This window comes from Arthrobacter sp. 147(2020), assembly GCF_013116715.1.
In the GTDB taxonomy this organism is placed as follows: domain Bacteria; phylum Actinomycetota; class Actinomycetes; order Actinomycetales; family Micrococcaceae; genus Arthrobacter_D.
Map to the genome: position 1 here is coordinate 114,608 of NZ_JABFOM010000001.1, position 343,107 is coordinate 457,714.

Genomic DNA, 343,107 nt, shown 5'->3' on the forward strand with positions numbered 1-343,107 from the left:
TTGCCGCCGGTCCAGACGACCAGGCCGTACCGCACGAGTTCGGCGTGGAGATCGGCAACCTCCTGCCGGATCCGGCTGATGGTTTCTTCCTCGCGGGCTGTGAAGGTGCTCATGCGCTGACCGCTGCTTTCGAATAGGCCTCACGGCGGATGTCCTTTAGCCGCTTCATGACCTGGTTCTCTCCCCGGCCGAAGTAGTCGTGGAGCAATTCATACTCGGCGTACAACCGGTCGTACGCGGCGGCGCGTTCCGGGTCGGGAAGGTAGGCGTCCCGGTTGACCTGGCCCATCGCCGCGGCTGCGGCGCGGACGTCCGGGTAGGCGCCGGCGGCGACCGCCGCGTGGATGGCCGACCCGAGGGCCGGGCCCTGGTCGCTGCCGATGGTGGAGATGGGCATCCTGAGGACGTCGCTGTAGAGCTGCATCAGGAACCGGTTCTTCAGGAGTCCGCCGGCAGCGATGAACTCGGTGACGGGGACGCCCGCGGTGTTGAAGGTTTCGACGATTTTCCGGGTTCCGAAGGCTGTCGCTTCGAGCAGTGCCCGGTACACTTCGTGGGCTTTCGTGGAGAGGGTCATCCCCACCACGGTCCCTGAGAGCTGGTGGTCGACGAGGACAGACCGGTTGCCCGAGTGCCAGTCCAGTGCGACCAGTCCGTGCCCGCCCACTGGTTCGTCCTGCGCCTGTTCGGTGAGGTACTGGTGGACGGAGAGGCCGGCGTCGTCGGCCTTCCGCTTGTCAGCGGCGGGCACCTGGTTGTCCACGTACCAGCCGAAGATGTCGCCTACGCCAGACTGTCCGGCCTCGTAGCCGTACAGTCCGTCGACAATCCCGCCGTCCACGACGCCGCACATGCCGGGGACTTCCCTGAGCACGTCGGAGTTCATCACATGGCAGGTGGAGGTGCCCATGATTGCTACCATCTGGCCGGGATCCGTTGCCTGCGCTGCGGGGGCCGCGACGTGGGCGTCGACGTTGCCCACCGCGACGGCGATGCCAGCGGGGAGTCCGGTCCAGCCGGCTGCCTCTTCGGTCAGCGTGCCGGCCTGTGAGCCGAGCGCCCCGATCGGGTGCTTCACCTTGTCCTCGGCGAAGGAAGCGAAATCCGGGTTGAGGGCTGCGAGGAAAGCCTCGCTGGGGTATTCACCGTCCTGGAGGATGCCCTTGTACCCGGCGGTGCAGGCGTTGCGGACGTACTCGCCGGAGAGCTGCCAGACAATCCAGTCGGCCGCTTCGACCCAGCGCTCCATCTGGTTGTACAGCTCGGGGTCTTCCTCCAGCAGTTGCAGGCCCTTGGCGAATTCCCATTCGCTGGAGATGAGACCGCCGTAGCGCGGCAGCCAGCTTTCGCCCCGCTCTTCGGCGATACGGTTGATGCGGTTCGCCTGCTCCTGGGCCGCGTGGTGCTTCCAGAGTTTTACGTAGGCGTGCGGCCGAGTCTCAAGACCGGGGAGTTCGTTGAGCGGGGTGCCGTCCGCCGTCGTCGGCACCATGGTGCAGGCGGTGAAGTCGGTGGCGATGCCGATGACGTCCCGCGGGTCGACTCCTGCGTTCCGCACGGCCTCGGGAACTGCGGTGCGGAGCACATCCACGTAGTCGGAAGGGACCTGGAGCGCCCATTCCGGTGGCAGCTTCTCACCGGTGGCGGCGAGCACCCGATCCATGACCGCGTGAGGGTACTCGAGGACGGCTGAACCCAGCTCTTCACCGTCGGAAACGCGGACGACGACGGCCCGCCCGGACAGTGTGCCAAAGTCAACTCCGACAACATAGGCTGTCGCGTGCTCAGGGCGGGGCTGTGGTCCCAAAGGTTGACCTCTTTGTCTGTTTCGAACGGATAGCTACCCCAATGTGACCGGTCACATATGGTGCATTCAGTAAGTGAAACAGAGCCGATGAGAAGGTGTCAACGAATAAATAATCTCAATTGGGTAACGCAGCAGGCGACTCGTTAGCCCTCAGGGGGTGCGGCGGCGGAGTTGCGGACCACCAGTTCGGGGACCACATGACGGTGGTGAGTCTCCGGTTCGCCGCGAAGATCCGCCAGCAACAGCGCAATGCAGCGCCGCCCCAACTCGGCGAAGTCCTGCCGGACGGTGGTCAACGGCGGCAGGAAGTGGGCCGCCTCCGGAATGTCATCGAACCCCACCACGCTGATGTCCCGAGGCACGTCCAGGCCACCCTCCCGGAAGGCGTGAATGAGCCCCAGCGCCATCTGGTCATTGGAAGAAAAGACAGCCGTGAAATTGCCGTCCCGGAGCAGTTCCTTCCCAATCCGGTACCCGGATTCGGCGGTCCAATCGCCGACCAGAGGTTCAGCCGCCTCGGCGCCCCAGACTGACATTTCCACCCGGAAGCCGCGGATCCGTTCCCCGGTCTCCACCCAGCCCTTGGGGCCGGTGACGTGGACAATCCGGCGGTGACCCAGTTCCAGCAGGTGACGGGTAGCCAGCCGTGCGCCAGCGACCTGGTCCACGGACAGCCGATGGTCCTCCAGCCGTGCCGTCGAGTGAACCGTCACGAAGGGGATGTCGATGGAAAGGTGCTCGATTGCCTCAAGGGTCTTGAACTGCGGCGCCTGAATGATCAGGCCCTCCGCCGCGTGGCCTACCAGCCGGTCCAGTGCCTTGGTGATCGAGTCGTCGTCGGTGACGTTGGCAATGTCCACCAGATAGCCGGCGTCGCGGGCGGCCGACTCGATCGCTGCGAGCGACGATGAGGGGCCGTAGTACGCACCATGGGAAACCAGCACACCAATGATCCCAGACCTGCTGGTGACCAGCATACGGGCTGCCCGGCTGGGCCGGAACTGCAGCTCCTCCATGGCGGCGAGCACCTTCAACCGGGTGGACTCCCGGACGCTCGCGTGACCGTTGATGACCCGGGAAACCGTCTGGTGAGAGATCCCTGCCGCCCTCGCGACGTCGCGAATGTTCGCGGCCCGTGGGGCCGCGCGTTTCTCCTCACCGGGGCGGGACACATTCACACCATGAAGGTTATCCCACGGCTGCTGTCCTGGCGGGGCCGACCGGGATCAACCTCAGTGGGACTCGACGATCTCCTCGTTGCGGGCGAACCGGCGGTTCTTGAGGACCGGTAGGAACTCCCTGACGTCGGCGATCCGCCGCCGGGATACGTCAGTGGTTACCACTGACTCGTCCTCGTCGGTCAGGAAAACCTGCGGGATGCCCATCGGATCAATGATGGCCGAGTGACCGATCGTGTGTCCGCTGGAGGTGCCAGCCGCGGCAATCCAGACCGTATTCTCAATGGCACGGGCCTTCAGTAGGGTTTCCCAGTGGTCCACCTTGTGGTCGCCCTTGAACCAGGCCGCTGGCACCAGGATCAGGTCGGCGCCACGGTCCGCGAGCGCGCGCGCCTGTTCGGGGAACCGGATGTCGTAGCAGGTCATGAGTCCAACGGAGAGGTCGCCGATGGTGACCACCTTGATGCCGCCGTCGCCCGGTTTGATCCGGGTGGACTCCTGGTAGCTGAACGCGTCGTAAAGGTGCAGTTTGCGGTACGTGTCGACGATCCGGCCGGTGGCATCGACCAGGACCAGGGTGTTGTAGGGGCGGTCCTCGCCGCTGGCTTCGTACCCGCCAGCAACCACCGCGATGCCCAGTTCCACGGCCATGAAGGACAGTTGCTGCACGAACTTGGACCAGTTCTCGTCAACCGCGGCAACGAGCGAGCCCTCCACCTTCCCGATGGAGAACATGGATTCCTCGGGAAAGACGATCAGCTCCGAGGAGTCCGAGCGCGCCTGCTCGGCAAGCCTGCGCATGGTCGCCAGGTTCTCCGAAACGTCCCCGCTTGGGCGGAACTGCCCAACACTGATCTTCATCGTTGCCGCTTTCAGTTAAGAAACAGGTGCCCTCACAGCGTACCGAATGCTGCCAGGTCCTATCGTTGGGTTATGAGACTGCAACGTATCGCCCCTGGCCCCGGCCAGGAATCCGTCTGGGACTACCCGCGACCGCCACGGTTGGAGGCCAGCAGCGAGCGGGTGGTGATCGAGTTCGGTGGGGTGGTCATCGCCGACACCACCAACGCGGTACGGGTCCTGGAGACCAGCCACCCGCCGGTGTACTACGTGCCGATCGCCGACTTCGAGGCTGGTGCGCTGGTCCAGGCGGAGGGATCCTCCCTGTGCGAGTACAAGGGGATGGCTGCCTATTACGACGTCGTCGGTCGGCGGCACCGGGCGCCGAGGGCCGGGTGGACCTACCCCGACTCGACACCCGGGTTCGAACCTCTGCGCACCCGGGTGGCCATCTACCCGGGTGCCATGGACAAATGCCTGATCGACGGCGAGGTGGTCCAGGCCCAGGAAGGTGACTTCTATGGCGGCTGGATCACCAAGCGCATCGTCGGGCCATTCAAAGGAGCCCCCGGCACCTGGGGGTGGTGAACCGCTTGCGCAGCTCTGGCGGGTGACCTCCCCCCTTGGTGCAGTTGTGGCGGGTTGCAGGTCGATTGACCCGCCACACCTGCACACATCCCCGGGATACTGAGCTGCCCAGCGGCCGTAACCCACCACAGCTGCACACCGGGTTGTTGTGGGGCGCACACGCGACGCCCAGCTAACACCCATTGAAGCCTGATAGCTTCGCAGGTTGGTTAACTAACTGGCAGGAGATCGTTGTGCGGAAGAAGTTGTTACTGAGTATTGCTTTGGCTGGGATTGTCTCGGTGGTGTCGGCATGTGGCACCGCTGATGACGGCAGTGAGTCGGGATCCGAGACGTCGCAGGCACCCGCCAATGAGAGCGCGGCCCCCGAGGCAGCACCCGAGGTCGCCGACCCTGATCTTGAGGGCGTCCCCGACGTCGTGGCAGTGGTTAACGGCACCGAGATTCCGAAGACCGACTTCGAGGCCGTCTACACCGCGCAGTATGAGACGGCAGCAGCTCAGTCCCAGATGTCGGGCGAACCCGTTGATCAGGACGCGCTGAAAAGCCAGACGATCGAGGGCATGATCGGCACCGAGCTGCTGATCCAGGAAGCAGCCGAACGGGGCATCGAGGCAACGGACGAAGCGATCACCGCTGCATTGGACGAGCTGGTCGCGACCTACCAGCTCAGTTCAGCCGACGAGTTCTACTCCACCCTGGCTGAACAGGGCACCGACGAGGAGACCGTCAATGAGCAGCTGGCCACGCAGGTTCAGGTGGAGCAGCTGATCGAGGAAGAGGCCGGCGACACCGCGCCCACCGAGGAGGAGCTGACCGCCGCGTACGACGAGGCTGTGGCACAGCAGGAGGAGCAGAACGCCGCGAGCGAAACGGAAACCGAGATTCCCCCGTTCGAAGAGGTGCGCACCGCTCTTGAGGAGCAGCTCCAGACACAGAAGCAGTCGGCTGCCGCCGAGTCACTGGTTTCCAGCCTTCGCGAGGCTGCCGAGGTGACGGTCAACCTGTAACCCAGGGACCGTTGGGCGGCGCCGGGTGTTCAGCCAGCGGCGCCGCCTATAGTGTGAACCATTTCGGTCGGCTCCATCGCGAACCAGGAGGCCAGTTCCGCCGCCGGTAGCGGCTTGGCGTAGTGATACCCCTGCGCGAGGTCGCAGTTGAGGTCGATCAGGGCCTCCCGTTGCCCCTCGGTTTCAACGCCCTCCGCGACCGCCTTGATCCCGACGGCGTGGGCCAACTGCACGCAGCTGGCCACAATGGCCGAGTCGCCGCTGTTGACGCCCAGCCCCGAAACGAAGGACCGGTCGATTTTCAGTTCGTCGATGGGGAACTGCCTGAGATAGGTGAGGCTTGAGTAGCCGGTCCCGAAGTCATCGACGGCCAGCCCGACGCCGAGTGCCTTCAGCGCGCTGAGTGCCCGGAGAGCCGCCTCCGGTCCCACCATGAGTGAGGTTTCGGTCAGTTCGAGGGTAAGCAGCGACGGGTCGAAGCCGTGGCGTCCCAGCACCGAGGCGACCCGTCGTGGCAGCTCCGGATCGGCCAGCTGCCGGGTGGAGAGATTCACCGCCATTTCCACCGGTCCCCGCGCGGGATCCTCGTCGGCCCAACGCATCGCCTGGGCCACTGCCTCGTTGAGCACCCACGCTCCGAGTTCGCGGATCAGCCCCGATTCCTCGGCCAGACCGATGAAGTCCGACGGCGGCAGCAGTCCCCGGCTCGGGTGCTCCCAGCGGACGAGGGCTTCCACACCGGTCAGCCGTCCGTCCCGCAGGTTCACCCGTGGTTGGTAGTACACGCGCAGTTCGCCGTCGCTGATGGCGTGGCGCAGCTCCCCAAGGAGCTGCAACCTGTCAACGGCGGGATCCGACTGCGAGGGATCGTGCAGTTCCCAGGTGTTCCGCCCACTGGCCTTCGCCTGGTACATCGCGATGTCGGCCCGGCGCAGCAGGCGTTCCGGGGTGTCACCGTCCTCGCAGACCGCCGCGCCAATACTGGCGCTCACCACCACTTCCAGGCCCTCGATCATCAGTGGCTCCTGGAGGGCACTGAGCAACCGTCCTGCCATTTCGCTCACCTCGTCGACCCCGGTCGCACCGTTGACGGTCTCGACGATGACGAACTCGTCGCCCGAGAGCCGGGAGACGCGCAGCGGATCACGGGCGGCATCCTGGAGCCGTCGCGCCACCGAACTGAGCAGTTCGTCGCCCGCGGCGTGACCAAGGCTGTCATTGACAGCCTTGAAGTGGTCCAGGTCAACGAAGAACACGACGGCGCGCCGTCCGGGCGCGGCGCCGGCGAGTGCGGCCTCCAGCGTGGTGATCAACGCGGTCCGGTTCAGCAGTCCGGTCAGGGCGTCGTGCGAGGCGAGGTGCTGCAGTCCCGCCTCGGCCGCAGCTCGCCGCGCCTCCGACTCTTCAGCTTGTCGCCTCGCTTGGAGAAGGTGTTGTTCGTAACGGCGCCGCTGATGCGCCCCAAAGATCCCGACCCGCACCATGGCGGGAGCGCCCTCGGATTCGGGCACCCGGGTCGCGGACAGCAGGGCGGCACGCCGCACCCCGTGCCTATCGATCACCTCAAGCGTCTGTTCCTCGACCAAACCGATCAGGTGCAGTTGGGGAATGCAGTGCATGGTGTACAGAAACTGGTCGCTGGCGGGCAGTAATTGGTGCAGCGGCGTAGCGAGCAGATCTGCCCGGGTGAAACCCGACCAGGAGAGGAAAGTGTCGTTGACGGCGGTGATGGTGCCGTCGTCGTCGGTCAGCAGGTAGCCGCAGGGCGCCTGCTGAAACAATGCCTCGTAGTCCAGCCCGTCGTCGCTCACGGCGAGGCCCGGGGCGCGGGGTGTGCCCGCTCGTGAAACGCCATTGCTGCCACCTCGGAAAGTGTGTGCGACGGCCGGTCTGTGGGCCGTCGGCTCCTCACTGAACTGTCGGCGGGCGCAGCCGAAATGTAAGGGGCCTAGGGACGCCTGCGTCGGATCCGGATCGGGCCTTTGATCGTTGCCGGGTCGATGACCGTCCCACCCTGGGTAATCTCCACCTCACCGGCGGCGACGAGTCGCCGGGCGGCGTCACGGGAGGCTTCCATCAGGTCCCGCCAGTGCTCGTCGGACACGGCACGGGCCGCCTCGGACGGGCAGATCGTCGACTCCGGCGACCGTTCATCGAGCAGCCGCCGGATGGCTTCCTCAAGCAGGTGTCCGGTGTCGTCGCTGGCGGGACCCACTGGTGTCCTAGCCGATCAGGTCGTTGATGACGATGGTCTGGTCGCGGTCCGGTCCCACGCCGATGGCCGAGAACCGGGTACCCGACATCTTCTCCAGCGCCCTCACGTACACCTGAGCGTTATCCGGCAGGTCGTCGATGGTGCGGGCCGTGGTGATGTCCTCGGTCCAGCCGTCGAAGTATTCGAAGATGGGCTTCGCGTGGTGGAAGTCGGTCTGGGTCATCGGCATTTCGTCGTGCCGGACGCCGTCGACGTCGTACGCCACGCACACCGGGATCCGTTCAATTCCCGTGAGCACATCAAGCTTGGTGACGAAGTAGTCGGTGAAACCGTTGACGCGGGCAGCGTGGCGGGCCAGGACGGCGTCGTACCAGCCGCAGCGCCGGGGACGGCCGGTGTTGACCCCGAACTCGCCGCCCTTCGTCTGCAGGTACATGCCCATGTCGTCGAACAGTTCGGTGGGGAACGGCCCAGCGCCCACCCGCGTGGTGTAGGCCTTGATGATGCCCACGGCGCGGCTGATCCGGGTGGGGCCGATGCCCGAACCGACCGACGCGCCACCGGCGGTGGGGTTCGACGACGTCACGAACGGGTAGGTGCCATGGTCCACGTCGAGGAACGTGGCCTGACCGCCCTCCATCAGGACCACCTTGCCGGCGTCGAGCGCTTCGTTGAGCACATAGGTGGAGTCGATGACCAGTGGACGGAGACGGTCGGCGAAGCCGAGGAAGTATTCAACCACTTCCTCCACCTCCACATCGCGGCGGTTGTACACCTTGACTAGGAGTTCGTTCTTCTGGGCGAGGGAGCCTTCGACCTTCTGCCGCAGGATCGACTCGTCGAAGACGTCCTGCACCCGGATACCGAGCCGGGCAACCTTGTCCATGTAGGCGGGGCCGATGCCACGCCCGGTGGTGCCGATGGCCCGCTTGCCGAGGAACCGTTCGGTGACCTTGTCCAGTACCTGGTGGTACGGCGCCACCAGGTGGGCGTTCGCCGAGATGCGCAGCTTCGAGGTGTCGGCACCGCGGGCTTCAAGCCCCTCGATCTCCTCGAACAGGGCCTCGAGGTTGATGACGCACCCGTTCCCGATGATAGGGATTGCGTTGGGGCTCAGGATGCCCGCGGGCAGCAGTTTCAGCTCGTACTTTTCACCGCCGACGACGACGGTGTGTCCCGCGTTGTTTCCGCCGTTTGGCTTGACGACGTAGTCAACCCTTCCGCCGAGCAGGTCGGTTGCTTTGCCTTTACCTTCGTCGCCCCACTGGGCTCCGACAATAACGATCGCTGGCATGGGATCCTCCCCCATCGTTGCGACAGCATCCGCACAACACGCGATGCCGCCAGAAGTGCATGAGAATGCCCCAAGACCTGCGAGTGCATGAGCGCAAGAGATCTGGGGCTCTTACCACCCAAGTTTAGCAACACGAGCGATGCCAAACTTCGCTGCGAGGGAAAAGGTGGGTTATCTACGCTCCCAGGCCCCTGGGATCGCCAACATTTCCCGCACTGAACTGGGGAGTTCTTTCCTAACAATGTCCTGAATACTGGTGTTCTCCAGTACCAGGCGCAGGCTTACGCGAACGGCGATCCATACTTGACGGAGCGTCTCGCTGGACTCGGGGTAGATGACGTCCTCGGGGCTCTCCCCTCGAACCCCTGCCAGCGGGCCATCTACGGCCCGAAGGACATCAGCCACTGAGATCTCCTCCGCCGAGCGTGCCAACAGGTATCCACCCCCCGCCCCCCTCTTGGACAGCAGCAAACCCGAACGACTTAGTTCACCCAATATTGCTTCGAGGAACTTCGCTGGGATGCCTTGTCCGGAAGCGAGATTGTCACGGGTAGTTACCGCGCCCTCACCGCGGGCAATCTCGACGACGGCACGCAAAGCGTAGTCGGCCCGAGATGTGACCTGCATTCGTGGACCTTCCCTTTGAGCAGTTATCTCCTTCAGAATACCTTCGTTCAGAGCTCCGCCCCCCGGGCAATCAGGACCGTTGGCCATCTCCCCGAAATCTCTTCTCCTAATCTGTCAGCGCCAGTCCCCTCTTCCTGCGGACCCGCCTTGCAATACTGTTGAACCCGCCATCGACGAGCATGCCCAGCGCCAGAATGATGATCATAATTGCCATCAAGCCTGTCGTATCAGCGAACTCGCGGTAAAACTGCAGTTCCACCCCCAATGATGGTCTGGAAGCGATGATCACCAACAATTCGCCTGCCATCAGAGACCGCCAGGCGAATGCCCAGCCCTGCTTTAGCCCGGATATGTAGGCGGGAAGCGCTGCGGGCACCACGATGTAGCGATACATCACGAAACCGCGGGCTCCAAGTGCCGTCGCGGTCCTCAGAAGTGCAGTGGGCACATCGTCGATTCCGGAAATTATCCCGTTCGCGATCGATGGAGCGGCACCAAGAATGACCACAAAGAGTATTGCTTGCTCTGAAAGACCAAATATGAGGATGGCGAACGGAAACCATGCGATAGACGGCATCGTTTGCAGCCCGGTTATTAGCGAGCCAATTGCTGCCCGAAGAATTCGGGAGCGCGACACAAGCAGGCCGATCACCGTACCAACCGTCACCGCAATGGCGAATCCGGTCGCAGCCCTCAAAAGAGTAGTGCCCAAAGCAGTCCAAAATTTGGCCGTGGTGAGCAACTCGCCTACACGATATAGGACGACGGCGGGATCTGGGAGGACGTAGGACGGCCGCCAGCCCGTCAGGTAAATAACCTGCCACAGTGCGAGAACAATAATGATGGCCAGAATGGGCGGCCAACTCTTCTGAACCACACCTTGCCCAAAGATGCGCCGATTCGCCCGACGCGTTGGTTCTGCTGTCCCGTTCTGCGGCGCATGTGGCTCTGTTCGACTCATGACGGGATTCCATCGTGCAGTCGCCGATGAAGTTCAGCTGCCCGGACCGAGACATCAGGATGATCCATAACCCGAGGCCGGGGTAGGTCGATGGGAAGCTCCGAAGCAATGCGCCCTGGATTCGGGGCCATAACGATCACTCGATCTCCAAGACGCGCAGATTCTCGCACGTTGTGGGTCACGAAAATCACTGTCAGACCTCGTTCGGACCAGATTCTCTCCGTCTCATCATGCATGGCATCCCGGGTAATGGCGTCGAGCGCGCCGAACGGTTCATCCATCAGCAGTATGCTGCAATCCTGCGCAAGCGTTCGTGCCAGAGCCACTCGTTGCCGCATCCCGCCGGACAGTTCATGCGGGCGCATCAGGGCTGCGCCCGCTAATCGAACCGTTGACAGCAATTCGTCCACTCGGTCCCGAAATTCAGATTTCGGCACGCCTGATAGACGCAAAGCCAATTCGATATTGCCCTGGACGGTCAACCATGGGAAGAGATTGGCGTCCTGAAACATCATGCCGATCCGACGACCACCCACGTCGATGGTCCCACGGGTGGCACCATCCAATCCGGCGATGAGATTCAACAGGGTCGATTTTCCGCACCCGGATTGTCCAAGCAGGCATAAGAACTCTCCCTGTTTGATGTCTAGGTCCACGCTGTCAAGGGCGACCTGGTGCCTCCCTCTTCCGGTGAAGTCCTTGCCAACCCCGCGAACCCTCACCGCCACCCCTGTCCCCGTCTCCTGCAGCACCTCGTTCATGGCGCAGCAACCGGTTCCAGTTCACGGCGCTCCAGCACCCGGTTCAGCGGTCCTAAATCATAAAGACCGTCGAGGTCGACCTCATTCAGGAGACCTACTGATACAGCATGTTCGGCTCCGGTAATTAAGGTGCTCGGGAGCGGGTCGTAGAGAAAATCGACGTTCCGCCACGCCTCTTCAAGGTACGCCTCGTTGATACTTTGCCCAGTGATGGAATCCATCTTCGAGTTAAAGGCATCCATTGCCTCCTCTGGAGACTCCTCCATAAAGGCGAGGGCATCAAGCTGCCCCTCGATCATCGCTTCCACCGTATCCGGATGCTGACGCAGGAATTCGGCACGAACTACGACATTCGCCACGATGAAGGCCCCCTCCGGCCAGAGAGCCTGCTCGTCCACCAGTACCTGCCCGCCTCCCTCCTCGACAAGTCGGGTCAACCAAGGTTCTGGCACCCACGCCCCGTCAATTTGCCCACTATTGAAGGCCTGGAGGGCTGATGCGTTGTCCTGTGGCATGATGCTTACATCACCGCCTCCTTCCGTGTCAGCCCGAAATCCTTGTGCAGCCAGCCACGTTCTCAGTGCGACATCTTGCGTGTTCCCGAGTTGAGGGGTTGCTAGGGTGGCTCCACTTAGATCCGCGGCACTCTTGATACCGGGCCGCACAACCAGCGCCGCCCCACCGGATGCGACTCCCGCGACCACCCGAAGCGCCTCCCCGCCGCTCTGGGCAAAGCCATTTATTGTCGGATTAGGTCCAATAACCGCCATGTCAATAGCCCCGGAAAAGAGCGCTTCGATCGCTGAGGGACCCGCGTTGAAGGTTGATACTTCCAGATTCGTTGCAGCCAGGTGTTCGGCATAGAGTCCCTCCGCATCCGCTATCAACGCGGGTGCATGAGTGAGATTCGGGAAGTAGCCTAGTCGAACGCTGTCCGGTGCTGTACCGGCCACATTAGAGACAGACGACAACCCACCACAGCCAGAGAGCATCACAACAAGCGGTATTGCAACTGCCGTGCGCGCCCACGCAACTTTTCGTGCCATTGATTTCCCCTTAGCCCTCGACAATCCATAAACCCTAGTAATCCGGTAGGTTATACCTGAATAAAGAAGATGGCTATAGGTTAGGAAACCCATTTGAAGTCAGCGCACGACACTGCAATTGTTGGGCGCGAAACCGGGCGACGCCGGCGAGGGAGAATTTAGTCCAGGTTGGCGCGCTATGTGCTTTTACGGTCCGGGAGGTGTCTCCGACCCTGCCAGGCCAGCAGCAGTGATCCAGCGCCCAACAACACGTTGGTCCACACGTACTGGGGGTCGCCGTTGGCGATGTTGGTCACCGCAGCACCGAACATGACCAGTACCAGGACCAGTGCTCCCAGGGTGCGCAGCCGGGGAACGAAGAGAGCGGCGCTGCCCAGGAATTCACCTGCGGCCGTCAGGTACACCGTCCACTCGGGCAGTCCCGACTTTTGGAAGGGAAGCAGCGCCGCAGGTTCGCCGATCACCTTTTCGATCCCGGCCCGCACGAAAAAGAACGCCAGGATCGCTGCCAACCCCAGCCATACCAGTTCACTCCTGCTCTTCTGCATACCGCCATGATGCCACCCGGGAGAGCTGCGGAGGAGAGAATGTCCTCATGGATCGTTTCGTGGGCAACATTGCAGGGCTCGGCACGGGGTCGGGGACACGGCTGGTGATCGGCAGGTGGGCCGAGTCGCCGTTGGGGGCGTTCACCGACGTCATGATGGAGGATGCCAGTGGTGAGCGGACCCTGATCGCCCCGTCGCAGGCGGTGGCCGACTACGTCAGCGCGACCTACAGCTTCGATGTGGTCCGGGTGGTTGATGTGGTTTCGACCCTCGACGACCGCCGGCTGACCGTGACCGCGGGTTCGCTGGCGGTTACCGCGCAGCTCGGCGCGGTGACGGTGCTGGGGCGGATGCTGCGCCTCGTTCCGGCGCGGCTTGCGACGTCGCCGGCCTGGCTGAGCCTCATCAACCCGGTGGCAGGCCTGGTCATGCCCGGGGTCAGGACAGCGGGATCGGCCGGCAACGGCCGCACTGAATACTATGGCGTCACGATGGCGCGGAAGGTGGTTTCCGCGACAGCCAGCCTGGATGGCCGGGATTTGGGCAACCTAGCACCGCTGACACCGCCGGTGCGGTTCGGGTTCAGCTCCGCCCCCGCCGCTCCGATGCTGGTCACCGTAGTGACCAGCATCAGGCGACCGTGAGCTAGCTGCCCACTAGGCCTAGCTGCCCAGTTGCTTGCTGGCTTCCGGGTCGGATTCGCCAAGGAACTTCGCGATCCGCTCGGCCTCGTCGATCTCGCCGATCGATGCCGCCGCCCGGCCCAGGGCGTAGAGCGAGCGGAGGAAACCGCGGTTGGGTTCGTGCGAGTAGGGCACGGGCCCGGTCCCACGCCAGCCGTTACGGCGCAGCGCGTCAAGACCGCGGTGGTAGCCGGTCCTGGCGTACGCGTAGGACTCGATGGTGCGGCCGTCGGCGTAGGCTTCGTCGGCCAGGATGGCCCACACCAGGGACGACGTCGGGTACGCGGCGGCAAGGTCTACCGCTTCGTCACCGGCGTCGATCCGGGCGCTGAGGTCCGTCTCCTCGGGAAGGAGGGTCGGCTCGGGGCCGAGGAGGTTGCGGCGGAACTCGTCGGACATACTAGAGCTTCTTTCCGGCGGAGCCCAAGGAGGCTGCAGCTTCCACGACGCGGGCGGCCAAGCCGGCTTCGGCGGCTGCACCCCAGACGCGGGGGTCGTACACCTTCTTGTTGCCCACCTCGTTGTCGACCTTGAGCACGCCGTCGTAGTTCTTCAGCATGTGGTCAACCACCGGGCGGGTGAACGCGTACTGCGTATCCGTGTCGATGTTCATCTTGATGACTCCGTAGGAGACGGCGTCGGAGATTTCCTGGTCCGAGGAGCCGGATCCGCCGTGGAACACCAGGTCGAAGGGCTTGTCCTTGCCCAGTTTGGAGCCGATCTGGTGTTGGATGTCCTTGAGGATCTCGGGGCGGAGCTTGACGCCGCCGGGCTTGTACACGCCGTGCACGTTCCCGAAGGTCAGGGCGGTCAGGTAGCGCCCGTGCTCGCCGGAGCCCAACGCCTCGACCGTGGCCAGGGCGTCTTCGACGGTGGTGTACAGCTTGTCGTTGATGGCGTTCTCGACGCCGTCCTCCTCGCCACCGACGGTGCCGATCTCAACCTCAAGGATGATCTTCGCTGCTGCTGCGCGGGGCAGGATCTCCTTGGCGATGCGCAGGTTTTCCTCGAGGGTTTCAGCTGAGCCGTCCCACATGTGTGACTGGAAGATCGGGTTGTTGCCGCGCTTGACTGCCTCTTCCGACGCCGCGAGCAGGGGCAGGACAAACTCGTCCAGTTTGTCCTTGGGGCAGTGGTCGGTGTGCAGCGCAATGTTCACGTCATACTTCTTGGCTACTTCGTGGGCGAAGGCGGCGAAGCCGAGGGATCCGACCACCATGTCCTTCACCGACGCACCGGACCAGTAGGCGGCGCCGCCGGTGGATACCTGCACGATGCCGTCGGAACCGGCCTCGGCGAACCCGCGCATCGCCGCGTTGAGAGTCTGGGAGGAGGTCACGTTCACGGCCGGATACGCGAAGCCCCCAGCCTTGGCACGGTCGATCATTTCTGAATAGATCTCAGGTGTTGCGATAGGCATAAGGACTCCTTCGTGGAATGCGTGCGTAAACAGGCGGGATGGAAACTGACCGCTTAAGCCATCCTATTCGACTGCCCGATCAGCAGAAACGGCCCCCGGGGGTCAGGTTTGCCGGTTGCGCGCGACCGTTCAGACCGTCCGGGCCGTTTCTGGCCCCAACGGGTGCGCTAATGGTCAGGCTCCCTGCCCGAAGACGTGCCGGCGGACCCACCCGTGCATGGCGATCGCTGCAGCGGCCGAGGCGTTGATGGACCGGGTAGACCCGAACTGGGCGATGGAGAGGGTGGCATCGGCAGCGGCGTGCACCTCGGGTGTCAGGCCCGGTCCCTCTTGGCCGAAGACCAGCACGCAGTTTTCCGGCAGGTCGTAGGTTTCCAGGGGCACGGAATCCGGGAAGTTGTCGATCCCGATGATCCGCAGGCCCTCCCCTTCCGCCCACGTGACGAACTCCTCGACCGTGGGGTGGTGCCGGACGTGCTGATAGCGGTCGGTCACCATCGCGCCCCGTCGGTTCCACCGCCGTCGTCCGATGATGTGGACTTCCTTGGCCATGAAGGCGTTGGCTGTGCGCACCACCGACCCGATGTTCAGGTCGTGCTGCCAGTTCTCAATGGCGACGTGAAAGTTGTGGCGGCGGGAGTCGAGGTCTGCGACGATCGCCTCGTGGGTCCAGTACCGGTACCGGTCGACGACGTTGCGGGTGTCACCCGCGGCGAGGAGTACGGCATCCCAGTGCTCTCCCTCTGGCAGTTGCCCCTCCCAGGGGCCGACGCCGACCGGGACCAGCGGGAATTCGGGATTTTCTTTCACGCTCCCAGCCTAAGGTGAAAGACTGAGGTCCTAGAGCACCGCCGGACGGCAGGGAGAGATCACATGCGTGAGAACGAACATATTGAGTGCTGGCTGACGGACATGGACGGTGTCCTGGTGCACGAGAACCAGGCGATCCCGGGCGCTGCGGAGCTGATCGACCGCTGGGTGGCCACGTCCAAGCGCTTCCTGGTGCTGACCAACAACTCCATCTACACTCCGCGGGACCTCGCGGCCAGGCTCAAGGCCTCCGGTCTGGAAATTCCGGAGGAGAACCTATGGACCTCGGCTCTGGCCACGGCGCAGTTCCTCAAGGAACAGTTGCCGGGCGGCCGGGCGTACGTGATTGGGGAAGCCGGCCTGACAACGGCACTGCATGAGGCCGGTTTCGTGCTCACGGACCAGGCCCCCGACTATGTGGTGCTCGGGGAAACACGCACCTACTCGTTTGAGGCGATCACCAAGGCCATCCGGCTGGTCGAGGGCGGCGCACGGTTCATCGCAACGAACCCTGATGTCACGGGGCCGTCGAAGGAGGGGCCGCTGCCCGCAACGGGGGCGGTCGCCGCCCTGATCACCGCTGCCACCAGCCGTGTTCCCTACATTGTGGGCAAACCCAATCCCATGATGTTCCGCTCGGCCATGAACCAGATCGATGCCCACTCCGAAACCACAGCGATGATCGGCGACCGGATGGACACCGACATCATTGCGGGGATGGAGGCGGGGTTGCACACGGTGCTGGTGCTCAGCGGTATCACCCAGCGCGCCGACATCGACGCGTACCCTTTCCGGCCCGCCCAGATCATGGAGTCAGTGGCGGACCTGATCGAACAGGTCTAGTCCGGTGCCCGGGGTGCTCAATCTGCGGGACATCGCCGAGCTCACCGCCGCCGATCCACGGGCACCGGTGCCGGGCAGGGTGTTCCGCTCCAGCCAACCGTTCGACTGGGACCGGGCGGCGACCATGGATTTCCTGACGGCTCAGGGGATCCAGTCGATCGTTGATCTGCGCAGCCACCGTGAGGCGGGGATGGCACCCTGGCAGGTAGCCGCCGACGCGGGGATCGATCTCGTTGCCGCCCCGTTGGACCCATCCGACGCCAACCCGGCGTCGACCATGGGGTTGCTGACCGCTGAGGACCTGGGCAACTACTACGTGGGGTGGCTGCACAGCCGGCCCACGGTGGTGGTCGATGCGCTGGAGCCGATCGTGGCGGGCCGGACCACCCTGGTGCATTGCGCCGCAGGCAAGGACCGCACCGGAGTGATCACCGCGGTGATTCTCCTCGTGGCCGGAGTCGCCGACGAGCTGATCATCAAGGACTACGCCCACACGACTGGCGCCCTGCCGGAGATTCTGCCAGCACTGGCGAAGCTATGGATGGGGGACGCGCCCGCCGGGGCTGGCCGCCTGTCGATGGAGAACCCGCCGGTGATCCTGACCTCGCCGGAGGGTGCCATGGCCACGTTCATCAAGGGGCTGCGCCGCGAGTTCGGAACCGTCGACGCGTTCCTGGAGGGTGCCGGAATGGACCGCCGCGACCTGGGCCGGCTCCGGAGAACGCTCAGCGGTCAGTAGGCGCTTCGCAGGGAACCGCCCTGTGGCAGGGGCAGGAACTCGTCCTGCAGCGCGACGACGATGCTTTGATAGATCAGTGGGTTCCACTGCGGGCTGGCGTGCGCGGGCAGGGCACCCTCGGTGACGTAGTCGGCCGACACCAGGTTGTCCGGGAAGGCTTCCGCCCAACCCGGCCTGGCCCGGGCGTAGTTGACCGTGCCGTCGTTGGGGTTGCCGATGAAGGCAATCTGCGTATCACCCAGCGTCTCCTGGAAACGGGTGACGTTGTAGTGGTAGATGTACGAGGACTGCGACTGGATCAGGACGCTCGACGGTGCGAGCGGGGAGAGTTGCTCAAGGGTCTGGTTCAGGATCTGCCGCCAGGTGCGCTCGTTCTTGTTGACGATCCGCTCGCCCAGCTCGTAGCTGCCGCGCAGCACGGTGGGGACCCGGTAGCCGGCGTCATACAGGAACACTACGCCTTCGAACACAGCCTGATCCAGTACGTCATCCCGGGAGTGGGGACTCGAATCGAGGATGATCAGTTCCACAGCGATTCCCAGCCCGCGCAGCTGCGATGCCACCTCGATCGCCACCATCCCGCCGAAGCTGTGGCCATAGAAGTAGAGCGTTTCCACCTGGAAAATCCTCACGTACCGGTTCAGTGCGGCGACGATGTTGGCGACGTTCAGCCCGCGGTTCGAATATCCCATCACCGCGATCTGCCCGCGCTGGCTGAGGGCGGGCTGGAGGGAGTTGGCAATCCAGCCACCCTCTTCCCACCCGGTCTTGTAGCCGGGGAAGATGATCCACCGTGTCCGGGGGAACCGGCGTGCGGCTTCCGCGTCCTCGACCGGGAGGATCTGCAACTCCTCGCGTTCCTCCTGGATCTGACGGGTCAGGAACAGGTCGGCGGCCAGGGTGAGCCCAAACGCGGAGCCAGCGATGAAGGACCGGCGGGACATGCCTTTGATCCCGTGCGCATAGCGAAGCAGCCGTTCGGCGTCCTCAGTCATCGGTCTGCCCAGGTGCTAGCTCAAGCCGAGCTCATCTTTACCGAATGCGTAGAGGTAGGGCACCCCGGCTTCCGACTCGATGCGTTCCTTGGACCCGGTGTCCCGGTCGACGATGACCGCCACCGCCTGCACCTTGCCGCCCGCCCGCCGGACTCCTTCGACGGCGGTCAGTGCCGACCCGCCGGTGGTCGAGGTGTCCTCGAGAACGACGACGGTCCGGCCGGCGACGTCGGGGCCCTCCACCTGACGGGCCATGCCGTGGGTCTTCTGGGTCTTGCGCACCACGAACGCGTCAATGCCTCGGTTGTCGCGGGCGGCAGCGTGCATGACGGCGGTTCCCACCGGGTCGGCACCCATGGTCAGTCCGCCAGCGCTCTCGAAGGCGATGCCGGCGTCGTCGAGCATTTGCAGCATCACCTGACCCACCAGCTGCGACGCCTCGTGGTGAAGAGTAATGCGGCGCAGGTCGATGTAGTAGTCGGCTTCCTTACCGCTGGACAGGGTCACTTTCTCGTGAACGATGGCCAATTCCTGGATGAGTTCACGCAGGCGGTCGCGGGCGGCGGTATCGACGGTCATGGTTGCAATCCTAATGTCTCTTCCGGTGGCGACATGCGGGATCCGGTTCGGTAGGCTCTGTGACACCTTGACCCTCCCCCGAGAGGAACCCGCTATGGTGCAACGCGACGACGACGCTACTGCATGGCCCCGCCTCCGTGTCGACGATTGGTCTGACACGCGGGACACCCTGCATATGTGGACGCAGATCGTCGGCAAGATTCGGCTCGCCCACGCCCCCCTTCTCAACCACTGGTGGCAGGTCACGTTGTATGTCAGTGCCCGCGGATTGACGACGTCGGCCATCCCCTACCGGGACACCGTTTTCGACATCGAGTTCGACTTCTGCGACCACCGGCTCAGGGTCCGCAGCGGGGACGGGCAGACCCGGGAGCTGGCCCTGGCACCCATGCCGGTCAGGGATTTTCATTCCTGGATCATGGGGGCGCTTGCCGAGCTGGGCATTGAAACGGTCATCCAGGCGCGGCCCAACGAGGTGGATCCGGCGATCCCGTTCGCTGAAGACACCGTGCACGCCTCCTACGACCCGGTGGCCGCCCACCTCTTTTGGCGTCAGCTTGTGCAGGCGGACCGGGTGATGAATCAGTTTCGGGCGCACTTCATCGGCAAGGTCAGCCCGGTCCACTTCTTCTGGGGCGCCATGGACCTGGCGTGCACCCGCTTCTCTGGCCGGGACGCTCCAGTGCACCCCGGCGGTGCCCCTAACTGCGGTGACTGGGTGATGGAGGAAGGCTATTCCAAGGAGCTCAGCAGCTGCGGATTCTGGCCCGGCGGCGGGGAGGAGGGTGCGTTCTACTCCTACGCCTATCCGGAGCCGTCCGGGTTTGCCGACCAGCCAGCCGGACCGCCGGGCGCTTTCTATTCGGTCGAGAATGGGCAGTTCCTCCTGCCCTACGAGGTGGTGCGATCCGCGCCGAACCCCGACCTGGTGCTCTTCGAATTCCTGCAGGCCACCTATGCCGCGGCAGCAACGACCGGCCAGTGGGACAGAACCCGGCTGGAGACGGACCCGACCCGGTGGGACTGACCCAGCCGGGATGAACCGGTTCCGGCCTGGCTGAGCCACGGCTTGGATCAGGGTGCGATCAGGCTTGCGGTCTCGATCGACTCCGGGGACAGGACGTGGGAGATGGCCATCACCGAGGCGCCCCTGACGCCGGCACTCTGCCCCGCGACCGACGGGACAATCCGGAGGTGTTCAGTGGCCAGCGGCAGCGAGCGGCGGTAGACCACTTCGCGGATCCCCGCCAACAGGTGTTCACCGGCCTGGGCCAGACTGCCACCAATCACCACCACCGAGGGGTTGATCAGGTTTACGCAGGTCGCCAGCACGTCGCCGATGTCGCGGCCTGCCTGACGGATCACCTGGATGGCGTTCCCGTCACCCGAGCGCACCAGATCGATCACGCCCTGGCTGTTCGTGAGGGTTCCGCCGGTCAGTTCGTTCAGGGCGGCGGCGAGCGCCGGTCCACCGGCCATTGCCTCGAGACACCCGGTGTTCCCGCACCGGCACGGAATGTCCCCACCACGCGGAACACGCACGTGGCCAAGGTCCCCCGCGGTACCCTGGGCGCCGCGCTGCAGCATTGATCCGGAGATGATTCCGGCGCCGATGCCGGTGGCTACCTTGATGAACATCAAGTCGGTGGTGTTCGGCCAGTTACTGCTCAACTCACCCAGGGCCATGATGTTCACATCGTTGTCCACGAGCACCGGAACGGCGAAACTGCGCTGCACCAGACCCGGCACGTCGAAGCGGTCCCAGCCCGGCATAATCGGCGGGTTGATCGGGCGTCCGGTCTCGTGCTCCACCGGACCGGGTAGCCCGATGCCGATGGCGGCCAGTTCGGAACTGCTCCGGCGTGACTGAACCAACAGGTCACCGATCGTCGCAACCAACCAGCCCAGTACTGCGTCCGGCCCGTCGGAGATGTTCAGTGTCTGCCGGGCGCTCGCCAGTTCCGCGCCGGAGAGGTCGGTCAGGATCACCAGCGCGTGGGTGGCGCCGATGTCGGCACCGATCACCACCCGGGCTCCGGGGTTCAGCGCGAACAACGACGGCGGCCGCCCACCCGTGGAGACGGCCCCGCCATAGGGGGCCACCAGTCCAAGAGTCATGAGGGTCTCGACCCGCGAGGCGACTGTGGAACGTGCGAGCCCCGTAAGTTGCGCCAGCTCCGCGCGCGTCCGCGGTTGTCCGTCCCGCAGGAGCTGGAAAACCTCGCTGGCGCCGGGGGCTGGCAACGCGGAGGTGCGACCCTGCTTCTCGGACTCGATCTTCAACACGGTTTTAGTAAACCACGCAGAACTTATAGCTGTCTCGCAAACTACTAACTGATGACCAACACAATACTTTTGCTTGATGCTCGACAAAAGTATGAGTTCTATGTCACAGTGAGCGAGTGGATAAAGAAGTCTTCCCTCTGGAGTCTCGGGTCAACGCACCGGTGGTGCTCAGTGTCTCCGGGTTGTCGAAGAGTTTCTTCGGCATTGAGGTGCTGAAGGACGTCTCCCTTGAGTTGCGCTCGGGTGAAGTCCACGGCCTGGTCGGCGAGAATGGTGCCGGCAAGTCGACCCTGATGAAACTGCTGGCCGGGGTCCACCACCGGGATTCGGGAACCATCGAATTGTCTGGTGCCCCAGTTGATTTCTCCCACCCCACCCAGGCGCACGAGGCCGGGCTCTCGACCGTTTTCCAGGAGTTCAACCTGCTTCCCGACCGGACGGTCGCCGAGAACATCTACCTGGGCAGGGAACCCCGCAGCGGGATCCTGGTGAACCGGAAGGCAATGCTGGAGCGGACCAGGGAGCTGCTGGACCAGCTGGGAATCACCAGCATCCAGCCGTCCACGCCGGTAAGCAACCTCTCGGTCGCCCAGCAGCAGATCGTGGAGATAGCCAAGGCGGTCAGCTACGACGCGCGGATCATCTCCATGGACGAACCCACCGCGGCGCTCGCTGGCCCCGAGGTGGAACTGCTCTACAGCATCATCGGGCGCCTGAAGGAGCGCGGAGTGGCAATCCTCTATGTCTCACACCGGCTCAAGGAAATCTTCGACCTCTGCGACACGATCACCGTCCTGAAGGACGGCGAAGTAGTCGGCTCCCAACCGGCGTCGTCAATGGACGACGCCTCACTGGTGCGCCTGATGGTGGGCCGTCCCATCTCCGCCTACTTCCCGGAGGTAACACCGGGCACCATCATCGGTGAACCGCTGCTCGAAGTGGCCGACGCCGGCAACGAACAGCTCGACTCGATCAACCTCGCCCTCCGCACCGGCGAAATCGTCGGCATCGCCGGGCTTCAGGGCTCAGGACGCACCGAGCTGGTCGAAGCGATCTTCGGTGCAGCCCCCTTCACCCGCGGAAGCATGCGTCTCGCCGGCGAAGCCTACACGGCCCGGAGCACCCGTACCGCCATCCAACACCGGGTCGCCCTCATCACCGAAGACCGCAAATCGCAGGGCCTCAGCCTGAACCAGTCGATTCTGGACAACGCGCTCAGCGTGATCCGCTCGGTCTTTCCCGGCCGCACCAACCAGGCGCGCCAGGACGCACCGGGCGTGTTCTCCTCCCTGGAGGTGATTGCCCGTGACCTGGACCAGGAGGTCCAGTACCTGTCCGGGGGAAACCAGCAGAAAGTGGTCCTGGCCAAGTGGCTGGCCATCAGCCCTCGGCTGGTGCTGCTCGACGAGCCGACCCGCGGCATTGATGTGGGAGCCAAGGTGGCCGTGTACAACCTGATGCGGGCGCTCGCTGCCGAAGGGAAAGCCATCCTGATGGTCTCCAGCGAGTTGCCGGAGGTGCTGGGCATGTCTGACCGGGTGCTGGTGATGCGGGACGGGCTTATCGCCGGTGAACTGTCGCCGACGTCCACCGAGGAAGAAGTCCTGCAGCTAGCCACCGGCGCGCGGACCGAGGAGACCCCATCATGAACCGACTCTCACGGCTGACCTCGACGCACATCGTGTACCTGGTGGTGCTGCTGACCGTCATCGTCGGCACCATCCTGGTCGGCTCGGTGGGTCGGAGCTTCTTCAGCACCGGCAACATCTCCGACATCCTCACCGGAACCAGCGTCCTCGGGTTCATTGCCATCGGGCAGACCCTGGTGATCCTGGTCGGCAGCCTCGACCTGTCAGTGCCGTACGTGATCAGCCTCTCCAGCCTCATTGCCGCTGGCATCATGGCCAACCAGGGCGCTAACGTGCTCCCCGGAGTGCTCGCCGCCCTCGCCATCTCGGCACTCATCGGGCTGGCCAACGGTCTTGTGGTCTCCGGCCTGAAGGTGCACGGCTTCATCGCCACCCTCGGGATGGGGCTGATCATCAGCGGCTACCTTGCCACCAACTACCAGGGCAGCTCTGGCCAGGCGCCACTGTCCTTCCGGCTGATCGGGGCCACCGGACTGGGACCCGTCCCGATTTCCACCCTGATCATGCTCGCCACCGCGGGTCTGGTCCTGCTGATGCTGAACCGCACCCGGGTGGGCCACCATATCTACGCGGTCGGCGGGGACCTCGGCGTCGCCAGGATGTCAGGGATCCGCACCCGCACCCCGATCATCACCGCACACGTCCTGTGCTCGGTCATGGCCGGTCTGGCGGGCCTGCTACTGGCCGCACGGCTCGGCGTAGGGAGCCCCACCATCGGCTCCCAGGGCGGGTATGACCTGCTCTCCATCGCCGCTGTCGTCCTCGGCGGCACGCTCCTTGCCGGGGGCAAAGGGTCCCTGGTAGGGACCCTGGGCGGCGTGCTGATCTTCGCCATGCTGGACAACATCATGAGCGTCATGCAGATCAACCCCTTCCTGAAAGATGTGGTCCGCGGGCTGGTGATCGTGATCGCCGTCGCGGTTTACGCCCGCCGCACGGTCATCACCCGGCCACCGCGTTTCGAGAAATCCTCCACCATCCCAGCACGCGAGGTGTCGGCATGAGCGTGAGCGAGAACGCCCAGGGAACGCGGAACGAGATTCTCGCCCGGAACCGGTCGTCGGCCGGTGACCGTCTACTGCGGGCCCTGCGAACCCCCAGCGGCGGTGTCTTCATCCTCCTGATCGCGTTGCTGATCGCGGTGATCGCGGCAAACCCGTCGTTCGGTGAACCCGGTTCCCTGATCCGATTCATCGGCCGGACCGCGCCGATCGCGATTGCAGCCATCGGACAGTACTTCGTCATCGTCTCGGGTGAGTTCGACCTGTCGATGGGATCGGTGGTCACCGCTCAGGTTTTCATCGCTGGCAACCTGATCGGCGACGACGACGCCCGGGTCCTCCCGGTGCTGGGGCTGATGTTCGTGTTCGGCGCCTTCATTGGCCTCATCAACGGGCTGGTGACGACCCTGCTGAAGGTTCCGAGCTTCATCGTCACGCTCGGCATGATGCTCGCGTTGCTCGGGATGGTGCTGTACTCGACCGGCGGCGCTGCAACCGGCAACCCGGCGGACAGCTTCCGGCAGATCGGGCGGGGCGGGATCCGCGACGTCCCGGTGCTGGAGATCATCCCCTACCCGGTCATCATTTTCGTTGTCACCGCCGCGGCAGCGCTGTGGCTGATGCGCCGTCCGTATGGCCGCACCCTGATCGCCGTGGGCGACAACTCCCGGGCTGCAGCGCTGACCGGCGCCCGCGTCTGGTGGGTCAAGACCCGAGCGTTCATGCTGTCCTCGCTGTCAGCGACGGTCGCCGGCATCATCCTGGTGGGCTACGCCGGGGTTCACCCTTCCGTGGGCCGCGGCTACGAATTCACCGCAATCACCGCCGTCGTCCTCGGTGGGGTGGTGCTCGGTGGAGGGCGCGGCTGGGTGCTATCCGCCGCAGCCGGCGCCTTCGCACTTGAAACCCTCTTCACCCTGCTGAACTTCCTCGGCGTCGAATCCACCTGGCGGGACTCCGTGCAGGGCATCATCATCATCGTCGCGGTCGCCGCGGCAGCCCAGACCTGGCAGCGCAAACGCCGTGGAGCCAGCTCCCGCACCCACGAACCAACACACCCCATCGCTCCACCGCCCACCGTGGGCACCAATGAGAGAGGAATATGATGCGACGAAGCATCCTGACAAAGGTCACGGTGGTGGCAGCAACCTCGCTGCTCGCCCTGACCGCGTGCACTACCGATTCATCCATTGAGGACCCGCCTACGGAAGACACCACGGCATCCGCCGCGGAGACCGAACCCGCTGCCGAGGAGACCAGCAGCGACGAATGGTTTGTCCAGGAGGTGTACGACGACCAGTACGAGCAGCGTTCCGCCACCTTCGAAGGTGACCCGGAGCAGCCATGGTTGCAGTACATCGACGGGGAGATGACCGACACCGCCGAGTACGCAGCGGACGGCGCCCAGAAGGCGTGCTTCGCCAACGCCTCGATCTCCAACCCGTGGCGGCAGACCGGCTGGATCACCATGAACGAGCAGTTGAAGGCTCTGCAGGATTCGGGGGTCATCTCCGAGATGGAGACCCGGGACGCGCAGGACGACGACAACACCCAGATCGCCGACATCGACTACTTCATCGCTGAAGGCAACTGCGACGCGTTCATCATCTCCCCCAACTCGACGGCAGCCATGACCCCAGCGGTCGAGAGGGCCTGTGAGACCGGGAAGCCAGTGGTGGTGTTCGACCGCGGCGTTGAAACCGACTGCGCAGTCACGTTCATCCACCCCATCGGCGGCTTCGCCTGGGGCATCGACACCGCCGAGTTCCTAAGCGAACAGCTTGAGGAAGGCGACAAGGTGGTTGCCCTGCGCATCCTCCCCGGTGTCGACGTCCTGGAACAGCGCTGGGCGGCCGCCGAGCGGATCTTCGAGGAGAACGGCATCGAGGCAGTTGACTACTTCACCGGCGCTGACCCCACCGAGATCAAGGACATCCTGGCCGACGAACTGGCCACCGGCGACGTCCAGGGCATCTGGATGGACGCGGGCGACGGCGCGGTTGCAGCGATCGAAGCCTTCGAGGACGCCGGAGCTGACCTCCCCGTCATGACCGGTGAGGACGAGATGAGCTTCCTGCGTAAGTGGGAGGAAACAGGAATCACAGCCCTTGCCCCGGTCTACTCCAACTTCCAGTGGCGCACCCCGCTGCTGGCGCTGGAGAAGATCTTCGCTGGCGAGGAAATCCCTGCCGAATGGATCCTCCCGCAGGAGCCGATCACCGAGGATGAACGCGGTGACTTCCTGGCCGCCAATGAGGGTATGCCTGATGGTCACTACGCCAAGTTCGGCGGCGAGGACATGGAGGGCTACCCCGAGGTCTGGCAGGAACGCCAGATTCCATAACCCGGCCGCACCCGCGGCACCCGTCAACCCCAATACAGCGAGAGGAGGCAGGGCCTTGGAGAGCTCATTCCAGCGACCCATCGGTGTCAACACCTGGGTGTGGGTTTCCCCCCTCACCGACGCCACCCTGCCTCCCCTGCTGGGGTCCATTGCCGACATGGGGTTCGACGCCGTTGAGCTCCCGCTGGAGAACATCGGCGACTTCACAGCAGAGGTGGTCACCAATTCCCTGCACGGGATGCACCCCTATTTAGTGGGTGCAATGGCGCCGGGCCGTGACCTCATCCTCGCCGACGACTCCGTCATCCTGCAGACTCAGCGGTACCTCAGCGCCTGCATCCAGCTGGCGCACGACATCGGCGCCCCGTCTGTCTGTGGACCGTTCTATTCCTCCACCGGCCGGGTGTGGCGGATGGACGACGACGAACGAACTGCCGCATACCGGCAGTTACGCCGCAACCTTGCCCCCCTCGTGGACGAGGCTGCCGGCGCCGGCGTCATCCTCGGAGTCGAACCCCTGAACCGGTACGAGACGCCGCTCATCAACACCGTCGCCCAGGGACTTGACGCGCTGGGCCCGCTCCTTGGCCCGCACCTCGGTCTGGCCCTGGACACCTACCATCTGAACATTGAGGAGCGTTCCTCAGCGGACGCCATCCGGGCTGCGGGAGAGCACCTGGTGCACCTACAGGTCTGTGGCAATGACCGCGGCGCACCGGGCGGCGACCAGACTGACTGGACAGCCATCCTGGACGCCCTCGACACCACCGGGTACGAAGGCCCCCTGAACATTGAGAGCTTCACGGCGCACAACGCCAGCATTGCCACCGCCGCCTCCATCTGGCGGCCCCTCGCCGAGTCCCAGGACCGGCTCGCCCAAGACGGCCTCGCGTTCCTGCGCTCGATCACCCCGCCCAGGACCGGCACGCCCCTGTTTCAAGGAGACCACCTATGACCACCCCCGCCCCGGCAGCCGCTGCCGAGCCCGGCACGCTGGGGGTGGCCGTGCTCGGCTACTCCTTCATGGGGAAGGCTCATTCCAACGCCTGGCGCAACGTGAACGCGTTCTACCCGACGCCCCGGGTGGCACAGCAGCTCCTGGTGGGCCGCGACGCCGGGAAGGTGGCTGAGGCGGCAACCCAGTACGGTTGGGCCGAAAGCTCAACCGACTGGCGTGGGGTGCTGGAACGTGACGACATCCACATCGTGGACATCTGCACCCCGGGGCATCTGCACGCCGAGCTCGCGATCGCGGCCCTGCAGGCCGGCAAACACGTCCTGGTGGAAAAGCCGCTGGCCAATTCGGTGGCCGAGGCCGAGCAGATGGTCGCGGCCGCCGTCGCCGCGCGCGCCCAGGGCGTCCACTCGATGGTCGGGTTCAACTACCGCCGTCTCCCCGCGCTGTCTTTGGCGCGGTCCCTGATTTCTGGCGGGCGAGTGGGGGACGTCCGCCAGATTCGCGTGAGCTATCTGCAGGACTGGCTGGCCGACGAGCGCGCCGCGATGAGCTGGCGGCTGCGCAAGGCGTCGGCTGGCTCGGGCGCCCTCGGCGATCTCGCCTCCCACGCCGTCGACCAGGTGGGGTACCTGCTCGGTGACCCGGTGGTCACCGTGTCCGGGACGGTCAACACCTTCGTCACTGAGCGCCCCGGCCCGGACGGCCCGGAACCGGTGACCGTCGACGACGCCGCCTGGGCCACCCTGCGCCTCGCCTCCGGCGCCGTCGCGAGCCTTGAAGTCTCGCGCTTCGCCACCGGGCGCAAGAACTCGCTGCAGATCGAGGTGTACGGTTCCCGTGGTGGCCTGCGGTTCGACCTTGAACACCTCAACGAGCTGCAGTACTTCGACAGCAGTGTGCCCACCGAGCTGCAGGGTTACAGCAAAATACTGGTCACCGAACCGTCCCACCCGTACCTTGGAGCTTGGTGGCCTGCTGGGCACACCCTCGGCTGGGATCACACGTTCACCAGCCAGGCGGCCGATTTCCTCGCCGCGATCGACTCGGGGACACCGCCGTCGCCGTCGTTCGAGGAGGGGCTGGCCACCCAGCGGGTGCTGGCCGCGCTGGAGGAAAGTGCCGCCCAGGCCGGTACCGCCGTCACGCCCGTTTGAACTGATCTACAGCACGCAGGAGATCCATGGAACTGTCAGTCCAGCTGTACACGGTCCGCGACGCTCTCGTCGCCGATCTCGACCGCACCATCGACCGGATCGCTGCGATGGGTTTCACCAGCGTGGAACCGTACAATTTTGCGGCCGACCACGACCGGTTGGCCGCGGCGCTGCGCCGCAACGGGCTGGCAGCCCCGTCCGGCCACGCACCCCTGCTCTCCGCGAACCAGGAAGACATCTGCTCGGCCGCCCAGTCGCTCGGGATGCGCACCGTGATCGACCCGTTCGTGGATCCGGCACGCTGGGCGTCGGTCGAGGACATCGCGGCCACCGCCGCTCAGCTCAACGATGCTGCCGCGGTGGCGGCCAGGTACGGCCTCCAGGTGGGATACCACAACCACTGGTTCGAGGTGGAGACGGATTTCGAGGGCCGCACCGGCCTTGAGGTGCTGGCTGACCATCTGGACCCGGCCGTGGTCCTGGAAGTGGATACCTACTGGGTGGCGGTCGGCGGGCAGGATCCTGCTGCCCTGCTGGGGCGTCTGGGTGAGCGGGTCCGGCTGATCCACCTCAAGGACGGCGCCATCGACAGGGACCCCACATCGCAGGTGGCTGTCGGCGCGGGACTGATGAACATCGAAGGCGTCCTCCAGGCGTCTTCGGCGGTCGAGACGGTCGTTGTCGAACTCGACGACAGCGCCGGGGACCTCTTCGCAGCGATCGAGGAAAGCCGGCGGTTTCTGCTCGCCCGGGCTGGCGCGTGAGGGGGCCGGTCGGCGTCGCGGTGATCGGCGCCGGAGTGATCAGCAAGGAGTACCTGACCAACCTGACCGCCTTCCCTGATCTCACCGTGCACGTGGTCGCTGACCTTTTCGAGGATGCCGCCCGCGCCCGGGCAACAGAGTTCGGAGTCGACCTGTCAGGAGGGGTGGAGGTTGCGCTGGCCCACTCCGACGTGGAGATCGTGATTAACCTGACCACCCCCGCAGCGCATGTGCCGGTGGCCCTCGCCGCTGTCGCCGCCGGGAAGCACGTCTGGTCCGAGAAGCCGTTCTCCCTCGACCGGAGTTCAGGCACAGGGTTGCTGGCCGCGGCGGAGGCGGCCGGAGTCCGCCTGGGGTGTGCACCCGACACGTTCCTCGGGGCGGGCCTGCAGACCGGCCTGCGCTGCATCCAGCGCGGAGACATTGGGACGCCGCTCACAGCGCTAACCCTCATGCAGTCCCCCGGCCCGGAATCCTGGCACCCCAACCCGGCCTTCCTGTTCCAGGACGGCGCAGGACCGCTGTTCGATATTGGACCGTACTACCTCACCACCCTGGTCCAGGCGTTCGGCTCCATCCGGCGGGTGGCCGCCGCCGGCTCCCGGGCCCGCGACACCCGGGTGATCGGTTCGGGGCCGCTTGCCGGTGAGGAGTTTCGGGTGTCCGTTCCCACCCACGTCAGCGCCCTCACCCAGTTCGACGGCGGCCAGTCGTCGCAGAGCATCTTCAGCTTCGATTCGCCCCTGCCCCGCACCGGTTTCGTGGAGATCACCGGCACCGAGGCGACCATCGCGTTTCCCGACCCGAACGAGTTCCACGGCGACGTCAGGATCTACCGGCACGGCGCGGCGGACTGGGAGACTATCCCCGCCGTCGGGTCGGTGTTCAGCCGGGGCTCCGGTGTCCTCGAGATGGCACGCGCCATCCGGGCGGACCGACCCCACCGCGCGCAGGGGGCGACTGCGTTCCACATCCTTGATGCCATGGTGGCGACCGCCGAGTCCATCGACACCGGCGAGTTTGTCCCTGTGACCAGTTCCGCCGCGGCACTCGATCCCCTTCCCGAAGACTGGGATCCAGCCCAGCCCACCCTCATCTAGGAGTACCCCATGCCACACAACTACACCCTGTTCACCGGCCAGTGGGCCGACCTTCCCTTCGAGGAGGTGGCGCGCCTTGCTGGCGAGTGGGGCTACGACGGCCTCGAGATCGCGGTCTCCGGCGACCACCTGGATGCCTGGCGCTGGGACGACGACGAGTACATCGCCGGGCGGCTCGACATTCTTGAGCGCAACGGGTTGAAGGTGTGGGCCATCTCCAACCATCTCAAGGGCCAGGCCGTCTGCGATGACCCGATCGACTTCAGGCATCAGGCCATCGTGGGACCGCGGGTCTGGGGCGATGGGGATCCCGTCGGAGTGCGGGCCCGCGCCGCCGAGGAGATGAAGTTGACCGCGCGGCTGGCCCAAAAACTCGGCGTGCGGACGGTCGTGGGATTCACCGGGTCCTCGATCTGGCAGTACGTGGCCATGTTCCCTCCGGTGTCCCAGGACGTTGTCGACGCCGGCTACCAGGACTTCGCTGACCGCTGGAACCCCATCCTCGACGTGTTCGATGAGTGCGGCGTCCGGTTCGCGCACGAGGTGCACCCGTCAGAGATTGCCTACGACTACTGGTCCACCCAGCGCACCCTTGAGGCCATCGGCCACCGCCCCGCGTTCGGCCTCAACTGGGATCCGAGCCATTTCATGTGGCAACAGATCGACCCGGTGGCGTTCATCTCCGACTTCGCCGACCGGATCTACCACGTCGACTGCAAGGACACGAAGATGCGGATGGGTGGCGGGCGGAACGGCATCCTCTCCTCCCACCTGCCCTGGGGTGATCCCCGCCGCGGCTGGGACTTCGTGTCCACTGGCCGCGGTGATGTGCCCTGGGAGGACAGTTTCAGGGCACTCACCAGCATCGGTTACGACGGTCCCATCTCGGTGGAATGGGAGGATGCCGGGATGGACCGGTTGGAGGGTGCCCCGGAGGCGTTGGCCTTCCTGAAGAGGTTCAACTTTGCCCCGTCCGGGACCTCTTTCGACGCGGCCTTCAAGCAGTAGTCAGCGGTTCCCTCCTGCACTCCGGGGCGGGGCCGGCCGGAAGGGCGGCGCCGGTGTGTGATTTGCCGTAACGTGCCCGTTACGCCCCCGTAGTAGCCTGTCTCCATGCGCAAAAACCAAGCCAGCATCATTGAGGAAATGGGTGTGCAGCCCACCATTGATCCCGCCGCGGAGATCCGGGCCAGGGTCACCTTCCTGAAGGATTACCTCCGGGCCACCGGCACGAACGGGTTTGTTCTGGGAATCAGCGGCGGAGTCGATTCCTCCCTCTCCGGCCGGCTGGCCCAGCTGGCCGTGACCGAGCTGGCCGAGGAGGGTGTCGACGCCGATTTCATCGCGGTCCGGCTTCCCTACCGCGAGCAGCACGACGAAGAGGATGCGCAGGCCGCCCTCGAGTTCATCCAGCCGAAGAGCCAACGCACCTTCAACGTCGCCGCTGCCGTCGACGGTTTCGAGGCGGAGTACGCCGCCGCGACCGGCGAGGACATCTCCGACTTCACCAAGGGGAACATCAAGGCCAGGGCACGGATGGTCTCCCAGTACGCCCTCGCCGGGCAGCATAACCTGCTGGTCATCGGCACTGACCACGGCGCCGAATCGGTTACCGGGTTCTTCACCAAGTACGGCGACGGCGGCGCGGACATCCTCCCCCTGTTCGGCCTGAACAAGCGCCAGAACCGGGCGCTCCTGAAGGAGCTCGGCGCACCCGAGCAGATCTACGCGAAGGTGCCCACGGCTGACCTGCTCGACCTCCAGCCCGGCCGCACCGACGAGCACGAACTCGGGATCACCTACGACCAGATCGACGACTACCTGGAGGGCCGGGAGATCGATGAGGCAGCCGCACTGGCCATCGAACGCCGTCACGCCATCACCCGGCACAAGCGCACCGTCCCGGTCACCATCCTCGACACCTGGTGGCGGGACTGACGCAACAGGACCTTGGTAACGTGTTCCCTGTGAAGATAGCCACCTGGAACGTCAATTCCCTCCGAGCCCGCGCCGACCGCGTCGAGGCCTGGCTCGCCCGCTCCGACGTCGATGTGCTGGCGATTCAGGAAACCAAGTGCAAGGACGAGAACTTCCCCTGGGAGCTCTTCGAAGCCAACGGCTACGAAGTGGCGCACTTCGGCCTGAGCCAGTGGAACGGTGTAGCCATCGCGTCACGGGTGGGGCTCGCGGACGTCGAACGCACCTTTGAGGGTCAACCGACCTTCGGGAAGGACGTGGAACCGGTCCAGGAGGCCCGTGCGATCGGCGCCACCTGCGGCGGCGTCCGGGTGTGGAGCCTGTATGTGCCCAACGGCCGGTCCCTCGACGACCCGCACATGCAGTACAAGATCGACTGGCTGGACACTTTGCGGGCCAAGGCGCTCGGCTGGGTCGAGGCTGACCCGTCGGCGCAGATCGCGCTCACCGGTGACTGGAACATCGCCCCGCGGGATGAGGATGTCTGGGACATTGACCTGTTCCAGCGGGAGGGCTACACCCATGTCAGCCCGCAGGAGCGTGCGGCGTTCCACGCTTTCGAAAGTTCGGGCTTCACCGACGTCGCCCGGCCCCACACGCCCGGCCCCGGCGTGTACACGTACTGGGACTACAAACAGCTGAGCTTTCCCAAGAAGATGGGCATGCGAATCGACTTTGTGCTGGCCTCTCCTGCGCTGGCGGAACGCGTGACCGGCGCATCGATTGACCGCGAGGAACGTAAGGGCAAGGGCGCGTCCGACCATGCCCCGGTCATTGTGGAGCTCGGGTAGCTGATGGCGGCCATCGGCCCAGCCGCCACGGGCCACACCTTCCCCTATGTGTCCTACCTCAGGGTCTACGAGCCGCTCGAGGCGTTCAGCGATGCCCAGCAGCTGGTCATCCTCGAACAGCGGTCACGTGACCGCTTGGTCACTGAGGGGATCGAGCGGACCAATTCGCTGCACCGGATCCTCCGGCAGGTGTCCGACCCCTTCCCCCATCACGGAGCGGACCTGGTCCGGGTGCTGCACTTCCCCGGCAGCAACGGCACCACCACCCGGTACTACTGCCCCAACCAGCTGGCCGTGCGCACCTCCCTGGCCGCCGAATCCCTGGGCCAGACCATCCGCGGCCCGCTGGTGGACGTGCTCCTCCCCGAAGCCGCCACGGACGCCCACCAGGCGCGGCTTGACCCCGAGACGGTCGCTGAGACCACCGCCAAGTTGTACACCCGCTCGGCCACCTGGGGGATCCCGTTTTCGTGGTTCGTCCTGATCCACGAGGACGACCTCACCGAGGTGATCGAGGAGGGCGGAAAGGTGCGCACTGTCCGTGTCGCGACGGCGGTGCACGAGTGCATCGAGCGGGCCAAGCACGCGATGGCTTCGCTGGCTATTGCCGCGCCGGAGCTCGACCTGATTGATGACCTGACCGACATCATTGGGTGGTTGCAACTCTTCCGCCTGGACGCCGTGGTGGAACTGGACTACGGCCCGGTCGCTGACCTGGTGTTCCCGGACGAGTCACCCATGGATGTCCGCCTCGGCATCGAGTGCCTCTCCGAGGGGGACATGACCGGGGCCGCCGCGTCCTACCGGCGGCTGGCGTCCCGCTGGATCCCGATCCGGCAGCTGGCGCGGGCCAACTAGCCGGCCCAGCCCTAGTTGATGCCTTCCACCGCGTAGGAGACCTTGGTGAGGCCCTTCTTCGAACGGATCTTCGTGATGGTCAGGGTGCCAATATCCGAGACGTCCTTCACATGCGTGCCACCACACGGGACACCGAAGTCTGGGGTGTAAAGGACGATCCGTGCGGGTTTGTTGGTCGGAATGTTGTCCGGAACGTTCCGGCAGTACTCGCCCATCTGGGACACCGGCATGAACCGGATCTCGTTGGTGCTGCCCGCGTCGATCACGCTCCGGGCGGCCTCCTGGACCTGCGCGACGACGGCGTCGACATCAGCTGGCGCGAGGGTGGCGTTGTATTCCACGAACGACATGTGCGGGTAGTGGGCACCCTTGCCGGGAACCCACGGTAACCCCAGGCGTTCCACCGCCAGGTCCACCACATGCCCGGCCGAGTGTAGCCGGGTGTTGGCAGTCCGCCGGGCGGCATCGACTTCAAGGGATACCTCGCCGCCTTCAGTGATAGGGCCGGCACCGAGGTGGTGTACCACTCCCTCTGGATCCAGCCGAACCTCCTCGACGACGAACGCGGTGTCCCCGGTGGAGGACAGGATCCGTCCCATGTCCCAGTCCTGGCCTCCACCGCGGGGGTAGAAACAGGTGCGGTCCAGCACCACGTCGGTGCGGCCGTCGTCGTCGGCGCTGACCGAGAGAACGCGGGCGGTGCCCGTGAGCACGTCGAAGTCGTTGAGGTACATCAGTTCGGTAGCCATCTGCCGAGTCTAGCGACCTCTGGCATGCCCCCGGGGCGGCGCCGTGGAGTTCCGGATGATCAGTTCGTGCGGTCGGGGCGTCGGCACCGCCAACGGTGGCGCACCCTCCAGTTCTGCGAGGAGAAGGTCGGTCGCATAGGCGCCCTGCTCCTCGGGGCGCTGGCGAATGGTGGTCAGGTTCATCGGCTCCGCGAACTCATGGTCGTCAATACCCACCACCGAGAGTTGATCCGGGATGCTGATGCCCAGCTCGGCCGCCGCAGTGATGACTCCAAACGCCATTTCATCTGACGAGCAGAAGACGGCCGTCGGACGGTCGGCGGGATCCTGCAGGAGCGCAAGCGCCGCCTCCTTGCCCTGTTTGAAGCGGAAATCACCGAACAGTGACCATTCAGGGCGCACCACGAGACCGTGGGCTGCCATGGCGCCCAGATACGCCTCCTCACGGATGCGCGGCACCTCGAACTCGATACCGTAGGACCCACCGCCCCGCAGGTGGGCGATGTCCGTGTGCCCCAGCGAGATGAGGTGTTCGACGGCGTCGCGGGCTGCCGCGTCGTCGTCGATCCCCACGTGCCGGACGCCCCTGACCGACCCGCCGACCACGATGGTTGGCGACTCCAGTGCGTGCAGTGACTGGAGCTCATCATCGGTAAGTTCCATGCACATCACCAGGAGCGCGTCGATCCGCTTGCGGAGGATTGACCGGTGGAACACCCGCTCACGGTTCACTCCGGTCCCGCCGAGGCTGAACACCACCAGGTCGTACCCGGCGGCGCGCAACTGGCGGTCCACTCCCTCCAGCACGGCAGAGAAGTACCAGCGTTCAATCAGCGGCAGCAGCACCCCCATCGCCATGGTCCTGCCGGACGCGAGCCCCGAGGCCGACGACGACGGGACATACCCGAGCGCCTCCGCCGCAGCCAGGACCTTCATCCTGGTGTCGGCCGAAACCCCCGGCAGCCCGCGGAGTGCGCGGGAGACGGTGGCAGTCGAGACCCCGATTGACCTGGCAACGTGGTCAATGCCGGTCATGGCTGATCACCCCTTCAGACCACCCGCCAGCAGCCCGCGGACGAAGTACCGCTGCAGCCCGAAGAACACCAGCAACGGCACGATCATCGAGACGAAGGCGCCGGCCGTCAGCCGGTGCCATTCACTGCCACGGGTTCCGGTGAGCTCGGCCAGCCGTTGGGTGATGGGGGCGACGTCGGGCGTGCCACCAGAGAAGACCAGGGCGACCAACAGATCATTCCAGACCCACAGGAACTGGAAGATGGCGTAGGACGCCAGCGCCGGTACCGACAACGGGATGATGATGCGCCAGAAAATGGTTGAGTGCCCGGCGCCGTCCACCTTCGCCGCCTCGATCACCTCACCCGGAATCTCGGCGATGAAGTTGTGGAGCAGGAAGATGGCCAATGGCAGGGCGAAGATAGTGTGGGCTATCCACAGCTGGGCGTAGGACCCCGACGGAAGGAGTTGCACATCACCGATCTGCAGGTTGACGAACAGTCGCAGCAGCGGGATCAGCGCCATCTGCAACGGGATGATCTGCAGGGCGAAGATGAACACAAACATGGTGTCCTTGCCCCTGAACTTGCCCCAGGCGAACATGTAGGCGGCCATGGCCGCGATCACCAGTGGAATCAGGGTGGCGGGAATGACAATTGCCAGGGAGTTCACAAAATAGTCGCCCAGGTTCGGCGATTGGCTTCCGCCCGGGACCAACACATCTGAGTAATTGTCGAGGGTGACTTCGAAATCGGTGAAAACATTCCACCAGCCGTTGCGCTGGATGTTGTCCTCAGGCCGGAACGAGGAGATCAGCAGGCCGGCCGTGGGAATGGTCCACACCGTGGCGATGATGATCGCGGCGATGGTTGCGCCGCGTGAGGTGAGACGCTGCTTCACCCGGCGGGTGATGGGCGGTTCCACCGCCGACGGCTCGTCGGTTGGATGAGGAGTAGCGGGCACTGGCGGCATAGTCGGTGTCGAACTCATCGGATCTGCCTTTGCTGCTTGAGGACGCGGGCGTTGTAGATGACCACCGGCAGGACCATCAGGAACAGGACAAGTGCCAGGGCCGCACCGCGGCCCGGCTCACCGGCCCGGAACGCCTGGGTATACATCTCGTTGGCGATCACCGACGTGTCATAGTTTCCGGCGGTCATGGTGCGCACAATGTCGAAGACCTTCAACGTGATGATGGTGATGGTGGTGATCACCACCACCAGCGCCCCGCGGATGGACGGAATGGTGATGTCCTTGAATTGCTGCCACGCCGAGGCCCCGTCCAGCCGGGACGCCTCGACGATTTCCGCGGGGATACCCTTGATGGCTGCGGACAGGATCACCATGGCGAAGCCCACCTGGATCCAGATCATCACGGCGATCAGGAAGAAGGTGTTGCCGGGTGCGTCGAGCAGGAACTGCTGGGGTTCACCGCCGAACGAGACGAGAATCTGGTTCAGGAGGCCGATCTGTTCCTGCTCCGGACCCCTGTACGCGTATATGAACCGCCAGATGACACCGGCACCGACCATTGAGATGGCCATCGGCATGAAGACCAGCGCCTTGAGGGTCCGCTCCCCCCGGGCTTTGTCGATGATCACCGCGTACACCAGCCCGACGCCGGTCGCGAGGATGGGAACGAGGACCATCCACAGCACCGTATTGCGCAGGGTGATGAGCGCCGTGGGTTCGGTGAACATCCAGATGAAGTTCTGGATGCCGTTGAGGTTCCCCTCGCGGTCGGTGAACGCCAGGAAGGTGGTCTGTACAGCGGGCCAGATCATGCCGACGATGAGGAGGATCGCCGCCGGTGCCAGGAAACCTGCAATCGTCACCCGGTCGCGGATTGATTTGGGCGCCCGATCAACAATGAGCATGATTATTCCGATAATGGCGGCGAATATGGCCAGCGCCACCACTACCTGCAGGAACTTATTGCCAAGATCCTCCATTACGCAGCCTCCTTGGTGCGATAAAGGTTGGGCACAATGTGTGCGCGCTGCATCGAGCGCTAGGTGGGGACTGTCAAGCCGAACCCGGCGTTCCCCCTGGTCGGGGGAACGCCGGGTTGGTCACTTATGGTTACTGCGGCCAGGAGCTTTCGATGGTGTCGAGAACCTCGGCGGTCTCCGACCCGTTGATCCACTCGACGATCCCGCTCCAGAAGGAGTTGGAACCGACTGCGCCCGGCATCAGGTCAGATGCGTCGAAGCGGAAGACCGTTTCCTCACTCTGCAGCAGTTCGATGGACTGGCGGTCCAGGTCGGAGGTGGCCACTGCTGGGTCAAGCTGCAGGTTCGCGCTGATTGCCCCACCCTGTTCCACCCGTGCGTTCGCGAACTCACCGGAGGCCATGTAGGTCTGAAGTGCAACAACCTCTGGACGGTCGGCGTAGGCCGCGACGAACTCGCCGCCGCCGGTCACGGCGTTGGCGCCGGCCTCGACACCCGGGGTGATGAAGGCCCACACGTCGCCGTCTTCAGCGACAGAGGTTCCCTCCGGCCAGTTGGACGCCTGGAATGATGCCTGGTGATGCATGGCGCAGGCGCCGTCGAGGACCGGCTGCCCGGCATCGGGGAATGGAGTCGACAGGATAGACCGGGAGTCCCCAAACCCCCCATTGACATAGTCGTCGTTCTTGAGAATGTCGCCCACCGCGTCAAACGCCTCGGCGATCTGCGGGTCGTTGAACGGGATGTCGTGGGCAATCCACTGGTCGTAGACCTCCGGTCCTGACTGCCGCAGCACATAGTCCTCCACCCAGTCAGTGCCCGGCCAGCCGGTCGCCTCACCGGATTCGAAGCCGGCACACCAGGGCTTCATGGTTCCTTCGGCTGCGATTTCCTCGGTCAGGGTCATCATCTCGTCGAGTGTTTCAGGAATTTCCCAGCCCTTCTCCTCGAAGGTTGCCGGGTCGTACCAGACGTAGCCCTTGATGCTGGCGAGCATCGGTGCGGCGTAGAAGACATCGTCAATGGTGCCGTACCCCTTCCAGTCTTCCGACCAGTTTTCATCCACCAGCGCTTCCACCTCGGCCGGTGCTGGCAGGACGTTCCCGCCGGCAACCTCAGCTGCGAGGAGTCCGGGCTGTGGGAAGATCGCAATGTCTGGTGGGGTGCCACCCTGGGACCGCACACCGATCTGGGTCTCAAACTCCCGCGATCCTTCGTAGACCACCTCGATCCCCGTGCACTCGGAGAAGTCTGCCCAAGCGCCTTCCAGCCGCTCGGCCTCAACGTCGACGATGGTTGAGTAGGCGCTCACCTCGGCGTCTTCAAAGGTGCCGTAGGTTTCGTAAGCGGCACAGTCAGCAGCCGGCTCGTTGCCGCCGCCGCCGTCGTCGTCCGTAGACCCGCCGCCACAGGCAGAGAGGGCCAGTGTCAGTACGCTCAGTGCCGCAAGTGGCAGCAGCGTTTTCTTGGTGCGAATTGTCGCCATGAATAGACTCCTTTGTCTGGCGGCGGCACCTCACAAAACGCGCCCCGCCTCAGCGTTTGGTAAAATGAATGTAAGCGCTTACGTACTTTGCGACAATACATGTGCCAAAAGTCACACCGTTTTGATACCAAATCGTGACTCGCGCCCTGCCCCCACAATTCTCCTAGGAGAGTAAATGACTGCCTCGGCACCCGCTGTCAGCCACTCGACCGACGCCCCCGCTACCCAGAGCCCGTGGTGGGCGGACGCGGTGATTTATCAGATCTACCCCCGGTCCTTCGCCGACGGTAACGCCGACGGCATGGGCGACCTGCCCGGCGTCAGGAGCCGGCTCCCCTACCTCCGTAACCTGGGGGTGGATGCCATCTGGCTGTCCCCGTTCTACGTCTCCCCGCAGGCGGACGCAGGCTACGACGTCGCCGACTACCGCGACGTGGATCCCCTGTTCGGCACACTCGCCGATTTCGATTCGATGCTCGCCGAGGCCCACGACTCAGGCATGAAGGTGATCGTGGACCTGGTCCCGAACCACACCTCGGACGAGCACGACTGGTTCAAGGCCGCCAAGGCCTCCCCGATCGGCTCACCCGAACGCGACAGGTACATTCTCCGTGACGGCAAGGGCCCGGCAGGCGAGCTGCCACCTAACAACTGGCAGTCGATCTTCGGTGGCAACGCGTGGACACGGCTCGACGACGGCCAGTGGTACCTGCACCTCTTCGACACCAAGCAGCCGGACCTGAACTGGGACAACCCCGAAGTACGGGCCGAGATGGTCTCGGTGCTGCGGTTCTGGCTTGACCGCGGTGTGGACGGCTTCCGAATCGACGTCGCACACGGCATGGTCAAAGCCGAGGGCCTGCCTGACTGGGCCGAGCAGGCCCGCATGATCGACGGCGGACATGCGGACCAGGCTGCCGACTCTGACAGTGCCAGCACCGAGACGACCCCGCCGTACTTTGATCAGCCGGGCGTGCACGATATCTACCGCGAGTGGAACAAGGTCCTCGCCCAGTACGACGGCGACCGCATGCTGGTCGCCGAAGCCTGGGTTGAACCAGCCGAACGCCTCTTCCGGTATGTCCGCCACGATGAAATGCAGCAGGCGTTCAACTTTGACTTTCTGCTGGCTGGCTGGGACGCCGCCCAGCTGACCAGCAGCATCACCGAGTCGCTGGCTGAAGCTGGGAAGGTAGGCGCCCCGAGCACCTGGGTGATGTCCAACCATGACACCGTCCGGCACACCAGCCGGTTTGGACTCGAGGATCCGACCCAGTTCCCGAAGGGTCTGGGCTCACAGCACGAACAGCCGGATGAGTCCCTGGGCCTGGCGCGAGGCCGGGCCGCGGCCCTGGTGATGCTGGGGCTTCCGGGTTCCGCGTACCTCTACCAGGGGGACGAGCTGGGCCTGCCGGAGCACACCACGCTTCCCGACGGCGTCCGCGAGGACCCCACTTACGCCCGCACCAGCGGGAGCGAGATCGGTCGGGACGGGTGCCGCGTGCCCCTGCCCTGGGTGGCCGAGGCTCCGGGCTTTGGCTTCGGCGTGTACGACGCCGTCAGCGCACCGGGAGCAGCCCCCTGGCTGCCGCAGCCGACCAGTTTTGCCGGCTACGCCGCCGACCAGCAGGTGGGTGTGGACGGCTCCACATTCGAGCTGTACCGCAGCGCCCTCGGCCTGCGCCGCAGTCACGGGCTGGGAACCGGCCGCCTGGAATGGACCCCCCTGAACAGCCCCCAGGAGGGGGTGCTTTCCTACCGCAACGGCGAGGTCCTGGTCTTCGCCAACATGGGCGCCGAGACGATTGACCTTCCGAATGACCACCGGGTGATCCTGGCCAGCGGCGAGGCGTCGGTCGACGGCGGTCGGCTCACTGCCAATGCTTCGGTGTGGCTGGTGGCCGCGGAGTCCGCCAGTTAGCGAACCCGTTCCACCCGGGTGAAACGGGCCCGGGCGCCGGCGCTGATACTGATCAGCACCGGCGTCTGCCGTCCCACCATCAGGTCCAGGGCTTCGACCAGCTCCGTGACCTCGGTTGCCACCTCGTGCGGGGAGACGCCAGGTCGGGGGAACACCTTCACCTTCAGCGCCGGTTCCCCGCCGAACTCGAAGGTGGTGACGGTGGCGTTCACCAGGTCGCTGCGCTCCAGCAGGGCTGACTTCAGCGCCTGCTCTGCCACGGAGCCGTTGATGATGATCCGCCCGGCGGCTTCCTCGCCGTCCTCACCGTCGGTGTAATCCTGTGCCAGGGTTCCCGAGCGGCCGCGGCCCTGCGCCGCAATCCAGACCGCCATCAGAATGACTATCAGCAGCATCAGCAGCGCCACCACAATCCAGAGCCAGCTGTCCTGCTGACCGCTGAGGGTGGTTCGTTCGAGAAGGCCGTCGATTGACCGGCCCAGGTCCGCTGCCACCGCGTGCCACCACCGCGCTGCGGCGGGGACCACCTGAAGTGCGGCCAGCCCGCCAACCGCCATGAGCAGGACGCCGAGCAAACCCAGCATCACCCGGTTCAGCATCCGTGGTGTCTGGTTCACTGCCCGATCACCCCCGACAGCGCAACTGCCACCCGGACGGCTGGCAGCGGTTCGACCGAGGTCTTCCGCAATTCGTCCTCGACGACACTGCGGACCCCCTCGACGTCGACCGGCACGCCGGACGTAGGGCGCACCTGCACCTCAACGGCGCGGCGCCCTACCGTCACCATCACCTGGTCACCCGTCACCCCGGCGGCCACCCGCGCGCGGCGCGCCAGGGCCGATGCGAGCACTTCGGCGTCCACCACGATGGCGGTGCGCGGGTTGGGAATGGTGTGGCGTGCCCGGCGTCCCGGGAGCACCGCGTTGAGGAAGAACAGTAGTCCAATAATGAACACCAGCAGTCCGGCACCGACCAGCGGTGCCGCCGCGACGTTGTCGGAGAGGCTGCCCACCCAGCCGGCTGCCTGATCAGGGCCGACCAGCCACGGGTCCTGCCCGGTCGCCTTTAGCGCGGCCTCGAACATTACGTAGAGGCAGAAGGCGGAAATGAGGACCGCCGCAGCAATGGAGGGCGCGGCGCGCGATGAGTGCAGTTCTCGGCGCACCACCCGCTGGGTCAGCTGCGTTATCCGTTCGCTCACCTGGTGCGTCCCCCTTCAATCAGCCTGATACCGGTGATGCGGATGTCGACCCTGCTGAGCCGTGAACCACTCAAGTGCGCAACCCGTTGGAGGATCAGCGCCTTCGCGGCGTGCGTGCGGTCCCAGATCGACCCGCCGATACCACCGATCAGGGATGGTTCGCGGGCCGCACGGGTCAGTGAGGGCACGCCGATCGGAAGCGACAGGCGGAGCGCCAGAAGACCCCGGTCGTCAGACCAGCTTGCCTTGATTTGTTGCGCCGGTATGCCAAAGACGTCGGCGGCAACGGCTTGGGCAGTACTGGTCAGGGCCTGGGTACTGATCCGGTTGTGCCCCGCAAATCCCGAGGGTGCGCCGTTCACGAGGACGAGCGGCGGCCCGTGAGCGCGTCACGGACGCTGCCCAGATCCAGCTTGCCTTCAGCGACCCGGCCGAGCAGGGCGCCGACGGCCAGGAACAGGGTCATCAGGAGGAAGCCCCAGAACCCGAAGATCAGGGCGGTGAAGGCGAGGATGGCGCCGATCGCTATGCCAACTACTGTGGGAGTCATGATGTGGCCTAACCTGCTGTGCGGGATTTGTCAGGGCTTTTGGGATCATTCAATCCGGGAACGTGAACATCGGTGATCTCGACGTTGACCTCGATCACCTGCAGCCCCACCAGTTCCTGCACCCCGTGATAGACGGCGGCACGCACCTGGTCGGCGACGCCGGTGAGGGGGTGGCCGTATTCGGCCACCAGGACGATGTCCACGGCAACCTGGGTTTCGCCCACCTCGACCTGGACCCCCTGGCTGAGATCACTGCCGCCGACGGCGTCACGGATGGCACCCAGCGCCCTGCCCGTCCCGGTGCCGAGGCTGTAGACGCCCGGGACCTTGCGTGCGGCGATGGCTGCGACCTTCGCCACGGCGGGGTCGGCGATGGTGGTTCGACCGCCGGTTGCGACCTCCTGGCCATTCGCCAGGGTCACCTCACCCGAGGGTGAGTCATGCGGGAACTCGGGCAGTTCGTCCATCGGCCGTCGCTGCGGCGGTGGTGTCCGTTTCTCATCCATCTGCTGTACTCGCCTTTCGTTGTGCTCAGCCTAACGGTTACCCCGCCACGAAGGCACGGCCACGGGTCGGCGAGTGAAAACGGACTATTGGAGTGGATCGCTGCAGTGCTGGTGCAGCCACTCCTCGATGGGCGCGACGGCGGCCCGGTACGCAGCTTCGTCGAAGGTCCCACCGTCCTGGGTGCTGGCGGGAACCACGTCCTGCAGCCGGTCAAAGTCATCGGCAAGTTCTGGTGGAACCATTGACCGCAGGTCATCAATCTGCTCGTGCAACCGGTCGACGTTGTCGCTGTCGGTGCCACCCAGAAGGCTGAGGGGGGCGAGCAGGATCGAGGACACGCCTGCCGCCACGATGACGCAGTCCTTGAGGGACGTCTGCGGGTCTGTGGTTTCCGGCTGCGACGAGTCCGGCTGTGCGGTTGCCGTGGCGCCGGGTGCCGGGGACGCCGTGGCGTCCGCGGGACCCGACTCTGTGGTCACGGCATCGCCGTCGGTTTCAGGTCCGTTGCCCCGGTCCGTCGTGTCGCCGGTTGCCTCCGGAGCGGGCGCCTCGGTAGTGGGCGTCTCGGTGACGATGTCTGGAAGCTCGATCGCGGTGCCAGCGGTGTCGGGCGTTGAGCCGACACACCCGGTGAGGGAACATGCCAGCGCCAGCATGGAGGCGACAGCGAAACGCGGTCTCAACACCCAAGCAACTCCTGATCTGGCCGGCTACGAACTGAACATGTCAATGGTACTTAACGCACGAGCGCCCCGGTCTTCTCCTTGACCGGGGCGCTTTCTGGGCGGCTGTCTAGCTGGCGCCCGCTGTTGCGGCTTTTTTCTTCAGCGAGAAGCGCCCGGTGTCGGGCAGCGCGAGCTTGAAGACCTTGGCCCAGGTGGACGCAACCTGCTTGGGCAGGGGGCCGGTGGTGTAGGGCAGGCCGTAGCGGTTACAGATTTCCTTGACCTTCACGGCGACCTCGGCGTAGCGGTTGGACGGCAGGTCGGGGAAGCAGTGGTGCTCCACCTGGTGCGACAGGTTCCCGGTCATCAGGTGCATGAATTTGGACCCGGAGATGTTGGCTGACCCAATCATCTGGCGGACGTACCAGTCCCCCCGGGTCTCGCCCTCGACCATTTCCTCGGTGAACGTGTCAGTACCTTCGGGGAAGTGCCCACAGAAAATCACCGCGTGCGCCCAGACGTTGCGGATAGCATTGGCGGCCAGCGTGCCGTACAGCGCCTGCTTGCCGGAGCCGGTCAGCATGGCGACTGCTGGGGTGGCCGCGTAATCCTTGGTGAACTGCTTGACAGCCTTCACGCCCACGGCCTTGAGGTCGCGGTTCATGTCCTCCTTGGACTTCAGCCCCTCCTTGTACTCGGGGATCTCCAGGTCGTACAGGGCAATCCCCCATTCGAAGACGGGCGCCAGGATGGCGTTGTACAGCGGGTTCCCCAGGTTGAAGGGGGTCCACGGCTGGTCAGCATCCATGCGCAGCAGGTTGTATCCGACGTCGCGGTCCTTGCCGACCACGTTGGTCCAGCGGTGGTGGAGGTCGTTGTGAGTGTGCTGCCAAGACCGGGCCGGGGTGACGAAGTCCCATTCCCAGGTGGTGGAGTGAATGTCGGGATCCCGCATCCAGTCCCACTGGCCGTGAAGCACGTTGTGCCCGATCTCCATGTTCTCGAGGATCTTGGCGACGCTCAGCATGGCGGTGCCAGCCACCCAGGCCGCCTTGTTGCGTCCCACCAGCAGAGCGGCGCGGCCGCCGATCTCCAGCCCGCGCTGCACCTTGATGACCCGGCGAATGTACGCGGCGTCGGTGGCTCCGCGCTTCGCGAGCACCTCGTCACGAACCGCATCCAGCTCACGGCCCAGCTCAGCGACCTGCTCATCAGACAGATGCGCTGCGGCCGGCGGCCGAACCAGGGGATGCCCAGTTGCGGCGAGCGCCCCGGGCCGGGTAACTGCAGGCTTGGTTTCGGTGCGTTCAGTCAGTGTGGTCATGCGGTGGTGCTCCTTAAAGGTCCAGATTGACGGGTCCGGCAGCTGCCGAGACACACGTCTGAATTAATTGGCCGGGTTCCCCGTGGACTTCCCCAGTGCGCAGATCACGAACCTGTCCGGCACGCAAGGGGGTGAGACAACTGTGGCAAATGCCCATGCGGCATCCGCTGGGCATGAGGACTCCGGCGTCTTCGCCGACGTCGAGAAGTGGGGTGTCGCCGTCGGCCTCGACTTCGCGGTCGGAGGCCTCGAACTGCACCAGCCCGCCGTCGTGCCCGTCGCCGCCCGCCAGGTTCGTGCTGAACCGCTCGATCGTGAGCGTGCTCCGTTCCGTGGCTGCGTGTTCCGCGGGCAATTCGGGCTGGGCAGCCCAGAGCGCCTCGGCGTCGTCCAGGAACCCTTCAGGACCACAGGCGTAGGCTGCCCGCTCGCGCCAGTCGGGGCAGAGCAACTCAAGATCGGCGTCGGACTGGAAGTCAAGCCTGCCCCGCTCGGCGGTAAACAGGTGGGTCACGCGCAGGTTGGAAAACTGGTCGGCCAGCTCGTTCAGTTCCTCGAGGAACAGGCTGTCCGCGGGCGTGCGGGCCGAGTGGATGAGGACGACGTCGGCATCCGGGCGGCGTGGCACGAGGGTGCGCACCATTGACATGACCGGGGTGATACCGCTGCCAGCGGTGAGCATCAGGAGTGGCCGGGGATGATCGGGAAGGACAAACTCACCTTGGGGGGGTGCGAGGAAGAGAACGTCACCGGGCTTGGTATTTCGCACCAGGACGCCAGATACCGCACCGGCGTCGGTCACCGTGATTGCGGGATCTTCTCCAGCCGCGGCACTGAGCGAATACGAGCGCCAGTGGCGAACGCCGTCGAGCTCAACGCCGATGCGTGCCCACTGGCCAGCCTGATGGGCCTTCCATCCCCACCCGGGGTGGAAGTGGATGGTGACCGAATCAGGGGTTTCGGACACCACTTTAGTGACCACACCGCGCAGCTGACGGCTCGAATACACCGGGTTGAAGAGAGCAAGAATGTCTTCAGCGGCGAGAGGAGTAGTCAGGACGGATGCGGCGCGTGCCAATCGACGGAGCCGGATCATGCTTCAAGTCTAGGATAAGCACCGCAACAGTTCTCCTAGCAGGGCATACGATTGACCTCTCGAAACTATCCCGTCGAAACAGTTCCTGAGGCACTTATGAGCTCCATGCCCCTAGATGACCCGGCCAACATCGCCCTGGATCCGCCCTGGCTGGCCCTGCCGGCGGAGATCAGCGGGCTGCTCCGGCCGATGATGCCGGGCGTCGTCGAAGCGATTATCGAGGCGGTGCCTCAGCTGGTTCCCACCTATGCGCGGCCCATCGAGGGTCGGTTCGGGCGGGGGCTACGCCGAGGAGTCGCCGTCGCACTGGAACGCTTCCTTCAACTTCCCGGCACCCGCCTGCCCGCCCTGTCGGAGGAGAGCAGGCAGCTGGTGGCTGGGCTGGGCAGTGGAGAATTTCGTCAGGGGCGAAGCATGGACGCGCTGCTCAGCGCCTACCGGATGGGTGCCCGGGTCACCTTCCGGGAGATGTCGAGGATCTCCATGAAGCAGGACCTCGGTCTCGATGTGGTGGTGAACCTGGGCGAGTCAATCCTTGCCTATATTGACGAGCTATCGGCGGTCAGCGCCGAGGCGTACGCATTCGAACAGTCCGAGCGTGCCGGTGCCGTTGACCGGCGGCGCACCGAACTCCTGGAACTGCTCCTCTCGGGCCAGGCGGATGAGGCGGCACTGCGGCAGGCGGCGTCGATTGCCGACTGGGCCCTTCCGACACAGTTGACGGTGGTCACCCTTCCCCTGGACCGTGCGGCGGGCTTACGGCGACAGCTGGACCCCGGGTCCCTCCTGGTCGAACGCGAAACGGATGCGGTGGTGCTGATCCCTACCCGGGACACCCCTTCAACGCGTAGGGCCCTCTCGAAGGCCCTGCAGGGACGATCTGCGGCTGTTGGACCCGCCGGGGGCTGGGAACGGGTGCCTGATTCTCTGCGGCTTGCGGTCTTGGCGGCAACGGTGTTCCCCCCGCGGGAAGGGCCAGCGGATCCGCCGGTCTGGGCTGATGAGCACCTCGCTCAGGTAATTCTTGGCGCGGAGCCCACCGCAATCACCGAACTTGCCCAGCGCCGCCTGGCCCCGTTGGACGGGTTCCGGCCGGCGCAGCGGGAGCGGCTGGTGCAGACACTCCTGTCCTGGTTGAAGCACTGGGGTCAGCGGGCTCCGATTGCTGCCGAACTGCAGATCCACCCCCAGACGGTGGGCTACAGGCTGACACAGCTACGGGAAGCGTTCGGCGAGGACCTGGAGAATCCCCAGGTCCGGTTCGAACTGCAGCTGGCCTTGAACGCGGGACGTCGCTGAGGTCAGAGGCAGGCCGTCGGCGGAGAACTGTCAGGAACGTCGGAAATAAACTAAGGTTACTTATGAGCTTGGTGGGTATCCGGCACCAAAACGGATCAATCAGCCTTCCACGACCCCTTGGACAATCAGACAGGAGCACCATTTTGAAGAACAAACTTGTATTCGCAGCAGGCATGGCCGCAGGCTATGTGCTCGGCTCGCGTGCCGGCAGGGAAAGCTATGAGCAGCTGAAGACCAAAGCAGACGAGCTGTGGAACAACCCGAAGGTACAGGAGACTGTCGCAGACACAACCTCGACCCTGAAGAACAAGATGCCCGAGGTGCAGGAGCAGGCCGGCGACGCCGTCAAGAAGGCCAAAGAGACTGTTACGGGCGCACTGCACCGCGGCGACAAGGCGGACGACGCCAAATCGTCATCGTCCACCGGTTCCGCGACGACGGGCCCCAGTGGCGGCAACCCAGCCAAGGTCGAGGAAACGCCGTTCCAGAACCAGGATGACGACACCCGCCCTGACACGGTCTAGGTAGACGCCATCTGAGCCGATTTACCGAATGCCCCGCGTCCCGCACTTCAGGGCCGCGGGGCATTTGTGTCTCTGCGCCCACAGGGCCTCCAGTGGCCTGATCCGGGCGGCCTCACCAACGAATGGTTAAAAAGAAAAAACCCCCGGCTGACCGGGGGTTTTAGCTGGTGGCTCCGACCGGCGTCGATCCGGTGACCTTTCGATTTTCAGTCGAACGCTCTACCAACTGAGCTACAGAGCCGTGCAACTATCCTACGACAGTCACCGCGGTCGACCAGTCGAAACTGGCAACCTGAGCGACCCTGACGGGACTTGAACCCGCGACCTCCGCCGTGACAGGGCGGCGCGCTAACCAACTGCGCTACAGGGCCTTGCATTTTTTACAAGAGCTTCAGCCTACCAGCATCTCAGCCGCTTCCTGACCGCCCTAGTGTTACCTAGAAACGAATTGCTCCTGCGTACCCCCAACGGGATTCGAACCCGTGCCGCCGCCGTGAAAGGGCGGTGTCCTAGGCCGCTAGACGATGGGGGCCTGGACCACACGAGGCAAGAAATTCTCCCCTGCTGTGGACCTATAAAACTATAGGGCCTGCGCGACGATTCCACAAAACGGCGGCCGCTACGGCCCGCGGCAGTCTGCTCATCACGGCGGTACAGTCGTGAGTGTGCCGATAGAGATGACCCTTGAAGACTTCGAGTCCGCCGTGGATGACGCGATCGACCAGATTCCCGAGGATCTGATGCGCACCATGAACAACGTCGCCATCTTTGTTCGGGAGGAGTACGAGCCCGGCCCCGGCGAAGACCCTGACACTGAGCTCCTGGGACTCTACGAGGGCACCCCCCTGACCGAACGCGACTCCTGGTGGGAGGCGGGCTCCCTGCCGGACAGCATCAGCATCTTCCGGCAGCCGCTGATGCGCCATTGTGAGACCCGCGAGGAACTCATCGAGGAGATCCTCATTACGGTCATTCACGAGGTGGCCCATCACTTCGGAATCGACGACGACAGGTTGCACGAACTGGGCTGGGGGTAGGGCCGGCTGCCGCGACTCGCCTGGCGGGTCTGCTCGGCGGATACTTGGGTACATGAACGCGCACGATCATGGGTTGCCGCAGGGCACCGCAACCAACAAGCATCGCCGGAAGTTGATACTTGTCGTGGCCATCACCTTGACGATCGTGGTCGTCCAGGTGCTGGGCGCGGTTCTTTCGGGTTCGCTGGCGCTGCTGGCCGATGCGGGTCACATGCTCTCGGACGCGGCGGGCGTCTCGATCGCCCTCTTCGCCGCCTGGATCGCCACGCGCCCCGCCACCCGGCGAAGCACCTATGGGTACCAACGGGCTGAGGTGCTCGCCGCGCTTGCAAACGCGATCATCCTGGTGGTGATCGCCGTTGTCATCCTGATCGAGGCGTTGCGGCGAATCTCCACCACTCCCGACATTCGTACCGACGTAATGATTGTGACAGCAGTGATCGGCGCGGCAGCCAACCTGGCCTGTCTCCTGATCCTGCGTGACGGACAGGCCGAAAGCCTGAACCTGCGGGGGGCCTACCTGGAGGTACTGGGTGACCTCCTGGGCTCGGTGGCGGTAATCGTGGCGGCAATAGTCATCGCAACTACCGGTTTTCTCCAGGCTGATGCCCTGGCCTCGATAGCCATAGCGCTGATGATCCTCCCCCGTGCGTGGAGCCTCCTCCGGGAAGTCATCAACGTACTGCTTGAAGCGGCACCCAAGGGTGTCGACTCTGAGATGATCCGCAGCCACATTCTGGGCGTCGATGGGGTGGTGGGGGTTCACGATATCCATGCCTGGACCATCACCTCGGGGGTCCCGGTCTTTTCAGCCCACGTGGTGGTTGATGGCGAAACCCTCAATGCAGAGGGAGTGGACCAGGTTCTCGACCGGCTGACCCACTGTCTTCGTAACCATTTCGATACCCGCCACTGCACCTTCCAGATCGAACCAGCCGAGCACGCAGTCCATGAAACCCGCCAACACGCCTGACAGGACGGGGATGCGCGCCACGCCGCGCCGATAAGGCGGGAAATGACACGAATGTCGTTTATGGTACTGGTGTGACCAATGTTGCTTAAGTGACATACGCCGCCCTATTCTCGTGACTGTTGTGTAACATGCCGCGCGAGGATACGAGGAATAGTGCAGTCATCTGGAAAGCGGCGTGTGCGCTCCCTGCAGGCGACTGGCGTCCTCGCGGCGACCGTCCTGCTGAGCAGTGTGTGCCTCGCCCCCGCCGTTGCCGCGCCCGCTGGGGATATCCCTTCCGCCGCGGAGGTAGCTGCCGCCCTGGCGAGCACAGCGGCGACCACCGCCCTGGTAACAGAGATCGAGGACACCCTCGCTGCAGCTACGGCTGATCTGCAGGATGCCCAGACCACGGCCATGGAATCTCAGGGCGCGTACGTCGACGCCCTCGCGGTCCTGGAGGAGCGTCGCGCCACAGCCGTTGCCACTACCGCACTTGCTGAAGAGGCGGCCGCCGGTCATGAGGCCGCGACAGCCGAGGTCGGCCAGCTGGCTGGCGACCTGTACCGGTCCGGGGGTGTTACCCCTGGCATGACAATGCTGCTGAGCAGCGACGACCCTGATGAGCTGATGTACCGGGCCTCCACCATGTACGGCCTGTCAGCCAATCGGGCCACCACGTTCACCAACGCACGGACGGCCGCGAACATCTGGGATGCCCTCCGCACTGGCGCTTCTGCTGCACGTGAGGCAGCAGCAGACGCCGCAGACGCGGCACGCTCTGCGGGAGTTGCAAACCAGCGCGCCACCGCGGCCGCGGAACGGTTGGTAGCCGAGCGGGAATCCGAACGGGCCATCCTGGTTCAGCAGCTTGCATCACTGCGCGACACCACAGCCGCCCTGGAGGAGCGCCGGATCTCCGGTCTCGAGGCCCAACAGCGCGAGCGCGACCTGGCCCGGATTATCGCCGAATCTGAGCGCGCTGCGGCGGCTGAGCTGGCCGCGGAGGAGTCAATTGAGGCCCAGCCGGCGGCACCCGCGGCAATCGTGCCCCCCACACCTGCCGCGGAAGAGCCAGCGCCGAGCACTCCCGCCCCCAACCGCCGGCCAGTGCCCACGCCTCCGGTCCAGGCCCCGGAGCCCACACCCGAGCCTTCGCACACTCCCGTGCCACGGCCGCCGGCACCCGCCCCGTCACCTCCTGCGCCAGAACCCACCCCGGCGCCAGCGCCGCCAGCACCAGCGCCGCCGGCACCCGCACCACCGCCTTCCGACGGTGTCGCTGTCTCAGCAGCCATCAGCTATGCCATGTCCAAGACTGGGTCTCCGCACTCTTACCAATGGGGTGGAACCGGGCCGCTCGGCTTCGACTGCTCTGGCCTGGTACAGCAAGCCTTCGCGTCCGGCGGCATCTCACTCCCACGGGTGGCAACCGCCCAGTACGCAGCCACCTCCAACCACGTCCCGCTGGCCCAGGCACAGCCAGGGGACCTGGTGTTCTGGGGGACACCGGGAAACTTCTATCACGTGGGTATCTACGTGGGGAACAACCGCGTGGTCAACGCCCTTAACGAGTCCCAGGGCATCCTGGTGACCGATCTGGCCCATATGGGCGGAATGCCGAACCTCTACCCACTGGTGGCCAGGTTCTAAAGCACCAGCTACCGATTGATCAGCTGGTAGGTACAACCATCGGTCCGAACTTTTCGCGGTCCTGGAGCCGGGGGTCATCACTGTCGGGGACAACCAGCACCGGTCCCTTGGCATGATGCAGTACTCCCTGACTAGTGGAGCCGAGCAGCATTCCCGCAAAGCCTCCGCGCCCTCGTGTGCCGACCACCAGCAACTCAGACGTCCGGGAGGATTCGATGAGCACCTCCACCGGCGGTCCATCGAGGAGGTCAACTGTGATCTCCAGGCCCGGGAAGTGGCTCTGGAGCCACTTCTTCCCGGCGTTCAGTTGAACCCGGATGTCAGCGTGCAGCGCCTCCCGGTCCAGAGGCGCCGGCACCCACGCCAGTGACCCGGTAAACGGCGGAAGTGAGCAGACCACCCGCAGCGGCATCCCCCGTGAGACCGCCTGTTCGGCTGCGGCCAGGGAGGCCATACGAGCCTGTTCCGAACCGTCAACGCCCACCACAACCACCTTCTCCACCTCGTCCGCGGTGGGGCCCGGCTCACCCTTCATCCGGGGCGGTTCCACGCCTGCCTCATGGAGGCGGCGGGCAGCGCACAGCGGAATCACTACAGTGGGGCACTTGGCATGTCCGGGGACCGCGCTGCTCACCGATCCCAGCAGCCGTCCGACAAAGCCGCCACGTCCCCGGGAGCCCACCACAATCAGCTCGGCTTCCTCGGAGAGCTCCAACAGCACCCCGGCGGCGTCGCCAGCTTCCACCCGGGGAACAACGTCGATGGGGTGCCCTTTGATGCGCTCGACGGCCTGGTAGACCACTGCTTCGGCACCCTCGCGGATGACGGCGTCATCGATGGTGGCGTATCCGGCATCCATGCTGGAGGCCGCGAACACCGGAACCGTGTAGGCCGTCACAACGCTCAGGCGGGTGCCCCTGCGCTCGGCCTCGTGGGCCGCCCAGACCAGTGCACACTGGCTCTGGTCGGACCCGTCCACGCCGACGACGATCCCGCTGCCGTAGCGACTGTTCACACCATTCTCAGACTGTGCCTTTTCCATGGCCACGCCTCCCTACGGTCACAAACTCCGGCGTCCAGTCGACAATCGCGAACCGCCGCCAAACTATTTCAAAGCCTACTCTCCCGCATAGGACTATTCACCGTGCCCAAAGTTATGTACGCTTCGAGAAATCGTTACTGGAATGAGCCACTTGTGGGTCGTCTGTAACGAAGTGCGCTTGGTTGACCCGTTCGCAGCCAAGTGTCCGCACGGCCCGGAAGAGGCGCCGGGCCGTGCGGAATTACACCATCCCCCGGAGGTCTACCTGTGAGTTCGCCGATGCCCGGAACCGTGGTCACACGCTCAGCCGTGCATGGCGGTGCGGAACTCACCACCACTGTGGTGATCGGCTCGGGACTTCCCGGTTTGGCGGTGGCCAGCGAGTTGAGCCGACGGGGCATCCACTCCATCGTGGTGGAGTGCCTGGACCCGGTGGACACCGGGCAGCTGTCCCGGACCGCGCTCACTGATTCGGTGTCCCTGTCGGAACGAACCGAGCTGCTTCGATTGCTGCGCGGGTATGCCAGCAGTCATTCATTGGATATCCGTCATAGCACCCTCGCCGAGAATCTATGCGTAGTGGGCCATTCGAAGCTATTGCCCGCCCCAATCCTGGGAGCCAAGAAGTGGGCAGTTCAAACCGACTGCGGCGTGCTGCTAGCCGACCATGTGGTCCTGACGAAGTACCCCCAAAACCAGCTCCGCCGGTTTCTGCTCTCCCTCGGACTCGCAGTTGGCCATGACCTGAAGTCGGCCACCCAGGCGATCGGCCTGCATCTGGTGGGTGTTGGCGAATTGCTGAGCCCCACCACCCGGGAAATTGTGCGGCAGGCGAAACTGGTCAGCAGTGCGATTGTTCAGCATCCACCGCTGTTCGTCCCTACCCGGGCCATCAGCGTCTAGTCAACGTCCCGACGTTGCCGGTAACACCGGGCCAAAGAAGGGTGGCGTTTTTCGAAGCGGATCGGCATACCGATCCCGATGAAAGTGCTAGGAATCAGATCCTTGCCGCAACCGCTTCCGTGCTGAGACTGCCAGGAAGACAGCAAGTCCGATCAGAACCACCACCATCACCACAATGCTCCACGGGAAATCGCCCTGCGCCGTCTGCTCGGCTTCCTCGATTTCGATGGGCCCCTGGGTGCCTACTGCGGCCGACGGGGATTGGGCTGTACCCGCAGCAGCAGCGGTGAAGGTGAAGGTGAAGGTGCCTTCAATGGGGTGCGAATCCGAGGAAACCACTCGCCAGTTCACCGTGTACTCTCCGGCCGGCGCTCCCGCGCGGAGCGGTTGGCTTGCCACCCGATCGACGATGGCGACGTCTCCGTCGGCCCAGTTGCCGCCTGTCTGGTCAAGGACTTCAACTTCCGAGCCGATCCCTGACGGTACGTTGGAAAAGGTCAGCTCAATCGCCTCGGGGAGCTGCTCAACGCTTGCTCCGTCCTCGGGGTTGCTGCCGACCAGCTCGTCGTGGGCGTTGGCAGTGGACGCGGAACCCAATGCTGTCATCAAGACCACCAGCAACATCGCGGCTAACAGGGCGGGCACCCTGACGAAGACATTGCTGGCTGCGGCCCGTGCAGAACGGGAGTTGGTGCTACTCATACGGCAACTCTACGTGCCGGTCCTGTCAGCTCGCTGGGAAGAAGCGGAAGACCGGCGAGCAGCAGATAGAATCAACCGGCAGACCTCCCCACTTCGTTCAAGGAATGACCATGCTCAAAAAGGGTTCCGTACTGGACCGCTATTTCGAAGTCTCCCAGCGAGGCAGCACCTACGCGCGGGAGATCCGCGGTGGGGTGGCCACTTTCTTCGCCATGAGCTACATCGTGGTCCTCAACCCGCTCATTCTGGCGGGAGCAGACTCCTCCGGTGCTGAACTGGGTTTCGAACGGGTTGCGGCAGTGACAGCGCTCGTAGCCGGAATCCTGACGATTGTGATGGGTGCATGGGCTAAGTATCCTTTCGCACTGGCTACCGGACTCGGTGTGAACGCCTTCGTCGCGATCACCGTGGCCACCAACCCTGAACTGACGTGGCCACAGGTTATGGGCCTGGTGATGCTTGCTGGGCTGACCATGTTGATTCTGGTCCTCACCGGCTTCCGGACCGCCGTTTTCAACGCCGTCCCCGAAAGCCTCAAGACCGCGATCGTGGTCGGCATCGGTTTGTTTATTGCCTTGATCGGCCTGGTCAATGCAGGGTTTGTCAGGAGGGTCCCCGACGACGCACAAACCACCGTCCCGGTGGGCCTGGGCTTCGAGGGAGCACTGCTCGGCTGGCCCACGCTCGTCTTCGTGTTCGGTCTGATCCTCACCATCGCCCTGGTGGTCCGGAAGGTCCGCGGCGGGATCCTGATTGGTGTGATTGCCTCCACCATCCTCGCCGTCATCATTGAAGCAGTCGCCAACGTGGGCCCAAGCGTCGGCCCCGACGGTGCTAACGCGCAGGGCTGGTCCCTGGTGGTACCCGAGATTCCGGCCGGATCGTGGGTGGGAGTTCCGGACCTGTCCCTGATCGGCAACGTGAGCCTGTTCGGCGCATTCGGCACGATCGGGGCTACCGCAGCACTGCTCCTGACCTTCACCATCCTGTTGAGCATCTTCTTCGACGCGATGGGCACCATGGTGGGGCTGGCCAACGAGGCGAAGCTGGTGGACAAGAAGGGGAACATCCCGGGCGTCAACAGGGTCCTCGTGGTCGACGCTCTTGGCGCCGTCGCCGGTGGCGCCGGGTCCGTGTCCTCCAACCAGATCTACGTCGAATCCGGCGCCGGGATCGGCGAGGGTGCGCGCACCGGCATTGCCAACATTGTCACGGGTATCCTGTTCCTGCTGGCGATGTTCTTTACCCCGCTGATCTCCCTGGTGCCGTTCGAGGCGGTGGCGCCCGCCCTCGTCGTGGTCGGGTTCATGATGGTGGCGCAGGTCGGCCGGATCGACTGGCAGGACTGGGGCGTCGCCATCCCGGCGTTCCTGACCTTCATCCTGATGCCGTTCACCTACTCGATCGCCAACGGACTGGGGGCCGGGTTCATCGCCTATGTCCTGGTACGCACCTTCCAGGGCCGGGCACGGGAGATCCACCCCCTGATGTGGGCTGTCGCTGGCGCGTTCGTCGTGTTCTTCGGGATTGGGCCGATTGAACTGGCGCTGGGCCTGCGCTAGCGCCAGTTCAATCGGTCAGCGGGCCGACCAGCCACCGTCCATCACATAGGACGAACCGGTCACCATGCCTGCCAGGTCGGAAGCCAGCCAGCACACGAGGCCTGCCACTTCCTCCGGCTCGACCATCCGTTTGATCGCGCTCTCCGTCAGCATGATGGTCGCGAGCACGTCCTCCTCGGAAATCCCATGCAGTCGCGCCTGGTCACTGATCTGATTCTCGACCAGCGGTGTGCGCACGTACCCGGGGTTCACACAGTTGCTCGTCACACCGTGCTCCCCGCCCTCGAGAGCTGTCACCTTGGACAGCCCCTCGAGGCCGTGCTTCGCGGAGACATACGCCGCCTTGAACGGTGAGGCCCGGAGCCCGTGGATGGAAGACACATTGATGATCCGTCCGAATCCCCTCTCGTACATCCCCGGCAGTGCCGCGCGGATCAGCAGGAAGGGTGCCTCCAGCATCAGGGTGTGAATGCGCCGGAAATCGGCTGGGTCAAACTTGTGGATCGGCTGTACGGACTGGATCCCCGCGTTGTTGACCAGGATGTCCACATCGAGGGAGAGGTCCTCCAGTTCCCGGGTGTGCAGCAGGTCCACCGTCCAGGCGTCACCGTCAACCTCACTCGCCAGGGTGGCCGCGCCATCGCCATCCCGGTCGGCCACCGTCACGAACGCACCCTGCGCGGCGAGGGCGCGCACTGTCGCAGCGCCGATACCGCTGGCACCGCCGGTCACCAGCGCCCGGCGCCCGGCAAGTGGCTGCCCGCTGGCGCTCCCCGATGCCCCCAGTTGCTGCGGGCGTGAGGCGACCATCAGCTGGCGCCCTGGGGTGCCGAGAGGCCATGCCGGTGCGCGTCTTCGGCGTCGACGTCGCGCAGGGAGATACCCCTGGTTTCGCGCAGGGTCACGACGGCGATTCCGGTGACCACGCAGGCGCCGAGGACGTACAGGGCAACCCCCACCCAGGAGCCGGTCTCCTGCAGGATGGCGGTCGCGATGATGGGCGCCATCGATCCGGCGATGATCGACGTCACCTGGTAACCCAGGGAGACGCCCGAGTACCGCATCCGGGTGGGGAACATTTCCGCCATGATCGCTGGTTGGCCCGCGTACATCAGGGCGTGGAAGCACAGACCGATGGTGACGGCCAGGATGATGATCACGGGGTTCTGGGTGTCGAACATCGGGAAGGCGAAGAACGCCCACGTCGCCCCAAGGATTGCTCCCGCCAGGTAGACAGGTTTCCGGCCGAACCGGTCGGACAACCGGCCCACCTGCGGGATCACCAGGAAGTGAACCACGTGGGCGATCAGAAGCGCGAGGAGGAGTTGGCTGGTGTCGTACTCGTGGACGGTCTTGAGGTAGACAATCGAGAAGCTGACGATGATGTAGTACAGGATGTTCTCGGCGAACCGCAGGCCCATGGCTCCGAGGATTCCTTTGGGGTATTTCTTCACTACCTCAAGGACCCCGTAGTTGATCGACTTCTCCCGCTCCACCTGCTCGCGGGCCTCAAGGAAGATCGGGGCTTCGCTGACGTGGGTCCGGATGTAGTAGCCAATCACCACGATGACTGCCGAGAGCCAGAACGCCACGCGCCAGCCCCAGGCGAGGAATTCGTCCTCCGGCAGAATGAAGGACATGGTCAGGAGCACTACCGTGGCGAGCAGGTTTCCCACCGGCACGGCCGCCTGTGGCCAGCTGGCCCAGAAGCCGCGGGACTTGTTGGGGCTGTGCTCGGCAACCAGCAGGACAGCTCCGCCCCACTCACCGCCGACCGCGAATCCCTGGATGAAGCGCAGGACCACCAGCAGGGCGGGCGCCCAGTAGCCGATGGTGTTGAAGCCCGGCAGGCAGCCCATCAGAAAGGTGGCGACACCCACCAGGATTATCGTCACCTGCAGGGTGTGTTTGCGGCCGAGCTTGTCCCCGATCTGGCCGAAGAAGATCCCGCCGAGCGGGCGGGCGATGAAGCCGACGGCGTAGGTCAGGAACGCGGCGATGATGCCGTCCAGCGGGGTGGCAGCGTTGGGGAAGAAGACGACGGCGAATACCAGGGTCGCTGCCGTGGCGTAGAGAAAGAATTCGTACCACTCGACAACGGTTCCCACCATTGAGGCGGCGACAACCTTCTTCAGGCCCGATTCGTCGGTTCGGTCGTGGCCGGTGGACCCTTGAGGCCCGGGCTGGGCGGAGCGTTGATTGACGCTCATGGCGTTCTCCTTCTGTGTCGACGGTGACACGATGCATACTGCGTGATGTTGTGACTGACGTCACCCCACGGACAACCTCATTGAGTATTGCTGCAGATTTGATGCAGATCAATGACCAAGATCGCACCAGAGAGGTGCAAAAATGCAGATATGACCCCGCTGAACCCTGACGACCTGCTGATCCTGCTCACCGTTTCGCACAGTGGTCGTTTCACTACCGCCGCCGACGCCCTCGGGGTGAACCATACGACCGTCTCCCGTCGGATCGCGGCCCTGGAGAAGAGCCTCGGCGGCCATGTGCTTGTCCGGGCCAGCGGAGGGTGGGAACTCACGGAGTTGGGGCACCGGGCGGTCGCTGCTGCGGAACGGGTGGCCTCGGCGGTGTCGATACTCACCAACGGGGACGACGACGGGGCCGCCGTTGCCGGCGTCGTCCGCATGAGCGCCACCGACGGGTTCAGCGCCTACATTGCCGCGCCAGCCTTTGCCCGGTTGCGGCGGCTGCACCCGCGACTGTCGATCGAGATCGTTGCAGCAACCCGCCGCGCATCGCAGACCCGCAGCGGGCTCGACCTAGAGGTGGTGGTCGGTGAGCCGCAGGTGCATCGAGCGGAAGCCATCCGCCTGGGTGAATACATGCTGGGACTCTATGCATCGCGCGACTACCTGGCCGACTGGGGGACGCCACAGACCGTGGCTGAAGCCACCGAGCACCAGTTGGTCTACTTCATCGATTCAATGCTGCAGGTCGACAGCCTCGACACTCCGCGCCGCCTGCTCCCGGCCATGAGGGATTCGCTCAGTTCAACTAACGTCTTTGTCCACGTGGAGGCAACCCGTTCCGGCGCGGGAATCGGTCTGCTGCCGTGCTTCATGGCCGACCGCCACCTCGATCTTGTCCGCCTGCTCCCCGACCAGATTGCCGAGCGGCTCGCGTACTGGCTGGTGGCGAGGCCTGATTCGCTCCGGCAGCCAGCGGTCGCCGCCGTGGTTGCGTCATTGCGGGAGGCCACTACCGCCTACGAAGACCGTCTATTGGGCAGACACACGACGCACTGAGGACCCCTGAGCGTCCGATCGGGCTACTGGTCGCGGATCACCCGGGCTCCGTTGCTGAACTTCCGCACCCGCGTGTCATCCCAGACGTGGGCAGGCACACCACCGCCCAGCAGCACCCGTGCCAGACCCGGGTCCTGGTCCAGCGGGCTGTCGCTACCCGCGATGATCACGTTCCCGTAGCGCCGGCCTTTGAGCATCGCCGGGTCGGCGATGATCGCTGTGTGTTTGAAGACCTCGCCGATCGTGGCCGCCTCCCGGCGTGCCCCGGCAAGGGCTGGCGAGTCACCGCAGTTCACCAGGTAAAGGCCGCCCTCGCTCAGGACCCGGCTGGCATGCTGGGTGAACTCGAGGGTGGTCAGGGGGCGCGGGGTGGTGCTGCCGGCAAAGACGTCACGGATGATCAGGTCCCGGCTACCAGCGGTAAGGGACTCGGTCACTTCCCTCGCCTCCCCCACTCTGATGCGCACCAGGGGGGCCCGCGGCAGATCGAACCAGTCACGCACCAGCCCGGCGAGCTTTCCGTCGAGCTCCACCACCACCTGACGCGCTTCGGGAAATGCCGCTGCCAGATAGCGTGCCAGCGAGCACGCGCCGCCGCCAAGGTGCAGTGCGCGCAGCGGAGCACCCTCACCCCGAAGGGGGTCCCGCTGGCGGGATTCGACGAGTGCCGCAATCCACCGCATGTACTCAAAGTCGAGCCGCAGCGGGTCGCTCAGATCGATGTGGGAACTCGGCACCCCGTTGACCTTGAGGATCCAACCGTTGGGATTGAACGGATCGGGTTCCAGCTCGCACGTGCCGGTGTCCGTCTCATAGATTCCGGCGACCGGTCCCGTGTCATTCTCAGCCGCCGCTCTCGAGGCGCCCGGGCGGGGCGCACGTTGCCTGCCCATTAGTGACGCACCATCCTGATCTCCTGAAGGTCGGATCCCTCGGTCCTGACCTTCCGTCGGGCACCGTCGGCGACGAACCGGTTCCTCACGTAGAAGGCGGTAGCCCGGTGGTTCACTTCCAGCACCCAGAGGCTTGCCGCCTGCTCACCGAGCGTTTCGGCAAGCAGCGCCGGGCCCACTCCACGGCCGTAGAAGCGCTGGAGCGCGTAGAGGAAGTACAACTCAGTTCCGTCCCGGTCCGTGTCCCGGCTGGGGCCCGCGAGCGCCAACCCGACGAGCGTGTCATCCTCGTCGACCGCCACCATCCACGGAATGCCGTCCTCGAGCTCCCGGCGACGATCTGCGGCGTCGGCGGCGGCGCGGGCTTCCCGTGCGTCGAAGAATTCGGGCGGGCCCAGGTGGCCGTAGGCCTCACGCCACGTCCGGTTATGCAGCTCCACCAGGGCGCCGGCGTCGTCGGGGGTCGCCCGGCGGACAGTCACGGTCACGGCGTCATTGCCCGGACCATGCGCAGCTCGCGCTGGTGATTCCACTGGTCTGACAGGGGTTCAGCGGTTCCATCTGGGGTGAAGCCGAGCTTCCGGTAAAACGCAATCGCCCGGGCGTTGCTCTCCAAAACCCAGACGAAGGCCGGGGCTGCGCCGATAGCACCGCTTACCAACTGCTGGCCTAGCCCGGTGCCGTGCGCCTCCGCCAGCACATAGACCATATACAACTCGACCTCTGCCGGGGGGTTGTCGCCGCGCGCAGGCCCACCAGCGGCGACCCCGACGATGTCGCCGCGGGCATCGGTCGCTACCAGCGGAGGCTTGGCGCCCTGCCTGATACTGTCCTGCCAGTGGGCCGCCTGTGCGGGCAGTTCCGCGTCGAGCCGGTCAAACGCAGCGTCGCTCAGCTGGCCGGTATAGGTTTGCCGCCACGCGAGGTTCTTCATGCGGAGCATGGCCTCCACCTCGTTGGAGGCGCTTGGCCGGATCGTGAACGGGGACATGGTTGTCATGCTAGCCGCACCGGAGCCGGAACCACCTGTGCATCAGTCACTGCCGTGAATCTACCACCGCTGTCCGTTCGTGGCCGCCGGTTACCTGTTGCTGCCGGTGCATCCTGAACATGGGGCGGTGGTGCCAGGTGGGCCCGCACAGGGTAGACGTGCCATCGGGTTCAAACCCATTGCGGAGGTAGAAGCGCTCAGCCCGGGGGTTGCCGTTCAATATCCACAGGTACGCTGCCTGGTCCTCGATCGCTGCGTCCAGCAGTTGCTGGCCCAGGCCGGTGCCGTGGGTCGAGGCGAGGGTGTAGATGTGGTGCAACTCAAAGTCGGGGCGGTCGTCGTCGCGGCCGGGCCCCGAGGTCGCGATGCCCACCGCTGCCCCCGCCTCGTCGAATGCCAGCCAACTCGCCGCGCCGGCCTCAAGAGCTTCACGTCGCTTGGCAATCAGGACCGGAAGTTCGGCGTCGTAATGGCGATGGAATGCCGGTGGCATGATCTGGGCGTAGGTCTCGTGCAGGCCCTGAAGGTGCGTGCGCGAGTACGCTTCGGCGTCATCGGGTGACGCCCGGCGGATGGAAAATTTCACCAGTCCAGTTTAGGGCGCGGCAGCTACCACCACGGCCAACGCCAACCCGTCCCAGTCCTTGGAACCCACGGTCTGCAGCGCCGTCGCCTCCAGCTGGGGGTGCAAGCCCAGCAGTTCGAGCGCACCACGGGTGCCCTGCACCGCCTCATCCCCGTGGGCCTCCAGGACCGATCCCCCGCGCACCACGTTGTCGAGCACAATGACACTGCCGGGCCGGGAGAGCCGGATGGCCCAGTCGAGATACCGCGGGTTGTTGACCTTGTCGGCGTCGATGAAGAACAGGTCGTAGGGCCCGGCCAGGGTGGGCAGCGTGTCGAGCGCCGCACCCACGTGGATGGTGACCTTCTTACCCACTCCCGCCAGGTCAAGGTTTCTGCGGGCGACGTCGGCGTGGGCCTGCTCGTACTCGCAGGTGTCGACAGTGCCGTCGTCGGGAATCCCCCGGGCCAGCCAGATGGTGCTGAACCCGCCGAGGGTACCGATCTCGAGGACCCGGCGGGCACCGGCGATCTTCGCCAACAGCATCAGGAACTTCCCCTGGGTGGGGGTCACTTCGATGGCTGGCATCCCCGCGTGGGCTGTCGCCTCAACGGCGTTGACCAATGCGCCGTCCGGGTGGACCACTGTGTCCACCAGGTAGCGCTCGACGTCGGCCCATCCGGTCATAGGTCAGCCCTTCCAGTCATGAATGGCCCTGGTACTCATCCATCTCGTCAATTGCCTGCTCAAGGCGTTCCACCTTACCGGTGAGCTCACCCGAATAGCCGGGCCGGATGTCGGCTTTCAGGACCAGTGAGACACGGCTGCCGTACTTGCCGACAGCCTCGGTGGCCCGTTTGATCACCTCCATCACCTCATCCCAGTCGCCCTCGATGGTGGTGAACATCGAGTCGGTCTGGTTCGGCAGGCCCGAGTCGCGGACAATCTTCACGGCTTCGGCCACCGCATCGTGGACCGAACCGTCAGCGTTTTCGCCTGTGGTGGTGCCGTGTCCGGCCGGGGCAACTGAGAAGGCTACAAGCATGGTCCAAGTCTGGCATAGTGACGCCCGAGCGGAAGGGGTTGCTGAAGAATTTGTGCAGCCCTGGCGGGTTGGGGTGGACGGGCCGCCGTCGTCTGGGGATCCCGGGTACAGATGTGGCGGGGTGAGCGCTTCTCAACCCGCCACAACTGCACGAATCGTCGGCCAGCTCCCGGGATCACCCGTCACAGGTGCGCGGGGGATCCCGGGAACACTCCATCCGCAGACAAAACCCGCTGATGTGCCCGCCGTCATGGCTACAGCCGCCGTGGTTTGGGAGGATGAGTCAATGACTCGTGGAATATACGTCAGCGCCATGACCGAAGGCTCAGGAAAGTCACTAATCTCACTGGGGTTGGCGGACATGCTGCACCGGCACTCCGACCGGGTGGGATTCTTCCGACCCATCGTCGAGGGGGATGACGTGGCGGCGGACCCGATGGTCAACCTGATGCAGCGCACCTTCGACCTGCCCGCATCCCGTGCGCGCGGCGGCCTCACGCGCGCCGAGGCGCGGGCGCTGCTGGTCAAGGGGCAGCGCGAAGAAATCGATACCCGCTGCGTTGCCATCTACAGCGAGATCGCCCGTGACTGCGACGTCATCATCGTCGAGGGCACCGATCTCAGCGGGCACGACGCCGCCCTTGAGTTCGATCTCAACGCCCGGTTGGCGAACAACCTGGGTGCCATGGTGCTGGCGGTGGTGAACGCGAAGGAAATGTCGGTCCCCGAGGCGGCCGACGCCGTCGACGTCGCCCGCAGGGAACTGGACGCCGCGCAGGTCTCGCTGCTGGCGATGATGGTGAACCGGGCCGCCGACGACGCCGTCGCCGAGATCAGTGCACAGGTCCGGCCGGGGCGTTCCGGGCGTCCCGTCTACGTGATTCCCGAACTTGCCGAGATTTCCCGGCCCACTGTCGGCGAGGTGGCGCGGGCGCTCGGTGCCCGTCAGATTGCCGGCAGCCCGACCCTTGAACGGGATGTCGCGTCGATCAAGGTCGCCGCGATGAACGTGGGGAATTTCCTGCACAAGCTCACCGACGGCGCCCTGGTGATTGTGCCCGGCGACCGTGCCGACGTCATGGTGGCAACCCTGGCGTCCTCCTTCTCGGCCGAGTTTCCGGTCCCATCCGGGATGATCCTCACCGGAGGCCTCGCCCCGGACTCCACGATCCTTTCCCTGCTCGCCCAGGCACCGTTCCCCGTGTTCGCTGTCGACGACGACACGTACACGGCCGCGCGTCGGGTCAGCGAGGTGCGCGGCGAGATCGCCACCGGGCTGCGGCGCAAGGCGGCCGCTGCCCTGGGCGCCTGGGCGCGGCAGGTCGATGAGCCAGAACTCCTTGAACGGCTGGAGTTGCCCCGGGCACTGACGATGACCCCGCTGCGATTCCTCCACGACCTGATCGAACGGGCACGGTCCCAGCGTCGACACATTGTCCTGCCCGAGGGGCAGGACCCGAGGATCCTCCGGGCCGCCGAAATCCTGCACCGGCGGGACGTCTGCGACCTCACCATCCTGGGGCCGGAGGCGAAGGTCAGGGAACTCGCGGCCGGGCAGGGTATCGACCTGACCGGGCTGACCCTGATTGACCCGGCCACCTCGGAGCTCCGGGAGGAATTTGCCGCCGAGTACACGCGGCTTCGCTCCCACAAGGGCGTTTCCATCGAAAGCGCCCGCGAGCGCATGCTGGAAGGCGCCTACTTCGGGACCATGATGGTCCAGCTCGGGAAAGTGGACGGCATGGTGTCCGGCGCAGCCCACACCACCGCCAACACCATTCGCCCAGCGCTCGAGTTCGTGAAGACCAAGGAGGGAGTGAAAATTGTCTCCTCGGTCTTCCTGATGCTGCTGCGCGACCGAGTCCTGGTCTACGGCGACTGCGCGGTCAACCCCGACCCCAATGACGAGCAGCTCGCCGATATCGCTATCGCATCGGCCGAGACCGCCCAGCAGTTCGGCGTGAACCCCCGGGTGGCGATGCTCTCCTACTCGACCGGTGAATCAGGCTCCGGGGGTGCAGTGGACGAGGTGCGCCGTGCCACCGAACTGGTGCGCGAACGCCGGCCCGACCTTCCGGTGGAGGGACCCATTCAGTATGACGCCGCCGTCGACGCGACGGTCGCCGAGTCCAAGTTGCCGGGTTCCTCAGTGGCCGGCCAGGCCACCGTCTTCATTTTCCCCGACCTCAACACGGGCAACAACACCTATAAGGCGGTCCAGCAGTCGGCCGGCGCGGTTGCGGTGGGACCGGTCCTGCAGGGGCTCCGGAAGCCGGTCAATGACCTCTCCCGTGGCTGCACCGTCGAAGACATCGTCAATACCGTCGCAATCACAGCGGTCCAGGCACAAGATACCGACCAGGAGAACTGAGACCGCCTAGGTGCACTAAAACGACCAGCATCCGGGCCACGTCCGCGTCAAGGTTTCACCCACTGCGGGTGAGCAGCCGGCCACATCCCTTATGGGACCGTGAACCGTGAGCAGGATCAGGCGACGTTCGGCAGTAGTACTGGGAATTGGACTCTGTGTGGCCCTCGGCGGGTGCGCGTCCTCGTCGCCTGTGGATGATGACAGCCCACCACCGGAACCCCTGCAGCCAGGCAGCCTCGTCGGCACCTGGACCGTTGAGGAAACCTTCGACACCCTGGAGCAGCCCTATGTTGCGTTCGTGCAGGACAACTCGTGGAGCGCGTCCGACGGGTGCAACCGGGTACAGGGAACCTGGGACCTCGGCCAGGACAATGACCTGGTCACCACCATGGGACCGCAGACCCTTATGGGGTGCGATGGTGCTGCCCTTCCGTCTGCGGTCTCGCTGGCGTCCACCGTCGCCGTCGACGGGGATACGCTGACGTTGTATGACTTCGACGGATCGGTGAGCACCGAACTGGTCCGCTCCACCGATTCCAGCGTGGGTCCGCAGGGCCTGCCGATCGGGTACTGGACCGAGGAGAGGACACCGACGTCGCCGTTCCTATCCATCCAGGTGGACAGGTCGTACTCCGGCAGTGACGACTGTGGAGAGGTAGCCGGGACCTGGGAGCCCGGAGAGGAGTCCGACTCGGTGACCCTGACTCCCGACCCCGCCGCAACCGCCACCTGCGATGATGCCGAGGGGTGGCTGGGCCAGGCCACGCTCGGACGGGTCCGCGCAGGCGTGATGACCCTTCAGGCGGAAGACGGCACGGTGCTCGGCGAACTGTCGGCCATGTGAGCGTACGCCAGCGGTGGAGGAGAGCAGTCTCCGGGAGAATTGCCGGCCTGAGGCTTAACGGAAGCGCATCTCAGGAGGGAAGGTCGCCAACTGTGCTGTATTTGCGCCGCCAGTCGCGGCCTTCCTCCCCACCGTAGAGGGTCCAGTATTCGCGGCCGGAAGTAATAACGCCCTCGGCGACGGTCCAAATCGAGACAACACGGAAGATGCCAACGTCCTCTTGAGGCACCTGCACCTCGGACACCACGACGCCGCCGGCGTCGTAAACGTTCAGCACGTCAATGCTCCACCCGTTTGGATGCTCTGAGTTCACCGCGACAAGGTTGTCCCTGCCACGGATGATTTCGCGTGTAACGGGCCAGAAGACCTCCACGTCGTCGGCAAGTGTTCGTCCAACAGCGTTCCAGTCACGGCTCCACACCGCAGACCAGTACCGCCGCACCACCTCGGTAGCTTCCATACGCCGATGCTACTCGACTTGCCTCCAGCTACATCGAAAATGGGTGCTTACAGGTGCCCGGTCGCCTGCTGTCAGCCGCCGGACCACGTCAGCAGCCTCCAGTAGAGTTTCTGGCAGGAGGCATCATGATCATTCTTGTCATCAATTCGGGCTCATCATCATTGAAATACCAAGTGCGCGACACCGAGACCGGTGAACGGCTGGCCGACGGCACCGTGGAACGGATCGGTGATTCCACCCACGGGGGGCCCGCCGACCACCAGGAGGCGCTCGACCGGGTGACCGACGACGTCGAGCAGGCGTTGCAGGGCCAAGCCATTGACGCTGTGGGGCACCGGGTGGTCCACGGCGGTGAACGGTTCAGCGAGCCGGTCCTGGTGGACAACGAGATCACCAGGGCGATCGAACGCCTGAGCCCCCTTGCACCCCTGCACAACCCGGCGAATGTCCAGGGCATCAGGGCCATCACCGCCAAATGGCCCACCATGCCCCAGGTTGCGGTGTTCGATACGGCGTTCCACCGCACCATCCCCGAGCAGGCTTGGCGCTACGCCGTCCCCGACGAGCTCTACACCCGGTTCGGGATCCGCCGGTATGGGTTCCACGGCACGTCAATCGGGTACGTCACCGACCATGCCGCCGCCCTACTGGGAGTCGCCCCCTCCACGTTCACCGGGATCATCGCCCACCTCGGGAACGGCGCCTCAATCACTGCGGTGCAGGCCGGGGCCAGCATCGACACGTCGATGGGGTTCACCCCGCTTGAGGGCCTGGTGATGGGCACCCGCTCCGGCGACATCGATCCGTCGATCCTGCTGTTCCTCAGCCGCGAGGGCTACTCGGCCGAGGACCTGGATCAACTCCTGAACCGTGAAGCGGGGCTCAAGGGTCTGACCGGGCAGAACGACATGCGTTCAGTGGTCGAGTCGGCAGCCAGCGGGGACACCCGGGCCGAGTTGGCCCTGGACCTCGCCTCCTACCGGCTGGCCAAGTACATCGGCGGCTACCACGTGGCAGTCGGCGGCGCCCAGGCGCTGGTATTCACTGCGGGAATTGGCGAGAACTCCTGGCAGTTCCGGGAGCGTGTTGTGGGACGGCTGGGCGCACTGAACCTGCATCTGGACGACGCCGAGAACCGGAAGAAGTCCAGGGCACCCCGCCAGATCAGCACCGAGGAGTCGGCGTTCCCTGTGCTGGTGATTCCGACCGACGAGGAAGCGGCAATCGCCGAAGCGACCGCCGCCGTCGTCGCGCTCTGACACCGGCTACTTCCCGCACCCGCCAAGCCACGGCCAGCCGGGGGCTTAGGGCATCCCCGCCAGCCGGGCCAGTGCGGCACCCACCGCTCCCGCAAGCACCACCACCAGGAACGGTGCCCTCAGGAGCAGCGCCACCGCCGCGGCTGCTAAGGCGACGATCCGCGCGTCGAGAGCCAGTTCCTGGCCAGAGGCGAACGTGTTCACGGCTGTCAGCGACGCGAGGAGTCCAATAGTCAGCGTTCCTGCGACCCGGTTCATCCGGGGGTTGTCCATCCACCGCGCCGGAACCAGGTAGCCGGCGAGCTTGGTGAGGAAGGCGACGACGCAGGCAAGCAGGATCCAGAGCCACAGGTTCATCGGTGATCGCCTCCATCAGCGTAGGGGTCAATGTCGGGTTCAAGGCCCTCGGTGGGCCGGCCGTGACCGAACCAGCCGATGGCTCCGGCAACCGCGGCCGCAATCAGGATGGGCAGCCCGGGTGCCACCAGGGGGACCGCGACGATCGTGACCAGGGCACAGACCACAGCGATCGCCGCCGGCTCGCGACCCTTGAGCCGCGGCCAGAGCAGACCCAAGAACGCCGCAACCGCTGCCCCGTCAAGGCCCCACTGTGCGGGGTCACCGAGCGCGCCACCCACCAGGGCCCCGACCATCGTGAACACGTTCCACAGGATGAAGACGCCGATCCCCGCGCTCCAGAACCCCAGGCGACGCTCGACGGGGTCGGTCTGGCCGCTCGCGGTGGCAGCGGATTCATCAATGGTGACGTGGGCGGCCACGAACCGCCGCCAGCCGACAGGCCGCACCAGCGCATTCATCTGCATCCCGTAAACCGCGTTACGGATGCCCAGCAGGGACGCAGCGGTCATCGCCGCCGCTCCCGTTCCGCCGCCCCCGATGACCCCGATGAAGGCGAACTGGGAGCCGCCGCTGAAGAGCAGCAGACTGAGCGCCATGGTTTGCCAGAGATCGAATCCGGAAGTCACTGACAGTGCTCCGAAAGATACGCCGTAGAGACCGGTGGCGACGGCGATCGAAAGGCCAACCCGGACCGCGGGCGACTGCAGGTATTTCACCAAATCAGCGTAGGGCGCGGCCTGGGGATTCACCTACTCGGCTTTCAATCCTGACGAAACAAGGCAATACTGGTGGTAGTCAGCGTACTTACTATTCAAAATTGGAGCGTGAATCATGAAGGCAGTGACATGGCAGGGCCGTAGCACCGTCAGCGTAGAACAGGTCCCGGATCCCGTGATCCAGGAGCCCACCGACGCTATCGTTCGCATCACCTCCTCGGCAATCTGCGGGTCCGACCTGCACCTGTACGAGGTGCTCACCCCCTACATGAACAAGAATGACGTTCTGGGACACGAACCGATGGGTATCGTGCAGGAGGTCGGCAGTGCCGTCACAAATCTCAAGCCGGGCGACCGGGTGGTTATCCCCTTCAACATCTCCTGTGGTCACTGCTGGATGTGCGTCCGCGGGCTCCAGTCACAGTGCGAGACCACCCAGGTCCGGTCGCAGGGATCCGGCGCCAGCCTCCTTGGCTTCTCGGAGCTCTACGGCTCGGTGCCGGGTGGCCAGGCTGAGTTCCTGCGTGTCCCCCACGCCGACTACGGACCAGTCAAGGTAGGCCACGAGCTCCCCGATGAGCGGTACCTCTACCTCTCCGACATCCTGCCTACTGCCTGGCAGGGCGTGAAGTACGCGGACGTTCCCGACGGCGGCACGCTCGCCGTCTTCGGTCTGGGCCCGGTGGGGCAGTTCGCCGCACGGATCGGCCGGCACTTCGGCCAGCGGGTCATCGCTGTTGAGCCCGTTCCCGAGCGCCGCGCCATGGCCGAACGCCACGGCATTGAGACGCTCGATTTCACCAAGGACATTGGCGACGAGCTGCGGGAAATGACTGACGGCCGCGGGCCAGACGCAGTCGTCGACGCCGTCGGCATGGAGTCCCACGACTCCCCGCTGGGCGCCTTCGCCCAGAACGCCGTCAACCTGCTGCCTGATGCGCTCGCGAAGAAGGCAATGGAGACCGCTGGAGTGGACCGCCTCACGGTGTTGCATGCGGCGATCGATTCGGTCCGACGCGGAGGAACCATCTCCCTCAGCGGCGTCTACGGCGGAACTGCCAGCCCGATGCCCCTGCTGAACATGTTCGACAAGCAGATCCAGACCCGCATGGGCCAGTGCAACGTCCGCAACTGGACCGATGAGCTGCTGCCGATCGTCGAGGACCCCTCGGATCCGTTGGGCGTCATGGACCTGATGACCCACACGATCGGCATCGACGAGGCGCCCGCCGCCTACGAGAAGTTCCAGAAGAAGCAGGATGGCTGCATCAAGGTGATCATCCAGCCATAACCACCCCGCCAGCCAGGGTGCACAACAGTGCCGGGCCCGCAGATCAGCTGTTTCGCGACAGCAGGTCTGCGGGCCCGGCACTTTTTTGGTTCGAGCGTGACCCGGGAAGGCTAGAGGGAGCCGCTGTTCACGCCGTGGATAGCATCTGCGGCGCGCACCAGCGCCAGGTGCGAGAACGCCTGCGGGTAGTTGCCCGCCATCCGTGAGCTACCCGTATCGTATTCCTCGGCGAGCAGCCCCAGGCTGTTCGCGTACCCCACGAGCTGGTCCATCAGCTTCTTGGCGTCCGCGATCCTGCCGGACCGGGCGTACTGTTCAACAAGCCAGAAGGAACAGGCCAGGAAGGGGTGCTCCCCCGGTTCCAGCCCGTCCATGCCGGCCTCGGTGCGGTATCTGAGGAGAAGCCCGTGTTCGTTGGCGAGGTCCTTCTCCAGCCGGGCCACGGTCCCCAGCATCCGGGGGTCGTCGTAGTCGAGGAACCCCACCTGCGGGAGCTGCAGCAGTGACGCGTCAACCTCCGGGCTGCCGTACGTCTGGGTGAACGAATTGATGCTCGGGTCGAACCCCTTCTCCAGGATGTTTTCGCGCAACCGGTCGCGGAGTTCGGCCCAGCGCTCGGCATGGCCCTCCAGCCCGTGCTCACGAACCGCACGGACGCCACGGTCGAACGCCGCCCACATCATTACCCGGGAATGGGTGAAGTACTTCAGGTCCCCACGCATCTCCCAGATGCCGTGATCGGGGTCGTCGAAGTGGTTCTCGGCGAAGCCCAGCAGCGCGCGCTGCAGCGGCCAGGAGAAGCTGTCCTCCTCCACCCCTCGGTTGCGGAGCTTCTCCAGTACCACCATCACCTCGCCGACGACGTCGGCCTGGTACTGGTCAACGGCACCGTTGCCCACCCGCACCGGTGTGGACGATTCGTACCCGGGCAGGTGGTCAAGGGTCTTTTCGGGCAGGTCCCGCTCGCCGCCCACGCCGTACATGATCTGCAGGTCTTCGGGGTCCCCGGCGACCGCGCGGAGGAGCCAGTTGCGCCATTCCAGCGCCTCCTCCTGATACCCGTGGGTCATCATCGCCTCGAGGGTCAGTGCGGCGTCACGGAGCCAGCAGAACCGATAGTCCCAGTTGCGTGCACCACCGAAGTGCTCGGGCAGTGATGTGGTGGGGGCCGCGACAATACCGCCGGTGTCTTCGTGCGTCAGGGCGCGAAGCACCAGTAGGGAGCGCTTCACGATCGGGTCATACTGGCCCTGCTGCTCGAAGCTCGCTGCCCACCCGGACCAGTAATCGATCGTTTCCCGCAGTGCGGTATCAACGGCCAGCGGCTTGGGCATCAACCGGTAGGAGGGGTACCAGACGAGTTCGAGATCAACGGTTTCACCGGCGGCGACGACGAATTCCCCTTCGTGCCGGCGGTGGGAGGCGTGGGGAAGCTGTTCACCGCGAAGTGCCAGGGCGTCGGGACCGGCGATCGCGGAGATGGCCTGGCCGCCGTCGTCGGTGTGCCGCCTGACCCACGGGAGGATCGTGCCGTAGCCGAACCGCACTACCAGCTCCTGGCGCATCGGCACATTGCCGCTCAGTCCCTTGACCCGCCGCACCAGGGACGCCCGGCGGTCGCCGATCGGCATGAAGTCGGTTACCTCCACCTCTCCTGCATCGGTATGCCAGCGGGTAACCAGCACGAAGGTCGAGTCGACGTAGTGCCACTGAACCACCTCGGCTGTGCCGGCCCCCGGCGCCGGGGCGAGAAGCCAGCGGCCGTGATCCTCCTCGCCCAACAGGGCGGCGAACACCGAATCGGAATCAAACCGGGGAAAGCACAACCAGTCGACGCTCCCGGACTTCGAGATCAGCGCACCGGTGTGCATGTCGGATACGAGTGCGTAGTCTTCAATCGGCGAGTGCATGCTTCAACTCAATCACACTCCCCCGCGGTGGCGCAGACCTAACTGCCTGGCGTGGATCGGGTCAGCTGCGCCCGGACAAAGGCGGGCCGGTTGGTGGTGATCTCGTGCACTCCGAGGCTTCGCATCAGCTCGACGTCGTCGGGCTCGTCCACCGTCCACACGCGGAGGCGGATTCCCTCGGCAATCCAGCGGGCAACCCGCGCCGGATGCGCCACCACGTAGTCGAGGCCAGGTCCGGCCATGCCTGCCGCATGGGAGTCGATGTTCTGCTCGCCGTCGTTGAGTGCCCGGCGCAGCAGACCGATCACCGCAGCAGCTGTCAGCACCCCCAAGTGCAGCTCGGCCCGCAGTTCTGCCGGGCGCACGTCGGAGACCAACTGGCAGACCGTGTGGGCCGGAACCTTTTCGAGCAGGTGTTTGACCGAGTCCGGGTTGAAGCTCATGAAGCTGATCGACACGTTCGCGAGGGTGGAGCTCTCCGGGTCCCAGCCCTGCTGCATGAGGAAAGTGACCAGCTTTTCCTCAAGTTTCAGCCCGTAGGGGCTGGGGTGTTTGAGCTCAATGGCCAGCAGCACTTCCCGCCCGGCAGATAACAGCAGGCGCAACAGGTCGCCGAGTGAGAGAAACTGATCGGCCACACCGCCAAACTCAACGGGTATCCCGGCGCCCTTCCAGGACGAGAAATCGAGGTCCCTGAGTTCGCGGAGGGTGTGATCGGCGACGTCGCCGGTGCCATTCGATGTTCGGTCAAGGGTCGAGTCGTGGATGCACACCAGTTCCTCATCGCGCGTCATATGAACGTCGCATTCAACGCCATCGGCACCCTCCGCGAGCGCCTGCAGATAGGCCGCCCGGGTGTGCTCGGCGAACTGATGGCTGGCCCCGCGGTGAGCGAATATTGTCTGTTGCATGTCCCCTCCCGTCAGCAACCAGCAGCTACTTACACGCTACGCGAAATCGGTCCGTCCGGCGTGACTTACGCCATCAAACGCTGCTTTACTGACTCAGACGGATGCACAGCTGGTGCGCCGCGACCTCCGGAGGATCCTTGAGCTCTCACCTAGCCGGCACTGACGCAGAACGGGCGGCCGGACTCCGGCGCATGAAAGTGGTGGCCACCGGGCTGCTTGGTGCCATGGCGGTGATCTTTGTTGTCGCGTTCGCCCTGCCGGACGAGTACCCCTGGCTGCAGTACGTCCGGGCCGCCGCGGAGGGCGGGATGGTGGGAGCCCTGGCCGACTGGTTTGCGGTGACCGCGCTGTTCAAGCATCCGATGGGCATCAAGATCCCCCACACAGCGATCATTCCCCGAAAAAAGGACCAGATCGGGGCCTCTCTGGGCCAGTTCGTCGAGGAGAACTTCCTCTCCGAAGCGGTGGTGCAGCAGAAGCTCGCCTCAGTAGGTGTCGCGCAAAAGGCGGGCGCCTGGCTGGCCACCCCCGAAGGCGCTGAACGGGTGGCGGTGGAGGGCGCCGCGGCCATCCGTGCGGTGTTTACGGTTCTCGACGACGACGCCGTCCAATCGGTCATCGAGTCCATGGTGCGCAAGCACCTGCTGACACCGCCGTGGGGACCGCCGGCAGGGAAGATTGCCGAGCGGATCTTCAACGACGGCCATCACCACCAGCTCGTGGATCTGCTGGTGGACCGCGCTGCCGAGTGGGTGGACAGCAACTACGACCTGGTCTCAGGACTGGTCTCCCAGCGCTCACCCACCTGGGTGCCCCAGTTCGTCGATGGGCTGGTGGGCGACAAGGTCTACGTCGAGATCACCAAGTTCATGCGGGCTGTCCAGACCAACCCCCACCACGACGTGCGGCTCGCCCTCGACAAGTACCTCAAGGATCTGGCGCAAGATCTCCAGCACGATCCGGTGGTCATCGCCAAGGCCGAGGGCATCAAGGCCCAGGTACTGGGGGACCCACAGGTGCGTGACCTGGCGGCGAGCACCTGGGCGACCATCAAGAAGGCACTGCTGGAAGCGGTGGATGATCCGGACAGTGAGCTAACCCGGAACTTCAAGGCGGCGGTCAGGGACTTCGGGCACCGGATGGCCACCGACGAGGAACTCGCAGGGAAGATCAACCGGTGGATTGCCGACGCGGCGGGCTATCTGGTGCGCACCTACCGCAGCGACATCGCGGCGATCATCACTGAGACGGTTGGCCGGTGGGATGCGGTGGAAACGTCAAGGAAGATCGAACTGCAGATCGGAAAGGACCTGCAGTTCATCAGGATCAACGGCACCGTGGTCGGCTCCCTGGCCGGGTTGCTGATCTTCTCTGTTGCCCACGCAGTCTTCGGCTGATCCTTAGTTCCCATAACGGTAGTAGCGAACCGACCCCGGCTGTACACTCAGTCAATCAATTCGCTACAAGGAATATGGGGACCATGAAAGCTTTATTCGATTTTTCCTTCAACAGTTTTATCGCACCCAGCATCGCAAAGATCGTGTACCTGCTGGTCATGGTCATCATCGCGATCACCTACCTGCTGTTCGTCGTGGTCAGCTTCCAGCAAAGCGCGCTGTTCGGACTGCTCGTGATGCTGGTCCTCGGACCGCTCTTCGGGCTTCTCTACCTGGTGCTGGCGCGGGTGGGCCTCGAATCCTTGATCGCATCGATCCGGACCGCCGAGAACACCGGCGAACTTGTCCGCCGCGCGGGCAACGCGGGCCCGGGCAATGCCGGGCCGGGCACTATGAACATGCCGAGCTACCCGCCGACCAACCCTGACTCCTCACTGTAGGAACGTCCCGCGGTCAGCCGCACCCGATTCCGGCGGTCGCGCCCGATCAGCGAGCGCGTCCACCGGAACGACGGGCGACAAGAGGTCAGCGATCGAGGTCCTTGACCAGCTGACCCGGCGCCACGCTCGGCGCCGGACCGAAAGCCTGGGCAGTGGCGGCAACGACGGCGCGGCCCATCATGTGGTTTCCGGCACCCCCGACCACAGCGCCCACTCCGAAGGGGAGCGCTCGACCCAAAAGGGCGCCGCCCTGCTTGGCCAGCATCTTCCGGACAAACCGCTTCCTGATGCTGTTCCCAATGGTTCGCACGATCGGCGATGACACCGAGCTCCCCACCACGGTGCCCCAATGCTCGGTAGCGCCACCTCCCGAACCGCGCAGCACTGACTGGATCAGGGCATTGCCCTCCTCGCCCATCAGAACGGCCATCACGAGGGTCCGCGCCCGCTCCGGATCATCGGTCTGCACTCCGTGGAGCTCCGCGATGGATTGCGCATACAGAGCAGTGGCTTCGAGGAATCCAACGGTGGCTGCTGCCGATAGACCCAGCGACGCAATAGTGCCGATGGCAGGCACGACGGCCGTCGCACCCACCCCCGCTCCGGTGACAGTAATCACCGCGAGGTAGCTGCGCTCCAGGGCGGAGCTGATCTCCTCGGCGGTGGCATCCGGGTTCTTGGCGTACATGCGGCGAAGATTCGCCAGGACCAGCGGACGCTGCACCTCGATGGCCCGTTCAATGGTCCGCTGGATACCCGGCTTGGGCTTTCCCTGCTTGTCGTAGAGGGCATCGTTGGCCAGCTTCGACGCAGGATTAAGGTTGGGCAGTTTCATTTACTGGATCCTTCAGTTGCGCGCAGTCGATGCGCCGTACGGAAAACTGCACAAAAAACGCCGCCGGGTTGCCCCGACGGCGTTTGTTGCACGTCTGAAATTAGGCGCGTGACTTGTTGTTGCGGCCGGTGATGGCACCGTAGACAACGAGCACGATCAGCGAGCCGCCGATAGCGAGCAGCCATGATGAGAGCGAGAAGAACTCGTCAACATCAGCATTGAACAGCAGCTGGCCGATCCAGCCACCGAGGATGGCGCCGATTACACCCAGGATGAGGGTGATGATCCAGCCACCGGCCTGCTTTCCGGGAAGGATGAGCTTGGCGATTGCGCCAGCGATGAGGCCTAGAAGAAGGAATGCGAAGAAACCCATGGAGTACTCCTTATAATTGAGTCTTGTCTACGAGTGATACGTATAACAAAAGTGCTGTAATGCAGGATGTCCCCACACAAGCTTTCAACCATCCTACTTCATCAGCTTACTTAGCTTTCAATTAAAGCGATGCTGAGTTCATTAAACCCCCGTCGTTGGGTTTTTCAATAGGCCACGCCGGTATTGATTTGATAACACTTAGCCATTTTGGTAGCCGCGGCGCGCCCCCCCAAAACTTCCCAGTTAACGGCCATAAACCGGAAGCGCAGTAAGCTGTCGACTACGTCACACTGATCTACCGGGTGGATCACCGGATACGCCCGCTGGCCATTTTCGGCCGCCGTCCGCGTTATATCGAAGGAGTAGTAGACAAAATGAGAATCGGTTCTTCAATCGTCCTTATTGCACTGGGTGCAATTCTCGCTTTCGCTGTCGCGGATGGCGTTGACTTCGTCGACCTCGCCCTGGTGGGCTACATCCTGATGGGCGTAGGAGTGCTCGGCCTGATCATTTCACTGGTCATGAACGCGCCGCGCAGCCAGCGGCGGGTCTCCGAGTCCCGATCCGTTCAGGACCCACACACTGGCGAGACCGTCACCCGCAACGAGACACGAGACGGCGGCATCTAGCCCCCACGCCACACCTACTCCGCGCCACCTCCCACCAGTTGGGGGGTGGCGCTTTTTGTTTTACTGCAAACCGTTGACAACCAAACATAAACACAGATATAGTCACTAAATCAGACATTTACTGTGATGGTAGTCACCACCGCAAGGAGGCCGCAGTGTTCGCCGAAGAACGCCACAGCAGGATCGCCACCCTCGTGGTCGACGAGGGACGGGTCAGTGTCACCGAACTCTCGGAACGCTTCAATATCACCAAGGAAACTGTCAGACGGGACCTCGCCCTCCTTGAGGATGCGGGAGTACTGCGCCGCGTCCACGGCGGGGCGGTGAGCGGTGGGAACAACAGCACCAGCGAGCTGAGCCTGAACAGCCGGGAAAGCCAGCACCAACCAGAAAAAGCGAGGATCGCCAAGGCCGCCCTCGCGATGATCCCGGACGCCGGGTCAATCGTGCTCGACGCCGGCACCACCACCGGGCACCTCGCCGAGCTGCTGGCCCACGAGACCCGTGATGACCTGGTGGTCATCACGCACGCCGTACCCATCGCGTACGCGATCGCAGCCTCGTCCCTGCACCTGGAACTCGTCGGTGGACGCGTCCGCGGACTGACCAGCGCCGCCGTCGGAAGCCACACGATCGACCGGTTCAACGGTTACCGCCCCGACATCGCCTTCATCGGAGCCAACGGTGTTCACTCCACCTTCGGGCTCAGCACACCAGACCCGGATGAGGCGTCAGTCAAGACGGCGATCGTCCGGTCCGCCCGCCGCGTCATTGCCGTAGTGGATGCGTCGAAGCTGGAACAGGAAACGCTGGTCGGCTTCGCGTCGCTGACCGACATTGACACGCTGGTCACCGACCAGGAGCCGCCGCCCGCCTTAGCTGCAGCACTGGCCGACTCCGACGTTGAGGTGGTGGTCGCATGATCATCACCCTGACGGTCAATCCAAGCCTCGACCGGACAGTCGAGCTGTCCCAGATCCTCACCCGCGGCGAGGTGCAGCGCGCTACCGCTGCCCACCAGGAATCCGGAGGGAAGGGCGTCAATGTGTGCCGCGCCTTGACGGTCTCCGGCGTAGCCTCGACCGCAGTGCTTCCGGGCGACCCCGATGACCCGGTGCTCGCCGGACTCCGGACGGCGGGTGTGCCCTTCCGCAGCCTTCCGATCGGAACCCCCCTGCGCAGCAACATCACCCTGACCGAGCCCGACGGAACCACAACAAAGGTCAACGAACCCGGGCCGCACCTCACGCCCACCCAGCTCGACGACCTTCTGGAAATGGTGGTGACCGAGAGTGCGGGGGCCTCCTGGCTAGTGCTTGCCGGGTCCCTCCCACCAGGGGTTCCGAGTACTTTCTACGCCACAGTGATCGACACCGTGCGCACCCGTTACGGCGACCGCTCCCCGCTGATCGCCGTCGACTCCTCAGGTGCACCGCTCACCGATAGCCTGGCCACCGGGATCACCCCGGATCTGCTGAAACCCAACGCCGAGGAGCTCGCCGAGCTGAGCGGCGTTGCCGACGGCGAAGCGCTTGAGGCAGATCCCGCCCTGGCAGCTGCCGCTGCCACAGCGCTGGTCGGTACCGGCGTCGGCGCTGTCCTCGCCACCCTCGGAGCCCGAGGAGCACTCCTGGTCACCGGCACTGAATCGTGGCAGGCGGCGCACCCGCCGGTCGCCGCCCGGTCCACCGTTGGCGCCGGCGATTCAGCCCTCGCCGGGTACCTGCTGGCGCACACCGCCGGCCAGTCCCCCGAGGACTGTCTGAAACAGGCGGTCGCCCACGGATCCGCGGCTGCCGCGCTGCCCGGCTCGACGGTTCCAGCACTGCACCAGACCACACCGGGTGCCGTCGTTACCCAACGCCTTCCACACACCACCACTTCTACCCACACCCCGCTCGATGCACCACTTCCAAAGGAGGAAGATCAATGGCACAGCTGATTACAACCGAGCTCGTCACACTGGATCAGGACCTGGGCTCTGACCGTTCGCAGGTGATCCGCCGGCTCGCCGACCAGGTTGCCGCCACTGGCCGGGCGACCGGCGCGGACGGCCTCTACGCGGACGCCCTTGCCCGGGAGGAGAAGACCGCCACCGGCATTCCGGGCGGCATCGCCATCCCGCACTGCCGGTCCACCTCGGTCACCGAGCCAACGCTCGCGATGGCCCGGTTGAACCCCGCAGTGGATTTCGGAGCCAAGGACGGTCCCGCGGACCTGATCTTCTTCATTGCGGCACCGGACGGCGCGGACCAGGAGCACCTGAAGCTGCTCTCGAAACTGGCCCGCTCCCTCATCAAGAAGGACTTCACAGCAGCGCTGCGTTCGGCGGCCACTGAACAGGACGTAGTGGACCTCGTCCAGGGAGCTTTGGACGCCGGTCCACGGCAAAGCAGCCAGGCGGCTCCTACCCCGTCCGGTGCGGGTGAACCCGCCGCCGCGGGAAACGGGCACACTGCCCCGAAGCCCCGCCGGATCGTCGCTGTCACCGCTTGCCCCACCGGCATCGCGCACACCTACATGGCAGCCGATTCCCTGGTTGCCGCTGCCAAGGAACGCGGGGTGGACCTCCAGGTCGAAACCCAGGGCTCCTCGGGCGCTACTCCCCTACCGGCAGACGTGATCGCCGCGGCCGACGCCGTGATTTTCGCCGTCGACGTCGACGTCCGTGACCGGCACCGTTTCGCCGGGAAGCCCGTCATCACGTCCCCCGTCAAACGGGGCATCGACGAGCCAGGCATGATGGTCGACGAGGCACTGGCTGCCGCGGACAACCCGAACGCACGGCGCGTCCAGGGGACCACCGACTCGCAGTCGCAGCAGACCGACGAGGGCGGCGAAGGCATCGGACGCCAGCTCAAGCGCGCACTGCTCACCGGTGTCAGCTACATGATTCCGTTTGTTGCGGGCGGCGGTCTCCTGATCGCCCTGGGCTTCCTGCTCGCCGGCTACGAAATCGCCCTGTCGAACGCCGACGGCGTCGGCAACGCCGATGCAATGCTGACCCAGTACACACTGCTCAATCTGCCGCCGGAGGGCCTCCTCGTCTTCCTCGGTGCGGTCTTCTTCAAAATCGGAGGCCTGTCGATGGGCTTCCTCATACCCGCACTCGCCGGTTACATCGCGTACGCGCTGGCTGACCGGCCGGGCATCGCCCCGGGCTTCGTCGCCGGTGCCGTTGCAGGGTTCATGGGAGCCGGGTTCCTCGGCGGTATCGTCGGCGGCCTGCTGGCAGGTTACTTCGCCATGATGATCGGCCGGATCAACGTGCCACGCTGGCTCCGCAGCCTGATGCCCGTCGTCATCATCCCCCTGCTGGCGTCCATTGCAGCCTCAGGTCTGATGATCCTCGTCCTCGGCGGGCCAATCGCCTCCCTGACCACCGCCCTAAATGACTGGCTCTCAGGCATGACCGGCGCGGCCGCAGTCCTCTTGGGAGCGATCCTCGGCCTGATGATGGCCATCGACCTCGGTGGACCGATCAACAAGGTCGCCTACTCCTTCGCCGTCGCCGGACTGGGCGCCGGGGCTGTGGCCAACCAGGCACCGTGGCAGATCATGGCGGCTGTCATGGCCGCAGGAATGGTCCCACCGCTCGCCATGGCACTGGCCACCGTGCTGGACCGCCGTCGCTTCTCGGTGGCCGAGCGGGAGAATGGGAAGGCTGCCTGGCTACTGGGTGCAGCGTTCATTTCCGAAGGCGCGATTCCCTTTGCAGCGGCAGACCCACTCCGCGTGATCCCCGCCAGCATGCTCGGGTCGGCGGTCACCGGAGCAATCGTGATGGGTACAGGAGTCACCTCACAGGCACCCCACGGCGGTATCTTCGTCTTCTTTGCCATCGGGAATGTCGCTATGTTTGTGGTGGCAATCATTGTGGGCATGATCATCTCGGCGCTCACGGTGGTAGCTCTGAAACGCTTCGCCACGCGGAAGACCGAAGACACTACTGTCGCCGAGACGGTCGCCGCCTAACCGAACCCGGGAGGGTCTTTCAATGACGAAACTTACCGGAGTCGGGGTTAGCCCCGGCCGCGTGATCGGGCCTGTCCTGCAGATGCCGGGCAGTGCCCGGGAGCCGCTGCAGGGCGAAACCTGGGGGTCGGACACCACTGCCGAAGCCGAGACGGTTCGTCTGAAGGCTGCGTCCAAAGCGGTTCAGGCCGAGTTGAAGCGCCGCGCCGACGCCGCATCGAAAGACGCAAGCGCTGTGCTCGAGGCAACCGCCATGATGGCGGCTGACCCCATGTTGCTGAAGTCGGCCACCAAGCTCATCATCGCGGGCACCACAGCGGAGCGGGCAGTCTGGGAGGCCGGTTCGGCCGTCGCCGAAATGCTGCTCAGTCTCGGCGGGTATATGGCTGAACGCACCCAGGACGTCCACGACGTCCGGGCCCGGCTGGTGGCCGAGCTCCGTGGCCTTCCGGCCCCCGGCATCCCCACGTCAGACGTTCCGTTCATTCTCGCCGCAGAGGATCTCGCCCCGGCAGATACCGCAACGCTCGACGCGACGAAGGTGCTGGGGCTGATCACCAGCAGTGGTGGCCCGCAGTCGCACACGGCCATCCTCGCCCGTGCGCTGGGGCTGCCGGCGGTTGTCGCTGCCCCGGGTGTTGAGGCCATCGAGGCCGGGACCGAGGTTTATGTGGACGGCGCGGCGGGCAGCATCATCACCGGGCCCGGCGACGAGGAGCGTGCCCTCGCAGCCAAATGGGTGGAGCAGTCGGCTGCCCTGGGTACGTTCAACGGCACCGGTGCGACAGCAGATGGGCACCTTGTGCCGCTGCTGGCGAACGTGGGTTCCGGCAAGGATGCCCGTGCGGCGGCCGCGGCCGGCGCCGAAGGTGTCGGCCTGCTTCGTACCGAGTTCTGCTTCCTGGACCGGGAGACCGAACCTGGTCCCGATGAGCAGGCAGCAGCCTACCGCGAGGTTTTCGACGCGTTTCCCGGCAGCAAGGTGGTGGTCAGGACGCTTGACGCCGGCGCTGACAAGCCGCTGCCCTTCCTCACCGACGCAACGGAACCCAATCCCGCGCTCGGCGTCCGGGGCTACCGGACCGGATCGGTCAGCCCCGGTGTGCTCACACGCCAACTGAAAGCGATCGCCCGGGCAGCTGCCGAGTCAGAGGCCGAAGTGTGGGTGATGGCACCGATGATCTCGACGGCGGCCGAGGCCCAGGCGTTCGGGGAGATGTGCCTCGCTGAAGGGTTGAACCGCCCCGGGGTCATGGTCGAGGTGCCGTCAGCCGCGCTGACCAGTGAAGCCATCCTGCAACACGTCGGGTTTGCCTCGCTGGGAACCAATGACCTCACCCAGTACACCATGGCGGCCGACCGCCAGCTGGGTCAGCTCGCCGTGCTGAACGATTCCTGGCAGCCGGCCGTCCTGCAGCTGGTTAAACACACAGTTGCGGGCGCCGAGGCGGCCGCCGCCAGTACCACCACCGAGAAACCGGTGGGCGTGTGCGGTGAGGCGGCAGCGGATCCGGCCCTCGCCGTCGTCCTGGTCGGATTGGGGGTTCAGACCCTCTCCATGTCAGCGAGGGCACTGCCCACCGTCGCAGCGGTGCTGGCCTCCGTGACCCGCCATGAAGCCCAGGAGCTTGCTGCCCTGGCCCTCGCCGCCACCACCGCCGAACAGGGACGCAGTATGGTCCGTGAACGGCTCCCAATTCTGGAAACCCTGGGCCAGTAAGTGCCCCAACCAAGGAGGAACTCTATGTCAGAACGCAAAGCCACAGTCGCAAGCCGGGTGGGCCTGCATGCTCGCCCCGCAGCCATCTTCGCCGAGGCGGCAGGTGAATTCCCCCTGGAGGTCACCATTTCCCTGGACGGCGAACCGGCCGAGGACGCGATGGATGCATCGAGCATCCTGTCCCTGATGGGCCTCGGGGCCTCCCACGGCGACGTCGTCGTGCTTCGTGCCGACGGCGACGGCGCCGAGGAGGCCCTCGAATCCCTGGCAAAGATCCTGGAAACCGACCACGACGCCTAGGCGCGGGTCTGGTCTCCCCCGCCGGCACTCATTGACGTGCTGTCGAGGGAGGCCTCCATTGCCTTCTGACGCTTCTTCATCCAGAACGAGAGTACGAAGATCAACGCAAGGGTTGCGTAGATCACCGCGGCGATCGGTGACGTGATCAGTGCCGTGGGGTCTCCCTGCGAGATGGCCATGGACCGGCGGAGCTGATCCTCGAAGATGGGACCGAGGATCAGCCCCACCACCATTGGTGCAATCGGATACCCATACCGGCGCATGAAGAACCCGAGAAGACCGATGATCAGCAGTATCCACACATCCACCGGTGTGAAGTTGATCGAGAACGCGCCGAGGGCTGCGAAGACCAGGATGCCCGCATACAGGTAGGGGCGCGGGATCTGAAGGATCTTCACCCACAATCCCACCAGCGGCAGGTTCAGGACCAACAACATCAGGTTGCCGACGTACAGGCTGGCAATCAGCGCCCAGACCAGGGCCCCTTCCACCTCGAACAGCAGCGGACCGGGCTGGATCTGGTACCGCTGGAAGGCGACCAGCATGATCGCCGCCGTCGCGGTGGTGGGGATACCCAGTGTCAGCAAGGGCACCAGCACGCCTGCAGCGGCGGCGTTGTTGGCCGATTCCGGACCTGCAACACCCTCGATGGCTCCCTTGCCAAACTGCGCCTTGTTCTCACCTTTGGCGAGCTTGCGTTCAGTCGCGTAGGAGACGAAGGTGGCAACGTCAGCACCGCCAGCTGGAATGGTGCCGATCGGGAATCCGATAAACGTGCCGCGCAGCCAAGGCTTCCAGGACCGGCGCCAGTCTTCGCGCTTCATCCACTTGCGCCAGTTGCCGCTCACCGGGATGACCGCCACTGATCCGTGACGCATCCGCGACGCGATGTACAGCGCCTCGCCCATTGCAAACAGGGCCACAGCCACCAGCACGACGTCGATGCCGTCCGCGAGGAACGGGCTTCCGAACGTGTAGCGCTGCTGCGCTGTCAGTGCATCAACACCCACGAACGCGAGAAACAGCCCGATGCAGAGGGACGCCAGTCCCCGCAGCACGGACGCGCCCAGAAGCGCCCCGACGGTGAGGAAGGCGACAACCATCAGCGCCACATACTCGACCGGGCCGATCTGCACGGCGAATTCGGCGAGCATCGGGGCGAGGAAGGTCAGCAGGACCGTGGCGATGGTGCCAGCGACGAACGAACCGAGAGCCGCCGTGGCCAGAGCCGCCGCTCCGCGGCCCGCCTTGGCCATCTTGTTACCCTCGAGGGCCGTGACCACCGACGCCGATTCACCGGGTGTGTTCAGCAGGATGGACGTGGTAGAACCGCCGTACATGCCGCCGTAATAGATGCCGGCGAACACAATGATCGCCGCCGTCGGGTCGAGGCTGTAGGTGATGGGCATCAGCAGCGCGATGGCCATGGCCGGGCCGATGCCCGGCAGCACACCTACGGCTGTTCCGACCAGCACTCCGCCCAGTGCGAACAAGAGGTACATCGGCTGCATGGCAACCGAGAAACCCTCCATGAGGGCCATGAAGTTATCCATTGAAGATCTCAACCCCTTCCAGGAGGAATCCGGCGGGGAGGGAAACGCCCAACAGGCCGGCAAACACAAACTGCAGCACCAGGGCCATCACGATGGCGATGACCGCGTTCTTCCACCAGGACAGGGCGCCGAGCGTCCAGCTGGCACCGAAAAAGAGCACGGCGGCAGCAACGGGCCAGCCCGCGGGGACGATGAGCAGGATGTGCAGCGCCACGAACCCGACCAGTTTGGCGACGGTCAGCCAGTCGGTCTTCACGTTGAGGTCAACATCCTCGCCCTCTTCGGGAGCGCCGCGGTGGCCCCGCAGCAACTGGACGATGATCGCGGCCCCGAGGACCACGAGCAGACCGGACACAATGAACGGGAACTCCCGCGGGCCAATCCCAGTTGCTGACGGCGGCGTCCGGATATCGGCGCCGGCCACGAAACCGAGAATGCCGAGACTCAGGATCCCCGCGGCGAAGATAATTTCTCCGATGGGCCGGCCAGCGGCGGTCCGTGCGCCGCTGGCCTGTGCCTCTGGTGGGTGGGTACTCATGGCTGCTACAGCAGACCGATGTCTGTCAGGGTCGTCTTGACCGTTGCGATGTCCTCGTCGAGGAAGGTGGCGAAATCCTCGCCGGTGAGGAAGGCATCCGCCCAGTTGTTCTCGGTGAGGGTTTCCTGCCACGATTCCGTCTCGTGCAGTTCAGTGATCAGTTCGGTCAGGGCTGCAGCCTGCTCCTCGTCGATGGAGCCCGGGGCGACGACGCCGCGCCAGTTGGTCAGGACCACATCGATGCCCTGGTCGGTCAGGGTTTCCACCTCAGGCACCTGGCCTGCTGGTTCCTCGCCGGATACTGCGAGGGCACGCACCGTGCCTGCCTTGACCTGCTCGGCGTACTCGCCGACACCGGAGATGCCCGCCGATACCTGGTTACCCAGGAGGGCAGCCAGCGATTCGCCGCCGCCAGAGTACGGGATGTAGTTCAGCTTGTCGGGAGCTACGCCTTCGGCCTCAAGGATCATGCCTGCAAGAATGTGGTCGGCGCCGCCGGCGGAGCCGCCGGTGATTGAGACTGCCTGGCCGTTCTCTTCGATGTCGGTGACGAGGTCCTCGATGGTCTGGTACGGCGAGTCGGCGGGTACGACCACGATCAGTGGCTCGTCGGTGAGCCGCGCGATCGGCGTGGTGTCCTCGATCCGGGTTTCGGCAGCGTTGGTCTCCACCGCACCGACCATCACATAGCCCATCACCATCAGCGTGTTGGGGTCCTGCTCGGTCGCCAGACGGGTCAGGCCATTAGTGCCGCCAGCGCCGCCAACGTTTTCCACTGAAGCGCTGCCAACGAGCTCGTTCTCTTCCAGGTCGTTCTGGATGGCGCGGCCGGTCTGGTCCCAACCGCCGCCCGGGTCTGCCGGTACAACGATGTTCAGGCGGTCGATCCCGCCCTCTGCGGTCTCCGAGCCACTGTCGCCGCAGGCGGAGAGGGCCAGCGCCGAGACTGCTGCGACAGCCACCAAAGCTGAATGGCGCTTCATTGGGCGATTAAGCTTCATGATGAGATTTCCTTTCTTTGGCGTGATGCAGATCACCATGCCGTCCGGTTCATCGTAGGGACCATCCACTGGGCGGGGAAGAATACGGACATAACGCACGTATTGGTCATTACGGTCACGGCAAGAACAGGGTCAGGGAACCCCTTACATGCCAAGATAGGTTCATGATCAGGTCAATGTCGCTTAGGTCACAGCTCTTTCTTTTGCAGCTGTCCATCGTGCTGATCATTGTCCTGATTGCCGGGTCCGTCGCGATCCGGATGCAGGAGCAGCAGATTCGCGACGCCTACGAGACGAGAATGGTGGGGGTCGCCCAGTCGGTGGCCCAGCTGCCCACCATTGTGGAGGCGTTCGACGACGCCCGTCCCAGTGACACCATCCAACCGATCGCCGATCTCATTGCCCAGTCGACCAATGTCACCTATGTGGTGGTGACCGACGACGCGGGAATCCGCTATTCCCATCCGAACCCGGAGATGATCGGCTCAATGGTTTCCACCGATCCGTCGGTGCCACTGTCGGGGGACACCTTTGTGGGAACCCAGACCGGCACGCTTGGGGAATCCTGGCGGGTCAAGGTCCCCATTTTCGACGACGACGGTTCGGTGATCGGTACCGCATCAGTGGGGATCCTCGAATCCCGGCTCAGCCAGGATCTCCAGGAAGACCTCCCGCAGCTCCTGGTGTGGCTGATTGCCGCCGCCCTCCTGGGATCTGCAGGGGCTATCTACGTATCCAGACTGGTGTGGCGCCGCATCTACAAGCTGGAGCCGGAGGAAATCGCCACCCTGCTGGAGACCAGGGACGCCATGCTGCACGGAATCGGTGAGGGTGTGGTGGCCGTCGACGAGCGCGGGAACGTGGCGCTGCTCAACGACGAAGCCCGCCGTCTCCTTGGACTGGACGACGCAGCGGTCGGACGTCCCGTCGACGACGTCCTCGAACCCGCCCTCGCGGGAATGCTCGACTCCGACGGGGCAATGGAAACGACAGTGCTGGTGGGCGAGCGGGTGCTGCTCGCGCAGGCGAACCGGGCTGTGGTGGACGGGCGACGGGTAGGTAGCGTGCTTATCCTCCGCGACCGCACCGAACTCCACCAGTTGTTGCAGGATCTGGACGGGGCGCGCGATGTCACCCAGGCGCTGCGCGTGCAGGCCCACGAATTCTCCAACAAGATGCACGTCATTTCCGGCCTGCTCGAGCTTGGTCGGACCGAGCAGGCGGTCGACTTCATCACCCGTTCCGGTCACGGCGGTTCGGTGGTTTCGGGTGATCTCTGCCCGGGAATCACCGACCCCGATGCCGCCAGCCTCCTGATGGCGAAGAGTACGATCGGTGAGGAAAAGAACATTCAGGTGATCATTGACGGCAGTTCGACGCTCCACCCGGACGGAACCACCGACCAGGTGACCATCCTGGGGAACCTGATCGATAACGCGATGGAGGCGGTCGGCTCGAATGGGACCATCCACATCTCCACCACCTCTGACGACTCGGGGTGCGTGATTACAGTGTCCGACGACGGCCCCGGCGTGCCCGACGGGGTGCGGGACAGCATCTTCGAAAGCGGTGTCACGACCAAGGCAGATGGCCCCTCTGCCGCGCGCGGGTTCGGGCTGTCCCTCCTCCAGCGGGTGGCACAACGCCGCAATGGTGAGATTGGGGTGGGCACGTCCCCTCTCGGCGGCGCTCAATTCCGGGTCAGGCTCGCACCTGTACCCACGTCCGTTGCGGTAGGCGGTGTGGAACAGCAGTGACGCAATTGATCCGCACGGCCGTCATCGACGACGACCGCGAAGTCGCAGGAGTGCACACCGGATTCCTGATGGCACACGGAGGCTTCGAAGTGGTGGGAGTCGCCTACACCGGTGCCGACGGACTTGAGCTCATCTCCAGCCGCCGGCCAGAACTGGTGCTGCTCGACATTCATCTGCCTGATCTGTCGGGAATCGAGGTCCTTCGTGCTGCCCGCAACCTGACGGGCGAGCCGGTGGACATCATCGCCATCACTGCGGCCCGTGAACTGGAAACAGTCCGCGCAGCGATGGCCGGCGGGGTGTTGCATTACCTGGTCAAACCGTTCAATTCCAGGGTCCTCCTTGAGCGCCTTGATCAGTACGTCGCCCATCGTCGGAGCATTCTTGAGCACAGCGCCGGAAACTCGCCGGCACTGGATCAGGCGGTGATTGACCGACTCCTGGGACCGGCGCGGGAACAGCGCTCCAACGCGGGGACGAAGGTCCAGGCCGCCCTGCCAAAGGGCTTATCAGTGCCTACCCTGGAGGCAGTGATCGGAGACCTTCGCGCTAACCCGGAGGGATCCTCCGCGTCGGAGGTGGCGCTACGGCTCGGCTTGGCAAGGGTCAGTGCCCGGCGGTATCTGGAGTATCTGGTGACCAGGGAGCAGGCCAAGATCACGCCCAAGTATGGTGCAGCTGGCCGGCCGGAGAAGCGCTACGCCTGGACCGGCTGAGAAACAAGAACGGGTAGGTGCGTCCACCCGTTCTAATGGACGCCCCACCCCGCACTGTAGCTCCGCTGTCCCCCATGGCAAGCAGAGTTACGCATTCATTATTTTGGCACACGATGATGAAAGTGTGAATAGGTTTGACGCCACCAATCACAAAAACGTCACATTTCACGCAAGTCTATTGCCCGGTGGTGTCAGCTCGGTTCGCCGCCGGGAGGCCCAGATGACTGTCAGGCCGCTCACTACCAGCAGTATTGACCCAAAGGGGAGGACTATCTCCCAGATTCCGAGGTGTGCTCCCGCCAGCAAGCGGGTCACCGCAAATACCACCACGGCCCCGAAGCCCACGGCAAGCAGGGCCGAGGCGCTTCGGTACGCCAACCGACCGGCCGGATCCATCAGGCCCTTCACCGCGGGCAAGACCAGGCATGCCGCAACGTACCCCGGATAGAGCCGCCCCGCTTCCGCGTAGAGGCGGACGGTGTCCTGGTCCCGGAATGCTTGCAGCCCAGTCGAGCTTTCTGGAAGATCGCTGAGCACAAAGAGCACCACGGTGACCGCCACCACCACGCCCAGTACCGTCAGACCCAGTGGGCCGACGATCAGCCAACGGGTCCTGGGCGACCTGAAGGCCCCAGCAATCCTGATTCCGAGCAGGACAAAGATCGCGAAGAGGGAGAGCCGGATGATGAGGTTCGCGAGGTTCATCCCGCCCAGAAGTCCGTCGACGGGAAGGTAGATCTGGGGCAGACTGAGCCCCACCGCAACCACCAGGAGCACCATTGCCGCGAAAACCGACCGTCCGCGCCCCCGGATCGCATCGGGAAGACGTAGCAGGGCAAAGATGATGCATGACGCCAGCACGATCCACTGGATTAGGTGCTCAGTCATCCGAGGTTCTCCCAAAGGTCCTGGTCCCGGCTATGTGCTAGCTCGAGCTTCTTTAATGCCTTGCCCAGCCCGTCCAGCCTGTCCCTGGCCAACAGCACAAGGTCGGCATCCGACTTCCTACCCAACGCCCGGTGTCTGCCCTCCGCCGGCCAGCCACCTTCCGACGGGGTGATCAGATTTGTGACCACGAGGCCACTGGCGAGGGACACTCCCGCCAACCGCGCCGCCTCCAACGCGAGTTCGGGGGTGAGGCGGCCAGCGGTGAGCTGGGCGGAGAGGTTTTGGGGTGCTATGCCGGTCTTCCCCGCCAGCGCCTGCCGTAGGTCCCCCGTGTCGATTGCGTCGATCCAGCCCCGCACCGACGTCTGGTGCGGGAACGACGCCAGATCCAGCTGAACGGGGTGCCCCGCGGCCTCCTCGTCCCTGCTGCGGGCTACGACCAGCCGAAGAATGTCGATGTGCGACACCTGGCTGATCAGCTCGGCATCAGTTGGTTCCCGCATCCCGCCGGGGAGGTCACGGTATCCTTCAAAATTGCCGAGGGCCTCCACGGGGTGCAGTCCGTAGGCGCGGGCGATGCTCACAATTGTGGCGACCGCAACCTTTCCCCGCACCAGCTGCTGGCCCAGGGTGGAGCGTTTGATTCCGGCTTTCCGGCACAGATCGGAGACTGTGTCATTGGGTGCGATCTGGGAGCGCCACAGCTGAAACGACTTGGCTGTGACGGCCATTACCACCCCTTAACTGGACTTATAACGTTCGGTTTGAAGTATACTTAAATCGCTGGCTCCCCATTCTGCGATTCCCCCATACGCAGAACGCGGAGCCAGTTTCAATTTAAGTCTCCAGAAGGTCAGCTGTTACCAGCGGGCCTTCTTTTCGGTCTTGCCCTGCTTGCCGCTGCGGTGCACGGGCTGGTGGTTGGGGCCGGTGCTGCGGGCTCCGTCAAGTTTCCCGAAGTCGGGGTTTTTCTTGGCGAGGGCGAGCTTCGCCCTCGGATCGTCCTGGAGCTTCTTGGCGGCGGAGTCGGATAGGTGCGCCGAAATCTGTTCCTTGGACTGCGGGTTGCCCTGGGTGTTGTCCTGTTTCTTGGCTGGTTCGGTCATGATGATCCTTAAATTCGGTTGCCGAACGTGAGCTCGGCAAGCAATGGGTGAATAAGAAGCTCCGCTCGGAGGCATGCCTCAACGAGCGATGTTTTCGATAGGAAGGGTGGTCCTGACGGACTACTCGAAAATTATTGTTCTCATGCGACTAAACGTACACGACACCCCGTGGGTCGGCCAGAGCCCGGCGCCCGGAGGTTCTAGTCCAGCATCCTGGCACCGTGGGCCGACCGGGTGGGACCGACACCGTCCCGGCTCACGCCGGCGGAGACTTCCGCAGCGGCTAACGCATCCTCCAGTCCGGTCAAGGCAGTCGAGTATTCAGCCGATCCGGCGTCCCCAGCATCGAAACGTTCGCGAAGCAGCGCTGCTGTGCGCATCGAGCGGATCAGCCGGGAAGTGTCTGTGCGTGAGAGGTCGGTCATGGCGGGGAAGTCGATCGCTGCGGCCGGGTCGAGCTCGTAGCTCACCCATTGCTGGAGAACCCGTTCGTGCCTACCCTTGAGCGTCTCCCGCTCGCGGCGAAGCGCCTCGCCGGCAAGCTTGATCTTGCGTTCGTGCTCCCCGCGCCAGAGCCATCCCGCTGCCACGCCGACGCAGACGAGGGCTCCAGCGGTAACCAGACCCCCGCTGCCCGGGATGGTGGCGGCTGCCCCAATAATGGCAAAGATAACGGCTGACAATCCGGAAAATCCGTACCAGAACAGGGAGTCGACGTCGTTGTCCCGTTTCAGGCAGGCGGCGAGCGCCAGGGCGGTCAGAATCGTCAGAATTCCCACCACAGCAACAGCTATCGACGCTTGAAGCACGAAACTGGCAGGATCCATGAGTCTTCCTCTCGGCGGGGCCAACAGGTAAGCGGACCGGGTGGGCCGTGAACGTTGAGCCCTGGTGGAGTTGCCTACGTCTATTGCAGACGGTTCTACGGCCGGAGTCAATCCCCTGCCCTTCATTGGCGGGCAGATCCCGTTAACGAACCAAAGTCCCCGCCGATCCAGAGAACGGCGGGGACTTTGGTTCGGGTATCCCACAAATGTGGGCCCTGAGGGGCTCGAACCCTCGACCCACGGATTAAAAGTCCGATGCTCTACCATCTGAGCTAAAGGCCCGCATCACCACCGGCCACCGAAGTGGTCGAAATGACCTGCCTACATTATCGCATCCTGCGCCGGAGTGCAGAACGGGGCGCGTAGCCCCGACCTCAGCCGACTGCCGGCTCGACAATCCTCAACGCCTCGACCAGCCGCCGGTAGAGGTCGTCACTGGCCAGCAGTTCGCTGTGGGTGCCGCTTGCTCTGATCTTGCCGTCCTCCATCACCAGGATCGTGTCGGCGTCGATCACCGTGGAGAGCCGGTGAGCGATGGTCAGGACTGCCCCCTTGCTGGCGCGGTCGCGGATGCAGTCGTGAATGGCCGCCTCAGTGAGACCATCCACCTGGGCGGTCGCTTCGTCAAGCATGAGGACCGCAGGGGTCCGCAGGATAGCCCTCGCGAGCGGGATCCGTTGCCGCTGCCCACCTGAGACAGCGGTGCTGGACAGTTCAGTGTCCAGTCCACCCGCCAGCGAAACTACTTTTTCATCCAGCTTCACAGCCCGGAGGGCATCCCAAACCTCCTGGTCGGTGGCGTCCGGGTGGGTGAACAGCAGGTTATCCCGGATGGTGCCGGGAACGATTGGTGTCTCCTGCTCAACGTATGCCAACCGCGAGCGGATCTCGGAGTGCGTGTAGCTCGAATACGGCCTCCCATCAAGGAGAATCTCTCCGTCGTGCGGTTCGATGAATCGCAACAGCAGGGAGAACAGGGTGGTTTTGCCCGCACCCGATGGTCCGACGACGGCGGTGTGGCCAACCCGCGGGATACTGACGGTGACGCCATCAACCGCCGGTTCGGCGTCGGGACCGTAAGCCGCCCGCACGTCGCGGAATTCGAGGACCGCGTCAGTCCCGCGGTCGCCGACCGGGTCCTGGGCGGCGTCGGTCAGATCCTTCTCGACCTCCATCTGCTGCACCTGGGAGATCCGGGACGCGGCGGCGATTCCCGACTGCACCGCGGTGATGTTCTGCGTGAGCTCGGTAATCGGGCCCATGATTCCGAACGCGTAGAGCAAGAACGCAATGAGACTGGATACCTCAAGCACCCCTTGGTCCACCCGCCAGGCGCCCACCCCCAGGATCACGATGATCGCCAGCTGGATCCCACCCCCAGCGATGGTCCAGGCGACAGCCTGCGTGCGGACGGCGCGGACGCTGTGCCGCGCTGACTCCCTGGCCTGGACGACGATGCGTTCGCTCTGCCTGTCTTCGGCACGGCTCGCTTTGACAGTGCGAACTGCCCGGAGCGCACCCTCCAGCACGCCGCCCAGGTTTCCCACTGACTCCTGGGCCTGCTCCTCGGCCTTGGCGATGCGGGGCATCAACATTGCGAAGAGCACCCCGACAATGACGATCGCGGTCAGGGTGGTCGTCAGCAAAACCAGGTCCAGCACACCCATCAGGATCAGGGTTCCGAAGAGCGCAACAGTTCCGTTGACCAGGCTGACCGCGCTGGAAGAGGCGGCCTCCCGGAGCAGCACCGTGTCCGAGGTGACCCTGGTGACCAGTTCCCCCGTCGGACGCCCGGTCAGTTCTGCAACCTTGGCCTGGAAGAACCGGCGCACCATCGATTCGCGCGCGTCCAGCACAACCCGTTCGGCGAGGGTCCCCAGCAGGATCCACTGCCATAGTCCGACCACCGAGCCAACCACCAGGAGCGCCAGCAAGACCCCGATCGGCTCGGCCAGCGACGTAGACGTACCCACCGAGTCCAGGACCCATTTGGTCACCATCGGAGTGGCCAGGGCGGTCGCGGTGGTCACCAGCCCCAGGATCAGGCCGAGCGCCAGCACGCGTCGATGTGGACGGATGAAAGACCACAGAATCCTGAGCCGTGGATACCGACCGGGTGTGGCAGGAGTACTCATACCCTCATTGTCCTCGACCCTGCAGCCTTCCGATACAGCCCGACGAGATCACCGCGTCGACAATCTGACGTACCCGGACTGGAGGGCGGTTGGACCGAAAGAGGCCCTCCGGTGGGGATGCTGGCATGGAGGGAAATGGCAGGAGTATCCTCAGTTCATGAGCGGTAACTACAGGAACCAGAGTCCGAGGCACCACAAGCCCAAGCCGTTCGCGCCGCTGGACTTCGAGGTTTTTGCTGGCGGTGCCGACCCCTCACGGGTGTCGGAAGCCGCCCACCTCTCGGCGCACGCCCTTGTCCACCACGGGAGGCTTTCCGAGGACCCCGAGGTGACCCAACGGCTGGTTGAACTCGCTGACCAGCAGGGGCTTGAAGCTATCGCCGAGATGTGGGCCGAAAGCCCAGCACGATCCCTTCCCGGCGCCCTGTGGAGGCTCTACGCGTTGCGCGCCGCTACCCAGCAGAATCCCGAACGCATCGCCTCCTACTTCAAATCGGGCAAGGACGTGGCCCAGGTTTCCAAAGTGATAGCTGGCGTGGCCGAGCCACCCGGCGCTGAGGAAGTCCAGTCGATGGCCGACACGATTCTCTCCGGCGCGTTTGAAGGGGAGTTCGACGTTGCACTGGAACGCTTCGCCGCCTTCTGCCGGGTCATCGCGCTCGGCCAGACCCATCACGCCGACGACGCCGAACCTACCAACGGGGTCCACGCCGCAAAGTTGACCCGCAACTCCCAACAGCTGATCAAGACGGCTGAGGATCTTGAGCACGCCGCCGCTTCCTGGCGGCGAGGCGAGCTGGACTAGGTCAGCTCCCGGAGCGTCAATGTTGACATGTGCGCCCCGGAGGAGAAAACTGAAAGTGGTGTCGGACCGTGGAACCCCCGGGCTTCAACATTTAGCCGCTTCGAGCGGCCTTCCGCCGAGAGGCGCTCCCGGTTCGGCACCATTTTTGCGCCCTGCGGGGCGCCACCGCCCCGCCTGATCGGCACTGTTGGCCGAGAGTGCTGGCAAAAATGAGCGGTGGCTGGCCTGTCGGTTATTCTTAGGCAGCAACCCATCGTCCTTGGGCAGCAAACCGACAGTCATGATGCCCCGCTAGGTTAGGTAGCCCACGTGAAGCTTCGCCTCTTTCCGCAGGAGGACGCCGGACTGGTGCTGCTCTCCGACATGGCGCAGCAGCTCGTGCTGGGCGTTCGCACCATGTCGGGGATTCTGGGGGCGGCGACGCGGGACTACGATCTGCTGGCCGAGGAACTGCACCAGCATGAAGCCAACTCGACCGACCTGCACTTCGCACTTCTCACCTCCATGCGCAGCAGCTTCGTCAACCCGCTCCCACGGGAGGACCTGTACGCGCTGTCGCGGCTGTTGAACGAGGCAATCGAGAAACTCGATGGTGCCGCGGAGCTCATCGCGCTGTACCAGCTGAGCAAGCTGAGCCGCCGAGCCACAGAGCAGCTTGAGGTCATTACCCGTCAGGCGGAACTGACCGCGGCGGCGATGAAGCGCCTCAACTCCATGGACGATCTCGAGGAGTACTGGATCGAGATTCTCCGGCTCGCAAAGCGCGCCGAACGTACCCACCGGATCTGGTGCTCCGAACTCCTTAACGACCACAAACCCCTGGTTTACGCCCGCCACCGCGACGTCGCCAACCAGTTGGTCGACGTCACCAAGGACATCCGCAAGGTGGCAACACACGTGGGCAGTATCCTCGTCAAGGAATCGTAGGTGGAGCTGTTCCTCCTGGGCATCGTGGTGGTGCTGGCCGGTGGCTTCGCATTTCTCAACGGGTTCCACGACGTTTCCAACTCGGTGGCGACCGCCGTGCGCACCCGCGCCCTCACACCCAGCGTCGCGGTACTACTGGTGGCGCTGTTCAACCTGATCGGCGCTCTGCTCGGCACCGGCGTTGCCCTGCTCTTCACCGGTGACGCCATCCGGTTACCCCCTGGCAGGGTTGGCCTCGGAATCCTGATCGCCGCCCTGATCGCAGCACTCAGTTGGGGTCTTTTCACCTGGTATCGGGGCAAGCCGTCGTCGTCCACCCACGCCCTGATTGGCGGACTGATCGGCTCCGGCGGAGCGTCAGCCCTCATGGGCGGGGAATCGATTGCCGATTCCGAACGGGTGTTCCTGCTGCAGATCGCGCTCCCGCTGCTCCTCTCCCCGCTGGTGGCATACCTGCTGGCCTATCTAGCGGTGTTCCCTGCCATCTGGCTCCTGCGGTACAGCCCGCCGCGGAAGGTGAACTCGGGTAGCCGGATGGCACAGTCAGTCCTGGCCGGCGTGTTTGCCCTGGGTCACGGGCTCCAGGACGGGCAGCGCACCATGGCGGTAGTTGTCCTGGCCCTGGTGGGCAGCGGCGTCGCAACCAGCTCGGACATTCCCCTGTGGGTGCAAATCTTCGCCGCGGTGCTGCTTGCCACCGGGTCCCTGTTCGGGGGGTGGAGGATCACCCACACCCTGTCGCACCGGCTGGTCCGGGTCGACCCGCTGCGAGGCATGACGGCGCAGGGAGTTTCCTCAGCAATGCTTTTTGTTGGGTCCATCTCCCTGTCGATGCCCCTCTCGAGCACCCACACCATGACCTCGGCCATTCTCGGGGCCGGCGCCAACCAGCGATTCCCGACAGTTCGCGGCCGTGAAGTGGTCAAAGTGCTGCTCGTCTGGTTCTCGACGGCGGCCGTGACCGCCTTGATCGGCGGAATCCTCTTCCTGGCGATGAGCCCGCTGCTCTAGCCGCTCTCCACCCGGTTCGCTGGCCCGTGGGACAAGGAAACGGCCCCGAGGTCCAGACCCGCCGATTGCAACCGGCGAGCCTTGCCCCCAGGGCCGCTTCTGTGACGATCAGGCCGGCACGTCGGACGGGTCAGCCAAACCGGCCCGAGACGTAATCCTCGGTGGACTTTTCCTTGGGCATGTTGAAGATGTCAGCCGTGTTGCCGTACTCGATCAGCTTCCCCGGCTTGCCCGTCGCTGCAATGTTGAAGAAGGCCGTCTTGTCGGAAACCCGGGCCGCCTGCTGCATGTTGTGGGTGACGATCGCCACCGTGTAGTCATTCTTCAGCTCGTTGATCAGATCCTCGATAGCGAGGGTCGAGATCGGGTCGAGGGCCGAGCACGGCTCATCCATCAGGATCACCTCAGGCGACACCGCAATGGCGCGGGCAATGCACAGGCGCTGCTGCTGGCCGCCGGAGAGACCGGAACCCGGACGTGCGAGGCGGTCCTTGACCTCGTTCCACAGGTTGGCTCCACGAAGCGACTTCTCCACCAGAGCGTCCGCGTCCGACTTGGTGATGCGCTTGCTGTTGAGTTTCACGCCGGCCAGCACGTTGTCCCGGATCGACATGGTGGGAAACGGGTTGGGCCGCTGGAAGACCATGCCGATCTGGCTGCGCACGTGCACGGGATCGACGGCGTCGTCGTACAGATCGTCACCGTCGAGCAACACTTCTCCCTCGACCCGGGCACCCGGAATCACCTCGTGCATCCGGTTCAGGGTGCGCAGGAAGGTCGACTTGCCGCAGCCGGACGGGCCGATGAACGCTGTGACTGAACGGGCTTCAATGGTGAGGTTCACATCCTCCACGGCTAGGAATTTGCCGTAGTAGACGTTCAAGTCCTTGACGTCGATTCGCTTAGACATCTAAATCCTTCGGGTTGTACAGCGCCGGTCAGCGGCTGGTTTTAGGGGCGAACATCCGAGCGATCAGGCGGGCTGCCAGGTTCAGCATCATCACCAGGATGATCAGAACCAGGGCTGCAGCCCACGCCCGCTGGATGCTGGGGTCGGTGCTGGTCGGCGAGGTGGGGGTAATGATCTGGTAGTAAATGTACGTGGGCAGGGTGCTCATCCAGCCACCGAACACATCAAGGTTGATCCCGCGGGCGAAACCGGCGGTCACCAGGATGGGGGCCGTTTCGCCGATGACCCGGGCGATCGCCAGGGTGACTCCCGATGCAATACCGGAAATGGCGGTGGGGATGACCACCTTGGTGATGGTCCGCCATTTCCTTACCCCGAGCGCGAAAGACGCCTCCCGGAGCTCGTTGGGGACGATCTTCAGCATCTCCTCAGTGGAACGCACCACCACCGGGATCATCAACACGGACAGTGCGGCTGCCGCCACGAAGCCGGTCCGGGTACCCGGGCCGAAGATCAGCCCGAATAGCGCTGCGGCGAATAGTCCCGCCACGATGGAGGGGATGCCGGTCATCACGTCGACGAAGAAGGTGATCGCGCGACTGAGCGGACCGCCGGTGGAGTACTCGACCAGGTAGATGGCGGCCAGCAGGCCCACGGGGACCGAGATGATGGTGGCCCAGAGGGTAATCTGCAGGGTCCCGAGGATTGCGTGATAGGCGCCGCCGAGTACCGGGGTGCCCTCGGCCACCGTCTGGTTGTCGATGGCACCGGTGAGGCCGTTCATCGAACGGAACAGGAAGTCGCTGGTCATCCCGGGCAGGCCACGTTCCAGGACGGTCCAGATGACCGACAACAGTGGCAGCACGGCGACGATGAACGCACCGTAGATGAGGTAGGTGGCCAGCCGGTCCTTGGCCTTGCGACTACCCTCTACCGCGCCGGAAGCGGCCGTCCCACCGACGACGAAGAAGATCGCGGCGAAGAGGCTCATGGTGACCAGGCTGAAGCCGAGGAGGGCCGAGAAAGCCGCGCCGAGGATCAGTGCGCCGGCGAGGACAGCCCAGATTGCCCACCGGGGAAGCTTGTTCTTGGTGAACTGGGACGGACGCCGGGTCATGGTTGCATTACTCATTAGTTGGCACCTGAGAATTCCTTGTGGCGGCTGATGATCCACCGGGCGATCACGTTGACCGCGAGGGTGATAACGAAGAGCACCAGGCCTGCGGCGATGAGTTCACTGAGCCGAAGCCCGAATGCTTCGGGGAAGTTGAGCGCGATCTCGGCTGCGATGGTCTGGTTGCCGGTCTGGATGAGGCTGGCATTCAGAGCGCCGCCAGAGAGGACCAGCGCCACTGCCATGGTCTCACCGAGCGCCCGCCCCAGCCCGAGCATTGCGGCACTGATGATGCCCGGCCGTGCGAAGGGCAACACCGACATCTTGATCATTTCCCACCGGGTGGCGCCGAGCGCCAGTGACGCTTCCTCGTGGAGTTTGGGGGTCTGGAGGAAAATCTCGCGGCTGAGCGAGGTGATGATCGGCAGGACCATGACCGCGAGGACTATCCCGGCGGTGAGGATGGTCCGGCCGGTGTTGCTGGCAGGTCCCTCGAAGATGGGGATCCAGCCCAGGTTATTGGCCAGCCAGTCATAGGTGATTGCCAGCTGGGGGGCGAGGACCGCGTAACCCCACGCGCCATACACCACCGATGGGATGGCTGCGAGAAGGTCGATCAGGTAGCCAAAGCCCTGCGCTAGCCTGCGGGGTGCGTAGTGCGAGATGAACAGCGCGACGCCGATGCCGATCGGCGTCGCAAGAATCAGTGCGATGGTCGCGGCGATTACCGTACCGATGACGATCGGCCAAATGTAGGAGAAGAACCCGTTGCCTCCGGAGATCTCACTCGGGTCGGCGGCGAACGTGGGCAGGGCCTGTCCGAGCAGGAAGATTGCCACACTGAACAGCACGGCGAGGATCAGGCAGCCAGCCAGGAGGCTGGCTGTGGAAAATATCTTGTCCCCTGATTGACCGCTGTCGCCATCTCTGCGCAACGTGTTGGGAGACACCGTCTTCGTGGACACTAATGAACCCTTCGGTGCTGGTACTGGGTTGTTCCTGCTTCGGTTGCCAAGAGTGGGCGTCGTCAGCGGTGGGTGAGGTAACTGCCTACCAGCCTAATGGCTGGGCGCAAAGGACAACCCCGCCCGGTCGATGAGGACCGGGCGGGGCAACCGGAGCGTGCTAGGAGGCAACAGCGATCGAGTCGATGGCGGCCTGCGCCTGTTCGCGCAGTCCCTCGGAGATCGGTGCGTTTCCGGCCGAGTCGGCCGAATCGCCCTGCCCATCCTCGCTGATGACGTAGGAACCGAAGGCCTTGACCAGGTCGACCGTCTCCTGATCAGCGTAGGTGGTGCAGTAGACGTGGTAGGAGATCAGCACGATTGGGTAGGCACCCGACTCGGTGGTGTCCCGGTCGAGGTTGTAGGACATATCTACCTCGGGGGCGCCTTCAACCTCTGCGGGCTCGGCAACCTCTACCGCCAGTGAGGCTGCTTCGGAAGTCAGCGCGACGTACTCCTCCCCAACTTCCACCAGCACCTGGCCGAGGTCGCCGACAGCTGAGGCGTCCGTATAAGTGATTGCGCCTTCGGTGCTGGTGGTGGTGGAAACCACTCCGTTGGTGCCCTGGGCGTTCTCTGCGACGATCTCGGCTGGCCAGTCGCCTGAGACCTCGTCGGTCCACACGTCTGGGGCTGCGGCGGCGAGGTAATCAACGAAGTTCTCGGTGGTGCCCGACTCGTCACTGCGGTGAACAACTGTGATCGCCTGGTCGGGGAGCTCCACGCCTTCATTCTGGGAGGCGATCGCCTCATCGTTCCAGTTGGCAATGTCACCGCGGAAGACCGAGGCGATGGTCTCGGCGTCCATGTTCAACTCGTCGATGCCCGGCAGGTTGAAGGCCACAGCGATCGGAGCAATATAGGCCGGAATGTTGAATGCGCCGTCGGGACCGCACACCTCGACTGCTGCCGCATGCTCTTCTTCGTCCAGGTACGCATCGGAACCGGCGAACTGGGTTCCACCGGCGAGGAAGGCTTCCCGACCGGCGCCCGATCCGTCCGGGGCGTACTGAACTGTGGCGTCGGGGTTGGCTTCCTGGAAGCCGTTCTGCCAGGCGGTCATCGCCGCGCCCTGAGAGGAAGCGCCAGACCCGGTCAACGTGCCGGTGACCGTGCTCTCTGCCGAGCCGTTGTCCCCGGTGGCCTCTGCCGGCGTGTCGGTTGCACTGTCGGTGCCGCAGGCGGTCAATGCGAGCGCGGCGACGGAGATTACTGCCGCTGCGCGGCCAAAGCGAAGAACCTTCACTTGATGTTGCCCCTTCCAGGGAGTCGAAAAACCGGTGCTCCTGAGCACCTTTGAAGCCGGAGCTTTCTAACAGTCCGGTTTGCGTACCTACTCAAGCTAGGGGCGTCAGGTAAAGAGACTGACTGACGAAGGTGAACGGAATATGAACGAAAAACGTACATTTCTGATCTGGCTGCTCTGCCGTATTGCCATAACGCCTTCGGTGGTGTTCGGATCGAGGACGACCGGTTGACGTAACGCATTCGGGAACGGGGCTAGGCTGGGTTCCATGCCGCGGCCCCCACTCACCTCGCGCGCCCGCTCCTTTCTTCGCAACCGGACACGGGTAGGTTTCCGGCGCAGCGCCAACTCGGTGATCCCCGCCATCCAGATGACGGTCTGCGCGGTCGGCGCGTACGTGTTCGCCGAACGGGTGCTGGGGCACAGCGGCCCGCTGTTCGCTGCAACCTCGTCGATGATCGCCCTCGGCTTCACCCGCGATCCCCGGCTTCGCCGGGTGCTCGAAGTGGGGCTGGGCTGCACCCTCGGCATCGCCCTGGGTGATGTGCTGCTGGCGCTGTTCGGCACTGGGATCTGGCAGGCCGCCGTCGTGCTCTTCGTTTCGATCCTGCTGGCCCGGTTCCTGGACAGCGGCACCATCTTCACCACACAGCTGGGCCTGCAGTCGCTGCTGGTGGTGTTGCTGCCCGCGCCGGACGGCGGTCCGTTCACGCGCAGCGTTGACGCGATCGTCGGGGGCCTCTTCGCCCTGGTGATAGTGGTGCTGGCGCCGAAGGATCCGCGGAAAGAGCCCAAGACCAATGTGCGGGAGCTGCTCGGCGAACTCTCGGACGTGCTGAGGGAATCGGCGACAGCGCTGACCCGCAGCGACCCGACACTCGCCTGGCACGCCCTGATCAAGGCACGGAACTGCCAGCCCCTGATGGAAGGGCTGTCCGGGACCATGGGAGCGGCCCAGGAGGTGGCGCGGCTCTCCCCCGCCTACCGCCGGCACCGCCTTGAACTGGGCGAACTCAGGGGGTCGATCGAGTCGATCGACCTCGCCGTCCGGAACAGTCGCGTGTTCACCCGGCGGCTGACCTCGGTCATCAATCATGCGGCGCTTACCGACGAGGCAGTGCAGGAGCTCTCACAGGTCATCGAGGACACCGCCGACGCCGTTGACGTGCTGGGGCGTGCCCTCTCCGCGTCCGGTGCGCAGGAACGCGATCTGTCCCTCCGCCAGGCGAGGGAAGACCTTGCAGCCGTTGCCACCATGCTGCACCCGAAGCTGCTGGGCATCCAGCGGCTCGAAGGCGAAGGGCTGGTCCTGCTGTTCCGCCCGCTGATCGTCGATCTGCTGGAAGCGACCGGTCTGCCCCACGACGAGGCCGCCGGGTACCTGCCCCGACTGTGAGCCTGGTCAAAGCCGGCCGGACCGTGGTGTTTGTGCCGGTGACTGTCACCGGCCGCCGGTACGTTAGAGACCATGGCAACAAAGACAGCACGTCCGGCACGCACCTCTGCCCCCGCCTACCGCTGCGGCGAATGCGGGTGGACCACCGCCAAGTGGGTTGGCCGGTGCGGGGAATGCCAGGCCTGGGGGACAGTCGAGGAAACCGGCCAGGTGGTGGCACGGACGACGGCAGCAGTCACTGTCGCTTCCCCCGCCCTGAGGATCTCGGAGATCGATGCCAGTGCTGCCTCCTACCAGCCCACTCAGATCGGCGAATTGGACCGGGTGCTCGGTGGCGGGCTGGTGCCCGGGGCGGTGATCCTGCTCGCCGGGGAACCCGGGGTGGGCAAGTCCACCCTGGTGCTCGACGTTGCGGCACGGGTTGCCCGGCTTGGCAAGGATGTCCTCTACATCACCGGTGAAGAGTCCTCAGCCCAGGTGAAGCTGCGGGCTGAGCGGATCGGGGCACTCGCCGAAACCCTCTACCTCACAGCGGAGTCAGATCTGGGCCAGGCTCTCGGTCAGGTGGAGCGGTTGTCACCGTCCCTGCTGATCGTCGACTCCGTGCAGACCCTGAGCAGTTCAGCGGTGGACGGCACGGCGGGTGGCGTGACCCAGGTCCGGGAGGTGGCGGCGTCGCTGATTGCCGCAGCGAAGACCCGCGGCATGACCACCATCCTGGTGGGTCATGTCACCAAGGACGGCTCGATCGCCGGCCCCCGCCTGCTGGAGCATCTGGTGGATGTGGTGTGCCAGTTCGAGGGTGACCGGCACTCGCGGCTCCGGCTGATGCGGGCCATCAAGAACCGCTACGGGCCCACCGACGAGGTGGGGTGTTTCGACCTCACCGAGACCGGCGTCGAAGGTCTCGCCGACCCGAGCGGACTTTTTGTCTCACGCACCAAGGACCCGGTGTCCGGCACCTGCATCACTGTGACCCTTGAGGGACGCCGGCCGCTGCTTGCCGAGGTGCAGGCCCTGCTTGCCGAGTCCTCGAACTCCCAGCCCCGACGCGCCACCAGCGGGCTCGACAGTTCACGGGTGGCAATGCTGCTGGCGGTATTACAGCAACGCGCGTCGTTGAGCCTGCACAAGGATGACAGCTATGTGGCGACGGTCGGCGGGGTCAAGCTCAGCGAGCCGGCCACCGACCTCGCGGTTGCGTTGGCGATCGCTTCGGCGAAGACGAACCAGCCGCTTGCCGCGCGGCTGATCGCATTCGGCGAGGTGGGGCTTGCCGGTGAGGTCCGGCCGGTGCCGGGGATCGCCCAGCGCGTCCAGGAGGCGGAGCGGCTCGGATTCACTCACGCGGTGGTGCCAGCCTCCCCCAACGGGCCCGGCAAGGTCCCCGCAGGTTTTACGGTCCATGAGGTCTCAACCCTCACCCAGGCCCTTGAGTTGCTGTTCTAGGAAAGGCCATGACCAACCGTTACAAATTTGCGCAGTCAGCCGGTATCCGGGTTTAGGCGGCGTTCCCACTAGGATTGGAACGGCTGCGCTGGTGCCTGCGCGGCAGGGCCTTGCACATCCGGATTCCGGCTGGCAAAGCCGGTAGCCGGAAGGAAGTGGCAATGGTTCGCAGCCCAGAGGACGCGTTGAAGGCCACCCTGGCGCGCGTTGCGCCCGGCACCGCACTGCGGGATGGACTGGAGCGCATCCTTCGTGGACGCACCGGGGCACTGATTGTGCTCGGTTTTGACCGCACGGTGGACTCGATCTGTTCCGGCGGGTTCGACATTGGGATCACCTTCTCTCCCACCAGGCTGCGGGAGCTCGCGAAGATGGACGGTGCGATCGTTTGCGACAAGGATGCGAGCAATATCCTGCGGGCCGCCGTGCAGCTGGTCCCGGATCACACCATCGACACCCAGGAGTCGGGGACACGGCACCGGACCGCTGAGCGGGTGGCGATCCAGACCGGACTCCCGGTGATCTCCGTCAGCCAGTCAATGCAGATCATCGCCCTGTACATCAACGGCCTCCGGCACGTGCTGGAAGGCTCCGAGCCGGTCCTGGCACGAGCCAACCAAGCCCTCGCCACACTCGAGCGTTACCGTGCCCGTCTGGACCAGGTCACCGGGTCCCTATCGGCGCTGGAGATCGAGGCAATGGTCACGGTGCGCGATGTGGCTGTGACACTGCAGCGTCAGGAAATGGTCAGGCGGATTTCAGAAGAAATCTCGCAGTATGTGCTGGAGCTCGGGGTCGACGGCCGGTTGCTGACCCTGCAGGTTGAAGAGCTGACCACCGGGTTGGGTCCGGGCAGTGAACTGGTGCTGAGGGACTACCTGGACCTGGAGGTGCCGACCCTCGTCGTGGAGGAGCAGCTCGCCAAGCTGCAGGCGTTCAGCTCCACAGAATTGATCGATCTGGGCACCATCGCGAGCGTTGTCGGATTCAACCCGTCGATCGACTCACTCGACGCGGTAGTCCAGCCCAAGGGTTTCCGTCTGGTCTCAGGCATCAAGGCGGTTCCGCCCGCCGTCGCCAACCGGCTGGTTGACCATTTCGGGGGCCTGCAGAACCTGATGGCCGCGAACATTGATGACCTGATGGCAGTGGACGGTATCGGCGAGCAGCGGGCACGCACTGTCCGCGAGGGGCTATCGCGGATCGCCGAGACGAGCCTGCTCGACCGCTTTATGTAGTTGGCCGGTCCGTCAACGCCGCCGATTCTCGTGAAGGCGACGCGCGGACGCTACTGCAGTTCGAATGTTGAAACCTCGCTGGTCCGGCCCCCCAGGGACACCGTCAGGTCATAGGAACCCGGGGCCGGTGTCGCTTCGACCGTCTCGCAGCCCGGTACGCTGCGGATCCGTTCCCAAGTGAAGTTCGCTTCCTCCGAACCGCCCGCCGGGATCTCGCGGATGAGATCCTCTGCTCCCTGCTGGCAATCCACTGAGGAGAAGATCCTGTCGTCTCCGCTGGTGATCAGGAACTCCATCTGTGAAGTGCCCACATTGACCGGGCAGGCCTCGTCCCCAGTGTTGGAAACCGTCAGCGTAAGCACGGGGTTCTGCTCCGGCTCGTAAGCCTGGGCATCGGTGGAGGCAGCGACCTCCACTTCGGCGTCCGCGCAGGCGCTCTCGGTCGGGGAGGGCGAAGCCGATGGCTCTTCGGTTGGCCCCGCAGTCTCGGCGGGCTCGGTCGGCTCGGTCACCTCAGAAGTAGGGCTCGCGGGTGCAGAGGACGGCGCGACTGTGGGGGCGGATGACGCGTCGTCGTTCTGGGCGCCGCCGATCAGTCCGGCAATCACGATTCCGGCCCAGACCAGGGCCCCCACCACGAGGAGGGCGAGGATCAGCACGGCAACTCTTCGCCGACGATAGACCCGGCGGCTGACCCGCGGCGTGCCGGAGGGCCGGGGTGCGCCGTCCTGCGGCCCGCCCCGCGAAGTACCCCCCTGCGAATCCATGCCTTAAGGCTAGGGACCCGGGCACCGGATACCTGTCACACCACGCCGGTCAGTACAGTATTGATGGTCAACTATCAGGAGGGTCAATGGATCCGGTGTCACCTGCGCGGCTGCATCAGCGCATCATCGAGTGGTTCGATGCCGAGGCCCGGGACCTACCGTGGCGCGGGCCCACCCGCACCCCGTGGGCAGTGATGGTCAGTGAATTCATGCTGCAGCAAACCCCGGTGGTACGGGTGCTGCCGGTGTTCACCGCGTGGATGTCCCTGTGGCCCACCCCTGCTGACCTGTCGGTTGCAGGCCCAGGGGAGGCAGTACGGAACTGGGGCAGGCTGGGATATCCACGCCGCGCCCTGCGGCTGCATGGAGCCGCCCACGCGATCGTTGAGCACCATCGCGGGGAAGTTCCCGACACCTATGGCGAGCTGCTCAAGCTACCCGGGGTTGGCACCTACACCGCTGCGGCGATCGCGGCATTCGCCTTCGGGAAGCGGGAGACAGTGGTGGACACCAACATCCGCAGGGTCCACGCCCGCCTGGTCGGCGGCGATGCGTTACCCGCGCCAGCCCTCACAGCCGCCGAGATGCGGCGTGCCGCGGGGCTGATGCCCGACGACGACGCCCGTTCCGTGCGCTGGAACGCTGCGGTGATGGAGCTTGGTGCGCTGGTGTGCACCGCTCGGTCCCCGAAATGCGGGCAGTGCCCAGTGCTTGAGAGCTGCGCGTGGGTCGCAGCCGGCCGCCCGGAACCGCTGTATGTGCCCAAGGGCCAGGCGTGGGCGGGGACCGACCGCCAGGTGAGGGGGGCGATGATGGGCGTGCTCCGGGACGCGACCGGCCCGGTGGTCCGGGAGCTGCTCGTCGCTGAGCCAGTGGACCTGACCCCCGATGGCGGGAACGGCCCCGCTGTATCGTCGCTGATGAAGCTGCACCGGCTTAACGCGCCCACGGACCAGCTTGAACGGTCACTTACCGGTCTGGTGAAGGACGGCCTGGCGCGTGAAACTCCTGAGGGGATTGCACTCCCCCGCTGACGTCTGTGCTTACCCGGCAGCCAACTCCCCGAATCCGCTGGTAACTTCACTGCCAATCTGGTCGATCGCTTTCTGGGCATCCGGACCGGCGGCAGACGCCGTGAGGACCTTGCCCTGACCCAGCCCCAGGCTCATCAGGAGCATCACCGACTTTGCGTCGACGCCGTTCACACTTACCTCGGCATCCAGTTCGCTCATCATTCGGGCGAGGGTGGCAGCGGGCCGTGCGTGCAGCCCCATCGGATTCGGCAGTTCCCACGACCCTTCAACCGGTTCGCCGCCGGGTGCGGGGCCCTCCTGCACCTCTCCAGGAGCAGCGGCGGCGTGGCTGACGAAAGGTTCAAGGGCAACCGGATCCAGGGCCACGACTGCTGCCTCGGCGGCTCGGACCACCTGGTCGGCATCGGCACCGGTCTGCGCTTCGACGGCCGCGGCGACCGCCCCCTCGACCAGGGCGGCGCGGGCCAACCGCACCCTGCCCCGTTGGTCACTGTCCAGAAACTCCAGGGCCATCTCAGCGGTCATCACGGCTGAGCCCAGGTCAGTCAGCACCACCACCCCTGCGCCGCTGTCCGCGGCTGAAATCGCTGTCAGTACCTTCTCGAAACTGGTGCCGATCCGCGGCGCCCCTCCCGCGTCCTCGACCCCGCCGGCGGGCACCAGTTCGACGTCGGCCGCCATCTGCCGGGAAAGGTCACAGACCCCCTCGGCGATCTTCGAGCTGTGGGAGACGATGACCAGGCCCACGTTCACGGCTGACCTCCGGCAGCATCGACTGCTGCCTGCAGGATCAGCCCGGTGGAGACGGCGCCGGGATCGAGGTGCCCGGCACTGCGTTCGGCGAGGTAGCTCGCCCGTCCTTTCCGGGCAATCAGTGGCTCGGTGGCGGTCGCCCCGGCGTTGGCGGCGTTCGCTGCGGCCGCAAGCACCTCAACCACTGACGCTCCCGCCATTGCCGCCGTGCCCGCCGCCTCTGCGGCAGGAGTCCACGCATCAACCATCGTCTTGTCACCCGGCTCAGCCTTCCCTCGGGCTACCACCCCGTCCCGGGCTGCGGTCAACAACCCGACAACATCGTCGGGGCCAATCCGCTCGGTATCTCCCAGCGAGGTGGCGGCCCGCAGGAACGCCGTCCCGTACAGCGGGCCGGCGGCTCCTCCGACCGAGGACATCAGGGTCATCGCGGCGAGTTTCAGCAGCGCGGCCGGGGTGCCTGAATCAGCCCCGTCCAGCTTCGCCAGGACAGCCGAAAAACCACGGTCCAGGTTTTCCCCGTGATCGGCGTCGCCGATCGCACGGTCCAGGTCGATGAGTTCCTGGCGGTGTTCGCCGATCACCCGCGCACTTTCCCGCAGCCAATCCGCCACCCATGCCGACGTGAGGGTGTCAGCAGATTCTTCGGCCACCCCTAAACCCCCCAGCGGAGTGCGGCGGTCCGGACCGGGGAGTCCCATAGTTGGACCATCTCGTCGTCCAGGCGCAGCACGCTGATCGAGGCGCCCTGCATTTCCAGCGCCGTGATGTAGTTGCCCACCAGTGAGCGTTCGACGACGATCCCGCGTTCCTCCAGCAACTGGCGGGCCCGGCGGTAGACGATGTACAGCTCGCTGGCCGGAGTGCCGCCCATCCCGTTGACGAACAACAGGACGCGCTCACCGCTGCCCACCCCGAGGTCTGAAAGAATCGGCTCCATCAGCCGATCAGTGATCCCGTCGGCAGGCTCCATCGCGATCCGGTGCCGGCCCGGTTCCCCGTGGATGCCAATACCGATCTCAATCTCCTTGTCGGTGAGCTCGAAGCTTGGCCGGCCGGCATGCGGGACGGTGCAGGCCGCCAGCGCGACGCCCATTGACCTGACATTGTCGATGACCCGCTGGGCTACCTCGGCCACGACGTCAAGGGTGTCGCCTCGCTCCGCTGCGCCACCGGCGATTCGCTCGACCAGGACCGTCCCCCCAACACCACGACGGCCCGCGGTGTACAGCGAATCCTCGACGGCGACGTCGTCGTTCACCAGGACCGACCGGACAGTGATTCCCTCTGCCTCGGCCAGCTCCGCTGCCGTCTCGAAATTGAGGACATCCCCGGTGTAGTTCTTGACGATATGCAGCACACCCGCGCCACCATCGACTGCAGTGGTGGCGGGGAGGATCTGGTCGGGTGTCGGGGAGGTGAACATGGCGCCCGGCACTGCGGCGTCGAGCATTCCCATCCCTACGTACCCGGCGTGCAGGGGTTCATGACCACTGCCGCCGCCCGAGACCAGCCCCACCTTCCCTTGGCGGGGCGCGTCACGACGCGTGATGAACAGGGGATCCGAGTGAATACTCACCAAGTCTGCGTGCGCAGCCCCGAATCCTTCCACTGACTCGGTGACCACCTGTTTAGGGTCGTTGATTAGCTTTTTCATGACGGCTCCTCAGTGAACGGACATGCAATTCTCTTGGGTGGACGGGCCCGCCGGACCTGCTGGGCTTGACTGAACCCTACCCTCAGCCCAACTACTTGCCTATAGGGGTAACTACTGGTTTAGCTCCGGCGCAGGTACTGGTTTATGGGGGCCTCTACCCGGCCGTTTAACTGACTGTGGGAGGGGCCCCGGGCTGAAACAGCCCGGCCCCTCCCACAGCGAGAATCCTCGATTTGGCTTCCGCTGACTATCGACAGTCTTGCGGATACCGGCGCGGACCAGAACTAGCGGTTGTCACCCTTGAAAGCGTCCTTGATGTTCTCGCCAGCGTTCTTGATGTCGCCCGAGGCCTGGTCCTTGTGACCGTCGGCTTCCATCTTTTCGTTGCCGGTGAGCTTGCCAACACCTTCTTTGATCTTGCCGCCCAGCTTCTCGCCGGTGTTTGCTGCCTTGTCGTCTGCACCCATAGTGTGACCTACTTTCGCTCGGTTGGAACCCGGTTTCGGGACCCGCTTTTCGCATCGTCATAGATGCCAAGCTCCCTTAGCTTATCTATCCCCCGGCCGGGATGCCACCTTTACCGCCAGCTGATCCCCCGAGCTGACGGATCATCCGGGTATTGCCAAGTGTGTTTGGTTTGACTCTGGCCAGGTCGAGGAACTCCGCCACGCCTTCGTCGTGGGAGCGGAGGAGCTCCGAATAGACTGCCGGGTCCACAGCTGATTGATCCGCCATCACCTGGAATCCCCGGCGTTGGAAAAACTTCACCTCGAACGTCAGGCAGAAGACACGTTCGACGCCGAGGTCGCGGGCGTCGTCGAGCAGCCGCTCCACCAACGCGGTGCCAATGCCGCGGCCCTGCGCGGCACGCGACGTGGCGAGGGTGCGGATCTCCGCCAGGTCCTCCCACATCACGTGCAGGGCGCCGCAGCCGAGGACGCCGTCGTCGTCCTCGGCAATGCGGAACTCCTGCAGACCCTCGTAGTAGGCGACCGTCTCCTTGGCCATCAGTACCCGGTTGTCGGCCAACGGTGCCACCAGCGCCTTGATTGCAGGGACGTCGGCGGTACGGGCGGGCCGGATCCTGAAGGAAGAATTCACTAGGGAAGTCTAGCGGCGCTGGCGCCGCTACAGGCCGAGCTCGCGCGGAAGCTGCAAATCCCTGCCCAGCAGGTGGTGCGCCAGGAAGTGCTCAACAACCCCGTACCAGACCTTCGCGTGCTGCGGTTTGAGGATCCAGTGGTTCTCGTCGGGGAAGTACAGGAACCGGTGCTCGGTCCTGCCTTCCTCGTCGACCGCCAACTGGGATCTGGACAGCAGTTCGTACCAGAGCCGCAGGCCCTCCCCGATGGGAACCCGGTAGTCCTTGTCGCCGTGAATCACGAGCATCGGGGTGGCGATGCGGTCGACGTGGTGGTGGGGTGAGTTCTCCGACGCCATCTTCGGCGTCATTTCCTTTTCCCAGTAGTACGACGCGTCAGTGGTCGGCCCGAACTGGTCAAGGGCCCACAGGCTGGCGTGCGTGACGATCGCGGTGAACCTGTCGGTGTGCCCGGCGATCCAGTTGGCCATGTAGCCGCCGAAGGATCCACCCATCGCCGCGGTGCGTGTCTCGTCGATGTCGGGGCGGGAGACGACGTCGTCGGTGGCGGTCATCAGGTCGGTGTAGGGCGCCTTGCCCCACTGACCCCAGCCCCGGTCGATCATGTGCTGCCCGTACCCGGTCGACAGGGCGGGGTCAGGGAGGAGCACGGCGTAGCCTTGGGCTGCGAGCAGCCAGGGGGACCAGCGCCAGGTCCAGGCGTTCCAGGAACCGAGCGGGCCGCCGTGGATCCAGAGCAGCAGCGGTGCCGGCTTGGATGCACTGGCGTCGGTCGGGAGGACCAGCCAGGATCCGATCCTCTGGCCGTCCTCGGCAGTGGTCTCCACCCGTTCCAACCGCCCCGGGAGTGCTGGCCGCCCCACTGGTCCGGTCAGTGCCACTACCGTCGAGTCGGACAGGTCAATCCTGACGACCTCGGCGGGGAACTCGTAGGAGCTGCGCAGCGCATAGGCTGTACCCCCATCGGGCGATAGGACCACGTTGGTGTAGGAAGCACTGTCCTGGGTCACCCGGGTCACCTCCCCGGAAGAGACAGCGATCCTGAACACGGGTGACGCGCCCTCCTCGTCCGCGGTGGCGAGCAACGCGCTGCCGTCCGGCAGCCAGGCCGCAGGAGATGGCCAGCGGTCCCAGTCGGTGGCGAGTTCGGTGAGCTCGCCGCCCGCAACGGGAAGCAGGCCGAGAGTCTGCTGCGCGGACACGCTGGCAGTGGTCCGCCGGGCGCGGTGAACCACCAGGGTGGTCCCGTCCGGGCTGACCGGCCCAGGAGAAAAGTCATAGCCTGGGTCGTCGAGAATGATGGTTCGTTCGCCCGTCTGGACCTCGATGCGCGCCAGGACGCTGCGGAGGCCACCGAGTCCCGTCGGGACGCCCAGGGAGGTTATCACCACCGACCCGTCAGGGCTGATCACCTGCTGGCCGTTGCGGAGCGCCTGGCCCGCCCCGGTCGTGAGATCACGAAGCTGGGCCTGCGTGCCCGCCTCGACGGTTGAGGGAAGGACCGCATCCGAACCGTCACTTTCGAGCGCGAAATAGCGGGGCTCGGCTGGTCCCAGGTCGGCGTCCCAGTAGCGGACCGGGTAGCCGGAGTGCAGGATTGCTGCCACCGACGCGTCCTTGCGAACGGTCCGCCGTTCGCCGTCGTCGGCCTCGTCGGTCGAACCGGCGAGAACATCGGCGATGACGACTGCATTCTCGGCGTTCTGGGGGGTCAGAATGCCGCTGACCCCTCCGGGGCGGGAGAGCACCACCCGCGCCTCGCCACCGGCCGCGGGGAGCCGCCACAGCGAGTTGGAGGGATCCTTGCCCGCGTCCGGGCCATTGCTGTCCGGGTCGGGCCGCGTGGAGGTGAACAGGAGGTCCCCGCCGGCAAGGAATGCTGCCCCCGATTCGCCTTTGCTGCTGCGGGTCAGGCGCGTGGCAGGCTTTTCACCCGTCGGGTCGAGCTCCCACAGTGCCGTCTTGTATTCGGTCGCCTTCTGGTTCAGTGTCGCCACGGTCGTGACCAGGCGGGAGCCGTCGGGTGAGAGCACCAACCCTCCCAGCCGGGGAACCGCGATGAAGTGATCCAGGTCGTGGAAGGGGGTCTCGGGCAAAGCGGGGGTGTTCGGAGCCGATTCGGAAGTCATGACCTATCTGTATCACCCCATGTGGCGTGGTTCACAGGAACTTCTCTGAGAGAGTAATCGGTTGCTTCAGGCCACAAGCCTGTCTAACCAGTGGCGGTCCCACAAACGAAAAGGCCCCTGGCCGGCACTTTCGTGCCGGCCAGGGGCCTACAACGTGTCCCAAGGGACTGACTGAACCTACTCGGGGACTGTGGCCTCAATCGCTGCCGGAGCGTCCTCAAGCTCCTTCGGAGCCCCGTGGCCGATGAAGGTGAAGCGTGCTTCGTCTCCCTCGCCCTCAACATCAACCGAAACCAGTTCGCCGGACTTGAGTTCTCCAAAGAGAATCTTCTCGGAAAGCTGGTCCTCGATCTCGCGCTGGATGGTGCGGCGCAGCGGCCGGGCACCCATCGATGGGTCGTACCCACGGGTAGCCAGCAGAACCTTCGCCGCGGGTGTCAGCTCGATGCTCATACCCTTGTCCGCCATCCGCTTGCCCAACCGCTCCAGGAACAGGTCGACGATCTCGACGATCTCGTCCTGCGTGAGCTGTGGGAACACCACCGTGTCGTCAACACGGTTGAGGAACTCGGGGCGGAAGTGCTGCTTGAGCTCCTCGGTCACCTTCGCCTTCATCCGGTTGTAGGTGGTGGTGGTGTCGGTGCCGGACTGGAAACCGGTCATGACGCCCTTGGAAATGTCCCGGGTACCCAGGTTGGTGGTCATGATGATGACTGTGTTCTTGAAGTCCACCACCCGCCCCTGGCTATCGGTCAACCGGCCATCTTCCAGAATCTGGAGCAGCGAGTTGAACAGATCGGCGTGGGCCTTTTCGACCTCGTCGAAGAGCACCACCGAGAACGGACGGCGCCGCACCTTTTCGGTAAGCTGTCCACCCTCTTCGTAGCCGACGTATCCCGGAGGGGCACCGAAGAGGCGTGACACCGTGTGCTTTTCCGAGTACTCGGACATGTCAAGGGTGATCAAGGCGTCTTCGTCGCCGAACAGGAATTCAGCTAGAGCCTTGGCCAGCTCGGTCTTGCCGACACCCGTGGGGCCAGCGAAGATGAACGAACCGCCCGGCCGCTTCGGATCCTTCAGGCCAGCACGTGTCCGACGGATTGCCTGCGAGATGGCCTTGATGGCGTCATTCTGGCCGACCACTCGCTTGTGCAGCTCATCTTCCATCTTGAGCAGCCGTGAAGATTCCTCTTCCGTGAGCTTGAAGACGGGGATGCCGGTGGAGTTCGCCAGCACCTCGGCAATGAGTTCCTCGTCCACCTCGGCAATGTCGTCGAGGCCGCCGGACTTCCACCGGCGCTCCTTCTCCATCCGCTCATCGTGGAGTTTCTGCTCCTTGTCGCGCAGCGAGGCGGCTCCTTCGAAGTCCTGCGCATCGATCGCCGACTCCTTCTCGCGCTTCACGTCGGCGATCCGCTCGTCGATCTCCTTCAGCTCCGGCGGTGCGGTCATCCGACGGATGCGCAGCCGTGCACCGGCCTCGTCAATCAGGTCGATTGCCTTGTCCGGCAGGAACCGGTCCGAGATGTAGCGTTCGGCCAGGGTAGCGGCCGAAGACAGTGCCTCGTCAGTGATCGATACGCGGTGGTGTGCCTCGTAGCGGTCCCGCAGACCCTTCAGGATCTCGATGGTGTGAGCCACTGACGGTTCCTGTACCTGGATAGGCTGGAAGCGCCGTTCAAGGGCAGCATCCTTCTCGATGTGCTTACGGTACTCGTCGAGAGTGGTGGCACCGATGGTCTGCAGTTCCCCGCGGGCTAGCATCGGCTTCAGGATCGACGCGGCGTCGATGGCTCCCTCGGCGGCTCCTGCCCCGACGAGGGTGTGGATCTCGTCAATGAACAGGATGATGTCTCCACGGGTGCGGATCTCCTTGAGTACCTTCTTCAGGCGCTCCTCGAAATCTCCGCGGTACCGGGAGCCTGCGACAAGCGAACCGAGGTCAAGCGTGTAAAGCTGCTTGTCCTTGATGGTCTCGGGTACGTCTCCGCGGACAATTGCCTGGGCGAGTCCCTCAACCACTGCTGTCTTGCCGACACCGGGCTCACCAATCAGGACAGGGTTGTTCTTGGTGCGGCGCGACAGCACCTGCATGACGCGTTCCATTTCCAGGGCGCGTCCGATTACCGGGTCGAGTTTGCCCTCGCGGGCTGCCTGGGTGAGGTTACGCCCGAACTGGTCGAGGACAACCGATCCAGCCGGCGTCCCTTCCTGCTGCTGGCCGCCGACGGAAGCCGGCTCCTTGCCCTGGTAACCGGAGAGCAGCTGGATGACCTGCTGGCGGACACGGTTCAGGTCAGCGCCAAGCTTGACCAGCACCTGGGCTGCCACACCCTCACCCTCGCGGATGAGGCCGAGCAGGATGTGCTCGGTGCCAATGTAGTTGTGGCCGAGCTGCAGGGCTTCGCGCAGGGAAAGCTCGAGGACCTTCTTGGCCCGTGGGGTGAATGGGATATGGCCGGACGGAGCCTGCTGGCCCTGGCCGATGATCTCCTGGACCTGTTCACGGACGGCGCCGAGGGAGATGCTGAGGGACTCCAGCGCCTTTGCGGCGACGCCTTCTCCCTCATGGATGAGACCGAGCAGGATGTGCTCGGTGCCGATGTAATTGTGGTTGAGCATGCGGGCCTCTTCTTGGGCCAGCACAACAACACGACGGGCGCGGTCGGTAAATCTCTCAAACATGGGGCACACTCCTAGCTAACGCGTAATTCGATGCTACGTGCCCTGCACGGGCTTTTGGAGCGTGTTCGCCACAGGCGAGATATCACACCCACCTGAGGCTGCGCCCCTAAGGGACGCAGCCTGGTGACTCTTTAGCGTTGCGCGGCGCGGTACGCTTCGACGATTTCGCTGTTGACACGGCCTCGAGCCGAGACGTTGTAACCGTTGGCGCGTGCCCATTCACGAACCTGGGCTGCCTCCTGGTTTCGACCGGGCGTAGCTACGCGCGCCTTTACCTGGCTGCTTCGACGGGCGCCGGAGACGTAATTACTCAATGCGCCGCGAAGTTCTTTCGCGTGTGATTTTGAAAGATCAATTTCATACTGCACGCCATCAAGTCCAAAACGTACAGTTTCATCCGCTTCTCCACCGTCGAGGTCATCGATCAGGAGGATCTTTACTTTTTGTGCCACGGGTTGCTCCTGCGTTTTTTGTGGTGAATTGTTATGTCCACCTAATTATGTGCCTGTCGCACACTAATCGTCAAAGCACAGGACAAAGAAGACGTTTACAAACTTTTGTCGGAATACGTGCAGAACTGCAGTCACCGGGACGGTTCGGGCCGGTCCTCATCAGCGGGCGCAGCGTTTCCCTCAAGCTGTGCCTGCGCCTGCTGTTCATCAGCCCTGGCCATTGCCTCGCGTTCGGTGCGATCTGCGTTGAAAATTGAACGCATGACAAAGTAAAAGATCAGTCCTACCGCTATCGACGGCAGCAATACTGCAACATACTCAAGCACGACTATCTCCAACCGGTTTCAGAATGGGAAAGAGGATGGTCTCCCGAATACCCGCATTGGTGAAGAGCATCACCAGGCGGTCGATGCCCAGACCGATTCCACCCATGGGCGGAGCCCCGTACTCCAGCGCCCGCAGGAAGTCCTCGTCGAGCTGCATCGCCTCATCGTCACCGGCTGCTGCCTGACGCGACTGTTCGACCAGACGTTCGCGTTGGATGACCGGATCGATCAGCTCCGAGAATGCTGTCCCTCGTTCCATGCCGCCAATGATCAGGTCCCACGCCTCAATGAGGTGGGGATCCTTTCGGTGGGGCCGGGCGAGGGGCTGGGCCGAGGGCGGGTAATCATAGACGAAGGTCGGCTGGATCAGAGTCGGTTCCACCAATTCCGAGAACAATTCAAGGACCAGCTTCTCGCTGTCCCATTCCGGCGCAACCGGAACCTCGTTCTTTTCAGCAATAGCCCGCAACTGATCACTCGTGGTGGCTGGCGTGATTTCCTGCCCCACCACCTCCGAAAGGCCCGGGTACACCCCGAGCCACCGCCATTCGCCGTCGAGGTCAATGGTTCCGGCCTCGGTTTCAATGGTCCGCGAGCCAAGAAGGTCGGCACAATTCAGAATGATTTCCTTCATCCGCTCGGCCATTCCAAACTGATCGGTGTACGCCTCGTAGCACTCCAGCATGGTAAATTCCGGGCTGTGCGTGGAGTCAACGCCCTCATTCCGGAAAATACGACCGATCTCATAGACCCGATCTATTCCTCCCACGACTGCCCGCTTCAAATACAGCTCAAGCGCGATGCGGAGCGTCATTTTTTGGTCAAAGGCGTTCAGGTGGGTTTCAAACGGTCGTGCAGCAGCGCCACCATGCACCAACTGGAGTATTGGTGTTTCCACTTCAATATATTCAAGCGAGTGCAATGTTTCCCTGATTGAGCGCACGATCGCTGCGCGCGTGCGCACCATCTCCCGGGCTTCTTCACGCACCATGAGGTCGACATAGCGCTGCCTGACCCGGGTCTCTTCGTTGACCCCCGCGTGCAGGGTCGGCAGCGGGCGGAGTGCTTTCGACGCCATCGACCACCCGTCGGCCATGACCGACAGTTCTCCCCGCTTGGAACTGATCACCTCGCCATGAATCGTGACGTGGTCGCCGAGGTCCACCAGCGCTTTCCAGTCGGCGAGGGACTGTTCCCCGATTTCGGCCAAGCTGAGCATGGCCTGCAGGCGGGAACCATTTCCCTCCTGAAGGGTGGCGAAGCAGAGCTTTCCGGTGTTGCGAACGAACACGACCCGCCCCACCACCGAGACAATCTCACCAGTGGTTTCCTCGGCTTCCAGATGACCGAACTCGGCACGCAGCTGTGCCAGGGAATGCGTACGCTCCGGCTTGACCGGGTAGGCCTCTTCGCCGCGTTCGATCAGGCGTTCACGCTTCTGGATGCGGATGCGCATCTGTTCGGTGGTCTCGTCGGCGTTGCCCACGCCATCATTCAGGACGGGGTCTACTGCGGTGCTGGAATTATCTGTGGTCACGATATATAAGGGTACCGGCTAGGTTCCGCCGCACGCATTTGGTGGGCGCCCGGCGACAGTGCTTACTGCCCCAGGGGGGCGTTGTCGATCAGCCGTACCGAACCAACCCTGGCTGCGATCAGGGCAAGCGCCTCCCCGGTGAAGGGCGTATCCCTGCAGTTGAATGCCAGCGGTTCAAGAGTCGCTGGGTCGACTACCTCAAAATAGTCCAGGCTGACCTTTGGCTGGCTAGTGACCAACGCCACGGCCGAGTCGACATCCAACGGCTCGTTGCGAGCTGCCCTGTCGACGAGGAGTTTCAGGGCGCGGGACAACACCAGGGCGGCGTCTTCCTCATCCGCTTCCAGGAACCGGTTCCGGCTGGAAAGGGCCAATCCGGCGGAGGTCCTGACAGTGGGGACCGCAATGATCTCGGCGGGGTAATCCAGGTCGTTGACCATCCGTCGGATGAGTGCCAGCTGCTGAGCGTCCTTCTGGCCGAAGTAGCATCGGTAGCCTGCCTCGACTCCAGGGGCGACACGGTGCAATAACTTCGCGACCACCGTGAGCATTCCATCGAAGTGTCCCGGTCGGGCTGCTCCCTCGAACTTTTGCCCCAGCTCTCCGGAGCTCACCGTGACGAGTGGGGGGCCGGCCGGGTACATCTCCTCCTCGGAGGGAGCGAACACCAGGTCGACACCGCAGCCGGCCAGCAGCTCAAGGTCCGGGTCCAGTTGCCGCGGGTAGCGCTGAAGGTCTGACGGCTCGCCAAACTGCAGTGGGTTCACGAAGATCGAGGCGACCACCACCTCGTTGTCCCGCCGGGCAGCCCGCGCCAGCGCCGCGTGGCCCTCGTGGAGTGCGCCCATCGTGGGGACGAACCCGAGGCTTCGCCGTCCGCCGGCCTCGTTGGTCACCGGGTGCCCGAGGAGAAGCTCGGCGGTGGCCAACCTCAGGTCAGCGGAGGTCTTCACCACCCGGGGCATTACCGTTTCACGCATCAGGTTCCTCCTGGCCCTGGGCGAGCGTCCGGGAGATGGCGCTTCCCTGTGCCTGGCTGAGAAGCCCGCGGTCGACGGCGCGTTGCGCCGTGGCAATGGCCAGCGAGCGGTAGGCGGCCCGGATGTCGGCCGCCGGCTGGTTTCCAAGCGCTGAGAGGTGGGCTTCAACTGTTCCAGTGTCTCCCCGGGCCACCGGTCCGGTGAGGGCACCCTCCCCCGCAGACAGCGCATTTTCCAGAGACGCTCTCATGAGGGGACCAAGCATCCGGTGGGGCTGCTCGACCCCGATGTCGGTGAGGAGCTGCGTCGATTGGGCGGTGATCGTGACCAGGTGGTTCGAGGCGTGCGCCAACGCCGCGTGATAGAGCGGCCGGTGGGCCTCGTCGATCACCACTGGTTCGGCGCCCATCTCCACCACCAGCGCCTGCGCAACGGGAAGCACCGCTGACGGCGCCGAAATGCCGAAACTGCAGTCGGGGAGTCGCGCAAGATCGAGACTCATACCGGTGAAGGTCATGGCGGGATGCAGGGCAAGCGGGATGGCACCCAACCGGCTTGCTGGCTCAAGTACCGAGATACCGAACCGACCGGAGGTGTGGGCGACGAGCTGCCCCGGCTGCCACGCCCCCAGCTTGGCGAGGCCGTCCACCAGGTCGGGCAAGGCGTCGTCGGGCACGGCGATCAGTACCAGCTCGGATCGTTCAACGATTTCTGGGATGGACAGCACGGGCACGCCGGGCAACAGCATCTCTGCGCGTTCCAGGCTTGCCTCGGAGACGGCGGAGACGCCGATCACTGCGTGTTCGGCGGCGCGGAGCGCGGCCCCGAGGACCGCCCCCACCTTGCCGGCACCGACGATGCCGACTCCGAGCCGGCCTGGGCGTCGGCTGCCACTATCGTTCGCCATCAGGGGTGTCTCCTAGGTGGTCCGTCGGAGCTCGTTGAGCTTCCTCCGGGTGAGGATCGTGAGCTTCTGTCGGGTGGGGTTCGTGAGCTTCCCCGCGGTGATTATCAGGGGCTTCCCGGGAGTCGCGGTCCGAATATGTCGGCACGGGTGGCATGAGCGTTGCCGCAGCCACCTCCACGGGCCTCATCCATTGCTCGGGCGCGCTCCGTCGGCGGGCCTCGGCGGCCCGGACGCCCTGTTCGTGGAAGAGCCGCCAGGCAGTGTGCTGATCAACCTGCTGGATCCGTGGGCTGACCGGACCGGGCGTGGTGTGGAGCAGGAGGTCGGCAACCCCGAAACGCCGGTACACCGGACCCTGATGCAGGGCCAGGGACTGGGTGCGTTCGTGCGGCACCACAGCGAGTTTTCGCCAGAAGAACCCGGAGCGGATCAAGAGCGCCGTATCGGTGACGGCGAATCCGTTGCGCCGCCACTCGAATGGCCCGATCCATCGGGCCCGCCGCGGGGTGGTCAGGAATCCGGCGATGCTGTCCCTGCCTTCCATCCCGGCGGTGAACACCTCGATCGGCTCGCTGGTGCCAGGATTTGGGAGCACCAGGGCAAGGAGTTGCAGGACGTCCTCGCGGGTTCCAACCGGGAGCAGCGTGGCCCGTGCCTGGGCGTCACCCGTGGCGGCAATACCGTACCCCGCCACATTGACGGTCATCCGATACCAGCCCTTGGTACGCCAGAGGGGTGACTGGCTGATTCCCACGGCCTGAATCCGCCCGGGCGGGACGGTCTGGGTCCGGGTATCGAGCAGGCCGTAGCGGACCCGGATGCCGTCCGGGGAGATGGCCGCCCGGAAGTTGAACCCGTTCTTGATGCTGCTCCAGTAGCCACCCGCAACACCGAGGGCCAGGGGGATGATGACAGCTAGCGGGGCCGCCGCGTCGAGGGTGACGGCGAACACCACCACGGCCGCCACACCGAAGATGAGGAAAATGGTTGTCCCGGAAAGCAGGGTTGAGGCGATTACTCTGCCCGGCTGGAGCGCCAGCACTTCCCGCTCCGGCGCCTCCTGGATGTCCTCCGGATTTTCGGGGTCGATGCTGACCCCCGCCGCACGGGCCAGGATGGTTGCACGAAGACGTTGGGCGTCACTGAGTTTCAGGAAGGCCAGTTTGACCGCGGACTCTCCGGCGTCGGCCACTTCGAACTTCAGTTCTGCCAGTCCGAAGACCCTCGCGAGGAACGGCTGGACGACGTCGATCGCCTGCACCCTGTCCAGCCGCGCCTGCCGGTTCTGGCGGAACAGCACCCCCGAATTGACCCTCACATGGTGTTCGGTCACCTGGTATCGGGTGAAGTACCAGGACAGCATGAAGCCCACTGCCACCAGCACCACCACGCCGGCGATGATGGCGATCGTCCAGGGGAGCCGGACCCCGCCGTCGGACAGGCCGGGTGACTCTTCACCGATCAGGACGCCTTCAAAGAGGTCCCGCCCGGCGAAGAACGCGATGGCCAGCAGGGCAATCCACCCGCGGACCAGTGGGGAAATAACGTGAACGCGGCTCCATTGGTCCTCTGACGTTGCCAGGAGGGTGGGGTCCGGGGCGACGGGGCCGTCCGGTGGCGCCTGATCGTGGGTGGTCACAGTCCGGCCAGCTTCGCCTCACCGCGGGCAGACAGTTGCTCCCTGAGGCGTGCACCCTCGTCGCCCGGCAGTCCCGGGATGGAGGCGTTGGTGCCGGGGGAAGCGGTGTGCAGCTTCAGGCTGCACAGACCGAAGGCCCGGTCGATCGGACCCACCGCGACGTCGACGTACTGCATCCGGCCGTAGGGCACCACCATGGTGCGCTGGTAGAAGACACCGGTGCGGATCAGAAGATCCTCGTTGCGTTCCGCGTAGCCGATCGCGCGGACCTGTCGGGGAATGAGGATTCCGCGCCACACACAAATCACCAGGGTAATGATCGGCAGTGCCCAGGCAACCCACAGTGGCGGGAAACCCCACCAGACGTCGGTGAGGACCAGGATCAGGGGGATGCTGAAGATTGCGAGGTTGATGACCGTGCCAACCACCCAGCCGAGCAACCGGACGGTCAGGTACTTCGGCGAGACCCGCTTCCAGACGAGCCCATCCGGGTCAATTGGTTCCTTACGCATACTCCCCCTCGTCGTTCCGGCTACCGTTACGGTCGAGACCGTCCGCTCCGTCATCGGGCGGTAGCCGGCAGAATCCCTGCACCACCAGACCGACAACGATCATCACGATACCGCTCACAGCCAGCACGATGGTCCCCCACAGCGACCCGGTGACGCCGCGCACCGCCACCAGTGACAGTTGGTCCACCAGGATGCCCAGGTGCCACCCCGTGTTCAGCGCTCCCGCGTAGGCGGTCGCCTGCGCGAGAACGACTGTGCGGGCGGCGAGGATGGGGTTGAGGGCGCGGTCGCGGCGGCCGTTGCGCCAGCGCAGCACCCGGAACCCGAAGATCAGGGTCACGGTGAGGATAGCCGCGACCGTCAGCAGTGAACTCAGGTGCAGTGTCGGTGCCGGGAAACCATTGCGGTTGGCCCACCAGTTGACCAGCCACCCGGCGATGGCCGCGACCACACCGAAGCCAGCCAGCCAGCTGAACTTTACGGTGCCCACGGCGTATCGGCCCCCTCGTAGGGTCGGATTCCTGCGAGGTCGGCGGTACTGCCAACCAGTTCGGTTACCAGGCGTCCTCCAAGCCTCGCAGTGGAGTCCATCCAGGCCCACGGTTGCAGGACGAAGGCACGCTCGGCCGCCCGGGGGTGAGGAAGGGTGAGGACCTCGTCGTCGGAAGTCTGGTCGCCGTACGTGATGATGTCCACGTCGAGCGTCCGTGGGCCCCACCGGACGTCCCTGGTCCGGTGGTGTAGGTTCTCGACGGCCTGGCAGTGGGCAAGAAACTCGTAGGGGCTGAGGTCGGTTTCCACCTCGATCACCATGTTGAGGTAGTCGGGCTGCTCCGGCCCGCCAACCGCGGTGGACCGGACCACCGGTGAGACTTCACGCAACCTGACCCGCGGGTTGTCCACCAGGTCCGCGACGGCGAGGGACAGGGTGCCGTGGCTGTCGCCGAGGTTGCTCCCCAGTGCCAGTACCGACCGCACCCTGCCGGTCACAACGATCCCTGACCGATCCGTGTGCGGACAATCGAGACTGAGACATCCCCGAAGGTGACCGGGATGGGTGCCTGGGGCTTGTGAACAGTTACCTGGACCGTTTCGGCCGGGAATCCGGCGAGCAGGCCCGCTGCGATTCTCTCAGCCAGCGCTTCGATGAGGTTCAACGGTTCACTGGTAATCGCGGCGACCACCTGCTCGGCCACGTCTCCGTAATGGGCGGTGGCTTCCAGATTGTCGGTCGTTCCGGCTGAACGGAGGTCCAGGTGCAGGACGACGTCGACGACGAAGGGCTGGCCCTCCCGTCGCTCGGAATCGAAGACGCCATGGAAACCGACAGCGGTGATGCCGGTGATCGTGATGGTGTCCTGCTGGACCGTTGTCATGGGGACCTCGCCTAGTCGGTCCACGCTGCGGAAACCTTGACGGCATCCAGGTTGGGGCCGACGTCGTGCACGCGGACCCCCCACGCACCGGCGGCTGCCGCGAGGGCCGAGACGGCAACGGTCGCCGAGTCGCGTTCCTGGGGGGCTGCGGCTTTCCCTGCTGAGGTGAGCAGGGTGCCGAGGAAGCGTTTGCGTGACGCCCCGATCAGGACCCGGTGGCCCAGCGCGGTGAACCGGTCGACGGCGCGCAGGATCGCCCAGTTGTGATCCTCGTTCTTGGCGAAGCCCAGGCCGGGGTCGAGGATAATCAGTCCGGGATCGACTCCCGCCTCCACGAAGGCATCCCGGACCTTCATCAGTTCGGCGATGACCTCGTCCACCACCTCCCCATACTGGGCGAGTGAGCCCATGGTCGCGGCGGTGCCCCGGCGGTGCAGCAGCACGTAGGGGACGTTGCGTTCAGCGATCAGAGCGGGCATGGCCGGGTCATAGTCCAGCCCTGACACGTCGTTGACCAGGGCGGCCCCGGCGTCCAGCGCCTTGGCTGCGGTCGAGGCGTGCATGGTGTCCACGCTGATGAGTGCTCCCGCCTTCACCAGTGCTGCGACCACCGGCAAGATGCGCTGTTGCTCCTCGTCGGGGCTCGTCTGATCGGCGTTGGGCCGGGTTGATTCGCCGCCCACGTCGATGATGTCGGCGCCCGCGTAGTGCATCCGGAGGCCCTCGGCGATGGCGTCGTCGGTGCTGGCGAAACGGCCGCCATCGCTGAAGGAGTCGGGGGTGACGTTCAGGACCCCCATCACCAGGGAGCGGTCGGAGGGGAGGTCGTCGAAGGTTTTCGCTACCTTCGCGACCCGCAGGACGGGGAGGGGAGAGGTGGCGGGCCCGGTTCCCGGTGCCGCTGCAAGTGAATCCATCGGTGTGTGGTCCTATCTTCCGAGTATCAGGCTCATGGCTTCGGCGCGGGTGGCGGGGTCCCGCACCTGGCCGCGGACTGCTGACGTGACGGTCTTGGCGCCGGGTTTACGCACGCCACGCATGGACATGCACATGTGTTCGCACTCCACCACCACAATCGCACCCTTCGGTTGCAGGTGCGTCATGAGGGCCTCGACAATCTGCGTGGTGAGCCGCTCCTGCACCTGGGGGCGCCGGGCGAACACCTCCACCAGACGAGCGAGCTTGCTCAGCCCAGTGACCCTGCCCTCAGCCGAGGGGATATACCCTATGTGGGCTGACCCGTGGAAGGGCACGAGGTGGTGTTCGCAGGTCGAATAGAACGGGATGTCCTTGACCAGGACCAGTTCCTCATGGTCGATCTCGAAAGTGGTGGAAAGGACCTCTGCCGGATCCTGGTGCAGCCCGGCGAAGAACTCCGCATAGGCTTTCGCCACCCGCTTCGGGGTTTCCACCAGGCCGTCGCGGTCGGGGTCTTCGCCGATGGCGGCGAGGATCTCGCGCACCGCCCGCTGGATTCTCGGTTGGTCCACCGGCGAGCCAGCCGCTGCGAGTGCCGCGGAGAACACTTCATCGTCAAAATCTGTCACTGAAGTAATCCTACGCGGTGCCATAGGACCGCCCGTTAGGGGCGAGGTCCGTCGGCGTCCGTCCCACCGGTCGACGCGTCGCCGGTCTCAGGTGTTGGCAACTCGGATCCGTGGACGTCGAAGTCGCCAACAAGTCGGGCATCGGCGATCTGGTCCTGCGGTGCCACCGTCTCAGGGGCTGGTTCACCGGCTTCGCTTGCTTCCTGGCGCTCCTTCTTCGACACGACGGGAGGCAGCGCATGCACTGGGCGGGAATCCTTGGACAGCCACACGTCGCGAATATCCCGCTTGCGGATCTCGGTGAAGACCTCGGCGATCTCCGCCTGGTTGAGGGTCTCCCGTTCCAGCAACTCCAGCGCGACCCGGTCCAGCACGTCCCTGTTCTCGGTCAGGATCTCGTAGGCCTCGTCATGGGCGTTGTCGATCAGGCGGCGAATCTCCTCGTCGACGATGTAGGCGATGTGGTCCGAGTAGTTCCGTTCATGGCCCATGTCCCTGCCGAGGAAAGGCTCGCCTCCGCCCTGGCCCAACTTCACCGAGCCGATCCGCTCGCTCATTCCGTACTCGGTCACCATCTTCCGGGCGGTGGAGGTGGCCTTCTCGATGTCGTTCGACGCCCCGGTCGACGGGTCGTGGAATACGATCTCCTCTGCAACCCGTCCACCCATCGCGTACGCCAACTGGTCCAGCAGTTCGTTGCGGGTCACCGAGTACTTGTCGTCGCTGGGCAACACCATGGTGTAACCCAGTGCCCGTCCACGCGGCAGGATGGTCACCTTGGTGACGGGCGACGTATTACGTAGGGCAGCGGCTACCAGTGCGTGTCCGCCCTCGTGATAGGCGGTGATTTTGCGTTCCAGTTCCTTCATCACCCGGCTGCGCTTTTGCGGACCCGCGATGACCCGGTCAATCGACTCGTCAAGGGCCCGGTCATCGATCAGCTGCGCGTTGGAGCGTGCGGTCAAGAGGGCGGCCTCGTTGAGAACGTTCGCCAGGTCGGCGCCCGTGAACCCGGGGGTCTTCTTGGCGACGGACCTCAGGTCCACTCCGGGCGCCATCGGCTTGCCCTTGGAGTGCACCGTCAGGATGTGCTCGCGGCCCAGCATGTCCGGTGCCTCGACGCCGATCTGCCGGTCGAACCTGCCGGGACGCAACAGCGCCGGGTCCAGGACGTCGGGCCGGTTGGTGGCGGCAATCAGGATCACATTCGAGGTGGCGTCGAAGCCGTCCATTTCGACGAGGAGCTGGTTCAGTGTCTGCTCGCGTTCGTCGTTGCCGCCGCCGACGCCTGCGCCACGATGGCGGCCCACGGCGTCGATCTCGTCGACGAAGATGATCGCCGGGGAGTTGGCTTTGGCCTGTTCAAACAGGTCTCGGACGCGGGAAGCACCCACCCCGACAAACATTTCGACGAAGTCGGAACCGGAGATGGAGTAGAACGGCACTCCTGCCTCGCCGGCCACGGCCCGGGCCAGGAGGGTTTTACCGGTTCCCGGTGGGCCGTACAGGAGGACGCCCTTCGGGATCTTCGCGCCGAGCGCCTGGAATTTTGCGGGTTCTTGCAGGAATTCCTTGATCTCGTGCAGTTCCTCGACCGCTTCATCGGCGCCGGCGACGTCGTTGAAGGTGACCTGCGGCATGTCTTTGGACACGAGTTTCGCCTTGGACTTGCCGAACTGCATCACCTTTGACCCGCCACCCTGCATCCGGGAAAGCAGGAACCAGAAAATGGCACCGATGATCAGCAACGGCAGCATCAGGCCGAGGAAGCTGGTGAACCAGTTGCTTTCGGCGGGCTGGTCGGTGAAGCCGTCAACGTCGGAGGCGTTGATGGCCGCGACCACGTCTTCGGCCCGGGCAGTGCTGAAGAAGAACTGGACGCTCCGGCCCATGTCCTCGTAGTCCTCGCGCAGGGTGAGGTCGACCCGCTGGTCGCCGTCGTAAATCTTCGCCTGTTCCACCTGGTTGTCATTCAGGAGGTCGAGGCCCACGTTGGTATCCACCCGTGAACTGCTGGTGCTGAACAGGTTGGGCAGAATGATCAGCAACGCCACGACGGCGAGCACGATCCAAAAGATGGGCCCCTTGAAAAGGTTCTTAAATTTCATTCGTCTCAGGGCTGCAAGACCCTGTCCCTCCTGCTAACAAGCAAATACTGCGGTGCTCGAATACTGCCGTGCTCAGTCACTGCGGTGTCACGCGGACGGCGCAACAAAAGCTAGACAAAGCTTTACACTGTCTGCACTCAACCACGCACCAAATCACCCATAAGTTCCCTATGGGCGGACAGATTAACGGCGAACCGAACCGTCCGGCGGGTGGGCTTACTCGTAGACGTGCGGGGCGAGGGTGCCGATGAAGTCAAGGTTGCGGTACTTTTCGGCGAAGTCGAGGCCGTAACCGACCACGAACTCGTTCGGAATGTTGTAGCCAACGTATTTCACGTCAATGCTGACCTTCGCTGCCTCAGGTTTCCGCAGCAGAGTGCAGATTTCCACTGAGGCCGGGCCACGCGACTGGAGGTTGGATTTCAACCAGGAGAGGGTCAGACCGGAGTCGATGATGTCTTCCACGATCAGCACGTGCTTGCCCATGAGGTCCGTCTCAAGGTCCTTGAGGATGCGGACGACGCCTGAGGATTGCGTGCCCGAACCATAGGAGGACACCGCCATCCAATCCATCGTTACGTGGGAGTGCAGCGCCCGCGCCAGGTCCGCCATCACCATGACGGCGCCCTTCAGGACCCCGACGATCAGAAGGTCACGGCCGGCATAGTCCTTGTCGATCTGGGCCGCCAACTCGGCAACGCGCTGCTGGATTTCCTCTTTCGTGTAGAGAACATGCTTAAGGTCGTCCTGGACGTCCTGTGAATCCACCAATTGCTCCTGAAGGTTTTGGATTGGGCGGCGCCTGCGACTTAGGAAAGCGCGCGGTTGTTTCTAAAGACAAGACTGCCATAGCTTGGGTCCCCTTGGGGAACAGATTTCCCGCGCACCTGACGGTGCACGCTCACAAAACCACCCAGTTGCACCGGACCCGCGGAGCCGCGTCGCTCAAGTAGTGTCTCCGCAGCCCGGATCCGCTCGAAACTGGGTTGTTCACCGCCCAGCCGGACCGCGGCGAGGGCGAGGACCCGTTGCCTCAGGGATGCAGGAAGGGACCGCAGCGCGTCCTCCGACAGCAGGATGTCGTCACCGTCCCTCACCTGGAGTTGCTCGAAGCGTTCCAGGCTCAACCCGTCCAGGTAGTCGGCGTCCTGGGCCAGGATCCGGGACGTCCTGTACAGCGCACGTGCCACGCCCGGGCCCAACTGGTCTTCGAGGTAGGGCAGCACCTGGGTCCTGACCCGCGAGCGGGCGAAGGACGGATCGGAGTTGGTCGGATCCTGCCACGGGTCGAGCCCCTCGAACCGGCAGATCTCGACCGTTTCCTCTCTCAGGAGGCCCAGGAAGGGGCGGAGGTAGATGCCCCGCTGGGCGGGCATACCGGCGAGGGATCGGGTACCTGAACCACGGGCGAGGCCCAGCAGTACCTGTTCCGCCTGATCGTCGAGGGTGTGGCCGAGGAGCACAGCTGCGGCACCGGCCTCTTCTGCGGCCGCGTCGAGTGCCTGAAACCGGGCCGTCCGGGCCGCGGCCTCGGGGCCCATCCCCTGCTGATTGACAGTGACGGCGCGCACGCTGACCGGGTCCAGTCCCAGAAGGGTAAGCTTCCGCGCGGCCTCGACGGCGACGTCGGCGCTGTCCGGGTGGAGTCCGTGATCCACCACCACCGCCCCCACCCGGTATTCCCCGGATTTCGCGAGGTGCACGGCGACCGACGCGAGCGCCAACGAGTCGGGGCCGCCGCTGCAGGCCACGAGCAGAAGCGATCCCGGGGGCGTGTTGCTGGACTCCAGCGCACGCCTGACCAGGTTGCGCGCATTGGCCACCACCGGGCTGAGCCGGGGCCGCCTAATCACTGTCGCGCAGCCCCATCCGGTGAATCCACTTGTCGGGGGCGTGGATCTCCTCCTCGGTGGGAAGGTGATCGGCACTGGCCCAGACGCTGTTGAACCCTTCCATCCCCACCCTGTCAACGACCCGGCGTACAAACCGCGCACCATCGCTGTATTGACGCATTTTGGCGTCAAGCCCCAGCAGCCGCCGCAGGAATTTCTCCAGAGGCCCGCGGGACTTCCCCCGGGCATTGAACCGGCGGCGGATGGTCTTGACGCTGGGCACGATACTGGCGTCAACGGCGTCCATCACCACGTTCGCGTGACCCTCGAGCAGGCTCATGACCGCCGTGAGGTGGGACATTCTCGCCTTGTCCTGCGGGTCCTGGAGCAACGACAGAATCCCGTTGTCGTGCTCACCGGTTCTCGCTGGGCTGGTCCCCGCATCGGAGGATCCGCCGGAGGCCGTCAACCCCTTCGCGGCCTTCGCCAACCGCTCGGAAAGCCCGTCCGCCTTGTCGAGGAGTCCCTCGGTCAGCTCGGAGATGTGCGCGAGCATGTGGTCCTTCAGCCAGGGCGCGGCGGCGAACTGGACCCGGTGGGTCTGCTCGTGCAGGCACACCCACAGGCGGAAATCGGCTGGGTCGACGTTGAGCTCCCGCTCGATTGCAAGAATGTTCGGGGCGACCAGCATCAGGCGGCCGCCGGTTCCGTTCCTCGCGGGTCCGAAGGGATCGTACTGGCCGAGCACCTTGGACGAGAGGAACGCCAGGATCGCGCCGAACTGGGCCCCCGTGACCGTCCCACCGAGCGCGGCGCTGGCGGTGGTGAGCTGGTCCTTCCTGGTCCGCGCCAGGTGGTCCAGGGCCGGCGCCATCAGAGCCTGGAAACTTTGGGTGTTGGCCTTTGCCCACGACGCCCGGTCAACGATCAACAGGTCGGAGTCGCCCAGGTCCTTGGCCGCGTCGAGTCCGGTGATCTGGTGTACGTACCCAATCGAGGCGTCTGCCGCCGCTCTCAGATCGGCGACTACTGCCTCGATCTCCCGGGCACTCACCTGCGGTCCCGCGGGGGTGAGCTTCGCAGCACTGGCTGCCGCGAGGTCCCAGTTGATCAGCTGCGGGGCCGGGTGTCGGACGGTGGATGAAAGGTTGCTCTCCATGGGGTCCATTCGATCACACTAGTCTGTGAGGAAAGCGGCAGCTATCGGCAGCCGCACGCTGCCAGGGCTGCTGCGGCCCGGTCGATTACCGCGCGCGCCTCACCGGTGTTCCCATCCAGTCCGCTGGCGATGAACGAGAACACCAGCAGCCGCCCCTCGGCGGTCACCACGTACCCGCTGAGCGCGGTTACAGCGTTCAGGGTCCCCGTTTTGGCCCGTACCAGTCCCGCTCCAGCCGCCGTCGCGGTGTCTGCATACCTCTCCTGGAGCGTGCCCGACAGCCCGGCGACCGGCAGTCCGGCCAGTGCTGATGCGAGGGCGGGATCATCGGAGACCACCATGGCCCGCACCACTGCGGCGAGCTGGGCGGGGGAGACTTCGTTCCGGGGTGAAAGGCCAGCCGCGTCACTGACCACCAGTGACTCGGTGGGAACGGCCAGCTGACCCAGCACCCGGTCGATGGTCTCGGTGGCTCCGCCAAAGGACGCGGGTTGCCCGCTGGCGCGTGCCGCCAGGCGGGCGAGGGTTTCGGCGAGGTAGTTGTCGCTGGTCAGGAGCATGTGTTGCACCTGCTCGGCGATGGTTGCCGAATCAACGGCCGCCAGCTGGTCACCGCCCTCCGCGGGTGCCTGCGACCGGGTCACCTCCACGGCGACCTCCAGCCCGCTGTCGCCACCGGCGAGCGCTAGGGCGTCGCGGAAGGCGGTCGCTGCGGCGAGGGCAGCATCCGGGGATCGAGGCCCTCCGCTGGCGGTCTCGTCGATCCAAGAGGAGTTGATGGCCAGCGGGTAGATCGGAGCGATCTCCCCGGCGGCAATGTCACCGGGCAGCCAGCCGGCATTGAGGGTGGGCCCGACGAACAGGGTGTCGTCGATCGTGACGGTGAACGGCGAGTCGGCGGGGTCGAGTGCGGCGAGGGTTTCCTCCGCGAGGGTCTGCAAGCCTGCGTGGCCGACAACCGCGTCGGGCTTTGACGTTCCGGCGGTGAGGAGAACGTCTCCGCCGGCCACCAACACCAGCTCGCTCGGTCGGTCTCCAGCGACCACAGCGGTGGTGAGCCGTCGAGTCGGGTCAAGTTTGCTCATCGCGGCGGCAGCGGTGAGCAGCTTCTGGTTCGATGCTGGCAGCTGGTGGTTGTCGGGGCCACGCTCAAAGAGGTTCTCCCCGGAGTCGGCGTCCAGCACGATGGCCGAAATCTCGCCGGGGCCCTCGAGGATGAGCTCGGCGTTCAGCGCTGCGGTGAGAATATCTTGCTCCGGTGCTGGTGCCGCGGGTTCAAGCGCACCGACGACGGCTGGCGGGGTCAGCTCAGTGGGTGGCAACTGGATGTCGGGGGTGGTGGGCACGGGTGTGGGCTCGGGCGCCTCCAGTGCGCGAACAACCGTGGGTACTGCGGCGAAGCCCAGCGGCACGGCGAGGACCGCGAACACGGCAACCAGCAGCGCTGCTGTGATCATGCGCGCGCTACGCAGCATGAAAGTCCCCAATCGGCGAGAGCAAAGAATTGGTTCGGGCTACGGGATGCGTCCCAAACCTATATGTTTAAGACTAGACCGACGCGGCAGCCCCTGGGGCCTACCGCCGCGCGCTGCCCAAAGGATTCCACAGGAGAGTGCCATGAACCTCGACGTCACCATCGAGATCCCCAAAGGATCACGCGTCAAGTACGAAATCGACCACGAAACGCACCGGTTGCGCCTGGACCGCGTCCTCTTCACCTCGATGCAGTACCCCACCCACTACGGCTACTTCGAGAACACCCTCGGCGAGGACGGCGATCCGCTGGACGCAATGGTGATGCTGCAGGACTTCGACCTGATCCCCGGCGTGCTGGTCGAGGCCCGTCCCATCGGCGTGTTCAACATGACCGACGACGGCGGCGGCGACGCGAAGGTGCTGTGCGTGCCCAACGACCCGCGTTTTGAGCACATCAAAGATCTCTCCGATGTGTCGCCGTTCCTGCTCGATGAGATCAAGCACTTCTTCGAGCGGTACAAGGACCTGGAACCAGGCAAATGGGTTGAGGCAGCCGACTGGGCCGACCGCGCGGCAGCCGAAGCCGAAGTGAAGGCCTCGCTGAAGCGGTTCCAGGATCTCGGGGAACAGCGCGAAGAGGACGAGCCGCAGGGTAGGGACGTTGACGCCGACGTCGAGAACGCCACTGCAAACCCACAAGGCCGCTAGGCCCCATCAAAACAACTTTTTTCGGTTGATTAGAGCGTTCTAGAGCATGGCTTCAGGCATACTGAAGCCATGCTCTACGTTTTAACGATCAATCAGCGGGACTCCCGCGAGGTCGGAGACCTCGTCGGCGACCTGCTGCGTGGCCTACGGAACGTCGAAACAGTGGTGCCGTTCCAGCGCTCCACCGGTGATGAGCTGCAGGGTGTGGTGGACAGCGCCGCGACAGCGGTCGACGTCGCCCTCACTGCCCTGAGGTACCGCCGGTGGCACGTGGGAATCGGCGTCGGAGGGCTGCACACTCCGGTCCCGGAAAACATTCTTGAAGCGCAGGGGTATGGGCTGGTCTACGCCCGGCGCGCCGTGACCAGGGCCCAGAAGACCGGCGAGCGGATCCCGCTCGCCGTCGAGGGCCCCGACTCGACCATTGCTGCGGAGGCTGAGGCAGTGCTCCGCCTGCTGGGCCAGATCGTGTTCACGCGGACCGACGCGGAATGGAACGTCCTTGACCTGTTGACGCCCGGCGCCCGGGGGCAGCAGAAGCTGATCGCCGCTGAATTGGGCATCACCACGCAGGCAGTTAGCAAGGCAGTGGTCCGGTCGCACTGGGTGGAGGAGTGGGCCACCCGGCCTGCCGCCGCGAGGCTCCTCGATCTGTCCTACGGACCGACCGCGCTGCCGCCAGCGTCCCTGCCGTATGAGCCGGCCGCCAGCCGCTGATTGGTCCGTCCATCCGGCAACGCCCGGGCGTGCCTAGAGGAGGGTGCGCAGTACCTTGGCGGCGCCGTCGTCGTACACGCTCGCCGTCACCTCGGTGGCCGCGGCCAGTACCTCATCAGGCGACTGGCCCATCGCCACGGACCGCGCCGCCCAGACGAGCATTTCAATGTCATTGCGTCCATCCCCGATCGCCACGGTGTGCGAGGGGGCGATGTCCAGCCGGCGTCGCAACAGCTCAAGGGCGCTGGCCTTGGTGACACCGGCGGCGGCGATGTCGAGCCAGGCCGTCCATCCCACCGAGTAGGTGACACCGTGAAGGCCGATGGCCTCGACCGCCTCACCGAACTGCTCGGCGGTGCTGTCAGTGCTGAAGACGACCACCCTGACGGCGGCGGCGTCGAGCATGTCCTCGAAATCGACGGTGCGGGTTTCGGCGCCGAAGCTGGCATCCTGGAACGGTTCGGTGGCGAGGAAGTTGCCGTCGTCGTCCTCAAGCGCATACTTGGCTGTCGGCAGCCGTTCGCGGAGTGCGACGAGCGCGGGCCGGGGATCGAAGGTGACCCGGTCGACGATCTCAAACCCCTGGGCAGTCCCGGAGTCGACACGCAGCGTCACTCCGCCGTTCGAGCACACACTGTAGCCGCGCTCAATCCCGAGCTGCTCGATGATCGGCAGCGCGGCACCCAGTGAGCGGCCTGTCGCAATGATGACCTCGTGCCCGGCGCCGACGACGGCGCGTGCGGCGTCACGCACCTCGTCGGACATGTGGCCGTCGTGGTCGACGAGCGTCCCGTCGATGTCCAGGGCGATGAGTTTACGCTGGGGCTGCCGGTCCTCGGTGCCGGCAGTACTGAATTCCTTCATTACTCAAGTGAACCAGATTCGCCGGGCCGCGAGGTAGGCGGGTCAGGAGGCGCCGAGTACCGGGAGGACTTCGAGCCCGCCCAGGTAGGGCCTGAGTGCCTGCGGCACGGTTACGGAACCGTCGGCGTTCTGGTGATGCTCGAGGATGGCGACGATCCAGCGGGTGGTGGCGAGCGTGCCGTTCAGTGTTGCAACCGCCCGGGTGCCCTTGTTGCCCTCGGGGAGCCGTTCCCTGATGTTCAGGCGGCGGGCCTGGAAGGTGGTGCAGTTGGAGGTAGAGGTCAGCTCGCGGTAGGCGCCCTGGGTGGGGACCCATGCCTCACAGTCGAACTTGCGGGCAGCTGACATGCCGAGGTCGCCCGCGGCGGTGTCGATGACCCGGTAGGGCAGTTCCACCTTGGCGAGCATTTCCTCCTCCCAGGCGAGCATCCGTGCGTGCTCGGCGTAGGACTCCTCCTCGGTGGTGTACGCGAACATTTCGACCTTGTTGAACTGGTGCACCCGGATGATGCCGCGAGTGTCCTTGCCGTGCGAGCCGGCTTCACGCCGGTAGCAGGAGGACCACCCGGCGTAGCGGACCGGACCGTCCGAGAGATCGATGATCTCGTCGGAGTGGTAGCCGGCCATTGCCACCTCGGAGGTACCCACCAGGTAGAGGTCGTCCTCGGCGAGCCGGTAGATTTCGGCGTCGTGTGCGACGTCGAACCCGGTCCCCTGCATGATCTCCGGCCTGACCAGGGTGGGGGTGATCATCGGGACAAAACCGGCCTGGACCGCCTGGTCCATGGCCATGTTGAGCAGTGCGAGCTCCAGCCGGGCACCGACGCCCTTGAGGAAGTAGAAACGGGAACCTGAGACCTTGGCTCCGCGCTCCATGTCGATCGCACCGATCAGTTCACCGATCTCCAGGTGATCCCTGGGGGTGAAGCCGTCAGCGTCGAAATCGCGGGGGGTGCCGACCGTCTTGATGACCTCAAAGTCATCTTCGCCGCCAGCTGGGACGCCGTCCTGGATGGCGTTGGGCAGGCTGCGGAGGAGCGCGTCCTGTTCCTGCCTGGCCGTCTCGGCCTGCGCCGCGGCAGCCTTCACCGACGCAGCTAGTTCCTTGACCTCGGCGAGCAGCTCCTGCTTCTGCTCACCCTTGGCCTGAGCCACCCGCTTGCCGAACGCGTTCTGGTCAGCCCGCAGGGACTCGGCATGGGTCACCACTTCACGACGGTGGGAGTCAGCCGCGATGATCGCGTCCACCAGGGCTTCATCGCCGCGGCGGGCGCGCTGCGAGGTGCGGAATTTCTCGGGGTTGTCGCGGAGCTCATTTACATCGATCACCCGCCAAGACTATCAATGGCCCGGGGCAGTATTTCCCCGGGATACTTCGCCGGGCGATACGCTGAGGAACACCATGCCACTTCGCCTGATCATCCTGGTTGCCCTGGCCCTGGCCGCTGTGGCTTCAGCCGTGAGCTGGCTGGGTGTCCGCCGCCTGCATTCCCCGAAACATCCCGCCCCTGCCGCTGCACCTCCCCTGCCGGCTCCGACCGGGCCGCAGCGGGTTGCCCTGGTGCTGCACCCCGGGAAACTCAATGCCGGTTTCGCACGCCGTCTGGTCGAGGCGGCCTGTTCCGATGCGGGGTGGGCCGCCCCGCTGGTCCTTGAGACGACAGTGCTGGATCCCGGATTTGGGCAGGCCAGCCAGGCGTTGCGGGAGGGGGCCGACGTCGTCATCGCGGCTGGCGGCGACGGGACCGTTCGGGCTGTTGCGCGGGCGCTGGCCCACCAGGACGCGGTGCTGGGCATTGTTCCGCTCGGGACCGGTAACCTGCTCGCACGGAACCTGGGGATCCCGGTCTCGGATGTCAGGGCAGGCGTGCGCAACGCCCTGCACGGCACCGGCCGCCGGATCGATATGGGTCGGATCGCGTTGCGCAATGACCGGACCGGAACACATACCGACCACGTTTTCCTGGTGATGGGTGGCGTGGGGCTGGACGCGGTGGTGGTGGCTGCCACCAAGGATGACCTGAAAGCGAAGTTCGGCTGGCTGGCCTACAGCGAGGCGGGGTTCCGGAGCCTGCCGGGAAAACGGCAGCGGATGCTGATCAGCCTTGATGGCCAGCCGGCGCAGTCCAGAACGGTCCACAGCGTCCTATTCGCCAACTGCGGGAGGCTTCCCGGAGGCATTGAGCTGATTCCCGATTCGACCATCGATGACGGCTATCTGGACGTGGTGGTGATGAGTCCGCGCAGTATCCTGGGCTGGATCTGGTTGGGCGCCACGATTGTCCTGCGTCCGCGGGCCGCCATCCCGGTGATCAACTATTACCAGGCCCGGCGGGTAAGGGTCACTGTCCCCGATCCCACCGAGACCCAGCTCGACGGCGACCTGTCGGGAGCCGTTACCTCGCTTGATGTGCGCATCGACCCTGGTGCGCTGATCGTCCGCTCACATCCCGGACTGGACCGTCAGCGCACCAGGCAAGTGATGCGGAAGGGGAGAAGCTAGCGGGAGCCCTCTTCATTCGAGGGATCGCCGCCCTCCTGGATCGAGGGGACGCTGTCGGCGTCGGTGTACTCACCCTCAGGGCCGGTGCCGTCCGCCGGATCCTCTTCGATGTCGGTGTACTCACCCTCCTTGGCCGGGTCCTGCTCGCCGGTGAAGCCGCTGTCGGTCGCACCGCGCTTCTGCGCGCCGGTGTAACCGCCCCCGGGCACGGGCTCAAGGTTCTCGGTGTCCGAGTCGGGGAACTCGCCCTTTGCCTGGCTGTTGATCAATTGCTGCTCTTCGGAAAACCGCAGGTCGTTGGCCTGGTCTCCCGCGTCTCCACGGTAGTTTTCGTCGGAGGTGGCTCCGCCGCCGTCGTTCGGGGTAACGATCTGTCCTTCGTTGGCCTGCTCGCTCATGATGCGCCTCTCGTTGCGGTATGCGCCGAACACTGGCGCCCTGAGTGAAGCCTACTGATGAACCGCTTCCAGTGGGAAGGATCGCTACGCTTTAAGCAGCCCGCGAACAGCCTTCTCGGACGCCGAGTAGCTCGCGATCTCAATTACCTCACCGGCCATGAACCGGTCGACGAGGCGGGGGTCAACGTAGGAGCGTTTGGCGACCGCCGGAGTATTGCCAAGTTTCTCCGCCACTGCACGCATGGTGGCGGCGACGGCCTTCTGCCGGGCGGTCTTGGTAGTAGCCAACAGGTCACTTCGGGCGAGGTCCATCGCCGCGACCACTGTGGCCTGCCAGGTCCGGAAGTCCTTGGCCGTGAAACCCTCGCCTGTGACCTGCCGGAGAAACCCGTTCAGTTGCGAGGCGTCGACGCGGTGCCATTCGCCGTCGGGGGTGCGGTAGGCCAACGCGGTGTCGGCCTGTTCGCGTTTCAGCATCGGCCGCATGGCCGCTGACAGGTCGGCGTCTTCAAGCGTGGATTCCCACTGCTGCCCGCTCTTGCCGGGGAACTCAAAGGTGATCATGGGGCCCTTGATACGGACGTGCTCCACCTGCAGCGTGGTGACCCCAAAGGACCCGTTGGTCTCCGCATACTGTTCGGAGCCAATCCGCAGCGAGCCCGAGTCGACAATGCGCAGGGCGGCCGCGAAGGCGCGTTCCCTCGGCAGTCCCTCGCTACGGAGGTGCGAAGTGATCACCCTACGGGCGGCGGGCAGCTTTTCGCCGAACTCGAGGGCTCGATCAAACTTCTCGCGGTCCTTTTTCTCCCGCCAGGCCGTGTGGTAAACGTACTGGCGGCGGCCCGCGGCGTCAGTACCGAGTGCCTGGATGTGTCCGTTGGGGTAGGGCGCAATCCAGACATCCTTCCAGGCCGGTGGGATGGCCAGGTCCTTGATGCGCCGAAGTTCTTCGGCATCCCGCAACGGTGTCCCGTCGATGGTGCGGTAGCTGAAACCTTTACCGTGACGGCGTCGGGTGATTCCCGGCTTTTCGCAATCGCTGCGGCGGAGTCGAGGCATGGTGGTGACCTTTCCGGATCGAGAAGATCAGCCTACTGCCTATCCGCCAGGCAGGCACTTGCCGTCCGTCGGCGGCTACCCGTGACCGAGGATGTCCCGCAGGGTGTGGGCGTTCCGCACCGCGTTCCCGCCGCCGTCGTTATTGAAGTAGACGAACACGTCCTTGCCGGCCCCCTGCCACTCGCGGATCCGGTCCGCCCACCAGGACAGGTCGGCCTCCGAGTAGGAGCCTCCGTAGAGGTGGTGGTGGTCTGGACCGTGCATCCGCAGGTACACGAAGGGTGCTGTGGCACGGAGCACGCAGGGCAGGAAGGCGCCGCTCATGACGCAGTAGGCGGCTCCGTGGCGTTCGAGCAGGGAGTACACCTCCTGGTGGTCCCAGCTGGCGTGGCGGAACTCGACGGCCACCCGGATCCAGTCCGGCAGCAGGCCGAGGAAGTATCCGAGCCGCAGATCGTCGCGCTCCAGGCCAGGCGGAAGCTGAACGAGCAGAACCGCGCGCCTGTCGCCGAGTTCGTGCCAGCAGGTGATGATCCGCTGCACCCAGACCTCCGGCTGATACAGCTTCTTGCCGTGGGTAAGCCCTCGTGGCGCTTTTACGGAAAGGAGGAATCCGTCCGGGAGCCTCCGGCGCCAGCCAGCGAATGCCGTGTCGCGTGGCCACCGGTAGAAGCTGGCATTGAGTTCGACGGTGTCGAAGCGCTGCGCGTAGTAGCCGAGCCGCCTGCCCGCCGGAGTGCCCCTCGGGTACAGCACGTCATCCCAGTGGTCGTAGCTCCACCCGGAGGTGCCAATGTGTAAGCCCATGTCCAGCTCAGGGTAGCGCAAGGCCGGCAGGAATCCCGTTCGACCGGCGGTGCCGCCTACCCCACTTTCAGAAGGGACTCCACCCAGATCCGCGCGGCCCTGAATGCCTCGTCGGAGGTATGCCGGGCCACCGTGTGTTCCCGCCGATCGGCTCGGGCGTAGGAACCGAGGAACCGAAGTTGGGGGCTGATCCGATGCAGGCCCTTGAGTGCATCGGCGACCCGGGCATCGGCGATGTGCCCCTCGGCATCAATGCTGAAGAAGTAGTCTCCGAGGAACTGGCCCGTTGGCCTTGATTCGATCCTGCTGAGGTTGACTCCGCGCGCGGCGAACTGATCGAGGATTTCCATCAGGGCACCGGGATGATCCTCGGGCAGCGGGATCACCAGGGTGGTCTTGTCGGCACCGGTCGGTGCCGGGAGGAGGGTGGGGCGACTGACCAGGATGAAGCGGGTCACTGCATCAGCCACATCGCCGATGTGGCTACCGAGCACCGTCAGGCCCAACCGTTCAGCGACAAACGGTGAGCAGATCGCGGCATCATAGGGGCAGTCAGCGTCCAGCAAGCCGACAGCGGCTGCAGCGGTTGACGATCCGGGAAGATATTCTGCTTGTGGAATATGTTGGGAGATCCACGCCTGGCACTGCGCCCAGGCGTGCCCATGGGTGGAAATGGTCCGCACCCCGCTCAGGGGCACCCCAGGTTTGGCAACCAGGACAAAGGTGATGGGGACCAACACTTCCCTGATGATCCTCAGCGGGTCGCCCTGCGCGATGGCATCGAGCGTTGCGCTGACACCGCCCTCCACCGAGTTCTCGATCGGGACCATCGCGGCGTCGACGGCGCCGGTCCGCACCAGGTCCAGCGCAGAAGTCACGGTCGGCGCTGGGACTCTTCGGGCGGTATCGGCCCCGGGGACCTGCAGCAGGGCTGCCTCGGTGAACGTGCCCTCGGGGCCGAGGAAGGTGTAGGACACCTCTGGGACGGACGTGCTCATGGTTTCCTTCGAGTGGAGATGCCTCTTAGAGGACAGTGGGCGGCTGGTCGGTGTCCGAGACCATGGGGCGGGATGCTTCCAGCCAGGCGCCCATCCCTCCGATGACATTGACCGCCGAATAGCCGTTGGCCACCAGCCATTGGGCCACCCGGTGCGAGCGCCCGCCGGTTCGGCAGATCACATGCAGGTCAGTGTCGGGGTCGAGTTCGTCCAGCCGGTCGGGAATCTGTTCCACTGGGATATGCATCGCTCCCTCAATGTGGCCGGCCGCCCACTCGTAGTCCTCCCGGACGTCCAGGACGGTGGTGTTCTCGCCGATCGAATCAATCGACACGTTCTCAAACTCGCTCATGACTTGCCCCTTCCCAATGGTCGTATTTCGCCCAAGCCTATAGTGGGAGGCGAACCTCGCCCACACTGCCCCACCCCACCGGGAGGTAACAATGACTGCTGACCGTCCCACCATCCTTGCCACGTCCGGCGGCTACCGTCGGGGTCTCAGAGTGGACCTGGAGTTCAATCACCTCATGCATCATGCCGTTGAGCTCGCGCAGGTCACGGGGCGCCGCCCCCGCGTCACCTATGTGGGTACAGCTGGCGGTGATTCGCGGGAGTGGAACCAGCGGTTCACCGAGGCCGCGCGGATTGCCGGCTTTGATGCCGCCTGCCTGAATCTATTCACCATGCCGAATATCGACCCACTGGAGGACCACCTGCTGTCCCAGGATGTGGTGTGGGTAGGCGGCGGGTCGGTGGCTAACCTGCTGGCCGTCTGGCGGGTCCATGGGCTCGATCAGCTGATGCACCGCGCCTGGCAGGCCGGGGTGGTCCTCGGCGGAGTCTCCGCCGGTTCCCTGTGCTGGTTCCGCGGTGGCGCTACTGATTCCTTTGGCCCAGAGCTGCAGCCAGTGACGAACGGCCTGGGGTTTCTTCCCTACGGCAATGGCGTCCACTACGACTCCGAGGAAGGGCGGCGCCCCCTCATCCACCGGATGGTCGCCGCTGGCACCCTGGGGGAAACGCACTGTACCGACGACGGCGTCGGTCTGGTTTACCACGACACCATCCTCATCGAGGCGGTCACCGAAACCGCCGGCAAGAATGCCTATATTGTGCGTGCAGGAGCCGGGGATAGCGTCGACGCCGTCGCGGTCGAAGAGCCCCTCGAAGCCCGGTTGCTGGGCGGCGCTCCATGACCGAACTTCATCAGCTCACCGCCCTCGCCCAGCGTGACGCTCTCGCCCGGGGAGACCTGAGTGCCCGTGAGCTGACTGCCCACTACCTCGGCCGGATCGATGATCTCAACCCGGGACTTGGCTCCTTCACTGCTGTCACCGCGGATCTCGCCCTGAAAGAGGCCGCCGCCGCGGATGAGGGTTACCACTCGTCCCGGGGTACGGGCGACGGACTTCCGGTCCTGCACGGCATGCCGTTGGCGCATAAGGATCTGGCCGACGTGGCGGGTGTCGCCACCAGCTTCGGGTCGGCTGCCCTGACTCCGCCGGTTCCAGCCGAAGACTCTCCCCTGGTGGCAATCCTGCGCCGCGCTGGCGCGATCAGCCTCGGCAAAACCCAGGTTCCCGAATTCGGTCTGAGCTGTCACAGCGAGAACGACATCGCCCCGGCGGCCCGCAATCCGCTCGACCCCCGCCTCAGCCCCGGGGGCTCGTCCGGCGGCAGTGCTGCGGCTGTCGCTGCGGGCATGATCCCCTTCGCCCCCGGCAGCGACGGCGGCGGCTCCGTCCGCATCCCGGCCTCAGCGACCGGCCTGATCGGACTCAAACCGAATCGCGGTCGAATTCCGGCGCTGTCCGGGCAGGCGGACCTGGGCCAATTCGTGGTGGCTGGACCCTTGGCGCGGACCACCACCGACGCTGCGCTACTGCTCGACGCGATGGTCGACGAACCGAATCACCGGGCAACCAGCGCCGCGCCGCCGTCGTCGTCGTTCCTGACCGCGGCGCTGCGCGCCGAGGGGACCTTCAGGATCGGGGCGAGCACCCTGTCGCCCTTCGCCGCAGCGTTCGACATCGTGCTGGACCAGGAAGCGCTGGACGCCTACCTGGCGGGAATTCGCGCGCTCTCCTCGGTGGGCCATGACGTTCTCGAGGCGGACCTGAGCTATGACCCCCGTTACCACCAGGCATTCCAGACGGTGTGGACGGCGTCCCTCGCCACCGCACCCATCCCTGCGGGGAACGAGAAGCTGTTAACGCCACTGACCCGGACGATGCGTGAGCGGTCGCAGGCCCGCAGCGCGCCGGACCTGGTCACGGCGATCGACATCCTGCGGCAGTTCGAGCAGAACACGATCAGCGCCTACGCGGAGTACGATTTCATCCTCACTCCCGCCCTAGGGCAGACGCCACGTCCCATCGGCTGGTACACCTCCGAGGATGCGGACACCGACTACCGGAGGCAATGCCAATACTCTCCATTCACCTCGATGGTCAACGTCTGCGGTTTGCCGGCGATTGCGCTGCCCACGATCACCACCTCCACGGGCCTCTCCATGGGGATCCAGCTCATCGGACGGCCGAGCTCGGAGGCGCAGCTCCTGGCCGTGTCCGCCCAGTTGGAGCAGGCCGCCGGTGCGGGTGACATGTTCGCTGCGAAGTGACGCCATTGCGTCCCTGGGGTCGATGAAACAGACTATTACTCATCGGTAACTTACAAGATCAAAGGAGATCGCGTGCCCAACCTTGCCAATAATCTCGCGTCAACTGTCCAGGAGCACCCCGAGGCGGTGGCGATCAAACTGGGTGACACGTCCCTGACATTCGCGGCGCTCGATGAGTGGAGCCAGCGGGTGGCAGGCCTCCTGGCGCAGAAGGGCGTCCAGCCGGGCGACCGGGTTGCGCTGATCATGCCGAATATTCCCCAGATGGCATTTATCTATTACGGTGTCCTGCGCTTTGGGGCAGTGGTGGTCCCACTCAACCCGCTGCTGAAGTCGCGGGAAATCGCCTATCACCTGGGCGACTCCGGCGCGAGGCTTGTGTTCGCGTGGGAGTCGGTGGCAGCTGAGGCCGAGTCCGGAGTGGGCCAGGCGGTCGCGGCCGCCAATCAGGGAACCACCCTGGATGTGCTGGCGGTGAAATCGGGCACCTTCCTCGAGCTGCTGTCGTCGGTCGATCCGCTGCAGATCATCGCGGAGGTGGCGGCAGACGACACAGCAGTGCTGCTCTACACCTCGGGAACCACCGGACGGCCCAAGGGCGCCGCGCTAACCCACGCAAGCCTGCACCGGAATGCGGAGATCTCCCGCGACCTGATGGGCACCGCTGTTGGCGACGTATTGTTTGGCGGGTTGCCGTTCTTCCACATCTTCGGGCAGACCTGTGCGCTGAATGCGGCAGTGCTGACCGGGGCCACCGTCACCCTGCTCCCCCGGTTCGAGCCCGGCCGGGCCCTGGAGATCATTGCCCGCGACGGTGTGACTATCTTTGAGGGCGTCCCCACGATGTACATCGCGATGCTTCGGCACCCGGCCGTTTCCACCACCGACGTGTCCACGCTGCGGGTCGCCGTGTCTGGTGGGTCGGCACTGCCAGTGGAGGTGCTGCACGAGTTTGAACGCGTCTTCGGTGCCGAGCTGCTGGAGGGCTACGGGTTGTCCGAAACGTCCCCCATCGTGAGCTTCAACCGGCGCGGCACCGAACGCAAGCCCGGATCGATCGGCACGCCGGTGGACGGCGTCGAGGTCCGCATGCTGGACCCCGAGGGGGTGGAGGTGCCCACCGGCGAAGTCGGTGAACTCTCCGTCAGGGGACACTGCGTGATGAAGGGCTACTGGAACAACGACGACGCCACAGCGGCCGCGATCCCCGATGGCTGGTTCCGTACCGGGGACCTGGCTAGGTACGACGACGACGGTGCGATCTTCATTGTCGACCGCAAGAAGGACATCATCGTCCGTGGCGGGTACAACGTGTACCCGCGGGAGATCGAAGAGGTCCTGTACGAGCACGCCGCGGTGGCCGAGGCCGCAGTGATAGGCGTCCCGGACGAGTTGCAGGGCGAGGAGATTGCCGCGGTAGTGGGCCTGAAGGCGGAAGCTGCGCCCGCTGACGATGCAGCCCGCGAGCGCCTCGCTGCCGAAATCCTCGAGTTCACCAAGGAACGGGTGGCGGCCTACAAGTATCCCCGCCGGGTGGTCCTGGTGGAAGCACTCCCCAAGGGTCCCACCGGCAAGATCCTCAAACGCGAGATCCGAATCTAGCGGGGGCTTCACGGGCGGTCAGTGGAGACTGACGCCGAGGATCAGGAGTCGTCGTCGTCCCGGTTGTCCTCGGTCTCGATCTCTTTGCCGTCCGGCAGCTCGTTCTCCGGTCCGGGGCCTCCGTAACCGCCGGCGTCGATCTTGTCCGACCCGCCGACCCGCTGTTCTGAATCGTCGCGTTCGGTATCGTTCTGTTCGCTCATGGTGGTGCCTTTCCTGCCTGTGGCTATGTACACGGTGAACCTACCACCATGGCGGCGCGAAGGGGTTTACGACGCCGGGGCTGTAATAGCACCAGTTCTTTGGCATGCTGTAGCCATGGCAAACCGAGCGGGCACAGTCGCCCTCCCCAGCGATCTCGTCGACATTTCCGCACTTCTGGACGCGTACTTTGACGTTGTTCCCGACCTTGGCGACCCCGCCCAACGGGTGGCCTTCGGGACATCCGGGCACCGCGGGTCCTCCCTGAAGGCCTCCTTCAATGAGGGGCACATCGCCGCCATCACCCAGGCGATTGTGGAGTACCGGGCGGGTCAGGGCATCACCGGTCCCCTGTTCATGGGCCGGGACACGCATGCGCTGTCCGAGCCGGCCCAGCAAACCGCGCTGGAAGTGCTTGCAGCGAACAACGTCACGGTGCGGGTGGACGCGCGCGGCGCCTACACCCCCACCCCCGCGGTGTCGCACGCCATCCTCGTCTATAACGCGCAGGGCGCAGACCAGGCGGATGGCATTGTCATCACTCCCTCCCACAACCCTCCCGGCGACGGCGGATTCAAGTACAACCCCCCGCACGGCGGCCCCGCCGATTCCGATGCCACCAACTGGATCGCCGATCGGGCCAATACGCTGATGGAGGGCGGCCTCAAGGAAGTCCGTCGCGTCCCCGCGAGTCAGGCGCAGCAGGCAGATGGAATCGGGACTTACGACTTCCTGCAGCACTATGTTGAGGACCTACCCACCGTCCTGAACCTCGACGCGATCCGAGAGTCCGGGCTGCACATTGGCGCGGACCCGATGGGTGGGGCGGCTGTCGACTATTGGGGTGCCATCGGTGAAACGCACAACCTGAATCTGACGGTCGTCAATCCCGCCGTCGACCCACAGTGGGCGTTCATGACCCTGGATTGGGATGAAAAGATCCGGATGGACTGCTCGTCACCGTCGGCAATGGCCTCGCTCATTGCCCGGGCCAACGAGTTTGATATCTCCACGGGCAACGACGCCGACGCCGACCGGCACGGGATCGTCACCCCCGACGCCGGGCTGATGAACCCCAATCACTACCTAGCCGTGGCCATTGACTACCTCTACCGCAACCGTCCCCAGTGGCGGCAGGACGCCGTCGTCGGGAAGACCCTCGTGTCCTCCTCGATCATCGATCGGGTGGCTGCGGATCTCGGCCGGAAGCTTGAGGAAGTGCCGGTTGGCTTCAAGTGGTTTGTTCCCGGGCTGCTCTCCGGATCCCTTGCCTTCGGCGGCGAGGAATCCGCCGGAGCCTCTTTCCTGCGGTTGAACGGATCCCCGTGGACCACCGACAAGGACGGCATCCTGCTGGCCCTGCTCGCCTCGGAAATCACCGCGGTCACCGGACGGACACCGTCGCAGCACTACCAGGGCCTGACCGACCGCTTCGGGTCCCCCGTCTACGCGCGCATCGATGCGGCGGCCTCGCGGAGCCAGAAGGCAGCACTGGGCAAGCTGTCGCCGTCGGACGTTGCGGCCACCACGCTTGCCGGTGAGTCCATCACCGCCAGGCTAACCGAGGCCCCCGGCAACGGGGCGTCGATTGGTGGCCTGAAGGTCACCACAGAGAATGCTTGGTTCGCCGCCCGTCCGTCGGGCACCGAGGACGTGTACAAGATCTACGCCGAGTCCTTCAAGGGCGCCGAGCACCTGGCACAGGTCCAGGACGAGGCGAAGGCGCTGGTCGACGGGGTTATCGGCGGCTAACCCACCCGAACCGTGAGCTAGAGCGGGTCCGACGGCGTCCGTTCCGCCTCAGCTCACGGTTCAGCTGAAGGGTGGGGTCAGAGAACCCGCCGGAGGAGCCACTTCTTCAGGCCCCGATACGGTGGGTAGGCCAGGCGCAGGGTGTCAATGCCTGTGCCCTTCGAAAGTACCCCCCGGAGCTGGCTGAACGTGTCGAATGAATAGCGGCCGTGATAGGCGCCGATACCGCTGGGGCCCACCCCGCCGAACGGCAGGCCGGGCACCGTGAGATGCAGGTTGCAGGCGTTGTGGCCGATCCCACCCGCGCGGACCTGGTCCTCGAACTGCTGCTGCTCGGCCGGCTGGTTGCTGAACAGGTACGCGGCGAGCGGGGCTGGCCGGGCATTGACGAAAGCAACGGCCTCGTCCATGCCATTGACGGACAGGACGGGCAGGATCGGACCGAAGATTTCCTCCTGCATCACCCGCGAATCCGTCGGCACCTCCGTCAGCAGCGTCGGTTCGAGGTACCGGGTGGCCCGGTCGTGGGCACCCCCGGTGTACACGGTGCCGTTGCCGTCCGCCAGGAAGCCGACCAGCCGGTCGAAGTGACTGTCGTCGACGATCCGGCCGTAGTCAGCGCTTCGGCCCGGATCGGCGCCGTAGAACCCGGTGACCGCACGTTTCATGTGCGCGAGGAGCTGCTCCTCAAGCCCACGTTTCACCAGGACGTAGTCGGGGGCAACGCAGGTCTGACCCGCGTTGAGAAACTTGCCGAACACCAGCCGCCGGGCCACCGCCTGCAGGTCGCCACCGAGCACCACTGCGGGAGATTTCCCTCCAAGTTCGAGGGTGACGGGCGTGAGCGTCCGCGCCGCAGCGGCGGCCACGATCCGCCCAACCCGCTCGCCCCCGGTGAAGAAGATGGAGTCGTACCGCTGGGCGAGCAACTCCTCGCCAACCGCTGCACCGCCTTCCACCACCGTGACGGCACTCTGGTCGAGGTGGTGGGGCAGTAGGTCGGCCATCACCGCCGACGTGGCGGGGGCGTGTTCGCTCGGCTTCAGGACCGCACAGTTCCCGGCGGCGAGCGCGCCGACCAGGGGGGCCAGAAGCAGCTGGACCGGATAGTTCCACGGACCGATGATCAGTACGACGCCGAGGGGCTGGGCCTGCCGGTAGGCCCTCGCAGGCAGGAGACCCGCGGGGACCTGGACCTTCTCGACGCTGGTCCACTTCCGCAGATGTTTCAGCGCGTGCTCGGCTTCGGCCCGCACCAGGGACAACTCGGACACAACCGCCTCCAGCCGGTTCTTCCCCAGATCCGAGTACAGCGCGTCGGTGAAGTCCGTTTCCCGTTCGGTGACCATCCGGATCAGACCCTGGAGTTGGGCACGCCGCCAGGACAGGGGCCGGGTGGTCCCCCCGTCGAAGGTCCCACGCAGGCGCTCCACCAGCGGTGACAGATCGGTGGTTTCCCGGGGGGTAGTGCTCATCTGGGGGTCCTTTCAGGACGCGGCGGACGCGTCGTGGTCTTCGGTCGCGGGTCGTCGGGTGCGGGCATGCAGGTCAGCTGGGACGGCCGGTGAAATGCTCCATCGAGCTGTACACCTTGAAGACACGTCCGGCCACCACATCCCAGAGAGGCTGCGGCAGGACGCCGCGGAGCGCGCTGCCCAGTGCCACCGACCACGGCAACTGAAGTCGGGGGCGGCCAGCGAGCAGCGCGCCCCAGGCCCGGTCGACGACGTCGGCGGGGTCCATCAGCGGTGTGAACAGGGGACCGCGGGCGCCCTCGAACATACCGGTCCGGATGTAGCTGGGGATCAAAGTGGTCACCTTGATCTGCCGGTGCCCCGCTTGGCGAAGCTCCAGCCGCAGGGAGTCGCTCCACCCGATCACGGCCCATTTCGAGGCGGTGTACACACTCATCCTGGGCACGGAGAGGGTGCCTGATGCCGAAGCGACGTTGAGGATACGCGCCGGTTCCCGGGAGGCAATCAGGTCCGGCAGGAACTCCCGGGTCAGGTGCATCAGCGCAAGCGTGTTAATCTGCATCACCAGCGCGATGTCAGCCTGCTGGTCGTGGTCCCAGAAGTATTTTCCGCGGACGATCCCGGCGTTGTTGATCAGGACCGACGGAACCCCGACATCGTTCCGGACCGCGGCCGCCGCCGTCGTGATCTCGCTCAGGGACGCGAGATCAACTACATAACTGTGCACAGCCGGGCCGGATCCGGCCAGCGAATCGGCGGTCGCGTGAAGGGCTTCGGCGTCGACGTCCCAGAGGACGACGGCCGCGGCCCGCTCCTGGACGGCGCGTTCCGCGTAGAGCCGACCCATCCCGCTGGCGGCTCCGGTAATGAGGACTGTTCGGCCTTCGACAGTGAATGACATGAGTGCAACGTAACACTCCGCCCGGACGGTAGGCTTTCCGACAGATCACCCCGCACATTCTTGGAAGGCACAGCCATGAGCAGGTTCGGCACGTCGTGGACGCTTCACGGTGATGGAAAGAACGTCCTTCCCGGGCAGTTTGTTGCCCCTGATGAACGGCTCAGCTGGCCACGGACGGTGGGGATCGGCGCCCAGCATGTTGTGGCGATGTTCGGTGCCACGTTCCTGGTTCCCCTGATCACCGGATTCCCACCCGCCACCACCCTGCTGTTCTCGGGCCTGGGCACCATCCTGTTCCTGATCATCACGGCCGGCAAGGTGCCCAGCTACCTGGGGTCGAGCTTCGCTTTCATCGCCCCGATCGCCGCAGCCCAAAGCCAGCACGGACCGGCGGGGGCGCTCGGTGGCATCATCATGGCCGGGGCCGTCCTGGCGATTATCGGCGCCGTCGTCCATCGGGCGGGTTCGCGCTGGATCCAGATCGTGATGCCGCCCATTGTCACCGGAGCCATCGTCGCCCTGATCGGGCTGAACCTCGCCCCCACCGCGAAGGCCAGTTTTGAGCAGGCACCACTGACCGCCCTCATCACCGTGGTGGTGATCCTCCTGGTCACCGTGCTCTTCAAGGGCATCCTCGGGCGACTGTCCATCCTGGTGGGTGTCCTCGCCGGGTACGCGGTCGCGATGCTTCGCGGGGAAGTGGACTTCGCGGCGATTGGGGATGCCGCGTGGATAGGCCTTCCACCGTTCCAGACCCCCGAGTTCCACCTGTCAGTCGTCGGGTTGTTCATCCCCGTGGTCCTGGTCCTGGTTGCCGAGAATATTGGCCATGTGAAGTCGGTGGCTGCGATGACCGGGCGTGACCTTGACCCAGTCACCGGCCGTGCCCTGATGGCTGACGGTCTGGCCACCATGCTCGCCGGGTCAGGCGGTGGCTCCGGAACCACCACGTACGCAGAGAACATCGGTGTGATGGCCGCGTCTCGTGTGTACTCGACTGCCGCCTACTGGGTGGCAGGGATCGTCGCCATCCTGCTCAGCCTGTTCCCCAAGTTCGGCGCGCTAATCGCTACTGTCCCGCCGGGCGTGATCGGCGGCGCCGGGGTGGTGCTCTACGGCATGATCGGTATCCTCGGAGTCCGGATCTGGGTACAGAACCAGGTCAACTTCTCCAACCCCATCAACCTGTCGACGGCGGGGGTGGCGTTGGTAGTGGGCATTGCCAACTTCACCTGGACCATCGGTGAACTCACTTTCGAAGGTATCGCCCTGGGCACTGCGGCAACCCTGGTGATTTACCACGTGATGAACGCTCTCGCCCGGTGGCGGGGAAGCGAACATGTCACTGGGCCGAACGACGTCGACGCCTCTGACCAAGGGTCCCGCCCTTCCAAACTGGGCTGAGCCGGCTTTCCTAGCCCCGGCCCCTTCCCGTTCGGAGACTGGCAGGGGCCCGGGTCAGCCACGCTTCTTCCAGGAGCTCCGCCAGCTCCTCCCGGCCCACTGCGTCAAGCCGGACGAGCACCATCGGGTACCCGTCGTAGTGGGAAGTGGTGAAGAACTTGTTGGGGTCGGCGGCGATCAGTTCGAGTTTCTCCTCTTCTGTCTCACGCCAGAGGACCAGCACTCCGGGTTCCTTGTACAGGCAGGCGAACACCTTGTCCTTCACCCTGAATGCTGGCCGTCCATAGGAGGAACGCTCGGTGGTTTCTGGGAGTGCAAGCGATAGGCCGCGGACGTCGTCGTCGTTGCTCATGCTCCAAAGCTAGTCCCCCGGAGGGCCGTAGGGGGAGGGGAAGATCCTTCCGATCTGCCGGACCTGACCGCCCGCGACGATTAGGCTGATGCGGTGACCACCGCCCTGCATTGCGTCTTCCTCAACGGCACGGTTGGCGTGGGAAAAACATCGACTGCTGATGCCCTGGCGGACCTGCTGACGATCCGCGGTGTACCGAATGCAGTAATCGACCTCGACTGGCTGCGGTTTGCGTGGCCCGCCCCCACCGGCGACCCCTTCAACCGGCGGCTCGAGCTGGCGAACCTGTCGGCCGTCATCCCCAATTTCCGTGCCGGCGGCACCCGCCTCCTGGTGCTTGCCGGAGTCATTGAAGGGACCCTCCAGCGCGAGGAGTACGAGCAGGTACTGGATCAGTTGCTGGTCGTCCGGCTGGAGGCTAGCCCAGCGACAGTGCAACACAGGTTGCGACGCCGCCATGATCCACTCGATCCATCGCTCGACTGGCATCTTGATCGTGCCATCGAGTTGAAGGCGATTCTCAGCTCGGCTGACGTCGACGACGCGGTCCTCCACACCGACGGAAGGGACCCGCGCAGTGTCGCCTCAGCAGTTCTTGGTGTCCTTGAGCAACAGTGGCCTACCTCACACATCCAAATGGCTGCAGGCGACGAAGTAACCCAATAGACGCTTACTTAAACTTTCAACATATTTGCTGAGGTCTCGGGACACCATGAACAACCGCCAGATCAACGACGTCGCACGACACTCCACCGCAGACGAAACCCAGCGCCTCGCTCTCAGGGAGGATGGAATCCTGCATGTCCAGTGGCGGCCCGCAACAGTGGTCACTGTGGATCAGGCCCGCGCCACGCTGGACGCATCGCTACTCAGTGAGGGCGCACGCCGAATCCTCATGAGCATGACCGCCGTCGCCTTCACGAGCGCAGCTCGCCGCGTCATTTGCGATGAAGAAGGCATCACAGCGATCGCCCTGGTGGGCGACGGGCCAGTTGATCGGGTGGTCGCCGCCTTTGCTGACAACGAGGCGCACCCTGCGCAGTTCTTCACCTCCGAGGACGACGCGATCGACTGGCTCGGAACCTTCGCCTGAGCACTCTCTGCGGGAGTGCTGCCTTCAAGGCGATCGGAATGCCTAAACTGGTGGCATGGTGCGGATCGGGTTGCAGAGTGGCATGAGCTCTCGGCACTGGCCCGGCCACGTCCGCCCGGCACAGCCGGTCGTCCTGGGGCTGCGCCGCACGCCAACCCACCGGAACCAGTTCTGATGGACCTCCAGCAGGTCTGGGCATCTCCGGCGTGGCATCAGGAGATCCAGCAGTGGATTACGCAGGTTCTGCAGAGTAGTGGCCTGACGCAGACCGGCCCAGTGGAGCAGGCGCGGATTCGCTTCTGGTCCACCCAGGTCACCGTGCCGACCGACCACGGGCAATTGTGGTTCAAGGAGAACAACCCGGGCCAGTTCGCGGAGGCAGCGATCGTGGCCTCCCTGGCGGAACTGACACCCGACCATGTGGCAGCTCCCCTCGCCATCGAACCCGCCAGGGGATGGATGCTGACGCCCGACCACGGGAAGACGCTCGCCTCACTGAAGTCGGCTGACTACCAGTTGTGGGTCCGGGTGGTGACCGGCTTCGCCGACTTCCAGCGGCAACTCGTTCCCCATCGGTCGCCGTTGGCCGCGGTCGGCCTGATCAGCATGGATCCAGCGATCGCCGGGAACTTCGTGAGCAACCAGCTTCTCCTTCATACCGGTCTACCGCCCGATCATCCCCTGCACCTGTCCTCCCAGGCCGCCGACGGCATCTATGCCAGCATTCCCGCCCTTGAGGAAGCAGCCGGTGCAATGAGTGCCCTGGGCGTCCCCCTGAGCCTTGAACACAATGACCTGCACGCCGACAACGCCTTCATACCTGGCGCGACGAATGCCCCACTGCGGTTCTTCGACTTCGGTGACTCCTGCTGGGCGCACCCCTTCAGTTCGCTGTACGTGCCATTGACGGTCATGCAGGAGCAGTGGCAGACCACGGTGGACGACCCCCGTATCCGGGCGGTGGTCACCGCGTACCTCGAACGGTGGACTGACTACGCGCCGCTTGCTGAGCTACGGCTGGTGGTCGAGCCTGCACTCAAACTGGCGCGGCTGCACCGGTACGGGTCCTGGCTGCGACTGCTGATCCACGCGGACGACGCATCGATGCGCCAGTACGGTCCGCACGCTTTGGAGTACCTGAGGACATTGACCGACCCGGTGCTGGGGTGACCGCACGCTTCTTCCTGGCAGCCAACGGGGTGATCGAGGCAGGGCCCATGGTGTCCCTGCTCGCAAACCACTTCATTCCCGGCTGTGAAGTCCCCGACCGCCAGGGGATGTCCCACACCCGGTTGCTCGGTTCCGCTGGCGGCCACCACGCCGTCACCCTGACCATCGGTGCGCTGGGTGTCGACGTCGATACCTCCGCGCCCGTCGAGGACCTTCCCAGCCTGGCAGCGACAATCCGCCGCTGGCTGGACCTGGACGCTGATCTTAATGCGGTCGCTCGGGCCTTTGAACCGGACACCCTGCTTGGCCCCCTGGTCAGTCGGCGCCCCGGCCTGCGGGCAGTGGGGTATCCCGAGCCCTTCGAGGCTGCAATCATGACTGTCCTCGGACAGCAGGTCTCCGTCACCGCTGCGGGCACGTTTGCCGGGCGCCTTGCCGCTGCCTACGGCACCCCCGGCCCAGCCGGGCTGACGATCTTCCCCACGCCGGAAGTGCTCGCCGCTGCTCCGTCCGAGGAGCTACGCAGCGCCGTCGGCGTCACCGGCACCCGCGGAGCGACGGTCCAACACGTAGCCCGGGCCTTCAGCGACGGACTCACCCTCACGGGCGACCATACGGCCGTCCGTGCGGAACTGCTGGCTATCCCCGGGATCGGCCAGTGGTCAGCCGACTACCTGGCTGTCCGGGTGCTGGGAGATCGGGACGCCTTCACGCCGGGTGACCTGGTGCTGCGACGGGCGATGGGCAATCCCAGCATCCGTGAGGCGGAGGCCATCGCCGAGCGGTGGCGCCCACACCGGGCGTACGCGTTGTTCCATTTGTGGACCGAAGCGACCTATCCACCGCGAGCCCCTGTGAACAGATCCGGCAAGAAACGTGGCGCTCCCCCACGATAGTGGTGGCCCACAGCCCCGCTGCGGCTACGGTGCTTTTCCGCTGCCCTTGGGTGAGGCGGTTTGCGGCCACTGCCCCCGGTGTCGCATTGTCTCGGCCAGGCGATCCGCACGGTCGGACACGAGCCCGTCTACGCCGCCGCCCAGCGTCAGCAGCTGCTCCATCGCGTCGGTCTCATTGACGGTCCAGACATGGACCGGCAGCCCCGCGGCGCGACACCTTCGGATAAAGCGGTCGGTCATCACCGTCACGCCTGCGTGCTGGATCGGCAGCTGAAGACAATCTACTCGGGTGAGCCGGGCGAGCCGCTTGGTTAGGCCAAGCGGACTCAACAGCCAGATCAGAGCCGAGCTAACCTGTCCGGCGGAGGACGCCACCGGGCGGGACAGCAGGTTCAGGGTCCGCCGCCGCCTCCGGTCGGAGAATGAGGCCACCAGCACCCGGTCATGGGCCCCCAGCCGTTCCACGAGCCGGACGAACGGCTCCACGGAGGCGTCATCTTTGAGGTCAATGTTCAGCTTCAGGTCGGGCCATCGGGTCAGGACGGCTTCCAGAGTGGGGATGGGTTCGACGCCGTTGATCCGGACCTTGTCCAGCTCGTCCAGGGTGCGCTCCGCCAGGGGGCCCTGAGCATCGCACACCCGGTCCAGCAGCTCGTCGTGGAACACCATCACGACTCCGTCCTGAGAGGTCCGGACATCGATTTCCAGGTATCCGAATCCGAGGTCCACGGCAGCCTCAAAGGCCACCATCGAGTTTTCCAGCCCGTCGACCGAGAACCCGCGGTGCGACAGGGCAAGGGGCCGCTGCACCCCATCCGGTCCGGTGTTGAGCAGGTACGGCAGCACGGGTTAGCGGGTCGCCCTGAGCGCGGAGAGGCGTTCTTCAAGAATCTGTGCGACGCCGTCATCCTCGAACGCCGGAGCCTGCAGGTCCGCGGCCGCAATCGCCTCCGGGTGCCCGGATGCCATCGCGTAGCCGGTGCCTGCCCAGTTCAGCATCTGCACATCGTTGGGCATGTCGCCGAAGGCGACGACGTCGGCCTGGCTGATGCCACGGCTGGCCGCGAACTCAGCGAGGGTGACCGACTTGTTGATGCCGGGCATGGACATTTCCAGCAGCGCAACGCTCGGGGCGGAATGGGTAGCGGTGACCAGGTGGGCGACGGCGGGCCGCACGGTATTGAGGAACCTATCCGGCAAGACCTCGCGTTCCCGGGCCAGGAACTTGATAACTCCTGCCCCGACGAGGGATTCTGCCAGCGGCCGCGCCACAGCGCCAGCGAGCAACTCCACCGAGCCTTCCTCGGCAAACCCGTGCTCGATGTGGAATCCATCGACCGTCTCCGCAGCGAAGGACGCCGCCGGATAGAGGTCCAGGATGATCTTGCGGGCAGCCAGAATGTTGCTGTGTTCCAACAAGTGGGCGCTCAGCACCTGTTCGTCTTCCAGGTTGTAGGTGACCGCACCGTTGGAGCAGATCACCGTTCCGCGGTGTCCCAACTGCTCGCGCAGCGGATCCAGCCAGCGGGGTGGCCTGCCGGTCACGAACACCACTTCAACGCCCGCGTCCAGGCACGCCTGAAATGCTTCGACCGTCCGTGGGCTGATCCTGCCGTCGTGGCCAACAATCGTTCCATCCATATCGCTGGCGACCAGGCGCATGCGGGTACTCCTTCACTAAGCGGGTGACTTTAAGCCTACCCGTCCGGGAAGAGCGCTGAGCCCCGGGAATCCAGTGGATTCCCGGGGCTCAGCGGAACAATAGCAGGACCTTATCTACTGCTCGAACGTGGCGATCAGGCGAGCCCGCCCAAGGGTATGGGAGAACAGGTTGAACCCAAGATAAGCGTTGCTGCCGTCAGCCGGCACCTCAAGGTTTTCGACATCCACCGCGTGCACCACCACGTGGTAGTGGTGTGGGCCGTGTCCTGCCGGAGGCGCAGCGCCGATAAAACCCGTGAAGCCGCCGTCGTTCTTCAGCTGGGTGGCACCGTCGGGCAGATTGGGGCTCCCGTCGACGCCGGCACCCGTCGGCAGTGACGTGGTGGACGCCGGGAGATTGAACACAGCCCAATGCCAGAATCCGCTCGCCGTGGGGGCATCGGGATCGTAGACAGTCACTGCGAAGCTTTTGGTCCCTTCCGGGAACCCGCTCCAGGAGAGCTGCGGCGACAGATCCTTCCCGCCGTCGATACCCATCGCTCCGGAAGCATGCTTCGCATCCAACGGCTGGTTGTTCTCAATATCTGTGCTGGTCAGGGTGAACTCGGGGACTGGGGGGAGGTCTGCGTACGGGTCACGGGTCATAACTACTCCTGGTTCAGTTTCGGGTCTGTCATTAGCTCATTGCGGTCCGGCGGATTAGCACCGGCACGGGAAACGGTAACGGCTGCCGCTCTTGCCGCATACACGAGGACTGCTTCCATCTGTTCAACGGAAATGTGGCGCAGGTCATTCCGCTGCTGCGCGCCGGCGAAGCCCCGGTCCACGAGTGAACCCAACAACGCGGACATGAACGAGTCTCCGGCACCCACCGTATCCACCACCTGGGCGGCTGGCGCCGGGACCGAGGTTTCGCCGCCCGCGACGACGGCCCAGGGGCCGAGGGAACCGCGCGTGACCACCACCATGGCCGGGCCTTTCGCCAACCAGAGACGTGCTGTCTCGAGGACGTCCTGCCCGGGGTAGAGCCACTCAAGGTCCTCATCGGAGGCCTTGACGACGTCGGCGAGCGCCACAAACTTCTCTGCCTGATCCCGGGCATAGGCAACATCGGTGACAATGCTGGGCCGACAGTTGGGGTCATAGGAGATGGTGGCCAGCGGGTGCGCCTGCTCGACGACTGCCAGCACGTCAGTCGCCCCAGGTTCCAGCATGGTGGCGATAGATCCCGTGTGTAGGAGCGTGGTTCCCTCGAGAATCCTGTCCGTCTCTTCACGGATTCCTTGCAGCTCCCACACCAGCTGGAATTTGTACGAGGCACCGCCTGCAGGATCCAGCCGCGCGGTGGCGATGCTGGTGGGGTGCTTGTCGGGTCCCATCGGGGTGAGCACCGAGTTGCCGCGAAGGTGTTCCTGGATCATCCGCCCATACTCATCATCGCCCCAGCGTCCGATGAACCGGCAGGGATGCCCCAGCCTGGCCAGACCGACAGCCACGTTCATCGGGCTGCCGCCCACATGGGCGCGGGGCGACGCGACATCGCTGATTACTTCGTCTATGAGGGTTTCCCCGATCACGGTGAGCACGCTAACAAGTTAGCACCCCCACCCACCGGGGAGCCTGTGGTTGCTTCAGGAATGGCCGGGTGTGATCACCTGAGTGGGTGAGGAGGTTCGGTGTGATCTCCGGCACACCACCCTCGAACGAGCCGCTAGTTGCCTAAGGCTACCGCTAGGATGGGCCTGATACTGCGCTCTGAAGCGCGCCAGAAACACACAAATTTGGGGACACCATGAAGATCAGAAATGCTGCGGCTATTGCCGTCATCGCACTCGCCACGCTGACCGCCTGCGGTGAGTCGACCGAGTCCGCCGCCCCGTCCGAGGCTGCCGCCCCAACCCCTGCGAGTTCCACTGCTCCCGCCCAGAATGTTCAGGCGCCGGAGACCAACGATCTGATGAGCGAAGCCAGCCCCGAGGGTGCACGGGCCTTCCTGCACCACGTTTTCGAGCTGAAGTCCTACAACCAGCGGACCGGCGAAACCGAGGAACTGCTTGCCACCCTCGACGGCGCAGAAGCGGCTACCGCCGAGGCCGAGGAATTTGCGGCAATGTATGCGGACGGCGGCTGGGTTCTGGGCGGACAGCCAAAGGTCAAGCAGATCATCGTCACTACCCCGGCAGAAGAAGTGGCCGAGGACGTTGAGGTTGACGCTCTGATCACCGTCAACCCTGACGCCTACACGTCATTCGACGAGGCCGGAGAGGTCCAGGAGACCCGCCCGTTCGATCCCGCCGGCACCATCTACTCAGCGACAGTGGTCTACACCGACGGTGCCTGGAAGGCCACCTACCTGGAAGAAACCCCTGACGCCGAACTCCCCTCGGAGTAATGCGGCATCCGGCCGTCAGCCCGCGAGGCTGACGGCTGGGCTGGGCTGGGCTGCAGGGAGCATCAGGTGCTCAGCGGCCGTGATCCTCGCGGCGCGACGCCCAGTACGCGGCACCCACCAGAGCGGCGTCGTCGGGCAGGACGGCCCGCTCGATCCTGAAGTCCACAAGCCGCCGGTCTTCGAGAGTCATTCCCGCGCGGATCGCCGGTTCCACCAGATCCCAAGATCGGGCCATTGAGCCGCCGATCACCAGAACGCCGGCGTCAAAGCGTTTCAGCACCATCGCGAGGGTTTCCCCCAGTGCACCGAATGCCGTATCCAGCACTTGGCGGGCGGTGTCATCGCCGGCGCGGCTCCGGGTGGCGATGGCGTGGACGTCGGGACCTGTTGCCGGGTCCATTCCCGCCGCCGCTGCATAGGCTGCCCGGATAGCCCGCCGGGACACGGTGTGCTCCAGTGGGCTTCCCCGATAGATTTCGTGATGGATGCTGCCATCCGGTGAGACTGTCGGACCAGTGCCGACCGGTTCGCCGTGGTTCAGGAAGGTCGAACCCACGCCGGTACCGAGGGTGATGCAGAGCGCCCGGTCGTGACCCCGGGCAGCTCCGAGGGCGTACTCCCCCACCCCGAAAGCGTCAGCGTCGTTGAGGAAGTGAATCATCCCCGGAGTGGGAGTGATGCGGTCCATTAGGGCATTCCGAACGTGAACGCCGTTGAGGCTGTCGAACTTTCCTACGTTCTCAAAACGGCCAACCCCCGTTGCATAGTCGAAGGGGCCGGGAATCGCGACGGACCAGATGGCTCCTGGGGCGGCGGTGAGAGCATCCGCGGCCACGCCGATCGCTTCAATCAGGCTCTCCGCGGTCCCCTGAGCCTGAAGGTCGACCCGGGCCAGGGAAGGTCGATCAATCGCCCACGTTCCGGATTCCACCAGGGCAGCAGTGAGGTGGGTGCCTCCAATTTCGAGCACGGGGATGATGGTGCTGCTCATCTGACGTAGCCCTTTCAGCCGGTCTGAACACCGTATCGTCGAACCGGAGCAACAGTAACCATTGCGCTTTCTTTGGATCAGCGACCCATCAGGCGGTCCACCGCCTCCACCACCTGCGCCCAGGCATCGGTTCCCGGGGTAATCATCGCGAAGTGGTCCCCGGGGATCAGCTGCAACTCCGTCTCCGCCCCGGCGGCAAGGGCAGCCGTTACGTAGCTTTGGGACTGGCTGACCGGCACTGTCGAGTCCTCCTCTCCGTGCAGTGCAAGGACCGGGACAGCCAACGGAATGGCTGCCATGGGATCGGCCGCGCGGTAACGCTCCGCGTCCCCGGCCGGATCCACGCCCATCAGGATCAATACCGCTCCGTCACCCAACCCCAGGTTGTGTGCCTCCACGAGGTTGAGCACCCCGGACTGGCTGACGACACCGGTCAGCGGCACCGCTGGTACCCCGGCTCCTGGAGCGCCGCCGGGCAACGATGACCGTCCCGCCGCCCATACCGCAAGGTGGCCGCCTGCGGAGTGTCCAAGTGCCGTTGTCACCGCCAGGTCCAGACCGTGATCACTTGCCGCCGTGGCCAGAAGGTCTATTCCGGCGTCCACATCGGCGAAGGTCTCCGGCCAGCCGCCACCATTCCCCGCCCGCCGGTACTCGAGGTTCCAGCAGGCGTAGCCACGGGACGCGAGGTCCTCGGCCAGCGGTTGCCCCAGATCCAGGCCGTACCCGGATCGCCAGTATCCACCGTGGATAATCACGACGACGCCCGGGAGCCTCTCACCAGCCGGCAGGTACAGCTCGGCAAACTGGCTGGGATCATCGCCATAGGTGTAGCGCTGGGGTGTCACTGGTTCCTCCGGTTGCTTCGGTGACGGGCCGGGCCTGGCCGCCGCGCAGCCCGCGAGTGCAGCCGCGGCGGCGAGGCCAGCGGCGCCCAGAACGGTGCGTCGGCGTAGGTTGTCCACACCGCACAGCGTAACCGGCGCACCTCACTCGCACCGGTGCCACCCTTTCCAGGTGAGGTGCCGGGTGTTTGAATGGAATGACCAATCAAGGGGGAACGATGCTCACCAAAGGAACACGGCGGCTCATCACGGGCGGCGTGGCATTGGTAGCCACACTATTTATCCTGCCGACACCACTGTTCGAGGTTTTCAGTGAAACGGCCGAGGGGCTGTCGCTGGCGCTCTTCGTGCTGGGAGTAGTCCTCCTGGTTGGGGGCCTGTTTCTGGTGATCACCGGGCTGATGAAGCGGTCGCATGATCTGCGTACCCCCCGCAGCTATGACACGCGGCAGGGCACCACCAGCGACGAGGACCGGCCAGTGGACGGCCACTCGATGCCCACCGCCGGACGCCAGGGGCAGATCGGCGGTGTGCTCTAAGCACCGCTCCACCGGAACTGTCAGACCCGCCCGATAGGATGACTGGAAGCCATCGTCGGAGGAGTCTAAATGAGCGCCTGGGATCAGTTGGATGACCGTCTCCGCCCCGCGGTGGAAGCGAGCACCCGCGAGTTCGAGCGGGTCCGGCCGCGCCTCGAAGAGGTCACCCGTCAGATGCAGGCCGGTATCCAGGAAATTTTTGTCGGCACCGAACTGAACCCATTGTTCGTCACGGCCCGCACCAAGACCGTCGAGTCGTTCCGCGACAAGGCCTCCCGCATGCTCGCCGCAACCGTTCCCGGTGACCTGCCGACCCTGGTGTTTCCTGACCCGCTGCGAAACCTCACCGACGTTGTCGGTGTCCGGGTGATCACCACCCTGCCGCACGAGGTGGATGTCGCGGCAAATCTGATCAAGCGGCAGCGGCAGGACTTCGATTGCCGGGGGGATCGGGAAAAGGACATCGGCACCATCGAATCGGGCACCTACGGATACTCCAGCCGTCACCTGATCCTGCGGACAATCCAGAGCGAAGCCGTCAAGGACTACCAGAAGGCACTGGACCCGGCAGCGAAAGCCGGCGGCAGTTACATGTTTGAAGTCCAGATCCGCACCGTCCTGGCCCACGCATGGTCCGAAATCGAACACGACATCCGATTCAAGGCCTCCAACCCCAAGGCATGGAGTCCGTACTTCGACCGCCAGTTCACCGGTACCGCGGCGATGCTCGAATCCGTTGAGTCGGCATTCGCCGAACTGCATGAACGGTATGAAACGGTCACCGGTTTCTGGGACGAGTACGGGGAGGGCAGCGTCCCGCTAACCCCGAACCGGGTACGGGACGTGTGGCAGACGCTCCTCCCGCACGTCGACCGGAAGACTGACGACAACTGGGGCTGGGCGGCCGAGCTGCTTGCCGCCCACGGACTGACGACGACGACGGCCCTTGCGTCACTGCTGCAGGCGGACACCATCACTTCGGTGCGCCGCGCCCTCGACCACAGGTACTCGCCGGGACCCGACCGGCTCCTCGATGATGTGCTGCTGTGGCACTACGGGGAACGCCACATTGACCTGACGGCTGAACCCACCGAGGCGAACCCCACCCCACGCCGGGACAGCCTGCAACGTCGGCACCGGCAGATGGCCACTTTCAGGGCTCTGGAGTCCAGCCGCTAGCCCCTCACTGGCATCCCGCTCCGTCTGGCCAGTAACAGCCCAGTAACACCTCCTCCGCTAGGTTGCCGCGTACCTGCGACGGGGCAGGAACCGAGGGAGGACGGTGCCATGTCCAAGTACGCGCTCTGTGTCGGCATCAACAAGTTTGAGAACCTGCCGACCAACGGTTGGCTCAACGGATGCGTCAACGACGCCAAGGACTTCGCGGCGATACTCGCCGAACAGTATGGGTTCGCGAAACGGAACGTGACGGTACTCCTGGACTCGAAGGCCACCAAGGCTGCGGTCATCGGCAAGCTGCAGGCGATGGTGAAGCGGGCCAAACCGGGTGACCACCTGGTGTTCACGTTCTCCAGCCACGGCACTCAGGTCCTCGACGTGTCGGGGGACGAGCCGGACGGGGCCGACGAAGCGTTCGTTACCTTCGACATGAGACAGAAGGGCGACCAGTGGGACGCCTCCACCCTGATCCTCGACGACGAGTTGCATGACCTGCTGGCTACCCTGCCTGACGGCGTGCTGCTCGACGTCGTCCTGGACACCTGCCATAGCGGGTCCGGGTTGCGCGCACTGGATCTGCTTCCCACCAGGCGGCCCCGGTTCGTCCCGCCTCCCACACCGCTTGGCCTGGAACGGACTGAATCGGCGGATCCGCGCGCTTTCCGCGACCTGGTCCGGTCCGACGCCGCGGCAAAGCCAGTCCTGTTCGCGGCCTGCCGATCGGACCAGACGGCCGCCGATGCTGACTTCTCGGGGCGGTACAGTGGCGCCTTCAGCTACTTTTTCCTCAAAGCACTGAGGGAGGATCCAGCAAAAAGCCGACGCGATGTGTTGAAGCAGGTCAGCGCAGACCTGCGCGGCGGGAAATTCACCCAACGCGCGCAACTCGAAGCCCCGGCGGCAGCAAAGGGCACAGCCTGGGGCGCCGCGTTCCAAGGTTAAGCGGGAGGTCCTCGGCCCTACCTCCCCCTCCCCTGGCTGTGGAATGTGAGCTTCGCCGGCCCGGTCCCCGCTCCGGCTTCAGGGGTGGTGATCTGCCTGAGCATGGCAGCGTCACGGGCCTTGGCCTGCTGATACTCCTGCTGCCGCACCGGGTCGTAGACCGGCTTCAACGCGGCGTAACAAAGGTGGCCTCCCTCATCGAAGCGAAGCAACCCGCCTCCCCGCAGCGTCACCGGGCCCGGCCCGGAAAGACCCATCCTGCGCATCTCCGAACGGCCCACCGTGAACTCCTGCACAAAGGAGGCGCCGATCTCCGAAACAACGAAACCGTCGGGACTGACCCTGATGCTGGGCCGCACCCGGTCCACAGTGATCGAGTGCCGCTCATCCATTGCGGTTTCCCGCAGCAGGTCACTGTTCTCCCAGATGAATCTGACAATCTCCTCCGGGTCGGTGCCAAGAGCTGACAATCGGACCGGGTACCTGAGGCTGCGCATTCCGCCCGTCCCGGCCAGCAGTTCATCGGCGGGCACGGTGACTCCCACCTCAGCGAACGCATCCCGGACCACCTGCCGATACCGATACCTGTCCTGCGGGACGAGCACCAGATCGGCTGAAAGGATCCCGCGCAGGAAATCGGACCACGTCACATCCACCGGTGCCATGTAGCCCAGTCCGCGGATCAGCATCGCCAGCACCTGCTCGCCCACCTTCGCGCCTGACTTCGCCACCTGATACAGACTGGATCGTCCCCCCGGCTGGTCCAGCCGGGTCTTCCAGAGCCGGGCCACCACGTTCAGGACCGCCTGCACCACCGGCTCCGCCCGACGGTGCGGGTCCGGCAGCGTACGCCAGTCGCCAGGCACCGGAGTCCGCATGGATTGCCTCGCCGGCCCATGCGAGAACAATCCATCGCCGAAGCTGAACAGACCACTCAAAAGGATCTGCTCATCGAGACCTTCAAGGTCCGGCACCCCAACGCCGCGGGGATCAAGGAGTTGCTCCACCCGCTCGGCTGACGAAAACACCGACAGCATGGCCACCAGGTCGGAGATAGCCTCATGGAGAGCGAACTGGTCCAGGGAGGCCACCTGGTCCGACCAGCGAGGTCGGTACCCGGCAAGGATCGCATGGGTCACCTCGTGCGCGACAAGGTCCCGGTACAACGCCAACGGGACAGCCAGCCGCTCACGGCGATCCCTCCGGTGCCCGAAGCGGATCACCCCCTCCTCCCGGTCGTAGCCGGAGTCGGCGTAGGGAACCGTATCGTAGGCGTGGATCCGGAGCCTCCTGCCGCGGGCCCAGCCCATCCGGCGGCCCAGCGTCGATTCAAATGCGGCAAGGGTCGACGCCGCGACCGCGTAGGTGTGCTGCGCTAGGAACCGACGATCAGCCAGCAGGTCGGACAAATTGGGAGGCGGGCACTCGTCCATCAGCATCCACGGGTCGGTCTCATCCCCAAGCAGCAGGTCAAGCGGCTTACCCCGTTGGCCGCGGACGACGACGTCGAACCGTGCACCCCGCGGTCCGCCACCGATGCGCTCCACTGGCACCCGCAGCGTCGTCGTCATCGGACCATCCGGGCCCACAGTGAAAGGACCCTCGGCCAGGATCGTGAGGGGGCGCAACTCCCCCGTGTGACTGCCGGGACCGAGCATCACGCCTGCCATCTGGTTCCCTCCCTATCACCCGCCGTCGGCGCGCGGGATTCCCTGCGGTCCCCCGGCGACCCGTCGAACAGGTAGGAGAAATATCCCGCGCGGCAAACGCAGCGTCAAGGCAAACCCCCCAGTAACGCCCCAGTAACAGGCTCGGACTGATACTGGCAGCCACCGCGCCGGGCGTAGTGGCAGTACCAGCCGACAGTTCTCACCGAGGAGTAGCCATGGAGCCCAGGACGATGGAGTCCACCACTGCGGAATCTGCTGCGTCTGTCGCCGCTGCGCGAGGGTCGGGCCTGAGTGCTGAACAGCTCGCTTTGCTGAAGCCGCATGTTGTGAACCTGAGCCGCGGAATGTTCTCCTCCGGGGGCGAGATCAGCACCACTGCCGCGGACGTCGATGCCATCTTTGAGCAGCATCTGCCGGCTTTCGCCGCAGCCAGGACCGGGGTGCCGATCGTGATCTACGCGCACGGCGGGCTGGTCAGCGAGTCGTCAGGACTGCGGTCCGCACACCGGCAGCGCGAGTGGTGGACAGCGAACGGCGTGTACCCGATCTTCTTCGTCTGGGAGACCGGATTCCTCGACGCCCTCTTCGGTGCCCTTCCCGGCGCCCGCGGCGTGGTGGGTGACCTGAAAGACAGGGCTGTCGAACTCACTGCACGAGCTGCCGGCGGCGAACGGATCTGGGGTGAAATGAAGCGCTTCGCCGAGGTCGCATCGGCCGCCGGTGGTGGGGCGCTGTACGTGGCACAGGCACTCGGGAAATACGTGGCCGCGAATCCAAAGACCACCGTGCACGCCGTCGGGCACAGCGCCGGGTCCATCTTCCATTCCTATTTCGTGCCGGCCGCGTTGCGCGCTGGCCTGCCGGAATTCACGTCACTGAACCTGTTGGCCCCAGCAGTCCGCACTGACACGTTCAAGGCGCGGCTGGTACCCGAGGTGGGGAAGGGCATCAAGTCCCTGGCCATGTTCACCATGAAGCAGCAGACTGAACTGGACGATACCGTCGGGGGCGTCCTCTACGGCAAGTCCCTGTTGTACCTGGTTCGGGCATCCTTCGAAAAAGAAGAATTCACACCCATCCTCGGACTCCAGGAATGCGTCAACACCGACCCGGAGCTACGGAAGTTCTTCGGCGTCGAGGGTGACAAGGCCAAGGCAGAGGTGATCTGGTCGGTCACCGGAAGCGGTCCGGAAACACATCGCAGCACCGCCACATCGCACGGCGGGTTTGACGATGATGCCGCCACCATGGAGAGCGTCGCCCGCCGAGTGACCGGCAAAAAGCCGAAACCCTTCGGCGCCGCCCGGACCCTTGACGAGCCGTTGGTCAATGCCGCCCCCACCGCCGAGCTGGCGCGGGGTAATGCCCGTCGGGCGCTGTGCATCGGGATCAACGCGTACCCGCCGGGAAGCGAGCTCTTCGGCTGCGTGGCCGACGCACAGGCCTGGGGCAGCCAGTTGGAGTCGGTGGGCTTCGAGGTGACCACCCTCCTCGATGCGCAGGCGACCCGGGTCAACATACTGCAGGGAATTTTTGACCTGGTCAGCCACAGCGCCGCAGGGGACGTCCTGGTGGTGCAGTATGCGGGGCACGGAACGTATGTCGACGATCTGGATGGCGACGAAAAGGAAGAGGGAAACGCCCAGAAGCTCCACGACGAGGCCCTGTGTCCAGTGGACTTCCAGGACGGGAACCTGATCATCGACGATGACCTCGGGGAGATCTTCGATCTACTGCCTGAGGGGGTCAACCTGACCGCCTTCTTCGATTCCTGCCATTCCGGCGACGGCACCCGGCTGCTGCCGTCCTTGAGCTTGACAGTGGCCGACGGCGCCGAGCGGGCTGCCGACCATGGCCGGCGCGCCCGGTTCCTGGTGCCCGATGAGACAACCACGGCGAATTTCAGGTTGCGGCGTGGAACCCCTGTGAACGGTGGTCCGCGGGCCAATGCCCGCGAACTGCTTTTCAGTGCCTGCAGGCCGGACGAGGTGGCCTATGAGACCGGCGGACACGGAGACTTCACCGTTGCGGCTAGCCTGCTGGTGGCTCCCAGCGCCCTGAAGGTGACCAACGGTGATTTCCTGACCAAGGTGCTGGAGTCGTTCTCGCACCAGCCACGGCAGAACCCATACTCCTACGGTCCAGCGGCAGCCTCGGCCAGGACGTTCCTGGCACCCCTGACCGCACCGGCACCCACCCTGGACGGCCAGCGCCCGGTAGAGGCGGCTACAAGCGCTCCGACCGTCGCCGCAGAGGATGCCGCTGCACGTGCCCGTGCAGCGGCGTCGTTCCTCCGGGCGACGGCCGACTTCATCGATCGGTGATCCTACCTATCAGACGGGGTGGTTATTCTCGGAGGGCGCCGCCGTAGTGGAGGCCCCGCCGTCCTTCGCTCCCCAGTTCTTGAGCATTTCGACGGCATCCAGCCCGGTAGTGTCCTTGAGCAGCTGGAAGGTCTGCTGCAACCCACCGGTGACGTTCTTGCTCAGCTGGGTGGCACCGTCGTTCGAGATGACAGTCATATTGTCGATCCCTGCCATTGGCGCAGCGATTTCCCGGGCAATCTCCGGCAGGATCTCCATCACCTTGTTGAGGATTGCCGCCTCGTTGAACTGCTCGTAAGCCTTGGCCTGCGCTTCGATTCCCTCAGCCTGCGCAATGCCCTTCTGGCGGACGACGTCGGCCTCGGCCTGACCGCGGAGCGCGATGATCTCAGCCTCCGCTGCACCGTTGGCGCGGGTGACCGAAGCTGCCGCGTTACCGCGGGCGGTGTTGGCTGCCGCTTCTGCTTCGGCGGTGACCTTGTCGCCTTCGGCGCTGAGACGGCGCTTGGTCAAGGCCACTTCGGCCTCGACCTGGTCGGCCTCGGACTGGCGCTTGCGCTGCTCGAGCTTACCCGCGGCTTCCTGTTCGACGCGGTACTTCTCGGCGTCGGCAGGCTTGCGGATCTCGATGTCGAGTTCACGTTCGCGCAGCTCGGACTGCCGGGAAGCAACCTGCTGTTCCTTGACCAGGATCGACTGACGCTGCTCGGCGGCGGCCAGAGGGCCCGCGGCGTCGGCCTGGGCCTGGCGTGCGTCCGCTGCTTCCTTCAGCTCCGCCCGGCGGAGGGCGAGTCGCTGTTCCGCGAGGGCCACCTGCTCGTCGGCGATCGCTGCCGCCTCGGCGGCTTCCTGGGCCGCGTTCGCTTCGGCGATCTTTGCCTGCTTCTCGGCGAGCGCGGCTTCCGGCCGGCCAAGGTTCTTCAGGTAGCTGGAATCGTCGTCAACCGACTGAATCTGGAAGGTGTCGATCTCCAGGCCCTGGTTGTGCATCGAGTGCTCGGCTTCTTCCTTCACACTCTTGGCGAAGGACGCACGGTCCTTGATGATGGAGTCCACCGTCAACGTACCCACTATGGAGCGCAGCGAACCGGAGAGGGTTTCCTGGGTGTAGTGGTCGATCTGTTCCTGCTGGTTGAGGAAACGCTGGGCAGCCCGGCGGACCGCTTCCTCGTCGCCTCCGACCTTGATCTGGGCGACGCCGGTCAGGCGCAGCTTGATGCCGTTCTTGGAGATGCCCTCAATTTGGAGGGTCACCTGGCGGGAGGCCAGGGAGATCGAAAACGCCTTCTGGCTGAACGGGTTGATAAATGTACGGCCGAAGACCACGCGCTGGCTTTCCTGGCTACCTTTGCCGGTGATGATCAGCGCTTCGGACGGGCTGGCGATTCGTAAGGCGAGACGCGCGATGACGGCGGCGATGATTGCCACCACCACCAGGACGGCAAGTATGATGCCGAGACCGATAAATTGACTGAGGTCCACTACAGCCCCTTCTGTGGGATTCGATAAGGATGAGTGGCCGGAAATCTCCGATACGACAAAACCCTCCCACCGAAGCGGAACTGGTTGGTCGCTGAAGTACCCGTGCGGTCCCCCACCGCCCGGAATGTGTCGGGCGCCACCCTATGGACGGTACACGACCCGCTCCTGTCCGGTAATGCATCCCAGGGGTCGACAACTTCCGTCGGGCGGCGACTATCGCCTGGATAGTCGCCGCCCGACGGAATCGTTACACCGAAGTTATGCCTCCGACACCGCAGCAGCAAGGTTGTTCAACGAGGACTCCAGGTCGTGGGCGGAAACCGCCGGGAAGGACACCATCTTGAGCACCTTGGTGTCGGTGACGGCTGCCCAGTCGTAGGTCAGGGCCACTTCGGTGGAGTCAGGACCCTGCGGGGTCAGCTCCCACACCCACTGCCATCCCGCTGGCTCGGTGCCAGCTTCGGCCGTCTTCCACGCGAGTAGCTTGTTGTGGTCGTAGCCCACCACATGGTTGTCCGTTTTGTAGTCGCCGCCCATCTTGTCCCAGTGCTGGTTCATGGTGAATACCTGGCCGACGGCGGTGATCCGATCCGACTTGTCGTCTGACTGCACCATGCCCGAGCCGTCTATCTGCGCATGCCGCTCGGGGTTGGACAGGACGTTGAAGATCGCGGCCGCTGACGCGTCGATGACTCGGGTTGCGGCGATGGATTTCTCACTCATTGTGGTTCTCCTTTGATGTTGTTGGTCTTGGACACCGTGGGGTGCAGTCTATGAGGTTCTGTCAGGCTACAGTTCGACGACGACGTCGGACGGCCGTTTGTCGGGTCGCCAGCCGCGCCAGACGGGGTGGCGGAGTTTCCCGCCATCGGTGCGTTCACTGAACTGGACCTCCCCCACCAGTGCGGGGCGCACCCAGTGCGCATCCGAGGCGTCGGCGGCCGGTACATCGGCCAGCGGGGCGGTTTTCCGGGACATCTTCCGGAGGCGGGAGCCGATTCCGGCGAGATCGCGTTCGGTCAGCCCGGATCCGACCCGCCCCACATACTTCAGATCGACGCCGTCGGGCACGGCGACCAGAAGTGAACCCACCTTGTGCGCCCGGCTGCCCTTGCCAGGACGCCAGCCGACCACCACCACCTCCTGGGTGAGCTGCTGCTTGATCTTGATCCAGCCCCGCGAGCGCCGTCCGGCGGCGTAGCTGCCGTGCGTGAGTTTGGCCATCACGCCTTCAAGGCCGAGCTCCTTGCTTGCTGCGACAGCTTCCTCAAGGGTGGCGTCGAGGGCTGGCGGCACCTGGACGTGACCATCCGCCGGGCTGTCCACTGCCTGTTCGAGAATCTCGCGGCGCTGGTCGTACTGGAGCTGTAGCAGGGAGTTACCGTCAAGGTAGAGCAGGTCGAACAGCATGAAGTGCACCGGGGCTTTCCGGCGGGCAGCCTCAATCTCGGAGGCCTTGGTGAGGTTGAACCGGTTCTGCAGGAGCCCGAAATCGGGGCGGCCGGACCGGTTCAGGGCGACAATTTCGCCATCCAGCACCGCGTTCTCGGCGTTGACGTAGTCACCCAGGTCTGCGAGTTCGGGATACAGGGCTGTCATGTCGTTGCCGTTCCGGCTGGTCAGGTGCACCCCGTCCGGTGTCACGGTGGCGATTGCCCGCACGCCGTCCCACTTCATTTCGAAAGCCCACTCCTGGTCGGAGGTGACGTCCGCCGCACTGCCGGGGGTGGCCAGCATCGGCGTCAGGTCAGGCGGGGTCGCCATGCCGTCGATCGGGTGGTTTGCCGCGCTACCGCCATCGCCCTGGTCCTTCATCAGGTGCATCAGCCAGTTCCTTTCACCTGATCCGTCGCCTCCCCCGGTGTGGATGAGCGCGTACCGCCGCACCGGGCTGCCGCTCCGGGCCAGCCCGCCGTCGTCGCGCCCCTGAATGGTGCAGATGACTTCCTTGCCCTCCCGCCACTTCTCGACCTCGTACGTGCCGGAGTCCCAGATGTGCATCTCTCCGGCACCATACTCCCCCTTGGGAATGGTGCCCTCGAACGAGGCGTATTCCAGTGGGTGATCCTCGGTCTGAACAGCGAGGTGATTCCTGTTCGGGGTATCCGGCGGACCTTTGGGCACAGCCCAGGAAACGAGGACGCCGTCGCGCTCCAGCCGGAAGTCATAGTGCAGCCGGCGGGCGTGGTGTTCCTGGATGACGAACCGGTTGCCACCGGAGTCGCCGACCTCGGCGGGGATCGGCTCCGGGGTCTTCGAGCCGTCGCGCATGGAGCGGTACGTATTCAACCGGTCGGCGGGATTGGCAGGAGGTGCTCCCATCGCTGCCTCATCCTCACCTGTTTCCGGGCCGCCGCCAGTCCCGGGGGATGTCCCGTCCAATCCAGCCAGCAGGTCACCCAGTTCCAGCACCCGGTGCATCATCTGGCGGTAGTCGATCTGCGCGAGCCCTGGTTCCGCCATTTCCGCCCAGGTACGGGGTGCGGCGACTGTCGGAAGGAGCTTCCCACGCAGGGAGTAGGGCGCCACAGTGGTCTTGTTCCGGTTGTTCTGGCTCCAGTCGACCAGGACCTTGCCGCCGCGGAGTGACTTTTTCATGTCGCTGACCACACTGTCTGGATGGTCGGCCTCAAGCGCCCGGGCCAGTTCGTGGGCGACGGTCGACACCTCGTCGGAAGTCTGCGACCCATCCAGCGCCGCGTACAGGTGAATGCCCTTCGACCCGCTGGTGACTGGGTACGGATTCAGGCCCATATCCTGCAGGATTGAGCGGGCGTGGCGGGCAACCTCCGCGCATTCGGCAAGGCTGACTCCCTCGCCCGGATCGAGGTCGAGCACCATGCGGTCGGGGTTGCTGATCTCCCCGCCTGGACCAAACCTCCACTGCGGCACATGGATCTCCAGTGCAGAAATCTGTCCCAACCAGGTCAGGGTGGCCAGATCGTTCACCAGTGGATACACGTTGACATGGTCGGAGTGCGCAATTCGGTGACGCTGCACCCAATCGGGGGCGGACTGGTCCAGGTTCTTCTGAAAGAACACCTGACCGGGATTCTCCTTCGTCCCCACACCATTGACCCAGCGTTTGCGGGTGACTGCCCGGTCCCGGGCGTGCGGTATCAGGTAGTCGGCGATGGCCGCGTAGTAGGCGAGGACATCGGCCTTGGTGGTAGCGGTGTCGGGGTAGATCACGCGGTCCAGGCTGGTCAGCCGGAGGCGCCGACCGTCCACTGTGACAGTCTGTTGCTGCTGGCCTTTGCTCGAACCCATGGGTCCAGTCTTGTCCGGAAGCGGTGCAAACTCCACACGCGTCCGTTCAGGCCGGGGTGTCCAGCCCCTGACCGCTTCTGCGGCGGGGCGTTAGTCGGTGAACTGCTCGCGGTAGAGCGCCACGTACCGTTCCCAGTCGGCCGGGTTCTGGCCCAGGGCGCGCTCGTTCAGCAGATCGTCGAGGCCGATCAGCGTGAACCGCCAGCCTGCTGCAACATTTGCCGCAGTGTCCGGGTCCTGGAGGGTGTTGGTAAGGGTCAGCCGGCTACCGTTGTCGCCGTCGTCCTCAAGCGTCCAGGTCAACACCTCGCGGTCCCAGGTGAAGGTGAGGAGCTGCGGCTTCTCCGCCTCGAGGACCTTGCCTTTGGTGGGACGCTCCCCGGGGAAGGTGAACGTCACTTCGGCGCCCTTCCGTGGCAGCAGGTCCATTTCGCACGGGAACCAGTACTTCAGCTTCCGCGGATCGGTCAGGTGCTTCCAGAGCACCGACGCGGGGAAGTCGTACCGCATCTCAAACCACAGGGCGGGCTTGCCGTCCACCGACGTCTTGGCAACCAGGGGCTCAGCTTTTTCAGGATTCACCAATTCATCGTATCCGCGGAACCCAAACACTGGTTCACTAGTTACATGAGAGCCATTTGGAAGGGCGCAGTTGCGTTTGGGCTGGTCAACGTGCCGGTCAAGGTCTACAGCGCCACCGAGGACCACGACATTAGTCTCCATCAGGTCCACGACAAGGACGGCGGCCGGATCCGCTACCAGCGCCGCTGCGAGATCTGCGGCGAGGTAGTCGAGTACAAGAACATCGATAAGGCGTACGACGACGGCGAGCGCACCGTGGTGCTCACCGAGGAGGACTTTGCGACGCTCCCCGTCGAGAAGAGCCGGGAAATCGGCGTCGTCGAGTTTGTGCCGAGCGACCAGATCGACCCGATCATGCTGGACCGCTCCTACTTCCTGGAACCGGATTCGACATCGACCAAGGCGTACGTCCTGCTGCGCAGGACCCTTGAGGAGACGGACCGCACAGCGATTGTGCAGTTCACGCTGCGGCAGAAGAGCCGGCTCGGTGCACTGCGGGTCCGCGGCGATGTGCTGATGCTGCAGTCGCTGTTGTGGGATGACGAGGTGCGGGACGCCAAGTTCCCCTCCCTTGACGAGCGGGTCCGGATTTCGGCGAAGGAGAGGGAGATGTCCGCCGCGCTGGTGGAGTCCTTCTCGACCGACTTCGACCCCGAGAACTTCACCGACGAGTACCAGGTTCAGCTCCGGACCCTGATCGACGCGAAGCTTGAGAAGGGAGAAGCCCTCGACACGGAGGAGACCTTCGGAGAGTCCGGTGACGATGACGGCGGCGGGAAGGTCCTCGACCTGATGGAGGCGCTACGGCGTAGCGTGGAGAAGAATCGCGAGAAAAAGGGCACGTCGGACTCGAAAACAACCGAGTCGAAAAAGGCACCATCCAAATCCAAGGCAAAGGGCGCCTAGTGGCACACACCGGATCATCCCTCCCCAGCTTCTTCACCAATGCGCGTGGAGAACAGACCATCGCGCAGGCCCCCAACGCTCCCGTACTCGGCTGGACACTTTTCGGGCTCGCTTCCCGGATGGCCCTGCGCGAGGAAAACCGGTTGCTGCTGCGAACCCTCAGCCGGGTGTGCCTCTGCCTGTGGGCGGTACTGGAGCTGACCCGCGGCGAGAGCGGATTCCGCCGGACCATGGGCGGTCTCACCCTCGGCTGGCTGGCCACACGCTAGCAGTCGCGGAACCAGGTCACCGTCCCCTCACTATCCCCTCACTGTCCCGAGTAGCCGGGACGCCACAGCCAAGGGGCTGAATTTCCACGCCATTTTTAGACCCCCCTTTTGAGAGGCTGCCGGTTTTAGACGCCGCCGTGTGCAGGTTTCCCCAGGTTCTGGCCACTGAGGGCTCGGTTTGACGGCGTGTTCCACTCCGACGCGCACCCCGGGGCCGAGAATGTGGGGAACCCTGCACTGCCCCGCAACCTTCAAACTCGAGAGAGCGCTCTCTTGACGATGTGACATTCCGCACATACAGTGGATTCACACCTCAGAGAGCGCTCTCTCGCCTAGTCGGCGTATGTCGCTCACACACACAAAGGAGTGATCGTGGAATACTCGCGACTCAGGAAAATCACCGCCCTCGCCGGCGTCGCATCCCTTGCGTTCGTGGCGTCGGGCTGCGGCGGCGGCGGGAACGGTGAGCCAGCTGGCGCCGACAATCCCGTTGCCTTGACCGTCACCACCTTCGGACAGTTCGGCTACGACGACCTCTACGCCGAGTACGAGGACCAGAACCCCGGCGTCACCATCGAGGCAACAAATATTGACGGCAGCGCCAATGCCCGCACCGACGCCTTCACCAAGCTTGCGGCGGGATCAGGTCTCAGCGATGTTGTTGCCGTCGAGGAAGGGTGGCTCGGCTCCATCATGGAGGTGTCGGATCAGTTCGTCGACCTCAATGAATACGGCGCTGCGGACATCAAGGACAACTGGGTGGACTGGAAGTTCGAGCAGGGCACCGACCCCGAGGGACGGGTGATCGGCTACGGCACCGACATTGGACCCCAGGCCCTCTGCTTCAACCGCACCCTCTTCGAGGAGGCCGGCCTGCCGACCGACCGCGAGGAAGTCGCCGAGCTGTTCGGCGGCGACGAGGCCACCTGGAAAACCTACTTCGATCTGGGCCGCCAGTACCACGAAGACACCGGCAAGGCCTGGTACGACCAGTCCAGCTTCGTCTGGAACTCGATGGTCAACCAGATGGAGGAGGGCTACTACACGGCCGACGGCGAGCTGAACGTCGAGGGCAACGAGGCGATGCGCGCCCAGTTCGATCTCCTGGCCAGTGGAACCCTGGATGGCCTGTCGGCCAACCAGACCCAGTTCGACTGGGGCAACGGTCAGGCCTTTGTGGACGGCTCATTCGCCGTTCACGTCTGCCCGGCCTGGATGCTCGGCACCATCAAGGAACAACTTGAGTCAGCCGGCGGCGGTCCCGAGAGCGGGTGGGACGTTGCAGACGTCTTCCCCGGCGGGGCCTCGAACTGGGGTGGAGCTTTCCTCTCCGTGCCCCAGAGCTCTGAGCACCCCGCTGAGGCAGCCAAGCTGGCCGCATGGCTGACCGCTCCTGAGCAGCAGGTCAAGCAGTCCGCAGCAGCCAACAACTTCCCGAGCACCCTTGAGGCGCAGGCGGAAATCGTGGAAGCGGCCGTCCCCAATGAGCTGTTCAATGACGCTCCCTACGGCGCCATCTTCGAGTCCCGCGCCGAAGGCGTTGTCGCCCAGTTCAAGGGTCCCTACGACTCGGTGATCCAGGAGAACGTGTTCGCACCCGCTGTGAAGCTCCTCGACACAGGTGAGGGCACGGCAGACGAGGCCTGGGAAGAAGCACTGACCCTCCTCAACGACCAGGTCGTCAACAACTAGCAGCACCCGGCCGCGGGGCCTCCGGGAGAACCGGGGGCCCCGCAGGGAGTCTGAAATCATCATGACCACGACATTGAACCGCCCGGCGGCCGGCAAGGCCGCGACGAAACCCGCAGTCACCTTCCGGCAACGCCTCAGCGTTTTCGACCTGAAGGTTTCCCCCTACCTCTACATCGCCCCGTTCTTCATCCTGTTCGCCTTGGTGGGACTGTTTCCCCTGGGCTACACCTTCTTTGTCTCGCTGTTCGACTGGCACCTGCTCAGGGGACAGGGCGAGTTTGTGGGCCTGCAAAACTTCCAGGAAGTCTTCCAGGACCGCTTCTTCTGGAACTCCCTGTTCAACACCATGAGCATTTTCCTACTCTCCACCATCCCGCAGCTCGTGGTGGCTATCTCCATCGCTGCCGTACTGGACCAGAACCTGCGGGCCAGGACGTTCTGGCGGATGAGCATCCTCCTGCCCTACGTGGTCACCCCGGTGGCCGTGGCAATGATTTTCGCTAACATGTTCGGCGAGCAGTACGGGTTGATCAACAACATCCTCGCAAGCTTCGGCGTCGACCCGATCATGTGGAAGAACGAGACCCTCCCCAGCCACATTGCTATCGCCACCATGGTGAACTGGCGGTGGACCGGATACAACGCGCTGATCCTGCTCGCCGCGATGCAGGCAGTGCCCCGGGACATCTACGAATCGGCGGCCATCGACGGCGCTGGGCCATTCCGGCGATTCTTCAGCATCACCCTGCCAAGCATCCGGCCCACCATGATCTTCGTGGTCATTACCGCGACCATCGGCGGACTCCAGATCTTCACTGAGCCTCGGCTCTTTGACCCCCGGACCGCAGGCGGGACGGCAAAGCAGTTCCAGACCACTGTGCTCTACCTCTGGGAAATGGCGTTCCAGCGCCAGAACTTCGGGAAGGCTGCCACGATCGCGTGGATCCTTTTCCTGATCATCGTGCTCTTCGGTGTGATGAACTGGCTCATCTCGCGAAGGATCGCCACCAGTGGCGATGACCGTGGTGGAAACCGGCGGGCGCGCCGCCGAAAGCGACCTGTCGCCCCTGCGGCAGTCCTCCCCGCCGTCGGCGCGCAGCCACCGGCACCCTCGGCTGATACTGCCGGGGAGCCACTGGCGGGACCAACTACAAGGAGTGGACGATGACTGTCACCCAGACCCGCCCCGCGGCAAGTAGGCCGCCGACGCCGCGGTCGCTAGCCACACGCAAGGCACTGTTCGGGAATGGTCGCCGGCCGGGTTTTCTCACCTATGGACTCCTGATCGCCTTCTTCCTGGCCTCGGCCTACCCCCTTTGGTGGTCGGTAATCATCGGGAGCCGTTCCAACGAGGCCCTGGGACAGACCTGGCCCCCGCTTCTCCCGGGCGGTAACTTCTGGACGAATGTCGGCGAAGTATTCGACACGATTCCCTTCTGGCTCGCGCTCGGGAACAGCGTACTGATTTCGAGCATCATCACTGTCTCGGTGGTGGGGTTTTCCACCCTCGCCGGTTACTCGTTCGCGAAACTCAAATTCAAGGGACGCACCGGCCTGATGGTCGCCGTCGTGGCGACGATGGCCATTCCTACGCAGCTCGGCATCATTCCGCTGTTCATGCTGATGCGCACCCTCGGGTGGACGGGTGAGATCGGCGCCGTCGTCATCCCCACCCTGGTCACCGCGTTTGGAGTCTTTTTCATGCGCCAGTATCTGGTGGATGTCATCCCCGATGAACTCATTGAATCCGCCCGAATGGACGGAGCCTCAATGATTTCCACCTTCTTTCATGTCGCTCTCCCCGCGGCACGGCCAGCGATGGCTATCCTCGGATTGTTCACATTCATGACCGCGTGGACTGACTTCCTCTGGCCGCTACTGGTGCTCGACGCCGGCAACCCCACCCTGCAGACGGCACTCAGCCAACTGCAGTCGGCACGCTACGTCGACTACTCGATTGTTCTCGCTGGCGCTGTACTGGCAACACTTCCGCTGCTGGCGCTGTTCGCCGTCGCGGGCCGTCAACTCATTTCCGGAATCATGCAAGGAGCAGTGAAGGGCTAATGCCATTGAATGCAACACACCACGGTGCCACCGGCGCCGACCCCGCCCGCCACTGGCCGCAGGGCTTCCTGTGGGGTTCAGCCACCGCCGCTGCCCAGGTGGAGGGCGCAGGCCACGAGGGCGGGAAGGAGGACTCCGTCTGGGACGCTTTCGCCCGGGTACCGGGTGCGGTCGCCCACGGGGACACCCCCGAGGATGCGGTGCAGCACTATCACCGGATGCCCGAGGATGTAGCGCTCATGAAGGAACTGGGGCTTGGCTCCTACCGGTTCTCGACCAGCTGGGCGCGGGTGCGTCCCGGCGGTCGCGGGCCCAACACCGAAGGACTGGACTTCTACTCCCGCCTCGTCGACAACCTCCTGGAGGCCGGGATCCTGCCCTGGCTGACCCTTTACCACTGGGACCTCCCGCAGGCGCTTGAGGAGAAGGGGGGCTGGGCGAACCGGGATACGGCGTTGCGGTTCGTTGACTACGCCAATGACGTCTATTCAGCACTCGGAGACCGGGTGCAGCACTGGACCACCTTCAACGAACCCTTCTGCTCGTCCCTGCTGGGCTATGCCGCTGGCGTTCACGCGCCCGGTCGACAGGATCCACGCGCAGCGGTGGCAGCCATTCATCACCAGCACCTGGCGCACGGCCTGGCAGTCAACGAACTCCGGGACCGGGGGGCCCAGCATCTTGGGATCACGCTCAACCTGAGCAACTCGATTCCCCGCGATCCCGCCGACCCGGTGGACCTCGACGCGGCCCGCAGGTTCGACTCCCTCCAGAACCGGATCTTCCTGGACCCGATTCTTCGCGGCGCCTACCCGGAGGACACCCTCGCGGACCTTGAACAGTTCGGCATCCGGGAGGTGATCCAGCCGGGTGATCTCGATGTGATCGGCACCCCCCTCGATTTCCTGGGCGTCAACCATTATCACGACGACCTGATCAGCGGACACCCGAACACCGAGGGGGGCGACGGTCATTCCGGGGGCGCCACCCGGCCGACGTCGTCCTGCTGGATCGGTTCGGAGGACATCGCGTTCCCGAGCCGCGGGCTGCCTCGGACCGCAATGGACTGGGAGGTCAACCCGGATGGGCTGCGCGACCTCCTCCTCCGGCTGGGCGAGGAGTACCCGACGCTGCCCCCGTTGTACGTCACCGAGAACGGTGCCGCGTACGACGACGACGTCAGCAGCGACGGGATGGTTCACGACGAGGAGCGCACCCGCTTCATCCTCGATCACATCGCCGCCGTCGGCGAAGCACTCGACAAGGGCGCGGACGTCCGCGGCTACTTCGTGTGGTCTCTCCTGGACAACTTCGAATGGTCCTGGGGGTACGGCAAGCGATTCGGGATAGTGCGGGTGGACTACGACTCGTTCGAGCGGACGGTCAAAGACAGTGGACTCGCGTACGCTCGTGTCATTTCCGGTGCCCGGACAGCGTCGCTCTCCCCAACAGGAGCTTAAAGTAGTCTCAGCAGTACTTTCGAGGCTTCGGAGAAGACAATGACGCAGGACACAAGCGGACCCCGGCCGGTCGCCACCCTGGAAATGGTGGCGGCGCTGGCCGGGGTTTCACGGGCCACGGTATCCCGCGTCGTCAACGGCTCCCCAAGCGTCGACCCTGAGCTTGCGCAATCGGTGAAAAAGGCGATCCTCGCGCTGGACTACACGCCGAACCGTGCCGCCCGTTCCCTCGCCAAGCGCCGGGCGAACACGGTCACCCTGATCGTCCCCGAGTCGACGTCGAAGGTCTTCGCCGACCCGTTCTTCGCCTCGGTGGTGGAGGGCATCGCCATGTACCTGACCGACACCGACTACACCCTCAACATGGTGATCTCGTCCGAATCGAAGCCGGAGAAGACCCGCAGTTTCCTGCTCGGCGGCAACGTCGACGGCGTCCTGGTGGTCTCCCACCACAGCGGGGACCACTCCTGGACGCACCTCTCGGGGTCACTGCCGATGGTGTTCGCTGGACGCCCGCTGGTGGGCGGCAGGGAGAGCTACTACGTCGAGGTCGACAACGAGCAGGCCGCCTACAACGCCACCCGCCAACTCACTGACTCCGGGCGGGTGCATGTGGCGACGATCGCCGGGCCCCAGGACATGCCGCCCGGTATCGACCGGCTCGCCGGCTGGCGGGCCGCTGTCCAGGAGGCTGGACTCGGGGAGTCCCTGGTGGAGACCGGTGACTTCACCCAGGTGTCCGGGACCCGCGCGATGCAGCGCCTGCTGGACCGCGGCGGCCCCCTGGACGCCGTCTTTGCGGGTAACGACCAAATGGCCGCGGGAGCGTACACCGCGATTCAGGGGAGGGGTCTGCGCATCCCCGAGGATATCGCCGTCGTCGGGTTCGACGACGATTCCTTCGCCACCTCGGTGACACCAGCGTTGACCACCGTGCACCATCCGATCATCGAGTTGGGCAAGAAGATGGCTGAGACCCTGGTGAACCTGATCGAGGGAATCCCGACCGACCGGGTGACGATGCTTCCCACCTCCCTCGTCATCCGCGATTCCGTGTAGCAGGACCGGCGAATTTCCTGTGGCCCGAGTATGGCCTAAACTAACTACTGTCCTCCTGTAGTTGCAGGGAGTCACACCCGCCTGTGTAGCTCAGTCTGGTAGAGCATCCGCTTCACACGCGGAAGGCCCGGGGATCAAGGCCCCGCGCAGGCACCACCACCGGCCCAACGCCTCAGCGTTGGGCCGGTTTTGTGTCCCGGCAAGGTCAGCAGGCTTGCTTTCCCTGTTGAATCCTCGGAAGGATAGGGACCATGGCATACACACCCAGCACAGCAATAGTCACCGGTTCCGATTCCGGCATCGGCCGGGCCACCGCCCTCGCCCTCGCCGAGGCAGGGTGCGACGTCGGGATTACCTGGCACTCCGATGAAGACGGCGCCAACGAGACCGCGCGTCTGGTCCGCGAGTTTGGACAGAAGGCAGTGGTCTCCCAGTTGGACACCACTGACGCTCCCGCCTGCGGAGATGTGGTCGAGAAGATGATCAGCGAACTCGGCGGACTCGATGTGTTCGTCAACAATGCGGGCGTCAACGGCGGGACCCCCTTCATGGAGACCAGCTACGACGAATGGCGTGGCACCCTCGCCGCGAACCTCGACGGTGCGTTCGTCTGCATCCAGCGCGCCGCGGCACAGATGATTTCGGCGGGGAACGGCGGCAGGATCATCGCCGTCACCAGCGTGCACCAGGAGCAGCCCCGCGTCGGCTCCGCAGCCTACGATGCGTCGAAGCACGGCCTCGGCGGGCTGATCAAGACCATCGCCTTGGAGCTGGGCGATCAGGGAATCACCGCTAACGCCGTGCTTCCCGGTGAGATCTCAACGGCGATGAACGATGCCGAGGACGACGACCCTCACGAGATCGACCGCCCGGGCATTCCGCTGGGCCGCCCCGGAGCTTCCGAGGAAGTCGCTGCAGTGATTGCGTTCCTGGCCTCCCCCGCGTCCAGCTATGTCAACGGGGCGTCCTGGGTTGTCGACGGGGGCATGCTGCAGATGGGCCCGCAGGCAGGTTCGCACCTCACCAGTGGGAAGTGGCGCACGGTCTAGCGGCGGGGGCCTACCCCGGACTCCCAGGGGGAATTCACCTGCCGTTCAGGCGGGACCAGTACGTTGAGGGAATCACCTCCCGTACCGAAAGGACCCCCGTGGACAGCTCATCGCATTTACGAGAGGACGTTGTGGATTGGTCGACCCTGCGCCGTGGGCAGCAGGTCGCTTTCACCCACCGCAGTGACGGCCCGGTGGCCGGTGCAGTGGAAATGCGCACCGATGACGCCTCGGTCCTGTGGATTCAGCTCGATAATGGCGGCGGACGCCGGCTGATTCACTGCGACGACGGGTACCGGCTCAAACGGGCTGGCTAACCCGCGGCCCCACGACCAGTCAGGGGTAGTTCCCGGAGGTAACCGGCAAACCCGCCCGGTGTGCGACCCAGCATCCTTGCCGACGTGGTGGCCCTGATGCTGTCGACCGCAGCCCAGGTGATGCCATGCGCCTTCAACCGGTCCGTGAGGTCCGCGTCCTCATGGACCTGGAGTGCAGCGAATTCCCCAACCGCCAGATAGCCGTCGGCACGGAAACCCAGATTCGCTCCATGGACGTACGAGTGCCCGTCGTCGAGCGGATGTGCCTGATGCCAGGCGCGGGCGCGCTCCGAGTCGAGCCCCACCGGGTCGGGCACCACGGTGCCCAACACCAGCTGCACACCCTGCCCCGCGAGCCGGCATTGTTCGACCAGCCAGTCCGCGGGCACCACGGTATCCGCGTCAGTGTTGGCCACCCACACCTCCTCCATGGGTCGGGCCAACCGGGAGAGGGCGTAGCCAATACCCGCGCGGCGAGCCAGCCCCACCGAGGCAAAATCGACCTCCAGGGACTGGGCCAATGGGTAGTCAGCAACCACCCCCGCCGACCCGTCGGTGCATCCGTCCAGCACCACTGTCACAGTCAGGTCGATACTCGGGTAGGTGGCGGCCAGCACCTGTGCTGCAGTCGTAATCGCGGCGAGACACTGGGGGAGGCTTTCCTCCTCATTCCGGGCGGGGACAACGACGGTCACCGCGCCGGGTAGCTGCAGCCCGCTCACAGCACCCCCGTGGACCGCGCCACCGACACAGCGGGTGGGTGCACCAGGAGGTCGATGCGGAAGTCCTCCTCGCTGTGCTCGGCGAACACAGCCAGCGGTGCGGAGCTGCGGAAGAGTTCGTGCACCGTGTCGCCGTCGAGTTCCCAACCGTCTACCGGGTGACGCCAGTGACAGAGCAGGACCACGCCGTCGGGCGCCAGGGAGTCGACGACGCGGGCGACGACGTCGAGCAGTTGCGTGCGGGTCAGGAAGTACCCCACCTCGGAGATCACCACAAGGTCGAACTGGCCCGCCGGCCAGTCCTGCGGAATTGACGCCACACGAGCCTCCGCCCGCGGGAAGTCGGCGAGCCGGCGATGAGTGGCGGCCACCGCGGTCGGGCTGATGTCCAGGGCGAGCAGGGAGTCGCTGCGCGCCGCGAGTTCGGCTGACAGCACTCCGATCGAACACCCCAGTTCAAGGGTTGCAACGAAGCGTTCCCGCGGGAGCAGTGCCAGGGCGACCGACCGCTTTCGGCGTTCGTAGAAGCGGTCCTGCAGTCCCCATGGGTCTTCCGAGCCCGCATGAAGGCGCTCGAAGACTCCCGATGAGGGCGTGGGAATGAAGGTCTCGAACCCGCGGGTGAAGTGCTCCAGGAAACCGGGGGCCAACAGCGTTTCGTCTCCCGGCTCGTCGGAAAGCGGCGCGGTCTGGCTGGCATGCATGAGCAGCGCCGACTGTTTGAGCGTTTGTTCGTCGCCGGCCAGGTCCAGCACCGCGAGCTGATCCCAGGGCACCTCCGGCGAGTCCGGGGTTGCCCAGTGCCAGAGCCACACCGGGTATTCCAGCAGCGGCAGGTTCAGTTCGGCGGCGAGCTGGGCTGCGGCATGTCCGGCAGCTTCGTGGTCACCATGCCCGTCCCCACGCCACGGTGCCACCAGCAGCGTGCGCTCACCGGTTCGTCCGCCGGAGTCAATCTCCTGGCGGAGCAGCCCCACCAGTTCGTCGGCTGTCAGCGATCCGTCCGGGAGGCCGAGGAAGCGTACCCGCGCGGAAGGTGCGAGCATCTCGACGGCGTCCTCAAGTTCGCGGCGCCGTACGCCCCCCAACTGAACGGGAGTGTGCGTCGGCGAGTGCGGGTGGGAGGCCTCGCCGTTGGTGGCGACCACGATGTCGGTAACAACTCCGGCGTGCGCCAGGCGCCGCACCAGCCCCGCAGCGCCGAGCGTCTCGTCGTCCGGGTGCGCTGCGACGACGATCACCCGCTCCGGCAAGCGGCCGTCGAACAGAGACTCGACACTGAGCCGTGCGTCGCTGCGCCAGTCCTGGCTCCAGCGATGTTCCGGTGTACCGCCGTCGTCGTGCGTGAAGCTCACCACTGGCCTTCCCCCGTTTCCATGAGCCGATGCCCCAGGGAGACGGCATCCCGCTCGGCGTGATGCTGCCTCAGGTAGACCTGCAGGTCGGCGACCCGGCGAGCATGCTCCTCCTCCAGAACCAAGGGTGCCGGCCCCAGAGCGTGGCCTACCGTCGTAAGGATCGCCTCTGCAGCCTCAGCCACAATGCTTCGTACCCGTGCAGCGAGGAGCGCCCCGGCGTCGCCGCTGGCCCTACCCGCATCGATGTCGGAAGCGGCAGTGGCGAGCGAAACCCGGGCGGCGTGTAACCGCCGATCCACCTCGCCCAGGTGCATCAGGGCCAACTGATCCGGTGCCCGGTCACTGATCGAGCGCAGCAGGCGCCGCGCCACCCCGACCGCGCCGCCATACCAACAGGCGGCGACGCCGAGCCCGCCCCAGGCGAAACCGTCACGCACCAGGTACCACGAGTCGTCACCCACCGGCGTGGCCACGGCCTGGTCGAAATCGATTGGCCCACTGTCGACTGCGCTCAAGCCTCTGCTCACCCAGGTGCCCGTGACAGGGGTAACTCCCGGCTGGCCGAGGGCCACGGCGAAAGCACGCCGTCCACCGCCGGACAGATGCGCCGTAACGACCGCATGGTCGAGCCTGCCGGCGAGCGAGCACCAGGGTTTCCGTCCGGTCAAAAGCCAGCCCTGGTGATCGTGCGGGTGTGCCTCAAGGCGGGTTCCTGGTCCCTCGGCAGCAAACACCCCCCAGGTTCCCTCAGTGGCCGGCTGGCCAGCCTGGGCCAGGATGGCCAGAGCATCCAGGTGGGGTTCAACGGTACGTGCGACAGTCAGGTCGGCGGCGGCGAGGGTTGCCAGTGTTTCCCAGAGCTGAAGGGTCGATCCAGTCCCGGGCAAAGGGGCTGATCTTCCGAGCTCGGCGGCAAGAGCGAGGGCCCCAGCGACCGAACCCGCAGCAGCGGTTCCCTGGTCGTAGAGCGCATCCTGGGTCTTTGACCCGGCGTCCAGGAGTACTGACCGCTTCGGTTCCGTCACATCGTCCTCTTCCGTCGGCGGCACAATAATCAGCATACTTACTCCATCTCGTCTCTGCTCACCGCGGCAACCCGGCTATACCTGGAATTCCTTGACGGGACGGGAATTTGGGAGTGGGCTTAGGTCCCAGACTCCAACGGCGGAAGGTACCCCATGACATCCCTGTGGCAGGCGAGCCGGCCCCCGGTTCCGGCCGATCCTTTCACCCCCGGCGCCAGCTATGACTCGGTGGTGGTGGGTGCGGGCATCACCGGAATCAGTACCGCGCTTCTGTTGGCGCGCTCCGGGCAACGGGTCGCCGTCCTGGAAGCGCGTCGTGCAGGCGATGTCACTACCGGCAACACCACGGGAAAGGTGTCGCTCCTGCAAGGGACCCAGCTTTCCACCATCATCCGGCATCACGGTGCCGAGACAGCGCGCCATTACGTCACCGGCAACCTGGAGGGCCAGTCCTGGTTGCTGCGGTTCTGCCGTGAGCACGGAATCCCGTTCGATACCGCCGATGCGGTGAACTACTCGGTCACCGCCACCGGCGCCACCGTCCTGGCCGCGGAGCTTGATGCCTGTCGAGCAGCGGGACTGTCACCGACGCTCGGCAACGAATCCTCCCTGCCCTTTGCGGTGACCAGTTCGCTCCGACTTGCAGGGCAGGCGCAGTTTCATCCCCTGCAGGTGCTGGCTGGCCTTGTTGCTGACCTGCGCTCCCACGGCGGAGCGCTGATCGAAGGTGTCCGGGTTGAAGGGATCACCACCGGCAAGCTGAAAGGTGACAAGATCCGGGTGAACACGGCCAGGGGGCCAGTGATGGCCGAACATCTGATCCTTGCGACCGGCACCCCGATTCTCGACCGGGGCGGGCACTTCTCGGTTCTCACCCCGCAAAGGTCCTATGCTGTTGCCTTCACCGCCGAGGAGGGTTCACCGTTGGAACTGGACGGGATGTACCTGTCAGTCGACCCGCCCACCCGCTCCCTGCGCACCAGCGTGGTCAACGGCCGGAAGTACCTGATCACCGGCGGTAATGGGCACCGGGTGGGCCGCCAAACCCACACGCAGGGCCTCGTCGATGACTTGGTCCGGTGGACCCAGCAACACTTCGGCTCGGTACACCCGGTCCATCACTGGTCCGCTCAGGACTACGAACCGGCCTCCGCGGTTCCCTACGTGGGCAGGCTGCCCCTGAGTCGCCACAACATCTATACGGCCACCGGTTACAACAAGTGGGGTCTGACCAACGCAGTGGCCGCTGCCCTCGCCCTGTCGGCGGAGATCCTCGGCGGCCACATGCCGTGGGCCCGCAAGTTGTACGCCACCAGGGTCGCCCCCCAGGACGCCCTCAGCACCGTGAAGTCCAATGCTGGTGCCGGGCTCGAACTGATCAACGGGTGGTTGGGGTCACTCGCGCGAACCTCGACTGTCAACCCACCGGAGGGCCAGGGAGTGGTGGTCCGCACCGGTGCCCGTCCCGAGGGGGTCTGCGTGGTGGACGGCGTCACGCACCGCGTCTCGGCCGTGTGCCCCCATCTTGGCGGAGTCCTGGGCTGGAACGACGCCGAACGGTCCTGGGACTGCCCGCTTCACGGATCGCGCTTCACGGCCGAGGGCACCCTTCTGGAAGGCCCTGCCACCCGGGACCTCACCAGGGGTGGATGACACTCCGGCGGAAGTTCGTTCACCTACTGTTCACCTGTATCGTGAATAACGTGCTGTCCCACCCCACGCGTCGCCTCCCCCTGCTCATCGCCGCCCTTCTCGGGCTGTCACTTACGGCGTGCGGCTCTGACTACCCGTTGGGCCCGGAGCAGGAAGCTGCCGCGCTACGCGCCAACTCCGACCTTCGGGGCACGATCACCGGAGCTGGCTCATCGGCGCAGGGCCCCGCGATGGACGGTTGGATTTCCGGGTTCGGAACCCTTCATTCACAGGTTCAGCTCCAGTACTCGCCTGACGGTTCGGGCGCGGGCCGCGGTGCGCTGCTCGCGGATGCCGTGCAGTTTGCCGGGTCAGATGCCTATCTCAACGACGAGGAGCTGGAGGAGTCCAAGGAGGCCTGCGGACCGGACGGGGCGTTCAACATCCCCACCTATGTGGCACCCATCAGCATCGCTTTCAACCTTCCCGGTATCACCGAACTCGACCTGGATGCGCAGACCATCGCCGGCATCTTCCTGGGCGAGATCACCTCCTGGGATGATCCGGCGATCGCTGACCAAAACCCCGACGTCGACCTGCCCAACCTGCGGATCACCCCGGTCAGCCGGTCTGACGATTCGGGAACCACCGAGAACTTCACCGATTACCTGCACGCAGTGGTGCCCGATCTCTGGACTTCCGAAGCGGACGGCACCTGGCCCAGCGAGCTGGGAAACGAGAACTCCAAGGGCAACGCAGGGGTTGTCAGCACGGTGTCCGGCACCGAGGGTGCGGTAACCTATGCCGACGATTCCGCAGTTGGCCCCCCGCTTGGCCGTGCCAACCTCCTGGTGGGCGACGAGTACGTCCCGGTCAGCATTAAGGCCGCTGCTGCGGCCCTCGACATTGCAACACCCGTGGACGGGCGGGCTGAGAACGACATTGCCTTGAATCTGGACCGGACCACCACCGAGGCCGGGGTGTACCCGCTGATCCTGGTGTCCTATCACATCTACTGTTCGTCCTACCCTGACGAGACCACTGTTGAACTCATCAAGGAGTTCGGTACCTACGTGGTCAGTCCTGAAGGCCAAGCCGCTGCAGCGGAGTCCGCGCAAAACGCACCGATCTCCGCCCGACTCTCCGAACGGGCCACCGACGCGATCCAGAGCATCACCCAGCGGGACCCTTCCTAGGCTTTCATCAGCTGGCCTAACCAAAAATCGGCCGGACCCATCCCGTAGGGGAGGATCCGGCCGATTTGATGACGGCTTGCGGGCGATCATGCCCGCAGGCGGGTTAGCTCGGCGCGACAGTTGCGCGCGGGCCGCCCGACTCGGGATCGTCCAGTGAGGGATCGCTGAGGTCCGCTGACCCGGCCGCTGCGCCGGTCCCCGCCGTGGTGCCTGACGGTGGCGCATCAATGTCGCCCCGCCATGCCCCGGTTTCAGCGTTGTTGCTTTCGATGAACTCCTTGAAGCGCTGGAGATCGGACTTCACCTGCCGGTTGTCGGCGTTGACTGCCGAGCCTACCTTTTCGGTGAACGTCTCCGGGTGCCAATCCAGCTGCACGGCAACGCGTGAGGTGGTGTCGTCGATCCGGTGGAAGGTGACCACACCTGCGTGGGACTTTCCGTCGACACTCTTCCAGGCGATGCGTTCGTCGGGGTGCTGTTCTGTGATCTCGGTGTCGAACTCGCGCTCCACTCCCCCGATCTTGGTGACCCAATGGTTGCGGGTCTCTGACGTCTGGGTGATCGATTCCACCCCGCCCATGAACTGGGGGAACGTTTCAAACTGTGTCCACTGGTTGTAGGCAGTATTCACTGGCACTGCCACGTCGATGGATTCCTGGACTGTCGTCATATTGGTTCCTTCTGTAAGTTCCACAACAAATGAACTACTAAGTAAACTGATTGTATTCCTTGCCGCTGGATTTCAACAACAACCGAGGTCTAGGGTGAAGATTGATCCACCCCTCGCATCCGGTGCTTTACTAGCTGCTGGAGAGGGCAGGTTCTATACACAGGAGGATACCCATGAAGGCGTCAAAGACACTGACTGACAACATGCAGGCCGTACTGGTCGAGCTCATTGAGCTTCACCTCCAGGGCAAGCAGGCGCACTGGAACGTCGTCGGGAAGAACTTCCGCGACATGCACCTGCAGCTGGATGAGATCATCGACGATGCCCGCCTCTTCGCGGACCAGATCGCCGAACGGATGCGCGCGCTCCACGCTGTGCCCGATGGACGTAGCGCGTCAGTCGCGAAGGGCACCACCCTCAATCAGTTCCCCGCCGGGCTGGTGTCCACGGCCGACACCGTGACGATGGTGGTCGCCATGCTGGAGGGCGCCGTCGCCACCATGCGCGGCGTGCATGACCAGATCGACGAGGAGGACCCCACCACCGCGGACATCCTGCACGGCTTCATCGAGAAGCTGGAGCAGTATGCGTGGATGGTGGACGCCGAGAACATGGAGCCTACCGCCACCGTGACCAAACCCGCGAAGGCCTAGTCACCGGCAGCCCGCTTTCCCCTGTCAGCGACCGGGGAAGGCGGGTTTTTCCTTGGCCAAGAATGCCCGGGTGCCTTCCTGCATGTCCGCGGTCCTGAAAGCCTCCCTGAAGGCCTCAGCCTCAATCTCCAGACCACGGGCGGTGTCGTGGCCCTCAACCTGGCGCATGGTCGACTTCACTGCCGCGACCGCTGTCGGAGACTGTCCGGCAATCCTCAGGAGGGTGCTTCGGGCGCCGCCCAGCAGCTCCTCCTGGCTATCGAAGAGGGCATTGACCAGTCCCACCCAGTGCGCTTCGTCTGCTTTGATCAGTTGACCCGTGTAGAGCAACTCGCGGGCACGAGCGGGCCCCACCCGCTGCTGCATCCTGACGGAACCCCCAAAGCCGGGCACCAGGCCCAGGCTCACTTCCGGTTGACCAAAGGTTGCCCGGGTGGTCGCGTAAATGAAGTCGCAGGCCATGGCTAGCTCGCAGCCCCCGCCCAGTGCGAATCCGTTCACTGCTGCGATCACCGGCACGTGCAGCGACTCCAGCTTCAGTGTCAGTGACTGCATTCTGGTGCTGTACGCCCAGGCCTGGTCCGGGCTCATATCAGTCATTTCGCGGATATCGGCACCAGCAGCAAACGCCTTCTCCCCCGCGCCGGTGATAATCATCCCGCGGAAGGGCCACTTCCCACCGGTGTTCACCGCAGCGAGGATATCGAGAACATGATCCAGTTCGTCGATCACCTCGGACGAGAGCGCATTGAGCGCCGCGGGCCGATTGAGGGTGACGGTGACGATCGCTTCCTGGTGAGCAACCAGAAGACTTGAATATTCCTTAAAATGCATATGCTGGATCCCTGTCGTGGTGGTGGCGTGCGTACTGGGTTTGTTCAGTGGTGGTCCGACGCTAGGTGAGCAGTTCGGGGGGAAGCATGAGGAGCAGTCCGATGGCCGAGCCGTTGAAGACGATGTGGGTCATAATGGCCGGACCCAGCCGTCCGGTCCAGACCGTCAGAATGCCGCAAATGACCCCTACGGTGAAAGTTCCCACCAGAAGGTAGACCGACGAACGCAGGTCGCCGACTGCGCCCGTGTGGAGGAGGCCGAAGGCGAGTGAGCTGACCAGGATGGCCACTACTGTCGCGGTGGTCAGAGACCGCCGTTCAGTGGCTGCCGAGACCCTGCCCCTTGCCGATCCCTTTACCCACCAGGCGTTCTGCACCGCACGAAGGACCAGACCCCGATTGAACAGTTCTTCAAGGAACGGTGCAATCAGGGCCCCTCCCAGCACAGCGTTCACGAAGATCCAGCCATCGTCCCCGGTCAGGAAAAGTTCCGCGTTGCCCTGCAGGACCTCACCCTCTTCCAGCGGCCACAGCAGTGTGATCACCACCTGCACCAGAGCCAGGACCAAGCGGGCCGCTATGCCGACGCCCAACCCGATCGCCAGGTCGATCCATTTGAACCGGAGGCCAAAATCCTTGGCCAATGAGCCGAATCCCCACACACGCGAGGCCACCAGACTGCTTCCCAGCAACACCAGCCAGGTGAAGCAGAGCGAAACGAAAACCAGTTCCGGTCCGAAGGGAAGCATCGTAGACAGGGCTAGGGTGGCCCCCAGCGGCAGCGCCAGGACGAGGACCAGGCCGGCTCCGGCCTGCCACAACCCCCACCCGGGTTTGAGCAACCCCGTAGGACCAACCTGCGCCGGGTTGGCGAGCCGAAGGTCAACCGGCCCCGATTGGTTCCCTGGCAACCTGCCATTGGCCGGTGGGACATCAGTCCCGGTGGTGGGTTTACTCCGCATATCCAGCACACTACCTGTCGGCTGGGCTGTGGGACGCCCCAGTGGTGAACGAACTGGTGTACAGCCATTGACGAAAGCGGGCCGCGAGGTTTTAGGTGAAGGAATACTGCTGAGCGCCGGGGAAGGAGGCCCATGAACCTCTTCGGGTTGCCTCCCGGGTTCGTGTTCGGCACTGCGACTGCCGCCGCCCAGATCGAGGGCGGGGCCCATGCGGGCGGGCGGGGTGACAGTATCTGGGACGCCTATGCGAGCGGCCACCGGAACATCCTTGACGGATCAAGCCCAGCGGTAGCCTGCGACCATTTCCACAGGTATGCGGAGGACTTTGGCCTGCTTGAGGAACTCGGCGGGCAGGCCTACCGGATGTCCATTGCCTGGCCCCGCATTCAACCCTCCGGGCGCGGGCCCGCAAACCCCGAAGGGGTTGCCTTTTATCACCGGCTGCTGGATTCACTGCTGGAGAGGGGCATCCAACCGTGGGTCACCATTTACCACTGGGATCTGCCACTGGCGCTTCAGGACGCCGGGGGTTGGCAGAACCGTGACACCGTCGCTGCGTTCGCTGACTACACGCGGATTCTTCGGGACGAGTATGGCGGAAAGGTCGCGGCGTGGATGACCATCAACGAACCCGTGGTCCACGCGGGTGTGGGTCACGCGATCGGTCACGCTGCGCCAGGGCTGATGTTGCTGGGCAGCGCATTCCTGGTCGCCCATCACCTGCTGCTGGCGCACGGGACCGCGGTGCGGATTCTTCGCGAAACGCTCTCCACCCCCGTGGGGATCGTGAACAACCATTCCCCGGTCGAACCAGCGACCGACTCCGAGCGGGACTCACGCCTCGCGGTGCTCTACGACCACTATCACAACGGTCAGTTCGCGGGTCCGGTACTGGCGGGCACCTACCCACCCGAGCTGCAGTCGGTGGCCGGGATTTCCTTCGAGGTGATCCGGCCGGGCGACATGGAGATTATTTCCTCGCCGCTGGATTTTTATGGGGTCAACTATTATTTCCCCACCAGGGTGGGCGCTGCTCCCCCCTTTTACCCGGTCCCTTTCGTGCCGAAACCGTACGACGGCGTCCCGGTCACCGACTTCGGGTGGCCTGTTCTCCCGGCGGGCCTGCCCGCCATCTTGGAGCAGCTACGAGCCTCCTACCCCCAGCTCCCGCCGGTGTACATCACCGAGAACGGGTGTGCCTACAACGATGGACCGCAAGGCGGAACGGGGAATGCGAGGGGGGTGCTGCATGACACCCGCCGGATTGAGTTTCTGGAGCAGCACCTGGGAGCGATCGGGGACGCGATCACCGCTGGCGTCGATGTCAGGGGCTACTTTCACTGGACCCTGCTGGACAACTGGGAGTGGCAGGAGGGGTACACCAAGAGGTTCGGTTTGGTGCGCCTGGAACCCTCGACGCTGGCGCGCGTTCCGCGGGAGTCGTTCTACCGCTACGCGGAGATTATTCGGACGGTACGGGGCGGGATCTAGCTGCTGTGCCGCCCGTCGGCGAAAGGCCACCCAGTTTGGCCGTGGGACGGGGAAGTGGCCAGCAGCCCACGGAACTCCAACTCCTCCACTGGCCGCCCCAGATAGTAGCCCTGCAGCCGATCGCAGCCCGTGCCACGAAGAACGGTCAGCTGACCGGGCCGTTCCACGCCCTCGGCGACGACGCGTAGACCAAGGCCATGCCCCAGGCTGACAATCCCTGCGATGAAGGCCAGGGAGCCCTCATCGGAGAGGCTGCTGATGAACGATCGATCGATTTTCACCTCGGTCACGGGGAGGTGGCGGAGTTGGTACAGGGAGGAGTAGCCGGTACCAAAGTCATCAACTGAGAGACCGACGCCGAGCTTGCGGATATTCTCCAGTGCTCCGTTGTGGATCACCGCCTCGGAAATAACCCGGGATTCGGTGATTTCCAGGGTGAGCGCGTCTCCCGGAAAGTCAGTGTTCCCGAGGGTCGCGCCGATGAAGGGTTCAAACCGCGGATTGGTGAGCTGGTTTGCTGATACGTTGACCGACATTTTGATGGCATGCCCCTCCCGTCGGAGTTGCGCGCCGAAGCTGCACGCTGAGACGAGGACGAACTCTCCGACCTCCTCGATGAGGTCGCTTTCCTCGGCAATGTCGATGAAGGCCACCGGGGTGAGCAGGCCCAACTCGGGGTGCTGCCAGCGCACCAGCGCCTCCGCACCGACGATGGTGCCGGTTTCGGCGTCGAACTGCGGCTGATAGTGGACGGTCAACTCGCCCCGCCCGGCAGCTCCCCTGAGGTCGGTTTCCAGGCGGATGCGTTCGGGCAGGTGGATACGCTCCAGCGGCTTTCCCCGCGACCGGGCTTTGGGCCGATACATGGCGGCGTCCGCGTCGTCGATGAGTTGTGTGGCAAGGGACAGCAGCGTTTCCTCGCTGCCATGCTGCTCTGGATCGGCACGCGCGGATCCGACCGCAACGTCAACTGTGACATCGCGACCCAGGATTTTCGCGGGAGGGGCCAGAGCCAGGCGGATCCGGTCCTCGATGACGTCCAGCTCGTTGGCAGCATTGACGGCAGGTACCAGAACCACAAATTCGTCACCGCTGTAGCGGGCGACGATGTTTCCGAATCCCGCAGCGGCTATGAGGCAGGCGGCGACGTGGCGCAGGACTTCATCGCCGGCAGTGTGTCCCAGGCTGTCGTTGATTCGCTTGAACCTGTTTACGTCGCAAAAGAGCAGCCCCACCTTCTCTCCCGTACTCGCGGCCACCATGAGGGCGTCTCGAATGCTCCGCTGGAGCAGGGCCCGGTTGGCGAGCCCGGTGAGTGGATCGTGCAGGGCCTGTTGCCTTGCCTCGTCCAGAAGCCGGTTCCGTGCGCTCTCCGCCTCCTGTAGGCCCCTGAGCGCTGCGACGAGTTCCCGTTCATGCAGGCGCCGTTCTGTGGCCCGTGACGCGACAATCCAGTCGGTCGCTGGGCGCCCCTCCGCCGCAGGCTGGCGGGCAATCGACAGCAGCACCGGAATGCGGGTGCGGTTGACTCCCAGCAGTTCGGTGGAGAGTTCCGCCAGGGAACCCACCTCGTCCAACTGGGCCATGGCATGGGTGCCGTACATGATCCGCTCCCCCACCGGCAGAATCCGTAGGAAGCTGCTTCCCAGGAGACTGGCACGGTCCGTCCCCACCCATTCGCTGAACGTTTCGTTGACCTCGACGATCGTTCCGTCGGTAGCGGTCACCACGTAGCCAGCCGGCGCAGCGTGGAAGAACCGCTCGAAATCTACCGGTTTCACCCGACCGGCACAGGTTCTGGGCTGACCTGCTCCAGGAAGTTCAGCATGGTGGTAGCCGTCTCCTCGGAGGCACTGGACTGCGGGAAGTGGCCCTTCGCCTTCATATTCACCAGGGTGCTGAGCGGAATGTGATCGACCAGGTACCTGCCGATGTGCGGCGGCACCACCACGTCGTCGGCGCACTGCATGATCAGCGTCGGAACCTTCACCTGGCCGAGCAGATGCCTGACATCCGTGAGGAAAGAAACCCTGGCAAACTCGCCAGCTATCAGTGGATTCGTCTTGTGGAACCTCTGCTCCAGCTCCATGCCGAGTCCTGGATCGTGAGGCGCGTTCATGAATACCGGTGCCATCCTGCTGGCCCACACCACATAGTTGGCGTCCAGCGACTCAAAGAGTTCCTCCAGATCCTCCTGGGAGAACCCGCCAACATACCCGTCCTCGGGCCGGTCCATGTAGCTGGGGGATGCCGCCAGCAAAACCACCCTGTCGAGACGTTCGCTGGGTCCAGCAGCCACCGTGACGGCCAGCATCGCGCTGATGCTGTGCCCAACGAGTGTGACGTTGCGAAGGTCGAGTTCCTCAAAGATCTCCAGGAGGTCGTTGACGTAGCCCAGGAGATCGCTGTATTTGATCGAATCGTAGGCCTTCAGGTCCGACCCACCAGCGCCCACATGGTCGAAGAGGATGACGCGGTATTTGCCAACGAAATACGGCAGGATCTTGCTCCACATGCCCTGGTCGGTTCCGAACCCGTGAGCAAACACCACCACCGGTCCGTCCGCGCACCCCAGCTCGGTCACGTTGTTGCGCTGAAGCACGCTACCTTGACTCATGATCTTTCCTTTCCCAAGCGACACCCGGCAATTCCCCACCTAATCCTCCCCCACCAGCTCGCCGGAAAGGTCGTTTGGGTGAAGACGCAACGCAGTTGGTACACAGCAATGGCCGGCCTGCCGGTGACGGGGACTGATGCCTAGCGGCGACCACGCCCACCGGCGCCGGGTTTCCGCCCGCGAGGGTTCTGTTTCTTGGCCCCGGTCGGCGACTTTCTGGACCCCCCGGCTTTCGGCGAAGACGATTGCACCCGCACCGACGCCTGTTTTTTGCTGGCCGTTTTCTGCGCCTTCTTTTCTTTCTTCGCCGGTTCTTTCGCCGATGGCTGCCGCGAGCTGCGCTCGGTGCGTCCCCGGACAATACCGATGAACTCCTCGATATCCTCGGTGGTGTTCTCGGCAAGCCAGGCAACGGCGATGGTGGTGACCGGTACGTCCAGGACTGGCCGATAGACAGCATCCCTGCGGGCATAGAGCCGGGCAATCGACATTGGCACAATCACGACGCCGGCGCCGGTTGCCGCCAGTTCGATAGCAGCCTTTGCTCCACCGTGAGCGAGGACGTCGAGGATGTTTTCGGCGGCAAGTTCGGCGAGGGGAACCTCGTCGAACAGTGAGAGCTCGTGGTCTTTGCCCGCCACCACCACCGGTTGCTCCTCGTAGAGCGGGATCACGCTGAGCCCCTCGCGGTCCACCGGAAGGCGGACAAAGCCGAGGGCAACCGAACCATCCCGCAGCGCTGACTGCTGGCTGGCAGCGTCATATTCGAGGGTTTCCAGTGGCTTCCCAGGGTGCCTGTCGCGCCACCGGCTGACCCATTTGCCGGGGGTCACACCTGGAACGAAACCGACGGTGAGGACACTGGGCTGGGGCTCGGACATCTGCTCACCCTAGCTGACCGGTGGTTAGTAGCTTGCGGGGGAATCGCCGTCGGATACGGGGACAAACTGCGCTGCCAGCGCTTCCGAACCCCGAGCCAACACCGCGACATCGGCTCCGACCAGGATGAAACTGGCACCACTGTCCAGATAGTGGCGCGCGGTGTGGTGATTGAAGGCGTTCACGCCCGCCGGCTTGCCGGCTTTTGCCGCCGCCGCAAGGCACCGTTCGACGGCGGCGCGCACGAGGGGGTGTTCCTGTTGGCCGAGCACGCCCATTGACGCGGCCAGGTCAGAGGGCCCAATAAAGATGGCATCCACGCCGTCCACTCCAAGTATTGACTCCACCGCGTCGACGGCGGCGCTGGATTCAATCTGCACGGTTACGCTGATGGTTTCCGCGGCGTCGCCCAGATAACCGGGTACCCTGTTCCAGCGGGAGGCCCGGGCCAAGGCTGATCCGACACCACGCACCCCGGCGGGCGGGTAGCGGGTCGCTGCTACGGCCGCTTCGGCGTCGGCCACCGAGTTGACCATCGGAATCAACAGGTTCTGCACTCCAAGATCCAGGTACTGCTTGATCAGCACAGTCTCGTTCACCGGGGGTCGCACCATCGCATGGACCGGGTAGCCGTGGACGGCCTGCAGTTGGGCGAGGATGGATTCGAGGCCATTCGGGCTGTGTTCGGCATCGATGAGGAGCCAGTCCAGGCCGGCGCCAGCGCAGAGTTCGGCGACCAGGGGGCTTCCGGAGCACACCCACATCCCTGCCAGTGGCCGGTCGGCCACCGCGAGGCCAGCGCGGAAAGTGGCGGCTAGTGGAAGCGGCATGTCACTGCTCCCAGTGGTCCGTAGTCGGCGTGGATGGTGTCTCCTCTGGTGACCCACAGCGGTCGGGTAAAGGACCCCGCGAGGATGATGTCCCCCGCTTTCATGCTATCGCCGTGCGCGGCAATCTTGTTGGCCAACCAGTGCACGCCGGCCGCGGGATGGTCGAGCACTCCGGCGGCGACGCCGGTCTCCTCGACCGTCTGGTTCTTGTACAGGATCGCCGCGACCCAGCGGAGATCAACGGCGTCGGGCTTCACCGGACGGCCACCGACCACCATGGCACCCATTGCCGCGTTGTCGGAGATGGTGTCCACGATGGTTCTCCCCTCCATCTCGATCCGGGAGTCCAGGATTTCGAGAGCGGGGACCACGTAGTCGGTGGCGTTGAGGACATCGAAGATGGTGCAGCCCGGACCGGCCAGGTCACTCTTCAGCACGAACGCGAGCTCCACCTCAACCCGGGGGTGGGTGTACCGGCCCCAGTCCACCGAGCAGCCGGTGTCCAGCACCATGTCATCAAAGATGGCGCCGTAGTCGGGTTCGGTGATGCCGGTGGCGGCCTGCATGGCTTTGGAGGTAAGACCGATCTTACGTCCCACGAGGGTCCGCCCGGCGTCCTCGTTGCGCTGGCGCCACAGTCGTTGGACGGCGTAGGCGTCGTCGACGGTCATGCCGGGATACCGGGTGGTGAGGCGGGGAACCGGGGTACGGCTGCGTCCTGCCTCCACCAACTCGTCGGCAATGGCTTCGATTGTTCTGGCATCCAGCATGGCTACAGCTGCGCTCCCAATTTGAAACCCCGCTGCTCGCCGTCAGCGTCATCGGCGTCCTTGCGAGTGTAGGAGAACCCGTCTGCGCCTACGGTGACAGCCATTTCGCTTTTTTCCTCGCGGACGACGACAGGCTGGGGGTTCCCGTCGAGGTCCAGGACCAGTGATGCCTCGCTGTACCAGGAGGGGACAACCGCGTTGCCCCACCAGTCGCGGCGCTGGTTGTCGTGGACATCCCAGGTGACCGTCGGGTTGTCCGGGTCACCCGTGTAATAGTCCTGCGTGTAGATCTCGATGCGGTGCCCGTCCGGGTCGAGGATGTAGAGGTAGAAGGCGTTGGATACACCGTGCCGACCGGGTCCGCGTTCAATCCGGTCCGAGATGCGAAGGGCCCCCATCTTGTCGCAGATCTGGATGATGTTGTGCTTTTCGTGGGTGGCGAACGCAACGTGGTGCATTCGCGGTCCGTTCCCACCCGTGAGCGCGGTGTCGTGGACTGTCTGCTTGCGGTGCATCCAGACGGCGTAGCTGACGCCGTCGGAATCCTGGATGTCCTCCGACACACGGAAGCCGAGGTCCTCGAGGTATTTGCGTCCGCGGGGCACATCGGGGGTGACCTGGTTGAAATGGTCCAGGCGCACCAGCTCACCCGCCGAGTACAAATCGTAGCGCTGGGTGAGCCGTTCCACGTGTTCGACGTCGTAGAAGAACTCGTAGGGGAAGCCCAGCGGGTCCTCAACCCGGACCGAGTCGCCGACGCCCTTGGTGAAACCTTCCCTCCGGCGTTCAACCCGGCACCCGAGTTCCGTGTAGTACGCCTCTGCGGCGTCCACCTCGGCCGGGGATTTGACCCGGTAGGCGAAGGCGGCGACGGCTGCCACCGGCCCTTGGCGAAGCACCAGGTTGTGGTGAATGAACTCCTCCAGCGAGCGCAGGTAGATGGTGGTTTCGTCTTCCTCGGTGACGTGAAGCCCGAGGACGTCGACGTAAAACTCCCGGGAGCGCACCAGGTCGGTGACAACAATTTCCATGTAGGCGCACCTGACAATGTCGGGTGCCGGGACGGTGGGCGTGGGAACGAAGTTGGTCATCATGAACTCTCTTCTTTGAGCAGTGTCTCTGGCAGCGGGCAGCGAATTATCGCCGCACTGCGGACGGGTCGGCGATGCTGCCGAACTTCGGGGTGTGGACGGCACCGAGACTGATGTGGACCGCCTGCTGGTCGGTGTAGAAGTCGATCGAGCGGTAGCCTCCCTCGTGGCCCAGTCCTGACGCCTTCACCCCGCCGAAGGGGGTGCGGAGGTCGCGGACGTTGTGGCTGTTGAGCCACACCATTCCCGCCTGCATGTTGTGGGAGAAGGTGTGGGCACGGGTCAGGTTCTGCGTCCAGATGTAGGCAGCAAGCCCGTATTTCGTGTTGTTGGCCAGCGCGAGGGCTTCGTCGTCGTCCTCGAAGGGGGTGATCGACACGACCGGGCCGAAGATTTCCTCCTGGAAGATCCGGGCGTTGGGTGCGACGTCGGCGAACACCGTCGGAGCAATGTAGTTGCCTTCCGGCAGGTGCTCCGGACGCCCGCCACCTGCCAGCAACCGACCCTCAGACTTCCCGATCTCGACGTAGGAGGCAACCTTGTCAAAGTGCTCGGGGTGGACCAGCGCTCCCACCTCGGTCTTCGGATCATGCGGGTCTCCGACGACGATCGCCTTCGCGCGCGCCGCATACCTGTCACAGAAGTCGTCATAGATGGCCCGTTCCACGAGGATCCGCGACCCGGCGGTGCACCGTTCACCGTTGAGCGAGAAGACGCCGAAGAGCGCTGAGTCGATAGCCGCGTCCAGGTCTGCGTCGGCGAACACCACGCAGGGTGACTTCCCCCCGAGTTCCATTGAGAGGCCCTTGAGGTGGGCGGCAGCGTTACGGAAAATCGTCTGACCGGTGGTGGTCTCGCCGGTGAAGGAGATCAACGGCACGTCGGCGTGTTTGACCAGCGCGTCCCCCGCCTCCTCGCCCAGGCCGTTGACCAGGTTGAAGACCCCGTCAGGTAGTCCGGCGTCCTTGAAGATCTGGGCCCACAGGGAGGCGGAGAGCGGGGTGAACTCGGCGGGTTTGAGCACCACCGTGTTGCCGGTGGCAAGGGCCGGGGCCAGTTTCCAGGATTCCAGCATGAACGGGGTGTTCCACGGCGTAATTAGCCCGGCCACGCCAATGGGTTTCCGGTTCACGTAGTTGATCTGGGAACCGGGGACCTTCATGGCGTCGTCGAACTGGGCGACGATCAGGTCGGCGAAGAACCTGAAGTTCTCGGCCGCGCGCAGGGCCTGGCCCTTGGCCTGCGTGATGGGAAGGCCGGTGTCGAAGCTCTCAAGGTCTGCCAGCCGAACCTCCTGGGCCTCGACGGCGTCGGCAATCCGGTTGAGGATCCTGGCGCGCTCACGGGGTTTCATCTGGGGCCACGGGCCGTTGACGAACGCTTCCCGGGCTGCGGCGACGGCGAGGTCAATGTCTTCCTGTTGGCCTGCGGCCGCGGTGGCGTAGTTGGTGTTGGACACCGGATCCAGCACGTCGAAGGTCCCGCCGCCGACAGAATCAACGAAGTGCCCGTTGATGTAGTGCTGGAGGTGGCTGGGCAGGTTCTCGGGGATGTAATGGGTGGAGGCGGGGACAGTGGAGGTCATGGTTTTCCTGACTGCTGTTCTGTGGCGGGGTGCGTTGCCTGCGCGAGGTAGGCATCGAGGGTGGTGGAGCGGTGGCGGCGAGCGAAACGTTCGATCGTGTCGGCGTCGGCGGATGATTCGATCAGCTGGAGCAGGGCGGAATGTTCCTGGACCGATTCCTGGGCCCGTTCGGGGACAAACCGGAAGGTTGAGGACCGCAGCGTTGCCAGCCGGATCCACCCCCGGCGCACCAGATCGAGGATGTGCGGATTCGGGCAGTGCTCAAACAGGATGCCGTGAAACTCCTGGTTGAGTGCGGTGAAGCGGACTGGATCGAAGTTCTCCAGGCACTGGCGCATTTCCTCATTGACAGCGCGGGCGCGGGCTATCTCCACCGCATCAATCAGTGGTGCGGACAGGGCCGTGGCCGCGCCCTCAATGATGCTCAGGGTCTGCATCGTGTAGAGATACTCGGTCGGATCGATTCCCGCGACGGTGGCTCCGACGTTGCGTTCAAACGACACCAATCCTTCGGCTTCGAGACGCCGGATGGCCTCCCGCACGGGAACCACGCTGAACCCCAGCTCCCCGGCGATCTTGGCGAGCACCAACCGGTATCCGGGGGTGTACGTGCCCCGGATAATCTGCGCCTTGATCGCTGTGTAGGCCCGCTCGGACTTGCTACCCGGCGCGGTCTCATCATTAATCAGGATCCCGGGCCGCCGCGCGACGACGGCGTCAGTCACCTGGGGTTCCTGTGGCAACCCACTGCGCGTACTTCGCCTTCCAGTCGGCGTTCATCGGGTAGAGCCCGTCCACGCCGTTTCCCTGTTTCACCATTTCGAGAATGAAGGTCTCCTCCTGCTCCTGCAAGATGCAGTCCTCCACCAGTTCCTCTGCTAGGGCCGGGGGGATCACCAGGATGCCGTCCGCGTCGGCGACGATGATGTCGCCGGGCTGAACGGTCGCCCCTCCGCACGCGATCGTGATGTCGGTATCCCACGGGACATGGCGCCGGCCGAGGACCGCCGGGTGAGGGTTGGCGAAGTAGGTGGGCATCTCGAGATCAGCCACCGCCGAGTAATCCCGGACACCGCCGTCGGTGATGATTGCTGCTGCCCCGCGCACCTGGGCCCGCATGGCGAGGATGTCGCCGACTGTCCCAGTGCCCTTCTCCCCGCGTGCCTCCATCACGAGGATTTCGCCCTCATTGACCGAGTCAATGGCCCGCTTCTGTGCGTTGAAGCCACCGCCGTGAGTGGTGAACAGATCCTCCCGGTTGGGCACGAAGCGCAGGGTGCGCGCGAGACCGACCACGCGCCGGTCGGGCCTGGTGGCCTGCAGTCCGTCGATGCTGACGTTGTTCAAACCCCGTCTGCGCAGCTGGGAAGAAAGGGTGGCAGTGGCAACGCTTTCCAGTTTCTTCAGCAGGTCCGGCGACAGCGCCCCTTTCAGCGGTGCCAGTCCTGCCGCATCACGCGATCCGTAGGCTTCCTCGCGCTGGGTGTCATCGGGTTTGGGGCCAGCACCGAAGTCCGCCAACGGCGTCGATCCTTCCACCACCTGGGTCCTCAGGCGTCCACTGCTATAGCTTCCCGCGGTGACCTCGACGTCAACCAGGTCGTCAGGGTGGGCCACCGAAGCGCCCGCGGGTGTCCCGGTGAGGATCATGTCGCCCTCCTCAAGCGTGAGGAGCTGGGACAGGTCGGCAATCAGCCGGGCAAACGGGAAGAGAAGGTCGGCCGTGGTGTCGTCCTGGACCAGGTGGTCGTTGTGCCAGGTGCGGATCCGCAGCGACGCGGGGTCGACGGCGTCGGCCGGGATCAGGAGAGGGCCTACCGGAGTGAACCCGTCGCCCCCTTTGGAGCGGACATTTGATCCCTTGTCGGCGTAGCGAAGGTCATAGACGCCGAGGTCGTTGCTGGCGGTGACCCACGCGACATGGCTCCAGGCGTCTTCGGGGGCGACACGCCGCGCCCTGGTCCCGATGATGAGGGCTATCTCGCCTTCGAACCCGAGCAGTTCACAACCCAAAGGACGCTCAACCACTCCTGGGGTCTGGACTGATCCGAGCGCAAGCGACGTTGGGGGCTTCAGGAAATAGGAGGGCTGCAGGGGAGTGCGTCCACGCTGGGCAGCCCGGCTGGGGTAGTTGAGATGGACGGCAATGACCTTGCGGGTACGTGCAAGCAACTCGCTGGTCAATGCTGTGGTCTGGGAGGCGGTTCCCATTGCAGCGTTCTCCTTCTCATCCGGCAGATTGTTCAAAATCGTATACGATATTCTAGCGTGTGTGACGTGGGGCACGTCAACCACCCGGCGCCTCCGGGTTATTGTGACCTGCGTTATATTCGTCATACAGTTTGAGCGTCATTCGATTATTGGATCGGCCGTTCAAATAGAGAACATCGATCTGCCAATTCACAAGTTTGTGTCACAAAGATGTGAGTAAGGACAGCCCGTGCACTTCCACCATCACGGCTACGTATCAGGAGACCCCCGCATCCAGGCAGCCGCCGGATCAGGTGTCAACCGACCAGAGGAGCTGCCCAGCCAGGTGGACGTCCTGATCGTTGGCACCGGGCCGGCAGGCATGCTCGCCGCCGCCCAACTGTCCCAATTCCCGGGCATCACCACTCGCATCGTCGAACGTCGGCCAGGCAGGCTCGCCATCGGTCAGGCAGACGGTATCCAGGCACGCAGTGTCGAAACATTCCAGGCATTTGGGTTCGCCGAACGGATTACCGCCGAGGCATACCGGATCACCGAGATGGCGTTCTGGAAGCCGGACCCAGCGGATCCAACGCGCATTGTCAGGACCGCGCGACCACTGGATGACCCTGCCGGCGTGAGCGAATTTCCTCACCTGATCGTCAACCAGGCCCGCGTCCTGGACTATTTCGCTGAATTCATGGCCAACTCCCCCGCCCGGATGAGGCCCGATTATGGCCTGGAATTCACCGGCCTCACCGTCTCCGACGACGGCGACTACCCGGTTGCCGTCACCCTGACCCACAGTGCAGGCCCGCTTGCGGGGACCGAACAGACGGTGCGAGCCAAGTATGTGATCGGTGCCGACGGTGCCCGCAGCAAGGTCCGCGCCGCGATCGGCTGTACCCTCGCCGGAGACGCCGCGAACCATGCGTGGGGGGTGATGGATGTGCTGGCGGCGACCGACTTCCCCGATATCCGGCTGAAGTGCGCCATCCAGTCCGGCTCAGGTGGGAGTATCCTCCTCATTCCGCGGGAGGGCGGTCACCTGTTCCGGATGTACGTTGACCTGGGTGACGTCGATGCTCACACAAAGAGCGGGATCCGCAGCACCACAGTGGAAGAGATCATCGCAAAGGCCAACATGATCCTCCACCCCTACACCCTGGACGTCCGCAACATCGCGTGGCACAGCGTGTACGAGGTGGGCCACCGGCTCACGGACCGGTTCGACGATGTCCTCCCGGAAGAGATCGGTACCCGTACCCCACGGGTCTTCATCACGGGGGACGCCTGCCACACCCACAGTGCCAAGGCTGGTCAGGGTATGAACGTTTCGATGCAGGATGGGTTCAACATTGCCTGGAAACTCGGGCATGTCCTGGAAGGACGCAGTCCCGAAAGCCTGCTGTCCACCTACTCCGCCGAACGTCAGGTCGTGGCGAAGAATCTAATCGACTTCGACAAGCAGTGGTCCTCACTGATGGCCAGGAAACCTGAGGAGTTTGAGGATCCGGCCGAGCTGGAAAACTTTTACACCTCCACCATGGAGTTTCCTGCTGGCTTCATGACCGAATACACGCCTTCCCTGATCGTGGGCGCACCCGTTCACCAGGAACTCGCGGCAGGGTTCCCGATCGGCAAGCGGTTCAAGTCTGCACCGGTGGTCCGTGTCTGCGATACCAATCCTCTGCACCTGGGCCATCAGGCGACCGCCGACGGACGCTGGAGAATCTACGTATTTGCCGACCAGCCCCTCCCGGGAACACCGTCGAAAGTGGCCACGTTGGCTGACTGGCTTGGCACCTCGCCCGAATCCCCACTCACCGCAACCCCTGTGGAACTGGACGACGACGCGTGGTTCGATGTCAGGGTGATCTATCAGCAGGACCATCAGAGCATCGACATCAATGCCGTCCCTGCGGTGTTCAAGCCCCAGGTGGGTCCCTTCCAACTGGACTACCTGGAAAAGGTCTTCGGAAGTGATCCAGCCGCCGACATTTTCGAGCTGCGCGGGGTGGACCGCGGTGGCGCCATCGTTGTCGTCCGGCCAGACCAGTACGTGGCGCACGTGCTACCGCTGGATGCTCACGCTGAGCTGGCCGCGTTCTTCGCCGGAATGCGTGCGGAGAGCAGTCCGGAGGCAGCCGGGGGAGCTAGGGTTAAGGGATGACCCCCGCTAAAAGCACCCAGACCATGAAACCCGCCACCGCGGCGAAGAAACTGGGAATCTACCTGCCAGCCGCACCCCAGGATTTCCAGGACAGCGAGGTCACCCGAGCGGAATTCAATCAGCTGCAGCAGAACCCGCCGGAATGGCTCGCGGAGCTGCGCCGCAACGGCCCCCACCCCCGCCCGGTGGTAGCCCAGAAGCTCGGCATTTCCATCAGCGGACTGGCGCGGGGCGGGGTTACCGAGCCGCTGACGACGGCTGACATCACCACCCTGCTGGCGGAACCACCCAAGTGGTTGGTCGCTGAGCGGTCAACTCACGCGGCGGTCCGGAAACAGGATCTCATTGCCAAGAAGCTGCACTCGGAGAGCCCCAAAAATTAAGTGGTAAGCGCCACACCGGGTCGACATTTCACGGAAATGAAGCATACTTACCATTATGCTGCTTGCTCAACCGTTGAACATTGCCGTCATGGCCCACCTGCACCATCCCATCGCCAGCCCCTTCCCCGGTGGGCTGGAAATGCATACTGCGCTGCTGGCTGAGGAATTGTCGGCACGCGGACACACTGTCACGCTGTTCGCCAAGGGCGGCAGCCGCACATCAGCCCGCCTGATGTCCGTGCTGGACGCAGGCTTCAGCTTCACCAGGTATCCCGAGGGGCCGGCCAGGGAAGCCCAGACCCGTCTCCTGGACGAGGCCCAGAACAGAACATTGCAATTAATCAATGAGGGCACATTCGACGTCGTCATCAACAATTCGCTCAGCGCCCTGCCTCATCTCACGCCACCGGCCCACCCGATGCTCACCATTCTGCATACTCCACCCCTGCCACGCGTGACCGCAGCGCTTGATGCCCAGACCCACAATCGGCAGTCGGCGCACCGGATAGTGAGCGTCTCCGCGGCCAACGCCCGGCAGTGGCGGCACCACCTTCGCGACATCGATGTGGTCCACAATGGAATCCGTCTGGAGGAATGGGGTACGGATGCGGCAGCGGACCGCCACCCGAGCGTTGCCGTCTGGGCTGGCAGGATTACTCCGGAAAAGGGTCTGCACGTAGCCATCGAGGCGGCTGCCCTTGCCGGGATGCGCATCCGGTTCGCCGGACCCATCAGTGACCAGGACTACTTCAACCGGACCATTGCGCCGCTGTTGAGTGAGTCGGTCGAGCATGTGGGCCATTTGGACCATAGCCAGCTTGCCGCGTTTCTGGGGTCCGGTACGGTATTTATCGCTTCACCACTGTGGGCCGAACCCTTTGGACTAACCACCGTCGAAGCCATGGCTTGCGGCACCCCCGTTGCCGCCCTGCCCTGCGGCGCGATGGGCGAGATCATTAACGATCGGGGTGGTGTGGTCGCAGCAGGGTTCTCGGCAGCCGACCTGGCCCGTGCCGTAATACAGTCTCGCACCCTCGACAATCGCCAGGTACGTGCATCCGCCGCGCGGTTCTCCGTGGAAGCGATGATGACCCGGTACGAACAGCACCTCGGCGACCTGGTGGGCTCGGGCGTCCTCGACGACGCCGACATGGTGGCGTCCTAGGCGGTGAGGCCGGATTGAATTTCCCTGTGGCACCCCCTCCGGTGAATCCCGAAACGCCAAGGCCCCGGGTCGCCTACTACGCCCATCACCACGGGTCAGGGCACCTGCGGCATGCGATGAACATCGCACGCCTGCAAGCAGTCAACCTTCTGGTCACCGGATCCACCGAGCCTGAGGGATTGTCCGGTATCCCCCAGACCAAGTTCGCGCACCTCACTGCCGATACCTGGCCCGACGGCGCCCCCTACCCCGTGCCCGGGGACCAGTTTCTGCACTACACGCCTACCAACCCCGCCATCCGGCAACGGTTCGCCGAGTTGCAGGCGGCGTGGCAGGATTTCGATCCCCAGGTAGTAGTCATTGATGTCTCTGCTGAGGCAGCAGTCTTCGCCCGGCTCAGTGGCTACCCTGTCCTCTACCGGCGCATGCCGGGCGACCGCTGGGATCCTGCCCACGAAGCGGCTTACGCTTCCGCGACCGGCCTCTTCGCCTATTACCCACGGGAGCTCGAGGATCCCGCCTATCTGGAAAGGCTTGGGCACCGGACCACCTATTTGGGGATGCTCGCTCCCACCGGAGAGCCCGGAGCGGCGAAGGACCACCATGGCGGGAAGGTGATCACCGTACAAACCAGCCTTGGAGGCAACGGCGTGAGTGCCACTGAGCTTGCCGAAGCTGCCCGATCCTGCCCCGACTGGCAGTGGAATGTGGTGGGTCTGAGCACTGGATCAGCCAATCTGCCGGCAAATGTGCGGCTGCTGGGTGTTCTCGCCGATCCTCGGCCAGAGCTTGCACGCGCGGACATCATCATCACCTCGGCCGGTTACCACGCGGTCGCTGCAGCGGCGTCTGCTGGGCGGCCAACCATTCTGGTCCCGGAGGAGCGCCCCTTCGCCGAGCAGGCAGCCTTCGCACGGGCACTGCGAGACACCGCAGGCATTCCGATGGCTGAATCGTGGTCCGGCGCAGCCTGGCCTGAGCTTCTCCAGCAGGCAGCGGCGACTGATCCAGAAGCGTTGAAGCGGGAGCTGTTTGTCAGCAGTGACAGCTTCAGGGACTCGTTCCTCGACCTGGTTTCCCGGGCTGCTGCGGCTGGCTCCTAATACGGAGCATCCACCCGCGCCGCAGCCACTTCTCCGGGAGTAGGGTGGCGGATCACTTCGATTGTGGGTGCCTCGTCCATCCACCTGAGGTACCCATGGTCCGTGAAGGCTGCCAGCCAGCCAGTCATGGGCCACCTCCCCCACTTTTCATTGAATACCTGTGAATTTGCAACGATATCGGCAAAATGCTGCAGGGGTGGCCGGGAGACCCCGTGGTGCTGGTGGAACATGGTGGCTGAGGAAAACGACAGCCGCACACCTTTGTTCCGCGCAGTGAAGGAAAAATCAGTGTCCTCGCCGCCGTAACCGGTGAAGGACTCATCAAACCCGCCGATCAGTTCAAAATCCGCTGCTGTTACGGCAAACCCGAGAGACCAGAAAAGCTCATACCGGTCGGTTGCGGCCGGCGGCTCACCCCCTGGCGGCGCCAGCGAGGTGCGTGCGTGGTGGGGAATCGATGCCCTCATCAGACCGTCGTCGCCCTCGGCTCGGGGGAAGCCGGCAGGGCCAAGGTATCTGGGCTGTGCCATGACCAGGCCACCGACACTGTGGAGGTCCCTCAGCAGGGTTTCGCACAGGGTACTGGCAGGAATGCAATCCACGTCAAGGAAAATGAGTGTATCTGTCGAAGCAGCCTGCGCCGCAGCGTTGCGGGCGGCTGCGAGGGGAAGGGTAGAGCTGCCGGTGGGAGAGATGTGCACCACCCGGACCGGGATCGACGACTCGATCGTCGCCGGGTTTGGTTGGTCCATGTAGACGATCACCAGTTCGGTGGGTTTCAGGGTTGAGCGGTTCAGACCGTAGACAAGATTTGTGAGGTGTTGATCGCGGTGGGAACTGATGACCAGGACCGAAAAATTCTGTGAGGGGGTTGTCATGCGGTGTGGATCGGTTCGATCAGCTGGGGACCGTTGTTGCGAACCGATCCGACAGCTTTGCCGACAACTCTGGGTACCAGCCTGGGTTCCGGGATGGCATCCATCAGGCCTTGGACATCAGCACCTGCGGTCAGCTTGGGGTCCAGCCAATCGGAGTAAAGCTCTGCCGGCAGGATCAGCGGTGTTCGATCATGGATGTGCCCCAGGGTATCGCTGGCCGTGGTGGTGATGATGGTGCAGCTGCGCAGCCACTTCTCGGGGTGGTCCTCAGGTAGTGCTGGATCCGGCCAGTATTCGTAGAGTGCAGCGAAGGCAAGCATGTCATCTGTTTCACCGTGTAGATAGGTGGGGATCTTGCCCTCTGGGCCCTTTTCCCACTCGTAGTAGCCGTTGGCCATGACGATACCGCGTCGTCGGGAAGCCGCGGTGCGGAAGGAAGGTTTTTCGAGGATGGTCTCTGCACGGGCGTTTATCAGGGGAGGGCCTTTCTTGGGATCCTTCATCCAGGAGGGCACCAATCCCCACCGTGCGGTGGTGAGCCGCCTGATAGGGTCACCAGCTGCCTCATCGAGCCTCTCCAGCAGAATCCGCACGGTGTCAGTAGGTGCCACATTGTAGGAAGGAACCGGAAGAAACTTGTCGACGAAGTCGACGTCAAACAGGTCGATCAGATCCTGGTCCGATCCTGCCACCACAAAACGTCCGCACATGAGGATAGGGTACTCCGCGGTAGCGACAAGCAACATTTTGACCGGCGTAGAGGCTGCTGAAACCGATTGACTTAATCGAACATATATTCGAATATTAAAGGGTGAGTTCTGTAGCCACCCGCCCCGCTAACACGCCGGGGTACCCCATGGGTCAGGACCTGTTCTCCACCGATCCAGCCGAGTCTCAAGGCAGTCATTCTTCGTTGCAGGAGAAGATCAACCAGATGCAAGGCAGCAGACTGGGCTCCCGGAGATTGCCTACTGTTCCCGCACTTGGCCGGATCCTTCCCGGTGGTGGCTTGATGGCAGGAGGCACCTACTCGGTGGAGAACTCCACCACTCTGGCGATGGCTCTCCTTGCCGGCCCCTCCGGATCTGGTGCGTGGTGCAGTGTGATTGGAATCCCCGATTTCAGTGTTGAGGCCGCAGCCCATCTGGGTATCGAACTTGAACGGCTCATCCTCATTCCCCACGTGGATAGCCAGTGGCTCACCGTGACAGCAGCAATGGTGGATGTAGTGTCGATCATTCTGACCAGGGCACCGGCCACCATCACTGGATCGGATGCTGCCCGGCTCAAAGCCAGGCTGAGGCAACGTGGTGCAGCTCTTATCAGCATCGGGTCCTGGCCTCAAAGCGAGGCTGTGCTCAGCGTTTCCGACAACAGGTGGGGAGGCCTGGGCACGGGATCGGGCCACCTTCAGACCCGTCAGTTCAGAATCACCGCCACGGCAAACAATGGTCGTTCACGCAGCACCGACCTTTCGTTGGCCGAACTGAAGCATGGCGGGTGGCCCCAACTGGACGGTGCTGACAACTTTAGGGATATCCACCGCTTTGTCCCAACAATGGTGAGTGCCTGATGGGTTCGCGTGCACCTATCCTGGCCCCTGGACGAAGTGCCACCAGAACCATGATGCTGTGGTGCCCGGACTGGCCGATCACGGCAATTCTGCGTGATCTCGCCATTCCAGAGAACGCCCCGCTTGCCCTCATCGATAAGGGGGAAGTTTTCGCCTGTTCTCCGGCAGCCCGCCTGGACGGTGTAAGGCGGGGCCTGAGGGTCCGTGAGGCGCAGGCGCGGTGCCCTGCATTGACCGTCAAACATTATGATCCTGATCTTGATGAACGGGTCTTCGAACCAGTGGTAACCGCTATCGAGCAGATCATGCCGGGAGTCCAGTTGGTGAGGCCGGGGTTATGCGCCATCCAAACCCAGGGCCCCAGCAGATACTACGGTGGGGAGTCACTTGCTGCTGCTGCACTCATCGCCACCCTGACTGCCCTGGGCCTTACCGCTGCCAGGATCGGTATCGCTGATTCACCGTTCGCTGCGGAACACGCCGCCCGTGCCACCGAAGTGCTGGTGGGGGTGGAGCAGGATCCCATCTGGGTGGTCCCAGCAGGAGGATCTGCCCAGTTTCTGGGTTCTTTCCCGCTGGAGGTGTTGGAGGAACCAAGGCTCACTGTGCTGTTGAAGCGTCTAGGAATCAGAACGCTCGGTGAATTTGCTGCCCTTGATGCAACAGATGTGCGTAACCGGTTCGGAATCGAAGGTGCCCTTGCCCACCGGAAAGCATGCGGCCTTGACCACCGCAGTGTGGTGGCGCGAACTCCCCCGCCGGAATTGGATGTTGCAGTTGACTTCGAACCGGCTTTGGTACGGATAGACCAGCTGGCTTTTGCTTTCAGGACTGCCGCTGACCGCTTTGTGGAAAGGCTTCGTGAAACAGGTCTCGTCTGCACCGCTTTGAGGGTGTTGTTGCATTCGGAATCGGGTGAGGTTTCGGACCGTCTGTGGCGGCATCCACGCTGGTTCGATGCCGACGACGTCCTTGATCGCGTGCGGTGGCAACTGCAGGGTGGAGGCTTGATTGAGCATGGGTTGCACTCGGGGATTACCCGGGTTCACACCATTCCCGAGACCGTTGAGGATCTCGGGGATCATGCCGATGGACTTTGGGGTACCGGGCCGGATGAAAGCATTCATCATGGTCTTGCCCGGGTTCAAAGCATGTTGGGTCATGGGGCGGTTCTGACAGCTTCGATTGCCGGTGGTCGGATGCTCAAGGACCGCAGGGTGTTTATCCCCTGGGGGGATTCACCAGCCGGTAATCCTCTGACAGCGATGGAGAAAAGCCAGCCCTGGCCTGGAAGAATTCCTGGCCCCGCTCCAGCCACGGTCTTCGATGAGCCCCAACAGGTACAGGTTCTGGATACTCAGGGAGGTTCAGTTGACGTTGACTCCCGGGGAATGCTCATCACTGTACCCAGTGAATTCTCTCCCCCCGGTGCGACAGTAAGGATGACTGTTCATCATTGGGCTGGTCCCTGGCCTGTCACTGAACGCTGGTGGGACTCTTCAGGCCGAACACTCAATCGATTCCAGCTGGTCGATGCCACGGGGGCAGCCTGGTTGCTGCTGCTGGAGGATCACCAATGGTGGGCAGAAGCCAGTTATGACTAGTCCAGCAGCCACTACCAGAGTGATCAGGGGGGGCCATGGGATTTAGTAATCCCCCCATTTCGTGGTCGGAGTTCGAACGTACTCTTTCAGACCGTAGCCGCCCCGGCGCCCCTCCCACCGGAGCCAACGGTGGTGACAGCCCAGCCTGGTCCCACAAACGTCAGCCCTATTTGCCACCTCAACTGACCGAACCGGAACCTACGGGTCCAGTGGTCCCTTATGCAGAGTTGCACGTTCATTCAAACTTCAGCTTCCTCGACGGCGCCTCAAGCCCTGAACAGTTGGTAGAGGAGGCGCACCGGTTGCGGCTGCATGGGCTCGCATTAACCGACCATGACGGATTCTATGGTGTGGTTCACCTGGCGGAAGCTGCCGAAAAATACCCCCAGTTATCCACCGTATTTGGGGCTGAGCTCTCACTTGATCTGCCGAAACCACAAAACGGGGTACCTGACCCGGAAGGTAGCCATCTGCTTATTCTTGCCCGTGGTGCGCAGGGGTACCGCAATCTGGCTGGAGCCATCACCACTGCACAGCTGGGCAATAACGCGGAGAAAGGAAAGCCGACCTACAGTTATCGCTCATTGGCTGAACATGCAGCGAACAGTTGGATGATCCTTACGGGCTGCCGAAAAGGCACCGTCCGCCAGGCCCTCGTCCGAGATGGGAGGCGCGGTGCGGAGGCAGCTGTTGGACACCTGGTTGACCTATTCGGCAAAGACAACGTAGCCGTTGAACTCATTGATCAGGGAAACCCGTTGGACAGTGCTTTGAATGATGAGTTGGCTGCCGTTGCTGAACGGCTGAAGCTTCCAGCTATTGCCACCAACAATGTGCACTATGCATCCCCTGCCCAGCACCGGCTCGCCACTGCGCTGGCTGCAGTACGAGCCAGAAGAAGCCTTGATGCGATGGACGGTTGGCTACCAGCTGCCGGGGCTGCTCATCTGCGGAGCGGTGCAGAAATGGCTGCCAGGTTTGCCGCCTTCCCCGGGGCAGTTGAACGAACAGTCGACCTGGCTGATGACCTGGCCTTCCGGCTGCGGAGCGTCAAACCCGGGTTGCCCAACCTTGCCCTCCCTGACGGCCACACCCAGATGAGCTACCTAAGGAAGTTGGTGTGGCAAGGTGCAGAGAAGCTGTATCCCGGGCGGAGGGACGTCGAGGACCGGATCGAAAAAGAACTCCGCGTCATTGAGGACAAGAATTTTCCCGGTTACTTCCTGATCGTTCATGACCTGGTCCATTTCGCCCGGAACCGGGGGATCCTGTGCCAGGGTCGGGGATCGGCTGCGAACTCGGCAGTTTGTTACCTGTTGGAGATCACAGCAGTCGATTCGATTCTGTACAACCTTCCGTTTGAACGGTTCCTGTCCAGCATGCGCGATGAGGAGCCAGACATTGATGTCGATTTTGATTCCGACCGCCGCGAAGAAGTTATCCAGTATGTCTATAACAAGTACGGGAGGTTCAATGCTGCCCAGGTTGCCAATGTCATCACTTATCGTCCCAAATTTGCCGTTCGTGACATGGCCAAAGCCCTCGGCCATAGTCCAGGACAGCAGGACGCCTGGTCCAAACAGGTGGAACGTTGGGGAGCACTGGTCTCAAGCCAGGACCATGACATTCCCGACACTGTAGTCCAGCTGGCACAAAGTGTCCTGAAATTCCCACGACATCTGGGTATCCATTCAGGGGGGATGGTACTCACTGACAGGCCAGTCGGTGAAGTATGCCCCATCGAGCATGGACGGATGGAGGGTCGAACAGTTCTTCAGTGGGATAAGGATGATTGCGCGTGGATGGGCCTAGTGAAATTTGATCTGTTGGGGTTGGGAATCCTTGCCGCCATCCAATACAACTTCGATTTGGCTGAGAAACACTTCGGTGAAAAGTGGGACCTGCACAGCCTCCCCAAGGAAGAGCAGGGTGTCTATGACATGCTCTGCTTCGCTGACTCCATCGGTGTGTTCCAGGTGGAAAGCCGTGCCCAGATGGGAATGCTTCCCCGACTCCAACCCAGGGAATTTTACGACTTGGTCATTGAGGTGGCGTTGGTGCGGCCAGGACCCATCCAGGGTGGTGCCGTGCATCCGTATATCAAGCGGAAACTCGGAGAGGAGGAGGTCACGTATCTCCATCCCAAGCTGGAGCCGGTACTTGAACGAACACTTGGTGTTCCGTTGTTCCAGGAACAACTCATGCAGATGGCAATGGTGGTCGGAAACTGTTCCGGTGCTGACGCTGATCAATTGCGCAGGGCGATGGGGTCCAAACGTGGTCTGGAGCGCATCGATACGCTGCGGGACAAGCTTTACGCCGGGATGGCATCCAATGGGATCACCGGGGAGACAGCGGATTCGATTTACCTGAAGATTCAGGCTTTTGCGAATTTCGGGTTTGCTGAAAGCCATTCAATTAGCTTCGCTCTTCTGGTGTATGCCAGCGCTTGGTTGCGACTGCACTATCCGGGAGCATTCCTTGCCTCTTTACTGCGTGCACAACCCATGGGCTTTTACTCACCGCAAACTCTGGTGGCTGATGCACGCCGTCACGGGGTGACAGTCCTCCGGCCAGATCTCCTGCACTCAGGGGTACATGCTGACCTTGAGCCAGTACCGGGCACGGGTGAACCCAGCGGATCCCCCACGGGTATTGACTCCTGCCTCCACCAGAAGCAACCCCCGGTCGGTCCATTTAACAGAAAAGTTCCCTTCGATTCCACGCATCATCGCCGGGATGGCAACTTCGCCGTGCGGTTGGGTCTTGATAGCGTCCAGTCGATCGGGACCAGGATCGCTGAACTGATTGTCAACGAAAGACAGACCAACGGAGTGTTCACCGACATGGCCGATCTGGCACGCCGCACTGAACTCAATGCCTCCCAGCTCGAAGCTTTGGCTGCTGCCGGAGCATTTGAATCAATGGGGTTAACAGAACGGGAGGCCCTCTGGAACGCAGGCCCTGCATCGACAGAACGGGCTGGTCAGTTAAAGGGAACAACCGTTTACATCCAACCGCCGCTGTTCCCTGATCTGACAGCCGCTGACCGAGTCGCATCCGACCTATGGTCGACCGGCATCACCCCGGATGACCATCCGGTTCGCCACCTCAGATCAACGCTGACGAAACGGGGTGTCCTCACAGCAGAGGACCTCATTAGTGCCGAATCAGGGCGAAGGGTCGAGGTAGGAGGTGTGGTCACACACCGGCAACGACCCGCTACAGCAAGTGGTATCACCTTCATGAACCTTGAGGATGAAACAGGACTGGTGAATGTTATCTGTTCGGTCGGGGTGTGGCAGAGGTATCGGCGTATCGCCAGGGAGTCCAGTGGTGTACTGGTACGGGGCATGCTGGAAAGGTCTTCAGAGGGTGTGGTGAATATTGTGGCTGACAAGTTTGAGGGCCTCACCATGAAAGCAACCACCAAATCACGGGATTTCCAGTAGGCCAACCGTGGGGCAACCTAAACCTCACCCCCATGTCACATTTTCTCTCGTCGAAACGTCACGTCTATGACGGGACCAACCCGACCACTTGGAGAGGAGCGATCATGTTTGACATCACAAGCGGACCAGTTCTGGTCACCGGAGGCACAGGTACTCTTGGACGCCGGGTGGTCAGGAAACTCTCGGATAGTGGACACCAGGTGCAAACCCTCAGCCGGCGGGTGCTGCCCACTCCGCTGGGGTCACCCACCTGCTCGGCGATACGGTTCGCGGGATCAGCCTGCAGGCAGCCCTGAGCAACGCGCCGGTGGTGATTCACCTAGCCGGTGGCGCCAAGGGTGATGACCTGGCTGCCGGGCACCTTGTCAGCGCTGCCTTGACCACCGACGTCCGTCATCTGATTTTGATCTCGGTGATCGGCGCCGACATCATGCCGATCAACTATTTCAGGGCGAAACTCGCAGCAGAAGAAGCTGTCAAAACGTCGGGTGTTCCGTACACGATCATCCGCGTTGCGCAGGTACAACGTGCACGTGCGCTGAACACTTGGACGGTGCCCGTGAGGCTTCCGGGGGCGGCGGGCCGCGCCTACAGGCGGGGAGACAACCTGGCAGGTCAACCTGTGCAGCGCAGAGGCGAAACCTGGAAAGAGTATCTGGAGAGTGTGTTCCCCCAGGATGTCAACGATTAGGAGCCAGCCGGCGTTTAACGAAAAAGACCCCCGGATAACCGGGGGTCTTACCGTGCGCGAGGGGGGATTTGAACCCCCACACCCTTTCGGATACTGGCACCTGAAGCCAGCGCGTCTGCCGTTCCGCCACTCGCGCGCAACCACTCTGGACTCTTCACAACTACCTTGAAGAGCTCCACGAACAGCAGAAATAAGCATAACGGAGCATCAGTGAAATAACCTAAACGACTGGTCAAAGCTTAGTAGGTGCCGGCTATGTGGAGTGGGACAGTGTCACGGGTAGAAGAATCGTTATCACATAGTTCCCGGCAGAAATCGCCGGTTAAGGCCTTTTCCAGAGGTCCCCAGTAGTATCGAACTGATCATGTCGTACGTTGACCATGCCTTCGCACACAAACTTGGGCTGTGGGTTGGTGGAACGACCAACCAGCCAGTCGAACGGTGAGGAGGCAGCAGATGGGTATTTTGGACAACGTCGAACGCGGGTTGGAAAAGATGGTCCGTGGCGCCTTCTCCACTGGGTCACGGTCCCAGGTACAACCGGTCGAGATCGCCAGCGCACTGCGCCGGGAGCTGGACAACAAATCCATTACCCTCGCTGAGGGGCGCACACTTGCCCCGAATGTGTTCACTGCCCGCCTGTCGGAGTCGGACTTTGCGCTGGCCCAGGAATGGGGCGCCACGCTCGCTGAAGAACTGTGCGACGTCGTGATCAAACACGTCAACAGCCAGGGTTACACCCTGCGTGGCCCAGTCAAGGTGTCCTTTACCCGCGACGTGGAACTGAAGGCCGGCGTGTTTGAAGTGGATTCGGCGACTGAGAAGCAGGCGGGTCCCCGGCGTCCGACCACCCCCAACGCCCCCACCCGTCAACCGACGCGGCTTCAGCCAGTGCTCGACCTCGACGGGCAGCGGTATTCGCTCAACGCCGGATCGATCATTCTGGGCCGCTCGTCGGAAGCCGACATCCTGGTCGACGATACCGGCGTGTCAAGGAAGCACCTCGAGATCCGCACTCACGGTGGAAGCACCCGGGCCGTCGATCTCGGATCGACCAACGGCAGCTTCGTGAATGGGCAGCGCGTCCATGGGGAGGCTGACCTGTCGGATGGGTCGATCATCACCATGGGCCGCACCCGGATGACCTTCCGCCTCATCCCAGTGCCGAATGGTGGCCGTTAGGAATGAGTGACCTGAGTGAACTGACCCTCACGGTGCTGCGGTACGGCTTCCTCGTATTGATCTGGATCCTGGTCATCAGCGTCGTGAGCGCGCTCCGACGAGATCTGGTCGTGGGTAGTCGTAACCGCCTCGGCACGCCCTCGGCACGACAGGTGCGAAAGCACCCGGAGCTGGTCGAGGAAGCACCGCCCCGCACCACCGCGAGGACACTCGTGGTGACGGAGGGTCCGTTGCAGGGAACCACACTTCAACTGGCATCGAGTCCCATCCTGCTCGGCCGCGCCCAGGAGGCCACCCTCGTCCTGGAGGACGACTACGCCTCCGGCCGCCACGCACGCCTCTTCCCCCAGGGGAGCCGGTGGTTCATCGAGGACCTCGGGTCCACCAACGGCACTTTCCTCGCGGGCAGCCAACTGACCCGCGCGTTGCCTGTTGATCTGGGCGTTCCTGTCCGGATCGGTAAGACGGTCATTGAATTGAGGTCATAGCGTTGGCCTACATCATGCGTTTCGCTGCACGCTCAGACGTCGGTATGGTCCGCGCCAAGAATGATGACTCCGCCTATGTCGGAAGATACCTGGCGGTGGTGGCAGACGGCATGGGCGGTCACGCAGGCGGGAACATCGCTTCTGCGTCGACGGTCCTGGACCTGGTTCACCTGGACCGGAAAGACTATGACGAGGGCGAAGCAGCAAATCAGCTCGCTGACGAAATCCAGACCGCCAATTCGCTTCTCTCCGAGTTGGTCAGCGTCAACCCGCAGCTGGCAGGAATGGGAACCACTGTGACAGCCCTGCTGCTCAACGGTGACCGCCTGGAGTTCGCACATATCGGGGATTCACGGGCCTACCGGCTCAAGGATGACGTGTTTGAGCAGATCAGCGTCGATCACACGTTTGTGCAGCGCCTCATCGACGAAGGACGGCTCCGGCCTGAGGAAGCAGACGTTCACCCCCACAAAAACGTGCTGATGCGGGTCCTGGGGGACGTCGACGCAAGTCCTGAACTGGACCTTCAGTCCTTCGAGGTCACGGCGGGTGAGCGATGGCTCCTGTGCTCTGACGGTTTGAACGCCGTGCTCAACGACACCCTGATCGAACGCATCGTTCGTGAAACGGCTGACCTCCAAGACTGTGTCAATACCCTCGTCGAGTTGACCCTCGCCGGCGGTTCCCCCGACAACGTCACGATCGCCGTCGTCGAGATCGCCGAAACCACCCCGGAGGACCTCCGCACCGCCGCGCTCACCACAATCCCACCAGCCAAGGAAGCAGCGGGAGAGAAGGACGATTCCACTCCGCTCGATCCCTCGCCAGGCACCGCCATCCGCGCCGACGTCATCCGTCAGGACCTTTCCACCAGACCCCACATGCTCGTCGGATCAGCGGCCCTAGCCACCGAAACCGGTCAGATTCCGATTGTCACGCAACGCACTACCGAGCGCCGCGCCGCCATGATGCTCACCCACCGTGCCGACAGCGAAGTTCCAGAGGACGACGCCGATGAGTCCTCGGGGATGCGCAAGCGTTGGCTCATCCCTGCCTTCCTGGGCCTGATGTCTCTCATTCTTGTTGCGGTGCTCTGGTTCGGTTACGCCTGGACCCAGACCCGGTATTACGTTGCCGAGTACGAGGACAACGTCGCCATTTTCAATGGCGTGTCGCAGACTATCGGTCCGGTGCGCCTGAGCCACCTCGATCAGGAGACAGACATCCCCGTCTCGAACCTCCCCGAGTACCAGCGCGCCCGGGTGGCGAGTTCACTTCCTGCCACCGACCTTGAGCACGCCCAGCGCATTGTCGAAGATCTCCGCGGTGACCTGCGTGCCGTGGCCTGCCCACCCGAATCACCATCGCCATCCCCGTCGGCCTCGCCTTCATCCTCCGATGACCCATCGGATTCGCCCTCAGCTGACTCATCCCTCGAGCCTTCCGCTTCCCCCACCCGTTCCACGGACCCTTCCGACGAACCAACCCGCAGCACCCCCAGCCCCGAAAGCAGTGCAGAGGCCGCCCAGGGTGATACACAGGACTGCCGAGATGAGACCTCATGAGTGACGTCCTGACCGTTCCCAAGTCCCGGCGCAACATTGAAGCGCTCCTCCTGGTGGTAGCCCTGGGGGTGGCCATCAGCGCAAACCTCATCGTTGGCCTGGACAAGGACAACCCGCTGGACTCGGCATTTTGGACCCAGAGCGGCGTCCTCGCTGGCCTAGCCCTGATCTTCCACCTGGTGTTGCGATTCAGGGCAAAATATGCCGACCCGGTAATACTTCCGATCGTGATCGCCCTGAACGGTATAGGGCTTGCCATGATCTACCGGATCGATTTGGCCAATGACACGACCGTCGCCGAAAGCCAGTTCCTCTGGACATCGGTTGCCATGGCAGCATCGATCGCGGTCCTGCTGGTCTTCAAGAACCACCGGGTTCTCCGCCGGTTTACCTACATCTCACTGATTGCCAGCGCCGTCCTTCTCCTGCTTCCCCTGACGCCTCTGGGCCTGGAGATTAACGGTGCACGCATCTGGATTAATGTTGGTTTCGGAACGTTCCAGCCTGGGGAGATCGCGAAGATTACCCTTGCCATATTCTTCGCCGGTTATCTATCGACCAATAGGGATCTGATCCTGCTGGCCGGGAAGAAAGTCGGCCCGCTGCAATTGCCGCGGTTCAAGGACCTAGCCCCAATGGTTGTCGCATGGCTGGTCAGCATCGGAGTCCTGATCTTCCAACGCGACCTGGGGTCGTCGGTGCTGTTCTTCGGCCTGTTCATGGTGATGATCTACGTGGCCACCAGCCGGTTTAGCTGGATCCTCATTGGTTTGCTGATGATCATTGCCGGCGGGTTCGCCGCGATCCAGTTGTTCAGCCACGTTTCGCTGCGCATCGATAGCTGGATCAACGCCTTCGACCCGGAGGTCTTCAACCGGGAAGCGGGAAGTAGCTTCCAGGTGGTCCAGGGGCTCTTCGGACTGGCCAACGGTGGACTCTTTGGGACAGGTCTCGGTGAGGGGCGGCCCGATCTGGTGATCTACGCCAACAGCGACATGATTATCGCTGCCCTCGGTGAGGAACTCGGCCTGATCGGACTTTTTGGCATCATCATGCTTTTCGTTCTCCTGGTCTCCCGTGGCATCCGCACCGCGCTGGGTACCCGGGACGGCTTTGGCAAACTGTTGGCGTGCGGGCTGTCGTTCACCATCGCTCTTCAGTGCTTCGTCGTGATGGGCGGCGTGACCCGCCTGATACCCCTGACCGGTCTCACCACACCGTTCATGTCAGCGGGCGGCTCATCGCTGCTCGCCAACTGGATTATCGTCGCCATCCTGCTTCTCATCTCTGAATCGGCTCGCCGTCCGGCGGTCACTGGACCGATGAAGGATTCCTTCCCTGACGCCCAGGATTTCCGCACCGGGTCGCTCACCCGCCAGTCCAGGGAGGTCTCCCCATGAACCAGGCAATAAGAAGCGCGTGGCTGGTAGCACTTGCCATGTTCACCCTGGTCCTCGGGTCCCTCACCTTTGTCCAGTTCTTCGAAGCCGAGGCACTGAGCGACAACGACTGGAACAACCGCTCCCTGCTACAGGACTTCGGAAAGAACCGCGGGTCAATCCTGGTGGACGGGCGCGCCATCGCAGAATCCGTCCCTTCCAACGACGAGTTCAACTACCAACGCGTCTACAACGAGCCGAACCTCTACGCGCACCTCACCGGCTTCTATTCGCTGGCCAACGGCGCCACCCATCTGGAAAGCGTGATGGCGGACGAGCTGTCAGGTACCAGCGATGAGCTGTTCTACGACCGTATCGTCCAACTCTTCTCGGGGGCACAGGTCCAGGGGGCCTCGGTCGAACTCACCATCGACCCGGAAATCCAGCAGCTCGCCTGGGACCTGATTCCGGATGGCCAGCAGGGATCAATCGTTGTGATGGAGCCCGCAACAGGCAACATTCTCGCTATGGTGTCCAAACCCTCCTACGACCCGAATCTCCTGGCCGGACACGACACGTCAATTGTGTTGCAGAACCTTGAGGAACTATCCTCCGTTCCCGGGCTCTCCCCTTACTTCAATCCGGCCACCGAATCCCTGGTGGCGCCGGGGTCAGTCTTCAAGCTGGTGGTCGCCGCGGCCGCGCTGGAGTCCGGAGATTTCGACGACGAATCGGTTATCCCCAACCCTGCAGTCCTGGACCTCCCCGGCACCGACGTGGGCCTCCCCAACTTCGTCAACGGTGGATGCGCGTCCCAGACAACCGCCAATCTCGAGTTCGCCCTCGAACAGTCGTGCAACACTCCCTTCGCACAGATCGCGTGGGACCTTGGCGCCGAGGCAGTCCTGGAGCAGGCGCAGGATTTCGGTTTCGGCGAAACCTTCGGTATCCCAGTCCGGGTCGAGGCAAGCCAGTTCCCTGAAGCACCCTCCGAGCCCGAGCTCGCCCAGTCGGCCATCGGCCAGTTCGACGTCCGGGTCACCCCACTCCAAATGGCAATGGTGAATGCGGCAATCGCCAACGACGGGGTCCTGATGAAACCGAACCTGATCAAGGCCCTGCGTGCCCCCGACCTCGAACGGATCAGTGCCCCCGAGCCGGAGGTGATGAGCGAATCGATGAGCGTTGACACTTCCAACCAGCTCACAGACTGGATGGTCAATGTCGTCAACAACGGCACCGCACGGGCTGCCGCAATTCCCGGTGTCGAGGTGGCGGGAAAAACTGGTACGGCCGAAGTGTCGGGGCAGGGAGATAACGCCTGGTTCACCGGGTTCGCTCCTGCTGACAACCCGGAGGTAGTCGTGTCGATCGTGATGCAGAACGTTGACATCGCCACGGGTGGCCAACTAACAAGTCCAAGCGGAAAGCAATTGATTGAGGCGGTGTTGAATAAGTGAGACCTACATCAGGTATCACCTTAGGCGGTCGGTTTAAGCTGACCGACAGGATCGCCATTGGCGGAATGGGCGAGGTCTGGAAGGCAATGGACCAGGTCCTGGGCCGCGAGGTTGCCATAAAGATTCTCAAGGAGGAATATACGGGTGACCCCAACTTCCTTGACCGCTTCCGCGCCGAAGCACGTCACACTGCGCTGCTCAACCACGATGGAATTGCCAATGTCTTCGACTACGGCGAGGAAGGCGGTTCCGCCTACCTCGTGATGGAGCTGGTTCCTGGCCAGCCGCTGTCCACCATCATCGAACGCGAACAGATCCTCTCACCGGACCGCACCCTGTCGATCGTCGGTCAAACGGCGACAGCTTTGTCGGTTGCCCACCGCCAGGGACTGGTGCACCGCGATGTGAAGCCGGGCAACCTGCTCATCCTTCCGGACGGACGGGTCAAGATCACCGACTTCGGTATCGCACGACTGGCAGACCAAGTGCCGCTGACCGCGACCGGGCAGGTGATGGGGACAGCCCAGTACCTTGCTCCTGAGCAGGCCACCGGACAGGCGGCCACCGGATCAAGTGATATCTATGCGCTCGGTGTGATTGGGTACGAACTTCTTGCCGGCCGGCGCCCATTCTCCGGAGAATCGCAGATCGCGATCGCCCTGGCCCAGGTCAACGACGCCCCACCGCCCCTCCCGGAAACCATTCCGCGGCCGGTTCGGGCACTCATTGCCTCCATGCTGGCCAAGGACCCGGCCGACCGTCCAGCCGATGCCGAGCTCCTGGCTCAGGCGGTCGCAGCCATCCGAAGGAACGATATCCGCGCGGCGGAGGCCGCCGTTCCCGGGATGCTGCTCTTCGGTGGCAACACTGGCCCCATCACCGCGCCAGTCCCCGCTCCTGCGACGTCGGCCACCCGGGTGGTCCCGACGTCGACCTCGTCAATGCCCATCGTCGGTGCCGCAGCCGGTGCAGGGGCCGTCGGTGCATCCCGCGAATGGCAGGAAGAGGAGATCGACCGGGGCGAGCCGGCCCAGGAATCCCGTGGACGCAGTCCGTGGCTGATACCTCTGGTACTCCTGTTCCTGCTGGTGGGCCTGGCTGTAGGGCTGTTCTTTCTCTGGCCAGTCCTCACCGGCGCCGACGACGATCCAACCGTCCCCCCGGCAACAACAACTTCCGCCAGTCCCTCCACCAGCGCGTCCGCGACGGAAACCGAATCGGAGACCCCGTCAGAAGAGCCGACCACCGAGCCTGTTGAAACCACTGAGGCCCCGGAAATCGTCATCAGCGCTGTCGAGTTTGTGGGGCGTTCAGTTGATGTAGTGGTTGCGGATCTTCGGTCCCGAGGTCTTGAACCAGTCGTGGAGGAAGAAAATTCTGACACTGTCGAGGAAGGCATTGTGATCACCGTGGCGCCCGTCGGATCTTTGAGGCCCGGCGATAGCGTTACTGTCACTGCATCGATCGGCCCCGAAGCTCCCGAAACCGTGGCGGTACCTCCGCGGTTGGTTGGGGCAACCGAGCAACAGGTGGTCGATGCCCTCACTGAAGCTGGGCTCAGCGGAACACGAACCGGTGAACAGGAGTCCGAGGAGCCAGCGGGAACCGTTCTCAGCGTCGACCCCGGCGAAGGTTCGGAAGTTGAGCCGGGGAGCACGGTCAGTTACGTGGTGTCCTCCGGTCCGCCCGAGGTGACAACGCCTCCGGCGGCGGAGGTACCCACCGCCACCAGCCCCCCACCCACCACCGAAGCGCCGTAGCGCTTCCCTCACACCTTAGATGCAGGCGGAAGGCAACCACGTGACCACTGACAGGGTCCTCAACGGACGTTACGAAGTAGGTGAGCTCATCGGCCGTGGCGGCATGGCTGATGTCCACCTCGGCCGTGACATCCGGTTGGGCCGGTCGGTCGCCATCAAGGTGCTCCGCCGGGACCTGGCCAGAGACCCCCTGTTCCAGTCGCGGTTCCGCCGTGAGGCACAGGCTGTTGCCGCTCTGAACCACCCAACGATCGTTTCGGTCTACGACACCGGCGAGGAAGACATCGTTGGGCGTTCCATTGACGATGTCCGGGTGCCGTTCATCGTGATGGAGTACGTGGCCGGGCGCACCCTTCGTGACCTGATCCGGGCCGGTGAACTCTCCCTCGAGGAGTCGGCTGAACACATGGTGGGGGTCCTGTCAGCGCTGGAATACAGCCACAAGGCGGGAATTGTGCACCGCGACATCAAGCCCGCCAACGTGATGATCACCCCTGAGGGCAACGTCAAAGTGATGGACTTCGGCATCGCCCGGGCCATCGCCGATTCCGCCGCCACGATGACCCAGACCCAGGCAGTGATCGGGACCGCCCAGTACCTCTCACCTGAGCAGGCGAGAGGAGAGACAGTCGACGCGCGCAGTGACCTCTACTCTGCCGGTTGCCTGATGTACGAGCTGTTCACCGCCCGCCCACCCTTCATCGGCGACAGCCCCGTGTCGGTGGCCTACCAGCATGTCCGGGAGGAGCCAAAACCCGCGAGCCAGTTCAATCCGGAGGTGTCGCCGGCGCTGGACGCAGTGTTGAAACGGGCCCTGGAGAAGGACCGCCAGGACCGTTTCCAGGACGCAGTCGCATTCCGCACCGCGCTGCAGGAAGCACGGCGCGGAGTTATCCTTGCCTCCTCCCAGGAGCGCGCAACCGAGGCCTTTTCAACCCTGCCCGCGGCGACTGACGACGAGGGTCCACAGACCCGCGCCATGGCAAAGGTCCTGGCCGGGGGGTCCATGAGCTCTGGGCCCGTCACCGACGAGCAGCCTCCGCTGCCTATGCCGCGAACCTTCGAAGATCCGAACGATGACGACGAGGATCGTCGGCGTGCCACCCGCCGCGCGTGGACCACCACCTTCTTCATCATCGTGGCATTGGTTCTCGCTGGTGGAGCATTTGTGCTGTTCAATCTCCTGAATACCCAACCCGAGGGTCCGGTGCTGCAGGAGGTGCCGACCGTCGAGGGAATGACCCAGGACGAGGCGGCGAATGCCATCTTTGCCGCCGACCTTCGCCCGCAGTTCGAAGAGGATTTCAGCGACACTGTCGATCCGGGATTAGTGATCGATTCCGATCCCGGGGCTGGTGCCGAGATCGAGCCGGGCTCCACGGTCAATGTGACCATCTCCGAAGGTCCCTCCGAGGCGGTGATCCCCGAGGCCATCACCGGAATGACAGAATCATCTGCCCGCGACGCGCTCTCGTCGGCAGATCTCAGCGGGGGAGAAGTCACCGAGGAGAACAGCGCAACGGTCCCCGCCGGCCGGGTGATCTCTACCAGCCCTGCCGTCGGTGAATCAGTACCGGTCGGTTCGGAGGTGGACCTGGTCCTCTCGACGGGGGTGGTGGAAGTACCGCGGGTGATCGAGCTGCCCATCGAGGAGGCAACAGCCCTGCTGGAGGATCCGGTCCGCGGCCTGACCGTCAGGGTTGAGGAAGTGGAGAACGCCGTGGTCGAACCGAATATTGTGACTGACCAGAGCGCCGACCCTGAATCGACCGTCCCACCAGGTACTGAAATAGTTCTGACCGTGGCGGTTGAACCTGCCCCGGAAGAGGAGCCTTCAAGCGACCCTGAACCCACTTCATCAGCCAGTGAAACCCCCTCGGAAGCACCTGAGGAACCCTGAGCGGTTCTGACTACTTGGAGATGAGCGGGCTCAGGGTTGAAGACTTCTCGGCTGCACCGGCCAGCCCCAGGAACTCGAGCCAGTTCCCCAGCATCCGGTAGCCCCCCTCGGTGAGGACGGACTCGGGGTGGAACTGAACGCCGCACAACGGGGCAGTCCGGTGTTCCAGGCCCATGATGATCCCGCTAGCCGTGCGGGCAGTCACCACCAGCTCCGGCGGCACCACCTCGCTCACCGCAGCCAGCGAGTGGTAACGGGTGGCCGTCAGTGGCGACGGCAGGCCGGTGAAGATGCTGCCGGAATCGTGCTCCACAAGCGAGGTCTTGCCGTGCATCAACTCCGGGGCGTGGGTGACCGTCCCCCCAAAGGCTTCAGCGAGGGCCTGGTGCCCTAGACAGACGCCGAGCATGGGCAGGGAGTTCGCACCACACCACTTGATCATGTCGACGCAGATCCCGGCATCAGCCGGCGTTCCGGGGCCTGGGGAGATCAGTACGCCGTCGCGCACTTCGGCGAGAGCAATCGCCTCAGCCAGCGTGACGTCGTCGTTCCTCACCACTGTTGTCTCGGCGCCCAGTTCCTGGAGGTAGCCGACCAGGGTGTAGACAAAACTGTCGTAGTTGTCGATAACCAGAATGCGGGTGGTTTTGGACATAAGGCTCGTGGACTGCCAATCGTTGAACTATCGAAAGCGGTAGGACCGGTGCTCCCAGCATTTACCGTGTTCGCGACGGGTACCTGCCACCGACGATCATGGAGGCTACGGCACCCTGCGACCGGTTCATTGGTTAGAATTAGGCTTCCACCGTGCTGATGACATTGATCCTTTTTTTCAGGATAGCGTGTGTAATCACCGACTGCCGAGCCCTTGTGAGGGTAAACACCATGGCGAAGCTGCTTTGGCTTCACCCATCTAGGAGGACCAGTGCCCGAGTCGAAGTCCCGCAAGAAGCCGACCCAGTCCAAGACCCCCGCCTCCACCGAACCGAAGCCGAACCCGGTTTGGTACAAGCCGGTGATGTTTGGGCTGATGATCCTGGGCCTCCTCTGGATCATTGTCTACTACGTCTCCGAGGCCCGGTTTCCCATCCCCTCGATCGACTCGTGGAATATCCTGATTGGTTTTGGCTTGGCCATTGTCGGGTTCCTGATGACCACCCGGTGGCGCTGACCCTCCGCTAGTGATCGCGCCCGCGGTGGCCATCGGAGAGTGGCCAGCTGGCCTTCTCTCCCACGGCCACGGTGGGCGCTTTTTTATGGGCTCCCAACCCTCAGATGGCTGGCCCCATGCTTCGTACACACGTTGTGCACTAAGTTATCCACAGGTGTGGGTAACTTTGGGGATTTAGCTCTCCATTCCCTTAAGATCCGGGCCCATGCTTATCCACAGCTGTGGAATTACATGTGTGTAAGTTATCCCCGCTGTTGATAAACCCTGTGGACAACGTTCAGCGAAGGGGTAGCTCGACCAGGGTGGCACCAAGGACGGTCAGGGCCACCAGGATGAGAGCAAGTCCTGCCAGACCGCCCCAATGGATCAGCGCCCGGTTGCTTCCCTTCGGGGCGTAGGCGATGATCGCGGCGGCTGCAGCACCGGTCAGGAGCCCTCCGAGGTGGGCCTGCCAGGAGATTCCCGGTACCACGAAGCCGAGGACGCCGTTGATGGCAATCAGAACCACCAGTTGGCGCACATCGCCGCCCCTCCGGCGCTGCACCACCAGCATGGCGCCGAACAGTCCGAACACAGCTCCGGAGGCTCCCACCACCGACTGGAGGGGATTCGAAAGCAGCAGGACGGCTACAGAGCCGCCGAAGGCTGCGAGGAGATAGAGCGCCAGGAACCGGCCACGACCCAACAGGGGCTCGAGAGCCTGGCCCATAATCCACAGTGCGTACATGTTGAAGGCTATGTGCAGCAGGAAACCGGTGGAGTGAAGGAATGCGGCCGTCAGCATCCGCCAGGGCTCGGGGGGAATGAACTCAGAGGTATAGGCAGGCCTGTAAGCCAGTGCCCCGGTCAATCCGGGGATGAGATTCTGCAGCAGGAATAACACCGCGCAGGCGCCAATGATGGAGAAGGTGAGGATGGGTTTCCCCTGCCGGGCCACCCCGCCGAAGATAGTTCGTGGAGTGGGGGCGTTGCGTGCGCTTTCCTTCACGCAATCGACACACTGAATCCCGACGGCAGCCGGCCGCTGGCACTCCGGACACGCTGGCCTGCCACACCGCTGGCAGCGGACGTAGCTGACGCGGTCTGCGTGTCGGGGGCACACGGGGACTTCCTGTTGCGGCTGATCCGCCGGGATTCCGTATGTCATGTGGGCTTTAGAGCTGCTCTACCGTGATCGAGTTGATGACAACATCTTCGAGTGGCTTGTCCCGGGAGTCAGTGGGAATCGCATTGAGCTGCTCCACGAGCGCCTTCGACGCTTCATCGGTGACGTCACCGAAGATGGTGTGCTTGCCCTGCAGCCACGTGGTGGGTACGGAGGTGATGAAGAACTGCGATCCGTTGGTACCGCGACCACCCTGGATTCCCGCGTTGGCCATGGCCAGTTTGTAGGGTGCCGTGAAGTCAAGGTCGGGGTTGATTTCGTCGTCAAACTGGTAGCCTGGTCCGCCAATTCCCTGACCCAATGGGTCGCCACCCTGGATCATGAAGTCCTTGATGACGCGGTGGAAGATGGTGCCGTCGTACAGCGGCTTGGTGGATTCCTCACCGGTCTTGGGGTGAGTCCAGGACTTGTCTCCCGTGGCGAGACCGGTGAAGTTCTGCACGGTCTTCGGGGCGTGATTCCCAAAAAGGTTTACCTTGATATCGCCGAGGTTGGTATGGATAGTTGCCTGTGCTGTTGCAATAGCTGTCATGTCCCCATTCTTTCATGCACCCCCTGGTAAAGAGCTGAGAATGAAGTGTTCCGCGCACAGTGAAAAATAAGCGGGAATCCAGGCAACGAATAGCACGGCATAGCGATAACACGTAGGCTGACAGTCAACAGTCACTATCCCCGGGAGGCAGATGTGAAGAAAAACAAACGTATGACACGCGACATCGAAAAGACCGTCGCAACGAGTGCCGAAGCCGCGCGGGACTGGGCAGCACCACGAGTGGATGCCGCCTACAACTGGGTGGCACCGCGTATCGAAAAAGGCTACGGATCGGCCTCACCTGCAATCCAGCACGGAGTGCAGCGAGCCGCCCACGGAATTTCCGATGGCATCTCGACCGTCACCCCCCGTATTCAGGACGGACTGGACAAAGTCGCCCCACGCATTTCGCACGTGGTGGACAGCACCACGCCGCACATCCAGAAGACTCTGGATCGGGCCGCCCCTGCCATCAACAATGCACGGGACAAGGTTGTTGGCGACTACCTGCCCACGCTGTCCCACAAGTTGGGTGACGCGGCGGACTCAGTGTCCCGCTCACTGTCCGGTGCAACCATCCCGGAGCCAGTGAATCGCGCGGTCACCCGGGTGACCGGTGACAAGAAGGCTGTCAAGAAGGCCCAGAAGGCTGCAGCTGCGGCAGCCATGAAGGCTTCCCGCGACCTGAAGAAGCGTCAGAAGAGTGGCAGCAAGGGCTGGCTGATCTTCGGCATCATCGCCGCAGCGATCACTGCAGGTGTAGCCGTTTGGCGTGCATCCAAGCCCGTTGAGGATCCTTGGAAGACCCCCGTCAAGGTGGACACCAAGCCCACCGGCGAAGCTGAGCGTGCCAAGGAGGCCAAGGATGTTGTAGCCGACATCAAGGAAGCCGCCGATCGCGCAGCCGCCAAAGCCGGAGAGGCAGTGGAGGAAACCACCGACGCGGCCAAGTCGGCGGGGACGGCCACCACCGGAAAGATCCGGGATGCGGCTGAAGAAGCGAAGGATGCCACCAAGTAGTCAATTGGTGTAACTAAGAAAGAAGGGCGGCTCCCGTGGAGCCGTCCTTCTTCTTTTTTGCCACTTCCCTCCCGAACCGTATGACCAGTGGTAGATTTACCGCCGTGTCCCCTCCCCAGAACGCCGTCTCGATAGTCATTCCGGCGTACAACGAGGAAAGCGTGATCAGGCAGTGCCTGATTGCGGCGATCTACCAGTCAGTGCCCGCTGAGGAGATCCTGGTGGTCGATAACCGCTCCACCGACGGCACCAACCGGATTGTCCGGCAGATGCAACTGGAATATCCTGAAAGCCCCATCAGGCTTCTTGAGTATTCATCCGAACAGGGCCTGATTCCCACCCGTAATTTCGGGTTCGACAACGCGGCGGGAACCGTCATCGGCCGCCTCGACGCGGATTCAGTGCCCGAACCTGACTGGGTGGAACAGGTACTTGCCGGCTTCCTGGATCCGGAGGTGGCTGCAGCCACCGGCCCCGTGGTCTATTACGATATGCCGATGCGTCGCTGGGGACTACTGGCCGACGACAAGCTGCGCCAACTGGTCCTGAAACTGGCACGCAATCAGTACCACTTCCTGTTCGGATCAAACATGGCCATTAGGCGCACGGCTTGGGAGCAGATCCGTGATTCATCCTGCCGCGACGAATCCGACGAGATGCACGAGGATATTGACCTGTCGCTCCACCTTGCCGAACACGACCTGAGCATCAGATACCTGCCCACAATGGTCAGCGGCATGTCAGCCCGACGGTTGGAAGACTCACCCAAGGACTATCGTTACTACGTCACCCGGTTTGACCGCACCTATAGGGCCCACCAGATCAACAAACGGATCCTAAAGGTCCCACCCCTGATCTTCATGTCCATCTACTACCCGGCCAAAATGATTCGGGCAGTGCACTCGGCACGCAGCCCTCAAACCGCGAAACGTGGCGGCACACCCCAGGTCGTCGCCAAGGAGTCGGCAGAGAGCCCCTAGGATCCACCCATCGCGGGAGGGGGGACCGTCGCGGCCTCTTCGATGGCGCGCGCGCGGCCATTCGTCTGACCCCGAACCACGATAGCCAGGCCTATCAGGATCAGCAGCAGCCCCCCGTAGGTTCCCGCCGGCAACTGTTCCCCCAGGAAGACAGCGGCGAGCAGGGCCGCACCGGGAATCTCCAGCAGGATAATCATCGAAACCACCAGGGGGCTCATCACTGCAAGCAGGTGATTGAAGACCGTATGCCCCATGAGCTGTGCCACCAGGGTGACGGCGAGAATTCCGACCCAGGCTGCCGGGGAGAATCCTGTGAGCGGTTGCCTGAAGATCAGGCAGAGCGCCAGGAGGATCACCGCGCACCCGCCGTAGCAGAGGGTGGTGTATGTTCCGGTCGACATGGTTTTCCGCGCACCTGCCCCTGCCATCTGGTAGATGCCAGCAAGGGCTCCTCCCGCCAGGGCCAGAAGGTCACCGATAATCGCGTCCTGGGACAGAGTCAGGTCAAAACCCGTGATGACGACGACGCCGGCCAGCGCCACCCCCAGTCCTACTATCACCTTGGTGGCAGGGCGGGAGCCCTGAATCGCGTTGAACAGGGCAATCCAGGCCACCTGCAGGCAGACCAACGCCGTCGCGGCGGCCACCGAGGTGAGCTTGAGGGCTGTAATGAAACAGGCAAAGTGGAGGGCAAGCGCGGTCGCGGCGACGGAGAGGCGGATGAAATCGGTCCGCCGGAGGGCCTTGAACTCGTGACGTTTCGACAGTGCAGCCGGGCCACCCATCACGAGCGCGCCGATCACATTCCGCCAGAAGGCGATTGCGAGTGCCGGCGCCACTGTCGCCGCCATGATAGGACCTGACGCAGCCACGCCAAGGACACCCAGAACCGACAGGAAGATGATCACCCAGTAACACTAAAGCACCCAGGAAACATAAGTTAAAAGGAAAAGGCCCCAGTCAGAAGACCGGGACCTTTTCCCTTCGGTGGAGGCACGGGGACTCGAACCCCGAACCCCCTGCTTGCAAAGCAGGTGCGCTACCAATTGCGCCATGCCCCCGAACGATTGCCGTTATGGCAACCTGATCAGTATAGCCTAGTCAACCGTGTCGGTTGCCTTGCTCCATACTGCCTTTTCCCTCTCGGATTCCTGCCACCTTTTGTAGGCGAAAGCACTGGCGAGAGCTGCTGCAACTACCAACAACTTCTTCACAGTGTTCCTCCTGTCGCAGTGACCTGCGGGTGGTAGGTCCGTGGGCGTACCAGGACTTGAACCTGGGACCTCTTCGTTATCAGCGAAGCGCTCTAACCGCCTGAGCTATACGCCCCGAAGCCTGTTCGGGCCGAAATACGACTTTACAGGAGTATCTCTGCAATCATCAAATCGGCCCGAACCCGGCTCGGACATGCCTGGTTAGTCGTCGGTGAGGGTGACGCCAATTCCGCCGACAAGAGTGGAGGAAATGTTGTACAGGACGGCCGAAAGCATTGCCAAAGCAGTCAACAGGACCACATTCACGACCGCAATGATGGTCGCGAAAGACACCACCTGGCCCAGTGAGGCGAACTGACGGAGGTCAAACCCTCCGCTCTCGGTTCCCGCAATTTCGCGCAACAGGTCATTCACGCCGTCAAAAATTCCGGTGAGGTCCAGTACCGTCCAGATGACGATCGCCGCGACCACAGTCACGATCCCCAGCGCGACGGACAGCAGGAAAGACATTTTCAGTACAGACCAGGGGTCCACCTTACTGACCAGCAGCCTCGCCTTACGTGCCTTGGCCTTTGGCGCTGGTTTCACCAACCCCGGCCGGTTGCCGGGCGCGGCGTTTGAGGGCTTCTGGGCGGGGCGTGCGGGCGCGTTCACCCGGGGGCCGGTGCCGGTCTGTTTGACCGATCCGCTTCCGGTTGCCCGCGGGTTTGAGTTAGGCGAACTCACTCGGTACCTCCATTATCCGGCGACTGTGCGTCTGGCTCAGCCGCTTCCTCTGACGTCAACGGTACTTCATCGACCGCGGGGCCAGCGGATTCAGCCCCTCCGGTCACCAGTTCAGCGGTACCTTCCTCAATGGCCAGTCCCCGTTCGCTGTTCCGCGCGACGGCGATGATCCGGTCCTTCTTGTCGGGCTTGGCAAAGATGACGCCCATCGTGTCCCTGCCCTTGGCCGGGACACCGGTAACCGCTGAACGGACCACCTTGCCTCCGCCCATGACCACGAGCACCTCATCTTCTTCCTGGACGATGAGGGCGCCCACCAGGTCGCCTCGTTCCTCGGCCAGCTTGGCGACCTTGATGCCGAGGCCACCCCGACCCTGCACGCGGTACTCTTCGACCTTGGTCCGCTTCGCGAAACCACCTTCGGTGACGACGAACACGAAGGACTCGTCGGTGACCACGTTGGCCGCCAGAAGTTCATCCTCCTCGCGGAACTTCATTCCCGTCACACCCGAGGTGGCACGACCCATGGGTCGCAATGCCTCGTCGGTGGCGGTGAATCGGAGGGACTGACCCTTCCGCGACACCAGCATCATGTCATCGCTCTCGGAGACCAGCTGAGCGGAGACCAGTTCATCGCCGTCGCGCAGGTTGATGGCGATCACCCCCGCCGTGCGGTTGGTGTCGTAGTCCTCCAGCCGTGTCTTCTTCACGAGGCCCCGCTGGGTGGCCAGCACCAGGTAAGGGGACTGCTGGTAGTCCCGCAGGTCAAGAACCTGGGCGATCGTCTCATCCGGCTGGAAAGCCAGAAGATTCGCTACGTGCTGACCCTTCGCATCCCTGCCGGCCTCAACCAGCTCGTAGGCCTTGGCCCGGTATACCCGTCCCAGGTTCGTGAAGAACAGCAACCAGTGGTGGGTGGTGGTGACGAAGAAATGCTCGACCACGTCGTCGCCGCGGAGCTGGGCACCCTTGATTCCCTTGCCGCCGCGGGCCTGCTGACGGTAGTTGTCGCTACGGGTCCGCTTGACGTAACCGCCGCGGGTGATCGTGACAACCATTTCCTCTTCAGGGATCAGGTCTTCCATGCTCATATCCGAGTCGAAGCCCAGAAGAATCTCCGTGCGTCGGTCATCGCCGTGCTTGTCAACGATCTCCTGGAGCTCAGTGGACACAATGTCCCGCTGCAGCTGCTTGGAGGCAAGTATCTTCTGGTACTCGGTAATTTCCGCTTCCAGCTTGGCGTGCTGATCCTGGATCTTCTGGCGTTCCAGGGCAGCGAGCCGGCGAAGCTGCATGTCCAGGATGGCCTGGGCCTGGATCTCGTCGATTTCCAGCAGCGTGATCAACCCATTTCTGGCATCCTCGACGGTTGAGGACCTTCTGATCAGGGCGATGACATCGTCGAGTGCATCCAGCGCCTTCAGCAGGCCACGCAGAATGTGGGCGGCCTCCTCAGCTTTCCGCAAGCGGTACTGGGTCCGGCGGACGATCACTTCGAGCTGGTGGGTGACCCAGTGGCGGATAAAGGCGTCCAGGCTTAGAGTGCGGGGAACATCGTCGACGATGGCCAGCATGTTGGCGCTGAAATTGTCCTGCAGCTGAGTGTGCTTGTACAGGTTGTTCAGGACCACCTTCGCGACGGCGTCGCGCTTGAGCACAACGACCAGCCGCTGGCCGGTGCGACCCGAGGTCTCATCGCGCAGGTCGGCGATACCACTGATCTTGCCATCCTTGACGAGGTCTGCAATCTTGATGGCCAGGTTGTCCGGATTAGCCTGGTACGGCAACTCGGTGACCACCAGGCAGGTACGGCCCTGGATCTCCTCAACGTTCACCACTGCCCGCATGGTGATCGATCCGCGGCCGGTCCGATAGGCGTCCTCGATGCCCTTGTGGCCCAGGATCTGTGCGCCGGTGGGGAAATCCGGTCCCTTGATCCGAATCAGGAGTTCCTCGAGGAGCTCCTCCTTGGTTGCATCGGGGTTCTCGAGGTACCACTGAACACCCGAGGCGACCTCCCGCAGGTTGTGCGGGGGGATGTTGGTGGCCATACCGACGGCGATGCCGGAGGATCCGTTCACCAGGAGGTTGGGGAACCGGGCCGGGAGGATCGTCGGTTCCTGGTTCTTCCCGTCATAGTTGTCCTGGAAATCGACTGTTTCCTCGTCGATATCCCGCACCATTTCCATGGCGAGAGGGGCCATTTTGGTTTCGGTATACCGGGGAGCAGCAGCGCCATCATTGCCGGGTGAGCCGAAGTTTCCCTGTCCCAGGGCAAGGGGATAGCGCATGGTCCAGTCCTGGATCAGGCGTACCAGGGCATCGTAGATCGCTGTGTCGCCATGGGGGTGATACTGGCCCATGACCTCACCCACCACCCGGGCACACTTGTTGAAGGAGCGGTCCGGACGGTAGCCGCCGTCGAACATTGCGTACAGAACCCTGCGGTGCACCGGCTTAAGCCCGTCTCGCACATCCGGGAGCGCGCGGCCGACAATCACTGCCATCGCGTAATCCAGGTAGGACCGCTGCATTTCCGTCTGCAGGTCGACCTGCTCAACCCGATCGGCGAGGACCCGCCCTTCAAGGGGAAGGTCGGGTGTTTCTTCGTCGCTCATACGTCAGTTCCGTTCAGTTTTCTAAGTATCAAGGCCGTTGGAAAGGATGGCGACGCTCGACCGTCGCCTCATTCCCGCTAAATGTCGAGGAACCTAACGTCCTTCGCGTTCTGCTGGATGAAGTTTCGCCGTGATTCCACATCTTCACCCATCAGGACCGAAAAAATCTGGTCGGCGGCAGCAGCATCATCAACGGTGACCTGGAGCAACGTACGGTTGTCCGGATCCATGGTGGTCTCCCACAGCTCGGTGTAGTTCATCTCACCGAGGCCCTTGTAACGCTGGACACCGTTTTCCTTCGGCAGTCGCTGGTTGTTCGCCAGCCCCATCTTGATCACTTCATCCCGCTCCCGGTCACTGAAGACATAAGAGTGGGTGGCATTTGACCACTTGATCCGGTAGAGCGGCGGCTGGGCCAGGTACACGTAGCCGTTCTCGATCAGCGGCCGCATATAACGGAAGAGGAGCGTCAGGAGCAGCGTCGTGATGTGCTGACCATCAACGTCGGCATCGGCCATCAGCACAATCTTGTGGTACCTGGCTTTCGCGACGTCGAAGTCCTCACCAATGCCGGCGCCAAAGGCAGTGATCATCGCCTGGACCTCACTGTTGCCCAGCGCGCGATCAAGCCTCGCCCGCTCCACATTCAGGATCTTCCCTCGCAGCGGGAGGATCGCCTGGGTGTCAGGATTCCGGCCCCGCACGGCCGAACCACCTGCGGAGTCTCCCTCCACGATGTAGATCTCCGACTTTGAGGGGTCCTTTGACTGGCAGTCCTTCAACTTGCCAGGCATGCCGCCGGATTCCAGGAGCCCCTTCCGGCGGGTGGACTCCCTGGCCTTGCGTGCAGCAAGCCGGGCCTGAGCGGCCTGGATTGATTTTCGGATCACGTCCCGGGCAGGGCCGGGGTTCCGTTCTAACCAGTCACCGAGCTGATCGGTGACGACACGCTGCACAAAGCCCTTTGCCTCGGAGTTGCCCAGCTTGGTCTTCGTCTGGCCCTCAAACTGCGGTTCGGAAAGCTTGACGGAAATGACTGCTGTCAGACCCTCACGGATGTCATCCCCCGTGAGGTTCTCGTCCTTTTCCTTGATGATGTTCTTGTCACGGGCGTACCGGTTGATCAACGAGGTCATGGCCGCACGGAAACCCTCTTCGTGCGTGCCACCTTCATGGGTGTTGATCGTATTGGCGTAGGTGTGGACGCTCTCCGAGTAGGCACTGGTCCACTGCATTGCTACCTCGACAGCGATCTTGCGCTCGGTATCTTCGGTCTCGAATCCGATGACATCCTCGTGGATGACATCGACGCGCTTCGAGGAGTTCAGGTGATTGACGTAGTCAAGCAGTCCGTTCTCATACATGTAGTCGACCTGGCGGTGCTTCGGGGCGTCCTCGCTGACGCCATCGTCCTCGGAAGACTCTGCGATTTCTTCGGTTTCCACCTCGACAACGCGCTCATCCACCAGGATGATCCGCAGTCCCTTGTTGAGGAAGGCCATCTGCTGGAACCGTGCCCGAAGGGTTTCGAAATCGAATTCCACCGTCTCAAAGATGGTGGCATCGGGGTAGAACGTCTGGGTGGTGCCGGTTTCGGTAGTTTCAGCGCCGCGGCGGAGCTCGCCCACAGGCTTACCACCATCGGCGAAAGACTGGTTCCAAACATATCCCTGCCGCTTGACCTCGGTTTCCACCCGCGCCGAGAGCGCGTTGACCACTGAAATGCCGACTCCGTGTAGTCCACCGGACACCGCATAGCCTCCGCCACCGAACTTGCCTCCGGCGTGCAGGATAGTCATAACCACCTCGACAGTGGGGCGTCCTTCGGTGGGATGCATGTCCACGGGGATACCGCGGCCGTTGTCGATGACCCGGACACCCCCGTCCGCCAGAAGCGTCACCTTGATCGTGTCGCAATACCCGGCTAGCGCCTCATCAACCGAGTTATCCACCACCTCATTGACCAGGTGGTGCAGACCCCGGGGACCGGTGGAACCGATATACATGCCGGGGCGTTTACGGACGGCTTCAAGACCCTCCAGGACGCTGATATCACTCGCGTCATAGCCGGTGGTCCCATTTTGGGCGCCAGCAGTCGGCTGCGCAGTGCCCTGGGTGTTGGCGTCCAGCTCGTTGTCATTAGCCACAGGCGCTGTCGGCTCCTCAAAGGTAGGAATCAATCGGTGAATAGCTGAACTGTTTTTCCTGTCGAACAGGTAACAGTTTGAAGGCATCCCCTCGGGAATGCCCACTACAGCCATTCTACCTTGCCGTGCGCGCCAATACCGCACTAAACAGGCCCCTACTGGCGAATAAAGCCGGTTAGGAGCGACCGGGAGGGCACCTGCCAAGTCCGGATACCTCCCGAGGGCAATGCAGAGCCCTACACGGCGTTTACCGAACTGGCAAGAGTGGTGGAGCTGAGCATATGACCTCCGGTCCTATCCATAGGTGTCCCGTGGCCCCCGGCCCTTGACCGTCCGTCCGCCTTTTCGCCAGTTCGGAGATGAAGGACCCAACACCGAAATGCGCGTCACGACCCCACTTCCCAGCTCAGCATCGAACCGCTGGATCAACATAGGGCTGATCAACCGCAGTTGGGTTGCCCAGGCAGTCGAATCGCACCGAACCAACACAGTATTTCCATCAAAGCTCTCGGGGCGGCAATGGAGTGCTATCTCCTGTCCAACCAACTCATCCCAGCGCGCAAGCACCGAGCCGACGGCTACCGGTGACTTCCAGCCCCGCTCGCTCAACAGTCTATTAAAGACATTTCCCAGGCCCTCCGGATCGCGCCCGGTGTAGGTCACCGACCCGGTATGGCGGCGTTTGGGCGGGGCCGAATCACGGCGTCCCGCCGGCAACCGCGTGTTTCCGCGGCCTTTCGAGGCATCACGCACCCGGTTCAGCAGGGACTGCGGAGCATCAAAATAGGATTCCTCGGTCAGGGGCGGGGACTTGGTGGAATCGTCTCCGTCCGCTGCGGCGCTGGAAAATGGGGCAGCGGACAAGGGGGTACCCGGAGGAGGGGCATTACCCACTGGGTCCTCGGAGGTTGGGTCAGTCCTGTCCGCCATCGGCCAACCCTCCCGGGACTACCCGGAACTGCTGTCCCGCCAGGGAATCGGGAATGTCATCCCCCACCGCCGCTGTGACCAACACCTGTTCGGCGCCACTGACAATCGCTGCAAGTTTCTTCCTGCGGTTGGCATCGAGTTCGGCGAAAACGTCGTCGAGAATGAGGACAGGTGTCCCTCCGGGAGTGTGATCATCCTCGATGAGCAAGTAATAGGATCCGAGTCGCAAGGATAATGCCATGGACCAGGTCTCACCGTGGGAGGCATAGCCCTTTGCAATGGTTCCGCCAAGGATCAGCTCGATGTCATCGCGATGCGGGCCGACCAGCGAGATGCCCCGATCCAGTTCCCTTTTCCGGTGGGACAGGAGTTCGGCGAGGAATCTCACAGTTATCTCATCCACGCTCATCCCATTGAGCGCCTCATCCTCGGCGGGCTGTCCCTCGCCCGCAGGGCCCGCCAGGGTCGACCGGTAACACGCCAGTGCCACCTTGGACCCATCAGTGAGCTGGTGGTAGGCGTGCTGCAGATGGGGTTGTAGCTGCCGAAGGACCTCAAGTCTGGCATGCACCAGCCTGGCGCCGGTCTCGGCAAGGTGCTGATCCCAGACGTCAAGGGTTGCCTCATGGGAGGCGGTAAACCTACCCGTAGTCCGTGCGGATTTCAGCAGCGCATTGCGCTGCTTGAGAACTCGCTCATAGTCCCCGCCGATACCGGCGCGATGCGGGAGCAGCGTCACCATCAGATCGTCGAGGAAACGGCGGCGATTCGAAGGGTCCCCCTTCACCAGCGCCAGATCCTCAGGTGCAAAGAGTACGGTGCGCAGAATACCGGCGGCGTTGCTGGCCCTGACTGGATTCGCCCGGTTTATCCGGGCACGGTTGGCCCGCTCGGCATTGATTTCCACCTCGACGCTCGTGGTCTGGGTTCCTCGGACGAGCCTGCCACGAATCAGGGCCCGGTCGGCGTCGAAAGCAATCAGCGGCTTGTCAGTGCTGACACGATGCGAGGAGAGGGAAGCAAGATAGCCGATGGCTTCGACGATGTTGGTTTTACCAACCCCATTGGGACCAACGAAGACTGTTGTGCCGGCCTCAAGAGGGACCTCTACCTGGCTATAGCTTCGGAAATCCGTCAGAGACAGATGCTGAACGTACACAATGCTCCACTCACGCGGACTCCCTGGGTGCGCGAACCGGGTGCCCACCAAACTGGTTACGCAACGCCGCAACCATTTTCATGGCTGGTGCATCGTCCTGGCGCGAAGAGAACCGGGCAAACAGGGCAGCGGTGATCGCCGGTACCGGAACCTCACTGGCTATTGCTTCTTCGACTGTCCATCTTCCTTCGCCCGAATCCTCAACGTATCCGGCGATTCGGCTCAGTGCAGGGTCTTCCTCCAGGGCCTTTACGAGCAAATCCAGCAGCCAGGATCTGACAACAGTGCCGTGTTGCCAGGCCTGGAAAGTCCCATGGACGTCCTTGATAATGTCTTTCGCTGCCAGAAGTTCGTACCCTTCGGCGTAGGACTGCATCAGTCCGTATTCAATACCGTTGTGGACCATCTTGGCGTAATGCCCTGCCCCAACGTCACCGACATGGACAAAGCTTTCTTCACGAGGGCCGTCCGGGCGTAACGCGTCAAAGACGGGGAGTACCCGTTCAACGTCGGTGTCCGAGCCACCCACCATTAGCCCATAGCCGTTCTCGAGCCCCCAGATTCCCCCGGAAACTCCACAATCAACGAAGGCGATGCCCTGGTTCTCGAGCACTCCAGCGTTTGCCTGGTCTTCAGTGAAGCGTGAGTTTCCTCCGTCGATCACCAGATCCCCACCGTCCAACAGGTTCCCGAGTTCTGCAATAACCGTCCGCGTGGCTTCACCCGATGGGACCATCACCCACACCACGCGCGGTGTTGGGAGGTTGGCCACGAGTGCCTCCAGCGAGGGCACGTCGGTCAGCTCCGGGTTCCGGTCAAACCCAGTCACGGTCAGGCCCTTGCGCCGAAGCCTTTCCCGCATGTTGAATCCCATTTTTCCGAGTCCGATGAGGCCAATGTGCATTTCTGCTTCGCTTCCTGGGGTCGGTAAGGGGGACGGGGAATTGATTCCCTGGATGGTTACTGGTTGGCCATGCGTACCGGCATCAGCAGGTACCTGTAGTCGGTGCGGTCCTCGCCGGTGGCATCTTCCTGGGCAGAAATAACCACGGGCTTTGGTGGCGTGGTGAATGAAAAACGCACGAATTTGCTGTTGAAGGCGCCAAGACCCTCGCTCAGGTAATGCGGGTTGAAGGCGACCGTAATGTCATCCCCATCCAAGGTCGCCTCGATGGCCTCAGAGGCCTGGGCGTCTTCACCGGTGCCAGCGTCGAGGGTTACCTGACCGGGGCTGAAGGCCATCCTGACAGCGGTATTTCGTTCGGCCACCAGTGATACCCGTCGAACCGCTTCGACAAGGACACTTGTCTCGACGGTGGCATGAATCGGGGTACTTTCGGGAAAGAGGGCCCGGATCTTGGGATAGTCGCCGTCGACAAGCAGCGAAGTTGTCCTGCGGCCGCCACTTTCGAAACCGATCAGCTCACGGTCATTCGATAGCGCGATGCTGAGGTCGCCAGAACTGCCGAGAGTCTTGGCGACCTCGTTGAGTGTTTTCGCTTTGACGAGAGCGCTTGTGGAAATACCGGGGGTCCTGGGCTTCCAGGTCACTTCGCGAAGGGCGAGCCGGTACCGGTCAGTAGCCAGCAGTGTAATGAGATCATCCTCGATCTCCATCCTGACTCCGGTCAGGATCGGAAGCGTATCGTCGCGGCTTGCGGCAATGATCACCTGGGAAACGGCCTGGGCGAAGGCGTCGCCGTCGACAACTCCACTAACCTCGGGCGGTGTGGGGAGTTCCGGGTACTCTCCCTCGGGCATCGTCGCGAGGTTGAACCGGCTGTTCCGGCAAGTCAAGGTGACCTTGGTACCTTCGGTTTCCACTTCTACCGGGGCAGAGGGCAGACTTCGGCAAATGTCAGCCAGAAGACGCCCTGACACAAGGATGGTTCCCTCTTCGGCGATATCGGCAGGAATTTCAAGGCGGGCTGAGATCTCATAGTCGAAGCTGGCAAGGCTGAGCGATCCGCCTGAAGCTTTGATCAGCAGGCCAGAGAGCACCGGAACGGGTGGGCGAGGGGACAGGGAGCGCGCTGTCCAGGTCACGGCCTCAGCCAGTACATCCCGCTCAACTCTGAATTTCACTGAAGGGTGCCGCCTTTCTCTTTCGGGGATCTTGCGAAGTCGCGTAGCCGGCGGGTGGGGAGGAATCTGCCGCAGGGTAGGGAACAACATTACTTACAGAAAGCTTAGCCTGACTGCGCGAGGCGTTTCGCGACGGGTTTTTGGCATTTGGCGCGGGGCAGGGGGCGGTGAGCCAGGAGGGAAAATGTTATTTGGAAAACTCTTGGGTTTAAGGTTCGTAGTGGTAGTAACGCCTGTTGAAACTGTGGATAACCTCTGTTGAGCCGCCAGCCGCTGGGGTACGCCTGTTGACAACCTGTGTATAGAAGTTACGGGCGCTCGGCGCGGGGTGTGGGCAAATTCGTTGAATTTCCGGGGATCCACAGCCCAAGGAAAGTTGTCCTCATTTTTAAGCGGGTTGTTCGACTGGTTATCCACAGTTCTATCCACACCTGTTAATACCACTGCTGTAGTTAGGCGTCTTTCCGGCGATGTTTGATCCGGTTGGTAAGTTCCGTGACCTGATTGAAGATGGCGCGGCGCTCTGCCATGAGTTCGCGAATCTTCCGGTCGGCGTGGATGACGGTGGTGTGGTCGCGGCCGCCGAGTTCCTGGCCAATCTTGGGAAGGGACATATCGGTCAGCTCCCTGCACAGATACATGGCAATCTGCCGGGCAGTGACGAGCGTGCGCGTTCTCGATTTGCTGCACAGCTCCTCCATGCTGATCTGGAAGTAGTCAGCCGTCTGCGCCATGATCACCGCGGAAGTGATTTCCTGGGCACCGTCGTCAGTGATCAGATCCTTCAGGACCACTTCGGCCAGCGTCACATCGACTGGCTGGCGATTCAGGCTGGCGAAGGCAGTGACCCGGATCAGTGCGCCCTCGAGCTCGCGGATATTGGTGGAAATCTTGGATGCGATGTATTCAAGAACATCGTCAGGGGCACTCATCCCCTCACTGATCGCTTTCTTCCGCAGAATAGCGATTCTCGTTTCGAGTTCGGGGGGCTGGATGTCCGTGAGCAGACCCCACTCGAACCGTGATCGCATCCGCTCCTCAAACCCGGAAAGTTGCTTCGGGGGTAGGTCAGAAGTGATGACCACCTGTTTGTTGTGGTTGTGGAGCGCATTGAACGTATGGAAGAACTCCTCCTGGGTGCGGTCCTTCCCGGACAGAAACTGGATGTCGTCAATGAGCAGGATGTCCACGTTTCGGTAGGTCTGCTTGAAACTTGTTCCTTCATCGTCACGGATGGAGTTGATGAAGTCGTTAGTGAACTCTTCGGAGTTCACGTAACGGACCCGGATGCCCGTGTACAGATGACGGGCATAGTGCCCAATCGCATGGAGCAGGTGAGTCTTTCCCAGCCCGGAATCCCCATAGATGAAAAGCGGGTTGTAGGCCTTGGCCGGAGCTTCGGCGACGGCGACCGCTGCAGCGTGGGCGAAACGGTTCGACGAACCGATAACGAAGGTATCGAAGATGTACTTCGGATTGAGGCGCCCAAACTCGTGGGAGTTACTCGGAAGAGTGGGTGCAGGCTTGGTCTCTTCCCGAATAGGTTCGCTTACCTGCGCCGGTTCGGAATCTTCCACCTCGACCGGGGTCAATTCAGGATCGATGACGAAAGCGCACTGCAGGTCCTCCCGGAAAACCGCCCGAAGGGCCTCGTCGAGCGCGGCCTTCAGATGGGTCTGCAGGACCTCACGTGTCAGCTCATTGGGGACAGCAACTAACAAGGTGGTCCCGATCAACCCTTGCGCCTGAGCCAGCACGACGAAGCCGCGTTGCCGCGGAGTCACCCGTTCATCGTGTTCCAGGGTGCGGATGACCTTACGCCAGGAACTCCCTACGTCGTTTATCTCGTCCGGGCCCACAAATACCTCTCACCATGTCCATCGAAAAAATGGCCATCATCCACAGGGTTATGCACAGATAGTGGATAAATGGCTCTTGGGCAAGACTAGAGGATGGGTAGTGCAGAAGATAGCTGGTCTCCGGGCCTGCAGGGGGTCCGTCAGGTAGCACGTCGGGGGGTGTTTCGGGACATGGGAAGTAGAGTTGTCCACAGATTTTGAACAAAAGAACACCACAGGGTCGCCCCATCGGTACCGGACCGCCCCAGTTTGACTGGCGTGGGCACGGTCGCCTAACGTTATGTAGTCCTATATGTCTGCATTTTGCATGCCTGCGCACCGGTTCACTGAACCGACCTGCACGGCCCCTGCTCCAGCCGCAGACAACACACGTCGAATCGCCAGTCTGTTCTTCCCCCTTGTAGCAACAGACTGGACGCATCCTAAGATTGTCTTGGAGTAAATACAGTGAGCAAGCGGACCTTTCAGCCGAATAACCGCCGCCGGGCTAAGAAGCACGGCTTTCGCCTTCGGATGCGCACCCGCGCTGGCCGAGCCATCCTTTCAGCACGCCGTGGCAAAGGCCGCACCGAGCTGTCGGCATAAGCTGCCGCAGCTAGTTTGACGAAGACGCGGGTCTGTTCAGCGACGCAACACGTCACAGCAACCCAGCTGTTCCGGAATCTCTAAATGTTGGCGCGTAGCAACAGGGTCCGGACAGCAACCGACTTCACCCATACCGTACGTTCCGGCTCCCGATCTGGGCGCCGGAACTTGGTGTTATATGCGGTAACCACGTCTGAGACAGATCCCAGCAGGTTCGGATTTATCGTCTCGAAGGCAGTCGGGAACGCAGTGACACGAAACCTCGTTAAGAGGAGACTAAGACAAATGGCGGCGTCAGCCCTCTCTCGGCATCCCAGCGGACTGGCCGTGGTGGTTCGCGCGCTGCCCCCTGCCGCTGATGCAACCTGGAGTCAGCTCGCTAGCGACTTCGACCGGGCATTTGACTCAGCATCCAGCAGGAAGAGAGGCAGCACATGAGCACTGCCGACTCTCCTGTTTCCCAGTTCCGTGACCTGCCGGCGAACTCAATGATCGGTCTCCTAAAGCTGTATCGAACGGTCATCTCTCCCTTGTATGGGCCCGTCTGCAGGTTCTTTCCTTCCTGCTCGGCCTACGCGCTGGAAGCGGTCACCGTGCATGGCGCCCTCAAAGGTAGCGGCCTGGCCATGCGGCGGATCTGCCGATGCCACCCCTGGAACGACGGCGGTGTGGATCACGTCCCCACCGGCGGACGGACTTTCCCCCCGGGAAAAATACCCCAAATTGTTGTGCTGAATCATCCTGTGATTCCCGCTGATGACGAAAGCCGCTCGGCGGCCTGAGGAGCAAATAGCTATGGATTTCTTCGGTACCATCCTTTTCCCGTTCCAATGGTTGGTGTCATGGATCATGACGTTCTTCCACGACGGGTTCACTTTCCTGGGGATGGATGGGGCGTCGGGCTGGACCTGGACGCTCTCGATCGTCGGCCTCGTGGTTGTGATCCGTGCGGCTCTGATCCCGGTGTTCGTCAAGCAGATCAAAGCCCAGCGAGGGATGCAGGCGCTGCAGCCTGACCTGCGGAAGCTGCAGAAGAAGTACAAGGGCAAAACCGATCAGCTCTCTCGGCAGGCGATGACCCAAGAGCAGATGGCCCTGTACAAGAAGCACGGCACCAATCCGTTCGCTGCCTGCCTTCCCATTTTGATCCAGATGCCGTTCTTCTTCGCCCTCTTTACTGTGCTCAATGGTGTCTCCCGGGCCTCCGAGACCGGCGAAACCATCGGTGCAATGACCACCCAGGAGGTTCGTCAGTTCGATGATGCGACCATCTTCGGGGCGCCACTGTCCTCAACTTTTCTGGGGAGCTTCGGCGAGAACGCGAACGTCAGCGTCATCATTCTGTCGGTGATCATGATTCTGGCGATGACGGCGTCGCAGTTCATCACCCAGAAGCAGATTATGGCCAAGAACATGTCGGAAGAGGCCATGCAGAGCCCCTTCATGCGACAGCAGAAACTGATGCTCTACATCCTCCCGTTGGTCTTCGGTATTGGTGGCATCAACTTCCCGATCGGTGTTCTGATCTACTGGACAACGACGAACATCTGGACGATGGCCCAGCAGTTCTATGTGATTCGTCGCATGCCTACCCCTGGTTCGCCAGCAGCAAAGGCACTGGCCGAGCGTCGTGCCAAGAAGGGCCTGCCGATGATGCCGCTCCTCGGCGAGAAGAAGTCCGAGCCAGTCGTCGAAGAGGTAATCGAGACCAAGGGGCAGCGCACCCAGCCGCAGCGTAAGAACAGGAAGAAAAAATGACCGCAGAGAATGTTCCCGCAGCAGATGGTGCAGACGAGTCGATCGAAAGTGCGGCACAGGACAGCGAATCTCCGGTCACCATAAGTCGTTTGGAAGATGAGGGTGACGTCGCGGCTGACTACCTTGAAGAGCTTCTGGACATCGCGGATATCGATGGGGACATCGACATTGAGGTCAGGAACGGACGCACCTACATTTCGATTGTGTCCGAGGATCCCTCGAGCGGGTCGTTGAACGGGTTGGTGGGCAAGGACGGTGAAGTGCTCGAGGCACTGCAGGAGCTAGCCCGGCTGTCTGTACTCACCTCAACTGACAACCGGTCTCGCCTCGTATTGGACATCGACGGCTTCCGTGAGGTGCGTGGCAAGGAACTCCGTGACATTGCTGCCGACGCCGTGAAGAAGGCTAAGGAAACTGGTGACGAGGTTGCGCTCGAACCTATGTCAGCTTACGAACGAAAAATTGTGCATGATGTGGTGGCTGAACTCGGGTCCATTAGTGAGTCCGAGGGTGAGGGCTCTGGCCGACACATCGTCGTCTCGCCTGCGGACTCCTGACGGTTTCGGACTGGACACCTAGTCATGGCTGAGATCAGTGAGTCCGACCTCCGGGCCGCCCATACACTTTTTGGGGCCCGATTCGACTTGGCGGAACGTTATGTCGAGCACCTGGCAACAAGTGGAATCGAACGTGGGCTCCTGGGCCCCCGGGAGGTACCGCGACTGTGGAGCCGGCATGTGCTCAACTGCGCGGTCATTGCTGAGTTGTTCCCCTCCGAAGCCATGGTTGCCGACGTCGGTAGTGGTGCCGGACTGCCGGGCATTGCCCTTGCAATCGCGCGCCCGGATCTATCCTTGACCCTCATCGAACCACTTGAGCGCCGCGTGATCTGGCTTCGTGAGGTAATTACTGACCTGGAGCTCCCCAACGTTGAGGTGTTCAGGGGCCGCGCTGAGGAAGCCGTCGGTAAGGTCGAAGCAACAGTTGTCACCGCACGCGCAGTGTCGGCGCTCGGCGGGCTGGCGGCGATGACTATCCCAATTCTCCAGGGGAAGGGCGAGCTTCTGGCTATCAAGGGCCAGAGTGCGCCCGAGGAAGTGGCCAAGTCGCGGAAGCTCATCCGCAAGCTTGGGGGCCGGGATGTGACTGTGCAACAGGTCGGTGGAGAACTTCTCGAACAACCGACCACAGTAGTACGCGTCCTGGTCGGGTAGTTCTTCGTTTTCTCTAGCGAATCTTCCGGCGAACGACTACCTGGGGCTGGTTAGTCTTTGCCCACCGGCTACTCTTGAAGTAGGACCGGACCCCGGCATGGTGAAAGTGAGTTATCCCGCGTGACCCCGAAAGACACTCCAAAGCGGACGCAGCCGCTCATTGCTGATCGTGCTTCCCTTTCTGTCGACCAGAACACTATTCAACCGGAAGCGGTTGTTGAGCAGTCGACAACCGATTATGTTTCACGTGAAACGACCATATCGACTGCTGCCGCTCAAAAGACCGGAACCGAACGTCCAGCTTCGTCAAATGCACCACAAAGGAACATTATGGATGCGATAGACGACAGCACCCCGTTGGCCAGGGAACTAGCCAACGAGAACCGACGCCGGGAAAAGTTGAGCGGTAGAACTCTTCCGCGTCCACGGGCCACCAGGGTGTTCACGGTCAGTAACCAGAAGGGCGGAGTTGGAAAGACGACCACGACGGTCAACATTGCCGCGGCTCTTGCCGCCGCAGGGTTGAACGTACTGGTAATCGATATTGACCCGCAAGGAAACGCTTCCACCGCCCTTGGCGTTCCGCACCACGCGGAAGTGGATAGCATTTACGATGTCCTGATAGATGACCTCCCGCTCGGGCAGGTGGTGGCCCAGTGCCCCGACATATCAAATCTTTTGTGCGCTCCTGCGACCATCCATTTGGCCGGCGCGGAGATTGAGCTGGTGTCACTGGTAGCCAGGGAACAACGACTGCGGCGCGCAATCGATGTCTACGCGCGGGAACGTGCGGAGCAAGGCGAGGAACGTCTCGACTACATCTTTATCGATTGTCCACCCAGCCTTGGCCTTCTCACCGTCAATGCGTTTGTTGCCGCCCAGGAGGTTCTGATCCCAATCCAATGTGAGTACTACGCATTGGAAGGGCTGAGCCAGCTGCTGAAGAACATCGAAATGATCCAGAAGCACCTCAATGCAGAGCTCGTGGTGTCTACGATTCTCCTGACGATGTATGACGGCCGGACAAATCTTGCCGCCCAGGTAGCTTCTGAGGTTCGTGAACACTTCCCCAAGCAGGTTCTCAAGGCAGTAATCCCCCGGTCGGTGCGGATTTCGGAAGCGCCCAGCTACCAGCAGACCGTCATGACCTATGACCCTTCGTCCAGCGGTGCGCTCTCCTACCTTGAAGCTGCGTCCGAAATAGCTGAACGCAGCTAGCGCAAGTCGCGGGTATCCGCGATTCACCGCAGTACTATGGGATCAACAACAAACTCTGCAGATTGATTCTGCGCATCTGAAGGGACCGGCTCATGGTTGAGAAGCGACGCGGATTAGGGCGTGGACTGGGTGCGCTTATTCCGAGTGCCCCAGCAAGCGAACCCGCAGAGACGGCAGAATCCCCCGCTCCCCGCAGTGGGCGACCAGCTGACATGTTTTTCCCGGCAGCACCCGAACGAGGTGCGCGCGCCGCAGAGCGTGATACACCGGGTGGAACTTCAACGCGAACAGGGTCCGGCATCAACAAGGAGGCTCTCAGAGCTCCCACCCGTGAGGCCAAACGCAACTCTCCAAAGAGAGCCGCCACCACCGCGAGCCGTGACAAGACGACCAGAAGGCCCGAAGCCGCAAACAAGGGCGAGACCGCATCAGCTCCAATAGAGCGGGAAGCGCCTGAGCAGGACACCGAGAAGACCGAATTCACACCCGGTGCGGAATCCGGTCTCCCAACCGAGACAATGGTGAGTCCTTCAGCTGTGGATGCCGACGTGAATGAGAATACCGCAGCTGACGACACGTTCACTGCCGAATCTGTTTCAGAGGTGGTTCCCGGTGGGGATGGTGTTTCACGTGAAACCACTGTCGCTGAGAGTGGCCCAGTTCTGATGACAGTGCCGGGTGCAACCTTCGCCGAGATCCAGGTTGACCTCATCCATGCCAACCGGAAGCAGCCTCGTAGCGTCTTTGATGAAGACGAGATGGCGGAACTGGTCAACTCTATTCGGGAGATTGGTGTACTACAGCCCATTGTGGTTCGCCCCTCTTCCGAGGGTGGTGATCAGCCCTATGAACTGGTCATGGGTGAACGGCGGTGGCGGGCTACCCGAGAAGCTGGGCTGGACGCTGTGCCGGCCATCATTCGATCGACTACTGACGATGATCTTCTCAGGGACGCGCTTCTGGAGAACTTGCATCGTAGTCAACTGAACCCGCTTGAGGAAGCGGCTGCGTATCAGCAACTCTTGGATGATTTCGGTTGCTCCCACGATGAGTTGGCCGAACGAATCGGCAGGTCCCGTCCCCAGATATCCAACACCCTGCGACTGATGAAGCTTCCGCCCCTCGTTCAGCGGCGACTCGCGGCTGGCATCATCTCGGCAGGACATGCCAGGGCGCTGCTCGGACTGAGTGACCAGGTAGAGATGGAGAAGCTGGCACAGAAGATTGTTGCTGAAGGTCTTTCGGTACGTACTACCGAGGAGCTGGTGTCGATGAACGATGGGCTCAGGCGGCCGGTCAAATCATCCAGCCCCCGAGCGGGCGCCCGCCATGAACGCTTGGACTACCTTGCTACTTCGCTGTCCGATCGCTTGGATACCAACGTCAAGATCACGCTTGGTGCCCGGAAGGGTAAAGTCAGCATTGAGTTCGCCAGTGTTGACGATCTGAATCGGATCATGGGCGTATTGGGATCTGGTCAGCCCTCACAGTAACCGATCCTGTTTCACGTGAAACAGTTGATGAGATGTTTCACGTGAAACAGGGATGTATTCGCCTGGCGTAGATCTCGGGCTGAGGTAGCCCGGCAGGGCTGTCGGTGCCTTCAATTAGGCGACTGACGTCTCAGATTTTCTTGCCCAGGCTCTCTTTTTGGTCCGAAAAGGCACTAAAACAGACACCCGCGTTACCACAATGTGCCTGTTCGGTCGTTTCACGTGAAACTGATTCGCTCCAGCTCGCCAAGACCTGGCTACGAGCCGGGAAGCTCTCTGATTCTGCTGGACCGAATGGGTGGGTTGGCGGGTTTCACGTGAAACCGCCGCTGACACCCGGTGTAATGTGAAAGATGGACCGCTGCCCGCTGTGGTTCGGTACCTCGGCTGGATCGTATGCATGTTGCACGTGAAACACCGATCCCGGGAGCCCTGGCATCGGTAGGAATCGACAGTCCCACCAATCCAAGCGCTTCCATACTTCACTCCGACAGTAATTTTTTGAAATGACCAGATACGCAGCCGTAGGAACGCATGCTGCGTGGAATCGTACGAGAATTGAGCTCGACGTGGGTAGAAGGTGGACTCCGCTCAATTCGGTGCTACCTGTTCGATGACTATGCCTCGTTGGTTGACTAGAGGCCCTGATTGGGGTCCAGCGGGTCTGTGTTGAGCTGCACCAGAGTTTCACGTGAAACATAAGGAACCCTACCCTCGATATGGATGTGGGCAGCTTATGCACGGCTGCTCGGCAAGCTGTATTTGGACCCAAGGAGATAGCGGTCTGTCTGGGACTACCCCCTTTAGGCTCGTTATACAGGATTGTCTGTCGGTGCTGGCTATTTTGGATAGGTCACGGCAATTCATCAGGGCCGCCCTCATCAGTGAGCAGGCAGGACTGAAGAAGGCTCAGTAATATCGGGTGTCGGACAATTTCGCAGTCATACATGCCAAGCCCGGTAGGAGCTGGACCAATCAGGGAGACCTGGTGTTACCGGTCTACCGCTCGCCATTTTTCATGTGAAACGAGTATCCAGAGTATTTCGTCAACCAGAACTGGCGCTCCGCTAGCTATTGACGTTATGGGGGATTCGCAACTTTCTCAATCTATGGGTCACCTGACGCATGGATTGAGGTCGAGCGATCTGAGACAGACTCAACCGGGACCATCAAATTTGTCCGTAGCCGCCTATCACGGTGTGTTCAAGCCAACCATAAGAGCCTTGCTATTCGAGCGCAGCTGGGGTCGGGCGCGATAGCTCTGGACGCAACAACGCGAGGTAGGTCGCCGGGCTTCCTGAGTCGCGTGGATCTCTACTAGTGGCGATCCAGTCTTGCGGGCGACGGCAATGGTTTCACGTGAAACCACGATCCACATGACTCGTAATTTTTAGCTGCCCGCTTGACAGCGGCCTCGGGCACATGTATTTCATTCACATCCGCTACCGGAGGGCACTTAGTTTGTTGCCCACCTCTTAAACGGAAGGAGCCGCCGCACCTCTTTGGCGCGACGGCTCCTGGGACTGCAATTCGAGACGATGACCTACTTGATGAACTCAGCAAACTCCTGCTCGAGGACGGTCTTGGGCTTCGCGCCAATCGACTGCGCGGCAACAACTCCATCCTTGAAGACGTAGACGGCCGGAATCGAAGTGATCCCATACTTGGCTGCGGTTGCGGGATTGTCATCGACGTTGAGTTTCACAACATCAACCTTTTCAGCATGTTCTCCGGCGATTTCGTCGAGGATTGGTGACAACTTCCTGCAGGGTCCGCACCACTCGGCCCAGAAATCGACCAGAACGGGTTTGGTTGACTTGAGGACGTCGGTCTCGAACGAGGCGTCTGTTACTTCTCTGGCGGTCATAGTGATTCTCCTTGGGTGTTGCCGATAAGGCTGGGTTCTTCGGATACCTGCTCAGCAGGTGGGGTGGGGACTTCGGCCGCTGTGTCGACCGAATCGCCGAGGTCAGCCAGGTAGTGCTCAACATCGATAGCAGCGACACAGCCGGAGCCGGACGCGGTAATTGCCTGGCGGTAGGTCGGGTCAATGACATCACCCGCAGCGAACACGCCCGGGAGTGAGGTTTTCGACGTCCGGCCCTGAACCGCGATGGTTCCTTCTGAAGTGAGCTCCAAAAGATCCTTGACCAGGTCCACCCGAGGGTCGTTGCCAATGGCAACAAACACTCCGGTGACGTCGAGCTGTTGGGTGGAGTCGTCAACGGTGCTGGCGAGCCTTAGCCCGGTGACCTTTGCGTCCCCATCGATCCCTACTACCTCGGAGTTCCAGATGAACCGGATCTTCTCATGGCCAAGGGCGCGGTCCTGCATGATCTTTGAAGCCCGCAGGGTGTCCCTACGGTGGACAACAGTCACCGAACGGGCAAACTTGGTGAGGAAGAGTGCTTCCTCCATTGCCGAGTCACCGCCACCGATCACCGCAATATCCTGGTCCTTGAAGAAGAACCCGTCACATGTGGCGCACCAACTCACACCATGGCCGGACAACCGTTTCTCGTCTTCAAGACCCAGTTCACGATATTCAGATCCGGTCGAGACGATGATGGAACGGGCCAGGTAGGTTTCTCCGGTTCCGATTGTGACCCGCTTGATGTCATCAGACAGTTCAAGCTTGGTCACATCCTCGAAGAGGATCTCCGTACCGAATCGGATAGCCTGTTTCTCGAACTGTTCCATCAGGTCCGGACCCATAACTCCCTCGGGGAACCCTGGGTAATTCTCTACGTCAGTGGTGTTCATCAGTTCACCGCCAGCCTTCACCGAACTGGCAATCATCAAGGGCGCCAGATTGGCCCGGGCAGTGTAGACCGCAGCGGTGTATCCTGCAGGGCCAGAGCCGACGATGATGACATCGTGAATTTTCTGTGTGTCGTTGCTGGTAGTTCCGGACACGCCGGTATCAGTACTCACGGATTAAATGAACCTTCCTTTGTTGACACCACCACGGAAGCCGGGGGCTCGACGAGGCGGTTATTGATAAGAACCGTCTCATGGACCAGCTTATTCCGTTACGGGGCTGCCCCGGTCAACTCAGGAGGGAGGGTCAGGAAGCGCTGATCTCAGCGATGCGTACGCCCCAAGGGAAGACTGCCTGCACATTCGTCAGGCGCGGCAACTGGGTGAGGTTGACGATGATGTACTGGGCCGTAGCTGGTTCGCCATCGGCTCCTGGAGGAACAGGTATGTTGATGGTGGGTCCAGTGAACGAGCTCTGGGCAATTTGGTCCGCACCCTCGAGAGTCGGTTCATCATTCAGGAGCACGGTGAAACTGCCGCCAGACCCGTTGAGCTGCTGAATCTGGATCTGGTTGATGGTCGACTCCTCTTCGAGTTCAACAACCAGGGCCATATTCTGCGCAAGGCCACCGAAAGTCTCGTTCGCGAAAACAAGGCTGCCCCAGAAGCTGCCGGGGTTGCCGTCGATGATCTGAGGAAGATCCGCATCGCTTTCCGCGTTCAGCTCCGCGTTATCGGGAACCAGACGTGTCACAGCGGTGGGCACCGGGGCGACCGGTTCAACTGACGGCTCGGCGGTCTCCTCCCCTTCCTGGGTGGGGGTGGCAGCCCCCTCATCCGTTGGCTCCTCCTCTGCCTGGGTGGTGCTGGACCCAGGTCCTGCCGCAGGATCGGTGCCGAAGGAGCCGGTTAGCTGGTTCGCGGCCAGCGCCACCACCGTAACGAGAATGATCGCCAGCACTACACCAACCAGGACGCGGGTGTACTTGGGGTTGTTCCCACGGTCGTCATCCTCATCGTCGAGGTCGTAGCTGTCTTCCCCCGAACCCGTGCCACCGGCGGCCGCTGCCGCAGGGAAACGGGAGGCCGGGCGGCCCGGGGCTTCGTTTGTCACATCATCATCGGACTCATAATCGCTGTCTTCCCAGAGCGAAACCTTCGGCTGATCCCGGCTGGATGCACTGCCTGGATCGGTGACCCGCGGCGCCGATGAGGGAGGAGGGGGGACCTGTGGCCCGGAAGATGGGGCGGATGATGACTGTCCCGCACTGTCGCCACCTGGGACTGCCGCACCACCTGCCACACCCGCGGTGCTTGCTACACCTGCGGCGCCCGGGGATGACGAGTTTCTCCCGAACCTGGGTAGGCGCGCTTTCGGAAGACGGGATTTGCGGGGAGCACGGGGCTCTTCGTCGTCGTACACATAGTCGTCATCGTCGTCGTACGTCTCGGGCTCAGTGGACCGTGGGCCCCCGAATATCTCCGACCCGAGAGTGTCAGTGAAGAACGGCTCGACGAATGGCTCATCCTCGCTGGGTGCGGGTTCGTCCTGCGGCACCACCAGGTCCAGCAGGTCGGCTGCAGCCGCCCGGTTGGTTACCAAATAGGTACTCTCGTCCGTAACGCCCAGATCCAGCACCTGGATATTCCCCGCGCGTTCACCGGTCGCAACCTCGCGCGCTGTGGCCGCGATCTGGTCCGCGTTGGAAGCCGCGGCCACTAGGATACTGACGGGCCGGTTCAGGACCTGGTCCATCCCATCGAGCACCAGATCCCGGTCAGCAGAAGCCAGCACGTAGGCGGTGACCTTGTAGCGGCCTCCCAATACTGAACCAACATCTACTGGTTGTGGCACGTGTTCCTCCCGCGGAATGGCTGGATTATGGGCGCCGGTCAGGATCTCCTGGCCAGCACGACGATGAAGTGCTGATGATTCCTACCAATGCTACCGGTCAGCACCCTTGATACCCGGGTATTTCCCGGGTAACCCGGGGCTGGGTTCACTGGGTCCGGCGAAACCTGGCGAGCAGCGGACCCAGGAAGTCCTTCAATTCCTCGATGCGAAGGACTTTGAGCATCAGCAGGTAGATCGCGGCCATCAGCGTTCCGCAGACTGCGAGGACGATGAACGCGGCCGGCACCGACTGCCAGACGAAGCCGTCGAGTTCGTAGCCGCCGAAGAGCCACAGCCCGGCCGAGCCAGCCGCGGCAGCAACGATTCCGGCAAGAGTCAGCCGCACATGGATGTCGTAGACGTGCCCGGCGCCGTAGGAGCCGATCTTGCGGACGAGGAACAGATGACTGACGACGATGGCGATCACGTTGCCCAGGGTGAAGCTCACGGCTAGGGCCGGGACGATGTATTCCGGTGACAACGTCCCGGATAGAAGCGCCAGGCCTACACCGACGACGGAGAGGATGAGTTGGATGCGCAGCGGCGTGACCGCGTCCTCTGCAGCGTAGAACACTCGGTTCAGGAAGAAGTTGGCGCTCAGGAAGGGTGCGCCGACCGCGAGCAGGGAGATCAGCAGCGCGTTCAGGGCACCGTCGGGGCGGATCCCTCCGGAGAACAGCATCCCCAGGGGTATGGCCAGGGCGAGGAGCACTGAGGCCCCGAAGACTGTTGCCACTCCCATGATGCGCAGGCCGCGCGAGAGGGTTTCCTTGATCAGCGCGAGATCATTGTTGCTGTGGGCGGCCGCCAACTGATTAAACATGACGGTGGCAATCGACAGGGCGATCACCGAGTGCGGCAACACATAGACGAGGGTTCCGATGTCCAGGTTGAATGGGCCGGCTATCTGCTGGGGAGGAACGCGGGCCAGGTAGTCGGGGCGGGCCTCGGCAGCGATCGATGCCACCCGGATGTTGACCAGGTACAGTCCGTTGCCCACCAGCATCGTGATGATGGTGATCGAGGCGAGCTTGCCGGTACGGCCCAGGCCAACTCCTCGCCAGCCGAAGGTGGGTTTCAGGCCAAGGCCGAGTTTTTTCAGGGGCCAGAACAGGACCAGGGCCTGGATGACGATGCCCAGGGTGGTTCCCCCCGCCAGCAGCAGCGTCTGGGAGGACGTCCACGTCTCCGGGGTATGGGTGCTCTCCAGCTGGGAGCCCATCAGCATGATAAACGCCACCAGGGCGGCGATCGAGACGATGTTGTTGGCGACGGGAGCCCACATATAAGGACCGAATGAGCCGTTCGCATTCAGCACCTGGCCGATGATTGCGTACAGTCCGTAAAAGAAAATCTGGGGGAGACACCAGTAGGCAAAGACGGTTGTCAGGGCTAGCCGTTCACCGGAAAAATCAGTGACCACGTTGGCGATCAGCGGCGCCGCCAGCGTCACCAACACGGTCAGGACCAGGAGCACGATGAACGCGAGGGTGATTAGACGACTGATGAAGTCGGCTCCGCGATCCGGGTTTCTGGTGGCCCTGATGATCTGCGGCACCAGGACAGCGTTGAAGACGCCTCCGGCCACCATCAAATAGATGAAGTTGGGAAGACCGTTGGCGATGGAGAACGCGTCGACAACCCCACCGGAGGCGCCGAGGGCCGTCGCGAGCAAGGCCACCCGGACCAGGCCGAGCACTCTCGATACCAGAGTGCCCGCAGCCATGATCGCACTGGAGCGCGCTGTGGTGTCCGGGCCGCTAACGGGTTCGGGACTGTCCTCCGCCTCGGAGGATCGCGTAGAGGGGTCGTCGGGGTGGACCGTGCGGCTGGGCAAGATCCCAGAGTCCTGGACGGGAAGCGAGGCTGTGTTTGAGTCCGACATCGTTGTCTATAGTCTCACCACTGGCACGGTCTCGTTAATTGCGAGTCACCCACTGCCGTGGTGAATTCCGGTTGTGTTGCCCACCGTAGTGACCCGTTAGTCGCGGTGTCACAGTCACTTGCTCAGAGGTAGTCCGGCAGAACTTCCCGTGCCAGGTCAGCGATACGGCGCTCGTTGGGGAAGGAAAGTTTCTTGCCCAGGTCAGCCAGCGGCACCCACGCGACGTCCACAGCCTCATGATCAGGGTCGTTTTCGATGGTCAACCTGCCACCCGTGGCGACAAGGAGGTAATGGTGAACGGTTTTGTGGACGCGGTGGCCGCTAACGGTGAACCAGTAGTCGATGCTTCCGAGTGCTTTGAGGATCCGGCCCTGAATACCGGTTTCCTCTTCGATTTCCCGTACCGCTGCCTCTGAGTTGTTCTCTCTGCCCTCGGGGTGTCCCTTGGGTAGGCACCATTCAAGGCGTCCGCCTCGGTTCAAGCGGGCGATGATCGCGACGTTCAGGTGCTCGTCGGAGGTATCAACCACGATTCCGCCCGCTGATACCTCTTCGACCGTGGGAAGGGACTGGTGGACCTGTGGCGCGCCAGCACTGCCCATTGACACTGTCAACGGGGTCCGCTTTGGTGCGCTCGGAACAGGACGGTCCATGCAGTCCACTCTAACGATCTTTCCCTCCGGCTGATGACGATCCACGGCCATTGCCCTCCTTCTGGGCCTGATCCCGCGTGTCGCCGCTGCTGGGTGCCCCGGGTCCCCATAGTGGAGTTTTCCTTGTCATCTGGCACCCTTAAAGCACTATGGTGCACCTGCTGGACAACTCAACCCTTACCGCCCCCCTCCCACCGGTCGTTACCGAATTGGGACAGCTCTTCGCCGGCGCGGGATACGAACTGTCGCTGGTCGGTGGCCCCGTGCGCGACCTGTTCCTGGGCCGGACCTCCCCGGACCTCGATTTCACTTCCAATGCCACCCCGGACCAGACGCTTGACGTGATCCGCCGGTGGGCGGACTCGTACTGGGAGATTGGGCGGGATTTCGGCACTATCGGGCTCCGCAAGGGCGGCTACCTGATTGAGGTGACCACGTACCGGGCGGAGGCCTACGACCCTGCCTCACGCAAACCGGTAGTGGCCTTCGGCGACACCCTCGAGGATGATCTGCTCCGGCGGGATTTTACGATCAACGCCATGGCACTGCGTCTTCCCTCGCTGGAACTCGTTGATCCGTATGGCGGTGTCAGGGACCTGCGGGCGGGTGTATTGCGGACCCCCGGAGCGCCGTCGTTGTCGTTCTCGGATGACCCGCTTCGGATGATGCGGGCCGCGCGCTTCGCATCCCAGTTGGGTATCTCCGTTTCCAGCGAGGTTTCCGAGGCCATGACGTCCATGGCCGGCCGGATCACGATCATCTCTGCTGAGCGCGTACGGGACGAACTGACCAAGCTCATTCTCGGTGATGCGCCGCAGCGAGGCATCGACCTGATGGTGGAGACCGGCCTGGCCGACTTTGTGCTGCCGGAGGTCTCGGCGTTGCGGCTGGAAATCGACGAGCACCACCGGCACAAGGATGTCTATCAGCATTCCCTGACTGTGCTGGAACAAGCCTGCCGACTTGAAACCGCTGCGGACGGGCCGGTCCCCGGCCCGGACTTCGTGCTGCGCTTCGCGGCACTCATGCACGATGTCGGCAAACCCGCCACCCGCAAGTTCGAACCGTCCGGGGCGGTGAGTTTCCGGCACCACGACATGGTGGGATCGAAGCTCACCGCGAAGCGGATGAAGACACTGAGGTTCGACAATGATTCGATCAAGGCGGTTTCACGGCTGGTGGAGTTGCACATGCGGTTCTACGGTTACGGGGAAGCCGGGTGGTCGGATTCAGCGGTTCGCCGATACGTCAACGACGCGGGAAACCTGCTGGAGCGCCTGCATCGGTTGACCCGTTCTGACGTCACCACCCGTAACCAACGCAAGGCAGAGCGCCTGGCCTTCGCCTATGACGATCTTGAAGCCCGCATCGCAGCTCTTGCCGAACAGGAAGAGCTGGAATCGATCAGGCCCGACCTGGACGGTGCGCAGATTATGGAGCTGCTGGGAATCAAACCCGGACCGGTAGTGGGCAGGGCCTACCGATTCCTTCTGGAGGAACGAATGGAACACGGCCCGCAGTCCCCTCACGAAGCCGAGGCAAAACTTCGCTCATGGTGGGCCGCTCAACCAGAGTCGGTGACCCCGTGACCCTGTCCGGTGCTGCATCACCGGACCTGACCCCGGCTGGAACCCCGCTGCCACACCTGTGGCTACTCCGGCACGGGGAGACCGAGTGGTCCCGGGATGGAAACTACACCGGACTCACTGATCTACCGCTAACTGTCAACGGTGAAGGACAAGCCGTGGAGTCTGCCAGGCACCTTGCAGGAATCCAGTTTGATGCCGTGTACTCTTCCCCGTTGCAGCGTGCGGTGCGGACCGCCCATCTCGCGGGCTACAGCAATCCCCAGATTCTTCCGTACGCGCATGAGTGGGATTACGGCGACAACGAGGGCCGCAGCAGCGCCCTGGTCCGGGCTGAGAACCCCGGCTACCTGATCTGGAACGACGGGGTGCCCAACGGAGAAAGCCTTGCCCAGGTAGCCGATCGAGCCGACCGGGTGGTTTCCCTGGTGCAGGCCGGCTGCGGTACACCCGCCGATCAGGACCCCTCGGCATCGCCAGCTCGCAATGTGTTGCTGGTGGCCCACGGACACTTCCTACGGGTAGTCGCCGCGCGCTGGTTGGAGATGAATCCAGCCGAAGGGCGCAGGTTTGTGCTGGGCACCGCGGCGGTCTGTGCCCTCGGCTGGGACAAGCGGACGCCCGCCATCGTGCACTGGAATCTTTAGCGAACACACATGTTAACCGGCGGGTTTGCGGTGCCGCCGGCCATAGGTGACCCGGCGCAGCAGTGACTCCAGGGGGCCGGCGTTGAACCTGGACAACCAAATCCTGCTCAGGACCACCTGGACAGTGAAGAGCGCGACGACGACCGCCAGCACCAATGCGGGCGGGAGCACGTTGGTCAACCCCAGTCCGAGCCCGGTGAAGAGCAGCGCCAGGACGAGTGACTGCCCCACATAGTTGGTCAACGCCATGCGACCCGTCGGAGCGAGCACCTTCAGGACAGCACGACCGACCCGCGAGCGGAACAGCAGCAGGACCAGGCATACATAACCGGCGGTCTGCAGGGGAGCCGTCAGGGTGGTCACCCCGGTTGCGAGCAACGAAAAACGTTCCCGGTCCGCGTAATACAGCAGGTAGGCCTGGCTTCCCGCCGCGAGCAAACCAATGGGTAGGCAGATGAACGCGATGCGGCGGAGTTCTGAGCTGTTCAGGCGCCGCTCCAGCACACCGGAGCGTGCGGCGGCCAGGCCCAGCAGGAACATTGAGAGGGCAAGCGGACCCTGGAAGAAGAGCACCGAGGGCAGCACCACCAGGTAGCTCTCCAGATTTGCCGCTACCGCCGCGCCGGGCCCCGCGGTCAATGTCGCGAGGTCAGGGCCGGCCAGTACTGACTCCATTGGCGCGTTGACGGCAGCAACAACAGCTCCGATGGCGATGAGCAGGGCCCCCATAGCAGCGGTGATACCCACGGCGGCCAGGATCGCACCTCGCTGGCTAATGCTCCGGAGTCCAAGGAGGATCAGTCCAATGACCGCATAGGTGAGCAGGATGTCGCCGTAGTACAGCAGCATCCCGTGAGCGAGGCCGAGTACCGCGAGGCCGGTCAATCGACGCAGCGTGCGGGGTACCGGGGACAGTTGTGCGCGACTGGCAGCCTGCTCCTGCAGGTGGAAGCTGTACCCGAACAGGAAGGAAAACAGGATGTAGAACTTCCCCTCAAACAACGTCGCCGCGGCGAAGCGCACGGCCACATCCGTCGCCGAGGAGTGATCGGGGCTTATCCTGCCGGAAAAGGTCCACGGGTCAGCGAAGAACCAGATGTTGACGGCAAGGATGCCGAGGAGGGCAAACGCACGAAGCCCATCAAGTTCACGGAGCCGCTCCACGACCGCTTCCCCATTTCGAAATTCTCATTGCCTACAGTCGCAGGTTCGCCCAGCCTAACCCGTCGTTTATGGGAGCGGCCGATGTAGGCCTGGACCGATGAAAGTTCCGCACCAGCCAAAATTTCTATGATTCGTTGCCAAAAGGGCTAGCCGGTGGTGCGCAACGTGGGGTAGCTTTGGGATGTGCCATTGGGAGTTCTCAATCCGATCACCAGTTTGCTGGTCGATTAGCGAATTCAGGCACTGTTTCTATTGGCGCACTACACGAAAGGGAGGTGGGAACTGTGAATAACAAACTACGCCGAACATTTACCGCGTACACCAGTCCGGCCTCCGTCGTTGCTGCGCATTAACTAGCTGCCGACCGTTCGCCCCGAGTCTTCCGGGCGTTCCATCTGCATCACCCTTTTGCTCAGGCGGCCTCCGCCTCTCTGCGTTCGCTTCTGCACGCCCGTCCTCACCGGAGGACTCTTCGTTAACCCCTCAAATCCAGGAGATCCCTGTGCCCACCTTGCTGTCCACCACCTCACCCATCGCGCCGGAACCCGGCGCCACCACCCAGACCGGCGCCACCCGTCGGCATGGCGAGTTCATCATGGCTGGCAGTCTTACCGCCGCCGGTGATCCGGAGCAGATTGCGCCCGGCACGCCAGCAACGGTGATGCCCAACTACGCCCACCGAGAGGAGGTGCAGATTATGTTGAAAAAGCTCCGGGACGGTGTTTCCCTGTGGAAACGAATACCCAACGCGCCTCCCGACTCCGCCAGGGAATCAGTCTCACGTTTTGTCCTGCCGCAGCACACCATGCACATCAAGTAAGTGGTTCATCCACGCTGCCGCAGATCCGTCCCTGGCCTTGTTCGACGACCGCGAAGGAGGAACTGATGCACGTCATTAGTCCCACCGACAGTGAAGCCCGCGCTTCCCAGCGCGGGCTTTGCGCCTTTAACCCGAAATGACAATCCAGGACAGCGGTTCCTACCCGGAATGTGCAGCCCGCACAGCACGTTATATGGTCAATAGCGGCGGCTACCTGTCCGCTGATGCAAGCGCCCTGCAGTTCCGGCGGGCAACCAGGCGAGAGGAGACCTCATGCCGCCAGTGAAACGCGTGGCAATGCTGTCTCTGCACACCTCCCCGCTGGATCAACCCGGGGCGGGCGACGCCGGCGGGATGAATGTGTACGTGAGGTCCCTTGCCCTCGAACTTGCCCGCGTCGGCATCGACGTTGAGATTTTCACCCGTGCCGCCTCCGAAGGCCAGCCGCACTCCGAGGAACTGGCTCCCGGAGTCATGGTCAGGCACCTTCGGGCTGGCCCCCAGCGCAAAGTGCCCAAGGAACAGTTGCCGGACCTCTCGGAATCGTTCACCGACGCCATCGCCGAGGTCACCGATCTTTTGGCCGACGGTCACTTCGATGTCATCCACTCGCACTACTGGGTGTCCGGGAGCGTGGGCCTGACAGTCGGAGCCAGCCTGAACCTTCCGCTGGTCCATTCAATGCACACCATGGCGCGGGTGAAGAATATTCGGCTGCATACCGGTGGCACCCCCGAGCCGGACGTCCGGGTGCTCGGTGAACAAACAATCGTCGACGGCGCGTCCCGGCTCATCGCCAATACCACCACCGAGGCCGCCGAACTGGAGTCCCTGTACGGCGCTGTCCCCGAAAGGGTAGACATCGTTGCCCCCGGTGTTGACCTGGAAACGTTCAACCCCGGTTCCCGGGAAGCTTCCCGGGCCAGCCTCAACTTCCCTCCCGAAGCGTTCCACGTGGTGTTCGCCGGACGAATCCAGAAACTCAAGGGCCCACAGGTGCTGGTCGCCGCCGCCGCGGACCTCGCAGCGCGCCGCCCCGATATCCCCCTGCAACTGAGCATCCTTGGCTCCGGTAGCGGCGCGGAGGCGTTGCGGTTGCAGCCCCTCATTGACGACGCCGGCCTGCAGGGCAGGGTTCAGCTCTACCCGCCGGTGCAAGCGAACCAGCTTGCGCACTGGTTCCGCGCAGCAGACCTCGTGGCGATGCCGTCCTTCAGCGAGTCCTTCGGCCTGGTGGCGCTCGAGGCGCAGGCATGCGGCACCCCCGTACTTGCCGCAAACGTCGGCGGGTTGCCCCAGGCCATCAGCGACGGGCGCACCGGCATCCTGGTGAACGGGCATACGCCGGAACTCTGGTCGGCGGCACTGGAGTCCATGTACGACGACGCCGGCACCCGCGCGTTGCTGGGCCGGGGTGCAGCGATCCACGCGCTGGCCTTCGGCTGGCAACGCACTGCCCTCCTGACTGCTCAAAGCTACCGCACCGCCGTGGAGCGCTTCCAGGAGGCCGCAGCACGCTGACCCGCCCGGAGGGGCCCGTAGGCCTCACCTAGGATGGGAGGGTGAACTCCACCGAACTTGCCGCCTACCTCGACTCTGTCCTGATCACCGGAGCGGTTGCCACCGACCGCCGTGACAACCTCCGCCACATGCAGCTGTTTCTTGAGGGCAGCGAGCACCTGGGGTTCGGGGTACGCACCACGCGCGAGTGGACAGTCGATGAGGTGTTCGACCTGATGCACGAACGGGTCGGCATCAACCCTGACCGTTCCCACCTCTCCGGGCAGGACACCATCGACGCGGCCAAGTGCGTCGCCGCGCTGGATCGTTTCGCTGCCGTCTTCGGCGCTGCGGTCGCAGCCGGACACCGGATTCTCTTCGCCACCGGCCACCCCGCTGGCCTCCTCCCGGTCCACGCAGCCTTGGCCGCCGCGGCACGTGCGGCCGGCGCCACGGTGGTTGAAGTTCCCGAGGGCCAACACTTCGGGGCGGGTGACATCCGGCAGCTCTTCGGGGTGCTGGTCTGGCACCAGCACGGGTCCCTGATGCACACCCACTCCCCAGATCCCATGCAGCTGAGCCTTGAGTTGCTGGCAGCGACCGGGGAGCCGAGCCCCGACCTGGTGGTGGCGGACCACGGCTGGGCGGGATTCGCCGCCAGCGCCGGCATCCCCGCGCTGGGCTTCGCCGACTGCAACGATCCCGGCCTGTTCGTTTCGGAAGCTGAGGGGCAGCTGGCCGTTGCTGTTCCGCTCGACGACAACGTGTGTCCCGGACTCTATGAACCGATGATCCAGTACCTGCTGGAGCGGGCCGGGCTCCGCTGAGCAACGGTGGGCCGCTGGTAGATTTGGCGTGTGCCCCGACCCCCGGGTACACGCCGGACCCCCATCCCCGCGCCACGAGCCCAGAGGATATGTCGACAATGAAGTCTTTGCCCACACCCGCCAGTGACCTGGACATCGCCCGCAACGCTGCCATCCAACCCATCGACGAGATTGCCGCCGGAGCGGGTATCCCGGCGGAGGCGCTTGAACACTACGGCAGGTACAAGGCCAAGATCAATACCCGCAAGCTGCGCACCGTCCCGGGGAAGGAACCGGGCAAGGTGGTCCTCGTCAGCGCCATGAGCCCTACCCCGGCCGGTGAGGGAAAATCGACCTGTACCGTCGGACTGGCTGACTCCCTCGCGCGATCCGGGCGCAACGTGATGATCGCCCTCCGCGAGCCGTCCCTGGGACCAATCCTTGGCATGAAGGGCGGTGCGACTGGCGGCGGGTACTCCCAGGTGCTGCCGATGGAGGACATCAACCTTCACTTCACCGGAGATTTCCACGCGGTAACCTCAGCGAACAATGCGCTCATGGCACTGGTGGACAATCACATCTACCAGGGCAACCAGCTGAACATCGACCCCCGCCGGATCACTTTCAAACGTGTCCTGGACATGAATGACCGGGCACTGCGGGAGGTAGTGATCGGGCTGGGTGGGCCCACCCAGGGCACCCCCCGTCAGGACGGGTTCGACATTACTGTTGCCTCCGAAATCATGGCTGTCTTCTGCCTGGCCTCGGATCTCGCGGACCTCAAGGACCGGTTGGCACGGATCACCTTCGGGTACACGTTCGACCGGCAGCCCGTCACCGTGGGGGACCTGGGGGTGGAGGGTGCCCTCACCCTGCTGCTCCGCGACGCGATTAAACCCAACTTGGTGCAAAGCATCGCCGGCACCCCGGCACTGGTGCACGGGGGCCCGTTCGCCAACATCGCCCACGGCTGCAACTCGGTGATCGCCACCACCACTGCCCGTCAGTTAGCGGACATCGTGGTCACCGAGGCAGGCTTCGGCGCCGATCTTGGCGCGGAGAAGTTCATGGATATCAAGGCGCGCTTCGCCGACGTCGCGCCTGCCGCCGTCGTCATCGTCGCCACCATCCGCGCCCTGAAAATGCACGGTGGTGTAGCGAAGGCGGACCTGCGGGAACCGGACACCGCGGCCCTGGAAACGGGGGTCGCGAACCTGCGACGCCATGTGCACAACGTCGAAAAGTTCGGCATCACACCGGTGGTCGCGATCAACCGGTTCACCACCGACACCGAAGAAGAGCTCCAGTGGCTGCTGTCCTGGTGCGCAGGCGAGGGGATCGAAGCGGCCGTCGCGGACGTCTGGGGAGCAGGTGGTGGCGGCTCGGGTGGGGATGAGCTGGCAGCCAAGGTCCTCACCGCACTGGACGGGCCGCAGGACTTCCATCATCTGTACCCGCTGGAGCTCCCGGTCGAGGACAAGATCCGGACAATTGTCCAGGAGATCTACGGCGCCGACGGCGTCGACTTCTCCGTGCCAGCGCTCCGCAGGCTCGCCGAGATCGAAGCCAACGGATGGGGACATTTACCGGTTTGTATGGCGAAAACCCAGTACTCTTTCTCCGACGACCCCACGGTGCTCGGCGCCCCCAAGGGGTTCACTGTGCACGTTCGCGATCTGATCACGAAGACCGGGGCCGGTTTCATCGTTGCCCTGACCGGAACGGTGATGACGATGCCGGGACTACCGAAGGATCCCGCGGCAATGCGCATGGACGTGGACGACGACGGCGGCGCCGTCGGGCTCTTCTAGACCCGTCCTTCCACACCCGTGGCCACAGCGTTTCCCCCGGCTGTGGATGAAGCTGTGGATAACACGTCCGTTAAATGGCGGACGCGTCGGCGGTGGTACCGGAGAGGGGCCCGGAGGCCAAGTTCCTGCACCACCGCCGACGCGTCCCACCGTAAGGCTACGCCGGTGTGCTGCGGGTCTAGCGGTCGAGCTCTCCGCGGATGAAGGCTTCGACCTTCTCGTGGGCGATGTCGTCGGCGAACTGTTCCGGCGGGGACTTCATGAAGTAGCTGGACGCTGAGAGCAGCGGTCCACCGATTCCACGGTCCAGGGCGATCTTCGCCGCACGGATCGCGTCGATGATGACGCCGGCCGAGTTCGGTGAGTCCCACACCTCAAGCTTGTACTCGAGCGAGACAGGCGCGTCACCGAAGTTGCGGCCCTCCAGACGGACGAAGGCCCATTTCCGGTCGTCAAGCCAGGCGACATAGTCGGACGGGCCGATGTGCACATTGCGCTCACCGAGGTCGGCCTGCACGTTCGACGTCACAGCCTGTGTCTTGGAGACCTTCTTGGACTCCAACCGGTCGCGCTCGAGCATGTTCTTGAAGTCCATGTTGCCGCCGACGTTCAGCTGGTAGGTGCGGTCCAGGGTGACCCCGCGGTCCTCGAACAGCTTCGCCATCACGCGGTGCGTGATGGTGGCACCGATCTGGCTCTTGATGTCGTCCCCGACAATTGGCACTCCGGCGGCAGTGAACTTGTCTGCCCACTCCTTGGTGCCGGCGATGAAGACGGGGAGTGCGTTGACGAACGCCACTTTCGCATCGATCGCGCACTGGGCGTAGAACCGTGCAGCGTCTTCCGACCCGACGGGCAGGTAGCAGACCATGACGTCAACCTGGTTGGCCTTGAGCTCCGCGACAACGTCAACGGGCTCGGCATCTGATTCGACGATGGTTTCGCGATAGTACTTGCCCAGGCCGTCCAGGGTGTGGCCGCGCTGCACCTTGATGCCGGTGGGGGGTACATCGGCGATCTTGATGGTGTTGTTCTCACTGGCGCCGATGGCGTCGGCGAGGTCCAGCCCCACCTTCTTGCCGTCGACGTCGAAGGCAGCAACAAACTCAACGTCATTGACGTGGTACTTGCCGAACTCCACGTGCATCAGCCCGGGAATCGACGCCGTCGCGTCCGCATCCCGGTAGTAATGAACGCCTTGTACCAGTGACGCCGCACAGTTGCCGACACCAACAATTGCCACCCTAATGGGGTTAGTTCCCACGGTTCTCCTCTTGAAATCACTTCTTTTGCCGGCCCGCCGGATTTTTCCCGTAACGGACTGAACAGCTAATCCAGTCTACTTCTTATTCTCAACACAGATTTTTCCCGAAGCATTCCAGCATCCTGATATATCAGCCAGTTCGGTGTTGGATGTCCCGCCCGCTGGGTAGGCTTCAGGCATGGGAACCGGTCGATCCCGGCGTCGGCCGGTACGCATTTCGGTGCCGTCGCGCGCCGACTCGCTCCTGCGAAAGTTCACGGAGCTGGTTGGCGGACCACTGGGCAGGCGGACCAGTCCCGGAGTCATTGACCCCGGGGTGTTCAGTGTGGAGCGGGTCCTGGTCCTGCTCACCACGGGAGCGGCAGTCATCGCGATCCTGTTGAAGAACCCCTGCCGGATCGCGGGCTGGGCCAGCCCCGGTCAGTACTACATGGCATGCCAGTCCCAATGGCCCGAAGCGTTTGTCAGCCTGGAAAGCGGAACCTCCTTCCTGCAGCTCGGACACTCGGCCCTCACTGGCGCCCTCGCCGGTGCGACTGCCCAACTGGTGCCTTTGGGCAGTACCCTGCGCTATTACGACCAACACTCAGTCCTGGCAGTGGCAGCATGGCTGGTGACCGTTTACGCAACGGTACGCATGACCAACCGCCGTCCGTGGGACGCAGCGATGGTGGCAGTTGCACCGATGATCATCGTGGCTGGTTTCCTGGGCTGGGATTTGTGGGCGGCCATGTTCGCGTCGCTCGGAATGCTCGCCTTCGCGCGCGGCGGTTTCTCCCGGGCCGGAATATTCCTGGGGCTGGGCACAGCGGTGGCTGGCTATCCGGTGCTGATATTCGCAGCAATGGCGCTCCTTGCGCTGCGCACCCGGCTGGTTGGGGGAGCCGCCATGACCGGGGCGGTGCTCGCCGCCACCTGGCTGGCAACCAACCTCCCCTTCGCACTCCTGGACGCCCGCGCCTGGTCGGCGCACTTCACTAGCCTGCTATCGCGCGACGCCGACTATTCCTCTATTTGGTTTGCCTACAACTCTTTGGCCGCCCGTGCCGGTGGACGGGAACTGGATGCCACATTCACTACGGTGGCGTCCGGGCTTCTGACCGTAGTTTTGTGTACCGGCATCGCCGTCCTCACCCTCCGGACGCACCGCCGTCCACGTTTGGCGCAGGTGGCGTTGCTGTTGGTGGGTGTCCTCATCCTGGCGGGGAAAGGATACTCCCCACAGCATACAATCTGGCTGGTTCCCCTCGTTGCGCTTGCCTACCCGAAATGGCGGACTTTCCTGGTGTGGCAGCTCCTCGAAGTAGCGCACTGGTGGACCCTCATGATGTATCTCGGCAAGGAAAGCAGCGGTGGCAACGCCCAGAACAATATCGACCTGCCCTACTATCTGCTCTTCGCCTTCGCGCATATGCTTTCCACGGCATATATCATGTATCGCGTCATGGAGGGCATGATCGACCCCGCGCAGGACCCGGTGCGCCGGCTCACTATTGACGACCCACAGGGTGGGCCGTTCGACCACGCTGCCGACCACCGGAAGCCGGACCGGCGCCACGCTGCGGCCACCGGTACTCGGGTACGCTTGAGCCGTCCCTCCCCAGAACCGAAAGATCACCCGTGACAGTAGCTGCCCTACGCTCTGAGAAACTCTCCACTGAAGCTTTCGGGTCCCTCGCGGCAGCGCACCCCACAGTGGTGATTCCTCTTGAGCAGACTCCGCAGTGGGCAGCCTTCGAAGCCAGCCGTGGCCGCACGCCCCACGGTCTCTGGGCCTATTACGACGACGGCGCCCTGGTGGCGGTCGCCAGTTTCCTGAGGAGCACCCGACGCCTCAGGGACTCACTGGTGGCTGTCAATGGTCCTGTCTGGTTCGCCGAGCGCACCCCGCTGGCAGAGGCACGACTGCTGAAGACCGTCCAGGAGCAGTTCCGCGCCGATCCCGAAGTGGCCCCGCTCTACGTCCGCCTGCAGGTGCAGCATCCGCAGGATCCGGCGACCGGTCCGCTGGAACACGGCTGGTACGAACGGGAGATCGTCGTCGACCTCACCCCCAGCGAGGCAGACATCTACAAGGCGTTCCGGCCCAATGCCCGGAACAGCATCCGCCGTGCAGAACGGGCCGGCGTTCAGGTGCGCAGCATTGACCGCGCCGAGTGGTCCACCGTCTTCCGCAACGAGTTGTTCCCCATCCTGGAGGAAACTGCGGCACGGGACGGCTTCGCCAGTTTCGAATCGGCCTACTACGAGCAGCTCCTCGAGCAGCTCGGGGATCACCTCCGCCTGATGGTGGCCTACCTCGACGGCGAGGCCATCAGCTGGCTCATCACCACCGAATACCGGGGGTACTCGGTCTACTACTTCGCCGCCAGCACGCACGCGGCGCGGAAGATCTTCGCCCCGTATCTGCTGCTCTGGCACGCGTTCAAGGCACTCAAGGCCGCCGGGAACCACAGCTGTGGCCTGACGGGGATCGTGAGCGAGAACTACCCGCAGCTGATCAACGTCACTACCTTCAAGCGGAACTTTTCCCGGAATGTGGTCGAGGTTCCCACCACCTACGATGTGCCCCTGCACCCGGTCCGGTACCGGGCCATCGCCACCGCCTTCACTGCGCGGCGCACCCTCCCGGCCAAGGGGCGCACAGTCCTCGCTGCGGTGAAGACCCGGGCCGGCTCGCTACTGCCCCGCCGGACCACCAGTGACTGACGCAGCGGTCGTCGGCGCTGGGCCCAACGGGTTGGCAGCCGCAGTGGTCCTCGCCCGGGCGGGGCTGAGCGTCAGGCTGTACGAAGCGGCGCCGACCATCGGAGGCGGCGCCCGTACGGAGGAGCTCGTACCTGACCACCTGCATGACCTGTGTTCCGCCGTGCACCCCATGGCGCTGGCTTCCCCGTTCTTCAGGGAGTTCGAGCTTCGGCGCCGCATCGACTTCGCGGTCCCGGAGATCTCCTATGCCCACCCGCTCGACGGCGGCAGGGCAGGTCTGGCGTACCGTGACTTGGCACGGACCGTCGAGGGACTCGGGCGGGACGGGCCCGCCTACCGTCGGCTGATGGAGCCGCTGGTAGGCAACATCGAAGGCACCCTCGACGTCGCCCTCAACCACCTGCTGCGCCTCCCGCGGCACCCGGCCGCTGCGGTCCGCTTCGGCCTGGCCGCACTCGATCAGGGCACCCACCTGTGGAACCGACGGTTCAGTACCGATCTGGCCGCTGCCCTCTTTACCGGAGTGGCAGCGCATCCGGTCGGTACCCTGCCCTCGCTGCCCTCGGCTGGCGCCGGGCTGATGTTGGGTGCACTGGCGCACGCGGGCGGCTGGCCCATCCCGCGGGGCGGGTCGCAGTCGATCGCCGATTCGATGGCTCAGGACCTGGTGGCCCACGGCGGGGAAGTTGTCACCGATTACACGATCGAATCGCTCTCCGAGCTCAGCGGCGTGCCGACGGTGCTCCTTGACGTTGCCCCGCCATCGCTGATCCGGCTCGCGGCCGGCCGGCTGCCGCGGACGTACGAACGCGCGCTTGAGAGGTTCCGGTTCGGCGACGGCGCTTGCAAGGTGGCGTTCATCCTTTCCGGTCCGGTGCCCTGGAGCAACCCGGAGGTGGCCGGCGCCGGAACGGTGCACCTGGGGGGAACCCGCGCTGAGATTGCCGCATCCGAGGCCGACGTCGCCGTCGGACTTCATCCGGCCAACCCCTACGTGCTGCTCTCCCAGCCGTCCCTGTTCGACCCGTCGCGCGCGCCTGCCGGTCGCCACATCCTGTGGACGTATTGCCACGTCCCCAGCGGGTCGACCCGCGACATGGCCGAGGCGGTTACCGCGCAGATCGAGCGCTTCGCCCCGGGTTTCCGGGACGTCGTCGTGGGTGCCTTCACGACAACCGCGGCCGACCTGGCCGCCTCCAACGCCAACTATGTCGGCGGTGACTTTGGCGGCGGGGCCGTGACCCTCGGTCAGCTATTGGCCCGCCCAGTCCTTTCACCCGCGCCGTGGCGGACACCGCTGGACGGGGTCTACCTCTGTTCCGCCTCGACTCCGCCCGGACCGGGAGTGCACGGCATGGCGGGGTTCCACGCGGCCCGGCTGGCCCTCCGTGACGTCTTTGGACTACCATCCCCGGCACTTGGTGTCGGCGCCGGGCCAGCCGCCTGAATCCTCACCGGAGGGCGCTTCAGTGAACCTATGAAAAAATATCCTGGAAATCGCCGTGAGGTTTTCCTGGCTGGAACGTCTTAGAACTGTAGGCACCTTTCAAGAGCGGGCCTGTCACCATCTATTCCAGAGAGAAGGATTCCCATGAGCTTCATTGACAAGGCAAAGAACAAGGCCGAAGAGCTGACCGGTAAGGCAAAGGAAGCCGTTGGCGACGCGACCAACAACCAGGACCTCAAGGTCGAGGGGCAGGCCGACCAGGGGTCGGCCCACACTAAGCAGGCCGGCGAGAATATCAAGGATGTCTTCAAGGGCGACAAGTAGCCTCTGCGGCGCAGGGACCGGCCACTTCTGGCCGGTCCTTTCGTGTGTTTTCCGCAGCGTCCCGTTGACGGCCTGCAACTTCAGCGGGGAGAGCTTCCGCACGCTGGCTGGGGTTGCCTTTTGGCACTGACGCATGGCGCCTAGTAAGCTGGGTCACGATTCTCAAAAATTTCATAGCCTTCGATCTGCAGCGGGAGAGTACTTCCGTAGACACACACTCCGGCAGGCGCCGTAGGAGCAAATCCTCCCCAGGAATCTCTCAGGCCCAGTACCGCTGCGGCTAGGCAACTCTGGAAAGCAGGCGGGCCCGCGGGCTCACCTCACCGACGGTGCAAGCAGGCATGGAGTCCTGCGGAATCTCTCAGGTCCCATACAGAGCGGGGAGGAACTCACCATCGTCCGGACAGACGCCTACGCCCGGACCCCATCAAGGGAGTTCCCATGACCGCTCAGCCCCTCACCGAATCAACCTTCGCCGACCGCCACATCGGCCCGCGCTCAACCGACGCCGCGCAAATGCTTACTATGCTCGGCTACCCCAGCCTCGACAAGCTGGTCGAGGTAGCGGTACCAGCCAACATCCGCTCCGCCGAGGCCCTTAACCTCCCGGCGGCCCTCAGCGAGACCCAGGTGCTGGCCCAGCTGCGTGAGATCGCTGGCCGAAACACCACTGCAGTCCAGATGATCGGCCAGGGCTATTTCGACACCGTGACACCACCGGTGATCCGCCGCAACGTCCTCGAGGCCCCCGCCTGGTACACCGCCTACACTCCCTACCAGCCGGAAATCTCCCAGGGCCGGCTGGAAGCCCTCCTGAACTTCCAGACCATGGTCCAGGACCTCACCGCCCTGCCCATCGCTAACGCCTCGCTACTCGACGAAGCCTCAGCTGTCGCCGAAGCGGTCCTGCTGATGCGCCGGTCCGGCAAGAACAAGGGCAAGACAGTGCTCGACGCCGATTGCCTCCCGCAGACGATCGCCGTCGTCCGTGGCCGCGCCGAAGCCCTCGGATTCGAGGTGGAGGTCGCCGACCTCGCCCAGGGACTCCCCGACGGCGACATCAATGGCGTCGTCCTGCAGCAGCCCGGGGCATCCGGTGCCCTCCGTGATCACCGGTCGCTGATTGCAGCAGCCCACGACGGCGGTGCCCTGGTCACTGTGGCAGCCGACCTGCTCGCGCTCACCCTCATTACGCCCCCGGGCGAGCAGGACGCCGATATCGCGGTCGGCTCCGCGCAGCGTTTCGGTGTCCCCCTCTTCTTCGGCGGCCCCCACGCGGCCTACATGGCGGTGCGCAAGGGCTTGGAGCGGATGCTCCCCGGCCGGTTGGTCGGCGTTTCCAAGGACGCCGACGGTGCCCCCGCCTACCGCCTTGCACTCCAGACCCGTGAGCAGCACATCCGGCGGGAGAAGGCCACCTCCAACATCTGCACCGCCCAGGCGCTGCTGGCCATCGTCGCCAGCATGTACGCGGTCTATCACGGCCCCGACGGTTTGAAGGCAATCGCCCAGCGGGTGCACGGACACGCCACCACACTGGCAGCGACCCTGACTGGCGCCGTGACAGTGGTCCACTCAGACTTCTTCGACACCCTGCTCCTCAACGTCCCCGGCAAGGCGCGGGACTTCCAGTCCAAGGCGGAGGCCGCGGGCATCAACCTGCGGTTCGTCGACGAGGACCACCTGGGCGTCTCCTGCGACGAGACCACCACCGAAGATCACCTGGCCACGCTGGCCGGGGTCTTCGGCGTCGGGCAGGTCGCTGACCAGGAATCCGCTTCGGCCGAGCTTCCTGCCGACCTGATCCGGACCTCTTCCTACCTGACCCACCCGGTCTTCTCCAGCCACCGCTCCGAAACCCAGCTCCTGCGGTACCTCCGCCGTCTCTCCGACAAGGACCTGGCCCTGGACCGCACCATGATCCCGCTGGGATCGTGCACCATGAAACTGAACGCGACAGTGGAAATGGAGCCGATCTCCTGGCCGGAGTTCGCGACCATCCACCCCTTCGCCCCCGAGCACCAGACCGAAGGGTGGCGCTGGCTGATCCAGGATCTGGAGGACAAGCTCGCGGAGATCACCGGTTACGCCAAGGTCTCCATCCAGCCCAACGCCGGATCGCAGGGTGAACTGGCCGGCCTGCTCGCCATCCGCGGCTACCACCGGTCCCGCGGCGATCAGGACCGCAACGTCTGCCTGATCCCCTCGTCCGCCCACGGCACCAACGCTGCATCGGCAGTGCTCGCCGGAATGAAGGTGGTGGTCGTCAAGACGGCCGACAACGGCAACATCGACCACGATGACCTGAAATCGAAGATCGCCCAGCACGCGGAGCAGCTCTCGGCCATCATGATCACCTACCCGTCCACCCACGGTGTGTTCGAAGAGGACGTCCGCTGGGTCTGCGGCCAGGTGCACGACGCCGGCGGCCAGGTCTACATCGACGGCGCCAACCTCAACGCCCTCGTCGGTCTCGCCAAGCCGGGGGAGTTCGGTGGCGACGTGTCACACCTGAACCTTCACAAGACCTTCTGCATCCCCCACGGCGGAGGTGGACCCGGTGTCGGGCCAGTCGCCGTCGCCGCCCATCTGGCACCGTTCCTGCCGGGAGACGCAGCCGAGCAGGGCGCGGGAGCCGAAGGCGTCCCCATCTCTGCTTCCCGTTACGGGTCCGCCGGCGTGCTTCCCATCTCCTGGGCATACGTCGCGCTGATGGGCGCCGAGGGGCTCACCTCGGCGACCGGTCACGCCCTGCTGGCAGCCAACTATGTCGCCGCCCGCCTGACCGAGCACTTCCCCCTCCTCTACTCGGGGGAGAAGGGCCTGGTAGCGCACGAGTGCATCCTCGACCTTCGGCACCTGACCGCCGCCACCGGGGTCACCGCCGAAGATGTCGCCAAGCGGCTCATCGACTATGGGTTCCATGCTCCGACGCTCAGTTTTCCCGTCGCTGGCACCCTGATGGTGGAGCCCACCGAGTCCGAGGACATTGGTGAGCTGGACCGTTTCATCGACGCGATGATCGCGATCAAGGGTGAGATCGACGAGGTGCAGGCGGGCAAGTACACGCTGGAGCAGAGCCCCCTGCGCCAGGCGCCGCACACCGCCTTCGCCTTGATCAGCGACACCTGGGACCAGGCGTACCCCCGTGAACTGGCCGCCTACCCGGTGCGCTCGCTCAAGCACAACAAGTATTTCCCTCCGGTCCGCCGGATCGATGGCGCGCACGGCGACCGTAACCTGGTGTGCTCCTGCCCACCCATCGAGGCCTTCGAAGACTAAGGCCCGTCCCCGTCCGGCCGCCGGCCGGACGGGTTGAGTCCAGCGCACCACCGGAAGGATTCCCATGACCAAGCAGACAGCCCTGTACGCCGAACACGAATTGCTCGGCGCAAGTTTCACCGACTTTGGCGGGTGGCAGATGCCCCTGAAGTACCGCAGCGAGCTCGAGGAGCACCACACCGTCCGTCGTGCCGCAGGACTCTTCGACCTTTCCCACATGGGCGAGGTCTGGGTCACCGGACCGCAGGCCGCCGAGTTCCTGAACTATGCCCTGGTGGGCAACCTTGCGGCGATCGCCGTCGGGAAGGCCAAGTACTCGCTGATCTGCACCGAGGACGGCGGCGTCATTGACGACCTGATCGTCTACCGCCGGGCCGACGACCGGTACCTGGTGGTCCCCAATGCCAGTAACGCCGACACGGTGGCTGCTGCCTTGCAGGAACGGGCCGTCAACTTTGACGTAGCGGTCGAGGACGAGTCGGAGAACACGGCCCTGATCGCCGTGCAGGGACCCGCCGCCGAGGCGATCCTGCTCGACATTGCCGCCGAGTCCTCACGCCAGCTGATTACCGAACTGAAATACTACGCCGCCGTCGAAGTGGAACTGGCGGGGATGCAGGTTCTCCTGGCCCGCACCGGGTACACCGGCGAGGATGGTTTCGAGCTGTTCATCGGCAACACCGGGGCGGTCCAGCTCTGGAAGGCCGTCGCAGCGGCAGGAGCGCAGCACCAAATTGCCCCCTGCGGGCTCGCTTCACGCGACTCCCTGCGCCTCGAGGCCGGGATGCCCCTCTACGGGAACGAGCTCGGCTTGGACACCAACCCCTTCGAGGCAGGTCTCGGCGGGGTCGTCAGCCTCAAGAAGCCCGACAACTTCGTCGGCCGGTCGGTCCTGGAGCCCCTCAAGGAGGCCACGCTGGAGCGGAAGCTGGTTGGCCTGCAGGGCGGTGGCCGGCGGTCGGCGCGCGCCGGGTACAACGTCGTCGTCGACGGCGCGGTGGTCGGAACGGTGACCTCAGGACTCCCCAGCCCCACCCTCGGCTACCCCGTGGCCATGGCCTATGTGAACACCGCGTTGGCTGAGCCGGGCACCGAGGTCCAGGTGGACCTCCGGGGCAAGCCCGAGCCGTTCACTGTGGTCGCCACGCCGTTCTACCGCCGCCAGAAGTAGCCAACTTACATACCCGGAAAGGTATATACCCACGTGAGCATCATAAAGTCTGACCTCCGCTACTCGGCTGAGCATGAATGGATCGACACTGCGGAAACCGGTCCGGCCACCGTCGGCGTCTCCGCCGTCGCCACCGACGCGCTGGGTGACGTCGTCTATGTCAGCCTCCCCGAGGTGGGCGACACGATCACCGCGGGGGAGAGCTGTGGCGAGGTGGAGTCGACCAAGTCCGTCTCCGACCTCTACGCCCCCGTCACCGGTGAGGTCACCGAAATCAACCAGGACGCCATCGACAATCCGGGCATCCTCAACGAGGATCCCTATGGCGCCGGCTGGCTGTTCAAGGTGGACGTCGCCAGCGAGGGCCCGCTCCTCTCGGCTGAGGAGTACGCCCAGAAGAACGGCATCGACGGATGAGCGCCGTTACCGGACTGACCACCGTGGGACACCTGAACGCGGCACTGGCCGACCTCGATCCCGAGGTTGCGCGCGGCATCGACGCCGAACTGGCCCGGCAGCGCAACGGGCTGGAGATGATCGCCTCGGAGAATCACACCCCAATGGCGGTGATGCAAGCGCAGGGTTCGGTCCTGACCAACAAATACGCCGAGGGCTACCCGGGACGCCGCTACTACGGCGGCTGTGAGCACGTCGACGTGCTGGAACAGCTGGCAATCGACCGCGTCAAGGACCTCTTTGGGGCGGGGTACGCGAACGTTCAGCCACACTCCGGTGCGCAGGCCAACGCCGCTGTCATGCACGCGTTGATCAAACCCGGCGACACCATCATGGGCCTGAACCTTGCCCACGGCGGCCACCTGACCCACGGCATGAGGATCAACTTCTCCGGCCGTCTGTACAACGTGGTGCCCTACCAGGTGCGCCCCGATGACCACCGGGTGGACATGGACGACGTCGAACGGCTGGCGCGAGAGCACAAGCCCCAGCTGATTGTGGCTGGCTGGTCCGCGTACGCGCGGCAGCTCGACTTTGCCCGGTTCCGCAGCATCGCCGACGAGGTAGGCGCCTACCTGATGGTCGACATGGCCCACTTCGCCGGGCTGGTAGCCGCCGGGCTGCACCCCAGCCCCGTGCAGCATGCCCACGTCACCACCTCCACCACCCACAAGACTCTCGCCGGTCCGCGGGGTGGCATCATCCTCAGCAATGATGCCGACATCGCGAAGAAGATCAATTCGGCGGTGTTCCCGGGCCAGCAGGGTGGACCGCTCGAGCATGTGATCGCTGGCAAGGCGGTGGCCTTCAAGATCGCGGCCTCGGCCGAGTTCAGGGAACGCCAGGAGCGCGTGCTTGAGGGTGCACGGATCCTCGCCGACCGGCTTACCCAGCCGGACGTCGCCCAGCGCGGCATCTCAGTGGTTAGCGGGGGCACCGATGTGCACCTGGTCCTGGTGGATCTGCGGGACTGCGACCTGGATGGACAGCAGGCGGAGGATCGGCTGGCGCAGATCGACATCACCGTGAACCGCAACGCCGTGCCATTCGACCCGCGCCCCCCAATGGTCACTTCGGGCCTGCGCATCGGTACGCCAGCGCTCGCCAGCCGGGGATTCGAGGCGGCGGCGTTCACCCGGGTGGCTGACATCATCGCCGAAGCACTGATCGCCCCGGCCGACGCCGACCTCACGCCGCTGGCCCAGCGGGTGGAAGCTCTCGCGGCAGAGCACCCGCTGTACGCCGACGTCGTGCCCCTCGGCGCGGGCACCCAGAACCAGAGCTAAGGAATCCCATGCCCATCAGCGCGTTCGACCTGTTCAAGATAGGGATCGGCCCTTCCAGCTCCCACACCGGGGGGCCGATGAAGGCTGCGTTCCTCTATACCGAGCTGGTGGCGCAACGGGGGCTGGTCGACTCGGTGCACCGGGTGGAGGTGGAACTGTTTGGCTCCCTCGGGGTGACCGGCCACGGCCACGGCACCATCAAGGCGGTCATCCTGGGGCTGGAGGGCGAGCAGCCGCACCTGGTCGACCCCGTAGCTGCAGGGCCACGCGTCGATGAGGTGGGGCAGGCTCGCCGCCTGCGGTTCGCGGGCCACCGGGAGATCGATTTCGACCCGGAGGTCGACCTGATCATGCACCGCCGGAAGCGGCTCGACTTCCACACCAACGGGATGCGGTTTCACGCCTACGACGCCGGCGGTGCCGAGCTTCTGGCGAGGGACTACTTTTCCGTGGGCGGCGGCTTCATCCTTGATGAGGATCAGATCGGAGCCGACCCGGCAGCGGAAGCGACAGTACCGGTGCAGCATCCCTTCAACACGGGGGAGCAGCTGCTCGAAATCTGCGCAGCCACCGGGAAATCCTTCTCCGAGATTGTGTTGGCCAACGAGCTGGCGTGGCGCTCCGAAGCCGACGTGCGCGCCGGACTGCTGGAAATCTGGGACGTCATGCAGGACACCATCCGCCGCGGGTCCACCACCGATGGGATCCTGCCCGGCGGCCTGGGGGTGCGGCGCCGCGCTGCCACCCAGCTGCGCCTGCAGCAGAAGGCAGAGGACCCTACCGACAAGCTGAGCACCATGGAATGGGTGACCCTGTTTGCGCTCGCGGTCAACGAGGAGAACGCGGCCGGAGGCCGGGTGGTGACAGCCCCGACCAACGGTGCTGCGGGAATCATTCCGGCGGTCCTGAAGTATTACGTGGACTTCGTTCCGGGAGCCGACGACGACGGCGTCGTCCGGTTCCTGCTCGCAGCAACCGCTGTCGGCGGCTTGTTCAAGCAGAACGCTTCCATCTCGGGTGCCGAGGTGGGCTGCCAGGGCGAGGTGGGATCCGCCTGCGCGATGGCGGCCGGTGCACTCGCCGAAGTGCTCGGTGGCACTGCCGAACAGGTGGAGAACGCCGCCGAGATCGGCATTGAACACAACCTGGGCCTGACCTGCGACCCCGTTGGTGGCCTGGTGCAGATACCGTGTATCGAGCGGAACGCGGTCGGCGCCATGAAAGCGATCACCGCCGCGCGGATGGCCGTCCGCGGCGACGGCAAGCACCATGTCTCACTCGACGTCGCCATCAAGACGATGCGGGACACCGGCGCGGACATGATGGACAAGTACAAGGAAACCGCCCGGGGCGGCCTTGCCCTGAACGTGGTGGAGTGCTGAACCATGGCTGACGATCCGGGGTCCCTGCCACTTCGGGTCGAGATCATTCCAGCTCCCGGGATCGTCGAGGCGCTCCGGGAGCACCTGCCGGCGCCGGCCGTTGTGACCATCACGTGTCTGGCGCACCACGGTGCGGAGGAGACGATCGATCTGGCGGTACGGCTGGCCGACCTCGGTTATCGGGCGGTCCCGCACCTCGCGGCGCGGTCCCTCAAGTCGCGCGGGCAACTCGCGGGGTTTCTCACCCGGCTGCAGACGGCGGGTGTCAGTGACATCTTCGTCATTGCCGGTGACGGCGAGGAAGCAGCCGGATCCTACGCCTGGAGTGGGGCGCTGATGGCCGACATCGCATCCCTGGGCGGCGGATGGTTTTCCCTGGGAACGGCCGCCTATCCGGAGGGCCGGCCCGGAACGTCGTCGTCGGAGCTCACTGACCTGCTCCTGGCGAAACAGGACTTGTGCTCCTGGGCGGTCACCCAGCTGTGCTTCTCCGGACCGGTGCTTTCCACCTACCTGACCGAATTGCGCGCCGCGGGCGTCTGGCTCCCTGTCTGGGCCGGTGTGCCGGGCGCCGTGCGCCGCACCCGCCTGATCTCCCTCGCAGCCCGGATCGGGGTAGGCCCGTCGCTGCGGTTCGCCCAACGATCCCTCACCGGAGCAGGAGGAGGATCGTTGGTCCGCAGCGTCCTGGCGCCGTCGTCGTACGACCCCGCACCGCTGATCCGTTCCGTCGTGGATTCAGGCTGGTTCGCCGGCCTCCACGTGTACAGCTTCAACGACGTTCAGTCGGTCGCCCGCACCTTCGGTGCTGATGCCTGACCGTCGGTAACCTTCATAAAAACCTTGTATGTGTAAGGTTTTTATGGAACTCTGTTGTTCATCGGAAGAACAAAGGAGTTCCCATGAAGTTGCCCACCCACCGAGATTCACTTCACCCCACCTCCAGCGGCAGGCGCAGAACCCTGCTCGCCTGTGGAGCGGCGATCGCAGCCCTCGCCCTGGTCGTCCCGACGGCGGCCACCGCCGGACCCGGCGGTCATGGCGGCGGACCGGGCGGTGGCAAGCAGGCCGACCCGCTAAAGCAGTATGCCGCTGACACCTGGACATCCCTCGACGCGATGACCGACGAGACCACCGGTCTGCCGGCCGACAACATCGAGGGCGATCTCAGTACACCGAGCGAGTACACCAGCCCCACGAACATCGGCGGCTACCTGTGGTCCACGATTGCTGCCCGCGACCTCAAGATCATCGATCGCAAGGAGGCCAGCAACCGCCTGGCCACTACCCTCGACACCCTCGAAACGCTCGAAATCCACGAGCCAAGCGGGATGTACTACAACTGGTATTCCCCCACCACCGGCGGCAAGCTGACCATCTGGCCGGACAGCGGCGACGTCGTCTATCCATTCCTCAGCACGGTCGACAACGGGTGGCTGGCCGCAGCGCTCCGGGTGGTCGCCGAAGCAGAACCACGCCTCGCCAAACAGGCTGACGCCCTCTACGACAACATGGACTTCGGCTGGTACCACGATCTCAACGCACGGGAAGGGGTCAGTCTCAACCGGGGCGGATTCTGGGATGCGCCTCCCGGTGACGGTTGTGCAGTACCGGACAACTACGGTGACGACGGCCCCGACGTTTACTACACCTGCCACTGGTACGACACCTCGGTGAGCGAGGCGCGCATCGCCACCTACCTGGGTATCGCCAACGGTCAGATCCCGGCAACCGCCTACTACGGCACTTACCGCACCATGCCCGATCAGGGCTGTGATTTTGGGTGGCAGGAGCAAAAGCCGACCGGCGTTACCCGTGAATACCTGGGGGTAAGTGTCTATGAAGGTGTATATGCCTACCGTGGCATGAAACTTGTTCCCGCCTGGGGCGGCAGCATGTTCGAGGCTCTGATGCCTGATCTGTTTGTCCCCGAGGCCACGTGGGGGAAGCGCTCCTGGGCCCCGAACCACGAGGCAACGGTGCGCTCCCACATCGAACATGGGATGGATGAGGCCGGGTATGGATACTGGGGCTTCTCCCCGGCCAGCGACCCCTTCGCCTCCTACCGTGAGTATGGGGTGGAAGAAATCGGGATCAACAGCACCGGATATGCCAGCGACGTCGAGAGCACCGATGTGGACAAGGGGTACGAGGGCTGCCGCGAGGCGACCAATCCGGATCCGGAGTTTGGTGACGGTGTGGTCACCCCGCACGCGGCCTTCCTCGCCCTGCCCTACGACCGGAAAGCGGTCCTGAAGAACCTCGATGGCATCAAGAATGAGCTGGGGGCCTACGGTCCCGGCGGATTCTACGATTCGGTGGCTGTCGGCAGCGGAACCGCTGCAGAACGGTACCTCAGCCTGGACCAGTCAATGATTATGGGTGCCATCCTGAACGAGGAGAAGAAAGACAAACTGAAGGACTACTTCGTGGATCGCGGGTTCGAGAAGGCGGTCCGGCCGCTGGTTGAGGCGCAGGTCTTCGGCACCGAGCTGGGCGGGCGCTAGCTCCCTTCTGGACCCGGCACCGTGACAGGGGCCGGGTTCAGGAAGTACCCGCGAACAAACTCGTCGAACACACCAGTCATATCCACTGTGTCATCCAGGAGCCATTGCTGCTGCAGTCCATCCATCACTGCTGCGATCAGCCGTGACGCGTGGTGGACGTCAAGATCCTCGCGCACCAGGCCGTCCCGCTGCGCATCGGCGAGGATGGCCGCCGTCTGTTCCGCACGGTCGGCATAGCGGGCCGCAAAGTACTCGTGCGCTGGGTGATCGCGGTTGGTGGCCTCGGCGGCGATCACCGTGTAGAGCGAGGTCAGTCCGGGGGTGGTCTGGTTGTAGGACACCACCCGGCGCATCTGCTGCAGGAGGGTGTCCTCGGCGACGTCGCCCGCGGCTTCCTTCACCCGCTCGTCACGCTGCCGCAACACCTCGGTGAAGAGTTCTTCCTTGGTGGCGAAGTGGTGCATCAGGCCGGCTGGCGTGAGGGCGACCCGCTTGGCAATCTCCCGTAGCGAGCCGCTATGGAAGCCGCTGCGCCCGAAGACCACCAGAGCGGCGTCGAGTATTTCCTGTCGCTTCGCCTGGCCCTTGGCGTAACTGCCGCGTTTCCGGTCAGGGGTCGTAGTCATATCCAAAACCTATCGCATGACCAGAAATAAAAACCTTCCGCATGTAAGGTTTTTATGGTAACTTGGCAACGAACTCCAGCGGCGAACCCTGCGCCCACGGAGGATTCAACCCCACTTACTGGAGGCAAAACTATGAATCAATGGCGATCATGGAGCGCGGTGGCCGTCATCGGCGCACTCGCACTGACCGGATGCGGACGCGAGGAAGGCAGCGAAGCCGGCCCCGAGGGCGGTGGACCCATTGACGACGCCCCCGCCACCGGAGAGGTGACCATCTGGGCGATGGGCAACGAGGGCGAGGTCCTGGACCAGCTGGCCGCCGACTTCGAAACGGAGAATCCGGACGTCACGGTCAACGTCACCCCCGTCCCCTGGGAGAGTGCCCACGACCGCATCGCCACCTCCATCGCTGGTGGACAGACGCCGGACATTGCGATGCTCGGCACCACCTGGGTCGGCGAGTTTGCCGCCACCGGCGCACTGGAGCCCACTCCCGAAGGCCTGGTCGACGAGGGTGACTTCTTCGAGGGGTCGTGGGGCACAGCGGTTGTCGACGACGTCGCCTACGGTGTCCCCTGGTACGTGGACACCCGCGCCCTCTACTACCGCACCGACATGGCCGAGGCGGCTGGCGTTGAGGCGCCAACCACCTGGGACGAGTTCAAGACCTTCACCGAGGGCCTGCAGGCGGAGGGAGCGGAGGCCGGCATTTCCCTTCCGCCCGGAGGATTCGACTCCTGGCAATACCTCGCACCGTTCGTGTGGCAGGAGGGCGGGGACATCATGAACGAGGATGGCACCGAATTCACCTTCGAGACCCCCGAGTGGAAGGCTGCCTTCGAGTACTACGCCAGCTTCTTCACCGAGGGAATCTCCGATCCGGTGCGGTTGGAAACCGGCGAGATCGAGCAGAAGTTCATCTCCGGTGAGGTGGGGTCATTCTTCAGCGGCCCATTCCACATTGGGCTGCTTGAGGAGCAGGGCGGCGAGGGATTCGCCGACCAGTTCGATGTGGCAATGGTCCCCGGCTCCGCTTCGCGCACCAGCTTCACCGGCGGTGGCAACCTCGCCGTGTTCAACGACAGTGAGAACCGTGACGCCAGCTGGAAGTTTGTCCGCTGGCTGAGCGAACCGGAAACACAGATCGCCTGGTATGGCATCTCCACGACGATGCCGAGCGTCCAGGCAGCCTACGAGGATCCCACCTTCGCCGATGATCCCAACCTGAGTGTCTTCGCTGAGCAGCTGGAGGACTCCAAGGCGCCGCCCGCGATTCCCACCTGGGCGCAGGTGTCAGCGGTGATCGACCAGGAACTCGAGAAGGTTACCCGGGGCGACACTACAGTCGACGAGGCGCTGGCGGCGATCCAGAGCCAGGCCGACAGTATCGGGACAGGCCTCTAACAGTGGCACTCGCCCACACGGCAAAGCCTGCTCCGGGGCGGGCGCGTAAACCGCGCTCGCGCCGGAGCAGGCAGACCGTCGTCGCCTGGAGTTTCGCTGCACCGTTCCTGATCCTCTTCGTGATTTTCATGGCCGGACCAATCGTGGCTTCGCTCGCCATGAGCTTCACCGACCTGACCACCAGGGATTTGCGCAGCCCGTTCGGCGTGAACTTCGTGGGGTTCGAGAACTACGTCGCGTTGTTCAACGATTCGCGTTTCGTGCGGTCACTGGCCAACACCGCAGTGTTCGTCCTGGTCGGCGTTCCCCTCACCATGGCGGTGGCGCTTCTGGTGGCCCTGGCCCTCAACAACGGCATCACCCGGTTCCGGACGTTCTTCCGGGTGGGCTATTACGCCCCAGTGGTGACCAGCATTGTTGCGGTAGCGATCGTGTGGCGTTTCATCCTGCAGCCGGACGGCCTTCTGAACGGTTTCCTGGGGGTCTTCGGTATCACTGGGCCCAACTGGCTCGAGAACGAACTGACGGCGTTGCCCTCACTGATCTTCATGGCGGTCTGGCGCAACATTGGCACCCTGATGGTCATCTTCCTCGCCGGGCTGCAGGGTGTTCCCCGGGAACACCACGAGGCGGCAATGGTGGACGGCGCCAGCGCCGCCCAGCGGTTCTGGAACGTCACCCTGCCCGCCATGCGTCCACCCATCCTGTTCGCAGCAGTGATTACAGGCATCGGCTTCCTGCAGTTCTTCGAGGAGCCCTATGTGATGACCGGTGGCGGACCGCTTGATGCCACCCTCTCCACCGCCATGTACACCTACGATCAGTTCGGCTTCGGCAACTACTCCTATGCTTCGGCGGCGAGCTACGTCCTGTTCCTCGCGATCGTTGTGCTTTCCCTGATCCAGTTCCGTTTCCTCGGAAAGAAGGATTGACCATGGCCACTTCAGTTGCCCCGCCGGTCGTTACGGTTCCCCGGGAACGACGACGGCGCACGCCCATGCAGCAACGTCCCCGCCTGTGGCTGTACGTGGTCCTGGGGCTGGGCATGATCGCCATGATCATGCCGTTCGTCTGGATGATCCTCGGGTCCTTCAAGACGACCGCCGAGATCCGGCAGTATCCGTTGAACTTCTGGCCGCTTGAGCCGACCCTCGACAACTACACCGAGTTGTTTGTGCGGCTGGATTTCGCCACCTTCTTCACCAACAGCCTGGTGGTGGCGGTGTTCGTCACCGCGGGCAACATCGTGTTCTCATCAATGGTGGGATACGCCCTGGCCAAACTGGACTTTGCCGGGAAAAAGGTGCTGTTCATGCTGGTACTCGGCACCCTGATGGTGCCGGGGGTGGTCACGTTTGTACCTTTGTTCGTGCTCACCGCGAACCTGGGCCTGGTGAACTCCTACCCGGGGCTCATCCTCCCCTTCCTGATCGCGCCGCTCGGTGTCTTCCTGATGCGGCAGTTCATGCTGAGCCTGCCCGATGACCTTATCGAGGCGGCGCGCATTGACGGCGCCAGCGAATGGCGGATCTTCCTGCGGGTGATCATGCCGTTGTGTGGACCCGCCGTCGCCACCCTGACCATCCTGACCTTCCTCGCTTCGTGGAATAACTTCCTGTGGCCGCTGGTGGTCGCGACCAGCGAGGACCGTTACACCCTTCCGGTTGCGCTGGCGTTGTACTCGGTGGGCCAGAACGCCGCCGAGTATGGCCTCATGATGGCCGGCGCCGTCGTGGTGGTGTTGCCCATCCTCCTGATCTTCGTCCTGCTGCAGAAGTACTTTGTGCAGGGCATCGCGCTGACAGGCATCAAATAGCCAGCTCGGCTGGCGGAAAGTAGTCAACCATGAACTTCCCGAACGGGTTTCTCTGGGGTGCGTCCACGGCGGCGCACCAGATCGAGGGCGGCAACGTCAACTCCGATTGGTGGCAGCGCGAGCACGGCCATCTGCCGGGGGCTCCGGTGGAGGCGCCCAGCGGTGACGCCGCGGATAGCTACCATCGGTACCGCGAGGATATGTCGCTGCTCGCTGCAGCGGGACTCACCTCGTACCGGTTTAGCATCGAGTGGGCCCGGATCGAACCCGAGGAGGGCTTCGTCTCCCGCGCCGCACTGGATCACTACCGCCGCATGGTGGCGACCGCCATCGAACTCGGTCTCACCCCGATGGTGACCCTGCATCACTTCACCAACCCGATCTGGTTCGCCCGGGCCGGCGGGTGGAAGGACCCGGACTCCGTGGAGCGCTTTGCGCGGTATGTCGGGCATATCCTTCCCGTGCTGGACGGCGTCGATCTGGTGTGCACCATCAACGAGCCGAACATGGTCTCGGTGCTGGCCGACCCGGAGCAAGGTTTCCCCTCGGTCGGGCTTCCGGAGGGCAACCCCGTCGTGACAGCGAACCTGATCGCTGCGCACCGCCGCGCCGTCGATATTCTCCAGGCTGCTGGCAAGCAGGCTGGCTGGTCAGTGGCAACCCAGGCATACCAGGCCGAACCCGGTGCCGAAGACGTCACCGAGGAGTACGGCCGAACCCGTGAGCATGTGTTCCTGGAGGCGTCAGCGGGCGATGACTGGGTGGGGGTGCAGGCGTACACCCGGACCAGGGTGGGTGCCGAGGGTCCACTGCCGATCGACGACGACGCCGAGCTGACCCTGACCGGCTGGGAGTATTACCCGGCCGCAATCGAGGACGGCATCCGTAATTCCTGGCAGCGCAACGGTGTCCCGATCTACATCACCGAGAACGGCATCGCCACCGGTGACGACTCGCGCCGGATCGACTACACCCGCGGTGCCCTGGAGGCGATCTCCCGAACCATCGCTGACGGGATCGAGGTGCGGGGATACCTGCACTGGAGCGCCCTTGACAACTACGAGTGGGGCAGCTTCAAACCCACCTTCGGCCTGATCGGCTGGGACGCCGACACTTTCGAGCGTCACCCCAAGCCGAGTCTGGGCTGGCTGGGGCGGGTTGCGCAGGCGAACTCCCTCTGTGAGGGTGCACCGGCGTCGTCCTAGCGCCTACCCGTCCAGAAATGTCCCCCAGGGTCAGGATCGCCGGTTCCTTGCGGCCATCCTGACCCGGAGGGCGGGTTTTGTCCTCAATCGCCCTTCACGTTGACGATCTGGCGCAGCGTGTGCCGGATCCTGACCATCTTGACGGCGTCGGCCATCACCACATCGATGTCCTTATACGCGGCGGGAATCTCGTCGATGAACGCATCGGTGTCGCGGTACTCAATTCCCGACATCGCGGTCCGGAGCTGGGCGTGCGTGAACGTTTTCCGCGCCGCGGACCGGCTGTATTCCCGGCCCGCACCGTGCGGCGCCGAGTTCAGCGACGGCGCAAAGCCCAGCCCCTCCACGATGTAGGAGGCGGTTCCCATCGACCCCGGAATCAGGCCCGCCGTGCCGACGGATGCCTCGATGGCACCCTTCCGGCTCAGCCACACGTCCTTGCCGTAGTGGTGCTCCCGGGCGGTGTAGTTGTGGTGGCAGTTGATCCGCTCCTGCTCCCGCACCGCGTCACCCGTCCAGGCAGCAAAGCAGGCCACCACGCGGTCCATCATTTCCTCGCGGTTGAGGAGAGCGAAGTTCTGGGCCCACCGCAGCTGGTCAATGTACGCCTGGAACTCCGGATCACCCTCCACCAGGTAGGCGAGGTCGTCGTGGGGGAGCTTGATGTACCTTTTCCGGCACTGCTCAAGGGCAACCCGGATGTGGTGCTGGGCGATCTTGTTCCCCACGCCGCGTGAGCCGCTGTGCAGGAACAGCCAGACATCGTCGTTCTCGTCCACACTCACCTCGATAAAGTGATTCCCCGACCCGAGGGTACCCAGCTGCAAGGCCCACTTCTTCACGTAGCTGGCCGGATCAAACCCCGCCCTGTCCGCCTCGTCGCTGAGCTGGGCAATCCGCGGCGCGGCGGTCGCAACGATGGAGGTGTTGTTGTTGCCGGCGGACAGCGGGATGCTGCGCTCGATGGCCTGGCGAAGTGTCTTGCGGTCCAGCGTCCTGAGGTCTCCGTGGGTGAACTGGGTCCGGACAGCGATCATGCCGCAGCCGATGTCCACGCCGACGGCGGCAGGGATGATGGCTCCGATGGTTGGGATCACTGAACCGACCGCCGCGCCGAGGCCGAGGTGCGCATCCGGCATGCTGGCCAGGTGCGGATAGATGAACGGCATGCCGGAGGTCATGAGGTTCTGCTCGCGGGTCTTCGAGTCGAGGACGCTCGCGAAGTTGATGTAGGTCTTGCTCACCTTTTCCATGATTGGAGGGTAACACTAGTGATTGGGATATCCCAATCACTAGTGTTACCGGGTAGAGGAGGTCAGGAGGCTTCAACGCTTCGGAGCCAGCGGTCGAGATCCCGCGGGCGGGTGAAGCGGAGCACCGGCACGCCGTCGTCCTCGATGAGACGCCGGATACGTGCCCGTTTCCGCGGGAAGCTCTTGAAGTGCCAGGTAAGGATGGAATCGCGTGAGATCGCCTTGCGCGCCGATTCCCGGTTTCCGTTGCAGACCACTTCCTGGCGCACCACCCGCCGCATGGTCCGCCGCACCAGCCGGGACAGTGATACCCACCGGGGATAGTCCAGGGCCACCACCAACTCCGTCCGGGGCAGCACCTGGTCCGCCCACTTGGCGTAGACGGTGTCGAAAACCCAGCGCTCGCCGGACGCGAGGGTTGCCGCGAGGCGGGCCTGCTCGGTCGGGTCCCGCTCCGTCCAGGCCGGGAGCCAGCCGATCTGGTCGTCAGCCGACACCTCTGGGAGGCCAGTTGCACTCGCGTAACGGCGTGCGGCGGTGGTCTTCCCCGATCCGGTGACGCCATAGAAGAGCACCCGCTGCGGGGTATCCGGCGGAGTTCCAGTGATCATCGGTTCATCCTGCCATAGGCGGTCTCTGGCTCCCATCCTGGTTGCGCACCGACGCGGTGCCTAGGGGAGATCGAGAAATTTCACCATCTTGACTCACATAGTGAGTTCGTGCTCATAATGTAGGCATGTGACGTAGCTTACGGCGTCATCATGAATCCAATGGAGGATCACTCATGGCAGATTGGCAATTACTCAGCATCACCGCGGCGGTGATCATCGGAATCGTCGTGATGATCCTTCGCCTTCGTATCAACCCCGCACTGTCCCTCGTCATCGGCGCGATTGTGCTGGGGCTTGCGACGGGATTGGGTGCGGCAGCCACTACCGAGACGGTGATGACCGGTTTTGGGGACATCATGATGGAAGTGGGCCTTCTGATCGGTTGGGGTGTGCTGATGGGGGCGATCCTGAACGAGATGGGCGCCATCGCGAAGCTCGTCGACAAACTGCTCCACGTCTTTGGCCCCAAGGGGGTGCCCTACGCGCTTGGGCTGACCATCGGCACCATGTTGCAGTCCATCTTCCTTGATGTTCTCCTGGTGATGAGCGCCCCGCTGGCCCGCAGAATCGCACCCAAGCTCGGGAAATTCGGCACCGCCAAAATGTCGACAGCCCTGGCGATCAGCCTGGAGTGTGGCATCGTCCTGATGGTTCCCGGCGTCGCCGCTGTGGCACTTGCAGGGCTGCTCCAGGTGCCGCTGGGTGAAATGCTGATCTTTGGTCTGCTGGTCATCATTCCCACCATCATCGTTTCGATCATGATCATGAACTTCCTTATCCACCGGGGACTGTGGAACACCGAAACGGATGAGGAGCCGCCACTGGAAGAATCACACCTGCAGGAATCGGCGTCATCCGGGGAGGCTTCTGAGAGCGCGTCTGGGAGGCCGGCGGATACCCACGGGATCGTCCGAAGCGCCGGAGCAGGAAGGTCATCGACGTCGAGCCGGGTGGGGCTCTTGCCGCACGATGTACGCACGGCGGGGACCAGGGGAGCCAAAGAGCCCGGCCTGCTGCTGATGTTCGCTCCCATGCTGTTGTCGCTGGTCCTGATCGCTTCCGGTGCCCTGCTGGACATGACCGGCTACGCCCCCGAGTTCATGGTGTTGCTGTCGACGCCCGTGGTCGCGTTGCTGATTGGTCTGCTGGGAACCAGTCTCGTTGCGCGCCTCACAATAGGCACCAAGCGGGTAGAGGCCGCGGTTGCCAACGGTTTCAAAGAGTCGGGTCAGATCCTGGTTTTGACGGGCGCCGGCGGGTCACTGGCTGCGATGGTCGCTACCAGCGGAATGGGCGAGATCCTCGGCGACTACTTTGCAGCCTCAACCGTTGCACCACTCCTGGTGGTCTGGGGCATCGCAGCTGTTCTACACATTGCTGTCGGGTCAGTCTCAATCTCAGCCATCACCGCCGCAGGGTTGCTCGCGCCGGTCGCTCCGGCGCTCGGGCTCAACCCCGTACTGCTTGCCCTGGCCGCGGGTGCCGGGTCCCTGTTCGCTGTCCATGTCACATCGAACACGTTCTGGCTGTTGCAGTCGATGCTTGGCCAGACGACCCGTGGGACGCTTAAAAGCTGCACCCTGGGAGTCTCCGTGGCGTCAATTGTGGCTCTTGGTTTTGTCCTCGTGCTGAGCATCTTCATCTAGGAAGGAACAACTGATGATGACAAACGAACCTGCTGTCGCCCCGTTGAAGGGCGTCCGTGTGCTGGAACTTGGTAACTACATTGCTGCCCCGACGGCGGGACGGATGCTGGCCGACTTCGGTGCCGAAGTGATCAAGGTCGAGCGCCCCCGCACCGGAGATGAGCTCAGGAACTGGCGGCTCTACGCAGGTGATACCTCGATGCTTTACCGGACCATCAACCGCAACAAGCGATCCGTCGTGCTCGATCTACGCACTGACGAAGGTCGCGACCTGGTGCTGGAACTGGCTGCGGTGTCAGACATTGTGCTGGAGAACTTCAGGCCCGGAACGATGGAAAAGTGGGGGCTTGGCCCCGATGTGCTCAACGAAGCCAACCCTGACCTGATCCTGACCCGTATCTCGGCATTCGGCCAGACGGGCCCCATGGCTTCGCGGCCAGGTTTTGCGGCGGTCGCCGAGGCCTTTGGCGGTTTCCGCGACCTGGTCGGTGACCCGGACCGTCCGCCGGTTCGGGTTGGCGTATCCATTGGTGACACGATCGCCGGACTCTACGCAGCTTTCGGTTCGGTCATGTCACTCTTCGAACGCGAGACGAAGCGTGGCAAAACACCAATACCGTTGAGCCAACGGATGATGGACGTCGCCCTGAACGAGGCGATGCTTTCGGTCACCGAGTCGCTGATTCCCGATCATTCAGCGTTTGGCATCAGGCGTGAGCGGACCGGCGGTCGAATGGAGGGGATCGCACCGTCGAACGCCTATCTCTGTCTCGACGGCAGCATTGTCGTCGCTGGCAATGGCGACGGAATCTTCAAGCGCTACATGGAGGTCATTGGTCGGCCCGACCTGGGGGTGGACCCCGGGTTGCAAACGAATGCCGAACGGTGGGAACGACGCGACGAACTTGATGATGCAATCGGTGAATGGGCAAAGTACCTGACCACGAGCACGGCTCTGGACGCTCTCGACGCGGCAGGCGTTCCTGCCGGACCTATCTATACCGCCGCGGACATTGTTGTCGACGATCAGTACGCAGCACGGAATATGATTCAACGGTTCGACGTATCGACCGGGGCCGAAACCATCAGCGACGTCGCTTTCCCCGGGATAATCCCGGTGATCGGCGGTAAATCCCTACCGATCAGAAACCTCGGCCCGGACCTTGGCGCAGACTCGAAAGACGTCTTCGAGAAGGTGTTGGGGAAGACACCCGAGCAGGCCGACCTGCTGATAGCCAAAATGGAGTTGGAATCTGTATGAACACCACCACGAAAGATTTCGTCCTGAGGGACGTCACGCTGCGGGACGGGCTCCAGCTCACCGGAGGCTTGCTCTCCACCGAGCGAAAAGTCTCGATCGTCAGGTCCCTGCTCAAGGCAGGAGTGCCGGCCATCGAGATCGGCTCGATGGCACGCCCTGACCTCGTACCACCGATGGCCAACACCCTTGAGCTGATCGAAAACCTGACCCCTGAGGAACTCAAGAAGTGCTGGATTTGGGTGGCGACCCCCCGTCATGTTCAGAAAGCAGCAGCCGCTGGTGCGGTAAACATGCAGTACTGCCTCAGCGTGTCCGACGCTCATAACCAGGCAAATATCGGGCGTTCCACCGAAGCGTCAATGGAGGCACTGCCCCAGGCGCTGGAGTACGCCCGCGAGGCGGGTGCAGCTCTCCAATTGTGTTTGGCAACGTCGTTCACCTGCCCGTTCGAAGGGGACATCGACCCAGAACGCGTGTTGAGACTTGTGGAGGATCCACGGGGCACCGGTACCAGCGACATAGTCATCTGCGATACGTTGGGGCACGCGGTACCGGATCAAGTGCATGGCCTGATCAGCAGGGTTGGGGCGGCAGCAGCTGGGCGTGATGTGGTGTTCCATGGGCACGATACCTGGGGGATGGGCGTTGCGAACGCGGTTGCCGCACTGGATGCCGGTGCCACGACTATTGATGGAGCGCTCGGCGGACTGGGAGGGTGCCCTTTCGCCCCTGGCGCTTCGGGAAATACCTCGACCGAGGATCTCCTCTTCGGGCTGCGGCCCAGCTGGCTCAACCCTCGGAACTTCGCCGATCTGGTGCGGCTGGGCGAAGGGATTACCACCGAACTCAACGAGGAGAACAGGTCGAAGTCCGCGATGGGAGCCCGGTCGAAGGCTGGTGCCTTCCAGTGGGTTATGCCGAGCTGATCCCCATGCTCCCGGGGTGGGTGTTTGACGACGGCAGGCGCCCACCAATCATCCGGGTGATTCGCTCGGCACCCTCAAGCAGATCGTCCACCCACCCAACGCAGACTTCGGCAGGCATCCGGAGCGTCGGACCCATGATGGTGAGCGCACCCACCAGGTCGGCCTGGGGATTGAATACCGGGGCGGATAACCCGCTGGCGCCGGATTCTCGTTCCCCTGTGGTTACGGCGTAGCCGTCGGCCCGTGTTTGTTTGATTGCCTGTCGCAGGGAGTCGGTATCAGTGATGGTGCTGTCAGTGAGCTGATCCAGGCGGGCAGCGAGGATGCGGTCAGCCAGGTCCTGGTCCCAGGCGAGCAGCACTCTGCCAGCGGAACCGGCGTGCAGGGGAAGAATCCGGCCCACCGCCATGTCGCGGCGCAACATGTGGCGGGTTTCAGCCATGGCGACACACACCCTGTACCCCATGGAGTGTTGAAAGAAGCAGACAGTCTCTCCCACTCTGTCGCGCAGATCCTGAAGCACTGGTTTGATGATCTCGATGACCTCCACGCCATGGGTCGCCGGTGCAGCCCAGTACGGCATTTTCACGCCCACCCGGTATCGGTCATCAACCCGGTCGATGAAGCCGTGGGCCACGAGATTCCCCACGAGGCGCTGAACCGTGGAGGTGGGCAGTCCGGTTGACTCACGAATCTGTGCCAGGGTCAGTTCAGGGCGCACCAGCGAAAACGAGTCCAGGATGTCGCTGATTTTCGCCAGCACCAGAAGCGGCTGAGGTCCCTGCATGTTCTCGGCTGCCATTCTTCGAGTCTATTCGACTGTCCTGCGCAGCCACCCACCCGTGTGCCTCCTGCTCCTCGACTCGAAGAGATGCTGGCCATCGAGGCCGGGTTTGCCCCCGGATGACAGACTTAAGCCGTGGCTCATCTAGACGTATCCAACATCGATTACTTCCTGTCCGACGGCCGGCAGTTGCTGAACGCTGTCAGTTTCAAGGTCGGTGAGGGGCACAAGACGGCGCTGATCGGGCCAAACGGTACCGGCAAAACCACCCTGCTGCGCATCATTGCCGGGGATGTCACCGCCGACGAGGGTGCCGTCACCCGCTCCGGCAATATGGGCATCATGCGTCAGTTCGTCGGCCAGGTGAGGGACGAGACCACGGTCCGGGATCTCCTGATCTCCGCTGCGCCGCCGGCGCTCGCCAAGGCTGCCAAGGCCGTCGACGACGCCGAGCTTGCCATGATGGAGAACGACGACGAACCCACCCAGATGCGGTACGCGCACGCCATCACTGAATGGGGTGATGCTGGTGGGTACGAGCTGGAGACCACGTGGGATGAAGTGACGATGGCCGCGCTCGGCGTGCCCTACGCACGGGCGCAGTACCGGGCGTCGTCGTCGTTGTCTGGCGGCGAGCAGAAACGGCTGGTCCTGGAGGCACTTTTCTCCGGACCGGACGAACTGCTGCTCCTCGACGAACCCGACAACTACCTCGACGTCCCCGGCAAACGCTGGTTGGAAGCGAAGCTGAATGAGTCGAAGAAGTCGGTATTGTTCGTCAGCCACGACCGGGAACTGCTGGCCAACGCCGCCACCCGCATCATCACCCTTGAACCGGGAGCCCTCGGCGCATCCAGCTGGATCCACGGCGGCGGCTTCGAAACCTACCTGCAGGCCCGCACCGACCGGAACCTCAGGTTCGAGGAACTCCGCCGCCGGTGGGACGAGGAGCACCTGAAGCTCAAGGAACTCGTCAACATGTACAAGAACAAGGCGGCGTTCCGGTCCGACATGGCCAACCGGTACCACGCAGCCCAGACCCGGTTAGCGAAGTTCCTTGAGGCAGGTCCGCCGGAAGCGATCCCCATTGAGCAGAACGTCTCCATGCGGCTCAAGGGCGGTCGGACCGCGAAGCGTGCAGTGGTCGCCCAGAAGCTGGAGCTGACCGGGCTGATGAAGCCGTTCAGCACCGAGATCTGGTTCGGTGACCGGGTGGGAGTGCTTGGATCCAATGGCTCAGGCAAGTCCCACTTCCTGCGCCTCCTGGCCAGCGGTGGCACCGATCCGGAGAAGGAACACGAGCCGGTGTCCGAGGTCAGCATCGCGCCCGTGCCGCACGAAGGAACCGTGAAACTCGGCGCCAGGATCAGGCCCGGCTTCTTCGCCCAGACCCACGTCCGCCCCGACCTGCTAGGCCGCACCCTCCTGGACATCCTGCACCGCGGCGACGACCACCGCTCCGGCCTGCCGCGGGAAGCGGCCTCCGGGGTCCTTGACAGGTACGGCCTGGCCGGCCAGGCAGAGCAGCTGTATGACTCCCTCTCGGGAGGTCAGCAGGCGCGGTTGCAGATCCTGCTGCTGGAACTGTCAGGTGCCACCCTGCTGCTGCTGGACGAGCCCACCGACAACCTCGACCTGCACTCTGCCGAGGCACTCGAGAAGGCGATCGACGCCTTCGAGGGCACCGTGCTGGCAGTCACCCACGACCGGTGGTTCGCCCGCAGCTTCGACCGGTTCATGGTTTTCGGTTCCGATGGCAAGGTGTACGAGACCGAGGAGCCGGTCTGGGATGAGGGCCGGGTCCAGCGGGAGCGCTAGGCACCCTCCGGTAGGGCGTGTAGACCGCCCCCGATAATTGCGCATACGGTTTATAGGTGCAAACCAATGTGAGACCAGCAATGTGGGCTACGTTCGCCGTTTTCGGCCTGAACGGGCTGGTCTTTGCCAGTTGGGCGGCCCGCATCCCTGCCGCATCCTCAACCCTCGGCCTCAGCGACGGCCAAACCGGTTCCCTCCTGCTGGCCGCGGCCGCCGGGTCGGTGCTCGCGCTGCCGCTGGCCGGAAGCATCGCCGGTCGCGTGGGGGTAGCAAACACGGTCCGGATCGGCGGGGTCGCGTCGGCAATCGCCGCCGTGACCATCGCCGGCGGATTGACGACGACGTCGGTCCCGCTCACCGCGCTCGGACTGTTCCTGTTCGGCGTCGGCGTGGCCCTGTGGGACGTCGCCCAGAACATTGAGGGAGCCGACGTCGAACACCGCCTCCGCCGCACCATCATGCCCAAGTTCCATGCAGCGTTCAGCGGTGGAGCGTTCGCGGGTGCGATGGTCGGTGCTGGCCTGTCGGCACTCGGCGTCGACCTGTCCTACCACCTGCTGGGCGTTGCCGCCGTCGTCATCCTGGTGTCCCTCTGGGTGCCCCGCTATTTCCTGCCGGAGATTTCGCACGCCGATGCGCATCCCGGCACTGCGCAACCGGGTCGGTTCGCCGCCTGGTTGGAGCCGCGGACACTGCTCATCGGCCTCGTGGTCCTGGGCGCCGCTTTGACGGAGGGTGCCGCGAACGACTGGGTGGCCAAGGCCACCGTGGACGGGCTGGGGTCCACCGAGGCCACCGGGGCGGTCATGTTCGGGGTGTTCGTCGCGGCGATGACCCTGTTCCGGTTTGTCGGCGGCGGGCTGATCGACCGTTACGGCCGGGTCCGGGTGCTGCAGGTCAGCCTCGGGTCCTCCCTGGTGGGACTGCTGATCTTCGTGTTCGCCCCCTCGGTGCTCCTCGCCGGCGTGGGCGCGGTGCTCTGGGGTGCTGGGGCTGCCCTGGGCTTCCCGATGGGAATGTCCGCCGCGGCTGATGAACCCCGCCATGCAGCGGCCCGGGTGTCAGTGGTTTCCACCATCGGGTACATGGCGTTCCTGGCCGGCCCACCCCTGCTCGGTTTCCTCGGTGACCAGGTCGGAATCCGCAATGCCCTGCTGGTGGTGGGAGTAGCGGTGCTCGCCTCATTCCTGGTGGCCCCGGCCGCCGCCGAACGCCAGAACGACGCCGATCAGGCGGCCACCCCCGTTCCCTGACAGCTGTTATTGATCACCGCATTCCCGCTGCTTTCTGGGCGTTATGGAAACCCCTCGCTCCCCCGATTTGTATGAGGTCAAAAGCTGTCCTGAATAAGTGCTCGTCCGGGTGTCTGAACCCTAAGCTTGGACGATGACAATCATTGAGGCCAGAGGTCTGAAGAAGATCTATAAATCGAAGAGCGGACCCGTCCACGCGCTGGACGGGCTGGACCTGCTGGTGCCCCAGGGCACTGTCAAGGCGTTGCTCGGTCCCAACGGAGCGGGCAAGACCACCGTTGTGAAGGTGTTGACTACGCTGATCCAACCCACCGAGGGCACCGCTTTCGTGGATGGCATCGACGTGCTCGCCAACCCGCGGGCGGCACGCCGCATCATCGGGGCATCAGGACAGTACGCCGCTGTCGACGAGAACCTGACCGGGTTCGAGAACCTCGAAATGGTGGGCCGTTTGTACCACCTGGGCGCCAAGACAGCGAGGCGTCGCGCCCAGGAACTCATCGACCAGTTCGAGCTCACCGAAGCCGGAAACCGCCCCGTGAAGGGGTTCTCCGGCGGTATGCGCCGCCGGATCGACCTGGCCGGGGCGCTGGTGATCAACCCGAAAATCCTCTTCCTGGATGAGCCCACCACCGGACTCGACCCCCGAAGCCGGCTGGCGCTGTGGGAGATCATCAAGAACCTGGTCAGCGACGGGACCACGTTGCTCCTGACCACCCAGTATCTGGAGGAGGCCGACCACCTGGCCGACGACATTGCCGTGATCGACGGCGGAAAGGTCATCGCTGAGGGCACTTCCGATCAGCTGAAGGCCCGGATTGGAGGGCACCGCGTGGTGGTGGCGCTGGTTGACGAGGCCGACGCCGGCGCTGCCAGTGAAATCCTCGCCCGCCACGGTGAAGGCGAAGCCCGGGTTTCCGATGATCGGCGCAGCGTTGAAGTGGCCGTCACCGAAGGGCCGCGTGCCCTGCAGTACATCCTGGCGGATCTTGGGCAGGCGGGTGTGGGGCTGCACGACGCCGGCATGCGTCGGCCCACCCTTGACGACGTGTTCCTCAAACTGACGGGTCACACGGCTGAGAACGAGCAGGACGCCGAGAATTCCGAGATGGAGAAAGCCAAATGAGTGTCCTCACCAAGCAGACCACCTATGAGAGCGTCGGTACGCCGGCGGGACAGCTGCTCTCCGACGGGTGGATCGCCACCCGCCGCAACCTGATCAAGATCAAGCGGGTACCGGAGATCCTGGTCTTCACCATCCTGCAGCCGATCATGTTCGTGTTGCTGTTCAGCCAGGTCTACGGCGGAGCGATGAACGTCTCCGACTACACCAACTTTCTGATGGCTGGCATCTTCGCGCAGACGGTCATTTTCGGCTCCACCTTCTCCGGCGCCGCGATGGCACAGGACCTCAAGGACGGCATCATTGACCGGTTCCGCACCCTGCCGATGAGCCCGGCTGCGGTGCTGATCGGCCGCACTAACGGTGACCTCGTCATCAACAGCATCTCGATGCTGATCATGATGGGCACCGGCTGGATTGTGGGCTGGCGGGTCACCACCTCGGTGTGGGGTTTCCTGGGAGGTGTCGCGATCCTGCTGCTGTTCAGCTACTCGTTCAGCTGGGTGATGGCTTTGCTCGGAATGAGCGTCAGGAGCCCCGAGGTCATCAACAACGCGTCCTTCATGATCCTGTTCCCCCTCACCTTCATCTCGAACGCGTTCGTCCCGATCCACACCATGCCCGAGGTGCTCAAGAACATCGCGGAGTGGAACCCGGTCTCCGCTCTGGTCGAGTCGGCCCGGCAGCTGTTCGGGAACACCAACCCGGACTTCCCGGAGCCCACCGCGTGGACCCTGCAGAATCCGTTCATCACGATCCTCATCGGTATCGTCCTGATGCTGCTGATCTTTGTGCCGCTGTGCATCAGGAAGTTCGAGTCCATCAGCTCGCGCTGACGGAGCCCTTGACGGCAGTATCCCGCCGGTCTACCTTGAATTCATCAGGTGATGAATTCAAGGTAGGGAGCTGCCATGTCACCGCAACCTGCCCGCTCGCGGTCCGCGATCGAAGTATCGGCGCTCACCGTCCGACGGTCCAAACAGAATGTCCTCGAAGACGTTCACTTCAGCGTTCCCCGGGCCCGGATTACCGGGCTATTGGGTCCGTCAGGAAGTGGGAAGACCACCCTCTTGCGGACGATCGTCGGTGTCCAGCGGATTACCTACGGCACGGTGTCCGTCCTGGACAGGCCTGCCGGGGATCCAGCATTGCGCCGCGAGGTTGGCTATATGACGCAGGCCCCCAGCGTTTACGCGGATCTCACGGTCGAAGCCAATGTGCGGTATTTCGGCGCGATGCACGGCCGACGCCGTGCGGATACCGTCGACGCACTGAGCGCCGTCGGGCTGACCGAGCTTGCCCACAGGAAGGCTGCCGACCTGTCCGGCGGTCAGTTCAGCAGGGTGTCTCTGGCGTGCGCCCTGGTCGCAGCACCCCGGCTGTTGGTCCTCGACGAACCGACCGTTGGACTGGACCCGGTGCTGCGGGTCGATCTGTGGCAGCGCTTTAAGGACCTGACAACCCACGGCACCACCCTGTTGGTCTCCAGCCATTCGATGGAGGAAGCGGGGCGCTGCGACTTTCTTGCGCTCCTCAGGGAGGGGCGGATGCTGGCGCATCTCACTCCCGCGGAACTTCGCCAGCAGACGGGCACTGATGACCTCGAGGCCGCTTTCCTGCGCCTGATCCGCGACTCTGAGGCCGCACCTGCCGAGGGGAAACGGCCATGAACCTGCGAAGCTTGGCCGCCACCGCACTGAGGGTGCTCCGGCAGTTGCGCCACGACCCACGGAGCATCGGGTTGATCCTGGTGGTCCCGGCCCTCCTTCTGGCACTGGTCTACTTTCTCTTCGAGAACGAGACGGTACCGCCGGGAGCACCCCGTACCTTCGACCGGGTGGGTCTGATGATGCTGGCCATTTTCCCGTTCGTTGTGATGTTCCTCGTCACCTCCATCACCATGCTCAGGGAGCGCACGTCAGGGACCCTGGAGCGGCTGCTGACCACCCCCATGCACAAGGCCGATCTGCTCTTCGGCTATGCCCTGGCTTTCTCACTGATGGCCGCCCTCCAGGCGGTGGTTGCCTCCGGTGTTGCCTATTACGTGTTCAAACTCGACATTGCGGGCAGCCCGGGACTTGTTGTGCTGGTCGCCGTCGTCAACGCGGTCCTGGGGGTGGCGCTCGGTCTGCTCTGCTCGGCCTTCGCCCGCACCGAGTTCCAGGCCGTCCAGTTCATGCCGGTGGTAGTGGTGCCCCAGATTCTGCTGTGCGGGCTGTTCGTGGCCAGGGACAGGATGAACGAGGTACTGGAGGCGGTGTCGAACATCTTGCCACTGACCTTTTCCGTCGACGCGTTGCTGGAAGTCGCGGGCAACGTCGACGCGACGGATGCCATGTGGAATGACGTGGCGGTCCTGTCCCTGATCGTAGTGGCAGTGCTGACCCTCGCCTCGCTGACCCTGCGTCGTAGCTCAGCATGAGTCAGGGGGTCCGGCGGGGGCGGCGAAGCGGAACTTCCGACACCCGCGGACACATCGTGTCCGCTGCCCGCAACCTGTTCGCCTTACACGGGTACGACGGCGTGAGTCTGCGGCACATCGCGCGCGCTGCCAGCGTCGATGCTGCACTGGTGCATCACTATTTCGATGGGAAGGACGACCTGTTTGCCGCCTGTATTGATCTACCAGCGGACCCCGCTGAGGTGCTCGCCAACGTTGTAAGCGCGGCACCGGAGGATCGAGCTGAAGTGCTGATCCTTACTCTGCTGAACCTGTGGGAGTCGCCAGCCCAGGCAGCACTGCTGGCGCTGGTCCGTGGTGCGGTGGGCTCACACACCCAGGCCGCGCTTGTCCGGGAGGTTCTTCGGCGCCGGATCCTCAACCTTGTGGCTGCCGGACTTGACGACGCCGACGTACGAGGCGCGCTCGCGGCAAGCCAACTCATCGGTCTGATGATGGCGCGGTACGTCATCAAGCTTGACCCCCTCGCCTCGGCAACCCACGAAGAGGTAGTCCGGCTGGTTGAACCCACCATCAAGCGGTACCTGACCGGGGTGTTGTAGGGGCGCGGGTCTCATCCAAAAGGTGTACCCGACGGAATCAAACATCATCCCAAGGGGCGGCGAGCCCGGACGCCAACCTCCGTAGGCTTGAAGCAAGCCCAGTATTGACCGGGCACCCGCAGCAATATTAAGGACGCAGCCATGATTGAGGCACACGGCCTGGCGAAGCGCTATGGCTCCAAGACAGCAGTGGACAACGTTTCGTTCACCGTCCACCCCGGCAAGGTGACCGGGTTCCTCGGCCCCAACGGTGCCGGGAAGTCCACCACGATGCGCATGATCGTCGGGCTGGACAACCCCACGGACGGCAACGTCACCGTCAACGGCCGGCGCTACGCCGAACACCGCGCGCCGCTGCGCGAAGTGGGAGCCCTCCTCGACGCGAAAGCCGTCCACACCAAGCGCAGCGCCTACAACCACCTCCGGGCCATGGCCGCGACGCACGGCATCCCCAACAGCAGGGTCAAAGAGGTAATCGAAATGACCGGGCTCGGTCCGGTCGCGAAGAAGCGTGTCGGTGGTTTCTCCCTCGGCATGGGGCAGCGCCTCGGCATTGCCTGCGCCCTCCTGGGTGACCCCCACACCGTGATCCTCGATGAGCCGGTCAACGGCCTGGACCCCGAGGGTGTGCAGTGGGTTCGCCATCTCGCGAAGGGCCTCGCCTCCGAGGGCAGGACGGTCTTCCTGTCCTCCCACCTGATGTCGGAAATGGCGCTGACCGCCGACCATCTGATCGTGATCGGGCGTGGCCGCATCATCGCCGACGCGCCCATCGAACAGATCCTCTCGGACCAGGGACAGGCCCGCACCCGGGTCCGCACCGACAACCCGGCCGAACTGATCCGTGCCCTGGCCGGCGACGGTGTCACCTCGCAGCAACTGGAACCTGAACTGCTCGAAGTCACCGGTGCTGATTCCCACCGCATCGCCCGGGCCGCCCTGGAGAACCAGGTGCTGGTCTACGAACTCACCCCTTTGCAGGCCTCCCTCGAAGAGGCCTACATGCAGCTCACCAGCGACGAAGTCGAGTACCACTCGCATGATCTCCCGCAGGCAGCCCAGGCTGCCACCGTTGGGGAAGGAAAGTAGCCATGTCCCACGCAGCAGTCGCAACCCCCACCCGCTCTACCACCAGTGGGACGGGTGTGAATTTCGCCCGGACACTGAAGTCGGAATGGATCAAGTTGGTCACCGTTCCCTCAACCGTGGTGATGCTGACCATCACCGTGGTGGTGATGATCGGTCTGGCGGCACTGTTCGCCTGGCAGACGACAGTTTTGCTTGATCTCCAGGGGGACCCGGAGATGGCAGCCCAGATGCAGGGCGCGCCGGACGCAACCTCAATCACCAACACCATCCCCGGATCCGGGCTGATCTTCGGGCAGCTCCTGATCGGTTCGCTGGCCGTGGTGCTGATCGCGTCCGAGTGGGGCACCGGCATGATTCGTTCCACCATGGTGGCCGTACCGAAGCGCATCCCGGCCTTATTGGCCAAGCAGGTCGTGTTCGCGGTGGTCGCGTTCATCGTCGGTGCCGGTTCGGCATTCGTGAGCTACCTCATCGCCCAGCCGATCCTGTCACCGTCAGAGCTGGAGTTCGGCCTCGGCGATGAGGGAGTGCTGCTGCACATCGTCAACACCGGTTCGGTGCTTGCCCTTATGGCCATCATCGCGATGTCCATCGGCACGTTGCTGCGCAACACCGCGGGCGGTGTGGTCACTACCATTGGCCTGTTGCTCATCCTGCCCATCCTGGTAGCGACCCTTCTGGCGGGAATTGCCGACTGGATTCCCGACGCCGCACGCTTTCTTCCCAGCAGCGCCGGCGAGCAGATGGTGGCGATCACCATTGCCGACGGAGCCCTGAATCAGTGGCAGGGCGCACTCGTCCTCGGCGCCTGGGCCCTGGTGCTGCTGGTGGTTTCCCTGGTGGTTACCAAGAAGCGGGACGTCTAGCCAGCCGGTCCTGACCGGCCCGATAAGCTCACTCCATGAGTGAAAAAGCCTTGGTGGAGGGGGCGGCGGAGCGAACGGCCGCCGCCTCCTTCACCGAGATCAACGCACGGCGCCTCGGCCCATTCAGGCGCTACTTCCGCAACCACCCGCGGGTCACCGACGCCGTGGTGGTTCTTATTTACCTGGCCTCCAGCCTGCCGCAGTCGATTGTCGCCACCATCTTGCATGATCAGTGGCTCCCTCTGCTGCCCGTCATTGCCGCAGGCGTGGTTCTCTTCTGGCGCAGGGACCGGCCCCTGCTGGTCCTGGGCATCCTGCTGGGCCTCGAATGGCTGAGCCTGTTGACCTCCGACGGCCAGGCGAGCGTGGGGATCGGGGTGTGGTTCGCGCTCTACGCGGTCGCTGTCCGCCACCCTTTTCGGATTGCCGTCGGCGCCCTGGCCGCAGCAGCGGTCCTCACCATCACCCCCCTCTGGTTCGTCGACGCCCTGTTTGTCGAGGAAGCGCCGTACCTGATCTGGATTGTGATGGGCTTTGTCCTCATGTGGTACCTCCTGGCAGTCGGGTTCGGGGTCACCATCCGCCGGGACCGCGAACACGAGACCGCCCTGCGGGACTGGGCGGTCCGCAACGCCGAGCTCGCGTCAGCCACCGAACGGAACCGGATTGCCCGGGAAATGCACGACGTCGTCGCGCACTCCCTCTCGGTGATGATTGCGCTCTCCGATGGTGCCGCCGTCGTGATGAAGCGCGACCAGGAACGCGCCCGCGAAGTCCTCGACGAACTATCGGCCAGCGGCCGGACTGCCCTCGCTGATATGCGCAGGGTGCTGGGCGTCCTGCGGGTCGGCCCCGAGGCTGCGCCCCTTGAACCCTTGCCGGCCGCAGGCTCCCTCGCCACCCTCCTCGACGGGTTCCGGGTGGCAGGGCTACCCATCCGGTTGGGGTTATCGGGGCCCGGGCTGCCCGAGAATCCGGCCTTCCAGTTGACCGTGTACCGGATCATCCAGGAATCACTGACCAATGTGCTGCGCTACGGCAAGAGCGTCACCACCGTGAACGTGGCAATTTCCCGGACTGGCACGCTGGTCAGGGTGCGGATCACCGATGATGGCCGTGGCAGCATGGGGCCCGTGGTGTCGGTGGGTACCGGCCAGGGGATCACCGGGATGCAGGAGCGCGCGTCGATCTACTCCGGCACCGTAGACTGCGGGCCCGGCCCCGACGGCGGCTGGGTCGTTGACGCACGCCTGGTACTACCCGAGGACCGGGAGTCCACGAACAGGGGAGCAGACAGTGTCCGAAGCACCTGAACACTCCAGCACGGACGACCAGCCGGAGACCGCCGAACCCATTCGGGTGCTGCTGGTCGATGACCAGCCGCTGCTGCGGATGGGATTCCGCCTCATCCTGGAAGGGGAGGACGGCGTCGTCATAGTCGGAGAAGCCTCCAACGGGTCGGAGGGGGTGCGGATGGCCGCAGCCCTGAAGCCCGACGTCGTGCTGATGGATGTCAGGATGCCGGTGATGGACGGAATCGAAGCGACCCGCCTGATCACGGGATCGGGATCCTGTTCCCGGATCATCATCCTGACCACCTTCGACCTCGATGAGTACGCCTTCGCCGGCCTGCAGGCAGGCGCTTCAGCGTTCCTGCTCAAGGATGTGGGCCCCGATGAGCTGGTGCATGCCGTGCGGGTAGTTGCCAGTGGGGACGCCGTGGTGGCGCCGCGGGTGACGCGCCGCCTCCTGGAGACCTATGTCCGGTCCCTGCCTCCGCACGCGGCGCGCCCGCCAGCCGACCCGCTGCTCGACGACCTGACCCCGCGGGAGCGGGAAGTGCTCGGCGCGATCGCCGAGGGGCTCTCCAATGCGGAGCTCGCCCAGAAGTTTTTCCTGTCGGAGGCCACCGTGAAGACCCATGTCCGGCGGATCTTCACCAAGCTGCACCTCCGGGACCGGGTGCAGGCGGTCGTGTACGCCTACGAGTCGGGCCTGGTGGTTCCGAGCCAGGGGCTGGACTACTAGGCCTTGGTAGGCTCAAGTCCATGACTGCCCTCCAGCACATTACTGATCTCGGCGCCTACATCGGTGCCTCCCCGTCGAGTTTTCACGCCGCGACCGAGGGCGCCGCACGGCTGGAGGCCGCAGGCTTCGTGAGGCTGGACGAAGCCGCGGCGTGGACCGCGCAGGCCGGTAGATTCCTGGTGGTGCGCGACGGCGCACTGATCGCCTGGATCACCCCGGCGGACGCCACCGCGGTCACGGGGTTCCACATTCTCGGCGCGCACACCGACTCGCCGGGATTCAAGCTCAAGCCCAAGCCCACCACGGGCCGGCACGGCTGGCTGCAGGCAGGCGTCGAAGTCTACGGCGGCCCCCTGCTCAATTCCTGGCTGGACCGGGAGTTGGCGCTCGCCGGCCGGCTGGTCACCCACGACGGCGCCGAGCACCTCGTCTCCACCCCGCCCCTGCTGCGCTTCCCCCAGCTCGCGATCCACCTGGACCGCGCGGTCAATGAGGGGCTCACCCTGGACAAGCAGCAGCACATGAACCCTGTCTGGGGGGTGGGGGACCCGCGCGACGCTGACCTTCTGGAGCTCCTGGCAGACACCGCTGGCATCGCCGCCGAGGACGTGGGCGGATACGACGTCGTCGTCGCCGACACCCAGCCCGGCAGTATCTTTGGTGCGGACGATGCGTTCTTCGCGGCCGGCCGGTTGGATAACCTGTCCTCTGTGCACGCCGGCCTGGTGGCGCTGATCGCTGCCGGTGCTACGGCGACCACCGGCGGGCCAATCGCCGTGCTGGCTGCCTTCGACCACGAGGAAGTGGGCAGTGCGTCCCGATCCGGCGCCAGCGGCCCGTTCCTCGAGGACGTGCTGCACCGGATCTCCGGCGGGCTGGGGGCAGACGCCGAGGAGCGGCGGAGGGCGCTGGCCGCCTCGTTCTGCGTGTCGGCCGACGCCGGCCATGCGGTGCACCCGAACTACGCCGAACGCCACGACCCGGCCAACCGTCCCATCCTCGGTGGCGGGCCGCTGCTGAAGATCAACGCCAACCAGCGGTACACCACCGACGCTCCGGGCGCCGCCTACTGGGCGCGGCTGTGCCGCGACGCCGACGTGCCTTACCAGGAGTTCGTCTCGAACAACGTGATGCCATGCGGGTCCACCATTGGCCCGCTGACCGCCACCCGGTTGGGGATCCGGACCATCGACGTCGGCACGCCCCTGCTCTCGATGCATTCCGCCCGGGAACTGTGCTCACCGCTGGACCCCCACCGCCTGGCCACCGCAGCCGAACTGTTCTTCAGTTCCACCGCCTAGCAGTTATCCACACGGTTCGGCCCACCGGCGATTCTCCGGTAACATTGGTAAGTCTGTGCTGATGCCGGTGCCCGTTCTGGGACGACGCGTCAGGCAGTCCAACGCAAATAGAACCTCCTGTTACGGAAAGACCGTGACCGTTTAGCCCAGAGGAGGTGGGTTCACAAATGCGTGCATATGAATTGATGGTAATCATCGACCCCGATGTCGAGGAACGTACCGTCGAGCCTTCGCTCGAGAAGTTCCTGAATGTCGTCCGCAACGGCGGCGGCACCGTAGATAAGGTAGACCTGTGGGGACGTCGTCGCCTGGCCTACGAAATCAAGAAGAAGGCTGAAGGTTTCTACGCTGTAGTCAACTTCACCGCCACCCCGGCGATCGCTGCCGAACTTGACCGCCAGCTGAGCCTCAACGAGACGATCATGCGTACCAAGATCATCCGTCCCGAGGAGCAGAAGGTCTCAGCCGAGTAGTTTCGGCTCAGCTTCACAGATTAGGACAGGCCCACCGTAGTGGGCTGTGACAGTAGGAGGCACCATGGCAGGCGAGACCATAATTACGGTCGTCGGTAATCTCACCAGCGATCCCGAACTTCGTTTCACCCCGTCCGGCTCGGCGGTGGCTAATTTCACCATCGCGTCGACGCCGCGGACCTTCGACCGTCAGACCAACGAGTGGAAGGACGGCGAAACGCTGTTCCTTCGCGCGTCGGTGTGGCGTGAAGCGGCCGAGAACGTTGCGGAGACCCTCACGAAGGGCACCCGCGTCGTAGCTCAGGGCCGGCTCAAGTCACGTTCGTACGACACCAAAGAAGGCGAAAAGCGCACTGTCATGGAACTTGAGGTGGACGAGGTCGGTCCATCCCTGCGCTATGCATCAGCGAAGGTCACCCGCACCCAGCGCTCCGGCGGTGGCGGCGGAGGCAACTTCGGCGGCAACAGCGGCGGCGGCAACAACTCCAACTCAGGTTGGGGCGGCGGCCAGCAGGGCGGTCAGCAGGCTCAGCAGCCAGCTGATGACCCGTGGGGCGCACCCGCAGGGGGCAACTCTTCCGGAGGTAACTCTTCCGGGTGGGGCAACGGTCCGGACTCGTCCGAACCTCCCTTCTAACCCTTCTTTACCCGGCAGGCCCGCCCGTTTCGGTAGCGGCCACCCGCCAAGTAGTTCCCATCCCGCAGAATCGTTCTGCGGGCTCCACCAGACATAAGGAGCACCACGATGGCTAAGGCTGAACTTCGTAAGCCCAAACCAAAGTCCAATCCCCTGAAGGCCGCTGACGTTACCGTCATCGACTACAAGGACGTAGCGTTGCTGCGTAAGTTCATTTCCGACCGCGGAAAGATCCGTGCCCGCCGCGTCACCGGTGTCACCGTGCAGGAGCAGCGCAAAATTGCGCAGGCAATCAAGAATGCCCGTGAAGTTGCCCTCCTGCCGTACTCCGGCGCAGGCCGCGGTTAAGGAAAGGAACCCAACCCAATGGCAAAGCTCATTCTGACCCATGAAGTAACCGGTCTTGGTGCTGCAGGCGACATTGTCGAGGTAAAGAACGGTTACGCACGTAACTTTCTTCTGCCCCGCGGTTTCGCTCTCACCTGGACCAAGGGCGGCGAAAAGCAGGTCGAGTCGATCAAGGCTGCCCGCGTTGCCCGCGAGCACTCAACGCTCGAAGACGCGCAGAAGCAGGCAGCTGCTCTCTCCGCCAAGCCGGTCACGCTGACCGTCAAGGCTGGAGAGTCCGGGCGTCTGTTCGGCACTGTCAAGGCCGAGGATGTCGCAAAGGCTGTCGAGGCCGCAGGTCTCGGCACCATCGACAAGCGCAAGGTCGAACTGCCCGCCCACATCAAGTCGGTCGGCGCCTACCAGGCGAACGTCCGCCTGCACGATGATGTTGCAGCAGTAATTGATCTGAACGTTGTCGCCAACTAGTTCACTGCTGTTCACTCAGCACCACTAGCTGGTAGCACAGAACGACTAGAGGGGCTCCCGCTGATCGCGGGGGCCCTTTTTGTCGTTATCGGGCGGTAGCGCGGGCTGATCGGTGAGATGCAACGCGAACGCCTGACTTGCCATCAACGCCTGCACCCGGTCAAGGGTGCTGAGCCTGGGATCGCTCATGGCCCTCTGGTTGGCCCGCAGCGCCTCCCGTGCGGCGTAAGTGCCCTCCCGCCCGCCCGGCGCCCCGACAGGGCGTTGCGTCGTTTCCTGTGCGCCCACGGCGGGCGGGGGTGGATCCGGAACGGGCGGCGGACCGCTGACCTGGCTGGTCTCGTTGACCGGTAGCGGCCCGGGGGGTGAAAAGTCAGGGGCCGGACGGAGGTCTCGGGCCGGACGGAGAGGACGCGGTGGAAGCGGTGGAGTATCGAGAGTGGATGGCTGGGTCCGCCGGTCCCGGCGGGTGATGTAGCTGATCGCTCCGCCTGCCGCAAGGGTGGTGGCCAGGACGACCACAGTGATCACCAGCAGTTCCACGTTCCTGTCCTCCGCACCGGTCGGGTCTGTTGAGCCAGTATCCCACCACGTCGTCGAGGCGCCCGCCTGTGAACCCGTCCGATGGTGTCTGCCCCTGGTCCGGACGCGTTCAACCGCCGACGACCTACCCACGAAAGGTATTCCGTTGCTGGAATATGAAGTAAGGGAACCGCCGACGGGAGCCTGTTCAGGGTGCGCTGCGGGCTATATAGGCCGGTCCCAGCGGGAAAACACATGTGTCCTGGCACACATAGAGAGGGCCGAAAGCTGTGGATAGCTGGTGAATAACCCGGTCCTGTACGGCCTTTGAGAGCATCTGTCAACACGCAAGTAGAGCATGAATGTTGTATCCAGGAACATTTACTCCACAGCCCATAACGAATGTTTGCGCAGGTCAGAGCCCTATTCGGTGAATAACTATTTTGTTATCCACACCCTTGTCCCCATCCTGTGCACAAGACACGCCGCGTTATCCACAGTCAATCCACAGGAACTGTGGATTGCTCGCTTGGCAGGATGGTGCTTCGGCACTACCGTTGCGGAGTATCCCAGAGGCCAAACTGTCCGCACCAGGTGATAAAAATCAGTCATCAGGCCGGATACGACCACTGACGGACAATCTGTCTGCAGCTGGTTCCCGGGGTAGGTTACCTAGAAAAGAGAGTGCAGCGGTGTCCCTCACGCAGATTGATTCCAAGGAGGACACCCGGTCCCCGGAGTTCACACGAACCCCGCCGCAGGACCTGGTTGCCGAACAATCAGTCCTGGGCGGCATGATGCTGTCCAAGGATGCGATCGCCGACTGCGTCGAGGTGTTGCGGGGTGTGGACTTCTACCGCCCCGCCCACGAGAGCATTTACGAAGCCGTGATCGACCTCTATGGTCGGGGCGAGCCAGCTGACGCCGTCACCGTGTCCGACGAACTCACCAAACGCGGCGAGATCTCTCGTATCGGAGGGCCAGCCTACCTCCACACGCTGATCCAGTCGGTGCCCACAGCGGCCAACGCCGGATTCTACGCAGAGATTGTCCGTGAGCGGGCAGTCCTGCGACGCCTGGTGAACGCAGGCACCAAGATCGTCCAGCTCGGCTATTCCAACGACGGCGAGGTCGATGACATAGTCAACGCCGCGCAGGCCGAGGTCTACGCCGTGGCCGAGCGTCGCAGTGCTGAAGACTACGTCGCGCTGAAAGACATCATCGAGAGCACCGTCGATGAGATTGAGTCAGCCGGGCACCGCGGTGAAGGCATGACAGGGGTCCCGACGGGCTTCTTTGAACTGGACGAGCTCACGCAGGGGCTTCACGGCGGGCAGATGATCGTCGTCGCGGCACGGCCCGCCATGGGTAAGTCGACCTTCGCCCTGGACTGGGCACGCTCCGCGGCGATCAAGCACAACATGACCACTGTCTTTTTCTCCCTCGAAATGGGTCGCAACGAGATCGCAATGCGCCTCCTTTCCGCCGAGGCGACGATTGGGCTGCAGGATCTCCGCAAGGGCACCATCAAGGATGAGCAGTGGGGGAAGATTGCCACCACGATGGGGCGGATGAATGATGCGCCGCTGTTCATCGACGACAGCCCCAACATGTCGCTGATGGAAATCCGCGCGAAATGTCGGCGGCTGAAGCAGCGCCATGACCTGAAGCTGGTCGTCCTGGACTATCTGCAGCTGATGTCTTCGGGTAAGCGTGTGGAGTCCCGCCAGCAGGAGGTCTCCGAGTTCTCCCGTGCCCTGAAGCTCCTCGCGAAGGAACTGAACGTGCCCGTGGTGGCACTGTCGCAGCTGAACCGTGGCTCCGAGCAGCGCACCGACAAGCGGCCAATGGTCTCTGACCTCCGAGAGAGCGGGTCGATCGAGCAGGACGCGGACATGGTGATCCTGCTGCACCGCGACGACGTGTACGACAAGGAGTCACCGCGCGCCGGTGAAGCGGACGTGATCGTCGCCAAGCACCGTAACGGGCCCACGAAGACCATCGTTGTCGGGTTCCAGGGCCACTACTCGCGGTTCAATAACATGGCCGTGGATGGTGGTGGTGGTTTCTAGCGGCGCCGTCACGATGGCCCGCTAGACCCGGCCGCCCGTCACCGGGCCGCGGGGGGCCCACTCCCCGCCCAGCGCCCGTTCCACCTCGTCCGCCCGCTGCTGGAGGTGGGCCGCTACCGCATCCGGATAGGTTTCCTCCTGGACGGCGGACACGACCCGTTCCAGCTGTTCCCGGATGACAGGCCGGTGCTCCGCGGCGGCATGCCAGGCGACCTCCTGCAGCAGGCTGAGCACCCGGTCCAGCACCGCCGGGTCGGCACTCCCATACAACACCGGCTGGTCGAGGGTGATATTCAGGAACGCGGCGAAGTCCGGCCGGTGCAGAATCACCCGGACCAGGCCGTCGTCGTCGTGCAGCACGCGCGGCCCGAGATCCCGCTGGGTAAGGTCACACAGCAGGGCTGAGGTGTGGCCGAGGACGTGGATTGCGGTCGTCGGGTCATTGATACCCGGTGACAACGCCTTGGCCGCCACATCGATGAGCTGCCGGAATCCGAAGGCGACATCCTGGACGGCAGTCCGCTCGAACCCGCAGGTGAACGCGCTGGCGACGTCATCGCGGAACTCCTGAACCGCTTCCGGCTCCATACTGGGCTCCCCGCTGCGCACCCAGCCGGCCGCGGCGGGAATGCCCTGGACCAGTGACGAGCCAACCTGGGTATCGACCCTGATGATCGCCCGATGCTTGACCGCCGCCGCGAGGAGGGTTTCCTCGTCAATCCCGGTGAGGAACCCCGAGCGTGGCGCGCCAATCCACACCGCAGCGTCGGGGGCCACCGGGAGCACCGGGGCCTGTGAGCCCCGCTCATCCGGGTACACCCGCCGAATGGTTCCGCTGGTTTCCTGGTGGACCTTGCGCATGATCGTTTCAGCCCTGATCTCGCGTGCCAGATGCGCCAGGAAGAATACCAGGCCGATGATGCTGGCGATAGCGAGCAGGAACGCCAGTGTCACGGCGAGGTGGGGCACGAAGGGTTCGTCACCGTCGTCGCCGGACCGTACCGTCCGCAGTACCGTGAGGGCGTACGCGAACGTGCCGAGGAACAGGGCGAGGGTTGCATGAACCACCCGGTCGCCGGCAAAGGTGCGCAGCAGGCGGGGGGAGAACTGGCTGCTGGCCAGCTGGAGGGTGACAACGGTCAGGGAGAAGGTCAACGAGGTTGCGGTGATCAGCGAACCGGCCGTCGCCTCCAGGATGGCCCGTCCGGCGTCGGGTCCGCCGTTGATGAGGAAGTAGGAGATGGTCGACGGCATCTCGGAGCCGATCGCTGCGTCGACGGTGGGAATCCACACCCCCAGCCCTATGGCGACCAGGACGGCGGAAACCGGCAGGGGCCACAGTTGCGTGCGGAGCGCATCGCCCGCGGTCCGAAATCTGCCCCGCAATTGGCCGACCGGCCCTGAAGTTCGGGTCATGGGCTGCACGGCTCCTTGCTGGCGTGGACGGGATACCTGCACAGCGTAAACCAGGCGGTTCCCTCAGCCCGAACTGCCACACCAGGAGGATCAGGCGGTGCCGCGGATCTCCGCCCGGCGTGCCAGCACCAGTTCCCTGACCGCCTCGTCCGGAAGGGTGTGTTCCGGGGTGAACCGGACGGTGCCCTTGGAGAGGGCAAAGCCGTCCAGTGTTGCACTCAGCCGGTCAATGACGGCTGGCGAGAACGGATGGACCGACAGGTGCCTGGCGCTCACGGTGAAACCGATGAGTGGTTTGCCTTCAACCTTCAGCACCGGCATGCCGTAACTGGTCCCGGCCACCGCTTCGGGCGCCGCATCACGGGCGACGGCCACGATCCGCTGCAGGCAGGTGCGCTGAGGGTCCTTAATCGCTGCGAGAGCCTCATCAACTGAATCCATTCCCCGGCCGTCCGTCCTGCTACCCGCCAGCGACCGATTGCACGATCATCACCTCGGCGCCGGGTGGGACCGGCGTCGACAGGCCCTCCAGCCGGCGCACGTCCTCCCCGTCCACATACACGTTGACGTACCGGCGCAGAGCCCCGGTCTCATCCCTGATCCGCCGGGCGAACACCGGATACCCCTGGTGCAGGTCGTCGAGGAGTTGGGCCAGCGGGACCGCCGACGGGGTGGGCACCGGAACCGTGGCCCGGTCGCCAATCAGCGGTCGCAGGAGGGTGGGGATCAGGACGGTCACCTCGCTGGTCGGGGTCGCCATCCTAGGCGCCGACGACGGCGGCCGCACGGACGCACAGCACGTCCGGCAAGTGGGAGGCCACCTCGCTGAACGAGTCACCCTCATCGTTGCTCGCATAGACGGTGCCCCCGCGGGTGCCGAAGTACACGCCCACCGGCTCCAGCGTGTCGACGCCGGCGGCGTCCCGCAGGACGGCGTTGTACTCGTTGTCGGGCAGCCCCCGGTCCTGACGGGTCCAGGAGGACCCGGCATCGTCAGTGCGGTGGACCGCGAGCTTCGCCTCCGGCGGGATCCGCTCCCCATCGGCCTGCAACGGGATCACCCAGGCCGTGCCGCTGCGGCGCGGGTGGGTGAGCATCACGAACCCGAAGTCTGCTGGCAGCCCGTCAGCGATCGACTCCCAGGTCTCACCGCTGTCATCGGAGCGGTACACCCCGTGATGGTTCTGCGCGTACAGCCGGTTCGGTTCAACTGCGTCCCGGGCGATCTTGTGGACGCATTGGCCAAATTCCGGGTTGGGGTCCGGCATGAAGTAGGCCGAGATCCCCTTGTTCCGGGGGGCCCAGGACGCGCCGCCGTCGTCGGAGCGGTATACCCCACCGGTGCTCATGGCCACGTGGACCGTGTCGCTGACGGGGCTCGGGATCACCGAGTGCGCTGCGGCACCGCCGAACCCGGCGCCCCATTCGGAACGGTGCGGGTGGTCCCAGAGGCCGCGGTTCAATTCGAAGTGTTCACCGTAGTCGGTCGACTTCCACACCGAGATGGGTTCGCAGCCGGCCCAGACGACTCCGGGGCGGTCGGCGGAGTCCGGTTGGAGCTGCCAGATCCGCCCGACCGCTGTGTCATCGGATCCGTCAAACTTGATGGCACCCTGCTCGGGTTCGGACCAGGTGGCCCCCAGGTCGTCGGAGTAGACCACTGTTGGACCCCAGTGGTAGGAGAGCACTCCCACGAGGATACGGGTCCGGTCCTCGCGGGTGTCGATGCCGACGCTGGCGACCTCCTGCATGAGGAAGTGCGGCTCGGACAGTGTCCAGGATTGGCGGTCAGTGCTGGTGGCGAGCCACAGGCCCTTCTTGGTGCCGATAGCCATCAGTGTTGTGGTCATGGGGTCCTCGGTTCAGTGGGTAACTGATGTGAACACTGTAAACAATGGCACAGCCGCGGTGCCCTGTACATAGCTTCCCTGCGGCCGCGGCCATGCCTTTGTTTCGGTGTCGGGTGGACCGGTCAGCGCACCGACCTCCGCTCATAGATGCTCATGGACCAGGCGTAGCCGATGGCGATAATCACCACGCACCAGCCCAATGACACCCACAGGTTCCAGCCCAGGTCGGTGCCGAACAGCAGGCCGCGGAGGGCCTCGATGAGGGGAGTGAACGGCTGGTACTGGGCAAACCACTGCAGCCATTCGGGCATCGATGCTGTCGGGACGAACCCGCTCCCCAGGAACGGCAGGAGGGTCAACAGCAACGGCCAGTTGCTCGCCGTTTCGACCGATTTCGCCTGGATTCCCATGGCCACGCCCAGCCAGCTGATCGCATAGCAGGTCAGGGCAATGAGGCCGAGGGCGGAAAGCCACCCGGGCAGGTCTGCCGTCGGACGGAAACCGATGAGCAGGCCGACGCCGAAGACGAGGACGACGGCGATCAGGCCCACGATCGTGTTTCCCAGCACATGCCCGGCGAGGACTGCGGACCGCGAGATGGCCATGGTCCGGAACCGGGCGGTGATCCCCTCCGTCATATCCATCGCCGCGGTGATGGCGACCCCACCGGCACTGCTCGCGACAGTGACCATCAGGATTCCTGGCAGGACGTAGGAGACGTAGGCCTCGCGGCCGCCACCGGCGTCGACGCCGGGAAGGCCCGCCCCGAGGGTGCCACCGAACACGTACACGATGAACAGGAGGGCGACCACGGGGCCGAGGATGGTGAACAGGGACAGCCCGGGGTAGCGGACCATGTGCAGCAGGTTGCGGCACAGCAGGGTGATCGCATCTGCCACGGCGTGGGATGGCCGTTTCGCGCCCGGGCGGACCGGTGACGCGGCGGTGGTGGTCATGGGAGGGTTCCTTTCGTCTCGACCCGGCCAGTGAGGGCGAAGAACACGTCATCGAGGTCGGGGGTGTGGATGCTGAGGTGGTCAACGGGAAGGTTCGCCGCGTCGAGGCGGTTCAGGAGCGCACGGAGGGCGGCGGGTTCGCCCTGGCTCGGCACTGTGAGGGAAAGCCCCGACTCATCGCTCTCCGACTCCTGCAACAGCTGCGCGGCGGACCCCAAAGTAGCGGCGTCGGCGAAACGGAGCCGGACGTGACCGCCGGGCACCAGCCGTTTGAGCTCGTCCGGTGTTCCCTCGGCCACGATCCGGCCGCCGTCGAGAACCGCAATCCGGTCGGCAAGCCGGTCCGCCTCTTCCAGATGCTGGGTGGTGAGCAGCACTGTGGTGCCCTCGGCGACCAGGTTCCGCACCATGTCCCACATAGTGTGGCGGCTCCGCGGATCCAGGCCGCTGGTTGGTTCGTCGAGGAAAATCACGCTTGGCGTCGCGACCAGGGTCATCGCAAGGTCGAGCCGCCGTCGCATCCCACCGGAGTAGGTGGACAGGCGGTTTCGTGCCGATTCAGCCAGGTCGAACTGCTCCAGGAGCTCAGCCACTCGTGTTCGTGAGCGTTTCGCCCCGAGGTGCCTGAGGCGGGCCATTAGGTAAAGATTTTCCTCGCCCGTCAGCAGGTCATCGACCGCCGAGAACTGCCCGGTCAGGCCGATCGCGGCGCGAACACCGTCGGGATCCCCGGCGACGTCGCAGCCGGCCACCGAGGCGGTACCGGCGTCGGCGTGGATCAGTGTCGAGAGGATGTGGATCGTGGTGGTTTTGCCCGCCCCGTTCTGGCCGAGCAGTGCGGTGACTGTTCCGGTGCCGATACCGAGGTCGACGCCGTCGAGCACCATTTTGTCGCCGTAGGACTTACGGAGTCCCTCAAGGCTGATTGCTGTCGAATGCATGTCAGGTTCCTTATCAGGTGTGCCCGGCTGGCGCGCCGCTACCGGGTCCGGTGGATGGAGATGTTGCCGCCCTGGGTGCGCGCACGGACGGCGACGGTTTGCTCGGACGGCGCCGGGGCCCTGTCGCCGTCGAGCTCGTTGCGGATGTGGCCGACTTTGGATGACAGGTCCAGCCAGGCCGCAACTCCTGGACGGATCCCGATGGTGACCTGGCCGTACCCGCTCTCAACGGCGATGGATCCGCTTCCTACGTCGGGAAGCGTGATGCTGCCATAGGCGGTTTTGGCGGTCACCGATGCGAGGGCCCTGCCGACTTCAAAGTCGCCGTAGGAGAGTTTCGCCTCCAGGTCGCCGCCCGCTTCCCCGACGGAGATTGCACCGTGGGAGGCTTTGAGGATTGACTCCCCGCCGATGGCGCCGACCCGGATCTGGCCGTGGTCAGCGGTGATTTCGGCGCCGCCGCCGACGGATCCGGCGGTCGCGTTGCCGTGCCCGGCGCGCAACCACAGTTCGCCGGTGGCGTCGATGTCCACTGGCCCCATCAAGTTCTTGATCCGGGTGGCGCCCAGCCGGCCGACGGTGCGTACCCCGCCGGTCGCCACCCTGGCGGTCAGCCGGGAGCCGGTGGGCAACTCGATCAGCAGGTCGACCGACTCGGTGGGTCCGATCATGTTGAATCGGGGCTTCGGACCGGTGACGGTGAGCCGTGTGCCGTCGAAGTCGACGGTGGTCGCCTCGGCCCCCCGGCGGTCGACGGCCCGGTCCGGGTTGGTGGGTGACACAGTGACCACGGTGTCGGAACGGTCGCTGGCGATGACGTCCAGAGCACCGACCTGCAGGTTGACGGCGAGGTCGATGGCGGTGGGGGTGGTGTAAGTAGGCATGCTGAAGTACTCCCCTGGTAGGCGTGGTGGATTATCCCCGCGGGTCCGCGGGGCGGATTAAGTTGTGGGGCGGGCGCTGGCTAGCGCGCCCATCCCGCGAAGTTGTCGCCGGAGCGCAGCGCGCGCTGGGCGGAGCGTCGTTGCTTCGGTTGGAGCGCAGAGGCCACCGCGCGGACCAGCCAGGTGTTGACGGACATGCCGTCGGCTGCGGCCGCGTCGTCCACCCGCGCTTTCAGGGCGTCGGGGAGGCGCAGGGTGGTCCTGGTGGTGCTTGCGTCGTCCTGGTCCACGGTCACGGCAGTCGGTTCGTCGGCATCGGCGTCGGTTGCTGACGGGGTCACGACAAACTCGACCTCGCGCCCCCTCAGCCGGAGGTCAACCGAACCGGGGGCGAGATCGCGGGTGATCTCTCCGGCCGCGGCCGACAGAACGTCAAGGAGGACAATCCGGGTGGCGGCGTCCAGTCCGGCGGCAAGACGTTCGGCGGCGGCGCGGGTATCTTCGGAGCCGCCTTCCGACGCATCCACCAACTGGCGTTGCAGGTCACTGACGTATCGTCCCAATTCCATAACACCAGAGTGACACCATAGTGGTGTCATGTCAAGCAAAAGTGGTGTCACCTTCAGAAAGTTCGGGAAGGCCGCCGGTAGGCTGGGACGATGGCCATCTACATCGACCCCCCACTGTGGCCGGCCCACGGGACCGAGTTCTCCCACCTGATCTCCGACACCTCACTCACCGAACTCCACTCCTTTGCCGCCGCTGCCGGCATTGCCGAGCGGGCATTCGACGGCGATCACTATGACGTCCCCGTCCGCCGCTACCGGAAACTGGTGGCGCTGGGGGCGACGGAGGTGGACTGCGGAACCCTGACGCGGATCCTGATTGCCAGCGGGCTGCGCATCCCGGCTCGGCAGCGGACGCCGCGCCTGCGGCGGGCACTGCTTGCGCGCTGGGCGGCGCTGGCGCCCCGGAGCCCGGAGCTCGGCGAGTCCCTGGTCAACCGATGGTCCGAGGCTCATCGCCGCTATCACACCCCGTCCCATCTCCTGGACGTCCTGGAGGCGCTCGATGCGATCTTCCAGCCCGACGACGACGGGTCCCTTCGCCGCCAGGTGCGCCTCGCGGCCTGGTTCCATGACGCCGTGTACGAGGGTATGGCTGGAGAGGATGAGCGCGCGTCCGCTGCGCTCGCCGCGGAGTGGCTGACTGGCCTCCTGCCTGCAGCCGAGGTGTCGGAGGTGGTGCGCCTGGTGCTCCTGACGGCGTCGCATGACCCGGCCCCGGGTGATCGGGCGGGTGAGCTGTTGTGTGATGCCGACCTGGCGGTACTCGGCCGGTCGGCGCAGGGCTACGAGCGGTATGTCGCGGCGGTGCGACAGGAGTACGCCCATGTGTCCGATGCGGACTTCGCGGTAGGCAGGGACGACGTCGTGCGCAGGCTCCTCGCCATGAACCAGCTGTTCCGTACCGTCCCAGCCCGGCGGCTGTGGCAGGAAGCCGCCCTGGCGAATTTGACGGGTGAACTGCGGTCCTGAACCAGTGCAGTGGACTCCGTGACAGACTTGTAGACAGTGTTCACTTGCAGTCATCCGAGGTAAGGCCAATGATCCAGTGACCGAGCAGTCCAGTCCGCGCACCACCTACCGGCATGGCGACCTTCGCCGGGCGCTGATCGACGCGGGTACCGGTCTGGCACGCGAGGGCGGGCCGGATGCGGTCGTCCTCAGGGAAGTCACCCGTCGCGCCGGGGTCACCCCGAACGCCGCCTACCGCCACTTCACCGACAAGGGTGCGCTGCTCTGGGCGGTCTCGCTTGCCGCCCAGTCGAGGCTGGCGGCGGCCATGGAAGATGAGCTGTCAGCGATCGACGACGGCGCCCGCCAGGATGACGCGGTGATGGCCCGGGCCAGACTCCGCGCCGTGGGGGCGGGATACCTTCGCTTCGCCCAAACCGAGCCCGGGTTGTTCAGGACCGCGTTCGCCAACCACGTTGATCTGCGGGACGCGGCAACCGGGGATTCCGCGGGGCCGCACGGCCGGACTCCCTTCCAGCTCCTGTCCGACGCCCTGGATGCGCTGGTCGACGCCGGGGTGCTGCCAGCGGACCGGCGGGCGGGAGCCGAATTCGTAGCCTGGTCATCCGTCCACGGACTCGCAATGCTGGTGATCGACGGCCCGTTGCGCGGACTGGACCCGGATCAGCGGTTGGTGGCTGCGCAGCGGCTACTGGAGATGGTCGAGAAGGGGATCTAGTCCCGTTTGTGGCCGGTGTTATCACCCATGTGGTTGGACGGTCGGTCCATCCACTCCGGGCGATTCGTGTACCCCTGGGTGGGGCGCTGGCGGGTGACTTCATCCGGGTCGTCGCTGCCGTAGGTCCGGGTGGTGGTGAGCTGTCTCCGGCGGATCACGTAGCCACTGGCGAGGAGGGTGATCGCCGCCGCAATCAGGACGGCGCCGATGGCGAGGTTCAGGCCGGCGCCGGAGGGGACCGCCTCGTTGAGGGCTGCCGCGCGCGCGAAATCCGAAATACCCTGCGGGATGAAGAGGGTGCTCAGGAAAAACGCGACGAGACCGCCGATGTAGAACCAGACTTCTTTTTTCATGTGGACTCCCTGTCCGACGGTGGTGCCTCACTCTTCAGCGTAGCCGACACCGACGCTCGAGCCGTTGGCGGGGGTCAGGCGGCGGCGCGCAGACTGTCCAGGGCAAGGCATAGGGTGGCCTTGTGAGCACCACCCTTCCCAATACCCGTGAACTGAGCCGGCGCATCCTGCACCTTGCCGTGCCCGCCCTGGGTGCACTGATCGCTGAGCCACTTTTCCTGCTGGCCGACTCTGCCATCGTGGGTCATCTTGGAGTGGAGGAACTGGCTGGTGTGGGGCTGGCCTCCACGGTGCTGCACACCGCCGTCGGCCTGATGGTGTTCCTTGCCTACTCCACCACTCCGGCCGTGGCACGGTTCCTGGGGGCCGGCAGGCTCCAGGATGCGGTGGCGGCCGGCCGGGACGGTATTGGCCTGGCTCTCGTGCTGGGTGTCCTTCTTTCCACCCTGGGCTGGATCCTCGCCCCCGGCTTGTCTTCGCTGATGGGGGCCCAAGGGCAGGTGCACGACTTCGCTGTCGACTATCTGCGCTACTCAATGCCGGGCCTGACGGCGATGCTGGTGGTGCTCGCAGCAACCGGCGTGCTCCGGGGTCTGCAGGACACCAAGACCCCGCTGCTGGTGGCCGGTATCGGCTTTGCCGTGAATATCGGATTGAACTTCCTGCTGGTCTACGGGCTGGGTCTCTCGGTTGCCGGATCCGCGCTGGGAACCAGCATCACCCAGTGGGGGATGGCGGCGGTCTACCTGACGATCGTCTATCGCCTGTCCCGAACGAACCACGTTCCCCTTCGGCTGTCCTGGCACGGACTGCGGGCCACGGCGCGGGTCGGTTCCTGGCTGATGCTTCGCACGATGAGCCTGCGGATCGCGATCCTGGCAACGGTATATGTCGCGACGGCGCAGGGCTCGGTCTCCCTCGCGGCCCACCAGTTGGTGATGACCATCTTCATCTTCCTCGCGTTTGCCCTTGACGCGCTCGCCATCGCCGCACAGGCTCTGATCGGCAAGGAGCTCGGTGCCGGTGACAAGCCGCTGGCGCATGCGCTGACCCGGCGGATGATCCTGTGGGGGCTGGGGTTCGGCGTCATCACCGGCGGAGTCCTGGCGCTGGCGGCACCGTTTGTTGGCTGGATCTTCACCACCGACCAGTCGGTGCAGGCTGCGCTCGCCGCAGGCCTGTTTGTCCTCGCAGCCTCGCAACCGATCTGCGGGCTGGTATTTGTGCTCGACGGGGTTCTCATCGGTGCTGGCGACGCGCGGTACCTGGCGATCGCCGGAGTTGTGAATCTGCTGCTGTATGTGCCCCTGCTGGTCTGGGTGTTCACTGCCGGTCTGTCCGGCCCGGCTGGCATCGTCTGGCTGTGGCTGGCGTTTGGCGTCGGTTACATGGCGGCGCGCGCCGGGACGCTCGCGTGGCGGGTGCGGAACGATCGCTGGATGGTCACCGGCGCGAGCTAGGGGGCGTCGGCCCGGAGGGGGTACCGAAGTATCCCTGGGAGCCGGGGCGGGGATAAACTGGAGTGTCCGGGACTGAACTGATCAGCCCTACGTCGAACCGGAGGTCTGCGCATGGGTGCCGCACAGCACGATGTTACGGCTCAGTCGCCGAGCCAACCGGGCGAGCAGGCCGCAGCCGTGTGGCAGCCCCTCCTGTTCCGCGCCGTGGTGTCGGCCGCGTTCGGCGCGCTGACGATCTTCTGGGTGCAGCCCTCAGTCCATGTGATGTCGGTGGCCGGCGGGGTGTACCTGTTGGCGCTCGCCGTCTCGGCCGCCTGGCTGGAGCGCGCAATTGGATTGCGGTCCAGCGGGGACCGGTGGCTTGTCTCCATCGCGCCAGGGTTCCTGGCTGTCGGCGCCTTCCTCAACCTGTGGATCCACACGGATGCCATGTTCGCCCAGGCGGGAGCCCTCGTCCTGGTGATTGCTGGCTCCGCCGAGCTGTACGTCGGCCTGAGGCAGCGCCGCACCAACGTTGTCGCCAAGGATCTCATCGTGGTCGGCACGGTGACCCTGGCATCCGGGGCGCTGCTGCCGATTTTCCAGGGTGCTGGCGCCCATGCACTGCTCGGAGTGGCAGGAGGCGGGGCGGTGATCACCGCCGTCGCCCTCGCGATTGCATCGCTGGGATACCGGCATGACGTGCGTCACCCGGCCCCGGCGGGTGCCGTCCACCCCGTAAACTAGGACCGGCAGTCTTTCTACCCCTCGTAGAAAAGTCAGCCGCAATTTCCCAAGGAGTAACAGTGTCCAAATCCAGTAGGGGCGTCAAAGGCCCGCTCATTTTCTCTGCCGCCCTCGCGGCGGTCGCGGGAGTCGTGGCGATGATCGTCTCCACCGGTGGGGGCACCAGGGAGTTGCGGGTGGATCTCGGGCTTACGGCGGCGGGGATCGCTTTCATTGCCGCCCTCGTGGTCTGCGCGATGCTGATGATGACTGAAAAGCCGAATGCCGATCACCTGGGCAAGGGCACCGGCATCAACCGCTCGTCGGCGAAGATTCCCGGGGGTGCCGGCAATGTCGACAAGGACGGACAGCCCAAAGGGACGCCGCGCGGCGGTCCGGACAGCACCACCGAGAACTGACCCGCCAACGGTTTCCTCCTTGTTCAGTGGGCAATAGCGACCCGCCCGCTGCGCCAGGTCTACACTTTCAGCTGGAGAGACAACCCCAGCAGGGAAGAGGCGCAGCATGATTCCGGAGATCAATATTTGGGCGGTACTTGTTGCCACCCTCTCCACCATGGTGGTGGGCACCGTCTGGTACACGCCCAAGGTATTCGGCAACTACTGGATGCGGGTTGCGAAAGTCGATGTCAGCGGCGATTCGAAGGACGCCATTCGGCCCATCCTCATCACCCTGGTGGTCAGCCTGATCAGCGCTTGGGTTCTGGCTGGCGGCGCCGCGATTGCCCAGGACTTCTATGGCGGAAACTTCCTGCTCAACACCCTGATTACCGCAGTGATTCTGTGGGCAGGGTTCACTGCGTCCCGTTTCATTACCCACGACGCGTTCGAGGGACGTCCCGCCGGGCTGACCGTCCTGAACTGTGCACACGAGCTAGTGACCTACCTGGTGATGGCGCTCATCATTGGGCTGTTCGGCATCAGCGGCGCCTAGATGTACTGGGCCGGGACGTTGTTGACGCGAGGGTCTTGAAAAGGAGGAGGACCTCCGGGCTAAGTGGAGCTGTCTAGTTCCCACACTTCGTGCTCGGAGGTCCTCGTGTCTCACGTTAACGCCCGCCTGACAGTTCATGGAAGACGATTGCTCGTTGATCGGGTAGCCGCGGGCCGGCCGGTCGCGCATATTGCCGCGGAACTCGGCGTGTCCCGGCAGACCGCCTACCGATGGGTTCGACGGTTCAGGATCGAAGGACCCGCCGGGTTGCAGGACCGCTCGAGCCGACCCCATACCTCACCGGGTCGGACCAGCCCGGACCGGGAACAGGCGGTCCTGGACGCCCGACGCCGGTTGCGGTTCGGGCCGTTGCGCATCGCGGCCACCACGGGAGTCCCGGCACGGACTGTGGCCCGGATTCTACGCCGCCACCAGGTGCCGCGCCTGGCCGACTGTGACCCGCTGACCGGGACCCCGATCCGCGCCTCCCGTGCCACGATGACCCGGTATGAACACGACTTGCCCGGTGACTTGGTACACCTGGATGTGAAGAAACTCGGACGAATCCCGGACGGCGGCGGCTGGCGCGCCCACGGCCGCTCAGAAAAGGTCCGGGGTCGGGGCATCGGCTATGACTATGTGCACGTCGCCATTGATGACCACACCCGACTGGGCTACGCCGAGGTCCTGCCCGATGAGAAGGGCACCACCGCAGCCGGGTTCCTCACCCGCGCCGCCGCGTACTTCACCGCCCACGGCATCGACCGGATCGAACGCGTCATCACCGACAACGCGTTCGCCTACCGCAACTCCGCAGCCTTCAAGCAGGCCGTGGCCGATCTCGGCGCTTCCCAGCGCTTCATCAAACCCCACTGCCCCTGGACCAACGGCAAAGCCGAACGCTTCAACCGCACCCTGCAAACCGAATGGGCATACCGCCAGATCTTCAGCAGCAGCACCCACCGCCAAGAAGCCCTTGCACCCTGGCTCAAGCACTACAACACTGAACGCATCCACACCGGCATCGGAACCACACCCATCACCCGAGTGTCACCAACCTCATGACCCAGTACACCTAGCGCGGCAGCCTATCCCGTAACCGCCTTACGGGCCCGATACGCTTTGACGTGGGTGCGGTTGGCGCAGTTCCCGGTGTCGCAGAAACGCTTGGAGCGGTTGCGGCTCAGATCCAGGACCACGGCGCTGCAGTCCTCGGCTGCGCAGATCCGCAGTCGGTCCATTTCGTGGGTCCGGATGACGTCGATCAGTGCCATCGCCGCCTCGGTGGCCATCCGGTCTTCCAGTGGCGCCTCGGGGCCGGTGGCGTGGAGGTGCCAGTCCCAGTGGTCGTGACGGACCAGTCGGGGAAGGGCCTTGGCGTCGCTGAGCATCCGGTTGATGCGGGCCACGGCGTCGTTCTCGGACGACGTCCAGACCTCTTCCAGCTCCGCGCGCAGACGCCGTACCGCACTCAGCTCGTCACCGGTCCGCGCCCGCGAACCTGAAAAGTCCTGCTCGGCGAGGAACTGGTCCAGATCCGCCAGGGTGGTCAGCTGGTCGGGGTCTTCCTTCCCGGTGTTGATGAGGGCCGCCGCGGAGATCAACGCAATCTCCGTGTCATTGGCAAAGGCCATGTTGACTCCTGACATTGTTCGGGTCTACTGTCACTACCATAATCATAGTTTGGTCATGACACTAACGGGTTCGGCGGAGGTTCGGGATGAAGAATGGTGCAGCGGCGGGCCTGTGGTTCGCGATCATCTCGGCGGCAGCCTTCGGCGTGTCCGGACCGTTTGCTAAGTCCCTCCTGGAGATCGGCTGGAGCCCGGGCGCCGCGGTAGGTGTTCGGATCGGCGGTGCCGCCCTTGTTCTGCTGATCCCGGTGCTCTTTGCTCTGCGCGGGCGGTGGACGGCACTGCGCGGCAGTTCGCTGACCCTGATCATCTACGGGGTCACGGCAATTGCGCTCTGCCAGTTCTTCTACTTCAGCGCTGTCCAACGGATGTCGGTGGGGGTGTCCCTCCTGCTGGAGTACCTTGCACCGGTACTGATCGTGGGCTGGCTGTGGGCGCGCAGCCGCAAAGCGCCACGCCGCCTCACCGCTGCCGGCTCGGTGACGGCGATGCTCGGTCTGCTTTTGGTGTTGGATCTGACCGCCGATGAGCGGCTGGACCCGATCGGTGTTCTCTTTGGACTCGCGGCCGCGGTCTGCCTCGCGGTGTTCTTCCTGATGTCAGCCCGGGCCGACGACGGACTGCCCCCGCTGGTCATGGCAGGTGGTGGCATGGTGGTCGGTGCGGTCGCCATCGGCTTGATGGGGCTGGTCGGCATCATGCCGTTCGCCTTCGAGTTCCGCGACGTGACCCTGGCTGGGTGGGAGACCAGCTGGCTGGTGCCGGTGCTGGGCCTCGTGCTGATTTCTACAGTGGTTTCCTACTTCACCGGCATCCTGGCCGCCCGCCAGCTAGGGTCCAAGGTGGCCTCCTTTGTGGGTCTCACCGAGGTGATGTTTGCGGTGCTTGCGTCCTGGCTCATGCTCGGCGAACTGCCCGGCCCCATCCAGCTCCTCGGCGGGCTGTTGATTGTCGGGGGAGTGGTTATGGTGCGGGTTGATGAATTACGGGCACCAGCGGACGGCAATCCGCCGCTTGACCGGGCCAACGACGTCGAGCCGGTCCCCCTGCCCTGAGCCCACCGAACCAGGTCCTGCTACCACTATGCTGGAGCCCACAGGGAGGTGGGCGGGTGCTGGATCACCGGCAGGGACAGCGATCGGTGGCCTTCCTGCTGGGCAAACCCCCCAGGGCGGGCACGCTGCTCCCCGAGATCATGGCGTTGTTGAACGCCGCCGACGTGGACACGGCCGTTCACCTGCCCCATGACCAGCCGGAGCTACCCGACTGGGTGGCGGGCGCCGATCTGGTGGTCCACCGCGGCCTCAAATGGTCAGCCCTGCGCTCTGTGGCGCAGCTCGCTGAGGCCAGGGTTCCCTGCTGCAACCCGCCCGCCGCCGTAGCACTGACCCGTAAACGGCCCGCCCTGATGGCGCTCCTAAGCCAGGCCGGCCTCCCGGTCCCGCTGACAGTGGCGGTAAGCGACTGGCAGGAAGCACGGGCCGCGGCAACCACCCTGAGCGTGATCAAAACGGCGGAGGGAGCCGACGGACGTGGTGAAAATGTCCTGGCCGGGACCAGGGGCGATCTGCCGGGCGCCCCGCCCTTCCCGGGACCGTACGTTGTCCAGCCCTTCATCGCCAACGACGGGTGGGACCGAAAGCTCTATGTCGCCGGCGCGCGGGTGAGGTCTCTGCTGAAACCCTCGCCGCTGGCGCACGGCCACGTCACCGGGGGTGCGCCGATCGCTGTCGACGACGCCCTGTCCCGGCTGGCAGGGCGCGTCGCCGACGTTACCGGTCTGGAGATCTTCGGTGTCGACTTCCTGATGGGGGAGGCCGGCCCCGTGATCGTCGACGTCAACCCGTTCCCCGGCTTCCGTGGGGTGGGGGAAAGTCCGGCCATGATCACCGAACACCTGCTGGCACGGCTCGACTGAGCGGCTACCGGCCGAAGCGTCGTAGCCGCAGCGAGTTGGCCACCACCAGCACCGAACTGGCGGCCATCGCCGCGCCCGCGACCATCGGATTCAGGAGGCCGAGGGCTGCGACCGGAATACCGATCGTATTGTAGAAGAAGGCCCAGAACAGGTTGCTCTTGATGGTGGACAGTGTCTTGCGGGAGAGTTCGATGGCCTGCGCCACCTGCTCCAGGCTGTTGCCCATCACTGTCAGGTCGGCTGCCTCGATGGCCACATCGGTGCCGGATCCCATCGCGATGCCCAGATCCGCTTGTGCCAGGGCAGCGGCGTCGTTCACCCCGTCCCCCGCCATGGCAACGGTGGCTCCCTCAGCCTGCAGCTTCCGGATCGCCTCCACCTTGCCCTCGGGCAGGACACCAGCGAGGACGTCCTCGGGAGCAATGCCCACCTGGTCCGCCACCCGGCGGGCGACCGATGCGTTGTCGCCGGTCAGGAGGATGGGCCGCAACCCTAGGTCTTTCAGCCGTGCAATGGCGGCCGCCGATGAGTCCTTCACCGCGTCCTTCAGTGAGATTAACCCTGCAACCTGGCCGTCAACAGCCACCCAGATCGCGGTGGAGCCGGCGTCCTGCTGGTCAGCAAGCGCGGCCAGGTGTTCATCGGTGACAGGGACCCCGTTCTCCTGAAGCCACCCGGACCGCCCGGCGACCACAGTGACCGGACGGCCGCCGTCGACGACGGTTCCGATCACCCCGCCGCCAGCTGAGCTCCTGAAGTTGGTCACGGCAGGATGGCTTGGTGCAGCAGCGGCAATTGCCTGCGCAATGGGGTGCTCGCTGGCCGCCTCCACCGCGCCAGCCAGCGACAGGACGCGATCCCGGTCCAGTGTTCCCAGGACGACGACGTCGGTCACCGCGAGCTTGCCGGTGGTGACCGTGCCCGTCTTGTCCAGCACAATGGTGTCGACGGTCCGGGTGTCCTCGAGGACCTGTGGTCCGCGGATGAGGATTCCCAGCTGGGCGCCGCGGCCTGACCCGGTGAGCAACGCCGTCGGTGTGGCCAGACCCAGCGCACACGGGCAGGCGATCACGAGGACCGCGACGGCCGCAGTGAACGCCGACTGAAGGTCGCCGGTCAGGACCATCCACACGATGAAGGTCAGGACGGAGATGGCCAGCACAATGGGCACGAAGACCGCACTGATCCGGTCCGCGAGCCGCGCGATGGGAGCCTTCCCACTTTGCGCCTGGCTGACCAGGCGCCCCATCTGAGCCAGGGTGGTCTCGCTGCCCACCCTGGTGGCGCGGATCACCAGCCGCCCGGAGGTGTTGATGGTGGCGCCCGTGACGACGTCGTCGACGCCCACGTCCACCGGCAGGGACTCGCCGGTGATCAGGGAGGTGTCGACGGAGCTGGAACCGTCGACGACCACCCCATCGGTGGCGATCTTCTCGCCGGGGCGCACGACGAACTCGTCTCCGTGGACCAGGGAATCTGCAGGCACCCTCACTTCGACGCGGCGTCCGTCCTGCTCACGGAGTACTGTCGCATCCTTGGCGCCGAGGCTCAGCAGCGCCTTAAGCGCTTCGCCAGCGCGTTGTTTGGCGTTGGCTTCCAGGTACCGGCCCAGCAGGAGGAAGGTGACCACCACTGCTGCGACCTCGAAGTAAAGGGAGTGGTCACTCATCGACATGCCGGCGTGCTCGGTGATTGACGGGTCGGCGATCAGTTGCCAGGCGGAGAAGAGGAAGGCTGCGGTGACGCCGATCGATACCAGGGTGTCCATCGTGGACGCCAGATGCCGGGCATTGATGGCGGCGGCCCGATGGAAGGACCAGGCGGACCAGGTGACCACCGGCAGGGTCAGGGCGAAGACCACCCACCCCCAGTGGGGGAACTGGGCGGCTGAGACCATGGAGATGATCGCGATGGGTAGGGTCAGGACGGCAGCGACGATCAACCGGGGGCGCAACTGTGTTGCCGTTCCCCCGTGGGAGAGGTGGTCGGAGTCGGCGGGAAGGGTGCCTTCCAGGGCTGGATCGGCGGCCGGGCCCCGCCCCGGAGCGCTGTGCGCCGGTTTTTTGAGCTGGGCGGTGTACCCGGTCGCCTGCACCGTGTCGACAATGTCCTGATCCGTTATGGTGTCGGGGACGGTGACAGTGGCGGACTCCAGGGGCAGGTTGACGCTTGCCTGGACCCCCTCAAGCTTCCCGAGCTTGCGTTCCACCCGTCCCACACAGGAGGCACACGTCATGCCCTGGATGTCGAGCTCGACGATCCTGGTGGGGGTGGTGGGAAGCTGGTCGGTGCTCATGGGGAATCCTTTGGTGGCTCCGGTGGGGTGCGGTGCTAGGCGTCGTTGGCGACAACCAGGTAGCCGGCCTCGGCTACTGCCTCGCCCACCTGCTCTGGGTCGAGATCAGTGGTGGAGGTGACGGTGGCGGTGGAAATACCGCCCTTGTTCAGGTCAATTGAGACTTTCTCGACGCCTTCGAGCGCGCTGATTTCCTCACTGACGGCGTCGACGCAGTGGCCGCAGGTCATTCCGGAGATATTGACGGTGGTGGTGCTCATGGGTGGTGCTCCTTGAGGTGGGCCAGGTGTTACCGCAGCAGTCGACTGATCGCTGCTGAGGCTTCCTGGACTTTTTCCTGGACAATTTCGGGGTTGCCGGTGAGCTGGGATTCGTTGGCGGCGCCCACCACGCAATGCGCGATGTGCTCCTCCAGCAGGCCGATGCTCACCGCATGGAGGGCCTTGTTGATGGCCGACACCTGGGTGAGGACGTCAATGCAGTACTTGTCTTCCTCGATCATCCGCGCGATCCCGCGGACCTGACCTTCGATGCGCCGTAAGCGCCGCAGGTAGGCGTCCTTGTCGGCGGTGTATCCGTGTTCAACGGTGGTGTCAGTCATCTGGTCCTCCTTGATCTCAGTCCAAAGTATACCCCCCACCCGTATATATCAAGTACCCCAGGGGGGTATTCCTGATCTTTCTCAGGGAACGCCGAGCCTCATGCAATACGTTAGAGAGACTGGATAGGCCTGATGAACAAGGAAAAAGGTAGATGACCCTGCACCTCGAGACGTGGCAGAAGCGCGCGCTCATTGCCCTGGCCGGAGCGCTGGTGCTCTCCCTCCTCGCGCTCGCATTTGTAGCAGGCCGGGTCGGAACCGGCGTCGAGCATCCCGCCGCTAACAGCGCCGACGCGGGCTTTGCCCGCGACATGCAGATTCATCACACGCAGGCGGTCGAAATGTCTCGGCTGGTGCGTGACCGCACCGATGACGAGGTGGTGCGGGTCATCGCGTATGACATCGCGATGACCCAGCAGCACCAGATCGGCCAGATGTATGCCTGGCTCGAGGAGTGGGGGCTCCCGCAGAGCTCCTCCACTCCCAACATGGCCTGGATGGAAGGATCGATGGATCACCACGGCGGAGGAAGCATGCTGCGAGACGACGGGTTGATGCCCGGCATGGCGACCGAGGAACAGATGCAGGAACTGGCCGACGCCTCGGGGGTTGAGGCCGAGCGGATCTTCCTGACCCTGATGATCACCCACCATGAAGCGGGCGCGGAGATGGCACAGGCAGGGGCTGAGCTTGCCCAGGAGCCCCGGGTCAAGGTTGCCGCCGAGAAGATGGCTGAAGCCCAGGTCGCCGAGATCACGGCGATGGAAGACATGCTGGACGAACTGCCGTAACACCGACGGTACATTTGTTGTAGACACACCCACGGAAAAAAGGATTCACGCGTTGAATAAGAAGCGAGCTCAGGACAATGCCGACCGCCAGGCGCGGCTGGCGGCCATCCAGTCCAAGCAGCGGGCCAGCGACCGGAAGCGCACCACGCTGATCCTCGGAGGTATCGGCGCGGTGGTTGTGGCCATCATCGTTGCGGTGACCATTGTGATTGTGGGCCAGGTCCAGGAAAACCATCGGATCGAAGAGCTCGCGAGCCAGCCCATCGAGGGCCTGCAGGAGTTCGAGGACCTCAGCTTCAACCACACCGATGCGCCGGTCGAATACGAACAGTCCCCTCCCGTCGGTGGCGACCACAACGCGACCTGGACCAACTGTGGCATCTACCCGTTTGAGATCCCGAACGAGAACACCGTCCACTCGTTGGAGCATGGCGCCGTCTGGATTACCTACCAGCCGGACCTCCCCCAGGCGGAGATCGACACCCTCACCGATCTGGTGGGCTCCAGTGGGTACGTGCTGCTTAGCCCCTACGCCGATCAGGAATCACCCGTCATGGCGAGCGCCTGGGGTCTTCAGCTCGGCGTCGATTCCGCCGATGATGACCGCCTTGCGGTCTTCCTCGAGCGGTACATCCAGGGCGAGCAGACCCGCGAGCCAGGCGCTGCCTGCTCCGGTGCCCTCACCCCGACGGCCTAGGTTCCCTCTAGCGAATCGACCGCATCGGCGCGCCTGACGGATCCCTCCCGGATCCTTAGGCGCGCCGCAGGCTCCACAGGGCCAGCGCCGACGCAAAGACCATCAGTGCGGCACCGATCCCCGAGGTCAGCACCACTCCACTGTCGAACGCGTGGAACGCTGACGCCAGCAGCTGACTGCCGCCGTCGGCCGGCAGTTCAGCGGCAATGTTGACGGCCCCACCCAGCGTTTCGGTAGCGGTGGTGGCCTGTTCAGGGCTCAGTCCTGCGGGCAGGTCGAGGTTGCGCTGGTACGAGGCGAGCAGCACGCTGCCCAGCAGTGCTGTGCCGAAGACTGAGCCCACCTCGTAGGCCGTTTCGGAGACCGCTGACGCCGCCCCAGCCTTTTCGGCGGGCACGGTGGTGAGGATCAGGTCGTTCGACACCGTTTCGGACGCACCCACTCCCACGCCGAGCAGCATGAAGGAGAACAGCAGGATGGCCGCGGAGCCACCCTGGCCGGTGACGGCAACAAAGGCGTACGCGGCCGCCGAGAGCAGCAGGGCGACAGGGACGACGATCCGTGGTGGCACCCGGCGCACCACCGGCACCACCGCCAGGCCAGCAATGATGGTCATCACCAGCCCCGGTACCAGAATCAGGCCCGCGCTGAGTGGGCTGAGCCCGAGAACCAGCTGCAGGTGCTGGGAGACGAAGTAAATGAAGCCGACCAGCGAGAAGATCGCGAGCAGGTTCACCAGCACCGCACCGGTAAATGCCCGCACCGTGAACAACCGCACATCCAGCATGGGGTTGGACCGTCCGAGTTGCCGCCTGACAAACAGGGTGCCGGCGGTGAGCCCGATGACGACGGCGGCAACGGTCACCGTGACGGAGTCGCCCTTCGCGAAGTTCTTGATCGCGAACACGATGGGCAGCATGGTCGAAACGGACAGGACGATGCTCGCATAGTCCACGCGTCCGGGGTTGGGATCCTTGGACTCCGGGACGAGTGCTGGGGTGAGGGCCAGCATCAGCACCAGCACCGGAACAGCCAGCAGAAACACCGATCCCCACCAGAAGTGCTCAAGCAGGGCTCCGCCCACCAACGGTCCCATGGCCGCGCCGGCCGAGAATCCCGAGGCCCAGATGGCAATGGCCAGGCGGCGCTGGTTGCGGTCGGTGAAAATGTTCCGGAGCAGGGAAAGGGTCGAGGGCATCAACATCGCGCCGAAGACACCGAGACCCACCCGGGACGCGACCAGCAGTTCAGCGGTGGGCGAGTAGGCTGCGGCGACCGAGAAGACGGCGAAACCGATCGCTCCAATAATGAGCAGCCGACGACGGCCAAACCGGTCGCCGAAGCTGCCCATGGCCACCAGCAAGCCGGCCAGGACCAGCGGATAACTGTCGATGATCCACAGCAGCGTGGTGCCGCTGGTGTTGAACGCCAGCGAGATGGCCGGGGTGGCGAACGCGAGCACCGTGTTGTCGACGGCCACCAGGAGGACGGGGAGCATGAGGACAACGAGGGCTGTCCATTCGCGCCGGCCAGCACGGCCGACAGCGGGTGTGAGGGCAGCCGCTCCAGGGGTCGGCTTAGAGAGATGGGTCGAGTTGCTCATTTCTCGATACTATACCGTCCAGCCGGTACAGTAAAGCTGAAGAGAACGTTACGATGAGCATATGGCTAGTTCCAAAGAGCGCATCCTCGACAGTTTCGAGAACATCCTTATCCGCGACGGGGAGCGGGCCGCCACCATGGAGTCAGTGGCCGCCGCAGCTGACATTTCCAAGGGTGGCCTGTTGTATCACTTCCCGTCCAAGGAGGCCCTGGTGGACGCCCTGGGGGAACGGTTGCTCGCTCTGTCGGCGCGGGACCGTGAGCTGATGGCCGCCGACCCCGACGGCGCGGCCCGCTACTACGTGCGAACCTCGGTGTATGAGGACAGTGCCCTGGACCGTGCGCTGGTGGCGATGGCCCGGCTGGCGCAGCAGGGGCACCCCAAGGCGCAGCAGAACTTTGCCCGGATTCAGGCCTTCTGGCTGGAGGCGCTGGAAGCGGCACTGGGTAGCCACACGGTTGCCCGCGCGGTGAAGCTCATGGGTGACGGGCTCTACTACGAAGCTGCCTTCTTTGCCGGCAGCGGGGCAAACCAGCAGTCCACCGCTGAAATGGAGCAGCTCCTGGAACTGGTGGATCTGCTGCAGTCCTCGGACCGCGGCGGTTCCTGACTTCCGCTACTCGCCCAGCAGCTCGGTGGCCAGGGTGCGGATCCGCTCGGCCAGCTCGTTACGCACACGGGCGACTCCGGCGGGGTCAAGGTCTGCGGGGTCTTCCACCTGCCAGTCCTCGTACCGCTTTCCCGGATAGATCGGGCAGGTGTCGCCGCACCCCATGGTGATGACGACGTCGGCGGCGCGGACCACGTCGTCGGTGAGTGGCTTGGGGAACTCGGCACCCAGATCGATGCCGAGCTCACTCATGGAATGAATGACATTGTGGTTGAGGTGCTCAGCCGGCATCGATCCGGCCGACCGCACATTGATGCGGCCCTCCGTGTACTGCTTGAGCAACCCGGCAGCCATCTGTGACCGACCCGCGTTCTGGACACAGACAAACAGGACCTCAGGCTTCCCGCTGGGACGGATGCCCTGTGCATGGGCGAGGGCGTCCAGGCGGTCCTCGGCAAAGTGCTTGGTGATGGAGGCCAGATAGGTCTTGATTTTGGCCGTCCTGGCCAGCGCCGTGTAGGACTCAAAGACATAGCGGTCCACCATCTCTGGGCTGAACACGCCCTCAAACTTCCTGGCCAGCTCACCGCTGACCCGGTGCAGAACATGCTCATCATTGATCAGGCCGGGCATTGGGTGGGATCGAGAGGACATCTTTGCTCCTTGAGGTGAATCTTTGGTGTGTTTACCCAGTGCTGGTTCTAGTAGTCGGGGTCGTTGGAGCGACCGTGGAGCGTTCCCGTCGGAACGCCAATGGTGACCAGCTGCGGCGCGGCTGACCAGCTGCGGCGCGGCGCAGCAGTTGTCAGCCTCGGCGTCTGCAGGCGATGCGGGAGCGTCGCAGGAGCCACCCAGATCGGTACTGCAGACTCCGGTCTCCGGGAGGTCAAGCTGGACCTCCGCTGAGGCGGCCATGTCACCAGCGATCGCCGCCACCACTGACCGCACCTGCTCATAGCCGGTGGCCATCAGGAAGGTGGGAGCGCGCCCGTAACTTTTCATCCCCACGAGGTAGAAGTCTTTGTCGGGATGGGCCAGTTCTTTTGCTCCATGCGCCTGCACCGTTCCGCAACTATGGAATTCGGGGTCGATGAGTGGTCCGAGCGCTCGCGGCGCTTCCACCGCCGGATCCAGCTCCAGGCGAAGTTCTTTCAGGATGTCCAGATCCGGGCGGAATCCCGTTGCCGGAATCAGGATGTCGACGTCGACGGAGTCGTCGGAGGCGTGAACAGTCAACGCCTCGTCCGCCGAGAACCCTGTGATGGTGAAGGACGTCCTGAGTTCTACGACGCCGTCCTCAACCAGTTGGCGCAGTCGGGAGCCAAGCTGGCCCCGGGCGGGCAGGCCATCGAGGTCGCCGCCACCGTAGAGGCGGTCGGCGGAACCGGTACCGCGGACGGCCCAGATGATCGAGGTTGAACTGGTGGCCTTGGCTACCTGTCCCAGGGCAATCAGGGTGTTTGCCGCTGAATGCCCGGCACCCACGACCATCACCCGCTTGCCTTCGAACTTGTCCCGGTCATCGCCCGTCACGTCGGGCAACGGGTGAGTGATGAATCGTGCCGCTGCGCTCTCGCCGTGAGCGGGGAGTCCACCCTGACCGAGGGGGTTCGGTTGGTCCCACGTACCGGAGGCGTCGATGACCGCCCGAGCCAGATGGTCCTCGACCCCGTTGGGGCCGTCGACGCGGACCAGGAACGGTTGGGTGTCACGGCCCCTGGTGCGGGTCTTGTCCATGCCCTGGCGGGTTACGGCGATGACCCGGGTCTTGAGGTGGAGTGCCTCGGCTATCGCCGGCACGGCTGCTAGCGGCGCCACGTAGTCGACCACCAGCTCAGCCCCGTACGGCAGTGCGGTACCTCGTGGCGCAGTCCATCCGGTGGGCTCCAGGAGCCGACGCGCTGCGGCGTCGATGTTGAACTGCCACGGCGAGAACAACCGGATGTGGCCCCAGTCGCTGATGGCAACGCCCGCCGTCGCACCCGCTTCGAAGATCAACGGCTGTAGGCCGCGTTCCAGCAGGTGGGCTGCAGCGGCGAGTCCGGTGGGCCCCGCCCCGATCACGACGACTGGGAGCCCGCTCATGCTGGCAGCAACTCAGCGATCAACGTCTCGACGCGGCCCTTGATGGTGTCGCGGATGGGGCGTACGGATTCGACGCCCTTGCCCGCCGGGTCCTCCAGCACCCAGTCCTCGTACCGTTTGCCCGGGAAATAGGGGCATTCGTCGCCGCAGCCCATGGTCACGACGACGTCGGAGTCCTTGACGGCGTCGTCGGTCAGCACCTTGGGGATCTCAGCGGACATGTCGATGCCGAGTTCACGCATCGCCTCCACCGCTGACGGGTTGATGGACTCGGCTGGCTGCGATCCGGCGGAGCGGACCTCGATCCTGCCCTCGGAGAGGGTGGTCAGGAACGCGGCGGCCATCTGTGAGCGGCCGGCGTTGTGGACGCAGACGAAGAGGACCGAGGGTTTGGTCGGTGAATCAGACATGTGAGCTTTCCTTTGCGGGTGTCAGGGGGTCGGTGGTGAAGAAGCGCTTCCGCGCCCACAGGGCCACATAGACCAGTGCAACAAGAACGGGAACTTCAATGAGGGGCCCGACGACGCCGGCCAGGGCCTGGCCGCTCGTCACGCCATAGGTGCCGATGGCGACGGCGATGGCCAACTCAAAGTTGTTGCCAGCGGCGGTGAACGCGAGGGTGGTGGTTTTGGCATAGCCAAGGTTCAGCAGCTTGCCGATTACCATGCCCGCGGCGAAGACCACCAGGAAGTAGATCAGGAGGGGCAAGGCAATGCGGGCGACGTCGAGCGGACGGGCAAGGATTTCGTCGCCCTGGAGGGCGAAGAGGATCACGATGGTGAATAGCAGTCCGTAGAGGGCCCAGGGTCCGAGCTTTGGGAGGAACTTGTCCTCGTACCAGTCGCGCCCCTTGGTGCGCTCGCCGATGGTCCGGGTGAGGAACCCGGCCAGCAGCGGGATCCCCAGGAAGATGAGGACGCTGATGGTGATGGCCCAGAAGGAGAAGTCGGCACTGGTGGTGGGCAGTCCCAGCAGGCTCGGGAGCCCTTGCAGGTAAAACCAGCCCAGCGCGCCGAAGGCGAAGACCTGGAAGACCGAGTTGATGGCGACGAGTACCGCGGCTGCTTCGCGGTCGCCGCAGGCAAGATCGTTCCAGATCATCACCATGGCGATGCAGCGGGCCAGGCCCACGATGATCAGGCCGGTGCGGTATTCGGGCAGGTCCGGAACAAAGACCCACGCCAGAATGAACATGAATGCGGGTGCGGCGACCCAGTTGATCACCAGTGAGGTGATCATGAGCTTCCGGTCCTTGATTACCGCTCCGGTCTGGTCGTAGCGGACTTTGGCCAGCACCGGGTACATCATCACCAGCAGGCCGACGGCGATGGGCAGGGATACCGAGCCGATGGCCAGGGAGTCAAGCGCGCCGGCCATCCCGGGAATGAACTGGCCGAGCGCGATGCCCAGCACCATGGCGGCGATGATCCAGACCGGGAGAAGCCGGTCGAGGGTGGACAGTCTGCCGGCCGTGTCTTCGGCGGGAGGGGTTTGGGTACTCAAGGGGCTCCGTTGAACTTCGGGGGATGACCATCTAATAAATCGATGGTCGTCGATGCCTGAAGTATTTCCCAACACATCGACGAATGTCAATGTCAGTGCATAATGGATGGATGACTACCGCAGTGACCGCACCTCCCGATACCCTGACCGCCTGCTGCACCCCCACGGGCGAGCCGGCGATGTCGGTGGAGACGGCGTCGTCGTTGGCTGCCCAGTTCAAGGCCATCGCTGACCCGAACCGGCTGCGGATGGTGTCGATCATTTCCTCGAGCGAGAACGCCGAGGCGTGCGTGTGCGACATCACCGAGCCTCTCAATCTTGGGCAGTCGACCGTCTCGCACCATCTGAAGATCCTGGTGGACGCGGGCGTCCTGACCCGTGAGAAGCGCGGCGTCTGGGCCTACTACTCGCTGGTTCCCGGGGCGCTCGACAGCCTCGCCGGAGCGCTTACCGGCCGTTCCTAGCACCAAAACCCCGCCGGCACCTTGCCCGTCCCACGGGCCGAACTGTTGGATCTGGCGACTCATCCCGGGTTCAACCCGCCAGATTTCACGGTTCGGCGGAGGGGGGTTATACCGTGGTGAGCACCGAGAGGACGTTGCCCGCAGGGTCCTTGAACCAGGCGATATCAGGGCCGTTGCCGCGCATGATCCCCTTCGAATCGGTCGGCAGTCCGTCTTCGTAGATCTTGGTCTTGATCCCCGCGGCATTGAGGGCGTCAACTGCTTCATCGATGTCCGGTACGGCAAAGTTCAGGACGGTGAACGACGCCGGTTCGTGGTCGGGTTTGCCGTAGATCAGAATGATCCCGCCCGTCTCCAGATGAACTTCAAGGAAGCCCATCTCGTTGGTGACCACCTCCAGTCCCAGGGTCCCGCTGTAGAACTCCCGCGCGGCGTCGATGTTGTCCACCGACATTCCGCTGAACGCATTTTTGGTATCAAACAGCTTGGCATCAGACATTGTCGGCTCCTACCCGGTCTCAACCAATGTGTACGTCGTTCACATTGCCATAGATCAAATTTCTCCGACAGGGCTAGACTGCGAAAAATACAGCTGATGACCACCGGGAAGGAGCACCCCATGGGGAACAGGGGCTGGCAGGGGCACGTCTTTATCGGGATGAGCGTCGACGGCATGATTGCCCGCGCCGACGACGACCTCGACTGGCTGACCGGGGGTGCGGACGCTCCGGCTGACGGCGCGAATGATCCTGAGGCGGCCGGGTTCACCGAGTTCATGCAGCTGGTGGACCACATGGTGATGGGGCGCAGCACCTACGAGATTGTGCAGTCTTTCGGGGAGTGGCCCTACGGGGACACCCCGGTGCTGGTGCTCAGCACCACTCTTGACTCCGCCGATCCCCGGATCACGGTGGTCAGGTCCCTCGACGAGGCACTGGCCCGGCTTGACGACGACGGTGCCCGGCACGTGTACGTCGACGGCGGCCGGACGGTCCGAACGTTCCTGGCGGAGGGATTGATCAGCACGCTGACCCTCACCCGGGTGCCGGTGCTGATCGGCGATGGTAAACCTCTCTTCGGCTCACTACCGGCTGACATCCCGCTGACGCACGAGGATACGAAGGTGCTCTCCGGCGGCGCCGTCCAGACCCGTTACCGGGTCAAAACCGGCTAAAGCGCATCAGAAAAGTGGCGGACCCGCATATCAGTGGTGGTCCCACCACGAGGCTGCTGCTCCACCACTTTTCTGGGCCGCTGGAGCTGTTCCTGTGCCGGAGGAGCAGGCAGGACCCTACGTCAGCGGCGAAAACTCAATCCACCGAGGCCCCGCCGAGCTGTCGAGGCTCTCGCGCTCGCGTAGCGCGCCGCTCTCCGGGTCGATCGCGTACAGGGTCAGTCCGCCGGACGCCTCCCCGCACGCCAGGAGAAAACCCCCCGTGGGGTCGATGTTCATCCCGCGGGGTTGCGCCTGAGTCGGCACGGTGTCGACAAGGGTCAGCGTTCCGTCGGCAGCGACGGCGACGACGGCGATCGTGCTGCTGGAGCGTTCGGTGCTGTACAGGAAGCGACCGTCAGGGGAGACCTGAAGTTCAGCGCACCAGATGGCGTTGGCAGCCGGTTCCGGCCCGGACCCGTCCCGGACCCGACCCGGCACGAGGTTCAGCCCGGGGGACACCGAGGAGATCCGCTGCTGCTCGGTAAGGGCCCCAGTCTCGGGGTCGCACGCGTAGGCTGCGATGTCTCCCGACATTTCATGAAGCGCATACAGGGTGTCCCCGGCAGGAGAGAAGCGGAGGTGCCGCGGTCCGCTGCCGGTCGGAGTGGCAATCTGGCCGCGGTTGGTCAGTGCCGGGGTGACTGGGTCCAGGGCCCACCACACGATCAGGTCATCGCCCAGGGCGGTGGCGTAGGCAAACCGGCCATCGGGGCTGGTGACGACGGCGTGGGCGTGTTCACCCGGCGCCTCGGTGAAGGTGGTGTCGGGCAGCATGCCGCCGTCGGCGTCGAGGGCCATCACGCTGACCAGATGGTCATTGTAGGAAGCGCCGAGCAGCACGCTGCCCGCCGGGCTGACGCTGAGGTACGCCATCCCTGCCGGCAGGTCAGCGTCCTGGACCGGGGTGAGGGAGCCGTCCTGTCCGTCGACGGTCAGTGCCCGCACCGTCGGCGAGCTGGTGGCCAGCGCGGCATACAGGATGCGGTCTTCGGGGTGCATTGCCAGGCACTGAACCTTCGATCCCAGCGTCAGGGACGGGCCGGCCGTGAGCGTACCCGCCCCGGTGTCCAGCTGGAAGGTGTCAATGCTCTGGCCGTCGGCGCAGGCAACATGAACAGCGAATCGAGTCATACTCAACACCCTAGCAACAGCCCGTACGGCGTCACCGGTGTGCAAGCATTGCAGCGGAGCAGATGCACCGAAGGTGCAGGAGAAGGAGCAAAACTGTGCACGTCCGTTTGGTCTTCCCACACCAGCTCTTCGAGGAGCACCTCGAAGCGCCCACGTCGGAGAGCTTCATCCTGGTGGAGGACGACCTCTTCTTCCGTCACTACCGCTTTCACCAGCAGAAGCTGGTGCTCCACCGGGCCAGCATGCGCCTGTTCGCGCAGCGGCTCCGGGATGCCGGCTACACGGTGGAATACCTCGAGTCCTCGGCTGCTGCTCCCAGCCAGGAACGTCTGGGTGCCCTGCTCGGTGAGGTCGGCGCTACCCGGTGCAGCTACTTCGACGTCGTCGACGACTGGTTGAACCAGCGGCTCGCCGCGACCCTCGGGAAGTGTGGACTGTCCCCGGAGGTCAGGACCAGTCCGGGGTTTCTCCTCAGTCAGGATGATCTCACCGGATACTTCAGGACCAACGGCTGGCGGATGCAGAACTTCTACGAGTGGCAGCGGCTGCGCCTGGGCATCCTGGTTGAGCCCGACGGCGGCCCCGTCGGCGGACGCTGGAGCTTCGACACCGAGAACCGGAAGAAGCTCCCCCGGGGGACCACGCTGCCGGACCTGCCCCGCTTTGACGCCGACGCCGAGGTGCGGGACGCTATCGACTGGGTGGCCAGCGAGTTCCCCGACAATCCGGGCACCGGCGGGGAGTTCAACTGGCCGGTCACCCACCGGCAGGCCGCTGATGCGCTCGAGGCGTTCCTGAACGACCGATTCGCAGACTTCGGCCCCTACGAGGACGCCATCTCTGCCCCCGACTCCTTCCTGTTCCATTCGGCGCTCAGCTCCAGCCTGAACCTGGGGCTTCTCAGCCCGCTGGAGGTGATGGATGTGGCCCTGGATCATGCGGGACGGCATGACACGCCGATCGCCAGCGTCGAGGGGTTCATCCGGCAGGTCATCGGCTGGCGCGAGTACATGAGGGCCGCTTACCTGCTGCGCGGCCGTGAAATGCGCACCAGTAACACCCTCGGGTTTGACCGTACCCTCAACCAGGGCTGGTGGACGGGGGACACCGGGCTGGAGCCGGTCGACGTCGTCATCCGCCGCGTCATGGACACCTGCTACGCGCACCATATTGAGCGGCTGATGGTCCTGGGCAACGCGATGGCCCTGCTCCGGATCGGCCCGGACGCCGTCTACGAATGGTTCATGGCAATGTTCATCGACGCCTACGACTGGGTGATGGTCCCCAACGTGTACGCGATGAGCCAATACGCGGCTGGGAACATGATCACCACCAAGCCCTATGTGAGCGGCAGCAACTACCTGAAGAAGATGAGCAATTTCCCGGCTGGCCCCTGGCAGGACAGCTGGGACGCGCTGTACTGGCAATTCGTCAGCGACCACCGCGACATGTTCAGCCGCAACCCCCGTTCATCGATGATGGTCAGCCTCTACGACAAATTCGACGACGAGAAGAAGGCCCGCCTGCGGGAGGAAGCGGGGCGGTGGCTGTAGGGCAACGGAGCCCAGCACCGGCGGAGACCCCAGCCAGGATGGACATCATCGCCCCACTTCCTCTCAGTTAGCGGAATAATCGGGGAGGTGAGGCTTCTACAGGGCGGTGCCGCCTACCTCCGGGACAACTGGATCAACCTGCTGTGCGCCCTGGCACTGGCATCCCTGGCGTTGACCCCGTCGCTGGTGCCCCGTCCCACGGTGTTCCAGGGATTTCTTGCAGGGCTGTGGCTCATGCTCGGCTTCCAGTTGGGGTTTGCGCTCCGTGCCCTGGGTCGGGTGGTGTCCCGCAGATTCGGGTCCCCTGCACCCCGTCGGCGGCCGACCACCCCCGTCCCGTCGCGGTCCGCCGTTCGGTGGGGGCTGATCGTGGGCGCCGGTGTGGTTGCCTACGCGATCGGGTACGGGGCGTTGGTGGTGTCGTGGCAGAACGAGGTCCGCGCGCTGGTGGAAATGGAGCCGATCGATGGGCCCGGCTACCTCACCGCCGTATTGAGCGCGCTGGCTACTGGCGCCTTATGCTTCGGGATCTTCCGAGGCATTTCTGCGGTGCGCCGCCTGGCGTCGGGCGTGGCGGGTCGCCGTGGGGCGTCGCCACAGGCTGCACGCTGGATCGGGAGGGGCGCGGGACTCGTGGCGACGGTGCTCCTGGTAGTGGTCGTGGTGGGGGCAGGGTTGGGAGCGGTCAGCCAGATCTACGAGGGCCGCGATGCGCAGACTCTCTCTGGCAGTGGGCAACCGGCGGTGGCTACCAGATCCGGGTCGCCCCAGTCCGCAGCCGAGTGGGACGGTCTGGGCCGCCAGGGGCGCGCGTTCGCCGGAGGCGGACCGAGCGCACGGAATATTGGTGAGGTGACAGGGGCCGACGCCGTCGAGCCTGTCCGCGTCTACGCCGGGCTTTCGCAGGGTGCCGGTGTGGTGGAACGAGCCCGACTGGTGGTCGAGGAACTGGAGCGGGCTGGTGGATTCGACCGCGAGGTGTTGGTGGTGGCGACGCCCACCGGATCAGGATGGCTTGAGCCGCAGGCCATCGCAGCGCTGGAGTACCTGTACGGCGGAGACACCGCAACAGCGTCCATGCAGTACTCCTTTCAGCCCAGTTGGGTGTCCTTCCTCTTCGACCCGGAGTTGGCCGCCGCTTCCAGTCGTGCACTCTTCGACGCTGTGTATGAGCGCTGGGCGGAATTGCCCGACGGCGACCGGCCCCGCCTCGCGGTGTACGGACTCAGTCTGGGTGCACAGGGAATGCAGGGCAGCTTCGCGGGTCTGGCTGACCTGCTGTCGCGCACCGACGCGGCCCTGTTCACCGGTCCACCAGCGAACTCGCAACCGTGGCGCACCCTGCAGGAAACCCGGGACGCGGGCAGTCCCGTCTGGCAGCCCACCTACCAGCAGGGCAGGGACGTGCGGTGGCAGTCCAAGCCGGGGGACTTCGAGCGGCTGGGTGGCGAATGGCGGCAGCCCCGGCTCGGTTACCTGCAACACGCCACCGACCCGATCACGTGGCTTGATCCCACGGTGATTATCCAGCGGCCCGAGTGGCTGGCCGGACCTGCTGCATCGGGAGGGCGTGGCGCGGACGTGAGCGATTCGATGCGGTGGATCCCCGGCGTGACCTTCCTGCACCTGGTGACCGACATGCTCGTCAGCGAGGCGGTTCCGCCCAGCCACGGCCACAATTTTGGCGATGTCGCAGTGGACGGGTGGGCGCAAGTCCTGCCGGGCCATGGCCGCAGCCCCGCGCAGCTGGCATCAATCCAGTCAGCGATTGAGCAGATCAATACCCACGATCCCATCTGGGAGTAGGCCCCAGGGTCCCGAGACCACCCGCTACGGGTGAGCCTTGACGGTGGAGTGCGGTGGAACGATAAGCGCATCGAGCGGGCAAGATGTCCCAGAGAGCGAGGTTCTCATGATCCGGTTTCTCCTCCATGCCATCATCAACCTGGTGACCGTAGCCCTCGGGCTCCTCATCGCCAGCTGGCTGATCCCCGGAGTGACCCTGCAGCCAGCGGGTTTCACCGTGGCCGTCCTGGTGTTCGCCCTTGCGCAGGGCATTCTGGGCCCATTCGTGTTCAACGTAGCGCGGCAGTACGCATCGCCCGTCCTGGGCGGGATCGGACTCGTCACCACGCTGATCGCCCTGTTCATTGCCTCGTTCTTCGACGGTGGCCTGCAGATTCGGGGAGTCTCGGCCTGGGTGCTCGGCACCCTGATCGTGTGGATCGTCACCGCGCTCGGTGGGTGGATCCTCGGCGCCATTTTCCTCAAGAAGCGGAGCGAGCAGCGCAAGGCCCAGGCGCAGTAAGGTCCAGTCCACCATGCAGTCCTTGCCCAGATGAGATCAAATGAAAGTAGACCGATCCGCTGGTCGCCAGATCAACTGCGTACTAAGGTGGAATGGTTAGCGTCAGACGGGTAGAGGGCGTCTGTCATTGTGCAGAATCCATTAGAGGAATCACTCATGACTGAAAACACCTCCCCAGAAGCCCAGGGAAACCACAACATCCGCGACTGGGCGGATCTCGCCGAGGAAATGTGGAGCTACCTCACCGGCAAGGGCGCAGCGGTGAACTACAGCTTCATCGACATGACCGTCGAAGTTCCCCGCGACATTGGCCCGGACGCACCCCGCGCCACCTGGAAGTTGAACGGAACACTGCGGGTCACCACCAGTGACAACGACGCAGCAGGCTCCGACACCCACCGTAACTGAGTCGTGGCAGCGAAAATCCGGCTGGAGATTGATCTCCAGTTTTCGGTGACCGAGCCGACCACCGACCACCAGGACTCAACCACGGTCACGGGAACCGTCACCGCGAACGGTTCAACTGTGGATGTCTACCTCGACAAGCCCGAGGCGTTCGGCGGGACCACTGCGCCCACCCTCGAAGCCGTCCGGGAGCTCGCGAAGTCACTCGCCGACAAGGGTGTGGCAGTGTCGGTGACGGGCCCCAAGGGCAACCTGGTGAGCCTGGGGGCAGTCGATGTGCCACGGGTGCAGCGGCTGCTGACCCGGTCCCCGCACATTCGGCTGGGATCCGTCGGTGCCCTCGCGCCGCTGGCGAAAAGCGTGCGCGGGTCCGCCGCGTCGACGTCACCCGGTCTGGTGCCGCCGACGACACCGTTTCCCCTGGTGCCCACCGTCAACCGGAAGATTCGCCGGAAGGTCACCACCACGCACCACACCCCCGGGAGTGGTCGGGCCCGGCTGATCTTCGTCCAGGACTCAGCGACCTGGAACGGTCAGGTGCCCCGCGAGTTCAACCTGCTTCCTGCCGCCACCAGGATCGGCAGCGCCGACGACGTCGACCTGGTCCTGCCGGGACTGGAAGCACTGCACGCCGAGGTGGTCCATAACGACGACGACGAGTACGTGCTGATTCCGCACGGACCCGTCAGCGGCGGGATCAACCCTGCGGGGCCGTCGGTGCTCCGGACCGGCGCGCGGATTCAACTCGGGCCCTGGTGCCTTGCCTATTTCCGCGAGGAGTACGCCGACCATGGTCGGCCGTTCGGTGGCCGCAGCGGCGGCGAGCTGGCGTACCAGCGACCACAGTTCGATCCTCGGACCGGCCGCTCCGAGGGGGACGGCTCGGAGGGCGTCGGAGATTTCCGCCGCCATCCGCGCTGAGCCGACCCGGTGGATAGCATCGAGCTGCTCCCGGACGAGGCTTCGGAGCAGCTTCTCCGTCGCGACTGGGAGGCCCTCCTCGCGGCCGGACTGCCCAGCCGGGCGTCCCACACCTCCCCGCACAACCGGCCGCATATCACCCTGGTGGCGGCCCCGACCATCACCGATGGCCGGGATGGGCAGCTGGGTGAGGGCGTGGGGCTCCCCCTGGCCTTCGGGTGTTCCGGGATCCTGCTGTTCAACGCTGGCCGGAGGGGATACGTCCTAGCTGTACTGGGCCGGGACGTTGTTGACGCGAGGGTCTTGAAAAGGAGGAGGACCTCCGGGCTAAGTGGAGCTGTCTAGTTCCCACACTTCGTGCTCGGAGGTCCTCGTGTCTCACGTTAACGCCCGCCTGACAGTTCATGGAAGACGATTGCTCGTTGATCGGGTAGCCGCGGGCCGGCCGGTCGCGCATATTGCCGCGGAACTCGGCGTGTCCCGGCAGACCGCCTACCGATGGGTTCGACGGTTCAGGATCGAAGGACCCGCCGGGTTGCAGGACCGCTCGAGCCGACCCCATACCTCACCGGGTCGGACCAGCCCGGACCGGGAACAGGCGGTCCTGGACGCCCGACGCCGGTTGCGGTTCGGGCCGTTGCGCATCGCGGCCACCACGGGAGTCCCGGCACGGACTGTGGCCCGGATTCTACGCCGCCACCAGGTGCCGCGCCTGGCCGACTGTGACCCGCTGACCGGGACCCCGATCCGCGCCTCCCGTGCCACGATGACCCGGTATGAACACGACTTGCCCGGTGACTTGGTACACCTGGATGTGAAGAAACTCGGACGAATCCCGGACGGCGGCGGCTGGCGCGCCCACGGCCGCTCAGAAAAGGTCCGGGGTCGGGGCATCGGCTATGACTATGTGCACGTCGCCATTGATGACCACACCCGACTGGGCTACGCCGAGGTCCTGCCCGATGAGAAGGGCACCACCGCAGCCGGGTTCCTCACCCGCGCCGCCGCGTACTTCACCGCCCACGGCATCGACCGGATCGAACGCGTCATCACCGACAACGCGTTCGCCTACCGCAACTCCGCAGCCTTCAAGCAGGCCGTGGCCGATCTCGGCGCTTCCCAGCGCTTCATCAAACCCCACTGCCCCTGGACCAACGGCAAAGCCGAACGCTTCAACCGCACCCTGCAAACCGAATGGGCATACCGCCAGATCTTCAGCAGCAGCACCCACCGCCAAGAAGCCCTTGCACCCTGGCTCAAGCACTACAACACTGAACGCATCCACACCGGCATCGGAACCACACCCATCACCCGAGTGTCACCAACCTCATGGCCCAGTACACCTAGCTCGCCAGGTGGTGTGTGGTGCTGCACTGGTGGCGCTGCACCGCCGCGTACACGACGTCGGCCAGCTCGAGGGACCAGCGGGCACCACGCTGCCGGACGCCTGGGTCCCGCACATCACCCTCGCCAACGCCGTGCCGCCGGAGCGCCTCGCCGACGCGCTGGCGGTCCTCTCGACGACGATGCCGGAAGGACAGCTAGTAGCAATGCGGCGCTGGGACAGCTACGCCAAAACCGTCACGGCGCTGGGTTGATCTGCCTTACCTGGCCCAGTACACCTAGGTGAGGAGCCAGGCGATGAGAATGAGGGCTGGCACCGATAACATCGAGGAAATCAGGATCACGTCCCGGGCTACGGTGAGTCCCCGGTTGTACCGGCCCGCGAACAGGAACACGTTCTGCGCGGCCGGCAGGGCTGCCATCACCACGGCACCGAACACCATGTCGTCGTCCAGCTGGAAGGCGAACCTGCTGAGCAGGTACGCCGACGCCGGCATGATGAAGACCTTGATCACTGTGGCCACGATGACCTCGGTGCGGCCCTCGCTGGCCCGCAACGGCCGACTACCGCGCAACGACATACCAAACGCCAGCAGCACCAGGGGAACCGCCGCCCCGCCCAGCAGTTCCAGTGGTTCCCAGATCAGCTGCGGTACGTCGAGCCCAGCCCAGCCCACGGCCAGACCGAGGAACGAGGCAATGATCATTGGGTTGCGGAACGGCTGGGTGAGGATGTTGGCCATCGACGGTTTCCGCCCTGAGGACAGATCCAGGATGGTCAGGTACAGCGGCGTGAGGAAGAGCAGCTGCACCAGCAGGACCGGGGCCACCGCCGTGGCGTTGCCGAGCGCGTAGACGGCGATGGGAATGCCAATATTGTTAGCGTTCACGATTGACCCGCCCATCGCGCCGATCACGGTCTCCGCGGCCGGCCGGCGGAACCAGATCCGGCTGACCACGACGTACAGGAGGGCGGCGAAGACAGCGGTGATCAGGGCGATCGGCAGGTACGCGGACACGACGGCGGTGAGGTCAGCCTGGGCCAGAATGGTGAAAAGCAGCGCCGGGTTGGTGATGAAGAAGGCTGTCTGGGTGAGCGCCTTCACCGTCTCCGGGCCGCCGATCCGCAGGCGGGCAGCAATATAGCCGGCCATGATCACGGCACCGACAATCGCGAAACCTGCCAGTACGCCGCTCAACACTTCCTCCAGCTACACATGCATCTCGGGGGACGCCCGGCCCGCCCACGGGAGCCCCGCGCCGTTGTCGCCCGGATCCGGGAGGCGATCGTGCCGTGACATCTAGCCAAGATGGCTGACGAGCCGCTCCGCTATTCCGGTGTAGGTCGACGGGGTGAGCGCCATCAGCCGTGCCTCAGCGTCCGGGGAAAGTCCCAGGCCGGCAACGAACTCCTGCATTCGGGCGGCGTCCACCCGTTGTCCGCGGGTGAGTTCTTTCAGGCGTTCGTAGGGATCGTCCATGCCCGGCACGCCGGCCAGCCCCTCCGCCCGCATCACCATCTGCACTGCCTCGCCCAGAACCTCCCAGTTCGAGTCGAGGTCAGCGGCGAGCACCGCGCCGGCGACATCCAGCCGTTCCAGGCCCTTCGCCACGTTCGACAGGGCCAGCAATGAGTGGCCAAACGCGACCCCGATATTGCGCTGGGACGACGAGTCGGTGAGGTCGCGCTGCCACCGCGAGGTGACAAGGGTTGCGCCCAGCACGTCCAAAAGCGAGCAGGAGATCTCCAGGTTCGCCTCGGCGTTCTCGAAACGGATCGGGTTCACCTTATGCGGCATGGTCGAGGAACCGGTGGCTCCCTCGACGGGAACCTGAGCGAAGTACCCGATCGAAATGTAGCTCCACACATCGGTGCAGAAATTGTGCAGGATTCGGTTGAACCGCGCCACATCGGCGTACAACTCGGCCTGCCAGTCGTGCGACTCAATCTGGGTGGTCAGCGGGTTCCAGGTCAGTCCCAGCCCTTCCACGAAGTCCCGGGACACCTTCTGCCAGTCGGCGCCCGGAACCGATGCGTAGTGGGCGGCGTAGGTGCCGGTCGCTCCATTGATCTTTCCCAGATACTCGGTGCGTTCGATACGCCGAAGCTGACGGTCCAGCCGGTGCGCGACGACGGCGAGTTCCTTGCCCAGCGTGGTGGGAGTGGCGGGCTGCCCGTGGGTCCGTGACAGCATCGGCACAGCCGCCGACTCGCGGGCCATCTCCGAGATCTGTTGGGTCAGGGAGCGGGCGGCGGGAAGCCAGGCCTTCTCGACGGCGCCCTTGACACCCAGCGCGTAGGACAAGTTGTTGATGTCCTCCGACGTGCACCCGAAATGCACCAGCGGTTTCAGCTGGGAGATCCCGATCTCGGGGAGCCGGCGTCCAATGAAGTATTCGACCGCCTTGACGTCATGCACAGTGACGCGTTCAAGCTCGGCGAGTTCAGCAACCGACCCGCCGTCAAAGTCGGTGACGATCGTGCGCAGCGCGGCCTCCTGGTCCCCGCTCAGCGGTGCCGTCCCCTGCAGTACGGCGTTTCGGGTCAGGTGAATCAGCCATTCCACCTCCACATGGACGCGGTCCCGGTTGAGGGCGGCCTCCGACAGGTAATCGACCAGCGGTGCGACGGCTGCTCTGTACCGGCCGTCCAGCGGCCCGAGTGCCAGGGGAAGGCCCGACGGAGTGGATGTCGATGCGAGGTTCACCCTTGAAGGTGCGGTATCAGCCATACCCTCGATCATTTCATGATCCGCTGGAATCGGTCTCCCGTGTGACATCTCCTCCCCAGCCGTCGGGGCGCTGTCCCTGCCCACATAGGCGCTCTGCCTGTGCCGGTCAGCTTGCACCGGGTTCTACGGTGCAAGCTGACCGGCACAGGCAGAGCGCCTATGTGGGC

General features: G+C 64.1%; 336 protein-coding genes, 8 tRNA genes, 2 pseudogenes and 1 riboswitch (1 of these 347 running past the window's edge). Of the genes and pseudogenes, 168 read left to right on the forward strand and 178 right to left on the reverse strand.

Features of this window, described 5'->3' with window-relative positions:
• The 4 genes from HMI58_RS00510 to HMI58_RS00525 all read right to left on the reverse strand — a co-directional run.
• Positions 1-113, reverse strand: the 5' portion of a protein-coding gene (locus tag HMI58_RS00510) for an L-ribulose-5-phosphate 4-epimerase (protein ID WP_171586250.1). It extends 607 nt beyond the left edge of the window; only the first 113 of its 720 coding nucleotides appear in the window; it begins with the start codon at positions 111-113; the stop codon falls past the left edge of the window.
• A complete protein-coding gene (araB, locus tag HMI58_RS00515; protein ID WP_171617787.1) occupies positions 110-1,807 on the reverse strand; it encodes a ribulokinase in 1,698 nt (565 codons plus the stop codon). Before araB ends, HMI58_RS00510 begins: the two co-directional genes overlap by 4 nt.
• 143 nt (positions 1,808-1,950) lie before the next feature.
• Positions 1,951-2,985 (reverse strand): LacI family DNA-binding transcriptional regulator, encoded by a 1,035-nt coding sequence (locus HMI58_RS00520; RefSeq protein ID WP_318779096.1) that lies wholly within the window; start codon positions 2,983-2,985, stop codon positions 1,951-1,953.
• A 54-nt stretch (positions 2,986-3,039) separates the two neighbouring features.
• Positions 3,040-3,846, reverse strand: coding sequence for a carbon-nitrogen hydrolase family protein (locus HMI58_RS00525; RefSeq protein ID WP_171586252.1), 807 nt, complete (start codon positions 3,844-3,846; stop codon positions 3,040-3,042).
• A 72-nt stretch (positions 3,847-3,918) separates the two neighbouring features.
• Between HMI58_RS00525 and HMI58_RS00530 the strand changes: the two genes are divergently transcribed.
• Positions 3,919-4,413: a DUF427 domain-containing protein gene (locus HMI58_RS00530; RefSeq protein WP_171617788.1), complete on the forward strand. Its 495-nt coding sequence runs from the start codon at positions 3,919-3,921 to the stop codon at positions 4,411-4,413.
• Between the two features lie 233 nt (positions 4,414-4,646).
• On the forward strand, positions 4,647-5,423 hold the full coding sequence (locus HMI58_RS00535) for a SurA N-terminal domain-containing protein (RefSeq protein WP_171587202.1): 777 nt from the start codon (positions 4,647-4,649) through the stop codon (positions 5,421-5,423).
• 29 nt (positions 5,424-5,452) lie between these two features.
• Here HMI58_RS00535 and HMI58_RS00540 read toward each other — a convergent pair whose 3' ends face one another.
• The 8 genes from HMI58_RS00540 to HMI58_RS00575 form a co-directional block, all read right to left on the reverse strand.
• Positions 5,453-7,234, reverse strand: a complete 1,782-nt coding sequence (locus tag HMI58_RS00540; protein ID WP_171617789.1) for a GGDEF and EAL domain-containing protein — start codon at positions 7,232-7,234, stop codon at positions 5,453-5,455.
• Between the two features lie 137 nt (positions 7,235-7,371).
• Complete coding sequence (locus HMI58_RS00545; RefSeq protein ID WP_171587200.1) at positions 7,372-7,638, reverse strand: DUF3253 domain-containing protein; 267 nt, start codon at positions 7,636-7,638, stop codon at positions 7,372-7,374.
• 7 nt (positions 7,639-7,645) lie between these two features.
• Positions 7,646-8,932 carry an adenylosuccinate synthase gene (locus HMI58_RS00550; RefSeq protein ID WP_171587199.1) on the reverse strand — a complete coding sequence of 429 codons (1,287 nt, stop codon included), beginning with the start codon at positions 8,930-8,932 and terminating at the stop codon, positions 7,646-7,648.
• 171 nt (positions 8,933-9,103) lie between these two features.
• Entirely contained in the window at positions 9,104-9,559 is a 456-nt protein-coding gene (locus tag HMI58_RS00555) for an Rrf2 family transcriptional regulator (RefSeq protein WP_171617790.1), read from the reverse strand.
• 106 nt (positions 9,560-9,665) lie between these two features.
• Entirely contained in the window at positions 9,666-10,520 is an 855-nt protein-coding gene (locus tag HMI58_RS00560) for an ABC transporter permease (RefSeq protein WP_171617791.1), read from the reverse strand.
• Complete coding sequence (locus HMI58_RS00565) at positions 10,517-11,281, reverse strand: ABC transporter ATP-binding protein (RefSeq protein WP_171617792.1); 765 nt, start codon at positions 11,279-11,281, stop codon at positions 10,517-10,519. Before HMI58_RS00565 ends, HMI58_RS00560 begins: the two co-directional genes overlap by 4 nt.
• The gene (locus HMI58_RS00570) at positions 11,278-12,327 is read right to left on the reverse strand and encodes an ABC transporter substrate-binding protein (RefSeq protein ID WP_171617793.1); all 1,050 of its coding nucleotides are present in this window, start codon (positions 12,325-12,327) and stop codon (positions 11,278-11,280) included. The genes HMI58_RS00565 and HMI58_RS00570 overlap by 4 nt, the downstream gene beginning before the upstream one ends.
• A gap of 176 nt (positions 12,328-12,503) precedes the next feature.
• A complete protein-coding gene (locus HMI58_RS00575; protein ID WP_171617794.1) occupies positions 12,504-12,875 on the reverse strand; it encodes a DoxX family protein in 372 nt (123 codons plus the stop codon).
• A gap of 47 nt (positions 12,876-12,922) precedes the next feature.
• On the opposite strand from HMI58_RS00575, the gene HMI58_RS00580 reads away from it, so the two are divergent.
• Positions 12,923-13,519: a hypothetical protein gene (locus HMI58_RS00580; RefSeq protein ID WP_171587195.1), complete on the forward strand. Its 597-nt coding sequence runs from the start codon at positions 12,923-12,925 to the stop codon at positions 13,517-13,519.
• A gap of 18 nt (positions 13,520-13,537) precedes the next feature.
• Here the strand turns inward: HMI58_RS00580 and HMI58_RS00585 are convergent, their stop codons facing one another.
• The 3 genes from HMI58_RS00585 to HMI58_RS00595 form a co-directional block, all read right to left on the reverse strand.
• Positions 13,538-13,957: a DUF3151 domain-containing protein gene (locus tag HMI58_RS00585; RefSeq protein ID WP_171617795.1), complete on the reverse strand. Its 420-nt coding sequence runs from the start codon at positions 13,955-13,957 to the stop codon at positions 13,538-13,540.
• A 1-nt stretch (position 13,958) separates the two neighbouring features.
• A complete protein-coding gene (fbaA, locus tag HMI58_RS00590) occupies positions 13,959-14,978 on the reverse strand; it encodes a class II fructose-bisphosphate aldolase (RefSeq protein ID WP_171617796.1) in 1,020 nt (339 codons plus the stop codon).
• Positions 14,979-15,152: 174 nt separating this feature from the next.
• Positions 15,153-15,788 carry a TrmH family RNA methyltransferase gene (locus HMI58_RS00595; RefSeq protein ID WP_171617797.1) on the reverse strand — a complete coding sequence of 212 codons (636 nt, stop codon included), beginning with the start codon at positions 15,786-15,788 and terminating at the stop codon, positions 15,153-15,155.
• A gap of 63 nt (positions 15,789-15,851) precedes the next feature.
• Between HMI58_RS00595 and HMI58_RS00600 the strand changes: the two genes are divergently transcribed.
• Together HMI58_RS00600 and HMI58_RS00605 are read left to right on the forward strand one after the other, a co-directional pair.
• Entirely contained in the window at positions 15,852-16,631 is a 780-nt protein-coding gene (locus tag HMI58_RS00600) for an HAD-IIA family hydrolase (protein ID WP_171587191.1), read from the forward strand.
• A 4-nt stretch (positions 16,632-16,635) separates the two neighbouring features.
• Positions 16,636-17,370, forward strand: a complete 735-nt coding sequence (locus HMI58_RS00605; RefSeq protein ID WP_318779097.1) for a tyrosine-protein phosphatase — start codon at positions 16,636-16,638, stop codon at positions 17,368-17,370.
• Here the strand turns inward: HMI58_RS00605 and HMI58_RS00610 are convergent.
• Positions 17,364-18,365, reverse strand: coding sequence for a thioesterase domain-containing protein (locus HMI58_RS00610; protein ID WP_171587190.1), 1,002 nt, complete (start codon positions 18,363-18,365; stop codon positions 17,364-17,366). The two genes, HMI58_RS00605 and HMI58_RS00610, sit on opposite strands and share 7 nt — an antisense overlap.
• A 15-nt stretch (positions 18,366-18,380) precedes the next feature.
• Positions 18,381-18,944: an orotate phosphoribosyltransferase gene (gene pyrE / locus HMI58_RS00615; protein ID WP_171587189.1), complete on the reverse strand. Its 564-nt coding sequence runs from the start codon at positions 18,942-18,944 to the stop codon at positions 18,381-18,383.
• Between the two features lie 94 nt (positions 18,945-19,038).
• On the opposite strand from pyrE, the gene HMI58_RS00620 reads away from it, so the two are divergent.
• Positions 19,039-19,971, forward strand: a complete 933-nt coding sequence (locus tag HMI58_RS00620) for a DUF5996 family protein (protein ID WP_171617798.1) — start codon at positions 19,039-19,041, stop codon at positions 19,969-19,971.
• A gap of 47 nt (positions 19,972-20,018) precedes the next feature.
• Here HMI58_RS00620 and HMI58_RS00625 read toward each other — a convergent pair whose 3' ends face one another.
• On the reverse strand, positions 20,019-21,230 hold the full coding sequence (locus HMI58_RS00625) for an ROK family transcriptional regulator (protein ID WP_171617799.1): 1,212 nt from the start codon (positions 21,228-21,230) through the stop codon (positions 20,019-20,021).
• Positions 21,231-21,346: 116 nt separating this feature from the next.
• Between HMI58_RS00625 and HMI58_RS00630 the strand changes: the two genes are divergently transcribed.
• From HMI58_RS00630 to HMI58_RS00685, 12 genes are all read left to right on the forward strand, one after another.
• Complete coding sequence (locus HMI58_RS00630; RefSeq protein WP_318779098.1) at positions 21,347-22,879, forward strand: sugar ABC transporter ATP-binding protein; 1,533 nt, start codon at positions 21,347-21,349, stop codon at positions 22,877-22,879.
• Entirely contained in the window at positions 22,876-23,883 is a 1,008-nt protein-coding gene (locus HMI58_RS00635; RefSeq protein WP_171617800.1) for an ABC transporter permease, read from the forward strand. Before HMI58_RS00630 ends, HMI58_RS00635 begins: the two co-directional genes overlap by 4 nt.
• Positions 23,880-24,986 carry an ABC transporter permease gene (locus HMI58_RS00640; protein ID WP_171587185.1) on the forward strand — a complete coding sequence of 369 codons (1,107 nt, stop codon included), beginning with the start codon at positions 23,880-23,882 and terminating at the stop codon, positions 24,984-24,986. Before HMI58_RS00635 ends, HMI58_RS00640 begins: the two co-directional genes overlap by 4 nt.
• On the forward strand, positions 24,986-26,224 hold the full coding sequence (locus HMI58_RS00645) for a substrate-binding domain-containing protein (protein ID WP_171617991.1): 1,239 nt from the start codon (positions 24,986-24,988) through the stop codon (positions 26,222-26,224). Before HMI58_RS00640 ends, HMI58_RS00645 begins: the two co-directional genes overlap by 1 nt.
• 55 nt (positions 26,225-26,279) lie before the next feature.
• Positions 26,280-27,179, forward strand: a complete 900-nt coding sequence (locus HMI58_RS00650; RefSeq protein WP_225667810.1) for a sugar phosphate isomerase/epimerase family protein — start codon at positions 26,280-26,282, stop codon at positions 27,177-27,179.
• Complete coding sequence (locus HMI58_RS00655) at positions 27,176-28,336, forward strand: Gfo/Idh/MocA family oxidoreductase (protein WP_171587183.1); 1,161 nt, start codon at positions 27,176-27,178, stop codon at positions 28,334-28,336. Before HMI58_RS00650 ends, HMI58_RS00655 begins: the two co-directional genes overlap by 4 nt.
• A gap of 26 nt (positions 28,337-28,362) precedes the next feature.
• A complete protein-coding gene (locus HMI58_RS00660) occupies positions 28,363-29,100 on the forward strand; it encodes a sugar phosphate isomerase/epimerase (protein ID WP_171617802.1) in 738 nt (245 codons plus the stop codon).
• Entirely contained in the window at positions 29,097-30,200 is a 1,104-nt protein-coding gene (locus HMI58_RS00665) for a Gfo/Idh/MocA family oxidoreductase (protein WP_171617803.1), read from the forward strand. Before HMI58_RS00660 ends, HMI58_RS00665 begins: the two co-directional genes overlap by 4 nt.
• 9 nt (positions 30,201-30,209) lie before the next feature.
• Positions 30,210-31,208, forward strand: a complete 999-nt coding sequence (locus HMI58_RS00670) for a sugar phosphate isomerase/epimerase family protein (RefSeq protein ID WP_171617804.1) — start codon at positions 30,210-30,212, stop codon at positions 31,206-31,208.
• A gap of 105 nt (positions 31,209-31,313) precedes the next feature.
• Positions 31,314-32,138 (forward strand): ammonia-dependent NAD(+) synthetase, encoded by an 825-nt coding sequence (gene nadE / locus HMI58_RS00675; RefSeq protein ID WP_171617805.1) that lies wholly within the window; start codon positions 31,314-31,316, stop codon positions 32,136-32,138.
• A 29-nt stretch (positions 32,139-32,167) separates the two neighbouring features.
• On the forward strand, positions 32,168-32,968 hold the full coding sequence (locus HMI58_RS00680) for an exodeoxyribonuclease III (protein WP_171617806.1): 801 nt from the start codon (positions 32,168-32,170) through the stop codon (positions 32,966-32,968).
• A gap of 3 nt (positions 32,969-32,971) precedes the next feature.
• Entirely contained in the window at positions 32,972-33,826 is an 855-nt protein-coding gene (locus HMI58_RS00685) for a hypothetical protein (RefSeq protein WP_171617807.1), read from the forward strand.
• 11 nt (positions 33,827-33,837) lie between these two features.
• Here HMI58_RS00685 and HMI58_RS00690 read toward each other — a convergent pair whose 3' ends face one another.
• The 5 genes from HMI58_RS00690 to HMI58_RS00710 form a co-directional block, all read right to left on the reverse strand.
• The gene (locus tag HMI58_RS00690) at positions 33,838-34,575 is read right to left on the reverse strand and encodes an alanine--tRNA ligase-related protein (RefSeq protein ID WP_171617808.1); all 738 of its coding nucleotides are present in this window, start codon (positions 34,573-34,575) and stop codon (positions 33,838-33,840) included.
• Between the two features lie 9 nt (positions 34,576-34,584).
• Entirely contained in the window at positions 34,585-35,610 is a 1,026-nt protein-coding gene (locus tag HMI58_RS00695) for a LacI family DNA-binding transcriptional regulator (RefSeq protein ID WP_171617809.1), read from the reverse strand.
• Between the two features lie 6 nt (positions 35,611-35,616).
• On the reverse strand, positions 35,617-36,579 hold the full coding sequence (locus HMI58_RS00700) for a carbohydrate ABC transporter permease (protein ID WP_171617810.1): 963 nt from the start codon (positions 36,577-36,579) through the stop codon (positions 35,617-35,619).
• A complete protein-coding gene (locus HMI58_RS00705; protein ID WP_171617811.1) occupies positions 36,576-37,541 on the reverse strand; it encodes a sugar ABC transporter permease in 966 nt (321 codons plus the stop codon). The genes HMI58_RS00700 and HMI58_RS00705 overlap by 4 nt, the downstream gene beginning before the upstream one ends.
• 130 nt (positions 37,542-37,671) lie before the next feature.
• Positions 37,672-39,027 carry an ABC transporter substrate-binding protein gene (locus HMI58_RS00710; RefSeq protein ID WP_171617812.1) on the reverse strand — a complete coding sequence of 452 codons (1,356 nt, stop codon included), beginning with the start codon at positions 39,025-39,027 and terminating at the stop codon, positions 37,672-37,674.
• Between the two features lie 175 nt (positions 39,028-39,202).
• Here HMI58_RS00710 and HMI58_RS00715 point away from each other — a divergent pair, with 175 nt between their 5' ends.
• Positions 39,203-40,948: an alpha-amylase family glycosyl hydrolase gene (locus tag HMI58_RS00715; RefSeq protein WP_171617813.1), complete on the forward strand. Its 1,746-nt coding sequence runs from the start codon at positions 39,203-39,205 to the stop codon at positions 40,946-40,948.
• On the opposite strand, the gene HMI58_RS00720 is transcribed toward HMI58_RS00715, so the two are convergent.
• The 8 genes from HMI58_RS00720 to HMI58_RS00755 all read right to left on the reverse strand — a co-directional run bounded on the left by HMI58_RS00720 (position 40,945) and on the right by HMI58_RS00755 (position 46,291).
• Positions 40,945-41,565 (reverse strand): hypothetical protein, encoded by a 621-nt coding sequence (locus HMI58_RS00720; RefSeq protein ID WP_171617814.1) that lies wholly within the window; start codon positions 41,563-41,565, stop codon positions 40,945-40,947. The two genes, HMI58_RS00715 and HMI58_RS00720, sit on opposite strands and share 4 nt — an antisense overlap.
• Positions 41,562-42,149 (reverse strand): DUF6286 domain-containing protein, encoded by a 588-nt coding sequence (locus HMI58_RS00725; protein WP_171617815.1) that lies wholly within the window; start codon positions 42,147-42,149, stop codon positions 41,562-41,564. The genes HMI58_RS00720 and HMI58_RS00725 overlap by 4 nt, the downstream gene beginning before the upstream one ends.
• Positions 42,146-42,511, reverse strand: coding sequence for a hypothetical protein (locus tag HMI58_RS00730; RefSeq protein ID WP_171587169.1), 366 nt, complete (start codon positions 42,509-42,511; stop codon positions 42,146-42,148). Before HMI58_RS00730 ends, HMI58_RS00725 begins: the two co-directional genes overlap by 4 nt.
• A complete protein-coding gene (locus HMI58_RS00735; protein ID WP_171617816.1) occupies positions 42,508-42,699 on the reverse strand; it encodes a DUF2273 domain-containing protein in 192 nt (63 codons plus the stop codon). Before HMI58_RS00735 ends, HMI58_RS00730 begins: the two co-directional genes overlap by 4 nt.
• An 8-nt stretch (positions 42,700-42,707) precedes the next feature.
• Positions 42,708-43,205, reverse strand: coding sequence for an Asp23/Gls24 family envelope stress response protein (locus tag HMI58_RS00740; RefSeq protein ID WP_171617817.1), 498 nt, complete (start codon positions 43,203-43,205; stop codon positions 42,708-42,710).
• Positions 43,206-43,289: 84 nt separating this feature from the next.
• Complete coding sequence (locus HMI58_RS00745; protein WP_171617818.1) at positions 43,290-43,892, reverse strand: hypothetical protein; 603 nt, start codon at positions 43,890-43,892, stop codon at positions 43,290-43,292.
• Positions 43,893-43,998: 106 nt separating this feature from the next.
• Entirely contained in the window at positions 43,999-45,195 is a 1,197-nt protein-coding gene (locus tag HMI58_RS00750; protein ID WP_171617819.1) for an acyl-CoA desaturase, read from the reverse strand.
• Between the two features lie 13 nt (positions 45,196-45,208).
• Complete coding sequence (locus tag HMI58_RS00755) at positions 45,209-46,291, reverse strand: ferredoxin reductase (protein ID WP_171587165.1); 1,083 nt, start codon at positions 46,289-46,291, stop codon at positions 45,209-45,211.
• A gap of 105 nt (positions 46,292-46,396) precedes the next feature.
• Between HMI58_RS00755 and HMI58_RS00760 the strand changes: the two genes are divergently transcribed.
• Positions 46,397-47,590, forward strand: coding sequence for a helix-turn-helix domain-containing protein (locus HMI58_RS00760; RefSeq protein WP_171617820.1), 1,194 nt, complete (start codon positions 46,397-46,399; stop codon positions 47,588-47,590).
• 143 nt (positions 47,591-47,733) lie between these two features.
• Positions 47,734-48,114, forward strand: coding sequence for a YtxH domain-containing protein (locus HMI58_RS00765; RefSeq protein WP_171587163.1), 381 nt, complete (start codon positions 47,734-47,736; stop codon positions 48,112-48,114).
• Positions 48,115-48,279: 165 nt separating this feature from the next.
• Here HMI58_RS00765 and HMI58_RS00770 read toward each other — a convergent pair.
• The 3 genes from HMI58_RS00770 to HMI58_RS00780 form a co-directional block, all read right to left on the reverse strand.
• Positions 48,280-48,355 (reverse strand) — tRNA-Phe (locus HMI58_RS00770).
• A 56-nt stretch (positions 48,356-48,411) separates the two neighbouring features.
• A tRNA-Asp gene (locus HMI58_RS00775) sits at positions 48,412-48,485 on the reverse strand.
• A gap of 88 nt (positions 48,486-48,573) precedes the next feature.
• Positions 48,574-48,646, reverse strand: a tRNA-Glu gene (locus tag HMI58_RS00780).
• Between the two features lie 145 nt (positions 48,647-48,791).
• On the opposite strand from HMI58_RS00780, the gene HMI58_RS00785 reads away from it, so the two are divergent.
• The 3 genes from HMI58_RS00785 (at position 48,792) to HMI58_RS14790 (ending at position 51,756) form a co-directional block, all read left to right on the forward strand.
• Positions 48,792-49,151, forward strand: a complete 360-nt coding sequence (locus tag HMI58_RS00785; RefSeq protein WP_171587208.1) for a metallopeptidase family protein — start codon at positions 48,792-48,794, stop codon at positions 49,149-49,151.
• Positions 49,152-49,203: 52 nt separating this feature from the next.
• Entirely contained in the window at positions 49,204-50,124 is a 921-nt protein-coding gene (locus tag HMI58_RS00790; protein WP_171617821.1) for a cation diffusion facilitator family transporter, read from the forward strand.
• A gap of 153 nt (positions 50,125-50,277) precedes the next feature.
• Complete coding sequence (locus HMI58_RS14790; protein ID WP_318779099.1) at positions 50,278-51,756, forward strand: NlpC/P60 family protein; 1,479 nt, start codon at positions 50,278-50,280, stop codon at positions 51,754-51,756.
• Between the two features lie 19 nt (positions 51,757-51,775).
• Here the strand turns inward: HMI58_RS14790 and HMI58_RS00800 are convergent, their stop codons facing one another.
• Positions 51,776-52,798: a universal stress protein gene (locus HMI58_RS00800; protein WP_171617822.1), complete on the reverse strand. Its 1,023-nt coding sequence runs from the start codon at positions 52,796-52,798 to the stop codon at positions 51,776-51,778.
• Between the two features lie 267 nt (positions 52,799-53,065).
• Between HMI58_RS00800 and HMI58_RS00805 the strand changes: the two genes are divergently transcribed.
• Entirely contained in the window at positions 53,066-53,701 is a 636-nt protein-coding gene (locus HMI58_RS00805) for an FAD-dependent monooxygenase (protein ID WP_318779100.1), read from the forward strand.
• 87 nt (positions 53,702-53,788) lie between these two features.
• Here the strand turns inward: HMI58_RS00805 and HMI58_RS00810 are convergent, their stop codons facing one another.
• Positions 53,789-54,403, reverse strand: coding sequence for a copper resistance CopC family protein (locus tag HMI58_RS00810; protein ID WP_171617823.1), 615 nt, complete (start codon positions 54,401-54,403; stop codon positions 53,789-53,791).
• A 110-nt stretch (positions 54,404-54,513) separates the two neighbouring features.
• On the opposite strand from HMI58_RS00810, the gene HMI58_RS00815 reads away from it, so the two are divergent.
• Positions 54,514-55,965: an NCS2 family permease gene (locus tag HMI58_RS00815; RefSeq protein ID WP_171617824.1), complete on the forward strand. Its 1,452-nt coding sequence runs from the start codon at positions 54,514-54,516 to the stop codon at positions 55,963-55,965.
• Positions 55,966-55,980: 15 nt separating this feature from the next.
• Here the strand turns inward: HMI58_RS00815 and HMI58_RS00820 are convergent, their stop codons facing one another.
• Positions 55,981-56,775: a 3-hydroxybutyrate dehydrogenase gene (locus HMI58_RS00820; RefSeq protein WP_171617825.1), complete on the reverse strand. Its 795-nt coding sequence runs from the start codon at positions 56,773-56,775 to the stop codon at positions 55,981-55,983.
• Positions 56,775-58,175, reverse strand: a complete 1,401-nt coding sequence (locus HMI58_RS00825) for an MFS transporter (RefSeq protein ID WP_275690912.1) — start codon at positions 58,173-58,175, stop codon at positions 56,775-56,777. The genes HMI58_RS00820 and HMI58_RS00825 overlap by 1 nt, the downstream gene beginning before the upstream one ends.
• A 150-nt stretch (positions 58,176-58,325) precedes the next feature.
• Here HMI58_RS00825 and HMI58_RS00830 point away from each other — a divergent pair, with 150 nt between their 5' ends.
• A complete protein-coding gene (locus HMI58_RS00830; protein WP_171617826.1) occupies positions 58,326-59,234 on the forward strand; it encodes a LysR family transcriptional regulator in 909 nt (302 codons plus the stop codon).
• Between the two features lie 23 nt (positions 59,235-59,257).
• Here the strand turns inward: HMI58_RS00830 and HMI58_RS00835 are convergent, their stop codons facing one another.
• The 6 genes from HMI58_RS00835 to HMI58_RS00860 are packed head-to-tail and all read right to left on the reverse strand — an operon-like array spanning position 59,258 to position 62,728.
• The gene (locus tag HMI58_RS00835; RefSeq protein WP_171587153.1) at positions 59,258-60,127 is read right to left on the reverse strand and encodes a fused MFS/spermidine synthase; all 870 of its coding nucleotides are present in this window, start codon (positions 60,125-60,127) and stop codon (positions 59,258-59,260) included.
• The gene (locus HMI58_RS00840; protein ID WP_171587152.1) at positions 60,127-60,615 is read right to left on the reverse strand and encodes a GNAT family N-acetyltransferase; all 489 of its coding nucleotides are present in this window, start codon (positions 60,613-60,615) and stop codon (positions 60,127-60,129) included. Before HMI58_RS00840 ends, HMI58_RS00835 begins: the two co-directional genes overlap by 1 nt.
• Positions 60,612-61,118 carry a GNAT family N-acetyltransferase gene (locus HMI58_RS00845; RefSeq protein ID WP_171617827.1) on the reverse strand — a complete coding sequence of 169 codons (507 nt, stop codon included), beginning with the start codon at positions 61,116-61,118 and terminating at the stop codon, positions 60,612-60,614. The genes HMI58_RS00840 and HMI58_RS00845 overlap by 4 nt, the downstream gene beginning before the upstream one ends.
• Positions 61,119-61,164: 46 nt before the next feature.
• A complete protein-coding gene (locus HMI58_RS00850) occupies positions 61,165-61,704 on the reverse strand; it encodes a GNAT family N-acetyltransferase (RefSeq protein WP_318779101.1) in 540 nt (179 codons plus the stop codon).
• Between the two features lie 9 nt (positions 61,705-61,713).
• Positions 61,714-62,370 carry an O-methyltransferase gene (locus HMI58_RS00855; protein WP_171617828.1) on the reverse strand — a complete coding sequence of 219 codons (657 nt, stop codon included), beginning with the start codon at positions 62,368-62,370 and terminating at the stop codon, positions 61,714-61,716.
• A 16-nt stretch (positions 62,371-62,386) separates the two neighbouring features.
• Positions 62,387-62,728: a thiamine-binding protein gene (locus tag HMI58_RS00860; protein ID WP_171587149.1), complete on the reverse strand. Its 342-nt coding sequence runs from the start codon at positions 62,726-62,728 to the stop codon at positions 62,387-62,389.
• Positions 62,729-63,014: 286 nt separating this feature from the next.
• On the opposite strand from HMI58_RS00860, the gene pta reads away from it, so the two are divergent.
• Entirely contained in the window at positions 63,015-65,099 is a 2,085-nt protein-coding gene (gene pta / locus HMI58_RS00865) for a phosphate acetyltransferase (protein ID WP_171617829.1), read from the forward strand.
• A gap of 106 nt (positions 65,100-65,205) precedes the next feature.
• A complete protein-coding gene (locus HMI58_RS00870; RefSeq protein WP_171617830.1) occupies positions 65,206-65,943 on the forward strand; it encodes an META domain-containing protein in 738 nt (245 codons plus the stop codon).
• 70 nt (positions 65,944-66,013) lie between these two features.
• On the opposite strand, the gene HMI58_RS00875 is transcribed toward HMI58_RS00870, so the two are convergent.
• On the reverse strand, positions 66,014-66,403 hold the full coding sequence (locus HMI58_RS00875; protein WP_171617831.1) for a nuclear transport factor 2 family protein: 390 nt from the start codon (positions 66,401-66,403) through the stop codon (positions 66,014-66,016).
• A gap of 125 nt (positions 66,404-66,528) precedes the next feature.
• Between HMI58_RS00875 and HMI58_RS00880 the strand changes: the two genes are divergently transcribed.
• On the forward strand, positions 66,529-67,662 hold the full coding sequence (locus tag HMI58_RS00880; RefSeq protein WP_171617832.1) for an acetate kinase: 1,134 nt from the start codon (positions 66,529-66,531) through the stop codon (positions 67,660-67,662).
• Between the two features lie 45 nt (positions 67,663-67,707).
• Here the strand turns inward: HMI58_RS00880 and HMI58_RS00885 are convergent, their stop codons facing one another.
• Together HMI58_RS00885 and HMI58_RS00890 are read right to left on the reverse strand one after the other, a co-directional pair.
• Positions 67,708-68,019, reverse strand: coding sequence for an AzlD domain-containing protein (locus HMI58_RS00885; RefSeq protein ID WP_171617833.1), 312 nt, complete (start codon positions 68,017-68,019; stop codon positions 67,708-67,710).
• The gene (locus HMI58_RS00890) at positions 68,016-68,738 is read right to left on the reverse strand and encodes an AzlC family ABC transporter permease (protein WP_171617834.1); all 723 of its coding nucleotides are present in this window, start codon (positions 68,736-68,738) and stop codon (positions 68,016-68,018) included. Before HMI58_RS00890 ends, HMI58_RS00885 begins: the two co-directional genes overlap by 4 nt.
• A 115-nt stretch (positions 68,739-68,853) precedes the next feature.
• Between HMI58_RS00890 and HMI58_RS00895 the strand changes: the two genes are divergently transcribed.
• Positions 68,854-70,029 carry a zinc-dependent alcohol dehydrogenase gene (locus HMI58_RS00895; protein WP_171585010.1) on the forward strand — a complete coding sequence of 392 codons (1,176 nt, stop codon included), beginning with the start codon at positions 68,854-68,856 and terminating at the stop codon, positions 70,027-70,029.
• Positions 70,030-70,139: 110 nt separating this feature from the next.
• Here the strand turns inward: HMI58_RS00895 and HMI58_RS00900 are convergent, their stop codons facing one another.
• Together HMI58_RS00900 and HMI58_RS00905 are read right to left on the reverse strand one after the other, a co-directional pair.
• Positions 70,140-71,939 (reverse strand): glycoside hydrolase family 15 protein, encoded by a 1,800-nt coding sequence (locus HMI58_RS00900; protein ID WP_171617835.1) that lies wholly within the window; start codon positions 71,937-71,939, stop codon positions 70,140-70,142.
• A 38-nt stretch (positions 71,940-71,977) separates the two neighbouring features.
• Entirely contained in the window at positions 71,978-72,850 is an 873-nt protein-coding gene (locus tag HMI58_RS00905; RefSeq protein WP_171617836.1) for a glycerophosphodiester phosphodiesterase family protein, read from the reverse strand.
• Between the two features lie 101 nt (positions 72,851-72,951).
• Here HMI58_RS00905 and HMI58_RS00910 point away from each other — a divergent pair, with 101 nt between their 5' ends.
• Positions 72,952-74,247 (forward strand): DUF445 domain-containing protein, encoded by a 1,296-nt coding sequence (locus HMI58_RS00910; protein ID WP_171617837.1) that lies wholly within the window; start codon positions 72,952-72,954, stop codon positions 74,245-74,247.
• Positions 74,248-74,330: 83 nt separating this feature from the next.
• Complete coding sequence (locus HMI58_RS00915) at positions 74,331-74,687, forward strand: DUF4282 domain-containing protein (RefSeq protein WP_171585006.1); 357 nt, start codon at positions 74,331-74,333, stop codon at positions 74,685-74,687.
• An 85-nt stretch (positions 74,688-74,772) separates the two neighbouring features.
• Here HMI58_RS00915 and HMI58_RS00920 read toward each other — a convergent pair whose 3' ends face one another.
• Both HMI58_RS00920 and HMI58_RS00925 read right to left on the reverse strand, forming a co-directional pair.
• Positions 74,773-75,522, reverse strand: a complete 750-nt coding sequence (locus HMI58_RS00920) for a hypothetical protein (RefSeq protein WP_171617838.1) — start codon at positions 75,520-75,522, stop codon at positions 74,773-74,775.
• Positions 75,523-75,622: 100 nt separating this feature from the next.
• A complete protein-coding gene (locus HMI58_RS00925; protein ID WP_171585004.1) occupies positions 75,623-75,895 on the reverse strand; it encodes a GlsB/YeaQ/YmgE family stress response membrane protein in 273 nt (90 codons plus the stop codon).
• Between the two features lie 374 nt (positions 75,896-76,269).
• Here HMI58_RS00925 and HMI58_RS00930 point away from each other — a divergent pair, with 374 nt between their 5' ends.
• The 6 genes from HMI58_RS00930 to HMI58_RS00955 all read left to right on the forward strand — a co-directional run bounded on the left by HMI58_RS00930 (position 76,270) and on the right by HMI58_RS00955 (position 82,519).
• Positions 76,270-76,524 carry a DUF6458 family protein gene (locus HMI58_RS00930; protein ID WP_171585003.1) on the forward strand — a complete coding sequence of 85 codons (255 nt, stop codon included), beginning with the start codon at positions 76,270-76,272 and terminating at the stop codon, positions 76,522-76,524.
• Positions 76,525-76,679: 155 nt separating this feature from the next.
• A complete protein-coding gene (locus HMI58_RS00935; RefSeq protein ID WP_171617839.1) occupies positions 76,680-77,447 on the forward strand; it encodes a DeoR/GlpR family DNA-binding transcription regulator in 768 nt (255 codons plus the stop codon).
• Complete coding sequence (locus HMI58_RS00940) at positions 77,444-78,466, forward strand: 1-phosphofructokinase family hexose kinase (protein ID WP_171585001.1); 1,023 nt, start codon at positions 77,444-77,446, stop codon at positions 78,464-78,466. Before HMI58_RS00935 ends, HMI58_RS00940 begins: the two co-directional genes overlap by 4 nt.
• Positions 78,454-80,499: a fructose-specific PTS transporter subunit EIIC gene (locus tag HMI58_RS00945; protein WP_171617840.1), complete on the forward strand. Its 2,046-nt coding sequence runs from the start codon at positions 78,454-78,456 to the stop codon at positions 80,497-80,499. The genes HMI58_RS00940 and HMI58_RS00945 overlap by 13 nt, the downstream gene beginning before the upstream one ends.
• A gap of 22 nt (positions 80,500-80,521) precedes the next feature.
• A complete protein-coding gene (gene ptsP, locus HMI58_RS00950; RefSeq protein WP_171617841.1) occupies positions 80,522-82,219 on the forward strand; it encodes a phosphoenolpyruvate--protein phosphotransferase in 1,698 nt (565 codons plus the stop codon).
• Positions 82,220-82,243: 24 nt separating this feature from the next.
• Positions 82,244-82,519, forward strand: coding sequence for an HPr family phosphocarrier protein (locus tag HMI58_RS00955; protein ID WP_171617842.1), 276 nt, complete (start codon positions 82,244-82,246; stop codon positions 82,517-82,519).
• On the opposite strand, the gene HMI58_RS00960 is transcribed toward HMI58_RS00955, so the two are convergent.
• The 3 genes from HMI58_RS00960 to HMI58_RS00970 are packed head-to-tail and all read right to left on the reverse strand — an operon-like array spanning position 82,516 to position 85,611.
• Positions 82,516-84,072 (reverse strand): tripartite tricarboxylate transporter permease, encoded by a 1,557-nt coding sequence (locus HMI58_RS00960; RefSeq protein WP_171584997.1) that lies wholly within the window; start codon positions 84,070-84,072, stop codon positions 82,516-82,518. The genes HMI58_RS00955 and HMI58_RS00960 overlap by 4 nt on opposite strands.
• Positions 84,065-84,610, reverse strand: coding sequence for a tripartite tricarboxylate transporter TctB family protein (locus HMI58_RS00965; RefSeq protein WP_171584996.1), 546 nt, complete (start codon positions 84,608-84,610; stop codon positions 84,065-84,067). The genes HMI58_RS00960 and HMI58_RS00965 overlap by 8 nt, the downstream gene beginning before the upstream one ends.
• A 5-nt stretch (positions 84,611-84,615) precedes the next feature.
• The gene (locus tag HMI58_RS00970) at positions 84,616-85,611 is read right to left on the reverse strand and encodes a tripartite tricarboxylate transporter substrate-binding protein (protein ID WP_171617843.1); all 996 of its coding nucleotides are present in this window, start codon (positions 85,609-85,611) and stop codon (positions 84,616-84,618) included.
• A gap of 176 nt (positions 85,612-85,787) precedes the next feature.
• Between HMI58_RS00970 and HMI58_RS00975 the strand changes: the two genes are divergently transcribed.
• Both HMI58_RS00975 and HMI58_RS00980 read left to right on the forward strand, forming a co-directional pair.
• Positions 85,788-87,368 (forward strand): sensor histidine kinase, encoded by a 1,581-nt coding sequence (locus HMI58_RS00975; protein WP_225667813.1) that lies wholly within the window; start codon positions 85,788-85,790, stop codon positions 87,366-87,368.
• Entirely contained in the window at positions 87,365-88,084 is a 720-nt protein-coding gene (locus HMI58_RS00980) for a response regulator (protein WP_171617845.1), read from the forward strand. The genes HMI58_RS00975 and HMI58_RS00980 overlap by 4 nt, the downstream gene beginning before the upstream one ends.
• Positions 88,085-88,249: 165 nt before the next feature.
• Here the strand turns inward: HMI58_RS00980 and HMI58_RS00985 are convergent, their stop codons facing one another.
• From HMI58_RS00985 to HMI58_RS01010, 6 genes are all read right to left on the reverse strand, one after another.
• Complete coding sequence (locus tag HMI58_RS00985; RefSeq protein ID WP_171617846.1) at positions 88,250-88,972, reverse strand: hypothetical protein; 723 nt, start codon at positions 88,970-88,972, stop codon at positions 88,250-88,252.
• Positions 88,969-89,703, reverse strand: coding sequence for a hypothetical protein (locus tag HMI58_RS00990; RefSeq protein ID WP_171617847.1), 735 nt, complete (start codon positions 89,701-89,703; stop codon positions 88,969-88,971). Before HMI58_RS00990 ends, HMI58_RS00985 begins: the two co-directional genes overlap by 4 nt.
• A 129-nt stretch (positions 89,704-89,832) precedes the next feature.
• The gene (locus HMI58_RS00995; RefSeq protein ID WP_171617848.1) at positions 89,833-90,078 is read right to left on the reverse strand and encodes a hypothetical protein; all 246 of its coding nucleotides are present in this window, start codon (positions 90,076-90,078) and stop codon (positions 89,833-89,835) included.
• Between the two features lie 200 nt (positions 90,079-90,278).
• Positions 90,279-90,905 (reverse strand): hypothetical protein, encoded by a 627-nt coding sequence (locus HMI58_RS01000; protein WP_171617849.1) that lies wholly within the window; start codon positions 90,903-90,905, stop codon positions 90,279-90,281.
• A 209-nt stretch (positions 90,906-91,114) separates the two neighbouring features.
• Positions 91,115-91,187 (reverse strand) — tRNA-Lys (locus HMI58_RS01005).
• A 92-nt stretch (positions 91,188-91,279) separates the two neighbouring features.
• A complete protein-coding gene (locus HMI58_RS01010; protein ID WP_171617850.1) occupies positions 91,280-93,040 on the reverse strand; it encodes an ABC transporter ATP-binding protein in 1,761 nt (586 codons plus the stop codon).
• A 157-nt stretch (positions 93,041-93,197) separates the two neighbouring features.
• On the opposite strand from HMI58_RS01010, the gene HMI58_RS01015 reads away from it, so the two are divergent.
• From HMI58_RS01015 to HMI58_RS01025, 3 genes are all read left to right on the forward strand, one after another.
• Positions 93,198-93,845 (forward strand): hypothetical protein, encoded by a 648-nt coding sequence (locus tag HMI58_RS01015; protein WP_171617851.1) that lies wholly within the window; start codon positions 93,198-93,200, stop codon positions 93,843-93,845.
• 309 nt (positions 93,846-94,154) lie between these two features.
• Positions 94,155-94,772 carry a nuclease PIN gene (locus HMI58_RS01020; RefSeq protein WP_171617852.1) on the forward strand — a complete coding sequence of 206 codons (618 nt, stop codon included), beginning with the start codon at positions 94,155-94,157 and terminating at the stop codon, positions 94,770-94,772.
• Complete coding sequence (locus HMI58_RS01025) at positions 94,773-95,783, forward strand: inorganic phosphate transporter (protein WP_171617853.1); 1,011 nt, start codon at positions 94,773-94,775, stop codon at positions 95,781-95,783. It abuts the gene before it with no gap.
• A 130-nt stretch (positions 95,784-95,913) separates the two neighbouring features.
• Here HMI58_RS01025 and pstB read toward each other — a convergent pair whose 3' ends face one another.
• From pstB to pstS (HMI58_RS01045), 4 genes are all read right to left on the reverse strand, one after another.
• Positions 95,914-96,693, reverse strand: coding sequence for a phosphate ABC transporter ATP-binding protein PstB (gene pstB, locus HMI58_RS01030; protein WP_171617854.1), 780 nt, complete (start codon positions 96,691-96,693; stop codon positions 95,914-95,916).
• Between the two features lie 28 nt (positions 96,694-96,721).
• Positions 96,722-97,825: a phosphate ABC transporter permease PstA gene (gene pstA, locus HMI58_RS01035; RefSeq protein ID WP_171584983.1), complete on the reverse strand. Its 1,104-nt coding sequence runs from the start codon at positions 97,823-97,825 to the stop codon at positions 96,722-96,724.
• The gene (gene pstC / locus HMI58_RS01040; protein ID WP_318779102.1) at positions 97,825-98,772 is read right to left on the reverse strand and encodes a phosphate ABC transporter permease subunit PstC; all 948 of its coding nucleotides are present in this window, start codon (positions 98,770-98,772) and stop codon (positions 97,825-97,827) included. The genes pstA and pstC overlap by 1 nt, the downstream gene beginning before the upstream one ends.
• 160 nt (positions 98,773-98,932) lie before the next feature.
• Positions 98,933-100,057: a phosphate ABC transporter substrate-binding protein PstS gene (gene pstS, locus HMI58_RS01045; protein WP_171584982.1), complete on the reverse strand. Its 1,125-nt coding sequence runs from the start codon at positions 100,055-100,057 to the stop codon at positions 98,933-98,935.
• Between the two features lie 268 nt (positions 100,058-100,325).
• On the opposite strand from pstS (HMI58_RS01045), the gene HMI58_RS01050 reads away from it, so the two are divergent.
• From HMI58_RS01050 to disA, 3 genes are all read left to right on the forward strand, one after another.
• Positions 100,326-101,453: an FUSC family protein gene (locus tag HMI58_RS01050; RefSeq protein ID WP_171617855.1), complete on the forward strand. Its 1,128-nt coding sequence runs from the start codon at positions 100,326-100,328 to the stop codon at positions 101,451-101,453.
• A 72-nt stretch (positions 101,454-101,525) separates the two neighbouring features.
• On the forward strand, positions 101,526-102,902 hold the full coding sequence (gene radA, locus HMI58_RS01055) for a DNA repair protein RadA (protein WP_171584980.1): 1,377 nt from the start codon (positions 101,526-101,528) through the stop codon (positions 102,900-102,902).
• A 161-nt stretch (positions 102,903-103,063) separates the two neighbouring features.
• Positions 103,064-104,140, forward strand: coding sequence for a DNA integrity scanning diadenylate cyclase DisA (disA, locus tag HMI58_RS01060; RefSeq protein WP_171584979.1), 1,077 nt, complete (start codon positions 103,064-103,066; stop codon positions 104,138-104,140).
• 50 nt (positions 104,141-104,190) lie between these two features.
• Here the strand turns inward: disA and HMI58_RS01065 are convergent, their stop codons facing one another.
• Complete coding sequence (locus HMI58_RS01065; protein ID WP_192476222.1) at positions 104,191-104,907, reverse strand: hypothetical protein; 717 nt, start codon at positions 104,905-104,907, stop codon at positions 104,191-104,193.
• 86 nt (positions 104,908-104,993) lie between these two features.
• Here HMI58_RS01065 and HMI58_RS01070 point away from each other — a divergent pair, with 86 nt between their 5' ends.
• Positions 104,994-105,941 (forward strand): A/G-specific adenine glycosylase, encoded by a 948-nt coding sequence (locus HMI58_RS01070; RefSeq protein WP_171617856.1) that lies wholly within the window; start codon positions 104,994-104,996, stop codon positions 105,939-105,941.
• Between the two features lie 9 nt (positions 105,942-105,950).
• Here HMI58_RS01070 and dhaM read toward each other — a convergent pair whose 3' ends face one another.
• The 24 genes from dhaM to dacB all read right to left on the reverse strand — a co-directional run bounded on the left by dhaM (position 105,951) and on the right by dacB (position 130,099).
• Positions 105,951-106,694 (reverse strand): dihydroxyacetone kinase phosphoryl donor subunit DhaM, encoded by a 744-nt coding sequence (gene dhaM, locus HMI58_RS01075; RefSeq protein WP_171584977.1) that lies wholly within the window; start codon positions 106,692-106,694, stop codon positions 105,951-105,953.
• Complete coding sequence (dhaL, locus tag HMI58_RS01080; RefSeq protein ID WP_318779103.1) at positions 106,691-107,347, reverse strand: dihydroxyacetone kinase subunit DhaL; 657 nt, start codon at positions 107,345-107,347, stop codon at positions 106,691-106,693. Before dhaL ends, dhaM begins: the two co-directional genes overlap by 4 nt.
• A 2-nt stretch (positions 107,348-107,349) precedes the next feature.
• Positions 107,350-108,351, reverse strand: a complete 1,002-nt coding sequence (dhaK, locus tag HMI58_RS01085; RefSeq protein ID WP_171617858.1) for a dihydroxyacetone kinase subunit DhaK — start codon at positions 108,349-108,351, stop codon at positions 107,350-107,352.
• 284 nt (positions 108,352-108,635) lie between these two features.
• On the reverse strand, positions 108,636-108,818 hold the full coding sequence (locus HMI58_RS01090) for a CsbD family protein (protein WP_171584974.1): 183 nt from the start codon (positions 108,816-108,818) through the stop codon (positions 108,636-108,638).
• 85 nt (positions 108,819-108,903) lie between these two features.
• Positions 108,904-109,452 (reverse strand): amino-acid N-acetyltransferase, encoded by a 549-nt coding sequence (locus HMI58_RS01095; RefSeq protein ID WP_171617859.1) that lies wholly within the window; start codon positions 109,450-109,452, stop codon positions 108,904-108,906.
• A gap of 27 nt (positions 109,453-109,479) precedes the next feature.
• Entirely contained in the window at positions 109,480-111,582 is a 2,103-nt protein-coding gene (locus HMI58_RS01100) for a prolyl oligopeptidase family serine peptidase (RefSeq protein ID WP_171617860.1), read from the reverse strand.
• A gap of 177 nt (positions 111,583-111,759) precedes the next feature.
• Positions 111,760-114,267, reverse strand: coding sequence for an ATP-dependent Clp protease ATP-binding subunit (locus HMI58_RS01105; RefSeq protein WP_171617861.1), 2,508 nt, complete (start codon positions 114,265-114,267; stop codon positions 111,760-111,762).
• Positions 114,268-114,398: 131 nt separating this feature from the next.
• Complete coding sequence (locus HMI58_RS01110) at positions 114,399-114,719, reverse strand: Lsr2 family protein (protein WP_171584970.1); 321 nt, start codon at positions 114,717-114,719, stop codon at positions 114,399-114,401.
• A 131-nt stretch (positions 114,720-114,850) separates the two neighbouring features.
• Positions 114,851-115,045 carry a hypothetical protein gene (locus tag HMI58_RS01115; RefSeq protein ID WP_171584969.1) on the reverse strand — a complete coding sequence of 65 codons (195 nt, stop codon included), beginning with the start codon at positions 115,043-115,045 and terminating at the stop codon, positions 114,851-114,853.
• Positions 115,038-116,501 (reverse strand): lysine--tRNA ligase, encoded by a 1,464-nt coding sequence (gene lysS, locus HMI58_RS01120; protein ID WP_171617995.1) that lies wholly within the window; start codon positions 116,499-116,501, stop codon positions 115,038-115,040. The genes HMI58_RS01115 and lysS overlap by 8 nt, the downstream gene beginning before the upstream one ends.
• 143 nt (positions 116,502-116,644) lie before the next feature.
• On the reverse strand, positions 116,645-117,562 hold the full coding sequence (panC, locus tag HMI58_RS01125) for a pantoate--beta-alanine ligase (protein ID WP_225667816.1): 918 nt from the start codon (positions 117,560-117,562) through the stop codon (positions 116,645-116,647).
• Positions 117,555-118,469 (reverse strand): DUF2520 domain-containing protein, encoded by a 915-nt coding sequence (locus HMI58_RS01130; RefSeq protein ID WP_171617862.1) that lies wholly within the window; start codon positions 118,467-118,469, stop codon positions 117,555-117,557. Before HMI58_RS01130 ends, panC begins: the two co-directional genes overlap by 8 nt.
• Entirely contained in the window at positions 118,456-120,108 is a 1,653-nt protein-coding gene (locus tag HMI58_RS01135; protein WP_171617863.1) for a PH domain-containing protein, read from the reverse strand. Before HMI58_RS01135 ends, HMI58_RS01130 begins: the two co-directional genes overlap by 14 nt.
• Positions 120,105-120,620 (reverse strand): PH domain-containing protein, encoded by a 516-nt coding sequence (locus HMI58_RS01140; RefSeq protein WP_171617864.1) that lies wholly within the window; start codon positions 120,618-120,620, stop codon positions 120,105-120,107. Before HMI58_RS01140 ends, HMI58_RS01135 begins: the two co-directional genes overlap by 4 nt.
• On the reverse strand, positions 120,613-121,110 hold the full coding sequence (locus tag HMI58_RS01145) for a DUF3180 domain-containing protein (RefSeq protein ID WP_171584965.1): 498 nt from the start codon (positions 121,108-121,110) through the stop codon (positions 120,613-120,615). Before HMI58_RS01145 ends, HMI58_RS01140 begins: the two co-directional genes overlap by 8 nt.
• Entirely contained in the window at positions 121,098-121,610 is a 513-nt protein-coding gene (folK, locus tag HMI58_RS01150) for a 2-amino-4-hydroxy-6-hydroxymethyldihydropteridine diphosphokinase (protein WP_171617865.1), read from the reverse strand. The genes HMI58_RS01145 and folK overlap by 13 nt, the downstream gene beginning before the upstream one ends.
• Positions 121,607-121,996, reverse strand: a complete 390-nt coding sequence (gene folB / locus HMI58_RS01155) for a dihydroneopterin aldolase (RefSeq protein ID WP_171584963.1) — start codon at positions 121,994-121,996, stop codon at positions 121,607-121,609. The genes folK and folB overlap by 4 nt, the downstream gene beginning before the upstream one ends.
• 11 nt (positions 121,997-122,007) lie before the next feature.
• Positions 122,008-122,913, reverse strand: coding sequence for a dihydropteroate synthase (folP, locus tag HMI58_RS01160; RefSeq protein WP_171584962.1), 906 nt, complete (start codon positions 122,911-122,913; stop codon positions 122,008-122,010).
• Between the two features lie 12 nt (positions 122,914-122,925).
• A complete protein-coding gene (gene folE, locus HMI58_RS01165; RefSeq protein WP_171584961.1) occupies positions 122,926-123,543 on the reverse strand; it encodes a GTP cyclohydrolase I FolE in 618 nt (205 codons plus the stop codon).
• A 35-nt stretch (positions 123,544-123,578) separates the two neighbouring features.
• Positions 123,579-125,651, reverse strand: coding sequence for an ATP-dependent zinc metalloprotease FtsH (gene ftsH / locus HMI58_RS01170; protein ID WP_171584960.1), 2,073 nt, complete (start codon positions 125,649-125,651; stop codon positions 123,579-123,581).
• A 216-nt stretch (positions 125,652-125,867) separates the two neighbouring features.
• The gene (gene hpt / locus HMI58_RS01175; protein ID WP_171584959.1) at positions 125,868-126,419 is read right to left on the reverse strand and encodes a hypoxanthine phosphoribosyltransferase; all 552 of its coding nucleotides are present in this window, start codon (positions 126,417-126,419) and stop codon (positions 125,868-125,870) included.
• 41 nt (positions 126,420-126,460) lie between these two features.
• Complete coding sequence (gene tilS, locus HMI58_RS01180; protein WP_318779106.1) at positions 126,461-127,504, reverse strand: tRNA lysidine(34) synthetase TilS; 1,044 nt, start codon at positions 127,502-127,504, stop codon at positions 126,461-126,463.
• Positions 127,497-128,642 (reverse strand): zinc-dependent metalloprotease, encoded by a 1,146-nt coding sequence (locus tag HMI58_RS01185; protein WP_171617997.1) that lies wholly within the window; start codon positions 128,640-128,642, stop codon positions 127,497-127,499. Before HMI58_RS01185 ends, tilS begins: the two co-directional genes overlap by 8 nt.
• A gap of 41 nt (positions 128,643-128,683) precedes the next feature.
• Entirely contained in the window at positions 128,684-130,099 is a 1,416-nt protein-coding gene (gene dacB / locus HMI58_RS01190; protein WP_171617866.1) for a D-alanyl-D-alanine carboxypeptidase/D-alanyl-D-alanine-endopeptidase, read from the reverse strand.
• Between the two features lie 160 nt (positions 130,100-130,259).
• Between dacB and HMI58_RS01195 the strand changes: the two genes are divergently transcribed.
• Positions 130,260-130,826 carry an inorganic diphosphatase gene (locus tag HMI58_RS01195; protein ID WP_171584956.1) on the forward strand — a complete coding sequence of 189 codons (567 nt, stop codon included), beginning with the start codon at positions 130,260-130,262 and terminating at the stop codon, positions 130,824-130,826.
• Positions 130,827-130,895: 69 nt separating this feature from the next.
• A complete protein-coding gene (locus tag HMI58_RS01200) occupies positions 130,896-131,543 on the forward strand; it encodes a hypothetical protein (RefSeq protein WP_171617867.1) in 648 nt (215 codons plus the stop codon).
• Between the two features lie 33 nt (positions 131,544-131,576).
• On the opposite strand, the gene HMI58_RS01205 is transcribed toward HMI58_RS01200, so the two are convergent.
• A complete protein-coding gene (locus tag HMI58_RS01205; RefSeq protein WP_171617868.1) occupies positions 131,577-132,407 on the reverse strand; it encodes an HAD family hydrolase in 831 nt (276 codons plus the stop codon).
• Positions 132,408-132,449: 42 nt separating this feature from the next.
• Positions 132,450-133,736, reverse strand: a complete 1,287-nt coding sequence (serS, locus tag HMI58_RS01210; protein ID WP_171584953.1) for a serine--tRNA ligase — start codon at positions 133,734-133,736, stop codon at positions 132,450-132,452.
• Between the two features lie 73 nt (positions 133,737-133,809).
• Between serS and HMI58_RS01215 the strand changes: the two genes are divergently transcribed.
• The gene (locus tag HMI58_RS01215; protein ID WP_171617869.1) at positions 133,810-134,910 is read left to right on the forward strand and encodes a diacylglycerol kinase family protein; all 1,101 of its coding nucleotides are present in this window, start codon (positions 133,810-133,812) and stop codon (positions 134,908-134,910) included.
• Here the strand turns inward: HMI58_RS01215 and HMI58_RS01220 are convergent.
• From HMI58_RS01220 to HMI58_RS01240, 5 genes are all read right to left on the reverse strand, one after another.
• Positions 134,907-135,308: a hypothetical protein gene (locus HMI58_RS01220; RefSeq protein ID WP_171584951.1), complete on the reverse strand. Its 402-nt coding sequence runs from the start codon at positions 135,306-135,308 to the stop codon at positions 134,907-134,909. The two genes, HMI58_RS01215 and HMI58_RS01220, sit on opposite strands and share 4 nt — an antisense overlap.
• An 84-nt stretch (positions 135,309-135,392) precedes the next feature.
• Positions 135,393-136,367 carry a DNA topoisomerase IB gene (locus HMI58_RS01225; RefSeq protein ID WP_171584950.1) on the reverse strand — a complete coding sequence of 325 codons (975 nt, stop codon included), beginning with the start codon at positions 136,365-136,367 and terminating at the stop codon, positions 135,393-135,395.
• Positions 136,368-136,442: 75 nt separating this feature from the next.
• On the reverse strand, positions 136,443-137,174 hold the full coding sequence (locus tag HMI58_RS01230; protein WP_171584949.1) for a DUF72 domain-containing protein: 732 nt from the start codon (positions 137,172-137,174) through the stop codon (positions 136,443-136,445).
• Between the two features lie 56 nt (positions 137,175-137,230).
• On the reverse strand, positions 137,231-138,172 hold the full coding sequence (pheA, locus tag HMI58_RS01235) for a prephenate dehydratase (protein ID WP_171617870.1): 942 nt from the start codon (positions 138,170-138,172) through the stop codon (positions 137,231-137,233).
• A gap of 25 nt (positions 138,173-138,197) precedes the next feature.
• Positions 138,198-138,524, reverse strand: a complete 327-nt coding sequence (locus HMI58_RS01240) for a rhodanese-like domain-containing protein (protein WP_171617871.1) — start codon at positions 138,522-138,524, stop codon at positions 138,198-138,200.
• Between the two features lie 91 nt (positions 138,525-138,615).
• On the opposite strand from HMI58_RS01240, the gene HMI58_RS01245 reads away from it, so the two are divergent.
• From HMI58_RS01245 to HMI58_RS01255, 3 genes are all read left to right on the forward strand, one after another.
• On the forward strand, positions 138,616-139,368 hold the full coding sequence (locus tag HMI58_RS01245) for a peptidase E (protein WP_171617872.1): 753 nt from the start codon (positions 138,616-138,618) through the stop codon (positions 139,366-139,368).
• The gene (locus HMI58_RS01250; protein ID WP_171617873.1) at positions 139,365-140,792 is read left to right on the forward strand and encodes an amidase; all 1,428 of its coding nucleotides are present in this window, start codon (positions 139,365-139,367) and stop codon (positions 140,790-140,792) included. The genes HMI58_RS01245 and HMI58_RS01250 overlap by 4 nt, the downstream gene beginning before the upstream one ends.
• Positions 140,793-140,864: 72 nt before the next feature.
• Positions 140,865-142,394: a long-chain fatty acid--CoA ligase gene (locus HMI58_RS01255; protein ID WP_171617874.1), complete on the forward strand. Its 1,530-nt coding sequence runs from the start codon at positions 140,865-140,867 to the stop codon at positions 142,392-142,394.
• 41 nt (positions 142,395-142,435) lie between these two features.
• On the opposite strand, the gene HMI58_RS01260 is transcribed toward HMI58_RS01255, so the two are convergent.
• Positions 142,436-142,597 carry a hypothetical protein gene (locus tag HMI58_RS01260; protein ID WP_171584943.1) on the reverse strand — a complete coding sequence of 54 codons (162 nt, stop codon included), beginning with the start codon at positions 142,595-142,597 and terminating at the stop codon, positions 142,436-142,438.
• A gap of 115 nt (positions 142,598-142,712) precedes the next feature.
• Between HMI58_RS01260 and pgm the strand changes: the two genes are divergently transcribed.
• On the forward strand, positions 142,713-144,347 hold the full coding sequence (pgm, locus tag HMI58_RS01265; RefSeq protein ID WP_171584942.1) for a phosphoglucomutase (alpha-D-glucose-1,6-bisphosphate-dependent): 1,635 nt from the start codon (positions 142,713-142,715) through the stop codon (positions 144,345-144,347).
• A gap of 77 nt (positions 144,348-144,424) precedes the next feature.
• Here the strand turns inward: pgm and HMI58_RS01270 are convergent, their stop codons facing one another.
• Both HMI58_RS01270 and HMI58_RS01275 read right to left on the reverse strand, forming a co-directional pair.
• A complete protein-coding gene (locus HMI58_RS01270; RefSeq protein ID WP_171617875.1) occupies positions 144,425-145,822 on the reverse strand; it encodes an aldehyde dehydrogenase family protein in 1,398 nt (465 codons plus the stop codon).
• Positions 145,823-145,895: 73 nt separating this feature from the next.
• Complete coding sequence (locus HMI58_RS01275) at positions 145,896-146,723, reverse strand: SDR family NAD(P)-dependent oxidoreductase (protein WP_171617876.1); 828 nt, start codon at positions 146,721-146,723, stop codon at positions 145,896-145,898.
• 75 nt (positions 146,724-146,798) lie between these two features.
• Here HMI58_RS01275 and HMI58_RS01280 point away from each other — a divergent pair, with 75 nt between their 5' ends.
• A complete protein-coding gene (locus HMI58_RS01280) occupies positions 146,799-148,127 on the forward strand; it encodes a solute carrier family 23 protein (protein WP_171617877.1) in 1,329 nt (442 codons plus the stop codon).
• A gap of 10 nt (positions 148,128-148,137) precedes the next feature.
• Here HMI58_RS01280 and HMI58_RS01285 read toward each other — a convergent pair whose 3' ends face one another.
• Complete coding sequence (locus tag HMI58_RS01285; protein WP_171617878.1) at positions 148,138-148,479, reverse strand: MmcQ/YjbR family DNA-binding protein; 342 nt, start codon at positions 148,477-148,479, stop codon at positions 148,138-148,140.
• 93 nt (positions 148,480-148,572) lie between these two features.
• Here HMI58_RS01285 and HMI58_RS01290 point away from each other — a divergent pair, with 93 nt between their 5' ends.
• The 4 genes from HMI58_RS01290 (at position 148,573) to HMI58_RS01305 (ending at position 151,638) form a co-directional block, all read left to right on the forward strand.
• Positions 148,573-149,145, forward strand: coding sequence for an AAA family ATPase (locus tag HMI58_RS01290; RefSeq protein WP_205207769.1), 573 nt, complete (start codon positions 148,573-148,575; stop codon positions 149,143-149,145).
• Positions 149,146-149,191: 46 nt separating this feature from the next.
• A complete protein-coding gene (locus HMI58_RS01295) occupies positions 149,192-149,572 on the forward strand; it encodes an STAS/SEC14 domain-containing protein (protein ID WP_171584938.1) in 381 nt (126 codons plus the stop codon).
• Between the two features lie 174 nt (positions 149,573-149,746).
• Positions 149,747-150,742 carry a phosphotransferase gene (locus HMI58_RS01300; protein WP_171617879.1) on the forward strand — a complete coding sequence of 332 codons (996 nt, stop codon included), beginning with the start codon at positions 149,747-149,749 and terminating at the stop codon, positions 150,740-150,742.
• Positions 150,739-151,638 carry a DNA-3-methyladenine glycosylase 2 gene (locus HMI58_RS01305; protein ID WP_205207770.1) on the forward strand — a complete coding sequence of 300 codons (900 nt, stop codon included), beginning with the start codon at positions 150,739-150,741 and terminating at the stop codon, positions 151,636-151,638. Before HMI58_RS01300 ends, HMI58_RS01305 begins: the two co-directional genes overlap by 4 nt.
• Positions 151,639-151,662: 24 nt before the next feature.
• Here the strand turns inward: HMI58_RS01305 and HMI58_RS01310 are convergent, their stop codons facing one another.
• The 4 genes from HMI58_RS01310 to HMI58_RS01325 all read right to left on the reverse strand — a co-directional run bounded on the left by HMI58_RS01310 (position 151,663) and on the right by HMI58_RS01325 (position 154,886).
• A complete protein-coding gene (locus tag HMI58_RS01310) occupies positions 151,663-152,484 on the reverse strand; it encodes a glycerophosphodiester phosphodiesterase family protein (protein WP_171617880.1) in 822 nt (273 codons plus the stop codon).
• A 3-nt stretch (positions 152,485-152,487) separates the two neighbouring features.
• On the reverse strand, positions 152,488-153,300 hold the full coding sequence (locus HMI58_RS01315) for an HAD-IIB family hydrolase (RefSeq protein WP_171584935.1): 813 nt from the start codon (positions 153,298-153,300) through the stop codon (positions 152,488-152,490).
• A 114-nt stretch (positions 153,301-153,414) separates the two neighbouring features.
• The gene (locus tag HMI58_RS01320; protein ID WP_171584934.1) at positions 153,415-153,945 is read right to left on the reverse strand and encodes a YbhB/YbcL family Raf kinase inhibitor-like protein; all 531 of its coding nucleotides are present in this window, start codon (positions 153,943-153,945) and stop codon (positions 153,415-153,417) included.
• Positions 153,946-153,947: 2 nt separating this feature from the next.
• On the reverse strand, positions 153,948-154,886 hold the full coding sequence (locus HMI58_RS01325; RefSeq protein WP_171584933.1) for a carbohydrate kinase: 939 nt from the start codon (positions 154,884-154,886) through the stop codon (positions 153,948-153,950).
• A 206-nt stretch (positions 154,887-155,092) separates the two neighbouring features.
• On the opposite strand from HMI58_RS01325, the gene HMI58_RS01330 reads away from it, so the two are divergent.
• Positions 155,093-155,692 (forward strand): DUF6318 family protein, encoded by a 600-nt coding sequence (locus tag HMI58_RS01330; protein ID WP_171617881.1) that lies wholly within the window; start codon positions 155,093-155,095, stop codon positions 155,690-155,692.
• 70 nt (positions 155,693-155,762) lie between these two features.
• Here HMI58_RS01330 and HMI58_RS01335 read toward each other — a convergent pair whose 3' ends face one another.
• Both HMI58_RS01335 and HMI58_RS01340 read right to left on the reverse strand, forming a co-directional pair.
• A complete protein-coding gene (locus tag HMI58_RS01335) occupies positions 155,763-156,683 on the reverse strand; it encodes an ROK family protein (RefSeq protein WP_171617882.1) in 921 nt (306 codons plus the stop codon).
• Between the two features lie 77 nt (positions 156,684-156,760).
• Positions 156,761-157,531 (reverse strand): alpha/beta hydrolase, encoded by a 771-nt coding sequence (locus HMI58_RS01340; RefSeq protein ID WP_318779112.1) that lies wholly within the window; start codon positions 157,529-157,531, stop codon positions 156,761-156,763.
• A 215-nt stretch (positions 157,532-157,746) separates the two neighbouring features.
• Between HMI58_RS01340 and HMI58_RS01345 the strand changes: the two genes are divergently transcribed.
• The 3 genes from HMI58_RS01345 to HMI58_RS01355 all read left to right on the forward strand — a co-directional run bounded on the left by HMI58_RS01345 (position 157,747) and on the right by HMI58_RS01355 (position 160,188).
• Complete coding sequence (locus HMI58_RS01345; RefSeq protein ID WP_171617884.1) at positions 157,747-158,067, forward strand: hypothetical protein; 321 nt, start codon at positions 157,747-157,749, stop codon at positions 158,065-158,067.
• Between the two features lie 69 nt (positions 158,068-158,136).
• Positions 158,137-159,246: a (p)ppGpp synthetase gene (locus tag HMI58_RS01350; protein ID WP_171617885.1), complete on the forward strand. Its 1,110-nt coding sequence runs from the start codon at positions 158,137-158,139 to the stop codon at positions 159,244-159,246.
• 108 nt (positions 159,247-159,354) lie between these two features.
• Positions 159,355-160,188 carry a caspase family protein gene (locus HMI58_RS01355; RefSeq protein ID WP_171584928.1) on the forward strand — a complete coding sequence of 278 codons (834 nt, stop codon included), beginning with the start codon at positions 159,355-159,357 and terminating at the stop codon, positions 160,186-160,188.
• A gap of 17 nt (positions 160,189-160,205) precedes the next feature.
• On the opposite strand, the gene HMI58_RS01360 is transcribed toward HMI58_RS01355, so the two are convergent.
• Entirely contained in the window at positions 160,206-161,858 is a 1,653-nt protein-coding gene (locus HMI58_RS01360) for a hypothetical protein (protein ID WP_171584927.1), read from the reverse strand.
• A 215-nt stretch (positions 161,859-162,073) separates the two neighbouring features.
• Between HMI58_RS01360 and HMI58_RS01365 the strand changes: the two genes are divergently transcribed.
• Complete coding sequence (locus tag HMI58_RS01365; protein WP_171617886.1) at positions 162,074-164,182, forward strand: caspase family protein; 2,109 nt, start codon at positions 162,074-162,076, stop codon at positions 164,180-164,182.
• 9 nt (positions 164,183-164,191) lie between these two features.
• On the opposite strand, the gene HMI58_RS01370 is transcribed toward HMI58_RS01365, so the two are convergent.
• The 4 genes from HMI58_RS01370 to HMI58_RS01385 form a co-directional block, all read right to left on the reverse strand.
• Positions 164,192-165,664: a flotillin family protein gene (locus tag HMI58_RS01370; protein WP_171617887.1), complete on the reverse strand. Its 1,473-nt coding sequence runs from the start codon at positions 165,662-165,664 to the stop codon at positions 164,192-164,194.
• 258 nt (positions 165,665-165,922) lie between these two features.
• Positions 165,923-166,387: an SRPBCC family protein gene (locus tag HMI58_RS01375; RefSeq protein WP_171584924.1), complete on the reverse strand. Its 465-nt coding sequence runs from the start codon at positions 166,385-166,387 to the stop codon at positions 165,923-165,925.
• A gap of 66 nt (positions 166,388-166,453) precedes the next feature.
• Positions 166,454-168,934, reverse strand: coding sequence for an ATP-dependent DNA ligase (locus tag HMI58_RS01380; protein WP_171617888.1), 2,481 nt, complete (start codon positions 168,932-168,934; stop codon positions 166,454-166,456).
• A gap of 90 nt (positions 168,935-169,024) precedes the next feature.
• Positions 169,025-169,516 carry an SRPBCC domain-containing protein gene (locus tag HMI58_RS01385; protein WP_171584922.1) on the reverse strand — a complete coding sequence of 164 codons (492 nt, stop codon included), beginning with the start codon at positions 169,514-169,516 and terminating at the stop codon, positions 169,025-169,027.
• A 45-nt stretch (positions 169,517-169,561) separates the two neighbouring features.
• On the opposite strand from HMI58_RS01385, the gene HMI58_RS01390 reads away from it, so the two are divergent.
• From HMI58_RS01390 to HMI58_RS01435, 10 genes are all read left to right on the forward strand, one after another.
• Positions 169,562-170,422 (forward strand): Ku protein, encoded by an 861-nt coding sequence (locus HMI58_RS01390; protein ID WP_171617889.1) that lies wholly within the window; start codon positions 169,562-169,564, stop codon positions 170,420-170,422.
• Positions 170,422-170,691, forward strand: a complete 270-nt coding sequence (locus HMI58_RS01395; RefSeq protein WP_171617890.1) for a hypothetical protein — start codon at positions 170,422-170,424, stop codon at positions 170,689-170,691. The genes HMI58_RS01390 and HMI58_RS01395 overlap by 1 nt, the downstream gene beginning before the upstream one ends.
• Before the next feature lie 372 nt (positions 170,692-171,063).
• The gene (locus HMI58_RS01400) at positions 171,064-172,383 is read left to right on the forward strand and encodes an extracellular solute-binding protein (RefSeq protein WP_171617891.1); all 1,320 of its coding nucleotides are present in this window, start codon (positions 171,064-171,066) and stop codon (positions 172,381-172,383) included.
• A 61-nt stretch (positions 172,384-172,444) separates the two neighbouring features.
• Positions 172,445-173,551: a sugar ABC transporter permease gene (locus HMI58_RS01405; protein WP_171617892.1), complete on the forward strand. Its 1,107-nt coding sequence runs from the start codon at positions 172,445-172,447 to the stop codon at positions 173,549-173,551.
• Positions 173,548-174,447, forward strand: a complete 900-nt coding sequence (locus tag HMI58_RS01410; RefSeq protein ID WP_171617893.1) for a carbohydrate ABC transporter permease — start codon at positions 173,548-173,550, stop codon at positions 174,445-174,447. The genes HMI58_RS01405 and HMI58_RS01410 overlap by 4 nt, the downstream gene beginning before the upstream one ends.
• Complete coding sequence (locus HMI58_RS01415) at positions 174,447-175,907, forward strand: GH1 family beta-glucosidase (protein ID WP_171617894.1); 1,461 nt, start codon at positions 174,447-174,449, stop codon at positions 175,905-175,907. Before HMI58_RS01410 ends, HMI58_RS01415 begins: the two co-directional genes overlap by 1 nt.
• Positions 175,908-175,946: 39 nt before the next feature.
• The gene (locus tag HMI58_RS01420; RefSeq protein WP_171584915.1) at positions 175,947-176,966 is read left to right on the forward strand and encodes a LacI family DNA-binding transcriptional regulator; all 1,020 of its coding nucleotides are present in this window, start codon (positions 175,947-175,949) and stop codon (positions 176,964-176,966) included.
• A 79-nt stretch (positions 176,967-177,045) separates the two neighbouring features.
• Positions 177,046-177,122, forward strand: a tRNA-Val gene (locus HMI58_RS01425).
• Between the two features lie 95 nt (positions 177,123-177,217).
• Positions 177,218-178,015 carry an SDR family oxidoreductase gene (locus tag HMI58_RS01430; protein WP_171584914.1) on the forward strand — a complete coding sequence of 266 codons (798 nt, stop codon included), beginning with the start codon at positions 177,218-177,220 and terminating at the stop codon, positions 178,013-178,015.
• A 131-nt stretch (positions 178,016-178,146) separates the two neighbouring features.
• Positions 178,147-178,332 (forward strand): hypothetical protein, encoded by a 186-nt coding sequence (locus HMI58_RS01435; RefSeq protein ID WP_171584913.1) that lies wholly within the window; start codon positions 178,147-178,149, stop codon positions 178,330-178,332.
• Here HMI58_RS01435 and HMI58_RS01440 read toward each other — a convergent pair.
• The 3 genes from HMI58_RS01440 to HMI58_RS01450 are packed head-to-tail and all read right to left on the reverse strand — an operon-like array spanning position 178,329 to position 181,473.
• On the reverse strand, positions 178,329-179,054 hold the full coding sequence (locus tag HMI58_RS01440) for a glycosyltransferase (RefSeq protein ID WP_171617895.1): 726 nt from the start codon (positions 179,052-179,054) through the stop codon (positions 178,329-178,331). The genes HMI58_RS01435 and HMI58_RS01440 overlap by 4 nt on opposite strands.
• On the reverse strand, positions 179,051-180,409 hold the full coding sequence (locus tag HMI58_RS01445) for a PIG-L family deacetylase (protein ID WP_171617896.1): 1,359 nt from the start codon (positions 180,407-180,409) through the stop codon (positions 179,051-179,053). Before HMI58_RS01445 ends, HMI58_RS01440 begins: the two co-directional genes overlap by 4 nt.
• Positions 180,406-181,473, reverse strand: coding sequence for an acyl-CoA dehydrogenase (locus HMI58_RS01450; protein WP_171617897.1), 1,068 nt, complete (start codon positions 181,471-181,473; stop codon positions 180,406-180,408). The genes HMI58_RS01445 and HMI58_RS01450 overlap by 4 nt, the downstream gene beginning before the upstream one ends.
• 117 nt (positions 181,474-181,590) lie before the next feature.
• Between HMI58_RS01450 and HMI58_RS01455 the strand changes: the two genes are divergently transcribed.
• Together HMI58_RS01455 and pstS (HMI58_RS01460) are read left to right on the forward strand one after the other, a co-directional pair.
• Complete coding sequence (locus HMI58_RS01455) at positions 181,591-183,090, forward strand: FAD-dependent oxidoreductase (protein ID WP_171617898.1); 1,500 nt, start codon at positions 181,591-181,593, stop codon at positions 183,088-183,090.
• 41 nt (positions 183,091-183,131) lie between these two features.
• Positions 183,132-184,265: a phosphate ABC transporter substrate-binding protein PstS gene (gene pstS, locus HMI58_RS01460; RefSeq protein ID WP_318779107.1), complete on the forward strand. Its 1,134-nt coding sequence runs from the start codon at positions 183,132-183,134 to the stop codon at positions 184,263-184,265.
• A gap of 103 nt (positions 184,266-184,368) precedes the next feature.
• Here pstS (HMI58_RS01460) and HMI58_RS01465 read toward each other — a convergent pair whose 3' ends face one another.
• Complete coding sequence (locus HMI58_RS01465; protein ID WP_171584907.1) at positions 184,369-184,935, reverse strand: SRPBCC family protein; 567 nt, start codon at positions 184,933-184,935, stop codon at positions 184,369-184,371.
• A 173-nt stretch (positions 184,936-185,108) separates the two neighbouring features.
• Between HMI58_RS01465 and HMI58_RS01470 the strand changes: the two genes are divergently transcribed.
• A complete protein-coding gene (locus HMI58_RS01470; RefSeq protein ID WP_171584906.1) occupies positions 185,109-185,588 on the forward strand; it encodes a DNA starvation/stationary phase protection protein in 480 nt (159 codons plus the stop codon).
• Positions 185,589-185,612: 24 nt separating this feature from the next.
• On the opposite strand, the gene HMI58_RS01475 is transcribed toward HMI58_RS01470, so the two are convergent.
• Together HMI58_RS01475 and HMI58_RS01480 are read right to left on the reverse strand one after the other, a co-directional pair.
• The gene (locus HMI58_RS01475) at positions 185,613-186,422 is read right to left on the reverse strand and encodes an enoyl-CoA hydratase-related protein (RefSeq protein WP_171617900.1); all 810 of its coding nucleotides are present in this window, start codon (positions 186,420-186,422) and stop codon (positions 185,613-185,615) included.
• 61 nt (positions 186,423-186,483) lie between these two features.
• On the reverse strand, positions 186,484-187,383 hold the full coding sequence (locus HMI58_RS01480) for a type II CAAX endopeptidase family protein (RefSeq protein ID WP_171617901.1): 900 nt from the start codon (positions 187,381-187,383) through the stop codon (positions 186,484-186,486).
• A gap of 132 nt (positions 187,384-187,515) precedes the next feature.
• Here HMI58_RS01480 and HMI58_RS01485 point away from each other — a divergent pair, with 132 nt between their 5' ends.
• The gene (locus HMI58_RS01485) at positions 187,516-188,874 is read left to right on the forward strand and encodes a GH1 family beta-glucosidase (RefSeq protein WP_171617902.1); all 1,359 of its coding nucleotides are present in this window, start codon (positions 187,516-187,518) and stop codon (positions 188,872-188,874) included.
• On the opposite strand, the gene HMI58_RS14900 is transcribed toward HMI58_RS01485, so the two are convergent.
• The 9 genes from HMI58_RS14900 to HMI58_RS01530 all read right to left on the reverse strand — a co-directional run bounded on the left by HMI58_RS14900 (position 188,871) and on the right by HMI58_RS01530 (position 198,857).
• Positions 188,871-190,655: an EAL domain-containing protein gene (locus HMI58_RS14900; protein ID WP_171617903.1), complete on the reverse strand. Its 1,785-nt coding sequence runs from the start codon at positions 190,653-190,655 to the stop codon at positions 188,871-188,873. The two genes, HMI58_RS01485 and HMI58_RS14900, sit on opposite strands and share 4 nt — an antisense overlap.
• Positions 190,652-191,491 carry an alpha/beta hydrolase gene (locus tag HMI58_RS01495; protein ID WP_171617904.1) on the reverse strand — a complete coding sequence of 280 codons (840 nt, stop codon included), beginning with the start codon at positions 191,489-191,491 and terminating at the stop codon, positions 190,652-190,654. The genes HMI58_RS14900 and HMI58_RS01495 overlap by 4 nt, the downstream gene beginning before the upstream one ends.
• A 140-nt stretch (positions 191,492-191,631) precedes the next feature.
• Entirely contained in the window at positions 191,632-192,372 is a 741-nt protein-coding gene (locus HMI58_RS01500) for a LysR family substrate-binding domain-containing protein (RefSeq protein WP_171617905.1), read from the reverse strand.
• 24 nt (positions 192,373-192,396) lie between these two features.
• Positions 192,397-193,200: an aldolase/citrate lyase family protein gene (locus HMI58_RS01505; RefSeq protein WP_171617906.1), complete on the reverse strand. Its 804-nt coding sequence runs from the start codon at positions 193,198-193,200 to the stop codon at positions 192,397-192,399.
• The gene (hpaH, locus tag HMI58_RS01510) at positions 193,185-193,970 is read right to left on the reverse strand and encodes a 2-oxo-hept-4-ene-1,7-dioate hydratase (protein ID WP_171617907.1); all 786 of its coding nucleotides are present in this window, start codon (positions 193,968-193,970) and stop codon (positions 193,185-193,187) included. Before hpaH ends, HMI58_RS01505 begins: the two co-directional genes overlap by 16 nt.
• 2 nt (positions 193,971-193,972) lie before the next feature.
• Positions 193,973-195,061 (reverse strand): 3,4-dihydroxyphenylacetate 2,3-dioxygenase, encoded by a 1,089-nt coding sequence (gene hpaD, locus HMI58_RS01515; protein WP_171618001.1) that lies wholly within the window; start codon positions 195,059-195,061, stop codon positions 193,973-193,975.
• Positions 195,062-195,107: 46 nt separating this feature from the next.
• Positions 195,108-196,646: a 5-carboxymethyl-2-hydroxymuconate semialdehyde dehydrogenase gene (gene hpaE / locus HMI58_RS01520; RefSeq protein ID WP_171584897.1), complete on the reverse strand. Its 1,539-nt coding sequence runs from the start codon at positions 196,644-196,646 to the stop codon at positions 195,108-195,110.
• A complete protein-coding gene (locus HMI58_RS01525) occupies positions 196,643-197,338 on the reverse strand; it encodes a GntR family transcriptional regulator (protein ID WP_171618002.1) in 696 nt (231 codons plus the stop codon). The genes hpaE and HMI58_RS01525 overlap by 4 nt, the downstream gene beginning before the upstream one ends.
• 25 nt (positions 197,339-197,363) lie before the next feature.
• Positions 197,364-198,857 carry a fumarylacetoacetate hydrolase family protein gene (locus HMI58_RS01530; protein ID WP_171584896.1) on the reverse strand — a complete coding sequence of 498 codons (1,494 nt, stop codon included), beginning with the start codon at positions 198,855-198,857 and terminating at the stop codon, positions 197,364-197,366.
• Between the two features lie 229 nt (positions 198,858-199,086).
• Here HMI58_RS01530 and HMI58_RS01535 point away from each other — a divergent pair, with 229 nt between their 5' ends.
• The 4 genes from HMI58_RS01535 to HMI58_RS01550 are packed head-to-tail and all read left to right on the forward strand — an operon-like array spanning position 199,087 to position 203,660.
• The gene (locus HMI58_RS01535; RefSeq protein WP_171617908.1) at positions 199,087-201,009 is read left to right on the forward strand and encodes an FAD-binding monooxygenase; all 1,923 of its coding nucleotides are present in this window, start codon (positions 199,087-199,089) and stop codon (positions 201,007-201,009) included.
• Positions 201,006-201,392, forward strand: coding sequence for a DUF5997 family protein (locus tag HMI58_RS01540; RefSeq protein ID WP_171617909.1), 387 nt, complete (start codon positions 201,006-201,008; stop codon positions 201,390-201,392). The genes HMI58_RS01535 and HMI58_RS01540 overlap by 4 nt, the downstream gene beginning before the upstream one ends.
• Before the next feature lie 55 nt (positions 201,393-201,447).
• Positions 201,448-202,557 (forward strand): glycosyltransferase, encoded by a 1,110-nt coding sequence (locus tag HMI58_RS01545; protein WP_171617910.1) that lies wholly within the window; start codon positions 201,448-201,450, stop codon positions 202,555-202,557.
• Between the two features lie 26 nt (positions 202,558-202,583).
• Positions 202,584-203,660 (forward strand): glycosyltransferase, encoded by a 1,077-nt coding sequence (locus tag HMI58_RS01550; RefSeq protein WP_171617911.1) that lies wholly within the window; start codon positions 202,584-202,586, stop codon positions 203,658-203,660.
• Here the strand turns inward: HMI58_RS01550 and HMI58_RS01555 are convergent.
• Both HMI58_RS01555 and HMI58_RS01560 read right to left on the reverse strand, forming a co-directional pair.
• Complete coding sequence (locus tag HMI58_RS01555; protein ID WP_171617912.1) at positions 203,657-204,538, reverse strand: galactosyltransferase-related protein; 882 nt, start codon at positions 204,536-204,538, stop codon at positions 203,657-203,659. The two genes, HMI58_RS01550 and HMI58_RS01555, sit on opposite strands and share 4 nt — an antisense overlap.
• Positions 204,535-205,248, reverse strand: coding sequence for an SOS response-associated peptidase (locus tag HMI58_RS01560; protein ID WP_171584890.1), 714 nt, complete (start codon positions 205,246-205,248; stop codon positions 204,535-204,537). Before HMI58_RS01560 ends, HMI58_RS01555 begins: the two co-directional genes overlap by 4 nt.
• 101 nt (positions 205,249-205,349) lie before the next feature.
• Here HMI58_RS01560 and HMI58_RS01565 point away from each other — a divergent pair, with 101 nt between their 5' ends.
• From HMI58_RS01565 to HMI58_RS01580, 5 genes are all read left to right on the forward strand, one after another.
• Positions 205,350-206,111: a hypothetical protein gene (locus tag HMI58_RS01565; protein WP_192476226.1), complete on the forward strand. Its 762-nt coding sequence runs from the start codon at positions 205,350-205,352 to the stop codon at positions 206,109-206,111.
• A gap of 53 nt (positions 206,112-206,164) precedes the next feature.
• Entirely contained in the window at positions 206,165-207,715 is a 1,551-nt protein-coding gene (locus tag HMI58_RS01570; RefSeq protein ID WP_240153717.1) for a DNA polymerase Y family protein, read from the forward strand.
• A gap of 35 nt (positions 207,716-207,750) precedes the next feature.
• Positions 207,751-211,167, forward strand: a complete 3,417-nt coding sequence (locus HMI58_RS01575) for an error-prone DNA polymerase (RefSeq protein WP_171617914.1) — start codon at positions 207,751-207,753, stop codon at positions 211,165-211,167.
• Between the two features lie 104 nt (positions 211,168-211,271).
• Entirely contained in the window at positions 211,272-211,463 is a 192-nt protein-coding gene (locus HMI58_RS14520; protein WP_205207771.1) for an NAD-dependent epimerase/dehydratase family protein, read from the forward strand.
• A complete protein-coding gene (locus HMI58_RS01580) occupies positions 211,442-211,858 on the forward strand; it encodes an NAD(P)H-binding protein (RefSeq protein ID WP_345890607.1) in 417 nt (138 codons plus the stop codon). The genes HMI58_RS14520 and HMI58_RS01580 overlap by 22 nt, the downstream gene beginning before the upstream one ends.
• Positions 211,859-211,911: 53 nt before the next feature.
• Here the strand turns inward: HMI58_RS01580 and HMI58_RS01585 are convergent.
• A tRNA-Leu gene (locus HMI58_RS01585) sits at positions 211,912-211,994 on the reverse strand.
• Positions 211,995-212,314: 320 nt separating this feature from the next.
• Here HMI58_RS01585 and HMI58_RS01590 point away from each other — a divergent pair.
• Genes HMI58_RS01590 through pknB form a run of 7 tightly spaced genes read left to right on the forward strand, consistent with a single transcriptional unit; the run spans position 212,315 to position 221,592 of the window.
• Positions 212,315-213,040, forward strand: a complete 726-nt coding sequence (locus tag HMI58_RS01590) for a DUF3662 and FHA domain-containing protein (protein WP_171584886.1) — start codon at positions 212,315-212,317, stop codon at positions 213,038-213,040.
• 2 nt (positions 213,041-213,042) lie between these two features.
• Positions 213,043-213,528, forward strand: coding sequence for an FHA domain-containing protein (locus HMI58_RS01595; protein ID WP_275690913.1), 486 nt, complete (start codon positions 213,043-213,045; stop codon positions 213,526-213,528).
• Between the two features lie 14 nt (positions 213,529-213,542).
• Positions 213,543-215,093 (forward strand): protein phosphatase 2C domain-containing protein, encoded by a 1,551-nt coding sequence (locus HMI58_RS01600; RefSeq protein WP_225667818.1) that lies wholly within the window; start codon positions 213,543-213,545, stop codon positions 215,091-215,093.
• Positions 215,090-216,493, forward strand: a complete 1,404-nt coding sequence (locus HMI58_RS01605) for an FtsW/RodA/SpoVE family cell cycle protein (RefSeq protein WP_171584885.1) — start codon at positions 215,090-215,092, stop codon at positions 216,491-216,493. The genes HMI58_RS01600 and HMI58_RS01605 overlap by 4 nt, the downstream gene beginning before the upstream one ends.
• On the forward strand, positions 216,490-217,932 hold the full coding sequence (locus HMI58_RS01610; protein WP_171584884.1) for a penicillin-binding protein 2: 1,443 nt from the start codon (positions 216,490-216,492) through the stop codon (positions 217,930-217,932). The genes HMI58_RS01605 and HMI58_RS01610 overlap by 4 nt, the downstream gene beginning before the upstream one ends.
• Complete coding sequence (locus HMI58_RS01615) at positions 217,929-219,692, forward strand: protein kinase (protein ID WP_171617915.1); 1,764 nt, start codon at positions 217,929-217,931, stop codon at positions 219,690-219,692. The genes HMI58_RS01610 and HMI58_RS01615 overlap by 4 nt, the downstream gene beginning before the upstream one ends.
• A 40-nt stretch (positions 219,693-219,732) precedes the next feature.
• Positions 219,733-221,592 (forward strand): Stk1 family PASTA domain-containing Ser/Thr kinase, encoded by a 1,860-nt coding sequence (gene pknB / locus HMI58_RS01620; RefSeq protein WP_171617916.1) that lies wholly within the window; start codon positions 219,733-219,735, stop codon positions 221,590-221,592.
• A 10-nt stretch (positions 221,593-221,602) separates the two neighbouring features.
• Here pknB and HMI58_RS01625 read toward each other — a convergent pair whose 3' ends face one another.
• Positions 221,603-222,247 carry a gamma-glutamyl-gamma-aminobutyrate hydrolase family protein gene (locus HMI58_RS01625; RefSeq protein ID WP_171617917.1) on the reverse strand — a complete coding sequence of 215 codons (645 nt, stop codon included), beginning with the start codon at positions 222,245-222,247 and terminating at the stop codon, positions 221,603-221,605.
• A gap of 270 nt (positions 222,248-222,517) precedes the next feature.
• Here HMI58_RS01625 and HMI58_RS01630 point away from each other — a divergent pair, with 270 nt between their 5' ends.
• A complete protein-coding gene (locus tag HMI58_RS01630) occupies positions 222,518-222,763 on the forward strand; it encodes a cell division protein CrgA (protein WP_171584880.1) in 246 nt (81 codons plus the stop codon).
• Positions 222,764-223,040: 277 nt separating this feature from the next.
• Here the strand turns inward: HMI58_RS01630 and HMI58_RS01635 are convergent, their stop codons facing one another.
• Together HMI58_RS01635 and HMI58_RS01640 are read right to left on the reverse strand one after the other, a co-directional pair.
• Positions 223,041-223,910, reverse strand: coding sequence for a rhomboid family intramembrane serine protease (locus HMI58_RS01635; RefSeq protein WP_171617918.1), 870 nt, complete (start codon positions 223,908-223,910; stop codon positions 223,041-223,043).
• 7 nt (positions 223,911-223,917) lie between these two features.
• The gene (locus HMI58_RS01640) at positions 223,918-224,460 is read right to left on the reverse strand and encodes a peptidylprolyl isomerase (protein ID WP_171584878.1); all 543 of its coding nucleotides are present in this window, start codon (positions 224,458-224,460) and stop codon (positions 223,918-223,920) included.
• A 171-nt stretch (positions 224,461-224,631) separates the two neighbouring features.
• On the opposite strand from HMI58_RS01640, the gene HMI58_RS01645 reads away from it, so the two are divergent.
• Entirely contained in the window at positions 224,632-225,480 is an 849-nt protein-coding gene (locus tag HMI58_RS01645; protein WP_171584877.1) for a hypothetical protein, read from the forward strand.
• Between the two features lie 104 nt (positions 225,481-225,584).
• Positions 225,585-226,460: a glycosyltransferase family A protein gene (locus tag HMI58_RS01650; RefSeq protein WP_318779109.1), complete on the forward strand. Its 876-nt coding sequence runs from the start codon at positions 225,585-225,587 to the stop codon at positions 226,458-226,460.
• On the opposite strand, the gene HMI58_RS01655 is transcribed toward HMI58_RS01650, so the two are convergent.
• From HMI58_RS01655 to dnaA, 12 genes are all read right to left on the reverse strand, one after another.
• Positions 226,457-227,368: a DMT family transporter gene (locus HMI58_RS01655; RefSeq protein WP_171617920.1), complete on the reverse strand. Its 912-nt coding sequence runs from the start codon at positions 227,366-227,368 to the stop codon at positions 226,457-226,459. The two genes, HMI58_RS01650 and HMI58_RS01655, sit on opposite strands and share 4 nt — an antisense overlap.
• Positions 227,369-227,448: 80 nt before the next feature.
• Positions 227,449-227,521 (reverse strand) — tRNA-Ala (locus HMI58_RS01660).
• Positions 227,522-227,557: 36 nt separating this feature from the next.
• Positions 227,558-227,674, reverse strand: coding sequence for a DLW-39 family protein (locus HMI58_RS14580; protein WP_318779110.1), 117 nt, complete (start codon positions 227,672-227,674; stop codon positions 227,558-227,560).
• A 41-nt stretch (positions 227,675-227,715) separates the two neighbouring features.
• Positions 227,716-227,789 (reverse strand) — tRNA-Ile (locus tag HMI58_RS01665).
• Positions 227,790-227,875: 86 nt separating this feature from the next.
• The gene (locus tag HMI58_RS01670) at positions 227,876-228,400 is read right to left on the reverse strand and encodes a DUF3566 domain-containing protein (RefSeq protein ID WP_171584874.1); all 525 of its coding nucleotides are present in this window, start codon (positions 228,398-228,400) and stop codon (positions 227,876-227,878) included.
• Positions 228,397-231,018, reverse strand: a complete 2,622-nt coding sequence (gene gyrA, locus HMI58_RS01675) for a DNA gyrase subunit A (RefSeq protein ID WP_171617921.1) — start codon at positions 231,016-231,018, stop codon at positions 228,397-228,399. The genes HMI58_RS01670 and gyrA overlap by 4 nt, the downstream gene beginning before the upstream one ends.
• A gap of 77 nt (positions 231,019-231,095) precedes the next feature.
• Positions 231,096-233,147, reverse strand: coding sequence for a DNA topoisomerase (ATP-hydrolyzing) subunit B (gene gyrB / locus HMI58_RS01680; protein WP_205207818.1), 2,052 nt, complete (start codon positions 233,145-233,147; stop codon positions 231,096-231,098).
• Between the two features lie 312 nt (positions 233,148-233,459).
• On the reverse strand, positions 233,460-233,966 hold the full coding sequence (locus tag HMI58_RS01685) for a DciA family protein (protein ID WP_225667846.1): 507 nt from the start codon (positions 233,964-233,966) through the stop codon (positions 233,460-233,462).
• 112 nt (positions 233,967-234,078) lie between these two features.
• Positions 234,079-235,254: a DNA replication/repair protein RecF gene (gene recF, locus HMI58_RS01690; RefSeq protein ID WP_171584870.1), complete on the reverse strand. Its 1,176-nt coding sequence runs from the start codon at positions 235,252-235,254 to the stop codon at positions 234,079-234,081.
• Between the two features lie 10 nt (positions 235,255-235,264).
• Positions 235,265-236,158 carry a phosphogluconate dehydrogenase (NAD(+)-dependent, decarboxylating) gene (gene gnd / locus HMI58_RS01695; RefSeq protein ID WP_171617922.1) on the reverse strand — a complete coding sequence of 298 codons (894 nt, stop codon included), beginning with the start codon at positions 236,156-236,158 and terminating at the stop codon, positions 235,265-235,267.
• Positions 236,159-236,214: 56 nt separating this feature from the next.
• Positions 236,215-237,339 (reverse strand): DNA polymerase III subunit beta, encoded by a 1,125-nt coding sequence (dnaN, locus tag HMI58_RS01700; protein WP_171584869.1) that lies wholly within the window; start codon positions 237,337-237,339, stop codon positions 236,215-236,217.
• Between the two features lie 452 nt (positions 237,340-237,791).
• On the reverse strand, positions 237,792-239,198 hold the full coding sequence (dnaA, locus tag HMI58_RS01705) for a chromosomal replication initiator protein DnaA (RefSeq protein ID WP_171584868.1): 1,407 nt from the start codon (positions 239,196-239,198) through the stop codon (positions 237,792-237,794).
• Positions 239,199-239,645: 447 nt separating this feature from the next.
• On the opposite strand from dnaA, the gene rpmH reads away from it, so the two are divergent.
• The 8 genes from rpmH (at position 239,646) to HMI58_RS01745 (ending at position 245,466) form a co-directional block, all read left to right on the forward strand.
• Positions 239,646-239,783, forward strand: a complete 138-nt coding sequence (rpmH, locus tag HMI58_RS01710; RefSeq protein WP_022892375.1) for a 50S ribosomal protein L34 — start codon at positions 239,646-239,648, stop codon at positions 239,781-239,783.
• 84 nt (positions 239,784-239,867) lie between these two features.
• On the forward strand, positions 239,868-240,221 hold the full coding sequence (gene rnpA, locus HMI58_RS01715) for a ribonuclease P protein component (protein WP_171584867.1): 354 nt from the start codon (positions 239,868-239,870) through the stop codon (positions 240,219-240,221).
• Positions 240,218-240,565, forward strand: coding sequence for a membrane protein insertion efficiency factor YidD (gene yidD / locus HMI58_RS01720; protein ID WP_171584866.1), 348 nt, complete (start codon positions 240,218-240,220; stop codon positions 240,563-240,565). Before rnpA ends, yidD begins: the two co-directional genes overlap by 4 nt.
• A gap of 13 nt (positions 240,566-240,578) precedes the next feature.
• A complete protein-coding gene (yidC, locus tag HMI58_RS01725; protein WP_171584865.1) occupies positions 240,579-241,541 on the forward strand; it encodes a membrane protein insertase YidC in 963 nt (320 codons plus the stop codon).
• Positions 241,538-242,098 (forward strand): R3H domain-containing nucleic acid-binding protein, encoded by a 561-nt coding sequence (locus HMI58_RS01730; RefSeq protein ID WP_171617923.1) that lies wholly within the window; start codon positions 241,538-241,540, stop codon positions 242,096-242,098. Before yidC ends, HMI58_RS01730 begins: the two co-directional genes overlap by 4 nt.
• A 24-nt stretch (positions 242,099-242,122) precedes the next feature.
• Positions 242,123-242,755: a 16S rRNA (guanine(527)-N(7))-methyltransferase RsmG gene (gene rsmG, locus HMI58_RS01735; protein ID WP_171617924.1), complete on the forward strand. Its 633-nt coding sequence runs from the start codon at positions 242,123-242,125 to the stop codon at positions 242,753-242,755.
• Between the two features lie 120 nt (positions 242,756-242,875).
• Entirely contained in the window at positions 242,876-243,973 is a 1,098-nt protein-coding gene (locus tag HMI58_RS01740) for a ParA family protein (RefSeq protein WP_318779111.1), read from the forward strand.
• Between the two features lie 92 nt (positions 243,974-244,065).
• Entirely contained in the window at positions 244,066-245,466 is a 1,401-nt protein-coding gene (locus HMI58_RS01745) for a ParB/RepB/Spo0J family partition protein (RefSeq protein ID WP_171617925.1), read from the forward strand.
• Between the two features lie 1,543 nt (positions 245,467-247,009).
• Here HMI58_RS01745 and trxA read toward each other — a convergent pair.
• From trxA to HMI58_RS01770, 5 genes are all read right to left on the reverse strand, one after another.
• Positions 247,010-247,333 carry a thioredoxin gene (gene trxA, locus HMI58_RS01750; RefSeq protein WP_171584861.1) on the reverse strand — a complete coding sequence of 108 codons (324 nt, stop codon included), beginning with the start codon at positions 247,331-247,333 and terminating at the stop codon, positions 247,010-247,012.
• Complete coding sequence (gene trxB / locus HMI58_RS01755; RefSeq protein ID WP_171584860.1) at positions 247,330-248,400, reverse strand: thioredoxin-disulfide reductase; 1,071 nt, start codon at positions 248,398-248,400, stop codon at positions 247,330-247,332. Before trxB ends, trxA begins: the two co-directional genes overlap by 4 nt.
• Positions 248,401-248,533: 133 nt before the next feature.
• On the reverse strand, positions 248,534-250,081 hold the full coding sequence (locus HMI58_RS01760) for an ABC transporter substrate-binding protein (protein ID WP_171617926.1): 1,548 nt from the start codon (positions 250,079-250,081) through the stop codon (positions 248,534-248,536).
• Between the two features lie 145 nt (positions 250,082-250,226).
• Positions 250,227-251,846 (reverse strand): lipid II flippase MurJ, encoded by a 1,620-nt coding sequence (locus HMI58_RS01765; protein ID WP_240153715.1) that lies wholly within the window; start codon positions 251,844-251,846, stop codon positions 250,227-250,229.
• A 281-nt stretch (positions 251,847-252,127) separates the two neighbouring features.
• Positions 252,128-252,658 (reverse strand): NUDIX hydrolase, encoded by a 531-nt coding sequence (locus tag HMI58_RS01770; protein ID WP_171584857.1) that lies wholly within the window; start codon positions 252,656-252,658, stop codon positions 252,128-252,130.
• A gap of 149 nt (positions 252,659-252,807) precedes the next feature.
• Here HMI58_RS01770 and HMI58_RS01775 point away from each other — a divergent pair, with 149 nt between their 5' ends.
• Positions 252,808-254,247, forward strand: coding sequence for a CCA tRNA nucleotidyltransferase (locus HMI58_RS01775; RefSeq protein WP_171617928.1), 1,440 nt, complete (start codon positions 252,808-252,810; stop codon positions 254,245-254,247).
• Between the two features lie 26 nt (positions 254,248-254,273).
• Entirely contained in the window at positions 254,274-254,891 is a 618-nt protein-coding gene (locus tag HMI58_RS01780; RefSeq protein ID WP_225667850.1) for a histidine phosphatase family protein, read from the forward strand.
• Between the two features lie 12 nt (positions 254,892-254,903).
• Here HMI58_RS01780 and HMI58_RS14905 read toward each other — a convergent pair whose 3' ends face one another.
• Positions 254,904-256,055 (reverse strand): DUF418 domain-containing protein, encoded by a 1,152-nt coding sequence (locus HMI58_RS14905; protein ID WP_171617930.1) that lies wholly within the window; start codon positions 256,053-256,055, stop codon positions 254,904-254,906.
• 502 nt (positions 256,056-256,557) lie between these two features.
• On the opposite strand from HMI58_RS14905, the gene HMI58_RS01790 reads away from it, so the two are divergent.
• The 4 genes from HMI58_RS01790 to HMI58_RS01805 all read left to right on the forward strand — a co-directional run bounded on the left by HMI58_RS01790 (position 256,558) and on the right by HMI58_RS01805 (position 260,992).
• Positions 256,558-256,875: a hypothetical protein gene (locus HMI58_RS01790; RefSeq protein WP_171584853.1), complete on the forward strand. Its 318-nt coding sequence runs from the start codon at positions 256,558-256,560 to the stop codon at positions 256,873-256,875.
• Between the two features lie 273 nt (positions 256,876-257,148).
• Entirely contained in the window at positions 257,149-258,396 is a 1,248-nt protein-coding gene (gene mshA, locus HMI58_RS01795) for a D-inositol-3-phosphate glycosyltransferase (RefSeq protein WP_171617931.1), read from the forward strand.
• Between the two features lie 41 nt (positions 258,397-258,437).
• The gene (locus HMI58_RS01800) at positions 258,438-259,202 is read left to right on the forward strand and encodes a phosphatase (protein ID WP_171617932.1); all 765 of its coding nucleotides are present in this window, start codon (positions 258,438-258,440) and stop codon (positions 259,200-259,202) included.
• A 98-nt stretch (positions 259,203-259,300) separates the two neighbouring features.
• Entirely contained in the window at positions 259,301-260,992 is a 1,692-nt protein-coding gene (locus HMI58_RS01805) for a formate--tetrahydrofolate ligase (RefSeq protein WP_171617933.1), read from the forward strand.
• 178 nt (positions 260,993-261,170) lie between these two features.
• Here the strand turns inward: HMI58_RS01805 and HMI58_RS01810 are convergent, their stop codons facing one another.
• Entirely contained in the window at positions 261,171-262,256 is a 1,086-nt protein-coding gene (locus HMI58_RS01810; protein WP_171584849.1) for an inositol-3-phosphate synthase, read from the reverse strand.
• 178 nt (positions 262,257-262,434) lie between these two features.
• Between HMI58_RS01810 and HMI58_RS01815 the strand changes: the two genes are divergently transcribed.
• The 11 genes from HMI58_RS01815 to HMI58_RS01865 all read left to right on the forward strand — a co-directional run bounded on the left by HMI58_RS01815 (position 262,435) and on the right by HMI58_RS01865 (position 276,820).
• Positions 262,435-263,880, forward strand: coding sequence for a hypothetical protein (locus tag HMI58_RS01815; protein WP_171617934.1), 1,446 nt, complete (start codon positions 262,435-262,437; stop codon positions 263,878-263,880).
• Positions 263,877-264,965, forward strand: coding sequence for a peptidoglycan bridge formation glycyltransferase FemA/FemB family protein (locus tag HMI58_RS14910; protein ID WP_171617935.1), 1,089 nt, complete (start codon positions 263,877-263,879; stop codon positions 264,963-264,965). The genes HMI58_RS01815 and HMI58_RS14910 overlap by 4 nt, the downstream gene beginning before the upstream one ends.
• Positions 264,958-266,412 (forward strand): NAD(P)/FAD-dependent oxidoreductase, encoded by a 1,455-nt coding sequence (locus tag HMI58_RS01825; protein ID WP_171617936.1) that lies wholly within the window; start codon positions 264,958-264,960, stop codon positions 266,410-266,412. Before HMI58_RS14910 ends, HMI58_RS01825 begins: the two co-directional genes overlap by 8 nt.
• A 144-nt stretch (positions 266,413-266,556) precedes the next feature.
• The gene (locus tag HMI58_RS01830; protein WP_171584845.1) at positions 266,557-266,736 is read left to right on the forward strand and encodes a CsbD family protein; all 180 of its coding nucleotides are present in this window, start codon (positions 266,557-266,559) and stop codon (positions 266,734-266,736) included.
• A gap of 181 nt (positions 266,737-266,917) precedes the next feature.
• A riboswitch (glycine riboswitch) is annotated at positions 266,918-267,020 on the forward strand.
• A gap of 157 nt (positions 267,021-267,177) precedes the next feature.
• Positions 267,178-270,018 (forward strand): aminomethyl-transferring glycine dehydrogenase, encoded by a 2,841-nt coding sequence (gcvP, locus tag HMI58_RS01835; RefSeq protein ID WP_171617937.1) that lies wholly within the window; start codon positions 267,178-267,180, stop codon positions 270,016-270,018.
• Positions 270,019-270,082: 64 nt separating this feature from the next.
• Positions 270,083-271,189 carry a glycine cleavage system aminomethyltransferase GcvT gene (gcvT, locus tag HMI58_RS01840; protein ID WP_171617938.1) on the forward strand — a complete coding sequence of 369 codons (1,107 nt, stop codon included), beginning with the start codon at positions 270,083-270,085 and terminating at the stop codon, positions 271,187-271,189.
• Positions 271,190-271,222: 33 nt separating this feature from the next.
• Complete coding sequence (gene gcvH, locus HMI58_RS01845) at positions 271,223-271,606, forward strand: glycine cleavage system protein GcvH (protein WP_171617939.1); 384 nt, start codon at positions 271,223-271,225, stop codon at positions 271,604-271,606.
• Positions 271,603-272,931, forward strand: a complete 1,329-nt coding sequence (glyA, locus tag HMI58_RS01850; RefSeq protein ID WP_205207775.1) for a serine hydroxymethyltransferase — start codon at positions 271,603-271,605, stop codon at positions 272,929-272,931. The genes gcvH and glyA overlap by 4 nt, the downstream gene beginning before the upstream one ends.
• Before the next feature lie 8 nt (positions 272,932-272,939).
• Positions 272,940-274,313 (forward strand): L-serine ammonia-lyase, encoded by a 1,374-nt coding sequence (locus HMI58_RS01855; RefSeq protein ID WP_171617940.1) that lies wholly within the window; start codon positions 272,940-272,942, stop codon positions 274,311-274,313.
• A gap of 3 nt (positions 274,314-274,316) precedes the next feature.
• On the forward strand, positions 274,317-275,132 hold the full coding sequence (locus tag HMI58_RS01860; RefSeq protein WP_171617941.1) for a methylenetetrahydrofolate reductase: 816 nt from the start codon (positions 274,317-274,319) through the stop codon (positions 275,130-275,132).
• A gap of 83 nt (positions 275,133-275,215) precedes the next feature.
• Positions 275,216-276,820, forward strand: a complete 1,605-nt coding sequence (locus HMI58_RS01865; RefSeq protein WP_225667820.1) for a glucoamylase family protein — start codon at positions 275,216-275,218, stop codon at positions 276,818-276,820.
• Here HMI58_RS01865 and HMI58_RS01870 read toward each other — a convergent pair.
• The gene (locus HMI58_RS01870) at positions 276,817-277,446 is read right to left on the reverse strand and encodes a TetR/AcrR family transcriptional regulator (protein ID WP_171584839.1); all 630 of its coding nucleotides are present in this window, start codon (positions 277,444-277,446) and stop codon (positions 276,817-276,819) included. The genes HMI58_RS01865 and HMI58_RS01870 overlap by 4 nt on opposite strands.
• A gap of 132 nt (positions 277,447-277,578) precedes the next feature.
• On the opposite strand from HMI58_RS01870, the gene HMI58_RS01875 reads away from it, so the two are divergent.
• The 4 genes from HMI58_RS01875 to HMI58_RS01890 are packed head-to-tail and all read left to right on the forward strand — an operon-like array spanning position 277,579 to position 281,871.
• Entirely contained in the window at positions 277,579-278,850 is a 1,272-nt protein-coding gene (locus HMI58_RS01875) for a sugar ABC transporter substrate-binding protein (protein ID WP_205207776.1), read from the forward strand.
• 2 nt (positions 278,851-278,852) lie between these two features.
• Complete coding sequence (locus HMI58_RS01880; RefSeq protein WP_171617942.1) at positions 278,853-279,782, forward strand: sugar ABC transporter permease; 930 nt, start codon at positions 278,853-278,855, stop codon at positions 279,780-279,782.
• A 2-nt stretch (positions 279,783-279,784) separates the two neighbouring features.
• A complete protein-coding gene (locus HMI58_RS01885; protein ID WP_171584837.1) occupies positions 279,785-280,666 on the forward strand; it encodes a carbohydrate ABC transporter permease in 882 nt (293 codons plus the stop codon).
• Between the two features lie 29 nt (positions 280,667-280,695).
• The gene (locus tag HMI58_RS01890) at positions 280,696-281,871 is read left to right on the forward strand and encodes a family 1 glycosylhydrolase (protein WP_171617943.1); all 1,176 of its coding nucleotides are present in this window, start codon (positions 280,696-280,698) and stop codon (positions 281,869-281,871) included.
• An 83-nt stretch (positions 281,872-281,954) separates the two neighbouring features.
• On the opposite strand, the gene HMI58_RS01895 is transcribed toward HMI58_RS01890, so the two are convergent.
• Together HMI58_RS01895 and HMI58_RS01900 are read right to left on the reverse strand one after the other, a co-directional pair.
• Complete coding sequence (locus HMI58_RS01895) at positions 281,955-283,124, reverse strand: RtcB family protein (protein ID WP_171617944.1); 1,170 nt, start codon at positions 283,122-283,124, stop codon at positions 281,955-281,957.
• 62 nt (positions 283,125-283,186) lie between these two features.
• A complete protein-coding gene (locus tag HMI58_RS01900; protein ID WP_171617945.1) occupies positions 283,187-283,735 on the reverse strand; it encodes an adenylate kinase in 549 nt (182 codons plus the stop codon).
• A gap of 173 nt (positions 283,736-283,908) precedes the next feature.
• Here HMI58_RS01900 and HMI58_RS01905 point away from each other — a divergent pair, with 173 nt between their 5' ends.
• Genes HMI58_RS01905 through HMI58_RS01915 form a run of 3 tightly spaced genes read left to right on the forward strand, consistent with a single transcriptional unit; the run spans position 283,909 to position 287,568 of the window.
• Positions 283,909-285,381 carry an SLC13 family permease gene (locus tag HMI58_RS01905; RefSeq protein WP_171617946.1) on the forward strand — a complete coding sequence of 491 codons (1,473 nt, stop codon included), beginning with the start codon at positions 283,909-283,911 and terminating at the stop codon, positions 285,379-285,381.
• A gap of 16 nt (positions 285,382-285,397) precedes the next feature.
• Positions 285,398-286,642: a CoA transferase gene (locus HMI58_RS01910; RefSeq protein WP_171585023.1), complete on the forward strand. Its 1,245-nt coding sequence runs from the start codon at positions 285,398-285,400 to the stop codon at positions 286,640-286,642.
• Positions 286,639-287,568, forward strand: a complete 930-nt coding sequence (locus HMI58_RS01915) for a hydroxymethylglutaryl-CoA lyase (RefSeq protein ID WP_171584832.1) — start codon at positions 286,639-286,641, stop codon at positions 287,566-287,568. The genes HMI58_RS01910 and HMI58_RS01915 overlap by 4 nt, the downstream gene beginning before the upstream one ends.
• Here the strand turns inward: HMI58_RS01915 and HMI58_RS01920 are convergent.
• On the reverse strand, positions 287,555-288,370 hold the full coding sequence (locus HMI58_RS01920) for an IclR family transcriptional regulator (protein WP_171584831.1): 816 nt from the start codon (positions 288,368-288,370) through the stop codon (positions 287,555-287,557). The two genes, HMI58_RS01915 and HMI58_RS01920, sit on opposite strands and share 14 nt — an antisense overlap.
• A gap of 117 nt (positions 288,371-288,487) precedes the next feature.
• Here HMI58_RS01920 and HMI58_RS01925 point away from each other — a divergent pair, with 117 nt between their 5' ends.
• From HMI58_RS01925 to rplI, 16 genes are all read left to right on the forward strand, one after another.
• Positions 288,488-290,170 carry an ATP-binding cassette domain-containing protein gene (locus HMI58_RS01925; RefSeq protein ID WP_171617947.1) on the forward strand — a complete coding sequence of 561 codons (1,683 nt, stop codon included), beginning with the start codon at positions 288,488-288,490 and terminating at the stop codon, positions 290,168-290,170.
• Between the two features lie 80 nt (positions 290,171-290,250).
• A complete protein-coding gene (locus HMI58_RS01930; RefSeq protein WP_171618006.1) occupies positions 290,251-291,423 on the forward strand; it encodes an MFS transporter in 1,173 nt (390 codons plus the stop codon).
• A gap of 133 nt (positions 291,424-291,556) precedes the next feature.
• Positions 291,557-292,549 (forward strand): ATP-binding cassette domain-containing protein, encoded by a 993-nt coding sequence (locus HMI58_RS01935; RefSeq protein WP_171584829.1) that lies wholly within the window; start codon positions 291,557-291,559, stop codon positions 292,547-292,549.
• Positions 292,546-293,382: an ABC transporter permease gene (locus HMI58_RS01940; protein WP_171584828.1), complete on the forward strand. Its 837-nt coding sequence runs from the start codon at positions 292,546-292,548 to the stop codon at positions 293,380-293,382. The genes HMI58_RS01935 and HMI58_RS01940 overlap by 4 nt, the downstream gene beginning before the upstream one ends.
• A gap of 75 nt (positions 293,383-293,457) precedes the next feature.
• On the forward strand, positions 293,458-294,216 hold the full coding sequence (locus HMI58_RS01945; RefSeq protein ID WP_171617948.1) for an ABC transporter ATP-binding protein: 759 nt from the start codon (positions 293,458-293,460) through the stop codon (positions 294,214-294,216).
• A complete protein-coding gene (locus HMI58_RS01950) occupies positions 294,213-294,968 on the forward strand; it encodes an ABC transporter permease (protein WP_171617949.1) in 756 nt (251 codons plus the stop codon). The genes HMI58_RS01945 and HMI58_RS01950 overlap by 4 nt, the downstream gene beginning before the upstream one ends.
• A 56-nt stretch (positions 294,969-295,024) precedes the next feature.
• The gene (locus tag HMI58_RS01955) at positions 295,025-295,549 is read left to right on the forward strand and encodes a TetR family transcriptional regulator (RefSeq protein WP_345890606.1); all 525 of its coding nucleotides are present in this window, start codon (positions 295,025-295,027) and stop codon (positions 295,547-295,549) included.
• Positions 295,550-295,690: 141 nt separating this feature from the next.
• A complete protein-coding gene (locus HMI58_RS01960) occupies positions 295,691-296,638 on the forward strand; it encodes an ATP-binding cassette domain-containing protein (protein ID WP_171584824.1) in 948 nt (315 codons plus the stop codon).
• A 2-nt stretch (positions 296,639-296,640) separates the two neighbouring features.
• On the forward strand, positions 296,641-297,504 hold the full coding sequence (locus HMI58_RS01965) for an ABC transporter permease subunit (RefSeq protein ID WP_171584823.1): 864 nt from the start codon (positions 296,641-296,643) through the stop codon (positions 297,502-297,504).
• Positions 297,505-297,539: 35 nt separating this feature from the next.
• Positions 297,540-298,817, forward strand: coding sequence for a sensor histidine kinase (locus HMI58_RS01970; RefSeq protein ID WP_171584822.1), 1,278 nt, complete (start codon positions 297,540-297,542; stop codon positions 298,815-298,817).
• Positions 298,801-299,532 carry a response regulator transcription factor gene (locus HMI58_RS01975; protein WP_171617950.1) on the forward strand — a complete coding sequence of 244 codons (732 nt, stop codon included), beginning with the start codon at positions 298,801-298,803 and terminating at the stop codon, positions 299,530-299,532. Before HMI58_RS01970 ends, HMI58_RS01975 begins: the two co-directional genes overlap by 17 nt.
• Before the next feature lie 20 nt (positions 299,533-299,552).
• The gene (locus HMI58_RS01980) at positions 299,553-300,833 is read left to right on the forward strand and encodes a M18 family aminopeptidase (protein ID WP_171617951.1); all 1,281 of its coding nucleotides are present in this window, start codon (positions 299,553-299,555) and stop codon (positions 300,831-300,833) included.
• A 167-nt stretch (positions 300,834-301,000) separates the two neighbouring features.
• The gene (gene rpsF / locus HMI58_RS01985) at positions 301,001-301,306 is read left to right on the forward strand and encodes a 30S ribosomal protein S6 (RefSeq protein ID WP_019482095.1); all 306 of its coding nucleotides are present in this window, start codon (positions 301,001-301,003) and stop codon (positions 301,304-301,306) included.
• A 64-nt stretch (positions 301,307-301,370) separates the two neighbouring features.
• Positions 301,371-301,943 (forward strand): single-stranded DNA-binding protein, encoded by a 573-nt coding sequence (locus HMI58_RS01990; RefSeq protein WP_171584819.1) that lies wholly within the window; start codon positions 301,371-301,373, stop codon positions 301,941-301,943.
• 108 nt (positions 301,944-302,051) lie between these two features.
• Positions 302,052-302,291, forward strand: a complete 240-nt coding sequence (gene rpsR / locus HMI58_RS01995; RefSeq protein WP_005273147.1) for a 30S ribosomal protein S18 — start codon at positions 302,052-302,054, stop codon at positions 302,289-302,291.
• An 18-nt stretch (positions 302,292-302,309) separates the two neighbouring features.
• Positions 302,310-302,759: a 50S ribosomal protein L9 gene (rplI, locus tag HMI58_RS02000; RefSeq protein WP_171584818.1), complete on the forward strand. Its 450-nt coding sequence runs from the start codon at positions 302,310-302,312 to the stop codon at positions 302,757-302,759.
• Positions 302,760-302,804: 45 nt separating this feature from the next.
• On the opposite strand, the gene HMI58_RS02005 is transcribed toward rplI, so the two are convergent.
• Complete coding sequence (locus tag HMI58_RS02005) at positions 302,805-303,302, reverse strand: hypothetical protein (RefSeq protein WP_171617952.1); 498 nt, start codon at positions 303,300-303,302, stop codon at positions 302,805-302,807.
• 671 nt (positions 303,303-303,973) lie between these two features.
• Between HMI58_RS02005 and dnaB the strand changes: the two genes are divergently transcribed.
• Positions 303,974-305,353, forward strand: coding sequence for a replicative DNA helicase (dnaB, locus tag HMI58_RS02010; RefSeq protein WP_171584816.1), 1,380 nt, complete (start codon positions 303,974-303,976; stop codon positions 305,351-305,353).
• A gap of 21 nt (positions 305,354-305,374) precedes the next feature.
• Here the strand turns inward: dnaB and HMI58_RS02015 are convergent, their stop codons facing one another.
• The 8 genes from HMI58_RS02015 to HMI58_RS02050 all read right to left on the reverse strand — a co-directional run bounded on the left by HMI58_RS02015 (position 305,375) and on the right by HMI58_RS02050 (position 311,969).
• Positions 305,375-306,769, reverse strand: coding sequence for a DUF2254 domain-containing protein (locus tag HMI58_RS02015; RefSeq protein WP_171617953.1), 1,395 nt, complete (start codon positions 306,767-306,769; stop codon positions 305,375-305,377).
• A 90-nt stretch (positions 306,770-306,859) separates the two neighbouring features.
• On the reverse strand, positions 306,860-307,210 hold the full coding sequence (locus tag HMI58_RS02020) for a DUF1801 domain-containing protein (protein WP_171617954.1): 351 nt from the start codon (positions 307,208-307,210) through the stop codon (positions 306,860-306,862).
• 19 nt (positions 307,211-307,229) lie between these two features.
• The gene (locus tag HMI58_RS02025) at positions 307,230-307,529 is read right to left on the reverse strand and encodes a MoaD/ThiS family protein (RefSeq protein ID WP_171584813.1); all 300 of its coding nucleotides are present in this window, start codon (positions 307,527-307,529) and stop codon (positions 307,230-307,232) included.
• Position 307,530: 1 nt separating this feature from the next.
• Positions 307,531-308,619 (reverse strand): exo-alpha-sialidase, encoded by a 1,089-nt coding sequence (locus HMI58_RS02030; RefSeq protein ID WP_171617955.1) that lies wholly within the window; start codon positions 308,617-308,619, stop codon positions 307,531-307,533.
• Between the two features lie 122 nt (positions 308,620-308,741).
• The gene (locus HMI58_RS02035) at positions 308,742-309,575 is read right to left on the reverse strand and encodes an ABC transporter permease (protein ID WP_171617956.1); all 834 of its coding nucleotides are present in this window, start codon (positions 309,573-309,575) and stop codon (positions 308,742-308,744) included.
• Positions 309,572-310,516 carry an ATP-binding cassette domain-containing protein gene (locus tag HMI58_RS02040; protein ID WP_171617957.1) on the reverse strand — a complete coding sequence of 315 codons (945 nt, stop codon included), beginning with the start codon at positions 310,514-310,516 and terminating at the stop codon, positions 309,572-309,574. The genes HMI58_RS02035 and HMI58_RS02040 overlap by 4 nt, the downstream gene beginning before the upstream one ends.
• 38 nt (positions 310,517-310,554) lie before the next feature.
• The gene (locus HMI58_RS02045; RefSeq protein ID WP_171617958.1) at positions 310,555-311,400 is read right to left on the reverse strand and encodes a DUF4097 family beta strand repeat-containing protein; all 846 of its coding nucleotides are present in this window, start codon (positions 311,398-311,400) and stop codon (positions 310,555-310,557) included.
• Positions 311,401-311,480: 80 nt separating this feature from the next.
• On the reverse strand, positions 311,481-311,969 hold the full coding sequence (locus HMI58_RS02050) for a histidine kinase (RefSeq protein WP_171584808.1): 489 nt from the start codon (positions 311,967-311,969) through the stop codon (positions 311,481-311,483).
• Positions 311,970-312,059: 90 nt separating this feature from the next.
• Here HMI58_RS02050 and HMI58_RS02055 point away from each other — a divergent pair, with 90 nt between their 5' ends.
• Together HMI58_RS02055 and HMI58_RS02060 are read left to right on the forward strand one after the other, a co-directional pair.
• Positions 312,060-312,938 carry a DUF4031 domain-containing protein gene (locus HMI58_RS02055; protein WP_171617959.1) on the forward strand — a complete coding sequence of 293 codons (879 nt, stop codon included), beginning with the start codon at positions 312,060-312,062 and terminating at the stop codon, positions 312,936-312,938.
• 76 nt (positions 312,939-313,014) lie between these two features.
• A complete protein-coding gene (locus HMI58_RS02060; protein ID WP_171617960.1) occupies positions 313,015-313,656 on the forward strand; it encodes a TetR/AcrR family transcriptional regulator in 642 nt (213 codons plus the stop codon).
• On the opposite strand, the gene HMI58_RS02065 is transcribed toward HMI58_RS02060, so the two are convergent.
• Positions 313,653-314,009, reverse strand: coding sequence for a hypothetical protein (locus tag HMI58_RS02065; RefSeq protein ID WP_171617961.1), 357 nt, complete (start codon positions 314,007-314,009; stop codon positions 313,653-313,655). The genes HMI58_RS02060 and HMI58_RS02065 overlap by 4 nt on opposite strands.
• 122 nt (positions 314,010-314,131) lie before the next feature.
• On the opposite strand from HMI58_RS02065, the gene HMI58_RS02070 reads away from it, so the two are divergent.
• From HMI58_RS02070 to HMI58_RS02090, 5 genes are all read left to right on the forward strand, one after another.
• Complete coding sequence (locus tag HMI58_RS02070) at positions 314,132-315,469, forward strand: MATE family efflux transporter (RefSeq protein WP_171617962.1); 1,338 nt, start codon at positions 314,132-314,134, stop codon at positions 315,467-315,469.
• Positions 315,470-315,580: 111 nt separating this feature from the next.
• Positions 315,581-316,195, forward strand: coding sequence for a hypothetical protein (locus HMI58_RS02075; RefSeq protein ID WP_171617963.1), 615 nt, complete (start codon positions 315,581-315,583; stop codon positions 316,193-316,195).
• A 59-nt stretch (positions 316,196-316,254) separates the two neighbouring features.
• Positions 316,255-316,593, forward strand: a complete 339-nt coding sequence (locus HMI58_RS02080) for a hypothetical protein (RefSeq protein WP_205207778.1) — start codon at positions 316,255-316,257, stop codon at positions 316,591-316,593.
• Between the two features lie 106 nt (positions 316,594-316,699).
• Positions 316,700-317,128: a DUF1761 domain-containing protein gene (locus HMI58_RS02085; RefSeq protein ID WP_171584802.1), complete on the forward strand. Its 429-nt coding sequence runs from the start codon at positions 316,700-316,702 to the stop codon at positions 317,126-317,128.
• Positions 317,129-317,233: 105 nt separating this feature from the next.
• Positions 317,234-318,193 carry an IS481 family transposase gene (locus tag HMI58_RS02090; RefSeq protein WP_171617964.1) on the forward strand — a complete coding sequence of 320 codons (960 nt, stop codon included), beginning with the start codon at positions 317,234-317,236 and terminating at the stop codon, positions 318,191-318,193.
• Between the two features lie 23 nt (positions 318,194-318,216).
• Here HMI58_RS02090 and HMI58_RS02095 read toward each other — a convergent pair whose 3' ends face one another.
• On the reverse strand, positions 318,217-318,762 hold the full coding sequence (locus tag HMI58_RS02095; protein ID WP_171584801.1) for a CGNR zinc finger domain-containing protein: 546 nt from the start codon (positions 318,760-318,762) through the stop codon (positions 318,217-318,219).
• A gap of 86 nt (positions 318,763-318,848) precedes the next feature.
• On the opposite strand from HMI58_RS02095, the gene HMI58_RS02100 reads away from it, so the two are divergent.
• Together HMI58_RS02100 and HMI58_RS02105 are read left to right on the forward strand one after the other, a co-directional pair.
• Positions 318,849-319,817, forward strand: coding sequence for an EamA family transporter (locus HMI58_RS02100; RefSeq protein WP_171584800.1), 969 nt, complete (start codon positions 318,849-318,851; stop codon positions 319,815-319,817).
• A 56-nt stretch (positions 319,818-319,873) separates the two neighbouring features.
• Positions 319,874-320,680, forward strand: a complete 807-nt coding sequence (locus HMI58_RS02105; protein ID WP_171617965.1) for a hypothetical protein — start codon at positions 319,874-319,876, stop codon at positions 320,678-320,680.
• A 4-nt stretch (positions 320,681-320,684) separates the two neighbouring features.
• On the opposite strand, the gene HMI58_RS02110 is transcribed toward HMI58_RS02105, so the two are convergent.
• Genes HMI58_RS02110 through HMI58_RS02120 form a run of 3 tightly spaced genes read right to left on the reverse strand, consistent with a single transcriptional unit; the run spans position 320,685 to position 323,577 of the window.
• Entirely contained in the window at positions 320,685-322,976 is a 2,292-nt protein-coding gene (locus tag HMI58_RS02110) for a heavy metal translocating P-type ATPase (protein ID WP_171617966.1), read from the reverse strand.
• Positions 322,977-323,011: 35 nt separating this feature from the next.
• Positions 323,012-323,236 (reverse strand): cation transporter, encoded by a 225-nt coding sequence (locus HMI58_RS02115; protein WP_171584797.1) that lies wholly within the window; start codon positions 323,234-323,236, stop codon positions 323,012-323,014.
• 29 nt (positions 323,237-323,265) lie between these two features.
• Entirely contained in the window at positions 323,266-323,577 is a 312-nt protein-coding gene (locus HMI58_RS02120) for a metal-sensitive transcriptional regulator (protein ID WP_171584796.1), read from the reverse strand.
• A 152-nt stretch (positions 323,578-323,729) separates the two neighbouring features.
• Between HMI58_RS02120 and HMI58_RS02125 the strand changes: the two genes are divergently transcribed.
• Together HMI58_RS02125 and HMI58_RS02130 are read left to right on the forward strand one after the other, a co-directional pair.
• On the forward strand, positions 323,730-324,368 hold the full coding sequence (locus tag HMI58_RS02125) for a DUF305 domain-containing protein (protein ID WP_171617967.1): 639 nt from the start codon (positions 323,730-323,732) through the stop codon (positions 324,366-324,368).
• A gap of 52 nt (positions 324,369-324,420) precedes the next feature.
• Positions 324,421-325,065, forward strand: coding sequence for a DUF3105 domain-containing protein (locus tag HMI58_RS02130; protein ID WP_171617968.1), 645 nt, complete (start codon positions 324,421-324,423; stop codon positions 325,063-325,065).
• Between the two features lie 55 nt (positions 325,066-325,120).
• Here the strand turns inward: HMI58_RS02130 and HMI58_RS02135 are convergent, their stop codons facing one another.
• Positions 325,121-326,668 carry an MFS transporter gene (locus tag HMI58_RS02135; RefSeq protein ID WP_171617969.1) on the reverse strand — a complete coding sequence of 516 codons (1,548 nt, stop codon included), beginning with the start codon at positions 326,666-326,668 and terminating at the stop codon, positions 325,121-325,123.
• Positions 326,669-326,729: 61 nt separating this feature from the next.
• Here HMI58_RS02135 and HMI58_RS02140 point away from each other — a divergent pair, with 61 nt between their 5' ends.
• The gene (locus HMI58_RS02140; RefSeq protein WP_171617970.1) at positions 326,730-327,278 is read left to right on the forward strand and encodes a TetR/AcrR family transcriptional regulator; all 549 of its coding nucleotides are present in this window, start codon (positions 326,730-326,732) and stop codon (positions 327,276-327,278) included.
• 6 nt (positions 327,279-327,284) lie between these two features.
• On the opposite strand, the gene HMI58_RS14795 is transcribed toward HMI58_RS02140, so the two are convergent.
• From HMI58_RS14795 to arsB, 4 genes and pseudogenes are all read right to left on the reverse strand, one after another.
• Complete coding sequence (locus HMI58_RS14795; protein ID WP_171617971.1) at positions 327,285-327,932, reverse strand: arsenate reductase ArsC; 648 nt, start codon at positions 327,930-327,932, stop codon at positions 327,285-327,287.
• Between the two features lie 47 nt (positions 327,933-327,979).
• Positions 327,980-329,363: pseudogene (locus tag HMI58_RS02150) on the reverse strand (FAD-dependent oxidoreductase).
• Complete coding sequence (locus HMI58_RS02155; protein WP_171617972.1) at positions 329,360-329,773, reverse strand: arsenate reductase ArsC; 414 nt, start codon at positions 329,771-329,773, stop codon at positions 329,360-329,362. Before HMI58_RS02155 ends, HMI58_RS02150 begins: the two are co-directional and overlap by 4 nt.
• Positions 329,766-330,866 carry an ACR3 family arsenite efflux transporter gene (gene arsB, locus HMI58_RS02160; RefSeq protein WP_171584788.1) on the reverse strand — a complete coding sequence of 367 codons (1,101 nt, stop codon included), beginning with the start codon at positions 330,864-330,866 and terminating at the stop codon, positions 329,766-329,768. The genes HMI58_RS02155 and arsB overlap by 8 nt, the downstream gene beginning before the upstream one ends.
• Positions 330,867-330,976: 110 nt before the next feature.
• Between arsB and HMI58_RS02165 the strand changes: the two genes are divergently transcribed.
• Positions 330,977-331,330, forward strand: coding sequence for a metalloregulator ArsR/SmtB family transcription factor (locus HMI58_RS02165; RefSeq protein WP_171584787.1), 354 nt, complete (start codon positions 330,977-330,979; stop codon positions 331,328-331,330).
• Between the two features lie 106 nt (positions 331,331-331,436).
• Here the strand turns inward: HMI58_RS02165 and HMI58_RS02170 are convergent, their stop codons facing one another.
• Positions 331,437-331,829, reverse strand: a complete 393-nt coding sequence (locus HMI58_RS02170; RefSeq protein WP_171584786.1) for a VOC family protein — start codon at positions 331,827-331,829, stop codon at positions 331,437-331,439.
• 96 nt (positions 331,830-331,925) lie between these two features.
• On the opposite strand from HMI58_RS02170, the gene HMI58_RS02175 reads away from it, so the two are divergent.
• Positions 331,926-332,504, forward strand: a complete 579-nt coding sequence (locus HMI58_RS02175; RefSeq protein WP_225668766.1) for a dihydrofolate reductase family protein — start codon at positions 331,926-331,928, stop codon at positions 332,502-332,504.
• A 117-nt stretch (positions 332,505-332,621) separates the two neighbouring features.
• On the opposite strand, the gene HMI58_RS02180 is transcribed toward HMI58_RS02175, so the two are convergent.
• A complete protein-coding gene (locus HMI58_RS02180; RefSeq protein ID WP_171617973.1) occupies positions 332,622-333,677 on the reverse strand; it encodes a lactonase family protein in 1,056 nt (351 codons plus the stop codon).
• Between the two features lie 95 nt (positions 333,678-333,772).
• Here HMI58_RS02180 and HMI58_RS02185 point away from each other — a divergent pair, with 95 nt between their 5' ends.
• The 7 genes and pseudogenes from HMI58_RS02185 to HMI58_RS02215 form a co-directional block, all read left to right on the forward strand.
• Positions 333,773-335,230 carry a cryptochrome/photolyase family protein gene (locus HMI58_RS02185; protein WP_318779270.1) on the forward strand — a complete coding sequence of 486 codons (1,458 nt, stop codon included), beginning with the start codon at positions 333,773-333,775 and terminating at the stop codon, positions 335,228-335,230.
• An 87-nt stretch (positions 335,231-335,317) separates the two neighbouring features.
• Positions 335,318-337,036, forward strand: coding sequence for an alpha/beta-hydrolase family protein (locus HMI58_RS02190; RefSeq protein ID WP_171617975.1), 1,719 nt, complete (start codon positions 335,318-335,320; stop codon positions 337,034-337,036).
• Positions 337,037-337,142: 106 nt separating this feature from the next.
• Complete coding sequence (locus HMI58_RS02195; RefSeq protein ID WP_171617976.1) at positions 337,143-337,538, forward strand: phage holin family protein; 396 nt, start codon at positions 337,143-337,145, stop codon at positions 337,536-337,538.
• A gap of 156 nt (positions 337,539-337,694) precedes the next feature.
• Positions 337,695-337,946, forward strand: a complete 252-nt coding sequence (locus HMI58_RS02200; protein WP_171584781.1) for a hypothetical protein — start codon at positions 337,695-337,697, stop codon at positions 337,944-337,946.
• A 3-nt stretch (positions 337,947-337,949) separates the two neighbouring features.
• Positions 337,950-338,864: an FHA domain-containing protein gene (locus HMI58_RS02205; protein ID WP_171584780.1), complete on the forward strand. Its 915-nt coding sequence runs from the start codon at positions 337,950-337,952 to the stop codon at positions 338,862-338,864.
• 9 nt (positions 338,865-338,873) lie between these two features.
• Positions 338,874-339,209 carry a hypothetical protein gene (locus tag HMI58_RS02210; protein WP_171617977.1) on the forward strand — a complete coding sequence of 112 codons (336 nt, stop codon included), beginning with the start codon at positions 338,874-338,876 and terminating at the stop codon, positions 339,207-339,209.
• A gap of 28 nt (positions 339,210-339,237) precedes the next feature.
• Positions 339,238-340,194, forward strand: a pseudogene (locus HMI58_RS02215) (IS481 family transposase); the annotation flags it as partial.
• A 292-nt stretch (positions 340,195-340,486) separates the two neighbouring features.
• Here the strand turns inward: HMI58_RS02215 and HMI58_RS02220 are convergent.
• Both HMI58_RS02220 and purB read right to left on the reverse strand, forming a co-directional pair.
• On the reverse strand, positions 340,487-341,407 hold the full coding sequence (locus tag HMI58_RS02220) for an AEC family transporter (RefSeq protein WP_171617978.1): 921 nt from the start codon (positions 341,405-341,407) through the stop codon (positions 340,487-340,489).
• 102 nt (positions 341,408-341,509) lie between these two features.
• Positions 341,510-342,940 (reverse strand): adenylosuccinate lyase, encoded by a 1,431-nt coding sequence (gene purB / locus HMI58_RS02225; protein ID WP_171617979.1) that lies wholly within the window; start codon positions 342,938-342,940, stop codon positions 341,510-341,512.
• Positions 342,941-343,107: the final 167 nt, after the last annotated feature.

Coding starts and splice junctions, on each gene's coding strand:
- HMI58_RS00750 (WP_171617819.1), bottom strand. CDS start 45,195: ATGACCACACTGACTGAACGCACCGAAACCAAGCCTGCAGTTACCCGG.
- HMI58_RS01730 (WP_171617923.1), top strand. CDS start 241,538: ATGACCGCAGAGAATGTTCCCGCAGCAGATGGTGCAGACGAGTCGATC.
- HMI58_RS01220 (WP_171584951.1), bottom strand. CDS start 135,308: ATGAGCGAGCAGGCCAACGAAGGACAGATCGTTACCCCGAACGACGGC.
- HMI58_RS00620 (WP_171617798.1), top strand. CDS start 19,039: ATGGTGCAACGCGACGACGACGCTACTGCATGGCCCCGCCTCCGTGTC.
- pstB (WP_171617854.1), bottom strand. CDS start 96,693: ATGTCTAAGCGAATCGACGTCAAGGACTTGAACGTCTACTACGGCAAA.
- HMI58_RS01330 (WP_171617881.1), top strand. CDS start 155,093: ATGAAGATCAGAAATGCTGCGGCTATTGCCGTCATCGCACTCGCCACG.
- HMI58_RS01195 (WP_171584956.1), top strand. CDS start 130,260: ATGAACCTCGACGTCACCATCGAGATCCCCAAAGGATCACGCGTCAAG.
- HMI58_RS02125 (WP_171617967.1), top strand. CDS start 323,730: ATGACCCTGCACCTCGAGACGTGGCAGAAGCGCGCGCTCATTGCCCTG.
- HMI58_RS02115 (WP_171584797.1), bottom strand. CDS start 323,236: ATGAGCACCACCACCGTCAATATCTCCGGAATGACCTGCGGCCACTGC.
- HMI58_RS00565 (WP_171617792.1), bottom strand. CDS start 11,281: ATGAACGAGGTGCTGCAGGAGACGGGGACAGGGGTGGCGGTGAGGGTT.
- HMI58_RS14795 (WP_171617971.1), bottom strand. CDS start 327,932: ATGTCCTCTCGATCCCACCCAATGCCCGGCCTGATCAATGATGAGCAT.
- HMI58_RS00985 (WP_171617846.1), bottom strand. CDS start 88,972: ATGACTGAGCACCTAATCCAGTGGATCGTGCTGGCGTCATGCATCATC.
- HMI58_RS01350 (WP_171617885.1), top strand. CDS start 158,137: ATGAGCGCCTGGGATCAGTTGGATGACCGTCTCCGCCCCGCGGTGGAA.
- mshA (WP_171617931.1), top strand. CDS start 257,149: ATGCCGCCAGTGAAACGCGTGGCAATGCTGTCTCTGCACACCTCCCCG.
- pstA (WP_171584983.1), bottom strand. CDS start 97,825: ATGAGTAATGCAACCATGACCCGGCGTCCGTCCCAGTTCACCAAGAAC.
- HMI58_RS00610 (WP_171587190.1), bottom strand. CDS start 18,365: ATGACTGAGGACGCCGAACGGCTGCTTCGCTATGCGCACGGGATCAAA.
- HMI58_RS02120 (WP_171584796.1), bottom strand. CDS start 323,577: ATGACTGACACCACCGTTGAACACGGATACACCGCCGACAAGGACGCC.
- HMI58_RS01070 (WP_171617856.1), top strand. CDS start 104,994: ATGGATCCGGTGTCACCTGCGCGGCTGCATCAGCGCATCATCGAGTGG.
- HMI58_RS01775 (WP_171617928.1), top strand. CDS start 252,808: ATGGTGCACCTGCTGGACAACTCAACCCTTACCGCCCCCCTCCCACCG.
- HMI58_RS01765 (WP_240153715.1), bottom strand. CDS start 251,846: ATGGCTGCGGGCACTCTGGTATCGAGAGTGCTCGGCCTGGTCCGGGTG.
- rsmG (WP_171617924.1), top strand. CDS start 242,123: ATGGCTGAGATCAGTGAGTCCGACCTCCGGGCCGCCCATACACTTTTT.
- HMI58_RS02100 (WP_171584800.1), top strand. CDS start 318,849: ATGAAGAATGGTGCAGCGGCGGGCCTGTGGTTCGCGATCATCTCGGCG.
- HMI58_RS01990 (WP_171584819.1), top strand. CDS start 301,371: ATGGCAGGCGAGACCATAATTACGGTCGTCGGTAATCTCACCAGCGAT.
- HMI58_RS01805 (WP_171617933.1), top strand. CDS start 259,301: ATGAAGTCTTTGCCCACACCCGCCAGTGACCTGGACATCGCCCGCAAC.
- HMI58_RS01930 (WP_171618006.1), top strand. CDS start 290,251: ATGTGGGCTACGTTCGCCGTTTTCGGCCTGAACGGGCTGGTCTTTGCC.
- HMI58_RS02015 (WP_171617953.1), bottom strand. CDS start 306,769: ATGACCCGAACTTCAGGGCCGGTCGGCCAATTGCGGGGCAGATTTCGG.
- hpaH (WP_171617907.1), bottom strand. CDS start 193,970: ATGCTGGATGCCAGAACAATCGAAGCCATTGCCGACGAGTTGGTGGAG.
- HMI58_RS01635 (WP_171617918.1), bottom strand. CDS start 223,910: ATGACATACGGAATCCCGGCGGATCAGCCGCAACAGGAAGTCCCCGTG.
- gcvP (WP_171617937.1), top strand. CDS start 267,178: ATGACCGCTCAGCCCCTCACCGAATCAACCTTCGCCGACCGCCACATC.
- disA (WP_171584979.1), top strand. CDS start 103,064: ATGGTTCGCAGCCCAGAGGACGCGTTGAAGGCCACCCTGGCGCGCGTT.
- HMI58_RS00815 (WP_171617824.1), top strand. CDS start 54,514: ATGCTCAAAAAGGGTTCCGTACTGGACCGCTATTTCGAAGTCTCCCAG.
- HMI58_RS01405 (WP_171617892.1), top strand. CDS start 172,445: ATGACCACGACATTGAACCGCCCGGCGGCCGGCAAGGCCGCGACGAAA.
- HMI58_RS01960 (WP_171584824.1), top strand. CDS start 295,691: ATGATTGAGGCACACGGCCTGGCGAAGCGCTATGGCTCCAAGACAGCA.
- HMI58_RS01870 (WP_171584839.1), bottom strand. CDS start 277,446: ATGACTACGACCCCTGACCGGAAACGCGGCAGTTACGCCAAGGGCCAG.
- HMI58_RS00885 (WP_171617833.1), bottom strand. CDS start 68,019: ATGAACCTGTGGCTCTGGATCCTGCTTGCCTGCGTCGTCGCCTTCCTC.
- HMI58_RS01225 (WP_171584950.1), bottom strand. CDS start 136,367: ATGCCTCGACTCCGCCGCAGCGATTGCGAAAAGCCGGGAATCACCCGA.
- ftsH (WP_171584960.1), bottom strand. CDS start 125,651: ATGAAATTTAAGAACCTTTTCAAGGGGCCCATCTTTTGGATCGTGCTC.
- HMI58_RS01885 (WP_171584837.1), top strand. CDS start 279,785: ATGGCCACTTCAGTTGCCCCGCCGGTCGTTACGGTTCCCCGGGAACGA.
- HMI58_RS01430 (WP_171584914.1), top strand. CDS start 177,218: ATGGCATACACACCCAGCACAGCAATAGTCACCGGTTCCGATTCCGGC.
- HMI58_RS01380 (WP_171617888.1), bottom strand. CDS start 168,934: ATGGGTTCGAGCAAAGGCCAGCAGCAACAGACTGTCACAGTGGACGGT.
- HMI58_RS02140 (WP_171617970.1), top strand. CDS start 326,730: ATGGCTAGTTCCAAAGAGCGCATCCTCGACAGTTTCGAGAACATCCTT.
- HMI58_RS00800 (WP_171617822.1), bottom strand. CDS start 52,798: ATGGAAAAGGCACAGTCTGAGAATGGTGTGAACAGTCGCTACGGCAGC.
- HMI58_RS01475 (WP_171617900.1), bottom strand. CDS start 186,422: ATGCATTTTAAGGAATATTCAAGTCTTCTGGTTGCTCACCAGGAAGCG.
- HMI58_RS01275 (WP_171617876.1), bottom strand. CDS start 146,723: ATGTCATTCACTGTCGAAGGCCGAACAGTCCTCATTACCGGAGCCGCC.
- HMI58_RS01625 (WP_171617917.1), bottom strand. CDS start 222,247: ATGTCCAAAACCACCCGCATTCTGGTTATCGACAACTACGACAGTTTT.
- purB (WP_171617979.1), bottom strand. CDS start 342,940: ATGGCTGATACCGCACCTTCAAGGGTGAACCTCGCATCGACATCCACT.
- HMI58_RS01230 (WP_171584949.1), bottom strand. CDS start 137,174: ATGGGCTTACACATTGGCACCTCCGGGTGGAGCTACGACCACTGGGAT.
- HMI58_RS00785 (WP_171587208.1), top strand. CDS start 48,792: ATGACCCTTGAAGACTTCGAGTCCGCCGTGGATGACGCGATCGACCAG.
- HMI58_RS00880 (WP_171617832.1), top strand. CDS start 66,529: ATGATCATTCTTGTCATCAATTCGGGCTCATCATCATTGAAATACCAA.
- yidC (WP_171584865.1), top strand. CDS start 240,579: ATGGATTTCTTCGGTACCATCCTTTTCCCGTTCCAATGGTTGGTGTCA.
- HMI58_RS00895 (WP_171585010.1), top strand. CDS start 68,854: ATGAAGGCAGTGACATGGCAGGGCCGTAGCACCGTCAGCGTAGAACAG.
- gcvT (WP_171617938.1), top strand. CDS start 270,083: ATGACCAAGCAGACAGCCCTGTACGCCGAACACGAATTGCTCGGCGCA.
- HMI58_RS01465 (WP_171584907.1), bottom strand. CDS start 184,935: ATGACGACAGTCCAGGAATCCATCGACGTGGCAGTGCCAGTGAATACT.
- HMI58_RS01570 (WP_240153717.1), top strand. CDS start 206,165: ATGCTGTGGTGCCCGGACTGGCCGATCACGGCAATTCTGCGTGATCTC.
- HMI58_RS01830 (WP_171584845.1), top strand. CDS start 266,557: ATGAGCTTCATTGACAAGGCAAAGAACAAGGCCGAAGAGCTGACCGGT.
- HMI58_RS00645 (WP_171617991.1), top strand. CDS start 24,986: ATGCGACGAAGCATCCTGACAAAGGTCACGGTGGTGGCAGCAACCTCG.
- HMI58_RS02055 (WP_171617959.1), top strand. CDS start 312,060: ATGGCCATCTACATCGACCCCCCACTGTGGCCGGCCCACGGGACCGAG.
- HMI58_RS00845 (WP_171617827.1), bottom strand. CDS start 61,118: ATGTCCCCGTTCACGATCCGGCCAAGCGCCTCCAACGAGGTGGAGGCC.
- HMI58_RS01965 (WP_171584823.1), top strand. CDS start 296,641: ATGTCCCACGCAGCAGTCGCAACCCCCACCCGCTCTACCACCAGTGGG.
- HMI58_RS01500 (WP_171617905.1), bottom strand. CDS start 192,372: ATGTCCGAGCCCCAGCCCAGTGTCCTCACCGTCGGTTTCGTTCCAGGT.
- folP (WP_171584962.1), bottom strand. CDS start 122,913: ATGGATTCACTTGCAGCGGCACCGGGAACCGGGCCCGCCACCTCTCCC.
- HMI58_RS01270 (WP_171617875.1), bottom strand. CDS start 145,822: ATGAGCACTACCCCCCGGGAAACCACCGATCTGTCACCGCTGGTGGAG.
- HMI58_RS00570 (WP_171617793.1), bottom strand. CDS start 12,327: ATGGCACGAAAAGTTGCGTGGGCGCGCACGGCAGTTGCAATACCGCTT.
- HMI58_RS01865 (WP_225667820.1), top strand. CDS start 275,216: ATGAAGTTGCCCACCCACCGAGATTCACTTCACCCCACCTCCAGCGGC.
- HMI58_RS00835 (WP_171587153.1), bottom strand. CDS start 60,127: ATGGGCAGGCAACGTGCGCCCCGCCCGGGCGCCTCGAGAGCGGCGGCT.
- HMI58_RS02110 (WP_171617966.1), bottom strand. CDS start 322,976: ATGAGCACCGACCAGCTTCCCACCACCCCCACCAGGATCGTCGAGCTC.
- HMI58_RS00940 (WP_171585001.1), top strand. CDS start 77,444: ATGATCATCACCCTGACGGTCAATCCAAGCCTCGACCGGACAGTCGAG.
- HMI58_RS00910 (WP_171617837.1), top strand. CDS start 72,952: ATGCACAGCTGGTGCGCCGCGACCTCCGGAGGATCCTTGAGCTCTCAC.
- HMI58_RS02175 (WP_225668766.1), top strand. CDS start 331,926: ATGACCACCGGGAAGGAGCACCCCATGGGGAACAGGGGCTGGCAGGGG.
- HMI58_RS01065 (WP_192476222.1), bottom strand. CDS start 104,907: ATGGATTCGCAGGGGGGTACTTCGCGGGGCGGGCCGCAGGACGGCGCA.
- HMI58_RS00710 (WP_171617812.1), bottom strand. CDS start 39,027: ATGGCGACAATTCGCACCAAGAAAACGCTGCTGCCACTTGCGGCACTG.
- HMI58_RS01335 (WP_171617882.1), bottom strand. CDS start 156,683: ATGAGCAGCACCATCATCCCCGTGCTCGAAATTGGAGGCACCCACCTC.
- HMI58_RS02025 (WP_171584813.1), bottom strand. CDS start 307,529: ATGGCGACCCCGACCAGCGAGGTGACCGTCCTGATCCCCACCCTCCTG.
- lysS (WP_171617995.1), bottom strand. CDS start 116,501: ATGCGCATCCGCATCCAGAAGCGTGAACGCCTGATCGAACGCGGCGAA.
- HMI58_RS00555 (WP_171617790.1), bottom strand. CDS start 9,559: ATGCAGGTCACATCTCGGGCCGACTACGCTTTGCGTGCCGTCGTCGAG.
- HMI58_RS01560 (WP_171584890.1), bottom strand. CDS start 205,248: ATGTGCGGACGTTTTGTGGTGGCAGGATCGGACCAGGATCTGATCGAC.
- HMI58_RS00640 (WP_171587185.1), top strand. CDS start 23,880: ATGAGCGTGAGCGAGAACGCCCAGGGAACGCGGAACGAGATTCTCGCC.
- HMI58_RS02180 (WP_171617973.1), bottom strand. CDS start 333,677: ATGACTCGATTCGCTGTTCATGTTGCCTGCGCCGACGGCCAGAGCATT.
- HMI58_RS00810 (WP_171617823.1), bottom strand. CDS start 54,403: ATGAGTAGCACCAACTCCCGTTCTGCACGGGCCGCAGCCAGCAATGTC.
- HMI58_RS00530 (WP_171617788.1), top strand. CDS start 3,919: ATGAGACTGCAACGTATCGCCCCTGGCCCCGGCCAGGAATCCGTCTGG.
- HMI58_RS00920 (WP_171617838.1), bottom strand. CDS start 75,522: ATGAAACTGCCCAACCTTAATCCTGCGTCGAAGCTGGCCAACGATGCC.
- HMI58_RS01215 (WP_171617869.1), top strand. CDS start 133,810: ATGCCACTTCGCCTGATCATCCTGGTTGCCCTGGCCCTGGCCGCTGTG.
- HMI58_RS01375 (WP_171584924.1), bottom strand. CDS start 166,387: ATGAGTGAGAAATCCATCGCCGCAACCCGAGTCATCGACGCGTCAGCG.
- rplI (WP_171584818.1), top strand. CDS start 302,310: ATGGCAAAGCTCATTCTGACCCATGAAGTAACCGGTCTTGGTGCTGCA.
- HMI58_RS01860 (WP_171617941.1), top strand. CDS start 274,317: ATGGCTGACGATCCGGGGTCCCTGCCACTTCGGGTCGAGATCATTCCA.
- HMI58_RS01200 (WP_171617867.1), top strand. CDS start 130,896: ATGCTCTACGTTTTAACGATCAATCAGCGGGACTCCCGCGAGGTCGGA.
- HMI58_RS01940 (WP_171584828.1), top strand. CDS start 292,546: ATGAGTGTCCTCACCAAGCAGACCACCTATGAGAGCGTCGGTACGCCG.
- HMI58_RS00925 (WP_171585004.1), bottom strand. CDS start 75,895: ATGGGTTTCTTCGCATTCCTTCTTCTAGGCCTCATCGCTGGCGCAATC.
- HMI58_RS01575 (WP_171617914.1), top strand. CDS start 207,751: ATGGGATTTAGTAATCCCCCCATTTCGTGGTCGGAGTTCGAACGTACT.
- HMI58_RS01485 (WP_171617902.1), top strand. CDS start 187,516: ATGAACCTCTTCGGGTTGCCTCCCGGGTTCGTGTTCGGCACTGCGACT.
- HMI58_RS00670 (WP_171617804.1), top strand. CDS start 30,210: ATGCCACACAACTACACCCTGTTCACCGGCCAGTGGGCCGACCTTCCC.
- hpaE (WP_171584897.1), bottom strand. CDS start 196,646: ATGACCTCCACTGTCCCCGCCTCCACCCATTACATCCCCGAGAACCTG.
- HMI58_RS00550 (WP_171587199.1), bottom strand. CDS start 8,932: ATGCCAGCGATCGTTATTGTCGGAGCCCAGTGGGGCGACGAAGGTAAA.
- HMI58_RS01130 (WP_171617862.1), bottom strand. CDS start 118,469: ATGGCGAACGATAGTGGCAGCCGACGCCCAGGCCGGCTCGGAGTCGGC.
- pheA (WP_171617870.1), bottom strand. CDS start 138,172: ATGAGCACGTCCGTCCCAGAGGTGTCCTACACCTTCCTCGGCCCCGAG.
- dacB (WP_171617866.1), bottom strand. CDS start 130,099: ATGATCACAGCAGCGCTGCTGGTTGCCGTGTTCGCGGTCCTCGCCGTG.
- dhaK (WP_171617858.1), bottom strand. CDS start 108,351: ATGAAAAAGCTAATCAACGACCCTAAACAGGTGGTCACCGAGTCAGTG.
- HMI58_RS00825 (WP_275690912.1), bottom strand. CDS start 58,175: ATGAGCGTCAATCAACGCTCCGCCCAGCCCGGGCCTCAAGGGTCCACC.
- HMI58_RS01320 (WP_171584934.1), bottom strand. CDS start 153,945: ATGACCCGTGACCCGTACGCAGACCTCCCCCCAGTCCCCGAGTTCACC.
- HMI58_RS01315 (WP_171584935.1), bottom strand. CDS start 153,300: ATGCGCCTGGTCGCCAGCGATATGGATGGAACGATTGTTGGCCACGAC.
- rnpA (WP_171584867.1), top strand. CDS start 239,868: ATGTTGGCGCGTAGCAACAGGGTCCGGACAGCAACCGACTTCACCCAT.
- nadE (WP_171617805.1), top strand. CDS start 31,314: ATGCGCAAAAACCAAGCCAGCATCATTGAGGAAATGGGTGTGCAGCCC.
- HMI58_RS00685 (WP_171617807.1), top strand. CDS start 32,972: ATGGCGGCCATCGGCCCAGCCGCCACGGGCCACACCTTCCCCTATGTG.
- HMI58_RS00525 (WP_171586252.1), bottom strand. CDS start 3,846: ATGAAGATCAGTGTTGGGCAGTTCCGCCCAAGCGGGGACGTTTCGGAG.
- HMI58_RS00855 (WP_171617828.1), bottom strand. CDS start 62,370: ATGACCGGATGGGCCGACGTCGAGCGCTACCTGGTGGACACAGTGGTC.
- HMI58_RS00585 (WP_171617795.1), bottom strand. CDS start 13,957: ATGTCCGACGAGTTCCGCCGCAACCTCCTCGGCCCCGAGCCGACCCTC.
- HMI58_RS01015 (WP_171617851.1), top strand. CDS start 93,198: ATGAGCGGTAACTACAGGAACCAGAGTCCGAGGCACCACAAGCCCAAG.
- HMI58_RS01050 (WP_171617855.1), top strand. CDS start 100,326: ATGCCGCGGCCCCCACTCACCTCGCGCGCCCGCTCCTTTCTTCGCAAC.
- HMI58_RS00905 (WP_171617836.1), bottom strand. CDS start 72,850: ATGCAACAGACAATATTCGCTCACCGCGGGGCCAGCCATCAGTTCGCC.
- HMI58_RS01540 (WP_171617909.1), top strand. CDS start 201,006: ATGACCCCCGCTAAAAGCACCCAGACCATGAAACCCGCCACCGCGGCG.
- HMI58_RS01610 (WP_171584884.1), top strand. CDS start 216,490: ATGAACCAGGCAATAAGAAGCGCGTGGCTGGTAGCACTTGCCATGTTC.
- HMI58_RS00965 (WP_171584996.1), bottom strand. CDS start 84,610: ATGAGTACCCACCCACCAGAGGCACAGGCCAGCGGCGCACGGACCGCC.
- HMI58_RS00700 (WP_171617810.1), bottom strand. CDS start 36,579: ATGAGTTCGACACCGACTATGCCGCCAGTGCCCGCTACTCCTCATCCA.
- HMI58_RS00975 (WP_225667813.1), top strand. CDS start 85,788: ATGTCGCTTAGGTCACAGCTCTTTCTTTTGCAGCTGTCCATCGTGCTG.
- HMI58_RS00790 (WP_171617821.1), top strand. CDS start 49,204: ATGAACGCGCACGATCATGGGTTGCCGCAGGGCACCGCAACCAACAAG.
- HMI58_RS01480 (WP_171617901.1), bottom strand. CDS start 187,383: ATGCGGAGTAAACCCACCACCGGGACTGATGTCCCACCGGCCAATGGC.
- HMI58_RS01950 (WP_171617949.1), top strand. CDS start 294,213: ATGAACCTGCGAAGCTTGGCCGCCACCGCACTGAGGGTGCTCCGGCAG.
- HMI58_RS00760 (WP_171617820.1), top strand. CDS start 46,397: ATGCCCCTAGATGACCCGGCCAACATCGCCCTGGATCCGCCCTGGCTG.
- HMI58_RS01890 (WP_171617943.1), top strand. CDS start 280,696: ATGAACTTCCCGAACGGGTTTCTCTGGGGTGCGTCCACGGCGGCGCAC.
- HMI58_RS01855 (WP_171617940.1), top strand. CDS start 272,940: ATGCCCATCAGCGCGTTCGACCTGTTCAAGATAGGGATCGGCCCTTCC.
- yidD (WP_171584866.1), top strand. CDS start 240,218: ATGAGCACTGCCGACTCTCCTGTTTCCCAGTTCCGTGACCTGCCGGCG.
- HMI58_RS01555 (WP_171617912.1), bottom strand. CDS start 204,538: ATGACAACCCCCTCACAGAATTTTTCGGTCCTGGTCATCAGTTCCCAC.
- pta (WP_171617829.1), top strand. CDS start 63,015: ATGACTCGTGGAATATACGTCAGCGCCATGACCGAAGGCTCAGGAAAG.
- HMI58_RS01000 (WP_171617849.1), bottom strand. CDS start 90,905: ATGGATCCTGCCAGTTTCGTGCTTCAAGCGTCGATAGCTGTTGCTGTG.
- gyrA (WP_171617921.1), bottom strand. CDS start 231,018: ATGAGCGACGAAGAAACACCCGACCTTCCCCTTGAAGGGCGGGTCCTC.
- HMI58_RS01280 (WP_171617877.1), top strand. CDS start 146,799: ATGAGCAGGTTCGGCACGTCGTGGACGCTTCACGGTGATGGAAAGAAC.
- HMI58_RS02050 (WP_171584808.1), bottom strand. CDS start 311,969: ATGGAATTGGGACGATACGTCAGTGACCTGCAACGCCAGTTGGTGGAT.
- HMI58_RS01495 (WP_171617904.1), bottom strand. CDS start 191,491: ATGAGTCAAGGTAGCGTGCTTCAGCGCAACAACGTGACCGAGCTGGGG.
- radA (WP_171584980.1), top strand. CDS start 101,526: ATGGCAACAAAGACAGCACGTCCGGCACGCACCTCTGCCCCCGCCTAC.
- HMI58_RS01905 (WP_171617946.1), top strand. CDS start 283,909: ATGGCAGATTGGCAATTACTCAGCATCACCGCGGCGGTGATCATCGGA.
- HMI58_RS00715 (WP_171617813.1), top strand. CDS start 39,203: ATGACTGCCTCGGCACCCGCTGTCAGCCACTCGACCGACGCCCCCGCT.
- HMI58_RS01420 (WP_171584915.1), top strand. CDS start 175,947: ATGACGCAGGACACAAGCGGACCCCGGCCGGTCGCCACCCTGGAAATG.
- HMI58_RS01455 (WP_171617898.1), top strand. CDS start 181,591: ATGACATCCCTGTGGCAGGCGAGCCGGCCCCCGGTTCCGGCCGATCCT.
- trxA (WP_171584861.1), bottom strand. CDS start 247,333: ATGACCGCCAGAGAAGTAACAGACGCCTCGTTCGAGACCGACGTCCTC.
- HMI58_RS02030 (WP_171617955.1), bottom strand. CDS start 308,619: ATGACCACAACACTGATGGCTATCGGCACCAAGAAGGGCCTGTGGCTC.
- HMI58_RS00970 (WP_171617843.1), bottom strand. CDS start 85,611: ATGAAGCTTAATCGCCCAATGAAGCGCCATTCAGCTTTGGTGGCTGTC.
- ptsP (WP_171617841.1), top strand. CDS start 80,522: ATGACGAAACTTACCGGAGTCGGGGTTAGCCCCGGCCGCGTGATCGGG.
- HMI58_RS00945 (WP_171617840.1), top strand. CDS start 78,454: ATGGCACAGCTGATTACAACCGAGCTCGTCACACTGGATCAGGACCTG.
- rpsR (WP_005273147.1), top strand. CDS start 302,052: ATGGCTAAGGCTGAACTTCGTAAGCCCAAACCAAAGTCCAATCCCCTG.
- HMI58_RS01935 (WP_171584829.1), top strand. CDS start 291,557: ATGACAATCATTGAGGCCAGAGGTCTGAAGAAGATCTATAAATCGAAG.
- HMI58_RS01595 (WP_275690913.1), top strand. CDS start 213,043: ATGAGTGACCTGAGTGAACTGACCCTCACGGTGCTGCGGTACGGCTTC.
- HMI58_RS02155 (WP_171617972.1), bottom strand. CDS start 329,773: ATGTCTGATTCACCGACCAAACCCTCGGTCCTCTTCGTCTGCGTCCAC.
- HMI58_RS00900 (WP_171617835.1), bottom strand. CDS start 71,939: ATGCACTCGCCGATTGAAGACTACGCACTCGTATCCGACATGCACACC.
- HMI58_RS01100 (WP_171617860.1), bottom strand. CDS start 111,582: ATGACTTCCGAATCGGCTCCGAACACCCCCGCTTTGCCCGAGACCCCC.
- HMI58_RS00990 (WP_171617847.1), bottom strand. CDS start 89,703: ATGGCCGTCACAGCCAAGTCGTTTCAGCTGTGGCGCTCCCAGATCGCA.
- HMI58_RS01910 (WP_171585023.1), top strand. CDS start 285,398: ATGACAAACGAACCTGCTGTCGCCCCGTTGAAGGGCGTCCGTGTGCTG.
- HMI58_RS01295 (WP_171584938.1), top strand. CDS start 149,192: ATGAACAACCGCCAGATCAACGACGTCGCACGACACTCCACCGCAGAC.
- HMI58_RS01410 (WP_171617893.1), top strand. CDS start 173,548: ATGACTGTCACCCAGACCCGCCCCGCGGCAAGTAGGCCGCCGACGCCG.
- folB (WP_171584963.1), bottom strand. CDS start 121,996: ATGACAACGGTCCAGCAGGACACCATCACGATCACCGGCATCACCGCT.
- HMI58_RS02095 (WP_171584801.1), bottom strand. CDS start 318,762: ATGGCCTTTGCCAATGACACGGAGATTGCGTTGATCTCCGCGGCGGCC.
- gnd (WP_171617922.1), bottom strand. CDS start 236,158: ATGCACATTGGCCTCATCGGACTCGGAAAAATGGGATTCAACATGCGG.
- HMI58_RS00695 (WP_171617809.1), bottom strand. CDS start 35,610: ATGACCGGCATTGACCACGTTGCCAGGTCAATCGGGGTCTCGACTGCC.
- rpsF (WP_019482095.1), top strand. CDS start 301,001: ATGCGTGCATATGAATTGATGGTAATCATCGACCCCGATGTCGAGGAA.
- HMI58_RS01605 (WP_171584885.1), top strand. CDS start 215,090: ATGAGTGACGTCCTGACCGTTCCCAAGTCCCGGCGCAACATTGAAGCG.
- HMI58_RS02065 (WP_171617961.1), bottom strand. CDS start 314,009: ATGAAAAAAGAAGTCTGGTTCTACATCGGCGGTCTCGTCGCGTTTTTC.
- HMI58_RS01915 (WP_171584832.1), top strand. CDS start 286,639: ATGAACACCACCACGAAAGATTTCGTCCTGAGGGACGTCACGCTGCGG.
- HMI58_RS01365 (WP_171617886.1), top strand. CDS start 162,074: ATGGAGCCCAGGACGATGGAGTCCACCACTGCGGAATCTGCTGCGTCT.
- HMI58_RS01945 (WP_171617948.1), top strand. CDS start 293,458: ATGTCACCGCAACCTGCCCGCTCGCGGTCCGCGATCGAAGTATCGGCG.
- HMI58_RS01205 (WP_171617868.1), bottom strand. CDS start 132,407: ATGAAGGAATTCAGTACTGCCGGCACCGAGGACCGGCAGCCCCAGCGT.
- HMI58_RS01770 (WP_171584857.1), bottom strand. CDS start 252,658: ATGGACCGTCCTGTTCCGAGCGCACCAAAGCGGACCCCGTTGACAGTG.
- HMI58_RS00600 (WP_171587191.1), top strand. CDS start 15,852: ATGCGTGAGAACGAACATATTGAGTGCTGGCTGACGGACATGGACGGT.
- HMI58_RS01505 (WP_171617906.1), bottom strand. CDS start 193,200: ATGCCGCTTCCACTAGCCGCCACTTTCCGCGCTGGCCTCGCGGTGGCC.
- HMI58_RS00955 (WP_171617842.1), top strand. CDS start 82,244: ATGTCAGAACGCAAAGCCACAGTCGCAAGCCGGGTGGGCCTGCATGCT.
- HMI58_RS02135 (WP_171617969.1), bottom strand. CDS start 326,668: ATGAGCAACTCGACCCATCTCTCTAAGCCGACCCCTGGAGCGGCTGCC.
- HMI58_RS01260 (WP_171584943.1), bottom strand. CDS start 142,597: ATGAGCGAACAGAACGATACCGAACGCGACGATTCAGAACAGCGGGTC.
- HMI58_RS01010 (WP_171617850.1), bottom strand. CDS start 93,040: ATGAGTACTCCTGCCACACCCGGTCGGTATCCACGGCTCAGGATTCTG.
- HMI58_RS00690 (WP_171617808.1), bottom strand. CDS start 34,575: ATGGCTACCGAACTGATGTACCTCAACGACTTCGACGTGCTCACGGGC.
- pyrE (WP_171587189.1), bottom strand. CDS start 18,944: ATGACCGTCGATACCGCCGCCCGCGACCGCCTGCGTGAACTCATCCAG.
- HMI58_RS00660 (WP_171617802.1), top strand. CDS start 28,363: ATGGAACTGTCAGTCCAGCTGTACACGGTCCGCGACGCTCTCGTCGCC.
- HMI58_RS01450 (WP_171617897.1), bottom strand. CDS start 181,473: ATGCTGATTATTGTGCCGCCGACGGAAGAGGACGATGTGACGGAACCG.
- HMI58_RS01815 (WP_171617934.1), top strand. CDS start 262,435: ATGGGAACCGGTCGATCCCGGCGTCGGCCGGTACGCATTTCGGTGCCG.
- HMI58_RS01545 (WP_171617910.1), top strand. CDS start 201,448: ATGCTGCTTGCTCAACCGTTGAACATTGCCGTCATGGCCCACCTGCAC.
- HMI58_RS00860 (WP_171587149.1), bottom strand. CDS start 62,728: ATGCTTGTAGCCTTCTCAGTTGCCCCGGCCGGACACGGCACCACCACA.
- fbaA (WP_171617796.1), bottom strand. CDS start 14,978: ATGCCTATCGCAACACCTGAGATCTATTCAGAAATGATCGACCGTGCC.
- HMI58_RS01300 (WP_171617879.1), top strand. CDS start 149,747: ATGGACCTCCAGCAGGTCTGGGCATCTCCGGCGTGGCATCAGGAGATC.
- HMI58_RS01600 (WP_225667818.1), top strand. CDS start 213,543: ATGCGTTTCGCTGCACGCTCAGACGTCGGTATGGTCCGCGCCAAGAAT.
- HMI58_RS01920 (WP_171584831.1), bottom strand. CDS start 288,370: ATGGCAGCCGAGAACATGCAGGGACCTCAGCCGCTTCTGGTGCTGGCG.
- HMI58_RS01345 (WP_171617884.1), top strand. CDS start 157,747: ATGCTCACCAAAGGAACACGGCGGCTCATCACGGGCGGCGTGGCATTG.
- HMI58_RS02020 (WP_171617954.1), bottom strand. CDS start 307,210: ATGGATTCAGTTGATGAGGCTCTCGCAGCGATTAAGGACCCTCAGCGC.
- HMI58_RS00995 (WP_171617848.1), bottom strand. CDS start 90,078: ATGACCGAACCAGCCAAGAAACAGGACAACACCCAGGGCAACCCGCAG.
- HMI58_RS02045 (WP_171617958.1), bottom strand. CDS start 311,400: ATGCCTACTTACACCACCCCCACCGCCATCGACCTCGCCGTCAACCTG.
- HMI58_RS01355 (WP_171584928.1), top strand. CDS start 159,355: ATGTCCAAGTACGCGCTCTGTGTCGGCATCAACAAGTTTGAGAACCTG.
- HMI58_RS02040 (WP_171617957.1), bottom strand. CDS start 310,516: ATGCATTCGACAGCAATCAGCCTTGAGGGACTCCGTAAGTCCTACGGC.
- HMI58_RS01900 (WP_171617945.1), bottom strand. CDS start 283,735: ATGATCACTGGAACTCCGCCGGATACCCCGCAGCGGGTGCTCTTCTAT.
- HMI58_RS00705 (WP_171617811.1), bottom strand. CDS start 37,541: ATGGAGGATCTTGGCAATAAGTTCCTGCAGGTAGTGGTGGCGCTGGCC.
- HMI58_RS01470 (WP_171584906.1), top strand. CDS start 185,109: ATGAAGGCGTCAAAGACACTGACTGACAACATGCAGGCCGTACTGGTC.
- HMI58_RS01980 (WP_171617951.1), top strand. CDS start 299,553: ATGACTGCCCTCCAGCACATTACTGATCTCGGCGCCTACATCGGTGCC.
- HMI58_RS01745 (WP_171617925.1), top strand. CDS start 244,066: ATGGTTGAGAAGCGACGCGGATTAGGGCGTGGACTGGGTGCGCTTATT.
- HMI58_RS02035 (WP_171617956.1), bottom strand. CDS start 309,575: ATGACCACCACCGCCGCGTCACCGGTCCGCCCGGGCGCGAAACGGCCA.
- HMI58_RS01250 (WP_171617873.1), top strand. CDS start 139,365: ATGACCGAACTTCATCAGCTCACCGCCCTCGCCCAGCGTGACGCTCTC.
- HMI58_RS01360 (WP_171584927.1), bottom strand. CDS start 161,858: ATGGCAGGCGTGATGCTCGGTCCCGGCAGTCACACGGGGGAGTTGCGC.
- HMI58_RS01590 (WP_171584886.1), top strand. CDS start 212,315: ATGGGTATTTTGGACAACGTCGAACGCGGGTTGGAAAAGATGGTCCGT.
- hpaD (WP_171618001.1), bottom strand. CDS start 195,061: ATGACCAACTTCGTTCCCACGCCCACCGTCCCGGCACCCGACATTGTC.
- HMI58_RS01415 (WP_171617894.1), top strand. CDS start 174,447: ATGCCATTGAATGCAACACACCACGGTGCCACCGGCGCCGACCCCGCC.
- HMI58_RS00830 (WP_171617826.1), top strand. CDS start 58,326: ATGACCCCGCTGAACCCTGACGACCTGCTGATCCTGCTCACCGTTTCG.
- HMI58_RS01140 (WP_171617864.1), bottom strand. CDS start 120,620: ATGCGTAAGGAACCAATTGACCCGGATGGGCTCGTCTGGAAGCGGGTC.
- HMI58_RS01245 (WP_171617872.1), top strand. CDS start 138,616: ATGACTGCTGACCGTCCCACCATCCTTGCCACGTCCGGCGGCTACCGT.
- HMI58_RS00915 (WP_171585006.1), top strand. CDS start 74,331: ATGAAAGCTTTATTCGATTTTTCCTTCAACAGTTTTATCGCACCCAGC.
- HMI58_RS00875 (WP_171617831.1), bottom strand. CDS start 66,403: ATGGAAGCTACCGAGGTGGTGCGGCGGTACTGGTCTGCGGTGTGGAGC.
- HMI58_RS00755 (WP_171587165.1), bottom strand. CDS start 46,291: ATGATCCGGCTCCGTCGATTGGCACGCGCCGCATCCGTCCTGACTACT.
- HMI58_RS00735 (WP_171617816.1), bottom strand. CDS start 42,699: ATGACTCCCACAGTAGTTGGCATAGCGATCGGCGCCATCCTCGCCTTC.
- HMI58_RS01970 (WP_171584822.1), top strand. CDS start 297,540: ATGAGTGAAAAAGCCTTGGTGGAGGGGGCGGCGGAGCGAACGGCCGCC.
- HMI58_RS02195 (WP_171617976.1), top strand. CDS start 337,143: ATGATCCGGTTTCTCCTCCATGCCATCATCAACCTGGTGACCGTAGCC.
- HMI58_RS00560 (WP_171617791.1), bottom strand. CDS start 10,520: ATGAGTCGAACAGAGCCACATGCGCCGCAGAACGGGACAGCAGAACCA.
- HMI58_RS02085 (WP_171584802.1), top strand. CDS start 316,700: ATGATTCCGGAGATCAATATTTGGGCGGTACTTGTTGCCACCCTCTCC.
- HMI58_RS02170 (WP_171584786.1), bottom strand. CDS start 331,829: ATGTCTGATGCCAAGCTGTTTGATACCAAAAATGCGTTCAGCGGAATG.
- HMI58_RS00930 (WP_171585003.1), top strand. CDS start 76,270: ATGAGAATCGGTTCTTCAATCGTCCTTATTGCACTGGGTGCAATTCTC.
- HMI58_RS02075 (WP_171617963.1), top strand. CDS start 315,581: ATGGGTGCCGCACAGCACGATGTTACGGCTCAGTCGCCGAGCCAACCG.
- HMI58_RS02200 (WP_171584781.1), top strand. CDS start 337,695: ATGACTGAAAACACCTCCCCAGAAGCCCAGGGAAACCACAACATCCGC.
- HMI58_RS00960 (WP_171584997.1), bottom strand. CDS start 84,072: ATGGATAACTTCATGGCCCTCATGGAGGGTTTCTCGGTTGCCATGCAG.
- HMI58_RS01895 (WP_171617944.1), bottom strand. CDS start 283,124: ATGGAAAAGGTGAGCAAGACCTACATCAACTTCGCGAGCGTCCTCGAC.
- HMI58_RS01185 (WP_171617997.1), bottom strand. CDS start 128,642: ATGGAGAGCAACCTTTCATCCACCGTCCGACACCCGGCCCCGCAGCTG.
- HMI58_RS02165 (WP_171584787.1), top strand. CDS start 330,977: ATGACTACCGCAGTGACCGCACCTCCCGATACCCTGACCGCCTGCTGC.
- panC (WP_225667816.1), bottom strand. CDS start 117,562: ATGCGTGAAACGGTAATGCCCCGGGTGGTGAAGACCTCCGCTGACCTG.
- HMI58_RS01640 (WP_171584878.1), bottom strand. CDS start 224,460: ATGACAGCTATTGCAACAGCACAGGCAACTATCCATACCAACCTCGGC.
- glyA (WP_205207775.1), top strand. CDS start 271,603: ATGAGCGCCGTTACCGGACTGACCACCGTGGGACACCTGAACGCGGCA.
- HMI58_RS01875 (WP_205207776.1), top strand. CDS start 277,579: ATGAATCAATGGCGATCATGGAGCGCGGTGGCCGTCATCGGCGCACTC.
- HMI58_RS00655 (WP_171587183.1), top strand. CDS start 27,176: ATGACCACCCCCGCCCCGGCAGCCGCTGCCGAGCCCGGCACGCTGGGG.
- HMI58_RS01390 (WP_171617889.1), top strand. CDS start 169,562: ATGAGAGCCATTTGGAAGGGCGCAGTTGCGTTTGGGCTGGTCAACGTG.
- HMI58_RS01530 (WP_171584896.1), bottom strand. CDS start 198,857: ATGGGAACCGCCTCCCAGACCACAGCATTGACCAGCGAGTTGCTTGCA.
- HMI58_RS00820 (WP_171617825.1), bottom strand. CDS start 56,775: ATGGTCGCCTCACGCCCGCAGCAACTGGGGGCATCGGGGAGCGCCAGC.
- HMI58_RS00575 (WP_171617794.1), bottom strand. CDS start 12,875: ATGCAGAAGAGCAGGAGTGAACTGGTATGGCTGGGGTTGGCAGCGATC.
- HMI58_RS01090 (WP_171584974.1), bottom strand. CDS start 108,818: ATGGGTGCAGACGACAAGGCAGCAAACACCGGCGAGAAGCTGGGCGGC.
- HMI58_RS01645 (WP_171584877.1), top strand. CDS start 224,632: ATGACACGCGACATCGAAAAGACCGTCGCAACGAGTGCCGAAGCCGCG.
- HMI58_RS01240 (WP_171617871.1), bottom strand. CDS start 138,524: ATGAGCGAGTTTGAGAACGTGTCGATTGATTCGATCGGCGAGAACACC.
- HMI58_RS00580 (WP_171587195.1), top strand. CDS start 12,923: ATGGATCGTTTCGTGGGCAACATTGCAGGGCTCGGCACGGGGTCGGGG.
- HMI58_RS01285 (WP_171617878.1), bottom strand. CDS start 148,479: ATGAGCAACGACGACGACGTCCGCGGCCTATCGCTTGCACTCCCAGAA.
- HMI58_RS00740 (WP_171617817.1), bottom strand. CDS start 43,205: ATGGATGAGAAACGGACACCACCGCCGCAGCGACGGCCGATGGACGAA.
- HMI58_RS00635 (WP_171617800.1), top strand. CDS start 22,876: ATGAACCGACTCTCACGGCTGACCTCGACGCACATCGTGTACCTGGTG.
- HMI58_RS14520 (WP_205207771.1), top strand. CDS start 211,272: ATGTTTGACATCACAAGCGGACCAGTTCTGGTCACCGGAGGCACAGGT.
- pgm (WP_171584942.1), top strand. CDS start 142,713: ATGGCAAACCGAGCGGGCACAGTCGCCCTCCCCAGCGATCTCGTCGAC.
- HMI58_RS01105 (WP_171617861.1), bottom strand. CDS start 114,267: ATGTTTGAGAGATTTACCGACCGCGCCCGTCGTGTTGTTGTGCTGGCC.